The following is a 461373-nucleotide window of genomic DNA, read 5'->3' as shown; positions in this document are numbered from 1 at the left end:
GATGCGCTGATCGGTTTCGGTGAGGCGGAACAGTGACAGTAGCTTAAAGCCGACCTGCGCCGGAATATGGTCGATCACCGTGCCGCGTTTGATGGCTTCAACCTGCAGTTTGTTATCGTGGGTCATCGTTCTGCTCCTTACAGTGCCAGTTCGCTATTCAGTACCAGCGCCAGCAGGGCCTGGCGGGCATAGATGCCGTTGCCGGCCTGCTGGAAATACCAGGCGTGCGGCGTGCTGTCGACATCGGTGGTGATCTCATCAATGCGCGGCAGCGGATGCAGCACCTTCATGTTATCGCGCGCACCGGCCAGGTCGGCCGCCCGCAGGATGAACTGCGCTTTCACGTTGGCATACTCTGAGGGATCGAGACGCTCTTTCTGTACGCGCGTCATGTAGAGAATATCCAGCTCCGGCATCACTTCTTCGATGCTGTCGTGGCGCGACCAGGCAATGTTCTGTTCATCCAGCATATCGGTGATGTAGGACGGCATCGCCAGCGCATCCGGTGCGATGAAGTAGAAGCGGTTGCCGCTGAACTTCGCCAGCGCCTGGGTCAGCGAATGCACGGTGCGGCCATATTTCAGGTCGCCAACCATCGCCACGTTGAGGTTATCGAGGCGGCTCTGGGTTTCCCGGATGGTGAACAGATCGAGTAGCGTCTGCGTCGGGTGCTGGTTGGCGCCGTCACCGGCGTTAAGGATCGGCACGCCGCCCGAGAACTCCGTGGCCAGCCGCGCCGCCCCTTCCTGCGGATGGCGCATCACGATGGCATCCACATAGGTGCCAATCACCGAGATAGTATCGGCGAGGGTTTCCCCTTTCTTGCCCAGCGAAGTGTTGCTGCCGTCGGCAAATCCCACCACCGAGGCGCCCAGCCGGTGCATCGCGGTTTCAAACGACAAACGAGTGCGCGTTGAAGCCTCAAAGAAGCAGCTGGCGATAACGTTGTGTTTCAGCAGCTCCGGCTGCGGATGGGCTTTCAGCTGGGCGGCGGTATGCAGCACCAGCTCCAGCTCATCGCGGTTGAGGTCGTTGATGGAAATAATGTGCTTGCGATATAGCGGGTTGGCCATAGCTCTCTCCTCTGCGCTGCCGGATTGCGGACAAAAAAAAGCCCCTTTACAGGGGCTTTCTGGCGATCGATGAATGACGGAAAGAAACAGGTGCGCCGCCTGCATTCAGGCGTACGGGAGCGGCAAATTGTGCGCTGCGCTGTTGCATGTTTCCTCCGGCAAATTGTGGCGCATTATACGCATTCACTGAGCCGCATCAAGCAGAAATCACGCGCGAGGTAAACGTTTGCGCTGTGCAGGCTTAGCGCTGGCTCAGCGTCGCCACCATCACCGCTTTGATGGTGTGCATGCGGTTTTCCGCCTGGTCAAACACCACGCTATGGTCAGATTCAAACACCTCGTTGCTGACTTCCATGCCGTCGTGCAGACCATACTGTTCGGCCATCTGCCGTCCGAGCGTGGTTTGGTCATCATGAAACGCGGGCAGGCAGTGCAGGAATTTCACCTGCGGATTGCCGGTCAGCGCCAGCATCGCGCTGTTCACCTGATAGGGACGCAGCAGGGCGATACGTTCTTCCCACACCGATTTCGCTTCGCCCATCGATACCCAGACGTCGGTATAGATGAAATCAGCACCCTGCACGCCTTCGGCAATCTCTTCTGTCAGGGTGATTTTGCCGCCGGTGTGCTGCGCTGCCGCGCGGCACTGCGCCACCAGCTCCTCTTCTGGCCAGCAGCCTTTCGGTGCCACCAGCCGCAGATCCAGCCCCACCAGCGCCGCCGCTTCCAGCATGCTGTTGCCCATGTTGTTGCGCGCATCGCCGACGTACACCAGCGTCATCTCGCTCAGCGCTTTGCCCGGCAGATGCTCCTGCATAGTCAGCAGGTCAGCCAGCAGCTGCGTCGGATGGAACTCGGTGGTCAGGCCGTTCCACACCGGCACGCCGGCATGTTCGGCCAGCGTCTCTACCAGCGCCTGACCGTAGCCGCGATACTGAATGCCGTCATACATGCGTCCCAGTACGCGCGCGGTGTCTTTCATCGACTCTTTATGGCCGATCTGGCTGCCGCTCGGGCCGAGATAGGTGACGTTAGCGCCCTGATCGTAGGCGGCAACTTCGAAAGAGCATCGGGTACGGGTCGAGTCTTTTTCGAAGATGAGCGCGATGTTTTTGCCTTTCAGGTACTGGGTTTCGCTGGCGTTTTTCTTTGCCTGTTTTAATTCACTGGCGAGTGATAACAGACCGGTGATTTCGGCTGGGGTGAAGTCCAGCAATCTCAGGAAATGTCTCGAATACAGCTGACTCATACTGCGCTCCGCATTACATCAATAATGAATTAAAATTCAATCTAACCGTATGAATATGCATTTTCAACCCCAGCGCTAAGAAACTTTCTGTTTTGTGTAGTGGCGCGCGAGGCAGTGTGGGAAAATAATTGCATTCACTGCCACTATTTTGAGGACACGCCCATGGCATACGAAGCATTGCTGGAAGAACAGCGCGAAGAGACGCGCCTGATCATTGAAGAGTTGCTGGAAGACGGCAGCGATCCGGATGCGCTTTACACCATCGAGCATCATCTCTCCTGCAACAACTTCGACTCGCTGGAGAAGGCCGCGGTTGACGCGTTCAAGCTGGGCTATGAAGTCACCGAGCCGGAAGAGCTGGAGCTGGAAGACGGTAGCACCGTGATGTGCGTCGACATCCTGAGCGAATCGGCGCTGAAGCCGGAGCTGATTGACGCGCAGGTCGAGCAGCTGGTGAATCTGGTCGGGAAATACAACGTCGATTACGACGGCTGGGGCACCTACTTTGAAGATCCGGATGCCGAAGATGAAGACGACGGCGAAGAGATCGACGACGAAGACGATGACGGTGTACGTCACTAAGCCCTGACGGGCGGCATATGCCGCCCGGTAATTTTCCTGCCAGCAAAGAACTTCCGATGAATTACGCTTCGCTATTAGACCCCATTCACCAGTTTTTACAGTGCCGCACGCCGCAGGCGTGGATTGATGAAGCGCGCAAGCCGGAAAATCTTACGCTGCTGCTTACCGATCACATGGTATGCGAGTTGAAAGCGGCGCAGACCGCAGTGTGGCTGATCCGCAAATACGTCGCGGATAAACCCAGTGGTGACGCGATTCTGGCGTGGCTGCAGCCGTACGAAGATTTTATTTTCGGCGAGAATCACGACAGCGATTTTATCAATGCCCACAAGAATCTCAGCAAAAGCATCATTGTGCGTAATGAACTGCCGTGGGCTGATGAGATGGTGGAAAAGATGGTGCTGCTGATCAAAGAGGAGCTGCACCATTTTTATCAGGTGTGGGAAATCATGCAGGCGCGCGGTTTGCCCTATCGCAAGATCACCGCCAGCCGCTACGCCAAAGGGCTGCTGCGTGAAGTGACTACCCATGAACCGGATACGCTGGTGGATAAACTGATTTGCGGGGCGTATATCGAAGCGCGTTCCTGCGAGCGCTTCGCCAGCCTGGCGCCGTACCTGGATGCGCAGCTGGAGAAGTTTTACATCTCACTGCTGCGTTCCGAAGCGCGCCACTATCAGGATTACCTGACGCTGGCGGCACAGATTTCACCGAAGGATATCGCGCCGCGCGTGCGGGCGATCGGGGCAGCGGAAGCGCGCTTGATCAGCGAACCGGACACTGAGCTGCGCTTTCACAGCGGCGTGCCGGCGTTTTGATTTGGTGCGCGCGGCGAAACTTCCTGACCCAGCCTTCAGGCGTTGTCTTACTAACCGCCTTATCTTTGCATAACTTCTGTGTAAAGACGCTGGGGGTAGTAATTAAGCAGTGAGTCATTAAAGACTTATAAATACCATGGAAGCAGGAATGAATCTGCCCGATCAGATCTTCGCGGCGCGCTGATGGCCCCAGGTCAGGTAGTAGACATCATAAAAATCCACTTCTCCTTTCTGCTGCATCAGGCGATCGATGCCGCTGCGCACGCGCTCGGGCGTGCCCGGATTCTCCAGAATCTTGTCCAGCGCCTGCTGTGAGACCGGCTGCACGTAATACCACTCGCCGTTGTAGCACACGCGCAGATCCAGCGTATCGATGTCCTCGAAGCGGTATTTCGGGTTGATGTCGAGCAGCATCAGAAAACTCATCACCAGCACGAACACTGTGGCGAACCAGAAGGCCGGCCAGCCGAGCATCTCAGTCGAGAAAATCAGCGCCACGCACAGGCCGTAGCACAGGTACATCACGCCCCACAGCCCCGGATGGGTTTTCAGGAAGTTAAAGCTAAAACGCGGCAGATTATCGCGCCGCTCTTCGCGGTTGAGCGTGTCGATTTCATCGATCAGAATTTGTTTAATCGCGTCCATTATTCACCTCTGAATATCACTGCCTGCCAGTAAACCACATAACAGTGAAGGGCGGCAGAGACAGATCAGCGGTGTTTTTTTATAACAGTTTTCCGTAACGCATCAGCTTACCTGCCCGACAATCTGCAGATTGGCATCGTCCGGCACCTCGTTATATGACAGCACATTCAGCCCGCTGGCGAACAGCCGGGCATAGCGCGCAATCAGCGGCCGCAGCTGCGGCGTCACCAGCAGCACCTGCGTCAGGTTCTGCGCTTTCAGCTGCTCCATCATCACCGGCAGCGTGCTCTGCAGCTGGGTGAGAATGTTGGGATCGACCGGGAAACTGTCCAGCGCCACTTTGCCGCCCTGCTGCGCCTGATTGAGCGCAGCCAGCAGCAGGTTTTCCAGGCTGTTATCCAGCGTATAGGCCGACAACGGTTTGTTGTCCGGCGCAATCGCCGCCACCATGGCGCGGCGCAGCGCGTAGCGCACATCGGAGGTCAGCAGGATCGGATCTTTAGTGATCGCCACGCTCTCCAGCAGCGTGGTGGCAATGGTGGTGATGTCCTTGAGCGATACCTGATCGTTGAGCAGCAGACGATACACCTTGAGCTGCAGACTGTAGTTCACCGCGGCGTTGAGATCCTCTGACAGCTTCGGCGCCACGCTCGCCAGCCGCTGATGCAGCTGAGTAATATCATCGTAGTTGAACAGCTCCGGCAGGTTTTCGCGCACCACTTTGTTGACGTGCGTGGCCACCACGCTGGCGCAGTCGACAACCTGATAACCCAGATTCAGCGCTTTGGCTTTCTGCTCCGGCAGGATCCAGGTCACCGCCATACCGTACGCGGGATCGGTATCCAGCAGGCCGTCGATCTCGCCGTACTGATCCGGCGTCGGCAGAGCCATCAGGCGGTCGGCATGCACTTCGCCTACCGCGGTACGAACGCCGTTGATCTTGATGGCGTACTGCGACGGCTTTAAGTGAAAATCTTCACGCAGGGCGATCTCCGGCAGCAGCACGCCGCTGGTTTCCGACACCACCTGGCGCACGCCGCGCATACGCTAGGTCAGCGGCGCGCCTTTGCCTTTGTCCACCAGCGTGACCAGCTTGTAGCCCAGGTTAAGGCCGATGGGCTCGACCAGCGGAATATTGTCCCAGCTGATGGTCGGCTGTTCGTCCGGCTGCGCCAGCGCCTGATTGATCGCTTCCATGTCGACATGGCTTTGCGTCGGCTTCTGCACCACGCGGCTCTGGCGCCACGCGGCGAACAGCAGCAGGGCGGTGAAGGCGAGGAACACCATGTGCGGCATGCCGGGCACAATCGCCAGCACAAACATCACGCCCGCGGCGGTATACAGCGTGGCCGGTTTCGCCAGCAGCTGCGACTTCACGTCCTCGCCCATGTCAGCGCCGTCGCTGATGCGCGTCACGATGATCGCCGCCGCCGTCGACAGCAGCAGCGACGGGATCTGCGCCACCAGACCGTCACCGATGGTCAGCAGCACATACTGTTCGAACGCCTGGCCGGCCGGTAAACCGTGTTTGAATACGCCGATCAGGATGCCGCCCAGTACGTTGATCAGCAGGATCATGATGCCGGCGACGGCGTCACCGCGCACAAACTTGGAGGCGCCGTCCATCGCGCCGTAGAAGTCCGCCTCGTTGGCCACATCCTGACGCCGCACGCGCGCCTGTTCCTGATTGATCAGCCCGGCGTTGAGATCGGCGTCGATCGCCATCTGTTTGCCCGGCAGCGCGTCGAGGGTAAAGCGCGCCGACACCTCAGAAATACGCTCGGCCCCTTTGGTCACCACCACAAAGTTGATCATTAAACGCGGCAGCAGGAAAGCGCATCACGGGGCTCACGGCGGCGCATGGAAGGTGGCCTTTGCCGACTTCACGCTGGCGATGATGGCGCTGTTTATGGTGCTGTGGATCATGGGCGCCGTCACCGAAGACGAGCGTAAGGAGATTGTCGCGCAGCTCAACGGCACCTCGGTGTTTAACGGTTCCGGCTTTAATCCGTTCGATGTCGAAACCGGACGCGGCTCCGCCATCATTGGTGAAACGCTGGCGATTGCGCCGCCGACCGAGGGCGCCACCGTCAGTGACACCAGCGCGGAAAACAGCGACAACAACGCCAATCAGCCTAAGGAAGATCTGGACAGCGTGCTGTCGCGCTCCGATGCCGAGCTGGCGCAGTTGCGTCAGCAGATCCAGAGCATCATTAACAGCTATCACGCCCAGAACCTGCTGACGCTGGAAACCCTGCCGCAGGGGCTGCGTATCCTGATTCAGGATGACCAGGATCGCATGATGTTTCCGCGCGGCAGCGCGGTGCTGACGCCGTTTTATCAGCGCCTGCTGACCGAACTCGGTCCGGTGTTTAACCGTATCGATAACAAAATCATGATCAGCGGCCACACCGACGCCGCGCAGTACAGCGGCAACGCGGCGTACAACAACTGGAATCTCTCCGGTGACCGTGCGCTGGCGGCGCGGCGTGCGCTGGAGCGCGGCGGGCTGGAAAGCACGCGCGTGCTGCAGGTGAATGCCATGTCGTCCCGTATGCCGCTGGACAAAGCCGATCCGCTCAGCGCACGTAACCGCCGCATTGAAATCATGGTGCTCACTGAGGCGGCAGCCGAGACGCTGTTTCAGTTTTATGGTCGCGAAGGGGAGAACGTGGTGAAACCCATCGCTGACCGCCTGCGATAACCTGTCAGTGCCTTTGAATCAACTGTTGATTCTACCGGTGGCGAAATCCACCGGTTTTTTTTGCCTGTTTTTTGCTGCGGCAGACGCCGGGTAAACGAGGCGCGCCATGGCATGCCACGAAATGTTAAATATGTTAATAAGTAATTTGGCTTTAGTAAGCTAAATCATTCTTTTATGTGAATTTTGCCGGTGTGCGCACATTGCAATGCCCGGTGGCTTTGCCACAATTAGGCAATGTGGCTATCCGGAGAAAGAGTATGTCTGCCCAATCTTCCAGTCTGCTGTTACTGATGTCTTTCGCCGCCGGTACCTTTTCCGCGGGATCGTCAGGTAACCCGCAGCATTTAATGTTATCGCTGCCGTCCGGCGGTGTACCCAATAATCCGCTGCCGCTGATCATCTGGCCGTGCGTGGTGCCGGAAGAGGAGGAGGACAGCGCGGCCTGGTTTGAAAAAACCTTTAGCGCCAGCGGCTGGCCTGCGGCGTGGCGCGCGCCGATTTTTCCTTACACCCACTATCATCCCAATACCCATGAGGTACTGGGCGTCGGCGCGGGCTGGGCGGAGGTGCTGTTTGGCGGCGACAGCGGCCGCATGGTGACGCTGCGTGAGGGGGATGCGGTGCTGATCCCGGCCGGCGTGGGCCATAAACAGGTGTTTGCTTCCGACGACTTTTTCACCGTTGGCGCCTATCCTGAAGGAATGTCACCGGAAACCGTGCGCGACGAACCCTCCCGGCTGCGCGCGTCGAAAGAGCAGATCCAGCGTGTGCCGCTGCCGGATCGCGACCCGTTCACCGGCGGCGAAGGAGCAATGACCGAAATCTGGCTGCCAGTGGCGCAGCAGCTGATGCACCAGTAAGGTGCAAGGCAACGATTATCCGGCGCGGCTCCGCTTTTGGGGCGCGCGTGCCGTTGCGGCGGCGGGCCTCTGGCACACTTTGTGCAGGAGAGAAGTCAGGTCCTCTGACAAGCGCCGGGTAAATCATGAAAGCACGCGACCAGATAGCATCAACCTTCTACGATGAGATGTTGCAGAGCGACGGTCAGCACCGCGCTCACTATCAGCATTACTGGGAATGGTTACAACAGGCGGACAAAGAGGCGGTGGCGCGCAAACGTGAAGAGGCAGAACTGCTGTTTCATCGCGTTGGCATCACCTTTAACGTCTACGGTGACGATGGCGGTGCCGAGCGGCTGATTCCGTTCGACAGCGTGCCGCGCATCATTCCTGCCAGCGAGTGGGCGATGCTGGAACGCGGTATTCGCCAGCGCGTTCAGGCGCTCAACGCCTTCCTGCACGATATCTACCATCAGCAATATATTCTCAAAGCCGGCATCGTGCCGGCCGAGCAGGTGCTGGTTAACGATCAGTATCAGCCCTGTATGCAGGATGTCGATCTGCATCGCCAGATCTACGCGCACATTACCGGTGTCGATATGGTACGCAACAGCGACGGCGACTATTACGTGCTGGAGGATAATCTGCGCACGCCGTCCGGCGTCTCCTACATGCTGGAAAACCGCAAAATGATGATGCGCCTCTATCCGGAGCTGTTTGCCGCGCAGCATATCGCGCCGGTGGAGCGCTATCCCTCGCACCTGCTGCAGACGCTGCGCGAAAGCTCGCCGGTTAACGATCCGGTGGTGGTGGTGCTGACGCCGGGACGTTTCAACAGCGCCTACTTCGAACACAGCTTTCTCGCTCAGCAGATGGGCGTGGAGCTGGTGGAGAGCGCCGATCTGTTCGTCAAAGACGGCGCGGTGCTGATGCGTACCACCGCCGGGCCGTGCAAAGTGGATGTGATCTATCGCCGCGTGGATGACGCCTTTCTCGATCCGCTCGCCTTCCGGCCGGATTCGATGCTCGGCGTGCCGGGATTATTGTCGGTATACCGATCCGGCAATGTGGTGCTGGCGAATGCGATCGGCACCGGCGTCGCCGATGACAAGTCGATCTATCCGTACGTGCCGGAGATGATCCGCTACTACCTTGATGAAGATCCGATCCTCAACAATGTGCCCACCTGGCAGTGCCGCAAGCCGCAGGATCTAAGCTACGTGCTGGCCAATCTGGCGCAGATGGTGGTGAAAGAGGTGCACGGTGCCGGCGGTTACGGCATGTTGATTGGCCCGGTCGCCAGCCAGCAGCAGCTGAGCGAGTTCCGCGAGCGGCTGCTGGCGCGGCCGGACAATTACATCGCGCAGGATACGCTGTCGCTCTCCACCTGCCCGACCTTTATCGACAACGGTCTGGCGCCGCGCCATATCGATCTGCGGCCTTTTGCGCTGTACGGCGCGGATATCCGGCTGGTGCCGGGCGGCCTGACGCGCGTGGCGCTGACCGAAGGCTCGCTGGTGGTGAACTCGTCGCAGGGCGGCGGCACCAAGGACACGTGGGTGCTGGAGGATGACACATCATGCTAAGCCGGACGGCCAGTGGCCTTTACTGGATGGCGCGCTATCTGGAGCGCGCAGAACAACTTGCCCGGGTGCTGGATGTGACCCATCGCCTGTCGCTGATGCCGGTGCGCAATCGCCAGGGCGACGAACTGCTGTTGCCGCTCAACCTGACCGGCACGCGTCAGCTGTTTGAAACCCTCAACGGGCGCTGCACCATGCCGCAGCTGTTCAACTTCTTCGCGCTGGATGAGCGTAACCCGAGCAGTATATTTAGCTGCTGGCAGGCGGCGTGGAACAACGCGCACGCGGTGCGCGGCAGCCTCTCATCCGAAGTGTGGGAAAGCATTAACTCGACGTGGATTGAGATGCGCAACACGCGCCGCCGCGGCATCTCGCCGGCCGGTGCCGACAGCTTCTTCGACTGGGTGAAAGAGCGTTCGCATCTGTTTCGCGGCGCGATGTCCGGCACGCTGCTGCGCGGCGATGCGCTGCGTTTTATCCGGCTTGGCACGCTGATGGAGCGCAGCGACGGCACCGCGCGGCTGCTGAGCGTTAACCAGCAGCTGCTGGAGCAGCATCCCGACACGGTACGGGAATATTACTGCCTCGACAGCCTGCTGCGCGCGGTGTCGGCGCGCGAGGCCTACAACGCCATCTTTAAGCAGCAGCTGATGCCGCCGCTGGTCAACGAAATGCTGATCCTGCGCAGCGAAAGTCCGCGCTCGCTGCACTCCTGCATTGAGGAGATCGCCAGCCAGCTGGAGCAGATTGGCAGCAGCGGCGAGGATCGTCCGCGCTATCTCAGTACGGTCCTGCTGGCGGAGATGCGCTTCAGCACCTGGGAAAGCCTGACGCGCGACGGCCTGCAGTCGTGGCTGGACCATTTTCTCAGCCGCATCAACGCGCTGGCGGAGAGCATCAATCACACCTATCTGGAGGCGAAATGAGACTGAACATTGAGCACAAAACCTGGTACGCCTATGAGCAGCAGGTAAAACTCAGCACCCAGTATCTGCGCCTGACGCCGCAGAATTCGGTGCACCAGCAGGTGCTGTCGTGGCAGCTCGATCTGCCGTGTGAGGCGACGCGCACGCTGGATGCTTACGGCAACGTGCTGCACGTGCTGACGCTGGACAGGCCGCATCAGCTGCTGGAGATTGCCGCGCGCGGCGTGGTCGAGATTCTGGATGCCAGCGAGCTGGCGCCGGATCCGCAGTCGACGCTGTCGCCGCTGGTTTTTCTGCGCGCTACGCCGCTGACCCAGCCGGACGGGGCAATCCGCGACTTCGCCCGGCGCTACTGGCAGGCGGAAAAACCGCTCGCCAGCCTGGAAAAACTGATGGACGAGCTGCTGCTGAAAATGCCGTACCAGCCCGGCAGCACGCAGGTGAGCGACAGCGCGGCGAAAGTGTTTGCTGCCGGCAGCGGCGTTTGCCAGGATCACAGCCACGTGTTTCTCGCCTGCTGTCGCAGCCTGGGGATCCCGGCGCGCTACGTCAGTGGCTATCTGTATACTGACAACGTTGAACACGTTGCTACCCACGCCTGGGTTGAAGCCTGGCTGGATGGCAGTTGGCACAGCTTTGATATCACCAATAACACGCGCAGTACGCGGCAGCATTTGCGGCTGGCGGTGGGCGTCGACTATCTCGATGCCTGTCCGGTGCGCGGCATTCGTCTGGGCGGCGGCGGTGAAGATATGCTGGCGGTGGCTGCGGTGCAACAGGTGCACGGGCAGCAGTAATCGGAACAGGCGTAACTATGACTTATTGTGTGGCAATGCGTTTATCGGCCGGGATGATTTTTGTCTCGGATTCACGCACCAATGCGGGCGTGGATCATATCTCCTCGTTTCGCAAACTGCATGTGTTTCAGGTGGATGATGAGCGCACGCTGGTGCTGCAAAGCGCCGGCAATCTGGCGACGACGCAGAGCGTGATGAGCCTGCTGCGGCGCAACTGTAACGACAGCGAACAACCCAATCTGCTTAACGGGCGTTCGCTGTACGACATTGCGTTGCTGGTGGGCGCAACGCTGCGTGAAGTGATTGCGCGCGACGGCGAGGAGTTTGGCGGCACGCTGCTGCTGGGCGGGCAGATTCGCGGCGAAGAGCCGCGGCTGTTCCAGATCTATCCGCAGGGCAACTTTATCGAAGCCAGCGTCGACACGCCGTACTTCCAGATTGGTGAGAGTAAATACGGTAAGCCAATAATTGATCGCGTGCTGCGCTATGAGACCTCGCTCAGCCAGGCGATGCAGTGTGCGCTGATCTCCATGGATTCGACGCTGGCGAGTAACATCTCCGTCGGCCTGCCGCTCGACGCGATGGTTTACCACAGCGACAGCTTTAGCGACAGCGAGCAGTACCACATCACCGAACAGCATCCCTACTTTTCCCAGATCCGCCAGCTGTGGAGTAAAGGGTTGCTGAGCGTGTTCTCTCAGCTGCCGCCGCTCAAGCTCTGACCTGCTGCCCGGTCGTCACGCTGGCGGACCGGGCCGGGTTTGACTCACACCAGCTCATTGGCGCGCGCCGCCGTATTAATTCCGCTAATCCCTTTCAGGCCGAGCTTACGCAGAATTTTAATTTTATAAGTGCTGATGGTTTTACTGCTCAGCTGTAATTGTGAGGCGATCTCTTTATTACTCATCCCGGAGGCCAGTTTCACCAGCACAATCAATTCGCGGCGCGTTAAACTCATCAATTTCTCGCTTTCAATCAGCTCGGCGGCATCCGCCGCACTGTGCGTGACCGGATAAAAACGTTTTCCGCGCTCGACTTCTTTTATTGCTGTCAATAAAGTTTCCAAATCGCCGCGTTTACACACATAGCCTTCTACCCCTAACTGCAGGCAACAGCGTTGATAAAAAAGGCTTTCTGAGGCGGTAAAAACAATGATTTTTTGCTGCGGCAAAATACGTTTAATGTCGGCAATCAGCGGAATGCCCGCGCGGCCGGGCATGGTCAGGTCCAGCAGCACCACGTCTGGCTGCGCATGATGTAATTCGCTAATCAATAAATCGCCTTTGTTGGCAATGCCTGCAACCGAATAGTCATAAGCGTGCAGCAGTGCCTGAATACCCGCACAGATTAATGGGTGGTCATCAACTATAAATACCGAATGAATCATATGTGTAGTCCAAAAATAAACAAAAAAAAGAATGCAAGGAATAAACACCGATGAAAATTCATTAGCAGAGGTGTGACCAGATTAATTCACGGGTCTTAAGAATAAGATTTAAGTCCTGTCTGGAAAATTCTCATTTAAGGTAAATTTGACTTTTTTATGCGCCAGCACAAAGCGCGCCGATACTTTTTCCTGTCCGCATCTGCCGTGGTCATAAATCTGAAAACAAGCCGTTTTAACGTCAGGGGAATAAACCGCTGCGTATAAAAAGGTGCACCATGTTTTCCGTTGATCAGCTTCTCAATACTTACTGGCCAGGCCAGCAGCCGGCGCACTGGCAGAAAAGCCTGCTGAAGTGGGCGGTGCGTGAACAGGAGTTTCAGGACTTTGCCCAGCGCTATCCGCATCTGAAAGGGGTGGATATGGTGGAGCAGGTGCTGGAACACCTGGATGTGCGCTGTGAGCTCAGCGAACGCGACCTTGAACAGATCCCGACGCACGGGCCGGTAGTGATCGTCGCCAACCATCCGCTTGGCGCGCTGGACGGCCTGGCGCTGCTGGCGGCGGTATCGCAGGTGCGGCGCGACGTGAAAATCGTTGCCAACCGCATGCTGATGATGCTGGAGCCCATCAACAACCTGATGCTGCCGGTGGATAACATGGGCAACCGCACCAGCCGCGAGCAGCTGACGCGCATGCAGCAGCATCTCGACAACCAGGGCGCGCTAATTATCTTCCCGGCCGGTGAAGTCTCGCGCCTGTCGAGCCGCGGCGTGCGCGATCGCCACTGGCACCACAGTTTTCTGCGCCTCGCCGCCCGCGCCCGTGCGCCGCTGGTGCCGGTGCACGTAGTGGGACGTAACAGCCTGGCGTTTTACGCCGCGGCAAAGGTGGCGGCACCGCTGGCGCTACTGATGCTGGTGCGCGAAATGTTCCGCCAGCGCGGCACGCGCATCAAACTGCATATCGGCGAACAGATTCCCTTCGCCAACTGGCACGATGGCCATACGCCGGGCAAAGAGCTGGCGAAGCGGCTGCGCAAGCACCTGTACCGCATCGGTCAGGGACGGCGCGGTCTGTTTCTTACTGAAGCCGCCATCGCCCGCCCGGAAGATCGCGCTGAGCTGAAAAAAGCGTTGCTGGAGAGTGAACGGCTCGGGACGCTGCCGGACGGCAAACAGATCTATTTGTGGCGGCGCAACGGGGCCAGCTGGGTGCCGCTGCTGCGTGAACTGGGCCGGCTGCGCGAAATCGCCTTCCGTGCGGTGGGCGAGGGCAGCGGCAGGCGGCGCGATCTCGACAAGTATGACGATGATTACTATCACCTGATTTTATGGGATGACGAGGCGCTGGAGATTGTCGGGGCCTACCGCTTTATTCCCGGCGCCGAGCAGCTGGCGCGGCGCGGGCTGCAGGGTATCTACAGCGACAGCCTGTTCCACTATGACGAGCGCATGCTGCCGATTATTCAGCAGGGGCTGGAACTGGGGCGCAGCTTCATTCAGCCGGCCTACTGGGGCAAGCGCGGGCTGGATTATTTATGGATGGGCATCGGCGCTTACATTGCGCGCTATCCGCAGACGCGCTACCTGTTTGGCCCGGTATCAATCTCCGGCACCATGCCGCTGGCGGCACGCGATCTGCTGGTGGCGTTTTACCGTCTCTACTTTCCGACCGATCTGCCGCTGGCGAAGTCGCGCCGCCCTTATCCGGCGTCGCTGCCGGAGGTGCTGGCGCAGTTCACCGGCGATAACTACGCCGACGATTTGCGGCGTCTCAAGCATTTGCTGGCTAATCTCGGTACCGCGATTCCGACGCTGTACAAACAGTATTCGGAAGTGTGCGAGCCGGGCGGCGTGCAGTTTATCGATTTCGGCAGCGATCCGGATTTCAATCACTGTATTGATGGCCTGGTGCTGGTCGATCTGTCACGCGTAAAACCCGCGCGTTATGAACGCTATATCGGCATGCATTTAACCTGAACGCGCCAGATGACGTCAGTTAATGCCACCTGACAGCACGCCGCCGGAGAATCTCCGCGCGGCGTGCTGTCAACTGTGCGCAATAAATCCACTATCCCACTGAACATTTTCTCGCCACTGCCGATAACCACACTACCAACTTTTGTCTGCGGATGATTTGCGCTTGTAAGCGATGCGCTTTTGCGTTTAAGTCTGCCTGAAGATTAAGAATTATCTTAACTGCGCATCGAGACCAGGCCAGCATAGGCGAACAACAATGAACAATAACTCAGACGTAATGTACCGGCTACTGGTGCAGAGCGTGGTGGATTACGCCATCTACATGATTAAGCCGGATGGCACGGTGGCTAACTGGAACATCGGGGCGCAACGCGCCAAAGGCTATACCCCCGAAGAGATTGTCGGGAAGAATTTTGCGCTGTTTTACAGTGAAGAGGATCGGCGCAACGGCGCGCCGCAGCGCGGTCTGGCCATCGCCACCGCCACCGGGCGCTATGAAACCGAAGGCTGGCGCTATCGCAAGGACGGCAGCGCCTTCTGGGCGCACGTGGTGATCGACGCCATCCGCGATGAGTACGGCGAATTGCTGGGCTTTGCCAAAATCACCCGCGACTGCACCGAACAGCAGGCGCAGCAGCGTAAACAACAGGAACAGGAGCAGCGTTTCCGTTTATTGGTTGAAGGCGTAACGGACTACGCCATCTACATGCTCGACCTTGACGGCAACGTCGAAAACTGGAACGCCGGCGCACAGCGCGCCAAAGGCTACGTGGCCGAAGAGATTGTCGGCCAGCACTTCTCGCGCTTCTACAGCGCACAGGATCGCCTGAACCATATCCCGGAACGCAACCTGACCACCGCGTTTAAAACCGGTCGCTTTGAAGACGAAGGCTGGCGCTATCGCAAAGATGGCAGCGCCTTCTGGGCGCACGTGATCATCGACGCGATTCGCGATGACGCCGGCAAACTGATCGGCTATGCCAAAATTACCCGCGACTGCACCGAACAGCAGGCGCTGCTGCGCAAGCAGCGTGAATACGAGAAAACCTTCCGCCTGTTAGTGGAAGGCGTGACGGATTACGCCATCTACATGCTGGATTTACAGGGCCGGGTGGTGAACTGGAACGCCGGCGCGCAGCGCGCCAAAGGCTACATGGCTGACGAGATCGTGGGCCAGCACTTCTCCGTGTTCTACGGCTCACCGGAACGTCAGGCGCGTACGCCGGATGCCAATCTGGGCATCGCGCTGAAAACCGGTCGCTTTGAGGACGAGGGCTGGCGCTACCGCAAAGACGGCTCCGCCTTCTGGGCGCATGTGGTGATTGACGCGATTCATGATGAAGAGGGCAAAATGATCGGCTTCGCCAAGATCACCCGCGACGTCACCGAGCGGCGTGAGCACGAGCAGCAACTGCTGCGCGCGCGCGATCTGGCGCAGGCGCAGAGCGCCAAAATGTCGGAGCTTTCCGGCTTCCTCGACACCATCATCAGCAACATTCCCTCCTGCGTGATCGTCGAAGACGCCATCAGCCGCGAAATCCTGATGGTCAATGACAAAGCCGAGCAGCTGTTTGGCTTCAGTAAGTCGCTGATTATGCATAAGCGGCCGCACGAATGTATGTCGGCGGAACTGAGTGATTACTTCAACAGCCTGGCGGATATCGCGCTGCGCAGCGAAGGCATCCACACGCGCGAGCAGCTCTTGCTGACCGCTGGCGGTGAGCGGGTGCTGCACACGCGCGCCACCACCATCAGCGGCAAAGACATGCGGCAGAATTACGTGATGCTGATTGTGGAAGACGTCACCGATCAGCGCGAAGCCGATGCGCGCATTCGTCACATGGCGCATCACGATAATCTTACCAGCCTGCCGAACCGCATCCTGTTTCGCCAGAAGCTGAGCGAGGCGCTGCGTGTCGATCAGCAGCAGGGCCAGACCAGCGCCACGCTGTGCCTCGATCTGGATAACTTCAAGAACGTGAACGATGCGCTGGGGCATCAAATCGGTGACGATCTGCTGCGGGTGGTGGCGAAGCGGCTGCGCAGCGTACTGCGCGATCAGGACACGCTGGCGCGCATCGGCGGCGATGAGTTTGCCATCGTGCTGCCCAACGTGCGGAATGCCGATGAGGCTGCGATTGTGGCGCAGCGCCTGATCGAGGCGATCCGCCCGCCGGTGAATGTTGAAGGCCACAACCTGTCGGTCGGGCTGAGCGTCGGCATCGCGCTGACTTCGCAGGCCACCAATACGCCGGAACACATGCTGCGCTGCGCCGACATGGCGCTGTATGAAGCCAAGCGTAACGGCCGTAACCGCTATGAGCACTTTACGCTGGAGATGGATAATGTGGCGCGCAGCCGCCGGGTGATCGAGAACGATCTGCGCGAGGCGATCACCGGACGGCAGCTCAAGCTCTACTATCAGCCGATCACCAACGAGACCGGCATCATTGGCTATGAGGCGCTGATGCGCTGGCATCATCCGATCAAAGGGTTGATCATGCCGAATGACTTCATTCCGATTGCCGAAGAGACCGGGCTGATCCATATGCTCGGCGCCTATGCGCTGTACGAAGCCTGCCGCGAGGCGCAGAGCTGGGAAACCGAACAGTCGGTGTCGGTCAACCTGTCGCCGCTGCAGTTTAAGAACAGCTCGCTGGTATCTGTGGTGGAGGGCGCGCTGCGCGAATCCGGCCTGGCGCCGCATCGGCTGGAGGTGGAGATCACCGAATCGGTGCTGCTGGATGATACGCTCGGCAATATCCGCACGCTGCAGAGCCTGAAAACGCTGGGCGTGCAGATTGCGCTCGACGACTTCGGCACCGGCTACTCGTCGCTCAGCTATCTGCGTTCGTTCCCGTTCGATAAGATCAAAATCGACAAGTCATTTATCAATGATATGGGCGACAGCCGCGAGGCGCTGGCGATCATCCGCGCGATTACCGGCATGAGCCGCAGCCTGGATATTCAGATCACCGCAGAGGGCGTGGAGAGTAATGAGCAGTTTGTCCGCCTGCGCGAAGAGGGCTGTACGCTGTTTCAGGGCTACCTGTTTGGCCGGCCACAGCCGTCGGAGCTCAGACTGAAGGCGCTGGAGTAAGCACAAAAAAAACGCCCGACAGGGTCGGGCGTTGTGCATGCTGCTGTGCATAATCTTTATTATTTTTACTGGCCGTGGCCTTCGACGTTCATGCGGCCCAGATCTTTGTCCACCAGGAACAGACCTTCGCCTTTGTTGCCCACCAGCGCCAGCTTGTCCAGCACGGTTTTGAACAGCTTCTCTTCTTCGTGCTGCTCGGCAACGTACCACTGCAGGAAGTTAAAGGTGGAGTAATCCTGCGAAGTCAGCGCGGCGTGCACCAGCTCGTTGATTTTGCTGGTGATCAGCTGCTCGTGCTTGAGCGCTTCTTCCAGTACGTCATTCAGCGAGGTCCAGCTCACCGCCGGCGCGGCGATGCTGCCCAGCACCGGCAGTGAACCGGCATCGCTGACGTAATCAAACAGCTTCTGCATATGCTGCATCTCTTCGCGCGAGTGCATTTTCAGGAAGGAGGCGGCACCTTCGAAGCCTTTGTCGCTGCACCAGGCACTCATCTGCAGATAGAGGTTGGCGGAGAAGAATTCGAGGTTAAGCTGGTCGTTCAGGCGTGAGGTCATTTCAGCGGTTAACATGGCTGAGTCCTTTTTAATTTATCAGGTGAAGTACGGCGAATTATGCATCAATCTATACTTTTTTGTGAAGGTTTTTTCGTAAAAAAGTTGAATTTATCTTATTGATTATAAATGGAATTATTCCGCTAGTTGAATGCGAAGAATTCTCAACTTTGACTAATTTTCATTCACAGTCCGCAGCACTGTTTTAGTGCAGCTGCGTTGCCTGCTGGCGGTGCAGCGTACAACTGCACCGATCACTTCTTCGCCAGTCAACCCGCCGATAAAATAAGCACTGGCGCGACCAGCAATAAAGCTGGCACGGCGATATAAACGCTTATTCCGGCTGCTGCTTGTTACTGAACAAAATTAGCCATAGCGAAATTAAAGAAAGTGCGCGTTGGCATAAATCCTGCTTGGTAAATAGTTCCGTATATTGCAACCACGTCTGGCAGAAATAGGGCCAGCAGGAGAAAAGATGTCTAAAGAAAAAATCATGGCCGCGCCACAAACGGTCACGGCAAGCGCCGGAAATTATCTCGCGCTGATACTGGCAATACTGTTTTTTTTCCGGTTTGCTTTATAAGGTCGAAGGCTTTAGCTGGCTGGGCGCGTTTGATTTCACCACGCTGGGCGGCAGCTTTGGCACCATCAAAGAATCAGGTTCCACCTTTCTCGGCGCCGGCGGCATCAGCGCTAAAGCCGGCTTCCTGTTCGCGCTGTCGCTGGCACCCACTGTGATGCTGGCGCTGGGCGTGCTGGAGATTTTCACCCACTACGGCGCGATTCGTGCCGCCCACACGCTGCTGACGCCACTGCTGAAACCGCTGATGGGGTTGCCGGGACGCTGCGGCCTGGCGCTGATTACCGATCTGCAAAGTACCGATGCCGGCGCGGCGCTCACCAAAGAGATGGCGGATCAGCAGCAAATTGGTAAAAAAGAGCTGGTGGTGATGAGCGCCTGGCAATATTCCGGTGCCGGACTGATCAATAATTATTTTGCCATTGGCTCGGCGCTATTTGCGTCCATGAGTGCACCAATCATTATTCCGCTGCTGCTGATGTTTGTGCTGAAATTCGTCGGTGCGGCATTTGTCCGTTTTGTGTTAAACAGTGTTTATAAGAAGGATTTTGCTGATGTCAAATAACGTACAGACGCGGGTCAATAATAATCCGTTTGATATTTTTATTGTCGGCGCGCGTAAAGGCTTCCATATTGCTATTCACAATCTGATGCCCAATGTGGTGATGGCCTACGTACTGGCGGAAGTGCTGAATCTGCTCGGCATCATGCAGTTTCTTGGCCACGCGTTTGCGCCGCTGATGGGGATTTTCGGTTTGCCCGGCGAGGCGATCACCGTGCTGCTGACCGCATGGCTGTCATCCTCGGCCAGCGTCGGGGTGGCGGTGAGCCTGATGGCGAAAGGCCTGCTGAGCGGTACCGACATCACCATCCTCGCGCCGGCGATTTTTCTTATGGGGTCACAGTTGCAGTACATGGGCCGCCTGCTGGGCGTTGCTGATGTGCCGAAAAAATACTGGCCGCTGCTGATGCTCACCAGCATTATCAATGCGGTTATCGCTATGTTCGTGATGCGTTTTTTTGTTTAGGAGCGAAACGGTGTCCAGAGTTCTCGATCACTACCATTTTCTGCATGAAATCCCCGAGCTGGGGTTTCAGGAAGTTAAAACCTCGGCCTACATCGCCGGCCAGCTGGAACAGGCTGGCATTAAGGTCACGCGCGGCATCAACCAGACCACCGGTATCGTGGCGGAGATCGACAGCGGCGTGCCGGGCCCGGTGCTGGCATTGCGCGCCGACATGGATGCGCTCGGGCACGTGATCGACGGCGTTGCCTGCGCCCGCCATACCTGCGGCCATGACGGCCACTCGTCGGTGGTGCTGACCGCCGCGCAGGAGCTGCTGCAGGAAGGCGCTATTAAAAAAGGGCGGCTGAAGCTGCTGTTCCAGCCGGCTGAAGAGCTGGGGGCCGGCGCGCTGGCGATGATTGAGGGCGGCGCGCTGGATGACGTGGAGATGATCCTCGGCTTCCACTTGCGCCCGCTGGAGGAGTGCCAGGTCGGGCAGGCGACGCCTGCGGTGATCTATTCAGCGTGCAGCACGCTGGAGGCCACCATTAAAGGTGTTCCGGCCCATGCCGCGCGACCGCATCTCGGCGTCAACGCGCTTGATGCGGCAGTCCAGGCGGTGCAGGCGGTGAACAGCATTCATCTGGCACCGGGCCTCACCTGGAGCGTAAAAGCGACGCGCTTCCTGTGCGACGCCGGCGTGACCAACTCGGTGCCGGACGAGGCGCGCGTGGTGTGGGATCTGCGTTCGCAGGAGAACGCGCCGATGGAACTGCTTAAAGAGAAAGTCAGCCAGGCGATTCAGCACAGCGTGGCCGCGCTGGGCGCAACCGCTGAAGTGGTGGTGCTGAAAGAGATGCCGGCGGCGGAAATTGATGCCGATGCCACCGCGCTGCTGAGCGCCGCGATTGTCGATGTGCTCGGCGAGCAGGGATTACTGGCGGCGAAAACCACGCCGGGCAGCGAGGATTTCTTCTACTATCCGGTGAAAAATCCGCAGGTGAAAGCCGGTTTCTGGGGGCTGGGAACCAATCTGGTGCCGGGACTGCACCATCCGCAGATGCGCTTTGAGCTGAGTTCGCTGGAGATCGGTGTGAAAATCTTCAAGGCGGCAGTGGTGCGCATGCTGGGGTAACGCGCCTCAGCGCGCACCCGCGCCTACGGTCTGATTCCACACCATCTCATCGAGCAAAATTGAACTGTGCTGGCTGGTCTCAATCACCAGTGAGACCGGCTTCATGCCGGCGAAGCAGAACACTTCGTGGCGCTTTTTGCTGGCGTTCAGGCGACGAAACTCCACGATGCGTCCGGCACGGTTGTAGAAGCGCACTTCGCTAAAGTAGGTGTTGAGACCGATGTAGCTCAGCACCAAATCGTGCAGCGGCGGCAAATCAAATTTCACCAGCGTCTGCCGCTCAATCACCAGCGCGCACTTGTCACTGTCGGCGTGATACGGTGCTAACGACACCGCGCCCCGGTGGGCAGTGACCGACAGCGCGGCGTCCAGCATGTACGGATACTCCGGGACAAAATGCTGACCGGCAGAAAAACCGGGGCGCGGCGTGAGCAGATAATGCAGGTGCGCCGGCAGGCTGCTGCGGGAAAAATCAGCGCGGCCGGTGGCTGGCACGGCGGCGTTATCCGGCGCGTTGATCAGCAGCATCTCGCCGGGTTTGCGGTACATCTGCGCGGGCGACGACAGGGCGGCGTTTCGGTGCGACGGGCTGTAGGTATGTGGGTTAAGCTGTAGAGTCATTTTGCTGTCCTTGCCGGGGTGACGGTTACGGACAGGCATTCTCAGTCAGACATCGCTTAGTGTTTACAAGACATGTCCTGAACTGCGCGAGCATCGTCTCATCCTGCCGCAGATTCCCCCGCCTGCTGAAATATTGTATGCTATGCCGCCTCAATGCTGATGGGATAACCGGACTGCCGCCAATGTAGATCGCACACACCCTGCTGTGACCCGACGCGCATGCGTCGCATTGGTACCGTTATCCGCCGGACTGGCTCCGGAATGATTTATTCGCAGCGCGCCGCTCGCGCGTTGCCCTGAAGAAGAATTCACTCATGTCTATTGCTCCCTTTTTAGAAGAAGTGGCGCGCCGCCGTACCTTTGCGATCATCTCGCACCCGGACGCCGGTAAAACCACAATCACCGAAAAAGTCCTGCTGTTCGGACAGGCGATCCAGACCGCCGGTACCGTTAAAGGTCGCGGCTCCAGCCAGCATGCCAAATCAGACTGGATGGAGATGGAGAAGCAGCGCGGTATCTCCATCACCACCTCGGTGATGCAGTTCCCGTATCGCGACAGCCTGGTTAACCTGCTGGATACCCCCGGGCACGAAGACTTCTCGGAAGATACCTACCGTACGCTGACGGCGGTGGACTGCTGCCTGATGGTGATCGACGCCGCGAAAGGGGTTGAGGATCGTACCCGCAAGCTGATGGAAGTGACCCGTCTGCGCGACACGCCGATCATCACCTTTATGAACAAACTGGACCGCGACATTCGCGATCCGATGGAACTGCTGGATGAGGTCGAGAGCGAGCTGAAAATCGCCTGTGCGCCGATCACCTGGCCGATTGGCTGCGGCAAGCTGTTCAAAGGCGTGTATCACCTCTACAACGATGAAACTTACCTGTATCAGAGCGGCAAAGGCCACACGATTCAGGAAGTGCGCGTGGTAAAAGGGCTGGCGAACCCGGAACTGGACGCGGCCGTCGGCGAAGAGCTGGCGCAGCAGCTGCGCGACGAGCTGGAGCTGGTGCAGGGCGCATCGCACGAGTTCGACAAAGAGCTGTTCCTGAGCGGCGAAATTACGCCGGTGTTCTTTGGTACCGCGCTGGGCAACTTTGGTGTCGATCACATGCTGGATGGTCTGGTTGCCTGGGCGCCGGCGCCAATGCCGCGCCAGACCGATACCCGCAAAGTCGAAGCCAAAGAGGAGAAGTTCAGCGGCTTCGTGTTTAAGATTCAGGCCAACATGGACCCGAAACACCGTGACCGCGTGGCCTTTATGCGCGTGGTGTCCGGCAAATATGAGAAGGGCATGAAGCTGCGTCAGGTGCGTACCGGTAAAGATGTGGTGATTTCCGACGCGCTTACCTTCATGGCGGGCGACCGTTCGCACGTTGAGGAAGCTTATCCGGGCGATATCATCGGCCTGCATAACCACGGCACCATCCAGATTGGCGACACCTTCACCCAGGGCGAAACCATGAAGTTCACCGGTATTCCGAACTTCGCCCCGGAACTGTTCCGTCGCATTCGCCTGCGCGATCCGCTGAAGCAGAAACAGCTGCTGAAAGGGCTGGTCCAGCTGTCGGAAGAGGGCGCCGTGCAGGTGTTCCGTCCGGTGCACAACAACGATCTGATCGTGGGTGCGGTGGGCGTGCTGCAGTTTGATGTGGTCGTGGCGCGTCTCAAGAGCGAGTACAACGTTGAGGCGATTTACGAGGCCATCAACGTGTCGACCGCCCGCTGGGTTGAGTGCAGCGACGCGAAGAAGTTCGACGATTTCCAGCGCAAAAACGAGATCAACCTGGCGCTCGATGGCGGTGACAACCTCACCTATATCGCCCCGACCATGGTCAACCTCAACATCACGCAGGAGCGCTATCCTGACGTGACCTTCCGTAAAACGCGCGAGCACTAAGTTCGCCGTCTTCACCGGGCTGCTGCTTTCTGCCGCCCGGTTTTCTCCGATACAGACTCCTCTTAATTGCGCTGCGGTTATCGCTTTTTGGCGAGATATCAACCACAAAAGCCAGCAAAAGCTGTAATCCCTACTATGATTATTCTGTCGGACGAGAAAACGGACCTGTGGGTCTGATTACGTCCATCACGCAGCAACGTGGTGTGTTGCTGGCGCATTCGCGGTTGCGAGTGGGTTAACTGATAGAAGGATGATATCGATGAATAAGACTAAGATTGCTAAAACCCTGATTGCTGCACTGGCCGGTACTGCGCTGTTAAGCGGCGCGGCAATGGCGGCTGATACCAGCAGCAGCGCGGGTTCCAAAATCGATAGTTCTATGAAAAAAGTCGATGGCTTTATGGATGACAGCGGCATCACCGCCAAAGCCAAAGCCGCGCTGGTGGACGATGAAGCGATTAAAAGTACGGATATCTCGGTCAAAACGCAGCAGGGCGTGGTTACGCTGAGCGGTTTTGTCACCTCGCAGGACCAGGCTGAGAAGGCTGTGGCGCTGGTGCAGAAGGTGGAAGGGGTTAAATCCGTCAGCGACAAACTACACGTCAGAGACAGCAAACAGAGTTCATTGAAAGGTTATGCAGGTGATGCAGCAACCACCAGTGAAATAAAAGCTAAACTTTTAGCAGATGACATTGTGCCATCGCGCAACGTGAAGGTGGAAACCACCGATGGCGTGGTACAGCTGTCCGGGGAAGTGGCGAATCAGGCCCAGTCCGATCGGGCTGAGAAGATCGCCAAAGCCATTGAAGGCGTGAAAAGCGTGAAGAATGACCTCAAGGTGAAATCTTAACGCAACCGGAACGGCATCACCAACGGTGCCGTTCCGTATTAAAAACAGTGATGTGAAGAATAAGCAGTTCGATTTTCACTATGGTAAAGGAGAGGCTTATGTTTCGTTGGGGTATTATCTTTCTGGTCATCGCTCTGATTGCTGCAGCATTAGGTTTTGGCGGTCTGGCGGGTACGGCAGCATGGGCAGCTAAAATTGTCTTTATTGTCGGTATTATTCTGTTCCTCGTGAGCCTGTTTACCGGGCGCAAACGACCCTGACCCACTGCGTTAACCATGTTAACCCGCTAGTCACATAAAGCGGAGGCCAGTCATTGCCACCATTGAAGGTGCGCCGCGACGATTGCAGGATGCGGTTGGTCAGGGAACGACAATGACTGGTTCTCCGGGATGCTGATTGAGCGCCTCCCTCAGAGCAGCAAACACTGAGGGACATCCATTGGGAATACGCATCCCGGTGTCGCTGGACACCTTTGAGCCACTGGCACTCACGCCATTCAAATCCAAAAAAATCGCGCTGGTCTGCGAAGGCGGCGGGCAACGCGGCATCTTCACGGCGGGCGTACTGGATGAATTTCAGCGCGCAGGCTTTAACCCCTTTCAGTTAATGCTCGGCACCTCAGCCGGGGCACAAAATCTCTCAGCCTTTGTCTGTGCTCAGCCCGGTTATGCGCGGCGCGTGATTACCCGATACACCACCAGTAAACTGTTTTTCGATCCGCTGCGTTTTGTGCGCGGTGGCCACCTGATCGATCTCGACTGGCTGGTCGATATCACTAAACAGGAGTTCCCGCTGGCGCTGAGCAGCGCCGAAAGCCTGTTTGCCAAAGGCAGCGAATTTTACATGTGCGCCTGCCGCAGCGATGATTACAGCGCGCAGTATTTCAATCCCACCAATCTGACCTGGCATGACATCATTAAGGCTTCCAGCGCGATCCCCGGTTTCTACCGCAGCGGCGTGCTGATGGATGGCGTGAGCTATCTCGACGGCGGCATCAGTGATGCTATTCCGGTGCGCGAAGCGGCGCGGCGTGGCGCCGATACCATTGTGGTGATCCGTACCGTGCCGTCACAGATGGCGTATACGCCGAAGTGGTTTAAACGCATGGAGCGCTGGCTGAGCGACAGCGCCCTGCAGCCGATGATCAATATCCTGCATCAGCACGAAGAGAGCTACCGCCAGATTCAGCAGTTTATTGAACAGCCGCCGGATAATCTGCGCATCATTGAAATCTTTCCGCCCAAGCCGCTGGCCAGCATGGCGCTGGGCAGTCGTCTGGCGTCACTGAATCAGGATTATCATCTGGGCCGCCGCAGCGGGCGCTATTTCCTGGCGACGCTGGGCCAGTGGCTGAGCGATGCTGAACCGCTGGCGCGACCGATTGCCGTGACGCCGCCAGCCGCCGTCGCCAACGCGCCGGATAACCGGCCGGTCAGCACGCCGCCGCTGGCGGGCAATGACGCCGACTACGATGCAGGATCGCTGGCATGAGATTTATCGACACCCACTGCCACTTTGATTTTCCGCCATTTGTTACCGCTGCCGAACACAGTATCGCGCAGGCGGCGCAGGCGGGTATCGAACGCATCATCGTGCCGTGCGTGGATGCCAGCCGTTTTGCCGTGGTGAGCCAGCTGGCGCAGCAGCATCCGGCGCTGTATAGCGCGCTCGGGCTGCACCCGATCAATATTGCGCAACATCAGGATGACGATCTCGATTGCCTTGAGCAGTACCTGCAAACGCCGGATGTAAAACGCGTGGCGATCGGGGAAATCGGGCTGGATCTGTATATGGAAGCGCCGGATTTTGCGCGGCAAACCCGGCTGCTGGAGGCGCAGCTGAAGCTGGCAAGGCGCTATGATTTGCCGGTGATCCTGCATTCGCGACGTACGCACGATCAGCTGGCGCAGCATCTGCGCCGTCACGACGTGCCGCGACGCGGCGTGGTGCACGGCTTTGCCGGTAGCCAGCAGCAGGCGGAGCGTTTCATCGCCCTTGGCTACGCGATTGGTGTCGGCGGCACCATTACCTACGCGCGCGCCAGCAAAACCCGCCACACCATCGCCAGCCTGCCATTGCAGGCGCTGCTGCTGGAAACCGATGCGCCGGATATGCCGCTGCACGGTTTTCAGGGCCAGCCAAATCGCCCGGAGCGCGCGCGTAATGTGTTCGAAGTATTGTGCCAGCTGCGCCCGGAACCGCCCGATGAGATCGCCGATGCGCTGTGGCACAACAGCCTGCGTTTGTTCGCCCTGCCGGAGTGAGTATTGATCCTGCGCCTGCCGCGATCTCACTTCATGGAACAGCGCCATTACGGTCAGTGAAGTGTTAACTCTGCTTAATGGCCGTTGCAATTTTGGTCGCGGCGCAAGTTATTGCGCGATAAATCATACCGCTCCAACTCTCCTCTGCGACTTCTGATGATGCGCGTACACCCACCTCTCTACCGCAAATTAGCTACGCTTTAACGATATCCGATACCTTTTTGCGGCAACATTTGTGATAATAATCACAATCGCATCATGCCGCGCTGTTCGGCAAAATAGCGATTTAATGTGATTAAAATCGCTAAATTCATGTATATCAGAGCGCGGTTTCTTTTTCCTTGTGACAAGCCTCGCAATTCCACGCGGCGTGAGTTGTTATAATTATCACATTCTCCGGTGAGCAGATTTCACCGGCCTGACTTTGGAGAGCACCATGACCGATCTGAATGCCGCCGCGCAGCGCGCGCTGCAACTGATGGACCTGACCACCCTGAATGAAGACGACACTGACGAAAAAGTGATCGCGCTGTGCCATCAGGCGAAATCACCGGCCGGTAACACGGCGGCGATCTGCATCTATCCGCGCTTTATCCCGATTGCACGTAAAACGCTGCGCGAGCAGGGCACGCCGGAAATTCGTATCGCGACCGTCACTAACTTCCCGCACGGTAACGACGACATCGACATCGCGCTGGCGGAAACCCGTGCGGCAATCGCCTATGGCGCGGATGAAGTTGACGTGGTGTTCCCGTACCGTGCGCTGATTGCCGGTAATCGTGACGTCGGCTTTGCGCTGGTAAAAGCCTGTAAAGAGGCCTGCGCGGCGGCGAACGTGCTGCTGAAAGTGATCATCGAAACCGGCGAGCTGAAAGAGGAAGCGCTGATTCGTGCAGCGTCCGAAATCGCGATCGATGCCGGCGCGGATTTCATCAAAACCTCTACCGGTAAAGTGCCGGTCAACGCCACGCCAGAGGTGGCGGCGATCATGATGCAGGTAATCCGTGACAAAGGCGTGCAGCAGCAGGTGGGCTTCAAACCGGCTGGCGGCGTGCGCACGGCGGAAGATGCCGCTATCTACCTGCAGCTGGCCGACGACATCCTCGGCAGCGGCTGGGCGGATGCGCGTCATTTCCGCTTCGGCGCTTCCAGCCTGTTAGCCAGCCTGCTGAATACCCTGGGTCACGCTACGGCGACCAGCAAAGCCGGTTATTGATCCACGCGGTCGCTAAAATGGCGGCCCACGGTGTCACTGCCGTCAGGTGCGTATTGCTGCGCAGCTGGCGGCTGTCATTCAGCGATAGATCGCTTTTCCGGGGAGGCAACCTTGTTCCTGCCACAAGAAATTATTCGTAAAAAACGCGACGGCCAGCCGCTGAGCGAAGCGGAAATCCGCTTTTTCATCAACGGCGTGCGTGATAACAGCGTATCTGAAGGGCAAATCGCCGCGCTGGCGATGACGATTTATTTTCACGACATGAACCTGGAAGAACGCGTGGCGCTGACCATGGCGATGCGCGATTCCGGCACGGTACTCAACTGGCAGGCGCTGAATCTCAACGGACCGATTGTTGATAAACACTCGACCGGCGGCGTGGGCGATGTCACTTCGCTGATGCTGGGTCCGATGGTGGCGGCCTGCGGCGGCTACGTGCCTATGATTTCCGGGCGCGGCCTCGGTCACACCGGCGGCACGCTGGATAAGCTGGAAGCCATTCCCGGCTTTGATATCTTCCCCAGCGACGATCGCTTCCGCCAGATCATCAAACAGGTCGGCGTTGCCATTATCGGTCAGACCAATTCGCTGGCGCCGGCGGATAAGCGGTTCTACGCCACGCGCGATATCACCGCCACCGTGGATTCTATTCCGCTGATCACCGCCTCGATCCTCGCCAAAAAATTAGCCGAGGGATTAGACGCGCTGGTGATGGATGTCAAAGTCGGATCCGGGGCGTTTATGCCAACCTTTGAGGCCTCGCAGCAGCTGGCGCAGGCGATTGTCGGCGTCGCCAACGGCGCGGGATGCAAAACCACCGCGCTGCTCACCGACATGAATCAGGTGCTGGCATCGAGCGCCGGTAATGCGCTGGAAGTGCGCGAAGCGGTGCATTTCCTCACCGGCGAGGCGCGCAATCCGCGGCTGCTGGAGGTCACGCTGGCGCTGTGCGCCGAGATGCTGATCTCCGGCAAACTGGCGGCGAACGAAGCCGAAGCGCGGCAAAAACTGCAGCAGGTGCTGGATAACGGTAAAGCGGCTGAGGTGTTTGCACGCATGGTGGCGGCGCAGAACGGCCCGACGGATTTCATCGAGCAGATGGACCGCTACCTGCCGGCACCGATGCTGAGCAAAGCGGTGTACGCCGATCGTCCCGGCATCGTCAGCGCCATGGACACGCGGGCGCTGGGCCTGGCGGTGGTGGCGCTGGGCGGTGGCCGTCAGCGCGCCAGCGACAGCATTGATTACAGCGTGGGCCTCAGCGACATGATCACGCTGGGCAGTGAGGTCAATGCGCAGCAGCCGCTGGCGGTGATTCATGCCGCATCGGAAGCGCAGTGGCAGCAGGCCGCTGCGGCAGTGAAAGCGGCGATAACGCTCAGCGACCACGCTCCGGAGGCCATGCCGGTGGTGTATCGCCGCATCAGCGAATAGTGGCGTAACTGCGTGCCAGGCAGCGGCCGTTCGGGTATACTGATCTGATCGCTTTTTTTTGACTTGTCATCGCGCTATGGCGCAGGAGACTTGCATGAAACGTGCTTTTATTATGGTTCTCGACTCCTTCGGGATTGGTTCCAGCAAAGACGCCGATAAATTCGGTGATGAAGGATCGGATACGCTCGGCCATATCGCCGAAGCGTGCTTTGAAGGCCGCGCCAATGAAGGCCGCGAAGGTCCGCTGCATCTGCCCAACATGACCGCGCTCGGCCTTGGCAAAGCGGCGGAACTCTCTACCGGCCGCTTCCCGCCGGGACTGGATCCGCAGGCGGAAATTATCGGCGCGTACGCCTACGCCAGCGAACTCTCTTCAGGCAAAGATACGCCGTCCGGCCACTGGGAAATCGCCGGGGTGCCGGTGCTGTTTGACTGGGGCTACTTCAGCGACAAAGAGAACAGCTTCCCGCAGGAGCTGCTGGATACGCTGGTAAAACGCGCCGATCTGCCGGGCTACCTCGGCAACTGCCACTCCTCCGGCACGGTAATTCTCGACCAGCTGGGCGAGGAGCACATGAAAAGTGGCAAGCCGATTTTCTACACCTCGGCAGATTCGGTGTTCCAGATTGCCTGTCATGAAGAGACCTTTGGCCTCGATCGCCTGTACGCGCTGTGTGAAATTGCGCGTGAAGAGCTGACCAACGGCGGCTATAACATTGGCCGTGTGATTGCGCGTCCGTTTGTCGGCGATAAAGCCGGTAACTTCCAGCGCACCGGTAACCGTCACGATCTGGCGGTCGAACCCCCGGCACCAACCATGCTGAAAAAGCTGGTGGATGAGAAGGGCGGCGAAGTGATTTCAGTGGGTAAAATCGCTGATATCTACGCGGAGCAGGGCATCACGCAAAAGGTCAAAGCCACCGGTCTGGATGCGCTGTTTGATGCCACCATTGAGCAGATGAAGAAGGCGCCGGACAACTCGATAGTGTTCACCAACTTCGTCGATTTTGACTCGACCTGGGGCCATCGCCGCGATATCGCCGGTTATGCCGGTGGGCTGGAGCTGTTTGACCGTCGTCTGCCGGAGCTGATGGCGCTGGTGAAAGAGGGCGATATCCTGATCCTCACCGCTGACCACGGCTGCGATCCGAGCTGGCACGGTACAGAGCACACGCGCGAGCACATCCCGATTCTGATCTACGGTCCAGAAGTAAAACCGGGCTCGCTGGGTTACCGCGATACCTTCGCCGATATCGGCCAGACCATCGCCAGCTATTTTGGCCTGTCCAGCATGGACTACGGCAAAAGCTTGCTGTAAAACAGCCACCACTTTTTGATAAGGAAGAACAACAATGGCAACTCCTCATATTAATGCCGAAATGGGCGATTTCGCGGACGTGGTGCTGATGCCAGGCGATCCGCTGCGTGCAAAACACATTGCCGAGACCTTCCTCGACGATGTGGTCGAAGTGAACAACGTACGCGGCATGCTGGGCTTCACCGGGACTTACAAAGGCCGCAAAATCTCCGTAATGGGCCACGGTATGGGTATTCCATCCTGCTCGATCTACACCAAAGAGCTGATCACCGATTTCGGCGTGAAGAAGATCATTCGTGTGGGTTCCTGCGGTGCAGTGCGTGCAGACGTGAAACTGCGTGATGTGGTGATTGGTATGGGTGCCTGCACCGACTCAAAAGTTAACCGCATGCGTTTCAAGGATCACGATTTTGCCGCCATCGCGGATTTCGATATGGTGCGTAACGCGGTTGACGCGGCTAAAGCGCTGGGCGTGGACGCGCGCGTCGGTAACATCTTCTCCGCTGATTTGTTCTATACGCCGGACCCGCAGATGTTCGACGTGATGGAGAAGTACGGCATCCTCGGTGTGGAGATGGAAGCGGCCGGCATCTATGGTGTGGCGGCAGAGTTTGGTGCCAAAGCGCTGACCATCTGTACCGTGTCGGATCATATCCGTACGCACGAGCAAACTACCGCGGCAGAGCGTCAGACGACGTTCAACGATATGATTAAGATCGCGCTGGAGTCGGTGCTGCTGGGGGATTGATTTTCCTGGGTTTTTCTTCGCCCTCACCCTAACCCTCTCCCGCCCGCGGGAGAGGGAACTGATCGAGCAACGGTTAACGCCCTCGCGCGGGAGAGGGGACTGATCGAGCAACGGTCAACGCCCTGTCCCGCATTCCTGACGTAGCCGCTCCACCGTAAACATCTGACACACTTTTACCCAGGCTTGTGCATCTTCCTGCTGGCTCTGCGGCGATCTCTCCTTATCATTAGCGTGATAATGAAGAGACTAAGCCCCTGATGAATTTCCGCAATTTCGAAGCCGAAGAGAAACTGTTTGTGCGCCGCGCGCTGGTGGCGTTTGCCCTGGTTGTTATCTGCTTCACCATTCTTGGCATCAACCTGTATCGCTTACAGGTGGATCAGCACAGCTATTACCAGACGCGTTCCAACGAGAACGACATCAAAATGATCCCCATCGCGCCGACGCGCGGGCTGATCTTCGATCGCAACGGCATCCCGCTGGTGCGCAACGTTACCTGGTACGACATCCTCGTCACGCCGTACAAAATCGACAACATGCAGGCGACGCTGAAGGCGCTGACGCCTATCGTCGATCTGACACCGGATGATATCGAAACCTTTGAGCATGAACTGAAGCAGAGCAGCCGCTATAAACCGGTGGAGCTAAAAGCCGAGCTCACCGACGAGGAGGTGGCGCGCTTCTCGGTCAATCAGTTCCGCTTCACCGGCGTCACCATTGATACCTATCAGGATCGGGAATACCCGTACGGCGCGGATCTGGCGCACGTGGTCGGCTACGTGTCGAAGATTAACGATAACGATTACAAGCGGCTCAATGCCGAGGGCGTGGGCGAAAACTATGCCGCCGACCATAACATCGGCAAGCAGGGTATTGAGGGCTACTACGAATCCCTGCTGCACGGCAAAACCGGCTATCAGGAAGTGGAAGTGGATAACCACGGCCGCATCGTGCGCGTGCTGAAAGAGGTGCCGCCGGTAGCAGGCAAAAACATCTGGCTGACGCTGGATCTGCATCTGCAGCAGTATGTGGAGAGCCAGCTGGCCGGGCAGCGTGCGGCGGTGCTGATTGAGGATCCGCACGATGGCGGCGTGCTGGCGATGGTCTCCAGCCCGAGCTACGATCCCAACCCGTTCGTGAAGGGCATCAGCTACAAAGCCTATAAAACGCTGCTGCAGGATAAAAACCTGCCGCTGATCAATCGCGTCACCCAGGGGCTGTATCCACCGGCATCGACGGTAAAACCCTACATGGCGATGTCGGCGCTGCTGAGCAAAGTGATTACGCCGGGCACCACCTTCTTTGGCGCGCCGACCTGGACGCTGCCGGGCACCGATCGCAAATACCGCGACTGGAAAAAGTCCGGCCACGGCATGCTCGACGTCACCAAAGCGATTGAAGAGTCCGCCGACACCTTCTTCTATCAGGTGGCGTTCATGATGGGCATCGACCGCATCCACAGCATGCTCAGCCAGTTCGGCTACGGCAAACCTACCGGTATCGATTTGAATGAAGAGTACGCCGGGCTGCTGCCAAGCCGCGAATGGAAGCAGAAAGTGCATAAACATACGTGGTATCAGGGCGATACGGTGTCGGTGGGCATCGGTCAGGGCTACTGGATCGCCACGCCGATTCAGATGGTGAAAGCCATGGTGGCGCTGATCAATAACGGCCGGGTGATTAATCCGCACCTGCTGGCCAAAGCACAGCGCGGCACCTGGCAGCAGGTTTACCAGCCGACCGCGCCGCAGCCGCAGATTGGCGATGCGAAATCACCGTACTGGTCGCTGGTGCGCCACGCCATGTTTGGTATGGCCAACGCGCCTAACGGCACCGGTTATAAATATTTCCATACCGCGCCGTACGGCATCGCCGCCAAGTCCGGTACGTCGCAGGTGTTTAGCCTGAAGCAGAACCAGACTTACAACGCGAAGATGATTCCGGTGCGCCTGCGCGACCACATTTTCTATACCGCCTTTGCGCCGTTTAACAACCCGCAGGTGGCGGTGGCGCTGATTCTGGAAAACGGCGGTAACGAAGGCATTACGGCCGCGCCGGTGATGCGCAATATCCTCGACCACATCTTCCTGCCGCCGCCGGATAGCAGCGTGCCGATGCAGACGGCCAGCACCGCGCAGGCGCGCTGATCAGCGGAAAAATACCCGGTTGCGGCCGTGGTGTTTGGCATCGTAGAGCGCAGCATCGGCATTGCTGTACAGCGTGTCGAAATCGGAGCCCGGCTTGCCGTAGCTCACGCCGAGGCTGGCGGTCACCAGTTGCTGCGGCAGCACCGCCAGCGGCGAGGCGTTAAGCGAGGCGTGGATCGCACCGGCGACAATCACCGCGTCGGACAGACGATAGTGCGGCAGCAGCACGGTAAACTCTTCGCCGCCGATGCGGCCAATGCTGGCGCCGGCCGGGCAGTGCGCCTGAATGCGCGTCACCAGCCCGCAAATCACCTTATCGCCCATCGGATGGCCGTATTCGTCATTGATCTTCTTGAAGTGGTCGATATCCAGAATGATCAGCGCCGCCGGGCCGCTCTCCAGCGTCTGGCTGATGCGCTGAATAATCGCGCCGCGATTCCACACCGCCGTTAGCGGATCGTGGCTGGCTTTGTACTCCAGCTCCTGCGCCAGCTGGTTTAACTGCTCATTTACGCGGTTCAGCTCGCGCTCCGCGCGATCGCTGCGGGAGATCAGCCGCCAGGTTTCGCGCATCAGGCGCTGATAGTGGCGATTCAGGTGCAGCAGCGCCTCGCGGTAATCCTGCGCGCTCAGCGTGTTTTGCGCCGCCACATGCTGTGAGCGATTCAGCACCTCGCTCTCTTCACGGAACAGCTCATTGAGGTCCATCATGACGCCAGTTCCGCCTGCAGATTAACCTGCAGATCGGTAAAATCCAGCGCCAGTTCCTGACCAAACTCTTCCGCGATGTCATCTTCCGCATCAAACAGCCAGTTCAGCGTGACGCGCTGACCGCGCTGCGCCAGCTGGTTGAACAGATCGAACAGGCTGAACAGCATTTTAGTGCTGGAGCTGTTGAAGTAGCGCAGCGCGATAGTGACGACCACCGCGTCGTTGTCGGTGGGTTGCCACTGCTCAAGGGCATCCAGCAGCGGGCGATAAAACGCCGCCGCGTTCTCCGGCCACGACTCGCCGCGCAGCGCAAACTGGCGGGTGGCAAAATCAAAACTCACTTCGGGCGTGCTCTCAGTGGCAGCGATAATCAGGTTTTGCATACAACCTCAATCCTGGTGAATGGTGGCTTTAAGCCAAAACGTGGCGTAGCCGCTGGCGGGCAGCGGACGCAGTTCATACTCCAGCGGCTCACTGACATCACGGGCAAGCGTCAGCAAACCGATATTGGCCCCTTTGCTGGTGGCGGGGCTCTCGGTGCGCAGACCGACACGGTAGGCCTGCTTAATTTCGTCGTTACTCATGGTACGCAGCAGATCGAGCCAGTCGCGCAGCTGCTCGCAGGCGGCCTGTTCGACCTGATTACTGCTCTCCAGCACGTAGTTATCGCCATCCACGTGCAGCGTTACGGTGCCAAAGCGAAAGTGCTGTTCGGCGTGGCTCAGGGTACGGCTGTCCTGCGAATAGCGCAGGATATTCTGCACAATCTCGACAAAGCTGGAGAACAGCCGGCGGCGCACTTTCAGCGGGGCCTGCTGGTTTTCCAGAAACACTTTGATCACTTCACCCATCGCGGTGATGTTCTGCGGCGAAAAGAAGCCGGTATAGTGCAGCGCAACGCTGTCGGGCGGCAGGTGCGTGCCGGTGGAAGCTGGAGGCATAAGAGGCTCGTTAATAACGCAGGCCAAACCAGGTGACGTCATCGCGTCGCGGCTGGTTGCCCTGCCAGTGAAGAAATGCCTGCGCAAACGCCGTGGAGAGCTCGGCCATCGGCAGGGTTTTATGTTGTGCAATGACCGTCTGAATCCGCTTTTTACCGAACATAATCTGCCGCGCGCCGCCGGGTTGATCGGTCACGCCGTCGCTCATCACCAGCAGCACATCGCCGGGCTGCAGTGTGCGCTGCTGCTGCGGCCAGCAATAGTCGTGCGGCGTATCGGTGTAGCCAACGCCGACGCGATCGGCCTGCAGCGCGGCTGCTTCACCCTGAATCGGCTGCAGCACCGCGTGCATGCGCGCGCTGGCCCAGCTCAGTTGATGGCTGGCCGTCTCCAGCCGCAGCGCAATCGCATCGCAGCCGTCGTTGGACAGCGAAGTCTGCTGCGAGGCATTAAGCTGGCCCAGGGTTTGTTTGATATGGCGGTTAAGCGCCTGCAGCAGGGCAGACGGCGTACGATGGTTGTGCTGCAGCGCACGCTCCAGCGCTGCATGCAGAATCACCGTCATAAACGCGCCGGGAATGCCGTGACCGGTGCAGTCGGCAATCAGCGCCAGCCAGCCGTGCTCGTCGCGGTGAAAGGCGTAATAGTCGCCGCCCACGCCGTCGCGCGGCTGCCAGTGCAGGCACCAGTCGCTCAGCTGCTGCGCCATCTGCTGCCGCGAGCGGTCCAGCATCGCGTCCTGAATCACCCGCGCGTAATCGATGCTCTGTAAAATTTGCTGATGCTGCTGCGCCTGCAAATCGGAGACGGTACGAATCAGGTCGATACCCAGACCGATGCCAATATAGCGGCCCTGTTCAGTCACGATAAAACCATCAGTCACTGATTTATCCCCGCTGGCGACCACCTGCTGCGCGACCCGATCGAGTTCGGTTTCGGCATCGATCACCAGCGGTTGTTTATCCATAAAGGCGATACAGCTTTTACGATCGTACAGCTCGCGGAAGAACGGGCGCGTCATTTGCGACAGAAAGATGTGGCGGTTAATCATGCCGAACGGCGTGCCGTTTTCCACCACCGGCAGGCCAATCAAATCTTTGTGTTCGCTAAACAGCGCCATTACCGCCGTGTTGTCCATCGCTGGCGTGACGAACGGCACCGCAATACACAGCGAACGCGCGCGGGCACGACCCGTCAGGGCGCTAAGCCCGGTGCGGAAATCAGGCTGCTGCATGAGAAAAAGTCTGGCGTTGATTAGGAATAATCTTAGGTTACGGCACGGCGATGACACTTTTATGTCACCGCCGGCCAGCGCACGCTGCTGCGCTTACTGCGGGGCTTTTAGCGCATCGGCGACGTTGCTGATGGCGCGCACCACCTCACTGGAGCTGCCGCGAATTTCGGCAATCACACCGCCCGCCTGCTGCGCGAGCACTACGCCCTGATCGGCACGTTTCAGGTTCGAAGCGATGCCTTTCTGCGCCTTATCCGCCAGCAGGTGGTTATGCCTCACCCGATTCTCGATTTCGCTGGTGGCGCGATTGATGTTCGCCGCGAGGGTGCGCACTTCACTGGCAACCACGGCGAAGCTGCGGCCATGCTGACCGGCGCGCGCGGCTTCCACCGCCGCATTGAGCGCCAGCAGATTGGTTTGGTCGGCAATACGGCGAATACTCTCCACGATGGCGCCGATGCGATCGGAAGAGTCGCTTAGGTCATTAATATTACCAGAAATACCGTGCAGTTCGCTGGCCAGCGCATTGATATTCTGCACGCTGTTCTCAATGACGGCTGCACCCTGTTGTGTGCTTTCGCTGGTATGCAGCGCGGTTTGCCAGGCCTGCTGCGCGGCTTCGCGCTCCAGCTGGTTTTTTTCCACCTGCGCGGTAACGTCGGTGGCGAACTTCACCACTTTGTACAGCTCGCCGGCGCTGTTAAACACCGGATTATAGGTGGCGCGCAGCCAGACGGTGTTGCCCTGCTTATTGACGCGCTCGAACTGGCCGGAGATATATTCACCCTGATTGAGCTTGTGCCAGAAGCGGCGATAGGCCTCGCTGGTGCGCATTTCGGGCGGACAGAACAGGCTGTGATGGCGACCGATGATCTCATCAGCGCGATAGCCCATGGTATTAAAGAAGTTATCGTTGGCCATCAGCACTTCACCTTTGAGGTTGAAAGCAATCACCGCCATCGAGCGCTCAATGGCGGTGGTCATGGCGCGCTGCTCCTGCGCATCCATGATGCGTGCGGTGATATCACTCGCCAGCTTAACGATTTTAATCACCCGACCGTGGCGATCCTGCACCGGTACGTAGTTGGCTTCCAGCCAGATCGGACGGCTGTGCTTCGCCACGCGCAAAAACTTATCGCTGAAGCCTTCGCCGCGATTCAGACGCTGCCAGAACTCGCGATACTGCGGTGACTGCACCATATCTGGCGTGCAGAACAGGCTGTGATGCTGGCCGACAATTTCTGCCAGCGTGTAGCCCATGCGCTCCAAAAACAGCGCGTTGGCGGTAAGGATGTGACCATCAGGCGTAAACTCAACCATGGCGATGGCCTCCTGCAGCGAACTGAGCGTTGCGCTGCTGTGACTGCGTTTCTGCCACGCGAGGCGCGACAGGATTCCCGATGTAATAGTGCTGAACATGGTGGACCTTATTATGGTTATGGGATGTCAGCACGGTTATCGGCGTGAGTGGCTAAAAATTCACCGCTAAATGACGCGGTTGCGCAGGTTTTTACCATCGGGTCCGGCGGTTGCTGCAAAAGGCAGCAGTCAGCTGATTTTTACCGAAAAGCGTTTGACGGTACGGCGCGAGTAAGGTTTAATGCGCCCCGTTGCCCGGATAGCTCAGTCGGTAGAGCAGGGGATTGAAAATCCCCGTGTCGGTGGTTCGATTCCGCCTCCGGGCACCACTCTTCAGAGCCTGTTCGTTAGGGGTTGAGATCCTTAACGGGCATGACAGTGGTCCCCAGCATGATGTTGGTAGTTTGCTTACCGCACCATTGTTGAACACGGGACTTAAAGTCCGGAGGATGTTGCTGCATCCTCTGGACTTCTCACATCCTTAAAAAATACTTCAGCATCGTGTTTACCTTTAGAAATGTTTTCTGTCAATCTTTTGTAAAGGTTTGCCTCCCTTTTTTTCCTCTTTTAGAATCATATCGTTAAGATTTGACTTAAGATTACTCTTAGGCCACCTCCAGCTGTTCGAGAACGCTCCTGACCTTGTTGATGTCGCTCTCAACGTATTGCAGAGTGACTGCAGGCGTTGAATGGCCCAGAAGATCCTGAGCCATTTTCAGGTTTCGGTCAGGCATACTCATCAGATTTGTAGCTATGGTGTGCCGGAATCGATGAGGACTCACAACAAAACCACATTCATTTGAAAGCCGGCGAAAAAAAGCACGCAATGGTGGATTATCCATGTTTTCACTTGTCTCATTTCTGCGACCATCAAATCGGGATAAATTGAAAAGCTGATCCTCCATCTTTGCTCCTCTTTCCAGAGAACGGTTATAAAGCATTTCTAATCTTGGTCTCAGATGACGCGTGATCGGAACAAGATGCTCGCGATGGTTTTTTGCTCCTTCCGGTCGAAGGCTTATCCAGTTATGCAAAAAATTAACGTCACATAATCGTATATGCAGAAGCTGATTCTGCCTCATCCCTGTCCTTCGTAAAGCATCCAGCACGGTAAGCCAGAACCATGCAGGCCTCAATGCCGACCTGTAGTTATAGTTTTTACCATACTGTTCATCCGCCTCCCTGGCCTCCATTAAAAGATATATTTTATTAATCTGGATATCAGTCAGGGTTTTCTTTCGCTTTACATCTGGCCGTGCAATCTTGCCATTAAAGGGATTTTTGGTTGCCGAAATATAACCTTCTTCAATCGCAAAGTTGAATAATGCTCTCATGTGAGTGAGCTTATTGTTCCAAGTGGTTTTTGTCAGACCCTCCACATTAATCACATGTCTGCGCCAGTTTAAAACCAACCTGTCATCAACATCAGCAGGAGATATGGCTGCTCCAGCAAAATTAAGGAAAGTCTTTAATACTTTTCTGTAACTCCATTCAGTTGCAACACGAAGAGTTTTACTAAAAAAATATCCTTCAATAAGTTCATCAAATGAACATGAATCTTTCATTTTGACCTCAGTTTTATAAATTCTCCCCAGCCAGTCATTTTCTGGCTGAAAGCCATGTGCTGTCCGAAGGACAGCTCCCTTTTTTAAATAAAATGTCGGCATTAATCATATAGCCTGACACTTTTGTAAAACGACCGCTCTTATCCGGCGTATCGTATTGATGGTAATGGAATAACCCCTTACCATTTCGTGAATGGTGTACGTTCAGTGCCTCAAAACTTTTTTGTAGTCTGGCCTTATCCGTATCACTGCCTCCTGCAGTCGTGGTGTAACGGTAAAAACAGGCCGGTGAGACTACAAAAACAAACTGCGCCAGAACGTGAAGCAGACTGTCCTTTTGATTTACGCTCAGCGTGCCGTCCTCAATGCTGTCCCTGATCCATTCAAGAAAGAGCACACCCGATTCTTCTCCCTTATCTTTCCTCTTTTCATCAGAATGAAACACATCAGTTGTAATTGGCGTGGCTGGACGATTATCCGCAGAAGAATTATCCATTGCCGTAGCAGTTTTCCCTTCAGCCATTAAATCAAGCAATGACAGAAGATTCTCCGTAGATCCCTGCATCTGCACTTCTTCTCCCGTACTGATGGCGTTTTCTGCAGAAAGCAGCGGTTCCTCAGCTGTGAGTGCGGATTCCAGCTCCAGTAAAGGCGCAGGTGGGATAATCTTCTCAGGCGACAACTCGTTTTCCTGAACAGAACTGTAGTCTGAAACTCCAGTTTTAATTGGCACTAAAGGACCTTCCGCATTATCGAGACTGGACAATGAGTTAGGTATTACTTCATATAATTTCGGGGGGGTATGGTCTGTAACTGATGTGATATTAACCAGAGATACCTGCTGAGGTTTTTGCCCGGACATTACGGTCTCATTTGAAAGACCGCAGCTGCTCAGGGCATCGTTAACAATACTGGTTAATATCCCGGCTTCAGCACGGCGTCCCGACAGAAATAGCAGGAGCGTATCAGTAAGAACGGGCCAGCGCTGAAGCCACAGCAGGGCCGCCTCAGGCAATAGTCTTAGCGCCACAAATACGCAGTTCATCTCGCCTGATGGTTCTATGGTCTGTCTGACCCGCCATTGCTCTCCAGGCACGCTAAGACCGGGATACCAGACCCGACCGTTTTTCAGAGCCCCTTCCATCTGCATCAGCCAGGGCAGATGATGGAACAGCCCTGCCCAGTAAGCAGCACAGACCCAGCCGGGAGTTTGCTCAGCCTGTTCTTCAGGCGTGGCGCCCGGTGGCAGCATCATGCCACGGACCAGCCTGACCGCACGCGCGGCTACGTTCAGGCTGAGTTCATTAAATCCTCCGGGACCAGAGTACGGGCCGTACCAGGCTGCCGGGCAGGTCTGCACCCTTGCCGCCATCTCCTCCAGAGGCCTGAGCCACCAGGCTTCAGTGACTTCTTTTGAAAACGGGCTGTTTTCTGTCAGCACCCTGATGAGGCGACGGTTTTCGTTTGTCTGCAGTAGCACACTTCCCGTCTGAGCAGGGTGCCAGCTACCGTCAGCAACAGGCCGGGATGACGTGTCTCCCTTAGAGAGTCTCTCTCCCGGCTGGCTTTCCTGTCTGCCTCTGCCTGTTAACCAGTTAAGTCCAATCACCGTCACCTCCGCCGGAATATGCCTGCTGAATATGACGCTAAGCTAAAAGCTCTACGGACAATTTCAACCGGAAACCCGTAACCGTCTCTGACAGAAATCCTGCTTGTTAAAATGTTCAGAAGTGGTTTCAGATTTTCAGGGTGATCTGGTAACACCGTGATGCTTTCCTGCATACCTCTGATTACACCGGTATCGCGAGCCATCGTATGCAACAATTCTTTGTTTTGTTTTTTTTTATGATCTGGCTGGCACTGTGCGGGTCTTTGAGCCTGAGTTTCCCCCTCCAGGGCACTTCCACCGGGTTTTATCTGGTATGGGTGCTGCTGTTCTGTCTTCCCTTTCTGCTTCGCCCGCTCGCATGGGCAGAGCGGCAGTTAAGACCGGCGCTGACGCTGATCCGCCATCGTCGCAGTCGGGCGTGGGTGCACCTCGCCCCCTGGCAGCCCACCACAGATCTGACGCCAGAGCGGGTCCATCAGTTCTGGCAAGGCGTGAAGGCGTCAACCCGACAGGCTCTGGAAAAGCACCACATCGTTATCATCTCCTCGCACCTTCTGACCGACATTCGTGCCCGCCGGATGCTGGCCTGTATCGCTGAAGGTGGACTCACCGTCCATCACCACACTTACCGTATCCCTTTTACACCGGCGATGAGAGCGCTGATGCAACTGGAAATTCTCTTCCGGCAGTGGCGCTGGCGCACGGAATTCCGTAGTGACTGGCCCGTGCTGATACTACGGCGTAAATCTTCCTGGTCGGAAAAATAATTTCTGGTGTTAGGGCGTTTAGGGAATGTTCACACTGACTACACACATGCATTCGAATTGAACGATCATGTGCAGCCCTTCATTCCACAGGCTGTTAATATGAAAAAAATTCTCTCCATTATGACCCTTTTAATAACGCTAACCGGCTGCAGCGGCAATAACCTCACAAGCTATCTCAACCCTGTCAGTCAGCAACCGGTAACAGGCAACGAAGAGTCGGCAACACGCAATAATACGGTGTGAAAGTCTGGCCCGGGTCCTCTTGATACGCCTGCTATGAACCTTAAACAGCATTACGGGTTTGTATCTGACATCGATCTCTCCGCGCACGTAACAGCTGTCAGGGTAATGCAGGCTGGTCAGCATCGGCGATCGCCGAAGGCACCAGTTGGCAGGCACAGCCGGGTAGCTACTGTCGCATGAGTCGGAACTTGGCAGGAAATGACCGCCTGACTCTCGATGTTCGGGGGAACAGCAAAGAGAGCTTTATCACAGCAACCTATATATCTTCTAATAAGGAACAACACTTGGACCACTGTCTGGCCCGCCTTCAGCGACAGGCGTTGTTCTGCAAGCTCGTGCGGTACGGAGTACCAGTGACGGACATATTCGACGCGGTAGTAAGGGCCCACCTAAATTGACTTATATTCGGTTTATCCATACGGCGAAAGCGGTAGCGCTGAGAGTGCGGCTGCGTCCAGCTCGCGGAAGGGCTCAGCGCGGCTCTGGTTGCCGTAGGCTTTCATCGGACGGTTGTTCATGTCCGTCAGCAGCTCGTGCAGGCGCGTATTTAGCGCCCTCAGCGTGTAGAAGGTCTCACCGCGGATGCGCGCCAGCAGCCACCTTTCCACGATGAGCACGCCGTTTTCTGCTTTCTGATTATCCTTCGGTTTATACGGGCGGGCATCAAGAATGCGTGTCTTTAATGAACCAGGTGGTTCTGTTAATATAATTTCTTCTACAGGGAGAAATAATATGCGAACGCTGACCGAACAAAAACGAACTGACATCCTGAACGCTGCCACGACCGTCTTTCTTGAGCAGGGGTATGAACGCGCCTCCATGGAAGGAGTGGCAAGAACAGCAGAATGCTCCAAAGCCACGCTTTATAACTACTTTGCCTCCAAGGAAAGCCTTCTTGAGGCCGTCGTCAGGGCCTACGGCACCAACTTTCTGACGCGCGCTGCAGATGATCTGTGCAGTCAGGACAGCCGCCATCTTCCTCTGCCTGACAGGCTGCAGCGATTTGGCGAAGGCATGCTGGGTGCCATGACGTCGGACTGGAAGGGACTTCAGTTGTATCGCATGGTCATCGGCGAGGCGGGCCATTCCGGCATCGGTGATATCTTTTATGAGTCCGGCGTCCGGGAAAGCATGAACGCCCTGGCGGCGCTGATGGAGCAGCATATTGAAGCGGGCGACCTTCTGCCCTCCAGCCCCGAACTACGTGCGAAACAGTTTTCTGCGCTAGTGAAGGCCGAGGCTGACGAGCTCTTTCTCCGTCATCACATGCCGGCTTACACGCACGATGATATTGTCGGCATGGTGCGAAGTGCTGTAAACGTGTTTCTGTCGGGCACGTCACCGCGCTGACAAAGCGAGACGGCCTCGGACGATTCAATAAAACCCATTGACAAATTTGACTCCATAAATAAACTGATACGTACAGTTTATTTATGGAGGTAAGTTAATGCTTAATCGTTTTATTATGGTAGCAGGTCTGACCATGGGGTCACTTCTGCTAAGCGGCTGCGTTTCTTTATTCTGAGGAACTGACATGCGTCTTGTTTACAGCCTCATCACCGGCATGGCCGTGCTGATGCTCTCCGGGTGTCTTTCCGTCGGCAGCCACATCTGAACCTTTCAGGCCCGCCTTCCGGCGGGTTTTTTCTGGCGCTGTTTGCACCCGGTCAGAATGACGCCTCCGTCAGCATGAGTACAATCAAGGCGCTGATGGCGAGAGCCACTGGGGTTTCAGTAACAAGCAGCTTCATAAGCGAGTTCTGACGGACTCCCCAGGCGCCTTCAGCATATTTTCGCCCACGTCGGGCTTTCAGGCGCCGTATGTGGACGACTTCTGTAATATTACTGATGACGCGCCACCACATAATCATCACGGTCGCAGCCAGGACGCCAAATAAAATCAGAATGCTTAGCGTATTCCAGTCCCCCAGGAGGCATCGGTATTAATCCCTGTCAGTTTCTCAATCAAATGTATTCCCCTTCATGTAAAGTTATCGCTGATGGTGCCCTCAAGCTGGCGAACCGTACAGTTCGAGACCGGTGCTGTGGTTTTTCACCAGAGAGTGACGTCGCTAAGCACCAGCAGCGCACACAGCGCATCCACGACAAGGCATTCCGCCACCAGGAATATCCTCAGCGGTTCTGATGAGACCCCCCATACCCTGACGGCATAGTATCTGGCCCGCAACTTCCCGAACTGGCGCAGGCGGTATATCTCCCTGAGGTTACCGGCGGTTCTCAGCAGGGCGAATGCCACGGTTATCAGCATGGCTCCATACACGAACCATTGCCGCGGCGGCGTATTTTCCAGCGTCTCCGCTATCAGACAGCCATTCATTAGGCGATCCTGACGTCAAATGCGGTGAGGACGCCGCCGGCAATAAAAATAAGCGCCAGAGCGGCTCTGATAAGCAGCGACTTCATGCTTCTACACGTGCCGCATACTGGAGCAGAAAATCAGCCGTTCTGCGCCTGACCTCTTTGCGGAGCAGTACCTTAACCTGCTGAACGCCGGCCATGAGGTTCAACAGTTCCTCCGTCTGCGTCAGGTAGGCGCGCGCCATTTCGCCGGAGGGCCGGCAGCGCAGCTCTCCGCGCAGCATTGCCGTATCAATAACGCTCCGGGCATAATCCGCTGCCGGCGTAAAAAAGGTGTCCCGTCCCCTGCAGTGAGGCGGGCCCCTGGTTTCGCCGCATTTCTGCAGCGTCAGCATCATTCTTATCAGCCTCCGCCGCACCGGCAGGCCGGAATAGCGAAGCGGTAGAGTCCAGATAAAACCAGCGCGCCCATCGCTCTCTTCCCGCCTGGGCTCCGGCACGTCCTCCTTAAGTGCCGGCACGATCACCTGCTGAGAACGGGCTCGGTGAGTGGCGCCTGATGACGAAAATTCCGGGTAAATGTAAAGCATGCTGTACTCCTCGTATGAAAGTTACAGACACGAAATGAAACATTCTCTTGACAGAGTCAGGATAAACCATATTAACTGAACCGTACAGTTCATTATTTTAAAAAGTAACCGGAGAATATTTTATGGTTTGCCTGACAAAACAGCTGTTCCGTACGCTTATCCTGACCGCCGTCATTGCCGCTGCGGGGTGTTCGTCCACCTCACCGGTAAAATATTCCGGCATTGAGTCCACGTCCCGGATGACCCCCAACACGGCTGATGACAGCGACCGGATCCCGTTCCGCTACGCCGCGCCCGTTGACTGGAGTAAATACCGGAGTATCATCATCGACCCCGTCGAAATCTATAGCGGCAGCGACGCGCAGTTCAATGACCTGTCCCAGGAAGACCGGCGCAATCTGGCAGACTACATGCAGAAAAAGTTCGCCGAAGTGCTGGCGGAAAAATTTACCGCAAACACCCACGCCGGGAACGCGCCTTCTCTCCGGCTTAAGCTGACGCTGACCGGCGCGGACACGACGCCTCAGGTTGTGGGGACTTTCACGAAGTTCGACCTGGCCGGCGGCCCGTACAATATCGTCCAGTCCGTGCGAGGAGGCCGCGGCCTGATGAGCGGATACGTCAACTATGCGGTGGAAGTAAAAGATGCAGCGACCGGCGAGCTTCTGCTGGCCTACGTGGCGGAGCAGTACCCCAACGCCATGAACGTGGGTGCAACGTTTGGCTCAATGAGCGCGGCAGAGACCGGGGTGGACAAAGGCGCGGAGCAACTGCTGGAAAAACTTCGCTGAGGCAGGCGACAACCGAAACGGTTTGCTGTTAGTTAGTAAGTGCCCCTGCATATGCTGACAGATATTCTTGTCAGGCCGTTCCGGCCCGGGTCAGGACTACATGGGAGGCAGACTTTGAAACTTCTGGACAGCTATACGCTGGATGAGATTGCGAGCCTGACCAGAGGCGTATTCCGCTTTCGTGAGCTGTGGCTCCGGGAAACGACCGTTACAGGCAGCCGGTGGCAGGCGGCCCATCTCCGTCGTGAGATTATTACAGGAGGGGGGCGTACGCTCTTAACCCTAGCCGGGGACGGTAGTGTTATCCCTGACGAGCATTCCCGGGAAAGATATGCGGGCGACGACGGCAATCCGGAATTAACTGGTAGGGGTGAACCTGGCGTGTGTGTTGAGAGGCTTGACGACCATCTCTATCGGGTGAAAACCATGACAGCGGAAAGTCACACTGTAGGTGGAGGGGGGAAGAAAAGCAGAAGAGAAGCGTCATGATATAAATACAGGTAATTGTGGGGTACGTCTGTTAAAGCATCCCGTCAACCTGGGATAATGGGCTTTGCCTTCTCGCAGGGCATTCCACCATTGTCACGCTGAAGCTTGCCACCGCGTTTCGTATCGCGAGATATCCAGGAAAGGTCCAGCAGAACCCATGGGGAACTGGCGGAAGCCAGCATTACACGTCAGGACAGCAGACTGTGGAATACGGCCCCCCGCCTCAGCGACAGGTCTCAGAAATGGCGGTCAGCGTTGGAAATCCGCACAGGCAGCGCCTGGCTGGGGACGTGCTGGCGTATCCGCCCGCGCTATGCGTAGTGGTCGTGGCCGGCGCTAGGCGGGCTGAGTTCGACGCCAGAAAAGTGCTGACAGGTTTTCTGTCGCACTCTATAATCAGGTAACAGGGTGATGGCGTACCACCCTCTCCAACCGCTCCGTTCCGGAGCTGATGACGCCTGATGTGACTCTTGATTTACAGGAGGCGCGTCAGGCCGTCCCTTACTTTCTTCCCGGCCTGCGTGCTTCCCTTCTACGGGGAGGTATCTGTGATACACGTTTTTGGCCACATCAATCCTGACAGTGACGCCATCTGCACGGCCGTCGTCGCCGCGCACTGGCTGACCGGGCGCGGCATGGACGCCCGGGCATGGCGTCTCGGCGAGGCTAACCGCGAAACCTGCTTTATCTTTGACGCCGCCGGTCTTGCGCTGCCGCCGCTGCTCGCATTTCCTCTGAAGGATGAACGGGTCTGGCTGGTTGATTTCACCGAGCCGGCGCAGGGGCCTGACGACCTACTCCGGAGCAACGTCGTGGGCATCACTGACCACCACCGGCTGGGCGGGCTGGTAACGCAACTGCCGCCGGAGGTACATATTTGCCCGATTGGCAGCAGCGCCACGCTGCTCTGGCTGCTGATGGACGCAGAAACGCGCCGCGCGCTGCCCCCGACGCTCGCCGTGCTTCTGCTGGGCGCGCTCCTGAGTGACACCGTGAATCTTCGCTCGCCGACCACCACCGAAGACGATATCCGTTCGGCGACCGAACTGGGCGTGCTGTCCGGCGTAAACCGCAGAGCCTTCGCCCGTGACCTTCTCGCCGCCAAAACAGACGTCAGCGGCCTCAGCGCACAGCAGTTGCTGGAAAGGGACCTCAAGTCCTTCGTCATTGCCGGCACCGACGTGCGCATAGCCCAGATTGAGGTCAGCTCACCGACACAGGTTGCCCCCGTGATGAACGACCTGCTTGCTGCCCTGGCGTATCTGGCTGACCAGTCGGGTGCCGGCCTGGCGGTGCTGATGCTGACCGACATTCGCGCCGGGTTTTCAACGCTTTACTTCGCCGGGCGGGAAAGCGTTAACGCCGCCTCCTGCTCCGTACCGGGCATGCTCAGCCGCAAAAAACAGCTTCTGCCGTGGCTTGAGTCCCGCCTTAACCAGAACGGGAGTTCATTATGACCTGCTACACCCACGCACTGATACTTGTGAATGATAAAGACGACGGCACCCTTCTGCTGAAACGGGCGGTCGCGCTGGCGCAGCCGCTCGGCATGAAAATTACCCTGGCGCACATCAGCGACGACTACCGGGAGATGAACTACGTGTCCGACAGCCTGTTGGACGACGTCGTGTCGGAGGAGGTGGTGAAGGCTAAAGCGTTTCTGAGCGAGTTGGCGGCTTCAGTGTCTGAGGCGGTCGATACGCGGGAACTGGTCACCATGCACCGTTTTGAGGACGTGGAGAGGTGCATCGCGGAGCTGGGCGTGGACCTCGTGCTTGCCGGGCACCGCAACCGCTTTATGGGAATGCTCACCTCCCGCTCGGCGGAATACATCAACCACCTTACGGTGGATGTGCTTATCACTCACCTGACTGACTGAACCGGGAGAAACACCATGCATTTTACACTGGATAACGTGACCGCCCGGGAAATTCTTGACTCGCGCGGCAACCCCACGGTTGAAGTCGAAGCCCGGACCGCGGACGGGATGATGGCGCGCGCCTCGGTGCCTTCCGGGGCCAGCACCGGGTCGCGCGAGGCCGCAGAGCGCCGCGACGATGACGCACACCGTTTTGGCGGCAAAGGCGTTCTGGATGCCGTCAGGGCGGTTAATACGGAAATCTGCCAGGCCGTGCGCGGCAGCGACGTGCGCGAACAGCGTCAGTTGGACAACATCATGCTGGCGCTGGATGGCACGGAGAACAAGAGTCGCCTGGGTGCCAATGCCATTTTGGGCGTGTCGCTGGCGGTGGCCCGGCTGGCGGCTCAGGCCTCGCACGAGCCGCTGTGGCGCTACCTGGGGGGCCTGCAGGCGAACCTGCTGCCCGTGCCGTGCATGAACATCATCAACGGCGGCGTGCACGCCCGCGGTCAGGGCGCGGACTTCCAGGAGTTTATGATAGCCCCGCACGGCGCGCCCACGCTGCGCGAGGCCGTACGTCAGGGCAGCGAGGTCTACCAGGCGCTGCGCCAGATCCTGCTGGACAAAAACCTCTCGGCGGCAGTGGGCGATGAAGGCGGCTTTGCGCCCGCCGTGTCGTCGAACCGCGACCCGCTGGCGTTTATCGTACAGGCGATTGAGAAGGCGGGATACCGGCCCGGAGAGGACATCAGCATCTGCATGGACCCCGCATCAAGTGAGTTTTACGCTGACGGTCAGTATCATCTGCGCACCGAGGGCAGCGCGCTGAGCGCGGCGGAAATGACGGCGTACTACGGCGAGCTGATGGACCAGTTTCCGGTCATCCTGCTGGAAGACGGCCTGGCCGAGGACGACTGGGCGGGCTGGAAGCATCTGCACCAGCAGCTCGCGGGCCGGGCCGAGCTGGTTGGCGACGACCTTTTTGTCACCAACGTGAAGTACATCCAGCGCGGCATAGACGAAAACCTCGCCAGCGCCGCGCTGATTAAGCTCAATCAGATAGGCTCGCTCAGCGAAACGCTGGACGCCGTGGCGCTCTGCCAGCGGCACGGCTGGGGCGCGTTCATGTCCCACCGCAGCGGGGAAACGACGGACACGTTCCTTGCAGATTTGACGGTGGCACTGCGCGCGGGACACCTGAAAACCGGCGCGCCGTGCCGCGGCGAACGCGTGGAAAAGTACAACCAGCTGATGCGCATCGAGCAGGCGCTGGGTGACGATGCGCACTACGCGGGGCTTCATGCGTTTGTGCGCCGCACGTAATGCATCCGCCGGACGGTCCCCGTCCGGCACGGGAGCACTGCCTGTGGCACCTGCAACGCTGATCCTTTTGCGTCATGGCGAAAGCCAGTGGAACCGGGAAAACCTTTTTACCGGATGGACGGACGTGCCGCTGACGGACCGGGGGCGGCAGGAGGCCGACCGGGCCGGTGACGCGCTGCGGGCAGCGGGCCTGATGCCCGACCGGGTCTTCACCTCGGTGATGACGCGCTGTGTTCATACGGTCTGGCGGGTGCTGGACCGTCTTGACCGCAGCTGGACGCCCGTGGAAAAAAGCTGGCGGCTGAACGAGCGCCACTACGGTGCGCTGCAGGGGCTGAACAAGGACGCGGCTGCCCGGCTGATGGGCGCAGAGACCGTGCGGCTCTGGCGCAAAAGCTTCAGCGGTATTCCGCCCGCGGACGCGGAGGCTCCGGCGCAGCTGCGTCGGGACCCGCGCTACCGCCGCGTTGCGCTGGCCGACCTGCCTGCAACGGAAAGCCTGGAAATGACCCTGCGTCGCGTCATGCCGTACTGGCACCACGTTGTGGTGCCACAGTTGCGCTGCGGAAGTACCGTTCTGATCGTGGCGCACGGCAACACGCTGCGCGCCCTGACCGTCTTTCTGGACGGCATGCCCTACGACAGCGTGGCACAGTTGCATATCCCGACCGGCGTGCCGGCCGTATACCAGATGGATGCGGCCGCACAGGTCGTGTGCCGTTATGTTCTGAATATTAAAAAAAAGGAGTGAACGTGAATCAGCTTTTTGCCGTCATCACCGGCGGTGCTTTAGGGTGTGTTATCCGCTGGCAGCTGGGCGCGCGCCTGAACGCGCTTTTTCCGGACCTGCCGCCGGGGACGCTGCTGGTCAACCTGCTGGGTGGATTTATCATCGGGTCGGCGCTGGCGTATTTTCTGCGCCATCCCGGCCTCGATCCGGCCTGGCGGCTGCTCATTACCACCGGGCTGTGTGGCGGAATGACGACCTTCTCCACATTTTCAGCTGAGGTTTTTGCCCTGCTGCAGTCCGGCAGCTATGCCTGGGCAGCCGCCTCGGTGCTGATGCACGTGCTGGGTTCGCTGGCCATGACGGCGGCAGGATTTTATATCATGACGCTGTGTGCTTAACCCGGACCGTACGGCCTTTAATCCAGGGGAGACCTCAGTGCAACGACCGCTGCACTGAGGTCAGACAGTTCAGTATATTGTTCAGAAGCGCTCTCTGCAGGCCTGACCCGACAGGGTTACGCCTGTAATGCTCGGGACACTGTCGTAACAGAGTTTCAGGTCTGCCTGTTCTGGTAAAGGTCCCAGCGATTGCCATAGAGGTCCTCAAACACGACAACCATTCCGTATTCTTCCTCCCGCGGCTCCTGACAGAAGTGGACGCCTTTTGCCTTCATAGTATTGTAATCGCGCCAGAAGTCGTCGGTCTGCAGAAACAGAAAAACCCGTCCGCCGCACTGATTGCCGATAAAGCCTTCCTGCCGGTCGTTCGACGCGCGGGCAAGAAGAATAGCGCAGTCGCTGTCAGGGTCCGGCGTAACCACGACCCAGCGCTTACCCGGCGGCGGCGTGTCCTCAATCAGGGTAAAGCCCAGCTTATCGGTGTAGAACTCAATTGCACGATCATAGTCATCGACCACGACATGGCCATACGCTGCTGGCCATGCTCATCAAAGCCTGAAACAAGCCCGTTACGGTTAAGGTAGATGCCGGACATGGCTAGGCTCAGGCGCAACTGCCTGCGGTCGCTCCACTCGCTCTCTGCCAGCACCTGATATATCCAGAAGGTGAGCTTGACCACGTGCAGCGCGTGCTGCCGCCGGAACAGGTCGTTCTGAGCCTTCAGGTTGCCGTTACCGGCCCGCCAGGGTTAGTCCGGCTGGCCGGGAAGGTAGGCGTGCAGCCCTTTCTCACGGCCCTCCCGCAGCAGCCTGTTGATATCGCTGGCCAGCTCCTTCGGAAATTGCCGCTACTTATCAACCATCGCCAGCTAAACGGCCGAGAGAGAGCCGCACTATGAGAAAGGCGCCAGAAGGAGATTACTTTACGTACTGCCAGATGTGCCTGGGTACCCGGTCAAACAGCTTGCCAGCGGCAAGCTCGGCCTTTCGATGGTCATAAGCCGACGTCATCGCAAATTCTTCATCAGGGTCGCCGGTATAGCTCAGGTGCTCATAAACCCTCTCCAGCGTTTCCAGATTCTGGTATCGCCGGAACTTTAGCAGCCATTCGGTACGGTTCATCCATATTCCACATGTTAATTAAGAGTCAGCGAAGGGGCCGGATAATGAGACTATCCGGCAAAAATAAAAACTGGCAATAAGCTGATTTACCTTACTTTTTCGATAAACAGCATCGGTACTCGGCGGTAAATAACTCAACGGCCGCAGCGGAAAACATCAGATGGCTGCCGTAAGATTTGATAGCCACGGGCAGGGCAATGCCCCGGAGCGGTTTTCCGGCACTGGCAGCCTGCCAGAGTGCCAGCGGCGCGATACCGGCCTGGCGAGCGAATGCGTCCAGTGATACCAGCGGCTCATCGGCATCCGGAGCAGAGGGTACAGATGAACGCGTCTGCCACTGCTTTAAGAAGGCTACAGCCTCCTCCTGCAGGAACATCACGGCAGCGCCGCGCACCTGACGACGTCGGGGGAGAGTAAAGCCTGCCAGCACCCCGTCCGTGCGCGTCGCCTGTAGCAGGTCGCCCGGCCGGATGCCGAGCATCTCGGCAAAGAGATCCAGTCGAATATACATGTCTTACCTCTTTCTGGTGTGTGAAAGGCAGTCCATCGCGGGTCCCGGGCATAAATGCTACGGTGACTGAGATTAATCCTGGGTGGAAAAGTATAGATGCCACAGGAGAGACCGCCAGACCAGTACGTGGATGTCACACAACGTAACAACAATTTCAGTTATTCAGCAGGTGCCATGGACCCGCTATGACGCCTGCTGAACATGAGAATAAACAGTATCTTCAGGCGCCTGCCAGCGGCTCCGCAATTAACATCGCGGACAGGCTCTGCTCATGCGTCATATCATCGGGCAGGAGCAACTCTATGCCGAGGCAAGGGGGGCTAGCGTTTACGCCGCAGTGCCGGAAGCCCGCAGGCGACCGCTTAACGCAATCATCGACCGGAGCACGTCCGGTAGGCTGGCTGATCTCCTTTGAAGCCATCAGCTACGTCAACCAGAGCATGTTCGGGCAGGGGGCGGTTGCCGCCAACGCCCTGCTGCGCATGATCAGCGTATGGTTTGCTCTCTCCGGGGGCAGCTGTGGTGCCGCTCGCATAACGACGGGCACTCCGGCCTGAAGGTTACGCAAGCGAACCAGCAGAAATGACAGAGCCGGCCGGGTATTACATTACATCAGGAAAAAAAACCGCCGGCGGCGGGAAAATTCGTTACGGGAAACATCTCATATCATTCTGACATCTGAAAAAAATCAATTTCATCATAAGGTTAGTATTATATACTGACAGTTCAGGGAGGCAACCAGCGGAACGGTTGCGCATGCGGAGGGATGATACGCCCTGCCGGACGGTGCATTAATTTCAGGTTGAACATACCGTGGCAGAGGCTACCATTGGTGGCAGAGTTCTCCGGCAGATACCGGCAAGGCAGGCATCTGCCCTGACTGAAACCAGGAATGTGGTGCAACGTAATGTACAGAACAGAAGATGAAAAACGGGCCGACACGAAGCTCGGTGAGGCGGTGCTTTTTTTACTCAGAGAGAAAGAACCGGTTAATGAGATAACGCTGCTCCTCCGGCTGCAGCAGATGCTGATGACGGAAAAGGATGCCGGCTGCAGAAAGGCAACCTTTTCCGCCATCCGCGAAGCCGAAGGGGCATTACGCAGGCAGCATCAGGACGGTGCCGCCGGCCGCGTCCTGAACCGGACAGATGACCCGGAACGGGCTGACGTAACCGTCCCGGGTGCAGCGTTCAGGCACTGATTCACCGGCCATCCGGCTGTGTGTCAGCCGGTGGCCTGCTGAGTCCGCATCATCCATCCGTGTCTCCGGCGACGACGCGGATCGCCCGATCGTAAAGCTTTTTACGGCCGTCCACCGACCGCGCGGCCTCCTGCTCCAGGACGGTCAGGATTTGCTGCATGCCCACCTCTTTTCCTGACTTCAGCAGGGCCGAGACGGCCTGCCCTATTACTGACGCAATGCTTTCCGTATTATCCGGACTGTCGCTACCCAATTCATACTCCTGACGCACAACTGGTGTCGTGCTTATATCGCCGGGAACGACGTCATTCGGGTCACCCGGCGGGGTTATGATGTTTCCCGCACCCGGCGAGAAGCGGTATCATGTGCGGGCACGCGCCAGCTTTTCCCGCAGCGCGGCGACCCGGCTGGTCAGCTCACCCAGCTCATCACAGGCCGTATCCATCACCGACACCATATCCGCGGGCACGCCGGCGGCCGTTATCTTCAGCCGGCGGCCCTGCTCCGTCAGGAAAACCAGCACGCGCCGCTCATCATGCTGCATGTCGCGCTGCCGGCAGATAACGCCGATCTTCTCCAGACGCTTCAGGAGCTGGCTGAGCGTGCCGGAGTCCAGCCGTACGCGCGCGCCGACCTCGGAGACCGTCAGGCCATCCTTTTCCCACAGCACCAGCAGCACCAGGTACTGCGGATAGGTCAGGCCCAGCGGCTTCAGCCGGGGCTGATAGAGTTTCGTCATGGCAAGGGATGCCGAGTAAAGCGCAAAGCACAGAAACTGGTCAATGGTTTCAGGTGCCGCTGCGGCAGGAACCGCATCGCAGTTTGCTGGAATGTCATCTTTCATATCATCACGTTTTCCGGATGGGGCCGGGTGCGGCGTGACAGCATGCACCGGCCAGCGGTTCAGGGCGCCGGACACGCTTCTGTCAGTCAGTCTGCCTCACCGGCCGGACAGCAGCGATTCTGCGCCCCATCAGGGCGCGCACAGTATTGGGTCAGATTAAATTGATGTCAACGTGAAGCGGCTGGCCGGTTCAGCGCGTGGCGGCCGCACAGCGCATAAAGTTGTTTATCACCATAATCATCCGGCCTACTGCTATCAGGTCTGCGGTCAGCAGCAGATCCGTGCGGACCATCCGGTCCATCAGGACCCGGTCGTTCATCTGTGCCTGGATTCTGGCATAGAGGGCTGTCAGGTGCACCCAGTTGTTGGCAAACGTGTCTATGCTAAGGTATTCCCCCTCGCTGAGCTGCCGTAACAGCGCGTCCACGTCGGCCTTAAGAGAGGTGATCCGGTCCGGGCCGGCGAATACAGTATCGCTATCGTACGTCATACGCGGAAGGTCTCCACCATGCCGAGCAGGGCACGGGCCTGCTCTGACAGCGACTGCGATGCCGAAGAGGACTCTTCCACCAGGGCGGCGTTATTCTGCGTCACTCCGTCCATCTGACTGACGGCGATGCTGACCTGAGAGATACCCTGCATCTGCTCGCCGGAGGAGAGGGAAAGGCTGTCCATGGCGTCTGCCAGCTCGCCCACCATGCTGACAACCCTCAGGATACTCTCTCCCGTGCCGGCGGCCGCGGCCACGCCGCCTTCGACCTGGGAAACGGCCTGTTCAATCAGCAGCTTGATGTCCCGCGCCGCGCTGGCGCTGCGCTGGGCAAGTGACCTGACCTCCCCCGCCACTACGGCAAACCCCCGGCCCTCCTCGCCGGCGCGTGCGGCCTCTACGGCCGCATTGAGCGCCAGAATGTTGGTCTGGAAAGCAATGCCCTCAATGACCGAGGTGATGTCCCGGACCCTGACCGCGCTCAGCGAGATCTCGTTCATGGTCTCCGACATGCGTTGCACGTCAGCCTCACCCGCGCGGGCCAGCGAGGCGGTTTCGCGCGCCGTGCCCGCAGTCTGGTGCGCACCGGCCGCGTTGCTTTTCACCGTGGCGGTCAGCTGCTCCATGCTGGCTGCCGTCTCTTGCAGGGCGGCAGCCTGCTGCTCAGTGCGCGAGGAAAGCTCGGTATTTCCCTGCGAAATTTCGTCTGCGGCGAGCGCCACCGAGGCGGACGCATCCTTAATCTGCGACACCAGCCCGCGCAGGTTAGCCTGCATGCCTTCCAGCGAGGCAAGCAGGCTGGAAGTATCGCCGCGGCGCAGCGTGACCGGAGAGGTCAGGTCACCGGCGGCGATGGCGGCGGCCAGCGCGCGGGCCTGAGCAGGTTCACCGCCCAGCTGGCGCATCAGCATGCGGACGAGCAGATAACAGGTTGCCACCGACAGCAGAACGGACAGCAGGGCCAGGCCCGACAGGATAGCGGCCGTCCGGGCGGTGCGGGCACTATTTTCAGATACCGTATCCCGGCTCAGCTGCATCTCAATGTCCGTCAGGTCATCAAGGGGTGTCAGTAAAGCCTTCTGCGCCGGCCGGGCGGTGGCCATCAGAAACGCGGTAGCCTCCTGCTGGCGGTTATCCAGCCCCAGCTTTCCGGCCGTCATCAGGGTGGAAAGTGCGGCTCCCTCCGCTGAAAGCACTTTCTCCAGGGCAGCCTTCCCCTGAGCGGTAACGTTGCCGGACATGCTTCTTTGCAGTTGCTCACGATTACGGATATACGCATCACGCTGAGCAGTCAGGCGCTGCCACTCGGGCTGCATCTGTGCCGGGTCAGACAGCAGGGCCAGGTTGCGCGCGGCAATCGCCATGTCGCGCACGCCGTTCCGTATGTCCACGACCAGTGCAAAGCGCTTCATCTTCACGTCGACGGTGTCGTTCATCCCCTCCCTGGCCTGCCACAGTGCGTGAACGGCGATAGCTGTGCACAGGATAAAAAGCAGGATAAGCAAACCAAATCCTGCGCTGAGGCGTGTTGAAATTTTCATCAGTTCTCCGGGAAACATTTGTTTGGTGAAGGGGTATCGGCAGAAAGCGTTGATTCAGTAGGGTTGAGCGCAACAAAATTGCACGCAATATAGTTTTTCACTGTCGTGGCAGGCAACCACATCACCTGAATATCCTGCTGCGCACGGTAATAACACCCGTCAGCGGATGGTCCCGGCATGCCTGAGCCGGTCAGGCCGACACCGGGTGAATGTTCCATAGACCCTGCTTAGCCGGGCGTGCCGTGACGCACCGGCAGGGCTCGTTCAGCCCACCCGGCTAAAGGCTATGCAGCCTTACTTGCCGGTAAAGTGCTGCCGGCACCGAAAACCGTAACCGGACCGGATGCAGTCAGATCGGTTGCACGCTCTGCGGAAACCGGCTGGCTGAAGAGGTAACCATGACCTGTCTGCCGGCAACACATCGCCTGAGCCCCGCCCCGTTCGTAGTAGGACTTACCTCACTGCATCTGCAAAAGCAGCCTCTCGGGTCATTAATGGGATCCCGCACCTACTAACAGGGCAGAGCAGGCGGCTGGCTGATATGAACACACATAATGCCGGACGATCAGCGTATGTCTGATTTGTCAGTGTCCGCAGCAAAACTTTTTATGCGCATCTGCAGGCGGGAAATCTGCCCGGTGATGTCAGCTGTTCTTTCGGCCAGCCCCCTGATAGCGCTGGCGATAACAGAAAATCCCCTGCCGTGTATTCCGGCCCTTGCGGCTTCAATACTTGCGTTGAGCGAAATGAGTTTAATTTGCGCTGCAATGCTTCCGTTTTCAGATACCAGTTCCGCAATTTCTTTAGCGGTTTCAGCTGTCTGGATATTCCGCCTGATTTCACTTTCTTCGTGCTGCAGCCGGTCTTTACGCCCCTGAATGTCAATAAGCGCACCGACAGCACGCAGTGGCGTCCCGTCTGCCGCGCGCTTTGTCTGGCCCCGGGCCTGAAACCACCGGTATTCCCCGCTGCGCAGTTTAAGGCGATACTCGATATCAAAACCGGTTTTACCGCTGAAGTCCATGAGATGGCTGACAAACGCGTCAAGCGCAGCCTGTTTATCTTCCGGATGAAGGCGTGATGCCCAGCTTTCCATTACGTCCGGAAACTCTTCAGTCGTTTCAAAGCCAAGCAGCTTTCTGAATTGCGGTGACCACCAGAATACGTTGTCCGGGTTGAGCGGATTTCCACCGATAATATCGAGGTCCCAGAGTCCGTCGTTAAGCATTTCCCGGGACAGGTCAAAGCGTGTGGATACGATATCGAAAAGGCGGGCCTGCTCGATTTCTCCCCCGATATTTTCAATAGTGCCAACCAGCCGGGGCGGCGTAAAGTCTGCGCTGTACTGAGCCCGGAGAAGGAACCATTGAGAATTATTTGCATCTGTTTTAATACGGCATCGTAGGGGATTACCGACGACGCTGTGGCTGACAGCATAATGAATGAAACTTCTGAAAGCGTCTTTGTGATCCGGATGAACCCTCTGCACCAGCGAGGCGAGTCCAAATTCCTTCTGAGAAGACAATCCTAAAAGACGACGGGCCGAAGGTGAGAAGAAAGCGGGCGAATCAGTCCGCAGGTCAGGTGCCTCAATGTACCACACGCACGTCTGATTGATATTCATCAGACATTTCAGCAGCAGAGTGTCGCTGTTATCTGCGCAGACCGTTTCAACAGCCGGTATTGCAGATGTGATTGTATCAGCCCTTTCTACGGCAGGCGCTTTTTTTAATAATTTCCGGAACATCACTTCTCCTGGTCAGCGTAATGAGGCACAAAATATGCTTCAGGCGCTATATCGGCGTGTGATGACGAAAATTCAGTCAACCGACGAAATGTTTCTGGACGTGCGACGTAAAAAGTCGCTTCAGTAATTGTTCCGCTAAGAAATCAGAGAGGAACCTGATGTTCCGTCATCAGTAGCCTACTGGCACATGCAGGATCGGCAACGGGCCTGTGTGAAGCTGCCAGAACAAGGTAGTCCGGACTTAGGCCGCGCGGATACCGTGAGGTGAAGCGTTACCTGTGAGCATCAATACGGGTGGGACGCCAGGTTGGGCGTCATTCCCGGCAAGACGATCACCGAGCGGCAGGCGGCGGGCAACTTCACCACCAACGTGTTACGCGTCGACGCGGCACTGGCGCGCTGCGTGGCGCGCAGCAGGTTTACGACGCGCTGGTGTCGCTGGCGTTCAACGTCGGCACCGGCAATGCCTGCGGCTCAACCATGGTGACCTTTGCACCATTGATGATAAGCGGCAGTATCGCATAACCCGGCCATGCCATTACGCCGGTCGCAACCCCCGCTTTTGCGATATCGTCCAAACCGAGGTTTAGGCGAATCAATGGCCTGGCCCGTGATGGCCTGGACTGGCACACTCACGCCCATTTGCGGAGATTGCAGCGTGCTGATTGGCTACATCAGGGTATCAACAAATGACCAGAACACGGATTTACAGCGGATTGCGCTTCAGAGCGCAGATTGTGAGCTGATTTTCGAGGACAGGATCAGCGGAAAAACCCGTGTTCGCCCCGGACTGAAAAAGGCGCTGCGTTGCCTGCAGGCCGGGGACACGCTGGTTGTCTGGAAGCTGGACAGGCTCGGGCGCAGCATGCGTCATCTGGTAATGCTGACGGAAGAACTGCGTGAACGCGGCGTTAATTTCCGCAGCCTGACCGACAGCATTGATACCAGCACGCCGATGGGGCGCTTTTTCTTTCACGTGATGGGGGCGCTTGCGGAAATGGAACGCGAGCTGATCGTAGAGCGAACCCGCGCTGGGCTGGCAGCTGCGCGGGAAAAAGGGCGCGTTGGGGGCCGCCGGCGGGTGATGACAGCGGACGTGACAGCCAGGGCTGAGCGGATGCTGGTTCAGGGGGCAACAATGCTGCAGGTTTCACTGGTGCTGGAAGTGTCAGTCAAAACACTATACCGCTATATTCCGGCGGCAAGACTAAGAGAGCTTGAGGACGAAAGCATTACAGATAAAAAAACGCCGCAACCTGACCAGGTATGTCGGGCGGAAAAAAAAAGAAGTGAAATTCGCGACAGGATAAATCGCTGTGAGAGAATACCATTACTGCACAAATGGATAATGATTTGTTTGAATCGCGAAGATAAAGAACTTAACTGTCAGCAATGTGATTATATCAGGGGCAAAAAAAACCGCGCTGGAGGGCGCGGCAGCAAACTAAAATGAAAACACAATTTCTTATTCAGGTAGGTAAATATAACCGGTTTAACGGCATCGTCAAGGTGATGCAATGTTTTGAGAGGGTACACTACGCAGGATATCGGGTTACGTCAGGTGAGATGTCTCGCTGACAAATACCCTATTGCATGATTTGCGGGCGAGTTGATATGACAAGACTAAACACTGTCGAACTGATTTACTGGGCAAAAAAAACCGCGCCAGCGCGCGGATAATATGGGGTAACGAAAACGTCGATTTTATTAGAATGCCTACCAAGGCTAGTCTGTAGACTGGAAGCGTCAAGGGAAGCGGTTGCTGTCCTTTCGCGGCCTTCCAGGACGAAATGGCCGTGACTCACCGGCGGCACGCTGCTTTTCCTGCTCAATCTCTTTATCGTGTTTCACAAGTAATTCCCGGCCCTGCTTCGTCAGCCGGTAGCGTTCCTTTTCCCTGAGCCACTCCTCACCGTGAAAATATTCAGCGAGGCCCATTGCCACCAGTTCTTCCCGTATAACAGGCCTGATACGCGCGGGAACCGAGCCTCTTTCCTGCAGTAGGGACAACAGGCGGTAATGTTTCGGGGCCAGTTTCATCGTTATTCTCCCGTTTAACATTTCCCTCATAGTTAAAGTATTGAAGAGGGTTATCAATCGGATTCAGGGGGAATAATCCCTGATTCGGTCCATTCTTAATTTGTACCAGCGGGTACGGCAGTTACTCCGGAGTCGCGGATAATTGTGTGAGCCCTCACACAACACTACTCAGATGCGCCATCTGCAATGAGGCACGACCATAGCGGAACCCCTTAACAGGAGAACCGCCACATGGCACAGGATTATCATCACGGCGTGCGCGTTGAGGAAATCAACGAGGGCACCCGAACCATTACCACCGTCAGTACCGCGATCGTCGGGCTGGTCTGCACCGGCGACGACGCCGACCCGGCAACGTTCCCGCTTAACCGACCGGTGCTGCTGACCGACGTACTCACCGCCAGCGGCAAGGCGGGCGAATCCGGCACGCTGGCCCGATCGCTGGACGCTATCGCCGACCAGTCCAAACCCGTCACCGTGGTGGTGCGCGTGCCGCAGGGTGAGACCGAGGCGGAAACCTCCGCGAACATCATCGGCGGCGTCACCGACGGCCAGCGCACCGGCATGAAGGCGTTGCTGGCCGCACAGTCGGTGTGCGGCGTAAAGCCGCGCATCCTCGGCGCGCCGGGACACGATACGCAGGCCGTTGCGACCGAGCTGCTGAGTGTGGCGCAGAGCCTGCGCGGGTTTGCGTACCTGTCCGCCTACGGCTGCAAAAGCGTGGAGGAGGCGATCGCTTACCGCGCCAACTTCAGCCAGCGCGAAGGGATGCTGATCTGGCCTGACTTCATCAGCTTTGACACCGTGCTGAAGCAGGACGCCACCGCTTACGCTACCGCCCGCGCGCTGGGCCTGCGCGCCAAAATCGATGAACAAACTGGCTGGCACAAGTCGCTCTCGAACGTTGGCGTGAACGGCGTGACCGGCATTTCTAAGGACGTATTCTGGGATTTACAGGATCCGGCTACCGACGCGGGCCTGCTGAACCAGAACGATGTCACCACGCTTATCCGCAAAGACGGCTACCGCTTCTGGGGTTCCCGCTGCCTGAGCGACGACCCGCTGTTTGCGTTTGAGTGTTACACCCGCACCGCGCAGGTGCTGATGGACACCATGGCCGAGGCGCAGATGTGGTCCGTTGACGGCCCGCTGAACCCGTCGCTGGCCCGCGACATTATCGAGGGTGAATGGCATGACCAACATAAGTGAACTACTGTGAATCGCCGTCAACATTGACAAGCCAAAGATGCTGACAGGCTTGAACCAAAAGGTACGCAATCGGCTGCTCTTTTGTCGAGTGAGAGCACACGGACATCACGATTGCCGATGAAGAGGCAGGGTCTGACCCATTCTGTTACTGAAGTGAAACACGGTAAGACCGTACTTCTGCCCACGCTGGCAAGCCGACCGCAAGGGAAGCTGATGGAGGTGCGGGTACAGGAAGGTGGAGAAAGCAAATGCTGCCCTGTAACCGGGCAGAAAGGGGTTGAGCTTCCGGGCGACATTACCCCACGCGAAAGCGGGCGGACTTCCACTGGGTCTTTCTTTACGGGACAGCATTCCGGCTTCTGTTCATGGCATCTGGATGAAACTTATATCAAAGTGAATGGCCGGTGGGCTTATCCGTACCGGGCCGTTGACAGCAGGGGCCGCACTGTCGATTTTTACTTTTCGCCGCATCGCAATACGAATGCCGCGTACCGGTTTCTGGGTAAGATTTTAAACAACGTAAAACAGTGGAAGATCCCGCGCATCATCAGTACAGACAAAGCACCGACTCCCCCCGGACACTGGCGTTACTGAAACGTCAAGGGAAATGCCCGCCGGAGGTGGAGCACCGGCAGATCAAATACCGGAACAACGTTATCGAATGCGGTCATGGCAAGCTGAAACGGATAATCAGCGCCACGCTGGGGTTTAAATCGATTAAGACAGCTCACGCCACGATAAAAGGGATTGAAGTGATGCGCGCGCTGTGCAAAGGCCAGGCTGAGTCATTCTACTTCGGCCATCCTCTGGGTGAAATGCACCTAGTAGCCAGAGTGTTTGAAATGTGGGCCTTTATCATCGGCCAGAAGGCATATCAACTTTAATATTTGCAACAGTGCCATTTAATCCCCATGATAGCCGCATTACACGATCAGATGCACTCATGGGAAGGCACCAAATACCAGTGGGGTCGAACGCAATTAACGGGGGCGATTGCTCGGGATTCGTCTGGCGCACGTTAAAAGATCGTTTTGATATTCCGATGGATCGTGTCACCACCAAAGAATTAATCGCCATGGGTCAGCCGGTTGATCAGTCACACCTGCAACCCGCTGATTTAGTGTTCTTTAGTATCAAACATGAGTTATACGTCGGCTTTTATGACACCGATCATCAATTCCTTCACGCTTCGGTTAGCCGGGGCGTGATGCGCTCATCCCTGAATAATCCGTACTGGAAATCGGTTTATTTAGAAGCGTGGCGTTCACCGCGTGAGCAGAATTCGCAGATCAGTTTTAATTATAAAAACAAGGTCTGATGTCAAAAATCCCCGGCTTAGCACCGGGGATTTTTCAATCAAAACTGATAAGAGACACTCACCGAGAAGTTACGCGGTTCACCGTAAACATAGTTGTTCATATAGGTGTAGTACTCGCGGTCAAATAAATTATCGACGTTGGCCTGCACCGCAACTTGTTTGGTGACCTGATAACGCGCAAACAGGTTGGCCAGCGGATAGCTGCCCTGATACACACGCTGCGTACTGCCTTCTGGTGCGCTGACATCTTCAAAGGTACGGTTCTGCCAGTTGATGCCGCCGCCAATGGTCAGGTCTGGCAACCTCGGTACCTGGTAGCGCGTAAACAGTTTGAAGTCGGTTTGCGGCTGATCCGGGTTATATCGCCCATCACTGTCGCGTGCCACGTAACGTGTGGCACCGAAGGTCAGTTGCAGGTTATCGGTCAAGGCCCCGTTTAGCTCAAACTCTGCCCCCTTACTGCGCGCGCCCTTAGTGGCGTAGTACGCTTGCTCGCTACTGTTATTAACATAAACGCCGTCAATAGCCGTACCGACATTCTCTTGCTGGATGCGGAATACCGCGACAGTAGCCGTCAGGCGACCATCAAACCACGCTGATTTCAGGCCCGTTTCGTAACTTTTCCCGATAACTGGCGACAGGTAATGACCTGAGGCGTCGCGGTAAGTCTGGGGCTGGAAGATCGAGGTGTAGCTGGCATAGGCTGACCAGGTATCGTTGATGTCATACACCAAACCGGCATACGGCGTCGTATTGCTCTTGGTCATATTGCCACTGCTGCCGTTGGTACTCCACTCGGTGTAGCGCGCCCCAATAATCAGTGACAGTGGATCAGCCAGCGAGAAGCGCGCGGCGGTGTAGGCGGATTTCTGACGGATCACGTCATTGGCGTTGAGATACCAGCCTTGCCACTGCGGTTCAGCGATATTGCCGGTCCAGTTGTTATTAAAAGCCCCCATGTCGGCTGACGTAATGTCGTATTCATCCAGATCGGTGACGCCATCCTGACTGTAGGTTTGGTTATGCTGACGGCTGTAGCTTACACCCGCCATGAGCTGATGTTGACGTCCAAACAACTCAAACGGACCGCTGGCATAGCCATCAACGGAAGTTTGTTCACGTTTACCGCGATCGAGGCTGCCGTAACCGGTCACCCCTTCACCCGTGGTTTCATCCGGGAAGGCGCTGTAGATATTGAGCAGTTTATCGCTAAAGGTATTTTTCGCATGTGTGCCGTTAACATGAATGCTCCAGCCATTGTTGAAGTTATGCACCAGGTCGGCATACAACTTCTGCACTTCAGTGTGGTAATAAGTCCAGTCGGCGGCGGAGTTGAGACTGCGATTGTAATGCGTCAGTGATCCATTGCTGTAGAACACTGGTAAGCCGCCCCAGGTAGGATCACGCGTGTCGGCTTTCTCATAGTCATAACCCAGTGAAAGCGTGGTGTGTTCGGTAAGGTCGGCATCAACGACGCCATACAGGAACTTCTTGTTTTTATGGTAACGGTCTAACCAGCTGTCCTGGTCCTGATAACCCGTCACAACACGTCCGCGCAACGAGCCGTTACTGTTCAGCGGGCCCGCAATGTCAGCCACATAGCGCTGCTTATTCCAACTGCCGTAACTGGCACTGACGCTACCGGTGAATTCTTTGCTGTCGGCGTGCTTACGCACCATATTCACCGACGCTGATGGGCTGCCCGCACCAGTCATCAGTCCGGTCGCACCACGTACCACTTCGATACGATCATAAATCGCGGTATCAGAGGCGGCATCACCGTAGTTCCAGCTGTCACCCACCGACGTGGGGATGCCGTCAAAGGTGAAGTTGGTGATTTTAAAACCGCGTGAATAATATTCTGAACGTTCTGAGTCGACCAGGTTACTGGTGATGCCGGTGGTGTTATTCAAAACATCGGTGACGGTTTGTAATTGCTGGTCCTGCATACGCTGCTGAGTCACCACACTGACCGATTGCGGCACATCGCGCGGCGTCAGTAACAACTTGGTGCCAGCACGCGTGGTTTTCACCGCATAATCCTGCTTCTCATTATCTCCGCTGTTGTCGCTGGTGATGGCATTAACCACCAAATCCTGCTGCGTGTTATCTGCCGCCTGTACTATGCCTGGATTGAGAAGGGTATGTACTGCCATCGCCAAAAGCGACACGCTAAACGTTTTTCGGATGCCTGAATCCCTGCCTTTCGAAGACATAATTATTTCCGTGGTCAATGATTGTTATGTAAAGCCATCAGGCTTCGGTTGTTATGTTTGCGCCTGAATTTACCCCCCATAGAAAAGGGGCAGGTGCGGCGTATTCCTGTTTACGAACGCCAATGATAATCATTTGCTTTATAGAATCTCGCAATGATTCAACCTGAAGTGTAATAATGTGTAAATAACAACGAAATCAGTGTGATGGATGCGTTCATAACCCGTTAGTTGCTGGCGTTTTCATTTTTGTTACGGGAATAAACAGGAACTTTGCGGTAAATGGCGCGGCAGATGCAGTGAACATTTTTTCTGTTTGAAAGCGGGAGAGCAGAGAAATCCACGTGAATATTTGCCTCCTTCATCTTAATGCGTATGATTCTCATTCTTCTTATATTTTCCGCTCGTTAGATACGGTCGGAGCCGTTCATCCATTGATGGAGTACTGCATGAAATCGTTGTTTAGTCCGCGCAAAGCCGCTGTTGCCATGGCGGTTGCTGCTGCATTTAGTCTGACTGCTTGTCAGGCGCCTGCTAAAAAAGCCGAAGCCCCTGTTGCTGAAACCGCTAAACCGGTTGATACCGCCGTGACACAGCGTGTCCTGGGTGATGGCCTGTATGAGATGGTTTACTCACAGGACTCAAAAGGGCTGTTTGTCGCCAGCGCGCAGAGCTTTAAGGATGTGAATGGCGGTGTTATCTATCGTCTGGACCCAGCAACCCTGGCGACTGAAGGCGAGACTCACACCGATCTGAAAAACTTTGGTGCGGCAATCGATGAACAAGGCAGTGTGTTCTACACCACTAACTCATTGGATGGCGCAATCTCTAAGGTTGATGCCCAGAGTGGCAAAGTGCTGGCACGTCTGGTGTTCCCAGGCAAAATCAGTAAAGAAGGTTATCCGGCGGGCGCCCGTGAAGTGCTGTGGCACGGCAACGAATTGTACGTGGGCCGCGTTGCCGATCCAGGTTACATCTCGGTGGTTGATACGAAAACCTTCAAGCTAAAAACCGAGATCAAAAATGCCGGTAAATGGGTAACGGGCCTGATCTATTCCCCGGTCACTGAGCGCATTTATGCCGCCAATGGTTCTGGCGAAATTTTGGTGATTAACCCGCGCACCCACAAAATCGAGAAGCGTTGGACGGCGGGTGACGGTAAAGAGTATCTGTTCCTGAACATGGCAGAAGATCCTGCCACTGGCCGTCTGTTCATCACTGACGATTCCAAAGGAAAAGCGACACTGGTACTCGACGAGCACACCGGCAAAGTGGTCAAACGTATTGAAGGTGACTCGCTGGGCATCAAATTCAACGCGAAGCGCAACGAAATCTACATCAGCCAGCGTGAATCGAAGAAAGTGCTGCAGCTGGATGCCACCACTTACGCGGTGAAAAACAGCTGGTCGTTTGATCAGAATCCTAACAGTCTGCTGATTGGCCCAGACGACAACACCCTGTATGTGACCCTGAAAGCGGAATTTAATAAAGACTCTTCTACAAAAGGCGCTGACGGCATCGCGCGTATTGCGTTGAAGTAACAGTTATGAAAAGGGCGGCGAAAGCTGCCCTGATGCTTGCTGTTAAGCGCTTTTTGGTCACAACACTACGAAGATCGTGCGAAGTTTTCGTAAGGTGCGCATTTAGGCACTGTTGCAAATATTAAAGTTGATATGCCTTCTGGCCGATGATAAAGGCCCGCATTTCAAACACTCTGGCTACCAGGCGCATTTCACCCAGAAGATGATGTCGCGCTGAAAATGCCCGCCTTTAAATACATTCATGGGGTGCGTCACTGGTGAAAATGGGAAGAAAGTTTATCAGCGCCGCTGATCTTTGCAACAGAGCCGAAAATACAGTGCGACACCTTTAATCATTTTTGCAGCGTTCAGAACGCTGGAAATCAGGTTACCTAATCCATCCACCGGCAGTAATTCTGGCCAGAAAAAGTATGGTTGTCTGTGGAAGAGTGGCACAGGGCAGATTAACCGTATTCATAAAGAGTCCGGGAAGTGCCAGGGGAATAATTCAACGATTTTCCTTAACTGAGTCTGGATCTAATCCAGCCGGCGCTTTCATCATGGCACCGGGTAAACAGTTGTCAGACCGGCCTCTGCAGCCTCGCGGCTGAAAGGCGGGACAGAGGTATGCGCCATACACTGCGATGAGGAAGATGTTTCATTATGTTAATTTCTTGACGCCAGACACATTAATAACCCACGCTTTAAAAGCATACCCAGCATGATGACTGGGTTAATTTATCATTTACCAGACGTTATTAAGGATTAATTATGGTTGATAAAGCAGAAGTTCTGGACCATGCTCAGGTAGTGGACGTTAACGGCGAGCACGTGGGTGTTGTTGACCACTTCGAGGGTGATGACAAAATTAAGCTGGCGAAAAGCGACCCGGAAGCCGGCGGTCAGCATCACATCATCCCCTTCAGCTGGGTTAATGAAGTGGATGACAATAAAGTCATTCTTTCCAAATCTAAAGATGAAGTTGAAAGTGAGTGGCAGGCTGTGTAACGAAACGCCGCGGCTGTTATGCCGCGGCTAATTTTTAAAGCGTTATTGTATTGACCGCATATTCCCCTGGTACTGAACACATCAGTTTTTCTCACGCATTTATATTCTGTTCTACACCCGGCGACTCCGCCACACAAAACCAATATTTTATTTCTTATCCATATGACAGATTTTTCTTCTGGTGAAGGCGCCTTCTCCGTCTACATTCAGTCCTGAGGTTGTTATTTTCCCGAGAAGGAGGATTTGCTGTGTTCTATCACGACGATGAGAAAGGCCATCTCATTATCGGAGAGGCAGCGGTCAGCCTGGCGAGCGCCGGCCAGGAGAGTACGGTAGGGTCCCTGAGAAAGGAGCTCGCCGTGATGGCCGAAGCTGACGTCAGCGACGAGAAGCTTGCGGAAATCTTTGATGCCAGACGCTGGCTGCAGGGTTTCCGTCAGTACGGCAGTCGCGAGCAGGCTGAGCTGCACTGGATGACGATGACGGGTCAGGAAAACGACGGTTAGAACGACCTGGAACGCAGAACGGCTCTGGCCGGGACACGACGATGAAAAGCCAGCCTCGCATCGGGCGCGCTGTGCGCGTGCCGGCCGGAGAAACTGTCAGGGATGCCCCCCCTCCGCCCTTCGTAAGATAAGTTATTTATCCTCATGATTTATAATGATTAGCATTTTTTGCTAAAAAATTCATTTCACCGTCAAAAATATTTCTGTACAGGTTTTTATTTTTTGTATAACTTTCCGCGCATCATCACCCGATGACATTTTAACCATTATCTCGAGAGAAATGACTATGCGCCAGAACAGCATGCAACCTGATAATGCGGGAGACATTGCCCGTTATTTCACTGACGCCCAACTCCCTTCGCAGCAGGCCATGCTGGGGCAGATCGTGGTGGAAATCCTGCGCAGCGGCGCCGCCCTCAACCGGCCGGCCATCTGCGCAAAGCTCGTACGTCGCCTGGAGCTCGCGGGCAGCGCAGAAGAGGAGCAGCTCTGCCGCACGCTGATTGGCCTGCTGTTTGGCCGGGAAGAGCCTCTCTGAATCAGGTATCTGCCCACAGCAGTGCCTTCTCCGGCGTGGATATCACATCCGGTCATGCATGCGGATGTAACGTCAGCCAGCCGCGTCAGCGGCGGCAGGTACAGGAAAGCGTCCCTTTACTGACACCCGGGAAGTGGTATGTACAGAAACAAAACTGAAATGCTTATGGACCACGTTATCGGTGAGGCCGTCCTCGGTCTGCTCAGCGAGAATGCACCGGTATCGGGTGCAACGGTTGCCGTCAGGCTGATCGAAATGGCCGCGCGTGAAACGCATCCCGACAGGGCTGAGGCCCTGAAACTGGCGCTTGATGAGGTCAGTGCGGCGCTTCCTGGCGCCCGGCTCGTACAGAGTCCGGAGTCGCTGTTTATGACAGAGGATACGCCTCCGCCAGGCACGCGCCGGCACTGACCGGTAACGTATCTCCGCCACGGGCGGAGGCAGAACGGAGTCTGAAGACAGCCCGGGCGCCGGCGGCGCCCTTCTCTTTATCTGTCCCGGATGATGGGTTATGCAGCAGAACAAAACCGAAGAAGAAATTCTCAGTGTAATTAATCAGCGCGGCGATCAGCTGGCCGCTGAATCAGAAATCATCAGCGCGGTATTTGCACGCCTGAAGGCTCAGGGCGGACGCGTGCTGCGAAAGGACGTGATACTCAGCCTGATAGCAGAGCTGGAGAGCACCTCTGACGTCGTCAGGCTCGATGTACTGCGCGGCGCGCTGGAGATGGTTGTGGGGTATTCGCGAGAGGAAGAGGACGCTTAGTCCGGTTCGGCAATGAAGCCACAACACTGATTGTATGAGGCCTGCTTCGCAGGCCTTATCTGCTTAAGCGGACGGGTTAATGAGCACCTGTATCTCAGGAAGAGCCAACGACCCGCTGGTTTATTCCTGAACATTACGATTCTGAGTCAGTGAAGGCGCTCTGCCAGCAGGCCGATAGCGGCCAGACAGGCTTTTTTCTTTCAGAGCTCGGGGGCGCTGATGCTCATCCGCCACAGTGCTGCTGAGAGATGCTGTATGGATATCCTCATCGAACAGGATCAGGCAATGGGATTGCCACAAACAGAATTTATTTCGCCGGGTGCGCCTTTCCTGAAATAACGTTTCCTGCTTTTCTGCCGATATATATGCTGAAAGTTTTTATTATTTTCAGATTTCATAAAGTATCAGTCACTTACAATGGCAGGAATTACAGATGACGATTACACAGCGATTATTGCTCACCTTTTCACTTCTCTCAGCCGCGCTGGTCGCGATGGTCATCGTGGCCGTCATGGTTGCCGGCGGATTTCAGTCCCGCTTTCAGTATGTGCAGGAAAATACCGTTGCCTCACTGCTGGACCTGGGCAAGCTGGTAGACGGCAGTAACTCCCTTATTATCTGGCTTTACCGCCACCAGAGCGCAACAGACCCGCGGCGGCAGGCTGAAGTTGAAAAGAAAATCGATGAAGCTATCAGTAATATCAAATCACTGAACCAGTATTACCTAAATAACGACATATCGAACGAGGAGGACCGGCAACTGACAGAGAAGGCGTTTTCCACCATCAAACAGGTTGAATCGTCGCTTCCTGCATTTCTTGCTGGCTCACGCGCACAGAATGACGCCGTTGCACTGGGGGCGCTTCAGAGCAATGACGGCATTGGAGAAGCTGCCCGCCAGCTGATTGCTGGCTACCAGAAACAGCTCAAACTGAATGTGAACATCGGTAGTACTCTGCGTAAAGAAAATGACCGGACTTATCAGATGACAGTCTGGAGCCTTGTGGGTGGCTCAATGCTGGCCATTTCCATTCTGGCCTTTTTTGCGCTGAAAACTATTTTCGCTATCCGCGGACAGCTCAACGGCATGCGGCAGACTATGGAAATCGCCAGCCAGCAGCTTGACCTGACTCTGAGGGTGGACGAGTCGCGTCGGGATGAAATCGGCCTGACCGCAAAAGCGTTTAATCATCTTATTGAAAACGTCTCAGCCTCGCTGTCGAAGGTCGAGGCTTCTGCACAGTCGGTCAGCTCAGCCTCTGCGCAGATAGCAGCCGGTAATGAGGACCTCTCTTCACGAACCGAGGAGCAGGCTGCCTCGCTGGAGCAGACGGCGGCAAGCATGTCAGAGCTGAGTGAGACCGTACGTCAGACCGCAGAAAACACACAGCTTGCCAGTCAGCTGGCGAAAAATGCCCGCGATATTTCTGAAGACAGCGCCGGCCGGGTGCGCACGCTGTTGGGCACAATGGGTGACATCAGGGGGAGCTCTGCAAAAATTACGGATATTATCGGGCTCATTGAAGGGATTGCGTTTCAGACCAACATTCTGGCCCTGAACGCCGCCGTCGAGGCCGCGCGTGCCGGGGAGCAGGGCCGTGGTTTCGCTGTGGTCGCCGGCGAAGTCCGCAACCTCGCGCAGCGCTCCTCCTCTTCCGCCCGCGAAATCAAGGAGCTGATTGAGTCATCCATGGGCTTTGTCGAAGCCGGAGCGACGCAGGCCGAGGGTGTAGGAGAGAATATGTCCCGCATGAACGACGCCGTGCGGCAGGTCACCGACCTTGTCGATGAGATATCCGTTGCCGCCAGTGAACAATCTCAGGGTATCGGGCAGGTCCATATTGCCGTAAACCAGATGGATGACGTGACGCAGCAGAACGCCGCGCTGGTTGAAGAGGCTTCGGCCGCGTCACGCTCGCTGATGGAGCAGGCGGCGGCGCTGAATCAGCTGGTCAGTGCCTTTACGCTGGTTCCCGATTCGGGACAGTCAGACACTGTGCGCGCTCAGGCAACACGGCCGATAAGGACGGCTGCTGCATTACGTCCCACCCCTGCCGTTGCGGCAGCGGGAGATGATAACTGGAAGAGCTTCTGAGGCAGCAGTTACGGTTTCTTAGACTGAAACACGGGGCAGGGACCCTTCCTCAGCCTTTCAGCGTTTTTACGTTATTGGTGTGGTGCCTGCCGGCCAGAAAAAGTACATCGTCGCTGCGCATATGTCTGGCCTGCGCGTACCGACATCTTTAGTGTGCCTTATCAGGGGACAAATAACAGATACTGCGACTGATTGTGCTGATGGCTTCCTCCCGGAAGCCGGTTTTTATCAAACTGACCAGACAGAAAATGTCAGGCATGAACCGGTGGCAGTAATCACGGCAGAGGCGCGGTGTCATGCCTGCATCTGCAGTTACGGAAGACGTTGTGGAGCGCGTTACGGTCAGGGCCGGTCAGCCCCTGAAAACGTCAATGAGATAAACGGACTTACTCGTGGAGTGTGGCCATCGGATTAATCACCTTATTCGTATAGGCCTGCTGGCGTAAAACTTTAAAGCCCGATCTGCCGGAAGCATTTACTGCTTTTCATGTCGCTCAACGTCCTGTTCGGCCTCTTCGAGCTCGGACATCAACGCCGCAAGGTCAACCACTCCGGCGGCCGGATTACGGCTCGCACGCCGGTAGCGCAACCTGAGCGCACAAAGACGTATCAGCGCTTCGCGGTAAGGTGTGGCAGCATTTTTCATCGGGATGCCTCCTGTCAACTCAACCTTTTGGGTTTTATCACTCCCAACCTGACTCTGTCACGCAGGCGTAAAGCAGGTGACGGCGGCGGAATAGATAAACGTGCACGGTGTCACAGAACAACGTGGGGCAGCAGCGAGTACAGCCGGAAACGATGTGGCGGGACACATGGCAAAAAGTAACCCGGGATGTTCAGACCCGGGATCAAGGCTGGATTTCACATAACCGGTCTTACGCTGGCTGTGTAAAGGGCGGACCAGAGTCCACAAAGTGCTTACTGATATTGCGGAAAGCCGCCATCCATGATACGGGAAAACATTATATGAATATATTACGCTGTCGAGAAAGTGATGCCAGGAAGTGTCTGATTCACTGATTTTTTTACACTGACTGCGCCACTATCGTTTCAGCCGGTACAGTTTATCCTGAATTATGGCCCGCTGAGCGCGCATTGCTGTAAAGCGCGCTCCGCTCACATCACGGTACCCTGAATACAATCAGGAGCCGTTTTATGTCAGCCGCCACAGGGTGGGCCCTTTACGGAATATTTCCTGACGGTCCGCCGTTTATCCACAGACATTCTGCCTGACACGCCGGTCAGCTTCCTGGTGTCTGTCCGGGAGGGGCACTTTCCCTGCCGGAGGTCACGGAGCCCGATGTGTTCGCTGATACTGGCCTGGCACGTGCTATCAGCTCTGCCGCAGGGCGACCTTTCGGGCACCGTCAGCGCCGTTTTCACGCACGGCCGGCCGGGACGTGTGGCGCTGGCACCCGGCGGTCTGGTGCTGGGCCCCGCCGCTGCGCGGAAGCGGTATCGGCACCTGGCTTGCGCAGCAAGCTTGCGCATGGGCCGTCACGCTGGCGGCGGCTACACGTGTTGAGGCTTCCGGGTTTGCCCCGGCTGAACCGACTTCATCAGTGGAGCAGATGCGGTTAAGTAAGGCAGTTGCGGGAAAGGGCGGTCTGGATTACAAAGTAGCCTGGCTGCGCCTGCAGCGTCGGTGGAAACGCCAGCCTGATAGTCGAAAGCCCGGAAGCGGTCCTGCGGGACTTCTGGCAGAGGTGCCCGCCACCAACTTCGAGCTGGCGAACTATGAGCGTCTGACCCGCTGCACAGGACCGGCCGGGGTCTGCTGTTTCCGGGCTCGCTGCCCTTCCTGCTACTCGATAAGCTGGCGCACCGGCTGATGGGCCGCTGAGGGCGCCGTTTTATCAGCTGTGCTTCAGCGTCTTACTGTCACCCTCCGCGCTGAGCAGCGCCTCAAACGCCACCGCCGTCAGGGGTCTGCACAGCCCGTTCCCCTGCATGATGTCGCACCGGGCGCCTGTTACGTACGCCCGCTGCTCCGCGTCTTCCACACCCTCGGCCGCCACGCTGAGCCCGAGGCTTTTCCCCAGCGCCGCGATGGCCCGGAACATCATCCGCACGCACATGCTGGTGCCGAGCTCAAGCGTCAGCGACTTGTCAATCTTGAAGCCGCTGACGAAGCCGTGCCGAAGCAGGCTGATGGCGCCCAGCTTGCGGCCGTAGTGATCGATGACGAACGCGGCCCCCGTGCGCCGGATGGCCGCAAACTGTGCCGGCATTTCCTCAACGAGTCCCGTCAGCAGCGGCTCGTCCACCTCCAGGTCCACAAAGGCGGCGTCGCCGCCCGCGGACTCGCGCAGCACGCTTTCCAGCCCGGGACCGGAAAGCTGGCGCGGGAACAGGTTAACGCTGACCCGCAGCCGCGGGCAGCGGACCTGCCACTGCCGGACCTGCGCCAGCGCGGTGCGGATGACCCAGTCGCCGAGCGTCACAGACAGCGGGCTTTTCACCAGCATGTCCATAAACTCGGCTGGCAGCAGCAGGCCGCGGGCCGGATGCTGCCAGCGCACCAGCGCCTCGCAGCCGAGCAGGCGGCCGCTGCCGGCGTCATAGCGCGGCTGGTAGTGCAGGATGAACTGCTGCTGGCGTACCGCGGTTTCCAGCTCGCGTTCAAAGCGCCGGCGCCGCTGCTCCGCCGCCAGGAATTCGGGCCGGAACAGGACGCTGCAGCCCTTGCCCGACGCCTTGGCCCGGTAGAGCGCCAGGTCCGCCGCCGACATCACCGACGAGGCGTCTTCTCCGTGTTCGGGATAGGCGGCAATGCCAGTGCTGGCCCCGACAATCACGGGGGAGCCGTGGTAGCTGAATGGCGTCTGCACGGCGGCAATCAGGCGCTCCGCCGTCAGGCCGGCACCGGTACTTCCGCCCGGCAGCAGGATGATAAACTCGTCGCCGCCGAGCCGGGCCGCAGTGACCGCCTCCGCGCACACCAGCCGGATCTGCTCCGCCACGTGACACAGCAGCGCGTCGCCGGCGGCGTGCCCGAGCGTGTCATTGACCTCCTTGAAGCCGTCCAGGTCGGTCATCAGCAGGGTGTAGGGCACGCCGGCCTCGGTCAGCTGCCCCAGCTGCTGCATAAAGGCACCGCGGCTGGCCAGACGCGTCAGCATGTCCAGCGAGGCGAGCTCGCAGAGGCGGGCCTCGCTCTCGTGCCGGGCGGTGACGTCGCGCACAATCATCCCCACCAGGCGTTCGCCGCCCTCCCGCCAGCCCGAGAATGACACCTCGGCCGGAAACTCCCGGCCGTCGCGCCTGAGCCCCCATATCTGCAGCGTGCGCGGCTGCGAAATCGCCGCCTCGTCGGCCGTCAGGCGCTCCAGCTCGTTGCGGTAGTCGGTCTGGCAGCGCTCGGGAATAAGCCCGGCCACATACTGGCCCGCCATCTCCTCCGGGCCGTAACCGAACATCGCGGTGGCAGCCGGGTTCCAGAAGGTGATGCCCCGGCGCAGGTCGGTGCAGATGATGGCGTCCGGGGAGGTGGCCGAGATGGACTCCAGCCGCTGCTGGCTGGCGTGGCGCAGCACCTCGAGCCGGTGGACCTCCATCCGGTCCATCACCAGCGCGGCGATGTCAGCCAGGTGCTGCCGGTCCGCGTCCGTGAGCGGCGGGCGCGGCTGCGTGTCGGTCAGGCACACGGTGCCGATATGGTGGCCGTCCGGGGTAGCAAGCGGGATCCCCGCGTAGAAGCGGATGTGCGGGTAGCCGTGCACCAGCGGGCTGTCGCGAAAACGCGGATCGTCGAGGGTATCCGGCACGCAGAGGATCTCCCCCTGCGCCAGCGTGTGGTCGCAGAAGGCGACGCTGCGGGCGGTGCCGGTGATGTTCAGCCCGTAGCGGGACGCAAAAAGCTGCCGCTGGTCGTCAATCAGCGAAACGAAGGCGGTGGGCACGCGGAAAAGGCGCGCGGCGAGCGTGGTGAGCCGGTCCAGCGCGTTTTCCGGCAGCGCATCCGCCTGCTGATAGGGTGCCAGCGCCGCAAGACGGGTCGCTTCGTGGTCTGATGTCGGGCGTTTCAGGGTCTGTCCCCCCCGGGTCGAATGAGCTGTGGCCGGCATGACACAGCAAAAAGGGGACACGTTCAATCAGACGGGGCCGCAGAAATCCCTGCCGCCCCGCCGCCGGAAGAAAGGCCCGTCAGCTGACCCCGCCGCGGGCGGAGTCAGGGATAACAGTGACGCCCGGCTGTCCGGGCATCACGAAAACGTTACTTCAGGACCACTCCTGGCCGCGTTTCAGCGCAGCAGGGAGGCGCACCGCAGGCAGATTACGCAGTCGGGGTGCCGCAGGCGCGCGGACTGGAGCGCGTGCCTGAGCGAGTAAAACGTGCCGAGAAAGCGGCCCCCGCCGGCCTGCGCCAGCTCGCCACAGCCCGCGCAGTGCACCTCTTCAATCGCGGGGCGCCCGCATCGAACTGCATAGTAGTACTTTCCGCTCATGTCCTTATCCTTTTATCGGCCGGGCCCGCCTGAACTTCAGGGGGCTCAGGGAACAGAGCCTGCTACTTTTTCTTTTGCGGCACAAGGGCATAGTGCGGGTGACGCCCGGCGAGCAGCAGCAGGAACTCGTACTCTCCCTGGCTCAGGGGGGCGGGATTTTTCGCCGCCTCCTTCATCTGCCAGACGCGCAGGCTGAGCTCAAACCGCTCGGCGGCGGCCTCCTGCGACAGGCCGGCCGCAAGCCGGAGCTCGCGGACGTCGGAACCGACCGCGACGGGCCGGTATAAAAGCTGATTTCCCAGAAGACACTCCTTTCGCGGCCAGGCGGACCACAACGGGCCGTCAGGATAAAAAATACGGGACACGCCCCTGATACATCACATTATCTTAATATTTATTCCGTAATGCAATGCGCCCTGAATCGATCGCGGGATAGTCAACCGCAATTACCTGATTTATTTCTATAACGCTAAACCAAATCAGCCGCTCAGCGCGACAGGCATAATATCCATACACCCAGGAATCCTCTCCTTTTTTTACGAAATCCTGACAGAGGGATTAATCCGGTGTTTTCCTGATTATTATTCGCCAGGATAGGCAGGGCTTGCCGGCGGCCGTATTTATTGTGCCGCCACACCCTGTACTGATGAAAAGGATAACCTGATGAAAAACCGCGATTATATTCAGCGGCGGGTACCCGCCGACCTGAGCCGCATAGACATCCGGGAGCAGTGGCAGATCACGTTCTGGACGCTGGAACTGCGCACGACCCAGGAGCGTCTGACCCGGGCCGTGCGCGAGGCGGGCCCGGAAGCCGACCGCGTGCGGGCGTGGCTGGAGAAAAATCCGCCCCCCCGCACGACGCGTTAATGATGCCTGAAGGCCACCCAGTCGCCTTCAGGTGGCGGGGGCGCCCGGCGCGGGCTGACCGGTGAAGCGGACGCGGCAACAGCCACGTTGCCTTCTTCTGCAGGCAGTGTAAAGCGGGTGATGGCGCCGCCCAGCGCGATCGTCTGCCCGTTCAGGTTGCCCGCGGTGGCAGAAACCTCCTGCACCAGGGTGGCGTTCTGCTGCGTGACGCGGTCAAGCTCCGCAACCGCCAGCGTGACCTGCGCAATCCCTTTGCTCTGTTCTTCCGAAGCCAGGGCAATCTGTCCGATCAGCGCGTTGACCTCACCGACGCCGTGCAGCACCTCGCTCATGGTGGCACCGGCGCTGCCGGCAGCCCGTCGCCCGTCGCTGACGCGCGCCACGGTGTCGGCAATCAGGCCCTCAATCTCTTTTGAGGCGGCCGCGCTGCGCTGTGCCAGCGACCGCACTTCGGCCGCCACCACGGCAAAGCCCCGCCCCTGCTCCCCGGCGCGGGCGGCCTCAACGGCGGCGTTGAGCGCCAGGATGTTGGTCTGGAAGGCAATGCCGTTGATGGTAGCGGTGAACTGGCGGATTTTTTCTGAGCCCTCCGCGATGCCGCTCATGGCATCAACCACGGTCTGCACCTGCTCCGCGCCCCGCTGCGTGGTGCCGGCGGTGCGTTCTGCCAGCTCGCGAGCATCGCGGGCGTTTTCCGCGTTGTGTGCCACGGTGGCGGTAATTTCCTCCATGCTCGCCGCGGTCTGCTCCAGCGCGGCGGCCTGGGTGGCGGTCCGGTCGGACAGGTCGGCGTTGCCGGCCGCAATCTCCCCGGCCTCGCGGTGCAGGATGACCGCGTTGTCGCGGATGGCCGCCACCGCGTCCAGCAGGCTGTGCTGCATCTCCCTGACCAGCGGCACCAGCTGACCGACGCAGTTGCGGCCCAGGTCTTCCGGCTCGCGCGTGAGGTCGCCCCCTGCGATGGTCTTCAGGTGCGCCCGGATTTTCGCCACCGGACGCACGAGGTGCACCAGCAGATAGCGGTCGCAGAACGCCAGCAGCGCGGCGGCGGCCAGCAGCGCGCTGCTGAGGATCACCTCCAGCCGGTGGCGCCCGGCCATCACCGGCGCGTCGTCGGCCGCGAGCTGCTGCGTCAGGCTTCCGAGCCGCTCGCGGCCGGCGGCCGGATAACGGTCCGGCTCACTCAACGCCGCGCGGTAGCCGTCCCACGCCGCCTCCGGCGGAACGGCGGCCAGCAGGGCCGTCTTCTCGGCTGCGGTCCCGCCCTGCATGACGAGGCCGGCGCGGGCCAGAAAGGTCAGCTGCCGGGTCAGCGCACCGGCGTGGTCGGCGTGGCGGTACATTTCGCGCAGCGTCAGCGCGCTCCAGGCGCCGGCGACCGCAACCATGCTAAATGAAACAATCATCATCCACAGCACGACGCGGCGGATGGTAAAATGTCTGAGTAACTGCATGAGGTTTTCCCCGGTGTTGTTATTATTAAATAATAAGAGGCGTTATCGTTTGTTTTAATTACGCGCGTGATTAAGTTGCGCACTACATTTATTTGGCAAGAGTCTGGCAGGTATTATTCAAAAAGGACACTGACGGACGATAAAATAAAAGAATCGCGCTGCACTAAATATTTTGCTAAAGAAAATAAACATGACATCAGACCAGGAAGCGCCTATAGTAAGCACCATAAAAAAGTTTTAATCGCTTTTCCCTTTCGCAGTCATTGCCTTTTACACCGGTCCGTTACCGTCCACTTTCTCTTTATAATTTCGCACCGGAACCAGGCCGGTGCGGAGGAACCCATGCTGATGAATATTAACGGCGACAGCGATCGCCGCGCGCGGGCGCTGAAAGCGCTGCGCAGCCCCGACGAAAGCCGCGACGACGTGCTGCGCAAATTTGTGCGGCTGGCGAGCCAGGCGCTGGGTATCCCCGGCAGCTTTATCTCCGTGCTGGACGACGAGCACCAGCACGTGCAGGCCGCCCACAACTTCGCCCTCACGCGGTCCTCGCGGCAGGACTCACTCTGTCGTCACGCGGTGGACAACGACAGCCCGGTGGTGGTGCCCGACACCTGGCTGGACGCCCGCTTCGTCACGCACCCGCTCATCACGGGCGCGCCCTACATCCGCTTCTATGCCGGCGTACCGCTGAAGAACCGCGAAGGCATCGTGCTCGGCACACTGTGCGTCACGGACACTGCCCCACACCCGTTTGGCGCCGGGCAGGTTACCACCCTGAAGTTGCTGGCCGCGCTGGTGATGTCGTTTCTGGAGGCCTGGCACTCCGCCGGCTTTGCCGACCCGGTCACCGGCCTGCCCAACCGCCAGCGCCTCATCCGCGACCTGCAGTATCTGGCGGCGGCGGGGGACAGTACGCCGCGCCGGCTGGTGCTGATTGACTGCATCGACATGCCGCGCGCCTATGAACTCGCGCGCTCGATGGGCATGGGGCCGGTAGAGAGCCTGCTGAAGGACGTGGCCACGCTGCTGCCGCTGCGGCTGCGTCCTGCCACCGGCGAGCTGCTCTACACCGTTGCCACCGGCCGCTTTGCCGTACTGACGCGTAATGACAGCCGGCTCAGCGCGGACTGGGTGGCGGGGCGTCTGGAGGGGATCAGCGCCGACCTGGGCGACGGCATCGCCGTGGCGCTCAGCACCCATACCGGGGAGGTCACCTTCACCCCGGGCGACATTCCGGCGCAGGAAGCGCTGCGTCGCGCGGTCAGCGCCCTGCACGAGGCCATCGGCCGGAACGTGCCCGCCATGCGCTTCAGCGAAGCGACCGATTCGCGCCATACGCAGGACTTTACCCTGATGAACGACCTGGCCGCCGCGCTGCGGGAAGACAGGGGGCTGTGGCTCGCCTACCAGCCTAAAGTCTGCCTGCACACCGGCCGCCCGGTGGGGCTGGAGGCGCTGGTGCGCTGGCGCCATCCGGTACGGGGAGAACTCTCGCCCGCCCTGTTCGTGCCGCTGGCTGAGCAGACCGAGCTGCTCAGCACGCTTACAGCCTGGGTAACCGACCGCGCGATCGCGCGCCTTGCCCGCCTGCGCAACAGCTGCATCCAGCTCCCGGTGACCATCAATGTCAGTTGCAGGGACTTCTCCCGTGAGGGTTTTGCCGACGCGCTGGAAGCAAAAATGATCAGGGCAAAGCTGCCCACTTCGCTGCTGGGCATAGAGTGCCTGGAGACCGAGCGCATTATTGAAAGCCCGGCGGCGATGCAGGGGCTGGAGATGCTGAAGCTCAGGGGCTTTGGCATTTCGCTGGACGACTTCGGCACCGGCTACAGCAATATCAGCTACCTGCGGCGCATGCCGCTGGACGTCATCAAACTGGACCGCACGCTCATCAGCGAAATCTCGTCAGACACCGCCTCGCGCATCATCGCGCGCAGCATCATCGCGATGCTGAAGGAGCTGGACTATACGGTGCTCGCCGAGGGGGTCGAGGATGCAGAAACGGTGACCGCACTCACCCAGTACGGCTGCGACCAGGCGCAGGGCTTCTTCTACTCCCGGCCGCTGCCGGAAGGGGAGCTCGACGAGTGGCTGGGCTGGAAGCTGCGCGGGCAGTGCTGACCCGCCGCCGCGGGTTCACAGCCCTCAGGCTGGCGTCCTGTAGCGCCTGAACCCCTCCGGTCCGGCGACGATGACCACGTTACGTCCGGCGCCTTTGGCCTCATAAAGGGCCTCATCGGCGCGGCGCAGAAGCGCATCGCGGCTGCCACAGTCTGACAGCGCGGCCACCCCGGCAGAGACCGTCATGGCGCCGACGTACGGGAACGTTGTGGTGCTGACCACGTCGCGGATGCGCTCCGCTGTACGGGCCGCATCCTCCACGGAGGTCTGCGGCAGCAGAAGAATAAACTCCTCACCGCCAAAGCGGCTGACGACGTCCCCCGTCCGGCACGCCTGCCGCAGCAGACCGGCGAGGCTGACCAGCACCGCATCGCCTGCATCATGGCCGTACCAGTCATTGATTTTTTTGAAGTGGTCAATGTCGATGGCAATCACGCACTGCGCGGCGTCATCGCTGAACCTGTCCGCCATGAGGGTAAAGCCGCGGCGGTTGCAGATTCCGGTGAGCGGATCGGTCATGGCCTCATCGCTGAGCGCAGCCATGCGGCCGGCGACCGCCAGGCGGTGATCCTGTACCGCCTCCTTAAGGCGATCGGCCTCATAATACCAGGCGGGCACCGAGGCCAGCGACGCCTCGCTGTCGTCGTCCCGCACCATGCCGGCCAGCTTTTCAAGCGGGTAAGCGATGCGCCCGGCCATCAGGGCAACGACGGCGGCCGTGAACACGATGATCCCCAGCAGGAACCACAGCGCGTTTTCCGCCGTGCGCACGAGAATATGCCGGACCGTTTCAGAAGTGCCCGCGATAAAAATGTTCCAGTCCGTTTTGTGCAGGCTGGCGAACCCCGTCAGAAACGCCTGTCCGCCCGCCTCCGTGCTGAATCGTCCGCTGTCCATCGTGGCGAGTCGCTTCATCAGGGCGGCACTCAGCGTCATTCTGGTTCCCACGAGAGACGGGTCGTGGCTGAACACGATGAGGCCGTCATTGCTGACGATGCTGACGGTAGAGCCGCGGGCGTAGAAATGCTGACTCAGGATATCGCTCAGCATGCTCTGCTTCCTGAGGTAAATGGTGCCGCCGATGTAGCCCAGATAGCCACCGTCCGGCGCAAACAGCGGCTGTGACAGGAACACGACGTAATTACCGGAGGCCGAGGTAAAGGGGGCCGAGATAAACGGCTTCTGCGTGGCGATGGCCTGCCGGCTCGCATCGGAGTGCAGCTTCACGCCGACCAGGCTCAGGCTCTCCGGGGAGGTGGCGGCGATAACGGCGTCGCGGTTTACCACCACCACCGTGTTAAAAAAGCCGGACTGCAGCCGGAGGCGGTCGGTCTCCCCTCTCAGCAGCGCGGGGTCGGTGAGGCCCTTAATCTGCGTGGCGCTCCAGGCTAGCTCGCGCTGCGCCGTGCCGAGATAGCGATCGGTGGTGTCGGCGAGCTTCCTCGCGTAGGCGATGTTGCTCTCCAGCAGGCTGTCCTCGATGTTGCCCTTCTGAAAAATCAGCAGCGCCCCGAGCAGCAGGCAGGAGGTGAGGATCACCCCGCCGACGGAGAGCGACAGGAGCAGTGTACGGAGGCGGAGTTTTTTCAGCGGCATGGCGTCAGGGGCCCGGTTGAGGTGTCATCAGAGTGTAACGGTCACGGACCGGGTTAAATGGCAGAACAGCGCGCCTTTTATGCGCCGCGCGACAGGATTGCGGGGGCCGGCCCACGCCAGCTTAGCGCATTTCATTCTTCTTAATGCAACTTAATCTGATAATCCTCTGCTTTCACACAATTTTCGTGGATAAATATCATGGAAAATGCTTAATAAAGCGGTGCCGTCTCACCACGGCATAAATCAACGATTAGCCCGTGAAGGCTTGCGGGCATTTTTTTATCGTGCCGGACGTTTTATTTCATGAAGGCGGGCCGGTACCATACAGATAAAAGGGATATACTCCCTGCGCTGCACACACAACGCGTCTGCACAGTAAACGAAGAGAGCTGGCGTCTCCGCCCTTCCGCACCTGACTCAGGTCCGGACGACCGGTGGCGTATTGTCCGGTATTTACGGAACGTCCTGACCGCGCACCCGCGCGGTTTTTTTCTCCGCCGGCGTACAGGCGAACTTATGCACCCGTGCGGTGGATAACCCTGTGGGCAGGGTGCATACACCATCGGCCAGGGAGCGCACCATGCCCGATGGCGGGTGGCGTACAAATTTCATACAGACAGGCGGGCCGTTTATGAACAAGATGCTGCTGCTGTTTGTGCTCATGGCGTCCCCCTTATGGGCGCAGCCGGCAGCCTGCACGCCCGGCTCCGGCACCTGCATCACGGCTTCGGAGGATAAAAACGTGTTTCTGCACGCGACCTGCGATGACGACGGAGCGCTTCTGATTTCGCTGGAGGCGCCGCACGGCAGGCTTTCGGGCGATGACATACAAAACAGCGCAGGACAGGACGGCGGCGGATGGACGTGTGCCGGCGAGGCCCTGCGTGGCCACTGCAACATTCTCTACGCCCGGGTGCCCGGCGCCATGCTGGACATGCTGTCCGGGCGTGCAGGCCGAGGAGTCCGGCTGGCCGGCGCACTGCCGGAAGGACGCCTCCTGAATTTTTCTGCCGCCAGCCTGCGACACTGGGCTGACGCCCTGCCGGCACGCTGCCACTGAGCCCTGCCCTTCCGTGACCGCGACCCGCGCTGCCAGGAATCATCTTATTCACGCGCGCCCGGTTGCCTTAACGGCAGCGGCGGTCTTTGCTTAAACGACTGCAGAGATACAGCAGGTTAAGCGGAGAAACAAACGCCATGGGTCCCGTACGCTGCCGGCGCTGCTGTGCACCTCTGACCACGGAGGATCGTTATTATTTTATCAGCCACTGTGAGACCTGCGACACGGACATCCGGCATCAGGCGGGTGAGGCACACATACCCGTAAAGTCCCCGATGTATGTGCTGAGGGGCGTCTTTTTCTTATTGCGCCGTTACCGTCATATCCGGACGGCCGGGCGCTGACCTCGCGGCGGGAAAGTGACGTCTGCCGCTCAGTGTTTTTTTACAGTGTCCGAAACAATTCGGATATTAAGAAAACACGCATCCCTGCGTGATTATATTTATTCCCAGATTGTTAACGGCAGGTGGGTTACAGAAATCCCCGCATCATTTTAATATAAGACCAGCTTGTCATTCTTTTAATAAACTTTTTCGGGCAGGTGAATTTCCTGCCCTCCCAGTCCAGATTAAACCACTGAAAATCATCGTCCTTTATTTTCTCAATCATACTTAAAGCCTGTTCAGGCGTCCTGAAAGCATAAGCCTTCATCACGCCTTCACGTGTGCGCAAATCAATGTGAACCATATAACCCCCGGGTGAAAAACTACTGTGATTTCATATTATTTTAATAACACGGTCATAATAGCTCTGTTTTCTCACGGTGCGTTATTTATTTTCGTTATGATCGCTTAAAAAAATCACCCCTGAAAAGCCGCTTAAAATATCTGATTATATTTGTGTTAAATAAACAGGAATTTTGATGGCAAAATTCCTGGTCATAAATTAAATATATTTAATCACGTTGACGCATAAGATCATGCTGCATGCTCATCGGACTGATGCCTGTACGCCCGGATGCCACGAAAAGGCGGATTCAGGCAGAGCGCTGGTCCGCGCGATCTCCGCAGCGCGCGCCGGAGAAGTATCATGACTCAGCCATTCCCGAACCGCGTCTGCAGTCAGCACAAGTGGACGGCGGTCATGTATGTCTACCATGCCCTGATTGCTGGCCGCGGTGACGATAACGAAGCCTTCCCGCCCGTGCTCCCGATTGAAGGGCGCCTTTCCGATGGCCGCAAAAAACAGCGGCTGCCTGTCACGGTGGTGAATGAAGTAGGGTTGTTTTCCGGCACCACTTTTTTGCCACTCAAACCAGCCGTTTGCAGGCACGACGGCACGCCCGTGCACCCACAACGGCTTAAACATGCGCCCTGATGCAGCTGTTTCACTGCGGGCATTTATGAGCGGCGCCTTATCCCACCACTCGGGACCATAGCCCCAGTAGACCGGATCGAACGCCAGATCCCCATCGCGTTCACTGAGTAACAGGACCTTTGTGCCCGGCGCCACGTTGTACCGCCCGATAGGCTCCGGGTCCCGGATTAATTCTTCAGGGCTGGCGCCAAGCGCCTCAAAGTATTCATCCCTGCTGCTGTACTGCGCAAACCGTCCACACATAATTACCTCCTGCTATTCAGCATAGGCGGTATACTGTCATCCGGAGGAGTCATCATGTCTCATAACCTTGCAGCCCGGTCGCGGGAAGAACGCGACAGAGTTAACGTGGATTTAGCTGCGTCAGGCGCGGCCTACAAAGAACGCATGAACCTGCCGGTAATACCTGCAGAAGTGGAGCGGCAGCAGCCAGAAGAAATGCGTGAATATTCCGGGAGCGTCTGCAATTCTATCGGCAAGAAGCGCAGAAGTTCCCGCGCGGTACTGACCCGATTTATCAGAAGGAGGAGCAGAAATGACGACGCCGATTGAAAAATTAAAGCAGCTAGCCGAATCTGAACACGTAGCGAAAGATTGTTATTTCGGATACAGCATTGGCAAGCTAACTTCTGATGAAGCTGTCATGCTTTATATGCACCGAAAAACAAAGGAGCATAAAGGTGTTCGCAATCGGCTTCTCAGGGAGAAGCGGGCATAAAATTTCCAAAAGAAAGCAGACCTGTATTCAGGTCTGCCTGCTGAGTTTTAAGCTACGTGAAAAAGTTGTTTTTGCCCTTTAGTGACATTCCGCAACCTTTCCGGCCAGCGCTCCCAGTAATGAACCGGCGTTCGTAAAACCCTTCGCCGCTCATCGCTCAGGGCATTTCCAATCACGACCTCTCCGGCTACGCCGCACAGTGAGAGCTGAATGTAAGCCATACCTGCGGCCAGCGGATCGATGTCCGTTGCTGAAAACCACAGATGACGGTGTGGTGGATAACCGGCCTCCATCATCACGCTGGCGTACGCCAGCACCATACAACCGGCACCGCAGGCTGGTTCCCAGAGGGTAATGAAAGGTTTAACCTTCAGCTGTTCTTCAATATTCCCAAGCTGAAGCTGAGCCATCATACGGGCAATGCTCCACGGGGTAAAAAACTGTCCCCGGTATTTATCACCCATCTCGAGCTGCATAAAAACCCGCCCCAGAAAATCACCTAGCTCCTCTTCAAGCCCGTTCACCACATGGGCAAACAGTTGCGCCAAATTTTTGACGTCAGGTTTTTCATAACGGGACACGATGCGCAGGTACTTCTGTTCACGCTTTTCACAGAACTGCAGGCGATTTTCCAGTGCGATGACGCTACAGCTGATGAAATCCTCAAACACCTGATGCCGGCGGTGATAACGGGCGGTCTGATTAAAGAGTTTAAGAAAGGCTTTTTCGTGATTAATGACTTGTTTCATGCGTGCTTCCTCAGAAAAGGGAACACGCTTCCTGAAGGGAAACGGTGTTCCCTTCGGGGTGAAAAAACGGCCACAGGTTTCGCTGTGGCCGGACGACAGAGCCGGATTACCGGTTCTGGATTGTCGCTATGCGCGGATACTGCCGTAGTGCGCTGTGGTTACAGCGGGCACTAAAGCAGGTTCAGGCGTAACCAGGTACATACGGGCACCATCACCCGATGCAGACTGGCGTAGCTCCTCAGCCGGGTACGGACCGCTGTCAACATGATCGCCCCGGTCAAAGCAGTTGTAACCTGACGTGCCGGCATCCGGTGAAATCCAGTAGTGCCTGATCTCGCAGTCAAACAACTGTGACATTTCTCCCATGATCTCACCTGACGGCGGATACCAGGGAGACGCAAAGTGCAGCGTGAGCGAACCCACATCATCACGGCTCCAGCTGGCCTGATGGCCTGCCGGGAACTCCATGCCAAAAAGCTGCATGTAAAGTTCTAACGATGTATTGAGCCCCCTGAACAGACCCGTATCGCCGTTGAGTTCGGTAGCAAGACGTGACGGCATCACCATCAGCATGTCACAGGGGCAGGTTGTCTCCGGCATACTGCTGAGCCATTCCCAGCGCTCCTGCGGATCGAACTGGCCACCGGCACCGGCTACACCAAACCAGTCGGCATAATGCACGGCCATCAGCTGCGCCATTATCTGCCGGGCTGAAAACGGAATGGCTTCCCATTTCAGCGCATCGATGCCGGACTGCAGCGTGATTTTCTCCATGCGGGAGAGTGTCTTCGTGTCCAGCCACGCATCCTGCTCCAGCAGCTCGATAAAGTGCTGGAATGCCTGGTTAGGTGAAGTCTGCGCTCCCGTACCTGAAGCGGTCAGCATCGGATACGGCGCATAGTCCATGGCCCTGATAGGCTTGAGTATGCCGGCACAGCCAGCGAGAAACAGTTTTATCGCCTGCCGGACGGCATGGCGGTATAGCGGTTTTTCCGTGCCGGCAATCCAGGGCTGCATAACATCAAGGCAGACTGACTTACCGGTGATTTCCAGGCGGTTCTGGCACCATGAAAACATTGTGAAACTCCTCTTGTCGGTTGAAACGAAAAGAGGGCATCTCCCTGAGGAAGATGCCCTCAGGGGGATGATGGCGGCCGCAGCCGCCGGGTCAGATTATGCCGCCTGTTGCGTATTACGGTTCAGGGGCGCAAGTAAATATTCCGAGGCTTCACGGGCGAACCGGCAGGCACGGAAAATTGCCCGTTTGTCTTCCCGAAGTGCTCTCAGCCAGCCGGCAAGATAGCTTTCGTGCTGCACGTCGCCGGTAATACCGAGCTCCGCACAGAGAAAGGCGCTGCCGGTTTCCGCTATCAGCTCTTCGAACGCATAAACCGGGTCACCAAACTGCCGTGACGATGAGGTAATGCCTTCCCGGTTCAGGCGACTGCCGTGCCCGGTGGCATGCACCAGTTCATGCAGCAGGGTGGACCAGTAGTCCGCCTCCGTCCGGAACTGCGATACCGTCGGCATGACTATGCGGTCAGCGCCCGGCCGGTAATAAGCGCGGTCCTGCCGGCGGTGATCGCACCCGACTCCCGTGGAGCTGAATATCTGCTGTACCTGATTCAGCTGTACCGCGCTGAGTTCAGACGGGGATTCTGCCGGAACAGAAACCACACCTTCACCGCTAACGAATTCAGGCAGGCCCTCACACTGTTCAACGTTGAACAGCTGCAGTTGCTTCAGCATGGTCAGTTGCTCCATAACCGGCTCTCCGTCCCGGAACAGCAGATTATCACTGCTGTCCCTAGCCTGTTTCTCAAACGGTTTGTAGATAATGGCCAGCGCGCTGGTTTCATTCTTCCTGACGTGACCTCCCGCAGTTTTAGCCTGCAGGAAAGTCAGCCAGCGATCGGACGTATAACCGTGTTCTTCTGCGGCCATCCAGAGCAGGGGAACGTTAACCCCGCTGTAGGCACGGCCGGTTACGGCATTGACCGGCAGGCAGCTGCCGTGCACGTTCTGAGCCGAACGCCACGGGCGCCGCCAGGGCGGCACGCCATTTTCCAGCGCCACAATGATTTTATCGGTGACCTGCTGATACAGGTCAGTAGTCTGTACTGCTGACGCTTTGGATCGGGCTGTTGTCTTTTTCATGGGATGCATCCTTTGAAAACGGGGCGCATCCCGGCCGGTGGCGGACGATGCGCCACCGGTGAGTGGAAAAATCAGTAAAAACGTAAGGAGCCGTCGGCCATAACCAAACGAATACGGTCACGTACGCTCGCGACCGCACTGTCAAACATCTCCCGATCGGCGGGTTTCGCCCGCTTTGAATCAAGGCGAATGACCTGGTCGAGAACATGTAATGCCTGCGAACGCCAGCTGAGACGTTCAGCATTACCTACACAGGCATGAAAATGGCGCAGCGACTGATCGTAAAGCCAGCGGGTCCGGTCACGATATTCGCTCACCGGTACATACACCTTCAGCGGTGGATGCGTTTCCACATGAAGCGTCAGCGCATTGTTCAGGTTACTGATCACGGGTTTGATGAGCAGATCATGCTGGTCATTCAGGACAGCATCAGACATGCTCTGCGCAATAAAGGTCTGAAAGAAGAATTCCCGTTCGGGTATCAGTGAGTCAGCAAGATCTGACCAGTCTGCATCCTCCGACGGATTACACCCTGCAGCCCAGGCTTTCAGCCACTCTCCGGGATGATTGTCATCAGGTACACGAAGATAAATCCCCAGGTTCTTTTCAAGTATCAGCGGGCGCTGCATACCCAGGTTCTGTGTGAAAAGCGGACGAAGTTCAGCAGAAGTAAAACGGATCATATTTCCTCCGTATAAAAGAAGGAGGAAACCTCCCCGGGAGGGAAGGCCCCTCCGGGAAGTGTTAATCAGTAAAAACAGATTCAGTCGAAACGGTAACGCAATCCGGCCATTTGCTGCGCCATCTGCCGGCCCGCCCGTAAAGCCTTACGTGCGGAGGCAAACTTACCTGCGCTGCCAAGTTGCTGATACTGCCAGTCACGCGAACTGTAGCCCGTTCTGCGTGAAATGATGGCGGTAAACCCTCCTTCAGACTGAACGACCTCGGCGCGGAAACTGCTGTGTCCGCTGCGGTTGGTGAACCATTCAGCCTGCTGCTGACGCATTGCCTCTGCAAGGCAGCTGAGGGCGCGCGATGTGCGGGTGATAAGTAACAGCATTATACTGCTCATGGTTTTCTCCTTAATGAATGCGGAGAAAACCATCACCGCAGATGCAGGGAGGTTGTCCCCGCATGGGTTAAAGCCTTTGTCATAAATGACGCCGGCGTCTGGTTAATGACTAACCGAAGTGATGATATAAAGCGTTATCCGGATCGTCCGGGTTAAAGGTTCGGCTGGCAGGAATGTGAACTGTCATGGCGCAACCGCAGGCTGGGTGATAACGATGACGGAAACGATGGATGTAGCGTTTTCCAAACCACAGAACGCGTTTTTCCACTGTCTCCATGTACTGCCAGACTTCACCGTCATTATCAGCAACAGCCGGGTCCTGCAGGGCACGGTTAGATCTGTGCTTTGCCAGCCTGCTCCACATCCGGTGCCATTCGCTGCTGTTATGTTTAACGAGTAATAACGTATTAAATGCCAGTGTATTCACAGGTAAATCCTCTTCAGTAAAAATAAGAGGATTTGTCTCCGTATGGAGAAAATCCCCATACGGGTTAAGTGCATCACCTCAGAAATCTGCTTCGCTATTTTCCATAGCCAGAAAGCATTTTTCGTCTTTGACTGCGCTTTTGTAGAAATATGTCCAGGCCTCTTTATCAATACCTTCTGCCATGCGGCAAAGGCCGTTAAAGAATGCCTCCCATGATTCAGGTATAAGCTTCCGGACATGCAGTTCAGCCAGGTCCCTGGCGACCGCAGCCATTTCCCAGACGTAAAACGGAAAGCCGTCGTCATCTGTCCCAGTATTCAGGCCAAAACGGCGAAGCGCTGCGATACTCAGCAGCTCGCCCTCTGCTTTGGCCAGTGCGACTTTGTGAGCGGTACGCTCGCTGGCACGATGATAAAAATCTGAAGTGAGAGTTAAATCGTTCATTGAGGATTCCCTGAAGCGTCGGGGAAATCTGTCCCTGACGGGGACAGAAGTCCCGTGAGGGTGAAAGACTGTCCGTTTGATAAGGCAGTCAGGCGATGTCAGAAAAACCGGCGCTCTGATAAAACATTTTGCGCGCTTCTTCTGTAGCGTCGTCCAGCTCTTTTTCCTGGCGAGACAGGGTAACGCCCTGGTGAAAAGCCGTATTCCAGTGACGACTGTGAACATTTGCCCCCAGGAGCGTCAGCTCGTTCACGGCTTCTTCGACAAAGGTGTGTCTTATGAAGCAATGCTCAGTTGCAAAACCAACGGTATGTGCGACATATCTGAGAAAAGTCAGGTAGTCTGGAAGGCCGTCAGCAGGAACCTGAGGATCGGCGTCAACCATGAGTTTGTAACCAAGACGTACGTTAAGCTGAGTTTTAACGTAATCCACCATGATTCTTGCAGAAGCGGATGAATCACAATTCAGTAACGTGAGCGGATTGATCATTTTGGTGTAATGCATGGGTACGATTCCTTATAAAAAAAGGGAACCGTCCCAAAGGGAAAGTATCCCTCAGGGTGAGAATCAGGCCAGAAATGCCGGATGAGTAAATCAGGTGTTCAGGAGAGTGAAGCGAAGTAAAAAGGACCTTAACCGCAGGGGTCCCTGTTTTCAAAGGTTAACAGGTTTGTACCGCCCGAAAGCGCCATCTCTCAGGTTGTGATGGCATTGGCATGTGATTACCCGAAGGCGTTCCTCTCAAATCACCGGAACATTGGCAGTTGTCAGAGACAACGTTAGCAAAATAAGCGTACACAATTCCCGCACCTCAGGCAAGAGTATCAACGCAAAGATCTTACCGCTTTAATTTTTGCACTCAGCACAATCCTGAAAGTTTCAATCAGTGCGCCCTGAGTGAAATACAGACAGGCATCAGTACGGGTGAGCCTGTCACCATAATGTGCATAAGCCTCCTGTAGACAGGCCACCTCGTAATGTCCCCTGTCGATAATGCGTGAAACGTTTACTTTAAATCCTAAAAGCACACGACAAATAATCGAAACTTTACCAGAAATAAAACCATGCTTATTCATGAAGCTCAACCTTGTTATAAACACGCGCCACGTAATGTCCCCTGCCATCGCCATGTCCCAGATCCATTGATGCAAGAGCCTGCGCCTCTTCTTTAGTAAAACCATTTTTCATATGGAGATTCATAACATCAACAGAGTACGCATAACGTAAACTATGGGGTGCATATTTGCCGGTTAATCCTGATTCACGGACGACATTGCGATAGCGTTCAATAGCCGTGTGTAATGATGGTTTATCGATTAACTTGCCATTATTTTCACTCAGATGTTTAAGAGACGCATTGATTGCAGCCAGAGTCGCATCACGATCTAATACCGTGGTATCTCTTGGGCGCCCTCCTTTTGTACCGAATACAATGCGTATTTTTTCGTCCCCATTCAGTAACGCTTTTTGCCAGGTACGCAATGATTTAGCAGACTGAACTGTTTCTTCCGTTCTTAAACCGAGTAATCGGGATAGCCTCATTGCGCAGGCAATGCCCTCATCCTTTTGCTCTACACTCGTTAATACCTGCCGAAAATAATTATCGGGAATGGCAACCTTCGTTCCGTCCCGGCTCGTTTCCGAAATGCCCAGGGCCTGGTTGCTCAGTTTTTCATGAGAAGGATTAGCCATGAATGTCTTTCCTGCAACCCGCAGTAAAGCGCGGATCGCCGCCATTTCATTTTGAAGTGTGCGCCTGGAAATTTCTTCTGAAAGGCGACTTTTCATATACAGTTCGATATGCGACGTTTTAATGTTCCTTATATCTCTGATTTGAACATTAAGCCTTAATAAACGCTCGGCAAACCTGTCAGCAATTTTCATTCGGTCAGAAACAGTTTTAAAACTTCCGCCCGCCTGTCTGGCAAGCGTTTTAAGATTTTTATTCAGTTTTGCCATAATCCCCCTCCATTTAAACAGGTGTCAGTGCTTTTCCGTCTGCGTAAACGGAAAAGCACTGACACCGGCTGCGCCACAGCTACAGACGATGAATTTCACCCCGACGGCACGGTTTGTGGTTGCGCTTCCTGCGTCTCGACAGATATCTGTGCATCGGGGCGGCGAAATGTTGAGTTATTGCGAAGCTCCCCAGGTCTCTGACCTGTTCGCGGTTTGCACCGGGCTGAAATGAATCAGTCTGCTTCCACACACCAGTATGCTGACTGGTGTCGCCATCGATATCGTGTCGATTTTCTCCTCTTTTAATGAAGTCCCGGGCCGTTTTCACGGCTAAGACGTTTGATTGATAAATGAACAAACGGTGAATGAAGTACGTCTTTAAGGCGCTTAAAACCTTTGAGTACGTGTTGGTCAGTTGGTAAAGAAGTTGTTTAAACGGCAGTGCGTCAGCGCTGCCAGTTATGCGCTGCGCGCGTCACTTGGTACTCGTTTCACTCGAACGCAAGTGACGCCGCGCTCCTCTGCTCTCAATGCAGTCGTGGAAAATGCCCAAATGTTCCAAATGGTCACACCCACGCCGCAAAGTTTGCAACGGATGCAGTCGTCAAAAATTGAGACGAAACGAAGAAAACAGACAGAGGCGTCTGCAGAAAGGCTGTCAGAGACAGCTTGTTTGTGAAGGGATATCCTTTATCGCTGTAAACACGATCCCCATTTTCAAAGGCTAACGGGTTTTACCGCCCGAAGGCTCCGTCTCTCAGGTCATGACGGTTTTGGCATGCAATCACCCGAAGGCGTCCCTCTCAGATTGCCGGGACATTGGCATGTTGCTTTACACAACGGTACAACGGTGCAGATAGTAGATCGGACCATGATCCTTTTTCAAGTAGCTTCTGTCATTAACATATATGCGCAGCCTGATTCCCTCTGAAAAGAATCGAGGTATTTTCCGCGTGTATACGGATGAACAGGACCGCTCCATCAGGTGATTAATATGTTCAGGCAGTCACCAGTTAACACGATTTTGCACAAAAATGACATTACTCACACTCACCTTATTAATTGCAAAAAAAAATCCTCTCCGCTTCGGATTGCTCAGGGTTTAATAGTGTGAATGGCTGAAGTTGACAAATGATGAAAATATTATGCGCATTACTGGAATGTTCAATGCGATGTCAGTATCTTAAACGCATCTCAGCATTATAAATTAAAACTAAACAAGAATAAAATTCATTGAAAAAATTGTTTCATTCGCTTTCATCTCGTGAAAATAGTGAGATAATTCACTTTAATTAAATATAAAGGCTTGCAAGATAATCTAAAGAATCATTTTCAATCCGCAAGATGAAATTTAAATCCATTCAGATATGACGCATGAGCTTACGTTACTGATTAAAAGTAGAGCTTGGTCTTTATTATAATATCAAGGGGGCATCGGCGGGGATTCATTTGTCGATCCGAAATTCAATTTCGGATTTTATTAGCAAGCCCTGAAGTTATTTTAAATCACAAAAAATAACCATGACTTTACTTAAATTATTTAATAAAAAATAAAAAATTCCATACTTATTTTTATGCAGCCTGGAAATTTAGCAATGTAGACAGTCCGAGAGAAAGAATAAATAATTTTTGCCAGTATAAAAACAGGTGCCCGCATTACAGGGCACCTTAAGCTTAGGTCAGAACAGTACGGAATAATTCAGGCCAAAGGTTCTGCCGCGCCCTTTGTAGGTGTAAAGCCCTGCATCGCCGTATGTCGGGCTGTAAAGTCCCGGTGCCCGCTGGCCCCATACCGTGGTGTAGTTTTTATCAAGTAAGTTCTCGACGCTGAAACTGAGTTTCCCCACCGGCAGGTCATAACTACCGAGTAGATCGACGGTGTTATAGCCATCGATTTTCTTGCCATCCGCATCAGAAACGTCGAATGTTTGCGTACTCTGCACCCGCAGGCTCCAGTTCCCCGGTGCCCAGTTAACCCAGGCGCTCACCTTGGACGGGCTGGCGCTGTCTATCGTGAGTTTTTCCCACTTCCCGTCTACACGGGTTTCCGATTTGATGATGTTGAAGTTGGAACCGGTGCTCCAGTCGCTGTCACTGAAGAAATAATCGATCTGCCCTTCGACCCCATAAATCCGGCGTTTGTCATCGTCCAGATTGATGGTCATATCGGTTTTATTGATGCTGATGGTTTTATCAGACAGTGAATAGTAGGCCGCCAGCTGGGTAAGGAGGTTATCGCCGGTAAAGCGCCAGCCAAGCTCGTAAGCATCAACTTTAATTCCTTCCATTTTGGAATCGTTAACATTAACGCTGTTAGTCAGATTGTAATGACCGTTCGCCAGCTGGTAGGTGCCTGAACCGTAATATTTCGCCAGATCGGGGATTTCAAAACCTTGTGAGAAGTTGAACCACACCTGCTGGCGCTCGGTAATTCGTCCCAGTATGCCGGCATTGAATAGCAGGTTATTGTAATCGGTCGAACCTCCGGGAACCGCGTCTGCCGATGTCGCCCGTCCGGTAGCGATTGCCTGTTGCTGAGCATAACCCACGAAATCATCCACTTTGTTTTTGGTGTACTGATAACGAACACCGCCGCTCAGTGTGATGGCAGCAAAGTCATAACTTGATTGCAGGAAGGGCGCGAGGTTGGTAATGCTATAACCCGGATAACGCCCGACGTTATAGGCATTTTTCAGTGTCATCCCGCCGCTTTGGGCCGCGGTGTTCAGATCAAAAAATTGCTGATTCGCATCAAAGGATTCATGTTCCGCATCCACACCATATGTCAGGGTCAGCGCATCAACCGGTTTGCTGTTAATGGTCAGCTTGCCACCGTAGAAATCGGTTTTCTGCTGTGAAGCACCGATGCTGGTGACGCGTCCGCCGCTGAGTGTCGGGAAGGGGTAGAACGTCAGGTCCTCATCGCGATAAAAGATCTGCGCCACTAAATCCTGGCCGAGAAAATCCGTGTTTGAATATTGCAGGTTAATCAGATGACGTTCAGTGCCGGGCAGGCGATCTGAATTCAGGTTCCCGGCATTCCAGGCGTTTGCTGAGCCGGTAACCGCCGAGAAATTTTCCCCCAGATAAAGACCGTGTTTGCCGTCGGACTCGCTTTTAAAATATTGTGTCGTCAGTTGCAGTTGCTGGTTTTCATCAATATTTAGCGTACCGGTGCCCATGATATCCAGACGGTCGGAATACTGTAGTCCGGTCTGGGTATTATCAATAATCACCTCATCACCGTTGCCGTCATACCAGCCGCCATAGCGCTGATAAGCCACTGACAAACGGCCGGAGGCTTTGTCGGTACCGCCGCTGATGGCCGCTGCCACATTCTCATCATGATCGTTGTGACTGTTGAAGCCACTTTTCATCCCGGTCTGGAACTCAGCTTCTGTTCCGGCCTGGCCTTTTTTGGTCACGATGTTGATCAGTCCACCGGTACTGCCGCCACCATAGAGTGACGTTGCGCCAGAGATCACCTCAATGCGCTCAATGTTGAAAGGATCGATGGAATCCAGCTGGCGGCTATCGCTGCGTGACGAGTTGAGGCGGACACCGTCAACCATCACCATGATCGAACGGCCACGCGTATTCATACCATAGTTGGTGCGTCCCTGGCTGCTGACGTCCATTCCGGGGATGAGCTGCGCCAGTACTTCCTTCAGCTCTTTACCGCCCTGAACCTGTTGCTCAATTTCGGCCTGTTCAATAATCCATGTGGTCTGCGCCATTTCCGCGACGCTGCGATGCGTTCGGCTGGCAGAGACCACCATCTGATCTTCTTTTGCCTCTTCCGCCCAGGCGCTGGAAGAGAGCATGGCGAGCAAACACGGTTTTAAAACCCAGAGATACGGCTGTTTCATTTTTTATTTTATTCCCGAGAAAATGTTCAGTACTGAACTGCATTAACGGTGTGTGGATGATCCTGACCATGAACCGCAGGCGGCTGTGTACGCCAGTGGATAACGCCAGGGGTGGTAGCCAGCTCGAAGGGGGCATCTGGATGTGCGCGATTGAGAATGCGTGCAGCGCGCCAGGCCATCAGGCTGAGCTGGGGTTCTGCAATGCCAAGACTTTGCATCCCGGCATTAACGGCGAACAGGTTGTTACTCTGTGGGCCGTCCCAGTTAAGGGTGAAATCGGTGTTGATATGAAAACTTTCATCCCGGTCCAGCTGGAAGCGGTGTGCTATCGGTGCCAGGAAGGCAGGGCGTGCCGGGCTGTAACCGGTGGCGAAAACCGCCACGTCGGTTGTCAGCTGTTCTTCGCCGTGATCGAGCTGATGACACAGCGTCAACTGCAGCGGGTTCTGTTGTGCAGCAACATGGGTTACCGTACGCGATGGCAGCAGATGCGCCCACGGTTGTTCACGCAGAACTTCAAACCGGTGATACATCGCGCGATAGATGGCAAGCAGCGATTCGCTGGTTATACCGTCCGACGTCATTTTCTGTTCATTCAGCATTTGCTGACGTGCGCTTTCGTTTAGCGTGGAAAAACTTTCGAGATATTCCGGGGTAAAGTACTCATTGGCGAAGGCAGCTTCATCCAGCGCATTGAAGTTATTCCGGCGCGAGACCCAACTCAGCGCAGCCGGTTGCCCCCATTCGCCACGGAAGATATTGAGAAAAAGATCGGCTCCGCTCTGTCCACCACCGATGATGGTGACGCGCTGACCTTGCAGATTCGGCCTGCGCAGCATCATTTCGCTGGCGTGGAAGCAACGGTCACTCTGCTCAGTGACACAGCCGGGCATTTTTGCCTGCTTTCCGATACCGAGGCATACATGGCGGGCCTGGTATCTGCCCTGAGTGGTCTCAATGGTAAACAGCCGTGTTGTGTCATCGAAACTGACTTTCGTCACCTGCTGGCTGAACGCCAGATTACTCAGGCTATTAGCGGCCCAGCTTAGGTAATCAGAAAATTCCTCACGGGATACCGTGCGCTGCTCGGTCGTCAGGAAGCGGTAGAATTTTTTTCGCTGTACCAGATAATTAACGAAGCTGTAGCGATTGGTTGGATCGACGGCACTCACCAGATCTTTGAGGAAGCTGGTTTGCATGGCGCAATCGGGCACCATCATACCCGGATGCCAGGCGAAATGAGGTTTGCGTTCGAGGAAGAGGGAACTGAAGCCTTCCAGCCCTTCAGCCAGGGCGGCGACGCTAAGATTGAAGGGACCAATACCTATGCCAATGAAATCATACGTCTTCATTTTGCTGACTCCCGGGTGACCAGATACAGAGGGTTATCAAGATCGGTGAGGTAATTCGGCAGCATGCGGCTGCCGACGTCATGTTCAGAAAAAGTGAGTTTTACCGGGTTGAGGACAACGCGGATGATCTGCGGCTTAAACAGATCGAAGAGATCGAAGCGATCCGCCATCTCAGGATGTTCATCCATGTATTGCCGGATCACATTCGCCAGCAGCCGGTAGAACTGCGCTTCGCTGATGCCGGTTTGCAACGTGAGGCGTGAAATAAAGCGCAATACGGTGACGAAATGCCCGGTCTGCAAGTCATGAATCAGATAGTCTGCACTCAGGCGCGCGGTCACGTCCTTTACGACTGTGGGTAAAGACGCTGTTTCCGGAAAGTCTTTATCGACCAGCCGCATATCGCCCTGAAAATCCTTGAGAAAAATTCGCTGTGGGATATTGTCCTTCATCACCAGGGTCACGTTCTGACCATGTGCTATCAGCGCCACGCCGTAGCGGCACATCAGGTGATAGAAGGGGATGACCACGACGGTAAACATCTGGCGGAGCCAGCTTTCTGCATCCAGTCCTGAGCGCCTGATCCACGCAGCAATCAGAGGGTGTCCCGCATTATCCGTCTCCATCAGCGCGGCCATTAGCACTGCCTGCTCGCCCTCCTGCAAATAACAGGAGGGATTTTCCCGCCAGATGACGCCGAGCATTTCCTGATAACGATAAGGTGCACCGGGCAATGCCGCGTAGCCTGCATGAGCCAGATACCCGGCTGCCGGTTCGGCAAGAATCTGTGCGCCTGTCGCGCGGAGCGTTTCATCCGCGGCAAACTGTTGCTGCAACCAGCCTGATGCCAGCGGCCCGGCGGCGATGTACTTGCCTGGAATGCCGCGATAGCAGGAGGTGTTGTAAATCGTCAATGGCAGCTTGATATCAAACGGTGAGGCGTGGCTGATGTTGGTCAGCGTGCGCAGCGACTGCTGAGCGAGATAATGGTCACCAAACTCACCCAGATCCACTAACTCCCCGCGGGCGATATCAGGCAGGAAATGGAGGGCGATTTTTTGTTGCCATTGCCAGGGATGCACGGGCAGCGGCAGCCAACTGTCGTCCAGCTGTAATGACTGCCAGCGCTGGTGGAACCGCATTAGCTCTGCATCCTGCATGGCACTGGCAAGCAGTACGGTAATATCGCCGACATTATCACTGCTCCAGATAAACCGGTCGCGACGGACGGCTATCCAGTGCAGGCGGAAGGCGTTGCGATATTCCGGGGCATAGGCGCGTAGCGCATCGATACCCCATCCGCGTCGGCCTTTATTGAAGATGAACTTCGGATGTCCACTCAGCAGGCATTGAAGCTCATCCGGCGGGAGGCCGATCAGGCCTTCGGCGTTCATTCCCTGACGTGCTTCCAGCAGCTGTAAATCCCCGCGCAGTGTGGCGTAGAGATCTTCCAGGTGTTCAGCGGTCTGGGCATCGGTCATTTCCAGCACCACGGCGAGCTGGCGCAGCAGCGCATCAGCTTCGGCAGGTCCGCCGTGCAACGACTCAGGATCAATATGCAGCCATCCCCAGATGCCGCGGCGTGCGCTGAATTCCCAGCGCGCTGTGCCAGCCGCGATTGCCCATCGATCGGGTGTTATCTCGCTGGCAGGCAACGCTTGTTCATACTCCAGTTCAGCGAGGATTTTCGCGATCATTTCGCGATTAACGCGTTCCCACATCACAGCCCCACCTCCGTGAAGAAGCGCTGGCGTTCGTTGATAACCAGACGGGAACGCTTATGAGGAAAATCGAATTCTTTGCTGGTGTGATACCCAGCAACGGGCAGGTGACGGAACAGACGCTGATTATCGTAGCGAGGTTCAGCAACAACACGCCGGGTGCGTGGTTCGTCCAGAAACAAATAATGCGTCAGCCCACGTAACCAGCTACGGATAAAGTGCGCACCACGCCATGCTTCTTCGCCAACCAGCATATGCAGACCGCGGTCAAAGGTGTGCCAGCGATAATGGCGGCCGATACGATCTTCCGCCGCCCAGTAGACTTCGAAGTAGCCAAAGGGCTGCTCGTCGAAACAGCCAATCAGCGGGTAGCAGTAAGACGAGTCGAGTTGTTTGTGCAGGTAAGCTTCCAGCTCTGCCTGGGGGGCAGCCATCTCCCAGAAAGCATTAACGCGCGGCGTATTCATCCAGTGGGTGAATCGCTCCGCGTCCTGAGCCACATCCGCAAGGCGGAAACTGAGCGTCCGTTTGATTTGCGGATCGTAGCGGCGGTAAACCTCGCCGACGGGTCTGGCCGGTCGCACCGGATAATAAATCTGCCGTTCCCGGTCAAACTGCATTTTTTCGTTCGCAGTCGCCATTGCACCCCGGAGCCACAACGGCAACTGCCAGAAGACCTCACGCGCGAGATAATCACCCGATATGGCGTCAAACAGCGCCTGTGCCTGGGGTTCATGCTGCCACTGCGCCCAGGGAAGATGGACGCCGCTGAGATGCGGTGCTGCAACCAGCAACTGGTCAATCGCATCAGCAAGCCAGCCATCGGGCATATTTGCCATCAACTGTAACGATGCACTGTTATCCAGCCCCAGCATTAATGGCAAAGGCTGGTTGGTCAGGGTGCACTGAAAACCATGATTATCATGAACAATATTGGCCTGCGGCATCACGCATTCTCCCTGTAGAACGGATTTTGAAAGTCGAAATAGATGACTGCCGGGTCGGCGATGGTGTTTTCGTTGTGATCGTGGAGGTAACAATGGAAGTTGCCCTTGCAGTTCCAGTGTTTGCTTGCGAGCACATAATCAAGGCTTTGCTTATCAAGAACACGGGGCCGTAATGCGGCCAGTTTCTCGCGCACCGTCTCCATCAGCTGCTGCTCGGTCTCAAAACCCGCAGCACCCAGCGCCGCAGTGACAGCCAGTGTAGAGTTCACCAGCAGGTAGTAAGGGAAATAGCGCAAGACCTGTTCGCGGCTGAAGCAATTTTCTGCGTCAGCTTCATCAATTTCCGCCAGCCAGTTCCGGGCATTGTCCGTGAAACCGCTACCCTGACAGTCGCGATACAGCAGTCCTGTCGGTAAATCCTGCTGCATTTCCACGAGGATGTTTTGCTGGTGAGCAAGCAGGACCAGTCCGAAATTGGCCTCTGTGCTGAACAGGGGAAGCAGGACGTGATCGCAGTAGGCGGTAAGCCAGCACTGTGCAGCCTGGCGTAATGACAACCCCAGTCTGGCGCTGAGTCGTTTTACTGCTGCTGCCAGCAGGCTGTCCCCGCCGTCCGGTGCGGCCTGGGTCAGGCTGACCAGCACATTAGTCTGAGTCTGAGGGGTGTCGAACAGCAGGTTGACGCGAAACGCCATCAGACTCTCTTCCTGGATGACACCATCAGCAGACCGCAATCCTGCCCAGCCGTCCTCCTGCATGACACGCATGGTTGGATGTTGCGCCTGGAGTGTTTGCCAGCGAGGCGTCTGAGCCAGACGTGCCAGACGCATACCGCGCCTGACTTCTTTGACAGATAACGTGCGTACCGAGTTGGTCAGGCGAACGCTAAGCGAAAACTTAATCATGTCATTGCTGGCAGAGCAGTAAAGCGATCGGGATGAGCTGGTGGGTAACCATGCCCTGCCGTTTTCACCCAAATCGATAACTGCGCCGCAGATGACCAGTTGCTGGCACCACGCCTGCGACAGCAAATGCTGTGCCTGCCAGGGATGCATAGGGATCAGCCAATGCGTATCGGTGAACTGGCTCAGCAAGTCGGGGGCGCTCTGCGCAGCAAAGCGCAGCAGACGCGTGCGCAGCGATAATCCGAGGCTTTCACCGGCGACATACTGGCTATCAACGGAGAACCAGTGCAGCGGAAAGCTTGAAGCGAAATCGGGCAAATAGCGGCGAGCTTCAGCTTCGTTGAATGGCTGGTGTGATTTGGGTGCCGGATGGAACGCGTGGCCAACCAGCAGTGCCTGCTCGGCCTCAGAGAATGACAGCGGGCGTAGCCGTAAGTCAGGCCAGCGATGGCGCAGGTTGATAGCCTGCCAGGTATGCGCGTGGCTTTCATAAACACGTTGCTGAAATCGCCCGGTAATGTTGCTGCTCAGCTCTGCACGGATCGCGGGTTTTGCCAGAATCAGCGATACCAGCGTCTCAAAACTAACAGATTGTCCTTCGGGATACGCCGGGCTGATGAGCAGGGCGGGAAACTGATACTGGTGATGCTGAGTAAGGGAGAAATATCGTAGTGGCAGGCAGATCTGTTCAGTTGACGCAAGCGGCAGAAGGATGTGTTGCTTTTGGTTATGCGCTGCGCCCGCAACATACTGCCAGTCCCGTGTTTCCCGGAGAAGTGCATTCAGAAAACACTGTGCTGCTACGTCTACAGCAGAGGTATGGGCCAAATCATTCATAAGACAATCTCAATCAGCAATTGATAATGATTATCGTTATGATAAGTATTTCATTTACATTGGCAACTGTTTTTGTAATATTTCCATACTTAAGTAATCACATATACCCATGATTTTAACGATGTCTTTACATTATTTATGGAATCTATTGCGAATCTGTTTAATTCAAGACTGATAAGTAAATCCAATTGGTTACTGGCTTTATGTGCCAGTTTGCTTGGAATTGGTCAGAATGGCTTACTGGTTATGCTGCCCCAGCTGGTGGCAATGACCAACCTGACACTCTCAGTTTGGGCGGGGTTATTGCTGTTTGGCTCCATGCTTTTTCTACCGGCATCTTCCTGGTGGGGGCGGGTGTCCGAGGTGAAGGGCTGTAAATTCGTGGTGACCGCTTCTCTCGTGGGTTACCTGCTGAGTTTCAGCGTGATGGCGCTGGTAGTATCAGGTCTGTCAGCAAAAATCATCGGCCCGGCAACAGGACTTGTTGGACTCATCTTCTCACGTCTGATCTATGGTCTGACTGTCTCTGGCATGGTTCCGGCCGCGCAAACGTGGGCGATGCAACGCGCGGGTTCTGAGAAGCGCATGGCGGCGCTGGCAACCATCAGTTCCGGGCTGAGTTGTGGCAGATTGCTGGGCCCCCCTCTGGCGGCGCTTGTCCTGGGCTTTCACCCATTGGCTCCCATCTGGCTTATGGCGCTGGCACCGTTAATCGCCTTACTGTTGATCAGTGGTCAGTATAACGATCCGCCTCTGACGACAACGCAGCATCAATCCACGTGTTTCCATATGGGACTGCTGCCCTTGCTGAGTCTCGCTTTGTTGCTCGCTGCTGCTATAAGCATGATGCAGATCGGCCTTGCACCGGCGGTGGGTAAGATTGTGACGTTATCTGATGCTATCAGTCACCATATCGCCAGGTTGCTGAGTCTGGCTGCCATGAGCACGCTGCTGGCGCAATTCCTGGTTGTGCGGCCACAACGACTGGCTGTGGAACCCCTGCTGCTGGCTGCTGCGGTCGTTATGGCCGCAGGTTTGATCATGATGGTGTGCGGAAATCTGCCGTCGCTTTACGCTGGAATAGCAGTGACCTCATTTGGTGCTGCAATGGCTACGCCGGCATACCAGCTCCTGCTTAACCAAAAACTCTCAATCGGCAAGGGAGCGGGGTTGATCGCGACCAGCCACACGCTGGGTTATGGTCTCTGCGCTTTGCTGGTTCCGTTAATGACGTCAGTAAGCGGGCAACATAGCCTGCTGGCAGGTGCATTTGTGGCATCGCTGCTGTTTCTGATGGTGGCCTCATGGCAAGTATTAAGATCTACGTCTCATGGCGCGCGTTGAAAAGGAAGGAAGATGGCTCAGGTTGCCAGTTATCGCTTATTTGATGTCAGGCTGTTGCATAAGAAGATGCTTTCTCCATCGCTGATGAGCTGCATATTCACCGGTGAGCAGGTGCGGCAGATGAAAATGGATGGGCCAGATCAGCGCATTAAAATACTTTTCCCGTCCTTAAATGGGACGACCCGATTGCTCAATGCTGAGAGTTCATGGTGGCTGCAGTTGCAACAACTGCCACCAGAAGAACGCCCCATAGTCCGTACCTACACTCTGCGTAACGTCAATGCTGAGGAGGCTCGCATGGAAGTTGAGTTCGTGGTTCATGGGACCGAAGGGCCAGCGTCGGCCTGGGCAATCAGCGCCACGCCGGGAGATGTTTTGCAGATGGTCGCACCGAACCGTGCACATCTTGCTGACAGTGGCGGCTACGAATGGAAACCGCATGCCGGCGTTGAACACGCGTTAATCATCGCGGATGAGACGGCTCTGCCCGCAGTAAAGAATATCATGCGACAGATGGCAAAGCTGAACACGCCACCCAAACTTCAGGTTTTTCTTGAGGTTCCAGCGCGGGCTGATTGCCTTGCCCTGAATGAATTCGGGTTTGCTGAAGTGTATTGCTTACCGCGCGACAAGTTGCAGTCGCCTCATGGTGAAGCGTTGCTGAATGCGGTAAAGGAGCATGTATTTCTCCCTTCTTATGCACTCAGTTCTCATCAGGAATTTATTGATGAAACAGGTCAGGAGGTTTTATGGTGTGGTGCAGAGGATAAAAATAATCGCTTTTATGGATGGGTGGCAGCGGAGTCCTCGGCGGTAAAACACCTCAGACGCTATCTGGCTGGTGAGCGCCATGTTGCCAATGAGGCGATCAGTTTTATGGCGTACTGGAGTAAGGGAAGGGAATGACTTTTTTCGCCCTACTCTCGAAATTTTGGATTCTGTCCAGTCATTATATTCAGGAAATAACCACTGCCAAGCTACTTAGGTGGTGCCATGCTATTAGGTATTGCACGCAGGTGATTCTGGCTCACCTAATAGATTGACGACAAAGATTTCATAAAAAAACAGACCATTGCTTTGGTTCAGTTGGGAACAGATAGAAAATTTCGATTAAAAACGGAGGTAATATTCCATGCGTTTTTCTATGATTATTCTAACTCTTGATTATCGTAAGCTTTAACTCTCCCGGCGGTGATTAAATAAGCATTCCCTAAGATTGCATTCCAGACTTATAGCCTGATTATATGGGCATGTTCAAATGCGTTAAACATCAGTATTGCCATAGAACCAAGGTGAGCTTCAGCCCTACTGAACATACCAAGAATGATTTTATGAACTGCAAAGGTGCGGACAGGCATGATATTATATTTTCATATCTTTATTCAGAAGATGCTATGATTCCGCCTCAATCAAAGTGGAGCTTTTTAGTGTCCTGCGCAGACCGTCTTAACGACAACGGATGGCTGGTCATAAATTATCACATCCCTCCTGACGTTGGCTCTCTTTTTTCATATACATTACATTCGCTTTTTAAAACTGTTCTTTACTGCACTGTACCCAGTGGTAACACTATTATTTATGCCAGCAAAACAGGCATTCAAATCCCTCTTTCAAAGTAGCAGGAATGGGGTGATTCCGTCGGAAAGATGTTCAGCTGTGACGTCAGTACATTATCCCGAAGGTTATCATTCTGGCCAAAACCGTTTTAATATATTCTCAACCAGACTCCTGACAACGTGGAATACAATCACACATTATATAAATGCTGTTCAGGATTCATGCTTTACACGGACGGTAATAACCGGGCTTCGCTCAAAAACGTACTGGTATTATGAGCGCTAAAAACAGGTCTTAATTGGGTTCTTAATATGGCAACTGCAATTCTTGCAAAACCGACAGCGACAGTGATGTCAGCTGGACATCGGCCTGTGGTCATCCTGAAACACGGTAAGCCTTCGTTCAACTGTGTGCCTGAGGAACTTTATGTGGCAATGCTGGATGCCATTGAAGATTGTGAGCTGGCTAATATCGTCCGTAGCCGCGAGGATGAAGATGCAATTGATATCAACTGGGAGAATCTCTGATTGTCCGGCACTCACAACCTGAAGTTGAGGCTGTAATGGCTGTTGTTGATACGACTATGTTAGCGCGTTCGCTTGCGGTTCAGTGAGGACAAGCAAATCAAACTGGCAGTCTGACCACACTCTGCATAGTAAAATTGAAGTAACTACGAAATGTAACTACAATGGAAGTGTAATGGAACTTGAAGGGGTGCCGACAAAGCGGCACGGAATCTGAAAAAACACGGTGTGGCGTTCGAGGATGCTGCGCTTGTTTTCCACGACACACAGCGGCTTGAGGTCTATGACGACCGGGAGGACTACGGCGAAGACCGATGGGCAACGATAGGCTATGCCGACCCCGCCTTACTGTTCGTTGTCTACACCGTCCGGCACGAAGACACCATCCGCCTGATCTCAGCGAGGAAAGCCAATGAGCAAGAGCGCAAAAAATACCGTCAAGCTAACGCTTGACCTGAACAAACCGCCGATTGTGACGGCCGAGCAAAAAGCGCGACTGGCGAAGCTGGCCGCCATGCCGGACGAGCAGATCGATTACAGTGACGCACCGCCAATGCCTGAAGCCGTGTGGGCAAAAGCGGATAAACTTCCTGAGCCCAAACAGCAGGTCACACTGCGGATCGATGCTGACGTTCTGGAGTATTTCAAGCACAGCGGCAGCCGTTACCAGACGCGAATTAACGCCGTGCTGCGCGCCTACGTCGAGGCGCACAAGGCGCACAGTTGACATCCTTCCCGACCTAAAGGAGGGGGAGGATGTCAACCGATACAATCAGAGGCCTGCGTAAACGGCGGGGTGCAGCCGCCTTTAACTACCTGAGCGGGGTTCCAGGAGAAAATGTGTTCCGGATTGTTCAATAATTTGCCAGTTTCTCTGAAATTTAGTAACCTGGTCCAGGGCAGTTGAGTGGTCCCTTTAAACTCAACTGCCGATATAATCAAAGCCAGAGGAACCATCATCATGAGTGAAAGTGGATTCGATGCTGACGACTTAAGCCTTACCCTGGCCCGTTTCGCCAACAAACGTCGTAACATCGTTTATGACGAAGCAAAGCTCAAACGTAAAGCGCCAGAGCCTGTTGCATTCTCCAGTGCAACCAATGCATGTGGAGCGGTCGTGCTGGCTGGGATAGCAGAGCTTCTGACAACCTCCCCCGAACGCAAAAAACAAAATGAAGAGTGGGAAGAATGGAGTGAAAGTTGGGATGCACAAAGACAGGACTGGGAAAACCAAGACAGAGAATGGAACGATAACAGATAAACTGCACCTTTAGAGAAACATGCAGTTCATCTCAAGTTGCTTCTATTTAAAGCCGCCTTTTAAAGCACCGCCAGCTTTATCAGTAACAACCTTCTGAGCTTTTTTTCCCGCCTCTGTATGAATCGCCACGGCTTTAACAGACACCTCGGAGTCATTTAAGATGGCTTAAAGAGAGGTGCCCATGAGCGGTAAGCGTTATCCCGAAGAGTTTAAAATCGAAGCAGTCAAACAGGTTGTTGATCGCGGTCATTCTGTTTCCAGCGTTGCAACACGTCTCGATATCACCACCCACAGTCTTTACGCCTGGATAAAGAAGTACGGCCCGGACTCATCCACTAATAAAGAACAGTCAGATGCTCAGGCCGAGATCCGCCGACTCCAGAAAGAGCTGAAGCGGGTTACCGACGAGAGAGACATACTAAAAAAAGCCGCGGCGTACTTCGCAAAACTGTCCGACTGAGGTACGCCTTTATCCGCGACAACCGCCGTTGCTGGCCTGTTCGTTTGCTCTGTCGGGTTCTGGACGTCCATCCGAGTGGATTTTATGTCTGGCTTCAGCAGCCACATTCACAGCGTCACCAGGCAGACCAGATGCTGACCGGGCAGATCAAACAGTTCTGGCTTGCGTCTGGCTGCGTCTATGGTTATCGCAAGATCCATCTGGACCTGCGGGATAGCGGGCAGCAGTGCGGAGTGAACCGGGTCTGGCGGCTGATGAAGCGTGCCGGTATAAAAGCTCAGGTTGGGTACCGTAGCCCACGGGCACGTAAAGGCGAAGCCAGCATCGTGGTACCGAACAGGCTCCAGCGGCAGTTCAATCCGGACTCACCAGATGAGCGTTGGGTGACGGACATAACCTACATCCGAACTCACGAAGGCTGGCTGTATCTGGCCGTGGTGGTTGACCTGTTCTCCCGGAAAGTTGTCGGCTGGTCAATGCAACCCCGCATGACAAAAGAGATTGTCCTGAACGCATTATTAATGGCGGTGTGGAGGCGTAATCCTCAAAAACAGGTACTGGTTCATTCTGATCAGGGCAGTCAATACACGAGCCATGAGTGGCAATCGTTCCTGAAATCACACGGTCTGGAAGGCAGCATGAGTCGTCGCGGTAACTGTCACGACAACGCGGTTGCGGAAAGCTTTTTCCAGCTACTGAAACGCGAACGGATTAAGAAAAAGATCTACGGAACACGGGAAGAAGCCCGCAGTGATATTTTTGATTACATCGAAATGTTTTATAACAGTAAGCGTCGGCATGGCTCGAGCGATCAGATGCCACCAACTGAATACGAAAACAAATATTATCAACGGCTCGAAAGTGTCTAGATTATCCGTGGCGATTCAGTTTGTGACTTACGGGATTTGCGATTGGTAGGCATTAGATACTCCTCGAAAGGCGAATCTCTCCCCCTGATGGCGAAGTGATACGCCACAGGGTGGTGGGTGAAATGAAAACGAAGTTATTCGTCTTGTAGTGCGATGGAATCAGGGATTAGCCACTTGCCGCCTAAGTTGAGTGATAGCCAAACCTGAACGTTGGTCCATTCCTCCAGCGTGCCGTCTGAACCGATGTTGTAGCAGCCTGGACAGTAGCGGTGCGCTATCAGCAACGTCGCTTTGACCATGAAGTCGTATGGCCGGGATGGTGTCCAAAGGAACGTGGTTTTACAAAAACCGCAACCCGATGAATGCTGGCCGAGGTGAAACGTCTCATATGACATATCCGAGCGTTCTTCTCCGTTAAACGCGATCGCCGGTTGGCCATCGAGTCCTTCTACGAGTAAATCGCTGGGTTTGAGAAGTGGATATTTGTCATCAGCAGTGCAGAGCACCATTGGGTCCAGATAACCGGGTATATGCCGGTTTTGGGTCAGCAAAAAAACGTTGGCAACATGCGTAGTCAACAGCAGCCACTGATCGTTAGGTACAGATTTCACTTGGTAATACGAGTGAGCATAGCCCATGAATAAATCCTCCAGATTGTTTAGGTGGGGATTCATCCGCTAACGGGAGTAAATCCCCGTCAGGGTGGGTAATGCGAGCCTTGCGGCGATGTGATGAGAGAACCTTAACCATCGCAGATGGCACCCGCTCTAAAGGTGTGCGAGTATTGGGACCGCCAGTTGGCGCTTCTTTCAGGCCCGTGAAGCATATCTAAGCAAGATCTATTGTAAAGCAAGAGTTGAAATTATCAACATTAAGGAGGTGACTTCAAATGGAGTTAATTCAGAAGCTTGGTGCAGTTATCAAATTAGTCATTATGCCCACAAACGGGGAACAAACCTTCTTCCAAGGTTATGATTCGGGTCTTATGGATCCTAGAATTATTGAAACCATTTTCCTCATAAATAAAACACCAAGGAATATTTCTGAAATCTTTGAACGCTCTAACGATAATGAGAGCGCTTTAACGGAACATAACCTTATATTCTTACTTTCCCATGACAAATTAGACTCACTTGAAAAATTTAAAGAATATCCTTTCATGATAATATTCTGCACTTCAAGTTATTATAAGTTGGCAAGGAATATATCTAAGGGATTTAAAGTTAAGCCAATAATATGCTGCAATGTAAAGAAAGCTGACATACATCAAAAAGATGTCACCTCCATTTATTCCTTTGATAAGCTCTTGTTTTCTCGCTTCAAGGATGCGGAAAAACATATAATAAAAAAACTGGCGAGCGAAAGATATCATCAAGATTGAGTAGGAGGAAAGTTTCATTTAATACCATAAATTTAAGCTCCACTGCTAACAACACTACCTATCCAAATGAATTGTTAATTGAGTCTCTTGGATATGTACTAGATAAACCTAAAGTAATAAAAGGAGGAAGCAGTAAAAGAGAGTTTATTAACTTGATGATTAACAGTGTACATTCATATAATGAATGCCTTGAAAAAGAAGACATCAATCTTCCTTCAGAGGTGGTTATTTACACTCCGGGCATGTTCTCTATATTTAATAAGAATAACGATGAATTATGGTCAGAGATTGAAGGTGAACTCAGTGAAATAGAAAAGGATTTTTTGATTAGAGGGGTGTTATTAAATCCTGAATACTCTGGAATAAGGCTACATCATAAAGGTAGCCATTCTGGCTTAAAAGAGTTATTGAAAAATCCAAAAGTTGGTTACCTGACGAGGATGAGACAAAATGAGATGAGATTAACCACAGCGGCAATATCGCTTCTTAGCTCAAGTAAAAAATCCCCTTCGATAAGATTGCCAAACGCATTGAATCATCTAAGTAATGACTTAAAAAAACTTGAGGTTTTAGCTCGTAACAATGGGATTAAAAATGAACTTTTCATTAAAAAGGCAAAGGCATTCAATACAAATATAAAAAGAACATTAGGTAGTAAATTAAGGAGATTTATTTCAAATAACTATAATGAAATAACATTAGTTAGTGATGTTCCTTTAGATTGGTTGCGATTAGAGTTAGGTAAGTTACCAATAATGCTGTCCCACGAAATATCTCGGATCAACTCCACTCCTGGGAATGTGTTATTACAGAATTGCGCATACTTCCCAAGGATATCAATCAATGAATCCGAATTGAAAAAGACTTTAGTCATTAGATCTTTTGAAATTGATGATCCTATTAAACATGATTTAGAGCAAGGGTTAGATGTGTTCGCGAAGAGCATGCCTGACTTAGATCTTAAAATTGTTGATGTGAGAAATTTAGAGGAATTCACTCAAGCGCTAAATGAATATGATGGACATATTGTGATTCTCGATTGTCACGGTGACCACGGTGGTGAAATGGAAAACGGATGGCTAATAATTGGAGGAGAAAAAGTTGACACATGGCAACTGAAGCATATAGCAAGAGTGCCCCCAATCGTGATTTTAAGTGCATGTTTAACTTCTGCTCTAAGTGGATCGCATGCTTCAGTGGCAAATGGTTTTTTGGTTAGTGGTGCAATTAGCGTAATAGGAACACTATTGCCTGTAGTGTCTATTGACTCCTCAGTTTTTGTTAGCAGATTAATATATAGGTTTTACCAATTTCCAAGCGTTATTCCTAATTCATACTCACATATTAATCTCCGACTTTTGATTTCATTGTTTATGAGAATGTCATATACATCTGATGTTATCAGAGGTTTTGCTTCATCAGGTTTAATTGATAAGGAAGAAAGTTTACAGGTTAATTCTGAGGTTAATGCTTATATAAATATGCTAAACGAGGATTGGTTTGAATTTTTAGTTGATGGGTTAATAAAGATGTCTAAGTTTAGCAAGGAAGAAATACTCGAAATATTGGACAAAGACTATTTTATTACTGAAACCATGTGCTACAGTCAAATTGGATTTCCAGAATCTATAGTTATCAATTTGAGAGTGTAATTACGTTAAGTAAACCTTGTAAACATACGCTCCTCTTCCATCACCATGCCCCAAATCCATTGAAACCATCGCCTCAGCTTCCTTCCTGCTGAGGCCGTTTTTCCTATGCCACTCTGTAGCCTCACGCGAATATGCATATCTCAGGCTGTGCGGTGCTTCTTTGCCCGTTAGCCCAGCATCCTTAGCCACATTCCGGTAGCGATCGATCGCGCTCCTCAACCCAGATTTATCAACCAACTTGCCGCCATGATCTAACGAATAAGCCACTGCAGCATTTAAGCTTCGCACCAGCTCTTCACGCCTGACGACCGTTGTGTCTCTTGGTCTGCCGCCTTTAGTACCGAACACCACGCGCAATCGTTCATCTCCACGCACCAGCGCCTGCTGCCACGTCTTTAGGGATTTAGCCGACTGCACTGCTTCCTCTGTTCTCAGCCCGAGATAACGCGCAATCTCCATCGCCAACGCGACACCTTCGTCTTTACTCCGCACGAGGGCGAGCGCCTCGTGAAAGCGCTCGTCCGTAATCGCCGTCTTTGATCCGGCTCGACTGGCACCTGACAGGTTGAGTGCGTCGTTACTCAACTTCTCATGCTTTGGATCGGCCAATTTGGTTCTGCCTGCAGTTGTCAGAATCGCGCGCAGCGCCGCCATTTCGTTCTGCAGCGTGCGTTTTGAAATATCATTCGCCAGGCGGCTACGCACGTAATGCTCGATGTGTTGAGTCTTGATATGGTTCACGTCCCTGATCTGGATGTTGAGTTTCAGCATCTGCTCGGCTAGCCGTGCTGCTATGCGCGAGCGATCGGCAACGGTTTTAAAGCTGCCGCCAGATTGTCTGGCCAGCGTTACCAACTGCTTGCTGAACTGCTTGTTTCCACGCGACATACTTTCTCCAAAACATCTCTACCCCGACGGCACGGTTTCAGGTTGCGCTTCCTGCGTCTCAGCGGATATCTGTGCATCGGGGCGGCGAAATGTTGAGTTGTTGCGAGGTCTCCACAGCTCTCAGAGCTGATCGCGGCTAATGCCGGTTCCTGATTTCTCAGGACGCCTCCGTCCGTCAGGTTCTCTGACGTCGCCTTGATATCGCGTTGATTTCCTCCTCAGATAAGTTGCCAACGTTCACTGAATGTTGGTGCGGTTGATAGTTTCAATAACGAACTACGTGTTGGTCAGACGGTAAGCGTCGTCGCAGAAGACCGTATTACGTGGTGTTGACGTATACGCGCTGCGCGCGTCACTTGGTTGTTGCTACGCGCCAACGCAAGTGACGCCGCGCAGCTTTTGCCTGTATTTGCGAGGTACGTTCGTCGCCAAATGTTCCAAATGGCGGAAACGATCACGCAAACTGGCCGTGCGCTGTAGCTGGTATCGATGAGATGAAGTTGATAGAACCGTAGTGGAGTGGTGGAAACCTTGGGCGGTGCTTTTGCCCGCTACTTGCAAAGGTTGAGTAGCTTTGCCGGTTATCCCGGATGCAGCCGCCAAATAGCATTTCTCACAGGCTACTTAAGCTTTCGCTGATGTCAATTGCTAAGGCGGCCATTTAAGATAATGAGGCCTTTGTTGATAGCGTAAACAAAAAAGCAACGACTAAAACACTCATAATATCGTCAGGAATGGTCGAATTTAAATCAAACTGAAGGGGTGATGAGAGAAGAATGACTGCTTGGGAAAAATTGAAGAACAACCTAAAATTAATATACTGCAACTTTGCATCTATATAATATTCAATGCTGTTAGCTATCAGGCAGAAATTAAATATTAATTTTGATGTTATTAAACTGACAATAGTGATAAAGGTATTTAGCCATTAGTGTAATTTAAGGATTCTAATTTTTTATAATTGATGTTATAGCGATTGCGATATTTGGTGTGAGCAGTTTCTCGCCCCCTTCCCACCCACCAATGCAGGATAAATTAAAAGAAATAAATTATGAATGCGGCTCTAATGATCCAACAGAACTATAATTTATTCTTTGGTAAGTTCCAAATAGGTTTTTATAACATTAATGTGGGGATAGTTTTAATTTCAAGTTGGATTTCACCTATATGTCATTGGTTGAGAGTGATATTTTTAGGTCTGACAATAAATTTATGCCGCCAGCAACTGTTGCATTAAATTATTTTTCCATGTAGATTCTTACGTGAACCCACTTGTAGCCAATTCTGCATTATTGTTAATACTCAGAGATTATAATGTCGTATAATAAAGATTCATCAGAAAGCACACAGGTTATTTATAAAGTCATAAAATCTATTACCAATGACACTAATTTCGCTAGCTTCATCGGTGTTGTAACTGCTACTGTCAATGATGAGGTAATAATTGATCATGAAAAAATTCAAATTCATTTAACTAACAGCCGCCCAAATTATGCGTTAATCGATATTTTTTGGGAGGATTCAGGGTATGGTGATTATAAATCATTAGGATTGTTTGGACGCATGTCAACTCAGTACCAACGTGTTGAGGAAAATAAAAAAAGGACTTTCACTATATATAATGATCTTTATTCTATTGAGGTTGAATATTGATTAATTGTACCGGGCTACCTCTTTGCCACTCCTAATAATATACATTTAATTGTGAGGGATGAATTAATGGATCTTCAAGATTACTGTGACATCTTAAAGAATCACCCTAGTTATAATAAAAAATACTCGGGTGACTTCCCTAATCCAAGCACCATAATTGAAAAGCCTCAACAGCATCTAAATATAATCGTAGAGCAGGCTGAGATGATTACTGCAGCCAAAAAAAACGCAACTATAATCAATGACCACCTAGGGATTACTCCAACTAACATTGATTTTTCTTCACTATTAAGAATATTCGTCAATGATATAAAACAGTTTTCAACAGAGAATAAGGAACTGAATTTACTTGAATATAATTTGTTTTTCGCGCAAAATCAGATTCCAAGTTATACTCTATTTGAACTATCACGCTCTCTTATTTTTCCTGACACTTACGAGAAATACATCGACCTGAATGGTCAACAGCGTGTTTTTGAGCTTTACTCCATCCCTTTCTTGATCAGACTTACCATTAAAAAAAACTTAAAGATATCATCGGATTTAATCAATCAATAATAAAGCTCAGTAATGGGCAATTAAAAACATCCAGCCAATTCCCAGCTCTGAAAGTGATAAATTTTCTAATTAATAGTGACTTTATTTACTGCCCTATTCCTTTTAAAGAACTCAAAAAAAATTACAACTGGTCTTGTAAATTTGTTCATACGGGAGATAAAGAATATATCTGGCTAGTTCTTAAAGCAATAAGCATGCTGAATAAACTATTCCCTGAAAATAAAGGTAAGTATAATGAAAGAGTTTGTAATTTAAAGGAGGGGGTGACGTTAATTTCATTGCAGATGGCAATAAACAACTCTCGCGAATTTTCTACTCCTAATGAAAATAAGATTTTCGAGGAGTTTATAAAACTTGTATTAAGCGATGAGGAGTACGAAGAGGCATTTAGTTTTATGGATAGACGAAAAATTACCTTCCCCCCTCAAGTTAAATTTATTCTATTGGGAGAGGCAGTTGCTATCGTATTTTTATAGCAGTTGCATTTGCCTTTTCATTCTCAATATGAATTATTTTAAATCGGCTTATTATTTTTGATGTTATTCTACTCCTTGTGCTGCGAGCTACGCTATTAACACTTGATGCACCTTAATTTGCCATTCGTGCTATTTCACTAATCCTTATTCCTGCCCATGAAAATGCTGCCAACCACAGCGCAGAGAACACAATAAACATCGCCACAATAACAAAGTTTATGATCCAATCGTCAGAACTATTCTTGAATCCAGCCGTATTCCAACGGCTATGCCTATCAGAACTATTTGGAGTATTCAGCTTAGGCAGATGTCGTAATGGCATTGTTCTCAGTGTCCTGACAATCATGATGTTTACTCTAAAAGGGTAAATTGTGACTGGTACATATTCACCCCTACTGGATACAAGCATTCCGCCAGAAAGCCTGGATATCTTTGCTGCGCTGGCTGGTAAGTGCAAAGAAACCCATTAGCAAAATGATCCCGCAGCAGGCAGCAAATTGCCCACATAAATCTTGAGTACTTTTATCAGCTTATAATGCTCCGCACTTCTTAACATGCTCTGTGGATTGAGAGATACCTTGCAAACATTCAACCCTGTTTCATGTATGCGGAATAGAGTTAAGATACTGTAATATAATAATTTAGAAAGTGGTCACAATCACAACCCCTCCCTCGCTGCCAGAAATCCCAATCAACAATCGATAGCCTGAATCCAGTATTTTGTCTATTTTGTAGATATGAGATATATATCGAAATCTGGAGTCAGCTATGGTCAGTGCGGTTAAATCGACTGAATTTGAAGTGATTGCGGTGTCTTCTGGCAATGTTTCTTACTCAACGAGCAGCAACGGACATGCCGACATCACCATCTCGGTTCCGGATTTCAGTGGCGCGCAGGAAGAGCTCTATTATGTCCTGAAGCGTCCAGCCTACATCGATGAGGTCGCATTTCAGGTCGCGCTGGAGGCTGCCTTTCGTGCGGTAGCGGGGCTGGAAAATCTCACCAGTAAAAAACGGGACGAAAACCTTTCTGCTGCAAAGATGAAAAGCGCAGGCAGAAGCAAGCCGGCAAGCAGTTCTAATACGACACGGCTTGAGAAGCTGAAGCAAACCATTCTCGATGATGCTGAATGGTTGCCTGCTCAGGAAGTCTCACGTCGCAGCGGCTCTGCCGTGGATATCAAAAATCCCAGCGCTCTACCGAACCGCTGGAAGCGGGCCGATAAAATTTTTGCCATTACTTCTGAAGGCAAAGATCTTTATCCTGCGTACGCGCTGGACGTAGGCGGGCAACCGCTGCCGCAGATGAAGAAAATTATTCAGCTGTTTGGTGCAACAAAAACCCCCTGGTCACTGACGCTCTGGTTTGGCTCACCGAATAGCTGGCTGGGAAATCAAAAACCGAAAGATCTTCTCGCCTCTGCGCCTGAACGGGTGCTGGAAGCGGCCGCGCGTGCAAAAGAGGGACCGGTACATGGATGAGAAAATAAAAACTCCAGTGGTAAATGATGATCTTACGGCCAGAATGGCGATCTGGCCGAAAGACAAAACGATTTGCCGGGCACTCACCTCACAACGCCAGCTGCACCGCCGCGTCCCCGTCTTCAACCTGCGCCGGCACCGCGCAGCAGATCAGCACCTCATCCTGCGCCAGCGTGATGTCTGGCCGGGAAGGGTAAGTCACCGCACCTTTCACCAGTCTGGTCTTACAGCTGCCGCAATGTCCGGCGCGACAGCTGTAGGCCGGGCTCAGGCCGCGTGCTTCGGCCAGCTCCAGCAGCGTGCCGGACTGCGGCGTCCAGCGCGCTTCTTTCAGTGACTCTGTAAACACCACCGGCACCGCTTCGGTCGCCACCGGCGGCAGCGCGGCGGGCTCTGGCGCATCCTCCTGCTGACGCTGCAGCGACGACGGACCAAACGCTTCGGCGTGAATACGCGCGTCGGCAATGTTCAGGCCGCGCAGTCCGTCATATATCGCCTGAGTAAATGACGGCGGACCGCACAGATAGAAATCGTAATCGTTGAACGGCAGCACCTGCGACAGCAGCGCCATATCGATGCGTCCGGCAACGTCGTAATCCACGCCGGCTTCGGCTTCGGCTTCGGCTTCGCCCGGCTGGCTGAGCACCCGCACCAGTTTCAACGCGCCTTCGCTGGCTGCCAGCAGCGCATCGATCTCACGCACAAACGGGCGTTCGGCCAGGTTACGCGCCGACTGCAGCAGATACACCGGACGCATCCGGCGTTTGCGTCGGCCTTCATAAATCAGGTGACGCAGCATCGCCAGCAGCGGCGTGATGCCGACGCCCGCCGCCAGCAGCACCGCTGGCCGCGTTTCGTGTGCATCAATAGTGAAATCACCGGCCGGTGCGCGCACCTCCAGCCGATCGCCGACGCGCAGGGCATCGTGCAGATACTGCGAGACGGCGCCGTCGCGCTTCACGCTGATGCGGTAATAACCGTCCGACGGCGCAACCGACAGCGTGTATTGCCGAATCAGCGGCTTAGCGCTGCCCGGCAGCGTCAGGCGGATCGGCAGATGCTGGCCCGCCAGATGCGGCAGTACGCCAGCGCCATCATCCGGCATAAGATGAAACGAGCGAATCTGCGCGCTCTCATCGACAATTTGCGTGATGCGAAATGGTCGCCACTGCGCCGCCAGCTGCTGCGCCTGCAGGCGTTCGCTGGCGGACGGCCAGTCGCCGGTCATCAGCGAGGCGGGCGATATGCCGTCTGGCTGATCGGCCCAGCGCAGGGCGAGGGCAGCGCGCCGGCGCACGATGCGGCGCGCGCTAAAGCGCCACAGCCGCTCGGCTCCCTGAAAGGCCGCGATTTCGGCGGAATCGGTTATCACCGTGGCATCGCCGCTCATCTGCAATACATCGCCGCTCGCGTAGTCGATAAACAGCAGCCCGGCCTTGCCGTTGAGCACGATATTGCCGAGGGTGGAGAAGAACAGGTTGCCGTTGAAGTCCGGAATGGTCAGTACATCATCGGCACCGATGCGCACAAATCCGGCTTTGCCGCCGCGATGCGAAACGTCCACCTGACGGCGCGCCTGGTCGGCATAAGTGGTGACATAAAACGTGTCCGCCTGCCCGATGGCGGCGCGCGCGGCGTCATCCAGCGCGCTGAGCGTCTCAACCTCGCCCTGATAAGCCCTGCTGGGCGCATGGTCGAAGCGGAAATCGCGCAGCTGAATATAGCGCGGACAGTTGCCGAAGCTCTGGTCAACCTGCACGCGCAGGCCACCGCCAATCGCCGTCAGCACGCCGTTCATGCGGTTGCGCCGCCGCGTGTGCAGCTCGATGCCGAGCAGGCCCACCGGTGCGCCATCGGTCATCCCGGCGGACGCCGGATCGCTGGCGTCAGGGCGGGCCGCGATATCCAGTGTGGTGGCGTTGGGCGAGAAGATAAAACCGGGCTGGCCTTCCAGCAGCGTGGCCCAGGCATCACCCTGTGCATCAACGCTGCCGGCAACGATAAACGGCAGCTGCGCGTAAAAGTCACGATGCTGATCGGGCATGTAATCGCGGATCACGCGCTGCCCGACATCGGCCATACGTTCCGCCACCCCCGCCTGCTGCTGCAGCGCAATTTCACCGTCATGCCATACCGGCAGCGTAATCAGTTTCTCGCCCATGATGCTGGCTCCTGTCAGGCGCGCAGGCCGGCGGCGGTCTGCGGAAAAGGCACAAAGCCGGGCAGCGCTTCAATCCGGCGCAGCAGCTGATTCACCGCAGGGTAACCGGACATCTCGACGTTGCCTTCCGGGGCACCGGCCAGGTAGCTATATAAAGCGATGTCAGCAATGGTGGGATGGTCGCCCACCAGCCACTCACGCTGGCTGAGATGGCTTTCCAGCCGGGAAAGAATAAGATGCGCGCGCGCCAGCACCTCTTCAGCATTAAATTTGGCACCAAACACGGTAATCAGGCGCGCCGCCGCCGGACCGTAAGCCAGTTCACCGGCCGCTACCGACAGCCAGCGCTGCACCTGGGCGGCGCCCAGCGCATCTTCCGGCAGCCAGTCGCTGCGGTTAAATTTCTTCGCCAGGTACACCAGAATGGCATTGGAATCCGCGATATAAACGCCTTCGTCTTCCAGCACCGGCACCTGACCGAATGGGTTGATGGCGAGAAACGCCGGGGTTTTATGTTCGCCGCCAGGCAGGTCGACTTCGACCGTTTCATGCGCTATGCCGAACAGTGACAGCGCCAGCAGTGCGCGGTGAGCGTGGCCGGAGAGCGCTAAATTGTACAGTTTCATCATGCGGTTCCTCAGGTAGTGGCCGGGGTGATCCCGAGCCGTGGCCTAAGGTTCGCACAGCCGTATTGCTGGCAGAATAGCCAGATCTGCGAAGTCATTATTGCAAAAAGTGGAAGAATGCGGCCGGGTGCGCAGCAGGGCGCACCCGGCAGAGGGAGTGGTTCAGGAAGGCACGACGGCACTGCCGCTGGCGGCCTGCGCCTGCTGTTCGTTCTGCTGCTCTTCGCGCAGCTTCAGGCGATCCCACACGCGGAAAAACGGATAGTAGACCACCAGCGAAATCGTCAGGTTGACCACCTGCAACACCGTGCCGGAGATATGGCCGCCGGTGGCGAGATAGCCGCTGACGAAGATCGGCGTGGTGAAGGGCAGGGCGATGCCAGCTGGCGGCGCCACCAGACCGCTGCTCATTGCCGCCCACGAGACAATCACCAGCAGCACCGGCGTCAGGATAAACGGCAGGAACAGGTACGGGTTCATCACCAGCGGAATGCCGAACACCAGTGGCTCGCTGATGTTGAACAGCGCCGCCGGCGCGGCGATTTTCCCCAGCTGTTTCATCTGGCGGCTGCGCGCGCGGATCAGCATAAATATCACCAGCCCAAGTAGCGCGCCGGTGCCGCCGGGCGCAATCCATAAATCGTAAAACTGCTGGGTAAAGATGTGCGGAATCGGCTGGTTATGCTGAAAGGCTTCGAGGTTTTCACTCATGTTCGACAGCCATACCGGCTGAATGAACACCAGCACGATGGCATCGCCGTGCAGGCCGAGCGTCCACAGAATGCCAATCAGCAGCACCGAGAAAATCATCCCCGGCAGCGTGCCGCCGACGTGGTGCATCGGCAAACCAATCACCGTGGCGATCAGGTTGTTGATGTCGTGGAACGGTGAGGCTTCAACTGCCAGGCGCAGCAGCAGCACCACGGCCAGCACGCAGAAGCCGGGAACCAGCGCGAGGAACGATTTCGCCACCGCCGGCGGCACGCCTTCCGGCATCTTAATCACCAGGTTACGGCTGTGCACAAAGCGGTAGATTTCGGTGGAGAGCAGCGCAATCACAATCGCCACGAACAGGCCCTGACTGCCGATCAGCGAAATCGGCAGCACGCCGGTGACCAGCTGCGCGGGCGCACCTTCAACCGGGGCGAACAGCGTCTGCTGCGGAATGGTCATCACAAACGCCACCAGCGCCATCGCGCCGCTGGTCAGCGGGTCGAGCGTGCGATATTTCTCCGCCAGCCGGTAAGCGATGCCGAAGCTGGAGATCAGCGCCATGATGTCGTAGGTGGCACGTACCGGATAGAGCAGTTTATTGCGCCAGCTGTCGCCGAACAGGTCGGCCATCAGATGGCCCCACGCCGGGATCGGCAGGTAGGCGAAGATCAGAAAAAAGCTGCCGATCAGCATGAACGGCATGTTGAGAATGATGCCGTCCCGCACGGACAGCACATGCTTCTGCCCGGCCACCTTGAGCGCGGCGGGCAGCACATAACGTTCGATGATATTACGGTTGGACATAGGGCCTCCTTGGGCACAATGGCGCAACAAATTAACAGGTCAATGCGTGTCATTTCGGCGCGGCGCAATTTATTGCGCGATGAAGCGCGCCGCGACGGCCTGTGTGCGGTTTGCGACAGGGATATCACGCAAACTGCGGCAGCCACGGTTGATTCAGCGTCAGCACTTCGTCCAGCAGCGCTTCGGCGCTGGAGACGTCGCCGACCAGCGGATTGCCGACCAGCGCCAGCAGCGCGGCACCGCGATCGCCGTGCACCGCCGCGTCGATGGTCAATCGCTCGAAGGCTTTGATCTGCTGCGTCAGCCCGTGCATCAGCGGTGGCAGCGCGCCAAACACCAGCGGGTGCGCGCCCTGCGCATCGACCACACAGTTCACTTCCACCACTGCGTCGTCCGGCAGACCGTGAATCGCCCCACGGTTCTGGCAGTTCACCACCAGATTTTGCCCGCTATTGTTATGGATGGCGCTGATGAGCTCAACGGCCACTTCGGAGTAATATGCGCCGCCGCGAAAACTCAGCTGCTCCGGCTTGCGCGCCAGCTGCGGATCGGCATACAGCGCGAACAGCTCGGCTTCCACTTTCATCACCTGTTCGGCGCGCGTTCCGGCCTGGCCGTGCTGCGCTTTCTCCTGCTCTTCGGCCAGCATCTGCGGTGTTTGCCAGTAGTAGCGGTGATAAGGGCAGGGAATCGCCTGCAGCGCGCGCAGAAACGCCGGCGACCACGGCATCTCTTTGATGTTATTCATGGTCAGCGCCTGGCCTTCGCACAGCTGTTCGATCACCCCGGCGGTCACGTCCTCGCCGCGGCACAGCACCTGATGCACCCACACCAGATGATTCAGCCCGGCAAAGCGCAGCGCCACCTCGTCAAACGGCGCCTGTAACATGCCGGCGATCATATGGTGCATATTCACCGGCACGTTACACAGGCCGATGATCTTCGCGTTGCTGTAGCGCGCCACGGCTTCAGTGACGATGCCCGCCGGATTGGTGAAGTTGATGATGAAGGCGTCGGGTGCCAGCTGTTCCACTTTGCGCGCAATCTCCAGCATCACCGGAATGGTGCGCAGCGCTTTGGCGAAGCCGCCGACGCCGGTGGTTTCCTGGCCGAGACGGCCATACTTCAGGCCCAGCCGCTCATCGGCGGCGCGTGCCGCCAGCTGGCCGACGCGCAGCTGTGTCAGCACAAAGCGCGCGCCGCGAATCGCCTCATCCAGCGCGAAGTGCACGCTGACCTTAACCTGCTCCAGCCCGTTCTTTTGCAGCATGCGGCGCGTGAGATCGGCGATGATCTGCACCTTTTCGCGTCCTGCCGCCACATCCACCAGCGCCAGTTCGGTTACCGGCAGCTGCGCATAACGGTTGATGATTCCCTCCACCAGCTCCGGCGAATAGCTGCTGCCGCCGCCAATGATTGCTATCTTAAGCATCTTTTTCTCCTGCCGTGGTACGGCGATAGAGTTCAATGATTTCGCCCGCTAAATCCTGAATCAGCATGGCGTTCATCAGGTGATCCTGGGCATGAACCAGAATCAGGGTAACCGGCAGCCGGCCGCTGCCTTCGTCCAGGCTAATCAGCGCCGTCTGCTGCTGGTGCGCGCTGCTCACGTTTTCCCGCGCCGCCGCCAGCTGCTGCTGTGCCGCCTCAAACTGGCCGGCGCGCGCCAGACGCAGGGCGCTGAGAGCGGCGCTGCGCGCAGCACCGGCCTGCACCAGCAGCAGCATGATCTCCTCTTCCGGAACCACCATTACGTCATCTTCAGGCATGCAGAATCTCCCACAGCGCAGCGCCGTGTGTTATCAGTCGGATTAGGGGAAACGAAGAATCAGGAAGCGCGCAGTGCCAGCGCTTTATCCAGCACCTGTTCGCCGCGCATCATGCCGTAATCCATCATGTCGATAACGGCGACCGCCTTGCCCTGCGGGGCCGCGATGGCGGTGAGGCGGGCAGCTTCAAACTGCACCTGCGGGCCAAGCAGCACCACATCCGCATCCGGCAGGATACGTTCGAAATCGGCCACCGGGACGGCCTGAATGTTGATCGCCAGCCCGCGCGCTTGTGCGGCGTGCTGCATTTTATTCACCAGCATGCTGGTAGACATGCCGGCGGCACAGCAAAGAACAATGCGCATAATTTATCCTCCTGTGAATTGACTCCGGCATTTAAGACCTGTCGCAGTCGCACTGTAAATACCCTGCAGCCAGATGATTTTGTGATGAAAGTTATTTAAAGTATTATTTATCAATAGATTAATCATCAAACTGCCATGAAAATAATTTTCATTGGTGTGATCGGCACGATGATTTTCTGTTACGAATGTTTTAATTCCAGGAAAATTCAGTGCGCTCAGCTGAAAAAAATCTCACCATGAAAAATATTTTCATGCATCATGAGGGTTCGTTACTGAGGATGTGATGAGCTAATGGATATTGTCTGGCAACTGCAGCAGCAGTCGGCGCGTTTTGATGCGCAGGAATCAAAGCTGGCGCGATTTATTCTGGATAACCTGCACGCCAGCGCGCAGGCCACCATGGAGAGTCTGGCGGCGCAGGCAGGTGTCAGCCCGGCTGTACTCCAGCGCTTTGCTGCCTCGGCGGGCTACCGCGATCTGGATGATTTTCTGCACCAGGTGCGCCAGGCCGGCCAGCAGGAAAGTGCGTTTATGACGGTGATTCGTCAGCGGCAGGCTTCGCTCAGTCAGCAGGAGCAGCGGGTGGCGCGCGCCATCCTGCGTGACGCCGCGTTCGCGGCCTCGGCCACCATTGAACAACTGGCCAGCCGGGCGGAAGTCAGTGCGGCGACCATTACCCGCTTTGCCCGTTCGGTCGGCTGCGACGATATTCGCGATCTGCGTATGCGGCTGGCACGCGCCAGCGCCGAACCGGCTACTTCCAGCCACGGTGCGGTGCCGCAGCTGGTGAGTCTGCATCAGGCGCTGACCCAGCAGTGGCAGCAGCTGGATGACAGCCGCTGGCAGCAGGCGGCGCAGGCGCTGCGTCAGGCACGCAGCGTGTTGCTGATCGGTGCCGCCGGCCAGCACACGCCGCTGGTGGCGGAAGTGCAGCAGCGGTTGAGTGAAGCCGGGCTGGCGCTGGCGTGGATCCAGGACGACAACCTGCTGCGTCTGACGCTCAGCCGTTTGCAGCCGGACGATCTGCTGCTGATCCTCGCGCCGGACACCATCAACAGCAGTGTGCTCAGCGCGGTGCATCACGCTCACATCCAGCAGACCCCAGTGATGGCGCTGTGCCCGGCGGCGCTGGATCTCGCCAGCCAGGCCAACTACTGGCTGCCGCTGCCGGATGCAGCACCGGCGCGGCGCTATGGCATCCTGCTGGCGCTGGACCGGCTGGCGGCGGCGCTGTAACACCCCGCCTTTCGACTCAGGCGGTTGCCGCCACCTGAGATTTGGCTTCAATAAACTGCACCAGCGCGCGCGTCACGTCAGCGGTGGTGGCGCTGCCGCCGACGTCCGGCGTCAGAATGCCCGCCGCGCACACGTGCTCAATGCCCTGCATTATCAGCGCGGCCGCGTTGCGTTCGCCCAGATGTTCCAGCATCTGTACCGCGGTCCAGAAGGTGGCGATCGGGTTAGCGATGCCTTTGCCGGTGATATCGAACGCCGAGCCGTGAATCGGTTCGAACATCGACGGAAAACGCCGCTCCGGATCGATATTGGCGGTTGGCGCGACGCCGAGACTGCCGGCCAGCGCGCCGGCGAGGTCGGAGAGAATATCCGCATGCAGGTTAGTGGCGACAATGGTGTCCAGCGATTGCGGGTGTAGCGTCATGCGGTGCGTCATGGCATCCACCAGCATCTTGTCCCACTGCACATCCGGAAACTCCTGCGCCACTTCCGCCGCAATTTCATCCCACATCACCATGCCGTGCCGCTGGGCATTGGATTTAGTCACCACCGTCAGCAGTTTGCGCGGCCGCGACTGCGCCAGTTTAAAGGCGTAGCGCATTATGCGCGTCACGCCGACGCGGGTGAAAATTGCCACTTCAGTGCCCACCTCTTCTGGCAGGCCGCGGTGCGCACGGCCGCCGTTGCCGGAGTATTCCCCTTCCGAGTTCTCGCGCACGATCACCCAGTCAAGATCGCCCGGTCCACGGTTGCGCAGCGGCGAGGTCACGCCCGGCAGAATTTTGGTGGGCCGCACGTTGGCGTACTGATCGAAGCCCTGACAAATCGGCAGGCGCAGCCCCCACAGCGTGATGTGATCCGGCACGTCCGGCGCGCCCACCGCACCAAAGTAGATGGCATCAAACTGCTTCAGCGTCTGCAGGCCATCTTCCGGCATCATCACGCCGTGCTGTTTGTAGTAATCCGAGCCCCAGTCAAAGGTCTGCACGTCAAACGTCAGCTGTTCATCGTGCCGCGTCAGCGCCTGCAGCACCTCAACGCCAGCCGAAATCACTTCCGGGCCAATACCGTCTGCCGGAATCGCGGCAATTTTGTAGTTACGCATCGTGTTCTCCAGTCAATTAATGGGTATGAGGATGAGGCAGATCGGCGCTTTGCGGTTTTAGCGTGTGCGCGGCGAGAATCAGCACGATGAGCGCGGACAACGCCAGCAGTGCGGCGACGAAATAGAGTCCCCAGGTGTAGCTGCCGGTTTGCTGGCGGATCACGCCAATCATCATCGGGCCGACAAAACCGCCGAGGTTGCCGATGGAATTAATGGTGGCGATGCCGGCAGCTGCGGCCGGCCCGCTGAGAAACAGCGTCGGCATGCTCCACAGCGGCGGCTTGGAAGCGCTGATGCCGACCGTGACCAGCGTCAGCGCAATAATCACCGCCAGCAGCGTGCTGACGTTACCGGCATAAATCAGCCCGGCGGCAGCCAGTAAACAGGCGCCAATGACGTGCCAGCTGCGCTCGCCACGACGATCGGAGTGACGTGCCCACAGGATCATGCCGAACACGCCGATCACCGCCGGGAAAGCGTTGAGGAAGCCGATTTCCAGCGAGGAGGCGCCGAAGCTGCGGATGATTTGCGGTGACCAGATCCCCAGCGTGTACAGCCCGGCCGACGTGCCGAAGTACACCAGCGCCAGGGCCAGTACGCGCTTGTCCGCCAGCCCGCGCCAGGCGCTGCTGTGGCCGTGCTGCGTCGACCGTGCCTGCTCTTCAGCCTGCATGGTCTCCTGCAGCCAGCGCCGCTCTTCTGCGTTCAGCCATTTAGCCTGCGCCGGACGGTCGGTGAGGAAAAACAGCACTACGATGCCCAGCAGCAACGCCGGAATCGCTTCTAATACAAACATCCACTGCCAGCCGGCGTAGCCCAGCAGACCGTGCATCTCCAGCAGCGCGGCAGAGACCGGCGAGCCGAGCGCGGTAGAGAGCGGGGCGGCGGCCATGAAGATGGCGGTAACCTGCGCGCGCTTCGCCGCCGGAAACCAGTAGCTGAGGTAGAGAATGATGCCAGGGAAGAAACCGGCTTCCGCCACGCCGAGCAGAAAGCGCAGGACGTAGAAGCTGGTGGTGCCCTGCACCAGCGCCATGCAGCCAGAGACCAATCCCCAGCTGATCATCACGCGGGCGATCCAGATGCGTGCGCCCACTTTGTGCAAAATTAAATTCGACGGGACTTCAAACAGAAAATAGCCGAGGAAAAAAATCCCGGCGCCAAAACCAAATACCGTGGGCGAGAAACCTAAATCCTGATTCATGGTTAACGCGGCAAAACCAATATTGACGCGATCGAGAAACGCGATGAAATAGAGCAGCATGATGAAGGGCACAATGCGCAACGTCACTTTACGCATCACCCTTTTTTCGAGGTGAGAGTTCATATTAAAGTGCTCCAGATTGTGTAGGGTAGTATTATTTTCTGGTTGTCGAATGCAGTATGCAGGTTTGTATTGCGCGATCATCAGGCGTGGATTATATAAACTATTTGAATAATCGTGCGGTGAGGGAAATGTGGATATAAATCAATTGCGTTGTTTTGTCGCGGTGGGTAAAGAACTGCATTTCGGCCGGGCGGCACAAAGTATGGAAATGATGCCTGCATCACTTTCCCGCTTTATTCGCCTGCTGGAAGAGGATCTGGGCGTGCGCCTGTTAAACCGCTCAACGCGCAATGTTTCATTAACCGCCGAGGGAGCCTTGTTTTTTGACGAAGCGGGAAAACTGATCGATCAGTTTGATGCGCTGGCGCTGCGTTTTAAAGGCGGATTAAAAGATGAACGCCGGACATTACGCATTGGCGCTATCGATAGCGCCGCGCGCGGTTTAGTTCCGGCACTGCTGAATTTATTTGTGCCGCGTAATCCGCTGAGCGATATCCATATTATCGAAGATAAAACCCTTAACCTGATTCCCAAATTAAAATCCGGCTGGCTGGATATGATTATTATCCGCGCGCCGCAGCGCATGGATGCGTCACTGGCGCTGCGTTTTATTACCCGCGAAAGTTGCGTGCTGGCAGTGCCGCTGACGCATCCGCTGGCGGATAAAGCGCAGGTGACGGTGGCAGATTTTCAGCATGAAGCCATGATCATTCCCGACCGCCGCACCCGACCGCACAGCCACGATCTCACCATCAGCCTGTTTAAGCAGGCCGGCCTGACGCCACATATCGCGCAATATGCCGAAGAGAAGCAAACCATTCTCAGCCTGGTGTCCGCCGGCCTCGGTCTGGCGGTGGTGCCAGCCTCTTATCGCACCATGAACAGCGACAGCGTGCGCTATATCGCGCTGACGTTACCTGAGCAGATCAAAGGCTTGCCGCTGAGTATTGCGTGGCAGAAGGGCAACGAAGATCCGCTGTTGCGTGAAATGCTGCGTCTGCTGCATGACCACCGGCAGGAATTGATCGACAGGCTGTGAGGCTGCGCCAGAACGCGCGCTGACGTTCTGTTAATTACTTTCATTCTGCAAGTGACTTGCAAAATGAAAGTTACCCTGCCACAGTATCCCGCATCGACTTCACATCGGGAACTGGCCCATGAAAAACCAACCTCTGTGTAATATGCCGTGCCCTATCGCACGCAGCCTTGGACGCGTCGGCGACGGCTGGAGCATGCTGATCATGCGCGATGCGCTGGCCGGCTTTACCCGCTTTGATGAATTTCAGAAAAGCAGCGGCGTGGCGCCCAATATTCTGTCGCGCCGGCTGAAAGAACTGGTGGAGGATGGATTGCTGGAAAAGGTGTGTTACAGCGACGCTCCGGCACGCTACGAGTACCAGCTCACTGCGGCGGGCCGCGATTTTCGCACGGTAATACTGGCGCTGGCCGAGTGGGGCAGCACCCACTTTTCACCGGAAGGGCGGCAGATGCAGCTGGTTGAAAGCGCCACTCAGCGCCCGGTGACGCCGCAAATGGTCGACAGCGCCACCGGCCAGCCGCTCTCCAGTGACAAATACCAGATGGTGCCTGGCCCGGCGGCCACCCCGATGATGCACTATCGCCAGCAGTATCTGGCGAGAAAGCGCGCAGGCGATACGGCGCAAAAATTCGCCCCGCAGACGGTGGCCGGGAACGAACCATGAGCCTGACGCGGAAAAAAGCGGCACTGCTGCTGATGCTGGCCTGCGGCGGCGTGGCGCTGGCAGGCTATGGCTATTACTGGTGGCACAGCGCGCGCTTTATGCCTTCGACCGATGATGCTTACGTCGGCGCGGATATCAGTGCGATTTCGGCCAAAGTGTCCGGCTATGTCCAGACCCTTGCAGTGCAGGATAATGCGGCGGTTAAAAAGGGCGACCTGCTGGTGCAACTGGATAACCGCGACTATCGGGCGGCGGTTGACCGTGCGGCGGGCGAAGTCGCCGCGCAGCAGGCGGCGCTGCAGGATATTGCCGCCACGCGCCAGCTCCAGCTGGCCACCATCGACGGCGCGCGTGCTGCGCTGCTGGCGGCGCAGGCGGTAACGCAGAAAACCACCGCCGACCAGCGCCGCTATGACGCGCTGGTGAGCAGCGCTGCGGTGTCGCAGCAGATTCGCGATCATGCGCAGGCCGATTACCATCAGGCGCTGGCGCAGGAGGGCAAAACCCGTGCCGATCGCGCGGTCGCCGAACGTCAGCTGCAGGTGCTTGATGCGCGCGAGCAGCAGACGCACGCCGCGCTGGCACAGGCGCAGGCCGACCTGGCACTGGCACAGCTCAATCTGGAATACACCGCTATCCGCGCGCCGTTTGATGGCGTGATCGGCAATCGCCGCGCCTGGGCCGGTTCGTATGTCAGCAGCGGCACGCAACTCCTGTCGCTGGTGCCGGCGCAGGGGCTGTGGATTGACGCCAACTTTAAAGAGAGCCAGCTGGCGCACATGCGGCCAGGCCAGACGGCAACGATTGTCGCGGACGTGCTGCCAGGCCGCACCTTCAGCGGGCACGTCGCCAGCCTGTCGCCGGCCACCGGCTCGCGCTTCAGCATTCTGCCGGCGGAAAACGCCACCGGTAACTTCACTAAAATCGTCCAGCGCGTGCCGGTGCGCATTGCGCTGGACGGCGATGCGGCCACGCTCGGGCTGTTGCGTCCGGGGCTGTCGGTAACCGTTACCGTCGATGAGCGCAGCGCGCGATGAGCCGCGTGGCCGCCGCGCCGATCGCGCCTGCGCAGATGCCGGTCAGCCGGAAAGTCTTCGCCTTTGCCACCCTGTGCATCGGCATGTTTATCGCGCTGCTGGATATCCAGATTGTCTCAGCTTCGCTGCGCGACATTGGTGGTGGCCTGTCGGCGGGCGATGATGAAACCGTGTGGGTGCAGACCAGCTACCTGATCGCCGAAATCATCATTATTCCGCTCTCCGGCTGGCTGGCCAGCGTGCTGTCTACGCGCTGGCTGTTCGCCGCCTCGGCCTGTGGCTTTACGCTGATGAGCCTGCTGTGCGGCTGGGCGTGGAACATTCAGAGCATGATCGCGTTCCGTGCGCTGCAGGGGCTGGCGGGCGGCTCAATGATCCCGCTGGTGTTCACTACCGCCTTCGCCTTTTTCCAGGGCCGGCAGCGGGTGATTGCTGCCGCGACCGTCGGCGCGCTGGCATCGCTGGCGCCGACGCTCGGCCCGACCGTTGGCGGCTGGATCACCGATAACTTCAGCTGGCACTGGCTGTTTTTTATCAACATCATTCCCGGTATTTACATCACCATTGCGGTTCCGCTGCTGGTGAACATCGACGCGCCCAACCGCGAACTGCTGCGCGGCGCGGATTATCTCAGCATCGTGCTGCTGGCGCTGTCGCTCGGCTGTCTGGAATATACGCTGGAAGAGGGGCCGCGCTGGGGCTGGTTTGATGATGACACCATTGCCACCACCGGCTGGATTGCGCTGGCGGCGGGCGTGTTGTTTGTGATCCGCACGCTGCGGCATGCCAAACCGATCGTCGATTTACGCGCGCTCAGGGACCGCGACTTTAGCCTCGGCTGCTACTTCTCGTTTATGGCGGGCGTAGGGATCTTCGCCACCATTTACCTTACGCCACTGTTTCTCAGCCAGGTGCGCGGCTTCAGCGCACTGGAGACTGGACTGGCGATCTTCTCTACCGGGGTGTTTCAGATTCTGTCGATCCCGCTGTATGCCTGGCTGGCGAATCGCGTCGATCTGCGTATTTTGCTGGCGGCGGGGCTGATCTGTTTTGCGCTGTCGATGCATTTCTTCGTGCCGATTACCCATGACTGGGGGGCGAAGGAGTTGCTGTTTCCGCAGGCGTTTCGCGGTATGGCGCAGCAGTTTGCCGTGGCGCCCACGGTAACGCTGACGCTGGGCAGTTTGCCACCGGCCCGCCTGAAGCTCGCGTCTGGCCTGTTTAATCTGATGCGCAACCTTGGCGGTGCGATTGGCATTGCCCTGTGCGGTACGGTGCTCAACGACCGCACCAACCTGCACTTTAGCCGGCTGGCGGATTATCTCAACAGCGCCAGCCTGACGCTGGGTGATTTTCTGCAGGGGCGCGCTCAGGCGCTGATGACCAGCGGCCTGAGCCCGGATGCCGCGCATACGGCCGCGCTGCAGTCGCTGGCGGCGCTGACGCTGCGTGAAGCGCGCACCCAGGCCTTTTCCGACGCGTTCTGGCTGATCATGACAGGCTTTTTCGTCGCGGCGCTGCTGGTGCCGTTACTGAAAAAGCCGCAAGGGTGAGCGCCAGATCGTAGCCCATTAACGCTTACTCAGCGCTTCCCACAGGCCCAGCAGATAGGTGGTGCCCAGCGCGCGGTCGTACAAACCGTAGCCTGGGCGCCCGGTTTCACCCCAGATAAAGCGGCCGTGATCCGAACGGATATAGCCGTCAAAGCCGTTGTCATACATCGACTGCAGCACTTTATACATATCCAGCGAGCCATATTCCGTCGGATGCGCGCACTCGTAGAAATCTTTATCGCGGATGATCTTGATGTTGCGCACGTGGGCAAACGGGATGCGCTTGCGGCGCGAGAATTCGGCCAGAATGGCATAGACATCGTTCTGCGGATCCTCGGCAATCGATCCGGTGCACAGCGTGATGCCGTTGGCTTCAGAATCGACGACGTTACAGATCCAGTCGAGATCGTCGCGGTTCTTCACCACGCGCGGCAGACCGAAGATCGAATACGGCGGATCGTCCGGGTGGATCGCCATCTTCACGCCCACCTCTTCGCACACCGGGATCACCGCTTTGAGGAAATACGCGAGGTTTTCACGCAGCTTCGCGTCATCAACGTCCTGATATTTGGCAAACAGCTCCTGAACTTTTGCCAGCCGTTCCGGCTCCCAGCCCGGCAGCGCGAAGCCGTTAGCGCTGCCCAGCACCTCTTTCACCACCTCGTCGAGGCTTTTATCGATGCCCTGTTTCTCGAAGGCCATGGTGATGGAGCCATCCGGCAGCACATAATTCATATCCGTCTTCATCCAGTCAAACACCGGCATGAAGTTGTAGCAGATCACTTTTACCCCGGCGGCCGCCAGGTTGCGGATGCTTTGCTGATAATTAGCGATGTAGCGATCGCGGCTCGGCAGGCCGATCTTGATGTCGTCGTGAATATTAACACTCTCAATCACTTCAACTGTCAGTCCGGCTGCGTGCACCTGATCGACCAGCGCCTGGATCTTCTCCTGCGGCCAGGTTTCGCCCACCGGCACATCGTAAAGTGCGCCCACCACGCCGCGTACGCCCGGCACCTGGCGAATATATTCCAGCGAAACCTTGTCTTCCTTCGGCCCAAACCACCGCATTGTCAGCTGCATTATGTCATCCACCGTCATCGTATCTGTATGATAACGGCTAAACTACCATACTAGAATTCATGAGGGCAGCATTGTGCGGCGATTAAGCCTTGATCCGCGTCACAGAACCAGTTTTATCCGCAGAGAGGTCGCTTACTGGGTGGTCACCAGTTCGCTGAAATATTGCTTGTACTTAAACAGTTCGAGATCCGAGCGCAGCCCCAGTTTGCGCAGCGCGGTCTGCTTCTGACCGCTGATGGTTTTGCGGCTGCGCGCGTATTTACCGGCGATCTGCGTAATGCTCAACCCGTCGAGATAACAGCGAATTACCTCGATTTCGCGCGGGCTCAGCTCGCGCAGCAGCAGCGAGATGTCGTCGCCCGCCTGGCGCGGCGTCAGGTAGTCGTGCATCTCGCGATCGCTCTCCTGGAATTTATCCAGCTCCAGCATCATGTCCGGCGTCAGGAAGCGCTTGCCGCGACAGATTTGATGGATGGCATCGATCAGCACCTCCTGATCGTGGCTTTTACCGACAAATCCCTGCACGCCGGCTTTCAGCAACAGCTGGACAATCGCCGGTTTCTCCACCGCGGACGACACCAGAATCTTCAGCTGCGGGTAGTGCAGGCGCAGCTGTTTCACCATTTGCAGCCCGTCGAGCTGGTCTTCACCCAGCATGTAATCCAGCACCAGGATATCGAGCGGGTGGCGCTGCAGGAAGGCCATCAGCTGCTGGCGCTGGGCAAAGGCCCCGGCCAGATCGAGCTGCGGCTCCTGCGCTAAGCGGTACTGCATGGCTTTACCAATCAGCGGATGATCGTCCAGCACGGCAATCTGCCAGATTGCGCTCTCTTTCATTACATCACCTCTTCAGGAATAGGCGTTTCCAGGGCACGCAGGAACAGCGCGTCCAGCTCGGCCACCGCCCCGGCGACCTCCGGCAGCAGCTGTTGTAATAGCGCACCATCTTCATGCTCCGCCGCCTGTTCGGCGGCGCGGCAGCGATGTTGCAGCGCGTCGGCGCGCAGCATTCGGGCACTGCCGAGTAGCTGATGCGCGGCGTGACGCGCCGAAGCAAAATTGTTCGCAGCCACCGCCTGCGTCAGCTGGGCGAGATCGTAACTGTTCTGCTGGCGCGCGGTGGTCACCAGGTCGCGCCACGCCTGCGGGTTGTTTGCCGCCAGATTCTCCAGCGTCAGCAGGGTATCGTCGCGCGTCGGGTTCATCGGTGCGCCGGTGATCACCTGCAGCAGCTGCGCGCGCTCCAGCGGTTTAAACAGGCAACCGTTCATGCCGGCGTCCTGCGCCAGCTGCGCCACGCGCTCCTCCGCCATCGCCGTCAGGCCGTAAACCGGTACCGCGCGTCGCACCAGGCGCTTCTCTTCGGCGCGCAGCTGGCGGGTGAATTCGAAGCCGTCCATCTCCGGCATGTTGCAGTCGGTAATCACGCGGTCCGGCTGATTTTCGCGCCACAGCGCCAGTGCCGCTGCACCACCGTCCGCCACCAGCACATGGTGCCCGGCGTAGCGCAGCTGCTGGGCCAGCAGCAGACGGTTGGTGGCGTTGTCATCGACAATCAGAATGCGCAGTGCAGCCTGCTTAGCGGGCTCCACCGGCTGTGGCAGGGCGGGCTGCTCATGTTCAATACGCGCCGCTTCCGCGCGGAAGCGCAGCATAAACACGCTGCCGTCACCCGGTTCACTCTCGACGTGCAGCTCGGTGCCGAGCATCACCGCCAGCCGGCGGCAGATATTCAGGCCTAACCCGGTGCCGCTGGCGCGGTTGCTGCCCTGATCGACCTGAATGAACGGCTCGAAGATCGCCTGCTGCTGCTCTGCCGTCAGGCCAACCCCGCTGTCGCTCACCTCCAGCACATACTCCGGCCGCGTGCTCTCTGCCTGATACAGCGCCACTTCCACTTCGCCGTGCGAGGTAAACTTGATGGCGTTGCTCACCAGATTGGAGAGAATTTGCTTCAGCGCCACCGGGTCAAACAGCACCTGGTCCTGCTCCAGCTCCAGCACGATATTCAGCGCCAGCCCCTTGTTGAGCGCCACCTGGCGGAACAGCGCTTCGCAATCACGCACCACTTCACTGAGCGACATCGGCTGCAGCTGCACGCTGAAATGCCCGGATTCGATTTTGGCCAGGTCGAGAATATCGCCCACCAGCGACAGCAGCGAACGCGACGACTCCCAGGCGACATCAATGTTCTTCTGCCGCTGCTGTTCATTACTCTGGCCGAGATGCTCAATTTCCAGCAGGCCAATCAGCGCCGCCAGCGGCGTGCGGATTTCATGACTCATGTGCGACAGGAAGGTGCTTTTCGCTTCGCTGGCGCGCACCGCGACTTCGTTGGCTTTGCGCAGGTCGGCCATCAGCGCTTCGATATGCGCCAGCTGCTCGCTGATTTCACGCTCGTGCTCGCGCTGTTTGGCCAGCGAGGCTTTCAGCAGATGGTTACGCCACAGGAAAAACAGCAGGCCCAGCCCGGCCACGGCGACGATGCGCAATATATAGCTGCGATAGCTTTGCCACGAGGTGCTGGTGGCGGGCGGCGTGTATTTGATCCAGCGCTCCATCAGCGACTGCATGGTCGGCTGCGGAATATCGGACAGCGCTTTGTTAAGGATCGACAGCAGCACCTGATCCTGCCCATTGACCGCCATCGCCATGCGGAACATCGGCAGCGGCGCGACAAACGCCACTTTGAAGCTGTCATTAAAGTGATTGTTGAGCAAAAACAGCGACGACTCGTACGGCACGATAAAGCCATCCAGCTGCTTATCGAGTAGCTGACCGAGCGAATCAATCGATACGCCATTTTCGACAAAGTTGATGCCCGGCCAGCGCTCACGTAAATCGTAACGATAGTAGGCGCGCTCATAGATACCGACGCGCTTGCCCGCCATCTCATCAAAGCTTTTCCACGGGCTGTCTTTGCGCGTCACCACTACCCACGACGAGTAGATGTAAGAGCGGGTGTAGCGGATTTTGTCGTCCTGCTGCGCGGTAGCGTCGCTGACGGCGATAATCGCATCGCGCTGGCGGTTGAGCGTATCGCGCATGTTGCTCAACCCCTGAATCGGGTTGTAGCGAAAGCGAATGCCGGTGCGCTGGGAAATCATTTTCAGCAGGTCCACGCTCAGCCCGACCACGCGCTGGCGGTTATCAGTAAAGGTAAACGGCGTATGCGAAGGATCGAAGTTAACGGTGATCTCGCGGTGTTCTGCCAGCCACGCGGCCTCTTTGTCGCTGAGATCCAGCGGATGATTTTTAACCACCGACTGATAATCCAGGCTCCAGGCTTCCGCGATCTGTACCGCGTTGCGCAGCGGAATGTTTTTCAGGATTTCATCGATGGCTGCGATCAGCGGCAGATTGGCACTGTTGCTGGCAAAGCGCGCGTCGACATCGTTGGTGTACGGCGTGCTGTGCGCTTCAATCACATTCTGCAGGCCGCGATGCGAAAGAAAGCGCTGAGTGGCGCTGTTGCTCCAGAACAGGGTGTTTTCGCTAAACGCGGTGTCGGTGTAGGCCCACAGCGGCGGCGCGGCCGGGGCCAGCGTGGCGCGCGGATAGCGCTTGTGCAGCAGCGCTTTGAGTTCTGCATCACCGTAATAGAGCAGACGATAGCGGCTATTTTTCAGCTCACTGTCGAAGGTCGCGTTACGTTTGCTGATTAACACGCTGCGTGCCAGTGAATACGGCAGGCTCAGCGCCAGCTGCGTATCCTGATTGGCGGCCAGCGTGTAGTAAGGAATCAGATCGACTTCACCGTCGTTAAGCGCATCCACCAGCTCCAGCCGGGTTTTATACACCTTGATTTTCACCGGCAGATTTAACGCCTTCGCCACGATGGCCAGATAATCGGCCGAGAGTCCTTCGTAGGTATTGGCTTCAAACGACACGGAATAGGGCGGCAGCGGGTTGTTCCACACGCCGACGCGCAGTACAGAGTGCTGTTTCAGCCACTGCTGGCTCTGCGGCGACAGCGTGACTTCCGGTGCTACCAGACCATAGCGCGGTGAGAAATTTAACGTGGTTGCACCCCAGGCAGACAGGCAAAAGCCCAGTAACAGAAGGAGGCTGAGGATGCGTTTACTCACGGATGATTTCACTCGCTGGACCGGTTGCGCGCGCCGCCACCATGACGGCACTTCTTCTCTGACGGCACGTTGCGCGTCAGGCATCCTTCAACAGCGACTTAATACAAGTGGACTTAAATCGCGCTTAAGAAATTTCTTAAAAACAGGAGAGAAAATTCCTGGTGAAAGGCGGGTTTCGCCGGCGCGCCGAAGCGAAGCGCGCTGCTATTTTTAGTAAGTGTAAGTTTTGTTTGCTGAAATTACCGCGTTGCTTCGCCATTCCTGCTGAACCCGGCGCAATTTTCCGACGCTAATCGCCTTTTCATTTGTTTTATTTACAGAATCTATCGTGCAGGCAAAATAGCCATTATTTTCTCTCCAGCGATCAACCATGTCCGAAGAAGCGCTGCGCCAGCAGATTCAGAACCTGAAAAAGCACAATGCGCGCCTCAAGCGCCTGGCGCACGACGCGCGTAATAAGCTGAACGCGGCGCTGGACGGGACCGGCTTGTGCCTGTGGCAGCTGGATATTCCCAGCGGCAAGCTGGTGATTTTTAACCGGCGCTGGGGCGCGATGCTCGGCTTTCAGGCGAAAGAGACCAAAGCGCGCTTTGATGCCTGGCGCGAGTGCCTGCATCCGGAAGATGCCGATGAGGTGCTGCGCGCCTTTTACGATCATATTGAAGGACGCGCGCCCTATTACGAGGCGCTGCACCGTATGATCGGCAAGAACGGCAAAATCACCTGGGTGCTGGATCGCGGACGCGTCAGCGAGTGGGACGAGCAGGGGAATCCGCTCAAAGTGACCGGCACCCACATCGACATGACCAAAGAGAAGAATTACGAAGCCCAGCTCTCCCTGCTGGCGCATCACGACCCGTTAACCGCGTTGCCCAACCGCCACGCGCTGCAGGCGCATTTTAGCCAGCTGCAACGCGCCGGCCCGCTGTGCGTGGCGTTTATCGACCTCGACAACTTCAAGCACGTTAATGACACGCTCGGCCATCGCAGCGGTGACGAGGTGCTGATTCAGCTCAGCCAGCGCATCCGCGATTTGCTGCCGTCAGAGGCCATCGTCGGGCGGCTTGGCGGCGATGAGTTCGTGCTGCTGCTGCCGTTTTTGATTAATTACCCGAAGGTGCGCATTCTGGCGCAGGCGGTGCTGGATGCGGCGCTGACGCCGTTTGATGTCGACAATGGTCATGCGCGGATTGGTGCCTCAATCGGTATCGCCCCGGTATACCGGCGCGACAGCTTCGATGACGCGCTGACCCGGGCGGATGGCGCGATGTACCAGATTAAGAAGAACGGTAAACAGGGCTTTGGCCTGGCAGGCAATATATCGATGGGGTGAGGGCCAGCGCCCGCACCCCTTGATCACTTAAAACGCAAAACAGGAACAGCCCAGCGCACCCCAGAACGCGTTATTGTCTGACACCGGCACCGATGACTGGCGCGCGACATCATGAGCGTGGCTGTGCACGCCACAGGGGCCGCTGCACTGGTGTACCTGCGGCATCCGCGCGGCGCGGCCGCTGGTCTGCGGCGGGGCGCTGCGGTAGTGGCCAGGCACGGTAACCACCGGCGACCACTCCGGCAACACCGGCACCGGCGGCGGTGCCAGCGGCGTGAAGCTGCCAGCGGCATACACCACATTGCCATCCACCAGCGTCAGCACCGATTCAATGCCTTTGATCTCCTCTTCCGGTACGCTGAAGAAATCTTTCGACAGCAGCACCAGATCCGCCAGCTGGCCGACTTTGATCTCACCTTTGGCGCTCTGCTCGCTGGAGAACCAGGCGCTGCCTTTGGTCCACAGCATCAGCGCGGTTTCACGGTCGATGCGTGCGTTGTCATCGTACAGCTGCATCCCACCGACGGTACGGCCTGAAACCAGCCAGTACAGTGCGGTCCACGGGTTATAGCTGGCGACGCGGGTGGCATCGGTACCGAGGCCCACCGGCACGCCGGCCTCCAGCATGCGCGCCACCGGCGGCGTCTGCTTCGCGGCCTCTTTACCGTAGCGATCAACAAAGTATTCCCCCTGGAAAGCCATGCGATGCTGCACCGCCAGCCCGCCGCCGAGCGCTTTTACCCGCTCAATATTGGCTTCAGTAATGGTTTCCGCATGGTCAAAGAACCAGTGCAGGCCATTGAACGGAATGTCGCGGTTCACCTTCTCAAACACATCCAGCATGCGGCTGATCGATTCGTTATAGGTGGCGTGCAGGCGGAACGGCCAGCGATGCTCCACCAGGTGGCGCACCACGCGCTCCAGCTCATCTTCCATGCCGGGGGCCAGATCCGGGCGCGGTTCAAGGAAATCTTCGAAGTCCGCCGCCGAAAACACCAGCATTTCACCGGCACCGTTGTGGCGCAGGAAATTGGTGCCCTGGCCCGGCTTCAGCATATCGGTCCACTTCTCAAAGTCTTCCAGCTCGTGGCCGGGACGCTGGGTGAACAGGTTATAGGCGATGCGTACCGTCAGCTGCTTTTTCGCGTGCAGTTCGGCGATCACGTCGTAATCGTCCGGGTAATTCTGGAAGCCGCCGCCGGCGTCAATGGCGCTGGTCAGACCGAGGCGGTTCAGTTCACGCATAAACTGACGCGTCGAGTTAACCTGCTGTTCCAGCGGCAGCTTTGGCCCTTTCGCCAGCGTGGCGTACAGCAGCATGGCGTTAGGACGGGCGATCAGCATGCCGGTCGGATTGCCATTGCTGTCGCGCTGGATTTCGCCGCCCGGCGGGTTGGGGGTCTCTTTGGTGTAGCCTACTACTTTCAGCGCGGCGCGATTGAGCAGCGCGCGGTCATACAGATGCAGAATGAAGACCGGTGTATCGGGCGCGGCGGCGTTGATTTCGTCCAGCGTCGGCATGCGGCGCTCAGCAAACTGGAACTCGCTCCAGCCCCCGACCACGCGCACCCACTGCGGTGACGGCGTACGCAGGGCCTGTTCGCGCAGCATACGCAGCGCATCGGCCAGCGACGGCACGCCTTCCCAGCGCAGTTCAAGGTTGTAGTTGAGGCCACCGCGAATCAGATGCAGGTGGGAATCGTTCAGGCCGGGAATGCCGGTATGCCCTTTGGCGTCGATGATTTGCGTGTCGCTGCCGGCAAAGCGCATGACGTCCGCTTCGCTACCTACGGCGAGAAACTTGCCGTCTTTGATGGCTACGGCGGTGGCCAGCGGGTTTGCGCGATCGACGGTGTGAAACTTACCGTTGGTAAAAATCAGGGATGCGGTCGTCATTCTGTTCTCTCCGTTAAATTAAGCGTAGCGGCCCTCAGCCACCGTGTTAATGCGCGGTTAAAAATGCTTGCGCCGATGAGGAAAAAAATACGAAATGACAGCAGTTATTGATAACGGATTGTTTTTACGTTGTCGTTCAACTTTTTTTACGGAGGGTAGGGAATGCGTTTAAATCTGGAGGCGCTGCTGATTCTGGATGCGCTCGATCGTCATGGCACCTTTGCCGCTGCGGCCGCGCGACTGTTCAAAACTGCGTCGGCGTTGAGCTATACCGTGCAGAAGATGGAGAGCGATTTAAAAATCACGCTGCTCGATCGCTCCGGCCATCGCGCCACGTTCACGCCGACCGGCCGTCTGATGCTGGAAAAAGGGCGGACGCTGCTGCGTGCGGTGAACGAGCTGGAGCAGCAGGCGCGCTACGTGGAGAGCGGCTGGGAGAGTCTGCTGACCATCAGCGTGGATGCTTCGCTGCCGTTTAGCATCCTCACGCCGCTGATTGACGAATTTTATCAGCAGCACCCGCACACCCAGCTGCAGTTCCGTCAGGACGTGCTGGCCGGCTGCTGGGAAGCGCTGCACTACGGCGAAGCGGACATTGTCTTTGGCGCGGTCCAGGAACCCGCCACGCGCAAAGAGATTGTCTGCCAGCCGCTGGGCTGGCTGGAGTATGTGTTCGCTGTCGCTCCTGACCATCCGCTGGCGGCGGAGCCCGAACCGCTGCTGCGCGAACAGATTCGCCAGTATCGCGCGGTCACGGTGCATGATTCATCCCGCCACGGTGCCGGGATGGATTTACGCGTGCTGGATGAGCAGAAGACGCTGAGCGTGCATGATTTCCCGGCCAAACTGCAGGCGCATCTTGCCGGGCTCGGCTGTGGTTATCTGCCGCTTTACCTGGCGCGCCCGCACCTGGCGAGCGGTGCGCTGGTGGCGCGCCAGCTGGACAGCGAGTGCCGGCGCGATATCGCCTATCTGGCGTGGAATGAGAGCGCCTGCGGCAACGCGGCTATCTGGTGGCGCGAGCGCCTGCCGACGCTGCCCGGCCTGAGTGACATCTACGCGCCAGCCTGATCACAGCGCAATATGATGGCTGACCTGCGGGGGTTCATCACCCTGATGGAACTGCAGTACCGCCTGCTGTAACTCAGCATCGGCGCGCGAGACGCGCTGGTGCTGACGCAAATGCTCCTGCCATGACTCCACCATAAACCACTCCAGCAGCGCTCCGGCATCGTCGGTCTGCTCCATTAATCCCCACGCATAGGCACCGTCACGGCGTCGCGCCTGCGCCAGTTTGTGCATGGCGTGCTGGAAAGCGGCGCGATCGGCCTGGGGAACACGGTAGCGAATCTGGATCAGTACGGCACCACGGCGGATATCCACCGCATCGCTCACCACCGGTTCAGCCCAGTGCTGCGCCGGCTGCAGATCCGCTTCACCCGCCGGCAGCGCCAGCCGTTTTGCCAGCAGCGCCGTGATGAGCAGCGCCGCGCCGGCCAGCATCAGCGTTGGCGCCAGACCTATGTGCTGGGCGATCAGCCCCCAGGCCAGACTGCCACCCGCCAGCGTGCCGTTGAACACCATCAGATAGACCGCCAGCCCGCGACCGCGCACCCAGTCGGGCAGCACCGCCTGCGCCACGCCGTTGAGGGTCGTCAGCGCGATGATCCAGCCGGTGCCCAGTACCAGCATCAGCAGCAGCGCCAGCCACTGTGGCGGACTGAGCGCCAGCGCCACCATGACCAGCGCGCTGAGCACGGCGGAGAGCAGCATCAGTCCATCATGGCTCAGCCGGGCACGCAGGCGCGGCAGCAGCAGCGCGCCGGCAATGGCACCGGCACCGACGGCCCCGAGCAGCAAGCCGTAAAAGCCTGCGGTGCCGTGCAGCATGGTGCGCGCCACCAGCGGCAGCAGCGCCCAGATGGCACTGGCGAAGGCAAAATACAGCGCGGCGCGCAACAGTACGCGGTGCAGTTCGCGGCTGGCTTTCACATAGCGCAGCCCGGCGCGGAAAGCGCCAAAGAAGTGCTCATTCAGCGCGGTAGCGGCTTTCGCCGGACGTTTCCACCACAGCAGCGCGGCGATGACAAAAAAATAACTGGCGACATCGGCACCGTAAGCGGCCATAGCACCTAAACTTGCCAGCAGCAGGCCGCCGGTAGCCGGTCCAATCGCCCGGGCGATATTGATGCCCAGCGAGTTGAGCGCGACGGCATTTTTCAGCTCATGGCGGGGTACCAGCTCCGGCACGATGGCCTGCCATGCCGGACCGAACAGCGCCGCGCCGACGCCGCCGACAAAGGTCAGGCCGATCAGCCATTCAACGGTGAGCCAGTGGTTGTGCGACAGCAGCAGTAGCGTGCCGCTGACGCTGGCCATCAGCAGCTGCACCACAATCAGCAGGCGGCGGCGGTCAACAATATCTGACAGCACGCCGGCCGGCAGCGCCAGCAGAAATACCGGCAGCGTGGCGGCGGTTTGCATCAGCGCGACGGCGGTTGGGTTATCCGACAGTCCGGTAATCAGCCAGGCGCTGGCGACGTCACGGATAAAGCTACCGGTATTGCCGAGCACCGAAGCGGTCCAGATCACGGCGAAAAGCCCGTAGGCAAAAGGGGAAAACGCGCCGCTGCGCGCTGTTTGTGGATTTGGCTGGTTCATCAGGCTGTTCCTGTCAGTGTGCGATGAGAGCACGATACGAAGCTCGCCCGTCAGGAGATAGCGGAAAAAATCGGCCAACTTGTACAAGGATTTTTGACGGCAGGGCTTAGCAAAAATCTTTGCACAAGTTGTCAAAATCTCTGCTTTAGGTTTTTCCATCATCCCGCGCTAGTTTGATTGCCAGACACAACATCACTGACTAACGGAGAAAAAACATGAGCACATTCAAGACTAAAGACGGCGTAAACCTGTACTTCAAAGACTGGGGCAAGGGCCAGCCGGTGCTGTTCAGCCACGGCTGGCCGCTGGATGCCGATATGTGGGACAGCCAGCTCAACTTCCTCGCCGAGCGCGGCTATCGCGTCATCGCGTTTGACCGCCGCGGCTTTGGTCGCTCCGATCAGCCGTGGGAAGGCTACGATTACGACACCTTCGCCGACGATATTCACGGCCTGATCGAGCACCTGCAGCTGGATGAGGTGACGCTGGTGGGCTTCTCGATGGGCGGCGGGGATGTGTCGCGCTACATCGGTCGTTATGGTACCGCGAAAGTGAAAGGACTGGTGCTGCTGGGCGCCGTCACCCCGATCTTTGGTAAAACCGACGATCACCCGGAAGGGGTGGAATCAGCGGTGTTTGACGGGATTAAAGCGGGTTTGCTGAAGGATCGTGCGCAGTTTATCAAAGAGTTCGCCACGCCGTTTTACGGCACCAACGCGGGCCAGACGGTTTCCGATGGCGTACTGACGCAGACGCTGAACATTGCACTGCTGGCGTCGCTGAAAGGTACGCTGGATTGTGTGACCGCGTTCTCTGAGACGGATTTCCGTGCGGATATTGCCAAAGTGGATGTGCCGACGCTGGTGATCCACGGCAGTAATGACCAGGTGGTGCCGTTTGAAGCCACCGGCAAGCTGGTGCATGAGATGATTGCGGGTTCGCAGCTGAAAGTGTATGAGAATGGCCCGCACGGTTTTGCGGTGACGCATCAGGACCAGCTGAATGCGGATCTGCTGGCGTTTTTGCAGGGGAATTAAGGGGGGAGTGCGTTTTTTCCCCTCACCCTAACCCTCTCCCGCTTGCGGGAGAGGGGACCGATCGAGCGGGGGATTGGCTCTTGAATTAACCTGGGCTGTCTCAGTCCTTCATGTGGCAGCGTTTCCCTCTCCCGGTGGTAGAGGGGACCGATCGAGCGGGGCATTGGATCTTGAATTAACCTGGGCTGTCTCAGTCCTGCATATGGCAGCGTTTCCCTCTCCCTGTGGGAGAGGGCCAGGGTGAGGGCATCAGGCCGCAGCATCCCGCATCAGACCGCCGCATCCTGCCTGCCACCCACCCAACTACGCCGTCAATCCGCCAGCAAATGCCCGTACATCGCCAGCAGGCGACGGGTGACGCCGTTGGTCCAGCCGAAGCCATCCTGCAGCGGATACTCACCGCCGCCGCCCGGGCGGGCGCGATCGCCGCTGATATCGTACTTCTCTACCAGCTTATGGTGCAGCGAATAGAAATTCTTCACCGTGGTCAGCCAGTTGACCGCAATCTCGGTTGCCAGCGTCTCTTCACCGTAGTTATTCAGTCCGACCACCGCCATCCACTGCAGCGGTGCCCAGCCGTTGGGTTTATCCCACTGCTCCCCGCTCTCCACCATGGACGTCACCAGCCCGCCCTGCGTCAGCAGCAGCTGGCGCAGCGCCACCGCCTGCAGATGCGCCTGCTCGGGTGAAGCCAGCCCGAGGAACAGCGGTACCACCGCCGCTGCGGTAAAGGCACCAAAGCGTTCACGTCGCCAGTCGTAGTCGCGGTACACGCCTGCGGTGTTGTCCCACAAATAGCGATGAATCGCCTGCTTGCGCGCATCCGCCTTCTTCTGCCACGCCAGGCCGGTGAGTTCTTCGCCCTTAGCGTGCGCCAGCGTCGAGATCATCAGCTCCAGCTTGTAGAGAAACGCATTTAGATCCACCGGAATAAACTGGGTGGTGCGAATGCTGGCCAGACGCTGTGGATCGCGCAACCAGCGCGAGGAGTAATCCCAGCCGGAAGCGGCACCGGCGCGCAGATCGCGATAGACCTCGCTTGCCGGCCGACGCGATTTGCTGGCGGTTTCCACATCTTCCATCCACGACTCATCGCGCGGCGTGTCGCGATCGTCCCAGTAGCGGTTGAGCAGCGAACCATCCGGCATGCGCACCACGTGGCGATAGGCCTGGTGCGGCATCAGCTCGCCGGCCCCGTCCATCCAGAACTGATACTCTTTCATCAACTGGTCAAGATAGCGCTTCGCGCCGCGAATGCCGTCCTCTTCAAACAGCTCGACCATCAGCGCGAACACCGGCGGCTGCGAGCGGCTGAGGTAATAGGTACGGTTGCCATTCGGCACGTGACCGTAGTTATCAATCAGCCAGGCGAAGTTGTCCGCCATATGACGCAGCAGATCGTCGCGGCCCGCTTCGGCCAGTCCCAGCATGCTGAAGTAGGAGTCCCAGTAATACGTTTCACCAAAACGCCCGCCGGGCACCACGTAAGGCTTCGGCAGCGGCAGCAGCGACGAATGCGGTAAATGCTGCTGCGGCATTTTGGTTAACACTGGCCACAGATCGTCAATATGTTCCGTCAGGGTTTTATCCGGATTGGAAACATAAAAACTCTCATTGACCTGCGGTAAATAAAAATGCTCATGGACAAATTTTTCCAGGTCAAACTCCGCCGAGCGTTTGCGGCGGCGGTAGCGGATTAAAATATCCAGCGGATCGAATTTAGGCGCGCAGTCCGGAAACGTTTTGCTGTCGGCAAAAATACGTGACGTCTGTACGTGCTCAAACAGCTCCAGATAGCGATCGGCAGGCGTCAGCGCATCAGGCGCAGGCAGGCCTTCAATCAGCTCGGGTTCCGGCTCCGAATCCTGCATACCTTCGCGGATAAACTCGTGAGGATCGTATTGATACCCCAGATCAGCATGGGCTTCGTGTTCTCCGAAAGCTTGACGTTGCTGGTGGTTAGTATTAATAGCGGCCTCCTGAAATTGCCTGGTTGCTCAAAGGACAAATTATAGATCTCTGACCCGATGAGACAACAATGCGAAATATCTATGAACGTAATAAATCTTGTCGATTGATCGGCTATTTAAGGCTTTTTTCAGCAAATACAAAGTCCTATATTTCAGGAATTGAAAGCAGTGTTTCAGATGAAGCTTTAAATAAGTGAACAGAATTATCTGTAAATAAGAAAATTGTCAGTGATAACGGCAAAAAAGCGGGAAGAGGTTGATCATTTGATGGCAAACGAGACGGGGAAAAGAGGGCTTTTCGTCGCCCTCACCCCGGATTTCACCGCAGGTGAGGGCGCCGTCAGCGCCTTACTTTGCCAGCGTGGCCTTAATTACCGTGGCGAACGGTGTGGTCGGGCGGCCAATGAGTTTGCTGAGCGTGTGGCTGTCGTCGAACAGGGCACCCTGAGCGGCACCGGCGTCGGAATCCGCCAGCAGTTCGGCCAGCGGCGCGGGTAAACCGGCTCCAATCAGCGCCGCGCTGAATTCCGCAGGCGGCAGGTTAACGTACTCCACCTGTTCGCCGGACTGGCGGGCGATCTCCGCACTGAATTCTGCCAGCGTATAGCTGTCATCGCCGGCCAGTTCGTACACTTTGCCGGCCTGATCGTCACGGCTGATCACCTCTGCCGCCGCGGCAGCATAATCCTCGCGCGCCGCCGACGCGATGCGCCCGTCGCCCGCCGCGCCGATAAAGGCATGATGCGCTAACGCCGGTGCGATGCTGGCCGCATAGTTTTCGCTGTACCAGCCGTTACGCAGCAGGGCATAAGGGATGCCTGAAGCCTGCAGCAACGCTTCGGTGGCGCGGTGTTCGACGCCCAGACCCAGCGGCGAGGTATCGGCATGCAGCAGACTGGTATACGCGATAAATGACACGCCTGCCGCTTTGGCGGCATCAATCACCGCCCGGTGCTGGGCTTCGCGCTGGCCCACTTCGCTGGAGGAGATCAGCAGCACTTTCTGCACGCCGGCAAAGGCGCCCTGCAGCGTCTGTGGCTGGTTGTAATCCGCGGTACGCAGCGCGACGCCGAGCGCCTGCAGGTCCTGCGCCTTTTCCGGTGAACGTACTACCGCGATGATCTCGCTGGCCGGTACTTTCTTCAGCAAGGCATTAATCACTAAACGGCCCAGTTGGCCAGTGGCTCCGGTTATCGCAATCATGGTGTTTTTCCTCAGGTTGAACTGGTATGGAAACAGCCTACGAGATAAACTAACTTTTAGTAAGTACTTACAGATTTGTTAGTTTGAGCGGAGTGATGTAAATGGCTGAAAACCTGAGTGATAAATTTTCCCGTGGTGAATTGCTCAATGTGAACTGCCCGTCACGTGAAGTGTTAAAACGGATTACCAGCCGCTGGAGTGTGCTGGTGTTACTGGCGCTGCGCGCTGAAACGCTGCGCTTCAGCGAACTGCGCCGCCGGATTGGTGGCATCAGTGAACGCATGCTGGCGCAGACGCTGCGCTACATGGAAGAGGATGGCTTCATTGAGCGTATCGCCTATGAAGTGGTGCCGCCGCACGTGGAGTACCGGTTGACGGCGCTGGGCCATGAGGTGGAAGGGCAGGTCATCGGCCTCGCCGACTGGCTGGAAAGCAATGTCCACCGCATCATTAAAGCGCCGCAGACAGCGTGAGTGCCGTCGCGGCGCGCCAGGCTCAGGCGTGCAAATATTTCTCAAACCAGCCGAGTGTGCGACCCCATGCCAGTTCTGCGGCAGCTTTGTCATAGCGTGGCGTTGAGTCGTTGTGAAAGCCGTGATTCACGCCGGGATAAATATACGCTTCATAGGTTTTGTGGCTGGCTTGCAGGGCGGCTTCATAGGCTGGCCAGCCTTCGTTGATGCCTTTATCCAGCGCGGCATAGTGCAGCAGCAGCGGCGCCTGAATGCGCGCCACATCTTCCGCTTTTGGCTGGCGGCCGTAGAACGGCACGGCGCAGGCCAGCTCAGGAAACGCCACTGCCGCCGCATTTGCTACGCCGCCGCCATAACAGAAGCCGGTGATGCCGACCTTGCCGTTCCCCTCGGGATGCTGCATCAGGAAATCGACCGCCGCGAAGAAATCGTTCATCAGTTTGGTCGGGTCGACTTTGGCCTGCATCGCACGGCCCTCTTCATCATTGCCCGGATAGCCGCCCTGTGAGCTTAAGCCATCCGGCGCCAGCGCGACATAGCCCGCTTTGGCGACCCGTCTCGCCACGTCTTCAATGTAAGGATTCAGGCCGCGATTCTCGTGTACCACCACCACGGCACCCAGCTTGCCGCTGGCGTGAGTCGGGCGCACCCGATAAGCGCGTACCTCGCCATGTCCCTGGGGCGACGGGTAGTGAATGTATTCGGCGCTGATATCAGGATCGGTAAACGACACCTGCTCTGCCAGCGCATAATTGGGGCTCATGGCGCTGAGCAGGGTGGCTCCGGTCATGCCGGCGATGGTGAACTTCGCGGCCAGCGAGAGAAACTCGCGCTTGCTGATGCGACCGTGCGCATAGTAGTCATAAAGCTCAAGCAGTTCCTGGGGAAAATCCTGGGCGGTAAGACGGGTCATAACCTCTCCTTCGCTGATTAACCGGACTGTGCTGCTTTAACAAAGCACAGCCTGACGCCGCTGGCAAATGCCGTGCCCCAGCAGGTTAATGCGCGATGGCTCACAAAATGTCACCTAAAGGCAGCAAATTAATTTCTTTTTGGTCTATAAAAATTATCTTTTAATTAACAAAGTTTCTTTCTGGCGACTGTGCAGGAAATTTTACAGCGTAACGTGACAGCGCGGCCTGTTGCCGTTTTGTCTTGCGCAGTAATTAACAGCTAAATTAGCCAGTTACCAGATTAACGCCTTTTCTTCTCGCTCTGCTTAATAACAAGATTGTCACAATAAATCACGGGCTTTAACCTTAACTTAGTGATTTTAAACAAGTAGTTTCTGGTGAAAACAATGATCGAAATCAAAAAATACTGTTATAGTTTTAGCCATTCCTACTGTTTCTTTTTGTTCTCGCCGCTTGCCTTACAATTGGCGTGAATCTCTTCCGACGTCACGAAATAATAATCTTGTGCGTCAAACTTGTTAATTATAAGTAAAAATTCGGTGCAATCTTGTGGCAAAGAGGTAAGCAATGTTTGGATTAGATGCCTTCCACCTGGCCAGGATTCAGTTCGCCTTTACTGTTTCCTTCCATATTATTTTCCCGGCCATCACCATCGGTCTCGCCAGTTTCCTGGCGGTGCTCGAAGGCATGTGGCTGAAAACCCGTAACGAGACCTATCGCGATCTCTACCACTTCTGGTCCAAAGTCTTTGCCGTTAACTTCGGTATGGGCGTGGTGTCCGGACTGGTGATGGCGTATCAGTTTGGTACCAACTGGAGTGGCTTCTCGCAGTTTGCCGGCAGTATTACCGGTCCGCTGCTGACGTATGAAGTACTCACCGCCTTCTTCCTTGAAGCCGGCTTCCTCGGCGTGATGCTGTTTGGCTGGAACCGCGTTGGGCCGGGCCTGCACTTCTTTGCCACCTGCATGGTTGCGCTCGGCACCATCATCTCAACCTTCTGGATCCTCGCGTCCAACAGCTGGATGCATACCCCGCAGGGCTACATCATTGAGAATGGCATCGTGGTGCCGCAGGACTGGTTTAAGATTGTCTTCAACCCGTCGTTCCCGTACCGCCTGTTCCATATGTCGGTGGCGGCCTTCCTCGCCAGTGCCTTCTTTGTTGGCGCGTCTGGCGCGTGGCATCTGCTGCGCGGTAACGATAACCCGGCAATCCGCAAAATGTTCTCCATGGCACTTTGGATGGCACTGATCGTAGCGCCGATTCAGGCGATGATCGGCGATGCGCACGGCCTGAATACCCTTGAGCATCAGCCGGCAAAAATTGCGGCGATTGAAGGCCACTGGGAAAACCCGCCGGGGGAAGCGACGCCGCTGATTCTGTTCGGTATTCCGGATATGGATGAAGAGCGCACCAAATATGCGCTGGAAGTGCCGTACCTTGGCAGCCTGATTTTGACCCACAGCCTGGACAAACAGGTCCCGGCGCTGAAGAGCTTCCCGAAAGAGGACCGCCCGAATTCACTGGTGATTTTCTGGTCGTTCCGCGTCATGGTGGCGATGGGCCTGCTGATGATCACCCTCGGCGTGCTGAGCCTGTGGCTGCGTTACAAAAAGCGGCTGTATAACTCCCGGCCATTCCTGTGGTTCGCCCTGCTGATGGGCCCATCCGGCCTGATCGCGATTCTTGCCGGCTGGTTTACCACGGAAATTGGTCGTCAGCCATGGGTGGTGTACGGCGTGCAGCGCACCATTGATGCGGTGTCGGCGCATGGTGATTTGCATATGAGCATCAGCCTGCTGGCCTTCATCCTCGTCTATTCGTCGGTGTTTGGTGTCGGCTACGTTTACATGATGCGCCTGATCAAGAAAGGTCCGCTGACCGGCGAGGGTAAAGATGTGCGCCACGGTGGTCCGGGGCAGGATAAAACACCTGCGCGTCCGCTTTCTGCGGCCCATGAGAGTCTGAACGAACCGCAGGAGGGTAAATAAATGATCGATTTCTCCATTATCTGGTTCGCCATTATCGTGTTCGCCACCCTGATGTATATCGTGATGGATGGCTTCGATCTTGGCATCGGTATCCTGTTCCCGTTCAATAAAGATGCAGTTGAGCGCGACATGATGGTGAATACCGTTGCGCCGGTCTGGGATGGTAACGAAACCTGGCTGGTGCTGGGCGGTGCCGGTCTGTACGGTGCGTTCCCGCTGGCCTATTCGGTGATTGCCGATGCGCTGGCCATTCCGCTCACCGCGATGCTGATTGGCCTGATTTTCCGTGGCGTGGCGTTTGAGTTCCGCTTTAAGGCCACCGAAGAGCACCGCGCGTTCTGGGATAAATCGTTTATTGCCGGCTCGCTGCTGGCGACCTTCAGCCAGGGCGTTGCGGTCGGTGCGATTATCGACGGCTTCCCGGTGAAAGGGCGCGAGTTTGCTGGCTCGGCGCTGGACTGGCTGGCGCCGTTCCCGCTGTTCTGCGGCGTCGGTCTGGTGGTGGCATATGCGCTGCTGGGCTGTACCTGGCTGATCATGAAAACCGAACATGAGCTGCACCGTAAGATGTCCGCGCTGGCGACACCGCTGGTGATCGCGCTGCTGCTGATTGTCGGCATCATCAGCCTGTGGACGCCGTTCACCCACGATGCGATTGCACACCGCTGGTTCAGCCGTCCTAACCTGTTCTGGTTCCTGCCGGTGCCGGTGCTGGTGCTGCTGTGTTCGTGGGGCATCGTGCGCGCCATCAAGCGTGAGGCGCACTACTCGCCGTTCCTGCTGACGCTGGCGCTGGTGTTTCTCGGCTTCTCCGGCCTCGGTATTAGCGTGTGGCCGCACATTATTCCGCCGTCGATCACCATCTGGGACGCCGCGTCACCGCCGCAGAGTCAGGCCTTTATGCTGGTCGGTAGCTTACTGATTATTCCGGTGATTCTGGGTTACACCTTCTGGAGTTACTACGTGTTCCGCGGAAAAATCAAAGCCGACGAAGGATACCACTGAGATGCAAACCGAGGTCAGCAATATGAGCAACCCCACTGAAACGAAAGCCCCCTGGTGGAAGCGCGTGCTGTGGTTAGTAATCATCTACGGCGCAAGCGTGCTGGCACTGGGCGTGGTGGCATCACTGTTTCGTATGATGATGACGGCAGCGGGCATGCGTTCACACTAAGTGGTCGAAGAGGGCAGGCACGCCTGCCCGGTGTTATCGGTCGCCATTAATGGCGACCCTGCAAGGTGATGCACGATGTTCGTAGGGTGCGCATTGATGCGCACCGATCATGTGTCGGCCCATCAGATTGGCCAGCATTTGATCGCCATTCATGGCGCCCCGACAGTGTACTGGCACGATTTTCGTAGGGTGCGCATTAATGCGCACCGCTATGCGCAGGCAAATCACTGCTCAATGATGCGATGCCGTTAAGACGATAAAAGGTTAGTTACCTAAGCAATTAATGCTTTTCGTGTCTCGCTGTCTTTACTCTTCCTTACGTTATCCATACGATTTTGTTATATTTATGTGACGGATTACGCAAAAGCACCGCCTTTCCCAACCCATTCAATTAAAAAAATGCTCAGCCTGAATCTGAAAAAACAGTACATCAACGATCTGGTGGACTGGATCGAGGCCAATCTGACCGACGAGCTCAACATCGATCTGATTACCCTGAAATCCGGTTACTCCAAGTGGCACATGCAGCGCATGTTTAAAGAGATGACCGGCCAGACGCTGGCCTCGTACACGCGCAAACGTCGTCTGACGCTCTCTGCCATGGCGCTGCGCCTGACCAGCATGCCGCTTATCGATATCGCCGTGCGGTTTGGCTTTGATAATCAGCAAAACTTTACCCGGGTGTTTAAAAGCCACTTCGCCATGACGCCAGGCGCTTATCGCCGCATTCCTGAGATGCAGATGAAAGACTTCCACAGCCGCATCTCAACCCAGCGGCAGTGGGTGAGTGCGCGCCTGGCAGAGAAGCCGGAGCTGAAGCTGTGCGGAGAAGTGATCGAGTGGGAGTGCCGCTTCGGCGAATACATTGACCACCACAATCACGTGGTGGCGCAGCATACGCGTGATTTCATCGCCTTCGCCGGCCAGCACGTGCAGCGTGGCTGGCTGGGTTTTCAGTTCAGCCCGGGGGTTAACTCCAGCGATCAGCAGCATATCAGCCTGTTTCAGGCGCTGGAGAGCCAGTACGCCGACGTGCTGACCGGCAATGTACAGAACTGGACCGGTGAAAGCGGACTGTATGCGGAGATTGACTGGCACGGCGCGCCGGAAGAGATCAATGCGTTCACCGCAGAGGTGTACTACAACCATCTGCCTGCGCTCGGCGTGGCGCGGCGGCCGGGCAAGGACCTGATTAAGCTCGATCTCCGCTACAGCACGCCGGATCTGCTGCAGGGCACCTTTTACATTCCGGTCAAAGTCGGATAATGCATAAATCGTGCGGTAAACTGTGATAAACCGCACGATTTTATAAATTCCTGCGCCTGAGTGGCGTAAAATCCTTCACTGAAACCTGACTGACCGTGGAAAACACTGTTTGCCACCTCTCAGGCTGGATTATCACCTGCATGCCTGGTCCATTCCGGACCGTTATAGTGAAAAGACAAAAAATTATGCGACTTCTACCGTTGTTACTTTCAACAGCGCTTGTGGCGTTTTCCGCGCTGGCAAGTGCCCAGATGGCTGAGCCTTTCTCACCGCCAGGCGGCCTGCATCCGCATCAGCCGCATTGCGCCCAGCACGAGATTGCCGGCGACAATGCGCTGCCCCAGCAGCATAGCGATGACGTGACGCTGCTGACCTGCACCAACCATCAGGCCTGATGGCGCGCCTGGCTTCCTTCACGCCGGTTAAGTAAAGAATCTGCCAGCCGCTCAATTCCGTCGCGGCGCGATTTATCGTGCCCGCGCACCTCTTCATTTCCCGTTTTAAGCCTTTGCTCGGAAATTCCGAGTAATAAACGAGACATAAGCTGCTTTTAACGAGGTGTCTCAGCCGCTAAACTTCTCCACCAAATGTCTCTGCTCAGGAGGAGTTGTGAACAAACCCCGTAGTATTCGAAGCTTGCTGAAAAGCTTTATCGAAAGTGACGCCAGTAACGGCATGGTGCTGATTCTGGCGGCCGTGGCGGCGATGGTGCTGGCCAATAATGCTGCCACCGCGCAGGGCTATCAAAACCTGCTGGCGGAGCCGGTACAAATTCGCTTCGGCGCGCTGGATATCAGCAAAAATCTGCTGTTGTGGATTAATGATGCGCTAATGGCGCTGTTCTTTTTGCTGATTGGCCTCGAAGTGAAGCGCGAGCTGATCACCGGTGAGCTGGCCAGCCGCGATCGTGCCATCTTCCCGGTGATTGCGGCGCTGGGTGGGATGGTCGCACCGGCGCTCATCTTCCTTCTGTTCAACCACGATAACGACATTGCCCGCAACGGCTGGGCCATCCCGACCGCCACCGACATCGCCTTTGCACTCGGCGTGCTGGCGTTGCTTGGCAGTCGCGTACCGGCGGCGCTGAGAGTGTTCCTGATGGCGCTGGCGATCATTGATGACCTCGGTGCCATCGTGATTATTGCGCTGTTCTATACCAGCGATCTGTCAGTGCTGTCGCTGAGCGTAGCAGCCGGTGCTATCGTGCTGCTGGCAATCCTCAATCGCTGCGGCGTACGCAACATCGCGGTGTATATGCTGGTGGGCGTGGTGCTGTGGACCGCGGTGCTGAAGTCCGGCGTGCATGCCACGCTGGCGGGCGTGGTGGTGGGCTTCTTTGTGCCGCTGGAGGAGAAAGAGGGACACTCACCGGCTGAGCACCTGGCGCATGGCCTGATGCCGTGGGTGAACTGGCTGATCCTGCCGCTGTTCGCGTTCGCCAATGCCGGTATTTCACTCAGCGGCATCACCTTTGGCGATGTGCTGTCGCCGGAGCCGCTCGGCATTATCCTCGGTCTGCTGATTGGTAAACCGTTAGGGATCACGCTGTTCTGCTGGCTGGCGGTGAAGCTGCGGCTGGCGGCGCTGCCAGGCAGTACCACTATTCGCGATATCATGGCAATCGGCGTGCTGTGCGGCATCGGCTTTACCATGTCGATTTTCATCAGCTCGCTGGCGTTTGACGCCGCGCATGAACAGCTGGTGACGTTCTCGAAGCTGGGCATTCTTAGCGGTTCGCTGCTGTCGGCGGTGATTGGTTACACGCTGCTGCGCATCAAACTGCGCTAATAAGGGGAGGCGCAAGCCTCCTTTATCGTATGAATCAGCTCAATTTTAATCATCTCTATTACTTCTGGCAGGTGTGCAAAACCGGTTCGGTGGTGCGCGCCGCTGAAGTCTTGTGCCTGACGCCGCAAACCGTGACCGGCCAGATCAAGGCGCTGGAAGAGCAGCTGAATGGCGTGCTGTTTCGCCGTCAGGGGCGCGGCCTGGTGCCCACCGAGCTGGGGCAGCTGGTGTTCCGCTATGCCGATCGCATGTTTATGCTCAGCCAGGAAATGCTCGATATCGTTAACTACCGCAAGGAGTCGCATCTGCTGTTTGATGTTGGCGTGGCGGATGCGCTGTCAAAACAGCTGGTGAGCAAGGTGCTGGAAACGGTGGTGATGGCCGGCGAGAAAATTCAGCTGCGCTGCTTTGAATCAACGCATGAAATGCTGCTGGAGCAGCTCAGCCAGCACAAGCTGGATATGATCCTCTCCGACTGCCCGATTGATTCAACCCAGCAGGCCGGGCTGTTTTCGGTCAAGCTCGGCGAATGTCCGGTTAGCTTCTGGTGTAATGCGCCACTGCCTGAGCTGCCATTTCCCGCCTGTCTGGAGCAGCGGCGCCTGCTGCTGCCCGGCCGGCGTTCGATGCTGGGGCGCAAGCTGCTGAACTGGATCCACAGCCAGGGGTTACAGGTTGAGATTCTCGGTGAATTTGATGATGCGGCGCTGATGAAGGCGTTTGGCGCGCAGAACAATGCGATCTTTGTCGCACCGACGCTGTACGGAGACGATATCTACCGTGACGATAGCGTGCGCGAGATCGGCAGGCTGGAGACGGTGATGGAGGAGTATCACGTTATTTTTGCCGGGCGCATGATTCAGCATCCGGCGGTGCAGAGCATTTGCCATCGCGACTTCAGCGCGCTATTCAGCCACGGATCGCAGGCATAAAAAAACCGGCGAAGCGCCGGTTCTTTTAACAAAGCGATAAACAGACGGCGATTAAGCCAGTTTGTTGATCTGAGCAGTCAGGTTTGCTTTATGACGTGCAGCTTTGTTTTTGTGGATCAGACCTTTAGCAGCCTGACGGTCCACGATTGGTTGCATTTCGTTGAATGCGTTCTGCGCAGCAGCTTTGTCGCCGGTTGCGATAGCCGCGTATACTTTCTTGATGAAAGTACGCATCATAGAACGATTGCTCGCGTTATGCTTGCGACGTTTCTCAGATGTTACGGCGCGTTTCTTAGCTGATTTGATATTAGCCAAGGTCCAACTCCCAAATGTGTTCTATATGGACAAATCAAAGGCCGAGGACTATGCCTTTTGCGCCTTCTTTTGTCAATGGATTTGTGCAATAAAGCGTCGTTTTAACCACGACACCCGCTTACGTAATTGATGGCGCAAGATTCTACCAGCAACACCGCGCTGAATACAGTATTTCGCAACAAAATTGTTGTGATGGGGCCGGAGCCGCCAGCCAGCGGGCGCCTGACGCTGAATCAGGCGCAGGAAAGGCACGCAGACGGGTTAACCTGAACGCTATTCAAGGGTATAATCCGCCGATTTCCACCGGTTTGAGTCAGCCATGAAGTTTATCCGCGGTATTTACAATCTGAAAGAGCAGCATCGCGGCTGCGTCCTGACCATTGGTAATTTTGACGGCGTGCATCGCGGCCACCAGGCGCTGATGGCGGAGTTAATTGCCGAAGGACGTAAACGCAACCTGCCGGTGGTGGTGATGCTGTTTGAGCCACAGCCGCTGGAGCTGTTTGCCGGCGACAAAGCGCCGGCGCGCCTGACGCGTCTGCGTGAAAAGCTCAAATACCTCGCACTGGCGGGCGTTGATGCCGTGGTGTGCGTGCGCTTCGATCGCCGTTTTGCAGCACACTCAGCACAAAGCTTTATCAGCGAACTGCTGGTCGACAAGCTCAATGTGAAATTCCTCGCAGTGGGGGATGATTTCCGCTTTGGCGCTGGTCGCCAGGGGGATTTCCTGTTATTACAGAAAGCCGGTGCGGAGTATGGCTTTGAGGTCATCAGCACCCAGACCTATTGTGATGGCGGCAAACGTATCAGCAGTACGGCGGTACGTCAGGCGCTGGCGCAGGACGATTTTGCTCAGGCGCAGCAGCTGCTCGGTCATCCGTTCAGTATTTCTGGCCGCGTAGTGCACGGTGATGCACTGGGACGCACCATTGGTTTCCCGACCGCCAATCTCCCGCTTCGTCGCACCGTGACGCCGGTAAAAGGTGTCTTTGCGGTAGAAGTGCTGGGGCTGGGCGAGCAGCCTATACCCGGCGTGGCAAACATTGGTACGCGCCCGACGGTAAAAGGTCTGCGTCAGCAGCTTGAAGTTCACCTGCTCGACACACATATGAATCTTTATGGGCGCCACATTGAGGTGGTGCTGAAGCAGAAGATTCGCGACGAACAGCGTTTCGCTTCGCTGGACGCGCTGAAAGAACAAATTGCGAAAGATGTGGTGACGGCCCGCCAATTTTTTGGGCTAAAAACACCGGTTTAATGACCGAAATACGGAACCGAGAATCTGATGAGTGACTATAAATCTACCCTGAATTTGCCGGAAACGGGGTTCCCGATGCGTGGCGATCTGGCCAAACGCGAACCGGGAATGCTGCAACGTTGGTATGATGACAACCTGTACGGCATCATCCGCGCAGCCAAAAAAGGGAAAAAAACCTTTATCCTGCATGATGGCCCTCCGTATGCGAACGGCAGCATTCATATTGGTCACTCAGTTAACAAGATTCTGAAAGATATTATCGTTAAGTCGAAAGGCATGGCGGGCTTTGACTCGCCGTATGTTCCCGGCTGGGACTGCCACGGCTTACCGATTGAGCACAAAGTTGAGCAGATGATCGGCAAGCCAGGCGAGAAAGTCAGCGCAGCTGAATTCCGCGCCGCCTGCCGCAACTACGCGGCGGAGCAGGTTGAAGGCCAGAAGAAGGACTTCATCCGCCTTGGCGTGCTCGGCGACTGGGATCGTCCTTATCTGACCATGAATTTCCAGACCGAAGCCAACATCATTCGCGCGCTGGGCAAAATCATTGGTAATGGCCATCTGCACAAAGGCGCCAAGCCGGTGCACTGGTGCATGGACTGCCGTTCCGCGCTGGCGGAAGCGGAAGTGGAGTATTACGACAAAACTTCACCTTCTATCGACGTGATGTTTAACGCGCTGGATGCCGATGCGGTACGCGCGAAGTTTGGCGTTGCAACGTCAGAAGGCCCGGTTTCACTGGTTATCTGGACCACCACGCCGTGGACCATGCCGGCAAACCGCGCCATCTCGCTGCATCCGGAATTCGACTACCAGCTGGTGCAGATTGCCGGCCGCAGCCTGATCCTCGCGAAAGATCTGGTGGAATCGGTGTTGAAACGCGCAGGCATCAGTGAGTGGCAGGTGCTGGGCGAGTGCAAAGGCGCCGCGCTGGAGCTGCAGCTGTTCCAGCATCCGTTCCTTGAGCAGATCCAGTCGAAAGTGGTGCTGGGCGAGCACGTCACGCTGGACGCCGGTACCGGTGCGGTGCACACCGCGCCAGGCCACGGTCCGGATGACTATGTGATCGGCCAGAAGTACGGCATCGAAACCGCTAACCCGGTCGGGCCGGACGGCGCGTATCTGCCGGGCACCTATCCAACCCTGGATGGCGTTAACGTATTTAAAGCCAACGACATGATCGTTGCGCTGCTGCAGGAGAAAGGCGCGCTGCTGCACGTGGAAAAACTGCTGCACAGCTATCCGCACTGCTGGCGTCATAAAACGCCAATCATCTTCCGTGCTACGCCGCAGTGGTTTATCAGCATGGATCAGAAAGGCCTGCGTGCGCAGTCGCTGAAAGAGATCAAAGGTGTGCAGTGGATCCCGGACTGGGGTCAGGCGCGTATCGAAGCGATGGTCGCTAACCGTCCGGACTGGTGCATCTCGCGTCAGCGCACCTGGGGCGTGCCGATGGCGCTGTTCGTCCATAAAGAGAGCGAGCAGCTGCACCCGGATACGCTGGAGCTGATGGAGAAAGTGGCGCAGCGCGTCGAGCAGGACGGTATTCAGGCGTGGTGGGATCTCGATCCGCGCGATCTGATGGGCGATGACGCCGATCACTACGTCAAAGTGCCGGATACCCTCGACGTCTGGTTTGACTCCGGATCGACCAGCTTCTCGGTGGTAGATGCGCGTCCGGAATTTGACGGGCACGCACCGGATATGTATCTGGAAGGCTCGGATCAGCATCGCGGCTGGTTCATGTCGTCGCTGATGATCTCCACGGCGATGAAAGGCAAAGCGCCTTACCGTCAGGTACTGACTCACGGCTTCACCGTCGACGGTCAGGGCCGCAAAATGTCGAAATCCATCGGCAACACCGTGGCACCGCAGGACGTGATGGACAAACTGGGCGCAGATATTCTGCGTCTGTGGGTGGCCTCAACCGACTACTCCGGTGAGATGGCAGTATCCGACGAAATCCTGAAACGGGCCGCCGATAGCTATCGCCGTATCCGTAACACTGCGCGCTTCCTGCTGGCGAACCTTGCAGGCTTCAACCCGGCGACCGACTGCGTCAGTCCGGAAGAGATGGTGGTAGTGGATCGCTGGGCTGTCGGCCGTGCGCTGGCGGCACAGCAGGATATTGTGCAGTCGTACGAGAACTACGATTTCCACGAAGTGGTGCAGCGTCTGATGCACTTCTGCTCCATCGAGATGGGCTCGTTCTACCTCGACGTGATCAAAGATCGTCAGTACACCGCGAAGGGCGACAGCCTGGCGCGTCGCAGCTGTCAGACCGCGCTGTGGCATATCGCTGAAGCGCTGGTGCGCTGGATGGCGCCGATCATGTCGTTCACCGCGGATGAGATCTGGGGCTATCTGCCTGGCGAGCGTCCACAGTACGTGTTCACCGAAGAGTGGTATCAGGGCCTGTTTGGTCTGGCGCAGGATGAAGCGCTGAACGATGCTTACTGGGCAGAACTGCTGAAAGTGCGCGGTGAAGTGAACAAGGTGATTGAGCAGGCGCGCAGCGACAAACGCATCGGCGGCGCACTCGAAGCCACCGTCACGCTGTACGCCGATCCGGAACTGGCGGCGAAGCTGCAGGCGCTGGGCGATGAGCTGCGTTTCGTGCTGCTGACCTCGGGCGCGACCGTGGCGGATTACGTAACGGCCAGCGACGAAGCGCAGCAGAGCGAGCTGTTAAAAGGTCTGAAAATCGCGCTGCATAAAGCAGAAGGCGAGAAATGCCCGCGCTGCTGGCATTACACTACTGACGTCGGCCAGAATCCGGAGCATGCTGCGGTGTGTGGACGTTGCTACACCAACGTAGCCGGAAACGGTGAAGTGCGGAAATTTGCCTGATGAGTAAACTGTGCTCAACCGGACTGCGCTGGGTATGGCTGGTGCTGGTGGTGATCGTGGTCGATTTTGCCAGCAAGCAGTGGGTCATGAATAACATGATGCTGCATGAAACCCAGCCGCTGATGCCGTTCCTGAACCTGTTCTACGCGCACAACTATGGCGCGGCGTTCAGCTTCCTGGCAGACAAAGGCGGCTGGCAGCGCTGGTTCTTTGCCGGTATCGCCATCGCCATTGTGGTGTCGCTGCTGGTGATGATGTATCGCAATCGCGCCAGCAATAAATTAACCAACATTGCCTACGCGCTGATTATCGGCGGGGCGCTGGGTAACCTGTTTGATCGTGCCTGGCACGGCTTTGTGGTCGACTTTATCGACTTCTATGTCGGTGACTGGCACTTCGCCACCTTTAACATTGCCGACTGCGGAATCTGCATCGGTGCGGCGCTGGTGGTGCTGGAGGGCTTTCTCAGCCCGAAAGGCAAACAGGTCACGAATAAATAAGGGTAACAGATGACAGACATCGTTCAGCGCGACAGCGCGCTGCTGGTGCATTTTACACTGAAGCTGGAGGATGGCTCGACGGCTGAATCCACGCGCGCCAACGGCAAGCCTGCGCTGTTCCGTCTGGGAGATGGCAGCCTGTCGGCGGCGCTGGAGCAGGAGCTGGTCGGACGTAAAGTGGGCGATCAGCACGCCTTTACGCTCGAGCCGGAAGACGCCTTTGGCGCTGCCAGCCCGGATCTGATCCAGTACTTCTCGCGCCGTGATTTCATCGACGCGGGCGAGCCGGAAGTCGGTGCCATCATGCTGTTCAGCGGCATGGGCGGCAGCGAGATGCCGGGCGTGATTCGTGAAATTTCCGGTGACTCGATTACCGTCGATTTCAACCATCCGCTGGCGGGTCAGCGCATTAAATTCGAGATTGAAGTGCTGGAGATCGATCCGGTGCTGGAGGCCAGCGATGCAAATCCTGTTAGCTAACCCACGCGGTTTCTGTGCAGGCGTCGACCGCGCCATCAGCATTGTCGAGCGGGCGCTGGAGATGTATGGCGCGCCAATCTACGTGCGTCATGAAGTGGTGCATAACCGCTATGTGGTCAGCAGTCTGCGCGAGCGCGGTGCGATCTTCATTGAAGAGATCAGTGAAGTACCGGACAACGCCATCCTGATTTTCTCGGCACACGGCGTTTCCCAGGCCGTGCGGGCCGAAGCGAAAGCGCGCAGCCTCACCATGCTGTTTGACGCCACCTGTCCGCTGGTGACCAAGGTGCATATGGAAGTGGCGCGTGCCAGCCGTAAAGGCGTGGAAGCGATCCTCATCGGCCACGCCGGCCATCCGGAAGTGGAAGGCACCATGGGTCAGTACAGCAATCCGAACGGCGGCATGTATCTGGTGGAGTCGCCAGAGGATGTGTTTAAGCTGCAGGTAAAAGATGAAAACAACCTGTGCTTTATGACGCAGACCACGCTGTCGGTGGATGATACCTCGGACGTGATCGATGCGCTGCGTCAGCGCTTCCCGGCAATCATCGGACCGCGTAAGGATGATATCTGCTACGCCACCACCAACCGCCAGGAAGCGGTGCGCGTGCTGGCGCAGGATGCGGAGGTGGTTCTGGTGGTCGGCTCGAAAAACTCCTCCAACTCGAATCGTCTGGCGGAGCTGGCGCAGCGTGCCGGCAAGCTGGCGAAGCTGATTGATTCTGCGGATGATATTCAGGAAGAGTGGGTCAAAGGTGTGCAGTGTATCGGCGTTACCGCCGGCGCTTCAGCTCCGGATATTCTGGTGCAGCAGGTGATTCAGCGCCTGCGTGAGCTGGGCGGCGAAGCGGCGATCGAGCTGATTGGCCGTGAAGAGAATATCGTGTTTGAAGTGCCGAAAGAGCTGCGCGTCGACGTACGCAACGTGCAGTAAGCACTTCAATTTGCTGACAGAAACAGGCCGACAATGTTCGGCCTTTTCTTTATCCTTTATCACCTCAGCCGTGACTTCCAGCGGGCGGGATTGCTTTTACTGATAATCTATCGTGGCTGGCCTAAAATTCTTATTATCCCGTTATTATTGTGGCGTGACTGTTATCTGACCGTTAACCTGTTTACGCTTTGCATGCATAGTTTTGTATCAGGAATGAATAAATATGAGTGAAATCCGCATTGCTATTGTTGGTGCGCCGGGTCGCATGGGACGCAATCTGATTCAGGCCGCACAGCAGGCGGAAGGCGTGGTGTTAGGCGCGGCGCTGGCGCGCAGCGGTTCCTCGCTGCTGGGGGCGGATGTCGGTGAACTGGCGGGAATCGGTAAAACCGGCGTACGGGTGACCGACGATCTGCGGCAGGTGGTGAATGATTTCGATGTGCTGATCGATTTCACCCGTCCGGAAGGCACGCTGGAATATCTGGCGTTCTGCCGTCAGCATCAAAAAGCGATGGTGATTGGCACCACCGGTTTTGATGAAGCCGGTAAGGCAGCCATCCGTGAAGCGGCTGAAGAGATTGGCATCGTGTTTGCCGCGAACTTCAGCGTCGGCGTCAATCTGGTGCTTAACCTGTTACAGCAGGCGGCGAAAGTGATGGGCGACTATGCGGATATCGAGATTGTGGAAGCACATCACCGCCACAAAGTGGATGCGCCATCAGGTACGGCGCTGGCGATGGGAGAGGCGATTGCCGACGCCATGCACTGGAAGCTGGATGAGCACGCGGTTTACGCGCGCGAAGGCCATACCGGCGAGCGCAAGGCGCAAACCATCGGCTTTGCCACCGTGCGCGCGGGCGATATTGTCGGTGAGCACACCGCGATGTTTGCGGATATCGGCGAGCGCGTAGAGATTACGCACAAGGCTTCCAGCCGCATGACCTTCGCCAATGGGGCCGTTAAAGCCGCTGCATGGTTGAAAGATAAAAAATCCGGCCTTTATGATATGCGTGATGTGCTGGATTTATCGATGTTGTGAGTGTTGTGAACCATCGTGATGTGGTTATTTCAATCGGTAAGATATTGATTGAGCGGGGCAATGTTTTCATTGCCCTTTATTTTGTCTGTAAAATGGCAGTCTTACTGTTATTTTTGTTTGTGATTCTTGTTTTTATGATTTATCTGCGCGTTTTTTCGTGTCGGATGGCTTTTTTTGACCATTTGGTCAAAAATTTACGCAGTCAGCCGGGGTTTTGCCATTAATTGCGTCAGGCAACCGATTATTTATCGGAGATCTCTCACTATTTTGTCGCCTTGCTTCACTTTTAACATTCAGTAGCCCGAAATATACAAAAAAATAACCACTCAGGGTAGACAATTACCAGGTCGATCATTAGAATGCGCGCAATTTGCCAAAAATCGAGCGGTCAGGCGGTTTTTGCATTGATTCAGCGCATCATTTTGAATTAATATGCAGATATTGTGACTGTTTATTCCCTGGAGGATGTTTTGATTAAGTCAGCGCTCTTGGTTCTGGAAGACGGAACCCAATTCCACGGTCGGGCCATCGGGGCAACGGGATCGGCAGTGGGGGAGGTCGTTTTCAATACGTCAATGACCGGTTATCAAGAAATCCTCACTGATCCTTCCTATTCCCGCCAGATCGTCACCCTCACTTATCCTCATATCGGCAACGTTGGTGCCAATGCCGCCGATGAAGAATCCAGTCAAATCCATGCTCAGGGCCTCGTCATCCGCGATCTGCCGCTGATTACCAGCAACTTCCGCAGCGAAGAGAGCCTGTCAGCCTATCTGCAGCGCAACAATATTGTCGGTATCGCCGATATCGATACGCGCAAATTGACGCGCCTGCTGCGTGAGAAAGGGGCTCTGAACGGCTGCATCATCGCCGGCGACAGCCCGGATGCGGCGCTGGCGCTGCAGAAAGCCCAGGCGTTCCCGGGCCTGAAAGGCATGGACCTGGCGAAAGAAGTGACCACGGCGGAAACCTACGCGTGGCAGCAGGGGAGCTGGGCGCTGAAAGGCGGCCTGCCTGAGCAGCAAAGCGCTGACGCGCTGCCGTTCCACGTGGTGGCTTATGACTACGGCGCCAAGCGCAACATTCTGCGCATGCTGGTGGATCGCGGCTGCCGCCTGACGGTTGTCCCGGCGCAAACGCCGGCTGATGAGGTGCTGGCGCTGAATCCGGACGGGATTTTCCTGTCGAATGGCCCTGGCGACCCGGAGCCGTGCGACTACGCCATCAGCGCGATTCAGGCTTTCCTGAAAACCGACATTCCGGTGTTTGGTATCTGCCTTGGCCATCAGCTGCTGGCGCTGGCCAGCGGTGCGAAAACCGTGAAGATGAAGCTTGGCCATCACGGTGGCAACCATCCGGTGAAAGACCTCGATAACAACACCGTGATGATCACCGCGCAGAACCACGGTTTTGCCGTCGATGAAACCAACCTGCCGGCTAACCTGCGCGTGACCCATGTTTCCCTGTTTGACCAGACCGTACAGGGCATTCACCGCACCGACAAACCGGCGTTCAGCTTCCAGGGACATCCGGAAGCCAGCCCAGGCCCGCACGATGCGGCGCCGCTGTTCGATCACTTTATCGAACTGATCGAAGCTTACCGTTCTAACGCGAAGTAATCAGGAGCCCACGATGCCAAAACGTACTGACATAAAATCTATCCTGATCCTTGGCGCTGGCCCGATTGTGATTGGCCAGGCATGTGAATTCGACTATTCAGGTGCGCAGGCGTGTAAAGCGCTGCGTGAAGAGGGTTACCGCGTCATTCTGGTGAACTCTAACCCGGCCACCATCATGACTGACCCGGAAATGGCGGATGCGACCTACATCGAGCCTATCCACTGGGAAGTGGTGCGTAAAATCATTGAAAAAGAGCGCCCGGATGCGGTGCTGCCGACCATGGGTGGCCAGACCGCGCTGAACTGTGCACTGGAGCTGGAGCGTCAGGGCGTGCTGGCCGAGTTTGGCGTGACCATGATTGGTGCCACCGCCGATGCGATTGATAAAGCCGAAGACCGTCGCCGCTTCGACGTGGCGATGAAGAGCATCGGCCTGGATACCGCACGTTCCGGTATCGCGCACACCATGGAAGAAGCGCTGGCGGTAGCGGAAGAGGTCGGTTTCCCGTGCATCATTCGTCCGTCATTTACCATGGGCGGCACCGGTGGCGGTATCGCTTACAACCGCGAAGAGTTTGAAGAGATTTGCGAGCGCGGCCTCGATCTGTCGCCAACCAATGAGCTGCTGATTGATGAGTCGCTGATTGGCTGGAAAGAGTACGAGATGGAAGTGGTGCGTGATAAAAACGACAACTGCATCATCGTCTGCTCGATCGAAAACTTTGACGCCATGGGGATTCACACCGGTGACTCCATCACCGTGGCGCCAGCCCAAACGCTGACCGATAAAGAGTATCAAATCATGCGTAACGCCTCGCTGGCGGTGCTGCGTGAAATCGGTGTCGAAACCGGCGGTTCCAACGTCCAGTTCTCGGTGAACCCGAAAGATGGCCGCCTGATCGTCATTGAGATGAACCCGCGCGTGTCGCGCTCCTCAGCGCTGGCCTCGAAAGCGACCGGCTTCCCGATTGCCAAAGTTGCGGCCAAGCTGGCGGTGGGCTTTACCCTCGATGAACTGATGAACGACATCACCGGTGGCCGTACGCCGGCCTCGTTCGAGCCGTCCATCGACTACGTCGTCACCAAAATTCCCCGCTTCAACTTCGAGAAGTTTGCCGGTGCCAATGACCGTCTGACCACGCAGATGAAATCGGTCGGTGAAGTGATGGCGATTGGCCGCACGTTCCAGGAATCGATGCAGAAAGCGCTGCGCGGTCTGGAAGTGGGCGCCAGCGGTTTCGACCCGAAAGTGGATCTGGATGATGGCGAAGCCCTGACCCGTATCCGCCGCGAGCTGAAAGATGCCGGTTCTGACCGCATCTGGTATATCGCTGATGCGTTCCGTGCCGGCATGTCAGTCGACGGCGTGTTCAACCTGACCAACGTTGACCGCTGGTTCCTGGTGCAGATTGAAGAGCTGGTGCGCCTGGAAGAGCAGGTGGCGCGCGAAGGTGTCAACTCGCTGAGCGCAGATTTCCTGCGTGCGCTGAAGCGTAAAGGCTTTGCCGATGTGCGTCTGGCAACGCTGGCGGGCGTGGCGGAGAGTGAAATCCGCAAGCTGCGTCATCAGTTCAACCTGCATCCGGTTTACAAGCGCGTGGATACCTGTGCGGCAGAGTTCGCCACGGATACCGCCTACATGTACTCCACCTATGAAGAAGAGTGCGAAGCCAATCCTAATCAGGATCGCGACAAAATCATGATTCTGGGCGGCGGGCCAAACCGTATCGGTCAGGGTATTGAGTTCGATTACTGCTGCGTGCATGCGGCGCTGGCGCTGCGTGAAGACGGTTACGAAACCATTATGGTCAACTGTAACCCGGAAACCGTGTCAACCGATTACGACACCTCAGACCGTCTCTACTTCGAGCCGGTAACGCTGGAAGACGTGCTGGAGATCGTGCGCATCGAGCAGCCAAAAGGCGTTATCGTGCAGTACGGTGGTCAGACGCCGCTGAAGCTGGCGCGCGCGCTGGAAGCGGCTGGCGTGCCGGTGATTGGTACCAGCCCGGATGCCATTGACCGCGCGGAAGATCGTGAGCGTTTCCAGCAGGCGGTGGATCGCCTGAAGCTGAAACAGCCGGCTAACGCCACGGTGGCGACGCTGGAACAGGCGGTAGAGAAAGCCGCAGGGATTGGCTATCCGCTGGTGGTGCGTCCTTCTTATGTGCTGGGCGGCCGGGCGATGGAAATCGTCTATGACGAAGTGGATCTCAAGCGCTACTTCCAGACTGCGGTGTCCGTGTCCAACGATGCGCCAGTGCTGCTGGATCGCTTCCTCGATGACGCGGTGGAAGTGGACGTCGATGCGATTTGCGACGGCGAACGCGTGCTGATTGGCGGCATCATGGAACATATCGAGCAGGCGGGCGTGCACTCCGGTGACTCGGCCTGTTCGCTGCCGGCGTACACCCTGAGCAGCGAGATTCAGAACGTGATGCGCCAGCAGGTGGAAAAGCTGGCGTTCGAACTCAACGTACGTGGCCTGATGAACGTGCAGTTTGCGGTCAAGGACAACGAAGTTTACCTGATTGAGGTGAACCCACGTGCCGCGCGTACCGTGCCGTTTGTCTCCAAAGCCACCGGCGTGCCGCTGGCGAAAGTGGCTGCGCGCGTGATGGCTGGCAAAACCCTGGCTGAACAGGGCGTGACCGAAGAGGTGATTCCGCCGTACTACTCGGTAAAAGAAGTGGTGCTGCCGTTCAACAAATTCCCGGGCGTGGACCCGATTCTTGGTCCGGAAATGCGTTCGACCGGTGAGGTGATGGGCGTGGGCCGCACCTTCGCGGAAGCATTCAGCAAAGCTATGCTGGGCGCGCAGAGCAATATGAAGAAGCAGGGGCGTGCGCTGCTGTCGGTGCGTGAAGGCGACAAGAAACGTATTGTTGACCTGGCCGCGAAGCTGCAGAAGTTTGGCTTCGAGCTGGATGCGACGCACGGTACCGCCGTGGTGCTGGGTGAAGCCGGCATCAATCCGCGCCTGGTGAACAAGGTGCACGAAGGGCGTCCGCACATTCAGGATCGCCTGAAGAACGGTGAGTACACTTACATCGTCAACACCACCGCAGGACGTCAGGCGATTGAGGATTCGAAACTGATTCGCCGCAGCGCACTGCAGTACAAAGTGCATTACGACACCACGCTGAACGGTGGTTTTGCTACCGCGATGGCGCTGAATGCGGATCCGACCGAAAAAGTGATTTCGGTGCAGGAAATGCACGCGCAGATCAAAAGCTAAACCGCCTGCTCTGTGACTAAACGGCCCCGCGCGGGCCGTTTTTTTTTGCTGTTTTGCCTGTGCTGCATAAGGTTATACGTTACAAATCTATTGATTTGACATAATTTTTATCAGTTGATGCGAAACCAGTTACATTCAGGCGTATCCGCACAAAATTATAAATACCTCTCCGCTAAGCGCACCGTACTATTCCGCTGCTCAATCATAGAGCGCTCACCTTAACGGGATATAAAAATGAAAATGCGTGCTTTCACTCTCAGCGCAGTGGCTGCGTTACTTGTTGCTGCACCTCTCGCCAGTCAGGCGGAAATCACCCTGCTGAAGCAGGATCCGCAGGCCGGCGATCCGCTTAGCCGTCTTGATTTCAAAGTGGGCGGCAGTATTCGTCCGCAGTATCTGCATCAGAACGGGGTTAACGATAAATCGTATAAGCGTAACGGCTACGACGGCGGTTCACGTTTCCGCTTCAGCGCCAACTACTACCTGTTTGACGATGTCAGCTGGGTGGGTTACTACGAGCTGGGCGTAAACTTCCCGGCCTGGTGGGGCTGGGATAACCACTATGCGGACGGTGCCCACAACACCACGCGTCGCCAGCTGTATACCGGTTTCAAAAGCGCATCGCTGGGCGAGCTCTATTTTGGCCAGCAGAACAGCGTTTATTACGATGTCGTCGGCGCTAAAACCGATATCTGGGACTACGATATGCTGGCCCAGGCACCGGGCAACGGCATCAACGGTGACTACGACGGATCTTACCGCTCGCGCAAGATGCTGAAGTATAAAAACACCTTTGGCGATGCGGATGTCTATGCCGCTTATCTGTTTGAAGATGACGACTATCTGCCGGGCAACGGCCTGCGCTACAAGCGCAAGGGCGGCGGTTCGCTGGGCGTGAACTATCACATCACCAAAGATCTGGCGTGGGGCACCGCGTGGAACTACACCCGTGCGGATATCCGCAATCCGGGCAATGGCGACAGCAAGCGTTACGACCAGAATATCTACGGTACCGCGCTGAGCTGGACGCCGGACAACTGGACGCTGTCCGCCGGTGCGGGCTGGTATGAGAACTTCTCGCCAACCAAACGCAACACCGTTAACAACTACTTCGCGGATGATGCGTGGGGCGTTGAATACTTCGCCGGTTATAAATTCCCGATCGGCCAGTATGCTGTGAAGAGCATCCAGCCGTACTTCATGGGCGATCGCCTGGAGTTCGTCAACGGACGTAACTACAAGCGTATCGATAACGGCGTGGGCGTCAGCGCGCAGCTCGACTACGGTTTCCGCGTCGACTACGAGTACGTGATCACTTCCAGTACCGATAAATCACTGGGCAACGTTAATCTGGTGCGCCTGCGCTACGATTTCTGATGCGTAAATCAACGGCTCCTGCGGGAGCCGTTTTTTTTGGGGCGGACACAGTGCGCTTTTCTTTACACAGCGCGCGGGCAGCGTGGAGCATCACCCTGAGTTGTAGCGCCTTCACCGCGAATTCTGGCGGCTCTTTCCGCTAACGGCCGCAAAGCCGGAGTAAAACTCTGTCGCTCAGACAAAACGCCGAGCCAAGCGGGCTTTACGTAAATAGCACGGTCGTCCTATCGACGAAAGTTTCACCTTTACGTATCATTGCGCCAATTTTTTTCCTGTAGGTCTTTTAACATGATTAGTTTGATCGCGGCACTGGCAGCAGATCGTATTATTGGCATGGAAAACGCCATGCCATGGCACCTGCCTGCCGACCTCGCGTGGTTCAAGCGCAACACGCTGAACAAACCGGTGATTATGGGCCGTCTGACCTTTGAATCGATTGGTCGCCCGTTACCGGGACGTCTGAATATTGTGGTCAGCAGCCAGCCCGGCAACCATGACGGCGTGACCTGGGTGACGTCGCCGGAAGAAGCGATTGCCGCAGCGGGTGAGGCAGAAGAGATCATGGTGATTGGTGGTGGCCGGATTTATGCGCAGATGCTGGCGCGCGCCGATCGTCTCTATCTGACGCATATCGATGCGGAAGTGGAAGGCGACACCCAGTTCCCGGATTACGAGCCGGACGAGTGGCAGTCGACGTTCAGTGAGTTCCACGATGCCGATGCGCAGAATTCGCACAGTTACTGCTTTGAGATTCTGGATCGCCGCCGTTGAGAGTGGCCAGGTGCGCATGAATGCGCAGCCTGTAAAGGCAGGGATCAATCGCTGTTTTTGACGCGATAAACCCGCGCAATATCAGGCGGATGGCTGTCACGGAACAGATGGTCGTTGTAGGGGCGCCATTTATGGTGACCAAAAAAAAGCCCCGCTAACATCGCGGGGCTTTTTGTTTACTGCATATCGCTCAGGGGGAGGGCGCATTCACCGCGCTTTCCGCCATGGCCTGGTCACGGTTCGAGACCTGGGTGTAATACTGGCCGCTCTCCCAGTGCAGCAGGGTCAGCGTTCCGCCCCAGCAGCAGCCGGTGTCGAGCCCGATCACATGCTCTGGCGTGCCTTTTCCTTCCAGCGAAGCCCAGTGACCAAAGATTTGCGTATAATCGCTGCTGATTTTGCCGGGCACCTGGAACCACGGTTTCAGCGGCGGCGGCGCTGAGGCGGGCGCCTCTTTGCAAATCATATCGAGCTGACCATTGGGGAAACAGAAACGCATGCGTGTCAGCGCATTGGTGCTGAAACGCAGGCGCGCCAGTCCGCTCAGCTCCGGTGTCCAGTTGTTCGGCATGTCGCCATACATGGCATCGAGAAACAGCGGATAGCTGTCGCTGGACAAGACCGCCTCAACTTCACGCGCGCACTGCTGTGCCGTCTCCAGATCCCACTGCGGCGTAATGCCAGCATGCGCCATCAGCAGCTTTTTCTCTTCATCCACCTGCAGCAGCGGCTGGCGACGCAGCCAGTTAATCAGCTCGTCGGCATCGTCCGCTTCCAGCAGGGGCGTCAGGCGATCCTTGGGCTTGTTACGGCTGATACCGGCATACACTGCCAGCAAATGCAGGTCATGGTTGCCCAGCACTATGCGCACACAGTCTCCGAGCGACTTGACGTAGCGCAGTACCTCAAGCGAACCCGGACCGCGCGCCACCAGGTCGCCGGTCAGCCATAGCTCGTCCTGCTGCGCATCGAAATTGACCTGCGCCAGCAGCGCACGTAATTCGTCATAACAGCCATGAATATCGCCAATCAGGTATGTACTCATTAAGTCAGTCCGATGAAAACGCGCCGCCCGGACTGGCCGGGCGGAGGAGGAATTAGTGAATGTGAGTTTGCACCGCGAGGCGGAACACCGGAATCTCCACGTGGAAGGTTTCGCCCTCTTCGTCGATCATCACATAGTGTCCCTGCATGGTGCCCATCGGCGTTTCCAGAACCGCACCGCTGGTGTACTGAAACTCATTGCCGGGCGTGATATGCGGCTGCTCACCGACCACGCCTTCACCCTGCACTTCGGTCTCGCGCCCGTTGCCATTGGTGATCAGCCAGTAGCGGCTGCGCAGCTGCACGCTGTTGCGCCCGAGATTACGAATAGTGATGGTGTAGGCAAACACGTAACGATCCTCATCGGGAGAGGATTGCGATTCCACATACTGACTCAGTACCTGAACACAAACGCGGGCCAGTTCACTCATGCACTCAGTTCTCCGCAGATTCAGCCTGATGATTGCCCAGCCAGTTTGCCAGCTGGCAATACTGCGCCACGGTGACATTTTCTGCCCGCAGCGAGGCGTCGATGTTGAGTTCATCCAGCGCACCGGCCGTGAACAGGTGTCCCAGGCTGTTACGCAGGGTTTTGCGTCGCTGACCAAACGCTTCGGTGGTGATACGGCTCAGTAAACGCACATCGCTGACCGGATACGGTGGCTGGGTAAAGGGCACCAGACGCACTACCGCCGAATCCACTTTCGGTGGCGGGGTGAACGATTGTGGTGGCACTTCCAGCACCGGAATCACCTGACAATAATATTGCGCCATCACGCTGAGACGCCCGTAAGCTTTGCTGCCCGGGCCGGCTACCAGACGGTTAACCACCTCTTTCTGCAGCATGAAGTGCATATCTTTAATCGAACCAGTATAGCTGAAAAGGTGGAACATCAGCGGCGTCGAGATGTTGTAAGGCAGGTTGCCAAACACGCGCAGCGGCTGACCCTGCTCCTTTGACAGCGCGGAGAAGTCGAAGGTCATCGCATCCTGCTGATAAATCGTCAGCTTAGGACCGAGGAACGGGTGCGCCTGCAAACGCGCGGCAAGGTCGCGGTCCAGCTCGACGACAGTCAGCGCATCAAGACGCTCGCCCACCGGCTCGGTTAACGCACCCAGCCCTGGGCCAATCTCCACCATGGCTTCACCCTTTTGCGGATGAATAGCGGAGACGATGCTGTCGATAATGTACTGATCGTTCAGGAAGTTCTGCCCGAAACGTTTACGGGCGTAGTGCCCCTGATGGACGCGATTATTCATTACTGCTCTTGATCATAGTGATGGCGAGGTTAAGCGCCGTAATAAAGCTGCCCGGCTCTGCGCTGCCCAGACCGGCGAGTTCCAGCGCGGTGCCGTGGTCAACAGAGGTACGGATAAATGGCAGGCCGAGGGTGATATTCACCGCGCGACCAAATCCCTGGAATTTTAGCACCGGCAGGCCCTGGTCGTGATACATCGCCAGCACCGCATCGGCATGCTGCAGATATTTCGGCTGAAACAGCGTATCGGCCGGTAACGGACCGGTGAGCTGCAGGCCCTGCTGGCGCAGTTCGTCGAGCGCCGGGATGATGGTATCGATCTCTTCCCGGCCCATATGACCGCTTTCGCCAGCATGCGGGTTGAGCCCGCAGACAAAGATATGCGGCTGCGGAATGCCAAACTTACGCTGCAAATCCTGATGCAGGATGGTGATCACTTCATGCAGGCTGTCACGGGTGATGGCGTCCGCGACATCTTTCAGCGGCAGATGCGTGGTGGCCAGCGCCACGCGCAACGCTTCGGTCGCCAGCATCATCACCACGCGATCGCCACCGGCGCGCTCAGCAAAGAACTCGGTGTGGCCGGTGAAGGGGATGCCGGCGTCATTGATCACGCCTTTGTGCACCGGACCGGTTACCAGCGCGGCAAACTCGCCGCTGAGGCAGCCGTCGCAGGCGCGGGCCAGCGTCTCCAGTACGTAATGACCGTTGGCGACCGTCAGTTCGCCGGCGGTCACCGGCTGCGCCGTCGCGATGGGCAGCAGCGTCAGCGTACCGGCCTGCTGCGGCTGTGGTGCCACGCCGGGCTGATAGTCGCGCAGCGTCAGCGGCAAACCCAGTTGAGCCGCGCGCTGGCGCAGCACGTCGCCGTCTGCGCACACCACCAGCTCAACCGGCCAGTCACGCTGAGCCAGCGCAACGGCGAGATCGGGACCAATCCCGGCGGGTTCGCCGGGCGTGATCGCCACACGATAATTACTGACCATTGCCATCCAGAATCTTCACGTAAGCACTGGCGCGCTGTTCCTGCATCCAGGTTTGCGCTTCTTCGGCAAACTTACGGTTGAACAGCAGACGGTAAGCGCGCTCTTTCTGCGCGGCATCGGTTTTATCCACCTGACGGGTATCCAGCAGCTGAATCAGGTGCCAGCCGAAGGAGGAGTGCACCGGCGCACTGACCTGGCCTTTCTGCAGCTTCAGCAGCGCATCACGGAAAGCCGGATCGTAGATTTCCGGTGACGCCCAGCCAAGGTCGCCGCCCTGGTTCGCGGAACCCGGATCGTCGGAGAACTGTTTCGCGGCAGCGGCGAAGGTGGTTTTGCCACTCTTGATGTCTGCGGCGATCTGTTCAATCTTCTGACGTGCCTGATCGTCGGTAAGGATCGGTGACGGCTTCAGCAGAATGTGGCGGGCATGCACTTCGGTGACCGAAATGTTTTTGCTCTCGCCGCGCAGATCGTTCACTTTCAGGATATGGAAGCCAACGCCAGAGCGGATTGGGCCGACGATGTCGCCTTTCTTCGCGCTGCTCAGCGCCTGCGAGAACAGCGTTGGCAGCTCTTCAATTTTGCCCCAGCCCATGTTGCCGCCTTTCAGCGCCTGCGGATCGGCAGAGTAGGTCACGGCCAGTTTACCGAAATCGGCACCGCCTTTCAGTTCACCCACCAGCTGACGCGCCAGCGCTTCCTGGTCATCAACCTGCTGCTGAGTTGGATTTTCCGGCAGCGGCAGCAGAATCTGACTGATGTTAAGTTCGGTGCCCTGGGTATTCTGCGAGCCGATCTGCTTAGCCAGCGTATCCACTTCCTGCGGCAGAATGGTGACGCGACGGCGCACTTCATTGTTACGCACTTCAGAGATCAGCATCTCTTTGCGGATCTGCGCGCGATAATCGTTGTAGTTCATCCCGTCATAGGCCAGACGGCTGCGCAGCTGATCAACGCTCATGCGGTTCTGCGCGGCGATGTTCTGGATCGCCTGATCCAGTTGCTGATCGCTCACCTGCAGACCGGCTTTTTCGCCCATCTGCAGAATGATGGCGTCCATGACCTGGCGTTCAAGGATCTGATGACGCAGGGTTTTGTCATCCGGCAGCTGCTGACCAGCCTGCTGCGCCTGTGACTTCACGGTGCGCAGCATGTTGTCTACGTCACTTTCCAGCACCACGCCGTTGTTCACGACTGCGGCAACTTTATCGACCATCTGTGGGGCTGCGAACGCAGTGTTAGCGGTGATCGCCACACCAAGAATCAGCATTCTCCAGTTCTTCATACTTTATCCATTGTTGTTTCCGCACTGCGGGATAGCCTGTCAAATATCACAACATCAGAAAGCGCGCTGATAAGGGATGATGCCCTGACGCAGCATTTCATTGGTGCCTAAGCCATAGTTAGAACTCAGACCACGCAGCTCAATGTTGAATGAGATTTGGTTGTCATACTTGCTGTCGTTGTTTTCCCAACCGTTGATCTTGCGTTCGTAACCCAGACGAATGGCGTAGCAGCAGGAGCTGTACTGCAGACCGACTAGCTGCTCGGCCGGACGGCTGTTGCGGGTGTCATAGTAGTAACCCCCCACCAGCGACCAGGCATCGGCAATCGGCCAGCTGGCCGTGGCGCCCACCTGCGAGATACCGTTTTTGTAGATCGGGTTAGTGACATAGCTGGGGTTATTCAACGCCTGCGCCACATACTCCGGGCTACTGTAGCGATAGCTCAGCTGCACCATACGGTCGGCATCACGACGGTATTCCACAATGGCATTGCCCTGGGAAACGTTGTCCAGCCGCGTATCGTATTGCAGGCCGCCGCGCACGCCCCAGCGATCGCTGACTTTCCAGTAAGTATCACCCGCCCACACCAGGCTACCGGTATCATCTTCTTTATTCGTCTGGTTTACGCCGGTACGAGACGGGGTAAACGAGTAGATTTGACCCACGGAAACGTTAAAACGTTCAACCAGATCGTTATCATAAATACGCGTGGTCACGCCGGTCGCCACTTCGTTAGACGAAGCGATACGATCGAGGCCGCTGTAGGTGCGATCGCGGAACAGGCCGGTGTAGTCGGTCTGCAGCAGCGTGGAGTCGTACGGATAGATGTTGCTCTGGTCGCGATACGGGATATACAGGTACTGCACGCGCGGTTCCAGCGTCTGGGTGTAGCCTTCGGCCCAGTCCATATTGCGGTCAAATACCAGGCGACCATCTACCTTGAACTGCGGCAGGGTGCGGTTGACTGACTCTTTCAGCTGATTGGTGCGGGTGGTATCGATATTTTCGTTGTAGTAGTTAACGTTATCCTGCTGGTAATGCGTTGCCAGCAGCTTTGCCTCGGTATCCAGACTGGCCCAGCCGTTGGACAGCGGCAGGTTGAGCGTTGGCTCGATGTGCAAACGCGTCGCTTCCGGCATTCGGTTACTGACGTTAGTGAACTTCACCGCCTGCGCATAGATGCGACCGTCAAACGGCCCGATATCGTTCTGGTACAGATTGACATCCAGCTGCGGCATCGCCCGATACACGTTCTGGCTGCTGGTATTACCAAACACCTGGAAGTCTTTGCTGGACAGCGTCGCATCCCAGTTGGTGTCAGCGTAGCCTACGCTGAATTTCTGCGTGGCGTAGCCGTCAGTCGAGCTGTAGTACTTCGAATCCAGGTCGTTGAAGTAATAAGGATCGCTGACTTTGGTGTAGTCGGCGTTGAAGCGCCAGTGCTGATCGTAGACGCCGGAGTGACGCCAGTAGAACAGCCAGCGGTCGTCGTTGCTGTCGTTCTGCACCGACGGTCGCGCGGCTTTATCTTTGTTGTACTGATTGTCAGACGGCAGATAGTCCAGCTCTAACAGGCCGGCACCAAACTGCGTCAGGTAGCGGAACTCGTTCTGCAGCTGCAGACCGCGCTTGCTCATGTAGTGCGGCGTAATAGTGGCATCGGCCTGAGGCGCGATGTTCCAGTAGTACGGCAGCATGAATTCGAAGCCGTTGTTGCTGCCGTATTTCGCGTTGGGGATCAGGAAGCCGGAGCGGCGGCGGTCGCCAATCGGCAGCTGCAGATACGGGCTGTAAAACACCGGCACGTTGCCGAGCTTGAAGCGCGCATTCCAGATCTCCGCCACTTCTTCTTCACGGTCCTGAATCACTTCCGAACCGACCACGCTCCAGCTGTTGGAACCCGGCAGACAGGAGGTAAAGCTGCCGTTTTCCAGAATGGTATAGCGGTTATTACCGCGCAGTTTCATCTGGTCAGCATCACCGCGACCCTGACGGCCGACCATCTGATAATTACCGTTCCACACGTTGGTGTCTTTGGTGTTCAGATTGGACCAGGCTTTCGGACCTTTCAGGATGACCTGGTTGTCGTCATAGTGCACATTACCCAGCGCATCGACGGTACGCACCGGCGTCGTTTGTCCGTCCTGCTGACGCTGATGCAGCTGCATCTCGTCGGCAACCAGACGGCTGTTCCCCTGCTGCACATCAACATTACCGGTGAACACCGCGTCGTTCGGATAGTTCCCTTTTGCTGAGTCAGAGTTGATGGTTACCGGCAGCGAATTCGCGTCGCCACTGACCAGCGGACGGTTGTAGCTCGGCACGCCCAGCATACACTGCGACATCAGATCGTCGGCCAGTGCATGCTGACTATAAAGCGCTGCACCAATCATGGTAGCCAGCAGGGTAGGTATACGTTTTTTCATACGCGGTTTCGATAATTCCATGAAAACTGGCATCATGCCGACAATCCGGACAGAGACTAACGTACCGCCCGGCGTTGCGCCAGTGTTAATCCTGCTCTGCCTGCGTTGCCGTTAGGCGCGGAGATAAATGACAGGTATGATAATGCAATTTTCAGCCGCAAGCATGGCGAATTGAGGAGTTTATGCGCTACTGGGGAAAAGTTATTGGTCTGGCTCTCGGCTTACTTTCCGGAGCAGGCTTTTGGGGCATCGTACTGGGTCTGATCATTGGTCATCTGTTTGACAAAGTGCGCAGCGTAAAAGGACAGGGCTACTTCGCCAACAATCAGGCGCGTCAGACGCTGTTCTTCAGCACCACGTTCCAGGTGATGGGCCATCTGACCAAGTCGAAAGGGCGCGTCACCGAAGCGGATATCCAGATTGCCTCTTTATTTATGGATCGCATGCAGCTGCATGGCGAGGCGCGTACCGCGGCGCAGCGTGCGTTTCGTGAAGGTAAGCAGAGCGAATATCCGTTACGTAACAAACTGCGCGAGCTGCGCAGCGCCTGCTTTGGCCGTTTCGACCTGATTCGGATGTTTCTGGAAATTCAAATCCAGGCGGCGTTTGCTGATGGTTCGCTGCATCCCAACGAGCGTCAGGTGCTGTACGTCATCGCGGAAGAGCTGGGGATTTCCCGCGCGCAGTTCGATCAGTTCCTGCGCATGATGGAAGGCGGTCAGCAGTTTGGTGGTGGCTCGTCGTACGGCGGCGGCGCTTATCAGCAGGCGAAACGTGGCCCGACGCTGGAAGATGCCTGCAGCGTGCTGGGGGTGAAAAGCAGCGACGACAGCACCACCATCAAGCGCGCTTACCGCAAGCTGATGGCCGAGCACCATCCGGATAAGCTGGTGGCGAAAGGTCTGCCGCCGGAGATGATGGAGATGGCGAAGCAGAAAGCGCAGGAAATTCAGGCCGCGTACGACCTGATTCGCAAAGAGAAGGGCTTTAAATAAGGGGCGGCGGCCCCTTAAAAATCGGCCGGCTGGCGAAACGTCATGCTGTTGCCAAACGCCGGATGGGTAATGGTCAGCGATTCGGCGTGCAGCTGCAGGCGTGGCGCCATGGCTAACGCCTCGGGATGGGCATAGAAGCGATCGCCGAGAATCGGATGCCCCAGCGCCAGCAGATGCACGCGCAGCTGGTGTGAGCGGCCGGTGATCGGCTTCAACTGCACCCGCGCGCTGTTATCGGCGTCATACGCCAGCACCTGATACTCCGTCTGCGCCGGCTTACCCAGCTCTACACTCACCATCTGCTTCGGCCGGTTAGGCCAGTCGCAAATCAGCGGCAGATCGATTATGCCCTGTTCCGCCGCCGGATGTCCCCAGACGCGCGCCACGTACTGCTTCGCGGGCTCGCGCTCGCGAAACTGCCGCTTCAGCTCGCGCTCGGCCGCCTTGGTCAGCGCCACCACAATCACACCGCTGGTGGCCATATCGAGCCGGTGCACCGACTCCGCCTGCGGAAAATCACGCTGGATGCGTGTCATCACGCTGTCCTTGTGCTCCTCGAGGCGGCCGGGCACCGACAGCAAACCGCTTGGCTTGTTAACCACCATGATGTGCTCGTCCTGATACAGAATATGCAGCCAGGGGGCGAGCGGCGGATTGTAGGGTTCCATCAGCATGATTCAGCGCGGCCTCAGCGATTATTGGTGTGTCACAACGATCAGACGCAGCGCATCCAGCCGCCAGCCGGCTTCACCGAGGCTGGCCAGCACCTGCTCGCGGTTGCTCTCCAGCGCATCAACCTCATCATCACGGATGTTGGGGTTGACCGCTTTCAGCGCTTCAAGGCGCGACAGCTCGGCGCTCAGCTTCTCATCGGCCTCAACTTTGGCCGCCGCAATCAGCGCCTGCGCTTCCGGCACGATGACTTTTTCCGCCTGCGTCAGGATGTGATGCACATCCTGCTGCACCGCGTTCACCAGCTTGCTGCCGGTATGGCGGTTGACTGCGTTGAGCTGACGGTTAAAGCTTTCGAACTCCACCTTGCCGGCGAGGTTATTTCCGGCGCGATCCATTAGCAGGCGGACCGGCGTGGGCGGCAGGAAGCGGGTAAGCTGCAGGTGCTTCGGCGCCTGTGCTTCGACCACATAGATCATCTCTACCAGCAGCGTGCCCACCGGCAGCGCCTTGTTCTTCAGCAGCGACAGCGCACAGCTGCCGGTATCGCCGGAGAGTATCAGGTCGAGACCGTTGCGAATCAGTGGATGTTCCCAGGTAATGAACTGGGTATCTTCGCGTGACAGCGCCTGGTTACGGTTAAAGGTTACGGTGCAGCCATCTTCCGGCAGGCCGGGGAAATCCGGCACCAGCATGTGGTCCGACGGCGTCAGGACGATCAGGTTATCGCTGCGATCTTCCTGGTTGATGCCGACGATATCAAACAGGTTGAGCGCAAAGTTCACCAGCTCGGTGTCGTTATCCTGCTCGCCGATGGCATCAGCCAGCGCCTGCGCGGCTTCGCCGCCGTTCGAGTTCAGCTCCAGCAGACGGTCGCGCCCCTGCTCCAGTTGCGCCTTCAGGGTGTCATGCTGTTTGCGGCTCTGGGCGATAAAGTCGTCCAGCCCCTGCGGGTTGTCCGGCGCGGCCAGATACTCAATCAACTGCGGGTAGGCGCTGTCGTAGATGGTGCGGCCGGTCGGGCAGGTGTGCTCAAACGCGTCCAGCCCTTCGTGGTACCAGCGCAGCAGCACTGCCTGGGCGGTTTTCTCCAGCCACGGCACCAGAATCTGGATGTCATGCAGCTGGCCGATACGATCGAGACGGCCGATACGCTGCTCGAGCAGATCCGGGTTAAACGGTAAATCGAACATCACCAGCCGGCTGGCGAACTGGAAGTTACGCCCTTCCGAGCCGATTTCCGAACACAGCAGCACCTGGGCGCCATCTTCCTGCGAAGCGAAGAAGGCGGCCGCGCGGTCGCGTTCGATAATCGATAGTCCTTCATGGAACACCGCGGCGCGGATGCCTTCGCGCTCGCGCAGCACCTGCTCCAGCTGCAGCGCAGTGGCGGCTTTGGCGCAAATCACCAGCACTTTCTCTTTACGGTTGCTGGTGAGGTAGCCCATCAGCCACTCAACGCGCGGGTCGAAGTTCCACCAGGTGCCGCTGTCGCCTTCAAATTCCTGATAAATCTGCTCCGGATACAGCATGTCGCGCGCGCGCTCTTCCGCCGTTTTGCGCGCCGCCATAATGCCGGAGACTTTAATCGCCGTCTGATACTGCGCCGGCAGCGGCAGGCGAATCTGATGCAGTTCGCGTTTCGGGAAGCCCTTCACACCGTTACGCGTGTTACGGAACAGCACGCGGCTGGTGCCGTGGCGATCCATCAGCATCGAAATCAGCTCTTTACGCGCGTCGTCTTTGCCGTCGCGATCGCTGTTCGCCACCTGCAGCAGCGGCTCAATATCCTGCTCACCGACCAGATCGTTGATCAGGTTCATCTCGTCTTTGCTAATGGCGTGATCGGCCAGCAGCGTACTGACGGCGTCAGCCACCGGGCGGTAGTGCTGCTGCTCGGCCACAAACTGCGCGAAATCGTGGAAACGATTCGGGTCCAGCAGGCGCAGACGGGCAAAGTGGCTCTCCATGCCGAGCTGTTCCGGCGTCGCGGTCAGCAGCAGCACGCCGGCGGTCTTTTCCGCCAGCTGTTCGATGACCTGATATTCGCGGCTCGGCGCGGCTTCGCTCCACGCCAGATGGTGCGCTTCGTCGACCACCAGCAGATCCCAGTCAGCTTCGGCCAGCAGCTCCAGCCGCTGTTTGTTGCGGCGGACAAAATCCAGCGAGCAGATAATCAGCTGCTCGGTATCAAACGGATTGTCGCTGTCGTGCTGCGCTTCGGTGTAGCGATCGTCGTCGAACAGGGCAAAGCGCAGGTTGAAGCGGCGCAGCATTTCCACCAGCCACTGGTGCTGCAGGGTTTCCGGCACCACGATCAGCACGCGCTCGGCGCGTCCGGCCAGCAGCTGCTGCTGGATAATCATCCCGGCTTCAATGGTTTTACCGAGGCCGACTTCATCGGCCAGCAGCACGCGCGGTGCGTGGCGGCGACCGACGTCATGTGCGATGTGCAGCTGATGCGGAATCAGGTTGGTGCGCATGCCGCGCAGGCCGCTAATCGGCAGGCGATACTGTTCGCTCTGGTATTTGCGTGCGCGAAAGCGCAGGGCGAAGCGATCCATACGGTCCAGCTGGCCGGCAAACAGGCGATCCTGTGGCTTGCTGAACACCAGTTTGCTGTCGAGCATCACTTCGCGCAGCACCACGTTGCTTTCGTCGGTATCAAGACGCGTGCCGATGTAAGTCACTAAATCGTTTTCGTTGCGGACTTCATCAACCTGCATCTGCCAGCCTTCGTGGCTGGTGACGGTATCACCCGGATTAAAAATCACGCGGGTGACCGGAGAATCATTACGGGCATAGAGGCGGTTTTCGCCGGTGGCGGGAAACATCAGTGTGACCATGCGCGTATCCAGCGCCACGACTGTCCCCAGTCCCAGCTCACTTTCCGTATCACTAATCCAGCGTTGACCCAGTGTAAAAACCATATATTTTTTGCTCGATTCTCTAAAAGATAGAAAGACGTTCGCCTGCTCTCAGACAATACCCCACCGCCAGACAGTTATCTGGTCAGCTGGTGCACGCGGTGAGAATCAGGAAGGGCGCTATGGTACTGGATGGCAGGGCATTCGTCACCTGTCAAAAAAGCCCCAGTTGCCCGGTGATCAGTGTAGCAAAGTCATCACCGACAAACGGTAAAATCCCTTCGGCGATCGGCTGCAGCTGCTTGCTGACGTAGTGATCGTAATCCAGCGGCGTGCTGCGCGCTTCCAGCGGCTCCGGCCCGGCGGTGGCCATGACGTAGCGGATCGATCCGCCGTTCTGATACTGCAGCGGACGCTGCAGTTTACGGTTATGTTCATCGGCGAGGCGCGCGGCACGCACGTGGGGCGGCACGTTGCGTTCGTAATCTTTCAGCGGCCGGCGCAGGCGCTTTTTATACACCAGCAGCTCGTCCAGTTCGCCGGCCAGCAGCTGTGCTACGGTGTCGCGAATGTAATCCTGCCAGGGTTCACCGCGGAAGATGCGGCCATACAGCGTCTGCTGGAACTGCTGCGCCAGCGGCGTCCAGTCGGTGCGCACCGATTCCAGCCCCTTAAACACCAGCCGCTCGTCACCGTCGCGGCGAATCAGTCCGGCGTAGCGCTTTTTACTGCCCTGTTCGGCGCCGCGAATGGTTGGCATCAGGAAGCGGCTGAAATGGGTTTCGTACTCCAGCTCCAGCGCGCTGTCGAGACCGTAAGTCTGCTGCAGATGCTGTTGCCACCAGCGATTCACGTGCCCGGCCAGCCGCTGGCCGATCGCGGCGGCATCGGCTTCGCTGTGGGCGCTTTTCAGCCAGACAAAAGTAGAATCGGTGTCACCGTAAATCACGTCAAAACCTTCGGCTTCAATCAGCTCACGCGTTTGCTGCATGATGGCGTGACCGCGCAGGGTGATCGACGAGGCGAGGCGCGGATCGAAAAAGCGACAGGCGCTGGTGCCAAGTACGCCATAAAAAGCGTTCATGATGATCTTCAGCGCCTGCGACAGCGGCTGGTTGCCGTCACGTTTGGCGGCCTCGCGCCCCTGCCAGATCTGCCCGACAATCGCCGGTAAACAGTGGGTGCGGCGCGAAAAGCGCGCGTGGCGAAAACCGGGAACCGAATCGGCGTCATCCGGATGCGCCAGGCCTTCGACCAGCCCGACCGGATCGATCAGAAAGGTGCGGATGATCGACGGATAGAGGCTTTTATAATCCAGCACCAGCACCGAATCATACAGTCCGGGGCGCGAATCCATCACGTAGCCGCCAGGGCTGGCTTCCGGTGCCACTTCGCCGAGATTGGGCGCGACAAAGCCGGCGCGGTGCATTCGCGGAATATACAGGTGGCTGAACGCCGCCACCGATCCGCCGTGGCGATCCACTGCCAGGCCATTGACGGTGGCGCGCTCCAGCAAAAACGGCATGATGGCGGTGTGCTGGAAAATACGCGTAACCAGCTCGCAATCCTTCAGGTTGTAGGTGGCCAGCGCCGGTTTGTCGTGGGCAAAGCGCCAGTTGATCTCTTCCATGCGCTGCCACGGATTGTTGATGGCTTTGCCTTCGCCCAGCAGCTCGCGCGACACCGCTTCCAGGCTGAATGAGGCGAAGTCCCAGAACGCCGATTTCAGCGCCTCGATACCGTCAATCACCAGCCGGCCGCTGGCCTGAGCGAAGAACACGCCGGGCTTAAAGCCGTGCTCGCGCCACTCCAGCGGCTGCTGCTGACGGCCAAGACGCAGCGGAATACCGTAGCGGTCGGCATGTTTTTGCAGCACGCGCAGGTCAAACTGCACCACGTTCCAGCCGATGATGACATCGGGATCGTGACGGGCGAACCAGGCGTTAAGCTGCTCCAGCAGCTGTGGCCGGCTGTCGAGGTAAATCAGTTCAAAATCCAGCTGGCTGGCATCACCGTTCGGCGGGCCGAGCATATACACCTGGCGCTGGCCGCAGCCCTCCAGCCCGATACAGTACAGCTCGCCGTGCTCGGTGGTTTCGATGTCGAGCGACACCCATTTCAGTTGCGGACGGTAATCGGGATGCGGCTTGAGGCGCGCGTTGACGAGGCTGTCGCCACGCGGCTCGCCGCTGAACCACACTGGTGCCGTGATAAAGCGCTCCATCAGGTAGCGTTCCGGCGGGCGGATATCTGCTTCATACACCGCAATGCCGTTTTCACGCAGGCGTTTTTCGATGCTTTGCAACTGCCGGTGGCTGCGGCAATAGAGTCCCAGCACCGGTCGGCGCCGGAAATCTTTCAGATTCAGCGGTTGCAGGCGCGTATGGCGCTCGTCACGAATCAGCGCTTCGGTTTGCGCCTGGAACTCCCGGGGAATAAACGCCACTGACTCCTGCGCAGGCAGCACCAGGCGCTGCGGGCCCTGGTCGGTGGCCAGCCACAGCACCACCTCGCTGCCGGTCGGGGTATCCCGCCAGTGGCGAGTCAGCAAAAATCCTGCGCGCGGTTCGGTCACGTTAACTCCGGAGAATGAATTCATTTCAGTATATCATGGATGTTTATACAGTGTACTGCCGGTGGTGCCGTCGTCCGCGCGGCGCGGGCGTGCGGCAGCGCGGGGAATTGCTTGACGCTGTGGGGCTGTCTCAGGACAATCCAGCCTCTATATTCCGCAGAGGATAGTTATGGAAGCCTGGATCCAACACCTGTTTACGCAATCGCTGGAGTACGCGCTGATTGCCGTGGCGCTGGTGACCTTTCTTGAGTCGCTGGCGTTTGTCGGCCTGCTGCTGCCGGGAACGGTCCTGATGGCCAGCCTCGGCGCGCTGGTGGGCAGCGGACAAATCGGGCTCTATCCGGCGTGGGCCGCCGGGCTGGCCGGCTGTCTGATTGGCGACTGGGTGTCGTACGGCATTGGCTGGAAATTCCAGGGACCGTTGCACCGCTGGAAATACCTGCAAAAATACAAAGGGCTGCTGGATAAAACCGAGCACGCGCTGCATCAGCACAGCATGTTTACCATCCTGGTGGGGCGCTTTGTCGGACCGACGCGTCCGCTGATTCCGCTGGCGGCCGGCATGCTGGAGCTGCCGGTGCGTAAATTCCTGCCGCCGAACATTATCGGCTGCATCCTGTGGCCGCCGGCTTACCTGATGCCGGGCATTCTGGCGGGCGTGGCGATCGACGTGCCGCAGGCGGCGCAGGGCGACAGCTTCAAATGGCTGCTGCTGGCGGTGGCGCTGCTGCTGTGGATCGGCGGCTGGCTGCTGTGGCGCTGGTGGCGCAGCGGCAAAAGCGTCGACTGGGCCACGCCTTATCTGCCACTGGCGCGGCTGCGCTGGCTGGCACCGCTGATGGCGCTCATCGGCGTGGGTGCCTTTATTGCGCTGCTGTTCCACCCGATGATGCCGATTTTCCTGCAGCTGCTGTGGAAAGTGTTCTTCGCTTAACGCGGCGATACGCCAAGGATGGCGGCCGCCGGGCTTTCACCGCGCAGCAGGCTGGCGGTGCTGCCATCCCAGTACACCCGGCCGTCAACAATCACCAGGCTGCGTGACGCAATCTGCTGCGCATCCTCCAGACTGTGCGACACCATCAGCAGTGTGATAGTGCGCGCCTCGCACACCGCGCGCACCAGCTGCAGCATCTCGCTGCGCAGCGCCGGATCGAGTGCCGAAAACGGTTCATCCAGCAGCAGTACCGGCTGATTACGCAGCAGGCAGCGCGCCAGCGCCACGCGCTGGCGCTGACCGCCGGAGAGCTGGCCGGGCAGACGCGTCAGCATCGATTCCAGCCCGGTTTGCTCCGCAATCTGCTGTACCTGCTGCTGCTGTTCGCGCGTCAGCTTCAGGCCGGGATGCAGGCCCAGCCCCAGATTTTGCTGCACCGTCAGGTGCGGAAACAGATTGTTCTCCTGAAACAGCATCGATACCGGTCGCGCGGAAGGCACGCTGCGGGTATGGTCGACGCCATCGATCAGCAGGCTGCCCTGACTCACCGGCAGAAAGCCGCCGAGCAGGCTCAGCAGGGTACTTTTGCCCGCGCCGCTCGGGCCGAGAATGGCGAGACGTTCACCGGCCTGTGCGCTAAAGCTGAAGCGCATCGGCAGATGCTGGTAGAGATAAGTAAGGTTATTCAGTGTCAGCATGGCGACCCGGTAATTTTTCCATCAGCGTAAACAGCAGCAGGCATAACAGCAGCAGTAGCAGCGCGGTCACCGCGCCATCGGCACCGCGATAGGCGCCAATCTGCTGGAACAGATAAAACGGCAGGGTACGGAAATCGGCGCTGCCGAACAGCGCCACCACGCCGAAATCCCCAATCGACAGCACGCAGGCAAAGGCCAGCGCCTGCGCCAGCGGACGTTTCAGCGCCCGCAGTTCAATCAGCCGCAGGCGAGTAAACCCACTGATGCCCAGCGAGGCGCACAGCTGAGCGTAGCGCGCGCTGAGATCGCGCATCGGATTTTCCAGCACTTTCATGGCGTAGGGGATGGCGATCAGCGCGTTGGTGAAGATCACCAGCACATCGGCACGCTGCGGCAGGCCAACGGTGGCGTTGAACAGCAGAAAGAACCCGCTTGCCAGCACGATGCCCGGCATCGCCAGAATCAGCATTCCGCTGAGTTCCATGGCCTGCGCGGCGAAGCGCTGCTGACGCTGGCGCAGTTCGCGACTGCTCCACAACAGCATCATGGTCAGCAGCACGCACAGCACACCGGCACCGAGTGCGATGCGCAGCGACGTCCATGTGGCCTGCCACAGCGCGGGCTGTTGCAGCGCGCCGGCAATGCCGCCGCGTAAGCCGTCGACCAGCACCGCCGCCAGCGGTGGCAGCAGTAACAGCAGCGCCAGCGTAATCAGCAGCGTATCCGCGACGCGTGCGTGCCAGGAATCCTGCGGATCGCGCCAGCCGCGCACCGTCTGGCTACCGGCCGGAATCGCTTTACTGAAGCGCTGGCTGAGCAGCACCAGCAGCAGACAGCAGCCGAGCTGCAACAATGCCAGCAGCGCGGCGCGGCCGGGATCGTAATCAAAGCTAAGCGCCTGATAAATGGCCAGCTCCAGCGTGGTAGCCTGCGGACCGCCGCCCAGTGCCAGCACGGTGGCAAAACTGGCGAAGCACAGCATAAAGATCAGCGCCGCCGTTGGCAGCAGCGGACGGCGCAGCCACGGCCACTCCAGCAGGCGAAACAGCGACCAGCCGCGCAGACCGAGCTGCGCCGCCAGCTGGCGCTGCTCGCCGGGAATGCTCTCCAGCGCCTGCAGCAGCATGCGCGTCGCCAGCGGCAGATTAAAGAACACGTGCGCCAGCAAAATGCCCTGCAGGCCGTAAGGCGAGAAGTGATAGTCGATACCGACGGCAGCGCACAGCTGCGCCAGCCAGCCGCTGCGCCCATAGACGCTCAGCAGACCGAATACGGCGACCAGCACCGGCAGCACCAGCGTCATGGCGCACAGGCGCAACAGCAGCGTGCGGCCGCTAAAGCGGCGGCGATAGAGCGCGCGGGCCAGCAGGATGGCTGGCAGCACCGAGAGCAGCGCTGACAGCAGCGCCTGTTCAAAGGAGAACGCCAGCACATGGTGCAGATAGCTATCGCTGAGCAGCGCGCGCCAGTCGGTGGCCGGCGCGGCGAGCAGCAGGGCACCGAGCGCCAGCAGCGCGACCGCACACAATAGCAGTGCGCTAAGCGCTCCGGGCAGCAGCCAGCCGGGCATCAGCGGCTGACGGCGCGCTGCCACGCGCTAATCCACGCCGCGCGATGGTCGGCCACCTCTGTCGGGGTGTATTGCAGCGCATTCGCGGGCACCGGTAACGCCTGATAACCGGCGGGTAAATCGCTTTTGATCACCGGATACATCCAGTTGCCGGTGGGAATGGTGCTCTGAAACGCTGGCGACACCATAAACTGCATGAATTGCTGCGCCAGCTGCGGCTGTTTGCTGCTGGCGAGCTGCGCGCCCACTTCTACCTGCAGATAGTGACCTTCGCTGAACGGCGCGGCGGCGTAGTTATCCTTTTTTTCTTCAATAAGGTGATAAGCCGGCGAGGTGGTGTAGCTCAGTACCAGATCGCTTTCGCCTTTGAGGAACAGACCATAAGCTTCGCTCCAGCCTTTGGTGACGGTCACGGTTTTGCTGGCCAGCTTCTGCCAGGCCGCCGGCGCGTCATCGCCGTACACTTTCTGCATCCACAGCAGCAGACCGAGTCCCGGCGTGCTGGTGCGCGGATCTTCATAAATCACCCGCCATTTTTTCGGGCTTTCGACCAGCTCCTTCAGGCTGTGCGGCGGATTCTTCAGCTTGTTTTTGTCATAAACGAACGCGAAGTAGCCGTAATCAAACGGGATAAAAGTGTCATTGTTCCAGCCGTCCGGCAGTTGTAGCCCGCGGGTATCCACCGTGCTTTTGCTGAACAGGCCGGTTTTTTCCGCCGCCTGAATCAGGTTATTGTCCAGCCCCAGTACCACGTCGGCCTTGCTGTTCTTTCCTTCCATACGCAGGCGATTAAGCAGCGATACGCCATCCTCCAGCGCCACATAGTTCAGCTCACAGCCGCAGCGGGCCTCAAAGGCTTTTTTCACTGCCGGACCGGGGCCCCAGTCGGCGGCGAACGAGTCGTAGGTATACACGGTGAGGACGGGTTTGGCCGCCAGAGCCGGCGCAGCGATCAGCAGCAACAGGGGCAGAACTTTATTTAACACTTTGCGTTCCTTAAGGAGAAGGTAAGGTTGCGTCGCAAAGGATCTGAGGGCGGAGCATCTCAAATCCCTACGCCGGTACGAGCCGGATCAGGTTCGACGGGTCTCTCTCAGCCAGTTAACCGGCACCCCGTTGAGAACGACATATTCTAGACATTTACAGGACAACGCGAAAGGTTCACCTGCCGGTCGTGTTGTCTCATGCTGCCCTTTTTACAGCTCCGGCGGGGCGAACCAGGCGGACTTGAAGTCAAACCAGCCGAGCGTGTTCAGCCGCACGCCACGCATGCTGCGCTGGCCCTCCAGCAGCAGCCAGTGATGAAACAGCGGATGCAGATAGTCGCTGTTTACCAGCTGTTTGCTCCACTCCGCCAGCGGCAGCGCTTTCTCACGCCAGCGCGCGGCGTCGGCCTGCCAGTCGAGCGGGATACAGTGATGCATCAGCGGTAGCTCGTAGAGCTGAGCGAACAGGGCGTAGTCGAGCGGCAGGGTAAAGTTGACGCTGCCCAGCCAGATGTCACTCTCGCCCGCGCCGTCGAACCAGCTTTCGTAGCTCACTTCGCGGGTAATCAGCTCGACGCCCTGCTGCGCCAGCAGCGGCCGTAGCGCATTGGCGATGCCCTCGTGTTCGACGTGGTGGCTGTACCAGCTGAGCGTCAGCTGGGTCACGCCGTCGGGCTTGTGGGCTGGGGTGATATCGCGCCGATGGTGCCAGCGCGGCAGCAGACCATAAGCCGGGAACCAGTAGCGCTGATAGCCGACGCCGGCATGATTGAGCAGCGCGATAGGGTTAAGCAGATCGCTCACCCAGCGGCGGAAACCGGCATCGCGCCCGCGTTCAGAGCGCTGATCGAACAGCAGAAAATAGCAGCCCTCTTCGAGACGACTCTCTTCCGATTTTTCGTCGTCGTTTTCGCCTTCCAGTTTTACACCGGCGTAGACCAGCTCATCGCTGATCTCCGGCAGCACCCAGATCGAGACATCATCAATCAGCGCGCGGTAGCCGAAGTAGTCATCAAACGCGGCGATTTTCAGCTGGGTTTGCTGATTGCGCACCACGCTGTACGGACCGGTGCCAATGGGCTGACGGGCGAAGTGGCGCAGCGTCGGCCACTCACGCGGCAGAATCATGGCGCTGACGCTGGCCAGCAGCCACGGCAGCCAGCAGTCCGGCTGGCTGAGATGGATATCCAGCGTCCACGGCGCCGGCGAGTGCAGTTGGTCGATATGCGAAAACAGCGGCTGGCTGCGCACCCGTTCCAGCGAGGCGATGACATCCTCCATCTCCAGCTCGCGACCATGATGAAAGCGGATTGCCGGCCGCAGGAAGAAGCGCCAGTGCAGCGGAGAGGTTTGCTGCCAGTGATGGGCAATGTCGGCGGCGATTTCCCCCTTTTCCTCATTTATACGCGTCAGGCCGCTGAATATCTGTCGCGCCAGATGGGTTTCTGAACGGCGCAGCGGCGAGCCGGGCAGCAGGTTAGGCAGGGGCCGGTAGTAGAGCACGCGCAGAATATGCTTGCCCTGGCGAAAGCTGCGGCCAAGGTGCGCGGCAATCATCTGCCGCACCTGGTTTTTATCGCCCACCAGCTGCACCAACTGGTCGATGCGATCCTGCTCCAGCAGGTCTTCGGCGCGCTGCTGCTGTAGCGCCAGTCCGGTATAGCAGAAGCTCAGCAGCGAGCGTTTACCGCGACCGGCTTCAGCCTGCCAGATCAGCCAGCCCGCCGCCTGCATGGCGTTCAGCAGGTTACGCATGTGGCGGCGTGAGCAGTGCAGCAGTTCGGCCAGCTCGCTCAGCGTGGTTTCCTGATCCTGGCCCTGACAGTGTTGCCACAGGCGAATAAATTGCTGTTGCAGACGCGCAGAGGACATAAAAGGGGAACTCCTTCTCGACTTCGCTCAGTTTTTCCTGCCCCATATTAGAGGCATACTGGCGGACAATGGAAGAGCGGGAGGCATTCAGCAATGAATGGCGCTCTGCCAGCGGTTCCGCCGACGTGGAACCTTTTCTGAGTAGGGTGCAATTTCACCGCCAGCGGAGTTTTTCTCTGCTGGCTTTTTTCGTTTTGCTGTGGAATCTTCTACGCTGTTTTTTTCCCGGTCTTTTTCCTCAAAGGGATTTCTGCATGAAATCGCTGTTACCGCGGCCGCGCCGCCTGAATCCGGTTTACCTCTCCTTTATGGCGGTGTCGTTTATGGTCGGCGTGGCGGGGGCGTTACAGGCGCCGACGCTCAGCCTGTTTTTGACGCGCGAGGTGCAGGTGCGGCCGTTCTGGGTCGGCCTGTTCTTTACCATCAACGCCGTCGCCGGGATCGTGATCAGCCTGCTGATGGCGAAGCGTTCGGATAACCGTGGCGATCGCCGTCATCTGATCCTGTTTTGCTGCCTGATGGCGGTGGCCAACGCGCTACTGTTTGCCTTTAACCGTCACTATCTGACGCTCATTACCCTCGGTGTGCTGCTGTCGGCGCTGGCCAGCGTGGCGATTCCGCAGATCTTCGCGCTGGCGCGTGAATATGCCGATCAGTCAGCGCGGGAAGTGGTGATGTTCAGTTCGGTGATGCGCGCGCAGCTGTCGCTGGCGTGGGTGATTGGGCCGCCGCTGTCGTTCGCGCTGGCGCTCAACTACGGCTTCGTCACGCTGTTCTGTGTGGCGGCGGTGATTTTTCTGCTGAGTATGCTGCTGATCTGGCGCACGCTGCCCTCGGTGCCGCGCATCGCCGCCACGCCGGAGCAGGTGCTGATGCAGCTCAGCCCGTGGAAAGACAGCCAGGTGCGGCTGCTGTTTATCGCCTCGGTGGTGATGTGGGCGTGTAATACCATGTATATCATCGATATGCCGCTGTATATCAGCGCAACCCTTGGCCTGCCGGAGAAGCTGGCAGGGCTGCTGATGGGCACCGCTGCCGGGCTGGAGATCCCGATCATGCTGCTGGCCGGCCATTACGCGAAGCGCTACGGCAAGCGCAATCTGATGCTGCTGGCGCTGGTAGCGGCGATTGTATTTTATCTCGGGCTGGTGCTGTTCCGTTCTCAAACCGCGCTGATGGTGCTGCAGCTGTTTAACGCCGCGTTTATCGGCATCATCGCCGGTATTGGCATGCTGTGGTTTCAGGATTTGATGCCGGGGCGCGCCGGTGCGGCGACCACCATGTTCACCACCTCGATTTCAACCGGGTTGATTATCGCCGGCCTGATTCAGGGGATACTGAGTGAGCGCTTTGGCCATGAGTCGGTGTACTGGCTGGCGCTGGTGATGGCGGTGGTGGCGCTGGTGCTGGCGGCGCGGGTACGGGATGCGCGGTGAGGGCGGTGTGGAGATTGAAGGTCGCCATCAATGGCGACCCTGCAGGGCATTGCGCGTTTCGGGCATGTTTTGCACATTTTTGGTCGCCATAAATGGCGACCCTACAGGGCATTGTGCATTTAAGCATCTTTGGTCGCCATCAATGGCGACCAGATTACTGACGCGTTTGCTGTAGGGTGCGCCTTGCTGCGCACCGGGTAAACCTTAACGCAGAAACGCTGGCTGGCTGGATTCGTAGCTGGCGATGGACGCTTCATGCTGCAGCGTCAGGCCAATGCTGTCGAGGCCGTTGATCATGCAGTGACGGCGGAAGCTGTCGATTTCAAAGCTATAAACCTTGTCGCCGGCGGTGACGGTCTGCGCTTCGAGATCCACGGTGAAGCGGATGCCCGGCTGCGCGGCCACCAGCTTAAACATCTCATCGACCTGCTCTTCGCTCAGCTTCACCGGCAGCAGCTGGTTGTTAAAGCTGTTACCGTAGAAGATGTCAGCGAAACTCGGCGCAATCACCACGTGAAAACCGAAGTCGGTCAGCGCCCACGGCGCGTGTTCACGTGAGGAGCCGCAGCCAAAGTTCTCGCGCGCCAGCAGGATGCTGGTGCCTTTGAACTCCGGCTTATTCAGCACGAAGCTGGCGGTCGGCTGGGTGCCGGCATCATCATCAAAACGCCAGTCGTGGAACAGATGCGCGCCAAAGCCGGTGCGCGTCACTTTCTGCAAAAACTGCTTCGGGATGATGGCATCGGTGTCGACGTTTGCGGCGTCCAGCGGGGCCACAATCCCGGTGTGTTGGGTAAATTTGTTCGCCATGGCTTAAGCTCCCTGAGTCAATTCACGAATGTCGGCAAAACGACCGGTTACCGCCGCCGCAGCAGCCATCGCCGGGCTCACCAGATGGGTGCGACCGCCGCGACCCTGGCGACCTTCAAAGTTACGGTTACTGGTTGAGGCACAGCGCTCGCCCGGATTCAGACGGTCGTTATTCATTGCCAGGCACATCGAACAGCCCGGCAGACGCCACTCAAAACCGGCTTCGAGGAAGATTTTGTCCAGGCCTTCGGCTTCAGCCTGCGCTTTCACCGGACCGGAACCCGGCACCACCATCGCAACTACGCCCGGCGCCACTTTGCGGCCTTTGGCGATCGCGGCAGCCGCGCGCAGATCTTCGATACGTGAGTTGGTGCAGGAACCGATAAATACTTTATCGATCGCTACCTCAGTCAGTTTGATGCCCGGCTGCAGATCCATATAGGCCAGCGCTTTCTCGGCGGAAGCACGTTCAACCGGATCGGCAAACGAGGCAGGATTCGGGATGGCCTGATCCACGGCCATCACCTGGCCCGGATTGGTGCCCCAGGTGACCTGCGGCGCGATATCGGCAGCATTCAGCGTCACGACGGCGTCAAACTGCGCGTCGCTGTCGGACTTCAGGGTGCGCCAGTAAGCCACAGCCTGTTCCCACTGCTCGCCCTTCGGCGCAAACTGCTTGTCTTTCAGATAGGCAAACGTGGTGTCATCCGGTGCCACCAGTCCCGCTTTGGCGCCCATCTCAATCGCCATGTTGCACAGCGTCATGCGGCCTTCCATGCTCAGCGCTTCAATCGCCGGGCCACAGAATTCAACCACGTGACCGGTGCCGCCGGCGCTGCCGGTTTTACCGATGATCGCCAGTACGATGTCTTTGGCGGTGATGCCCGGCGCAGCTTCGCCCAGCACTTCAATCTTCATGGTTTTCGCCCGGCCCTGTTTCAGGGTCTGGGTGGCGAACACGTGCTCCACTTCGGAGGTGCCGATACCGAACGCCAGGGAACCGAAGGCGCCGTGCGTTGCGGTGTGCGAGTCGCCGCAAACGATGGTCATGCCCGGCAGCGTCATGCCCTGCTCGGGACCGATCACGTGCACAATGCCCTGGAACGGGTGGTTCAGGTCATACAGCTGAATGCCGAACTCAGCACAGTTCTTCATCAGCTCCTGCATCTGGATACGCGCCATTTCACCCGAGGCGTTGATGTCTTTGGTCTGGGTGGAAACGTTGTGATCCATGGTGGCAAAGGTCTTCGACGGCTGGCGCACTTTGCGGCCGTGCGCACGCAGACCGTCAAACGCCTGCGGCGAGGTGACTTCGTGAATCAGGTGACGATCGATATACAGTAACGGCGTTTCGTCTGGCGCTTCGTGAACGACATGTGCATCAAATAACTTCTGGTATAAGCTTTTCATTTTGTTATTTTTCCTCGCTGATGTAACCGGCAATGATGCTGCCCATTTCATCGGTACTCACGGCAGGGCCGTCACCGGCCAAATCACGGGTGCGATGGCCCGCTTCCAGCGCACGGCTTACCGCGCGCTCAATACTATCCGCAGCGGCGTCAGCGTTCAGGCTGAAACGCAGCAGCATCGCCAGCGACAGAATCTGCGCAATCGGGTTAGCGATGTTCTGGCCGGCGATATCCGGTGCGGAACCGCCCGCCGGTTCGAACAGGCCGAATCCCTCTTCATTCAGGCTGGCCGAAGGCAGCATACCCATCGAGCCGGTGATCATCGCGCACTCGTCCGACAGAATGTCACCAAACAGATTCGAGCAGAGTAAAACGTCAAACTGCGACGGATCCTTAATCAGCTGCATGGTGGCGTTGTCGATGTACATATGGCTCAGCTGCACATCCGGATAATCTTTTGCCACTTCGTTGACGATTTCACGCCACATCACCGAGGTCGCCAGCACGTTAGCTTTATCAACGGAAGTCACTTTATTACGACGCTTGCGCGCGGCTTCAAAGGCGTTGCGGGCAATACGTTCGATTTCAAAACGGTGATAGACCTCGGTATCAAAAGCGCGTTCATGCGCGCCGCTGCCTTCGCGGCCTTTCGGCTGGCCGAAATAGATGCCACCGGTCAGCTCACGCACGCACAGGATGTCGAAGCCGCGGGCGGCGATGTCGCTGCGCAGCGGGCAAAATGCTTCCAGACCTTTGTACAGCGCCGCCGGGCGCAGGTTGCTGAACAGTTTGAAGTGTTTACGCAGCGGCAGCAGCGCACCGCGCTCAGGCTGGCCAGCCGGCGGCAGGTGTTCCCATTTTGGACCGCCGACCGAGCCGAACAGAATGGCATCAGCCTGCTCAGCACCGGCCACGGTGGCGGGGGGTAAAGGTTCACCGTGACGATCGATGGCGATACCGCCGACATCATATTCGCTGGTGGTGATGCGCATATCGAAGCGCGCGCGAATCGCGTCGAGAACTTTCATGGCCTGCGCCATCACTTCCGGACCGATTCCGTCGCCTGGCATTACCGCAATATGATAAGACTGAGTCATAGTTACACCGTTTCCTTCTGATCTTTAAATTTACGCTGCAATTCTTTTTCGACCTGCTTTGCCCGCCAGATGTTGTTCAGGGCATTCACCATCGCTTTCGCCGAGGATTCGACGATATCGGTCGCCAGGCCCACGCCGTGGAATTTACGCCCGTTGTAGTTGACTACGATATCGACCTGACCCAGCGCGTTTTCGCCGTGGCCTTTCGCGGTCAGCTTGTAGTTCACCAGCTCAGCATCGAAGCCGGTGATACGATTAATGGCCTGGTAGACGGCATCAACCGGACCGTTACCGGTAGCGGCGTCGGCTTTGGCCTCTTCGCCGCAGCCCAGCTGCACTGACGCCGTTGCGGTGACGCTGGAGCCGGTCTGCACGTTGAATTCGTTCAGCTGGAAGTACTCCGGCTCTTCATTCTGCTTATTAATGAAGGCCAGCGCTTCCAGGTCGTAATCGAACACCTGGCCTTTTTTGTCCGCCAGCTTGAGGAAGGCGTCGTACAGCGTATCCAGGTTGTAATCGGACTCTTTATAACCCATCTCTTCCATACGGTGCTTCACGGCGGCACGGCCGGAGCGGGACGTCAGGTTCAGCTGAATTTTGTGCAGGCCAATCGATTCTGGCGTCAGGATTTCGTAGTTTTCGCGGTTCTTCAGCACGCCATCCTGATGAATGCCGGAGGAGTGGGCGAAGGCGTTGGAACCGACCACCGCTTTGTTGGCGGGGATCGGCATGTTGCAGATCTGGCTGACAATCTGGCTGGTGCGGTAGATTTCCTGATGATTGATATTGGTGTGCACGTTCATGATCTGCTGGCGGGTTTTGATCGCCATGATCACCTCTTCCAGCGCACAGTTACCGGCGCGCTCGCCCAGGCCGTTCAGCGTGCCTTCGACCTGACGCGCACCGGCCAGCACTGCCGCAATGGCGTTACCGGTCGCCATGCCCAGATCGTCATGGGTGTGAACGGACAGAATCGCTTTGTCGATGTTGGGTACGCGCTGTACCAGCTGACCAATAATGTTGGCGTACTCGCCCGGCAGGGTGTAGCCCACGGTGTCCGGAATATTGATGGTGGTGGCGCCAGCGTTGATCGCGGCTTCTACCATGCGGCACAGGTCGTCAATCGGCGTACGGCCACCGTCTTCGCAGGAAAACTCAACGTCATCAGTATAGTTGCGCGCCCGCTTAATCATGTGCACCGCGCGTTCAATCACATCCGGCAGCGTGCTGCGCAGTTTAGTGGCGATGTGCATCGGCGAAGTGGCGATAAAGGTGTGAATACGGAAGGCGTCGGCCACGCGCAGCGATTCGTAAGCCGCGTCGATATCTTTCTCGACACAGCGCGCCAGACCACACACGCGGCTGTTTTTGATGGTCCGGGCAATAGTCTGCACGGATTCGAAATCACCCGGCGAAGAGACCGGAAAACCGACTTCCATTACATCCACGCCCATCCTTTCCAGCGCCAGGGCGATCTGCAGTTTTTCTTTAACACTCAGGCTGGCCTGTAATGCCTGTTCGCCGTCGCGCAGAGTGGTATCGAAAATTATTACTTGCTGGCTCATGATCATCTTCCTTTTGCATTGACTTCGCCGGTGCTACGAGCATAAAAAAACCCGCGCAGTGGCGCGGGTTTTTTAACTTTCAGCAGGTTCGAATCAGTTGTTGATTTCGCCCACGAGTCTACCGCGCAAACTGGATGCGTTAAGTAGTAGACCGAGTAGACGAAAAGAACGTGACATGAATAAAACCTCGTAAAATGAGTGCTGCACATATTGGTACTGGATTCGCCTGGCGATGTCAACCCTAAGTGAAAGGGTATTTCTCTGGCCGGAAAAGGGCGATGTGCTGGGATTATCGGTCATCACAGAGCATTGCCATTAATTAACGGTGGCTTAGCGCGTTATGCCACTTTAAAAAATCTTTTAAAAAAGGCGGGTAATTTTAAGTTGCTGAATTATATGTTTTTAGTCAGGTTTATTCGTCAGGTGGAAAAACAAGATAAAGCTTGTTGCTTAGCAGATTGTGATGTGGAAGAGGGATTTAAGAGTTAATCACGCCAGAAACGCGGTAACGGAAAAAATTGTGGGCTAAACACGCTGGCAATATGAAAATCATATTTCTTACAACACGCTGTAAATAATCTGCAAACCAGCATTTTCCTCTGTCCATATGCCATCGCATTAGTTTATTCCTCCCGGGCGATAATCACGCGTCAGTGCCTTTTTTGCCACTGACAGCGCCGTGCCGCCTTATGACGTTTGCAGGCCGGGTTTTCTGCGGTTATGGTAATCGACCTACTCTCAAAAGAATCCACGCAGGTAGATTCCCTGTACCTGGAAGACGAAATGAATGGCGTCTTCTGAGCATAAACATAAGGTTTTGATCTTAATTGGCAATAAAGGGACAGATGCGAGCGGCATGCAGGATAGCGTTTGCTGGCGCAGCTGGCTCTCAAGCCTGGAGGCAGAAAATGGAGATGTTGTCAGGAGCCGAAATGGTCGTCCGTTCGTTAATCGATCAGGGCGTTAAGCAGGTATTCGGTTATCCGGGCGGTGCGGTGCTCGATATTTATGATGCGCTGCAAACGGTCGGTGGTATTGACCACGTGCTGGTGCGCCACGAGCAGGGCGCCGTACATATGGCGGATGGCCTGGCGCGCGCGACCGGCGAAGTCGGCGTGGTGCTGGTCACCTCAGGTCCTGGCGCCACCAACGCTATCACCGGTATTGCGACCGCTTATATGGATTCCATTCCGCTGGTGATCCTCTCCGGTCAGGTGCCGTCCTCGCTGATTGGCTATGACGCCTTCCAGGAGTGCGACATGGTGGGGATTTCGCGTCCGGTGGTGAAGCACAGCTTCCTGGTGAAAAGCACCGAAGAGATTCCGACAGTGCTGAAAAAAGCCTTCTGGCTGGCGGCCAGCGGTCGTCCGGGGCCGGTGGTGATCGATCTGCCAAAAGATATTCTGAATCCGGCCAACAAGCTGCCGTACGTGTGGCCGGAAACTGTCAGCATGCGCTCTTACAATCCGACGCTGCAGGGCCACAAAGGCCAGATCAAGCGCGCGCTGCAGACGCTGCTGGCGGCGCACAAGCCGGTAATTTACGTCGGCGGCGGGGCCATTACTTCAGGCTGCGAGGCGGAACTGCTGCAGCTGGCAGAGCAGCTGAATATTCCGGTCACCACTTCGCTGATGGGGCTGGGCGCGTTCCCGGGCACGCATCGCCAGTGTGTGGGCATGCTCGGTATGCACGGCACCTATGAAGCCAACATGACCATGCACAATGCCGATCTGATCTTTGGTATCGGCGTACGCTTTGACGACCGCACCACCAACAATCTGGCGAAGTATTGCCCGAATGCCACCGTGATGCACATTGACGTCGACCCGACTTCGATTTCCAAGACCGTCAGCGCCGATATTCCGATTGTCGGCGATGCCAGACAGACGCTGACGCAGATGCTGGAGCTGCTGGCACAGAGCGAGGCGAAGCAGGAGCTCGACAGCCTGCGTGACTGGTGGCAGAGCATTGAAGGCTGGCGCAGCCGCAAGTGCCTCGAATTTGACCGTACCAGCGACAAAATCAAACCGCAGGCGGTGATCGAAACCATTTGTCGTCTGACGCACGGTGAGGCGTATGTGACCTCGGACGTCGGCCAGCACCAGATGTTCGCCGCGCTTTACTATCAGTTCGATAAACCGCGTCGCTGGATCAACTCCGGCGGCCTCGGCACCATGGGCTTTGGCCTGCCGGCGGCACTCGGCGTGAAGATGGCGCTGCCGCAGGAAACCGTAATTTGCGTGACCGGCGACGGCAGTATCCAGATGAACATTCAGGAGCTGTCGACCGCGCTGCAGTATGACCTGCCGGTGCTGGTGCTGAACCTCAACAACCGCTTCCTCGGCATGGTGAAACAGTGGCAGGACATGATTTACTCCGGCCGCCATTCACAATCCTATATGGAATCGCTGCCGGACTTCGTGCGCCTGGCGGAAGCCTATGGCCACGTGGGCATCGCGATTCAGCATCCGGCTGAGCTGGAAGAGAAGCTGCAGCTGGCGCTCGATACGCTGGCGAAAGGGCGTCTGGTGTTTGTGGATGTCACGGTGGACGGCAGCGAGCACGTCTACCCGATGCAGATTCGCGGTGGCGCGATGGATGAGATGTGGTTGAGCAAAACGGAGAGGACTTAATTATGCGTCGTATTTTATCAGTTCTGCTGGAGAACGAATCCGGCGCATTGTCGCGCGTGGTGGGGCTGTTTTCCCAGCGCGGCTATAACATTGAGAGCCTGACCGTCGCGCCGACCGACGATCCTACCCTGTCGCGCATGACCATTCAGACCGTGGGCGACCAGAAAGTGCTGGAGCAGATCGAAAAGCAGCTGCACAAGCTGGTGGACGTGTTACGCGTCAGCGAACTGGGGCAGGGCGCTTACGTCGAGCGTGAAATCATGCTGGTGAAGATTCAGGCCAGCGGGTACGGTCGCGAAGAGGTAAAACGCAGCGCGGAAATTTTCCGTGGGCAGATCATCGATGTGACGCCGACGCTGTACACGGTTCAGCTGGCCGGCACCAGCGATAAACTCGATGCGTTCCTCAACACCGTGCGCGAAGTGGCGGAAATCGTTGAAGTGGCGCGTTCCGGCATCGTCGGGGTATCACGTGGCGATCGCGTAATGCGTTAATACCGCAAAGTTATCATCGGTTTTCAAGCTAACCCGGCGGAATGCCGGGTTTTTTTATTTTATGCGCTTCGGCCGCTTGTGCATGAAAAGCGGTTGCTCAGCGTACTGTTCTGCGGTTAGATGTTACAAATGTTTTACCCTTAGCTACTCTGCGGACATTTTCGCCAGCCCTGGCTTATCAGAATTAAGGTGTCATCGTGAAACTGGATGAAATTGCGCGCCTGGCGGGCGTGTCGCGCACCACGGCGAGCTATGTCATCAATGGCAAAGCGCGGCAGTATCGTGTCAGCGACAAAACCGTTGAGAAAGTCATGGCGGTGGTGCGTGAGTACAACTATCACCCCAACGCGGTGGCTGCGGGCCTGCGCGCCGGACGCACCCGTTCGATTGGTCTGGTGATCCCCGATCTGGAAAACACCAGTTATACCCGCATCGCCAACTATCTCGAACGCCAGGCGCGTCAGCGCGGCTATCAGCTGCTGATTGCCTGTTCCGAAGATCAGCCGGATAACGAAATGCGCTGCATTGAGCACCTGCTGCAGCGTCAGGTGGATGCGATCATTGTCTCCACGTCGCTGCCGCCGGAACATCCGTTCTATCAGCGCTGGGTCAACGATCCGCTGCCGATTATCGCGCTGGACCGCGCGCTGGATCGTGAACACTTTACCAGCGTGGTCGGTGCCGATCAGGATGACGCGCAGGCGCTGGCGGCTGAATTGCGTCAGCTGCCGGTGAAAAATGTGCTGTTTCTCGGCGCGCTGCCGGAGCTGTCGGTCAGCTTCCTGCGTGAAATGGGGTTCCGCGAGGCGTGGCAGGGCGATGAACGCCCGATCGATTTCATCTATTGCAATAGCTTTGACCGCGCCGCTGCGGCGACGCTGTTTGAAAAATACCTTGAAGACCACGCGATGCCCGAAGCGCTGTTTACCACCTCATTTGGCCTGCTGCAGGGGGTGATGGACGTGACGCTGAAGCGTGACGGCCGCTTGCCAACTGACCTGGCTATTGCAACTTTCGGCGACCACGAATTATTAGACTTTCTGGAGTGCCCGGTGCTGGCGGTAGGGCAGCGCCATCGCGATGTCGCTGAGCGTGTGCTCGAGCTGGTGCTGGCTTCGCTGGATGAGCCACGCAAACCGAAGCCAGGTTTAACCCGTATTCGCCGTAATTTATTCCGCCGCGGACAATTAAGTCGTCGCGCTAAATGAAGCGTCGGGCGAGACGTCGCCCGCGCTAATTTCTCTCATCCATATTTAACCAGACGCACACGGGCGTAAAAAAGCGTAAATTATCATCGCCCCGGCTAACGAATTATCGGCGCTGGATTTTCTTATTTGTTTACATCTTCAGCAATCGCGCATAGCAGAGCTGACGCGATGGTGCTGGGCTTCCTTTCAGAAATCCCCTAAAATGCCGCCGCCGTCGCAGATTGGGGCAGAATAATCGCAGCGGTAAAATTGCGCTAATTTTCACCGATAAATCTGACGCAAATTTTTTTTATACTGTTATTCATCAGGTTAATTTTAAATTGACCATTCATTCTCCTCTTATTCTTCTCTCCGGTTAATTTCATTCGGTGTAAAGAGTGATATTCACTTGCCGTTGCGGCTTGACAAGGATTTCATCGGCTCCGTAAACTCGTTTCGTGGTAAAAAGTGGGATAAAGTGGTGAAAACGGGTAACTGAGGGGTAGGGCTGGCATGTTCCGTGGAGCAACGTTAGTCAATCTCGACAGCAAAGGGCGCCTGGCGGTGCCGACGCGTTATCGCGAATTGCTGCTCGCAGAGTCTCAGGGTCAAATGGTTTGCACCATTGACCTCCATCAGCCCTGCCTGCTGCTTTATACCCTGCCCGAATGGGAAATTATTGAGAAAAAACTGGCCCGGTTATCCAGTATGAATCCGAACGAGCGTCGCGTGCAGCGTCTGCTGTTAGGACATGCCAGCGAGTGCCAGATGGATAACGCAGGCCGTTTACTGCTAGCGAACACGTTGCGCCAGCATGCGAGCCTGACCAAAGAAGTGATGCTGGTTGGACAGTTCAACAAGTTTGAGCTGTGGGATGAACAGACCTGGTATCAACAAGTTAAGGACGATATTGACGCAGAACAGTCAGCTCAGGAGCCTTTATCTGAGCGGTTGCAGGACTTGTCGCTATAGCTATGCAGGAAAATTTTAAACACACCACGGTGCTGCTGGATGAGGCGGTTAACGGCCTTAATATCAGGGAAGACGGCATTTATATTGACGGCACCTTTGGTCGCGGCGGTCACTCACGCCTGATCCTGTCGCAGCTTGGCGCGCACGGACAGTTACTGGCGATCGACCGCGATCCGCAAGCCATAGCCGCAGCCGCTGAGATAAAAGATCCACGTTTCTCGATTGTGCACGGGCCGTTTTCAGCGCTGGCTGAGTATGTCGAAGAGCGCGGGCTGACCGGAAAAATCGACGGCGTACTGCTGGATTTGGGCGTCTCTTCGCCTCAGCTGGATGACGCCGAGCGCGGTTTCTCCTTTATGCGCGACGGGCCGCTGGATATGCGTATGGATCCGACGCGCGGTCAGTCGGCAGCCGAGTGGTTGCAGAGCGCGGAAGAGGCAGACATTGCGTTTGTGCTGAAAACCTACGGTGAAGAGCGCTTCGCAAAACGCATCGCCCGCGCCATTGTCGAGCGCAACCGGGAACAGCCGATGACGCGCACCAAAGAGCTGGCCGATCTGATTGCGGCGGCAACGCCGGTAAAAGATAAGTTTAAGCATCCGGCGACGCGCAGCTTCCAGGCGATACGCATCTGGATCAACAGTGAGCTGGAAGAGATCGATATCGCGCTGAAAGGGGCATTAACGGTGCTGGCACCGGGCGGGCGTTTATCCATCATCAGCTTCCACTCGCTGGAGGATCGGCTGGTGAAGCGCTTTATGCGTGACCAGAGCCGCGGACCGCAGGTGCCGGCCGGGATTCCGATGACCGAGAGCCAGCTGAAAGCGCTGGGCGGACGTGAACTGAAAACCCTCGGCAAGCTGATTCCTGGCGAAGCCGAAGTCAAAGACAATCCGCGCGCGCGCAGTTCGGTCCTGCGTATCGCTGAGAGAACCGCATCGTGATTGGCAATGAGCGTCACAGCCTGCCCGGCGTCATTGGTGGCGATCTGCTGCGTTTTGGCAAGATCCCGCTGCTGCTGCTGATCGCCGTGCTGGTTTCTTCGGTGCTGGTGGTGACCACCACGCATAAGACCCGTCTGCTGACGGCGCAGCGTGAGCAGCTGGTGCTGGAGCGTGATGCGCTGGATATCGAATGGCGCAACCTGATCCTCGAAGAGAATGCGCTGGGCGATCACAGCCGGGTAGAACGGATAGCAACCGATAAGCTGCAGTTGCAGCATGTTGATCCTTCACAGGAAAATATTGTGGTGCAGAAATAAGGAATCGCAGACCTCAATGAGCGGCGCAGGCAAAACGCTGAAGTTAAGAAAACAGGAAGATAAGGCCAGCTTTGTAAGCTGGCGTTTTGCGTTGCTGTGCGGCTGTATTCTTCTGGCGCTGGGTGGATTGCTGTCGCGCGTGGCGTGGCTGCAGGTCATCAGCCCGGATAAGCTGGTGAAGGAAGGCGATTTACGTTCGCTGCGCGTGCAGGAAGTGCCTACCGCGCGCGGCATGATCAGCGATCGCGCCGGACGCCCGCTGGCGGTAAGCGTGCCGGTTAACGCCATCTGGGTCGATCCCAAAGAGCTGACCGAGCACGGCGGCGTCACCGTTGATAGCCGCTGGAAAGCGCTGTCGGATGCGCTGTCGATCCCGCTTGATCAGCTGGCGGCGCGCGTCAACGCCAATCCAAAAGGGCGCTTTATTTACCTCGCCCGTCAGGTTAACCCGGCGATTGGCGAATATGTGAAAAAGCTCAAGCTGCCCGGTATTTACCTGCGCCAGGAGTCGCGCCGCTACTATCCGGCCGGCCAGGTCACTGCCCACCTGATTGGCTTCACCAACATTGACGGCCAGGGCATTGAAGGCATCGAGAAGAGCTTCGATAAATGGCTGACCGGTGAGCCGGGCGAACGTACCGTGCGCAAAGACCGCTACGGGCGGGTGATTGAGGATATCTCCTCGGTCGATAGCCGCGCCGCGCACAACCTGACGCTGAGCATCGACGAGCGCCTGCAGGCGCTGGTGTACCGCGAACTGAACAATGCTGTTGCCTTCAACAAAGCCGAATCGGGCACTGCGGTGCTGGTGGACGTGAACACCGGCGAAGTGCTGGCGATGGCCAACAGCCCGGCTTACAACCCCAATAATCTCAGCAACACGCCGAAAGACGTGATGCGTAACCGCGCTATTACCGACATCTTCGAGCCAGGTTCCACCGTGAAGCCAATGGTGGTGATGACCGCACTGCAGCGCGGCGTGGTGAAAGAGAACAGCGTTCTGAACACCGTGCCGTATCGCGTCAATGGTCATGAGATCAAAGACGTGGCGCGCTATAACGAATTGACCCTTACCGGGGTTCTGCAGAAGTCGAGTAACGTCGGGGTTTCGCGCCTCGCGTTAGCGATGCCCTCCTCAGCGCTGGTAGAAACTTACGCGCGCTTTGGCCTGGGTAAACCGACCAATTTGGGGCTGGTCGGGGAAAGTAGTGGCTTATACCCTCAAAAACAACGGTGGTCTGACATAGAGAGGGCCACCTTCTCTTTCGGCTATGGGCTAATGGTAACGCCGTTACAGTTAGCGCGAGTCTACGCAACCATTGGCAGCTACGGCATCAACCGCCCGCTGTCGATTACCAAAGTTGACCCGCCGGTGGCGGGCGAGCGCGTTTTCCCGGAAGACCTGGTGAAAACCGTGATGCACATGATGGAAAGCGTGGCGCTGCCGGGTGGCGGTGGTGTTAAAGCCGCCATCAAGGGCTATCGCATCGCGATCAAAACCGGTACCGCGAAAAAAGTCGGTCCGGACGGACGCTACGTCAATAAATACATTGCTTACACCGCGGGCGTTGCGCCTGCCAGTCGCCCGCGTTTTGCGCTGGTGGTGGTGATCAACGATCCCCAGGCCGGTAAATATTATGGTGGTGCGGTTTCTGCACCGGTATTTGGCGCCATCATGGGCGGTGTGCTGCGCACCATGAACATTGAACCGGATGCGCTGCCAACGGTGGATAAAAACGAGTTGGTGAAGAATAAGAGAAGTGAGGAATCAAGTGACAGATCGTAACCTGCGCGACTTGCTGGCCCCGTGGGTGCCTGGCGCGCCGGCGCGTCCACTCCGTGACATGACACTGGACAGCCGCGCTGCGGCTGCTGGCGATCTGTTTATCGCCGTGGCGGGCCATCATGCTGATGGACGTCGATTTATTCCACAGGCCATCGCCCAGGGTGTGGCGGCGGTCATTGCCGAGGCTGAAGGTGAAGCCAGCGATGGGGATATCCGCGAGATGCACGGCGTCCCGGTTATCTATCTGGCCCAGCTGCCGCAGCGCCTTTCCGCGCTGGCCGGGCGTTTCTACCAGCAGCCGGCTGAAAAATTAAAGCTGATTAGTGTGACCGGCACTAACGGCAAAACCACCACCACGCAGCTGATTGCGCAGTGGGCCAACCTGCTGGGCGAAACCGGTGCGGTGATGGGCACGGTGGGCAATGGCCTGTACGGTCAGCTGGTGCCGAGTGAAAACACCACCGGTTCGGCGGTGGATGTACAGCATATTCTGCACGACCTGGTCGGGCAGGGGGCTACCGTCGCGGCGATGGAAGTCTCTTCGCACGGTCTGGTGCAGCATCGCGTGGCCGCGCTGCCGTTTGCCGCCGCGGTGTTTACCAATCTGAGCCGCGATCACCTTGATTATCACGGTGACATGCAGGGCTACGAATCGGCCAAGTGGCTGCTGTTCTCTGAGCATCAGGTAGGCGAGGCCATCATCAACGCTGATGATGAAGTGGGCCGCCGCTGGCTGGAAAAATTACCGGATGCCGTGGCTGTCACGCTGGGCAACAACCTGCAGCCCGGCTGTCGTGGCCGCTGGCTGCAGGCGACGGCGATCGATTATCACGACGGCGGCGCACACGTGCAGTTCAGTTCGAGCTGGGGCAACGGCGAGTTTGACAGCCGCCTGATGGGCGCCTTTAACGTCAGCAATCTGCTGCTGGCGCTGGCCACACTGCTGACGCTGGATTATCCGCTCGACACGCTGGTGGCCAGTGCCAGCCAGCTGCAGCCGGTGTGCGGGCGTATGGAAGTGTTCACCGCCGCGCACAAGCCGACGGTAGTGGTGGATTACGCACATACGCCTGACGCGCTGGAAAAAGCGCTGGAAGCGGCCCGGCTGCACTGCAAGGGCCAGCTGTGGTGCGTGTTTGGCTGCGGTGGCGACCGTGACAAAGGCAAACGCCCGCTGATGGGCGCGATTGCCGAACAGTTTGCCGATATCGTGGTGATCACCGATGACAATCCGCGTAGCGAAGAGCCGACGGCGATTGTTAACGACATTCTCACCGGCCTGCTCGATCCGGGCCGGGCCCGCGTCATTGCAGGACGAGCGCAGGCGGTTACCCATGCGGTGATGCAGGCCAGCGCCGACGACATCGTGCTGGTGGCCGGTAAAGGCCATGAAGATTATCAAATCATCGGCAATCGCCGCCTTGACTACTCTGACCGCGACACCGTCGCCCGTTTGCTGGGGGTAATGGCATGATTCCGGTTACGCTGAAAACCCTGGCAGAGATTAGCGGTGGGCAGCTGCACGGCAGCGATCTCACTATTGCGGATGTCACCACGGATACCCGTAAAGTTACCCCAGGCAGCCTGTTTGTCGCGCTGGTGGGCGAACGTTTTGATGCGCACGATTTTGCCGCCGACGCTATCGCCAGTGGCGCACAGGCGCTGCTGGTGAATCGTCGTTTAGCGGTCGACGTGCCGCAGGTGGTGGTCGCCGACACGCGTATCGCCTTTGGTCAGCTCGGCGCCTGGGTGCGTCAGCAGGCGAAAGCGCGCGTGGTGGGGCTGACCGGCTCCTCCGGTAAAACCTCCGTAAAAGAGATGACCGCGGCGATTCTGCGCCAGTGCGGTGAAACGCTGTATACCGCCGGCAATCTCAACAACGATTACGGCGTGCCGATGACGCTACTGCGTCTTACCCCGCAACACGCGTATGCCGTGATTGAAATGGGCGCGAACCATCAGGGTGAAATCGCCTACACCACCAATCTGGTGCGTCCGGAAACCGCGCTGGTCAACAATCTGGCGGCGGCGCATCTGGAAGGCTTCGGTTCACTGGCGGGCGTGGCAAAAGCCAAAGGCGAAATCTTTGGCGGCTTACCGGTACACGGCACCGCAATCATCAACGCTGACAGCAACGATCTGCCCAACTGGCAGCCGCAGTTTGCTGACAAAACCCTGTGGCGCTTTTCGCCGCAGCCGATGGCAGACGCGGAGTTCCGCGCCAGCGATATCGTACTGCGCGCTGACGCCACGCTGTTTACCCTGCACACGCCGCGCGGCGACATCGCCGTCGAGCTGCCGCTGCCGGGTCGGCACAATATCGCTAATGCGCTGGCTGCTGCCGCGCTGGCGCTGTCGGTTGACGCGCCGTTAACCGCTATCCAGTCTGGCCTTAAAACCTTACAGCCCGTTCTTGGGCGCCTGTTCCCGATTCGCCTCGCCGGTAATCAGTTGCTGCTGGATGACAGCTACAACGCTAACGTTGGCTCGATGACCGCCGCTGCACAGGTACTGGGCGATATGCCGGGCTTCCGCGTCATGGTGGTCGGTGACATGGGCGAGCTGGGCGACGAAGCCGAAGCCTGTCATCGTCAGGTGGGCGAAGCGGCGAAAGCCGCCGGTATTGATTGTGTGCTGAGCACCGGCAGGTTCAGCCATTTGATTAGTGAAAGCAGCGGCCGGGGCGAACATTTCGCCAGTAAAGCTGAACTGACTGAACGTTTACGCACGCTGCTGTCCCAACATGCGGACATCACTATTTTGGTTAAAGGTTCACGTAGTGCCGCCATGGAGCAGGTAGTACAGAGCTTACAGGAGAAAGGAACATGCTAGTCTGGCTGGCCGAACATCTGGTCGCATTTTATTCCGGCTTTAACGTCTTTTCCTATCTGACGTTTCGCGCCATTGTCAGCCTGCTGACCGCTCTGTTCATCTCTTTATGGATGGGCCCGCGCCTGATCGCCTGGCTGCAGAAACTGCAGATTGGCCAGGTGGTACGTAACGATGGTCCGGAGTCGCACTTCAGCAAGCGCGGCACGCCGACCATGGGCGGCATAATGATTCTGACCTCCATCACGGTTTCGGTGCTGATGTGGGCTTATCCGTCCAATCCTTACGTCTGGTGCGTGCTGGTGGTGCTGGTCGGTTTTGGCGTGATTGGCTTCGTTGATGACTACCGCAAAGTGGTGCGTAAAGACACTAAAGGCCTGATCGCGCGCTGGAAATATTTCTGGATGTCGGTGATTTCGCTTGGTGTGGCGTTCGCGCTGTTCATCGCCGGTAAAGATACGCCTGCCACACAGCTGGTGGTGCCATTCTTCAAAGATGTTATGCCGCAGCTCGGCCTGTTCTACGTGGTGCTGGCCTACTTTGTAATTGTCGGAACCGGTAATGCGGTCAACCTGACAGACGGTCTGGATGGCCTGGCCATCATGCCAACGGTGTTTGTCGCGGCGGGATTTGCGCTGGTGGCCTGGGCGACCGGTAACGTGAAATTTGCCGAGTATCTGCACATCCCGTATCTGCGCCACGCCGGTGAGCTGGTGATTGTCTGTACCGCGATTGTCGGGGCCGGTCTGGGCTTCCTGTGGTTCAACACCTATCCGGCGCAGGTCTTTATGGGCGACGTGGGTTCGCTGGCGCTGGGCGGCGCACTGGGCACGCTGGCAGTGCTGCTGCGTCAGGAATTTTTGCTGGTGATTATGGGCGGCGTATTTGTGGTTGAGACGCTGTCGGTGATCCTGCAGGTGGGTTCGTTCAAGCTGCGCGGTCAGCGTATTTTCCGCATGGCACCGATTCACCACCACTATGAACTGAAAGGCTGGCCGGAGCCGCGCGTGATCGTGCGCTTTTGGATTATTTCGCTGATGCTGGTGCTGATTGGCCTGGCAACGCTCAAGGTACGTTAATCATGGCTGACTATCGGGGCAGAAAAGTCGTCATCATTGGATTAGGCATTACCGGCCTCTCCTGTGTTGATTTCTTCCTCGCGCAGGGCGTGACGCCCCGCGTGATGGATACCCGTGTGTCACCGCCGGGGCTGGACAAACTGCCAGAGCAGGTGGAGCGCCACGTTGGCGGTATCAACAGCGACTGGTTGCTGGCGTGCGATTTGATCATCGCCAGCCCGGGCATCGCGCTGGCGCACCCGGCGCTGAGCGAAGCGGCCGACGCCGGCATTGAAATTGTCGGCGATATCGAACTGTTCTGCCGTGAAGCGCAGGCGCCGATTGTGGCGATCACCGGTTCCAATGGCAAAAGTACCGTCACCACGCTGGTGGGCGAAATGGCGCGCGCCGCGGGCTGGCAGGTGGGCGTAGGCGGCAACATTGGGCTGCCGGCGCTGACACTGCTCAAATCGCCGGCGCAGCTGTATGTGCTGGAGCTCTCCAGCTTCCAGCTGGAAACCACCTACAGCCTGAAAGCGGCGGCGGCAACCATCCTCAACGTCACTGAGGATCATATGGATCGCTATCCGCTCGGCATGCAGCAATACCGCGCCGCTAAATTACGCATCTATGAAAACGCGGATATCTGCGTGGTGAATGCCGACGATGGCATGACCATGCCGGTGCGCGGCGCCGATCGCCGCTGCGTCAGCTTTGGCATCGACGTTGGCGATTATCACCTCAACCAGCAGCAGGGCAGTACCTGGCTGCGGGTGAAGGGCGAGAAAGTCCTTAATACCGACGAGATGAAGCTGGTCGGGCAGCACAACTACACCAATGCGCTGGCCGCGCTGGCGCTGGCCGATGCGGTGAATATCCCGCGCGCCTCCAGCCTGAAAGCGTTAACCACCTACAGTGGCCTGCCGCACCGCTTCCAGCTGGTGCACGAAGCGCATGGCGTGCGCTGGATTAATGATTCGAAAGCCACCAACGTGGGCAGCACCGAAGCCGCGCTTAACGGCCTGCAGGTGAAAGGTACGCTGTGGCTGCTGCTGGGTGGCGATGGCAAAGGGGCAGACTTTACACCGCTGGCGCGCTATCTGCAGGGTGACAACGTGCGCCTGTTCTGCTTTGGCCGCGACGGCGACGCGCTGGCCGCGCTGCGTCCGGCAGTGGCGACGCGCACCGACACGCTCGAACAGGCGATGACGCAGATTGCCGCGCAGGTGCAGGCGGGCGACATGGTACTACTGTCACCGGCGTGCGCCAGCCTCGACCAGTTCCGTAATTTTGAACAGCGCGGCGATCGCTTCGCGCAACTGGCGAAGGAGCTGAGCTGATGCGTATTCCCGGAGCCAGTATCGCCAGTTTTATTTCGCTGCGCCTGCGTGATTGGGTGATGGGCGCGCGCGACAACAACGACGCGCCGGTGGTGCTGTATGACCGCACGCTACTATGGCTGACATTTGGCCTGGCGATTATCGGTTTTGTCATGGTCACCTCGGCGTCGATGCCGGTTGGACAGCGTCTTAACGACGATCCGTTCTACTTTGCCAAGCGAGATGCCTTTTATATCGCACTGGCGCTGGGGATGGCGTTAGTGACGCTGCGCGTACCGATGGATTTCTGGCAGCGCTACAGTAACGCGATGCTGATGGCTTCGGTGGCGATGCTGCTGATCGTACTGGTGGTCGGTAGCTCGGTTAACGGCGCATCGCGCTGGATCGCGCTCGGGCCGCTGCGTATTCAGCCGGCGGAGTTATCCAAGCTGTCGCTGTTCTGCTATCTCGCCAGTTATCTGGTGCGCAAAGTGGAAGAGGTGCGGAACAACTTCTGGGGCTTCTGTAAGCCGATGGGCGTGATGGTGGTGCTGGCGGTGCTGCTGCTGGCCCAGCCGGACCTCGGCACCGTGGTGGTGCTGTTTGTTACCACGCTGGCGATGCTGTTCCTCGCGGGCGCCAAACTGTGGCAGTTCCTGGCGATTATCGGCTCCGGCATTTTCGCCGTGGTGCTGCTGATTATCGCGGAACCTTACCGTATGCGCCGCGTGACCTCCTTCTGGAACCCGTGGGAAGATCCGTTCGGCAGCGGCTACCAGCTGACCCAGTCGCTGATGGCGTTTGGCCGCGGTGAGTTCTGGGGGCAGGGCCTGGGCAACTCGGTGCAGAAACTGGAGTATCTGCCGGAAGCGCATACCGACTTTATCTTCTCAATTATCGGTGAAGAGTTGGGTTATGTCGGTGTGGTTTTGGCGCTGTTGATGGTATTCTTCGTCGCTTTTCGCGCAATGTCGATTGGCCGTCGCGCGCTGGAGATCGACCAGCGTTTTTCCGGCTTCCTCGCCTGTTCCATTGGCGTGTGGTTTAGCTTCCAGGCGCTGGTTAACGTTGGTGCGGCGGCGGGTATGCTGCCGACCAAGGGCCTGACGCTGCCGCTGATCAGTTACGGTGGATCGAGTCTGATCATTATGTCGACCGCCATCGTGTTTTTATTGCGCATTGATTATGAAACGCGTCTGGCAAAAGCCCAGGCGTTTACCCGAGGTGCCCGATGAGTGGTAAACGGCTGATGGTCATGGCAGGGGGTACCGGCGGACATGTGTTCCCCGGACTGGCCGTGGCGCATCATCTGATCGAACAAGGCTGGCAGGTGCGCTGGCTGGGAACGGCAGACCGGATGGAAGCCGAACTGGTGCCAAAGCATGGCATCGATATCGACTTCATCCGCATCAGCGGACTGCGCGGTAAAGGCGTAAAGGCCCTGCTGCTGGCACCGGTGCGCATTTTCAATGCGTGGCGCCAGGCGCGCCGCATCATGAAAAACTGGCAGCCGGATGTGGTGCTGGGCATGGGCGGTTATGTTTCCGGTCCGGGCGGCCTTGCGGCGTGGAGTTGCGGCATCCCGGTGGTGCTGCACGAGCAGAACGGTATTGCCGGGCTGACCAATAAGTGGCTGGCGAAAATCGCTACCACAGTGATGCAGGCCTTTCCGGGCGCGTTCCCCACTGCTGAGGTGGTGGGCAACCCGGTGCGTAATGATGTGCTGGCGCTGCCGCTGCCGGCGCAGCGTCTGGCACACCGCAGCGGGCCGATTCGCGTGCTGGTGATTGGCGGTAGTCAGGGCGCGCGCATCCTCAATCAGATCGTGCCGCAGGTCGCCGCCGAACTGGGTGACGCCATCACGTTGTGGCATCAAACCGGCAAAGGCGCACGGGAAACCGTGCAGCAGGCGTATCAGGCCGCTGGCCAGCCGCAGCATAAGGTCACCGAGTTTATCGATGACATGGCGCAAGCCTATGCGTGGGCCGATGTGGTGGTGTGCCGCTCCGGCGCGCTGACCGTCAGTGAAGTGGCGGCGGCAGGTTTACCGGCGATTTTCGTGCCGTTCCAGCACAAAGATCGTCAGCAGTACTGGAATGCGCTGCCGCTGGAAAAAGCCGGCGCGGCCAAAATTTTCGAGCAGCCGCAGTTTACTGCTGCGGCCGTCGCAGACACGCTGCGCCACTGGGATCGCGCCACGCTGCTGGCGATGGCGGAAAAAGCCCGCCATGTCGCGATTCCTGATGCGACCGAACGGGTAGCACAAGAGGTTGCGCGCGTCGCGAAGTAAGTTAACCGGTCAGTTTGACTGGCCCGCATCTGAAAGCAGGTGCAAACGGGAAAACAGGTAACAGAGACAGATGAATACACAACAATTGGCAAAACTGCGTTCTATTGTGCCCGAGATGCGTCGCGTCCGGCACATCCACTTTGTCGGCATCGGCGGTGCCGGCATGGGCGGTATTGCCGAGGTGTTGGCGAACGAAGGCTATCACATTAGCGGCTCCGATCTGGCGCCCAATCCGGTTACGCAGCATCTGGCCTCGCTGGGCGCGACCATTTACTTCAACCATCGCCCGGAAAATGTTACCGACGCCAGCGTCGTCGTGGTTTCTACCGCCGTGGCGCAGGACAACCCGGAGCTGGTGGCGGCGCGTGAGCAGCGTATCCCGGTGATCCGCCGGGCGGAGATGCTGGCTGAGCTGATGCGTTTCCGTCACGGCATCGCGATTGCCGGCACGCACGGTAAAACTACCACCACCGCGATGGTGACCAGTATTTATGCGGAAGGCGGCCTCGATCCGACGTTCGTCAATGGCGGTCTGGTCAAAGCGGCGGGTACGCACGCGCGCCTCGGCAGCAGCCGTTATCTGATTGCGGAAGCGGACGAAAGCGACGCCTCTTTCCTGCATCTGCAACCGATGGTGGCGATTGTCACTAACATCGAAGCGGATCACATGGATACCTATCAGGGCGATTTTGAGAACCTGAAGCAGACGTTTATTAACTTCCTGCACAACCTGCCGTTTTACGGGCGCGCGGTGATGTGCGTGGACGATGTGGTGATTCGCGATCTGATTCCGCGCGTGGGCCGTCAGGTCACCACCTATGGTTTCAGTGACGATGCGGATGTGCGGGTCGAAAACTACGAACAGCGCGGCGCGCAGGGCCACTTCACCCTGATTCGTCAGGATAAGCCGGTGCTGCACGTGACGCTGAATGCGCCGGGCCGCCATAACGCGCTGAACGCCGCGGCAGCCGTAGCGGTTGCCAGCGAAGAGGGCATTGACGACAACGCCATTCTGGCGGCGCTGGAGAGTTTCCAGGGCACCGGTCGACGTTTCGACGTGCTGGGCGAGTTTGACACCGCTGCCGTTAACGGTAAGCCAGGCAGCGCGATGCTGGTCGACGATTATGGCCATCATCCGACCGAAGTGGATGTCACCATTAAAGCGGCGCGCGCCGGCTGGCCAGAGAAAAATCTGGTGATGGTGTTTCAGCCGCATCGCTACACGCGCACCCGCGACCTGTTCGATGATTTCGCCAATGTGCTGTCTCAGGTGGATGTGTTACTGATGCTGGATGTCTACCCGGCGGGCGAAGCTGCTATTCCGGGCGCGGACAGCCGTTCACTGTGCCGTGCCATCCGCAATCGCGGCAAGGTCGATCCGATTCTGGTCTCCGAGCACGAAGCGCTGCCGGATGCGCTGGCACCGCTGCTGTCCGGCGACGATCTGGTGATTGTGCAGGGCGCCGGCAACATCGGCAAAATTGCACGCAAGCTGGCTGAGATTCAGCTGCAGCCGGCTCTGAACACGGAGGCGCGCCATGGCTGAGAAAGTCGCGGTATTGATGGGCGGTACCTCCGCCGAACGCGAGGTGTCACTGATGTCCGGCAGCGCGGTGCTGGCGGGACTGCGTGAGATGGGCATTGATGCGCACGGTGTCGACACCCGTGACGTCTCAGTGCTGGACCTCCCGCAACAGGGCTTTGCCAAAGCGTTTATCGCGCTGCACGGTCGCGGTGGCGAAGACGGCACGCTGCAGGCGCTGCTGGAGTTTCTGCAACTGCCCTACACCGGCAGCGGCGTCATGGCGTCGGCCATCACCATGGATAAACTGCGCAGCAAACTGCTGTGGCAGGGCAGGGGATTGCCGGCGGGCAAATTTGTCTGGCTGACGCGCCAGCAGTATGAGCAGGGGCTGGATGCTGCAGCGCAGGCGTCGATTGCCGCGCTCGGACTGCCGCTGTTTGTGAAGCCAAGCTGTGAAGGTTCCAGCGTTGGCATCAGCCGCGTGAACCAGGCGGAGGCGCTGCCAGCCGCGCTGCAGGAGGCGTTTCGCCATGATGATGACGTGCTGGTGGAAGCTTTTCTCAGCGGTGCCGAATACACCGTGGGCATCGTCGGCGACGAAATTCTGCCGTCAATCAGAATTCAGACCGCCAGCGAGTTCTATGACTATGAAGCAAAATACATTTCTGACGATACTCAATACTTCTGCCCGAGCGGCCTGAGTGCGGAGAAAGAGGCGGAACTGCAGACATTAGTGCTCGCCGCATGGCGCGCGTTAGGCTGCAGCGGCTGGGGACGGGTTGATGTGATGGTCGACGGTGACGGCAATTTCCAGCTGCTGGAAGTTAACACCTCGCCTGGCATGACCAGCCACAGCCTGGTGCCGATGGCGGCGAAGCAGGCGGGATACAGCTTCCCGCAACTGGTGGCGCGCATTCTGGAGCTGGCTGACTGATATGTCTCAGGCGGCACTGCGCGTTAGAAATCGCGAACCTCAGGAGCGTGCGCGCTCCGGACGGAGCAACGGAGCACGGCTGTTTGGCATCGTGTTCCTGCTGCTGGTGATGGGCATCATGGTGGCTGGCGGCCTCGTGGTGCTGAAGTGGATGAATGATGCGTCGCGTCTGCCGCTGTCGAAGCTGGTGGTGACGGGCGAAACCCACTACACCACGCACGATGATATTCGTCAGGCGATTTTATCGCTCGGCGCGCCGGGAACGTTCATGTCGCAGAACGTGGATATTATCCAGCAGCAGATCGAGCGTTTACCGTGGATTAAACAGGTTAGCGTGCGCAAGCAGTGGCCTGATGAGCTGAAGATAAACCTGGTGGAGTATGTCCCGGTGGCACGCTGGAATGACTCGCACATGGTGGACGCCGATGGCGTCTCCTTCAGCGTCCCGGCCAGCCACATCGGCAAAGAGACGTTGCCGATGCTGTATGGTCCGGAAGGCAGTGAGAAAGAGGTATTGGCCGGCTATCACACCATGAGTGATGTGCTGCGGGCCAGTAAGTTTACCCTGAAGGTCGCGTCGATGACGGCGCGGCGCTCGTGGCAGCTGGTGACCAGCGACGATGTGCGCATCGAACTGGGGCGCAGCGACACCATGAAGCGTCTGAACCGTTTTATTGAGCTCTATCCGGAGTTGCAGCAGCAGGGCCAGAGTCAGAACCAGCGCATCAGCTATGTTGATCTACGCTATGACTCCGGCGCCGCAGTAGGCTGGGCACCGGCACCGATTGAGCCACAGGACAGTAATCAGCAACAAAACCAGGCACAGGCTAAACCACAATGATCAAGGCAACGGACAGAAAACTGGTAGTAGGACTTGAAATCGGCACTGCGAAGGTCGCCGCCCTGGTTGGGGAAATTCTGCCCGATGGTATGGTCAACATTATTGGCGTCGGCAGCTGCCCGTCCCGCGGTATGGACAAAGGCGGCGTGAACGATCTGGAGTCGGTGGTGAAGTGCGTTCAGCGCGCCATCGACCAGGCGGAATTGATGGCAGACTGCCAGATTTCGTCGGTATACCTTGCTTTATCGGGCAAACATATTAGTTGTCAGAACGAAATCGGGATGGTTCCGATTTCCGAAGAGGAAGTCACTCAGGATGATGTGGAAAACGTGGTGCATACGGCGAAATCCGTTCGCGTGCGCGACGAACATCGTATTCTGCATGTGATTCCACAGGAATACGCCATCGATTATCAGGAAGGCATCAAAAATCCGGTTGGCCTTTCCGGCGTGCGCATGCAGGCCAAGGTGCATCTCATCACCTGCCACAACGATATGGCAAAAAATATCGTGAAAGCCGTTGAACGTTGTGGCCTGAAAGTTGACCAACTGATTTTTGCCGGACTGGCATCCAGTTTTTCGGTGCTGACCGAAGATGAACGTGAGCTGGGAGTCTGTGTTGTTGACATCGGTGGCGGTACAATGGATATCGCGGTGTACACCGGCGGCGCGCTGCGTCATACCAAAGTGATTCCCTATGCCGGGAACGTGGTGACCAGCGACATCGCCTATGCCTTTGGCACACCGCCAACCGACGCCGAAGCGATTAAAGTGCGTCATGGTTGTGCGCTGGGTTCGATTGTCGGCAAAGACGAAAACGTCGAGGTGCCGAGCGTGGGTGGACGTCCGCCGCGCAGCCTGCAGCGCCAGACGCTGGCAGAAGTGATTGAGCCGCGTTACACCGAACTGCTGAATCTGGTGAACGACGAGATTCTGCAACTGCAGGAGCAACTGCGCCAGCAGGGCGTGAAGCATCATCTGGCAGCCGGTATTGTGCTGACCGGCGGTGCGGCGCAGATTGAAGGTCTGGCGGCCTGTGCACAGCGGGTGTTCCACACCCAGGTGCGCATCGGTCAGCCGCTTAACATCACCGGCCTGACGGATTATGCGCAGGAGCCGTACTACTCGACGGCGGTTGGCCTGCTGCATTACGGCAAAGAGTCACACATGAACGGTGATGCAGAAACGGAAAAACGTGCTTCAGTGGGCAATTGGTTTAAACGCATCAACAGCTGGCTGAAGAAAGAGTTTTAATTTTTTGAAAAAGGAGATCATCAGGCAATGTTTATGATCTCCAGGCGACAGGCACATAACGGAGAGAAATCATGTTTGAACCTATGGAATTAACCAATGACGCGGTGATTAAAGTCATCGGCGTCGGCGGTGGCGGTGGCAACGCCGTAGAGCACATGGTACGCGAGCGTATCGAAGGTGTGGAATTCTTCGCTGTGAATACCGACGCACAGGCGTTGCGTAAAACGGCGGTCGGCCAGACGATTCAGATCGGGACCAATATCACCAAAGGTCTCGGTGCGGGTGCTAACCCGGAAGTCGGTCGTACCTCGGCGGAAGAGGATCGCGAAGCACTGCGTTCTGCGCTGGAAGGGGCAGACATGGTGTTTATCGCCGCGGGCATGGGTGGCGGTACCGGTACCGGTGCAGCTCCTGTGGTGGCTGAAGTAGCCAAAGATTTAGGTATCCTGACGGTTGCGGTGGTGACGAAGCCCTTCAACTTCGAAGGGAAAAAACGCATGGCGTTTGCTGAGCAGGGTATCGCTGAGCTGTCCAAGCATGTTGATTCACTGATCACCATTCCTAACGACAAGCTGCTGAAAGTGCTGGGCCGTGGTATCTCTCTGCTGGATGCCTTCGGTGCGGCTAACGACGTGCTGAAAGGTGCGGTGCAGGGTATCGCAGAACTGATTACCCGTCCGGGTCTGATGAACGTCGACTTCGCCGACGTGCGTACCGTGATGTCAGAAATGGGTTACGCGATGATGGGTTCAGGCGTTGCCTGTGGTGAAGACCGTGCTGAAGAAGCGGCCGAAATGGCGATCTCCAGCCCGCTGCTGGAAGATATCGATCTGTCGGGTGCGCGTGGCGTGCTGGTCAACATCACGGCGGGCTTCGACCTGCGCCTGGATGAGTTCGAAACCGTGGGTAACACCATCCGCGCCTTCGCCTCGGACAACGCGACCGTGGTTATCGGTACCTCGCTGGATCCAGAGATGAACGACGAGCTGCGCGTCACCGTGGTGGCGACCGGTATCGGCATGGACAAGCGTCCGGAAATCACTCTGGTGACTAACAAGCCTGCGACTCAGCCGGTCATGGATCATCGCTACCAGCAGCACGGCATGGCGCCGCTGCCGCAGGAGCAGAAACCGGCCGCGAAAGTGGTGAATGACCAGCCAGCGTCATCCAGCAAAGAGCCTGACTATCTTGATATTCCAGCCTTCCTGCGTAAACAGGCAGACTAAGAATATCCTGAGAATTGGGATTCTCCGCTCTTTGTGCTAAAGTATTCGCCCGCCGGTAATTTATACTGGCGGTCGGATGGGTAATATTGCGAGATAATGCGATGATCAAACAAAGGACATTAAAACGTATTGTTCAGGCGACTGGCGTCGGTTTGCATACCGGCAAAAAAGTCACGCTGACTTTACGCCCTGCGTCGGCTAATACCGGGGTCATCTATCGTCGCACTGACTTGAATCCACCGGTTGATTTCCCGGCTGATGCAAAATACGTGCGCGACACCATGCTGAGTACCTGCCTGGTGAACGATGAAGGCGTGCGTATTTCGACGGTTGAACACCTGAATGCTGCATTGGCAGGTCTGGGTATCGACAACATTATTGTTGAAGTTGATGCGCCAGAAATTCCGATCATGGATGGCAGTGCCGCGCCTTTTGTTTATTTGCTGATGGATGCCGGTGTCGAAGAGCTGAACAGTGCGAAGAAATTCGTGCGCGTGAAGCAAACGGTACGGGTAGAAGATGGCGATAAGTGGGCCGAGATTAAACCGTACAACGGTTTTTCACTCGACTTCACCATCGACTTCAAACATCCGGCGATCGACTCAAGCTCGCAGCGTTACCAGCTCAATTTCTCGGCTGAATCCTTTGTGCGTCAGATTAGCCGTGCGCGCACCTTCGGCTTTATGCGTGAAATCGAATATCTGCAGTCTAAAGGCCTGTGCCTGGGCGGTAGTTTAGATTGTGCGATTGGCCTCGATGACTTCCGCGTATTGAATGAAGATGGCCTGCGCTTTGAAGATGAGTTCGTGCGTCACAAAATGCTGGACGCCATCGGCGACCTGTTCATGTGTGGTCATAACGTGATTGGCGCATTCTCTGCGTTCAAGTCCGGCCATGCGCTGAACAACAAACTGTTGCAGGCGGTACTGGCGAAGCAGGAAGCCTGGGAATGGGCGACCTTCGAAGACGAAGCTGAACTGCCACTGGCCTTCAAAGCGCCAAATTTAGTGCTGGCTTAATTAGTCAGCCATCAAACGGCGGGCTTCCCTGACACCCTCTCCGGTCAGTGGAACCCGCCGTTTTTTATTGCCCGCCGCTGAGGCTGTAATCCCGCTCGCAAAACCCTGTTGTCAGCGACCAAACCCTGCGCAAAAAAACGTGAAATCCGCCGTAAGCCCTTTAATCCCTGATGTCGAAGCCCCACATAAGTGCTATTATCTGGCGCTCATGTAAGCAGGGTGCGTAACGCAACTCTGGCTTAGCGCTTAATGACTGGCATGATGGACGAAAGGTGATCGGGATTTTTTCACGCTGGCGACAACTCGGCAGACGCTATTTCTGGCCTCATCTCCTGTTGGGAATGGTGGCGGCCAGTCTCGGCCTGCCTGCCTGTGCACAAAGCGCAGAGCCCACCAGCAGCGATTCGCCGGTCAGCAGCCTGTTTACCGGCAAGGTGGTGCGGTTTGATCACCTGATTCGCCTGCAGGAAAGCGCGCGCCGTCCCAGTTTCAACGTTGATTACTGGCATCAGCACGCCATCCGCACCGTCATTCGCCATCTCTCATTCAGCATGACGCCGCCCGCAACAGCGGAAGCGGAACATGCATTGCCGCTGGCGGCGCAAAAGCTGGCTCTGATTGACTCGCTGCAGGCGCTGCTGACTTCACCCGCGCAACCTTTAGCCACGATGGCACCGCCGTCGCGAGCGCATCATGTTTCGCCCAACGTTCACTCTTCTGCTGACTGGCAGGCTGCTATTCATGGCATCCGCGCCGGACCTTTCATTGCTCAAAGCTAACGTTATTTTCCTGTTTCTGTTTTTTGCCTTTGCAGCCCGTATTGTTACGGCTGAATTGAGATAAATTTATTATGTTAATCAAATTGTTAACGAAAGTTTTTGGTAGCAGCAATGATCGTACTCTGCGCCGCATGCGTAAAGTGGTCGATGTCATCAACAAGATGGAGCCGGAGTTCGTCAAACTGTCTGACGACGAACTGAAAGCGAAAACCGATCAATTCCGCGAGCGCCTGAAAAAAGATGAAACGCTGGAGAGCCTGATTCCCGAAGCCTTCGCCACCGTGCGTGAAGCCAGTAAGCGCGTGTTTGGCATGCGCCACTTTGACGTGCAGCTGATCGGCGGCATGGTGCTCAACGAACGCTGCATCGCGGAGATGCGCACCGGTGAGGGTAAAACCCTGACTGCGACGCTGCCGGCTTACCTGAACGCGCTGAGCGGCAAGGGCGTGCACGTTGTGACCGTCAACGACTATCTGGCGCAGCGTGACGCCGAAAACAACCGCCCGCTGTTTGAGTTCCTTGGTCTGACAGTCGGTATCAACCTGCCGGGCATGCCGGCAGTGGCTAAGCGCGCTGCCTATGCAGCCGATATCACCTACGGCACCAACAACGAATACGGCTTCGATTATCTGCGCGACAACATGGCCTTCAGTCCGGAAGAGCGCGTACAGCGTAAACTGCACTATGCGCTGGTGGATGAGGTGGACTCGATCCTGATCGATGAAGCGCGTACGCCGCTGATTATCTCGGGTCCGGCCGAAGACAGCTCCGATCTCTACATCAAGGTTAACAAAATCATCCCACACCTGGTGCGCCAGGAAAAAGAAGACTCGGATAACTTCCAGGGCGAAGGTGACTTCTGGGTAGATGAAAAAGCCCGTCAGGCGCACATGACCGAACGCGGTCTGGTGAAAGTGGAAGAGCTGCTGGTCAGTCAGGGCATCATGGATGAGGGCGAATCACTCTACTCGCCGACCAACATCATGCTGATGCACCACGTGACGGCAGCACTGCGCGCCCATGCACTGTTCACCCGCGACGTTGACTACATCGTGAAGGACGGCGAGGTGATCATCGTTGATGAACACACCGGTCGTACCATGCAGGGACGTCGCTGGTCTGATGGCCTGCACCAGGCGGTCGAAGCCAAAGAGGGTGTGGAGATCCAGAATGAAAACCAGACGCTGGCTTCCATCACCTTCCAGAACTACTTCCGTATCTACGAGAAACTGGCCGGTATGACCGGTACCGCTGATACTGAAGCGTTTGAATTCAGCTCCATCTACAAGCTCGATACCATCGTGGTGCCGACCAACCGTCCGATGGTGCGTAAAGATATGGCCGATCTGGTCTACATGACCGAGAAAGAGAAGATTGACGCCATTATTGAAGATATTCGTACCTGTACGGCTAACGGGCAGCCGGTACTGGTGGGCACCATCTCGATTGAAAAATCGGAAGTGGTATCCCAGGAGCTGACGCGCGCGGGTATCAAGCACAGCGTACTGAACGCCAAATTCCACGCCAGCGAAGCGGATATCGTGGCGCAGGCAGGTCAGCCAGCCGCGGTAACCATCGCGACCAACATGGCCGGTCGTGGTACGGACATCATGCTCGGCGGTAGCTGGCAGGCGGAAGTGGCCGCGCTGGAAAACCCGACGGAAGAGCAGATTGAAGTCATCAAGGCGGCGTGGAAACTGCGCCATGATGCGGTGCTGGCGGCAGGCGGTCTGCACATTATCGGTACCGAACGCCACGAATCACGCCGTATCGATAACCAGCTGCGCGGCCGTGCGGGCCGTCAGGGTGACGCCGGTTCTTCGCGCTTCTATCTGTCGATGGAAGATGCGCTGATGCGTATTTTTGCCTCCGATCGTGTGTCCAACATGATGCGTAAGCTGGGTATGAAGCCGGGTGAAGCGATTGAGCATCCGTGGGTAACCAAAGCAATTGCTAATGCGCAGCGCAAAGTGGAAAGCCGCAACTTCGATATCCGTAAACAGCTGCTGGAATACGATGACGTCGCTAACGATCAGCGCCGCGCCATTTACAGCCAGCGTAACGAACTGCTGGATGTCTCTGACGTTTCGGACACCATCAACAGCATCCGCGAAGATGTGTTCAAAGCCACTATCGACACTTACATTCCGCCGCAGTCGCTGGAAGAGATGTGGGATGTTCCGGGGCTGGAAGAGCGTCTGCGCAATGATTTCGATCTGGATCTGCCGATTGCTGAGTGGCTGGATAAAGAGCCGGATCTGCATGAAGAGACGCTGCGTGAGCGCATCATGAGCCGCGCCAGCGAAAACTATGCGGCGAAAGAAGAAGTGGTCGGCGCAGAAATGATGCGCAACTTCGAAAAAGGCGTGATGCTGCAAACGCTCGACTCGCTGTGGAAAGAGCATCTGGCGGCGATGGACTATCTGCGTCAGGGTATCCATCTGCGTGGCTATGCGCAGAAGGATCCGAAGCAGGAGTACAAACGTGAATCTTTCGCCATGTTTGCCGCGATGCTGGAGTCGCTGAAGTACGAAGTGATCAGCACCCTGAGCAAAGTGCAGGTGCGGATGCCGGAAGAAGTGGAAGCGATGGAGCAGCAGCGTCGTGAAGAAGCAGAGCGCCTGGCACAGCAGCAGCAGCTCAGTCACGTCGATGACGACACCGCAGCGGCCGCTGCACTGGCGGCACAGGGCGGTGAGCGAAAAGTGGGACGTAACGATCCGTGCCCATGCGGCTCAGGTAAAAAATACAAACAGTGTCACGGTCGTCTGGCCTGATAACAAAAAGGAGCCCGCGGGCTCCTTTTTCTTTGGCTGATTAGCGGGTAATCGCCATCAGCTTCTCCTCATTCAGCCGCACGCCATGGTAGGGCAGCGTAACCAGCAGCCCATCCGGCAAACCATAGCGTTTCAGCAACGCCCGGCTCTGAAACAGCAGCTGGTGATAGTTGTTATCGCTGATCCCCGGATAGCTCTCATTCCATACTGTGGCGATGATCTGCCGTTTCGAGGTGATGCGCAGCAGCAGGCAGGAGAAGAAGCGCTTCTGCGCTTCATTAAGCGGGATGGTCTTCTGTTCTGGCCACCAGGTTAAAGTGTTTTGCGCGCTGTCGAGCGTCAGGATGTCGTGAAAAACCAAATGGCGTAAGGTATTCATCTGTTTCTGTGCGTCTTGCGCCAGAAACGTTGTTAGTTTGCGTTCCATGTGTAGTCGGCCTGGCTAGAGTAAAGTGGCTGCGAGTATTCCCAACATGGCGCCGTGCGATCATTACGACCTGTCTTAATAACTGGAATCTGTGCGACAGGATCGCGGTGAAGCCGACAGCAGTTAACATCGTCCGGCGTCTGCTTTAAAATCAGCGCTCACTCACTACAAGCGGAATCCAGCTTATGAAACACCTGCAGGTTGCGGTGGGCATCATTCGCAATGCCAGTCGTCAGATCTTTCTTGCCCAGCGCGCAGCAAGCTCCCACATGGCCAACAAATGGGAGTTCCCGGGCGGAAAAATTGAACAGCACGAAAGCGCAGAACAGGCGTTAAAACGTGAGCTGATGGAAGAAACCGGTATTGAAGTGACGGCGGCGAAAGCGATTGGTCAGGCCGACCACAGTTACGATGACCTGCGTGTTACGCTGCATTTCTTCCTGGTGGAGGGCTGGCAGGGTGAGCCGTGGGGACGCGAAGGTCAGCCGCAGCGTTGGGTCGAGCAGCGTGATTTGCTGGCCGATGAATTTCCACCTGCCAACCACGCCCTGATTGCCCGCTTAGTGGCGGGCGAGATTTAAACTCAGGGGCTGCGTGCCCCTGCCGATTACGGCTGCTCTTCACTCCAGTCGTCACTCTCCGTCATGTCTCCGCTGCTGGGAATGCGTTTCTCTTCAGCGGCCCACTCACCCAGATCGATCAACTGACAGCGTTTGCTGCAAAACGGGCGCCACGGGCTGAGTTCATCCCACATCACGGCTTTACCGCAGTTGGGGCAAGGTACGGTAATCATCTCTTCCTGCATAACATCCTCTAACAACAGGCTAATTCAAAATTCAGTCGCGCCGGTACTTCGCCGCGTTCGCTATCGAGCGGTAAAAAGCGGATGGCATAGCGGCTTTTATGACCAGAGACCTGCGGATAGAGCGCATCTTCCAGCGTCAGCTGCAGGCGCAGCAGGTCGGACCCTTCGGCGTTATCCTGATAAAAGCCGTTGAGGCTGGTCTGATGGCGAAACACGCCTGACTGACGAATCAGGTTGAGGATCATCGTCAGGCTGTTGCGCAGCGGATCGAGCGAGGCCAGCCAGCTATTCACCAGGGTATCGCGCAGCGCCTGTGGCTGGTGCAGCCAGATGTGTAAACCCGGCAGATCAAAACTGCAGCAGCCGCCGGGAATGCTCAGGCGCTGACGTACGGAGGCAATCAGCCGGTCTTCGCGCAGCTGCTGACCCATGCGCGGCGCGGCCATCAGCTCGCTGGACTGCTGCTTTAGCTGTTCGCGCAGCTGGCTGACGGTGTGTTCATCGACACCCGGCACATCCAGCCAGGCACGCAGTTTTTGCTGCTGACGCTCCAGCTCTTTTAACAGCTCGGTGCGCATATCGCCGCGTTCGAAGATATCCAGCAAGTCGCCAATAATACGAAATACACCCAGTGCGGCAACCGAGCTGTTGACCGGCAGCGTTTCGTCCAGCTGGTTAATCAAAAACTCCACGCGCAGCCAGGTGCGCATTTTCTCATTCAATGGGTGTTCAAACAGAACCACTGTGCTCATGATATTAATCCCGTCCGGTTGCTGCCAGGCGTAAATAGCGCTGGTGAAGTTCAGCAACGCGCGGCAAAGCCTGTTCCGGCGTGCCGCTGTTATCAATGATGTCATCCGCGCAGGCTAAACGCTGCTGACGGCTGGCCTGCGCGGCAAGAATCCGTTGCGCCTGGCTGAGAGAGATACCATCACGCTGGCGGGTGCGCTGCAGCTGCGTGGCCTCATCGACATCCACGACTAATACCCGGTCAGCCTGATGCTGCAGACCATTTTCTACCAGCAGCGGCACTACCCACATGACGTAAGGCGAAGCTGCCTGCGCCTTCAGCTGCTGGGTACGGGCGTTAATCAGCGGATGCAACAGTTGATTGAGCCAGTTTTTCTCTTGCGGCTGCTGGAAAATAATTTCCCGCAAACGCGCGCGATAAAGCGTGCCTTCTGCGGTCAGAATCGATTCTCCGTGGCGTTTCACAATCGCACTGAGCGCAGGTGTGCCCGGTTCAACCACCTCGCGGGCAATCACATCGGCATCTATGATGTCGACGTTCAGCGCGGCAAAAGCATCAGCAATGGTGCTTTTACCACTACCAATGCCGCCGGTCAGTGCAACGGTAAAAGGCATAGCGTTCTCTCAACATTTTTCTCATCTGCCGCAGCGTGATGAGAGCCCGATCACAATCGGTTTTCTCAGCTAAATTTAACGGATTGTAGCTTAAATAAAGTGAAATTCGCAGTCTTGTCGCGGAACGAATGGCGCGTATGATAACGACACTGGAGCCGTGAGCGCTACCCGAACTGCGGTTCGTCGTCACTAACCAGGACACTCTGCTATGCGTATCGAAGAAGATGTAAAACTGGGCTTTAAAGATGTATTGATCCGCCCGAAACGCTCCACGCTGAAAAGCCGTTCCGAGGTTGAGCTGGAACGCACGTTCACCTTCAAACATTCAGGCCTCGCCTGGTCCGGCGTTCCGGTGATTGCCGCCAACATGGATACCGTCGGCACCTTTACCATGGCCGAAGCGCTGGCAGGCTTTAACGTGCTGACCGCCGTTCACAAGCACTACAGTGTTGAAGCGTGGCAGACCTTTATCCAGCGCGTACCGGCTACAGTGCTCAGCCACGTGATGGTCTCCACCGGGACCTCAGAAGCAGATTTCACAAAGTTAAGCGCGATCCTCGCGCTGTCGCCCCAGCTCAATTTTATCTGTATTGATGTGGCAAACGGCTACTCCGAGCACTTTGTTGCCTTCCTGCAGCGCGCGCGGGAAAGCTTTCCGGGGAAAACCATTTGTGCCGGGAATGTGGTGACCGGTGAAATGGTCGAAGAGCTGATTCTGTCCGGTGCCGACATTGTGAAGGTGGGAATCGGCCCGGGATCGGTCTGCACCACGCGCGTCAAAACCGGCGTTGGCTATCCGCAACTCTCTGCGGTGATTGAGTGTGCTGATGCGGCGCACGGCCTCGGTGGGCAGATTGTCAGTGACGGCGGTTGCGCCGTGCCGGGCGATATCGCCAAGGCGTTCGGCGGCGGCGCTGACTTCGTGATGCTCGGCGGCATGCTGGCGGCACACGATGAGTGCGAAGGCACTCTTGTTGAAGAGCAGGGCGAGCAGTTCATGCTGTTCTACGGCATGAGCTCCGAATCCGCGATGAAACGTCATGTAGGCGGTGTGGCGGGCTACCGCGCCGCAGAAGGTAAAACCGTTCGTCTGCCGCTGCGTGGACCGGTCGCGGAGACGGTGAAGGATATCCTCGGCGGGCTGCGTTCGGCCTGTACTTACGTCGGCGCAGAGCGCCTGAAAGAGCTGACCAAACGCACCACCTTTATTCGTGTGGCAGAGCAGGAAAACCGCGTCTTTAACCGCTGATGTGCCGCAACGGGCGCCGCGTGCGCCCGTTTAACGTATGGCGTCTCCCAGACCAAATACCGGCAGATACATGGCAATCACCAGCGTGCCGACAATGCCGCCAATCACCACCATCATTAATGGCTCCAGCGAAGCGGCGAGGCTGTCTGCGCGCGTCAGCGTTTGCGCTTCGTGCCACTCCGCCAGCCGCGCCAGCATCACATCCAGCGCACCGGCCTCTTCACCGACGCGGATCAGCTGAGCGCACAGCGGCGTAAACAGCGGATGTCCCTGTAGCGCCTGATGCAGCGGTGCGCCAGCGGCAATATGCTGCTGTAATGCCACGATGGCATCGCGCCACAGTCGCGCGGCCAGCGTCACTTCCACCGCCTGCAGGCTTTGCAGCAGCGTCAGTCCGGCCTGCTGCGTCAGTTGCAGAATCGCATATATCTGGCTGAGCTGACCGCCGCGCCACAACGGGGCCAGCAGCGGAAGCCGCAGCAGCCACAGCCACTGCTGGCAGCGCTTTTGCCACGCAACGGATCGTCGGTAGGTCAGACGCGCCAGCCACCCGGACGCCACACCGCACAACAGCAGCGGCAGCGCCGCCTGCTGCAACAGTGCCGACAGCGCCATCACGCCGGCGGTAAAGGCTGGCAGCGGTGCGTCAAAGCTGGCGTACACCGCAACAAATTCCGGCAGCACAAACAGCAGCATCCCGGCGCTGACCGCCAGCGCCACCAGCAGGATGAACAGCGGATAGCGCAACGCTTTCACTACCTTCTGGCGCAGAAACTGTTGCCTGCTCTGCTGTAGTGCCAGCTGGCGGCAACATTCGTCCAGTTGCCCGGTCAGCTCACCTACCTGCATCAGTGCCGGAAACAGCGGCGGGAAGATATCCGGCCAGGCGCGCAGCGCCTGTGAAAACGGCTCACCGGCCATGACCCGCTGTTGCAGAAGGCTCAGCAGCACGCGCCAGCCTGCATGAGGATGGCCGCTGGCCAGCAATGTCAGACTCTCCGCCAGCGGCAGCCCGGCTTTCAGCAACGTCGCCAGCTGGCGCATCAGGTCAATTTTCTGCTGCCACTTCCAGTCGCGCGCGCGCCAGCATTTCCCGCGCTGCCAGCTCACCACCAGCATGCCGCGATCGCCCAGCTGGCCGAGCAGGGCATCCTGCGTGGGCTGCAGCGACTCGCCCTCCTGCAGCAGGCCCATGCTGTCCAGTGCCTGCCAGTGAAACTGGTAGCGATTAGCCATTGCCAAGGCCCACCACGCGCTGCATCTCCTCGAAAGAGGTGTCGCCGCGGCTCACCGCCTCCAGCCCGGCGGTCAGCAGCGTTTTCATTCCCTGCTCCGCGGCCAGCGTCAGCAGGTGCTCCAGCGGCATATCAGCCGAGATGGCGTTCTGCAACCTGCTGCTCATCGGCAGGATTTCAAACAGCGCCAGGCGGCCGTAAGAACCCGAGAAGCAGTGATCGCAGCCGGGAGCACGCCAGGTTTGCAGCGTGCCGGGCCACATATCGCCGGGCAGATGGGCAATCGCCTGGCCCGGCTGACGGCAGTGCACGCACAAACGGCGCACCAGCCGCTGTGCCACCACCAGCTGTAGCGCCGGGCCAAGCAGATAGCCGGGAATGTCCATCTGCCGTAAGCGGGTCAGTGTTTCGGCCGTCGAGTTGGTGTGCAAGGTTGAGAGCACCAGATGTCCGGTCTGCGCCGCTTTTACGGCGATGCTGGCGGTTTCAGCATCACGGATTTCACCGATCATTATGACGTCCGGATCCTGCCGCAGCAGCGCGCGCAGGACGCGGTTAAAGTCGAGACCGCTCCGTGGCTGTACCTGCGTCTGGTTAATCCCCTGCAGCGGAATTTCCAGCGGGTCCTCCACGCTGCAGACGTTTTTCTCCGGCACGTTGAGGGCGCTCAGGCTGCTGTACAGCGTAAAGGTTTTGCCGCTGCCGGTTGGGCCGGTGACCAGAATCAGCCCCTGCGGTTTGGCCAGCGCGTTTTTCAGCAGACGCAGCTGTGGTACCGGCATGCCCAGTTTATCGAGCGCAATGGCGCTGTTTTCGCTTTGCAGCAGGCGTACCACCGCTTTTTCACCCTGGCTGACCGGCAGGGTCGACAGGCGGAACGCCGCCGGTTTGTCATCCATCTCCAGACTGAACTGGCCATCCTGCGGCAGCCGACGCTCCGCGATATCCAGACCGCCGAGGATTTTCAACCGTGCCAGCACGGCGGCGGGTGGGGCATCCGGTAACTGCGGCAGCGGATGCAGCACGCCGTCAATCCGCAGCCGCACGCGCAGCCCGTGACGCTGCGGTTCAAAGTGCACATCGGAGGCGCGTCGCTGTATGGCCTGGCGCAGAATCTGATCCACCGCGTGAATAGCGGACTCGGCGCTGGCCTGTTCGCGCGGTGCCGCACTGCTTTCTGGCTGGTGCAGCAGCTGCTCCAGCCGTGCGGCGGGCCAGCATTCGACCTCGACTGCGCACTGGCTGGCAAACTGCAGCGCCTCTAACAACAGCGGGTCTGGCGCGTCCGCGACCGCCACGCGCAAGTGCGTGGCGTCATGGTGCAGTATCACGGCCTGATAGCGGGCACACAGCGCCTGCAGGGTGCTATCCGGCTTATCCATTGTTTTCTTCCTTGTCGGCAAAGCGGAACTGCTCGAGACAGCTGTCGCGCAGGCTGGTGTTGTCGCTGGTGCAGCTGCGTTGCCAGCTAAGTGCGCCTTCCGCCGCATTCCATATCGGCAACATTGCAACGGTTAACCCCGTCAGGCTCTCCTGGCCGGTCAGCGTAATGGCACCATTGACCACGCTCAGGTTCGCCACATAGCGCGAGCCTTTGGCGGCGGGAATACCGCGCTCGCCGGCCTGACACTGCGCCGGTCCGCCGCGCTCGATGGCGCACAGCTCCACGGCAGTCTTATAGGGCACCATGGTTTGCAGCATGTCGGTCAGCGCGGCACGTTGCAGATAATTTTGGTAAGCGGGCAGGCCAATAGCGCTGAGGATGGCGACGATACCGATGACAATCATCAGCTCGATCAGGGTAAAACCGCGTTGTTTATCCATAATGAGGCTCCTTGTTGTGGAGCCGCAACGGTAAGAAAGGGCAGGGAAAAGCGGAAGGGGGCGCGTTTCAATCCCGGAAAGGGGCGCGCAGACAATGTAGCGCGTTACAGGCGAAGCCACATGATGATGGAAGCCGGCTCGCAATTTGCCGCCAGCGCCGGCGGCATGGCCTTACGTCAGACTTCGCGAAAACGCATCGACAGATCCAGCGCCTGCACATGCTTAGTCAGCGCGCCTACCGAGACATAATCCACTCCGGTGGCGGCGATCTGCGGCAGCGTCGTCTCCGTCACGTTGCCGGACACCTCCAGCAGTGCGCGCTTCGCCGTCAGCGTAACCGCCTGCTGCATCATTGCCAGCGTGAAGTTATCCAGCATGATGATGTCGGCGCCGGCCGCCAGCGCCAGCTGCAGTTCGCTGAGACTTTCCACTTCCACCTCGACCGGCACATCCGGGTGCAGCCACAGGGCTTCCTCCACCGCTTTACTGACCGAACCGCTGGCAATGATGTGGTTTTCTTTGATCAGGAAAGCGTCGGACAATCCCAGGCGATGATTCTGCCCGCCGCCGCACAGCACCGCATACTTGAGCGCGGTGCGCAGCCCGGGCAGGGTTTTGCGCGTATCCAGCAGCTGGGTATTGCTGCCAGACAAAAGCGCCACATAGCGGTTCACGGCCGTCGCCACGCCGGAGAGCGTCTGCACAAAGTTTAACGCGGTGCGTTCTGCGGTCAGCAGCAAACGCGCCGGCCCCTGTAATTCAAACAGCAGCTGATCGGCCACCAGCGGTTGGCCGTCTTCGACGTGCCAGGTAATGGAAACGTTATTGCCCAGCTGGATAAACACTTCTTCCACCCAGCGTTTACCACAGAAAACACCGGCTTCGCGGGTGATAATGCGCGCTTCAGCCTGCGCCGCCTGCGGCAACAGCTGGGCGGTGATGTCGCGGTCAGCGTCAACGTCACCGCCTAAATCCTCCTGAAGCGCGCGCGCCACGGTTTCCGGGATATCCAGCTGAATACGTTTAAGCAATTCCTGACGACGATGTTCAGGATTATAACGACGCGACACCATGATTTTGCGGCTCCACCCTGCGGATTACGTGCGCTCACCTTAGCCTGATTTTGCAGCTATTGCCAGACGCGTCAGGTGAAATGTTTAGTATCCTTAACTTGCTGATACCATAACGCATTAAGTCACAAGCAGCGAGGTGGAATCATGGTATTCTCAGCCAGATTTTGTTCAGGATAACAGGCATGAAACTGGAACACGGCTGGATCACGAGCGCACGCAAGGTGCCGTCGCCGCACTTCAATGCGCGGCCGGATAACGAAGCGCCGTCGCTGCTGATCATTCATAACATCAGTCTGCCGCCGGGCGAATTTGGCGGTCCGTGGATTGACCGGCTGTTCACCGGTACGCTACCGGCTGATGCGCATCCCTATTTTGCGGATATCGCCCAGTTACGCGTGGCGGCGCACTGTCTGATTCGCCGTGACGGTGAGCTGGTACAGTATGTTTCCTTTGACCAGCGCGCCTGGCATGCCGGCATTTCGCAGTTTGCCGGACGGGAAAACTGCAACGATTTTTCCATGGGCATTGAGCTGGAAGGCACTGACACGCTGCCCTACACCGATGCCCAGTACGCTACGCTGCAGCAGGTTACCCGCCTGCTGATGCAGCATTATCCGCTGACGCCGCAGCGTATCACCGGTCACAGCGATGTTGCGCCGGAACGCAAGACCGATCCCGGTCCGGCATTTGACTGGATACGCTATAAACAGGCTATCGGGCAGGAGCACCCCTGACACCGCAGGAGCAGGTATGACGTTGTTTAGTTTGTTGTTAGTTTTGGGTTGGGAACGCCTTTTTAAATTAGGTGAACACTGGCAGCTGGATCATCGGCTTGAGCCGCTGTTTCGCGGTCGCCAGCGCTTCTCGTTGCTGCGTACGCTGCTGATGACCGTGATCGCCATGCTGCTGGTCTGGCTGGTGGTGTGGAGCCTGAAGGGCATTCTGTTTGGCGTGGCGCAGCTGCTGTTCTGGATTGTGGTCGGTTTGCTGTGTATTGGTGCCGGCTCGGTGCGGCTGCATTACCATCAGTACCTTAAAGCGGCGAGCCACGATGATGAAGCGGCCCATCAGGCGATGGCGGCAGAGCTGACGCTGATTCACGGCGTGCCGGTTGACTGTAGCGAGCGCGAATTTCTGCAGGCGCTGCAAAACGCGCTGATCTGGATTAATTTCCGCTTCTATCTTGCGCCGCTGTTCTGGTTTGTGGTGGGTGGCCCTTACGGGCCGGTGTTGCTGGTGGGGTATGCGTTTCTGCGCGCCTGGCAGAGCTGGCTGGCAAAACACCGTTCCCCGCTGGAACGCGCACAGTCCGGCATCGATCGCATTCTGCACGTGCTGGACTGGATTCCGGTGCGGCTGGCCGGTGTGGCTTATGCGCTGCTCGGCCATGGCGAGCGTGCGCTGCCGGCATGGTTTGCCGCGCTCAGCGATGTGCATCGTCCACAGTATCAGGTGCTGACCAGCCTGGCGCAGTTCTCGCTGGCGCGCGATCCGCATCTGGATAAAGTGGAAACGCCACGGGTTGCCGTGGCGCTGGCCAAACGCGTTTCGCTGGTGCTGGTCGTGGTAGTGGCGCTGCTGACTATCTACGGCACGTTAGTGTGATCGGCAGGCGGCACGCCGAAATCCGGTGTGCCGTCTTCGCGCCAGACAAAATATTTAAGCCGCGTATGGCGGTTGGGATCCCACAGCGGATCGCCCTCAATTTCGGTGTAATTCCGTGCGTGATACACCAGCACATCCCGTCCTGCTTCATCCACGGTAAAACTGTTATGCCCCGGACCGTACTGGTGATTATCCCAGCTGGTGGCAAATACCGGCCGCGCCGATTTGTGCCATGCGCTGATGTCGAGCGGATCGGCCTGCGCGTCAATACTCAGTATGCCGAGGCAGTAATTTTCATCCGTGGCGCTGGCTGAGTAGGTGACAAACAGCCGCTCGCCATGGCGAATTACCGCCGGTCCCTCATTAACGCTAAAGCCGGCACACTCCCACTCATACTCCGGCCGGCTGAGCATCAGCGGCTGGGTTTTCAGCGTCCACGGATTCAGTAATTCCGCCAGATAAAGGTTGGAGTTACCGGGAATGGCCGGGTCTTTTTGCGCCCACAGATACCAGTTTTTACCCTGATGCACGAAGTGGGTGGCGTCAAGGGCGAAGGTATCGAGGTGGGTTTGCACGCGGCGGCACGGCTGCCAGTGACCGCTGAGCGGATCGGCATCGTCACATACCAGCGCGTACATACGGTGCTGAAACAGCCCCTCTTTGATTTCGCGGGACGGCGCGGCGGCAAAGTAAATCACCCACTGGCCATTAATCAGGTGCAGTTCCGGTGCCCAGATCAGGGCGCTGCAGGGACCACTGTCCGGTTTATGCCACACGGTTGTGGCCGGGGCGGTAATCAGGCCGTTAAGCGTGCTGGCATAGCGCAGCTCCAGCCGATCGTACTCGGGCACCGAAGCGATAAAATAGTAGCCATCGCCGTGGCGCAATATAAACGGATCGGCACGTTGCGTAATAAACGGGTTAGGCCAGCTCATTTAATTTCTCCTGGTTGTGAGGTTGCGCGGCGAACAGGGGCGGACAGGTCATGGAAGTTGGCGCGACGCAGCGCGAGATCCTGCTGGATGGTGCGCATCAGCGCGCGGTCCACTTTCAGCAGGCGCACCACGCCGGCGGTGATCAGATAGCCGACGCCGGGGATCAGGGTAAACAGCAGCACAATGCCGTTAAGCGCGCTGGCAGACTGCTGCTTCGCCGCTGCGTCATAGCCATACATCGACAATAAAAAACCGACCATGGCACCCGCTACTGCCAGTCCGACCTTAAGGAAAAACAGGTTGCCGGAGAAGCTGATCCCGGTGATGCGTTTACCGGTTTTCCATTCGCCGTAGTCATCGACATCAGCCATTAGTGACCAGTGCAGCGGCGACGGGATTTGGTGCAGGATGTTCAGCAGGAAATAAGCGATCACCACGGTGACGGTGGCGTGCGGATCGATCCAGTAAAAGCCGCTGGAGAACAGCGCCAGCGCAATGTTGGTCCAGAAAAACACCTTCAGCTTGCACCAGCGATCGGTGAGGACTTTCGCCAGTGTGCTGCCCAGCATCATGCCGATGACGCCCAGGCTGATAAACAGCGTGGCAAAGTGCGTCGACTGGCCCATCACCCAGGTGACGTAATACATGGTGGCGGCCATGCGAATAAAACCGGGACAGACATTACAGAACGTCAGCAGCAGAATGCGCACCCACTGATCGTTCTTCCATACATCGCGCAAATCTTTCTTCAGATCATCGTTGCTCGGTACCGCCGGGCGAATACGCTCGCGCACCGTGGCAAAACAGAACAGAAACATCACCAGGCCAATCAGCGCCAGCACGCTCATCGCCAGCTGATAGCCGCGCGCTTTGTTGTCGCCGCCAAACCACTCGGCCATCGGCAGCAGCGACAGCGAGAGGATCAGCGTGGCGATGCCCACCATGACAAAGCGGTATGACTGGCAGGAGACGCGTTCACCGGGATCGTTAGTGATGACGCCGCCCAGCGAGCAGTAAGGAATATTGATGGCGGTGTAGGTCAGCGACATCAGGAAATAGGTGACAAATGCCCAGATCACCTTGTTGTCGTAGCTCCAGTCCGGGGTGGTAAACATCAGCACGCTGAACAGCACGTAGGGCAGCGATATCCACAGCAGCCACGGGCGAAAGCGTCCCCAGCGGCTCTGCGTGCGGTCGGCAATCGCGCCCATTATCGGGTCGGTCACCGCATCCAGCACCCGTACCGACAGCAACAGCGTGCCGACCAGCGCCGGAGCAAGGCCAAATACGTCGGTGTAGAAGTAGTTGAGGAACAGCATGATGGCACCGCCGATCATGTTGCATCCGGCGTCACCCATGCCGTATCCCAGTTTTTCTCTGAACGAGAGGGCTGCTCCTTTCATTAGTCGTCTCCTGCGACAAGTGGAGCAAAAATTATCAGCGTTAAATCAGTAACCTGGTGGGGAACAATCGGTCAGGATGATGGACAAAATACGCGGGCGGGGAAAAGTGTGAAGCGGATCGGCCCGGCAGCAGCGTGCCGGGCCCGGTGAAGCATCAGGCTTTCTGTACCCGATTTTTAACGGTATAACCCACGGCCAGCACCAGCAGCCACACCGGAATCAGCCACACTGAAATCGCCATGCCCGGCGTCATTAGCATGATCACCAGAATGGCCGCCAGGAACAGCAGGCAGATCCAGTTACCCAGCGGATACAGCACCGCCCTGAAACGGGTGGTCACGCCCTGCTGGTCTTTTTTCTTGCGGAATTTCAGGTGCGCGAGGCTGATCATCGCCCAGTTGATGACCAGCGCGGAGACCACCAGCGACATCAGCAGGCCGAAGGCTTCGCCCGGCATCAGATAGTTAATCAACACGCACAGCGCAGTGGCTACCGCCGAGACCAGAATGGTCGCCACCGGCACACCACGACGATCCACTTTCAGCAGCGCTTTTGGCGCGTTGCCCTGCTGCGCGAGGCCGAACAGCATGCGGCTGTTACAGTAAACACAGCTGTTATACACCGACAGCGCGGCGGTCAGGATCACCACGTTGAGCGCATTCGCCACCAGCGCATCGCCCAGTTCGTGGAAGATCAGCACAAACGGGCTGGTCTCTTCGGTGACGCGCGTCCATGGCAGCAGCGAGAGCAGCACCGCCAGTGAGCCGATGTAGAAAATCAGGATACGCCACAGCACCTGGTTGGTGGCTTTAGGGATGCTCTCTTGTGGATTGTCGGCTTCTGCGGCGGTGATACCCACCAGTTCAAGGCCGCCGAAGGAGAACATGATGATCGCCATCATCATCACCAGCCCGCTGACGCCGTGCGGCAGGAAACCGCCCTGGTTCCACAGGTTGCTGACGCTGGCCTGAGGGCCGCCGTTGCCGCTAAACAGCAGCCAGCCGCCAAACAGGATCATACCGATGACCGCCACCACTTTGATAATCGCGAACCAGAACTCCATCTCACCGAACACTTTGACGTTGGTCAGGTTGATGGCGTTGATCACCACAAAGAAGATAGCCGCAGTGGCCCAGGTAGGGAATTCCGGCCACCAGAACTGAATATATTTGCCGACGGCGGTGAGTTCAGCCATCGCCACCAGCACATACAGCACCCAGTAGTTCCAGCCGGAAGCAAAGCCGGCAAAGTTGCCCCAGTATTTATAGGCGAAGTGGCTAAAGCTGCCGGCCACCGGCTCTTCCACCACCATTTCGCCGAGCTGGCGCATGATCAGGAAGGCAATAAAACCGGCGATGGCATAGCCGAGAATCACGGCCGGACCGGCCGATTTAATCACTGATGCGCTACCCAGAAACAGACCGGTACCGACGGCACCGCCCAGCGCAATCAGCTGAATATGGCGATTTTTCAGGCCGCGATGCAGCGTTTCGCCATGCTGTTGTTCCATACAAACCTCATGATGTTGTTATTGTGCACCTGCAGTGCGCGCACTGTAAGGCTGTTCTATCTGTGTACGTTTTTCTTTACGGTATCCGGCGGGCTGTGTGCAAGCCTGAGCTACCCTGGCGACCAGAATAGTGATAAGCGCGCCGCTTTGCACCTGCTTTTGCTTTTTGTGCTGAGAGATGGCTGAAAAAGCAGCAGCATCCTCTGCGCTTCCCTTGCGCTATTTCTGCCATGAATAAGGCTTAAACACGAATAGCATTCGCTTATGGCTACGCAGCCTGGTGCGCGCTAATGCAGTGTAAGGTTTGGTAAAAGTGAAATCTGTTAACATTTGCCGCGCTGAGACGCTTTTCTGCCAGATCCCGGTAAGTTAGCGCACGGTAACCGGTGTCTGCGGTGAAAGTGTGCGGGGGGCCATATAGACACAAGGTGAATACTTTGTTACTTTACGGGCACCATTTTTCAATTGGTATTACCAATTTACTCCGGACGTTTGGCTCATAAGAAGGGATGATGGCCTATAGTAAAATTCGCCAACCCAAGCTCTCCGATGCAATCGAGCAGCAGCTGGAATCCCTGATTATGGAAGGGACGCTCCAGCCGGGTGAAAAACTGCTTCCCGAGCGTGAACTGGCCAAACAGTTTGATGTCTCACGTCCATCGCTGCGCGAAGCGATCCAGAGTCTGGAAGCCAAAGGCCTGCTGCTGCGCCGTCAGGGTGGTGGCACCTTCGTACAGCAGAATCTCTGGCAAAGCCTGAGCGACCCGCTGGTCGGCCTGCTTGCTGAACATCCTGAATCCCAGTTTGACCTGCTGGAAACCCGCCATGCGCTGGAAGGCGTTGCGGCCTACTACGCTGCGCTGCGCGGCACCGATGAAGACCTGCAGCGGATTCGCGACTGTCACGTCAACATCCAGCAGGCGCAGGACAGCGGCGATTTAGATGCTGAGGCCGATGCGGTCATGAAGTATCAGATCGCTGTCACAGAAGCCGCCCATAATGTGGTGCTGCTGCATTTGCTGCGTTCGATGGGCCCTATGCTGGAACAGAACGTCCGTCAGAATTTCGAATTGCTCTACGCTCGCCGCGAAATGCTGGCGAAAGTGAGCGGTCACCGCGCCAGTATCTTTGAGGCGATTGTGGCTCGTGAGCCAGAACAAGCACGCGAGGCATCCCATCGTCACCTGGCGTTCATTGAGGAAATCTTGCTGGACAGAAGTCGGGAGCAGAGCCGTCGTGAACGCTCCCTGCGTCGTTTACAGCAACGTAAGGAATAACGCACGGCAATGAACGTGCGACATAAACGACGGGCCTGTCTTCTTGTGCTGTGAATCAGAAGCAAAGCACAAGCAGACAGGCTCCTGATAATTCAACGTATTAGACACAGATAAGGAATACACCCCATGTCAGAACGTTTACAGAATGACGTGGATCCGATCGAAACTCGTGACTGGCTACAGGCGATCGAATCGGTCATCCGTGAAGAAGGTGTTGAGCGCGCGCAGTATCTGATTGATCAGGTATTGAGTGCTGCACGCAAAGGCGGTGTGAAAGTGGCAGCGGGCGGCAACGCCGTCAGCAACTACATCAACTCCATTGCGGTCGAAGATGAGCCGGAATATCCGGGGAACACCTCTCTTGAACGTCGTATCCGTTCCGCAATCCGCTGGAACGCCATTATGTCGGTTCTGCGTGCGTCGAAGAAAGATCTGGAGCTGGGTGGTCACCTGTCGTCTTTCCAGTCTTCTGCCACCATTTATGAAGTGTGCTTCAACCACTTCTTCCGCGCGCGTAGCGAGCAGGATGGCGGCGATCTGGTCTATTTCCAGGGCCACATTTCTCCGGGCATCTACTCGCGTGCGTTCCTTGAAGGACGCCTGACTGAAGAGCAGATGAACAACTTCCGTCAGGAAGTCCACGGCAACGGTCTCTCTTCCTATCCGCATCCAAAACTGATGCCGGACTTCTGGCAGTTCCCGACCGTGTCGATGGGTCTCGGCCCACTGAACGCCATCTATCAGGCGAAGTTCCTGAAATATCTGGAACACCGCGGCCTGAAAGATACCTCTAAGCAAACCGTTTACGCCTTCCTTGGCGATGGCGAGATGGACGAACCAGAATCCAAAGGGGCGATCACCATCGCTACCCGTGAGAAGCTGGATAACCTGGTGTTCATCATCAACTGTAACCTGCAGCGTCTCGACGGTCCGGTCACCGGTAACGGTAAGATCATCAACGAGCTGGAAGGCATCTTTGCCGGTGCTGGCTGGAACGTGATCAAAGTGATCTGGGGCGGACGCTGGGACGAGCTGCTGAAGAAAGACACCAGCGGCAAGCTGATTCAGCTGATGAACGAAACCGTTGACGGCGACTATCAGACCTTCAAATCACGCGACGGTGCGTACGTGCGCGAGCACTTCTTCGGTAAATACCCGGAGACCGCAGCGCTGGTGAAAGACTGGTCAGACGAAGAGATCTTCGCCCTGAACCGTGGTGGTCACGATCCGAAGAAAATCTACGCGGCACTGAAGAAAGCGCAGGAGACCAAAGGTCAGCCTACGTTGATCCTGGCGCATACCATCAAAGGCTATGGTATGGGTGACACCGCGGAAGGTAAGAACATCGCGCACCAGGTTAAGAAGATGAACATGGATGGCGTTCGCTACATCCGCGATCGCTTCAACGTGCCAGTGGCTGACGACAAGATCGAACAGCTGCCGTATGTGACCTTCGAAAAAGGCTCAGAAGAGTACAACTACCTGCACGGCCAGCGCGAGAAGCTGGGTGGCTACCTGCCAACCCGTCAGGCTGAGTTCAGCGAAAAGCTGGAAATGCCAGCGCTGGAAGAGTTCAGTGCGCTGCTGGAAGAGCAGAGCAAAGAGATCTCTACCACCATCGCCTTCGTGCGTGCGCTGAATGTGATGCTGAAGAACAAGTCGATCAAAGATCGTCTGGTGCCGATCCTCGCGGACGAAGCGCGTACCTTTGGTATGGAAGGTCTGTTCCGTCAGATTGGTATTTACAGCCCGAACGGCCAGCAGTATACGCCGCAGGACCGTGAGCAGGTTGCTTACTATAAAGAAGACGAGAAAGGCCAGATTCTGCAGGAAGGGATCAACGAGCTGGGCGCAGGGTCTTCCTGGCTGGCGGCGGCGACCTCTTACAGCACCAACAACCTGCCGATGATTCCGTTCTACATCTATTACTCGATGTTTGGTTTCCAGCGCATCGGCGATCTGATGTGGCTGGCAGGCGACCAGCAGGCGCGCGGCTTCCTGGTGGGCGGCACGTCCGGTCGTACCACGCTGAACGGCGAAGGTCTGCAGCACGAAGATGGTCACAGCCACATTCAGTCGCTGACTATCCCGAACTGTATCTCTTACGATCCGTCTTACGCGTACGAAGTGGCAGTCATCATGCATGACGGTCTGGTACGTATGTACGGCGAAGCGCAGGAAAATATTTACTACTACATCACCACGCTGAACGAAAACTACCACATGCCTGCGATGCCGCAGGGTGCGGAAGAGGGTATCCGTAAGGGTATCTACAAGCTGGAGACGGTAGAAGGCAGCAAAGGCAAAGTGCAGCTGCTGGGCTCAGGTTCTATCCTGCGTCACGTGCGCGAAGCGGCACAGATCCTGGCGAAGGATTACGGCATCGGTTCTGACGTCTACAGCGTGACCTCGTTCACCGAGCTGGCACGCGACGGTCAGGATTGTGAGCGCTGGAACATGCTGCACCCAACGGAAACGCCACGCGTACCGTACATCGCTCAGGTGATGAACGACGCGCCGGCGGTGGCATCGACCGACTACATGAAGCTGTTCGCAGAGCAGGTTCGCAGCTACGTGCCAGCCAGCGATTATCGCGTGCTGGGTACCGATGGTTTCGGCCGTTCAGACAGCCGCGAAAACCTGCGTCACCACTTCGAAGTGGATGCGTCATACGTAGTGGTTGCAGCCCTGGGTGAACTGGCTAAGCGCGGCGAAATCGAGAAGAAAGTGGTGGCAGATGCGATCGCGAAATTCAACATCGATGCCGATAAAGTTAACCCGCGTCTGGCTTAAGAGGTAAGAGAGTAATGGCTATCGAAATTAACGTACCGGATATCGGGTCAGACGAAGTTGAAGTCACCGAGATTCTGGTCAAGGTGGGCGACAAGGTTGAAGCCGAACAGTCGCTGATCACCGTGGAAGGCGATAAAGCCTCGATGGAAGTACCTTCGCCGCAGGCTGGCGTGGTCAAAGAGATCAAAATCGCGACCGGTGACAAAGTGAATACCGGTTCACTGATCATGATTTTCGACGCCGAAGGTGCAGCTGCTGCGGCACCGGCCGCCGAAGAGAAACCAGCGGAAGCCGCACCTGCTGCGGCCGCCGCCAGCGAAGCGAAAGACGTTAACGTACCGGATATCGGCGGCGACGAAGTAGAAGTCACCGAAATTCTGGTTAAAGTGGGCGACAAAGTGGCGGCAGAGCAATCGCTGATCACCGTCGAAGGCGACAAAGCCTCCATGGAAGTGCCTGCACCGTTTGCCGGTGTGGTGAAAGAGATCAAAATCGCCACGGGCGACAAGGTGAACACCGGTTCACTGATCATGATCTTTGAAGCCGAAGGCGCGGCGCCAGCAGCAGCTGCCAAACCTGCCGTGAAAGAAGCGGCGGCCTCCGCGCCAGCCGCGGCTGCGGGTGCCAAAGACGTTAACGTCCCGGATATCGGCGGCGACGAAGTGGAAGTCACCGAAGTGCTGGTCAAAGTAGGCGATAAAGTTGAGGCTGAGCAGTCACTGATCGTGGTGGAAGGCGATAAAGCGTCAATGGAAGTTCCGGCGCCGTTTGCCGGTACGGTTAAAGCGCTGAAAGTGGCTACCGGCGATAAAGTCAGCACCGGTTCGCTTATCATGGTGTTCGAAGTAGAAGGCGCTGCGCCGGCTGCTGCGGCACCGGCAGCGAAACAGGAAGCCGCACCAGCTGCAGAAGCCAAACCGGCTGCTGCACCTGCGCCAGCAGCTGCGAAAGCCGATGCGAAGAGCGAATTTGCTGAAAACGATGCTTACGTGCACGCCACGCCGGTGATTCGTCGCCTGGCGCGCGAGTTCGGTGTTAACCTGGCGAAAGTCAAAGGCACCGGCCGTAAAGGTCGCATCCTCAAAGAGGACGTGCAGGCTTACGTGAAAGACGCGGTGAAACGCGCTGAAGCGGCACCGGCTGCGGCCGCAGGCGGCGGTATTCCGGGCATGCTGCCATGGCCGAAAGTGGACTTCAGCAAGTTCGGTGAAATCGAAGAAGTGGAACTGGGTCGTATCCAGAAAATCTCGGGCGCTAACCTGAGCCGTAACTGGGTAATGATTCCGCATGTGACCCACTTCGACAAAACCGATATCACCGATCTGGAAGCGTTCCGTAAGCAGCAGAATGCGGAAGCCGAGAAGCGCAAGCTGGACGTGAAGTTCACCCCGGTGGTGTTCATCATGAAAGCGGTCGCCGCGGCACTGGAGCAGATGCCACGCTTCAACAGCTCGCTGTCGGAAGATGGCCAGAAGCTGACGCTGAAAAAGTACATCAACATCGGTGTGGCGGTGGATACGCCAAACGGTCTGGTGGTTCCGGTGTTCAAAGACGTGAACAAGAAAGGCATCACTGAGCTGTCGCGTGAGCTGATGGCGACGTCGAAGAAAGCGCGTGATGGCAAACTGACCGCCAGCGATATGCAGGGCGGCTGCTTCACCATCTCCAGCCTTGGCGGCCTCGGCACCACGCACTTCGCGCCAATTGTTAACGCGCCGGAAGTGGCTATCCTCGGGGTGTCTAAGTCGGCGATGGAGCCGGTGTGGAACGGCAAAGAGTTCGCTCCGCGCCTGATGATGCCGATTTCACTGTCGTTCGACCACCGCGTCATCGACGGTGCGGATGGTGCGCGCTTCATCACCATCATTAACAATATGCTGTCTGATATTCGCCGTCTGGTGATGTGACGTTAATCAAGGCCGGCAAATGCCGGCCTTGTTGTAAGCATTCGGAGTTGCCGCGGTTGGCAGTTTGTTAACAATTCTGTAAACTCTCGCGGTGAAATGTCCCGGTGGAGATAGGGCATCAAGAGCCTGGGAAAGGGTCGCTTTTGACCGCCGGCAATCTAACAAGAGGTCATGATGAGTACAGAGATTAAAACTCAAGTCGTGGTACTTGGGGCAGGTCCTGCAGGTTACTCTGCAGCCTTCCGTTGCGCTGATTTAGGTCTGGAAACCGTACTGGTAGAGCGCTACAGCACCCTCGGCGGTGTCTGTCTGAACGTCGGCTGTATCCCGTCAAAAGCGCTGCTGCACGTGGCGAAAGTCATCGAAGAAGCTAAAGCTCTGGAAGAGCACGGTATCGTGTTTGGCCAGCCGCAGACTGACATCAACAAAATCCGTACCTGGAAAGAGAAAGTCATCACTCAGCTGACCGGTGGTCTGGCTGGCATGGCAAAAGGCCGCAAAGTGAAAGTGGTCAACGGTCTGGGTAAATTCACCGGTGCCAATACGCTGGTAGTGGAAGGAGAGGGCGGCGCAACCACCATCAACTTCGACAACGCCATTATCGCTGCCGGCTCGCGTCCTATCGAACTGCCCTTCATTCCGCATGACGATCCGCGCGTGTGGGACTCTACCGATGCGCTGGAGCTGAAAGAAGTTCCGAAGCGTCTGCTGGTTATGGGCGGTGGCATCATCGGTCTGGAGATGGGTACCGTCTACCATGCGCTGGGTTCAGAGATCGACGTGGTCGAGATGTTTGACCAGGTGATCCCGGCCGCCGATAAAGACGTGGTGAAAGTGTTCACCAAGCGTATCAGCAAGAAATTCAACCTGATGCTGGAAACCAAAGTCACCGCGGTAGAAGCGAAAGACGACGGTATCTACGTATCAATGGAAGGTAAAAAAGCGCCGGCTGAACCACAGCGTTACGACGCAGTGCTGGTGGCGATTGGCCGTGTACCGAACGGTAAAGGTCTGGATGCTGGCAAAGCAGGCGTGGAAGTGGACGATCGCGGCTTTATCCGCGTCGACAAACAGATGCGCACCAACGTGCCACACATCTATGCTATCGGTGACATCGTCGGTCAGCCAATGCTGGCGCACAAAGGCGTGCACGAAGGTCACGTGGCGGCAGAAGTGATTTCCGGTCTGAAGCACTACTTCGACCCGAAAGTGATCCCTTCTATCGCTTATACCGAGCCAGAAGTGGCCTGGGTGGGTCTGACCGAGAAAGAAGCCAAAGAGAAAGGCATCAGCTACGAAGTGTCCACCTTCCCGTGGGCGGCATCGGGCCGTGCTATCGCGTCTGACTGTGCAGACGGTATGACCAAACTGATCTTCGACAAAGAGACGCACCGTGTTATTGGTGGCGCGATTGTCGGTACCAACGGCGGCGAGCTGCTGGGTGAAATCGGTCTGGCTATCGAGATGGGTTGTGATGCCGAAGATATCGCGCTGACCATCCACGCGCACCCAACCCTGCACGAATCGGTTGGCCTGGCGGCGGAAGTGTTTGAAGGTAGCATTACTGACCTGCCAAATCCAAAAGCGAAAAAGAAATAATTTCGCCTGAGGCTTAGGTTTATTAACGGCTCCTGTAAGGAGCCGTTTTTTTATTAATTGAAAAAGTAAGTTGAATAGATAAAAGCGGGCGCAGGAGCAACACGTTAAACGATGCCGGAATAGCGGAGGAAACCCTCCGCTATTGAAGTTTACTGTTGTGCTTCGTAAGCCATGACAGCCGATAATTCAGCCGCGAATATCCGCAATCGTAATTCACACAGTGAACTGCGATTTGCCAGGCATAAACCTAACAGGATGAGCCCGCTGATAATCAGCGTGCTGAATTTCACCTTCATAATCACTTACTCCTTGCATTAGCACGAGCAAGCCATTACCCTGACACTGTCTGGGTGTAGGGTAGTGGCTCACCCGTGCGGTTAATGAAAATTAATCGCACGGTTCACCTTCCACCATCCACCTCAATTTCTTTTGCAGATCTTAAGGCAGATAGCCTCAAGCGCCCGCAGGCAGTCTACGCTATTTATTTATCATTTCCTCTTTTATTTTTTTATCTCTTTTTTAAATCGCAGTTATTTTTTAAGGGTGTATTTTAATTGAGTGACTAAGTTTAAAGGTTAATTTAAACCGGCACTGCGTTGATAATTAATTAAATACGCGCAAGGCATCACGTTCAATATTTATCAGGTGATGTGGTATTAATTTTTCCTCAGGAAAACGTGTGCGGGAAGCTGAAGGGTAGCCGTTTAGTGCAAGTGCATTAGCACATAACCAAAAGTGAATGAACCGGCCTGAAAGGGGATTGCAGGTTATGGATTCGCTGTGTGAGGGCCGGATGCAACAAATTACGCGCTAAAACCTGGCTCCACTGGCTACCGGCACAGGCGCGAACAGGCACTACCAGAGCCGCTCTGGCTTCTCTTCTGGCGCAAAGCGCAGACAGATCTGCTAAATAACGCGCGGATGTTGCTTTTTTGTAAACGGATTAACAATCAGCCGAAATCCTGCTATGCTGGCCGACGCAGAACCGGGCACCTCACCCTACTGTTTGACAGCATCAACAGGTGCACCGGAAAGCTATACAATGAGAGCGAGGAGAACGTCGTGCTAGAAGAATACCGTAAGCACGTTGCCGAGCGTGCTGCCCAGGGAATCGTACCTAAGCCGTTAGATGCTTCCCAGATGGCCGCGCTGGTTGAACTGCTGAAAAACCCGCCAGCGGGTGAAGAAGAATTCCTGACTGACCTGCTGGTCAACCGTGTCCCGCCGGGTGTTGATGAAGCGGCGTATGTAAAAGCCGGATTCCTGGCAGCTATCGCAAAGGGCGAAGCCCACTCTCCTCTGGTCACTCGTGAAAAAGCAGTCGAACTGCTGGGCACCATGCAGGGCGGCTACAACATCCATGCGCTGATCGAGGCGCTTGACGATGAGGCTCTGGCACCGATTGCCGCTGAAGCACTGTCCCACACGCTGCTGATGTTCGATAACTTCTACGACGTCGAAGAGAAAGCCAAAGCGGGTAATCCCCACGCGAAGAAAATCCTCCAGTCCTGGGCTGATGCAGAATGGTTCCTCAAGCGTCCTAAGCTGGCAGAAAAAATCACCACCACCGTGTTCAAAGTGACCGGCGAAACCAACACCGACGACCTCTCTCCGGCGCCGGATGCATGGTCACGTCCGGATATTCCACTGCACGCGCTGGCGATGCTGAAAAACCCACGTGACGGCATCGAACCCGACGATGTTGGCAACGTTGGCCCGATCAAACAGATTGAAGCTCTGCAGCAGAAAGGCTTCCCGCTGACCTACGTCGGTGACGTGGTTGGTACCGGTTCTTCACGCAAGTCCGCGACCAACTCAGTGCTGTGGTTCATGGGTGACGACATTCCGTATGTGCCGAACAAAAAAGGCGGCGGTCTGTGCCTCGGCGGTAAAATCGCGCCGATCTTCTTCAACACCATGGAAGATGCCGGCGCGCTGCCGATCGAACTCGACGTTGAGCGCCTGAACATGGGCGATGTGATTGACGTTTACCCATACAAGGGTGAAGTACGCAATCACGAGACCAATGAACTGCTGGCGACCTTTGCGCTGAAAACCGACGTGCTGCTGGATGAAGTGCGCGCCGGTGGCCGTATTCCGCTGATTATCGGTCGCGGCCTGACCACCAAAGCGCGTGAGTCGCTGGGTCTGCCGCACAGCGATGTGTTCACCAAAGCCAAAGATGTGGCCGAAAGCAACCGTGGTTACTCGCTGGCGCAGAAAATGGTGGGCCGCGCCTGCGGCGTGGCAGGGATTCGTCCTGGCGCCTACTGTGAACCGAAAATGACCTCGGTCGGCTCTCAGGACACCACCGGTCCAATGACCCGTGATGAACTGAAAGATCTGGCGTGTCTGGGCTTCTCCTCCGATCTGGTGATGCAGTCCTTCTGTCACACCGCCGCTTATCCGAAGCCGGTCGATGTCACCACACACCACACGCTGCCGGACTTCATCATGAACCGTGGCGGTGTTTCGCTGCGTCCTGGCGATGGCGTGATTCACAGCTGGCTGAACCGTATGCTGCTGCCGGATACCGTCGGCACTGGCGGTGACTCACACACCCGCTTCCCGATTGGCATCTCGTTCCCGGCCGGTTCTGGTCTGGTGGCGTTTGCCGCGGCGACGGGCGTAATGCCTCTGGATATGCCGGAGTCAGTGCTGGTGCGCTTCAAAGGCGAAATGCAGCCGGGCATCACGCTGCGCGATCTGGTGCACGCGATTCCGCTGTACGCCATCAAGCAGGGCCTGCTGACCGTTGAGAAGAAAGGTAAGAAAAACATCTTCTCCGGTCGCGTGCTGGAAATCGAAGGTCTGCCGAAGCTGAAAGTTGAGCAGGCATTTGAGCTGACCGATGCCTCGGCCGAGCGTTCTGCGGCGGGTTGTACCATCAAGCTGGATAAAGAGCCGATCATCGAGTATCTGAACTCCAACATCGTACTGCTGAAGTGGATGATCTCCGAAGGCTACGGCGACCGTCGTACGCTGGAGCGCCGTATTCAGGGCATGGAAAAATGGCTGGCCGATCCGCAACTGCTGGAAGCCGATGCCGATGCGGAATACGCAGCGGTAATCGAAATCGATCTGGCGGAAATCAAAGAGCCAATCCTGTGTGCGCCGAACGATCCGGACGACGCGCGCTGGCTGTCTGACGTGCAGGGCGAGAAGATCGACGAAGTGTTTATCGGTTCGTGCATGACCAACATCGGTCACTTCCGTGCGGCAGGTAAACTGCTGGACGCACACAAAGGCCAGCTGCCAACCCGCCTGTGGGTAGCGCCGCCAACCAAGATGGATGCCGCGCAGCTGACAGAAGAGGGCTACTACAGCGTCTTTGGTAAGAGCGGTGCGCGTATCGAGATTCCGGGCTGTTCACTGTGCATGGGTAACCAGGCGCGCGTGAAAGACGGCGCGACGGTGGTTTCCACCTCGACCCGTAACTTCCCGAACCGTCTGGGTACCGGTGCCAATGTGTTCCTGGCATCAGCCGAGCTGGCCGCGGTCGCTTCCCTGCTGGGTAAACTGCCTACGCCGGACGAGTATCAGCAGTTTATGGTGCAGGTGGATAAAACCGCTGCCGACACCTACCGCTACCTGAACTTCGATCAGCTGGGCCAGTACACCGAAAAAGCGGACGGAGTGATTTTCCAGACCGCGGTGTAAAATACGCCTGCCAGTGAAAAAGGGACGAGCGCATCGTCCCTTTTTTTATGCGCTTTTTTCCCTCGCCGTCTCCAGGCATAATGCGAGCGCGATCCCACTTTCTTGCGCGCGCTGCGCACAAAATGCACGAAAGCGTGCCGTCTGGCGCGCCACTGGTATGAGGCCAACATGGAATATGAATTTCTGCGTGACGTGACCGGTCAGGTCCGGGTGCGCATGTCGATGGACCACGAAGCGGTGGGGCACTGGTTCAATGAAGAGGTGAAAGAGAACTTTGCGCTGCTGGATGAAGTCGAAGCCGCGGTGCGTGCAGTCAAAGGCACGCTGCAGCAGTGGCAGCGCGTCGGGCACGAATATACGCTGTGGCTGGATGAGGAAGAGGTGATGATCCGCGCCAATCAGCTGGCGTTAGAGGATGACGGCCTGGAAGAGGGCATGACTTATTACGATGAGGAGAGCCTGTCGTTCTGCGGCGTGGAGGATTTTCTTGCGGTGATTGCTGCTTATCGCCGGTTTATGGCCGGCCGTTAACGGGCGCCCGCAGCCGGGGCGCCACTGCCGTTGCGCAGGTTACACGCCGTTAATGGCGGAACGGGCGTGGGATAAAGGTTCCTCATCCACAATCGGTTCGACCTTGCCGAGCAGGAACAGGTAGTTAAGGATTCCGATCACCACCAGCACCGCCGAGAACACCAGCGCCCAGGTAAAGTGGCCAGTGGCACCGACGATAGCGCCGGTAATGATTGGTCCGACCGCGCCGCCCATATTGGAGACGGTATTCTGCAGCCCGGCAACAATTGACACGCTGTTGGTGGGCGCAACATCGCCCGGCAGCGCCCACACCTGAGAGGCCGCGACGGTGGTGCCGGACTTAGCAATACACAGCAGCAGTACCGTCATGAACACGGAATCGGTGAACGGCGCGAACCCGATGCACAGCGCCATCAGCAGGCCAATCGTCAGAAACAGCTTGCGTGTGGCGGTCAGCGACAGCACTTTTTTATGCACCATACGGTCCGACGCCCAGCCCGCCAGCACCTCAATCACCATACCGCAGATCAGCGGCAGCGCCGCCACCATGCCCATTTTCAGGAAATCCATCCCTTTGTCTTTCACCAGGTAGGTTGGCAGCCAGGTGATAAAGAAGTAGGAAGTGTAATTGATGGTGAAGAAGCCAATACACATCGCCCAGATGTTGCGGTAGCGCAGCAGCTTGTACCACCTCATCGGCCGCACGTTCTTATCGCCGTGCTTCTGCGCCTGGCCATCGCGGATCAGGCGCACTTCATCGGCGCTGATCGCTTTGTGGTCTTCCGGGTTCTCGGCATAAATGAAGTACCAGGCGATGACCCAAATCAGCCCGACGGCACCAATCGCCAGAAAGGTCAGACGCCAGTCGAACAGCGCGATCATAAAGACGATCAGCGGCATGGCGACGGCCCCGCCAAATTTTGATGCGCTGTCAAACAGGCCGGAGACGGTGGCGCGCTCGCGATCCGGGAACCAGCGCGCGGTAATACCGGCGTTGCTGGGATAAGCCGCCGCTTCACCGACGCCGAGCGCCAGACGCAGCGCCAGCAGCGATTTAAAGCCGGTGGCGAGCCCCATCGCCATGGTGGCAATCGACCACCAGCCGACAGCGATACCGAGGCCTTTTTTCTGGCCGAAGCGGTCGGCAAACCAGCCTGCCGGGATCTGCAACAGCGCGTAGGACCAGAAAAATGCCGCCATGATAAAGCCCATCATCTCCGGATTGATGTCGAGCTCGGTGATCAGGTGCGGTGCGGCGGCAGAGAGTACGGTACGATCAATATAGTTAATGGCAATGGCCAGCCACATCAGGCCGGCGATCCACCATCTGATGCGTGTTGAGCGTGCGGTGTTGGTCATAATCATTATCCACGCGAAAAGGGTGACAGAGGAGGGCGGCGTCAGGCCAGCCCGTTCATGACATTCATCGGGCGTTCGCCCTGTTTTATACACTGCACAATCTGCGTCACGCAGCGTTCGCCGATGGCGCTGATAGCACCGTCGGTATAACCGGCAAGGTGCGCCGTGGGGATAAAGTTGCTCAGGGTGAACAGCGGATGCTGCGCCAGCGGCTCCTGCACAAAGACATCCGCCGCCGCACCGGCAATCACGTTATCCTGCAATGCCTGGTAGAGATCCTGCTCATTCACTACGCCACCGCGTGACGCGTTGATGAGAAACGCGCTCTTCTTCATGCGCTTCAGGCGCGCAGCGTCGAACAGGTTTTGTGTCTGGTCCGTGAGCGGCATATGTAAGGTGATGAAGTCGCTGTGCTCCGTCAGCTGATCGAGGCTGACAAACGACACGCCGTGTTCGGCGGCGAAGGCGTCATCGGGGTAAAAATCGAAGGCGAGGATGCGCATATTGAAGCCTTTAGCGCGCAGTGCCACCTGCTTACCGATATTGCCCAGGCCGATGATGCCGAGCGTTTTGCCGTAGACGTCGGTGGCAAAAATGCGTGGCCAGTGGCCGGCGCGGGTCTCTATTGCGGCGGTGGTGATCTGGCGCGCGCTATTGAGAATCAGCGCAAAGGCGAAATCGGCAACCGCGTGTTTGTTCGCGTCCGGCACGTTCGTCACGTAAATACCGCGCGCACGCGTTGCGTCGAGGTCGATGTTATCGACGCCTACGCCGTGCTTGCAGACAATTTTCAGCTGCGGTGCCAGCGACAGCAGCGCATCGTTGACCTCGGTGAAGGCCACGATCAGGGCGACGGTGTCGGCGAGATGCGGCGCCAGCGCGCTGAGCGGCGCGTCGGCGGGCAGCGTAATCAGCTCAAAGCCCTGCTGGCGCAGTGTGTCGATCGGCGCGGCGTCATAGCGGGCGAACGAAGGTGAAGTACAGATGACTTTCATAGCAAATGCGTCCCGGTGTTAATTACAGCAGCCATCGCTGCCTGAATCCGCCCCGCCAGCCTTATGGCGGCAGGGGGAGCGGCGCCTGTATTGCGAGATGAATCGCGCCGCTACCACAGCTGCGTGCGGTAAGTGCTTTGAATTTACTGGCTTTACTGCAAATACTGATTCACGATCTGGCGGATCTTCTGCTCTTCCTCCGCAGAGAAGCGCACCGCATAGCGGCTGTCGCCGACCTCATAGCCGAGCAGCGCCACGGCTTTTTTCACCGCCGCCGGGGAAAAACCAATGCTGTAGAGATCGGTACGCAGGCCGGTGACGTTCTCCTGAGCGGCGCGCGACCCGGCGATGTCGCCGGCATGGAAGCGCGCCCAGATGGCGTTAATCTCTTTCGGCGCCACGTTAGCCAGCCCGGAAATACAGGCGGAACAGCCATCGACGAAGCCCTGATGAATCAGTGAATCCGGCCCGTTCAGCACGTTGAAATGCGCAATACCTGCCGCTGCCTGCAGAAAGCCGCTCAGGCTTTCGTAGCTGCCGGCGCTGTCTTTGATGCCAATGATGTTGGGATGCGCTGCCAGCGTGCGCACGGTTTCCGGCAGCAGCGTATTACCGGTGCGCGCCGGAATGTTGTAGAGAAACAGCGGGACGTCGAGGGCGTCGGCCACGGCACGGTAGTGATCAATCAGCTCTTCCTGTTTGAGCGGCACAAAGTAAGGGGTGATCACCGAGACGGCATCCACGCCCAGCTTTGCCACCTGCCTGCCCAGCCGGATAGTCTCACGCGTCGAGATCTCGCCAATGTGCGCCACCACCGATGCAGTGCCGTTTACTTCGTCGACGCAGGTCTCGGTCACCGCCAGCTTCTCCTGCTCGTTCAGCACGAAAAATTCCCCGTTGGTGCCGCCGCAGAAAATACCGTTACCGGCGCTCAGCTGACGCTGAATCTGTTCACGCTGCGCGGCAGGATTGTAGGCTCCGTCGCGATCAAAAGTGGTGACGATGGCGGTCAGTACGCCCTGAATGGTGTTGCTCATGATTTCCCCGCTCATGCTGAGTGATTTAACGCCGGAAACAGCGTCAGGTAGACGTTGCGCACATCGTCGGCGCTGACTTTCATCGGTACATTCTTCATCAGGCGCTGCACGTCCAGCGCGGCTTCGACCAGATACGGCAGATGATCCGGCCCGATGCCCAGCGCTTCCAGGCTGGCCGGCAGTTTAAGGCGCTGCACCAGCGCGGCGAAATAGGCCACCAGCGCGTGCGATTTGGCCTCTTCATCCAGTGCGCTATCGGCATCCGGCAGCAGATCGTAGGCCTGCGCGAACTTGCTCACCGCCGCCGGACGCACAAACTGCATGCACGGCGCCAGCAGAATGGCGTTGGCCACGCCGTGCGGCAGATGATACTTGCCGCCCAGCGGATACGACATGGCGTGCACTAGGTGCGTCCCGGCATGGGCGATCGCCGCTCCGCCGTAGTAGGACGCCCACAACATATTCAGCCGTGCTTCCAGGTTGTCCGGTTCGGCAAGGGTCTTTTCGAGGCTGGCGAACAGCTTTTTCATGCCGATCAGCGCATAGTTATCACTCACCGGATTGGCCACGGTGGCGGTGAAGCACTCAATCAGGTGGCACAGCGCATCAATCCCGGTCGACGAGGCGATGTGCGCCGGCATGCTGGTGGTCAGTTCCGGAATCAGCGCCACGTAGTCCGGCAGCATCACCGGCGAAATAATACCGACCTTGGTCTCTTTCTCCGGAATGGCAAGGATGGCGTTGGGCGTGGCTTCCGAGCCGGTGCCGGCCGTGGTCGGGATCAGTAAAGAAGCGGTACGCGTGTGCGGCTTCTCACCGGCCAGCAGCGCCGTCAGGGTTGGCGCATCGGCCACGCACAACACGGACAGCAGCTTCGCCACATCCAGCACGCTGCCGCCGCCAATGCCTATCACCAGATCGACGTCGCCGTGCGGCAGCGCCGCAACAATCGCCGCCACATCATGCTGGCTCGGCTCGGGCGGCACCGTATCAATCAGGCTCAGGCTGGCGATCTGCTGCTGCAGCCGGGCGATAAGCGCCTGCACCGCCGGAATACCCAGAATGTTTTTATCCGTGACCAGCAACGCCTTCTGCTTATCCTGCAGTAAATAGCTGAGATCGTTCAGAGCCTGATAGCCACTGATCACGGTGCTGTTGATATTCATGTCATGCCCTTATAACGGTTTTGCACATTATGATTAGGTTTGCTCAATGCTGTGCGGGGTGTATCCCTTTCTGAGGCTAAATTTATAGGCGATATCGATTTCAATTAATTTGATCTTGCTCACATATAATCAATCATGATTGAATATAATCAAATGCAGCACGGCAAGGGGCCGTGACAGGAGAGAGAATGACTTCATCGCCATGGAAAACGCCCGTTCTGGTGATTGCCGACGATTTTACCGGCGCCAATGACGCAGGCAGCGGCTTCGCGCTGGCCGGCGCACGCGTCCACGTGCTGTTCAATAACCTGACACCCCCGGAGGCCGGCGCAGCGGATGTGCTGGTGATCAGCACCGATAGCCGTGCGGTGAGCGCAGCGGAAGCCGCCAGCCGTACGCATGCCGCCATACAGCCGCATCAGCAGATAGCGCAACACGGCTGGCTGTTTAAGAAAATTGACTCAACGCTGCGCGGCAATCCAGGCGCTGAGGTGGCGGCCGCGCTGCAGGTCAGCGCGAAACGGCTGGCGCTGGTGGTGCCGGCGGTGCCTAAGCTGGGCCGCATCACGCGCGGCGGGGAAGTGTGGATCCATCAACAGCGCCTGATCGACACCGAATTTGCCAGCGACCCTAAAACCCCGGTGACCAGCAGTAACGTGCTGACGCGGCTGCAGATGCAATGCGACCTGCCGGGCGAGCAGATCGATCTTGCCACGGTACGCAGCGGCACGCTGGCCGCACGGCTGGCGACAAGTCAGGGCCTGCTGGTACTGGACGCGGAACACCAGGCGGATATCGACGCCATTATCGCGGCTGCCGCGACGCTGCCGGAACGTCCGCTGCTGGTCGGCGCGTCCGGGTTAAGCGATGCGCTGGCTGCGCATCTTGCTGCGCGGCCCTCTCGCCCGGTGCTGGCGATAGTCGGTTCGATGAGCGCCATGGCGCAGCAGCAAATCGCCCGGCTCGCCAGCCAGCGTGACATCCGCTTGATTGATATTGATATTTGCCAGCTGTTTGCCACACCGGCATGGCCGCAGGCGGCGGCCTGGCAGCAGGCGATGGTCCAGGCGCTGCGCGAGGGCGTGCACTGTGTGGTGCGCACTACGCAACAGGCTGAGCAGCGCCACGCGATTGCGCAGCTGTGTCAGCAGCAGCAGATTACGCGCCAGCAGCTCGGCGAGCGCATCTGCCAGTTTCTGGCGCAGCTGACGCGCGCCGTCTGCGCACACATTCAGCCTGCCGGCCTGTTTCTTTCCGGGGGTGACGTGGCCATCGCAGTGGCGCAGGTATTCGGGGCCAGCGGCTTTCAGATTCAGGGCCTGGTAGCGGGCTGTGTGCCGCACGGGGTTCTGCTTAACAGTGAATTACACCTGCCGGTGATGACCAAAGCGGGTGGCTTTGGTGATGAAAACACCCTGGCAGAAGCCATTCGTTTTATTGAGGAGAAGTCGAGTGAATAACACTATTGCGGTGACCATGGGCGATCCGGCGGGCATCAGCCCGGAAATCATCATTAAAGCGCTGGCGGAAGGGGAGCTGGCGGGCATTCCGGCGGTGGTGGTCGGCTGTGCCGCGACGCTGCGTCGGGTGCTGGCGCTGAACATTACGCCGCAGGCCGAGCTGCGCGTGCTGGACAGCGTGCAGGATGCGCATTTCGCACCGGGCATCATTAACGTCATCGATGAGCCGCTGGCCGATCCTGACGCGCTGCAGCCGGGCAAGGTACAGAAGCAGGCCGGCGATCTGGCCTGGCGCTGCGTGAAGCGCGCCACCGAACTGGCGCTGGCGGGCGACGTGCAGGCGATTGCCACCGCCCCGCTGAACAAAGAGGCGCTGCACGCGGCGGGCCACCTTTATCCCGGTCACACTGAACTGCTGGCACAGCTGACCCAAACCAAAAATTACGCCATGGTGCTGTATACCGACCATCTGAAAGTGATCCACGTGACCACGCACATCGCGCTGCGTAAGTTCCTCGACACATTAAACGGCGAACGTATTCAGACGGTGATCGACATGGCTGACAGCTTCCTGCGCCGCGTGGGCTATGACCAACCGCGCATCGCAGTCGCCGGGGTCAATCCGCACGCGGGCGAGAATGGCCTGTTTGGTGATGAAGAGATCACCACGGTGACGCCAGCGATCCAGGCAATGAAGCAGCAGGGCATTGATGTCCATGGCCCGTGCCCGCCGGATACGGTGTTTTTACAGTGCCAGCAGGGGCAGTACGATATGGTGGTGGCGATGTACCACGATCAGGGACATATCCCGTTGAAACTGCTTGGCTTTTACGATGGCGTCAACATCACGGCGGGACTGCCGTTTATCCGCACTTCCGCCGACCACGGCACGGCATTTGATATCGCCTGGACAGGTAAAGCGAACTCTGCGAGCATGGCGATCTCGATTAAACTCGCGATGCAGCTTGCATAGGGAAATATGAAGGGACAAAGCCGTCTCGACCAGATTATGGACTATCTCAAAAGTCATAATCTGGTCACTGTTGAACAGCTGGTGAGCGCCATTTCTGCTTCGCCAGCCACCATTCGCCGCGATCTGATTAAGCTGGACAAGGAAGGGGTGATTAGCCGCAGCCACGGCGGTGTCACGCTGAACCGCTTTATCCCGACGCAGCCGACCACGCTGGAGAAGATGCAGCGTAACCTGGCGGAGAAGCAGGCCATCGCGCAGTTCGCCGCCAGCTATGTGCAGTCCGGCGATGCGGTGGTGCTGGATGCCGGCACCACCATGCTGGAACTGGCACGACAGCTGACCCATTTGCAGCTGCGGGTGATTACCGCCGATCTGCACATTGCGCTGTTTTTGTCGGAGTTTAAACAGATTGAGACCACCATCATCGGCGGCCGCATCGACGACTCCAGCCAGTCGTGCATTGGTGAGCACGGCCGGCGCCTGCTGCGCAGCATCAATCCGGACATTGCGTTTGTCAGCTGTAACTCATGGAGTATTGAGCGCGGTATTACCACGCCGACGGAAGACAAAGCCGGGCTGAAGATGGATCTGCTGGCCAACGCGCGCCGGCGCATTCTGCTGGCCGACAGCAGTAAATATGGCTCATGGTCGCTGTACTGCGCGGCACCGATTGATAGCCTGACCGATGTGGTGACCGATTCCCGCCTTGATGAAGCGGTATGCCGTGATTTGCGCGAGCGCGGCATTGGCCTGCAGCTGACCGCGTAAATGTGCCGCCCGCATCAGCGGGTGAATGACGTGCGCTGCGCTACCGCGGCGCAGCCTTCACCCACTGCTGGCGCTGAGTTACAACAACTTCAATCCCGTCGCCGGGATATTGCGCCCGTAATAAATCTCACGCATCTCCTTCCACAACAGATTGGTAATGCGCTTGTGCTCCTGCGGGCTCAGCTCTTCAGGTTTGGTGTTGAACAGGTAATACTTCAGATCAAATTCCTTCAGCAACATCTTGGTATGAAAGATGTTTTCCTGATAAACGTTAACGTCCACCATGTCGTACATCGCTTTCATATCCTCGGACATGAAGTTCTGAATGGAATTGATCTCATGGTCGATGAAATGCTTCACGCCATTGACGTCGCGGGTGAAGCCGCGCACGCGGTAATCCACGGTTACGATATCCGACTCCAGCTGGTGGATGAGATAATTCAGCGCCTTCAGGGGCGAAATCACGCCGCAGGTCGAGACTTCAATGTCGGCGCGGAAGGTACATAAACCGCCTTCCGGGTGACTCTCCGGATAGGTGTGCACGCAGATGTGACTCTTGTCGAGGTGCGCCACCACCGAATTGGGCAGCGGGCCGGGATGCTCGGAATTATCGATATCCTGCGGATTGATCGGCTCTTCGCTGACCAGAATCGTCACGCTGGCACCCTGCGGCTCATAATCCTGGCGCGCGATATTCAGCACGTTAGCACCGATGATTGAGCAGGTCTCGGTGAGGATTTCCGTCAGGCGGTTGGCGTTATATTGCTCATCAATATAGGCGATATAGCCATCACGTTCGGCTTCGCTATTGGCATAGCAAATGTCGTAGATACAAAAACTCAGGCTTTTGGTCAGATTATTGAAGCCATGTAGTTTTAGCTTTTGCAATTGGGTTCACCTCCTGAGGTCAGCTGAGCGCGTTTAAAAGGTATTGCGGCAGGGCAAAGCTGCCGATGTGCAGCTCTGGCGTGTAGTAACGGCAGGGCAGTCCGGCTGCGGCAAAACGTGACTGCAGCGTCGTAAGGTCCGGCTGGCGCAGCGCCGGATCGTCGCTCGCCCAGGCGAAGGTCATGATGCCGCCGTAGTAAGTCGGAATCGCCGCCTGGTAAAAGCTGACGTCAGCGAAATAGTGGCTGAGTTTGCGGTGGCTGTTGACCGCTTCATCCTGCTGCAGGAAGCAGACGCCGTTCTGCGCGACAAACACGCCACCGTGATTGAGCGCCTGTTTGCAGCCGGCATAAAACGCCGAGGTGAACAGACTCTCGCCGGGACCGATTGGATCGGTACAGTCGGAGATGATCACATCAAACCGTTCCTGCGTCTGGCTGACGAAGTTAACGCCATCGTCGATCACCAGCTGCAGACGCGGATCGTCAAAGGCGCCGGCGCTGTGATTAGGCAGATAGGTTTGGCAGAAATTCACCACGCCGGCATCAATTTCCACCATGGTGATGTGCTCAACGCGCTGATGCCGGGCGACCTCGCGCAGCATCGCGCCGTCACCGCCGCCGATAATCAATACGCGCCGGGCATTGCCGTGCGCCAGAATCGGCACGTGCGTCATCATTTCGTGATAGATAAACTCATCGCGCTCGGTGGTTTGCACCACGCCGTCCAGCGCCATCACGCGGCCAAACGCGGCGTTCTCAAAGATCACCAGATCCTGATGCGCGGTTTTATCGTGGTATAGCAGATTGTCTACGCTGAAATATTGGCCAAAGCCGCTATGCAGCGTCTCATGCCAGGTCTCTTTGTCGGCCATGCCGGAGCGCTCCTTATGCTGTTAACGCGCAATAATGCCAGAAAAAAGCATAACGAATTATGACCGTGCTTGCACGGTCAGGGCGTTAACAGCAGCGCAGGGCGGAGGATTATTTCACGTAGGCAAGCAGGCTGAGGGAATCGCGCGCCAGCGACTTACACTTTTTGTCGTTGGTGATGGCGATACCGCTCAAATCTTTGTAGCTCTCTTCACCGAGGGATTTCATGTTGTAAGCGCTGTAATTGCTCAGATCCCAGCGGTTTTGCTGGGCAAAAAACACCAGTGCTTTACGAATCTGCGCGTCGGGCAGATCCTGATAGCCGCAATCATTTTTCAGATAGACAAACACGGCGGTGAGGTCAGCCAGATCTTCTGCTTCGGATTCGCTCAGGGCAAAACTGGTGGAGGAGAAGCCAAGGAGTCCCGCCAGCAGCAGGATCTTGATGCTTTTCGTCATAATCGTTCTCAACAAGGGACAATTTAATGACGTTAGCACAGTTATTGCCGGGATTCCGCTAAATTTGGCTAAATGGGCCACTGGCGCGTTTTTTATCCCGGCGGGCGCTTTCATCGCTTGACCCTCCCGCAGGGGAAAGGTTTACGCTGTGCCCCTATTCACGATAAGGATATGAATATGCAACGTCGTCATTTTCTCAAGCTGACCGCCGCCCTCAGTGCAGCCGGCGCGCTGCCCTTGTGGAGCCGCTCGCTGATGGCCGCTACGCGCCCGCTGTTGCCCATCCCGTCGCTGCTGGAGCCCGATGCACACGGCCAGTACACGCTGACCGCCATGACCGGCAGCAGCCAGTGGAACGGCAAATCCGTCCCAACCTGGGGTTACAACGGTAGCCTGCTCGGCCCGGCGCTGCGCCTGCAGCGTGAGAAAAGCGTCACCGTCAATATTCATAATCGCCTGCCGGAAGCCACCACGCTGCACTGGCACGGGCTGGAAATTCCCGGCGCGGTGGATGGCGGTCCGCAGGCGCTGATTGCGCCCGGCGCCACGCGTCAGGTGAGTTTTACCCCCGATCAACCGGCAGCGACCTGCTGGTTCCATCCGCATCAGCACGGCAAGACCGGCTATCAGGTGGCGCAGGGGCTGGCAGGGCTGGTACTGCTGGAAGATGAGGCGTCCGGCAAGCTGCGGCTGCCGATGCAGTGGGGCGAAGATGATGTGCCGCTGATTTTCCAGGATAAGCAGCTCACTCAGGACGGCACGCGTATCGATTATCAGCTGGATATCATGCGCGCCGCCGTGGGCTGGTTTGGCGATTTGATGCTGACCAACGGCGTGCCGTATCCGCAGCACGCGGTGCCGCGTGGCTGGCTGCGGCTGCGCCTGCTCAACGGCTGCAATGCGCGCTCACTGCACATCGCCGCCAGCGATAAACGTCCGCTGTACGTGGTGGCGAGCGACGGTGGCCTGCTGGCTGAACCGGTGAAGGTGGAGAGTCTGCCGCTGCTGCCGGGCGAGCGCTTTGAAGTGCTGGTGGATACCTCAGACGGCAAAACCTTCGATATCGTAACGCTGCCGGTCACGCAGATGGGCATGACGCTGGCGCCGTTCGATCAGCCGCTGCCGCTGGTGCAGATTCTGCCGCTGCGCGTAATGGCCAGCGGTACGCTGCCGGACCAGCTGGTGGATGTGCCGCCGCTGCCGGCAACGGAAGGGCTGCAGAGCCGCTGGCTACAGCTGATGATGGATCCGCAGCTGGATCAGCAGGGCATGCAGGCGTTACAGCAGCGCTACGGTGCCAAAGCGATGGGCAGCCAGCACGGCGCGGGCAAAGCGATGGATCACGGCAGCATGAACATGGACCATGGCGCGATGGAGCATGGCAACATGGAGCACGGCGATATGGCGATGGATCAGGGCAACCCTGCCAGCAGCGCCGCATATGATTTCCACAACGGCAACAAAATCAACGGCCAGGCCTTTAACATGGAAAAGCCCATGTTTGCCGTGCCGCTGGGCAAGTATGAAAAATGGACCATCTCCGGCGAAGGCGACGCCATGCTGCATCCGTTCCACATTCACGGCACGCAGTTCCGCATTCTGTCAGAGAACGGCAAGCCGCCTGCGGCGCATCGTGCCGGCTGGAAAGATATGGTCAGCGTCAACGGCTGGCGCAGTGAAGTGCTGGTGCGCTTCAACTACGTCGCCGATACTGAAAATGCCTATATGGCGCACTGCCATCTGCTGGAGCATGAAGATACCGGCATGATGCTGGGCTTTACGGTGAGCTGACGGCCGCTTCCAGCGCCAGGCGGATATCCTCAATCAAATCATCGGCATGTTCGATGCCGATCGACAGGCGCACCGTCGCGTCGGTGATGCCGATGCGCTCCCGCACCTCCTGCGGCACGCCGGAATGGGTGGTGCTGGCGGGATGGCTGGCGAGCGACTCGGTGCCGCCGAGGCTCACCGCCAGTTTGAACAGCGCCAGCGCGTTGAGAAAGCGGAATGCCGCAGCCTGGCCGCCCTCGATATCAAAGGAGAAGGTGGAACCGGCGCCGCTGCACTGGCGCTGCCAGGTTTCTCCTGCCGGACTGCTGGCGTCGAGATAGGGCAACCAGTGCAGTTTCGCCACCTGCGCGTGATCGCGTAAAAATGCCGCGACCTTTTCCGCATTGCTGGCGGCTTTCTCCATGCGCAGCGACAGCGTTTCCAGCGAGCGGCCAATCATCCAGCTGGAGTGCGGATCGAGCTGGGTGCCAATCGCGCTGCGCAGCGAACGCACCTTGTTAATTAACACCCGGCTGCCCAGCGCGGCGCCGGCAATCAAATCGGAATGACCGCCGACATATTTGGTCAGCGAGTAGAGGGAGATATCCGCGCCGTGCTGCAGCGGACGCTGAAACAGCGGGCCGAGCAGGGTGTTGTCGCAGGCGAGAATCGGCCGGGAGCCCTGCTGCTGGGTGATGACCTCCGCCACCTGACGCATCAGTTGGATATCTACCAGACTGTTGGTGGGGTTGGCCGGCGTTTCAATCAGAATCATCGCGACGCGCCCGCGCTGCCACGCCAGCTTCGCGGCTTCATACACTTTATCTTCGTCGGTGCCGTCGCTGAATCCCACCGCTTTGATCTCCAGATCGTGCAGCGTTTTGCTCAGCAGCGTTTCGGTGCCGCCGTACAGCGGCTGCGAGTGCAGGATCACTTCGCCGGGACGGGCAAAGGTCAGCAGCGTGGTGGCGATGGCCGACATACCGGAAGAGAACAGCGCGGCGCTTTCGGCACCTTCGTAGATCGCCAGCCGGTCTTCGACGATCTCGCTGTTAGGGTGGTTGAAGCGGGAATAGACCAGCCCGCCGCTTTTGCCCGCCGGCGGCTGCTGGCGGCCGGCAACGAAATCAAAAAATTCTTTACCCTCTTCGGCGCTGTTAAACACAAAGGTGGATGTAAGAAATACCGGTGGCTTCACCGCACCTTCTGACAGGCGCGGATCGTAACCGTAATTAAGCATCTGGGTTTCCGGATGCAGTTCGCGCGTGCCGATGTGCGTTTTTTTACTCGATGAAGCGGCCATAGGGATCTCCAGAGAGAGCGGGCAGGATGCTTACAGTTAACGCCAGCGCAATAAATTTCGCCACGGTAACGTTTGCGTTCTGTGCGCGGCGTTAGCCTGTGCGTCGACTATGATAGAATGCGCGGCTTTCTGAAAACCTTCTTAGGCGAATGCAATGAAACACACCGTCGACGTGATGATCTCTGAGCAGGAGATCGCAACCCGTATTGCCGAACTGGGCAAGCAGATCAGCGAGCACTACCGCAACAGCGGCAGCGAAATGGTGCTGGTCGGCCTGCTGCGCGGCTCCTTCATGTTTATGGCTGACCTGTGCCGCGCCATTGATGTCGCGCACGAAGTCGACTTCATGACCGCCTCCAGCTACGGCAGCGGCATGTCCTCTACGCGCGACGTGAAAATCCTTAAAGATCTCGATGAAGACATTCGCGGCAAAGACGTGCTGATCGTCGAAGACATCATCGACTCCGGTAACACCCTAAGCAAAGTGCGTGAAATTCTGCAGCTGCGTGAGCCAAAATCGCTGGCGATCTGCACGCTGCTGGATAAGCCGGAGCGTCGCGAAGTTGAGGTGCCGGTCGAGTTTGTCGGCTTTACCATTCCGGATGAGTTCGTGGTCGGCTTCGGTATCGACTACGCACAGCGCTACCGTCATTTGCCGTATATCGGCAAAGTTACGCTGCTGGACGAATAACCGCACAATCTTCCAAGGCTGATTCCCTCCGCCTGCGATAAGATGCGCAGCCCGTAACTCAATGACTTACGGGCTCGGCACGCGTTTTCCTGCGGCACGCAGAGTGGTAGAGTGTGGTGGGTTATCACTCTGCGCAATTCCTTTGATTTCACAACCGTTATCGCTGAATAACCCCGCACGCTCGACGCGAGCGCACTATCATTTCATATGGCTATGATGTCACTACAACAGGGTACGGACTCGCAATGACTTATGCACTGGAACTTTCCGGGCTGACCAAGACCTATCCCGGCGGCGTACAGGCGCTGAAAGGCCTCGATCTCAACGTGGAAGCAGGCGACTTTTATGCCTTACTGGGCCCTAACGGTGCCGGTAAGTCCACCACCATTGGCATTATCAGCTCGCTGGTGAACAAATCCAGCGGCAGCGTGCGCGTGTTTGGCTACGACCTGCAGAAAGATGTGGTCAACGCCAAGCGGCAGCTTGGGCTGGTGCCACAGGAATTCAACTTTAACCCGTTTGAAACCGTAATGCAGATTGTGGTTAACCAGGCCGGTTATTACGGCGTGGAACGCGCCGAAGCGAACAAGCGCGCGGAAAAATACCTCAATCAGCTCGACCTGTGGGGCAAGCGTAACGAACGGGCGCGCATGTTGTCTGGCGGCATGAAGCGCCGGCTGATGATAGCCCGGGCGCTGATGCATGAACCGAAACTGCTGATTCTTGATGAGCCGACGGCTGGCGTGGATATCGAACTGCGCCGCTCAATGTGGGTGTTCCTGAAAGAGCTGAACGCCAAAGGCACCACCATCATCCTGACCACCCACTATCTGGAAGAGGCGGAAATGCTGTGCCGTAACATCGGCATCATCCAGAGCGGCGAGCTGGTGGAGAACACCTCAATGAAAGGGCTGCTGTCCAAGCTGCAGTCGGAAACCTTTATCCTCGACCTGGCGCCGCGCAGCCCGCTGCCGCAGCTGGAGGGCTTCCAGTATCGTCTGGTTGATACCTCAACGCTGGAAGTGGAAGTGATGCGTGAACAGGGGCTGAATAGCGTATTCAGCCAGCTGAGCGCGCAGGGCGTGCAGGTGCTCAGCATGCGCAATAAAGCGAATCGTCTGGAAGAGCTGTTCGTCAGCCTGACGCAGGGAAAAACAGGAGTAACCGCATGACGCATCTGTACTGGGTGGCGCTCAAGAGTATCTGGAGCAAAGAGATCAACCGTTTTGCCCGCATCTGGATTCAGACGCTGGTGCCGCCGGTGATCACCATGACGCTGTACTTCATTATCTTTGGCAATCTGATCGGCTCACGCATCGGCGATATGCACGGCTTCAGCTACATGCAGTTTATCGTGCCGGGCCTGATTATGATGGCGGTAATCACCAACGCTTACGCCAACGTCGCCTCGTCATTCTTCAGCGCCAAGTTCCAGCGCAACATTGAAGAGCTGCTGGTGGCGCCGGTGCCGACGCACATCATTATCGCCGGTTATGTCGGCGGCGGCGTAGCGCGCGGCGTGTGCGTGGGCGTGCTGGTGACGGCGGTGTCGCTGTTTTTCGTGCCGTTCCACGTATTCTCGTGGCCGATGGTGGCGATCACGCTGCTGCTGACGGCGATTCTGTTCTCGCTGGCGGGCCTGCTGAATGCGGTGTTTGCGCGCACCTTTGACGATATCAGCCTGATCCCGACCTTCGTGCTGACGCCGTTAACTTACCTCGGTGGCGTATTCTACTCGCTGGCGCTGCTGCCGCCGTTCTGGCAGGCGGTGTCGAAGCTCAATCCGGTGGTGTACATGATCAGCGGGTTCCGCTATGGCTTCCTTGGCATCAACGATGTTCCGCTGGTGTTGACGCTGTCAGTGCTGGTGGCGTTTATCGTGGTGTTTTACGTGCTGGTGTATGCGCTGATTCAGCGCGGACGCGGCTTGCGCACCTGAGGCGCAGCTCCGAATAAGAAGCCGCTGCCGGCGTCGTCCGGCGGCGGCTTTTTTTTACCCACTCTTCGCAATTCCAGACGCGTCTTGTGCTTTCAGCCCGTGGCTTTCCCCATAGTGGCCGCTGACCAAAAAAGCAGCGGGGAAGCGAAGAGTGAATCGGGTATCATGGATTGATAATTTACGCGGCATGAGCATTCTGGCGGTGATTTTTTTGCACTGCATGATTGCAGTGAACCAGCAGGCCGGGCACTTCACTGCCTTTAACGAGCTGGTGAATCAGCTGCTGGCGCCGGTGCGTATGGGGCTGATGTGCTTTGTCTCCGGACTGTTCGTCGCCAGCGGTTTACGCCACGGGCAGGCGCGCTATCTGCGAAACAAAGTCAGCAGCATTCTCTATCCGTTTGCCGTCTGGGCGCTGATCTACGGCGGGCTGAAGTGGACCTTCAGCGCGATGGCCAATCACCCACAGTCGCCGCTGGCCATCGCGCTCGGCCATCTGAGCGGCGGCGATATCACCTGGTTTCTGCACTCGCTGTTTCTGTTCTTTGTGCTGATTATCCCGGCGCGCCGCCTGCCCGCGGCGCTGGTGCTGACATTGTGCGTTGCCGGTGCGGTGCTGCTGCCGCCGGTGCCGCCTGACTCGCTGTTTGCCAGTTTCGACAACCTGCATCTGAACAAGTCGCTGGTGCTGTTTGCCTTCTTCTACAGCGCCGACTGGCTGGTGCGCCAGGATATTGATATTGCCGCGTTCGCGCAGCGTCGTACGCCGCTGCTGCTGTCGCTGATCGCCTTTATGCTGCTCGCGGCGTTCAGCCTGTGGGGCGGGCTGCGTCAGCATTCGCCGTGGCTGCTGCCGCTGGCGCTGCCCTCAATCCCGCTGTTCGTTGCGCTGGCCTGCCGTATCAATCTGCGGGCGGTTAACTACGTTGGCCGCCATTCGATTGTGTTTTATCTGTCGCACTATCTGGCGATTCAGGTGTGCAGTAAATTGCTGCGCCACGACGGCCACTCTGCGTGGCTGGCTGACCTGCATTTTGTGCTGGCGTTCAGCGTCGCGCTGGCGTTGCCAACGGCGCTGTGCGTACTGCGGGCAAAAGGATGGTTTGACTGGTTGTTTACGCTGAAGCGCAAAGGGCAGCCGCAGCTGGCGGGCGTATAAGGGAAAGGCGCGCTGTCCGTACAGCGCGCGGGATGATCAGGCGACCTGCACCGGCAGCGCTTTGGCGATACGTTTCATCTCGTTATCGCCGTCGAAATAGGCCACTTTCGGCTGCCAGCTGCGTGCCACTTCATCTTCCACCTGCACGTAGGAGCAGATGATCAGCAGATCGCCCTGACAGGCACAGCGCGCGGCGGCACCGTTGACCGAAATGATTTTCGAGCCACGCTCGGCGGCAATGGCATAGGTAGAGAAGCGCTGGCCGTTGGTGACGTTATAGATGTCGATGGCTTCGTATTGCAGAATGCCGGAGGCATCAAGAAAATCCTGATCGATGGCGCAGGAGCCTTCATAATGCAAATCCGCCTGCGTCACTTTTACGCGGTGCAGTTTGCCTTGTAATACGGTACGAATCATAGCGTGATACCTTTGTTATACCCGTGCGCGGCCGGTTTCTACCGCGCAGTCTGTAGCGGGTACATGCTGCCCATAAACGACGGCGTTAAACCGTCAGATCCACTTGCTGATTATCAATCAAACGCGCATTGCCAAGCCAGGCGGCCATCAGAATCACTGCGCGCTGACTGTCGACCGTCAGCGGCTGCAGCGTATCGGCATCGCAGATGGCCAGGCCGTCCGGGCGCAGGCCCTGATCGCGCAGCGTCTGTTCGGCGTGTTCAATAATCTCATCCACGTGCCGCTCGCCGTTGCTGAGGCGCTGCGCCATGCTGTTCATCACCTGGCTGAGCACCGGCGCCAGCTTGCGTTCATCGGCAGTAAGATAGCCGTTACGTGAGCTGAGCGCGAGACCGTCTTTGGCGCGCACCGTCGGCACGCCAACGATGTCAATGTCAAAGCCCATGTCCGCCACCATCTTGCGGATGATCGCCAGCTGCTGAAAATCCTTCTCGCCAAAACAGGCGATATCCGGCTGCACCAGATTAAACAGCTTGCTGACGATGGTGGCCACGCCGCGGAAATGACCGGGACGGCTGGCACCTTCCAGCAGCGAAGAGAGACCCGGGACTTCAACAAACGTCTGGCTGTCGAGACCCTGCGGATAGACATCGGCCGGCGCCGGGGCAAAGACCAGGTCGACGCTGTGGCGATTGAGTTTTTCACAATCGTCCTGCAGCGTGCGCGGATAACGCGCCAGGTCGTCGGCGCGATCAAACTGCATCGGGTTAACGAAGATCGATACCACCACGATATCTGCGCGCTGGCGTGCTTCATCCACCAGCGTCAGATGCCCCTCATGCAGGTTACCCATAGTGGGCACCAGCGCGATGCGTTTACCTGCCTGGCGCCAGCGTCGAATCTCACGGCGCAGCAGCGGCAGCGTTTCAATGATCAGCACTGCAAATCTCCTGATTTACTGGAAACTGTGTTCGGCAGCAGGGTAGGTGCCTGCCTCAACGTCGGCCATATACTGGCGAATTGCCGCACGAATGTCGCCGGTTTCCGCAAGGAAATTTTTGGCAAATTTTGGAATGTGGCCGCCGGTAATACCAAACGCGTCGTGCATCACCAGAATCTGGCCGTCGGTGACGTTACCGGCACCGATGCCAATCACCGGTACCGACAACGCTTTTGTGACGCGCTCAGCCAGCGCGACCGGCACGCACTCCAGCACCAGCAGCTGCATACCGGCCGCTTCCAGCGCCAGCGCATCCTCCAGCAGGCGCTCGGCTGCCGCTTCATCGCGCCCCTGCACCTTGTAGCCACCGAAGATATTAACCGACTGCGGCGTCAATCCCAGATGACCACACACCGGCACGGCGCGCTCGGTCAGCATGCGCACGGTCTCTGCCAGCCAGGCGCCGCCTTCCAGTTTTACCAGGTTGGCACCGGCGCGCATCAGCTGCGCGGCACTGTCAAAGGTTTGCTGCGGCGTGGCGTAACTCATAAACGGCAGGTCGGCCATCACCAGCGCGTTGGGCGCACCGCGCCGCACCGCGGCGGTGTGATAAGCAATATCGTCGACCGTCACCGGCAGCGTGGAATCATGGCCCTGAACGGTCATGCCGAGCGAATCGCCAATCAGCAGCAGCGGAATGCCCTGGTCGGCAAACAGGCGCGCGAAGCTGAAGTCGTAGGCGGTCAGCGTGGCGAACTTGCGGCCGCTGGCTTTCAGCTGGCGTAAGTGAGAGAGGGTGGTGGGTTTCATCGCAATCTCCAGCATTTTCTGATGCGCGCAGTGTACTGGATTGATTGCAAAGGCGATACGACGGGCGTGCGATTCTGCCGCGTCAGGCAGACCACAAGCGGATGCTGCTGCGGTCCAGCGTCGCCAGAATGCCGGCCAGCGGCTGACCGTTCGGCAGGCGCAGCGCTGGCGCAATCTCCAGCAGCGGCACCAGCATGAAGGCGCGGTTGTGCATATCGTAGTGCGGCACCGTCAGGCGCGGCGTGTGGATCACTGCATTGCCGAACAGCATAATATCGAGGTCCAGCGTGCGCGGTCCCCAGCGTTCGGCTTTGCGCACCCGGCCATGCTCCAGCTCAATGCGCTGGGTGTGATCGAGCAGCGTTTCCGCGGCCAGTGTGGTCTCCAGCGCCACCACGGCGTTAAGGTAATCCGGCTGATCCGGCGGGCCGTACGGTGGCGTGCGATAAAACGCGGAGGTGGCTACGCGGTGGGTATCGGGAATGGCATCCAGCGCGGCCAGCGCTGCATCAACCTGATGCAGCGGATCGGCGAGATTACTGCCTAAGGCGAGATAGACCCGCGTCATGATGCGCTGTGGTTGCTGTCGCGGCGCGGGCCAGCTGGACGACGGCGCGGACGGCGCGGTTTACGGCGCGGGGCCGGATCGTCACCCAGGGTGTTGAGCATGGTTTTCTGCTGTGTCGGCACCGCTGACTGGAACTCGCCCCACCACTGGCTGAGGCGCAGCAGCTCGGCGTTGTTCTCGACTTCTGCGCGCAGCGCCAGCAGGTCGTAGGCAGCGCGGAATTTAGGATGCTCCATCAGCTTCCAAGCGCGCTTACCGTGACGGCGCGACATGCGCAGCTGCAACTGCCAGATATCGCGAATCAGCGTGGTGATACGTTTCGGAATCGCCAGCGCACGGCAGGCTTCATCCAGCGTTTCGTTCATGGACAGCGCAAAGGCGTCGAAATAGGTCAGGCCGCTCTCCTGCGCAATCTGCTCGGCTGACTCCAGCTGCGGATACCAGAACATCGCCGCAAACAGAAACGCCGGATTCACGCGCATGTCGTTGTGCAGGCGGGTATCGGTGTTTTTCAGCACCTGGGCCAGCATGCGCTCCATCGGGCTGTCGCCCTGTTCGGTAAAGTTGCGCGCCAGCGTCGGGAACAGTGGCTGGAACAGCTGGTATTCGCGCATCATCAGATAGGTGCGATAACCGTAACCGGCCTGCAGCAGCTTCAGCGACTCCTCAAACAGGCGCGCCGGCGGAATGTCATTCAGCAGCGTGGCAAGGCGGGGAATCGGCTCGGCGGTTTCCGCCGCAATGCTCATATCCAGCTTGGCGGCGAAGCGCACCACGCGCAGCATACGCACCGGATCTTCGCGGTAGCGCGTTTCCGGATCGCCAATCATGCGGATGATGCCTTCCTGCAGATCCTGCAGGCCACCGACGTAATCGCGCACGGTGAAATCAGCCACGCTGTAATAGAGGCTGTTGATGGTTAAATCGCGGCGCTGCGCATCATCTTCGATGTTGCCAAAAATGTTGTCGCGCAGCAGCATGCCGTTCTGACCGCGCTGCGAACCGTTGCGATCGTCGATGCTCTCTTCCTGATGGTGGCCGCGGAACGTAGCGACTTCGATCACTTCCGGACCGAACATCACATGCGCCAGACGGAAGCGACGCCCGACCAGGCGACAGTTGCGGAATAGCTTACGCATCTGCTCCGGCGTGGCGTTGGTGGTCACGTCAAAGTCCTTCGGCTTTTTACCCAGCAGCAAATCGCGCACGCCGCCGCCAACCAGATAGGCTTCGTATCCGGCTTTGTTCAGGCGATACAGCACTTTGAGAGCGTTTTCGCTGATATCTTTGCGTGAGATATTGTGGCTTTCCCGGGGGATAACGGTCATCAGACTTACGGTTTCCACCTCTTCAGGGGCCTCCTCATCACGCTTGAGGACTCTCCGGCAAAAATTAGCGACTCGGGTAAAAATGGGACACCTCGACAGTGAGAAAATGGGTGTGAATAAAATCAGCGGCTAATCATAGCCTGTTGCGAACCATTTAGGAATGGCGTTGTCGCCTCATCCGGTTGTTGCGCATCATGCCGCGGAATCGATGCGCTATCCCAGTGTGTAACGGCATGGTCCAGCAGCGCCTCCAGCCCATGGTCCTGCCAGCCTGGCAAAACCCACTGCCCCAGGAAGCTCAGCGCCTGCACCAGCACCGGTCGCGGATCGCCGTCCGGTAAGGCTGGCGCGTGGTTCTGCTTCGACAATTTATTACCGTCCGGGTTAATTGCCAGCGGCAGATGCAGATAAGCCGGCACCGGCCAGCCAAACTGCTGATACAGCGCAATCTGACGCACCGTTGGCTCAATCAAATCCGCACCGCGCACAATCTCCGTCACGCCCTGAAAATGGTCATCGACCACCACCGCAAGGTTATAGGCGAACAGCCCATCACGACGGTGAATAATAAAGTCTTCCTGCGCCAGACGCGGCTCCGCCTGCAGATGGCCGCGCAGGCGATCGTCAAAACCGTACACCGGCACATGCTGACGCAGCCGCAGCGCGGCGCCGGCCGGCGGCAGATGTAAATCGCGGCAGTGACCGTCGTAAAAGCCGCCCAGCTGCTGAATGCGGCTGCGCGGGCAGGTACAGAAGTAGCTTTGACGATGTTCGCGCAGCCAGCTAAGCGCCGCGCGATAGGCCTCGTGGCGCTGCGACTGCCACAGCACGTCGCCGTCCCAGTGCAGCCCATAATGGGTCAGCTGACGCAGGATGCGCGTTGCGGCACCGGCGACTTCACGCGGCGGATCAATATCTTCAATGCGCACCAGCCAGCGGCCCTGCTGCGCGCGCGCGCTCAGGTAGCTGCCTAATGCGGCTATCAGCGAACCGAAATGAAGATCACCGGAAGGAGAGGGGGCGAAACGCCCGATGCAGGGAAGCGTGGCGGGCATCATGCTGTGGTACACCGCACGGCGGGAAAACAGTGGTTTTCCCGGCTGTGCGGCGACAGTCTGTTAACGGCCATTAGCCTGCCATCTGCTTCTCGCGGATTTCTGCCAGCGTTTTGCAGTCAATGCAGAGATCGGCGGTCGGACGCGCTTCGAGACGGCGGATACCAATTTCGACCCCACAGGATTCGCAGTAGCCAAAGTCGTCGTCTTCCACTTTCTTGAGCGTTTTCTCAATCTTTTTAATGAGTTTGCGCTCACGATCGCGGTTACGCAGCTCCAGGCTGAACTCCTCTTCCTGGGCGGCACGGTCAACCGGATCCGGGAAGTTGGCAGCTTCGTCCTGCATATGCGACACAGTACGGTCTACTTCATCCCTGAGTTGGTTGCGCCAGGCTTCCAGAATCTTGCGGAAATGGCTCAGCTGGGCGTCATTCATATACTCTTCGCCCGGTTTCTCCTGATACGGCTCCACCCCAGCGATGGCGAGGATACTCAGGGACGATGTTTTACGGTTTTGCCCTTCTTGCATGTTGTTTCTCCTGGATAACACGCACTACCCGTTCTGTTTCAGATTGCGAAAGCCTTTGCCTGCAACCCGACGCATGCGGGGCATATCGATTCCCATCAGGGAAAAAAACAGGCCGCTATAAATAGCAGAAGCAATCAAGGTTGGCAATTATTCATGAACGCACCTTGACAAGCCTGTGAGGAACAGCGTATTTAGCGCACCGCTCAGAACATTCTTATCACAGCAAATAACGTTAAATATTACAACTGTGCGTTAATCGTTACCGTTAACGGCCGGGTAAGTAACATTTCTGCCGGTGAAATCTGAGCCTGATACGCCAACACTTCCACACCGCAGCGCTGCGCCTGTACCAGTAGTTCTGCGTATTGCGCATCGATATGGTGCGCCGGGGAAACGTCCTCAATCCCCGTGTGCAGAACAGCAAACAACAAAACGGCCCGGTGGCCTTCTGCCGCGATAGTGCTTAATTCGCGCAGATGTTTCTGTCCACGAGCCGTCACCGCATCCGGAAAATAGCCTTTACCATTTTGTAAAAGGGTGACGGACTTGACTTCAATATAGCAGTTGGCTTTGCCCTCCGCTTGCAACAGGAAGTCAATTCGGCTTTTTTCCGTGCCGTATTTCACCTCAGCCTGGCAGTGGCTATAAGCGGATAATTCCGGAATTGCGTCGCGCAGCAGCGCCTCGCGCACCAGTTGGTTGGCGCGCAGAGTATTGACGCAAATCCAGTGACCCTGCGCGGTTTGCGTTATTTCCCAGCTGTGCGGATATTTGCGCGTCGCGCTGGCCGAGGTGGAGTACCACACGGTGTCGCCTGGCGTGGCGCAGCCGGTCATCGCGCCGGTATTGGCGCAGTGCAGGGTAAAGGTGTCACCTTCCGGCGTAATGACATCGGCTAAAAAACGTTTATAGCGGGTGATTAAGCGGGCTGATTGTAACGGCGGATCGAACTGCATTTATGCTCCTGCGGCAGATAACAGTGGCCAGCGCGCCAGCCGGCGATAGCGCGTGCGTCCCTGCGTGAAGCTGGACGCAAACAGCGCAAAATGGCTCACCTCAACGCGCCAGTGAAAACCGCGCGGCGGCAGCGCCACGGCCTGCGCAGCGTGGCGCAGCAGGGTAATGTGGGGATGGAACGGCTGCGTACTCTGCGCACAACCATGGCGCGCGGCCTGGGCGCGCAGCAGGTTGGCCAGCTGCAGTAAACCGCGCGGCGCGCGCTGGCAGCCAAGCCACACCACGCCGGGACGCGGCCAGTGACCGGCGTCATCGAGATCCAGCGTAAAGCCCGGCTGGCGGATGCGTGCCGCCAGCTGCTGCAGCTGGCCCGCCGTTTCCGTGCTGACCTCACCAAGAAACGCCAGCGTCAGGTGCAGATTCGCCGCCGCCACCGGTTTACCCGCGTCTGCGGCGAAGCAATCGGCCCGCCATTGCACCAGCTGTTGCTGGAGGGCATCAGGCAATTCGAGGGCAAAAAACAGTCGTTGCGTGGCCATGCTGAACTCCGGTAATTGGCGCCGGGTGGTGTACAATGCGCGCCATCTTAGCACAGGCAGAGTGGGAGTTGAGTGTGAGTGAGTTACCGGTAAGCGAGGTGCTGCCTGCATTGCTGGCCGCGCTGGCGCAGTCGCCACAGGTGCTGCTGGCGGCCCCGACCGGCGCCGGGAAATCCACCTGGCTGCCGCTACAGCTGCTGCAACAGGCGCAGCTGCCGGGGCAAATCATCATGCTGGAGCCGCGCCGGCTGGCGGCACGCAACGTGGCACAGCGGCTGGCGGAACAGCTGGGCGAACAGCCGGGCGGGACGGTAGGTTATCGGCTGCGCGGGGAAAACTGCAGCAGCGCAGCGACGCGTCTGCTGGTGGTCACCGAAGGCATTCTGACGCGTATGCTGCAGCGCGATCCGCTGCTGGAGGGCGTATCGCTGGTGATCCTCGACGAATTCCATGAGCGCAGCTTGCAGGCTGACCTGGCGCTGGCGCTGCTGCTTGATGTGCAGCAGGGATTGCGCGACGACCTGAAAATTCTGCTGATGTCGGCAACGCTGGATAATCAGCAGCTACGCACGCTGCTGCCCGACGCGCCGTTTATTGCGTCACAGGGGCGCAGCTTTCCGGTGATTCGACGTTACGCCTCGCTCAATCCGCAGCAGCGGTTTGAAGAGGCAGTGGCGCGCGAGGTGGCACAGTTGCTGCGGGATGAGCCCGGTTCGCTGCTGCTGTTTCTGCCCGGCGTGGCGGAGATTGAACGGGTGAAGCGTGAACTGGCGTCGCGCGTCAGTGATGAGGTGGATTTATCTCCTTTATATGGTGCGCTGTCGCTGGAGGCACAGCGGCGAGCCATCCTGCCGGCCGCGCCGGGCCGGCGTAAAGTGGTGCTCGCCACCAATATCGCCGAGACCAGCCTGACGATTGAAGGCATTCGCCTGGTGGTGGACAGCGCGCTGGAGCGCGCGGCGCAGTTTGACGTGCGCAGCGGCGTGACGCGTTTGCTGACCCAGCGCATCAGCCAGGCATCAATGACGCAGCGCGCTGGCCGCGCCGGTCGCCTGGCGCCGGGGATCTGTCTGCATCTGCTGCCGCAGGAGCAGGCGCTGCGTGCGGCGGCACAGAGTGAGCCGGAGATACTCACCAGCGATCTGGCCTCGCTGCAGCTGGATTTACTGCAGTGGGGCTGTCAGGACGCGGCTCAGCTGCAATGGCTGGATAGTCCACCGGCGCGCAGCCTGCAGGCGGCACGTCAACAGCTGCAGCGGCTCGGCGCGCTGGATAGCGAAGGGCGGCTCAGCGCGCGCGGCCGTAAAATGGCGCAGCTCGGCAGCGATCCGCGTCTCACGGCGATGCTGTGCGCCGCCGGCGATGATGTGCACGCCATCGCCAGCGCGGCGCTGCTGGTGGCGATTCTGGAGGATCCGCCGCGCAGCGGCAGTGTCGATCTGCGTGATGCGCTCAACCAGCCACAGCCGCAGTGGCTGCGGCGCGCGCGGCACTGGCAGCAGCGCCTGAATGCAGGTCAGGGGCGCGTTGACGCCGATCGCTTCCCGGCGCTGCTGGCCGCCGGATTTGCTGACCGGCTGGCGCAGCGTCGCGGTCACAGCGCGCGCTATCAGCTCGCCAATGGTATCGGCGCAATGCTGGATGAGCACGACGGCCTGAGCCGCTATGAGTGGCTGATTGCACCGAGCCTGCTGCAGGGGGCCAGCAGCGCCGATGCGCGCATGCTGCTGGCGCTGCCGGTAGAGATGGATGCGCTGCGCCAGCAGTGCCCGCAACTGGTGGAGCAGCGCACCGATGTGGACTGGGATGACGACAAAGGCACGCTGCGCGCGTGGAAGCGGGAAGCGATTGGCGCGCTGATCCTGCGGGCCCAGCCGCAGGCGCGGCCCGAGCCGGAGATCCTGCATGCGGCGATGCTGCGCTGGATCCGCGAAAAAGGGCTGGCGGTGCTCGGCTGGACGCCAGAGGCAGAGCAGTTGCGTGTGCGCCTGCAGTGCGCCGCGCAGTGGCTGCCGGAAGAGGCGTGGCCGACGCTGGATGATGACACGCTGCTGGCCTCGCTGGAGCACTGGCTGCTGCCGGAGATGGGCGCAGTACGCGATTTGAAAGGGCTGCAGAGCGTTAATCTTGTCAGCGCTTTATTACATTTGCTGACATGGTCACAGCGGCAGCGGCTGGATACTGTGCTGCCAACTCATTACACTGTGCCGACCGGAAGTCGCCTGCCGATTCGCTACGACGCGGAAAAGCCGCCCGCGCTGGCGGTGCGTATGCAGGAGATGTTTGGCGAGGCGCAGAACCCGGCGGTTGCCGATGGGCGCGTTCCGCTGGTGCTGGAGCTGCTTTCGCCGGCGCACCGTCCGCTGCAGATCACCCGTGACCTCGCGGCGTTCTGGCGCGGTGCGTATCCTGAAGTGCAGAAAGAGATGAAAGGGCGCTATCCCAAACATCCGTGGCCGGACGATCCGGCCAGCGCCTTGCCGACGAGGCGTACCAAAAAATATTCCTCGTAGCCCGCAGTGGATCGAATTCAGAGGGTTCTGCCATGCGCGGCACGAGAAAGCAGTTAGAGTAGCGGCGCTGCCGTAGCTATGCCTGGAGAAAACAAAGCATGTCTGGGAACGATCGCGAACCTATTGGGCGCAAAGGAAAAGCGCCAAAGCCGCCGCGTAACGTTACGCGCCGGGGTCGCCGCAGGGAGCCTGAAGATGATATCGATCAGGACGATTTTGACGAAGATGATGAGGAGAGTGCGCCGGTGCCACCCAAAGGTAAAGGAAAACGACCCGCGCGTGGCAAACGCCGCTGGTTAGGCTGGTTGATTAAACTCTTCCTGGTGTTTGTCGTGGTGATGGCCGCCTGGGGCGTCTATCTCGATTCGGAAATCCGCAGCCGCATTGACGGTAAAGTGTGGCAGCTGCCAGCGGCCGTGTACGGGCGCATGGTCAGCCTCGAACCGGGCATGGCTTACGACAAGAAAGAGATGATTGCGCTGCTGGAAGGCACGCAGTATCGCGAAGTGTCGCGCATTACCCGTCCGGGTGAGTTCAGCGTGAAAGGCAACACCATCGACCTGCTGCGCCGTCCGTTTGATTTTCCGGACAGCAAAGAGGGCCAGATTAACGCGCGCCTCACCTTCAGCAACAACGAGCTGAGCGAGATTAAAAACCTCGATACCGGACGCGACTTTGGCTTCTTCCGCCTCGATCCGCGGCTGATCACCATGTTGCAGTCGCCAAACGGCGAGCAGCGTCTGTTTGTACCGCGCGCCGGGTTCCCGGATCTGCTGGTCGATACGCTGATCGCCACCGAAGACCGCCACTTCTATGAGCATGACGGCATCAGCCCGTACTCGATTGGTCGCGCCTTCCTCGCCAATATCACCGCCGGTAAAGCGGTGCAGGGCGGCAGTACGCTGACGCAGCAGCTGGTGAAAAACCTGTTCCTCACCAACGAACGCTCGCTGTGGCGTAAAGCGCGTGAAGCCTATATGGCGGTGATCATGGATGCGCGCTACAGCAAAGATCGCATTCTTGAGCTCTACCTGAATGAGGTGTATCTCGGCCAGGCGGGCAACGACCAAATCCGCGGTTTCCCGCTGGCCAGCCTGTACTACTTTGGCCGCCCGGTGGACGAACTGAGCCTTGATCAGCAGGCGATGCTGGTCGGCATGGTCAAAGGTGCGTCGCTGTACAATCCGTGGCGTAATCCGCAGCTGGCGCTGGAGCGTCGTAACCTGGTGCTGCGTCTGCTGCAACAGCAGAAAGTGATCGATCAGGAGCTGTACGACATGCTGTCGGCGCGGCCGCTTGGCGTTCAGCCGAAAGGTGGGGTGATCACGCCGCAGCCGGCATTTATGCAGATGGTGCGTAATGAGCTGCAGGCGAAGCTGGGCGATAAGGTCAAAGACCTCTCCGGCGTGAAGATCTTCACCACGCTCGATCCGATTTCGCAGGATGCCGCGGAAAAAGCGGTTGAAGACGGCATTCCCACGCTGAAGAAACAGCGCGGGCTGAAAGATCTGGAAACCGCGATGGTGGTGGTCGACCGCTTCAGTGGTGAAGTGCGCGCCATGGTCGGCGGTGCCGATCCGCAGTTTGCCGGCTATAACCGCGCGCTGCAGGCGCGTCGCTCGATTGGCTCACTGGCAAAACCGGCGACCTATCTGACCGCCCTCAGCCAGCCAAACAGCTATCGCCTGAACAGCTGGATCGCCGACGAGCCGATTGCGCTGAAACAGCCAAACGGTTCGGTGTGGAAGCCGATGAACGACGATCGTCGCTTCAGCGGTAAAGTGATGCTGGTGGATGCACTGACTAACTCGATGAACGTGCCAACCGTTAACCTCGGTATGACGCTGGGACTCGACGCGGTAGTGGATACCTGGACCAAACTGGGCGTGCCAAAAGATCAGCTGCATCCGGTACCGGCCATGCTGCTGGGGGCGCTTAACCTGACGCCGATTGAAGTGGCGCAGGCGTTCCAGTCAATTGCCAGCGGCGGTAACCGCGCTGCGCTGTCGGCGGTGCGCTCGGTGATCGCGGAAGATGGTACGGTGCTGTATCAGAGCTTCCCGCAGGCGCAGCGCGTTGAGCCGGCGCAGGCGGCGTATCTGACGCTGTATACCATGCAGCAGGTGGCCGATCACGGTACCGCGCGGGCGCTGGGCGCACGCTTCCCAGGCGCGCATCTGGCGGCGAAAACCGGTACCACCAATGACCTGATCGACAGCTGGTTTGCCGGTATTGATGGCAAAGAAGTGGCGATCACCTGGGTTGGCCGCGACAACAACCAGACCTCGAAGCTGTACGGTGCCAGCGGTGCGATGCAGATCTATCGTCGCTACCTCGACAACCAGGCGCCGATGCCACTGGTCCTGACGCCACCGGAAGATATCACTCAGATGAATATCGATTCGGCCGGTAACTTTGTCTGCGGCAGCGGCAGCAGCACCTGGCGTTCGCTGCCGGTGTGGGCGCTGGATCCGAACGCGCTGTGCCAGCAGCAACAGCAGCAGATTCAGCAGCAGCAACAGCAAGAGCAGCAACAGCAACAGCAACAGCAGCAACAGCAACAGCCGCAGGGCGAGCAGAAAGACTCTGACGGCGTCGCGGGCTGGATTAAAGATATGTTTGGCAGTAAATAAGCCATCCGGCACTGCACCGGCTTTATACCTTCAGAGCCTGTGCAGTGCCGGCGTTTTACCACCACGTGGCGGTGCCAGATACATGGCGGCGCTCCAGCCTGAGTCTTGCATAAAAGCTGAATTTAACTCCCTCTGGCGCTGCGGCGCCTTTTTCTTTGCCCGCCATTTTTTTAGCCGCGATCATGGATATGTGCGATCCGCTGGCAAACTCACCGCCATCAGGCATTACATCTTGCGGTGCTTGCCGGGTTTCGCCTAAAATCCGTGCGTCTAATAATCATTCTCGTTTCCATTCGCCTGCATTGTTCTATTTTCATGAGATCCCACTATGAATGCGCGAAACACTTTTCCTTGTTCTCTGCGCGCGGTGACCACCCGTCGACCGCTCGCGTTATTGATTTCCCTGACTCTGGGCACCCTCAGCATGCAGGCGCTGGCCGAAGATACCGTGGTGGTGACGGCTGATGGCGGCAGCGGCGTCGCGCAGGAGAGCGCATGGGGACCGTCGCCGACCATCGCCGCTAAACACAGCGCGACCGGCACCAAAACCGATACGCCAATCGAGAAGAATCCGCAGTCGGTGTCGGTGGTGACGCAGGAAGAGATGTCAATGCATGCGGTGACCAGCGTCAAAGGTGCGTTCAATTACACGCCAGGCGTGCTGACCGGTAACCGCGGCAGCTCGGACGTTATCGACGCGCTGTCGATTCGCGGCTTCAGCGAAACCAACACCAATCAGTATCTCGATGGCCTGAAGCTACAGGGTGACAACTACTCCGAATTCGCTATCGATCCTTACTTCCTTGAGCGCGCGGAGCTGCTGCGCGGCCCGGTGTCGGTGCTGTACGGTAAGAGCAACCCGGGCGGTGTGGTGTCACTGGTGAGCAAGCGGCCGACCCAGGAGACGCTGCGTGAAGTCCAGTTCCAGATGGGCACCGACAACCTGTTCTCCACCGGCTTCGATTTTGGCGGCTCACTGGATGATGACGGTGTTTACAGCTATCGCCTGACCGGCCTGGCGCGCAGCGCCGATGCGCAACAGGAGATGAACAAAGAGAAGCGCTATACCCTTGCGCCTTCGTTCAGCTGGCGTCCCGATGCCAATACCCGCTTTGACCTGCTGACCTACTTCCAGAACGAACCGGAAACCGGCTATTACGGCTGGCTGCCGCGCGAAGGCACTGTGGTGGGCATCACCCGGCCGGACGGCAGCAGCTATAAGCTGCCCACCAATTTTGATGAAGGCGAAGACAGCAATAAGATCTCGCGCAACACCAAAATGGTTGGCTACAACTTTGAGCACAGCTTTAACGATACCTGGACGGTGCGCCAGAATCTGCGCTATGCCGAAATGCAGACCGATTATCGCAGTATTTATGGCCGAACTTTTAATCCAGCAACGCTGGAAATCAATAGGATGTATGCTGGTTCGAAAGAGAAACTTAACCAGTTTGCTGTTGATACTCAGGCGCAGGCAAAATTTGCCACTGGCGCTGTTGAACATACTGTTTTAGTAGGTGTTGATTACCAGCGTACCCGAAATGATATTGATGCAATATTTACGGGCGCAACGCCAATAAGCATAGTCAATCCACAGTACGGTAACGATAGTCTGGTTGGTGCACCTTACTTATATCAATATCTGAATAAACAGGAACAGACTGGCTTATACACGCAGGATCAAATGGAGTGGAATAGGTGGGTCCTGACGCTGGGAGGCCGCTATGACTACGCAATGACATCAGCGTTAAATCGTAACGGTGATGTCGAGGATAAGAATCACGATCAGGCATTTACCTGGCGTGGTGGTCTGAACTATGTGTTTGATAATGGTATTGCACCTTATTTCAGTTACAGCGAGTCCTTTATTCCAACGTCCGGAACGACCTCAACCGGTAAGGCTTTCGATCCTTCCCGCGCTAAGCAGTATGAAGCTGGCGTAAAATACGTACCTAAAGATCGGCCAATTGTCATTACTGCTTCGGTTTATCAAATCACCAAGGATAAGAATTTAACTGTCGATCCGTCTAATTCGTCATTTAGCGTGCAGAGCGGTGAAATTCGATCGCGTGGTATTGAATTCGAAGCGAAAGCGGCGGTCAACGCGAATGTTAATGTGACAGCTGCATATGCGTACACAGATGCAGAATATACGCATGATACGACTTTAAAAGGCAGAACACCGGTTCAGGTGCCGAAGCATATGGCATCGCTTTGGACAGATTATACCTTCCATGAAACGGCGCTGTCTGGATTTACCATCGGTGCTGGTGTTCGCTATACCGGTGAAAGCAAAGGATTGTATGAAGAGTCAATCCAGAACGGAGCGAAATCCAACCAGAACTTTGACGTCGCCGCCTACACCACTGTAGATGCCGCACTGAAATATGATCTGGGCCGCTTCGGCTTGCCGGGCTCAACCGTCGGCGTCAACATCAACAACCTGTTCGATCGCGAATACGTTGCCAGCTGCTACCGCGACTACGCCTGCTACTGGGGCGCAGAGCGCCAGATCGTCGGTACCGCCACCTTCCGCTTCTGATACTGAACACAGGGCGCTGTGGCGCCCGTTAACCAGGGATTATCATGCAGCATCCGCACCACGCAGAAACCACCTTTTCACTGGAAAACGTCAGCTTCCGTGTGCCCGGCCGCACGCTGCTGCATCCGCTGTCGCTGACTTTCGCTCCGGGCAAAGTCACCGCGCTGATCGGGCATAACGGTTCCGGTAAATCCACGCTGCTGAAGATGCTCGGCCGTCACCATGCCGCCAGCGAAGGGCGCGTGATGCTCAACGGTGAGGCGGTTGATACCTGGAGCAGTAAAGCTTTTGCACGACAGGTGGCCTATCTGCCGCAGCAGCTGCCTGCGGCGGAGGGCATGACGGTGCGCGAGCTGGTGGCGATTGGGCGCTATCCGTGGCACGGTGCGCTGGGGCGCTACGGCCAGGAAGATCGCGATCGGGTAGACGAGGCGATTGCGCTGGTTGGACTGAAACCCTTCGCCGGGCGGCTGGTGGACAGCCTGTCCGGCGGCGAGCGGCAGCGTGCGTGGCTGGCGATGCTGGTGGCGCAGAACAGCCGCTGTCTGCTGCTGGATGAACCCACCTCGGCGCTGGATATCGCCCATCAGGTTGATGTGCTGGCGCTGATTCAGCGCCTCAGCCACGAACGCGGCCTGACGGTGATAGCGGTACTGCACGATCTCAACATGGCGGCTCGCTACTGTGACCAGCTGGTGGCGCTGCGCGCGGGCGAAGTGATCGCCGAAGGCGGACCGGAAGCGATTATGCAGGCCGGGGTGCTGGGTGATATTTATGGCATTCCGATGGGCATTCTGCCGCATCCGCAGGGCGGCGCGCCCGTCAGTTTTGTCTACTGAGGCCTTGTGATGTTCGACATTTCCCGTCGCCGTCTGCTGACCGCGCTGGCGCTCTCACCGCTGATGAACCTTGCACCGCTGCGCGCCGCGCCGCCGGACAGCCAGCGCATCCTGGCGCTGGAGTGGCTGCCGGTGGAGTTGCTGATGGCGCTCGGCGTCGCCCCGCTCGGCGTGGCCGATCTGCACAACTACGCCATCTGGGTGGGTGACCCGGTCTTGCCGGCCGGCACTCTCGATCTCGGCTTACGCACCGAACCCAATCTGGAACTGATGACCCAGCTGGCACCGTCGCTGATCCTGCACTCCAACGGTTACGGCCCGGCGGTCGATAAGCTGGAGCGCATTGCGCCGACAATGGGCTTTGACCTCAACAGCGGCGATGGCAAACCGTTCACCACTGCGCGCACATCGCTGCATGCGCTGGGTGCCCGGCTTGGCCTTGAAGCGCAGGCACAGGCCCATTTGCACTGGGTGGATGGTGAAGTGGCTGCCGCGCGTGAGCGGTTACGTCCGTGGGCGCAGCGTCCGCTGCTGCTGATGTCGCTGATGGATCCGCGTCACGCCATTACCTTCGGTAAAGGCAGCCTGTTCCTCGAAGTGATGGAGCAGCTTGGCCTGCGCAATGCCTGGCAGGGCGAAACCAACTTCTGGGGCAGTGCGGTGGTCGGGCTGGAGCGGCTGGCGGAGGTCGGTGACGTTGAGGTGATCTGCTTCGATCACGATAACGAACGCGATATGCAGCAGGTGACGCAAAGCGCACTGTGGCAGGCGCTGCCGTTTGTCCGTTCCGGCCGTTTCCGGCGGGTGCCGGCGGTGTGGTACTACGGCGCCACTTACTCAGCCATCAAATTTATTCGCGTGCTGGAACGCGCGCTGGAGTCGCACTGATGCGCAACCGTCTGTTTCCCGTCGCGCTGCTCAGCGTGCTCAGTTTACTGGCGCTGGCGCTCACGTTTATCAACCTGCGCCAGGCGCTGCCGCTGGCGCAGTGGCAGCAGGCGATGTTTGCGCCGGATATCGATAACATCCGTCAGGTGGTGTTCCACTACAGCCTGCTGTCGCGGCTGGCGCTGGCGCTGCTGGTCGGGGCCGGACTTGGCCTCGCGGGCCTGCTGTTCCAGCAGGTGCTGCGCAATCCGCTGGCGGAGCCGACCACGCTGGGCATCTCTTCCGGCGCGCAGCTTGGCCTGACCGTCGCCACCCTGTGGCAGCTGCCGGGCGGGGAGCTGACGCAGCAGTTTGCCGCAATGGGCGGGGCGGTGCTGGTCGGCGTGCTGGTGTTTGGCATCGCCTGGGGCAAGCGTCTGTCGCCGGTGACGCTGATCCTGGCCGGTCTGGTACTGAGCCTGTATGCCGGCGCGGTTAATCAAATCTTTGCCATCTTCAATCACGATCAGCTGCAAAACATGTTTCTGTGGAGCACCGGCGCGCTGAACCAGCTCGACGGCCGCAACGTGGCGCTGCTGTGGCCGCGCCTGCTGCTGGCGTTCGCACTGGCGCTGGCGCTGTTGCGTCCGCTGACGTTGATGGGGCTGGATGATGGCGTGGCAAAAAACCTCGGTCTGGCGCTGTCGGCGGCGCGCATTGCCGCGCTGGCGCTGGCGATCCTGCTCAGTGCGCAGCTGGTTAACGTCGCCGGCATCATCGGCTTTATCGGGCTGTTCGCGCCGCTGCTGGCGAAGATGCTGGGGGCGCGTCGTCTGCTTAGCCGCTTGCTGCTGGCGCCGCTGATTGGCGCACTGCTGCTGTGGCTGGCCGATCAGTGCGTGCTGTGGCTGACCGCGCACTGGCGTGAAGTGTCAACCGGAACGGCTACCGCGCTGATTGGCGTGCCGATTCTGCTGTGGCTGCTGCCGCGTCTGCGCACGGGCTCGCTGCCGCCGGCGATGAATGCCGGCGACACAGTGCCGCAGGAGCGGCAGGCCGTGCTGCGCTGGTGCCTGGCGGGCGTGATGATTCTGGCGCTGTGCAGTCTGGCAGGCATTGCGTTTGGACGCGACGCACACGGCTGGACGTGGGTCAGCGGCGATATGCTGCAACAGCTGCTGCCGTGGCGCGTGCCGCGCGTGCTGGCGGCGTTGGTGGTCGGCACGATGCTGGGCGTCGCCGGGGTGCTGATTCAGCGCCTGACCGGTAATCCAATGGCCAGTCCGGAAGTGCTGGGCATCAGCTCCGGAGCGGCCTGCGGGGTGGTGGTTATGCTGTTCTTTGTGCCCGGCAACGCGGTCGCCTGGCTGCTGCCTGCCGGCGTGCTGGGCGCCGCGCTGACGCTGCTGGTGATTATGCTGGTGGCCAGCCGCGGCGGTTTTGCACCGGAACGCATGCTGCTGGCCGGAATGGCGCTGAACAGTGCGTTCGTCACGTTACTGATGGTGTTGCTGGCGAGCGGCGATCCGCGCATGGCCGGGCTGCTGAGCTGGATTTCCGGCTCGACGTACAACATCTCAATGACGCAGGCGCTGCAGAGTGCTGTCGTGGGCATGATACTGGTGGCGCTGGCACCGCTGGCCAGCCGCTGGCTGACGCTGCTGCCGCTCGGCAGTGCCACGGCGCGCTCAGCCGGCATGGCGCTGAACCGATCGCGCTTCGGCCTGCTGTTGCTGGCGGCCGCGCTGACCGCCACCGCGACGCTCACTATCGGTCCGCTGAGTTTTATTGGCCTGATGGCGCCGCATATTGTGCGCATGCTCGGCTTCCGTCGCGCGCTGCCGCAATTGCTGATGGCTGGCCTGCTCGGCGGGGGCCTGCTGGTGTTCGCCGACTGGTGCGGCCGCATGCTGGCCTTCCCGGATCAAATCCCGGCAGGCCTGATGGCGACCTTCTTCGGCGCGCCGTATTTTATCTGGCTGCTAAGGCGCGCTTAGTGAAGCGGGGCGCTATGAATGGCGCCCCGGCAGGTTTACAGCTGCGCGAAGCAGCGGCGGGCGGCATCGACGGTGCGCTGAATATCTTCCTGGCTGTGCGCCAGTGACATAAAGCCGGCCTCATAGGCCGATGGCGCGAGGTAAACACCTTCCTGCAGCATCAGATGGAAGAAACGCTTAAAGCGCTCCACATCGCACTTTGTCACGTCGGCGTAGCAGGTCACGCTGTCGGCGTCGGTGAAGAAAATACCGAACATGCCACCGACGTGGTTCACCACCAGCGGGATATTTTCCGCCTCTGCCGCCGCCAGCAGGCCAGCACACAGCTGGTCGGTGAGTGCGGTTAAGGTCGCATGGGTGCCAGGCTGCGCAATCTGCGACAGGCAGGCAAAACCGGCGGCCATGGCAATCGGGTTGCCGGACAGCGTGCCCGCCTGATAAACCGGGCCGGTGGGGGCCAGCGCGGCCATCACTTCGCGGCGGCCGCCAAAGGCACCAACCGGCATACCGCCGCCGATGATCTTGCCGAGGCAGGTCAGGTCTGGCGTAACGTCGTAATAAGCCTGGGCACCGCCCAGCGCCACGCGGAAGCCGGTCATCACTTCATCAATAATCAGCAGCGCGCCAAACTCATCACACAGCGCACGCAGGCCCGGCAGGAATTCCGGCTGCGGCGGGATGCAGTTCATGTTGCCTGCCACCGGTTCGACGATGATACAGGCGATCTCTTGCGGATACTGCTCAAACGCCGCGCGCACCGAGTCGAGATCGTTATAGGTGCAGGTCAGGGTGTGACGGGCGAAATCCGCCGGCACGCCCGGCGAGTTGGGCTGGCCGAGGGTCAGCGCACCGGAACCGGCTTTCACCAGCAGGCAGTCAGCGTGGCCGTGGTAGCAGCCCTCAAATTTGATGATTTTGTCACGCTGGGTGAAACCGCGCGCCAGGCGGATGGCGCTCATGGTGGCTTCGGTGCCGGAGTTAACCATACGCACCATGTCCATGCTCGGCACCAGCTCGCACACCAGCTCGGCCATCTTCACTTCCATCTCGGTCGGCGCGCCAAAACTCAGGCCGCGCGCGGCGGCTTCGATCACCGCATTGCGTATGGTGGCGTTATTGTGGCCCAGCACCATCGGTCCCCAGGAGCCGACGTAATCAATATAGGCTTTGCCATCGGCATCATACAGATAGGCACCGTCGGCGCGTTCGATGAACAGCGGCACGCCGCCCACACCGGTAAAGGCACGCACCGGGGAGTTCACGCCGCCCGGGATCAGGCGTTGTGCTTCGGCATACAGGTTTTCTGACTTACTCATGGTTCGGCTCCTGCTGTTCTGGAAAAAATCTGGCGCCATTCTACGGAAGAGCGGCCGGTGAAGAAAGGCGCGCGGCCGCTTGCGCCTGCGACATTGCTATACTTTATGCCATAACTGGCGGCACACAGTGTCAAGGGCGCTACTTGATTGCACTGGACGGCTGGCAGATAATAGCGAAATTGAGGTCGTTTTCTGACCTGGACGTTTACCCGGAGTAAAAGATGAGTGACGACGTAGCCGCGCTGCCTCTGCAGTTCACCGATGCAGCAGCGAAAAAAGTAAAAAACCTGATTGCGGATGAAGAGAATCCGGCGCTGAAACTGCGCGTATATATCACCGGCGGGGGCTGCAGTGGCTTCCAGTATGGTTTTACTTTTGACGATCAAATGAATGACGGCGACATGACCATCGAGAAGCAGGGTGTGGCGCTGGTAGTTGACCCGATGAGCCTGCAGTATCTGGTGGGTGGATCGGTTGACTACACCGAAGGTCTGGAAGGTTCCCGCTTTATCGTGACCAATCCCAACGCCAAAACCACCTGCGGCTGCGGCTCCTCTTTCAGCATCTGATGCTGGGCTGGCTGCCGTTCTGGCAGCCATGATTTACCACTCAATTGTCACTAAGCGAGCCGTTTCACGGCGCAACGCATCGCGGTTCAGTACGCTTTGTGTCACGCGCGGCTGCGCGCTGAAATGCCGGCCGCAGTCAACAGACGGCAGCGTCTGCTCACTCGGGCGTGAGATATCGCAGCGGGAGAAGATCGTCAGCGAGACGGCGATAGAGCCCGTGGTGGTTGCCGCACCGATCGGTGCAGCCACGATCAGCCCTATGGCCAGCAGCAGCGCTCTGGTCATGGTGAAATCCTGGTGATGTCAAAAGTGCGCTACGCGCTAAAAGGGCACAGAGCATACGTGGCCGCTGTGCCTTGTTATTTGATTTTCGACATGAATCGTCGAATCTTTAGTCTGGTAATGCTTTATTTTTCGTCGGATGTAAAGCTTCGCATAATTGTTTTGCTGCCAGCAGCAGGCGCGGACCCGGCCGGCTCAGCCAGTCATCGTTAAGCGCAATCACCGGTACGTTAAGCTGCGGCTGCCAGAAGCGCGCGACGCTGGCGGCGCGGCTGGCATCACCGCCAGTGACAATCGCCTGCGGGTGCCGCGTCAGCACCTGTTCCCGGCTCACCTGAGGCCAGCTTACGCTGCTGTCAGCAAAGATATTGCGACCGCCGCACAGGGTGATAACCTCATTCTGCAGCGTGCTGCGCGCGGCGGTAAACAGCGGCTGCTGGCCAAACTGCAAAAACAGCGGCACCGGCGTTTGCTGCTGATAGCGCTGACGCAGCGTCTGCAGCTGCTGGTGTAACGCCTGTGCGGCCGCTGTGGCCCGCTGGGGCTGTGGGCTCCAGCGCTGCAGCGCCGCCAGCGCGTTAATCATCTGATCGAGTGATTGCGGATCGATCCATTCCACATGGATGCCCAGACGCTGCAGCTGCTCCACCTGGCGCAGCGGATTGCCGCCGCGCCAGGCCAGCACCACATCCGGTCTGAGCTGCACAATGCGTTCAACGCGAATGCCCTGCCAGTTCGCCACCTGCTCCAGCTGGCGAGCAGCGGCGGGATAGTCTGACCAGGCGCTCACCGCCACCGGCGTGATGCCGGCGGCAAACGCCAGTTCGGTGAGATGCGGCGACAGGGTAATGACGCGCGGTGCGGCCAGCAGACTGTGGCACAGCAGCCACAGCCCGAGCAGCAGATATTTAGCCACGCGCCAGCTGAGCCAGCAGGTTTTCCACCATCAGCGACGACTGTTTAGCCGCCACGCTGAGGAACTCTTCGAAACTCAGATGCGACGCTTTATCGGCCACGTCAGAAATAGCGCGTACCACCACGAACGGCACCTTAAACTGATGGCAAACGTGACCAATCGCCGTGGCTTCCATCTCTACCGCAATCGCCTGCGGGAAGGTGCTGCGGATACGCTCCAGCGGCGCGGCGCCATTGATAAAGGCGTCACCGCTGACCACCAGACCGCGCACCGCGTTGAGATCCAGCTGTTTGATCACCTGCTCTGCGGCGGCAATCAGCGCACTGTCCGCGACAAACGCCGCCGGGCAGCCCGCCATCTGACCAGGCTCATAGCCAAAAGCGGTGACATCGGCATCGTGATAACGCACTTCATCGGACACCACGATATCGCCCACCTGCAGGGTTGGCGCCAGACCCCCTGCGGAACCGGTGTTGATCACCAGATCCGGTTTGCACAGCTCCAGCAGCAGCGTGGTACCGAGCGCCGCCGCGGTTTTGCCGATGCCCGATTTCAGCAGAGCCACCTCAACGCCGTTGAGCGTACCGGTGTAAATTTCGCAGCCGGCCAGCGTCAGCGTCTGACGGTTTTCAATTTTGTCACGCAGCAGTGTGACTTCCTGCTCCATCGCGCCAATAATGCCTGCTTTCATAAAGAATCTCGCTGTAGTTATGGATGTATAAGGCTAAAGTGAGGCATAGTCTAACATGGCTCAATGGGGATCAATTCAGGAAAAAATAAGGGGTAACAATGGCGACGATCAATTTCAGGAAGAAGATCAGTTTCACCCGCCCTTATACCAGTCGCAAAGATCCCGAAGGCGAATACTTTATTACCCGCCACTTTGAAAGCGATCGTGGACGCATTATTAATTCTGCCGCGATTCGCCGTCTGCAACAAAAAACCCAGGTGTTTCCGCTGGAGCGGAATGCGGCCGTGCGCTCGCGCCTGACCCATTCGCTTGAGGTGCAGCAAACCGGGCGTTACATCACCAAAGAGATTCTGCATACGCTGAAAACCCAGGGCGGCGGGCTGGCGGCTTACGGCCTCGATGGCTTTGAAGGCGCGGTCGAGAGCCTGGTGGAGATGGCCTGCCTGCTGCACGACGTCGGCAACCCGCCGTTTGGCCATTTTGGTGAAGCGGCGATCAATGACTGGTTTGATGACAACCTGCCGGCCGAACTGGTGGATCCGCTGGTGGCGGGCGTGGCGGATGACGCGCAGCGTGCCGATTTCGACCGGTTAAATGCAATGATTCGTCAGGATTTGTGCCATTTCGAAGGGAATGCGCAGGCCATTCGTCTGGTACATACCCTGCTGCAGCTAAATCTTAGCTATGCGCAGGTGGCGTGTATTTTAAAATACACCGCGCCGGCGTGGTGGCAGGGCGATAAGCCGGCGGAGTTCAGCGTGTTAATGAAAAAGCCGGGTTTCTATTTATCCGAGCGTGAATATGTGGCCGATCTCCGCGCGGCAACGGATATACCTGAGCACCACCGTTATCCGCTGACCTGGATAATGGAAGCGGCTGACGATATCTCCTATTGTATTGCCGACCTTGATGACGCCGTTGAAAAAGACATCTTCACCGTCGATACGCTCTATCATTCTTTGCTCAACGCCTGGGGTCCGGTGAAACCCGGCGACGCGTTCAGCCGCACCATTAATGAAGCGTGGAAAGAGGCCAATCAGAAAAAGCGTCGCAGTATTAGCGATCAATTTTTCATGTCGCTGCGGGTTAACGTCCAGAGTGTACTGGTCAGCCATGCGGTGCGCCGCTTTGTTGATAATTTACCTGCCATTTTTGCCGGCAGCTTTAACCATGCGCTGCTGGAAGATGACGGTGATGAAGGGCGTCTGTTAAAATTATTTAAAACTGTGGCGCGCCAGCAGGTGTTTAATCACCCTGAAGTTGAGCAGCTGGAATTACAGGGTTATCGGGTCATTAAAGGATTACTGGAAATTTATCAGTCGCTGATGCAGCTCGATTATGAACAGTTTACCACGTTAATGAATGAGGATTTTCTCGCGAAACATCCGATCGAAACCCGACTGTTTCATAAACTTTCCGGTAAACATCGTAAAGCTTATCAGCAACAGATGCGTAACCTGGTGGTGCAGCATAAATATCAGCGATTGTTATGGGAACGTTATTATCGCTCGCGGCTGATTCAGGACTATATCAGCGGGATGACGGACAATTACGCCTGGGATGAGTATCGTCGGTTGATGGCGGTGGAATAAGCGCAGTTTTGTAAAGACGAAGAATAAATTTTTACCTTTGCCCAATACTTTATCAGGAACTTCGCGCTAAAAACTTAATCTCATCATCACGACCACAGCAATGGTCTGCACGTTAATTTCAGAGAGACACAGACGAATGAAAAAAAGCACATTAATGTTAAGTGCGCTGGCGCTTAGTCTGGGCATGGCGTTAAGCCCTGTCAGTGTTTTCGCGGCGGAGACAGCGTCTTCCTCCAGTCAGCAATTGCCCAGCCTGGCACCCATGCTGGAAAAAGTGATGCCTTCCGTGGTCAGTATCAGCGTGGAAGGCAGCACCACGGTGAAAACCCCGCGCATGCCGCAGCAGTTCCAGCAATTCTTTGGCGATAATTCCCCGTTCTGTCAGGACGGATCGCCGTTCCAGGGTTCACCCATGTGCCAGGGCGGCGGCGGTGACGGTAGCGACGATGGCGCCAACGCGCAGAAGCAGCAGTTCCGCGCGCTGGGTTCTGGGGTAATCATCAACGCCGACAAAGGCTATGTGGTTACCAACAACCACGTGGTAGATAACGCCACCAAAATTCAGGTACAGCTGAGCGATGGCCGTCGCTACGATGCTAAGGTCATCGGCAAAGATCCGCAGTCTGACATCGCGCTGATCCAGCTGCAGGATGCGAAAAACCTGACGGCAATTAAGATCGCAGACTCCGACAATCTGCGCGTCGGTGATTACACCGTGGCCATCGGTAACCCGTACGGCCTGGGCGAAACGGTCACGTCCGGCATCGTCTCGGCGCTGGGGCGCAGCGGCCTTAACGTCGAAAATTACGAAAACTTTATCCAGACCGATGCCGCCATCAACCGCGGCAACTCCGGCGGTGCGCTGGTTAACCTGAACGGCGAGCTGATCGGTATTAACACCGCGATCCTCGCACCGGACGGTGGCAACATCGGTATCGGCTTTGCCATCCCGAGTTCCATGGTGAAAAACCTGACCGCGCAGATGGTGGAGTATGGCCAGGTGAAACGCGGCGAGCTGGGCATTATGGGCACCGAGCTCAACTCCGAGCTGGCTAAAGCGATGAAAGTGGATGCGCAGCGCGGCGCCTTTGTCAGCCAGGTGCTGCCAAACTCCGCGGCGGCGAAAGCCGGCGTGAAAGCGGGCGATGTGGTGGTCTCTATGAACGGTAAAGCGCTGACCAGCTTTGCGGCGCTGCGTGCGGAAGTCGGCTCGCTGCCGGTCGGCACCAAACTGCAGCTGGGCCTGCTGCGCGACGGCAAACCGCTCAACGTGACGGTTGAGCTGCAGCAGAGCTCACAGGATAAAGTGCAGTCCGCGACGATTTACACCGGCATTGAAGGCGCCGATCTCAGCAACGTCGACAGCAACGGCCAGAAGGGCGTGCGCGTTGACAGCGTGAAAGCCGGCAGCGCAGCGGCACGTATCGGCCTGAAGAAAGGCGATGTGATCCTCGGTGTGAACCAGCAGGCGGTAAGCAACCTTGGCGAGCTGCGTAAAATCCTCGACACCAAACCGTCGGTGCTGGCGCTCAACGTCAAGCGCGGCGACAGCAGCCTCTATCTGCTGATGCAGTAATCCTTGTATTGGTCTCTCAGGCGAGCTTCGGCTCGCCTTTTTTATTGCCTGTATGCTGCTGCGCCCCAGTCATCTGTGCCTTCCCAGTGTGACCGCTGCCGCAATTCCGGTAATCGCCCTGCGGCTATGTGCAGTTGCACAATGCCAGGGGCAATCGGGATGCGTATTCTGTCGGTTCGTCCCGAATTCTGGAGTGTTTGATGGCCACCTATCATCTTGATGCGCGACTGGCTCAGGATATCGTTGCCCGCACCATGAAAATTATCGATAGCAATGTCAATGTGATGGATGCGCGCGGCCGCATTATTGGCAGTGGCGATCGCGAGCGTATTGGCGAATTGCACGAGGGCGCGCTGCTGGTGCTGTCACAGGGCAGGGTGGTTGATATTGACGAAGCGGTGGCTAAACACCTGCACGGCGTGCGGCCGGGCATCAATTTACCGCTGCGCATTGACGGCGACATCGTCGGCGTGATTGGCCTCACCGGCCAGCCCAGCACGTTACGCCATTACGGCGAGCTGGTGTGCATGACGGCAGAGATGATGCTGGAACAGGCGCGCCTGCTGCATATGCTGGCGCAGGACAGCCGCCTGCGTGAGGAGCTGGTGCTGAACCTGATCCGCAGCGATACGCTGTCGCCAGCGCTGAACGAATGGGCGCAGCGACTGGGCATCGATCTCAATCAGCCGCGCGTGGTGGCGGTGGTGGAAGTGGACAGCGGACAGCTGGGGGTCGATAGCGCGATGTCGGAGCTGCAGCAATTACAGACGCTGCTGACCACGCCCGATCGCGACAACCTGATCGCCATTGTTTCGCTCACCGAAATGGTGGTGCTGAAGCCAGCGCTGAATGCCCATGGCCGTTACGATCAGGACGATCATCGCCGCCGCGTCGATCAATTGCTGCAGCGCATGAAAGAGAGCGGTCAGGTGCGGATGCGCATCGCGCTCGGCAATTTCTTTACCGGGCCCGGCAGCATTGCGCGCTCTTATCGCACCGCCCGCACCACCATGATGGTGGGCAAACAGCGCATGCCGCAGCAGCGGAGCTTCTTCTATCAGGATCTGGTGCTGCCTGTACTCCTGGATAGCCTGCGCGGCGGCTGGCAGGCCAGCGAGCTGGCACGTCCGCTGGCAAAGCTGAAAAGTATGGACAATAACGGTTTGCTGCGGCGCACGCTGGTTGCGTGGTTCAGTCATAACGTGCAGCCGAGCGCCACAGCGCGTGCGCTGTTTATTCATCGTAATACGCTGGAGTACCGCCTGAACCGCATCTCGGAACTGACCGGCCTCAACCTGGCGAACTTTGACGATCGGCTGCTGCTGTATGTGGCGCTGCAGCTTGATGAGCAGGCATAAAAAAGGCCAGCAATGGCTGGCCTGAGAAGTGGCGGGAATTAGCGACCGTTGCGGGTCAGCTGATCGAGATCGGATTCGATTTCCGCGATTTTGTTCGACACCACGTTCTCCAGATGGCGCAGATCGGCGAGGATTTTGCGCTTCAGATCCACTTCTACCTGATCGCGCTGGCAGATCTGATCCAGTTCGTCGATCACGTAACGCAGATTAGGGCTGATTTCCTGAATCTCTTTATAACCCTGGGTGGTGTGATCGGCCACCACGGTTTTGCGCTGACGCGGGTATTTAAACTTCACGCTTTTGGCGAAGAACTCGCCCTTGTCTTTGCGGAAGTAGATTTTCAGGATGTCGTTGTTGGCTTCCTGACGCAGGCTGTAGCGGTCAATGTCTTCAGGATTGCTGATACCTAAGCTTTTCAGGTTGTCGTACATAGCGTTTATATTCCATCTGAGAGTGAGTGAGCGCGCAGGATTATCATCATCATTCGGCTGCGTAATAAGCGCAACGAACCGAACGCTTACGGCATACTTAATCAACTGTAGACACAAAAACCGGGATGAACAGTGCGCGACCGGAGTTAACTGGCGCGGATTATGACCTGTTTGAAAAACAAACGCACCTGTTAATTCGCGGCGCGAAACAGGTAATAGCGGCAGGAGTGTAAAGAAAAAATGACGGGCCTGAATACAGGCCCGTGGGCATAAAAATAGGCGGGAAGAAAAAACTTAATCGATGGTACGCAGCAGTTCGTTGATGCCGGTTTTTGCCAGCGTTTTCGCGTCGACTTTCTTCACGATTACCGCACAGTACAGGCTGTAGCTGCCATCTTTAGACGGCAGATTACCGGAAACCACCACCGAACCTGCCGGTACGCGACCGTAGTGCACTTCACCGGTCTCACGGTCATAAATTTTGGTGCTCTGGCCGATGTAAACGCCCATAGAGATCACTGAGCCTTCTTCGACGATCACGCCTTCAACGATCTCGGAACGGGCACCGATAAAGCAGTTATCTTCGATGATGGTTGGATTAGCCTGCAGTGGTTCCAGTACGCCGCCGATGCCGACGCCGCCGGACAGGTGCACGTTTTTACCAATCTGCGCACAGGAGCCGACGGTGGCCCAGGTGTCTACCATGGTGCCTTCATCGACATACGCACCGATGTTGACATAGGACGGCATCAGCACGGTATTGCGCGCAATGAATGCACCCTGACGCACTGCGGCCGGTGGCACCACACGGAAGCCGGCGCTTTTAAAGCGCGCTTCATCCCAGCCGGCAAATTTCATCGGCACTTTGTCGTAGAAGCGGGTTTCTGCCCCGTCGATCACCTGATTGTCGTTGATACGGAACGACAGCAGTACCGCTTTTTTCAGCCACTGATGCGTTACCCATTCGCCGTTGATCTTTTCTGACACGCGCAGTTCACCGCTGTCCAGCAGGCCAATCACCTGGTTGATCGCTTCACGGGTGGCGCTGTCTACGCTGGTCGGCGTAATGTCGGCGCGGCGTTCAAAGGCAGATTCGATAACGCTCTGTAACTGTTGCATATTTAATTCCTGAGTCTGTCATTGCGGATGCACGCCAGCTGGCGTGCAGAGTAAAATTATCGGGCAAACATCCTTCATGCTGCAGAACGGTGGCGCGCCTATCGGAGCGAGATCCACGGATGGGCCGGGTCACCAGGCCAATGCATCGGCAACGTGAAGAATGTAAGCCGGGTCACATTTTATCGTTTGGATTAAGTACCTCTGTCAACCGTTGTTGCAGCACGGAGCGCATTTCGGCATCCAGCGCACGTCGTTCGCTGTTGGCAAGGATGAACAAATCCTCCACCCGTTCGCCGATGGTACTGATGCGGGCGCCGTGCAGCGAAACACCGAGGTCAGCAAACACTTCGCCGACGCGCGCCAGCAAACCTGGCTGGTCCAGCGCCACCAGCTCCAGATAGCTGCGGCGGTCGGTATGGGTGGGCAAAAAGTTGACTTCGGTATCGACGCTGAAGTGTTTCAGACGTGACGACGGCCGGCGCGTACGCGGTGGCACCCACTGCGTTTGCGTGATCGCCTGCTCCAGCGCCTGAATAATCAGCGGATGGCGATCCGCTGCCAGCGGACTGCCGTCCGGCTCCAGCACAATAAAGGTGTCCATGGCCATGCCGTCGCGGCTGGTAAAGATCTGCGCATCGTGCACGCTCAGATTACGGCGATCGAGTTCTCCGGCTACGGCGGCAAACAGGTAAGGGCGATCCGGGCTCCAGATGAAGATCTCGGTGCCGCCGCGCGTGGCCTGCGGGCTCACCAGCACCAGCGGTTTGCTGAGGTCATGATTGATCAGATGCCGCGCGTGCCACGCCAGCTGGTTGGGCGTATGGCGCAGGAAGTAGTCGGCGCGGCAGCGGCTCCAGATATGGTGCAGGCGCTCTTCGTTGAGATTTTCCATGCGCAGTAGCGCCAGCGCCTGCAGCCGGTGATGACGCACGCGCTCGCGCAGATCCGGGCTGTTCTCCATACCGCGGCGCAGCTGTTTTTCGGTGGCGAAGAACAGCTCACGTAGCAGGCTCTGTTTCCAGCTGTTCCACAGGCTTTCATTGGTGGCACAGATGTCGGCAACCGTCAGGCAGGCCAGATAGCGCAGCCGGTTTTCATTTTGCATCACTTCAGCAAACTGCTGAATCACCGTGGGGTCCTGAATGTCGCGACGCTGAGCAGTCACCGACATCAGCAGGTGATGACGCACCAGCCACGCCACCAGCTGCATTTCGCGCGAATTGAGGCCGTGCAGCTCAGCAAAGTCCAGCGCGTCCTGCGCGCCAAGAATCGAGTGGTCGCCGCCGCGCCCTTTGGCGATATCGTGCAGCAGCGCGGCCATCAGCAGCAGCTCCGGCTGTGGCAGGCGCGGCCACAGCTCGACGCACAGCGGGTGCATCGGGCGCGTGGCTTCGTCGGCAAAACTTTCCAGCTTCTGCAACACGCGGATGGTGTGCTCATCCACGGTGTAGGCGTGAAACAGGTCGAACTGCATCTGGCCGACAATATTGCCCCACAGCGGCGTATAAGCCCACAGTACGCTGTGGCGATGCATCGGCAGCAGCGCGCGCTTTACCGCGCCTGGATGGCGCAGAATCGCCATAAAGGTGCGGCGCGCTTCGGGGATCTGACACAGCGGCTGTTGCAGATGACGGCGGGCGTAGCGCAGCTGGCGTAGCGTGGTGGAATAGATGCCGGTGATGGTTTCGTTACGCACCATCACGTAAAACATGCGCAGAATCGCCTGCGGCTCGCGCTCAAACAGCGTGGGATCGCGCAGGTCGATCAGATTACCGCGCAGCTGAAAATCCTCATCGATGCTGCGCGGCTTCTCGGTGGTCGACAGCGCCAGAATGGCTTCGTCAAACAGCTGCAGCAGCATCTGGTTCAGCTCGCCGATACGGCGCGTGACGCGATAGAAATCTTTCATCATGCGCTCAACCGGCTCATTGCCTTCGCCGCCATAGTTGAGGCGCTGTGCCACGTTGAGCTGGCGATCGAACAGTAAGCGGTTATCGTAGCGCGGCAGCGTCAGGTGCAGCGCGAAACGGATGCGCCAGAGAAATTCCTGGCACTCATTGATCTCATTGCGTTCGGCTTCAGTGAGAAAGCCAAAGCCGACCATCTCATCCATGGTGGTGGCGCCAAAGTGGCGGCGCGCGACCCACTGCAGAGTATGAATGTCGCGCAGCCCGCCCGGGCTGCTTTTGATATCCGGTTCGAGGTTGTAGCTGGTGCCGTGATAACGCTGATGGCGTTCCAGCTGCTCCTCAATTTTGGCGGCGAAGAAGCGTGACGACGGCCAGAAACCGTCGCTGAAGATATTCTTTTGCAGTTCGAGAAACAGCGCCACGTCGCCGGTCAGCATGCGCGACTCAATCAGGTTGGTGGCGACGGTGAGATCCGACAAGCCCTCCAGCAGACACTCTTCCAGCGTGCGTACGCTGTGGCCGACCTCCAGCTTGAGATCCCACATCAGCGTCAGCAGTTCTGAGGTGCGCTGCGCGGCAGCTTCGTCCAGTGGCTGACGGCTCAGGATCAGCACGTCGATGTCCGACAGCGGATGCAGCTCGCCGCGGCCATAGCCGCCCACCGCCACCAGCGCGATCTCTTTCATCTGGTCAAAGCCAAACAGCCGCCACAGCCGGCGCAGCAGGCGATCGATAAACAGCGTGCGCGCATCAATCAGCGATTCAATATCGCTGCCGGCGTCAAAAGCGCTGCCCAGATGCTGCTGGAACTGTTCAAGATACTGTTTGAGTTTGTCGCGCGTCAGCGCGTCGTCTGGCCAGCTGGCGGGGGAATCGGTCAGGCCTTTGTGTACTGCTTCGGTCACGCTACCACTCATCAACATGCCTCTTCTGCGCCATAAAAAGCGGGCTTAACGCCGTGATGCCGTTCAGTTAGCCACCGTCCGTGACATCACCGCAGTAGCGGCGCGGGTTAACGCGCAACTGATGGCGCCGCTACGGGAGGTGCAGGGATGGGTGAACCTAAACTGACAGGCGTTCGTTTTGAGCCGGCCTGTTATCCTGATGACGAGCGTTACGCGTTGTTTTCCAGCACCGCTGGAATAGTGTCGTCGGCGCGCAGCGTCAGGATCTCACAGCCGTTTTCCGTCACCACAATAGTATGCTCATACTGTGCGGACAAGCTGCGATCTTTGGTTTTCACCGTCCAGCCATCTTTCATGGTGCGGATGCGATAATCACCGGCGTTTACCATCGGTTCGACGGTAAACGTCATGCCAGCCTGCAGCACCACGCCGCTGTCGTCGGCATCGTAATGCAGCACCTGCGGCTCTTCATGGAAGCCTTTACCGATGCCGTGTCCGCAATACTCGCGGACCACGGAAAAATCCTGTGCTTCCACGTATTTCTGAATCGCCCGGCCCAGTTCACGCAGGCGAATGCCCGGCTTCACCAGACGCAGCGCAATGTACAGGCTCTCCTGCGTAACCCGGCACAGGCGCTCGCCCTGAATCGTCGGTTTGCCGACGATGAACATCTTTGACGTATCGCCATGGTACTCATCTTTGATCACCGTGACGTCGACGTTAACGATATCCCCGTCTTTCAGCACGCGATCGTCGCTGGGAATACCGTGACATACCACTTCGTTGACCGAAATACACACTGATTTCGGGAAACCGTGGTAGCCGAGACAGGCTGAAATGGCCTGCTGCTTTTCGGTGATGTGCTGGTGGCACAGACGGTCAAGCTCGCCGGTGGTGACGCCTGGCACGACGTGTGGAGCAATCATCTCCAGCACTTCGGCAGCCAGACGGCCCGCCACGCGCATTTTTTCGATTTCTTCTGGGGTTTTGATTGAAATGGCCATTAAATAATCCGCAATCGCCGCAATTTTCGACAATAATGAGTTCTGTGGCAGTCATGTTAGCAGTCAGCAAATGGGCTGCCAAATCGGGATTATACCCTGCCGCTCATGCTAACAACTGTTGGCGTATTCCTGCGCATTGTGGTATAAAGCGCGCCGACGATTCTCTGTCACCTCGTATGAGAGGGCAGGAAACGCATAAATCTCATTATGTGTACTAAAACACACATGTATCGACACGTACGCCGGGGTGCCTCGTAAGAGGTCGGTTGTATGGGATACATGGAGGCCCAACCCCAAACAAACTTTTAGAGGTAATCATGGCAACTGTTTCCATGCGCGACATGCTCAAGGCTGGTGTTCACTTCGGTCACCAGACCCGTTACTGGAACCCAAAAATGAAGCCATTCATTTTTGGTGCGCGTAACAAAGTTCACATCATCAACCTTGAGAAAACCGTACCAATGTTCAACGAAGCCCTGGCTGAGCTGAACAAGATCTCTTCCCGTAAAGGTAAGATTCTGTTTGTTGGTACCAAGCGCGCTGCTGCCGAAGCGGTAAAAGAGTCTGCGCTGAGCTGCGACCAGTTCTTCGTTAACCACCGCTGGCTGGGTGGTATGCTGACCAACTGGAAAACCGTTCGTCAGTCAATCAAACGCCTGAAAGATCTGGAAACTCAGTCTCAGGACGGTACTTTCGACAAACTGACCAAGAAAGAAGCACTGATGCGTGCTCGTGAGCTGGCCAAGCTGGAAAACAGCCTGGGCGGTATCAAAGATATGGGCGGTCTGCCGGATGCACTGTTCGTTGTTGACGCTGACCACGAACACATCGCAATCAAAGAAGCAAACAACCTGGGTATCCCGGTATTTGCTATCGTTGATACTAACTCTGATCCAGACGGCGTTGATTTCGTTATCCCAGGTAACGACGATGCGATCCGTGCTGTAAGCCTGTACCTGACTGCCGTTGCCACTACCGTGCGCGAAGGCCGTTCACAGGACCTGGCTGAGCAGGCTGAAGAAGCTGCTGAAGCTTAATAAGGTTCGCTCTTTCTGAGAGCCCTTAGACATCAGATGTGATCTGTTAAGGGGCCGTGAAGGCCCCTTTATTTATCTCACTTAGTCACGCACCCTGTTCGGGCTGGCGGGGCAAGTAAATTTTCCGCAACAAGTTTCTGACAGTGTGAAAGCACTGCGAGACGAATCGAGGATTCTGGAATGGCTGAAATTACCGCTGCACTGGTAAAAGAACTGCGCGAGCGTACTGGCGCAGGCATGATGGACTGCAAAAAAGCGCTGACCGAAGCGAACGGCGACATTGAGCTGGCGATCGAGAACATGCGCAAGTCTGGTGCGATCAAAGCTGCTAAGAAAGCAGGCAACGTGGCTGCTGACGGCGTGATCAAAACCAAAATCGCTGGCGACTATGGCGTGATTCTGGAAGTGAACTGCCAGACTGACTTCGTGGCAAAAGATGCCGGTTTCCAGGCCTTTGCTGACAAAGTGCTGGACGCTGCTGCTGCCGGTAAAGTGACTGATGTGGAAGTTCTGAAAGCGCAGTTCGAAGAAGAGCGCGTGGCACTGGTTGCGAAAATCGGTGAGAACATCAACATCCGTCGTGTTGCTGTCCTCGAAGGTGCTGAGCTGAACGGCTATCTGCACGGCGCGCGCATCGGCGTACTGGTTTCTACCACCGGCGCTGATGAAGAGCTGAGCAAGCAGATTGCGATGCACGTTGCTGCCAGCAAGCCAGAGTTCGTGAAGCCAGAAGACGTTTCTGCTGACGTGGTTGAGAAAGAGTACCAGGTTCAGCTGGACATCGCGATGCAGTCTGGCAAGCCAAAAGAGATCGCAGAGAAGATGGTTGAAGGCCGTATGAAGAAATTCACCGGCGAAGTCTCTCTGACCGGTCAGGCTTTCGTTATCGATCCGAGCAAAACTGTTGGCCAGGCGCTGAAAGAGAAAGGCGCTGACGTGATCAACTTCATCCGCTTCGAAGTGGGCGAAGGCATTGAGAAAGTCGAATCTGACTTTGCAGCCGAAGTTGCTGCCATGTCCAAACAGTCTTAATGGTTTGCAGGAACCGCCGAGAGGCGGTTCTTTTTTGTCTGCGTTTTGGCGCAGCAATTTTCAGTCTCATCCCAATAGCTTTTCTCACGCGCTAAGCGGATGATCGATCAGATTTAACTTCTCATTCATCTTATCTTCCAGGAAGAATTGACCATGGCGACCAACGCAAAACCTGTATATCAACGTATCTTACTGAAACTGAGCGGCGAAGCACTGCAGGGTGCCGAAGGTTTTGGTATCGACGCGAGCGTACTTGACCGTATGGCGCAAGAGGTGAAAGAGCTGGTTGAGCTGGGCATTCAGGTGGGTGTGGTAATTGGTGGCGGTAACCTGTTCCGTGGCGCGGGTCTGGCGCAGGCAGGTATGAACCGCGTGGTCGGCGACCACATGGGGATGCTGGCGACCGTGATGAACGGCCTGGCAATGCGTGACGCACTGCATCGTGCGTACGTTAACGCGCGCCTGATGTCGGCGATTCCGCTGAACGGCGTGTGTGATAACTACAGCTGGGCAGAAGCCATCAGCCTGCTGCGCAATAACCGCGTGGTGATCTTCTCTGCCGGTACCGGCAACCCGTTCTTTACCACCGACTCAGCGGCCTGCCTGCGCGGCATCGAAATCGAAGCGGACGTGGTACTGAAAGCCACCAAGGTCGACGGCGTCTACTCAGCCGACCCGGTGAAAAATCCGGATGCCACGCTGTACGAACAGCTGACCTACGGTGAAGTGCTGGAAAAAGAGCTGAAAGTGATGGATCTGGCCGCCTTTACGCTGGCGCGCGACCATCAACTGCCGATCCGCGTCTTCAATATGAACAAGCCTGGCGCGCTGCGTCGCGTGGTGATGGGTGAAAAAGAAGGCACCCTGATTACGCATTAATACCCGACGCAGGATAAAATAAGGTATATTCTGTTGGCGCGCTGCACTGCTGTCGCGCAGCATTCAGGATGATCGATGTTTATCGATACCGTTTCCGTTCCGCTGCGTCCGGAAGTGGCCAGGTCAAACCGAATCCAAGGGTTTCAACGTGATTAACGATATTAAAAAAGATGCTGAAACGCGCATGGACAAATGCGTGGAAGCATTCAAAAACACCATCAGCAAAGTGCGCACCGGTCGTGCTTCGCCTTCACTGCTCGACGGCATCGTTGTGGAATATTACGGTACGCCAACGCCGCTGCGTCAGCTGGCCAGCGTCACCGTTGAAGATTCACGCACGCTGAAAATCAACGTGTTCGATCGCTCAATGGGTCCGGCAGTCGAGAAAGCTATCATGGCTTCTGACCTCGGCCTCAACCCAAGCTCAGCCGGTAGCGACATTCGTGTTCCACTGCCTGCGCTGACCGAAGAGCGTCGTAAAGATCTGATCAAGGTTGTGCGTGGCGAAGCCGAGCAGGGCCGTGTTTCCGTGCGCAACGTGCGCCGTGACGCGAACGACAAGATCAAGGCGCTGCTGAAAGACAAAGAGATCAGCGAAGACGACGAACGTCGCTCGCAGGACGAGATCCAGAAAATGACCGACGTTCGCATCAAGTACGTTGATGCGGCGCTGGCCGAGAAAGAGAAGGAACTGATGGAATTCTGATTCCGTCATTTGCCTGACAAAACGCCGTTCAGAGACGTAGTACGACTCTGGCGGCGTTTTACATTGTGCCCGGCGTACGCGCGGGCGCGCACCACGACTTCACAGGGACAGCACCATGAAGCGATTAACTCTGCTGGGTTCGACCGGCTCAATTGGCACCAGCACGCTGGCGGTAGTGGCGGCGCATCCTGAGCGCTATCAGGTGACTGCGCTGGTGGCAGGTCAGAATGTGGCGCTGATGGCCGAACAGTGTCAGCAATTTAAACCGCGCTACGCGGCGATGTCCGATGACGCTTCCGCTGCGGCGCTGCGTGAACGACTGAAAGCACTCAACATAGATACGGAAGTGCTCTCCGGCGTTCAGGCCGCCTGCGAACTGGCCGCGCTGGATGAGGTCGATCAGGTGATGGCCGCCATTGTGGGCGCTTCCGGTTTACAACCGACGCTGGCCGCCATTCGCGCCGGCAAAACCGTCCTGCTTGCCAATAAAGAATCGCTTGTCACATGCGGCCGTTTGTTTATGGAGGCGGTGCGCCAGCATCAGGCGCAGTTGCTGCCGGTTGACAGCGAGCACAACGCCATTTTTCAGAGTTTGCCCGCTTCCATACAGCATCAGTTGGGGTACGCTGATCTGCGGGAGAATGGCATCGAGTCGATTCTCCTTACGGGATCGGGTGGTCCTTTTCGTGACACGCCATTAGCCGAGCTGGCCGCTATGTCGCCAGATCAGGCCTGTGCGCATCCGAACTGGTCAATGGGGCGTAAAATCTCCGTTGATTCGGCCACCATGATGAATAAAGGTCTTGAATACATTGAAGCCCGCTGGCTGTTTAACGCCACCGACGCACAAATGGAGGTCATCCTGCATCCGCAGTCGGTGATTCACTCCATGGTGCGATACTGCGACGGTAGCGTGCTGGCACAGCTGGGTTCACCCGATATGCGCACGCCAATCGCCCACAGCATGGCCTGGCCGGCACGTATTACCGCAGGCGTAACGCCGCTTGATTTCACCCGAATGAAGGCGCTGACGTTTGCTGAGCCGGACTACGCACGCTATCCCTGCCTGAAGCTGGCAATCGATGCATGCGCAACCGGACAGGCGGCCACCACCACGCTGAACGCAGCCAATGAAGTCGCGGTAGCGGCATTTCTGCAGCATCAGATTCGCTTTACCGATATCGCGGCCATCAACAGTGAAGTGCTGGCAACCCTGCAGTGTCAGGAGCCGGGCAGCGTGGATGACGTGATGGAGATTGATCGGATTGCACGCGTGCGGGCCACGGCGTTGCTGCCGCGCTTTCGTTTAGCCGGTTGATGGTGGCGCTATTTGTTCGCTCAGGGTGAAAATGGTATAGTCGCTCGCTCGCGTTTTACGGCCCGACATTGTTTCGATGTCATCCGGTGAAGTTTCCGGCGTTTGCCGCAGGCGCAATGTATTCAGAAACCACAGCATTTCTGATGAAAGGAATTATTACGCGTTATGTCGTCCAACAATCACAATACAATCGATGACGGGTCGTACTGCACGCCACGTCACGTGGCCATCATTATGGATGGTAATGGTCGCTGGGCAAAAAATCAGGGCAAACTGCGTATTTCAGGCCACAAAGCCGGGGTAAAATCAGTACGCCGGGCCGTCAGCTTTGCGGTCAGCAACAAGCTGGAAGCGCTCACGCTCTATGCGTTCAGCAGTGAAAACTGGAGCCGACCGGTACAGGAAGTGACGGCCTTAATGGAATTGTTTGTCTGGGCGCTCGACAGCGAAGTCAAAAGCCTGCACAAGCACAATGTGCGTCTGCGCATTATTGGTGATATCAGCCGTTTCAATAACCGCATTCAGGAACGCATTCGCCGCGCCGAGGAACTGACTCAGCAAAATGATGGACTCACCCTCAACATTGCTGCCAACTATGGCGGCCGTTGGGATATTATCCAGGGTGTAAAAAAACTGGCTGAACAGGTTCAGGAAGGACTGCTACGTCCTGACCAGATAACTGAAGAAAGTCTGGCTCCGCATTTGTGTATGCAGGAGCTGGCGCCGGTGGATTTAGTGATAAGGACCGGGGGAGAGCATCGGATCAGCAACTTCCTGCTGTGGCAGATCGCCTATGCTGAGTTTTGGTTTACCGATGTTCTCTGGCCTGATTTTGATGAACACGTTTTTGAAGGTGCACTGAATGCATTCTCTCTGCGGGAGCGACGCTATGGCGGCGCTGCACCAGGCGGCGCCTGAGCAACCTGGGGGTAACCTTTGCTGAAGTCTCGTCTGATCACCGCGTTTATTCTGATTCCGCTGGTGATCGCTGCTCTGTTTTGGTTGCCGCTGTCCGGTTTTGCGATTACCACCATCATCATCTGCATGCTTGCCGCCTGGGAGTGGGGGCAGCTGGCGGGGATGGCAACGCGTCAGCAGCGTATCTGGCTGGCGGTGCTATGCGGCCTGCTGCTGGCGGTGATGCTGTTCACCCTGCAACCCTATCAACGTAATCTGCACCAGTTCCAGATGGAGAGCTCGCTCTGGGCCTCGCTGGGCTGGTGGATTGTCGCGCTGTTTCTCGTGCTGTTTTATCCGGCCTCCGCTGCGCTGTGGCGCGCATCGCGTCCGCTGCGCCTGCTGTTTGGCGTGCTGACCGTGGTGCCGTTCTTCTGGGGCATGATGGCGCTGCGCCAGTATCACTATGACACCGACCATTTCGCCGGCGCCTGGTGGCTGCTGTTCGTGATGTTCCTCGTCTGGGGCGCGGATTCCGGTGCTTACATGTTTGGTCGTCTGTTCGGCAAGCATAAGCTGGCGCCGAAAGTCTCGCCGGGCAAAACCTGGGAAGGCTTCTTTGGCGGACTGCTGTCATCGGCGATTATCGCCTGGCTGTTTGCGCTGCTGGCCCCGCTATCGGTGGCGCCGGGCACGCTGATTATCTGCGCCGTGATTGCCACGCTGGCCTCCGTGCTGGGCGATCTCACGGAAAGTATGTTCAAACGTGAAGCCGGTATCAAAGACAGCGGTAACCTGATTCCGGGGCACGGTGGTATCCTCGATCGCATTGATAGCCTGACAGCCGCGGTGCCGGTATTTGCCTGCCTGCTGCTGCTGGTGTTCCGCACCCTCTGAGGATAAGCGACGATGTTGAGCATACTCTGGAGTTTTGTCGCCTTTATCGTGGCGCTCGGCGTGCTGATTACGGTGCACGAGTTCGGCCACTTCTGGGTGGCGCGTCGCTGCGGTGTCAAAGTAGAACGCTTCTCGATCGGTTTCGGCAAAGCCCTGTGGCGTCGCACTGATCGCCAGGGCACGGAATACGTGATCGCGCTGATTCCGCTCGGTGGCTACGTCAAAATGCTCGACGAGCGCGTAGAGAGCGTGCCCGCTGAGCTGCGTCATCAGGCCTTCAACAATAAAACCGTGCTGCAGCGTGCCTCAATCATTGCCGCCGGTCCCATCGCCAATTTCATCTTTGCCGTGTTTGCCTACTGGGTGGTGTTCATCCATGGTGTGCCGGGTGTTCGCCCGGTGGTCGGCGAAATTATGAGCGGTTCCGTCGCGGCAGAAGCGCAAATTACCTCCGGCATGGAACTTAAAGCGGTTGACGGTATCGAAACGCCTGACTGGGATGCTGTGCGCCTGGCGCTGATCGGTAAAATCGGCGACAGCAGCGCCACGCTGACCGTGTCACAGTTTGGTCAGCAGGCGACGCAGCAGAAACAGCTCAATCTGCGTGACTGGCAATTTGAACCGGACAAACAGGACCCGGTGGTCGCTTTAGGTATTCGACCGCGCGGGCCGCAAATCGAAACCACGCTGGCAGAAGTGCAGGCGCGTTCACCGGCAAGTGCTGCCGGTTTGCAAGCCGGCGACAGGATCGTTAAAGTCGATGGTCAGCCATTAACGCAATGGCAGGTTTTTGCGGCTCAGGTTCGGGATAATCCCGGCAAAAACATGGCGCTGGAGGTTGAGCGTAACGGTGAACCGTTAACGCTGACGCTAACGCCGGAAGCGAAACCGGGCAACGCAGCGGAAGGTTTTGCCGGGGTGATCCCGCGTGTTATCCCGCTGCCGGATGAGTACAAAACGGTAAAACAGTACGGACCTTTCGCCGCGATTGGTGAAGCCGGTGTCAAAACCTGGCAACTGATGAAGCTGACGGTTTCGATGCTGGGCAAGTTGATAACCGGGGACGTCAAGCTGAATAACCTGAGCGGGCCAATTTCGATTGCGCAGGGTGCCGGATTATCAGCTGAATATGGGGTGATTTATTACCTGATGTTCCTCGCGCTGATTAGCGTCAACTTAGGGATCATCAATCTGTTCCCTCTGCCGGTTTTAGATGGTGGACATCTGCTCTTTCTGGCGATCGAAAAGATCAAAGGTGGACCGGTGTCCGAGCGAGTTCAGGACTTCAGTTATCGCATCGGCTCAATTTTGCTGGTGCTTTTAATGGGGCTTGCACTTTTCAATGATTTCTCTCGCCTGTAATCGCTGGAACGCAGACAGGCGCGGGATGTGTTAGGAAAACGCATAACAACGATGGCGATGAAAAAGTTGCTCATAGCGTCGCTGCTGTTTAGCAGCGCCACCGTTTACGGTGCAGACGATTTCGTAGTGAAGGACATTCATTTCGAAGGTCTACAGCGAGTCGCCGTCGGCGCGGCTCTGCTCAGCATGCCGGTACGCGTCGGTGATACGGTGAATGATGATGACATCAGAAACACCATTCGCTCACTGTTCGCTACCGGTAACTTTGAAGATGTCCAGGTTCTGCGTGACGGCACCACCCTGATTGTTCAGGTGAAGGAACGTCCGACCATTGCCAGCATCACCTTCTCCGGTAACAAAGCGGTGAAAGAGGATCAGCTGAAGGAGAACCTTGAGGCCTCCGGTGTGCGCGTCGGCGAAGCGCTTGACCGCACCACGCTCTCTTCCATCGAGAAGGGGCTGGAGGACTTTTACTACAGCGTCGGTAAATATACCGCCAGCGTCAAAGCCATCGCGACGCCGCTGCCGCGTAACCGTGTCGATCTGAAATTCGTCTTCCAGGAAGGCGTATCGGCCAAGATCCAGCAGATCAACATTGTCGGCAACAAAGCGTTCAGCTCAGACGAACTGATCTCCCGCTTCCAGCTGCGCGATGAAGTGCCGTGGTGGAACGTGGTGGGCGATCGTAAATACCAGAAGCAGAAACTGGCGGGCGATCTCGAAACCCTGCGCAGCTTCTATCTGGATCGCGGTTATGCGCGTTTCAATATTGATTCCACGCAGGTGAGCCTGACGCCGGACAAGAAAGGCATCTACATCACCGTCAATATCACCGAAGGCGATCAGTACAAGATTGCCGGCGTGATCGTCAACGGCAGCATGGCGGGCCACTCGGCGGAAATTGAGCACCTGACGCAGATTCCTAACGGTGAGCTGTATAACGGCACCAAAGTCACCCAGATGGAAGATGACATCAAGAAGCTGCTGGGCCGTTATGGCTACGCCTATCCTCGCGTGGTGACGCAGCCGGAAATCAACGATGCGGATAAAACCGTTAAGCTGCACATCAACGTTGATGCCGGTAACCGTTACTACGTGCGTAAAGTGCGTTTTGAAGGTAACGACACCTCGAAAGATGCCGTACTGCGCCGCGAAATGCGTCAGATGGAAGGCGCATGGCTGGGCAGCGACCTCGTCGATCAGGGCAAAGAGCGCCTGAACCGTACCGGTTACTTCGAAACCGTGGACGTTGATACCCAGCGCGTTCCGGGCTCGCCAGACCAGGTTGACGTGGTTTACAAAGTTAAAGAGCGTAACACCGGTACCTTCAACTTTGGTGTGGGTTACGGTACGGAGAGTGGCGTCAGCTTCCAGGTCGGCGTGACCCAGGAGAACTGGCTCGGCACCGGTAATACCGTCGGCATCAGCGGTACCAAGAACGACTACCAGACTTACGCAGAATTCTCACTCACCGATCCGTACTTCACGGTGGACGGTGTGAGCCTCGGCGGCCGCCTCTTCTACAACGACTTTAAAGCGGATGATGCTGATCTCTCCGACTACACCAACAAAAGTTACGGTGTGGACGGTACGCTCGGCTTCCCGGTTAACGAAAATAACACGCTGCGCGTCGGCTTAGGTTATGTGCACAACGACCTGTCCAACATGCGTCCGCAGGTGGCGATGTGGCGTTACCTTGACTCGGTGGGTCGTCATCAGGGGCTGAATGATGACGGTGATTTCTCTGCGGATGACTTCACCTTCAACTACGGCTGGACGTACAACACGCTCGATCGTGGTTTCTTCCCGACGCGCGGTAACCGTACCAACCTGAACGGTAAAGTGACCATCCCGGGCTCTGATAACTCGTTCTACAAAGCGACGCTGGACACCCAGCAGTACGTGCCGCTGAACCGTGATGGCACCTGGGTGGTGCTGGGTCGTGGCCGTGTTGGCTACGGTGACGGACTCGGTGGCAAAGAGATGCCGTTCTATGAGAACTTCTACGCCGGCGGTTCCAGCACCGTGCGTGGCTTCCAGTCCAACACCATTGGTCCGAAAGCCGCTTACCTGAACGATCGTTCGTCGAGCTGTAATCTGACCGATCCGGACGGCATCTGTAAGTCTGACGATGCGGTGGGCGGTAACGCCATGGCGATCGCCAGCCTTGAGCTGATTACGCCAACGCCGTTCCTGAGCGAGAAATATGCGAACTCAGTACGTACCTCGGTATTTATGGATGCCGGTACCGTCTGGGATACCAAGTGGCAGAACACCGCGGAAACCCGCGCGGCAGGCATTCCGGACTACAGCGACCCGAACAACATTCGCGTCTCTGCCGGTCTTGCGCTGCAGTGGATGTCGCCACTTGGACCACTGGTGTTCTCCTACGCACAGCCAGTGAAGAAAGTCGAGGGAGACAAAGCAGAACAGTTCCAGTTTAACATCGGTAAAACCTGGTAAGGTTCTGAGCACGGAAGCAGAGTCGTAGTACGGCATCGCGCCGGCGCCAGACGGGAGCCGGACGATGCCAACACTGTGTCGCTGACACAAACGTTGATGGTAAGGAGTTTATAGTGAAAAAGTTGTTGTGTGCCGCAGGTCTGGGTCTTGCTTTAGCGGTTTCCGCGGGCGTTCAGGCTGCTGACAAAATTGCAGTGGTAAACGTGTCCAGCATTTTCCAACAGTTACCGCAACGTGCGACCGTTGCTAAACAGCTGGAAAACGAATTCAAGGGCCGTGCTACTGAGCTGCAGAGCCAGGAGCGCGATCTGCAGACTAAAATGCAGAAACTGCAGCGTGATGGTTCAACCATGAAGGCCAGCGACCGCAGCCGCATGGAAAAAGACATCATGTCACAGCGCGAAGCATTCTCGACGAAAGCGCAGGCTTTCGATCAGGATAACCGCCGTCGTCAGATGGAAGAGCGTAACAAACTGCTGAGCCGTATTCAGGACGCAGTGAAGAAAGTGGCGGACAGCGAAGGGTATGACGTGGTAATCGACGCCAATGCCGTTGCCTATGCTTCTAACGCGAAAGACATTACTGCTGACGTGCTGAAACAGGTTAAATAATCGATGTCATCAATTCGACTGGCTGATTTAGCCCAGCAGTTGGATGCAGAATTGCACGGAGATGGCGATATCGCCATCTCCGGCATTGCTTCTATGCAATCCGCCACCCCTGGTCAAATCACTTTTCTTGCCAACAGCCGCTACCGCGAGCAGCTCGCACAGGTTCAGGCCTCAGCCGTGGTGCTGACGGAAGCGGATCTGGAGTGGTGTAAAACCGCCGCGCTGGTGGTGAAAAACCCTTACCTGACTTATGCCCGCATGGCACAACTGCTGGACACCACGCCGCAGCCCGCGCAAAATATCGCGCCCAGCGCCGTGATCGATCCGAGCGCGAAGCTGGGGAACAATGTCTCGGTGGGCGCTAACGCGGTCATCGAGTCCGGCGTTGAGCTGGGTGATGACGTGGTGATTGGCGCCGGCTGCTTTGTCGGCAAGCGCACGCGCATTGGCCGTGGTTCCCGTCTGTGGGCCAACGTTACGGTTTATCATGAGATTCAGATTGGTCAGGATTGTCTGATTCAGTCTGGCACCGTGATTGGTGCCGATGGTTTCGGTTATGCTAACGACCGCGGCAACTGGGTGAAAATTCCTCAGCTGGGCACCGTGGTGATTGGCGATCGGGTAGAAATTGGCGCCTGTACCACGATCGATCGCGGTGCGCTGGATAACACTCTGATCGGCAATGGTGTTATCATAGACAACCAGTGCCAGATTGCGCATAACGTCGTGATTGGTGATAACACCGCGGTTGCCGGTGGTGTGATCATGGCGGGTAGTCTGAAGATTGGGCGTTACTGTATGATTGGCGGAGCCAGCGTCATTAACGGCCATATGGAAATCTGTGACAAAGTGACGGTAACCGGCATGGGCATGGTCATGCGTCCCATCACAGAGCCTGGGGTATACTCATCGGGTATCCCGCTGCAACCCAACAAAACCTGGCGTAAAACGGCAGCGCTGGTGATGAACATCGATGACATGAGCAAACGCTTAAAAGCCATCGAACGCAAGGTCGGCAAAGACGACTGAGCACATCCCGGCTCTACCCGCTTTCATAATAAAGCAGCGTACCTTCTTTCACCTCGGGGTTAACCAGAGTGCGGCAGCAGGTATCATGGTAAGCGAAACGCCACTGAACTGATTTGCGGCCTGCGAAAGATCATTTTGATCGGTGCAGGCCGTGTTATTGTTGCCATCAGATTTTTTAGGACAGGAAGAGTATTTTGACAACTGAAACGCATACTCTGAAAATTGAAGAGATTTTAGAACTGCTGCCGCACCGCTACCCGTTTTTGCTGGTTGACCGCGTGCTGGAATTTGAAGAGCATAAATATCTGCGTGCGGTAAAGAACGTTTCTGTTAATGAACCGTTTTTCCAGGGACACTTCCCTGGTAAACCGATTTTCCCAGGCGTTCTGATCCTGGAAGCGATGGCGCAGGCGACCGGTATTCTGGCGTTTAAAAGCGTTGGAAAACTGGAACCGGGCGAGCTGTACTATTTCGCCGGTATCGACGAAGCCCGTTTCAAGCGTCCGGTAGTGCCGGGCGACCAGATGATCATGGAAGTCACCTTCGAGAAGACCCGCCGTGGCCTGACGCGCTTCAAAGGCGTGGCAACCGTAGACGGTAAGATTGTCTGTGAAGCGACCATGATGTGTGCCCGTAGCCGGGAGGCATAATTAGTGATTGATTCAACCGCCAGCATCCATCCAACGTCCATCATTGAAGAAGGTGCGGTGATCGGCGCCAACGTCCAAATCGGTCCGTTTTGTGTTGTCGGAGCGAACGTGGAAATTGGCGAAGGCACGGTGCTGAAATCGCACGTGGTGGTGAATGGCCACACGCGTATCGGTAAAGATAACCAGATCTACCAGTTCGTTTCGATTGGCGAAGTGAATCAGGATCTGAAATATGCCGGTGAACCGACCCGCGTTGAAGTCGGCGATCGCAACCGCATCCGCGAGAGCGTCACCATTCATCGTGGCACCACGCAGGGTGGCGGCCTGACCAAAGTCGGCAGCGACAACCTGCTGATGGTCAACGCGCACATTGCCCATGACTGCGTGATCGGCAATCGCTGTATTCTGGCCAACAACGTAACGCTGGGCGGCCACGTTACCGTGGATGATTTTGCCATCATCGGCGGCGTGACGGCGGTGCACCAGTGGTGCACCATTGGTGCCCACGTGATGGTAGGCGGTTGTTCCGGCGTCGCGCAGGACGTGCCGCCGTACGTGATTGCGCAGGGCAACCATGCCACGCCGTTCGGTGTCAATATCGAAGGCCTGAAGCGTCGTGGCTTCAGCAAAGAGGCACTGCACGCCATTCGTAACGCGTACAAGCTGCTGTACCGCAGCGGTAAAACGCTGGATGAAGTGAAGCCGGAGATTGAAGAACTGGCTAAACTTCATAGCGAAGTGCAGCCTTTCTACGACTTCTTTGCCCGTTCTACCCGTGGATTGATTCGTTAATTCATGTCAGTGCGTCCCTTAACGATTGCCCTGGTCGCCGGAGAAACCTCCGGCGATATTCTTGGTGCCGGATTGATTCGTGCGCTGAAAGCGCGCCATCCTGACGCGCGCTTTGTTGGCGTTGCCGGTCCGCTGATGCAGGCCGAAGGCTGCGAAGCCTGGTACGAGATGGAAGAGCTGGCGGTAATGGGCATCGTTGAGGTGCTTGGCCGCCTGCGCCGTTTGCTGCACATCCGCAAGGATTTAACCCAGCGCTTTACCGAACTGCGGCCGGATGTCTTCGTCGGCATCGATGCCCCGGATTTCAACATCACGCTGGAAGGCAACCTCAAGCGTGCCGGCATTCGCACCATTCATTACGTCAGTCCCTCCGTGTGGGCCTGGCGACAAAAGCGTGTGTTCAAAATTGGCCGCAACACCGATCTGGTGCTGGCGTTTCTGCCTTTTGAAAAAGCGTTTTACGATCGCTACAACGTGCCGTGCCGCTTCATCGGGCACACCATGGCCGATGCGATGCCGCTGCAGCCGGACAAACTGGCCGCGCGGCGTGAATTAGGTATCGCTGACGATGCGCTGTGCCTTGGCCTGCTGCCGGGCAGCCGCGGCGCGGAAGTGGAGATGCTCAGCGCCGATTTCCTGCGCGCTGCACAGCTGCTGCGCCAGCGCTATCCGGCGCTGGAGATCGTGGTGCCGCTGGTTAACGCGAAGCGGCGCGCGCAATTCGAGCAGATTAAAGCCAGCGTCGCGCCGGAATTGCCGATGCACCTGCTGGATGGCAAAGGGCGTCAGGCGATGATCGCCAGCGACGCGGCGATTCTGGCTTCCGGCACTGCCGCGCTGGAGTGCATGCTGGCGAAATGTCCGATGGTGGTGGGCTATCGTATGAAGCCGTTCACCTTCTGGCTGGCGAAGCGGCTGGTGAAAACCCCGTACGTTTCGCTGCCTAACCTGCTGGCCGGCCGTGAGCTGGTGCAGGAGCTACTGCAGGAGGAGTGCCAGCCTGCAGCGTTAGCCGCGGCGCTGGAGCCGCTGCTGCATGCCGGTCCGGAGCGTGACGCGCTGCTGGCCACTTTCACCCAATTGCATCAGCAGATTCGCTGGAACGCCGACGAACAGGCGGCGGATGCGGTACTGGAGATTGCCAATGGCTGAATTTATCTATCCTGATGCCCGGCTGATTGCCGGCGTTGATGAAGTCGGACGTGGCCCGCTGGTCGGTGCCGTGGTGACTGCCGCCGTGATCCTCGATCCGGCGCAGCCGATTGCCGGCCTGGCGGATTCCAAAAAGCTGTCTGAAAAACGCCGCCTTGCGCTGTTTGATGAAATCAAAGAGAAAGCGCTGGCGTGGAGCCTGGGCCGCGCTGAACCGGAAGAGATTGATCAGCTGAACATCCTGCACGCCACCATGCTGGCGATGCAGCGCGCGGTTGCCGGTCTGCATATTGCACCGGATTTTGTCCTGATTGATGGCAACCGCTGTCCGGCGCTGCCGATGCCGTCGCAGGCGGTGGTGAAGGGCGATAGCCTGGTGCGGGAAATCAGCGCTGCCTCGATCATCGCCAAAGTCACGCGCGACCGTGAAATGGCCGAGCTGGACCTGCTGTTTCCGCAGTACGGTTTCGCCCAGCACAAAGGCTACCCGACCGCGCTGCACATGGAAAAACTGACGCAGTTTGGTGCCACACCTCACCACCGCCGCAGCTTTGCGCCGGTGCGTAACGCCCTGATTGATGCTGATGTGCTGGCCGCGCGCCAGCCGACTACGCTTTAATAGCCTGACGCTGTTTTAACCGGAAACTGATATGGCTGAACCTCGTTTTATACATCTGCGCGTACACAGCGATTACTCCATGGTCGATGGTCTGGCCAAGACCGGGCCGCTGGTAAAAAAGGCGGCCGCGCTCGGCATGCCAGCCATTGCCATCACCGACTACACCAACCTGTGCGGGCTGGTGCGCTTTTATGGCAGCGCGCACAGCGCCGGTATCAAACCGATCGTCGGGGCTGACTTCCAGGTGGCCAGCGATTTGATGGGCGATGAGCTGACGCAGCTCACCGTGCTGGCCGCTAATAACACCGGTTACCAGAATCTGACGCTGCTGATTTCGCGCGCTTACCAGCGCGGTTACGGTATCGCCGGACCGATTATTGATCGCGACTGGCTACTGGAGCTGGGCGAAGGGTTGATTCTGCTGTCGGGCGGACGGCGCGGCGACGTCGGTCGCAGCCTGCTGCGCGGCAATAGCGCGCTGGTGGCGCAGTGCCTGAGTTTCTATCAGCAGCATTTCCCTAACCGCTACTATCTGGAACTGACGCGTACCGGCCGGCCAGACGAAGAGGCCTATCTGCACGCCGCGGTTGAGCTGGCGATTGCTGAATCGGTGCCGGTGGTGGCCACCAATGAAGTCTGCTTCCTCAACGAAGAAGATTTTGATGCCCATGAAATCCGCGTGGCAATTCACGACGGCTACACGCTGGACGATCCTAAACGTCCGCGCAACTACAGTCCTCAGCAATATATGCGCAGCGAAGAGGAGATGTGCGAGCTGTTCTCGGACATCCCGGAAGCGCTGGAAAACAGCGTAGAGATTGCTAAGCGTTGTAACGTCACGGTGCGCCTCGGCGAATATTTCCTGCCGCAATTCCCGACCGGCGACATGTCGACCGAAGATTTTCTGGTGATGAAGTCGCGCGAAGGGCTGGAGGAGCGCCTGGCGTTTCTCTTCCCGGATGAGCAGGTGCGTGCCGAACGCCGGCCGGAGTATGACGAGCGTCTCGACATCGAGCTCAACGTCATTAACCAGATGGGCTTCCCCGGCTACTTCCTGATCGTGATGGAGTTTATCCAGTGGTCGAAGGACAACGGCATTCCGGTCGGGCCGGGGCGTGGTTCCGGTGCCGGTTCACTGGTGGCCTATGCGCTGAAAATTACCGATCTCGATCCGCTGGAATTTGACCTGCTGTTCGAACGTTTCCTTAACCCGGAACGTGTCTCGATGCCCGACTTTGACGTCGACTTCTGCATGGAAAAACGTGACCAGGTGATCGATCACGTGGCCGAGATGTACGGCCGCGATGCGGTATCGCAGATCATCACCTTCGGGACCATGGCGGCGAAAGCGGTCATCCGCGACGTCGGTCGCGTGCTGGGCCATCCGTATGGCTTTGTTGATCGCATCTCAAAACTGATCCCGCCGGATCCCGGCATGACGCTGGAAAAAGCGTTCCAGGCGGAACCGCAGCTGCCGGAGATCTACGAAGCTGACGAAGAGGTCAAAGCGCTGATCGACATGGCGCGCAAGCTGGAAGGGGTCACGCGTAACGCCGGCAAGCACGCCGGTGGCGTGGTTATTGCGCCGACCAAAATCACCGATTTTGCGCCGCTGTACTGCGATGAGAACGGCCAGTTCCCGGTCACCCAGTTCGATAAAAACGACGTGGAATACGCTGGACTGGTGAAGTTTGACTTCCTCGGCCTGCGCACGCTGACCATCATCGACTGGGCGCTGAAGATGATCAACCCGCGGCGCGAAAAGCAGGGTTTACCGCCAATCGATATCGCCGCCATCCCGCTGGATGACAAAAAAAGCTTCGACATGCTGCAGCGCTCGGAAACCACTGCGGTGTTCCAGCTTGAATCGCGCGGCATGAAAGATCTGATCAAGCGCCTGAAGCCGGACTGTTTCGAAGATATGATCGCACTGGTGGCGCTGTTCCGTCCGGGGCCGCTGCAGTCGGGCATGGTCGATAACTTTATTGACCGTAAGCACGGCCGTGAAGCCATCTCTTACCCGGATATTCAGTGGCAGCATGAGAGCCTGAAGCCGGTGCTGGAGCCGACCTACGGCATCATCCTCTATCAGGAACAGGTGATGCAGATTGCCCAGGTGCTGTCCGGCTATACGCTGGGCGGCGCGGATATGCTGCGTCGTGCCATGGGTAAAAAGAAGCCGGAGGAGATGGCCAAGCAGCGTTCGGTGTTCCAGGACGGTGCTGAGAAGATGGGCATCAACGGCGAACTGTCGATGAAAATCTTCGATCTGGTGGAGAAGTTCGCAGGCTACGGCTTTAACAAGTCGCACTCTGCTGCTTATGCGCTGGTCTCCTATCAGACGCTGTGGCTGAAAGCACACTATCCGGCCGAGTTCATGGCGGCGGTGATGACTGCCGATATGGATAACACCGAGAAGGTGGTTGGACTGGTGGATGAGTGCTGGCGCATGGGACTTAAAGTGCTGCCGCCAGACATTAACTCCGGGCTCTATCCGTTCCACGTCAATGATGACGGGGAGATCGTGTACGGCATCGGCGCCATCAAAGGCGTGGGTGAGGGGCCGATCGAAGCGATCCTCGAAGCGCGTAATCAGGGCGGCTACTTTAAAGAGCTGTTTGATCTCTGCGCCCGCACCGACACCAAAAAGATCAACCGTCGCGTGATGGAAAAACTGATCATATCCGGCGCGTTCGATCGTCTTGGCCCGCACCGCGCGGCGCTGATGAGCGCGCTGGGTGACGCCCTGAAGGCGGCGGATCAGCATGCCAAAGCCGAAGCGACGGGACAGGCTGATATGTTCGGCGTGCTGGCGGAAGAGCCCGAGCAGGTTGAGCAATCTTATGCGGCCATTACGCCGTGGCCGGAGCAGGTGCAGCTGGACGGCGAGCGTGAGACGCTCGGTCTGTATCTCACCGGCCATCCGATCAATCAGTATCTGAAAGAAATTGAGCGCTACGTTGGCGGCATGCGCCTGAAAGACATGCATCCAACAGAACGTGGTAAAGTGACCGTTGCGGCCGGGCTGGTGATTGCCGCCCGCGTCATGGTCACCAAGCGCGGCAACCGAATTGGTATCTGTACTCTTGACGACCGCTCTGGCCGTCTCGAGGTGATGTTATTTACCGATGCGTTAGATAAATACCAGCAGCTGCTGGAGAAGGACCGTATCCTGATCGTCAGTGGACAGGTCAGCTTTGATGACTTTAGCGGTGGGCTTAAAATGACCGCCCGGGAAGTCATGGACATCGACGAAGCGCGGGAAAAATACGCGCGCGGACTTGCTATCTCGCTGACGGACAGGCAAATTGATGACCAGCTTTTAAACCGTCTCCGCCAGTCTCTGGAGCCTCATCGCTCCGGGACCATTCCGGTGCATCTCTATTATCAGAGAGCAGATGCGCGGGCGAAGCTGCGCTTTGGTGCAGCGTGGCGTATTTCGCCCAGCGATCGTTTACTCAACGATTTGCGGTCGTTAGTAGGGTCGGAGCAGGTGGAACTGGAGTTTGACTAAAACAGGAACATTATGAGTCTTAATTACCTGGATTTTGAACAGCCAATCGCTGAACTGGAAGCGAAAATCGACTCGCTGAAATCGATTGGTCGTTCGGATGAGAAACACGATATTAATCTGGATGAAGAAGTGCAGCGTCTGCGCGAGAAAAGCGTCGAGCTGACCCGTAAAATCTTCTCCGATTTGGGTGCATGGCAGGTTGCGCAGCTGGCGCGCCATCCGCTGCGTCCTTATACGCTGGACTATGTCCGCAATGCGTTTGACGATTTTGACGAGCTGGCCGGTGACCGCGCCTATGCCGATGATAAAGCCATTGTCGGCGGCATCGCTCGTCTGGATGGGCGTCCGGTGATGGTCATTGGCCATCAGAAAGGCCGCGAAACCAAAGAGAAAATCCGGCGTAACTTCGGTATGCCAGCACCCGAGGGCTACCGTAAAGCACTGCGTCTGATGGAGATGGCCGAGCGCTTTAAGATGCCACTGATCACCTTCATCGACACGCCGGGTGCCTATCCGGGCGTGGGCGCGGAAGAGCGCGGTCAGTCTGAAGCGATTGCCCGCAACCTGCGCGAGATGTCAGGCCTGAAGATCCCGGTGATCTGTACCGTGATCGGCGAAGGCGGCTCCGGCGGCGCGCTGGCGATTGGCGTTGGCGATAAAGTGAATATGCTGCAGTACAGCACCTATTCGGTGATCTCACCGGAAGGCTGTGCGTCAATTCTGTGGAAGAGCGCCGACAAAGCGCCACTGGCCGCAGAAGCGATGGGCATCACCGCCGGGCGTCTGAAAGAGCTGAAGCTGATCGATTCGATCATCCCGGAACCGCTGGGCGGCGCGCACCGTCATCCGGTGGACATGGCGGCAGCGCTCAAGCAGCAGCTGCTGGCCGATCTGGCCGATCTCGATGTGCTGAGCACGGAAGAGCTGCTCAACCGCCGCTATCAGCGCCTGATGAGCTACGGCTACGCGTAAGCGCCGAAAAGCCTTCACAGAAGCGGACCCCGGTCCGCTTTTTTTATGCCTGTTTTCCACGATCAGGCTTGAGTTCCCCGCTGGGTTGCCATTTATGGCGGTGCGCATCAATGCGCACCCTGGGAAAAACCGGGCAGTAATCCTGTAGGGGCGCCATTCATGGCGACCTGATAAAAACCGTGTAGTTACCCCGCAGGTGCGGCATTTATACCGGTGCGCATTAATGCGCACCCTGGGAAAAACCGGGCAGTGATCCTGTAGGGGCGCCATTCATGGCGACCTGATAAAACCGTGCAGTTACCCCGCAGGTGCGGCATTTATACCGGTGCGCATTAATGCGCACCCTGGGAAAAACCGGCAGTTACCCCGCAGGGTCGCCATTCATGGCGACCTGAGATGCATCGCTGGCAAACATCAGGCCAACAATGGCGCGATTCCGGAACATTCACCCGCCACTTTTCGCTATCCTTATTCCGTGCGACAACACCACAGGAGGTGAGCATTGAATATTATTGCGATCATGGGACCGCACGGCGCGTTCTACAAAGATGAACCGATTCGTGAACTGGACGCGGCGCTGAAGCTGCAGGGTTTCCAGACCGTTTACCCCAACAATGCCAGCGACCTGCTGAAACTGATCGAACACAACCCGCGCGTCTGCGGGGTGATATTTGACTGGGACGACTACAGCCTGGCGCTGTGCAGCGACATCAATCAGCTTAACGAATCACTGCCGCTGTATGCCTTCATCAACACCCATTCGCAGATGGATGTCAGCATTAATGAAATGCGCATGGCGCTGCACTTCTTCGAGTACGCGCTCAACGCCGCTGACGATATTGCACTGCATATCCGGCAGTACACCGATGAGTACATCGACAAAATTATGCCGCCGCTGACCAAAGCGCTGTTCACCTACGTCAAAGAGGGGAAATACACCTTCTGCACGCCGGGCCACATGGGCGGCACGGCGTTTCAGAAAAGCCCGGTCGGCAGCCTGTTCTATGATTTCTTCGGCGCCAACACGCTGAAAGCGGATGTATCGATCTCGGTCACCGAACTGGGCTCGCTGCTCGATCACACCGGTCCGCACCTCGAAGCAGAAGAGTATGTGGCGCGTACCTTTGGCGCTGAACAGAGCTATATGGTCACCAACGGCACGTCGACCTCGAATAAAATCGTCGGAATGTACGCCGCACCGGCCGGCAGCACGGTGCTGATTGACCGCAACTGCCACAAATCGCTGACCCATCTGCTGATGATGAGCGACATCATCCCCATCTGGCTCAAACCGACGCGTAACGCGCTGGGCATCCTGGGTGGCATCCCTAAGCGCGAATTCACCCGCGACAGCATCCAGCAGAAAGTTAACGCGACCCCGCGTGCCAGCTGGCCGGTGCATGCGGTGATCACCAACTCAACCTACGACGGTCTGCTGTATAACACGCAATACATCAAACAGACGCTGGACGTGCCGTCCATTCATTTCGATTCCGCCTGGGTGCCATACACCAATTTTCACCCTATCTACAGCGGCAAAAGTGGCATGAGCGGCGAGCGCATTCCCGGCAAAGTGATCTATGAAACCCAGTCGACCCACAAACTGCTGGCGGCGTTCTCACAGGCGTCGCTGATTCACATCAAGGGCGATTACGATCACGACACCTTCAACGAAGCCTACATGATGCACACCACCACCTCGCCGAGCTACGCGATCGTCTCTTCGATTGAGACCGCGGCGGCGATGCTGCGCGGTAATCCGGGCCGGCGGCTGATTAATCGCTCGGTGGAGCGCGCGCTGCATTTTCGCCGCGAGATCCAGCGGCTGCGCGAAGAGTCTGACGGCTGGTTCTTTGATATCTGGCAGCCGGAGCAGGTGGATGAAGCCGAATGCTGGCCGATTCAGCCGGGCGACGAGGCGTGGCACGGCTTTACCCACGCCGATCGCGATCATATGTACCTTGATCCCATCAAAGTCACCATACTTACGCCGGGCATGAGCGAACTGGGCCAGATGGCGGAAGAGGGCATTCCGGCCGCGCTGGTAGCGAAATTCCTCGACCAGCGTGGCATCGTGGTGGAGAAGACCGGGCCGTACAATCTGCTGTTCCTGTTCAGCATTGGCATCGATAAAACCAAAGCGATGAGCGTGCTGCGCGGACTGACGGAGTTCAAACGCGCCTACGATCTCAACCTGCGGGTAAAAAATATGCTGCCGGATCTCTATGCTGAAGATCCTGACTTCTACCGTAACATGCGCATCCAGACGCTGGCGCAGGGCATTCATCAGCTGATCCTGCAGCACGATCTGCCGCGTCTGATGCTGCGGGCATTTGACGTTCTGCCGGAGATGAAGATGACGCCGCACCAGGCGTTTCAGCGGCAGGTGCAGGGACAGGTGGAAACCGTGGACATTCGCGAGCTGGTCGGGCGGATTTCAGCCAACATGATCCTGCCTTATCCGCCAGGCGTGCCACTGGTGATGCCGGGCGAGATGATTACCGAACAGAGCCGGGCGGTGCTGGATTTCCTGCTGATGCTCTGTACCATCGGGCGGCACTATCCCGGCTTTGAAACGGATATTCACGGTGCCACGCTCACCGACGACGGTCGCTATCTGGTGCGCGTGCTGCGCGACGAGCCTGCGCGCTAACTTCAGATAATTGCCTCTTTTCAGCGTCGCGCCGGGCACGTAGGCTAAGCGGCTCAGAATACTTTCGGAGCCGCTATGCTGCAGATAAAACAGATCCACCACATCGCCATTATTGCCACCGATTATCAGCGCAGTAAGGCGTTTTACTGCGACGTGCTGGGCTTTGAGCTACTGGGTGAATACTATCGCGCTGAGCGCGACTCATGGAAAGGCGACCTTGGCCTTAATGGCGTCTATACCATTGAGCTGTTCTCGTTTCCTGCGCCGCCGCCGCGCGTCAGCGGGCCGGAAGCGTGCGGGCTGCGCCATCTGGCGTTTTGTGTGGATGATGTCGAACAGTCGGTTGCCGCGCTGGCAGAAAAGGGCGTGGTGTGCGAGCCGATCCGCATCGATGCTCTCACCGGTAAAGCCTGCACCTTCTTCCCCGATCCGGATGGTTTGCCGCTGGAGCTGTATCAGGCGTAAAATAGCGCGCGCAGTGAGCCGCAATCCGGCGGTTCACCTCAACGGAATGCGTGCATGTCCTTTTCTCATCTTGCTGCGCTGCTGCCAGCCGATGCCCGCTGCGTGCTGGCATTCAGCGGCGGGCTCGATTCCAGCGTTCTGCTGCATCAGTTAGTGAGCTGGCAACGCCAGCAGCCGCAGCTGCGCGTGCGCGCATTACACGTGCATCATGGTTTAAGCCCCAACGCCGATCGCTGGGCGGCGCACTGCCAGCAGCAGTGTCAGCAGTGGCACATTCCCTGCGAGGTGCTGCGCGTGCAGGTGGACGCTCGCGCCGGTGGGATCGAAGCCGCAGCCCGCACGGCGCGCTATCAGGCGTTATTCACACACCTGCAACCCGGTGAGTACTTACTTACTGCTCAGCACCTCGATGACCAGGCTGAAACGCTGCTGCTGGCGCTGAAACGCGGCAGTGGTCCGGCTGGTCTGGCGGCGATGCCGCAGCAGCGGCAGATTAACGGCCACTGGCATCTGCGCCCGTTGCTCAACCTCAGCCGTCAGCAGCTGGAAGCTTACGCTGTCGGGCACCAGCTGGACTGGATTGACGATGAGAGCAACGCTGACCGTCGCTACGATCGCAATTTCCTGCGCCAGGAGGTGCTGCCGCTGCTGCAGGCGCGCTGGCCGCACTTCAGCGCGGCCAGTGCCCGCAGCGCAGCGCTATGCGGTGAGCAGGAGCAACTGCTGGATGAGCTGCTCAGCGAGCAGCTGGCGCAACTGACCGATGCCCAGGGCGCACTGCATTTCCCGCCGCTGCTGGCCTGTAGCGAGGCACGGCGGCACGCGCTGCTGCGGCGCTGGATTAGCGAACGCGGTGGTGCAATGCCCGCGCGCGACGCGCTGCAGCGCATTACCGACGAGGTGATGCACAGCCGTGAAGATGCGCAGCCGTGTCTGCGCTTTGGCGCGCACGAACTGCGGCGCTACCGGGAACGGCTTTACTGGCTGCCGCGACAGCACTCACTGAGTCAGCACTCGCTAACCTGGCAGCCGCTGACGCAGCCATTAATTTTGCCTGATGGGCTGGGTGAACTGCGCGCCAGCCTGGCGCAGGCGGAACTGCGCCAGCCGGCGGCGGATGAACAGGTTATTGTGCGCTTTCAGGCCCACGGCTATCACCATGTTGTTGGCCGGGCTGGTGGTCGCGAAATGAAAAAACTGTGGCAGGAGCTGGGCGTCCCGCCGTGGCAGCGCGAACGCATTCCGTTGATTTACTACAACCAGACGCTGATTGCTGCGCCGGGGCTGTTTATCACCCGCGCAGGCGCGGCGGGCGAGACGCAAGGCTGGCAGGCGATCTGGTCAACACCCTAAAAAGGAACAGCAATGATGAAACAGTGGATTGTCGCGGCGCTACTGGCTGCTGCGCTGCCGGCGTTTGCGCAGGGCGACGTCAAGGCCGGCGCGCAGAAAGCCGCCAGCTGTATGGCGTGCCATGGCGCTGAAGGTAAGAGCGCGGTGCCGCTTTACCCTAATCTGGCCGGGCAGCATGCACCTTACCTGCTGCACTCGCTGCAGGCCTACAAAAAAGGCGAGCGCAGTGGCGGTCAGGCAGAGGTGATGAAGGCCTTTGTGGCCGGGTTGAGCGATCAGGATATGGATGATTTAGCGGCGTACTACGCTTCGCTGCAGCCTTAAGCGAGGTGGGCGGGAATAGCATTCCCGCCCGGGGAGAGATTATTCGTCTTCGCTGACGATAACGGTGCCCAGCTCAGGATGGCTGAAGCTGGCGATGTGGTCGAGACGCAGCTCGCGCGTTTCACCGGAGAGGTCGACCGCAAGATACTCGACGTTTTTACGTGAGACCATGTCCACGGCTTTCGCTTTCAGCTGGTCGCCGTTTTTGAGCTCCAGCGACAGCGTCCAGTGTTTGGTACAGGCGAGCTCGAGGTTGTCGTAGTCATCACAGTTGATGGGTTTGTAGGCTTCATTCGTCAACATAGTCGCTCACCAATAAGTTTGCAGCGGCATACGCTGCCTGTTCCCTGACAGAAGAGTTTAGCGCAGAATTAGCGGCAATATCATTGAGTGCTTTCAGTGCGCATCCGATCGCGTCTGGCACATACCCCAGGTCGCCGCTGCCAATCCCGGCATACTTCTGGCGAACTAACTCACAATACTTTTGCACATACACCTCCTCAGCAGAGCATCAATACTCTGGTTGATATGCGACTATATCACAGGGGTTCGCTGGAAATCAGCCAGGGGGCGCAGGGAAGGTGGCAAAGAAAGGGCAAAAAGTGACAGCCAGCACTGGTCTCAGCCAGCCTGGCGGCGCACAAAAGGTTAAGTTGATGAACAGGTTATTTCCGGATACAACCGCGCTGATAACGGCAGGTGGCAGATGATTGTGCTGTCACGTAGTGTTTCAATTGCGGACAATGAAGTGGAGCTCAGTGCCATTCGCGCTCAGGGCGCGGGCGGCCAGCACGTCAATAAGACGTCGACCGCTATCCATCTGCGTTTCGATATTCACGCCTCGTCGCTACCGCCGTTTTATAAACAGCGGCTGCTGGAGGCGAACCACCATTTGATCAGCGCCGATGGCGTGGAGATTATCAAAGCGCAGGAGTATCGCAGCCAGGAGATGAACCGCGAAGCGGCGCTGCAGCGGCTAATCAACCTGATACGCGAGCTGACGACGGTGGAGAAAGTGCGCCGCGCGACGCGCCCGACGCGGGCGTCCAGAGAGCGGCGGCTGGAAGGTAAATCACGACGCAGCAATGTGAAGGCGCTGCGCGGCAAGCTACGCTAAAAAAAACGCCTCCGGCAGGAGGCGTCAGGGGATTACTTGTTGAGTGCGCGGCTGAGGAAGTCGACGATGTCGTGCTGCTTGATCATCTGCTTCTCGCTGGCGGCGCGGGCTTTGTACTCGATCTCCTGGTTATCCAGGTTGCGATCGCCAATTACAATCGTGTGCGGTACGCCGATCAGTTCCATATCGGCGAACATCACGCCCGGACGCTCCTTACGATCGTCAAGAATGACATCGATGCCTTTGGCACGCAGCTCGTTGTACAGCTGTTCCGCCAGCTCTTTCACGCGGAAGGATTTGTGCATGTTCATCGGCAGAATCGCCACTTCGAACGGTGCCAGCGCCGCTGGCCAGATAATCCCGCGCTCGTCGTGGTTCTGTTCGATAGCCGCCGCCACGACGCGGGTGATACCGATACCGTAGCAGCCCATGGTCATGATTTGATTGCGACCATCTTCACCCTGTACCGCTGCCTTCATCGCGTCCGAATATTTGGTGCCGAGCTGGAAGATGTGGCCAACTTCAATGCCGCGCTTAATCATCAGCACGCCTTTGCCATCCGGGCTCGGATCGCCTTCTACCACGTTACGAATATCTTCTACGCGTGCTTCTGGCAGATCGCGGCCCCAGTTGATGCCGGCATAGTGCTGGCCATCAATGTTGGCGCCTGCCGCGAAGTCACTCATTTTTGCCACAGTGCGGTCAGCAATCACCGGGATGGTCAGACCGACCGGACCGAGAGAACCAAAACCGGCACCGATGGCGGCGCGAATCTCTTCCTCGCTGCCCATTTCCAGTGGCGCGGCCACGATGTCCAGATGCTCGGCTTTGATTTCGTTGAGCTCGTGGTCGCCGCGTAACAGCAGCGCAACCAGCGAATGGCCGCTCTCTTCGCTGGCTTTCACGATCAGCGTTTTCACCGTTTTTTCTACCGGGATCTGGTGCTGTTCGACCAGCTCGGCGATGGTTTTCGCGTCTGGCGTGGCGAACTGCGTCAGCGCCTGCGTTGCCGCCGGGCGCTCACCGGCAGGTGCCAGCGCTTCGGCTTTCTCAATGTTGGCCGCGTAATCGGACTCGCTGGAGAAGATCACATCATCTTCACCACTCTGCGCCAGCACCTGGAACTCATGCGAGCCGCTGCCGCCAATCGAACCGGTATCGGCCTGCACGGCGCGGAAATCCAGCCCCATGCGGCTGAAGCTCTGGCTGTAGGCGCGGTACATCGCATCGTAAGTTTCCTGCAGCGACTCCTGCGAGGTGTGGAACGAATACGCATCCTTCATGATGAATTCGCGCGAACGCATCACGCCAAAACGCGGGCGTACTTCATCACGGAATTTGGTCTGGATCTGATAGACGTTGAGCGGCAGCTGCTTATAGGAGCTCAGCTCGTTGCGGATCAGGTCGGTGACCACTTCTTCATGGGTCGGACCCAGCACGAACGGGCGCTCGTGGCGGTCTTTAATGCGCAGCAGCTCCGGGCCGTACTGCTCCCAGCGTCCGCTCTCTTCCCACAGATCGGCTGGCTGAACCACCGGCATGGAGATCTCAATCGCACCGGCGTTGTTCATCTCTTCGCGCACGATGTTTTCAACTTTTCGCAGCACGCGAATACCGGTCGGCAGCCAGGTATAGAGACCGGAAGCCAGTTTGCGGATCATACCGGCGCGCAGCATCAGCTGGTGGCTGATCACTTCAGCATCGGAAGGCGTCTCCTTCAGGGTGGAGAGCAGATATTGAGTAGTACGCATTAATTTACGATTCCAGTTGTACGGAAGGATACGAACAAAAAATTTGCTGGCGGCTAGTGTACCAGCGAGATCCGTCACTCAAAAGCTTGTTTTAGCGCGGATCGAGCGCGATCACCTCGGTTCCCGCCGCGTCAATGCGCCAGCGCACATTAAAGTCGAGCAGCCACGCGGCATATTCACGGCCAGGGCTTTCGCCTTTGCGATAAGCCGGACGCGGATCCTGCGCCAGCACTTCAGTGATAAAGCGCGCCAGCTGCGGGTAGTGGCGTTGCTGCTGTTGCAGCTGCTGCTGCGCCTGCGCGGAGAAACGCACCGGCATGCTGGCGTCGGGCGCGCTCTGAGCGAACCCCGCGCGCGCCTCAGGCAGCGCTTCGGCGAAGGGCAGGTAAGGCTTGATATCCACCACAGGGGTGCCGTCCACCAAATCGAGGCTGCCTAATTGCAGAATCACCTGTTGCTGCTCGCAGCGGATGCCTTTGAGCTCAACCAGCGACATGCCGATAGGATTGGGGCGAAAGGTCGAGCGGGTGGCAAATACGCCCATGCGGGCATTACCGCCGAGGCGCGGCGGGCGTACAGTTGGGCGCCAGCCGCCGGCCATGGTCTGGTGAAAGACGAACAGCACCCACAAATGGCTGAATGCCTCCAGTCCACGCACCGCTTCAGGCTGATTGTACGGCGCCAGCAGATGTAGTTCGCCACCGCCGTCCTGCACCAGACCCGGCTGGCGCGGTACGGCAAATTTCTCTTTCCACGGCGAACGGATCACACCGATTTGCGCAAAGGCAAATTCACTCATTGATTCGAGACTTTCAGCGCGGAGCCCTGGCATACGGCCTGGCGATAGCAGCCTGGCGTGCTGGAGACAATTTCGCACTTGTGCAGCAGCACGGCGTTGGCTTTCATGCCGGCCGCTTTAATCTGCAGGCGTTTACGCGCGGTATTGAGGTTCGGCGGCGAGTCCTGGGTGCTGCTCTGGCAATCATCACCCGACACTTCGCCCAGATCGCGGAACGGATTGCTGACCAGATCGGTCGCATCGGTATAGATCTTCACCGGGGCCGGACGCGCAGCCGGTTTGCGCTGAGGTTCGCTGGTTGATTGCTGCGGGCGAGACGGAGCACTGCTTATTGGGTGATATTCACGCACGCACCCGGTCAGCATCAATGCCAACAAGCAGAGCGGTAAAAAACGCATGGCAACATCCTCATGTAATAAAAAGTGGCGTTATTGAAACAAGGACGACCAGAAATAACAAGTCAGCTGCCACATGCTGAAATAGAAAGGGCGGCCGAAGCCGCCCTGCACCGCATGAAAGGGATAATTACCAGCCTTTCACTGCGCCGCCGTTGAAGATTTTGTTGGCGGCTTCAGACACTTCGTCTGACTGATAAGCCTCAACAAACTTCTTCACGTTCTCCGCGTCTTTGTTGTCTTCGCGGCTAACGATCAGGTTCACGTACGGCGAGTCTTTATCTTCTACGAAGATGCCGTCCTTCGCCGGGGTCAGGCCAATCTGGCTGGCGTAAGTGGTGTTGATCACCGCCAGCGCAATCTGCTGATCGTCGAGTGAACGTGGCAGCTGTGGCGCTTCCAGCTCAACAATCTTCAGGTTCTTTGGATTCTCAGTGATATCCAGTGAGGTTGGCAGCAGGCCCACGCCATCTTTCAGTTTGATCAGGCCCACTTTCTGCAGCAGCAGCAGAGAACGACCGAGGTTGGTTGGATCGTTCGGGATAGCGATCTGCGCACCGTTCTGCAGCTCATCCAGCGATTTGATTTTTTTCGAGTAGCCGGCAATCGGATAAACGAAGGTGTTGCCGACCGGCACCAGTTTGTAACCGCGGTCTTTGATCTGCTGATCGAGGTACGGCTTGTGCTGGAAGGCGTTAACGTCAATATCGCCTTTGCTCAGCGCTTCGTTAGGCAGCACGTAATCGTTAAAGGTAACCAGTTCAACATCGAGACCGTATTTCTCTTTCGCGACTTTCACGGCAGTTTCCGCAACCTGCTGCTCAGCCCCGACAATCACACCCACTTTAATGTGGTTGGGATCTTTCTCTTTCTGATCGCATCCTGCCAGCGCAATCGCGCCAATCAGAGCACCCACAGCGGCAATCTTTTTAAATGTGAAAGACATATCCTTTCCTTAATAGAGGACTATTGATGTTGTTTGCTTATTTATGTGATACCGCACGCACGATGCGGTCACCACAGAACTGAATTAAATACACCAGCACCACCAGCAAAATCAGCACGGTATTCATCACGGTGGCGTTATAGCCGATGTAACCATACTGATAGCCAATCTGGCCCAGACCGCCCGCGCCCACAGCACCACCCATGGCGGAGTAGCCCACCAGCGTAATCAGGGTAATTGTAGCGGCATTCACCAGCCCTGGCAGCGCTTCCGGCAGCAGCACCTTACGCACGATCTGCAGCGGTGTGGCACCCATGGCGCGCGAGGCTTCAATCAGTCCGGTCGGCAACTCAAGCAGCGCGTTTTCCACCATACGGGCGATAAACGGCGCCGCGCCCACGGTCAGCGGAACGATGGCCGCCTGCAGACCAATGGAGGTGCCGACGATGGCGCGGGTAAACGGAATCATCCACACCAGCAGGATAATGAAAGGAATAGAACGGAAAATATTGACGATGGCTGACAGCACGCGATACAGCGCAGTGTTGGCCAGAATCTGCCCCGGACGCGTGACGTACAGCAGTACGCCAACCGGCAGGCCAAGCACAAAGCCAAAGAAACCAGAAACGAAGGTCATCATCAGCGTTTCCCAGACGCCACGCGTCAGTAACCACAGCATCGCTTCAGACATAACCCAGCACCTCTACTTTCACATGATTTTCTTTCAGCCAGGCAATAGCGGCTTGTGTATCTGTTTCACTGCCGTCCATTTCGGCCAGCATGATGCCGAACTTCACGCCACCGGCGTAATCCATCTGGGCACTGATAATGTTGTTATTGACGTTAAAACGGCGCGCGGCTTCTGACAGCAGCGGCGCATCCACCGATTTACCGGTGAACTCCAGCCGCAGCAGCGGCACGCTCTCGCTGCCCGCGCTCGCCTGCATGCGCTGCTGGTAATCATCCGGAATATCCAGATGCAGCGTTGACTGAATAAACTGCTGGGCCAGGGGCGTTTTCGGGTGCGAGAACACTTCGCTGACGCTGTCTTTTTCAATCAGTTCGCCATTGCTGATCACCGCCACCTGATCGCAGATGCGTTTCACCACATCCATCTCGTGGGTGATCAGCAGAATAGTGATGCCGAGCCGACGGTTGATGTCTTTCAGCAGCTCCAGAATCGAGCGGGTGGTGGCCGGGTCCAGCGCGCTGGTGGCTTCATCACACAGCAGGACCTTCGGATTGCTGGCCAGCGCACGGGCAATTGCGACGCGCTGTTTCTGACCGCCGGACAGATTCGCCGGCCAGCTGTCGTGTTTGTCCGCCAGACCGACCAGCTCCAGCAGTTCACTGACGCGCTTTTTGATCGCCTCGCGTGACAGGTTACCCAGCTCAAGCGGCAGCGCAACGTTGCCCGACACGGTGCGGGAGTTCATCAGGTTGAAGTGCTGAAAGATCATGCCAATCTGGCGGCGCGCCAGCGTTAACTGCCCGGAAGAGAACGCGGTGAGCTCCTGACCGTCAACCAGCACGCGACCGGATGTCGGGCGCTCCAGCAGATTGACGCAGCGGATGAGCGTACTTTTACCGGCACCGGATGAACCGATGACGCCATAAATTTGTCCGGCAGGCACGTGCAGGCTAACGTTTGACAACGCCTGAATAGTGCGTGAACCCTGCTGGAACACTTTGGTGATATTTTCGATTTTAATCATTAGTTTAATTGTTATCGTGTTGCGTTGTCCGTGGTGTATCGGTCTTCGCGCCGCCGGGGCAGGCGAAATCTGGATGGATGGTAAGGCATCCAGACGGCTAAATCAATCAAAGTCATTCAATCTGCCATTCTCACGGTACGCGCAATCATGCGATACTGCGCGGCACTATTTGCAGCAGGAGTTTCTACGTGGCGAACCCAGTCCCGGCTATTTTTCTCGATCGTGATGGCACCCTGAATGTCGATCACGGCTATGTTCATGAGATCGATAATTTTCAGTTTATTGATGGCACCATTGAAGCGCTGCAGGCGTTAAAGAAGATGGGCTACGCGCTGGTGCTGGTGACCAACCAGTCTGGCATCGCGCGCGGCATGTTTACCGAAGATCAGTTTATGCAACTCACCGAGTGGATGGACTGGTCACTGGCCGATCGCGATGTCGATCTCGACGGCATCTATTTCTGTCCGCATCTGCCTGATGCAACGGTCGTGGAGTACCGCCAGACTTGCGATTGCCGCAAGCCGCAACCGGGCATGCTGCTTTCGGCGCAGAAACACCTGAACATCGATATGGCAGCTTCTTATATGGTGGGCGATAAGCTGGAAGATATGCTGGCAGCAAAGGCGGCAGGCGTGGGAACCAAAGTGCTGGTGCGCAGTGGTAAGCCGGTCACCGCCGAAGGCGAAGCGGCCGCGGACTGGGTGATTGATAGTCTCGCAGACCTGCCGGCGCGCATGAAAAAGGCCTGAAATCAGGCCTTCTGCACAAATCTTAAGCGAACAGTAAAAAAGTTGAAATTTGCACTTGCGCTTCCATAAGTTCGCCCTATAATGCGCCACCACTGAGACGGCAAAGCGGCAACGCAGACGGCTCAGCAGGGCGTGAAGCGATTCACCCCGCCGGAGAAAAACGCTGAAAAAAGTGTTTGACTCTGAAGGAGGAAAGCGTAATATACGCCACCTCGCGACAGCAGGCCGAACGCCGCGTCGCACCGCTCTTTAACAATTTATCAGACAATCTGTGTGGGCACTCGCAGGATTGATATCAGCGTCTCCGGACGTAAAAAATATCAAGTCTTTGCTGAGTGAACACGTAATTCATTACGAAGTTTAATTCACAGAGCATCGCTGCACTCGTTGCAGCAAATCAAACTTAAATTGAAGAGTTTGATCATGGCTCAGATTGAACGCTGGCGGCAGGCCTAACACATGCAAGTCGAACGGCAGCACAGAAGAGCTTGCTCTTTGGGTGGCGAGTGGCGGACGGGTGAGTAATGTCTGGGAAACTGCCCGATGGAGGGGGATAACTACTGGAAACGGTAGCTAATACCGCATAACGTCGCAAGACCAAAGTGGGGGACCTTCGGGCCTCACACCATCGGATGTGCCCAGATGGGATTAGCTAGTAGGTGGGGTAATGGCTCACCTAGGCGACGATCCCTAGCTGGTCTGAGAGGATGACCAGCCACACTGGAACTGAGACACGGTCCAGACTCCTACGGGAGGCAGCAGTGGGGAATATTGCACAATGGGCGCAAGCCTGATGCAGCCATGCCGCGTGTATGAAGAAGGCCTTCGGGTTGTAAAGTACTTTCAGCGGGGAGGAAGGCGGTGAGGTTAATAACCTCGCCGATTGACGTTACCCGCAGAAGAAGCACCGGCTAACTCCGTGCCAGCAGCCGCGGTAATACGGAGGGTGCAAGCGTTAATCGGAATTACTGGGCGTAAAGCGCACGCAGGCGGTCTGTTAAGTCAGATGTGAAATCCCCGGGCTTAACCTGGGAACTGCATTTGAAACTGGCAGGCTTGAGTCTCGTAGAGGGGGGTAGAATTCCAGGTGTAGCGGTGAAATGCGTAGAGATCTGGAGGAATACCGGTGGCGAAGGCGGCCCCCTGGACGAAGACTGACGCTCAGGTGCGAAAGCGTGGGGAGCAAACAGGATTAGATACCCTGGTAGTCCACGCCGTAAACGATGTCGACTTGGAGGTTGTGCCCTTGAGGCGTGGCTTCCGGAGCTAACGCGTTAAGTCGACCGCCTGGGGAGTACGGCCGCAAGGTTAAAACTCAAATGAATTGACGGGGGCCCGCACAAGCGGTGGAGCATGTGGTTTAATTCGATGCAACGCGAAGAACCTTACCTGGCCTTGACATCCAGAGAACTTAGCAGAGATGCTTTGGTGCCTTCGGGAACTCTGAGACAGGTGCTGCATGGCTGTCGTCAGCTCGTGTTGTGAAATGTTGGGTTAAGTCCCGCAACGAGCGCAACCCTTATCCTTTGTTGCCAGCGGCTCGGCCGGGAACTCAAAGGAGACTGCCGGTGATAAACCGGAGGAAGGTGGGGATGACGTCAAGTCATCATGGCCCTTACGGCCAGGGCTACACACGTGCTACAATGGCGCATACAAAGAGAAGCGACCTCGCGAGAGCAAGCGGACCTCATAAAGTGCGTCGTAGTCCGGATTGGAGTCTGCAACTCGACTCCATGAAGTCGGAATCGCTAGTAATCGTAGATCAGAATGCTACGGTGAATACGTTCCCGGGCCTTGTACACACCGCCCGTCACACCATGGGAGTGGGTTGCAAAAGAAGTAGGTAGCTTAACCTTCGGGAGGGCGCTTACCACTTTGTGATTCATGACTGGGGTGAAGTCGTAACAAGGTAACCGTAGGGGAACCTGCGGTTGGATCACCTCCTTACCTGAAGATACTTTCCCGCGAAGTGCTCACACAGATTGTCTGATAGAAAAGTAACGAGCAGGACGGCTGCGAAGTCGTGACACTTTGTGTCCCCTTCGTCTAGCGGTTAGGACTCCGCCCTTTCACGGCGGCAACAGGGGTTCGAATCCCCTAGGGGACGCCACTGCTTGGTGACAGGTGAAAGGTGTCTCCACAGAATATCTCAAAACTGACGGTAACGTCGTGTTTGAGATATTGCTCTTTAACAATCCGGAACAAGCTGAAAATTTGAAACGACGCGTCGCGTTCATTCTCCGTAATAAGAATGAAATTTACGATGCGTTCGGGTCTCTCAAATGCTTGCAGTCCGCAGCGTTGCAAAACGCCTGTGGGTTGTGAGGTTAAGCGACTAAGCGTACACGGTGGATGCCCTGGCAGTCAGAGGCGATGAAGGACGTGCTAATCTGCGAAAAGCGACGGTAAGGTGATATGAACCGCTACAGCCGTCGATGTCCGAATGGGGAAACCCAATGCACTTGTGCATTATCGTTAACTGAATACATAGGTTAACGAGGCGAACCGGGGGAACTGAAACATCTAAGTACCCCGAGGAAAAGAAATCAACCGAGATTCCCCCAGTAGCGGCGAGCGAACGGGGAGTAGCCCAGGACCTGAATCAGCTTGTGCATCAGTGGAAGCGTCTGGAAAGTCGCGCGATACCGGGTGACAGCCCCGTACACGAAGATGCACAGGTTGTGAGTCCGACGAGTAGGGCGGGACACGTGGTATCCTGTCTGAACATGGGGGGACCATCCTCCAAGGCTAAATACTCCTGACTGACCGATAGTGAACCAGTACCGTGAGGGAAAGGCGAAAAGAACCCCGGCGAGGGGAGTGAAACAGAACCTGAAACCGTGTACGTACAAGCAGTGGGAGCCTACCTGTTAGGTGACTGCGTACCTTTTGTATAATGGGTCAGCGACTTATATTCTGTAGCAAGGTTAACCGCATAGGGGAGCCGAAGGGAAACCGAGTCTTAACGGGGCGTTAAGTTGCAGGGTATAGACCCGAAACCCGGTGATCTAGCCATGGGCAGGTTGAAGGTTGGGTAACACTAACTGGAGGACCGAACCGACTAATGTTGAAAAATTAGCGGATGACTTGTGGCTGGGGGTGAAAGGCCAATCAAACCGGGAGATAGCTGGTTCTCCCCGAAAGCTATTTAGGTAGCGCCTCGTGAACTCATCTCCGGGGGTAGAGCACTGTTTCGGCTAGGGGGCCATCCCGGCTTACCAACCCGATGCAAACTGCGAATACCGGAGAATGTTATCACGGGAGACACACGGCGGGTGCTAACGTCCGTCGTGAAGAGGGAAACAACCCAGACCGCCAGCTAAGGTCCCAAAGTCATGGTTAAGTGGGAAACGATGTGGGAAGGCACAGACAGCCAGGATGTTGGCTTAGAAGCAGCCATCATTTAAAGAAAGCGTAATAGCTCACTGGTCGAGTCGGCCTGCGCGGAAGATGTAACGGGGCTAAACCATGCACCGAAGCTGCGGCAGCGACACTATGTGTTGTTGGGTAGGGGAGCGTTCTGTAAGCCGCTGAAGGTGTGCTGTGAGGCATGCTGGAGGTATCAGAAGTGCGAATGCTGACATAAGTAACGATAAAGCGGGTGAAAAGCCCGCTCGCCGGAAGACCAAGGGTTCCTGTCCAACGTTAATCGGGGCAGGGTGAGTCGACCCCTAAGGCGAGGCTGAAAAGCGTAGTCGATGGGAAACAGGTTAATATTCCTGTACTTGGTGTTACTGCGAAGGGGGGACGGAGAAGGCTAGGTTATCCGGGCGACGGTTGTCCCGGTTTAAGCGTGCAGGTGTGAAGACCAGGCAAATCCGGTCTTCTTTAACACTGAGGCGTGATGACGAGCCGCCACGGCGGTGAAGTAACTGATGCCCTGCTTCCAGGAAAAGCCTCTAAGCTCCAGGTAACACGAAATCGTACCCCAAACCGACACAGGTGGTCAGGTAGAGAATACCAAGGCGCTTGAGAGAACTCGGGTGAAGGAACTAGGCAAAATGGTGCCGTAACTTCGGGAGAAGGCACGCTGGCGCGTAGGTGAAGGGACTTGCTCCCGGAGCCGAGGCCAGTCGAAGATACCAGCTGGCTGCAACTGTTTATTAAAAACACAGCACTGTGCAAACACGAAAGTGGACGTATACGGTGTGACGCCTGCCCGGTGCCGGAAGGTTAATTGATGGGGTTATCCGCAAGGAGAAGCTCTTGATCGAAGCCCCGGTAAACGGCGGCCGTAACTATAACGGTCCTAAGGTAGCGAAATTCCTTGTCGGGTAAGTTCCGACCTGCACGAATGGCGTAATGATGGCCAGGCTGTCTCCACCCGAGACTCAGTGAAATTGAAATCGCTGTGAAGATGCAGTGTACCCGCGGCAAGACGGAAAGACCCCGTGAACCTTTACTATAGCTTGACACTGAACATTGAGCCTTGATGTGTAGGATAGGTGGGAGGCTTTGAAGCGCGGACGCCAGTCTGCGTGGAGCCATCCTTGAAATACCACCCTTTAATGTTTGATGTTCTAACGTAGGCCCGTGATCCGGGCTGCGGACAGTGTCTGGTGGGTAGTTTGACTGGGGCGGTCTCCTCCCAAAGCGTAACGGAGGAGCACGAAGGTTGGCTAATCCTGGTCGGACATCAGGAGGTTAGTGCAATGGCATAAGCCAGCTTGACTGCGAGAGTGACGGCTCGAGCAGGTGCGAAAGCAGGTCATAGTGATCCGGTGGTTCTGAATGGAAGGGCCATCGCTCAACGGATAAAAGGTACTCCGGGGATAACAGGCTGATACCGCCCAAGAGTTCATATCGACGGCGGTGTTTGGCACCTCGATGTCGGCTCATCACATCCTGGGGCTGAAGTAGGTCCCAAGGGTACGGCTGTTCGCCGTTTAAAGTGGTACGCGAGCTGGGTTTAGAACGTCGTGAGACAGTTCGGTCCCTATCTGCCGTGGGCGCTGGAGAATTGAGGGGGGTTGCTCCTAGTACGAGAGGACCGGAGTGAACGCACCGCTGGTGTTCGGGTTGTCATGCCAATGGCACTGCCCGGTAGCTAAGTGCGGAAGAGATAAGTGCTGAAAGCATCTAAGCACGAAACTTGCCCCGAGATGAGTTCTCCCTGACCCTTTAAGGGTCCTGAAGGGACGTTGAAGACGACGACGTTGATAGGCCGGGTGTGTAAGCGCAGCGATGCGTTGAGCTAACCGGTACTAATGACCCGTGAGGCTTAACCTTACAACGCCAGAGGCGTTTTGGTTTGAGAGACCGAAAGAATTTTCAGCCTGTGACGGATAAAGAATCAGCTTTGTTCTGCGGACGCGAGTCCGGAGGATTTCGCGCTGAGGCGAGGCGGCAAGCGAAGGAAAGGAAGGAGCATACACGAGTATGTGACTGACTTTGCGAGCGCGGCCAACGCGGCATCAGTGCGAAAGACGCGGGACAGGGCACAAAGAATTTGCCTGGCGGCAACAGCGCGGTGGTCCCACCTGACCCCATGCCGAACTCAGAAGTGAAACGCCGTAGCGCCGATGGTAGTGTGGGGCCTCCCCATGCGAGAGTAGGGAACTGCCAGGCATCAATTTAAGACCCCTAATCGGGTCGTGACCTTCCCGGTGACGCGGAAAGGGCGAAACACCTGAAATCAGCGACGGTCTGATATCAGTACAGAATCGGTGGAGCGGTAGTTCAGTTGGTTAGAATACCTGCCTGTCACGCAGGGGGTCGCGGGTTCGAGCCCCGTCCGTTCCGCCACTTAAATTGAGAAGCCCTGACTGCGAAGTCAGGGCTTTTTCATGTCCGCTAAAAACCTGCCATTGTTGAGTAAAACGCAAAATTCCTCTGCTCATAAGCGGATTTTTCAGCAACAATAATCCTGCCACAATACGCCTCATCGCAACATTCAACGCAATGATGAGGAAAACATGACAATCCCCGCTTTTGGTTTAGGAACATTTCGTCTGCAGGACGATGTCGTTATTCATTCAGTGAAAACCGCACTGGAACTCGGTTATCGCACTATCGATACAGCTCAAATTTATGAAAACGAAGCTGCCGTAGGTCAGGCTATTGCTGAAAGCGGCGTGGCACGTGATGAGCTGTTTATCACCACTAAAATCTGGACTGAGAATCTCGCCGCCGACAAACTGATCCCCAGCCTGCAGCAGAGCCTGGCGAAACTGCGTACCGACTATGTCGATTTGACGCTGATTCACTGGCCATCGCCGGGTGCAGCGGTATCGGTCAAAGAGAGCATGCAGGCATTGATGGCAGCGAAAGAGGCGGGACTGACGCGTCAGATTGGTATCTCCAACTTCCCGATTGCCCTGATGAAAGAGGCCATTGCCGCTGTGGGCGCAGAGAACATTGCAACCAACCAGATTGAGCTGCACCCGTTCCTGCAAAATCGCCAGGTCGTGGACTTCGCGAAACAGCAGGGCATTCACATCACTTCATACATGACGCTGGCATATGGCGAAGCGTTAAAAGAACAGGTGATAAAGCAGATTGCGCAGAAACATCAGGCCACACCCGCGCAGGTCGTCCTGGCGTGGGCACTGGCACTGGGTTATGCCGTGATCCCCTCCTCAACCAAACGTGAGAACCTGGCCAGCAATATGGCGGCGCAGGATCTGACACTGGATGCGGACGACATGGCGCAGATCGCCGCGCTGGATCGTCAGCAGCGTCTGGTCAGCCCGGAAGGCCTGGCACCAGACTGGGATTAATTCTCCCATGTATCAGCCCTGCACGCGCCAGGGCTGATCTCTGACCCACTCGCTGAGAAAATCAATAAAGGCCCGCACGCGCTGGCTCACCCCTAAATCGCTGTAATACACCGCATTAAAAGGCATCTCAACCGGTACCGACTGGTGCGCCAGCACCTCAACAAAAGTGCCCGCCGCAATTTCCGCATTCACCATAAAGTCCGACAGGCAGGCGATACCCTGATCGTTCAGGCACAGCTGCTTGATCGTCTCTCCGCTGTTTGATGACATCGCCGCGTCAATTTCATACAGATCGCTGCCATTGGCCGACACGGGCCAGCGATTAAGACGAGGCGTCTCGACAAAACCGAGGCACTGATGATGTGCCAGCGCCTCCACCGACGCCGGCGTACCATATTTCGCCAGATAAGCTGGCGTAGCGACCATTTTACGATAGCTGGTGAACAGCAGCCGGGCACGCAGCGTGGAGTCGGTTAAATCCCCGGCACGAATAGCGACATCCACTTTACGATCGATCAGGTTGATAAAGCTTTCAGAGGAGATTAGCGATAGCGTGACCGCCGGATAGCGCTCGCGAAAGGGTTTAATCATCGGCATCAGCAGGTTAAGGATCACTGGTGTTGCCGCGTCGATGCGCAGCACGCCCTGTGGCGCCTGCTGGCGCTCAATCAGCTCATTCTCTGCCGTCGCCATCTCAAGGATCAGCTTCTGCACGCGCCGGAAATAGAGTTCGCCTTCATAAGTCAGCGCCAGCTGACGGGTGGTACGCGTCAGCAGCGACACGCCAAGCTTGTTCTCCAGCTTCTTCACCGTGCGGCTCACCGCTGAATTGGCCATCTGTAACTGCTCCGCTGCACGGCTAAAACTGCCGCTTTCTACCACAGCGATAAAGACTTTTAACTCCTCTGAAGATGCCTTCATTATGCCTCCTCAGGCAAAAGTTTATTGTTACTTTGCTTCTTTTTGTTATTAAAGCACGAGTCGATAATGGCGCCCATCAAAACATTATTGGGAGTCAACCATGCCACTTGCACTCTGGGCGCTGACCATCAGCGCCTTCGCTATCGGAACCACCGAGTTTGTTATCGTCGGGCTGATTCCGACCATCGCTGAACAGCTCAGCATTACGTTACCTTCTGCCGGGATGCTGGTATCCATCTACGCGCTTGGCGTGGCCGTCGGCGCGCCAGTGCTGACCGCCTTAACCGGCAAGCTGCCGCGCAAGCAGTTGCTGATGGGTCTGATGGCGCTGTTTACCGTCGGTAATCTGGTGGCCTGGCTGGCACCCAACTATGAAACGCTGGTGATGGCGCGTCTGCTGACCGGACTGGCGCACGGCGTTTTCTTCTCCGTCGGCTCAACCATTGCGACCAGCCTGGTAAGCAAAGAAAAGGCTGCCAGTGCGATAGCCATCATGTTTGGCGGCTTAACCGTGGCGCTGGTCACCGGCGTACCACTTGGCACACTGATTGGTCAGCATTTTGGCTGGCGTGAAAGTTTTCTGGCGGTCTCTCTGCTGGGTGTGATTGCACTGGTCAGCAGTATGATACTGGTACCGCGTAACATCGCACAGCCGCCTGCCACCTCCCTGGCACAACAGGCCGCGGTGATGATTAATCCGCGTTTGCTGCTGATTTACGCGATTACTGCGCTGGGCTACGGTGGCATCTTTACCACCTTTACCTTCCTGGCACCGATGATGCAGTCACTGGCCGGTTTCTCGCCGACCGCCGTCAGCGGCGTGCTGCTGGGGTACGGTATTGCAGTGGCGATCGGGAATATCTGGGGCGGCAGGCTGGCCGATCGCCGCGGGGCGGTACCGGCGCTGACGCTGATTTTTATCGCGCTGGCCATACTGTTAGTGGTATTCCAGTTCACCGCCAGCATGCATTACCTCGCGCTGCTCACGGTGCTGGTGATGGGCGTCTTTGCCTTTGCTAACGTACCTGGCCTGCAGGTTTACGTGGTGCAAAAGGCTGAACACTATGCGCCAGGCGCAGTTGATGTCGCGTCAGGGCTGAATATCGCGGCCTTTAATATTGGCATCGCACTGGGTTCAACCGTCGGCGGTCACATCGTGGAACATTACGGTCTGGCGCAGACGCCATGGGTGGGTGCCGTCATCGTGTTTGCGGCTCTGCTGCTGGTCCGCCTCAGCGGCCAGCTGGATAAGCCACGCGCGGCAGCCATCATTGAATAAGCCACACAACAGCCTGCCGCATGGCGGGCTGTTGCCGTTGCTGGCTGTGAGGCGAATTCCGACAATCAATAACAGCAATTGAAACCCCGCGCTAAAATCCCTATAACAGTCAGGTGAAGTTGTAGTCGTAAATCAGCCAGGCGGGACAGTGCGAAAAAAAACTTATGCAATGCGGTATGTAGCAGGTCAGCCTGCTGAGCGGATTTTTCCGCCAGGGGCGATGCTGCATCTTGGGCAGGCGTTACCGCCCGGTGCACCGCTGCCAGCCGACCCAACCCTGCGCGTGCTGGTATGGAATATCTTCAAACAGCAGCGGGCAGACTGGATGTCAGTACTGCAGGGCTTCGGTAAAGATGCCCATCTGGTGCTGCTGCAGGAAGCGCAGACCACACCGGAACTGGTGCAGTTCGCCACCAGTAATTATCTGGCGGCCGATCAGGTACCGGCCTTTGTGCTGCCGCAACACCCCTCTGGCGTTATGACGCTGGCTTCTGCCCATCCGGTCTACTGTTGTCCGCTGCGTGAGCGTGAGCCGCTACTGAGGCTGTCTAAATCCGCTCTGGTCACTGCCTATCCGCTTCCCACCGGCGAAATGCTGATGGTGGTCAACATTCATGCGGTCAATTTCAGCCTCGGCGTTGATGTGTACAGCAAACAGCTGGGGCCGATTGGCGAGCAAATCCAGCATCATCGCGGGCCGGTGATCATGGCCGGCGACTTCAATGCCTGGAGCCGTCAGCGTATGAACGCGCTCTACCGCTTTGCCCGTGAGATGGCGCTGCGCGAAGTAAACTTTACTGATGATCATCGACGCAAAGCCTTCGGCCGCCCGCTGGATTTTGTCTTTTACCGCGACATGAAAGTCAGCGAAGCATCGGTGCTGGTGACGCGTGCCTCTGACCACAATCCTCTGCTGGTTGAATTCAGTCCCGGCGCGGCTAAACGTTAAGCCAGGCGCGGCGCGCCAAAGGCGAATGATTCACTGCGCTGATGCCGCACCCTGCTCAATAAGCCACTTCAGACTGCTAAAGGCATGGCGCAACGGCGATAATAACGAGGTTTACGCGTGAGTGTGTCGGACTGCGGGAACGGGAAAAGGTAAATAATGAAAAAGGCTGACAAAAGTCAGCCTTTTCGGTGCATCAGGTATCAGGTGTTGCGCTATTCTTCACAAACAGCGTCAGCTTGTCGCCGGGCTGAATGTCTTTAGCGTCACTGTTCCAGCGCATCACGTCTTTGGTGTTAACACCGTGACGTTTGGCGATACTGGCAAAAGAATCACCCTTACGTACACGGTAGGTGATGCTGTTGCCGTTATCCGCCAGCTGCGACGCGCCAGCTTTGCTGCCAACGGTCAGTGTCTGACCGATGCGTACTGACGCACTGCGCAGGTTATTCTGCTGCTTCAGTGCACTAACGCTCACACCAAGCTTACTGGCAATGCCCGATAAGGTGTCGCCTTTGCGGACCTTATAGCTATTGCCTGCAGCGCTGACTTTCGCCAGCTCGCCGGGCTGTACCGCAGCAATATCACCGGAAGCCAGTGAATTGCGCAGCTGAGCCACGTTGGACTTTGGCACCATAATATAGTGCGGTCCGTTTGGCGCGGTGGTGCCGTTTTTATACCCGGCATTGAATGTCTTCAGCTTGCTGAGCGACATACCGGCCATATCTGCGGCCTGCGTCAGTTCAATCTGCTGTCCCACTTCAACGCGAGCCAGTGCACGGCTCTCATTCGCGGTTGGCAGCTTAATACCGTAACGCTTGCTGTTCTTGAGAATATCACTCAGGGCCAGCATTTTAGGTACGTAAACCGTGGTCTCGCGTGGCAGCGACAAATGCCAGAAGTCGGTCGGCTTACCGCGCGCCTTGTTCTGTTTCATCGCCTTCAGCACACGCCCTTCACCGCTGTTATAGGCGGCGATGGTCAGTAACCAGTCACCGTCAAACATGCCGTTCAGACGCTGCATCATATCCAGCGCAACTTTGGTTGAGGCCACCACATCGCGGCGTCCGTCGTACCATTGGTTCTGTTTCAAACCATAGTTTTTGCCCGTTTGCGCAACGATCTGCCAGATGCCAGCGGCATTCGCAGAAGAGGTTGCGTGTGGGTCAAAAGCGCTCTCCACTATGGGTAGCAGTACCAGTTCCATCGGCATTTTACGTTTCTGTATCTGCTCGACAATCCAGTACATGTACGGCTCTGCCCGTAATGTTACATCGTGGAGATAGCTCTTATTTTTTAAGTACTTTGTTTTTTGTTCGCGGATTCGCGGGTTTTCCGGAATCCCCATCTTCAACTCGTCACTAATGTGATTCCAGAGATCAGTGTCTTCTGCGAGGCTGGTTCCATCATCTTGCCAGCGCGGCGACAACAAGCGATCTCCGTACTTTCCATTTTCACCTTGACCAGCTGAAGACAGACTCTGTGCATGCTGTACCGGGATACTGGCGTCATTCCTTGATGCCTGACATCCAACCAGCAAGACCGAGGCGAGTAATATCGCTTTAGCCTTCATGTGTGTGTCAATAGTTCGCTTAAAAGACGAGCAACTATACGTTAGCGACCGGCACAACACAACCAGAAATATCAAAAACGGTCTTTCTTCTCGCGTAGATCGGCAAAAGTCTGCCATAACGGAGCCGACGACACATTAATGCCTAAAGCCTTTTGCAAATCAGGATCTTGCGTACGCAGGAATAAATTTATTTCACGCTCCAGCGCCAGTTTTGTTGGCAAAGTAATGCGATTTTCTGCGCGTAAGTCCTTAATTTGCTGATACCTTGCCAAAATTTTCGGGTCCTGAGGCAGAATAGCCGCAGCAAACTTCATATTGGATAAAGTGTATTCATGCGCACAGCAGATAAGCGTATCGGCAGGGAGTTGATTAAGCGCTTGAAAAGACTCAAACATTTGCTGCGCAGTGCCTTCGAACAATCGTCCGCAGCCACCCGAAAACATCGTATCGCCACAGAAAAGATAAGGTGAGCTGAAATATGAGATATGTCCTAAAGTGTGTCCAGGCGTTGCGATGACGCGGAAATTTAGCCCGAGCAGCGTAAATTCATCACCGTCACTGGGAATAGTGCGCGCGCCTTTATCGGCGGTCTCCTGCGGACCATAAACCTCAAGTTGTGGATAGTGCTCCAGCAGTTCGCTAACGCCGCCCACGTGATCGTGATGATGATGGGTCAGCAGAATGGCCTGCGGCTGCCAGTGATTGGCGTGAATTTTTTCCAGCACCGGTCGGGCTTCACCCGGATCGACAATCAGACAGCGTCCCTGTTCATCGTTCAGTGTCCAGATGTAGTTATCCTGCAACGCGGGAATACTGGTAAGATTCATAAACACCTCTCAGGTCGTAGAAAAAGGAAAATGGTAGAGCATGAAGCCAGCGAAAACACGCCAAATCCTGACTGCGCCGCGCTCCTGGCAGGATATGCCCTGGGGCGACTATTTCCGCGACGCGTTAACCCAGCAACTGCAACCGTATCTCGGCAAGCTGTACGGCTTTCATATGCTTAAAATTGGCAGCCTCAGCGCAGAAATCAATACCCGCCAGTGTGCCATATCGCATCAGGTTAATGTGGGCGATGAGGGCGATGGGCTGCACGTCATCGCCAGCGCAACGCAGTTGCCGTTTGAAGCCAAATCGATTGATGCCTGTCTGCTGGCACACACGCTAGCCTGGAGCCAGGATCCGCACCGCGTCCTGCGCGAAGTGGATCGTGTACTGATTGATGACGGCTGGATGATTATCAGCGGCTTCAATCCGTTCAGCCTGCTGGGCATCAGTAAAGGCCTGCCCGGATTACAGCGCCGCGCACCGTGGAGCGGACGGATGTTCAGCCAGGTGCGCCTGCTCGACTGGCTGAGCTTACTCAACTATGAAGTGGTGTATCGTACGCGCTTTCAGGTGGTGCCGTGGCACCGCCAGGGCGGCAAGATGATCAGCACGCACCTGCCGGCGCTGGGCTGTCTGAATATCGTGGTTGCGCGTAAGCGCACCTTCCCGCTGACGCCGGGCAAAGTAAAGATGATGCCCGGCAAAACCCAGTTACGGCCAGCAGTCAATGCCACGCGGCAGTTTCGGGAAGCCAGCGATCAGGACTCAACCTGATAGCCAATATCGTCGAGGGAAGGATTGCCGGCAGCGCTGCGTGCCAGTTCATCGCAGCGTTCGTTCTCCGGATGACCGGCATGGCCTTTTACCCACTCCCACTGAATCTGATGGGTACTGAGCGCCGCGTCGAGTCGCTGCCACAGATCAACGTTCTTCACCGGCTTCTTTTCTGCGGTTTTCCAGCCGCGCTTTTTCCAGTTGTGAATCCAGCTGGTGATGCCCTGGCGCACATACTGGCTGTCGGTACTAAGCACCACGTCACACGGCTGGGTCAGCGCTTCCAGTGCCACAATGGCCGCCATCAGCTCCATGCGATTATTGGTAGTAAGGCGATAGCCGGCGCTGAATAATTTCTCGTGCTGGCGGTAGCGAAGAATGGCGCCGTAGCCGCCGGGACCGGGATTGCCCAGGCAGGATCCATCGGTGAATATTTCTACCTGTTTGCGCATCTCTGGTAGACTTCCTTCTGACAAAACGCCAAGTCTGACATAAAACGAGTCCTATGAGCACTGCAAATAACCGCCAGATCGTCCTCGATACCGAAACCACCGGCATGAACATGATCGGGGTGCATTACGAAGGACATCGCATCATTGAAATCGGTGCGGTTGAGGTGATCAACCGTCGCCTGACCGGCAACAACTTCCATATGTATCTCAAGCCCGATCGGCTGGTGGATCCGGAAGCGTTCGGCGTACACGGTATTGCCGATGAATTCCTCGCCGATAAACCGACCTTTGCGCAAATCGCCGACGAATTCCTCGATTACATTCGCGGCGCGGAGCTGGTGATCCATAACGCTTCGTTCGACATCGGCTTTATGGATTACGAATTTGCCATGCTGCAGCGCGACATCGGTAAGACAGAAACCTTCTGTCAGATCACCGATAGCCTGGCGATGGCGCGTAAAATGTTCCCGGGCAAGCGCAACAGCCTGGATGCGCTGTGTAACCGTTTCGAGATCGACAACAGCAAACGTACGCTGCACGGCGCTTTGCTTGATGCCGAGATTCTGGCCGAAGTGTTCCTCACCATGACCGGCGGCCAGACCTCGCTGGCGTTTTCAATGGAAGGCGAGCAGAGCAATCAGGTGGCAGGCGAGCATATACAGCGCATCGTTCGTCCGGGCGCCGGCCTGCGCGTGGTTAGCGCCAGCGATGAAGAAATAATGGCGCATGAGAGCCGGCTCGATCTGGTGCAAAAGAAGGGCGGCAGCTGCCTGTGGCGCGCCTGAAGCCGCTGATTTTGCGTGGAAAAGCGTCGTTAAGCTGAAAAAACCGCCAAACGAGAGATTCCCCTGCAAAAAGCGTTGACGAGGGATGAGGCTGCCATTAATATGCGCCTCGTTCCCGACGGGGAACAAAGCGCGGAGCGGTAGTTCAGTTGGTTAGAATACCTGCCTGTCACGCAGGGGGTCGCGGGTTCGAGCCCCGTCCGTTCCGCCAATCTCTTTAAAGAAGCCGATGCAGCAATGCATCGGCTTTTTGCTTTTCTAAATCATACCCATCTGGCGTACGGTCGCCATTCATGGCGACCGCCAGCGCATTAATCCTTCTGTACCGCCACTTCCGCACGATAGGTGGCTTGCGGCACCTCACGTTCAGCGCGCGCCAGCCAGCGGTAGCAGCCAGCGCCCAGCGCCACGCCGATGAACCAGCTGAAGTTTGCCACCGCGTGCAGGGAAGGAATAAAGCTAATCACCAGGCAAATACCCACGGAAGGTAGCAGCGCAGCAATCGCTTTTGGATTGAAACCGCCGCGGTACCAGTAGCGGCCTTTTGGCGTATCGTTGAACAGGTCATCAACGTATACCTTGCTGCGTTTGATCAGGTAGAAATCGGCGATCAGAATGCCAAACAGCGGTCCGATAAATGATCCCAGCACATCCAGCGTGTAGTGAATCAGCTCTGGCGACTGGAACAGATTCCACGGCGTCAGCAGCACTGAACCCACGGCGGCAATCATGCCACCGGCGCGGAAGCTGATCTTCTGCGGTGAGCAGTTAGAGAAATCAAACGCTGGCGAAACGAAGTTCGCCACGATATTGATGCCGATGGTGGCGGTAATCATGGTCAGCAGCCCGATAGCGACCGCTACATCGTTGCCTACCATGCTCACGGTTTCAATCGGATCGGTGATCATTTTGCCAAACAGCGACTGAGTACCCGAGACGATGACCACGGTCACAATCGAAAACAGCAGGAAGTTGAACGGCAGGCCCCAGCGGTTGCCGCGGCGAATCTCACCCATGCTTTTGCCGTAGCGCGAGAAGTCACCAAAGTTGAGCAGCGGACCGGAGAAATAAGAGACCACCAGCGCGGTCGCGGTAATCATCTGCCAGGTCTGCTCGCCCGCGCTCAGTGATTTACTGGCGAGGGTGAAGGAGATACCGTCAAAACCGGTTTTGTATACAATCCAGCCCGCCAGCGCCACCATCACCACGTAGACCGCCGGACCGGCGATATCGATAAAGCGTTTAATCGCGCTCATGCCGTGCCAGAACACCATCGCCTGCAGCAGCCACATGACGCCGAAACAGCACCAGCCAAGCTGCGACAGGCCGAGCCAGCTGCTCTGCGTCATGCTGCTTAACGACGGATAGAACTTCAGCAGCACCAGCATCAGCGCATTCGCCGCCAGATAGGTCTGAATACCGTACCAGGCGAAGGCGATCAACCCGCGGATCACCGCCGGGATGTTGGCCCCGAACACGCCAAATGCCTGACGCGAAATCACCGCATAAGGCACGCCGGCCATCTGGCTCGGCTTCGCCACCAGGTTAGCGCACAGCTGCACGATACAAATTCCCACCAGCAGACACAGCAGCACCTGCCAGCTGGCCAGACCGAGGGTGAAGAAGCTGGCCGCCACCACATAGCCGCCCATGCTGTGCACGTCCGACATCCAGAACGAAAAAATGTTGTACCACGACCAGTTCTGGTTACGGGTCGGCGCCAGGTCGTCGTTACACAGACGCGGGCTGTAATGGGCGTTGGCTTCAGAGGCCACCGCAGAGGTCACTTCAGAATGATTTGGCATGAAACCTGCTCCTCTTAACTTCATGGAAAAATAATGACACCGTGAAACGGTATTGCAGGATCCAGGCCAGAATTGATTTCTTGTATACAAAAAATGAATTTCACGTATACGATGTCTGCATACAGTCACTTGCCGGAGCGGGTAATGAAGAGTGAAACAGGCCAGAAAACGGCTGCCGATCTGAATGACAGAGACGAACCTATCTATCAGGCGTTGCTGAACGCCATCGTGGAGCACCAGCTGCCGCCGGGCAGCAAATTGCCGGAAGAGGCGCTGTCGGAGGTGTTTGGCGTCAGCCGTACCGGCATTCGTAAGGTGCTGCAGCGCCTCGCGGCGGTGCAAATGATCACTTTGTCGCCCAGACGTGGTGCACAGGTGGCGACGCCGGGCGTGGAGGAAGCGCGCGACATCTTCGCCACGCGCAGCCTGCTGGAGTGCGCCAACCTGCCGGCGGTGCTGGCGCATCTGCAGCCGCCGCATCTCGCCGCGCTCAGTGGCTTAATTGCCGACGAGCAGCAGGCGCACCAGCAGCACGACGGGGCCGCCGCCATCCGTCTGTCTGCGGCTTTTCATATCCAGCTGCAGGCGATTTCCGGCAACCAGGTGCTGACTGACATGGTGACGCGCCTGACGCAGCGCTCCTCACTGGTGATCGCCGCTTACGGTGCACCGTGGCAGCGCGGCTGTCGTTGCGATCATCACGATCGGCTGGTGGATCTGCTGCGGCAAAACGATCTGCCGGCGTTAACCACGGCGCTGCAGCATCACTTCGAACATATCATCGCCAGCCTGCACTTTGAGCGCAGCGGCGAAACCCTGCCTGATTTCACCCGGTTATTTGCCGGTCATAAAGGAGCGGCATCATGAGCCTGATCCAGGTGATCAACCCGAATACCAGCGCCGCCATGACGGCGACCATCGGTGCAGCGGCGCGCGCCGTGGCCGCACCTGGCACGGAGATTGTGGCGGTGTGCCCGAGCGAGGGCGTGCCCTCCATTGAAGGACACTTTGATGAAGCGATTGCCGCGGTGGGCGTGCTGGAACAGGTAAAACGCGGCAAAGAGCAGGGCGTCAGCGGCCACATCATCGCCTGCTTTGGCGATCCGGGACTGCTGGCGGCACGCGAACTGGCGAACGGGCCGGTGATTGGCATTGCCGAAGCGGCGATGCACACCGCGACGCTGGTGGCGACGCGCTTTTCGATTGTCACCACGCTGCCGCGCACGCTGGTGATCGCCCGCCATCTGCTGCAGCAGTACGGATTCAGCCATCACTGTGCCGCGCTGCACGCTATTGATCTGCCGGTGCTGGCGCTTGAGGACGGCAGCGGCGTCGCGCAGGAGAAAGTGCGCGAGCGCTGCCTGCAGGCGAAACGTGAAGATGGCAGCGGGGCGATTGTGCTGGGCTGCGGCGGCATGGCGTCGCTGGCGCAGGATCTGACTAAAGAACTGGGCCTGCCGGTGATTGATGGCGTCAGCGCGGCGGTGAAAATGGTCGAGTCATTACTGGCGCTGGGCTTTGGTACCAGCAAACACGGCGATCTGGCTTACCCGATTAAAAAACCGCTCAGCGCGGCATTTCAGCACCTAAACTAAGGGCTGGTTGAGGACTGATGACAGGAACTTGCAGAATGAGTGATGTATCTGAAAAGAAAGAGTACAGCTTCAACAAAAATTATCCGCGCGATCTGATTGGCTATGCGGGCCAGCCGCCGCACGCGCAGTGGCCGGGTGAGGCGCGGGTGGCGGTGCAGTTCGTGCTCAATTATGAAGAGGGAGCTGAAAACAATGTGCTGCACGGTGACGCGGGCTCTGAGCAGTTTCTCTCCGACATCATCGGAGCCGCCAGCTATGCCGATCGCCACATGTCGATGGATTCCCTGTATGAGTACGGTTCGCGTGCCGGTTTCTGGCGCATCCATCAGGAGTTTCAGCAGCGCGGCCTGCCGCTGACCATCTTTGGCGTCGCGATGGCGCTGGCGCGGCATCCGCAGATTGTCGAGGCCATCAAAGCCGCCGATTACGATGTGGTCAGCCACGGCTGGCGCTGGATTCACTATCAGGGGATGGATGCCAAAACCGAGCGTCAGCACATGCAGCAGGCAGTGGACGTGCTCACCGAGTTATTCGGTAAAGCGCCCACCGGCTGGTATACCGGGCGCGACAGCCCCAATACGCGGCGGCTGGTGGTCGAGCAGGGCGGCTTCAGCTACGACAGCGATTACTACGGTGACGATCTGCCCTTCTGGACGCAGGTCACCTGTCAGGACGGCACGGTGAAGCCGCATCTGATCATTCCCTATACGCTGGAGTGCAACGACATGCGCTTCGCCACGCCGCAGGGATTCAACACCGCCGAGCAGTTCTATACCTATCTGCGCGATACCTTTGATGTACTGTATGAAGAGGGCGCGACGGCGCCGAAGATGATGTCGATTGGCATGCACTGCCGTCTGCTGGGGCGTCCGGGGAAATTCCGCGCGCTGCAGCGTTTCCTCGACCATATTCAGCAGCACGACAAGGTGTGGGTGTGCACGCGTCAGCAGATTGCCGATCACTGGATGAAGACGCATCCGGCTGCGTAAGCGGCCTTACCTTTCACGGATATCAGGTCGTTTTTGCCCTCTCTTGCCAGGAGAGGGCAACGCTCGCGCCTGCGTCAGCTCATCAAACTCACCTGCGCTGCCACGATGCGCCAGCCGCACGGCAGCCGTACCCAGGTCTGCTGCTGACGGCCGATCTTCTCTACGCCCTCGCGGGTGAACTCGGTGCTGCACACCGCATAGTCATCGCCAAAAGTGGTGATGACCGTATTGCGCAGCGTGCGATCGAGCCCCTTTGACGGACGCGCCGCGCGAAAGGCGCGAATCTCGTCAATCCCGTACAGATTCTCTCCCGCACCGAGTCGCACCGTACGCGCATCGTGCCAGAACAACTCGTCCAGCACGGCGACATCATTGCTCACCAGCGCCTGCTCGTAGCGGTAAAACGCGGCGGTGACTTCAGCCAGTATCGCCGGACGATCGATATGTTCAGGTGTCATCTTCAGGCATCCATAAAAGAGGTTTGTGGCAGCGTCACACCCTGCTGCTGCAGTGCCCAGGCGGCGCGCAGCGCCAGCTGTTCGTTAAACGGCGCAGCAATCAGTTGCAGGCCAATCGGTAAACCGCTGGCAGTGAGCAGCGGCACGCTACACACCGGTAGGCCGAGGAACGAAATCGGCTGCGTCAGCATGCCCATGCTGGCGCGTGTCGGCAAATCCTGACCGTTGATGTGAATGGTTTCCTGGCCGATGGTGGTGGCGGTACAGGGCGTGGCCGGGGCGATCAGCACGTCGTAATGGTCGAACAGCGGCAGCACCTGCTGCTGGAAGTGACGGCGGAAACGCTGGGCCTGCACATACCACGCGGCGGGCAGCATCGCGCCAGCCAGCAGGCGTTCGCGTGAATTCGGCTCAAAGCGTTCTGGCTGGGTGCGCAGAGCCGGCAGATAGTGATTGCCGCCTTCCGCCGCGGTCATGATAAACGCGGCCGAGCGCGCCAGTTCGGCCTGGGGCAGCATCACTTCTTCTGTCGCGCCGAGCGCGCGGGCCGCTACCGCCACCGCCGCGCGCGCCTCATCGCTGCACCAGTCAGCAAAAAAGCCGCCCAGCACCGCGCTGCGCAGCTTTTCGCTGCCAGCAGAGAGCCTGTCACTGACCGGTTCCGCAGGCCGCGCCGCCTGAAACGCATCGCTGGCGTCGCCGCCCTGCAGTGCATCGTAAACCAGACTCAAATCTTCCACCGAACGGGCAAACGGACCGATGTGATCGAGGCTGGCGACAAACGGATGGCTGCCGCTGCGCGATAGACGACCAAAGGTGGGTTTCAGGCCGAAAATGCCGCACAGCGAAGCAGGCACGCGAATCGAGCCGTTGGTGTCAGTGCCGAGTGAAAAGTGCACCAGCCCGGCAGCGACGGCTGCCGCGGAACCGCCAGATGAGCCGCCGGCCACGCGTGACAGATCGCGCGGGTTGCGCGTCGCACCATAATGGGTGTTCTCGGTGGTAAAGCCGTAAGCGTAGGCGTCCATATTCAGCATGCCGGAGAGCAGCGCGCCGCTCTGCTGCAGCTTAGAGACCGCCCACGCATCCTGCTGTGCCACCGGCCGCTCGCTGAACAGGCTGGCACCGGCAAGCGTGCTGTGACCGGCGACGTCAAACAGGTTTTTTACCGCATAGGGAATGCCAGCCAGCGCCGGCAGCGGCTCGCCGCGCTGACGCTGCTGATCCAGCCGGTCGGCTTCCCGCAGCATGCGCTGCGCGGTGACGGCGGTCCAGGCGTTGATGGCCGGGTTATGCTGTTCTATGGCGGCCAGCGTCTGTTGTGCGATGTCGCGCGCGCTGAGATCGCCCTGCGCCAGTGCCTGCTGCAGCTGGCTAATCGATAAGGCTGCCAGCGTCATGGATGAAACACTCCCGCCACTTCCAGGCGATCGTCCAGCGGCAGCGCCATCAGCGGCTGCGCCATCGCGGCGATACGGTTAAACTGCGTCAGCAGTTCGGCGCGGCGCGTGTCGTCCAGCTCCAGCGCCAGAATCTGTTCCATTTGGGCGATATAGGTTGCCCAGTCCGGTTGTACACTCATGATTGTCTCCGTTAAAAACCGGCAGCGCTGCCGTTGCTGCGCGGATCAAACGCGCCTTCCAGCATGCCATTGTTGTGTCTGACGATGGCGCCGGCGTGGCCCACCACTTCACTGTATTCAGCCAGCAGTTCGACTTCATGACCGAGCGCGCGCAGTTGCTGCACGGTTTCAGGCGCGATGCGCGCCTCCAGCTTGAGGGAGTCTGAGGATTGGCCCCAGGTGCGGCCAAGCAGCCAGCGCGGTGCGCTGACCGCCTGCTGCAGCGGCTGGCCCTGAATGACATAGCGGGTAAAGATCGCCGCCTGGGTTTGCGGCTGGCCATCACCGCCCATCGAGCCGTACACCAGCGTGCGGCCATCCTTCAGGCGCGCCGCCGCTGGATTGAGCGTATGGAACGGCTGTTTGCCCGGTGCCAGCGTCAGCAGGTGATCCGGCTGCAGGCTGAACGCCGCGCCACGGTTTTGCCAGGTAATACCGGTGCCGGGCAGCACGACGCCGCTGCCAAATTCGTGGTAAATGCTCTGGATAAAGGAGACCGCCAGGCCGCTGCTGTCCATCACCCCCATCCACACGGTATCGCCCGGTCCGCGTCCGGTGCCCCAGGGCGCGGCGCGATCGTCCTGCACCTGCGCGGCCAGCGTGCCAAGATGATCGGCATTCAGCAGCGACTGCACATCAATCGCCATGTGACGCGGATCGGTGATGTGTTGATCGCGCAGGGCAAAGGCCTGTTTGGTGGCTTCAACGATGCGGTGCACTGTCTGCGCTTCAGTGGCGTCGGTCATCGCCAGACGATCGGTGATCCCGAGGATCGCCAGCGATACCAGCCCCTGCGTTGGCGGCGTCATGTTCCAGATATCGCCTTCGCTGTGCGCGAGGTGCAGCGGCGTGCAGCGCCGGGCGCGCTGCCGGTGTAAATCGTCCAGCGTAATCGGCATGCCGAGCGCGCCCATTTCGCGCGCCAGATGGTGCGCCAGCTCACCGCGATAAAAGCTCTCCAGCCCTCGCTCGCTCAGCACGCTCAGCGTCTGCGCCAGCGCCGGCTGGGTAAAACGACTGCCGGCGGCGGGCGGTGCGCCATCAGGCAGAAAGGTGGCAGCAAAACCGGGCTGATGTTGCAGCTCATGCTGTTTTGCCGCCGTCGCTGCTGCCTGCGAGGCGGTGACCGGAATGCCATCGGCCGCATAGCGAATCGCATCGCGCAGCAAACGGCTCAGCGGCAGCGGCGTCGCGCCCAGTTCGTGCGCCAGCGTCAGCGCTTCCTGCCAGCCGCTGACGGTGCCGGCAACCGTCAGTGCCGCTTTAGGGCCGCGATGCGGAATATGGCTTTCACCGTGATAGAAGTCGGGGTGCGCCAGCGAACCGGCGGCGCCGCTGGCATCGATAGCAATCGGATCGCCACCGGGCGGCACCACCAGCCAGAAGCCGTCGCCGCCGAGGCCATTCATGTGCGGATAGACCACCGCAATGGTCGCCGCGGCGGCCACCATGGCTTCCAGCGCGTTGCCGCCTTCACGCAGAACCGCCAGTGCGCTTTCGCTGGCAAGGTGATGTGGCGTCACCGCCATGCCCATCGGGGCCATATTGCTTTGAATCATAATGAACTGTTCCCGGATTATTCTTTGGTAGCGGCGCGATTTGGCGCGCTGGATAGGGAAAACAAGCGCAACAAATTGCGCCGCTACCAGTCTGTACCAATGGTAAAGCAAGAGCCGTTCCAGTTTTGGTGTTACGCCAGCCTGGATCGATTTATGCTAGCTTGTGATGAAACGAAAGTTACAGGACCGATGATGAAACAGCTCGATGAACGCCTTCGCAGTCACTATCCGCAACTGTCGCCGCAGGAGCAGCGCATTGCTGACTTTGTGTTTGACCATTTTGATGATCTGATTAGCTATAACAGCGCTGAGCTGGCGCGGCTTAGCGGCGTATCAAAGGCCACGGTAAGCCGGCTGTTCAAACGCCTCGGCTATGAAAAATACAAAGACATGCGTGATGAGCTGCGCACCCTGCGCCAGAGCGGAATGCCGCTGACCGATAACCGCGATGCGGTGCAGGGCAATACGCTGCTGTCACGTCATTACAAGCAGGAGATGGCGAACCTGACGCAGTGGGTCAACAGCATTGACGCCCGGCAGTTTAGCGAGGTGATTGCCGCGCTGGGCGCCGCACGGCGGGTGTTCATCATTGGGATGCGCAACGCGTATCCGGTGGCGCTGCACCTGCGTCAGCAGCTGCTGCAGGCGCGCGCTCAGGTGCAGGTGTTGCCGCAGCCAGGCCAGACGTTGGGCGAAGAGCTGGTGGACATGACGCCGGAAGATGTGGTGGTGGTGATGGCGTTTCGCCGTCGGCCACGCATCATCCGTCCACTGATGCAGCAGCTGCAGCAGAGCGGCATCCCGGTACTGGTGCTGTGCGAACCGCAGGCGCAGGGCATTCTCACCCTGGCGCGCTGGCAGCTGTGCGCACCGCTCGACAGCGTTTCCGCCTTTGACAGCTACGCCTCGGCAATGAGCCTGATCAACCTGCTGGCCAACGCGCTGCTGCACGAAATGCTGTCGCAGGGGCGTCAGCGCATCCACCAGATTGCCGATCTTTACCAGCAGCTCGATGAGCTGGAACACCGCTAAAGGGCACCGTTTTGGTGCTTTGCACCTTTTTTGATCGCGCCTGCTAACGGGGTGATCCCCGTTATGATGCGCCCTTAACCGCCTTAAATCCTCCGCTTAGCCGCTGCGTTTGCTGCCCGTTGTGGTTGGCACATTAGTTGCAAATCAATTTATCAAGAATCTTTTGTTTCACAATTAACTCACCGGGGTGCATAATGAACAAAGTATTACTGGCAGTAGCAGGGGCAGCATTGCTGCTGGCGCAGGCAGGCAGCGCCATGGCCGATCAGCTGCAGGATATCCAGAAGCGTGGCGTGATTCGCGTGGCGGTGCCGCAGGACTTCCCGCCGTTTGGCTCGGTCGGTACCGATCTCCAGCCGCAGGGCTATGACATCGACATGGCGAAATACCTCGCGAAGCAGATGAAACTGAAGTTGCAGCTGGTGCCGGTGACCAGCGCCAACCGCGTACCGTATCTGCAGACCGACAAGGTCGACCTGGTGATCTCCAGCATGGGCAAAAACGCCGAGCGCGAAAAAGTGATCGACTTCAGCCGCGCCTACGCACCGTTCTTCCTCGGCGTGTTCGGCCCGAAAGGCGAGACGCTGAAAGATGCGGCGGCGCTGAGCGGTAAATCGATTGGCGTGACGCGCGGTGCGGTAGAGGACATGGTGCTGAGCGATGTCGCCCCGAAAGATGCTCAGGTGAAGCGCTACGAAGATAACAACACTACGCTGTCCGCCTATCTCTCCGGTCAGGTGCAGTATGTGGCCACCGGAAACCTGGTGGTCGCGGCGATTGCGCGGCAGAACGCGGAAAAAGCCCCGGTGCCGCAGTTTATGCTGAAAGATTCACCGTGCTTTATCGGCCTGAAAAAGAATGAGCCAGCGCTGAAAGAGAAAGTGAACGCACTGATTGAGCAGGGTATTAAAGACGGCACGCTGAACAAGCTGTCGGAAGAGTGGCTGAAAGCGCCGCTGCCTGCCAACCTCGGCGCATAACAGGAACGGCCAATGATTGGGCAACTTAACTTTGCAGATCTCTGGCCGCACTGGCCAGAGCTGCTGGCCGGACTGTGGGTCACGGTGCAGCTTACGGTGCTGGCGACGGTGGGCGGTGTCGGACTGGGTATTCTCGGCGCGGCGCTGCGCAGCGGCAAACCGGGCTGGGCCAGCCGCCTGTGGGGCATCTACGTCGAGCTGATTCGCAACACGCCGTTCGTGGTACAGCTGTTTTTTATCGTGTTTGGTCTGCCTAATCTCGGGCTGAAACTGACGGCCGGTGAAGCGGCGCTGCTGGCGATGCTGATTAACCTTGGCGCTTACAGCACTGAAATCATCCGTGCCGGTATCCAGGTCACGCCGCGCGGGCAGTGGGAAGCGGGGCGCGTGCTCGGGCTGAGCCGCACGCAAACCTTCATCCGCGTGGTGCTGCCGCCCTCGCTGCAGCGCATTTATCCGGCGCTGGTCAGCCAGTGCATCATTGTGATGCTCGGCTCGTCGGTGGTGTCGCAGGTCTCTTATGAAGAGCTGACGTTTGCCGCCAACCTGATTCAGTCGCGCACCTTTTTGAGTTTTGAAGTCTATCTGGTGACCACGCTGATCTATCTGGCGTTGTCGATTGCCATGCGTCAGCTGCTGCTGGCGCTGGGTCGCAAATGGTTTGGAGCGCAGCCGGCATGACAACGTTTACTGACTGGGACATCCTGCGCAACCTGCTGCTGGCGGCGCGCTGGACGATTTTGCTGTCGCTGGTGGCCTTTTTCGGCGGCACGCTGGTGACACTGCCGCTGCTGTTTCTGCGTCTGCTGCAGCGGCGCTGGCTCACCCGCCTGATTCGCTGTTATACCGAGCTGTTTCAGGGCACGCCACTGCTGATGCAGCTGTTTCTCGCCTTCTTCGGCGTCGGCCTGTTCGGCATCGACGTGGCGCCCTGGACGGCGGCGTCACTGGCGCTGACGCTGTATACCAGCGCGTTTTTACTGGATATCTGGTACGGCAGCATTCGCGCGCTGCCAAAAGGGCAGTGGGAAGCGTCGCGCTGCCTCGGCCTGAACTTTGGCCAGACGCTGTATCGCGTGGTGGCACCGCAGGCGATCCGCATCGCCATCGCGCCGACCGTTGGCTTTGCCGTACAGGTGATCAAGGGCACCGCGCTGGCATCGATTATCGGCTTTGTCGAGCTGACCAAAGCCGGCACCATTCTCAACAATGTGACGTATCAGCCCTTCAAGGTGTTTGGCCTGGTGGCGCTCGGTTACTTCCTGATGTGTTATCCGCTGTCGCGTTACAGCCAGTACCTGGAGAAAAAATTCAATGCCGCTCATCACCATTAATCAGGTCCAGAAGTACTACGGTGATAACCACGTACTGAAAGGGGTCGATCTGGATATCGACAACGGCGAAGTGATCTCCATCATTGGCCGCAGCGGCTCCGGTAAAAGTACCCTGCTGCGCTGCATGAACGGGCTGGAAGGTTATCAGGAAGGCAGCATTAAACTGGGCGGCATGACGATTACCGATCGTGAATCGCAGGCGCGTGAAATCAGCCGCTCGGTGGGCATGGTGTTTCAGAACTTTAACCTGTTTCCGCACATGACCGCGCTGGAAAACGTGATGCTGGCACCGCGCCGCGTGCTGAAAAAGAGCGAGGCGGAGTGCCGCACGCTGGCCACGCAGATGCTGGAAAAAGTCGGGCTCGGCGAACGCCTCAATTACTACCCGGCCAACCTGTCGGGCGGTCAGCAGCAGCGCGTGGCAATTGCCCGCGCGCTGGCGATGCAGCCAAAAGTTTTACTCTGTGACGAAATCACCTCGGCGCTCGATCCGGAGCTGGTGGGTGAAGTACTGAAAGTGCTGGAGCAGCTGGCCGCCGAAGGCATGACGCTGATTCTCGTCACCCATGAAATGAACTTCGCCCGCGACGTGGGCGACCGCGTGGTGTTTATGCATCAGGGACGCGTGTGGGAGCAGGGCGACAGCAAAACGCTGTTTGCACATCCACAAACCGCCGAGCTGAAGCAGTTTATTTCGACCGTGCGTCTGTAACCGAACAATAAGGAACCCCTCATGGATATCAGCCAGTTCTCGCAAATCAATCCGCCACAGCGTCTGCTGATGGGACCGGGCCCAATCAACGCCGACCCGCGCGTGCTGCGCGCCATGTCGAGCCAGCTGCTTGGGCAGTACGATCCGGCGATGACGCACTATATGAACGAGGTGATGGCGCTGTACCGTGGCGTATTCCGCACTGAAAACCGCTGGACCCTGCTGATTGATGGCACCTCACGCGCCGGTATCGAATCCATCCTGCTGTCGGCGATTCGTCCGGGCGATAAAGTGCTGGTGCCGGTGTTCGGCCGCTTCGGCCATCTGCTGTGCGAAATTGCCCGTCGCTGCCGCGCGGAAGTCCATACCATCGAGGTGCCGTGGGGCGAGGTATTTACCCCGGATCAGATCGAAGATGCGATCAAAAAAGTCAAACCGCGCCTGCTGCTGACGGTGCAGGGCGATACCTCAACCACCATGCTGCAACCGCTGGAGCAGCTCGGTGCGATTTGTCGCCAGTACGGCGTGCTGTTGTACACCGATGCCACCGCATCGCTGGGCGGCAACCCGCTGGAAACCGATGCCTGGGGGCTGGATGCGGTCTCTGCCGGCATGCAGAAATGCCTCGGTGGTCCGTCCGGCACCTCGCCGATCACCCTGAGCCCGCAAATGGAAGCGGTGATCCGTCAGCGTAAGTGCGTGGAGCAGGGCATACGTACCGACGCACATCAGGATGGCGACGACGAGATGATCTACTCCAACTACTTCGATCTCGGCATGATCATGGATTACTGGGGACCGGAGCGGCTCAACCATCATACCGAAGCCACCTCGGCGCTGTTTGGCGCACGCGAATGTGCCCGTCTGATCCTGCAGGAAGGGCTGGATAACGGCATCGCGCGCCACAAGCTGCACGGTGATGCGCTGCTGAAAGGCATTCAGGGCATGGGGCTGGAAACCTTTGGCGATCTCAGACACAAGATGAATAACGTGCTTGGCGTGGTGATCCCGCAGGGCATCAACGGCGACCTGGTACGCAAATTGATGCTGGACGATTTCGGCATTGAGATTGGCACCTCGTTCGGTCCGCTGCACGGCAAAGTGTGGCGCATCGGCACCATGGGCTACAACGCGCGCAAAGATTGCGTGATGCTGACGCTGAGCGCGCTGGAGTCCGTGCTGAATCACGTCGGTTTCCGCACCACTCAGGGCGCGGCGCTGCAGGCTGCCTGGGACCACTACGGGAGCCACGCATGAGTCATAGCCTGATGAGCGCCGGTGAGGCGCAGTCAGCGGCGGCGCGGGTGATGGCGCGCTGTGACGCGCTGGCAGCAATCAGTGAGAGCGAAGAGGGGCTGACCCGCGTCTATCTGTCGCCGGAGCAGGTGCGCGCCAACGCGCGCGTTGCTGAGTGGATGCAGGCGGCAGGTATGCATACCTGGCAGGATGCGGTCGGCAATATCTGCGGTCGCTATGAAGCGGCGGAGCCGGGCGCACCGGCGCTGCTGCTCGGCTCGCACCTCGATACCGTGCGCAACGCCGGACGCTACGACGGTATGCTGGGCGTGCTCAGCGCCATCGAAACCGTACAGTGGCTGCACGACCATCAGCAACGCCTGCCGCTGGCGATTGAAATTGTCGGCTTCGGCGATGAAGAGGGCACGCGCTTTGGCATCACGCTGCTCGGCAGCCGTGGCCTCACCGGCAGCTGGCCGGAAAGCTGGGTGTCGCATCCGGACGGCAACGGCATTACGGTGGCGCAGGCGATGCAGGACCTCGGCCTGGACGCGGCGCTGATCCCGCAGGCGGCACGTGAGGTAAGCGACATTGTGGCTTATCTCGAACTGCACATTGAGCAGGGACCGTGCCTCGAACAGGACGATCTGGCGCTTGGCGTGGTGGCAGCGATTAATGGCGCGCGCCGTCTTAACTGCCGCTTTGTCGGGGAGGCCGGTCATGCCGGCACGGTGCCGATGACGCACCGCAAAGACGCGCTGGCAGCAGCGGCAGAGTGGATGGTGTTTGTGGAACAGGCCACGCAGGATCAGGATGCGCAGCTGGTGGCCACAGTGGGCACGCTGAGTTGTCTGCCGGGCGCCGTTAACGTTATCCCCGGCGAGGTGCAGCTGTCGCTGGACGTGCGCGGACCGCAGGATGAACCGCTGGAACGTCTGCTCTCCAGCCTGCTGACCCAGGCGGAAGCCATCGCGCTGCGGCGCGGGCTCAGCTTCAGCGCTAACGAGTACTATCGCATCGCGGCCACCGCCTGTGATACGCGGCTGCAGCAGGCGCTGAGCCATGCGGTAGAAACCGTGCAGGGGCGCAGTCTGGCGCTGCCGAGCGGAGCCGGTCACGACGCGATCGCGATGGCTGAGCGCTGGCCGGTGGGCATGCTGTTTGTGCGCAACCATCGCGGTATCAGCCATCATCCGGCGGAATCGGTGCAGGTGGCCGATGTGGCGCTCGGCGTGCAGGCCTATCTGCAGGCGGTATGCGATCTGGCGCGCAGCTAAAGGAGCCGCGAAATGGATCTGAACGATTTTAATCAGGCGAGCGTCGCGCAGGCGCAGGCGGCGATTGCCCACTGCGTGGCGATTCCCGCCTGGCAGCAGGCGCTGGTGGCGGCGCGGCCATTCGCCAGCCTGACGGCGCTGTACACCACGGCGCAACAGCTGGCGCTGGCGTGGCAGGGCGACGCCTTGCAACAGGCGCTGAGCGCCCATCCGCGCATCGGCGAAAAAGCGCAGGGCGCGGGTAAAGAGGCCGCGCTGTCGCAGCAGGAACAGGCAGCGATGCAGCAGGCTAACGGTGCGCTGCAGCTGGCGATGCTGGCCGGTAATGAGCGCTATGAGCAGCGCTTCGGCCGGGTGTTTCTGATTCGCGCCAAAGGGCGCAGCGGTGAACAGATGCTGGCGGAATTGCAGCGCAGGCTCAACAATGATGAAGAGACCGAGCAGCAGGAAGCGCTGGCGCAGCTGCGGGAAATTACCCTGTTACGGCTTAAGGAGAGCATTACATGAGCACCATCACCACCCATATTCTCGACACCGCGCTGGGCAAACCGGCGATTGGCGTCGCGATGTCGCTGGAGCAGAACAGCCCTGAGGGCTGGCTGCCAGTGGCCGAGGGCGAAACCGACAGCGACGGGCGCATCAAAGATCTCACGCCTGAACCGCTGGCGCCGGGCCACTATCGCTTAACCGCGGAGATCGGTGACTATTTCGCCGCCGACGGGCGTGATGCGCTGTATGTGAGCGCGCAGATTGATTTTGTGATTGGCTCCGCCGGCAGCCATTATCACCTGCCGTTCCTCATTTCCCCGTGGTCGTGGTCGACTTACCGCGGAAGTTAATCCAGGTCGCCATCAATGGCGCCCCTGTAAAAATCGTTATGCGGTTCCGTAGGGTGCGCATTCATGCGCACCGGTATAACCCGATCCATCATGAGGTGGACATCTGCGCCCTGAAATTCGTGCTCTCTATCACAAACCTCGCGCTTGAAAGCCAGTAACTATCAAAACCTTCGGTCCATCCAAATATATTCTGCAACACGGTGCGGTTATCTTAACCGGACAACGTGAAGCCAATGGAGCCGAGAAATGAGCACGCCCGAAAATAATGATAATGCAGCCGCCTCAGGAAAATGCCCCTTTCATCATGGAGCATCGGAAGAGAAAAGCGTTTTAGCGCGTGGCGCCGGAAGCGGGACCACTAACCGCGACTGGTGGCCAAACATGCTGCGCGTCGATCTGTTAAACCAGCATTCCAGCCGTTCTAACCCCCTCAGTGACAATTTCAACTACCGTGAAGAGTTCAGCAAACTGGATTACGCCGCGCTGAAAGCCGATATTCGTGCGCTGCTGACCGATTCGCAATCCTGGTGGCCTGCCGACTGGGGCAGCTACATCGGCTTGTTTATCCGTATGGCATGGCACAGCGCCGGCACCTACCGCACCATCGACGGTCGCGGCGGTTCCGGGCGTGGTCAGCAGCGCTTTGCGCCGCTCAACTCCTGGCCGGATAACGTCAGCCTCGACAAAGCGCGTCGTCTGCTGTGGCCGGTGAAACAGAAGTATGGCCAGAAAATCTCCTGGGCGGATCTCTACATTCTTGCCGGTAACGTGTCGCTGGAAAACGCCGGCTTCCGTACCTTTGGCTTTGGTGCCGGTCGTGAAGATGTCTGGGAACCGGACATGGACGTGGACTGGGGACATGAGACCGAATGGCTGGCGCACCGCCATCCGGAAAGCCTGGCAAACGCGCCGCTCGGTGCGACGGAAATGGGCCTGATCTACGTGAACCCGGAAGGTCCGGAAGCCAGCGGCGATCCGCGCTCGGCGGCCCCGGCGATTCGCGCTACCTTCGGCAACATGGGCATGAACGATGAAGAGATCGTCGCGCTGATTGCCGGCGGTCACACGCTGGGTAAAACGCACGGTGCCGCTGCGGCCAGCCACGTGGGCGTCGATCCGGAAGCTTCGCCGCTGGAAGCGCAGGGTCTGGGCTGGCACAGCAGCTACGGCAGCGGTGCTGGTGCTGATGCCATCACTTCCGGTCTGGAAGTGGTATGGACGCAAACCCCAACGCAGTGGAGCAACTACTTCTTCGAGAACCTGTTCAAATATGAGTGGGTACAAACGCACAGCCCGGCGGGCGCGATTCAGTTCGAAGCGGTTGATGCCGAAGCGATTATCCCGGATCCGTTCGATCCAGAGAAAAAACGCAAGCCGACCATGCTGGTCACCGACCTGACGCTGCGCTTCGATCCGGAGTTCGGGAAGATTTCGCGTCGTTTCCTCAACGATCCGCAGGCGTTCAACGAAGCCTTCGCCCGTGCCTGGTTTAAACTGACGCACCGCGATATGGGACCAAAAGCGCGTTACCTCGGTCCGGAAGTGCCGAAGGAAGATCTGCTGTGGCAGGATCCGTTACCGCAGGCCACGCATCAGCCGACGCCGGATGACATCACCGATCTGAAAGCGAAAATTGCCGCTTCGGGTCTGAGCGTCAGCCAGCTGGTCTCTGCGGCCTGGGCGTCCGCTTCCACCTTCCGTGGCGGCGACAAACGCGGCGGCGCGAACGGTGCCCGTCTGGCGCTGGCACCGCAGAACGGCTGGGCGGTCAACGCCAGCGTCACCCGCGATGTGCTGCCGGTGCTGCAGAAGATTCAGCAGGAGTCAGGTAAAGCGTCGCTGGCGGATGTGATTGTGCTGGCGGGCAGCGTCGGGATTGAGCAGGCGGCAGCAGCGGCAGGTGTCGCAGTGCAGGTGCCGTTCACGCCGGGCCGCGTAGATGCGCGTCAGGACCAGACGGATGTCGAGTCATTCAACGTACTGCAGCCGCTGGCCGATGGTTTCCGTAACTATCGCCGCGTACAGGGCGGTTCTTCCACCGAAACCCTGCTGCTGGACAAAGCGCAACAGCTGACGCTGAGCGCGCCAGAGCTGACGGTACTGCTGGGTGGTCTGCGCGTGCTGGGCACCAACTTCGACGGCAGCGCGCACGGCGTGTTTACCGATCGCGTGGGCGTGCTGAGCAACGACTTCTTCATCAATCTGCTGGATATTCGCACCGCATGGCGCGCCACCGATGAGAGCGCTGAGCTGTTCGAAGGCCGCGATCGTCAGAGCGGAGAAGTGAAGTACAGCGCCACCCGCGCCGATCTGGTGTTTGGTTCTAACGCCATCCTGCGCGCGCTGGCGGAAGTTTACGCCAGCAGCGATGCGAAGCAGAAGTTCGTTAACGACTTCGTGGCCGCCTGGACCAAAGTGATGAACCTCGACCGGTTCGATCTGTAATCCCCTGAGCCGCAGCGTCATGCGCTGCGGCTCATTCCTGCTTATGCCTCACGAAATGCCTCAAACGGCAGATTAAAGCGTCGCGCCAGCGCCGCCTTATGCTTATCCGTTAATCTGCGCTCGCCTTTCAGAATGCGATTCACATACGAACGCTGACCGATTTCTGCCACGAAAGAGGATTGATTCAGACCGTGCTGGTCCATCAGTACCCGCAGCAGCGCCACGCCGCCCGGCAGCGCCTGAGTGCGTGCATTAAACGCGGCGAATTCCGCTGCGGTTTCTTCATACTTCGCGACTTTAACGGCCAGCATCTCGATCAGCGGATGCCCCGGCTGATGCTCAACCAGGTATTCCACCAGTTCAAGCGCCTGTTCATAATCGGCTCTGGACTGACTCCCGCCCAGCAGCGGCACGGCTTTAATCAGATTGTTGGAGGCCTGAATCGCTTCGCTAAACACTTTCCTTGAGATAATGTGCATCATTCCCTCGAACTGTTCCAGGGTGGAAACATTGTAACGCACAACATAGAATGTTTCCACACAGGAAACAACAGGGCAGGAGGAGATATGGAAGCCGCATCGCAGGGATGCGGCTAAAAGATTACTTCAGCGTATATTCATCGGCGTCGCGCCAGGCCGGGAAGCGTTCGCGATAGTCCTGCAACGCTTCCAGTGATAACTCGGCGTCGAGGCGCGCGCGGGCGAAGGGTTCAGCGGCCGCGAGGATCTCACCCTGCGGCGAGATGATCCGGCTGTCGCCGCTGTATTGATGCTGATTGCCGTCACTGCCGACGCGGTTACACCCGGCTACATAGGCCTGATTCTCAATGGCGCGCGCCAGCAGCAGCGCCTGCCAGTGCAGCGCGCGCGGTGCCGGCCAGTTGGCGACGTACAGCGCCAGATCGTAATCATTCTGGTTGCGCGAAAACACCGGGAAGCGCAGGTCGTAGCAAATCTGCGGCAGAATACGCCAGCCGCGCCAGTTGAACACCTCGCGCGTTTCACCGGGCACATAGTGCTGGTGCTCACTGGCCATGCGGAACAGATGGCGTTTGTCGTACTGGTGCAGCGTGCCGTCGGGCTCCACCAGCAGGAAACGGTTTACCGCGCCCTGGTCGCTCTGAATCGCCGCGCTGCCGCCGACCAGGGCATTCAGGGCTTTGGCATGACCGTGCAGCCACGCCACTACCTGTTCCTGCGGCAGCGAACTGGCCGCCGCCTCCATGGCGAAGCCGGTGGTAAACATCTCCGGCAGCAGGATGACATCGCGGCCCGTCATGCCCTGCAATACCTCATCAAAATGGCGCAGGTTGGCCGCGCCATCCATCCAGCTCAGGGTTTCCTGTAATACGGTAAGTTTTAAAGCTGACATAAACGCTCCGCAGCGGCGTCGAGCGTCGCTTCCTGTTTAGCAAAGCACAGGCGAATGAGCTTGTGCGGGAAAGGGTCCGCGCAGAACACCGACAGCGGAATCGCCGCCACGCCTACTTCGCGGGTTAACCACTGGCAGAAACTGACATCATCCAAATCGGAAATGGCGCTGTAATCCACCAGCAGGAAATAGGTGCCGGCGCACGGCAGTACCTTAAACCGGCTGGCGGCCAGCGCCTGCATCAGACGGTCACGCCGGGCGCGGTAGAAGGCCGGCAGCTCATCAATATGTTCCGGCTGCTGGCGCAGCATATCGGCAATCGCCAGCTGCGCCGGGGTATTCACTGAAAAGGTGAGATACTGATGCACTTTGCGGATTTCGGCGCTGATCGCCGCCGGAGCGATGCAGTAACCCACTTTCCAGCCGGTCATATGAAAGGTTTTGCCGAAGGATGAGACTGCGATGGCGCGCTGACGCAGGTCGGCATGTGCCAGCACGCTGGCATGGCCCTGCTCATCAAAACAGATGTGCTCATAGACTTCATCGCTGAGCACATAAATTTCCTGTCCGGCGATCGCCTGCCACAGCGCGGCGTAGTCGCTGGCGTGCCACACGGTGGCGGACGGATTATGCGGCGTGTTGACGATCACCAGCCGGGTGCGCGCGCTGAGCAGGCTGCTGAAGGCCTGCCAGTCGACCTGAAAAGCGGGCGGCTGCAGCGCGATGCGTTTCAGCACGCCGCCAGCCAGCTGAACTGCCGGCGCATAGCTGTCGTAGCTGGGATCGAAGCAGATCACCTCGTCGCCCGGCCGCACCAGCGCGGTGATCGCGGCATACAGCGCTTCGGTTGCGCCCGCCGTCACGGTGATGTCGCTGTTGATATCCGGCCGATGACCGTACATGTCTGCGGTTTTATCGGCGATTGCCTCGCGCAGCGGCAGGGTGCCAATCATCGGCGCGTACTGGTTAGCGCCTTCGCTGACGTGATGTGCCAGGCGCTGCTGCAAATAGCGCGGGCCGTCAAAATCGGGAAAGCCCTGTGACAGGTTGATGGCGTTGTGCTGGGCGGCGAGGGCGCTCATTTGGGTAAAAATGGTGGTGCCGAGCGCCGGTAGTTTGCTCTCGGGGATCAGGTTGGGCTGCGTCATTATCGGGTGCCTTAAGCGCGAATGTCGTTGCGGAGTAACCTTGTGCTGCAGCCACTATAAACAGGATGTTAACACTTGGCAATCGAGACGCTTAGACGTCTAAACGTAGCTGGCACACACGCTGAGTGCGCTTATCCGCTGCCGCAGGCCATAAAAAAAGCCTCCGGCTGGAGGCTTTTTACGGTTACGCCGCTTCGCTGGGGCGGGCGCTCGGTTTGGGTTTGCTGTCCGGTTTCGCCACCGCCAGCGCCTCGGGCGCAAAATCATCCACGTTAATGGCCTTCAGCCGGCTGGCTTCGGCCCGCGTCAGCACCTTCGCTTCACTCTCGTCAATCCAGCCTTCTTTCAGCGCGCGCTGGGCCAGCGCATCCAGCCGGGTGAAGGAGAAGTGTTTTTTCTGCTGCTGACACAGACGATCGTGAATCACTTCCGCCGCCATCACATCCTGCAGCGCCTGCTCCAGCTGACCGGCCGGGTTGTGCTCACTCGGCGTCAGATACTGGCCGCGGCCCAAACGGGTGCGGGTTGCGGACGGCAGCTGCAGCATTTTGGCCAGCTTATGATCCAGTTTATCGGACGGTGCCGGGCAGTGTTTGCCGCCGGCGAAAATCACCAGCCGCAGCGCACCCGCAACCAGGCGATTCGGGAAGTTGCGCAGCAGATCGTCCATCGCCACTTCCGCCTGATGCAGCGCATCCTGCACGCCCCAGTGCACCAGCGGCAGATCCGCCTCGTTGCGGCCTTCATCGTCATAGCGTTTCAGCGTGGCGGATGCCAGATACATCTGGCTCAGCACATCGCCGAGGCGTGCCGAAATACGTTCGCGACGTTTCAGGCTACCGCCCAGCACCGCCATCGACACATCTGACAGCAGCGCAAGGTTGGCGCTCAGGCGATTCAGCTGCTGATAGTAGCGACGGGTCGCGTCACGGGTTGGCGTAGCGCTGGTGCGGCCGCCGGTCAGGCCAAGCCACAGGCTGCGCACTTTGTTGCTGCCGACGTGGCCGATATGGCTGAACAGCGCGCGGTCAAAGGTGACGAGATCGTTCTTCGCGGCGGCGTTCATCTCTTCCAGCACCCACGGGTGGCAGCGGATTGCGCCCTGGCCAAAGATAATCATGCTGCGCGTCAGGATGTTCGCGCCCTCAACGGTGATGGCGATCGGGGCGCCCTGATAGGCACGCGCCAGGAAATTATTCTCGCCAAGCATGATGCCTTTACCGCCGGCGATATCCATTGCATCAATGATGGCGCGCTGGCCGCGATGGGTGCAGTGGTATTTAACAATCGCTGACAGCACCGCCGGTTTTTCGCCCAGCATAATGCCGCTGGTGATCAGCGTCGCCGCCGCGTCCATCACGTAAGCGTTACCGGCGATGCGCGCCAGCGGCTCCTCAATCCCTTCCATTTTACCGATAGAGACTTTGAACTGGCGGCGAATGTGCGCGTAGGCACCGGTCGCCAGCGCCAGGCTTTTCAGGCTGCCGGTGGCGTTAGACGGCAGGGTAATGCCGCGTCCTACCGACAGGCACTCAACCAGCATGCGCCAGCCCTGACCGGCCATCGCCGGACCGCCGATGATGTAATCGATCGGCACAAAGATATCTTTGCCGCGCGTCGGCCCGTTCTGGAACGGCACGTTCAGCGGGAAGTGACGTCTGCCAATCTCAACGCCTGGCGTATGGGTCGGGATCAGCGCACAGGTAATACCCAGCTCTTCGGTTTCGCCCAGCAGATGATCGGGATCGGAGAGCTTAAAGGCGAGGCCGAGCACGGTGGCAATCGGCGCCAGGGTAATGTAGCGCTTGTTCCAGGTCAGGCGCATGCCCAGCACCTGCTGGCCCTGCCAGTCACCCATGCACACCACGCCGGTATCCGGAATGGCACCGGCGTCGGAGCCCGCTTCCGGGCTGGTCAGCGCAAAGCAGGGGATTTCATCGCCGCGCGCGAGGCGTGGCAGGTAGTGATCTTTCTGCTCATCGGTACCGTAATGCTGCAGCAGTTCACCCGGGCCCAGCGAGTTCGGCACGCCGACGGTGATCGCCAGGATCCCGGACACGCCTGCCAGTTTTTGCAGCACACGCGCCTGCGCGTAAGCGGAAAACTCCAGACCGCCGTACTCTTTTTTGATGATCATGGCAAAGAAGCGGTGCTGCTTGAGGTAAGCCCACAGCTCCGGCGGCAGATCGGCCATTTCATGGGTGATTTCGAAGTCGTTAGCCATGCGGCAGGCTTCTTCCACCGGGCCATCCAGGAACGCCTGTTCCTCTTCGGTCAGGCGCGGCTGCGGATAGTTGTGCAGTTTCTGCCAGTCCGGTTTGCCGCGAAACAGATCGCCTTCCCACCAGGTGGTACCGGCGTCGATCGCCTCTTTTTCGGTGCGCGACATCGGCGGCATCACCTTCTGGAAGCTGTACAGAGCCGGCTTAGAGAACATGCTGCGGCGCATCGCCGGCAGGTTGAAAGGCAGCAGAATAATGGCCAGCGGCAGCAGCAGCCACGGCGTCCACAGGCCGGTGGCGGCCAGTGCCGCGGTCCACAGCAGCACAATCGCACTGCTGAGCCGCAGTGAAACCTGATGGTAGAAGAGGGCGCTAATTAACACCAGCGTCGCGATGATCGAGGCAAGCAACATAATGAACCGCTCCGTAAGTTGTAAGAGGTCTGACCTGTTAATGATAAGGTTTAGAGCAGTGCACGAAATTTATCAATCTGTTTACATCGCAATTACAACCGAACTCACAAAATCGCGCCGGCAATTAGACGTCAGCGCGGCGTCGCGCTTTTCCCTGCTGCGGGCGCTTTGCGGCTCTGGCCCATTCCGTTAAACTTGCTGGGTCAATTTTCCTCTAAAGGACATCCCTATGTATCAGGACATTATTCGCTCAGAACTCAATGAAGCCGCCGATACGCTCAATAAGTTCCTGAGTGATGAAGCCAACATTCACGCCATTCAGCGCGCAGCCGTGCTGCTGGCCGACAGCTTCAAAGCCGGTGGCAAAGTGCTCTCCTGCGGCAACGGCGGCTCGCACTGCGATGCCATGCACTTCGCTGAGGAGCTGACCGGGCGCTACCGCGAAAATCGTCCTGGCTATCCGGCCATCGCCATTTCGGATGTCAGCCATCTCTCCTGCGTCAGCAACGATTTTGGCTACGACTATGTGTTCTCCCGCTACATCGAGGCGGTCGGGCGCGAGGGCGATGTGCTGCTGGGGCTGTCCACTTCGGGTAACTCGGCCAACATCATCAAAGCCGTAGAAGCCGCGCGCGCCAAAGGCATGAAAGTGATTACCCTGACCGGCAAAGACGGTGGCAAAATGGCCGGTACGGCCGATATCGAAATTCGCGTGCCGCACTTTGGATATGCCGATCGCATTCAGGAGATTCACATCAAAGTGATCCATATCCTGATGCTGTTAATCGAAAAAGAGATGGTTAAGTGATGACGTGCTCCTCCCGTGCCCGCGGGAGGTTCTGATAAGGCGGTTGCTATGTGCGAATTGCTCGGGATGAGCGCCAATGTCCCCACGGATATCTGTTTCAGTTTTACCGGTCTGGTGCAGCGTGGCGGTGGAACCGGGCCGCACAAAGATGGCTGGGGCATCACCTTTTACGAAGATAAAGGCTGCCGCACCTTTAAAGATCCGCTGCCGAGCTACAACTCGCCGATTGCCCGCCTGGTGCAGGAGTATCCGATTAAGTCGCACTCGGTGGTGGCGCATATTCGTCAGGCCAATCGTGGCCAGGTATCACTGGAAAATACCCATCCGTTTACCCGCGAACTGTGGGGCCGCAACTGGACTTACGCGCATAACGGCCAGCTAAAGGGCTATCGCCAGCTGGAGACCGGGCATTTCCGTCCGGTAGGCGAAACCGACAGCGAAAAAGCGTTTTGCTGGATTCTGCATAAGCTGGCTGAGCGCTATCCGCGCACGCCGGGCAACTGGCCGGCGGTGTTTCGCTATGTGGCGGAACTGGCGACGGAGCTGCGCCAGAAGGGCGTGTTCAATATGCTGCTGTCTGACGGACGCTATTTAATGGCCTTCTGCTCAACCAATCTGTACTGGATTACGCGCCGCGCGCCGTTTGGCAAAGCGAAGCTGCTCGATCAGGATGTGGAGATTGATTTTCTGCAGCAGACCACGCCGAAAGACGTGGTGACGGTGATTGCGACGCAGCCGCTGACCGGTAATGAAACCTGGCACCGCATCGTGCCAGGCGAGTGGGCATTATTTTACCTGGGTGAGCGCCAGGAATGATTTCGACGCCGCTTCCGGCGTGGTCATGACCGGCGTGTTGTTCACCGCATACTGACCGGTTGCCGTCACGTTGACCGTTGGCGGCACGTGGTATTTGGCGAAGTAAGCATAGCCCGGCTGCAGTTCACGCCAGAAGCTGATGTAAGTCGAGTAACGATGACGCTGCATGTTGCTGTCGGTCATGCGGAACGGGAAGATGTTGACCTGCACATCCTGCTGACCGTTACGCAGCGCGGCGTTCACGTAATTGAAGATCTCATCCATCGATGCGTTGGTCATGGCATAGCAGCCCACCGACACGCAATCGCCGTGAATCATCAAATAGTTACCGTTATAGCCTTTGGCGCGATCGTACTGATTCGGGAATCCGGTATTGATGGCGCGATAAAAACGGCTGTCCGGCTTGAGCTGATTCATCTTCACGTTATAAAAGCCTTCCGGACTTTTAAAATCGCCCTGACGACGTTTCGGCCCGAGGCCGCCGGAGAAGTTACAGATGCGATAGCTGTCCAGCAGACGATATTCATTACCGATTTTGCCGTACAGTTCCAGCGTACGCTCTTCCTTGAAGATCTGAATAAATACCGGTGTACCCAGTAATTGTTTCTTTAACTCTTTGCTCACCGGAGCCAGCGGCTGCATTGGCTCAGGCGTCATTGCCCAGCTCAGGAGCGGCATAAGAATCATCGCAAACAATAATGCGATTCTGCCCATTCTGTGTGTACCTTGAAGTGAAGAGGAACGCTGACGCAGTGCGTCACTGTATTGCATTATCGGAAATATCCGCTACCGCAGCGCAACATTATCATTGTCTGGCGTTTAATCAAGCCGGAGTCCGAGAAAATGGTGCAATCCTAAAGGGAATACGACCACAAATTTGTAAACTTTAATCGCACGCGCCACAAATATTGCCGTTGTTTTTCTCTGCTGTATACTTATCCAGTATCCGGAGGGGCGTATGCGCAAAATCATTCATGTCGATATGGACTGCTTTTTCGCGGCAGTGGAAATGCGCGACGATCCTTCATTACGTGATATCCCGATTGCCATCGGCGGCAGCCGCGTGCAGCGCGGCGTAATCAGCACCGCCAACTATCCGGCGCGGAAATACGGTGTGCGCAGCGCGATGCCGACCGCCACGGCGCTGCGCCTCTGTCCCCATCTGAAACTGCTGCCCGGCCGCTTTGACGCCTATAAAGAAGCCTCGCAGCAGATTCGCGCCATCTTTACCCGCTATACGCCACTGATTGAGCCATTGTCGCTGGATGAAGCCTACCTGGACGTCACCGACAGTGAACACTGCCAGGGATCGGCCACGCTGATGGCGCAGGCGATTCGCGCCGATATCCTGCGTGAAACCGGCCTGACCGCGTCCGCCGGCATTGCGCCGATCAAGTTCCTCGCCAAAATCGCCTCAGACATGAACAAGCCAGACGGCCAGTATGTGATCACGCCGCAGGCGATGCCGGACTTTCTGCTGACGCTGCCGCTGAGCAAGATTCCCGGCGTCGGCAAAGTGGCCACCAAAAAGCTCGAAGAGATGGGGCTGCGCACCTGCGCTGACGTACAACAGGCCGATCTGGCGCAGTTGCTGAAGCGCTTTGGAAAATTTGGCCGCGTGCTGTGGGAGCGCAGCAACGGCATCGACGATCGCGACGTGGTGGTGGAGCGCGAGCGTAAATCGCTGGGTGTCGAGCGTACGCTGGGCGAGGACATCCATCACTGGGAGCAGTGTCTGGAGATTATTGATTTTCTCTATGCCGAACTCGATCGCCGTCTCAGCGCGATCCGCCCGGATAAGCAGATTGCGCGCCAGGGCGTAAAGCTGAAATTCAACGATTTCCAGCTCACCACCCAGGAGCATGTCTGGCCGGTGCTGAATAAAGACGACATGATCGCCGTGGCGCGTCAGGCCTGGGACGAGCGCCGCGCCGGACGCGGTGTGCGGCTGGTGGGGCTGCACGTCACGCTGGTAAATCCGCAGCTGGAACGCCAGCTGGTGCTGGGGTTGTAATGGCTGAGCTGCCGCTGGAAGAGCGCTACAGCGCGGTCGCCTGACGCGGCACCGTTACCGTAAATAAAAAATCCTGCCCGGGGGCAGGATTTTTTTTATCGCAACAGCCTTACGCTTTTTCCGGCACCACGTTCAGCAGCGCGGTCAGCAGTTTCCAGTACAGACCAACGCTATCGATGTGCACCTGCTCGTCCGGCGAATGCGGACCGGTGATGGTTGGCCCAATCGACACCATGTCCATGTCTGGATACGGTTTTTTGAACAGACCGCACTCCAGACCGGCGTGAATAACCTGAATGTTTGGCGTCTTACCAAACAGCGCTTCATAGGTCTTACGCGTCAGCGCCATGATGGGCGAGTCGGCATCCGGCTGCCAGCCCGGGTAACCGCCTTTCGGCGCGGTTTTCGCCCCGGCCAGCGCACCCAGCGAAGTCAGGGTTTCGACCACCCAATCTTTACCGGTGTCGATCAGCGAGCGAATCAGGCAGATGATCTCGGCGCTGTCCTGCTCCATGGTGACCACGCCGACGTTAAGCGAGGTTTCCACCACGCCTTTCGCCACGTCCGAGTTGCGAATCACACCGTTTGGCGTGCTGTTCAGCAGGTTGATGAAGCGATCGCGGCTGTCTGCGGTCAGCGCCTGGCCCTGATGCGCCAGCGGCTCACTCAGCACGGCGACGTTCTTCTCTTTACTGCCCAGCTCATTCTGCAGCGTGGCCTGGAAATGGGCGGCAGCAGACTTCAGCGCATCCACTTTATGGCTGTCGATGGCCAGCGTAGCGAACGCCTCGCGCGGAATCGCATTGCGCAGCGTACCGCCGGTGAACTCAATCAGACGGATATCCAGCTCAGCCGCGTGCACGGCAAGGAAGCGCGCCAGCAGCTTGTTGGCGTTGCCGAGACCAAGATGAATGTCCGCGCCGGAGTGACCACCTTTCAAACCTTTCAGCGTCAGCTTCAGGGTTTCGAAACCGGCAGGCACGGCCTCGCGGCTCAGCGGTAGGGTAGTGATAAAGTCGATACCACCGGCGCAGCCCATGTAGATCTCACCTTCCTCTTCCGAGTCGGTGTTGATCAGGATGTCCGCCTGCAGCCAGTTTGGTTGCAGACCAAAGGCGCCGTCCATGCCCGACTCTTCGGTCATGGTCAGCAGCACTTCCAGCGGACCGTGGGTCAGGCTGTTGTCAGCCAGCACCGCCAGCGCAGAGGCCATACCGATACCGTTATCCGCACCCAGCGTGGTGCCGCGCGCTTTCACCCACTCGCCATCAACGTACGGCTGAATCGGGTCTTTGGTGAAGTCGTGTACCGTGTCATTGTTCTTCTGCGGCACCATATCGAGGTGCGCCTGCAGCGCCACCGGAGTACGGTTTTCCATGCCTGCGGTAGCAGGTTTACGAATCAGGATATTGCCGACCTGATCGCGTTCAACCCAGAAACCTTGCTCTTTAGCCCAGCCAACAACGTATTCGGCCAGCGCTTCTTCATGGTAAGAAGGGTGCGGAATCGAGCAGATTTTTGCGAAGATATCCCACAGCGGCTGCGGGGAAAGTTGAGACAATTCAGACACAACGCGTCTCCTGTGTCAGCGCGGCGGACATACCGCTCGCACGCGGGTTTCCAGTGAAAGATCGCCGTCAGCACATCTGACGTGATGGGCCAGAGAATATCACTGTTTCCTGCCGGGTGCGCCATCGGGCGCGCTAAAAACCTGCAACCGATGTGACGGGTGCTGGTTTTTAACGCGTCAGATCCTTATAATCTCGCGCAACCTTTTCCCCCTTGCATATTTTTAAGCCAATCTCATTGGCCGGGATTCCTTTTATGAGCGAAAAATACGTCGTTACCTGGGACATGCTGCAGATTCATGCCCGTAAACTGGCCCAGCGCCTGCTTCCTGTGGAACAGTGGAAAGGCATCATCGCGGTCAGCCGCGGTGGTCTGGTTCCGGCATCGCTGCTGGCGCGTGAACTGGGGATTCGCTACGTCGATACCGTGTGCATCTCCAGCTACGATCACGATCACCAGCGTGAAATGAAAGTGCTGAAGCGCGCAGAAGGCGACGGTGAAGGTTTTGTGGTCATCGACGATCTGGTGGATACCGGCGGTACCGCGCAGGCGATTCGTGATATGTATCCAAAAGCGCGTTTCTGCACCATCTTCGCCAAGCCGGCTGGCCGCGCGCTGGTGGACGACTACATTGTCGATATTCCGCAGAACACCTGGATCGAGCAGCCGTGGGACATGGGCGTGGTGTACATTCCGCCGATTGTAAAAAGCTGATTGATGCAACGCAAACAACGCCCGGTTATGCCGGGCGTTGTGTTTTCTGCGCCTCGCGCCCGTGCGGCGGGTGCAGTACACTCTTAGCCATCTATGCGACTGCCGCAGGAGAAGCTTAAGATGGCCGAGAAAAATCTCAGCGAAGAACTGTTCAAACCCCGCTTCAAACACCCGGAAACCTCCTCGCTGGTGCATCGCCAGCACCACCCGACGGCGCAGGTGCACAATGCCCTGGAAGGCGATACCCAGCGCGGCTGGTATCGCATGCTGAATAAGCTGCTGTGGACGTGGCGCGGCCTGGCGCCGCAGGAGATCAGCGAAGTGCTGGCGCGCATTGCCGTCAGTAAATTTGAACACACCGACGAAACGCTGCTGGACACGGTAATTGGCTATCGCGGCGGCAACTGGAACTATGAGTGGTCGAAGCAGGCGGCGCTGTGGCAGCAGCGCGCGATGCAGAACGCCGATCACGATGAGGCCGGCCAGCAGTGGCTGCATGCCGCCAGTCTCTACAGCCTGGCCGCGTATCCCTACATTAAAGGCGATGAGCTGGCGGATCAGGCGCAGGTGCTGGCGAATCGCGCTTATGAAGAAGCCACCCAGCGCCTGCCCGGCGAGCTTAAATCCCTGACCTTTCCCATCAGCGGCGGCAGTCCGGTCACCGGCTTCCTGCATATGCCGGCGCAGGCCAGCGCGCCGTATCCGACCGTGCTGCTGTGCGGTGGCCTCGACTCGCTGCAGAGCGACCATTACCGGCTATTTCATGATTATCTGGCACCGCGCGGCATCGCCATGCTGACGCTGGATATGCCGTCGGTGGGTTTCAGCAGCAAATGGACGCTTAATCAGGACACCAGCCAGCTGCATCAGCAGGTGCTGCGCGAGCTGAGCAACGTGCCGTGGATTGACCACACGCGCGTGGCGCTGTTCGGTTACCGCTTTGGCGCCAACGTGGCGACGCGGCTGGCTTACCTTGAGGTGCCGCGTCTGCGCGCGGTGGCGTCGCTCGGGCCGATGGTGCATCACGTGTTTGTCGATGCGCAGCGCCAGCAGCAGCTGCCGGATATGTATATGGACATGCTGGCCAGCCGGCTGGGCATGTCGTCGACCTCCGACAGCAATCTGCGCATCGAGCTCAACCGCTATTCGCTCAAAGTGCAGGGCCTGCTGGGCCGCCGGACGCCGGTGCCGATGCTGGCCGCTTACTGGCCCAACGATCTGTTCAGCCCGGAAGAGGAGGCGCAGCTGATCGTCAACTCCTCGGCGCAGGGCAAGGCGCTGGCGATTCCCGCCACGCCAGTGTTTGCCAGCTTTGACAAGGCGCTTAATCAAATTTGCGACTGGCTGGCAAAACAGTTGCAGCGCTAACTGGCGAAATACGCAGACTCTGCTACAACTTATCTTCGGGAAAATACGTGCGGTGGCGTTTTGCCGCCGCGCTGCGTTTTATACGGTTTATTTGAGGGAGAGAGTTAGCATGACGTTACCGAGTGGTCACCCCCGTAGTCGCCTGCTTAAGCGCTTCACCGAATTGGGGCCGTACATCCGTGAAGGACAGTGTGAAGAGACGCGTTTCTTCTTTGATTGCCTGGCGGCGTGCGTCAACGTCAAACCGGCGCCGGAAAGCCGCGAGTTCTGGGGCTGGTGGATGACGCTGAACGCCTATGAAGATCACTTCACCTACGAATACCACTTCGGCCTGTTTGATAAAGACGGCGACTGGAGCGTGGCCGCCATCAAGGGCAAAGAGAACAATGAGAAAGTGGAGAGCACGCTGCGTAATTTCCACGAGCGCCTGAAAGCCACGCTGCATGAGTTTAAGCTTGATCTCAGGCCCGCGGCGGGGTTCAAAGAAGAGCCGGTTAAACTCAGCGCCTGAACCTGAGTCAGACCAGAATAAGAAAGAGCCGGTGATGAGCCGGCTCTTTTTTTACAGACACAGACAGGGTAATGCTGACGCTTAGAACTGGTAGGTCAGACCGACCGCCACCACGTCATCGCTGTTGATGCCCAGCGGGTTGTTGTCATCCAGCTGGTTGATTTTGTAGTCAACCATGGCCGACATGTTTTTGTTGAAGTAGTACGTCATCGCCACGTCGACATATTTCACGATGTCCGCATCGCCAATGCCTTCAATGTCTTTGCCTTTGCTCTGCACGTAGCCCAGCGATGGACGCAGACCGAAGTCGAACTGATACTGTGCAACCACTTCAAAGTTCTGCGTTTTATTCGCCACGCCGCCCGTGATTGGCGTCATGTTACGGGTTTCAGAGTAGGTCGATGCCAGGTAAATGCTGTTCGCATCATATTTGATGCCCGCGCCCCAGGCTTCCGCTTTGTCACCACGGCCCAGACGGGTCGCCACGTCCTGCGAGTTGGTACGGTCAGCAGAGGAGATCGCACTCATCAGGCTGACACCGCTATCGCCGAGGGTGTAACCCAGTGACGCACCGTAACCGTCGCCGTTCTGCTTAGGAATCTCTGAACGGCCGTTGGCGCTGGTGGAATCGTTCTTGCCCTGATACTGCACCGCGAAACGCAGGCCATCCACCAGACCGAAGAAATTGCTGTTGCGGTAAGTGGCGACGCCAGAAGTACGGCCCAGCATGTAGGTGTCGGTGTAGGCGCTGTCGCCACCGAACTCTGGCAGCACGTCGGTCCATGCCAGCACATCGTAAACCACGCCGTAGTTACGACCGTAATCAACAGAGCCGTAGTTACCAAACTTCAGACCGGCAAAGCCCAGACGGGTTTTGTTACCGATGTTAGCGTCGGTGTTGGTTTCTGCGCGGTTACCCTGGAACTGATATTCCCACTGACCGTAGCCGGTCATCAGGTCGTTAATCTGCGTCTGCCCTTTGAAGCCCAGACGGATGTAAGTTTTGTCGCCGTCAGCGGCTGCGTTGTCGCTGAAGTAGTGCATGCCTTTCACACGACCGTACAGATCCAGTTTGTTACCGTCTTTGTTATAAACTTCTGCGGCTTGTGCGGTTGAGGCCAGAGCCAGCGCGGAAACGATGAGTGCCAGTGTGCTTTTCTTCATTTTGCTATCAATCCCAATGAGTAAAATTTGTTGTACCCGTGAAAAGGTTTGTAAAACACGGGACGTTTTACCGACTGGCAATGAAGGTTTTATGACATTTTTTCTGATTTCTTGTTAATCGCGAACTTTTGGTCTACCCGCTTGTCAGGCGTTTTTTGTGCTTTTCCCCTTGCCGCTGTTGGCTTCCTTGCTGACTCCTGTTAAAACGTCCCTTCGCAGATTTTTTTCTTACATGGCAGGAAAAACATGAGTGGCAGTCAGACCCTGGTGGTCAAATTGGGTACCAGCGTCCTCACCGGCGGATCGCGCCGGCTGAACCGGGCGCATATGGTGGAGCTGGTTCGGCAGTGTGCACAACTGCACGCCGCCGGTCATCGCATTATCATCGTCACCTCAGGCGCGATTGCCGCCGGTCGCGAACACCTTGGTTACCCGGAACTGCCACCGACCATCGCCTCAAAGCAGCTGCTGGCTGCGGTGGGGCAGAGCCGTTTAATCCAGCTGTGGGAGCAGCTGTTCTCCATCTACGGTATCCATATCGGGCAGATGCTGCTGACGCGCGCCGACATGGAAGATCGTGAACGCTTCCTCTACGCGCGCGATATGCTGCGCGCGCTGCTCGACAACCATATCGTGCCGGTGATTAACGAGAACGACGCGGTGGCAACCGCGGAAATCAAGGTTGGCGACAATGACAACCTGTCCGCGCTGGCGGCGATGCTTGGCGGTGCCGATAAACTGCTGCTGCTGACCGATCAGCCAGGCCTGTTTACCGCCGATCCGCGCACCAACCCCGAGGCAGAACTGATCAGCGATGTGCATCAGATTGATGATGCGCTGCGCACGCTGGCTGGCGGCAGCGTCTCCGGTCTCGGCACCGGCGGCATGGCCACCAAACTGCAGGCGGCGGATGTTGCCTGCCGCGCCGGCATTGACGTGATCATTGCGGCCGGCAGCCGCCCGGATGTGATCGGGGATGTGCTGCACGGCAAACCGGTGGGGACGCGCTTCCACGCGCAGCAGTCACCGCTGGAAAACCGCAAGCGCTGGATCTTTGGCGCACCACCGGCGGGCGAGATCACCATAGACGACGGCGCGCTGGCGGCGGTGCTGGAGCGCGGCAGTTCGCTGCTGCCGAAAGGCGTCCGTGACGTGCAGGGCAATTTCTCGCGCGGCGAAGTGATCCGCATTCGTAACCTGCAGGGGCGCGATATCGCCCACGGCGTCACGCGCTATAACAGCGATGCGATGCGCATGATCGCCGGTCATCACAGTCAGGAGATTGGTGAGATCCTCGGTTACGAATATGGCCCGGTTGCGGTGCACCGCGACGATATGATCGTCAGTTAAGGAGCGGATAATGTTAGAACAGATGGGTAAAGCGGCGCGTGAGGCGTCGTACAAACTGGCGGAGCTCTCCACCGAACAAAAAAATCAGGTACTGCTGACTATCGCCGATCGGCTGGAAGCGGAAAGCGCCGACATTCTGGCGGCTAACCAGCAGGATCTGGCCGATGCGCACACTAACGGCATGAGTGCGGCGCTGCTCGATCGTCTGACGCTCAACCCGCAGCGCCTGAAAGGCATCGCGGATGACGTTCGCCAGGTGTGCCGTCTGGCCGATCCGGTTGGCCAGCTGATCGACGGCGGGCGGCTCGACAGCGGCCTGCGCATTGAACGACGTCGCGTGCCGCTCGGCGTGATCGGGGTGATCTACGAAGCGCGCCCGAACGTCACGGTCGACGTGGCGTCACTGTGTCTGAAAACCGGCAACGCGGCGATTCTGCGCGGCGGCAAAGAGACCTGGCGTACAAACGCCGCCACGGTGCGGGTGATCCAGAACGCGCTCATCGAGCATGGTTTACCGGCAGCAGCGGTGCAGGCGATTGAGAACCCGGATCGCGAACTGGTGAATCAGCTGCTTAAGCTGGATCGCTACGTTGACATGCTGATCCCGCGCGGCGGCGCCGGGCTGCACAAGCTGTGTCGCGAAAATTCCACCATTCCGGTGATCACCGGCGGTATCGGCGTGTGCCATCTCTATCTTGACGAAACCATGGAGACGGACGCCGCGCTGGAGGTGATTGTTAACGCCAAGAAGCAGCGTCCCAGCGCCTGTAACTCGCTGGAAACCCTGCTGATTCATCGCGGTCAGGCTGAGCGTTTCATTCCGGCGTTTCTGCAGCGTATGGCGCAGGAGAACATTGCGCTGCACGCCGACGAAAACGCGCTGGCGCTGCTGCAGCAGGGGCCGGCCAGCGTGGTGGCGGTGCAGATGCACCAATACGACGATGAGTGGCTGTCGAACGATCTGAACGTCAAGCTGGTGGCGGACCTCGATGAAGCGGTCGCACACATCCGCGCGCACGGCACCCAGCACTCCGACGGCATTCTGACGCGCAGCATTGGCAATGCCAATCGCTTCGTGAATCAGGTCGACTCATCGGCGGTGTACGTCAACGCCAGCACCCGCTTTACCGACGGCGGCCAGTTCGGTCTTGGCGCTGAAGTGGCGGTCAGTACGCAGAAACTCCATGCGCGCGGTCCGATGGGCCTCGAAGCGCTCACCACCTACAAATGGATTGGCTGGGGCGACGATACCCTGCGCCGTTAGTTTTCTCTCCGGCATCACAATGGGCACCTGACGCGGTGCCCTTTTTGATCGCTTTCGATCCAGTTATTTCCAGAGCTTTTCGTTTTATTCCTGTCATCTGTGGCGCGCCTGCGGCTTTTCGCCCATTTTTTGCTGTGGGTGCTGGTCTCAGCGTTACAGAACAATCCTGAAAACCCCTGTCAGAACAAGCTGTCAGAGATTCATTACTGGTTTCCACCAGGGCGAAGAGGATAATGATCGTCCAGCTTTATTGATAAAAGCGGTTGGGTAGTAAACTAGCGGTAATATAAAATGAACTGGTAGCAAAAATGAAAATAACATTCAGTCTTTTACTGATGGCAGACTATTAACTGATGGTTAAAAAAGAGAGTACGAGACAAGCTTTTACTGCCAGGCTGATTGCCGCATGCGAGAGCGCGGGAATTGTCGGACATGGACGGAACAAACAGGTCGCTCAGGCACTGCAACAACGGGGATGCAGGATCTCAACTCCAGGGGTCTGGAAATGGTTTAACGCGCAATCCATTCCGGATGACAGTAATCTGCTGGCGCTCAGCCAGCTGTTAGGCGTGCGCGTGGAGTGGCTGCAGTTCGGCATGGAAAAACCGGATGTGGCGCTTGCCCGTCAGCGCCTGATCGATCCGCAGCACATGTTCCGCGTCGAAAGCCTGGACATCGGGCAACGCAGCGCACAGGGTATTGTCGCGCGCGACGAACTGGTCGAGACCATTCAGGCGATTGAATACGGTCTGGATGAGGCGCGCGTGCTGTTTAACGGCCGCCCGGCCGAAAACATCCGGCTGATTGCCCTGAACAGTGACTCCATGGCCGGTACTTTTGCACCGCGCGATCAGCTGTTCGTCGATATCAGCGTGCACCGCTTCGACGGCGACGGCATCTATCTGTTCAATCTCGACAACCAGCTCTACCTCAAGCGGCTGCAGTTACAGCACAAGAAGGTGGCGGTGATCTCCGACAACAAACGCTACGAGACCTGGTATCTGACGCTGGACGAAGCGGCGTCGCTGCAGGTGATTGCCCGCGTCATCATGAGCCAGGCGCGTGACTATCAGATTCTGGGCTGAGCATCAGTGCGTTAACCGGCAAAAAAATAATCCGGCTGAAATCAAAAATTTAACTGTCGGTAAATAAAAAATTAACTGTCAGTGTTTGCCAATGCATTAGAACCTGTTAATAATTTGACCATAGATGGACGACATCTCTGCTCCCGGATGAGCCCGCTCTTAAACAATTGAGGCGCTGCACAAGCGCGAGACAACCCACCCAAAGTCAGTGAATTTTGGGATGGGGTGGATACGCACTTAGCAGCGTCGTCAGTTGTCCTCTGCTTTCACTCTCCTCTGCTTATACCTGGCCGTTTTTTACGGCCGGGCAAGCCAGTTGCGGGTGATTGCAGAGGGGCCACGGACGTCCCGGTCTGTGCCGAATCGCCGTGCTCACCACCCCATCGCCAAAGACTCATTCACAGGAGGAGTTATGGCGATTATTCAATATGGCAAATCAGTCTTTAGCGGAAACGCGCGCACCCGTCGCCACCGGCGGCGTCAGCCGCTCAGCCGCCTGAAGCGCAGCATCGACAGTGCCCTGGGCCTGGAGTGTGATGAGATCACCCTGCGCACCGCCGAGCGCATCTGCCAGCGGGAAATCCGCTCCCGGGTAGACCGCGCAGTACTGGCGCCCACGCGGCCCTGCAACGACAACCCCAGCTTTGATAACTGCTGTTTGCCCCACGTTCATCTGTACGCCGTGCGTTAATTCTCTGCTGTTTTTCCAGTTCTGAACGGAACGTTTCACCTTTCCTCACTGTTTAGTTGCGCTTGAGCGTTGCGCTTAACGGCTGCCTGTCGCCCGGCGCAACCGATCAGCGAGGTTTATGTGTTGTGGTTATTTGCGCAGCTTTTCATGCCGTTGCGCCCGTCAAAGAGGAACCGTTATGAGCCAAATCATTGCCATTTTGAATTTCGAAGAGGGATACCGCGAAGCGCCTTACCTCGACACGCAGGGGTTTCCCACCGTTGCGGGCGGTATTCGCATCGGGCCGAAAGGCGCGTCGCTCAGCCACTATATCTTCCGCGTGCCGCGCCGCGTTGGTGACGTGTGGAAGCAGTGCATCGTTGAGGGCAAGGTGCAGGAGATGCAACAGCGCGCGCTGGTGCAGCAGGCACTGAGCCAATGCAACGAGGCGCGCAGCGATGTGCTGATCAGCATGGCCTATCAGATGGGCGTCGACGGTCTGGCGCTGTTTCGCGGCATGCTCACCGCGGTGACGCAACGCGATTTCGACGCGGCGGCGAACGCCATGCTCGACAGCCTGTGGGCACGGCAAACTGCGGGGCGCGCCCGGCGTCATGCCGAAGTGATGCGCACGGGCACCTACGACATTTATCGGGGGCTGTTATGAATATGCGCTGGCTGTTGTTCGTTATCGCCGTACTGGCGGCCATCATCCTGCTGCTGTTGCTGCAGCGCTTCACCACGCTGGAGTTTGTTAAACACGCGCGCCTGCTGTTTAAAACCTGGTCGGTGTGGCTGGCGTCGCTGGGTTCGATGCTCAGCGCCTGGGTGCAGTCTTTTCCCTCGTCAGCGCTGGATGCGTGGAACGCGCTGCCGGCGGATATCAAAGAGATCCTGCCGCACAACTATCTCGGCCTGATCGGCGCCTTCATGGTGGCGATGGGCGTACTGGCGCAGTTCGTGCGTCAGAAGAACCTGGTGGAGCAGAGAAAAACGCTGGAGGACAAACCATGAGCTTTCTTCTTTCTCAGCTTGTCGGCAGCTGGCACTGGCTGGCGGCGATTGGCGGCGTGATTGCCGCGCTGATTGCCAGCTACGCCGGCGGTAAAAAAATCGGCAAGGTGCAGCAGCAGGCGAAAGCTGATGTTGCGCAGGCCGAAAAGACCGCCGCGCAGGCGGTTGAAGTTAATCAGCAGCAGCAACAGCTGCGTGAGGAGGCCAGACGTGTGGAAACCCGTAACGGTAATCTTGATGACGCTGCTGCTCGTGACAAGCTGCAGCAGTCGAAATACCACCAACCCTGAGGCACCCGTCGTTATCGACTCCGCCTGTTCGTTATTTTCCCCGATTTACACCCACGGCAATGACGCCGAACGCATGGACATTCGCACCGTGCGCGCCATCAACAATCACAACGATCTTTGGGACCAGCACTGCCGCCCGGCGGCGCACTGACGCTGTTCTCTCGCTTTGTATTGCAAACCTGAAATGCCGAGGAGGCTAAGATGATCGAAGTTAACTCTTTTGCTGAACTGCGTACCACTGTGCCGGCCAAAAACGGCGATCTGGCGTTCCTGCGCCGCTATAATCCTGACTCCACCTTCCGTGGCGGTGGGGATTTCACCGGCTTTATCGGTACCACCACGGCCGCCGATGACGGCGGTACGCTGGCGGTCGGTAATGGCTTTTACTGGAAACGCGTGATCAACGATCCGGCAGACGTCAACGTTTACCACTTCGGCGCGAAAGGGGACGGTTACGCTAACGATACCGACGCCTTTAACCGCATGCTGGCGTGGACGCAGGGTTACAGCGGTAATATCCGTGACCTGCCGGTGCGTTTCCCGGGCGGTAAATTCCTGATTAACCCGATCGACATCAGCGCTACCGAGATCGCCTTTTTTGGTCTGCAGGGGGATGACGTGGAGCTGGGTTCGCTGCCGCGCACCACCATCATCTCCGACAAAAGTGCCAACACGGTGTTCAAAGTGAAGGCACGGCGGACCGCGATCAAAGGCATTACCTGGCACGGTCAGGCATCGGCCGACGTCACCACCAACAAAGGTACCATTACCGCCGAGATGTGTACCAACGTGCAGCCGTTCTTCGAAAACACCTGCATCGAAGGCACCACATTAAATATTTACTGTTTCCGCGCGCAAAACAGCGGCGGCACGGTGATTAAAGCGCTGGATACGCTCGACAGTAAATTCGACCAGATCTACACGCTGTGGACCTATGGCCGGGTGTTTGACATTGGCTGGTCGAACTCGCCAAACGGCAAGTGGGACCACTCAACGGCTATCGAGATCTGCAACTGTAACTTCCAGACCGGCTACGGCGACGCCACGCTGTACATGCCGCGCGTGACGCAGGGCATCATGCGTAACGTGTGGATTGAGCACACGCGTAATCCGGGCGATCTGTCGGACGGTGCCTGGAGCATTGATACGCTGAACATTGAGGATTGCGGCACGCCGTTCAATCTCAATAATGCGCGCGTCATCATGCGCCAGATTGGCCTGCAGTCCGGAGCGAAGATCTCAAACGATATGGCTGGCACGCGCTGGCTGTCGACTTTTGACTACGGCTATCGCCGTGAAGAGCATCACGGCACGCTGATCACCGGCTCATTCCGCGCGGGCTACTACAGCGGCCACAAAGTCACCAACAATACCGACACCGATAACTGGTATCGCCTCGGCCAGCTGTTCTTTCCGACGGCGAATCAGCAGTGGGTGATGGAGCTGATTGGTAAAGCCGACGCTACCCAGCCAACCGGAACGGCCGCCTCACCGGTCAATCTGGCAGGCACCGGGAAAACGTGGATTAACCTGCAGCGGCTGGAAACGGTATGGGCTGACGCCTGCCATATGGGGCAGCCGGCGGTGCTGGATATTCGCTACAGCCGCGTCGGCACCACGTATGCCGTGGTATGGGTGAAGCTGCGCGCCAACAGCGGCGACACGCTGATTAACCTGAAGACCACCGGGCCGACGCGTTTTGAAGCTGGCTCCTGCTCGCTGTTCCAGCCTGACTTCTCGGTGGTGACGGATACCACCAAAATGGGCACCCTCAAACCGGCGGCGCGCTTTGGTCTGCACAATGGCGTCGCGGGTATTGGGGCTAACGAGAAAGGCGTGCTTACCGTCGCGACGGCAGCAGGTACGCCGACCAATAAAACCACGCCGACGGGCTTTGTGCTGGTCAATATCAACGGTGTCGATCGTAAGCTTCCTTATTACGATTGAGGCCAGCACCTTTTGGCGAGGCTGCGGCCTCGCCTTTTTTTGTGTCTGGCGCGAGAGGGCGCTGTTCGCGGCGTTTTTTCCGCGTCAAAATCGTAAGGCCAGCCCGGGTGATGCTGAAAAACGCAGCACTTAACCGGCACCATCTTGACTCATCCCCCCGATTTTTCTATGTTTACTCCCCGTAGTTCCCGCCTCAATGCCGGTATAGCTCAGTTGGTAGAGCAGCGCATTCGTAATGCGAAGGTCGCAGGTTCGACTCCTGTTTCCGGCACCATCAGTTACCGTTTTTAGTCCAAAAACACATAAACTAATTAGACGTATTGTTTTTTTAATTTATTATTTCTATTATGTTTTCATAAGTAATTATCAAACTGGCTTTTGAGTTTATTAATTTATCGTCATGATTTAATATTTTTGTTATTCTAAGGATGGTTTCAACAATGATAGTGCTCGATTCGGTCTATGCTAAAAACTATAAAGCTTATAAAGAAGTTGTTATAGATGTTTCTAAATTTAATGTGTTTATTGGGAAAAACAGCGCAGGTAAGAGTGCTTTAGTAAGGCTAATTCCTTTTGTCATAAATTCTTTAAATCTAGATGGCGATGAAGTTATCGACTTTTCCCCTCTGAATATAGATATTGGTGCAGAATATTCGGATGTTGTGCATGGTCATGCTGAGTTTAGTCAAATTTCTCTCGGAGCTAACTTTAAGTTAAACAACATAGAGTTGGCTTTTGTTACGGAGTTGACATATTCTACAGAGCTTAAGAAAACGGTAGTGCTAAATTTTTATTTGGCTACTAATGATCAAGTGGTGTTTGAGGTGAATTTGGACCTCGAATCTTTAGAGAAAAAGAAAGAACTTTTGTACTTGTTTGGTAAGGATCGTCTCAATCTTAAATTTAATGGTCTTTTGCCTGATTTTTCCTCATTACCTTCAATTATAAAAAATGACAACAAAGAACTTTTTGAATTAGTGAGAGTTATAAAAAATCATGATTTCAATCTTAGTTACCTGGGACCAACAAGAAGCGAACTAAGCCGTACTTTCACTAACAAGACGATGCGAAGTTTAAATGTTGGTGAAAAAGGCCAATTCGCCCCTTATATTTTTAAATATAAAGATGAACAATCAAATGGGGTTTTAGGTAATAAAATCAAAGAATGGATGTTATCACGATTTAATGGCAAGTATTTTATTTTAAAAAGCTATGAAAAGGCTTTTGCTATTTTTTGTAGTAGTGGGTTAGGTGAGTCCAATATTATCGATGAAGGGGTGGGGTTTGGGCAAATATTCCCTTCTGTTGTTAATCGATTTGCCAGAGACCTTGATAAGGTGAAAGGTATTGAGTTAATTGAACAGCCGGAACTACATATGCATCCTGCTGCATGTGGCTCAATAGCAGATCTGTATTTGACTGCTATAAGTAGTAATATGGTCTTCGTTGAAACGCATTCAAAGGAGTTTATTTTAAGGTTAAGAAGAAGAATTGCTGAAGGTATTAATGAGAAGGATATTAATATTTTTTACGTTGATACTGATTTCAATAAAAAATCAGCAGTTATTGAAAAAATTATAATTAATAAAAATGGCGCCGTCAAAAACTGGCCTGCAGGAATTTTTGAAGAAGACTTTGATGAGGTGATGGCTCTTCAGGAGGCTAACAAGAAAAAATGAAAGTAAAAATTGATGGTTCAGTTTTGAAGCATTCACCCTCTAAAGAGTTCTTTTTCGATTGTATGTCAGCGCATAGGATAAATCACAGCATCGATTCAAGTAATATATCAAATTTACTTGACGAGTTTGATGAGGACAGCGTAGTAACGGAAAAGCTAAAAAGGTTGGCTGTCATTTCTGCCAATCAAGATTTTCATCTGTCAATTACAATTACTCAAAATGGCTGTAGCAACACACATTCAATTAGTAATTTAAATGAAATTTTGAGTAGAAAAGCAGTAATAATACTCGAAAATGAGTTTAGTGATGCGGGTTTTTTAGGCGCAGTTCTTAAAGCAAAAGGCAAAGAATGGCTATTCAATCTTAAGGATATTTCATGGGAGATTAAAGGTACTGGGGGTTGTGGGCAAATACCTAGAGCGATAGTTAGTGAGGTGAAAAAATCTCACGGAATCCTGAGATTATTTGTCATACATGATTCGGATAAATTATTCCCTGGGTCAGATTACTCTGTTGCACAGAAAGCAATCATACAAACTGCTCGTAATAACAATGTGTATTGCCATACGTTACTGAAACGAGAAATTGAGAATTACATTCCCGATATAATGATATCTAATATTGACGTCACTCGTGCCAGAATGGTTAGAAATCTTGATAAGTTATCTTCAATCCAGAAGGATTACTTCGATTACAAGATTGGTTTTAAAAAGAAAGGTGGTTATAGAAAAAAAGATGATGCTTTATATAATGGTTTGTTTGAAAGTATCGATGATGATGTTTATGAATCTTTAAAGGACGGTTTTGGTAAGGATATAGCGGAAAAAATATTTTTTGATGGCTGTCAGATTAACTTGGATGTTTTTAGTAAAAGATGTGCTAATATAGATAAAGAATTTAATGATATTTGCGAGGTCATTGAGAAGATATTATGAATAGCTTTAAAAGTGAAATGCCATCAGTGAGTCCTGAGGTTACTTTTATTGATGACCTTGTTTCTAATATAGAAGGTGGTAAGATAGTTTTACCTGAATTCCAGCGGCCTTATGTTTGGAAAAAGGAAGATATTAAAAACCTCTTTGATAGTATTTATAAAGGGTATCCTATTGGCTCTGTTTTATTGTGGGATGGGGGCGGTAAAAAGATTCCTTTCCAGAATAATATCGGAGGGAGAGCAATTGATGCTACTAAAGAGAAATATTACATTGTTGATGGTCAACAGCGATTGACTACTTTGTTTTGCTGTCTTTCTGATGATGTTAGTGATGAGGATGGTAAATGGGATCTTTATTTTAACTTAAAAGATGAAGTTTTTACTCATACCATTAACAGAAATGTACCATTAGGACATTATATAAATGTTCGTTCGATTCGTAAAACAACATCTTTTTTACGTGAAGCACGAAGACTTTCTGAAGAAACAGACAACAATAGCTTTGTAGAAAAAGCAGAGTATTTGGCTGATAAAATAAGAAAATATAAAATGGCCATTATTAAATTAGATGGTGGCACTGTTAGTCAGGTGGTTCAGGTTTTTTCGAGATTAAACTCCCTGGGTAAAAGTATAAAAGAACATGATCTCGTTTATGCACTCGCTTACACTGATTCTGATCAAAACAGGGTTAACCATTTCATCAATAAAGTCAGAGGTTGTTTTGCTGAATATATTGATGTCGATCAGATGAATAACGATGTGTATTTACAGCTGATTAAGTCTGCGATTGGCTTTGAAATTTATGATAAAAATAGAGAGAAGCTCGTTGAAAGGCTTAATGAAATTGATAAAAATGAGTCATATAGACTTGGCGATATAATTGAGGCTCTTGAAGAAACATTAAAATTCATGGTTAATCATTTGGGTATAAATTCTATATCTAGATTACCGTATGTTAATCACTTGTTCATGATTTTTCATTTCTTTCATTCTGGGATTCAGAATAGTACAGTTGAAGATATGACAAGATGGTTATTTGTCTTCTCAATGTTCGGGATTGGCAATGATAGTCCGTCTAAACGTGAGAGGATTATAAATTTCTTTCGTGAGGGAATGCCTCATGATAAAGTTGATAACCAACTTGTGAAAATATTTGAGGAAAATGATAAGCCCTTTATTCCTGAAAAATTCAGCGCAGGATCAGCTTTTGCAAAAACATTAGCATTAACTATGAATTTTTTAATTAATGAAAGATTCAAAGATAAAGAGCTGAGTTTTAATATCAGGGATTTTTCTATATATCCACCTGCAAACATGTTTGGTGCTAACTTTAGCGATCATGTTGGTAATAAAGTTTTTTACAAGAGTAACAATGATAAAGACGCTAATGGTGTTGCATATGAGATTATTGACGATTTTTTAGTGAACTATGAGTCAAAGTTTAAATCAGCAGACAAAGAAGCGTTAATCCATGCAAGAGGGAAGTATATTATGAAGATATATTATGACTTTGCTCAGAAAAATATCGATGAACTTAAGGTTTCTTTGGGTATGTGATTTATAGCCCCTGAATATTTCAGGGGCCTGAACTCTTTTTATCTTTTCTGGCTGCTATCTTCCATAAAAGTACTTTTTTTAATTTTTCATATCCATGGCTGCATCACTTTCATATATTCATCAGGCAAGCCTGCAAATAGCTTAAAGTCAAATCCTTACTTTATCTTTGATATATACTGCATATCTCTTAGTTTGCACCATGACCATACTGATACTATGGTTAGTAATGTTTTCCGCAAATGGCCGCGAGTTATAATTTTCACTCTAATTAGTTTTACTTATATTTTTCAAGGTGAGGCTTGGTTATTTCAAAAATTGATTTGACGTGTAAGGTGAGCCAGCAACTAAGCTTTTGCTGTTGTTGGTTCAAAGTTCGTTGTTAAGCGTGATTCACCAGCAATCAGCGCCCTTGGTTCCAGAAACGCGCTGATACCCGCCTGACCCATTTCCCGGCCGATGCCGGAGTGGCGGAAACCGCCGAACGGCGCGCGCGGTTCGTGAGCCAGCGTGTTGATCATCACGCGGCCAGCGATCAGCTGTTCTCCCACGTTGCGCGCATGCTGTTCATCCGCCCCGATCACCAGTGCCGACAGGCCGTAATCGCTGTCGTTGGCCATGGCGATGGCTTCGGCTTCATCGCGGTAGGTCAGGATGCTCAGCACCGGGCCAAAAATCTCTTCGCGCGCCAGCGGCATTTCATTGGTGACATCGCTGAACAGCGTCGGGCGGATATACCAGCCGTGGTGCAGTCCGTCCGGGCGGCCGCTGCCGCCGGTCAGCAGGCGCACGCCCTGTTGTTCGCCAAGCGCAATATAGTGCTGCACGCGCTGCCACTGTTTCTCGTTGACCATCGGCCCGATGGTGGTGCGCGCGTCAGCCGGATCGCCGGAGACCTCCGCAGCGACTGCCGCCGTCAGCGCCTGTTCGAACTCGGCCTTGCGCTGCTCCGGCACCAGAATGCGCGTGCCGGCAATACAGGCCTGGCCGCTGTTGATAAAGCCAGCCTGAACCGCCAGCTGGGCTGCCTGGGCGGCATCGGCATCCGGCAAAATCAGCGTCGGTGATTTACCGCCCAGCTCCAGCGTGACGCGTTTAAAGGTGTCGGCGGCGCTGCGCAAAATCGCTTTGCCGGTGGCGGTCGAGCCGGTGAAGGAGATTTTCGCCACCTGCGGACTGCGGCTCAGGGCTTCACCGACGCTGGCACCGCGCCCGGTGACGATATTAAACACCCCCGCAGGCAAACCGGCGGTGTGCAGCGCCCTGGTGATCACCTGGGTCTGCAACAGGCTGAACTCGCTGGGTTTGATCACGGCGGTACAGCCTGCGGCAATTGCGGTCGCCAGTTTGTGGCAGATAAAGCCCGCGTTGCTGTTCCATGGCGTGATCAGGCCGGCAACGCCGAGCGGCAGCATCTGCACCTGCGCGCGGCCTGCCTGTTGTACAAACGGGTAGCGTTTCAGATCTTCTATTACCTGCAGAATCACGTCAGCCGGATAGCGGCTCATCCACTCGGAGCGTGCGGTGGGCGCGCCGTACTCCTCAAGGATCGCCGCGCGCAGCTCGCTTTCGGCGCGGTTAACCGCATGGTACATCTGTTCCAGTAGGGTGATGCGCTGCGCCACCGTGGTCGCGGCCAGGGCGGGAAACGCCGCCGCTGCCGCCGCAATCGCGCGTTCAGCATCCTGCGCATCGGCCAGACGCGCTTTACCGATTACGCTGCCATCGGCAGGTTTGATAATATCCAGCCATTCATCGCCGTCAGGAGTGACAAACTGGCCGTTGATATAGATGTGTTCAATCATGTGCATGGCTATGCTCCTTTGCATGTTGCGTGGCGGCAAAGTAGCACGCACCACCGGCGGCGATAATCCGTCTCCGCCTGCAAAGGGTATTGCGCGAAACGGAATAATTGATGAACCGGACAGGTCTGACTGAACTGGAAATTGTGCTGGCGGTCGCGCGGCGCGGCACCTTTAAAGCGGCGGCCAGCGAGCTGGAGATGTCGCCTTCGGCGGTGACCAATGCGGTTGCCGCGCTGGAGAAACGGCTGGGCGTGCGGCTCTTCAACCGCACCACGCGCAGCGTCGCGCTGACCGAGGCCGGACGGCGTTTCAGCGAGAAAATTGTGCCAGCGCTGGCGATGATCCGCAGCGCGGCTGAGGAAGCCGGCAGCGATCCGGGCGATCCGGCCGGCATGCTGCGTCTCAACGTGCCGCCGGAGAGCAGTGCGCTGTGGTACGCATCGATATTGCTGCCGTTCCTGCAGCGCTATCCGCGCATTCGCGTCGATATTTACAGCCAGAAAGAGCGGGTGGATATCGTGGCCGACGGCTTCGATGCCGGCATTCGGCTGGCAGAGGACGTGCCGGGCGATATGATTGCCGTCAGGCTGACGCCGGAAATGCGCATGATTGTGGTGGCCGCGCCAGCCTACCTCGCACACGCGGGCACACCGCAGACGCCAGAGGCGCTCGATCAGCATCAAACCCTGTGTATGCGCATGGCGGACGGCAGCGTTTACCGCTGGGAGCTGAGCCAGCAGCAGCAGCGTTATCGGCTGCAGGGCGAGCCGCGTATGGCGGCCAGCGACATGAGCGCTATCCACCAGGCGGCGCTGGCGGGTCTGGGCATTGCCTGCATGACGGAACAGCAGGTCGCGGCGGATGTGCAGGCGGGCCGACTGGTGCACCTGCTGCCCGGCTGGCAGGTGCCTCTCGGTGCGCTGTGCCTCTACTATCCGGGACACCGGCTGGTGCCGCCGGCGCTGCGGGCGCTCAGCGAATTTGTGCGTGCGCAGCGTGATGCTTCTGCCTCATCTGAAGCCGGATGACACCCTTTATCAGGCGTTCAGTAACTTCAGCACCTGCTGCGGCAGCTGATTAGCCTGCGCCAGCAGGGCGCTGCTGGCCTGCTGCAGAATTTGCTGACGCGACAGGCTGGAGACTTCCGTAGCGTAATCCGCATCCTCAATACGGGAGCGCGATGCCGCAATGGCGGCGGTCGCGTTACCCTGCAGCGTTTGCGCCGAGAGCAGCCGGTTAGCAACGGCGCCCAGACGGGTGCGCTGACTGTCGATTTGCCCGATGGCGCGATCCAGCGTGGCAAGCGGATCGTCCGGATGTTTCAGGCGGATCTCTGAACCGGTCTCGGCCACGCGCAGCGTCGTAAAGTTGGTGGAGGCATCGGTAACTGACGACAAAGCCGCCTGGAAGTAAATCTGCACGTCACCCACGCCCTGCAGGGTTTTCAGCATCAGGTTGCCGCTGCTGTCACTGCGGACGAAAGTGGCGGTTTTATCCAGATTGCCGTTCGGCACATCCATGTAGTAATTGCCTTCGGCGTCGAGTTTCAGCACATCATTACTGCTGTTGCCATCGACATCGGTATAGCGCACATCCACATTGGCCGGATCGAGGGTGATGTAAGAGGTGCCGGTCACGCTGTTTACCGCACTGAAGCTGTTAATGCTGCTGGCGCTGGTCGCGACGATGCTCAGGGCGTTACTGGTGCCATCCGAGGTCGCGCTGACGGCGGCGTTGTAATACTGGTAGCTACCGCCGCCGTTATCCACTTCCATTACATACAGCCCGCCGCTGGTGCGCAGCAGACGGCCATTGCTCACCGCGTTGCCGCTGGCATCGCTGAAGCTAAGGCTGGCGGTGCTGGTGTCGATCGCCGGCGTGTCGGTCACCGTGGTCGGCAGGGTGGCGAAATCGCTGTCGGATTTGGCGGCACCGCCGGTCATGCGTGCCGTTACTGCGCCGCTGCTGCCAAAGCTAAGCGTGGCTGGATACCAGCTGTTGTTCTGCTCAATATAATACTGGCCATTATCCTGCGTTAACGTGGCTGCGGGCGTGGTGCTCAGCGCGCTGCCACTGCTGTCCTGATAATTAACCGCCGGGATGGTGCGCGACGCAATGCTGCTGACGTTGCTGTACAGCGGCGCCGGATTACTGCGGCTGATCGAGACGTTACCGGCAGCCGTGGCGGTGTCCCAGCGCGCACTGACGGCGGCCAGATAATAGACCGGCTTGCCGTCGGCGTCGCTGCTCTGCACGTACTGGCGGTTATCACCACTGCTGCGTACCAGCTGCGGTGAACCGCTGGCGGGCAGATAGTTCACGGTAATTGCCGGGTTGCTGAACGCCATATTGGTGGCGATGCCGGTAAGGGTGGTGACATTGGTCACTTTGCCGCTGATGCCGCTGATCACCAAATCCTTAAGTCCCAGTGCCTCCACGCTGAAGCCGGGCGCCGACAGGTCGAGACTGATTTTCTCGTTGTCATTAGCGCCCACCTGGAATCCCAGCTTACCGGCGCTGCCATCCAGCAGCCTGATGCCGTTAAAGCTGCTGCTGGTATTAAGCCGGTCAATCTCTTTCAGATTGAGGTTAATCTCCGCCTGAATGGCGTCTGAGTCGCTCTGCGAATTGGTACTGTTTAATCCCTGAACCGCCAGCTGGCGAATCCGCTGCAAGCGGTTATTGATCTCATCCAGCGCGCTTTCCGCGGTTTCGACCAGTGACAGGCCGTCACCGGTATTACGCTGCGCCACCGCCAGGCCGTTCTGCTGGCTGCTAAAACGGTTACCAATCGCCTGACCTGCCGCATCGTCACGCGCGCTGGTGATGCGCATACCCGACGATAAATGGCGGATCGCATCGCCCAGCGCCGCGCCACTTCTGGCAGATTGCTTGCTGGCGTTGAGGGCAGACAGATTGGTTTGCAGGCTGATCATTTCCGGGCTCACTGATAAATACACTGATAGCGTTATCGGCATTTACCGGCTTTCTTTAAAAAAATATTTGGCCTAAGTCACGTCAGCGAAGCGCTGATTGTTAAAATAAGCAGCATGAAATCGCGCTAAGTTGAGTTTGTGATGCGGTAAGGATCTGTATTTTTTCGCACGGCGCTAATTTATAGAGGCAGGGCTTGACGACTACTAAAAATAGCAGGTCAGCAGAATGAATAAAGATTATTACTGCTTAAGCGGGACGGCGAGGGCGTAACCCATTGCGATAACAACCGCTTAGGACGCTACTGGACTTATCCGCCGGTTTCCCTGCTCTTATTCCTGGTCAGCAGCGCGCGCCGCCCTTATCAATCGCCGCGGTTGCGCTTTATCCATGCTAATCAGTCAGCGCGAAATATTGTGGCGGGGCGGGTGAGTAAATTCCGTTTTGGTCTGGAAGGCATTGACCTTATAACTGCGCCTGGTAAGAATGCGGTAAAAGTTTTGAATCAGATCGCAATTTTTGGCCTTGTGCCATTTGCAGTCCGGCTGCGATAGCCGGACTGAATTAACGCCACTTGCACCCCGCGCCGCGCAACACACATCGCGGCGTAATAAAAGTGCAGGGCATACAGCAAATATCGTTAATGTCGTGACGCTCGTTGCGAAGGCCCGTCGAAAGATGCACCTTTTCAACCGCGGTCGGCAGTTCCCGTTCTCCTGATGCGGCAAAAAATAGCTGGAGAGGTAGCGCCGATCAGGATAACGAATAAACCTCTATCTGATAAATGTTTTACCCGACAGCAACGCAATAAATACGTTGCTGTGCAGGAAGTGTTGGGGCTAACTGGCTGATAAATCACTGAACTCTGCGGAGTGCAGCGCCCCTTCTTTACGCCTGAAAATGCACCAAAGAGAATTCCAGCACGCTGGTCGCTGTAAGCCAGGGGCGGTAGCCTGCGGTTTTTATCCTTTAAATCGCCAGATAAACCTGACCTGAATATATAGCGAAATTCTTATCTGGCGCCAGCGAAAAATAGACGTGTTCCGGCGGTCATATTTTGCTGAGGAAACTCTGAAAACAGCGGTGTATTAATGTTAAGCCGGATGAAAGCATGGGCCGTTAAACGTTAAGTATTAACGGTTCAGTATCGATTTTTATTTTGTCACGGCGGGTTTAACCCCCAATAAATTATGTTTTGAGGTCATATGCAAACTCCCGTTAACGACGTGCTGATTAGCGTCATTGTGCCGGTGTATAACGCCGCAGCTTATCTGGAAAGATGCATCGACAGCCTGCTGCAGCAGGATGAGGTTCGCTTTGAGGCCATTTTTATTAATGACGGCTCCAGCGATGACTCGCTGGCGATCCTGCAGCGTTACGCCGGTTATCCGCAGTTCCACCTTATCAGCCAGGCCAACGCGGGTGTCTCGGCGGCGCGCAACCGGGGCATTCGCGCCTCGCGCGGCCGGCTGCTGTGCTTTTTAGACGCCGATGACTTTCTGCCGCCCCAGGCCTTCTCGACGTATGTGCGGCTGATGAGTGATGAAACGGCGATGGTGGTAGGCGAGTCACAACATTTCAACCCGGACGGTGCCCCGCTGGATTTTCCCGCCAACCGTGAACAGGCGCACACGCTGTCGGTATCGGCGGCGATTAACGATCTGCTCTATTACCATCCGCGCCACGGTATCTGCGACAAGGTGTTTCGCGGTGATGTCATTCGTGAGCACCGGCTGCGGTTCAACGAAGAGATTGCCAATTTCGAAGACCTGCTGTTTGTCATGAATTACCTGCATCTGCAGCAGGATCGCCAGGTAGTGATGACGCAGCGGGTGGTTTATCACTATGTCAAATCCACGCACTCCGCCACGCGTTCGGCGCTGCGGGAAAAACATTTCTCTTTTGCCCGCTCGTTCAGCGGCATGAAAGCATTTTTATCGAGCCAGCATTATCGCTGTTATTACCACCTTTATTTAAAAGTCACGGCGTCTTACATCCACAAAGGGCTGCACAGCGACAGCCTGAGCCGCGCCTTCATTGATGAATACATCACGCTCTATCGCCGCAGTTTCCGCAGCTGGTGCACCGCCGGACCGCTACTTAATCCGTGGAGCCTGTACTTTGCGCTGTTTTTCATTAGCCCGCGCCTGGTTTCACGGCTGCGCCGGCTGGCAGAGAAATAATCGCACCGGAGGCGTTGTGAAAGACAAATTAAAAAACTCCATGTGGATGATTGCCGAAAAGCTGATTGCGGTATTCGGCCTGATCTTTGTCACCTCCTACGTGGCGAAATACGTCGGGCCCACCACCTTTGGCATTATCTCCATCGCCATGCTGGTATTTCAGTTTATTCAGACCATCGCACTGATGGGCAGCGATGTGATTTTGCTGAAACGCATCGCGCAGAATCATCATTCCGGCCTGCGCCTGATGATGGCGACCTTCCTGCTGGTACTGGTGCTGTATTGCGTGCTGTCGATTGTCGGCATGGCGATTATGGAAGAGGAGTGGAGCGCCGACGCGCTGGTCTTTATCTGCGCGGCAGCCATTGCCTGCCTGTTCTCATCCATTGACCTGGTCAATATTTACAACGAAGCGAGGCTCAACGCGCGTCTCAATGTGATTGCCAACGTCATCGGTCTGGCGATCAGCCTGACGGTGCGCTTTCTGATCTCCTATTACCAGCTGGAACCGGCCTGGCTGGCGATTCCGATTGTGCTCGCCACCTTTATTCCTTTCACCATCAAGTTAACGCTTTTTCTGCTGTATGAGCGGCGTGCACCGCTTCCGGCGCTGCGCCACGTGAAAAAGTATTCGCGCTACATGCTGGTGTCCGGCATGTCGCTGATCTTCTCTGCGATTGCCGTTGCGCTGTATACCCGCGTGAATCAAATCAGCGTCTCTTATTTTCTCGGCGTGAAAGAGGCGGGCATTTTTTCCGTGGCGCTGACGTTGTCGACCGCCTGGGTATTTTTACCCAGCGCGCTGCTGGCGTCGTTTTATCCGGCGTTTTTTGCCGAGCGGAATGACCAGCAGGCGATCGTCAAAGCGCAGAAACTGCATCTGCTGGTGATTGGCGTTTCCGCTGCGGTAATTGTGGCGATCTGGCTGCTGTCGGGCTGGTTTATTCGTGACTTCTACGGTGAGCAATATCTTGATGCGGTCGCGCCAACGTTATTACTCAGCCTCGGTGCGATGTGCGCGGTGCTCAGCAGCGTTATGGATCGCTTCATCATTAAATATAACGGCTATCGCTATCTGGTGAAGAAAACCTTCGCGGTATTAGTGATTTGTCTGCTGTCGTCGCTGCTGCTGGTGCCGCATTTCGGTTTAACCGGTGCCGCCATGAGCGTGGTATTAACCGAGTTTTTATCGTTCTCCCTGCTGAATTACTTTTTCCCGGCACAGCCGGTCATGCGTATTCATCTGATCTTTTTCAACCCCAGGAAACTATGGCAGCTCTTTAGCACTATCAAAACCTCAGACAGTAAAGAGAGTTTATCATGAATGAAAAAACGCTATTTAGTATTATCATTCCCGTCTATAACGCGCAAAACACTATCCGGCGTACGCTGCAAAGCGTATTAAATCAAACCTTCAGTAGCTATGAAATAATTGTTGTCAACGATGGCAGTCGCGATAACAGTGCCCGGATTTTGCAGGAATTTGCGCACTATCCGCAGGTTACGGTGCTTAATCAAATTAACGCGGGCGTCAGTGCGGCTCGTAATAGCGGGCTGCAGCAGGCCAGCGGAGAATATGTCCTGTTTCTCGATGCGGATGACTGGGTTGACGATAACTTCCTGATGAGTTTCAAACTCAATCTTAATGCCTGGCCGGCCGAATCGGTGGACTTAATGGTCGGCAATCTCAACGACAACCGTATCGGCAAAGTCTCGCAGGCGGGATTCTTCAGCCAGCAGGATATTCCTTACGTGCTGGGCGAGCTGGAGATGAGCGACAACATTGGCTATCTGCATAATAAATGTTATCGCCGCCAGATTATTGACGATCTTCATCTGCGCTTCATGGAAGGCGTCTCGATGAGTGAGGACCTGCTGTTTAACCTGAAGTTTTTCAGCTGCGTCAGTAATTTTTTGATCACTCCAGGCGCGGCTTATCACTATGAGGATGTGGCGGGATCGCTGTCGAAACGTAAAGTGCAGTACAGCGAACTGAAAGTGCGTAAACAGTCGCTTACCGATTTGTACGATTCGATTGTGGAAAAGTACGCGTCGGGTAATCTCGACCATTTTTTAAAAGCGATCTCGAAACGCGTGCTGGCACTGGATATGCAGATTGTCACCGCTATGTATCACGCCTCGTTTTCACCTGCTGATATTGCGCAGGAAATTAATCAAATCAAGCGCGGAAAATATTCTAAAGGTATTTTTACGCTGCTGAATAAAAATGAAAAACTGAAGTACATGATTATGAATTTGAATACTATCACAGCGTACTATTTCCTTTATGCCCTCTATAGAATGCGGGCATTCTGATTTTCAATTCTCCCGGCGTTATCCTCTGGCGACGTGCTGCATTGCCCGAGGCTAGCTGCCGGGGGAGTTTCCTCCACAGCGCTCTGCTGCAGGCAACACCCCCGCACTTCATTCTCCCGCTCACGTCCACTTCGCGCTGTGTCTTGCACTCCTGACGCTTCTCAGGTCAAATAGCGCCCCAGGCAATCGATTGCGTGCGTGTTTTGTGCGTTATTGTTGCTTTTATCGCCATCTCGCGCATTTTTACCGCCTTTGTGATGCATGTCTTGCGTTGCGGCAATCCACGCCGGGCAAAAACGGGTAGCATAGGCGCGTTTTGTGAAGCGACCGCACGCTGCAGGCCGCCGCGAATTTTTAGCCGTCGTTCCGGCTGCATTTGAGACAATTTTGGAGAGACAGATGGATAACTCACAAACCGGTACCCTTGGTACGGTGGAGGCGGCAGCAACCGGCTGGCGCAAGAGTGATACGGTGTGGATGCTGGGCCTGTACGGCACCGCGATTGGCGCAGGGGTACTGTTTCTGCCGATTAACGCCGGCGCGGGCGGGTTGATTCCATTACTCATCATGGCGATTCTCGCCTTCCCGATGACCTTCTTTGCGCACCGTGCGCTGACGCGCTTTGTGCTCTCCGGCAAAAATCCCGGTGCGGATATCACGGACGTAGTGGAAGAGCATTTCGGTGTCGGCGCCGGTAAGATCATCACGCTGCTCTACTTCTTTGCCATCTACCCGATCCTGCTGATGTACAGCGTAGCGATCACCAATACCGTGGACAGCTTTATTGTGCACCAGCTCGGGCTGGTATCGCCGCCGCGTGCGCTGCTGTCGCTGATTTTGATCGCTGGCATGATGACGGTGGTGCGCTTCGGCGAGCAGATGATTGTCAAAGCGATGAGCGTGCTGGTGTTTCCGTTTGTGGCAGTGCTGATGTTGCTGGCTGCGTATCTGGTGCCGCACTGGCACGGTGCGGCGCTGGAGACCTTATCGTTTGCGCAAAGCGGTAGCGACAGCAGTATCTGGATGACGCTGTGGCTGGCGATTCCGGTGATGGTGTTCTCCTTCAACCATTCGCCGATTATCTCGTCTTTTGCCGTGGCGAAACGCGCCGAGTACGGTGCCGGCGCGGAGAAGAAGTGTTCACGCATTCTCGCCAGCGCCCATCTGATGATGGTGGTGACCGTGATGTTCTTTGTGTTCAGCTGCGTGCTGAGCCTGTCGCCCGCCGATTTACAGGCAGCAAAGGCGCAGAACATCACCATTCTCTCCTATCTGGCGAACCACTTTAACGTGCCGATGATTGCCTGGATGGGGCCGATTGTCGCCATCGTGGCCATCACTAAATCGTTCCTCGGCCACTATCTGGGCGCGCGTGAAGGCTTTAACGGCATGGTAGCGAAGTCGCTGCGCAGCCGCGGCAAAACCATCACGCCGCAGAAAATGAATCGCCTGACCACGCTGTTTATGCTGCTGACTACCTGGCTGGTTGCCACTCTGAACCCAAGCATTCTCGGCATGATTGAGACGCTGGGCGGGCCGGTGATTGCGATGATTCTGTTCCTGATGCCGATGTACGCTATTCATAAAGTCCCGGCGATGCGCCAGTACAGCGGTAAAATCAGCAACCTGTTTGTGGTGCTAGTGGGGATTCTGGCGATTTCTTCCATCGCTTATTCGCTGATGAATTAACAGCAGGACGCGGTGCGCCGGACCCGATGCGCACCGCCATGACAACGCCAGCGACACTGAACGGCCCCGTCTGACGCATGCAGAACGGGGCTGTCTGTTTTAAACCGCAGCGGTTTTAAACACGCTCATCGACTGCGCCAGACGATCGGCCTGCTCCTGCAGCGCCTGAGACGCAGCGGACGCTTCCTGTACCAGCGCGGCGTTCTGCTGCGTCACCGCTTCCATCTGCGTAATGGCCTGATTGATTTCACTGATGCCGCTGCTCTGTTCGCTGCTGGCGATGGTGATTTCGCTCATGATCTCCGCCACGCTGCTTACGCTATTGACGACCTCACCAATGGTCGAACCGGCGTGCGTCACCAGACGGCTGCCTTCATCCACCTTCGCCACCGAGTCTTCAATCAGCACTTTGATCTCTTTCGCCGCAGAGGCAGAACGCTGCGCCAGGTTACGCACTTCTGTGGCGACGACGGCAAATCCGCGACCCTGTTCACCGGCGCGCGCCGCTTCGACCGCCGCGTTGAGCGACAGGATGTTGGTCTGGAAGGCGATAGAGTCAATCACGCTGATGATGTCGACAATCTTCTTCGAGGAGAGGGCAATCGCCTCCATCTTCACAATCACCTGCTCCATCACTTCACCGCCTTCTTTGGCGACGCCGGAGGTTTTCGCCACCAGCGAGTTGGCTTCGCGCGCATTGTCGGCGTTGTGCTTCACGGTAGCGGTCATTTGCTCCATCGCGGACGCCGTCTCTTCCAGCGAGCTGGCCTGCTGTTCAGTGCGTGAAGAGAGATCGATGTTGCCGCTGGAGATCTGGCTGGACGCCACGGCGATGGTGTCGGATCCGGCGCGTACGTCGGAAACAATGGTCAGCAGGTTATCGTTCATCGCCTGCAGCGCCTGCATCAGCGCACCCGTTTCATCTTTGCTGCGTATTTCAATGCGCGAGCTGAGATCGCCGGCGGCCACCTTGCTGGCGATGGTCACCGCTTCATTCAGCGGATGCACAATCGAACGGGTCAGCAGCCAGCCCATCACCACGGCAGCGAGAATGGCGAGCGCGGAGAACACCAGCGTGACTTCAATCGCCGTGGTGCCATCATCAATAATGCCGGCGCCTTCCTGCTGGAGCTGCGAGGACTGGGAATCCGCAAACGCCACCGCCAGGTCGAGGTAGGCATTCTGCACGGCGGTAATTTTTTTCAGTACGTAGTAGCTGGCGTCATCGGCTTTACCGGCCCGCACCAGATCCAGCACCTCATTTTTCTGCTGTTCAAATTGCTGACTGGCAGCCAGCAGGCTGGCAATTTTCTTCTTGCCCACGGCGGTAATCTGAATCGCTTCGATCTTCTTCATCGCCGCGTTGGTACGGGCGGTGGCGTCTGCCAGCTGCTGAAAGCGCTGCACGTTGAACTGCGGTCGGGTGGTATCGATGACGATGCCACGCAGGTACTTGATCTGATCATTGACGCCATCGCGCACGTCAAAGCCGAGCCGCACTTTTACATAGCGATCTTCCACAATCGAGGTAATGCCGCTCTTGATGTTGTTAATCTTCATGATTGAGGTAATACCAATCACCACCAGTAGTGCCACCACTAAACCAAAGGCGATGCCCAGGCGGACGCCGACCTTCATATTCTTTAAGCTCAACATTGGATCTCCCCGCAATGCCAGAATGCTGTTGTATTAAAACGGAAACGCAGACGACGAGTCTGCAATATGTCGATGATGTGTAAAGGAAAGATTTTTTGCCGTTGCGACGAGACGGGTCTGGCGCCACCAGCGCAGGCGCTAAAGTTATCGGTTGCTAATGTTTTAACTTTAATTTTTTAGGGGTTTGTCACAAAACGGTTAAGAGGGCTTAAGATTGATTAATCACTGGTCGTAATTAGCTGGCGTCACGGCCTATGCCGGTGCGCAAAATTGCGCACCCTACAAAAACGCGCAGAGGCGGATGCGATATCTGCATTATCCCGTCGCACAAACCGTAGCGGCGCGATTCATCGCGCATTTTATTTCCCGCACCGCGGCGGAATGCGCAATAAATTGCGCCGCTACCACCCGTGCGGTCATCAGCGGCATCACATGAAAGGAATATTAGTCACCCGTGCGGTTATCAGCGGCATCTTATGAAAGGAATTTCTGCGCGATACGTCGCGCCATCATGATTCATTGCGGATGGGATATCTGCATTATCCCGTCGCACAAACCGTAGCGGCGCGATTCATCGCGCATTTCATTTCCCGCACCGCGGCGGAATGCGCAATAAATTGCGCCGCTACCACCCGTGCGGTTATCAGCGGCATCACATGAAAGGAATATCAGTCACCCGTGCGGTTATCAGCGACATCCTATGAAAGGAATATCTCCATGACACGTCGCACCATCATGATTCATTGCGGATGGGATATCTGCATTATCCCGTCGCACAAACCGTAGCGGCGCGATTCATCGCGCATTTCATTTCCCGCACCGTGGCGGAATGCGCAATAAATTATGCCCTCTGCAAAAAACACGCAGAGACCCTGTAGGGTCACCATTCATGGTGACCTGGGACGATTAACTGACCAGCAGTACAGGATAAATACGCCGTTACGGTAATGCTGCTGAAGGCAGGCGAGCGGGCACAAAAAAGGCGCGAACATCGCGCCTGAGGGGAAAATCGGGGCAAGCGCTTAGCGCTTCTTCTCCAGCACGCGATAAATCACGCTGGAAAGCTCGTTGATTTCAAACTTAGCGACGTAACCGTCAGCGCCCACTTTGCGCACGTGATCTTCGTTGGCGCTGCCGGACAGCGAGGAGTGAATCACCACCGGAATCTGCCGCAGCGCGTCGTCGCGCTTGATGTTGCGCGTCAGGGTAAAGCCGTCCATCTCCGGCATTTCGAGGTCGGTCAGCACCAGCGCGATTTTGTCGTGAATCGACTCGCCGTTAGCCTGCGCTTCTTTCTGCATCTCGCTGATTTTAATCCACGCTTCAAGCCCGGTATTGTGCATGATGGCCGGAATGCCCATGCTTTTCAGCCCCTGTTCCAGCAGCTGACGCGCCACTTTGGAGTCTTCAGCAACAATTGCTACCTGGCCGGGTTTAAGGTTGAAATTCTTCGCCGTCTCTTCGCTCGGCTCAACACCACGCACCGACGGAATGATGTCATACAGAATCTGCTCGACGTCGAGCACCAGTGCCAGATTGTTGCTCTGACCGTCGGTGTCCAGACAGGCGATGCTGGTGATGTTACGGCTGCCGATGCCTGCTTCCGCCGTGTGCACCTGATTCCAGTCGAGACGCACAATGTTCTCCACCGATTCCACGGCAAATGCCTGGGTGCTGCGCGCGTATTCGGTCACCAGCAGCAGGTTGAGGCCGGTTTCCGGTTTACAACCGGTTACGGCCGGCAGGTCGATCACCGGAATAAACTGGCCGCGAATGCTGGCCATGCCGAGCAGCGGTGAATTCATGCCGGCGGCGCGGGTAATCGTCGGCATCGGCACAATTTCACGCAGTTTAAATACGTTGATGCCGTACAGCTCAGACTTGCCTTTCAGCCGATCGGAACCCAGCCGGAACAGCAGCAGTTCGAATTTGTTAGAAAGCGCAAGGTTGGCGCGTTCATCGATCTCTTTCTGAAAATTATCCATTGTGGCCTCGGGGCAGAATCTGGGCGGAGTAAAGGGCAGGGCAATAGCGCCATGATTAACTTATCGGCAGCGGAGGAAAAAAATGAAGGGAAGGGCGATGAAAATTTAGCGTAAGGGCGATCGCCCTCACGCTCACAACAGTTACTTCAGCAGAATCGCGCGCACGCTTTTGCCTTTGATCTTGCCCTCTTTCAGCTTGATCAGCGCTTTTTTCGCCTGCGCGGCGTCGATGGCGACATACGCATGGGTCGGGGTGAGATCGATTTTACCGATCTGATCGCCGCTGAAACCGGCTTCACCGGTCAGGGCACCCAGAATATCGCCGGGACGCATCTTGGCTTTGCGCCCACCGTCAATGCACAGCGTCATCATCGCCGCCGGCAGCGGCTGTGCGCCTTTGCCTTTCAGCGTGCTGGCCGGCTGCCAGTTGAGCTTCTGCTGCAGGTAATCTTCCAGCGCATGGGCGCGCACCATTTCGTCGGCCGCCACAAAGCTGACCGCCAGCCCCTGTTCGCCGGCGCGGCCGGTACGGCCAATGCGGTGAATGTGTACTTCCGGATCCCAAGCCAGCTGGAAGTTAACCACCAGCGCCAGCGATTTAATGTCGAGGCCGCGCGCGGCGACGTCGGTGGCGAGCAGCACGCGGATGCTGCCGTTGGCAAAGCGAATCAGCACGCGTTCGCGATCGCGCTGTTCCAGATCGCCGTGCAGCGCCAGCGCGCTGATCTGGCGATCGTTGAGCGCGGCTGCAATTTCATCGCATTCCCGTTTGGTGTTACAGAACACCACGCAGGAAGCCGGTTGCTGCTGGCTGAGCAGGGCGCTGAGCAGGTTGATACGCTCGCTGGCGCTGGCTTCAATAAACTGCTGCTCAATCGCTGGCAGTTCCGACTGCGCTTCGGTCGCTACTGCCAGCGCATCGCGCTGAAAGCGCTGACTCAGGCTGGCAATGGTATCCGGCCACGTGGCGGAGAACAGCAGCGTCTGACGCGAATCCGGCGTAAAGCCAATGATAGCTTCCATATCGTCGCGGAAACCCATCTCCAGCATGCGATCGGCTTCGTCCAGCACCAGGCTCTGCAACTGACTTAAATCGAGATTGTCACGCTTGAGGTGATCGAGGATGCGCCCCGGCGTGCCGACCACAATATGCGGCGCGTGCACCAGCGAGTCGCGCTGCGCGCTCATTGGCTGGCCGCCGCACAGCGTCAGGATCTTGATGTTGCGGGTGAAGCGCGCCAGCTGACGCAGCACGTTGCTGACCTGGTCGGCCAGTTCACGCGTCGGGCACAGCACCAGCGCCTGGGTATGAAAACGCCCGCTGTCGATGCGGTTCAGCACGCCAATACCGAAGGCGGCGGTTTTGCCGCTGCCGGTTTGCGCCTGCGCCCGCACATCGCGTCCGCTAAGGATGGCCGGCAGGGATGCGGCCTGAATCGGCGTCATGGCGTCGAAGCCCATCTCGCGCAGGTTGTCGAGCTGGCTGGCAGGCAGTTGCGTCAGGGTAGAAAAAGCAGTCACAGGAGCATCTCAGGTAGTAGCAGGAATAGCGGCGGCCAGTCTGGCAGAAAGGCGGGCTATCGGCAACGGCAATTGCGGTAATAATCACGCGGTGAAATTAGTCAGCCGTTGCGCTTTGTCAGTTCAATGATGAGGTGCAACTATCGCAAAGTTTTAATGAATGTTCCGAATTTCACACGAGGCAGCACGAACTATAAAAACGCTTTTTCGAGGGAAAAAATGATATTAGCGGCAGGTAAGCGGCAATATCGCGGCATGTTACGGCTATTTTCAGTAAGATTTCGCTTATATGTTACCTGTTATGCGGAAAATCTGAGTAAAAATCCTAACCGCTTTGCTTTATATTTAGCGCGCCATTTGGCAATTAATAATTACTTCAGAGGTCACCTCATTGAGTCACTATGTCCAGGGACAAAACGAAGACGTTCTGAAAATCGTCGGCCGCGCCGTGTTAACGCTGCATCTGCATGGAGAGACGTTATCCTCCGATAAAGTCAGCTCCATGATTGCCTGTTATGCGGAAGAAGAGCCTGTTAATGACGATGAGCACCAGCGCCTGTATGCGCTGGCGATTCAGATGTTGTCTTAAATCCAGCATTATCATCGGGCTTGCCGCGCCGGTGTCACCTTCCAAAGCCTCCTGCGGGAGGCTTTTTTGTGGCCGGGCCTGGCCTGCTGGTGCTGGCTGCGATGCGCCTTCAGGCGCTGAATACCGGCGTGCCGCGCTGGAACGTAGCGCGCACCGGCGCAATGCGCGCCACGGCTTCCGCCGAGCAGCTGGCGTCGACCAGCATCATACTGGCTTCATCCTGCAGCTGCGGCCACTGGCGCTCACCGCTATTGGCGAGCGGCAGAATGCCGCCGGTGGCGATATGCAGCGCGCGGCTCAGGCCAAACTCATCCGATCCGCGATACAGCTGGGCATACAGATTGGCTTTCTCCAGCATGCTGCCGGTGCCGAACGGCGACCAGTGATCGATCACGCTGTCGGTGCCGGTCATCACCGCCACGCCCGCTGCCTGCAGCTGCGGCAATGGCATCGTCAGCTTGCCAATCGGAATCGTTGATGCCACGCTCATCTGCTGTTCGGCCATGCCGGCGATAATCTCATCCAGCGCCTTACCTTCCAGCGTGGCGAGCGCGAAACCGTGGCTCAGTGTCACTTTGCCTTTCAGCTGCGGGTTACGGGCGATGGTGGCGACCATGTACTGAATGGCTGCCACGCCGGCGGCGCTGGTCTCATGCAGATGAATGTCCACGCCGCGATCGTAATCGAGCGCGATGCGGAACATCGCATCAAGCGAAGCCTGCATGGCACCATCCACGTTGGTGGGATCCAGCCCACCAACATACTGCACGCCGAGCTGCATCGCCTCACGCATCAGACCATCGACCTGCGAATGCAGCAAACCATGCTGCGGAAAGGCGACGATCTCACAGCGAAACGCCGGATGGTTGGCCAGCGCCAGCTGCAGATGTTCGAGACTTTTCAGGCCACTGACTGGATCGATGTTGCAGTGGCTGCGCGCTTCGGTGCTGCCTTTACTTTGCAGCAGGCCAATCAGCGCTTCAGCGCGCGCCTGCGAGGTTGGCAGCAGCTGGGGAATCAGCACCTGCTCGCGCGCAATCATATCCATAATGGTCTTGCCCTGCCGCGGACGCGGTGCCTGCCACGGTCCGCCGTAAAAGGTTTTATCCAGATGGATGTGCATGTCCCGCGTGCGCGGTAACAGCAGCGCACCGCCGGCATCCCACTGCGGCAGGGCAGGCTGGCGCGCCTGGCCGGCGGCGCTAATGGCGCTGAACTTGCCTTCTTTAATGGTGATGTCGTACAGCGCAGTGCGGGTGGCGACTATCTCCGCGCCGTCGCGCTCAAATCCCTCTTCGAGGCGCACATTCAGCAGCTGATAGTGCGCCACGGCAGGCGGCGGGGTGGACGAGACCGGTGGTGTGTCGGGGCGGGCGGCGCTGCTCATGCCAGCCATCATCAGGCTGCCTGCGGCAGTAAGGCGCACGCCGTGGCTGAGAAAATCACGTCGGCTGGAAGCGGTCAGAGGCATCGGAAACTCCAGGCAAAAGGAAAAAACCTAATCTGGCAAAACCGACGCCGCCGCGCTGCGATATTTCCCACTGCCTGGCAGTGGAAAAATCACTGCCACTGTAGCTGGCAGAATTGCACCAGCGCAGCGGCCAGTGCCTGCTGCAGCGCATCCTGCGGCTTACGGCAGAACAGCGCCAGCTCGAAATGGCTGATCACCGGTAAACCCTCAGCGCTGCCCAGCACGCGGTGACCGGGCAGGCGGCAGCTGGCGGGCAGCAGCGTCAGGCCGAGACCAGCGGCGCTGGCGCTGGCGAGGGCCACCAGACTGGCGCTGCTGTAGCTGATGCGCCAGCTGCGGCCGAGCGCATCCAGCGTCTGACACATCTCTTCGCGATACAGCCCCTGCTGCGGAAACACCACCAGCGGCAGCGGCGTCTGGTCAAAGCAGGGATGTTCAGCACTGTCCAGCCATAGCAGTGGCTCGGGCCGGGCGGCCAGCGGGCGATCGCCGCCCGGCTGCTTGATCAGCATCAGATCCAGCTCTTCGCGCTGCCATGCACGATGCAAATCGACGTACATGCCGCTCATCACGTCAAGACGCAGCTGCGGATGCTGTCGGCTGAATCCGGCCAGCAGGCTGGCGGTCGGGGCGGCAAAATCCTCCGGCACGCCAATGCGCACAATGCCGTCGCGCCACTTATCGCTCAGCACATCGTGCGCTTCGCCGTTAAGGGCGATGATGCGACGCGCGTAGCCGAGCAATTTTTCTCCCTCTTCGGTCAGCGCCACCTGATGTGAGGTGCGCTGTAACAGCGCTTTACCCACCATCTCTTCCAGCCGCCGCACCTGCTGACTGACCGTCGACTGCGACAAGTGCACACGCTCGGCGGCGCGGGTAAAGCTGGCGGTCTCGCACACCGCCACAAAGCTTAATAGCTGCTGCGGCGTAAACATTGGCTGACGATTCATTTATCCACTGCCCATCATGGTGTTATTTCATTTCCAAATAGTACTGTCTGCTGCGATGCTGACAACCTTTTCACTGCAGGATGGGTTATGAACCGACATGCCAATACGTTAACGCTGGCTGCGCTGGTACTGGCCGGGCTGAACATGCGCCCACTGCTGACCTCGGTCAGTCCGCTGCTGGGCCAGCTGCGCCACAGCCTGCATCTGTCAGGGCTGGCCGCCTCGCTGCTGCCGGCGGTGCCGATGGTGATGATGGGCGCGGTGGCGCTGTTCAGCGCCAGGCTGATGCAGCGCGTGGCCTTAAAGCCCTTACTGCTGGCCGGGCTGACGCTGCTGCTGCTGGCGCTGGCGGCGCGCGGCATAATCGACAGCGGCAGCGGGCTGGTGCTCAGCGCGCTGTTTGCCGGCATCGGCGTCGGCGTGGTGCAGATGGCGATGCCGGGTCTGATTCGTCAGCGTTTTAGCCGGCGTAGCGCGGCGGTCACCGGGCTGTGGGCGGGCGCGCTGATGGGCGGCGGCGGACTGGGCGCGGCGCTGTCGCCGTGGCTCAGCGCGCAGCTTGGCGTACCGCTGGCGCTCAGCGGCTGGGCGCTGCCGGTGCTGCTGGCTATCCTGCTGTGGCTACTGGTGCGCGTGCCTGCCGCGCCGGATGCCGCGCAGGTAACGCTGCCGCCGCTGTGGCGTAAGCCGCGCACCTGGTCGCTGGCGCTGAGCTTTGGCCTGGTCAACGGCGGCTATGCCACCTGCGTGGCCTGGCTGCCGGATGCGTATCACCGGCTGGGCTGGTCGGCGCAGGCCGGCGGCTCGCTGCTGGGCGTGATGATTCTGAGCCAGGTTGCCGGCGCGCTGCTGATGCCACTGCTGGCGCGCGGTGCCGATCGTCGTCCGCAGCTGATTGTCAGTCTGCTGTGTCAGCTGGCCGGGATGAGCGGGTTTCTTTTTGCGCCACTGCTGGCGCCGTGGCTGTGGGCCGCCATCGCTGGCTTCGGTCTCGGTGCCGCGTTCCCGCTGGCGATGGTGCTGGCGCTCGATCATCTGCCGCAGCCGCAAGCAGGCGCGCGGCTGGTGGCCTTCATGCAGGGCGCCGGATTCATCATCGCCGGCTGCATGCCGTTTATTGCCGGTCAGTTGCAGGTGCTCACCCACAGCTTTGCCAGCGTATGGCTGATGCAGGGCGTCGTGACGCTGGGGCTGATCGGGCTCAATCTGCGTTTTCATCCGCGCAGCTATGCGCGCGCCTTTGGTGCGGCAGTGCGCTGATTGGTCCTACCAATGTTATAAAAATGTAGCCACATGGTCACATAACACGAAAAATCACGCCTGCCGCGTTGCTTTGGGTTAACAATGCATTAACTATCTGGAGCCAGAAAGCCCGTCAGCCGCAATGTGGTCCTACCAATTGTGGTGCGGAACCGGGCAACAATCTGCGGCGCACGCCTGCTTTTGCCGATGCGCCGCATCCCTCTGGTGACCTCTGGAGAAACGGCATGCAGGTGTGGCAACAAAACTACGATCCGCTCAACAATTTGTGGCTATCCAGCCTGGTGGCGGTGATCCCGATTGTTTTTTTCTTCTTCGCGCTGATTAAGCTCAAGCTGAAGGGCTATCAGGCCGGTACGATCACCGTGGTGCTGGCGCTGCTGGTGGCGCTGTTGCTGTACGGCATGCCGGTGCCTCAGGCGCTGGCGTCGGTGGCGTATGGTTTTTTATACGGCCTGTGGCCGATTGCCTGGATCATCGTGGCGGCGGTATTTGTCTACAAGATCTCGGTGAAAACCGGCCAGTTCGATATCATTCGCGCCTCGATTCTCTCCATCACGCCAGACCAGCGTTTGCAGATGCTGATCGTCGGCTTCTCGTTTGGCGCGTTTTTAGAGGGCGCGGCAGGCTTTGGGGCACCGGTGGCGATCACCGCCGCACTGCTGGTCGGGCTGGGCTTTAATCCGCTCTATGCCGCCGGCCTGTGCCTGATCGTCAATACGGCGCCGGTGGCGTTCGGCGCGATGGGGATTCCGATCATCGTCGCCGGTCAGGTCACCGGGCTGGACAGCTTCCAGATTGGCCAGATGGCGGGACGCCAGCTGCCGTTTCTCACCCTCATCGTGCTGTTCTGGATCATGGCGATCATGGATGGCTGGCGCGGCATCAAAGAGACCTGGCCGGCGGTGATGGTGGCCGGCGGCTCGTTTGCCATCGCCCAGTACCTCAGCTCTAACTTCCTTGGCCCGGAGCTGCCGGATATCATTTCGTCGCTGGCTTCGCTGATCTGCCTGACGCTGTTTCTGCGCCGCTGGCAGCCGGTACGCATCTTCCGCTTTAAAGAGCCCGCGCCAGAGGTTGCGCCCTCAGGGACACAACGCTACACGCTGGCGCAGATTGTGCGTGCCTGGATGCCGTTCCTGTTCCTGACCGCGACCGTTACGCTGTGGAGTATTCCGCCGTTTAAAGCGCTGTTCGCCAAAGGCGGCGCGCTGTATGACTGGGTGTTTAGCGTGCCGGTGCCGCTGCTGCACGAGCTGGTGGCACGCATGCCGCCGGTAGTGAGCGCAGCAACGCCGTATGCAGCGCTGTTCAAATTTGACGTGGTCTCCGCCACCGGCACTGCGATTCTGCTGGCGGCGGTGATTTCGGTGATTTTCCTGCGTATGAAGCCGGCGGCGGCGCTGCGCACCTTTGGCGAAACCCTGAAGGAGCTGGCGCTGCCGATCTATTCCATCGGCATGGTGCTGGCCTTTGCGTTCATCTCAAACTACTCCGGGCTGTCGGCCACGCTGGCCCTGGCGCTGGCGCACACCGGCCAGGCCTTCACCTTCTTCTCGCCGTTCCTCGGCTGGCTGGGCGTCTTTCTGACCGGCTCCGATACCTCTTCCAACGCGCTGTTCGCCGCGCTGCAGGCGACCACCGCGCAGCAGATTGGTGTGTCGGATGTGCTGCTGGTGGCCGCCAATACCACCGGTGGCGTCACCGGTAAAATGATTTCGCCGCAGTCGATCGCCATCGCCTGCGCCGCCGTGGGGCTGGTGGGGCGCGAGTCCGATCTGTTCCGGTTTACCGTTAAACACAGCCTGATTTTTACCTGTATGGTCGGCGTGATCACCACGCTGCAGGCGTATGTCTTTACCTGGATGATTCCATGACTGAACCCACTCCGCGGCTGGCGGATACGCTGCGCGCGCGTCTTAGCGCCTGGATTGAAGAGCATCAGCTGAAACCCGGCATGCGTTTACCTTCGGAGCGTGCGCTGGCCGCCCGCTTCGGCGCGTCGCGCTCGTCGGTACGTGAGGCCATCCAGCAGCTGATCAGCAGTGGCGTGCTGATCAGTAAACGCGGCGGCGGCACCTGGCTGTGCGAGCCGCAGGAGCCGTGGTCAGAACAGCGCATCGTTGAGCCTATTCGCCAGCTGCTGGCCGCCGACCCTGACTACCGCTGGGATATTCTTGAGGCGCGCCACGCGATTGAGGCCAGCACCGCCTGGCACGCCGCGCAGCGCGCCACCGAGGCGGATAAAGAGCGGCTGCGCTATGCCTTTGACGCGCTGATACAAATGAACGACTGCGACGATCCCGAACTGGCCGCGCAGGCGGATCTGCGCTTCCACCTCGCCATTGCCGAAGCCTCGCATAATCTGGTGCTGCTGCAGACCATGCGCGGATTTTTCGATCTGCTGCAATCCTCCGTGCTGCACAGCCGCCAGCGTATGTACACCCAGCCGGTGATTTTCAACCAGCTCAACGCCCAGCATCAGGCGATGTTCGATGCGGTGATGGCGGGCGACGCCGACGCGGCGCGCCAGGCGGCGATGGATCACCTCGGCTTTGTCCACACCACCATGAAAACGCTGCATGAAGACGAAGCGCGCCAGGCCCGCATCACGCGGTTACCGGGCGCCACGCAGGTTACCCGTAAGGAAGACAACTGATGATTATTTCTGCTGCCAGTGACTATCGCGCCGCGGCGCAACGTATCCTGCCGCCATTCCTGTTTCACTATCTGGACGGCGGGGCCTATGCAGAACATACCCTGAAGCGCAACGTGGCCGATCTCTCTGACGTGGCGCTGCGCCAGCGCGTGCTGAAAAACATGGCTGAGCTGAGCCTGGAAACGCGGCTGTTCAACGAAACGCTGTCGATGCCGGTGGCGCTGGCGCCGGTCGGCCTGTGCGGCATGTACGCGCGACGCGGTGAAGTGCAGGCGGCACGTGCGGCAGCGAATCGCGGCATTCCGTTTACCCTGTCGACCGTGTCGCTGTGCCCGATAGAAGAGGTGGCACCGGCGATTAACCGCCCGATGTGGTTTCAGTTGTATGTGCTGCGCGATCGCGGCTTTATGCGCAACGCGCTGGAGCGGGCCAAAGCGGCAGGCTGCTCGACGCTGGTGTTCACCGTCGATATGCCGACGCCGGGCGCGCGCTACCGCGATGCGCACTCCGGCATGAGCGGCCCGCATGCCGCGCTGCGCCGTTACTGGCAGGCGGTCACCCATCCGCAGTGGGCGTGGGACGTCGGGCTGCACGGGCGTCCGCACGATCTCGGCAATATCTCCACGTACCTCGGTAACCCTACCGGACTGGAAGATTATATCGGCTGGCTGGCGAAAAATTTCGACCCGTCGATCTCGTGGCAGGATCTGGAGTGGATTCGCGAATTCTGGGAAGGGCCGATGGTGCTCAAAGGCATTCTCGACCCGGAAGATGCGCGCGATGCGGTGCGTTTTGGCGCCGATGGCATCGTGGTCTCCAACCACGGCGGACGTCAGCTGGATGGCGTGCTGTCGTCGGCGCGCGCGCTGCCGGCCATCGCCGACGCGGTAAAGGGCGACATCACCATTCTGGCCGACAGCGGCATTCGTAACGGGCTGGATGTGGTGCGCATGATTGCGCTGGGGGCTGACAGCGTGCTGCTGGGACGCGCGTTTATCTATGCGCTGGCGACGCACGGCCAGCGCGGCGTGGAGAATCTGCTGAGCCTGGTTGAGAAAGAGATGAGGGTGGCGATGACGCTGACCGGCGCGAAAACCATTGCGGACATCACGCAGGATTCGCTGGTGCAGGCGAATGCGCTGCTGAGCGAAGCCGGACTCAGCCCGGCGCGCCCGCACGCGGTGCGCTAAGCCAGGCAAAGCGCCGGCTCTTGTCTATACTGAATAGCTGTCTGACTAACAGGAGGAATGACATGACCATTCATAAGAAAGGATCGGCCCATTGGGAAGGCGACATCAAAGGCAAAGGTACGGTTAGCACTGAAAGCGGCGTGCTCAGCAACCAGCCATACGGTTTTAATACCCGTTTTGAAGGCGAGAATGGCACCAATCCGGAAGAGCTGATTGGCGCGGCACACGCCGCCTGCTTCTCCATGGCGCTGTCGCTGATGCTGGGCCAGGCCGGTCATCCACCGAAAAGCATCGACACCACCGCCGATGTTTCACTGGACAAAAAGGGCGACGGCTTCGCCATCACCAAAATTGCCCTCAACAGCACCATTGCGCTGCCGGGCATCGATGATGCCAAATTTGATGAAATCATTCAGAAAGCCAAAGCCGGCTGCCCGGTGTCTCAGGTGCTGAATGCCGAAATCACCCTCGACTATACGCTGAATAATTAATCGCCCTCACGGGTGACCAGCGGTAGACTATGCGATGCGCCTGCGGGCGCATCGTTGCTTTCTGCTGTCTGGAGGAGACGTGGCAAAAAAACTGGCTGCGACAAAACACTGGAAGATGATTGTGGTGTTGCTGTGCATCTGCGGCGCGCTGATGCTGATTCGCTGGGCGGCGATGATATGGGGCTAAAGGATTGGGTATGCCGCCACAAGCTCGGGGTGCTGGTGATGATTATTCTGGTGCTGGAACTGGTGCACTACCTGCTGACGGCCTCGTGGCTGCCGTGGCAGTTCTGACGCCTCAGGCATATTCGCCGTCATGCTCATGCTGGCGCAGATTGCGCACGCTGCTGCGCGCAATGCGGTAGGCTTTGCGCGGATCGCCCGCAACAAATTCAAAGGTGGGCGAATAGTAAAACGGCAGCCAGCCGCCGAAGCCGCTCTCCCACTCCCAGCGCACCGGACAGGGCCAGAGAATGCCGTCATACAAAATGTAATAAACCCAGCGTCCGTTGGGACGACGGGGGCGAGTTTTTTTCATGGGATTCACAACTGTAATAGTGTAAAGCAGCTTATATTTTGAACGCTGCGGGCCCAGGCTGCAATGCCGTCTGGCTGTTTTTTATGCAATTGATGACGCACTGGCACCGAATTAACGGTGCACTTCCCCACAAAGCAGCACCACGTTCGGCCGGACTTTATGGATGCGATCGGCCATCTGTTCGCAGGCCACTTTTGTGGGATAAATCCGCTCCGACACCGGCAGGGCATCACAGGCATCGTGGCCGCAGGCGCTCACTAACAAGACAAAACCAATCAACATAACCGACTCCTTCTGCACCATTCCCGTGGTACGGAATGCGTGGCTGTGTGTTCCTTTTTTTGATCCAGTATAGCTAAACGCCTCAGGCGTCAATGAACAGCCTGAGCGGCTTTTTTGTCCGAACAGAGTGATGATAACCAGCGCCGCGCCCATTAGCAGCACAATCTGGGCTAAACTGTGCGGCACTGACAACAATAAGGAGTGATATCTGATGTCTCATGAAATTGCCCATCCGGCCAGCAGCCCAAAACAGGCCGCCCTGCAACTGGTCATCGAACTGGTACGCGCCGGTAAACTGAGCCCGCTGCACGGCGATGCCTCCAATATGATCTCCATCTACGAACAGTTCAAGGCACACTTCGAAGCCGACAAGCAAAAAGATTCCGCCATCTCCTGACGTTCTGCCCCGGTGGCGCGCTGTGTCTGGCCGCGCCACTGTTTCCCGACTTTCACATAATCTCTTCCGTTTATTATTGCATCCCGATTAAATTTGCAGCGCGCTTTTTGATATTTCTCACAGATCCGTAACGCAAATCTGAAACCGGTTGCAGAAAATCTTTAGCGCGGGTATTCGTTAATTAAACCCCACACTGAGGAATGAATGATGCCAAAGATTCTACTCTGCTGCGCCGCCGGGATGTCCACCAGCATGGTGGTGCAGAAAATGGAGAAGGCCGCCAAAGAGAAGGGCGTCGAGGTTGAGATAAAAGCCGTTGGCATTGAAGAGTTTAACGATCAGATCGCGAACTTTGACTGTTGCCTGCTCGGGCCACAGATCAAATACAAACTGGCGGACTTCCAGCCGCTGGCGCAGCAGCTAAATAAGCCTATCACTGTGATTAATAGCATGGATTACGGCATGATGAATGGCGCGAAAATATTAGATGATTCGCTAAAGCTGATTCACGCCTGACGATTGTTCCGAAAATAAAATAATTGTTTACGCCTGTGCGCCAATGCACAGGCTTATTCTGTTGTTGCCTGATGCAAGGAGCTCGCCGATGAGCAGCATAAGCGAATCGTTATTTGGTGTGATTGAAAACCGCATCAGCCCGCTGGCCGGACGCCTCTCCAGCCAGCGCCATGTGATTGCCATCCGTGATGGATTCATCGCCTCGATGCCGTTTCTGATTGTGGGCTCGTTTATGCTGCTGTTTGCCCATCCGCCGTTCTCAGCTGACAGCTCATGGGCGTTTGCCCAGTGGTGGCTCGGTATGGTGCGCGCGCATGAAGCGCAAATTATGATGCCGTATAACATGACCATGGGCATCATGGCGCTGTATATCGCCAGCGCCATCGCCTATAACCTGGCGAACAGCTACAAGATGAACGGCTTTATGGCGGCCAGCCTGGCGCTTATGGCGTTTCTGGTGGTGGCCGCGCCGCAGAGCAACGGCACGCTGCCGGTTGGCTCACTCGGCGGCGAGGGCATTTTCACCGCGATTCTGGTGGCGCTGTTCGCCACTGAGCTGATGCACTTCCTGCAAAAGCACAACATCGGCTTTAAGCTGCCGGAGCAGGTGCCGCCCAAAATTCGTCAGTCGTTCGATCTGTTGATCCCGATCATCGCCATCTTCATCACGCTGTTTCCGCTCAGCCTGTGGGTGCAGGCGCAGTTTGGCCTGCTGCTGCCGCAGGCGATCATGGCGCTGTTCGCACCGATTATCTCCGCCTCGGATTCGTTACCGGCGGTGCTGGTGGCGGTGCTGCTGTGCCACATGCTGTGGTTCGCCGGCATTCACGGTGCGGTGATTGTCGGCGGCATTCTGCAGGCGTTCTGGCTGACTAATCTCGGCCTCAACCAGCAGGCGCTCAACGCCGGTGAGCCGATCACGCACGTGTTTATCGAGCCGTTCTGGCAGTTTTTCATCGTTATTGGCGGCTCCGGTTCCACCATGGGGCTGGTGCTGCTCTACCTGCGCAGCCGCTCGGCGCATCTGCGCTCGATTGGCAAGCTGAGCATTGTGCCCAGCATGTTCAACATCAACGAGCCGGTCATCTTCGGTTCACCGGTGGTGATGAATCCGATTCTGTTCATTCCGTTTATCTGCGCGCCGTTAGTCAATGCCACGCTCGCCTGGACAGCCACCAAAACCCACCTGATTAACCACGTGGTGTCGCTGGCCCCCTGGACCACGCCGGCACCGATCGGGGCGGCCTGGTCGACCGGCTGGGACTGGCGCGTCATCGTGCTGATTGCCGTGCTGGTAACCATCGCCACGCTGATTTACTACCCGTTTTTCAAAATTTATGAGCGGCAACTGCTGCAGCAGGAGCTTGAGCAGGCCGCCGCAGCGCAACCGGTTAAGGAGGCATGATGGAAATTGATGAGAGCACGGTCATGGAACTGATTATTCAGGCGGGAGAAGCGCGCTCCTGCTCGATGGAGGCGCTGCGCGCGGCGCGGCGCAAAGAGTGGCCACGCGCCGATGCGTTGCTGAGCGAAGCCAGCGAGGCGGCCAGAGCCGCGCACCGTATCCAGACCGAATTGATCGGTGCCGACGAAGGCTGCGGCAAAATTCCGGTCAATCTGATCATGGTGCATGCGCAGGATCACCTGATGAACGCCATGCTGTGCCGTGAACTGGCGGAAGAGATCATCCAGCTGCGGCGCGAGCTGGCTGCGGACTAACAAGGAGGCAGTATGCAACATCCCAACCCCGGTGCGTTTCCGCACGGCTTTCTGTGGGGCGCTTCAACCTCGGCGTATCAGGTTGAGGGTGCCTGGAACGAAGACGGCAAAGGGCCGTCGGTGATCGATAAAGGCCATTTTCCTGAGGGGATGACGGATTTCACCGTCACCAGCGATCACTATCATCGCTTCCGGGAAGATATCGCGCTGCTGGCGGAGCTGGGCCTGAAAACCTATCGATTCTCCATCGCCTGGAGCCGCATCTATCCGCAGGGTGACGGCGAGCTGAATCCGGCGGGCATTCAGTTTTATCAGCAGCTGATTGATGAAATTTGCCGCCACGGCATTGAGCCGCTGGTCACGCTCTATCACTTCGACCTGCCGTGGGCGCTGCAGCAGGATGGCGGCTGGTCAAACCGGCGCACCGTGGCCGCCTTTGAGCGCTTCGCCATCACCTGTTTCGAGCACTATGGCGACCGGGTGAAATACTGGCTGACCATCAATGAACAGAACATGATGATCCTCAAAGGCGAGGTGATTGGCACGCTGCCGGCCGGCACGGTGGATGCGCAGAAGACGCTGTATCAGCAGAACCACCATATGATGCTGGCGCAGGCCAAAGCGATGATTGCCTGTCACCAGCGCTTGCCGCAGGCCAAAATTGGTCCGGCACCGAACATCTCCTGTATCTATGCCGCCAGCGCCAGACCGGAAGATGTGCTGGCCGCCGATAACTTTTCAGCGATCCGCAACTGGCTCTACCTCGACCTGGCGGTGCACGGCCATTACAACAACGTAGTGTGGGCGTTTCTGCAGCAGCGCGGCTGGCTGCCGCACATTGAGCCGGAGGATATGGCGACCATCGCCGCCGGTCAGCCGGACTTTATCGCCTTCAACTATTATGCATCGGCCACCGTCAGTGCTGACATGCCTGAGGTCGCGCGCGGTGAGCTGAACAGCAAGCAGCAGGCCGACCAGCAGATGGCCGGCATCGACAAATCGGTGTACGTCGGCTGTAACAATCCGCATCTGCAGCAGAATCAGTTTGGCTGGTATATCGATCCGGTCGGTTTCCGCATTACCGCGCGGGAGATCTATGCGCGCTATCGGCTGCCGCTGATTGTGACAGAAAACGGTCTCGGCGCGTTCGACACGCTGGAGGCGGGCAATAAGGTGTATGACGACTACCGCATTGCCTATCTGCGCGAGCATATCGCTCAGCTACGACTGGCAATTGCCGATGGCGTCGAGCTGTTTGGCTACTGTCCGTGGTCGGCCATCGATCTGGTCAGCACCCATCAGGGCATCAGCAAACGCTACGGCTTTATCTACGTTAACCGCGATGAACACGATCTGCGCGATCTGGCGCGCTATCGCAAGAAGAGCTTTTTCTGGTATCAGCAGTTGATCCGCAATAACGGTGCACAGCCTGATGCGGAGGTGGAATACTAACGCGCGGCGCGGCGCGGCGGCATCCCGGCTGGATCGCCGCCGCGCCAGCCGCGTGATTAGCGGTGTTGTCCCGCCATCAGCACATATTTTACCTGCACATACTCTTCAATACCGTAATGGCCGCCCTCGCGGCCGTAGCCGGAGTGCTTGATACCGCCAAACGGCACTGACGCCGTACCGACTGAGCCGGAATTGAGGATCACCATGCCGGCTTCCAGTTTTTTCGACAGGCGGAAAGCGCGGCCAACGTCACGCGTCCACGCATAGGACACCAGACCGTATTCGGTGTCGTTAGCGCAGCGAATCACCTGCTCTTCATCACTGAAACGGTACAGGGCAAACACCGGTCCGAAAATCTCGGTGTTGTGCACGGCAAAAGAGGCGTCCAGATCGCACAGGATGGTGGGCTCATAGAACAGCCCGCCCTTCGCGTGTGGCTTGCCGCCGAGGCGCAGCGTCGCCCCCTGTGCTACCGCATCATCCACCAGCGCGGTGACTTTATCGAGCGCCATGCGGTTAATCAGCGGGCCAACCACAAATTCCTGCTGCATACCCTGATCGACACGGATCTCACTGACTGTTTTCACCAGTTGCTGCACAAAGGCATCGTAAATCGCGTCATGCACAAAGATGCGGTTAGGCGAAATACACACCTGGCCGGAGTTACGCAGTTTGGCGCTGACCAGCCCGGCCACGCTCTCTTCCAGCGGGCTGTCGGCGAACACGATAAACGGCGCGTTGCCGCCCAGCTCCATGGTCATCTTTTTCAGCGTGGCCCCGCACTGCTGCGCCAGCAGTTTGCCGACGCGGGTTGATCCGGTGAAGGAGATTTTGTGGATGCGCGTATCGCTGGTAAACGCTTCGCCGATGGCTTGCGGATCGCCGGTCACCATCTCAAACACGCCAGCGGGAATACCGGCCTGACGGGCATACTCCAGCAGTTTATACGCGGTAAGCGGCGTCTCTTCTGCCGGTTTGATGATCATGGTGCAGCCCGCGGCCAGCGCGGTAGCAATTTTGCGGGTGATCATCATAAACGGGAAGTTCCACGGCGTGATGGCCGCGGTCGGGCCGACCGGCTCTTTTACCACCAGCACGGAGGCGTTAGCATCGTGCGACGGCAGGGTATCACCGTTGACGCGTTTGGCCTCTTCCGCATACCACTCAATAAAGCCGAGACCGTACTCGATTTCGCCCAGCGCTTCGCTCAGGCATTTGCCGTTCTCCCTGACCATCAGTTCAGCAAACAGGTGCTTATCGGCGCGTACCAGATCGTACCAGCCACGCAGCAGGTCGCTGCGCTGTTTCGCGCTTTTTGCCGCCCATGCCGGAAACGCGGCACAGGTGCGATCAATAGCGGCCGCGACCTCGTCGTGGCGCATGAACGGTGCTTCGCCGACGAGGCTGCCGTCGGCAGGATTGGTGACTTTAATCATTCCAGTGTGCTCCAGTGTCAGAATCAATGTGACAACCTGGCAGTCAGCGCTATCGGGCTGGCTGCCGCTGTGCAGAAATGATGCGCGTCTGGCCTTTTCGCCACAATCGATTAAAATTGCTCCATCATTGAGAAAAACTGAACGGTTAACTGATGCGTGATTTGCCACCCCTGAATGCCTTGCTGGCGTTTGAATATGTCGCCCGTAGCGGCAGCGTGCGGGCAGCGGCTGATGGCCTGTCGGTGACGCCAGGCGCGGTGAGTCGTCAGATTCGTTTGCTGGAAGAGTACTTTGGCACGGCGCTGTTTCAGCGTCAGGGGCGCGGGCTGGTACTGACGCTGCCCGGCAATGCCTATTTTCTGCAAATCAACCAGCACCTCGACGGTATTCGCCAGGCGAGCGCCACGCTGCAGCGCAATGCCGGCCGCACGGTCATCCGGCTGCACTCGTTCACCACGTTCGCCACCCGCTGGCTGATTCCGCGGCTGGCACAGTTTCAGCTGGCGCATCCGGCGATTGACGTGCGCCTGACGACCGCGTCGGAATGGGACGATACGGTGGATTGCGACGCGGCGATTCGGCTTGGTGACGGTACGTGGCCGCAGCAGCACGCCACGCCGCTGGTAAAAAACGTGCTGGTGCCGGTCTGCCGTCCGACGGCTGACCGACGCGCCAGCATGCATCTGGCCGGGCTGGCGCAGCATACCCTGCTGCTGGTGCGCGGACGTCCTGATGACTGGCAGCGCTGGTGCGAAGCATTTGGCGTGGAAATGGACGCGCTGCCGCACCGGCGGCAGATGGAAAGTTCGGCGCTGGCCTATCAGGCCGCCATTGAAGGGCAGGGGATTGCGCTGGCGCAGCGCGTGCTGGTGGAAGCGGAGCTGAAGGCGGGCACGCTGATCGCCATGGAGGATTACCAGCTGGACTGTGGCCGGCACACCTATTATCTGGTGCGCCCACAGGAGAGCGTTAAGGCTGCTACGCTACAGCAGCTGGAGCAGTGGCTGGTCACGCAGGATACCGGCGAGGCGTTATGAGCGGCGAAATGGTCCATCTGCCACGGAGGCGCGCTCAATCAGCCGTCCGCTGAACGGCGGCAGGGGCGCAATCGCTTCGCCCTCCAGCATCGCCACCAGCTGCGCCAGCGTGTGCTGAATCATCTCCGCCACCGGCACGTGAACCGTCGTGAGCGGCGGCAGGAAAAATTCGGCCATGCGAATATCATCAAAGCCCATCAGCGATACATCCTGCGGCAGCCGTTTGCCCGCCGCATTCAGCGCCAGCGCGGCACCAATCGCCATATCGTCATTGCTGGCCATCAGCGCGCTGAACGGTACGCCGGCACTCAGCAGCTGGCGTGCCGCTGCCTGACCACTCTCCGGCGTCCACGCGCCCGGCAGTACGCGCGCCGCTTCATACGGCAGCTGATGATCGGCCAGCGCCTGCTGATAGCCAGCCAGACGCGCGGCGGCGGTGGGCGATCCCGCCAGTCCGGTGATAAACGCGATATCATGGTGACCGCGCGCAATCAGGTAGTTCACCGCATCACGGGTATTTTGCTGATGCGAAGCCCAGACGCAGTTCGCCGCGTGCTGCGTCAGACGGCGGTTAACCACCATGATCGGGATATCGTGCTGGTCGATGATCGCTTCCAGCGCGGCGGTGTCGAGAAAACGCGGGTAGATAATGATGGCGTCGCAGCGCAGATCGAGCAGAAACTCGATTGCCGCGCGCTCATCGTCAGCGCTGGTTTTGCCATCGGCGAGGATCAGCTGGCGGCCATAGTTATTGGTCAGCGTGGCCGTCTGGTACAGCAGCTCGCTGAAATAGGGGCCGTTAAACAGCGAATGAGTGACGATCAGGCCGATATTCTGCGATTTTTGCGTCGCCAGACTGCGCGCCAGCAGATTCGGGCGGTAGCCGGTTTCCTCTATCGCCTGAAACACTTTCTGCTGCGTGGATTTGCTGACATAGCGGTTGCCCGCCAGCACGCGCGACACGGTGGCTTTAGAAACGCCCGCTTTGCGGGCCACATCCAGCATAGTAATCATCAGCGCTTCGACCATCATTCCTGCAGGCTAAAAAGCGATAGTACCTGAAAATGCAGGGAAATTAATGGCATCGTTAGCAAACAGTGAGGGGGATCAGGCGTAGAACCAGGCGGGCAGGATGGCTATCAGGTTATTCAGCGTATGCAGAAAAATCGGCAACGCCAGGCTGTTGCTGCGCAGACGCGCGTAGCACAGCAGCAGCGAGAACAGCGTCAGCGCAACGATGGTTTCCCAGTGCACGTATTGCGTGTGCAACGCGGCGAACAGCAGCGAAGTAAGCAACATGCAGGCAAAACGGCTTTTGGGCGCCCACAGCAAAAACGCCTGCAGCAGGAAGCCGCGGAACAGCACCTCTTCAAACACCGGCGCCAGCAGCACGGCGGTGAGCAGCAGAATCAGCATTGAGCTGCGTCCCTGCTGGCTCTGTTCAATCAGCCAGCCTTCCGGCTGCAGGAACTGCGTCTGCGCCACCATCAGCACAAACAGCGCGCCGATGAACAGCAGTGCCTGGCCGGGACGCAGAAAGCCCAGAGGAATGTCGCTGCGGCGCTGGCAGTAAAAACGGTACAGGGGATAGATCACGGCAAATTCAAACAGGCACAGCACTGGCACCAGCAAGCCGTTATTGCGCAGCGTCCCGTAATTGGGAAACAGCGTAATCAGCATGGTCACGAGGTAATAAACCACAAAGCTACCGACGTAAAACAGGGTCAACGTAACTTTGTCGGATTGGGTGTCCATAGGCGACTCAGCGGGCAGAGGAAGACGCATAGTAGCAACGGCGATCGGTGCTGTCGAGGTGCGTTTGCGGAGATTTTCGCCGGTTCAGATACGCCACAATCGCGGCGCTAACCGACCGCCTCATCGCAGGCGATGCGCGGCATGATGGCTTGCGCTTTCATCTGGCGAGCAGGCGGAGAGGGAACCGAATCACTTATCTGGCGCGGAGGATGCCGCTGGCACCGTCTGGTGCACAACGGCAGAGAGAAAATTAACGAGGCTTAACGCACCCGGACGGCCACGAAGGTCATCACGATGGCGAAGCCGATAAAAATAGCCAGTTCCATCATTATCTCCTCAGAAAAGTCTTAGATAATTGTAGCGTCTGGCCGGGTGATTTTTAGACACAGCGTGCGATTAATCCGAAAATGTGAGCAGAAAATCGCGCCTTTTGTCACGCAATGCGACCAGTCTGCTGGAAAAATTTTCGCATCGGCGGCACGCTTTGTTACTCTCAGGAACCCGCTTGTTCATTATCCAGGAGGAGAAAATTGTGAATCATTATGGAAAAGCGCTGCTGCTGACGGCGATGCTCGCCTTAACGGCCTGTCAGTCAGCCAGTAAAACTGACAGCAGTCACGCCGTCAGCCACGATCCGGAAACCGACCAGTGCGGTGCCTCGCAGTATCAGAACTACCTCGGTCAGCCGCTGAGCGCGCTTGATACCCAGCGCTTTGCCGTACCGGTGCGCGCGATTCCGTGGAACGGTGCCGCCACCATGGACTTCAATCTGCGCCGCCTGAATTTCCTCGGCGATCAGAACGGGAAAATTTCCCGGGTTTACTGCGGGTAACACCAAACGGACACGGCATTGTCATCGGGCTGTCACGGCGGCGGGCGAGGATAAATGCGCATTACGGAGATTTCCTCGTCACTCTCGAATATGCAATGCTCGTCTTGTTTCTTCCCGCTACGGCGGGAATTTTTTTCGCTATAACCTGCCTGCTGCGCCATATTGCCCCCGCCATAGCGCGCGATGAATCGCGGCTCTGCGACGCCAGGCGTACAGGCAGCAATAACAGACTGACCTTACAGGAGTGACGATGAAATACCTGACCCGAACGCTGTGTCTGACGCTGCTGCTCAGCCCGCTGGCGCAGGCCTCAAGCGAGGCAGCATGGCAGCAACACGATAAAAACCTGCAGCAGGCGTGTGTGCAGGCCAGCGGTCTGAAAGCGGTGAAAGTGGTAGGCAAGCCGATCATGTACGACGACAGCGTTGGCTACGATGCGCTGTTGCTCGAAGGCCGCTATCCGCAAAAGCACATGAAAAATCAGCTGGGGCGGGAACTGTGCCTGTATCAGCGTCAGAGCGGTAAAGCAGTGGTCAGCGAAGCCGACCAGCTGCGGGTGGTGAAATAATCTCCGGGGCCGCTATTTTTGCGGCCCTGCTTCTAACAGCTGCGCCAGCAGGTTGCGGTAACTCTGCAGGCGCTGTTCATCGCCTTCCACTTCCAGCCGGGTAATCACGCGGGCAATCACCGCTTTATTGGTGGCGGGCTGGCCATCATCCATCAGCTCGCGCATGATGGCGGCCAGCAAATCGCTCTCGTGCGGCGCGTGCCAGGCGGGGCTGTTGAAATAGTCGGTAATCGCCCGACTGGCGCTGTCATGGTGCGTTCTCATAGCCGACCTCCGCAGAGACAACGAAGCCTGCCACCCACGACGGGCAGCAACTGAAAACCTGAATTAAGCATGCGGACTGTCCAGGACGGGCAGCGCCTCGCCAGTGATGACTGGTGATTTTTTAAACATAGATGCGGTGTGGAATATTGTCAGTAACGAATCGTCATATTTTTTCACGTTTGCCGTCTCTCGCGATGCGCTTATCGGGCCTTATGCCAGGTAACCGCACATAAAGACACTACAAAAGTGAGGCATCGCCCTATTTGCTGTGAGCAGAATCACGCCCGGCAGCGAAAAACTGCGTTTTCATCCTCATGCCATGTTTTGCCGTCCGGTAATGTTACGAGGTTGTTAGACTGAACCCTCGTTTCATTTTTTCTGACATCTGCGCTCATGCTACGCTCCATCGAATCCTGGAAGATCAATCTGATATCCGTCTGGTTTGGCTGCTTTTTTACCGGCCTGGCCATCAGTCAGATCATTCCTTTCCTGCCGCTTTACGTGGAAGAGCTGGGTATCCGTGGCGGCAACGCGCTCAGTATCTGGTCAGGCCTGACCTTCAGTGTCACTTTTATTGTTTCTGCCGCCGTGGCGCCGCTGTGGGGCAGCCTTGCCGATCGCAAAGGACGCAAGCTGATGCTGCTGCGCGCTTCGTTTGGCATGGGCGCGGTGATTCTGCTGCAGGCGTTTGTCACTCAGGCGTGGCAGCTGTTGCTGCTGCGCGCGCTGATGGGACTGACGTCCGGTTATATTCCCAACGCCATGGCGTTGGTGGCCGCGCAGGTGCCGCGTGAGCGCAGCGGCTGGGCGCTGAGCTGCGTGTCGACCGGACAAATTGGCGGCGTGATCCTCGGGCCGATGATTGGCGGTCTGCTGGCCGACTGGCTGGGCCTGCGCATGGTGTTTATCGTTACCGCGGTACTGCTGATGGTCAGCTTTCTGGTGACGCTGTTTCTGATTAAGGAGACCGGCTACACGCCGGTGAGCAAGCAGGACAAACTGAGCGGACGCGAGGTGATGCGCAGCCTCGATAATCCACGCCTGATGTTCTGCCTGTTCGTCACCACCATGGTGATTCAGATGTGTAACGGCTCGGTGAATCCTATCCTGACGCTGTTCGTGCGTGAGCTGGCGCCGGATGCGCAGAATATCGCGTTTCTCAGTGGTGTGATTGCCGCGCTGCCCGGCGTGTCGGCACTCATCGCCGCACCGCGTCTCGGCAAACTCGGCGATCGCATCGGTACCCAGCGCATTTTGCTGGCGACCATGATCGCCTCGCTGCTGCTGCTGATTGCCATGTCGTTTGTCACCAGCGCCACGCAGCTGGGCGTCCTGCGCTTTCTGCTCGGCTTTGCCGATGGCGCGATGATGCCGGCGGTGCAAACCCTGCTGGTGCGTCACTCACGCGATAATGTCACCGGCCGTATTTTTGGTTATAACCAGTCGTTCATGTACCTCGGTAACGTCGCCGGACCGCTGCTGGGTGCAGCGGTCTCAGCCGCTACCGGTTACCGCTGGGTATTCTTCGCTACCGCGGTCGTCGTCCTGCTCAACGTGCTGTTGCTGCGGCGCTTCTATCGCCGGCCAAAAACCGAGCTGAAACCCCTTAGCGCGGCGGCCGCCACTAAGCCGGCTGACGCAGCGTCAGCGCATAGTGCCAGCGCCGCTGAGAAAGCAAAAACTCCGGGCTGACGCTCGGGCTCCACGAATCGTCGCCGCCGACGCCCATATGGAAGCCGTCGAGATGCAGCCAGCAGCCGGGTTCGTCCTGCAGCAAATGGCGGTGCGAGGTGGCGCGCAGCTGCTCAAGGCTGTGGCGGCTGAGCGAGAAGGCAAAGTCGCCGCTGATCTGCCAGCTGCCGCTATCCAGCTGGCGCGTGCCGCAGCGCAAGCCATTCTCACCCGGAAAGACGTAGCCGGTGCTGAGCGCTGCCAGCGGCAGCTGCCAGCGTGAAAACTGCGCCGCCAGCTGGCGATCCGGATAGTTTTCATGAGGCCCCAGTCCCAGCCAGCTCACCTGGTGCGGGACCTGAGCCAGCTGGCAGCGCAGGCCGATGCGCGCGGGCGGCGGCAGACCGGCGGCCTGTTGTACATCGACGCTGATAGTCAGTTCGCCATCGCCACTGATGCCATAACGCTTATGGCTGGTAAACAGATGCTGACCCTCACCCAGTACGCGATGCCAGGTTTCAATCTGCACGCCGTGCTGCAGGCTGTCGACCTGCATCGCCAGCAGCTCTGTTTGCAGCCGATCATAGCCCGCGCGTTTCCAGCGCTCGACCCAGGCGTTAGGGTCGATATTGGCAGCTTCGCTGGTGCCGATATCATTATCGATCGGTGCGCGAATAAAGCACTCCTCCAGCGGTGTCAGCATGGTTTCACGATCGTTCACCCACCACTGCAGCAGCGCGCCGCTGCGGCGACAGAAGTGCCAGCGCTGCGTGGGCAGCACCACCGCCACCAGATTGTGATTGGTTTCCAGCTGGGGCGCGCAGGCGCTGAGCGGCGGCAACGTAACCGGCAGTGCGGCCGGCAGCGCCCACTGATCCCAGGCCACGCGATGATCCGCCTCAGACCAGGGCGTGGCGGCGATCTGATGCACCGCGAGGTTGAGCCACGCTTCACCCTGCAGCGCTTCAGGCGCGGGCACGGTAAAGGTGTGGCTGCCTTCGGCATCGAGATCCAGCACCCATTCACCGCGCGCGAGGGTTACACCGTCCTGCTCAATCCACCAGCGCAGCCGTTCGTTGTCGCTGCGGCGGAATAAATATTCGCTGGTGACGGTCACGCGATACGCATCGCCGGGATCGCGCGTAAACCGGAAAAACTGCTGGGCGCGCTGTGCTTCAAACAGCGCCGGATGCGGCGTGCGATCGGCAAACACCAGCCCGTTCATGCAGAACTGGCGATCGTTGGGCGTGTCACCGAAATCGCCGCCGTACGCCTGCCACGGCTGGCCGTGTTCGTCATAGCGCGTCAGGCTTTGATCGACCCAGTCCCAGACGAAGCCACCCTGCAGCCGCGGAAACTGGCGAAATGCCTGCCAGTATTTGGCAAAGCCACCAAAGCTGTTTCCCATCGCATGAGCGTATTCACACAGGATCAGCGGACGCGCTTCATCCGGCAGGCTGATCCATTTTTTCAGTGACCACTTCGGCACCGCCGGGAAGGGCTGGTCCTGATCGACGCGCGCATACATCGGGCACAGAATATCGGTGGCCGCCGTGTTGGCACCGCCGCCCTCATACTGTACCGGGCGCGTGCTATCGCTGCTTTTCACCCAGCGGTACAGCGCATCGTGCGTGCTGCCGTGGCCGGACTCATTGCCCAGCGACCAGATGATGATGCAGGCATGATTACGATCGCGCTGCACCATGCGCGTTACGCGTTCGCTATAGGCGGCAAACCAGCGCGGGTCGTCGGAGAGGCGGTTCATCGGCTGCATGCCGTGCGTTTCGATATTGGCTTCGTCAACCACGTACAGGCCGTACTCATCGCACAGCCGATACCACAGCGGATGATTAGGATAGTGAGCGCAGCGCACCGCGTTAAAGTTGTGGCGCTTCATCAGTTCAATGTCCTGACGCATGCTGGCTTCATCCACCACCTGACCGCGTTCGGGATGGTGCTCATGACGATTAACGCCGCGTATCAGCAGCGGCTTACCGTTGAGGCACAGCTGGCCGTGCTCAATGCTGACGCGACGGAAACCCACATCATAAGCTTCGGCTTCAATCACCTCGCCGGCATCATCAAGCAGCGTGACGACCGCGCGGTAGAGATGAGGCGTTTCGGCGCTCCACAACAGCGGTTGCCGCACCGGCAACACCAGCAGGGTACGTTCCGGATAGTGTCCACGTTCATCAATGATGGCGCTGCCCGGCGGCTGTTCGTGCTGCGCAATACAGTCGCCGTTGCGCCATAGCGTGACGCGTACCCGACACTGACTGAGCGGGCGCGTGCCGGCATGGATTTTGACACTCACCCGTAAATCGCCGCGCAGATATTCCGGGCTGAGCGCGGTTTCGATCTGCACATCGCTCAGGCGGGTGTCCGGTTTGTGTAGCAGCGTCACGTCGCGGAAAATGCCGCTCATGCGCCACATATCCTGATCTTCCAGATAGCTGCCGTCGCTCCAGCGCAGCACCATGACCGCCAGACGGTTGTTTCCCGGCTGCAGCGCGTGGCTGAGATCAAACTCGGCGGGTAAGCGGCTATCCTGCGAATAGCCCATCCACTGTCCGTTGCACCACAAATAAAAGGCCGAGCTGACACCATCGAAGATGATGCGCGTCTGCCCCTGGCTTAACCAGCCGTCATCAACTTTAAATGTGAGCGAGTAACATCCGGTGGGGTTCTCGCGTGGCACCAAAGGGGGATTGACCGGAATGGGATACTGCACGTTGGTATAAATGGGCGCGTCGTAGCCGTGCAACTGCCAGTTGGCAGGCACCGGCAGCGTTGCGGCGTCCGGTAAGTCCTGTAGCAGCCAGCTGTGCGGCACCGCTTCCGGCGCGCTAAAATAGCTGAAGGCCCACTGACCACTCAGCCGCTGCTGCGCAGGTGAGGGATGGCCATCGCGCGCGCTGACTTCATCGCGCCAGCTGGCAAACGGTGGATGCGCGTCCAGGCGATGCAGGCTGGTGATAACCGGGTTTTCCCAGTCACGGCGCGCCAGCACTTCACTCAGACAAACAGCCGCTAAGGTCATAGTGAGATCTCATTAATTGTATTGCGCTCACATTGCGTGAAATAGCGATAGCTGTAAAGACGCAGCGCGCAATTTTGTTACTGCGCGCACAGCGAGCAGCACTGACGTTTGCGGCACAGCGTTCGCTGTAACTTAAGCTGGCGTATTGAGCGGTCTGTGAGGCTTTTTTAGCGGTTTCTTGCCACTAAAACGTTAAGCGTGGTGAGCAGGCATGAATAGCGCCGGGTTGCGGAGCATTCTGTATTGTCGTGTTAACCGCCGCTTCATACACTCAGCGCAATTTCAGCAACCTGAGGTCAATATGATCCGTATCGTTAAGCTCGCTGCTGTTGTAGCGCTGGTGTCCGCGTTAAGCGGTTGTCTTTTTCCGCCGCCGGGCGGCGGCGGCGGAGGTTGGGGTGGTCCTGGCGGTGGCGGTCCCGGCCATGGGTATCAGGGTCCGCGTTAATTTAGCGCCAGTGCATAATTAATGTAGCGATGCGAAACGTTTTATCTGCGGCGTATTTTGTCAGTGAAACGTTTCGCCGTTATATATTGAATTTCAGCCACTTTTTTTACGCTTCGGCTAACCATTATTTTTCCTCTGGCCGGCAAAAATTCTTGTTGTTTTAATCCTGCCAATGCTAATTTTTGTTTTCCCATTCTGACTGAGTCCATCGCATGAAAAACCTGATTGCGGAACTCCTGCTCAAGCTGGCAGAAAAAGAAGAAGAGTCTAAAGAATTAGTGGTCCAGGTTGAGGCGCTGGAAATCGTGCTCACCGCCATGCTGCGCAGACTGGATGCCGCCCAGGTTAGCGACATCGCGGCGGGTATTGATCGCGCGATGCCGCCCGCCGCTTCCGTGCAGGAAAATCCGGACGCGCTGATGCTGCGTAATTACGTCGAAAAGTTGCTCAACCACCCGCGCGAATAATCCCGCCGTATGCGCATAGATTTTTTTCCGCTTTGCTTATTCCGTGCCATGCTTAACAGGCAATAATCACACGGAGAAACCGGCAATGAAATCGTGTCTTGTGGCAATAATGGCAGCAGGCCTGCTGCTGGCTGGCGGTGCGGGCGCGGCGGAGAAAACCGCGCAGCAGGAAAAAATGACGCTGTGTAATCAGCATGCAGGCGCGCAAAATCTGAAAGGCGATGCGCGTAAAAGCTTTATGAGCGAATGCCTGAAGAAAGACAGCAAAATGGGCAATATGACGCCGCAGCAGATGAAAATGAAAAGCTGTAATAGCGAAGCAGGAGAGAAAAAACTCAGCGGCGATGCGCGTAAAACCTTTATGAGCAGCTGTCTGAAGAAGAGTGCTTAAACCTCTGGCGGCCTGCGGGCCGCTTTTTTGTGTCCGCACTCGCAGGGTTAATGCGCGACGTATTTTTTCTGTCATAAACGGCACGCGTTGCCAAAACTTTACAAAATCCTTACATAAAATTCCATTTCTCCCCATCCAGTCTCTCTGACGCTTAACCGTGGACAGAGCGGCTTTACGTGCAACATAAGGAACCTGTTGTATGGTCGCTGCGATCATTATTGGTGTATTTATTATTAGTGTGCTTTACGCCCACTCACGCGGCGTGGAAAAGCAAAAGTTTTCCCGTCAGTTATTTGATCACTCCACTTTTATGGCGCCGATCAATATGTTTATGACCGGGCTGTCGCGACTGCCGGCTAAACAGCCCTATTTTCCGGTTGAGGATTTTCCTGAGCTGCGTCAGCTGACCGATAACTGGCAGGTGATTCGCGATGAAGCCATTCGCCTGCAGGATCACATTAAAGCGGCGCAGACGCATAACGATGCCGGATTTAATACCTTCTTCAAGCGTGGCTGGAAGCGTTTCTATTTAAAATGGTATAGCGATGCACATCCGTCAGCGCGCGAACTCTGTCCGGTAACCACCGAACTGGTGAGCAACATTCCCGGCGTTAAAGCGGCCATGTTTGCTGAACTGCCGCCGGGCAGCCATCTGGGCAAACACCGCGATCCTTATGCCGGTTCGGTGCGCTATCACCTCGGGCTGCAAACGCCGAACGACGATCGCTGCTTTATTGAAGTGGATCGTCAGCGCCACAGCTGGCGCGACGGTCAGGCGGTGATTTTCGACGAAACTTACGTGCACTGGGCGCAGAATGAAAGCGAGCAGACGCGTATCATTCTGTTTTGCGATATCGAGCGGCCAATGAAATGGCGCTGGGCACAGGCGGTCAATCACTGGGTGGGCTCGACGTTAATGTCAGCAGCGGCATCGCCCAACGACGAAAACGATCGTACCGGCTTCCTCAACCGCATCTTCAAATACGTTTATGCGCTGCGCGATGCCGGTCAGAACCTGAAGAAACGCAATCGCCGGTTGTATTACTGGGTCAAACATGGACTGATTGTGGCGATTTTCGCGCTAATCATCGTGCCCAGCGTGTTCTTCTGATCCTTTCGTGCCGCTTAAAACGGCGGTTTAACAGTCAGTTAACCGCCGTTTCGCTTTGTTTCTCCTGCTAAATCCTCACGCTTTGCCACACTTACTCTTTGTAAGGAATTGTCGTATCAGACGAATAACCCCGAAGGAGGCGAACCGTGAGCTATCAATCTGTCGTGGAACTCAAGGCGCTGGCGCAGCGTAAACCCACTAAAGTGACCGTCGGCGAAACGGATATGGTGCTGATTCGCGACGGCGACCGCGTGCAGGCGCTGCAGGCAAAATGTCCGCACGCGGGCGCGCCGCTGGAGCAGGGCGCAGTGTGCGGCGACAAACTGGTGTGTCCGTGGCATAAGGCGGTGTTTGAACTGCGCGATGGCAAAATGTGCGAGCCGCTGGCGCTGGCCAATCTCAAACGCTATCCGGTGCGCATTGAACAGGGGCAGGTGCTGATCAATCCGCAGGCGATGTCGCCGGCCAGTGCGCCGGTAGCTCAGGGTGAAGCGCCGGTGTGCGTGATTCTCGGCTCTGGCGCGGCGGGCAGTGCTGCGATCTGGACGCTGCGCGATGAAGGCTTTAGCGGTCGTATTGTGCGTATCGAGCGTGAAAGCGACGCACCTTACGATCGCACCACGCTGAGTAAATTTGTCCCCTCCGGCAAGATGGCCATCGACGAGGTACCAAAGCTGCTGAAACAGGATGTGCTGGGCCCGGTGGTGTGGCTGCAGGGGGAGGTGGTGCAGCTGAAGGCGCAGGAGCAGACGCTGGTGCTGAAAGACGGGCAGCAGGTGAAGTTTGACCAGCTGCTGATCGCGACCGGCGGCGTGCCGCAGCCGCTTGATATCCCGGGCAAGGATCTGGATGGCGTGCACCTGCTGCGTTCACTGCGCCAGGCCGACGCGCTGATTTCTCAGGTGGATGAGGCGCAGCAGCTGGTGATTATCGGCAACAGTTTTATCGGTATGGAAGTGGCCGGTGCGCTGCGAAACCGCGACATTGATGTCACGGTGGTGGCGCGTCATCCGCTGCCGTTTGCCAGCCAGTTCGGCGAAGAGATTGGCCGTCATTTTTATGAGCTGCACCGCAGCAACGGCGTGAAGTTTGTCGAGGGTGAACCGGAAGCGCTGAGCGGCGAAGGCGCAGTGAGTGGCGTGCGGCTCAAAGGTGGCAAAACCGTGCCAGCCAGCCAGGTGCTGTTTGCCACCGGCATTGTGCCGGCCACCCATTTTATTCACGACCTGCCCTTACAGAAGGATGGCAGCCTGCTGGCCGACAGTCAGCTGCGGGTCAGTGAAAACATCTGGGTGGCGGGGGATATTGCCAGCTATCTCACGCCGCGTGGCGTGCAGCGCATTGAGCACTATCGCGTGGCGCATCAGCAGGGGCGCATTGCCGCGCTGAATATGCTGGGCAAACGCATCATGTACGATCGCGTGCCGTTCTTCTGGACTGCGCATTACGGCACCCGCTATGAGTATCTGGGGCATGCAGAGGAGTGGGATGATTATCGCCTGCTGGGATCGCTGCAGGACAAACGCTTCATCGCTTTTTACTGCCAGCAGGGCATGATTGCGGCAGTGTGTTCAGCCGGCATGTATACGCTCACCGCCGCGCTGGTGCATGAGATGCAGCAGCCAATGACGCTGGAACAAGGCCTGGCGCTGTTTGAAGCGTATCAGGGCTGATCCTGAAGCCAGCACCCAACAGTCCCCTCTCCCGCCTGCGGAAGAGACAAACGAGCACCCAACAGTCCCCTCTCCCGCTTGCGGGAGAGGGTTAGGGTGAGGGAAACCCCGCACCATCACTGCTTACTCAGCGCCTCGGACTTCGCCATGCACTGCTGCATCGCGCCCATCACCGCAGCGCGGAAGCCTTTCTCTTCCAGCACTTTTACCGCTTCAATGGTGGTGCCGCCCGGTGAGCACACCATATCTTTCAGTTCGCCAGGGTGTTTGCCGGTCTCCAGCACCATCTGGGCAGAACCTTTCACCGCCTGCGCCGCAAACTGATAAGCCTGCGCCCGCGGCATGCCGCCCAGCACGGCGGCATCAGCCATCGCTTCGATAAACATAAACACGTAAGCTGGTGCCGAGCCGCTGACACCCACCACGGCATGAATCAGATACTCGTTCACCACCGCCGCTTTGCCGAAGCTCTCAAAAATGGTCACCACCTCGTCCACTTCCTGCGGTTCCACCAGCACGTTCGGCGTAATAGAGGTCATGCCTTCATTGACCAGCGACGGCGTATTCGGCATCACGCGGATGATTTTACGATCGTGACCGAGTACCGCCGCCAGCGAATCCAGCGTCACACCTGCGGCAATCGACACCACCAGCGCATCTTTCTTCAGCTGGCCGGCCAGATCCTTGAGCACTTTGAGAATCACGTTGGGTTTCACCGCGCCAAACAGAATGTCCACTTCACGTGCCAGACTCTCGACGCTTTCCGCCGCCGTCACGCCATACTGCTGCGCCATCGCCTGGTTGGTGTCGGGTTTTCGATCGTGCACCCAGATATTGGCCGGGGCGATCTGCCCGCTGTTCACCAGGCCGCTGATGATGGCTTTCGCCATATTGCCGCAGCCGACAAACCCGATTTTCTTCTCCAGCATCGCTTTATCCTTTACGTGGTTCGGTTTTCTCAGTGGGTTAGCTTACGTCAGCGGCAGTGAATAACAAGTCGCGCACAAATAACATTTGCCATTCGCGATCAGCGCGGCAAGATCGCAGGCATTGCCCGTTAATAAGGATTAAACATGTCGATTTGGGTGGATGCCGATGCGTGTCCCAATGTCATCAAAGAGGTGCTGTATCGCGCCGCTGAGCGCACCAAAGTCACCGTGACCTTCGTTGCTAACCAGCCGCTGCGCGTACCGCCGTCGCCGTTTCTGAAAACGCTGCAGGTAGCTGCCGGCTTTGATGTGGCCGATAACGAGATTGTGAAACGCGTGCAGCCGGCCGAGCTGGTAATTACCGGCGATATTCCGCTGGCAGCAGAAGTACTGGAGAAAGGGGCGGCAGCGCTGAATCCGCGCGGGGAGCGTTACAGCAGCGATACCATTCGCCAGCGCCTGACCATGCGCGATTTTATGGAAACGATGCGCGCCAGCGGCATTCAGAGCGGCGGCCCGTCGGCATTAAGCCCACGTGACCGCCAGCAGTTTGCCAACGAACTGGATAAATGGTTACGTCAGCGTTGATCAGACGAAGCTGTCGTCGTCGTCAAAATCACCGCCGCTGCCGAAATCGTTGAAATCATTGTTATCGGCAAAGCTGTTGTTGTCCCAGCCTGAATTGTCATTCAGGAAGGCATTGTTGCTGTCATTGCCGTTGAAGGTGTCCAGATTATCATCCACCTGCGGCAGCGCCGGTTCGTTGATGATATTGACGATCTCTTCCGGCTGCGAATGGTGGAACAGGCTGGTGAGCATGTCCGCCATCACCACACCGCCGGCCACGCCGACAGCCGTTTGCAGTGCGCCACCCAGGAAACCGGTACCGCGCGCCGGTGCAGCATACTGCTGCTGAGGCGGTGCGGCATATTGTGGCTGTTGCGGTGCGCTGTTCCATGCCGGCTGTTGCGGCTGCGCCGGGCGTGAACCGCCGCCAAACAGGCTCGACAGGAAGCCGCCGCTGCTTTGCTGCGGGGCCTGCTGCTGCGCCTGCGCCAGACGGCTCTCCAGCTCCGATACCTGCGCGTTGAGCTTTTTCATCGCCGCTTCCTGAATCAGGATCGCCTGCGCCATGTAGTAGGGCGCACCGGGCTGGCTCTGTAAATGCTGATTGATTAACTGTTCGGCACCGGCATCACGCGGGCCGCTCTGGCTTTCTGCCTGTTTCAGACGGCTGAACAGGCTTTCAATAAGTTGTTGTTCCTGGTTCTGCATGGTGAACCTCCGGTTAGGTATAGCGTGTTGTTCTTCAGGCGACCAACAGGACGTCCGTTGCCTGAACTATAAAGCGTATATGCGGGCTGCGTGACAGAAAGTAAATCAGCGGCCTGGTAAGCAAATGTTGCCCCGCGCTTACAAATCGCCTGATGCACGAAATGCGCATCGTTTTCCCGTTAAAAATCAAAATATTGTCGCTGGCTATCGCTGAAATACGCGTAATTCGTGCTTCGCGGCTGGCTGATAAAATAAAATCCAGGTATCATGCGACGCATTATTGACCTGATGACGTTGCCCGCGCGGCAGACTACGGCGGAGGATGAGCCCGGATGTCATTACCCATCTATCTGATCGGCGCACGCGGTTGCGGTAAAACCACCATTGGCCAGGCGCTGTCGCAAGCGCTGGGCTATGCCTTTCGTGACACCGACCACCACCTGCAGCTCACCACACAGCGCAGCGTGGCAGAGATTGTGGCGACGGAAGGCTGGGACAGCTTTCGCGCGCGTGAAAGTGAATCGCTGCGGGCGGTTACCGCACCTGCCAGCGTAATCGCCACCGGCGGCGGCATGGTGCTGGCTGATGTCAATCGCCACTTCATGCGTGAGCACGGCCAGGTCATCTGGCTCAACGCGCCCTCGGGCGTGCTGGCCGATCGGCTGGAGCGCCAGCCAGAAGCGGCACAGCGTCCGACCCTGACCGGCCGGCCTATCGCGGAAGAGATGGAAGATATCCTGCGTGAACGCGCGCAGCTCTATCGTCAGGCTGCGCACCATGAAGTCAACGCGATGCAGGCACCGGAGCAGGTGGTGGAACATATTCTGCAATCGCTGTCTCTCGCCCGCGCCAGCTAACTGCCTAAGAATTCTCCCTCTTTTTTACAGCGATCCTCGATTGTCTATACTCAATAGCAGGCAGAGGATCACCGCTGTCTGTGTGGAAACCTGACATAAGAGGGAAAACGATGCCAACCAGACCACCCTATCCGCGAGAAGCGCGCATTGTTGCCGTTGAAAAAGGGCAGGCGGGCAATACCGTCACCTGGTATGAATTACGGGCTGACCATCCACGTCCGGATACCTTAATTAGCGAACATAAATCGGAAGCGGAAGCGCAGGATGCCAAAGACCGCTATGAAGATGTGGAAAAAGAATAATCCCGGTGGGCAGGGATGCCCGCTTTAGCGTAATTACGTCCGGTCGCTAAATAGATTTTTTATTTTCCCTGATGCGCTAATTACGGCGATAAAATCTGCCGTCTTTTCTGTTTAATCGCTTTCCTGCCTGATAACGTCTTTTTATTTTGCCTTTAGCCCTTATTTTCTGCTGCCTTAAATAGCCTGCGTTTTGTCCGGTGCAAAATTTGCGCTTGACCGATAAACCGTCGCGTTTTACTTTCGGGTTATCGATACAGGAACTCAGTTCCATATAGTGAAACCAGCGCCATGACCACACTCGAAAATGCCGCCGCCGTGCTTAAGCTGTTTCAGCGCTTTGGCGTGGCGCAGGGCCATCCCGGCCTGACCTTTACCGAGGTGGTGGAGGCGCTGGGGCTGCCGAAAAGTACCGTGTCGCGCCTGCTGGCGACCATGGAAAGTGAAGGCTTACTGGAGCGCGATCCCGACAGCCGCTGTTTTCAGATTGGCCGCGTGCTGTTGTCCGTTGCCGGGCACTATCTTTCGACACCGCTGATTGACAGCGCATCGGCGCCGATGGCGCGCCTGGCGGCCAGCAGCGGCTGCATGGGCTATATCTCAGTGCTGGACGGTGACGATGTGCTGGTGATGCGCATGTACCACGGTCGCTTCTTTACCCAGCTGGTGACGCCGCCGGGTACACGGGTGTCGGTTACCGGCACGTCGACCGGCCGCGTGCTGTTAGCGCAGCTGAGCGATGACGAGGTGCGCGCGCGCTTCAGCGATAACTGGCAAACCGCGTCGATCAATTCACCGCTGAACATCGATGCACTGTGCAAAGAGCTGGCATTGATTCGTCAGCAGGGCTGGGCACTGGCACGCAATGAAACGCTGCCTGGCATTAGCTCGCTTGCCGTAGCGGTAACCAATAAACACCGCGGTGAAAGTGCCGCATTGTGTCTCTCATTTCTTTCGCAGGAAGCGGCCCCGGGTTATCCGGAAGCGCTGCTCAGCGAATTGCGCGCAACGGCTGCACTGATGGCCGAAAAATACGGCGCAGCGTCCTGAATAAAACAGGACAACCCTAATTTGATTTCAAGGCGTAATACTTCGCGCCACACCGGGGAAATAGCAGGTCTTCGGACCTGCTTATTTCAATAATCAGGGAACGATGAATAAAACGTTGAGGTTCCGCGTGTCGGGCACAATGTCATTGCGCGTTTTCTACAGGGTGAAAATACGGGGATAATATGCGTCTGGATAATCCAATAAAAAATATTGGCGTGGGCCTGATGCTGGTTCTGCTGTCGGTTGCAGGAGCCATCATTGGGGTACAGCTGATCACAACTATTGGGGTAACGCCCAATACTTCTATTATCGGCGCGCTATTTGCCATGCTGCTGGCGCGCATTCCACTGCAGTGGTTTCGCCGCTACCGTTCGGTTGAAGTGCAAAACCTTGCACAGACCGCCATCTCTTCCGCCACCTTCGGCGCTGCCAACAGCCTGCTGATGCCGATTGCCGTGCCGTGGGCGCTGGGTGAGCCGCAGCTGGTGCTGCCGCTGTTTGTCGGCGTCAGCGCGGCCATGCTGCTGGATGCGTGGCTGTTGTATCGTCTGTTTGATACGCGCGTGTTCCCGGCCAGCAATGCATGGCCACCGGGCGTGGCAGCGGCAGAAGCGATTAAAGCCGGTGATAAGGGCGGTCGCCAGGCGTGGCTGCTGGTGGCTGGAATCGTGGGTGGCGTCGCGGGCTCAATGCTGAAAATCCCGATGTCCGCCTTTGGTACGGCATTCATTGGCAATATCTGGGCGCTGACCATGCTCGGCATCGGCTTCCTGCTGCGTGCCTATGCGCAACCGGTTGCCGGTATCGATATTAACGCGCTGTACATTCCGCACGGCGTCATGGTCGGAGCCGGTCTGGTGGCGCTGATTCAGGTGGTGCAGGTGATTCGCAGTCGCCGTCACGACAACCTCAACGTTAGCCGCAGCGACACCGAAGTTAAACGCGCGCTCGGCCTGGGGACTGTCGGCTATATCGTAATCTCGGCACTGCTGGCGCTGGGCGGCGGCCTGTGGAGCGAAATGGGCCTGCCGATGCTGCTGCTGTTCATTATCTACGCGGCCTTTGCGGCCTTCGTGCATGAGCTGATTGTCGGCATCGCCGCCATGCACTCGGGCTGGTTCCCGGCCTTCGCGGTAGCGCTGATCACCCTGATCCTCGGCATTCTGCTCGGCTTTCCGCCGCTGGCGCTGTGCCTGCTGTGCGGCTTCACCGCGGCCACCGGTCCGGCCTTCGCCGATATGGGCTATGACCTGAAGGCCGGCTTTATTCTGCGCGGTAACGGGGCCGATGTGCAGCAGGAGCTGTGGGGCCGCCGCATCCAGCTGATCGCCGCGATGATCGCTTTCGTCATCGCAATCCCGGTGGTGTGGTATGCGCATAATCTATTCTTTGTCGACAACCTGCTGCCGCCGGTGGCGCGCGTTTACGCCAAAACCATTCAGGCCGGCGCGGAGCCGGGCATTGCCGGCAGCCTGCTGATGTGGGCGATTCCGGGAGCGATTATTCAGCTGATCGGCGGGCCTAAGCGCCAGCTCGGCGTGCTGTTAGCCACCGGTCTGTTAATCAACAACGCCGCCGCAGGCTGGGCGGTGCTGGTCGGGATTGCGTTGCGTGTCCTGATCCTGCGCGTGTGGGGCGAGCGTGGACGTTCACCGATGGAGGTTATGGCCGCTGGATTCATTGCGGGCGACGCGCTGTACAGCTTCTTCCACTCACTTTTTGCCAGTAGCAGTAAGAAATAATCCAGGGATTTAGCGATGAGTTTACAGCAGACACTACAGGTTTTTGAGTTACTCGACAGCGCCTGCGTAGATGGCCAGCAGGTGGTCGATCTGTTTGCCGCCTATCCTGGCGTGCAAGCCAGCTTTAAGCGCGTCAGTGGGCCAAAAGGGCGCACCGATTTTGTGCGCATCGACATTCCTGGCGCCCAGGGCAAAAGCCGGGGCGGCAGTGCGCCGACGCTGGGGATCATTGGCCGTCTCGGCGGCATCGGTGCGCGCCCGACGCGCATCGGCATGGTGTCCGACGCCGACGGTGCGGTCGCTGCAGTGAGCAGCGCGCTGAAGCTGGCACAGATGCAGACCAAAGGCGACGTGCTGGCCGGCGACGTGATCGTGACCACCCATATTTGTCCGGATGCGCCGACCCGGCCGCACGAGCCGGTGGACTTCATGGATTCGCCCTGCGACGACATCATCATGAATGACAACGAAGTGGTTGCGGGCGTCGACGCGATTCTCTCTATCGATACCACTAAAGGAAACCGCATCCTCAACCATAAGGGCTATGCGCTGTCTCCCACGGTGAAAGAGGGCTACATCCTGCGCGTGTCGGAAGATTTGCTGCGCATCATGGAGATGACCAGCGGTCAGCCTGCGGTGACGTTCCCGATCACTACACAGGACATCACCCCTTACGGCAACGGCGTGTATCACCTCAACAGCATCCTGCAACCGTCCACCGCCACCGATGTGCCAGTGGTGGGCGTCGCGATTTGTGCGCAATCCGTGGTGCCTGGCTGCGGCACCGGCGCCAGCCATGAAGTGGACATCGCGGCGACCGTGCGCTTTGCGGTGGAAGTGGCCAAAGAGTTTGGCCGTGAGACCTGCCAGTTTTATGACCCGCAGGAGTACGCGCTGCTGCTATCTTTGTATGGTAGCCTCAGCCACCTGCGCAGCCGGAAAGCCTGATGATGAAACCGTCGCTTGTAACCTTAACCATTGGCCAGTCACCGCGTAGCGATATTTTGCCGCTGCTGCAGGAGCATTTGCCCGCCGACGCCGTCGCGCATGCCGGTCTGCTGGATGGCCTGACGCTGGCCGAAGTGGAGCAGTTATACGCTCCCGCGCCGGGCGATAAAGTGCTGGTTTCGCGCATGAGCAGCGGCGAACAGGTACGGCTGGCGGCGGCCACCGTCGAACAGGGACTGCAGCGTAAAATTACCGCGCTGGAGCAGCAGGGTTACGACACCATTCTGCTGCTGTGTACCGGTGAGTTCGGCACGCTAAAAACCACGTCGGCGCTGCTGCTGGAGCCGGATCGCATCATTCCGCCGCTGGTCAGCGCCATCGTACAGGCGCACAAAATCGGCATCGTGGTGCCGGTTGAGGAGCAGATCGCTGAGCAGGCCAGCAAATGGCGTAACCTGCAAAGCTCGCCCTGTTTTGCCGTCGCCAGCCCGTACCTGGCGCAGCAGAGCGAACTGATGGAAGCCGGACTGACCCTGCAGGAGCAGGGCGCTGATGTGGTGGTGCTCGACTGTATCGGTTATCACCAGAAACACCGCGATTTCCTGCAGAACATGCTGGGCATTCCGGTGCTGCTGTCGAATGTGCTGGTGGCGAAACTGGCGGCTGAACTGATCGTCTGATCGAGGCCGATCACAACTTGCGACGGGCGGCGCTAATTCGCGTGACAGATCAGCGAGTTCCCTTGTAATCTGCCGGTAACCCTAATGTGCTGTGAGGAAGTAACATGCTCAACGTAAGTGAGTATTTCGACGGAAAAGTGAAATCCATTGGTTTCGACAGCGTGACCATTGGCCGGGCCAGCGTTGGCGTGATGGCGGAAGGCGAATACACCTTTGGTACCGGCCAGCCGGAAGAGATGACGGTAGTGAGCGGCGCGCTGAAAGTGCTGCTCCCGGGCGAAGCCGAGTGGAAATGGTACGAAGCCGGATCGGTATTTAACGTGCCGGGCCACAGCGAATTCCATCTGCAGGTGGCAGAGCCAACGTCTTACCTGTGCCGCTATCTTTAAGCGTTAAAGCAGCATCCATTATCAACCGGTAATGCCTGTGCGGCGTTACCGGTTTTTTTATGCGCCAGCATGAGGTGTGTGGCCTGCGGTCAGCATAAATGCTGACCCTACAGGTATGAATCAGAATATTTGCAGGGGCGCCATTCATGGCGACCGTTAAACACACCCGTACTATCCTTCCAGCTTGCGATGTCCGCTTAACGCTGCGCTTCGCCGCCTAACGCTTCCACCAGATTGCTGATCAATGCCGCCAGCTCGCTGGTCATCAGAATGAAATCGGCATCAAAACGCTGGGCGAAATCATCGCGATCGATATCGTCATTCTGCTCGCGCAGCGTGTCGCTGAACTTCAGACGCTTCACCGACGCATCATCGGCGATCACCAGCTGAATACGCTCCTGCCAGTCGAGCGCCAGTTTGGTGACCACTTTACCGGCTTCGATGTGGGTGGCGATCTCGTCGGAAACCAGATCCTGCTTTTTACAGCGGATCACGCCGCCATCTTCCAGTATCGCCTTCAGCTCAGCCTCGTCCATCAGGGTGAAACCCGCCGGCAATTCACCGGAGCGCACCCATTCGGTCAGCGTCAGCTCGATCGGATTTTCCAGCGTCAGTGGCACCACCGGTAGCGAGCCGAGGCTCTTACGCAGTAACGCCAGCGTATCTTCCGCTTTCTTCGCGCTGGCGCAGTCGACGATGATCAGATTATTGACGGTGTCGATCCACATAAAGGTCTGACTGAAACGGCTGAAGGCGCGCGGCAGCAGGCTGTGCAGCACTTCATCTTTCAGCGAATCCTTTTCGGTCTTTTTCAGCTTGCGGCTTTGTTCCGCTTCCAGCTTCTCAATTTTGGCTTCCAGCGCCTGCTTCACCACCGGCGACGGCAGAATTTTCTGCTCGGTGCGGGCGCAGATCACTATCTGACCGTTAATCACATGCGTCAGCGCTTCGCTGCGGTTGCCCATCGGCGAGACCCAGCCGGTTTTGGCCATGTCCTGGCTGCCGCACGGCGTGAAGGTGAAGGCGTCGAGCTGTTTTTCCAGATCGTCTGCGGACAGCGGGATGTCCCGATTCAGACGATAAACCATCATATTTTTAAACCACAACATCAGGATTCCTTACCGTGGGTGCGATCGGGCGCACAAGTCTAAAACAGTCAGCGCGCATGATAGCGAAACATCGGAGTGGTTTCATTGCCTTTCCCGATTCAGCCTTCTACTGTATCTGTCACCTGAACGAATAATGAGGAATAAATCGTGCGTATTGGTATTGATTTAGGCGGCACCAAGATTGAAGTGATTGCGCTGTCTGACCAGGGCGAGGAGCTGTTTCGCCACCGCGTGAATACCCCGCGTGACGACTACACCGCCACGGTGCAGGCGATTGTCGATTTAGTCCTGCTGGCGGAAGCGCAGACCGGGCAGCAGGGAACCGTCGGCATCGGCATTCCCGGCACGATTTCTCCTTATACCCAGCGGGTAAAAAATGCTAACTCGACGTGGCTCAACGGCCAGCCGCTGGACAAAGATTTGGCGCGTGCGCTGAATCGTGACGTGCGCATCGCCAACGACGCGAATTGCCTGGCAGTTTCCGAAGCGGTGGATGGCGCAGGCGCAGGCCAGCCGCTGGTGTTTGCGGTGATCATTGGCACCGGTTCGGGCGCAGGCGTGGCCATCAACGGCGAATCACGCATTGGCGGTAACGGTAACGCAGGTGAGTGGGGGCACAATCCGCTGCCGTGGATGGATGAAGACGAACTGCGCTATCGCGCGGAAGTGCCGTGCTACTGCGGGCTGCAGGGCTGTATTGAGACGTTTGTCTCCGGCACCGGCTTCGCCATTGATTATCAGCGTCTCAGCGGACAGGCGCTGAAGGGCGCGGAGATCATCCGGCTGATCGAACAGCAGGATCCGGTGGCCGAGCTGGCGATGAGCCGTTATGAAACGCGGCTGGCCAAATCGCTGGCGCAGGTGGTTAACCTGCTCGATCCGGATGTGATCGTGCTCGGCGGCGGCATGAGCAACAACGATCGGCTGTACCAGACGGTGCCGACGCTGATGAAACAGTGGGTGTTTGGCCGCGAGTGCGAAACGCCGGTGCTGAAAGCGGTGCACGGTGACTCCAGCGGCGTGCGTGGTGCCGCCTGGCTGTGGCCGGTGAAAGGGTAGCGTAACGACGCTTTATGCGTGCTTAACCCCTCTTCCAGCGGAAGAGGGGGCCGAAGCGGGTCAGTTTTGGCTTAACTGACCGGCGTGACACACGATATCGTGCGCATGCAGCACGGCTGGCCGGTTTTCATTCAGTCGGATGGCGGCATAAATATCGATATGCAGATTTTGCGCTTCATCGTCAGCCAGTGCGCGATAACACAACCCTTCCTGATGAAAGGTACATTTCGACTGCGGCATCAGGGCAAAGCCTTTTCCTCTGGCAATGTGTGTCAGCATAACCAGTGAATCATCCGGCTCTTTAACTCTTTTAAGCGGGGTGTGGAGCTGTGAAAACAAGCGTTCACATTTATCGTAGAACGACGGATTGGCGCTTCTGGCAAACCAGAACAGCGGTAAATCACCGATCGCTTCCAGCGAGACTTTTTCTTTCAGGCTGGCCGGATGTCTGGCCGGCATTGCTACCAGCAAAGGCTCACGACCGATCCACTGGTACTGAACGGTATCTTCGTGGCCGGTTGCCCTTTCGCCCGTCAGTACCAGGTCCAAGCGGTTTTTTGCCAGACACTGCAGCAACTGCGCAGACGTAAGATCGGGCGTTTCCACATCGTCGGCGGCGTCCAGTTTCAGCAGTTGCTGGTGAATGGGCGCAATCAGTGCAAAATTCAGCGTGCGGGTGAGGCCGATACGCAGGCGCTTTTCTGAAGAAAGCGAGCCTGGCTTGAGTTCATTCAGCGCCTGAAGGATCTTCTCCGCTTTGATTACCAGCGCCCGGCCAGCGTCCGTCAGACTGACGTCATGGGTGCTGCGGCTAAACAACGGCTGCTCCAGCACGGCTTCAAGGCGCTTAATCTGTCGGGTTAGCGGAGGCTGAGTCATTCTGAGCCGTTCGGCGGCCCGGCGAAAGTTCAGCTCGTGCGCAACCGCAAGAAAGCATTGAAGCTGTTTCACGCTGGGGAGATGGTTGCTGATAAGGTGCTCTGCCGTCGCCATAGAGTCCATCCGGGTAATCAAAGACGTTATTCTACCCCGCGAAAGATCAGCAGGATATGGGGTTAATCGGTCTGGTCGCGCAGCAGGCTGGCGGCGCGACGTCAGAAAAAATAACCGGGCGTTACCCGGTTATGGCTTCAGGCATTAATGCTTTTCATCCCTTCCTGAGAATAGCGCTCGCCCCTGATCTCAATGTGCTGATGAATAGCGTTCAGTAAGGCGATATCTGCCTGCTCCAGCACGATATCGGCGGCCTGCGCATTTTCCGCCAGATAACGGGTCTGTTTCGTCCCCGGAATGGGGATCAGCTTGTCGTACTGCGCCAGCAGCCAGGCCAGCGCAATCTGCCCTGGCGTGCAGCTGTACTTTTCAGCGAGCGGGTGCACCGCGTCAAGAAGCTGGGCGTTATGGTCGAGGCTGGATTGACTAAAGCGCGCATTATTTTTGCGGAAATCACCCTCAGCGAAGTCGCTGTTATGACGATACTTTCCGGTCAGAAACCCTCTGCCCAGCGGAGAGTAGGGAACTAAACCTATACCCAGCTCTTTCACCACAGGCAGAATCTCAGCTTCGATATCGCGCGTCCACAGTGAATATTCGGTTTGCAGGGCAGTGAGCGGGTGAATGGCATGGGCCCGGCGCAGAGTTGAAGCAGAAACTTCACACAGGCCAATGTGGTTGATCTTACCCGCTTTAACGAGGCGGCTCAGGCATTCCATGCTCTCTTCAATCGGCGTAACCTGGCTCACGCGGTGAAGATAGAACAGATCGATGCGCTCAACGCCAAGCCTTTTAAGCGATTCATTACAGCAGCGGGTGATGTAGTCAGGTTGGTTGTTAATCGTCCGGGCATAAGCCTGGTCCGCAGGGCGATCGATTCCGCACTTGGTGGCAATGTTAAACTGCTCACGCGTGGTGTTATCCAGACCGGCAAGAAAGTGGCCAATCAGCCGCTCATTATGGCCCCGCCCGTACATATCCGCGGTGTCGATAAACGTAATATTCAGGTCGATAAGCGCGTGTAACAGCTGCAGTGAAGCGGTGTCGTCTGTCTGGCCATAAAATTCGCTCAGTCCCATGGCACCATAGCCGATCGAACTGACAGCCAGGGTTTGCGATAAATGTCGGGTGTGCATAGTGGCTCCTTTTGTGGTTTTTTTGATTGTTGCACCCCGATTACGCGTAATGAATTGTCATTTTCGTCATGCAAAAAAGGTATCACAGCAGCAAGACCGGAGCGGTGCTGTGGTGGGATGGATTTATCGCGTGGGGCAGAAAGAGACGGGTACACAAAGGGCTCGGTGTACCCGCCTCCGTTGCCTGAAGGACAGGGGCAATGCGTTTCTTACTCGCCGACCAGCATGGAATCCTGCGGTGCGCGCTCGCGCTGGGCTTTGGTGGCGAGGAAGTAAAGGTAGCCGAGCACCATGATCGCCACAAACAATCCGCCGATTACCGGGTTGAACCACAGCATCGCCACCAGACACACCAGCGACAGCACCAGTGCGATGCCCGGTACCAGCGGATAGCCCGGCGCACGGAAGCTGCGCTCCAGATCCGGTGCGCTGCGGCGCAGCTTAAACAGGCTCAGCATACTCATCAGGTACATCACGATCGCGCCGAACACTGCCATGGTGATCATCGCCGCCGTCAGCGTCATGCCCTGCAAATTGATCAGTCCGTCGCTGTAAATGGCGGCGATACCGATGACACCGCCGGCGATGATGGCGCGGTGCGGCGTCTGGAAGCGCGACAGCTTCGCCAGGCTGGGCGGCAGATAGCCCGCGCGCGCCAGGGCAAAGAACTGACGTGAGTAGCCAAGGATGATGCCGTGGAAGCTGGCGACCAGGCCAAACAGGCCGATCCACACCAGCATATGCATCCAGTTAGAGTGCTCCCCGACGATCATCTTCATCGCCTGCGGCAGCGGATCGTTAATGTCCGATAGCTTGCGCCAGTCGCCCGCGCCGCCGGCCAGCAGCATCACGCCAATCGCCAGCACCACCAGGGTAAGAATGCCGCTGATATAGGCTTTCGGGATGGTGCGCTTCGGATCTTTGGCTTCTTCGGCCGCCATGGCCGCGCCTTCAATGGCGAGGAAAAACCAGATAGCGAACGGGATGGCGGCAAAGATGCCGGACAGCGCTGGCATGCCAAAATGATCGCTGCCAGCCCAGCCGTTGGCGGCGAAGTTAGCGACGCTGAAACCCGGCGATACCACGCCCATGAACACCAGCAGCTCCAGCACTGCCAGCACCGTCACCACCAGTTCGAACATCGCGGCCAGCTTCACGCCGAGAATATTCAGTGCCATAAACAATAAATAAGCCCCGACTGCCGCCGTTTTGGGGTTGAGATCGGGATACTGCACGTTGAGGTAGGCGCCAATCGCCATGGCGATGGCCGGCGGGGCGAACACAAACTCAATCAGCGTCGCCAGACCGGCAATCAGACCACCGGTTTCGCCAAATGCCCGACGGCTGTAAGCGAACGGCCCGCCAGCGTGCGGAATCGCCGTGGTCAGTTCGGTAAAGCTAAAAATAAAGCAGGTATAAAGCGTGGCGATCAGCGCGGTGGTGATCAGGAATCCCAGCGTCCCGGCCACGCCCCAGCCATAGCTCCAGCCGAAATACTCACCGGAAATCACCAGTCCAACCGCAATACCCCATAAATGCAGGGTGCCCAGCGTGGGTTTTAGTTTGCCTGTCATCTTCATCTCCCCGTCATGCTTGTTGTGCGGCGTTGGCACCGCGCTATTGTGGGTTTGCGCTACAGTGAAGGGATAATGCCGCTGCCCGGGACGGGAAAACTTGACGCCGGCGCAGTGAGTTTTGTCCTCTGCGGTCAACTCGCTGCCAGAAAAAGCGCGGGCTGTACGCTGCGGTCAACTTTTGCTGTTCTGCGGTCAGGCAGTCAGGACGACCTCATCCCATGCTGATAACACTGGTTTATAGAGACTGATGCTGGAGAGTGATGAATGAGCGCCAAACAAGCCGAATCCCTGACCGATGCCGAGATCACCCTGCTGGCGCAACGTGCGCTGGCCTGCTATCCCGCCGCGCTGCACGGTGAGCTGCAATTACTGTGCCGTTCGGAGAACGCCACCTTTTTGCTGCGTGCCGGCGGCAAACGCTACGCGCTGCGCCTGCACCGGCCGGATTACCACAGCAAAGCGGATATTCTCAGTGAACTGATGTGGCTTGATGCGCTGCGCGAGACCGGCATCATGGTGCCGCAGGCGATTCCGGCGCGCGACGGTGAAAGCGTGCTGACGCTGACGCTGGCGGACGGCAGCACGCGTCATGCGGTGCTGTTCCACTGGATTGACGGCGAGATGCCGACCACCGACGTCGATCCCAAAGCCTTTCAGCAGCTCGGTACCATCACCGCGCGCCTGCATCAGCACAGCCGCAGCTGGCAGAAACCCGAAGGTTTTCAGCGCATTATCTGGGATCATCACACCATGGTCAGCGAGCACAGCCACTGGGGGCGCTGGCAGGATGCGCCGCATCTCGATCCGGCCGATCACGGCATTATCGCAGCGGCGGTGGAGCGCGCCGGGCAGGCGCTGGCGGAATTTGGTAAAGAGCGCGATCGCTACGGCCTGATCCACGCCGATCTGCGTCTGACCAATCTGCTGCTGCACAAAGGCGAGACCCGGGTGATCGACTTTGACGACTGCGGCATGGGCTGGTATCTGCACGATCTGGCGGCCGCGATCAGTTTCGTCGAGCACCATCCGCGTGCGGCGGAGTGGGTGGATAACTGGATCCTCGGCTATGAACGCGTGGCGCACATCAGCGATGCTGAGATGGCGCTGGTGCCGACGCTGCTGATCCAGCGTCGTATCCAGATGACGGCGTGGATGGGCACGCACGCCGATACCGAGATGGCGCTCAGCCTCGGGCCGCACTGGGCCAGCCATTCGGTGCGGCTGTGCCGTCGCTATATTGAGAGCAGTCAGCTGCCGGTAGGCGCGTGACCTGCACCAGCAGAGGGCAGCGGCGTGCGCTGATGGCGTAATCTGGTGCCTGCGCATCAAGCGCGCCAGTCGTCACAGGCGCGCTGCCAGGCACGCGGATCGCCACCGGGAGCGCGCCAGTGGCGGCCAGGCGGTGCATTGCCTTGCACCGCGCGCCGCCGGGTGACGCTGGTATGAAAATTGCTGGATCCCTTCATTCTGTTATCCGCGCGATCCCTGAGAGGTTCCCATGCAATCACTCATCTCTGCTGCTGATGCCTTCAGCGCGTTTGCCACACCCGCCAGCAACCGTGGCGTTCTGGCCGCGGCGGCGACCGGTCTGAGCGCCTTCATTACGGATAAAGGCGGCGATGTCGATCGCATCTTTGGCATCAGCGGTATCGATTCTGAACTGCTGGCCAGCCCGACACTGAGCCTCGGGCTGGTGAACTATTGCCGCGTGATGGAAGAAGCGGCGCGCCACTCCGGCTTTGATAACTTCGGTTTGCATTACGGCAGGCAGTTCAAACCGCAGTCATTAGGGTTAATTGGCTACATCGGACTGTGCTCGCCGACGCTGGAGCAGGCGCTGCACAATGTGGTGAACGCGTTTCCCTGGCACCAGCACGATACGCTGACGCGGCTGGTGGACAAGGGCGACTGCTGGCGGCTCGATTATCAGGTGCGCCACGGGGCGATCCTGGCACGCCGTCAGGATGCGGAGCTGACGCTCGGCATGTTCCTCAACCTGATTCGCCACGTGGCGGGCAAAAACTGGGCACCGCGCGAGGTGCACTTTGAACATCCGCGTCCGGAGCAGTGGCACGAGCACTGCAAAGTGTTTGATGCGCCGGTCTGGTTCGATCAGCCGTTTAACTCACTGCTGATCGCGAAACGCGACCTGCAGCGCGCCATGCCGGAGCAGGATGCGATGCTGCTGATGGTGATGCAGGATGCCATTCGCCGCCTCAACAGCAGCGCCAGCGTGCAGAGCGTGGTCGAACAGGCGCGTTCACAGGTCAGCCTGACGCTCATTCAGGGCGAACCGGTACTGGAGGAGATCGCCGGCAAAATGGGGTTGTCGAGCTGGTCGTTGCAGCGACGCCTGCGCGAAGAGGGCATCAGCTTTAGCGCGCTGGTGGATAAGGTGCGCTGCGAAATGGCCACGCACTATCTGCAGCAAAGACAGCTGCCCATTTCGGAGATGGCGCTGCTGCTTGGCTATTCCGAGGTCAGCGCGTTTTCCCGCGCCTTCCGCCGCTGGTTCGGCATCAGCCCGCGCCAGTGGCGCCAGGATGGGCTGGTAAGTCAGGCCGGTGCGGCGCAAAGCCAAACCACGCTGGCTGGTCGCGCTGCGGCGGAGGCGGTAAGCCGCGCGACTGACCGATAAGTTGCCACGCACGCAAACACAGCGCTTCGTCGCCCTGGGTTTGCGTCACCGCGTAGCGCCCACTGTTCTGCCACTCCAGGCGCACCCAGCACTGCTGTCCGGCATAGCGCGCCGCATCGTGAAACTGCTTATTGAGCTGCTGCTGCAGTGCTTCACTCCAGTGGCAGGCGGCGCTGTCAGCATTGTCCTGCGGCTGGCACTGATTGGCCAGGCTGGGGGCCGGCGCGGACACCTGCTGGCAGGCGCCGAGCGCCACCATCATTACTAACCTACCTGATAGTCTCGCTAATCGATTAATTAAATTCATTAATAAGCCTGCATTTTCGCTAAAGATTCCTGGCGCTGCTGCCGACAGTCTACAGACCGCAGCAGGGAATGCTATGGCATTACTCTGACTGTCGGCATAACCAGAATTTGCCGCCTGGTGGCGGTGTTATCCCTTCCTTTATTCATGGACCAGAAATGCAGAAGAAATATGCCTTTGCGGCACTCTCCTTGTTAAGCGCCGCGCTACTGAGTGGCTGTGCCACCGAGTCGTCGCGCGCCATCGACGCACCTCAGGTTCGCGCCGCAAGCCAGCCGGCTTATCAGGGCGTGCGCAGCCCAATCGCGGTGGGACAGTTTGATAACCGTTCGTCATACATGAATGGGATTTTCTCCGACGGCGTTGATCGTCTGGGCAACCAATCCAAAACCATTCTGATTACGCATCTGCAGCAGACCAATCGCTTCAACGTGCTGGATCGCAGCAACCTGAAAGAGTTGCAGCAGGAAGCCGACTTCAAACACAGCCAGCAGAACATCAAGGGCGCTAACTACATCATCACCGGTGACATCACCGAGTTCGGGCGCAAAGAAGTGGGCGACCAGCAGCTGTGGGGCATCCTCGGACGCGGTAAAAGCCAGATCGCTTACGCCAAAGTGAACCTGAATGTGGTGGATGTGACCACTTCAGAAGTGGTGTACAGCGTGCAGGGCGCGGGTGAATACCAGCTGTCAGCGCGTGAGGTGATCGGCTTTGGCGGTACCGCCAGCTATGACTCTACCCTGAACGGCAAAGTGATGGATCTGGCGATCCGTGAAGCGGTCGACCACCTGGTGGATGGCATCAATAACGGCGCATGGCGCCCGGTGAAATAAGGATATTGACGATGAAATTACTGCAACTGAGCGCCGCGCTGATCGCGGCAGGCGTGCTGGCCGGCTGTGCGCCAAAAGGACCGGAGCCGATCTACTACTGGGGTGATTACCAGCAGCAGGTATACAGCTATTACCAGAAAGACAGCGATCCGCAGAAGCAGATTGATGCGCTGAATCTGGATATCGAAAAGGCCAAAGCGGTGAACAAGCCGGTAGCACCGGGTCTGCACGCCCAGCTGGGCCTGCTGTACGCCAAAAACGGCAATACGGATAAAGCTTTCAGCCAGTTCGCCCTTGAGAAGCAGCTGTTTCCGGAATCGGCCCCGTACATGGACTTTCTGATGAAGAAAAAAGGAGTGAACCAATGAAAAAACTGATTGCCGTGTGCGGCGTATTCGCGGCGCTGCTGCTGACCGGCTGTGCCCAGAATAAGAAACCGTATGATTACAGCGCCTTCCGTGCCAGTAAGCCTGCGTCTATTCTGGTGCTGCCTGCCGATAACCGTGCGCCGGATATCAACGCGTCGCATAGCTTCACCTCGCTGGTGACCCAGCCGCTGGCGGAAGCGGGTTACTACGTGTTCCCGGTGGCGGTGGTGGAAGAGACCTTCCAGCAGAACGGCCTGAGCAACGGGCATGAAATTCAGGCGGTGAGCACGAAGCGTTTGCATGACATCTTCAACGCAGACAGCGCACTGTACATTTCGATTACCGATTATGGCAGCAGCTATCTGGTGGTTGATTCGGTGACCACGGTCTCGGCCACTGCCCGTCTGGTCGATCTGCGCAGCGGTAAAGAGCTGTGGCAGGGCATGGCCACCGCCAATGATTCTGAGAACAGCAACAACAGCAACGGCGGCATCATTGGCATGCTGGTGTCGGCGGCGATCAAACAGATTGCCAGCAACGCGGGCGACAAAGCGCACACCATTGCTGGTGTCACCAGCGCGCGTCTGTTAGCGCAGAACGAGCAGGGTGGTCTGCTGGCCGGTCCGCGCTACAAAGCGCCGGTTACGCGTTAATCTCGCTGGCGCGGCGATCAGCTGATCGCCGCGCCACTTCACGCATCACTCGCCCGGCAGCTCCAGTTTACTGTAGCCGAGCCCGTTCATTTTACGCACCCGGATCTGCACCGGGATACGCTCTTTCATCGCTTCCACATGACTGATCACGCCGATGGTTTTCCCGCTGGCGTTGAGCGCATCGAGCGCATCCAGCGCGGTGTCCAGCGTTTCGGCATCCAGCGTGCCGAAGCCTTCGTCGAGAAACAGTGATTCAATGCGCGTTTTATGGCTGACCAAATCGGACAGCGCCAGCGCCAGCGCGAGGCTGACGAGGAAGCTCTCGCCGCCGGACAGCGTACGCGTGTCGCGCGTGGCATCGGCCTGCCAGGTATCCACCACTTCCAGCTCCAGCTCATCGCTGACGCGGCGCTGCAATAAATAGCGGCCGTGCAGGCGATCGAGCTGGCGGTTTGCCAGCCACACCAGATGATCGAGGGTTAAGCCCTGAGCAAAGCGGCGGAACTTGTCGCCTTTGGCCGACCCGATCAGATCGTTGAGGCGGCTCAGCTGTGCCAGTTCCGCTTCGTCAGCGGCGATCTGCGCCAGCAGCGTTTGCTGCTGCTGACGCTGCTGCGCATCGCTGTGCAACTGCTGCTGCGCTTCGCCCTGCTGGCGTGCATTGTCACGCAGCGCCACGCGCAGCTGCTCCAGCCGGGCGGCGATGGTACCAGCATCGGCATCGCTGAGCGCGGCCGGGCGCTGCTGCTGGTGATCGCTCAGCCGCTGCGCCAGTCTGGCATGCAGCGCGGCGTGCTGCTGATGCTGCTGCTCCAGCGTTTGCAGCCGCTGGCGCAGCGTCTGCACCTCATCTTCCGCCAGCAGCGCGGCGCGCAGGGCGCTTTCGTCAGCGAAATCACTGAGCAGCAATGCCTGCCGGAAGGCGCTTTCGGCGTCCGCTGTGCGCTGCGCCAGCGTCTGCTGCTGGCTGACAATCTGTTCATACTGACCTTTCAGGCCGTGCAGCTCGCTTTGCGCCTGCTGCCAGCGCTGCAGCTGTTGCGCCAGCTCCTGGTCATGCTGTTGCAGCGCGGCGTGCTGCTGCTGACGCGCGTCCGCCACGCGCCGGTCGCCAAACAGCTGCTGGCGCTGCTGCTGCTGGGCCTGCTGCTGCTGTTGCAGGTGGTTAAGGGCTTGCTCCAGGCTGGCGACCTGCTGCTGTTCACGCGCCAGAGTTTGCTGCAGGCTGCTGCCTTCCGTTTCGCTTTTCGCCAGCTGCGGCTGTAGCTCAGCAAGTAACCGCTCACTTTCCTGCCACTGCTGCCAGCGCTGCTGCAGCGTTTGCAGCCAGCCGGCGCGCTCGGGCGCTGCAGGCAGGCTTAGCTGATGGGCAGCCAACTGCTGTTCCAGCTGCTGCAATTGCTGCTGCCATGCCTGACGTTCAACGCTGACGCGCTGATCGAGCTCATCCCGCTGCTGCCGGGCGCTGGCAAGCTGCTGCTGTGCCAGCTGTTGCTGCTGCTGGTGTTGCTGCCAGCGCTGCTGCTGGTGCAGATGCGCGTCTTTGGCCTGCTGCAACGTGACGGCCGCCTGTTCACGCGCCTGCAACTGCTGCTGCTGGCGGGCTTCGAGCGCGTCCTGCTGCTGCAGCCAGGCGCTGAATTCTGCGTGCTGTTCAGCGCTGAAGGTAAGCGCCAGCTCACCGCACAGCGCCTGCCAGCGCTCGCGGGTGGCGGCGATCTGCTGGTCGAGATCGGCGATTTCCTGTTGCAGCGCCTGCTGTTGCTGCTGCGACAGTTTGAGCTGCTCGCCCCGCGCGGTGCCGGCTTCCCTGAGCTGCGCCACGTGCGTTTCCAGCGCCGCCTGCCGCTGCTGATTTTCGTCCGGCTGCAACTGCTGGTAGCGGTCGATGGCCGGATGCTGGCAGGAGCCGCACAGCGGGCAGGGCTGTTCCGGCTGCAGCCTGGCCCGCTCGTCGGCCAGCTGAATAATCGTGCGCTCCAGCTCGCACAGGCGACGCACATCCAGCAGCGTCTGATGCTCGCGCTTGTACTCCTCGCGCAACTGCTGCAACGCCAGCGCTTCCTGCTCAGCATGCTGCTGTAACTGCTGCAGTTTAAGCTGACGCTGCTGGCGCTGCGGCTGGAGCGTTTGCCACTGTGCCGCCAGCAGGCTGAGCTGCTGACGTACGCCGCGTTGCTGCTGATGCTGCGCCAGCGCCGTCCGCAGCGCCGGGCTGGCGATCTCCGCTTCCAGCGAAGTAAGCACCTGCTCCGCCTGCTGGCGCTGCTGCTGTGCCGCGGCTTCAGCCTGTTGCAGCGGCTGTGCCGCCTGTTCGCGCGCCTGCAGCGCCTGCTGCTGCTGTTCCAGCTGGCTTTGCAGTTGTTGCTGCTGCGCGCTGAGCTGCGTCAGCGTTTGCTCACGCTCTTCAAGCCGGGCGAGTTCGGCCTGCCAGCGCGCCAGTTCGCCGCCCCAGCGGGCAACAGCGGCTTCACTCAGGCGAAACGCCTGCTGCTGCGCCAGCTGCTGTTGTAAGCGTTCACTTGCCTGCTGATGCTGATCCAGCGCCTGCTGGCTGAGTAACAGGGTTTTTTGCTGTTCGCTCAGCAGCGCCTGCTGCTGCTCAAGCTGCTGTGCACGGCTGGCGATCTGCTGATCGAGCGGGATCACCTGTTCGCTCAGCAGCGTCTCCAGCTGTTGCTGTTCGGCCAGCGCGCGTTCACGTGCCTGCTGTGCGGCCTGATAGTGGCTTTCACCCTGCTGCAGCGCCGCTTGCGCCTGTTGCTGTTGCTGCTGTAACTGCTGCGCCTGCTGGTTCAGTGTCTGCTGGTCGCGCTGCAGCTGTTCGCGCTGCTGCAGTTTGTCGCGCAGCTTCTCCGCCGGTTCAGCACGCGCCAGCCGCTGGCGATCGCCTTCCGCCTGCTGCCAGGCCGTGGCGGCAGCCTGCAACGCCTGCTGCGCCTGCTGTTGCTCCGCGTTGAGCTGCTGCTGCTGCGTCAGCCACTGCTGCTGCTGCTGGGCCTGCGCCAGCTGCTCGCTCAGATCCTGTTCGGTGCGGGTCAGCTGCTCCAGCTGCTGCGCCAGTTCGGCGCGGCGGGCGTCGTCGAGCAACTGCACCGCACCGGCGCGGGCGCGCAGCGTGTCGAGTGCCGCGCGCGCCGTGCGCCAGCGCTCGTAGATCTGCATCGAGATGTGGCCGTAGATTTCGGTGCCGGTCAGCTCCTCCAGCAGCTCGGCGCGCTCGCCGGGTTTGGCATTGAGGAAGGCGGCAAACTGCCCCTGCGACAGCATCATAGAACGGGTGAAGCGGGCAAAATCGAGACCGGACAAGGTTTCGATGGCTTTGAGCTTGTCACCGACTTTATCGGCGACGATCTGGTTGTCCGCCACGCGCGCCAGTTCGACACGCGGCGCCTGCAGTTTACCTTCCGCCAGGCCGCGCGCGCGGTTCTGGCTCCAGAAGGCGCGCCAGGCTTCACCTTTGATCTCAAACTCCACTTCGGCGAGGCACTCAGCGGTGTCACGCGTCATCAGCTGATTTTCGCTCTGCGACAGGCCACCAAGGCGCGGCGTCTGGTGATAGAGCGCCAGACAGATGGCATCCAGCAGCGTGGTTTTACCCGCGCCGGTGGCGCCGGTGATGGCGAACAGCCCGTTGCTGGCAAACGGCTCGCGGCGGAAATCGATAAACCACTCGCCGCGCAGCGCGTTGAGGTTTTTAAAACGCAGCGTCAGAATTTTCATGCGCCCGGATCCTCCAGCGTCGCCAGCGTGCTGCGAAACAGCTGCGTTAACTGCGCGCGCTGTTCATCCTCCAGCTGATCCTCCAGCGCCAGCCGGCGGGCAAATACCTCTTCAACTTTCAGTTCGCTCAGGGTTTCGTTCTCCAGCCGCGCCAGGCTGCGCTGACGCTGATCGCGGCTGCGGCGCACCAGCAGCACCTCAACCGGCAGCGACTCGGTAAGCTGTTCGATGCGGCGCTGCAGGTCGCTCAGGTACTCCTGGGTAGTGATTTCAATATCCAGCCACACCGGCAGATCGCCTTCATAGGTGTGAAACGCGGTCAGCTGCTGTTCGATCTCCGCCATGGCGCCTTTTAACATCTGCATCGGCTGGAATGACGGAATAACCAGCGGTGTGATGGACTCCAGCCGGGTGCTAAATTCCAGCAGGAATACGCTTTTCTCACGCCCCAGCTCATCAAAACTGAGCGCAATCGGCGAACCGCTGTAGCGGATGTGATCGCTGTCGGCGATGCGCTGCGCACGATGGATGTGGCCCAGCGCAATGTAGTCGGCTGGCGGGAAGGCCTGCGCCGGAAAGGCGTCCAGCGTGCCGATGTAGATATCACGCACCGAATCGCTCTTGCTGACGCCCACGGTAGTGAGATGCCCGGTAGCGATGATCGGCAGCGCACTGCCCATGGCTTCGCGCTGCGCCACGGCGGCGGCATAACAGTGCTGATAGTGCTGCTCAATCGCCTGCAGCAGCGACAGCTGCTTATCGCGTCCGGACTGACCCGCCTGGCTGCGCAGGATGTCGCGCGGACGCAGATAGGGAATGGCGCACAGCAGCGCGCCCGGCGTGCCGTCGCGCTGTTGCAGCGTCAGCACCTGCTGCTCGCCGCCGGGCGTGGCGCTGGTAATGACGCGGGTATTGAGGCAGGCCAGCAGCTCGCGCGATTCATTCAGCGTGGCGACCGAATCATGGTTGCCGGCCAGCACAATCAGCTGGCAGCCGCTGGGCTGCAGCGCCACCACGAAACGGTTAAACAGTTCGCGCGCGTAGCTGGGCGGCGAACCGGTATCAAACAGGTCGCCAGCGACGATCAGCGCATCCACCTGATGCTGCACAATCGCGGCCAGCAGCCAGTCGAGGAATTGCTGGTGCTCGGCGGCGCGGCTTTTGCTGTAAAAGAACTGACCGAGATGCCAGTCAGCGGTGTGAATAATGCGCATGAATGCTCCGTGCCTGCTATCGCAAAGCGGCAGTATAACCGCTTAACAACGCAATGAAAAAAAAGCGAAACCGGTTGTCACAATTGCGCTTTTTATCTGATTATCATGAGGTGGGTTTTTCATAAAAGTGTCACAAAACTGACGCATAATGGCGCCGCAAACCCCCGTGACATGCTGTCACAATCGCAGGAGTAATAATGGCTAAGCGCATTTTGGTTGTGGAAGACGAAGCTCCCATCCGTGAAATGTTATGTTTCGTGCTGGAACAAAACGATTACCAGCCGATTGAGGCTGAGGACTATGACAGCGCGATTGGCAAGCTGATCGAACCCTGGCCCGATCTGATTCTGCTGGACTGGATGTTACCCGGCGGCAGCGGCATTCAGTTCATCAAACATTTAAAGCGTGAAGCCATGACGCGTGATATTCCGGTGATGATGCTGACGGCGCGCGGCGAAGAGGAAGATCGCGTGCGCGGGCTGGAAGTGGGCGCCGATGATTACATCACCAAGCCGTTCTCGCCCAAAGAGCTGATGGCGCGCATTAAAGCCGTGATGCGCCGTATCTCACCGATGGCGGTGGAAGAGGTGATTGAGATGCAGGGGCTGAGCCTCGATCCCTCCTCGCATCGCGTGATGTCCGAAACCACGCCGCTGGAAATGGGACCGACCGAATACAAACTGCTGCACTTCTTTATGACGCATCCGGAGCGCGTATACAGCCGCGAACAGCTGCTGAATCACGTGTGGGGCACTAACGTGTATGTGGAAGACCGCACCGTGGATGTGCATATCCGTCGTTTACGTAAAGCACTGGAAGTTTCCGGCCACGATCGCATGGTACAAACCGTTCGCGGAACAGGGTATCGTTTCTCTGCCCGCTACTAAACGGAGTCTTTTACCGTGCTGGAACGACTCTCCTGGAAGAGATTACTGACCGAGCTGGCGCTGGTGTGTCTGCCTGCGCTGGTGCTGGGTCTGCTGGTTGGCTATCTGCCGTGGTGGCTGTTACTGGCCGTGTGCGGCGTGCTGTTCTGGCACTTTAAAAATCTGATGCGGCTGTCGCACTGGCTGTGGATTGATCGTTCAATGACGCCGCCCACCGGGCGCGGCAGCTGGGAACCGCTGTTTTACGGCCTGTATCAAATGCAGTTGCGCAATCGCCGCCGCCGGCGCGAGCTGGGCAATCTGATCAAACGCTTTCGCAGCGGGGCCGAGTCGCTGCCGGACGCAGTGGTGCTCACCACCGAAGAGGGCACCATTTTCTGGTGTAACGGTCTGGCTCAGCAGCATCTCGGGCTGCGCTGGCCGGAAGATAATGGCCAGAATATCCTTAACCTGCTGCGCTACCCTGAATTCTCCCGCTATATCCGCCAGCGCGACTTCAACAAGCCGCTGACGCTGGTGCTGAATAATCAGCATCACATGGAGTTCCGCGTCATGCCTTACAGCGAAGGGCAGTGGCTGATGGTGGCGCGTGATGTCACCCAGATGCACCAGCTGGAAGGGGCGCGGCGTAACTTCTTCGCCAACGTCAGCCATGAACTGCGTACCCCGCTGACGGTGCTGCAGGGCTATCTGGAGATGATGGACGATGCCGGGATGAACGAGCGCACCCGCAGCAAGGCCCTCAGTACCATGCAGGAGCAGACGCGACGCATGGACAGCCTGGTGAAGCAGCTGCTGACGCTGTCACGCATCGAAGCGGCCCCCGCCATTGATCTGAAAGAGACGGTGGATGTGCCGACCATGCTGCTGCTGTTACAGCGCGAGGCGGAAACCCTCAGCCAGGGCCGGCACAGCATCCATTTCCACACCGATCCGCACCTGAAGGTGTTCGGCAATGATGAACAACTGCGCAGCGCGATTTCCAATCTGGTGTATAACGCAGTGAACCACACGCCGGATGGCACGCGCATCGACATCAGCTGGCTGCGCACCAAACAGGGCGCCGAATTTAAAGTGTGCGACAACGGGCCCGGCATCAGCGAGGAGCATCTGCCGCGCCTGACCGAACGCTTCTACCGCGTGGATAAAGCGCGCTCGCGCGCCACCGGCGGCAGCGGGCTGGGGCTGGCCATTGTTAAGCACGCGCTCGGCCACCACACCACGCGGCTGGAGATCAGCAGCGTGCCGCATCAGGAAACCTGCTTCCGCTTTGTGCTGCCACCGCGCTTGATTGTGGCGAACGGAATCCGCGAGAATGTGGCGCAGTAAACGCCACCGGACTCTGTGATGAAATCGCTGCTGCTCTCTCTTTTATTACTGTGCCCGCTGCTGGCGACGGCTCAGCAAAGCATGCTGACCGGCAACCTGAGCAGCGTCGGCTCGGACACGCTGGGCTATCTGATGACGCTGTGGGGCGAAGATTTCAGCCGTCAGTCTCCGGGCGTTAATGTGCAGGTGCAGGCGGCGGGATCGTCGACGGCGCCGACCGCGCTGGCCGCCGGGGCCGCTCAGCTTGGCGCCATGAGCCGTCCGATGCAGGTGGATGAGCGTCAGCTGTTTATCGCGCGCTATGGCTATGCACCGCTGGCGGTGCCGGTGGCGATGGATGCGCTGGTGGTGGTGGTTAATCAGGACAATCCGCTGTCGTCCATCAGTCAGCCGCAGCTGGATGCGCTGTTCTCCGTGACGCGGCTATGCGGCGCACAGCAGGTGCCACAGCGCTGGGGCGATGTTGGTCTGCATACGGCGAACTGGGCAACGCGCAGTATTCAGCGCTTTGGCCGTAACTCCGCTTCCGGCACCTGGGGCTTCTTCAAGCAGCAGGCGCTGTGTCGCGGCGATTTCCGCGCTGACGTCGCGGAGTTTCCCGGCTCGGCGGCGGTGGTGCAGGCGGTCGCCAGCACGCCGAACAGCATCGGCTACGCCAGTTTTGGCTTTCACCTGAGCGGCGTGAAAACCCTGCCAATCGTCACCGCCAGCGGCGACAGCGTTATGCCGGATGCCGAATCGATCCGCAGCGGCCGCTATCCGTGGTCGCGCCCGCTGTATATCTACGTTAACAAGGCGCCCGGCAAACCGCTGCCGCCGCTGGTCGCCGCCTTTCTGCAACAGGTGCTCTCTGCGCAGGGCCAGCGCCGCGTAACGGAGGCTGGCTACCTGCCGCTGTCCGACAGCCAGATCGCGCAGGCGCGCGCGGCGATTGCGCAAAACTAATTCACGCTGACCGATCATGAATTTTTTTCACGTCCCCTGAATTTTCTTCTATTGCCGCCGGCAGGGCGGCATGTCACTCTTATGGACATATAGCCATCCAGATGGCCAAAAATAACCATACGCAATTATACCCTGACGCAATTATGCGCCAGTGCAGGAGTGAATATGCAACGCAACACCGCCCCGTTCCGCGCCGATACCGTCGGCAGTTTTCTGCGTCCCGCTGCCATTAAGCAGGCACGCGAGCAGTTCGCCAGTGGCACCCTCAGCGCCGACCAGCTGCGTCAGGTAGAAGACGATGCGATTCGCCAGGTGGTGGAGCAGCAGCGCGCCAGCGGTCTGCAGGTGGTGACCGACGGTGAATTCCGCCGCGCCTGGTGGCACTTTGATTTCTTTGGCCATCTGCACGGCGTTGAGCTGTTTGAGGCCGATCAGGGCATTCAGTTCAACGGCGTGCAGACCAAAGCGCACGGCGTGAAGGTCACCGGCAAAGTCGCTTTTAACCCGCAGCATCCGATGCTGGACCATTTCCGCTTCCTGCAAAGCGTGGCTGGCGATGCGGTGGCGAAAATGACCATTCCCAGCCCGAGCGTGCTGCACTTCCGCGGCGGCCGTAAAGTGATTGATGCCACGGTGTATCCGGATCTGGAGCATTACTTCGCCGATCTGGCACAGACTTACAAAGAGGCGATCAAGGCGTTTTACGACGCTGGCTGCCGCTATCTGCAGCTGGATGACACCGTGTGGGCGTACCTGTGTTCAGGCGATCAGCAGCAGCAAATTCGCGAGCGCGGTGAAGATCCGCAACAGCTGGCGCACATTTATGCGCAGGTGCTGAATCGCGCGCTGGAAGATAAACCGGCGGATCTCACCGTCGGCCTGCACGTGTGCCGTGGTAACTTCCGCTCGACCTGGATCTCGGAAGGCGGCTACGAGCCGGTGGCGGAAATTCTGTTTGGCAGCGTGAACATCGACGCGTTTTTCCTCGAGTACGATAATGAGCGCTCCGGTGGCTTTGAGCCGCTGCGTTTCATCAAACCGGGTCATCAGCAGGTGGTATTAGGGCTGATCACCACCAAAACCGGCGAGCTGGAAGACGCTGCACAGGTGAAGGCGCGCCTGCAGGAAGCGGCGCAGTTTGTCAGCCTCGACCAGATTTGCCTCAGTCCGCAGTGTGGCTTTGCGTCAACGGAAGAGGGCAACAGCCTGACCGAAGCGCAGCAGTGGCAGAAGATTCGTCTGGTTGTCGACATCGCACAACAGGTGTGGTGATGCTGTAAAGTTGTGCAAACAGGCGCGTAAAGCGCGCCTTTTGTGCATCCCTGCGGCGGTTTCTGCAAGGAGATCGCCCGCTTTGCAGAAACTTTAAGCAAATCATCTCAGGTGTTTTCCGACTATTTCCTGCTTATCCACTGCGTTCTGACGCTTTCCTGTTATATCCTTCTGGTTTTCCGATCCTGTATTGCCTTTCTTCGCTATAAACGTTTTAATTTGCGCCGTTGTCGATTCATCCCTCTGTGAACAGAAGAAAAGCAGTTTAAATCACCTGCGCTGTACCGATTCGGCCCGCATAACGCACTGGTCAAGCCAGTTAAGCCATTGTTTTCGCGCATCCAGGGGACAACACAAACCCAACTTCCACCGCAACATCAGCTACAGGCAGTACAGAAGTTTATGACACATCGTTTAACCTCCAGGGACATCCTGGCGCTGGGCTTCATGACCTTTGCCCTGTTCGTTGGCGCAGGAAACATCATTTTCCCGCCTATGGTCGGTATTCAGTCTGGTGAACATGTCTGGATTGCCGCCTTCGGCTTCCTGATCACCGCGGTTGGTTTACCGGTGATGACCGTGATCGCGCTGGCGCGCGTTGGCGGCGGTATTGATGCGCTCAGCTCACCGATTGGTAAAGCGGCCGGTCTGCTGCTCGCCACCGTGTGCTATCTCGCCGTTGGCCCGCTGTTTGCCACGCCGCGCACCGCGACCGTTTCATTTGAAGTGGGGATTGCGCCACTGACCGGCGACGGCCCGCTGCCGCTGTTTATCTATAGCCTGGTGTACTTCGCGCTGGTGATCGGCATTTCGCTCTATCCGGGCAAGCTGCTGGACACCGTCGGCCACTTCCTCGCGCCGCTGAAAATTGTCGCGCTGACCATTCTGGGCGTTGCGGCGCTGCTGTGGCCGGCTGGCGGCATTTCGCCGGCCACCGCCGACTACCAGCGTGCGGCCTTCTCCAGCGGTTTCGTGAACGGCTATCTGACCATGGATACGCTCGGCGCGCTGGTGTTCGGTATCGTCATCGTTAATGCGGCGCGTTCGCGTGGCGTGGAAGACAGCAAACTGCTGACCCGCTATACCATGCTGGCCGGCGTGATCGCCGGTGTTGGCCTGACGCTGGTGTACCTCAGCCTGTTCAAGCTGGGCTCCGGCAGCGGCGCGATTGTCGATCAGAACGCTAACGGCGCGGCGATTCTGCATGCTTACGTGCAGCAGACCTTCGGCGGCATGGGCAGTGTCTTCCTCGCCGCACTGATTTTCGTCGCCTGTATGGTTACGGCGGTGGGCCTGACCTGCGCCTGCGCAGAATTCTTTGCGCAATACCTGCCGTTGTCGTATAAAGCGCTGGTGTTTATTCTCGGCCTGTTCGCCATGCTGGTGTCGAACCTCGGTCTCAGCCACCTGATTCAGATTTCGATTCCGGTGCTGACGGCTATCTATCCGCCGTGCATCGTACTGGTGGTACTGAGCTTTACCCTGAGCTGGTGGAATCGCAGCACGCGCATCATTGCGCCAACCATGCTGATCAGCCTGCTGTTTGGTATCGTCGATGCCATCAAAACCACCAGCTTTAAAGATGCGCTGCCGCTGTTTAGCCAGCATCTGCCGCTGGCCGATCAGGGTCTCTCCTGGCTGCCGCCGTCGCTGGCAATGCTGGTGATTGCTGCGGTGGTTGACCGGGTGAAAGGGCGTGAGCAGGTTGCCGTTCACCAGTAAGCGACATTGCTGTTAATTCCGACCACGGGCTTGCCCGTGGTTTTTTCATTTCCACAGGTACTGTTTGTTATGCAAGAAACCAATAAGCTCAAACGCGGACTGAGCACGCGCCACATCCGTTTTATGGCGCTGGGATCGGCGATCGGCACCGGGCTGTTTTACGGCTCGGCAGATGCCATCAAAATGGCAGGCCCCAGCGTACTGCTGGCCTACATCATCGGCGGCGCCGTGGCGTATATCATCATGCGCGCGCTGGGCGAGATGTCGGTTAACAATCCGCAGGCCAGCTCGTTTTCACGCTACGCGCAGGATTACCTCGGACCGCTGGCGGGCTATATCACCGGCTGGACGTACTGCTTTGAAATCCTGATTGTGGCGATCGCCGACGTCACGGCTTTTGGTATCTACATGGGCGTGTGGTTCCCGGAGGTGCCGCACTGGATTTGGGTGCTGTCGGTGGTGCTGATCATCGGCGCCATCAACCTGATGAGCGTGAAGGTGTTTGGCGAAGTGGAGTTCTGGTTCTCCTTCTTCAAAGTTGCCACCATCATCATCATGATCGTGGCCGGTTTCGGCATGATTTTCTGGGGCATCGGCAACGGCGGTCAGCCGACCGGCATCCATAACCTGTGGACCAACGGCGGCTTCTTTGCCCACGGTATCGTCGGCATGCTGCTGTCGCTGCAGATGGTGATGTTCGCCTACGGCGGCATTGAGATCATTGGCATCACCGCCGGCGAAGCTAAAGATCCGGCGAAATCGATCCCGCGCGCCATCAACTCCGTACCGCTGCGCATTCTGGTGTTCTATGTCGGCACGCTGTTTGTGATCATGTCGATCTATCCCTGGAACCAGGTCGGTACCGCAGGCAGCCCGTTCGTGCTGACTTTCCAGCACCTCGGTATCGCCGCCGCCGCCTCCATTCTGAACTTTGTGGTACTGACTGCCTCGCTGTCGGCGATTAACAGCGATGTGTTTGGCGTCGGTCGCATGCTGCACGGTATGGCGCAGCAGGGTCATGCGCCGAAGATGTTTATGAAGGTGTCGAATCGCGGCATTCCGTGGGTCACGGTGCTGGTGATGATGCTTGCCATGCTGGTGGCGGTGTACCTCAACTATCTGATGCCGGAAAAAGTGTTCCTGGTGATTGCCTCGCTGGCGACGTTTGCCACCGTGTGGGTGTGGATTATGATTCTGCTGTCGCAGATCGCGTTCCGCCACAAAATCGGCAAAGAACAGGCCGGTAAGCTGCAGTTTGCTCTGCCGGGCGGCAGTGCTACGGCGTGGGTGGGGGTGCTGTTCCTTGCCTTTATCATCGCGCTGATTGGCTACTTCCCGGATACGCGTATCTCGCTGTACGTCGGGTTTGCGTGGATTGTTCTGCTGCTGCTGGCGTGGCCGCTGGCGAAGAAACGTAAAGCGTAAGTAACTTTACAGCGGGCGAAGCGAGACTTCGCCCGCTGTGCATTACCAGTTTTTCCCCAGCGCCATCTCTCCGCCGTACGGATTCAGGTGATTATTGTCGTACCAGAGCGGCATGCCCTGATGAGTGACCAGACAACCCTGCGCATTACACAACGTCTCCTGCAGTGACAACACGCGCACGTCGCGCTGCTGATAATCCTTTAACAGATTTGCCACCGATGCGTTTGGCATCTGCATCTGCTGCGTGCGTTCCGCCGCCAGCGCCGCGCCATCCTGCGCGCTGAGCCAGCTATTCAGGCTGCGGCGCAGCGGCATATTGCGGTTATGGCTGTAGCGCAGCGGATCGAGCGTGATGGTCGGCACATCGTCAATCAGGGTGATCTTTTTCCCCGCCGCCAGCAGCTGCGCCACCACGGTATCCAGCCCGCTTTTCAGCGCCTGCAGATTGTCCTGCGCCGGATCGCGGAGACTGCGGAATCCGCTGCCCGGCTGCGTACTGAGGCCCGCAGCCCAGAACGCGCTGATCACCACTTCGTCTATTTTATCGCTCAGAATGATCGGCAAAACCCGCTGATTAAAATCGAGGCACTGCTGTGCATGCTGCGGTTTTTGCGGCATCGCGCGCGTGGCGTCAAGCAGGAAAGGGCAGGAGGCTTTGGTCAGCTGAAACAGCGGTTTCTGCTGCCGCCGGGCGTAATCGGCGACGTTAGACGCCAGCGCGGCGGCATGGCTGTCGCCAATCAGCGCTATCGCCGGTGTGTCACTCTGC

At 57.5% G+C, this 461373-nt stretch carries 411 protein-coding genes, 5 tRNA genes, 3 rRNA genes, 10 pseudogenes and 2 riboswitches (2 of these 431 cut by a window edge); of the genes and pseudogenes, 253 read left to right on the top strand and 176 right to left on the bottom strand.

Annotated elements, in window-relative coordinates; genetic code table 11:
- The 3 genes from pyrI to argF all read right to left on the bottom strand — a co-directional run.
- A protein-coding gene (gene pyrI / locus AC6I8F_RS16755; protein ID WP_010615964.1) for an aspartate carbamoyltransferase regulatory subunit crosses the window boundary here: on the bottom strand, positions 1 to 126 show its beginning. Its footprint begins 339 nt before the window's first position; 126 of the gene's 465 nt are visible here — the first part of the coding sequence; the start codon lies at positions 124 to 126; the stop codon falls past the left edge of the window.
- Positions 127 to 137: 11 nt separating this feature from the next.
- Positions 138 to 1073, bottom strand: coding sequence for an aspartate carbamoyltransferase (gene pyrB / locus AC6I8F_RS16750; RefSeq protein WP_058770675.1), 936 nt, complete (start codon positions 1071 to 1073; stop codon positions 138 to 140).
- A gap of 241 nt (positions 1074 to 1314) precedes the next feature.
- Positions 1315 to 2322, bottom strand: coding sequence for an ornithine carbamoyltransferase (gene argF / locus AC6I8F_RS16745; RefSeq protein WP_058774874.1), 1008 nt, complete (start codon positions 2320 to 2322; stop codon positions 1315 to 1317).
- Between the two features lie 162 nt (positions 2323 to 2484).
- Between argF and rraB the strand changes: the two genes are divergently transcribed.
- Together rraB and miaE are read left to right on the top strand one after the other, a co-directional pair.
- Positions 2485 to 2904: a ribonuclease E inhibitor RraB gene (gene rraB, locus AC6I8F_RS16740; protein ID WP_010615961.1), complete on the top strand. Its 420-nt coding sequence runs from the start codon at positions 2485 to 2487 to the stop codon at positions 2902 to 2904.
- A gap of 56 nt (positions 2905 to 2960) precedes the next feature.
- Positions 2961 to 3722, top strand: a complete 762-nt coding sequence (gene miaE, locus AC6I8F_RS16735; protein ID WP_031279729.1) for a tRNA isopentenyl-2-thiomethyl-A-37 hydroxylase MiaE — start codon at positions 2961 to 2963, stop codon at positions 3720 to 3722.
- 162 nt (positions 3723 to 3884) lie between these two features.
- On the opposite strand, the gene AC6I8F_RS16730 is transcribed toward miaE, so the two are convergent.
- Together AC6I8F_RS16730 and AC6I8F_RS16725 are read right to left on the bottom strand one after the other, a co-directional pair.
- Complete coding sequence (locus tag AC6I8F_RS16730; RefSeq protein WP_021507677.1) at positions 3885 to 4367, bottom strand: YlaC family protein; 483 nt, start codon at positions 4365 to 4367, stop codon at positions 3885 to 3887.
- A 102-nt stretch (positions 4368 to 4469) separates the two neighbouring features.
- Positions 4470 to 6185: pseudogene (locus AC6I8F_RS16725) on the bottom strand (flagellar biosynthesis protein FlhA); the annotation flags it as partial.
- Between AC6I8F_RS16725 and lafU the strand changes: the two are divergent.
- The 6 genes from lafU to AC6I8F_RS16695 all read left to right on the top strand — a co-directional run bounded on the left by lafU (position 6157) and on the right by AC6I8F_RS16695 (position 11938).
- Entirely contained in the window at positions 6157 to 7071 is a 915-nt protein-coding gene (lafU, locus tag AC6I8F_RS16720; protein ID WP_088516086.1) for a putative lateral flagellar export/assembly protein LafU, read from the top strand. The pseudogene AC6I8F_RS16725 and the gene lafU sit on opposite strands and share 29 nt — an antisense overlap.
- 257 nt (positions 7072 to 7328) lie before the next feature.
- Positions 7329 to 7931 carry a hypothetical protein gene (locus AC6I8F_RS16715; protein ID WP_021507674.1) on the top strand — a complete coding sequence of 201 codons (603 nt, stop codon included), beginning with the start codon at positions 7329 to 7331 and terminating at the stop codon, positions 7929 to 7931.
- A gap of 125 nt (positions 7932 to 8056) precedes the next feature.
- Positions 8057 to 9496, top strand: coding sequence for a circularly permuted type 2 ATP-grasp protein (locus AC6I8F_RS16710; protein ID WP_058770669.1), 1440 nt, complete (start codon positions 8057 to 8059; stop codon positions 9494 to 9496).
- The gene (locus AC6I8F_RS16705) at positions 9490 to 10419 is read left to right on the top strand and encodes an alpha-E domain-containing protein (RefSeq protein WP_498008745.1); all 930 of its coding nucleotides are present in this window, start codon (positions 9490 to 9492) and stop codon (positions 10417 to 10419) included. The genes AC6I8F_RS16710 and AC6I8F_RS16705 overlap by 7 nt, the downstream gene beginning before the upstream one ends.
- On the top strand, positions 10416 to 11216 hold the full coding sequence (locus tag AC6I8F_RS16700; protein WP_058759558.1) for a transglutaminase family protein: 801 nt from the start codon (positions 10416 to 10418) through the stop codon (positions 11214 to 11216). Before AC6I8F_RS16705 ends, AC6I8F_RS16700 begins: the two co-directional genes overlap by 4 nt.
- Before the next feature lie 17 nt (positions 11217 to 11233).
- Positions 11234 to 11938 (top strand): proteasome-type protease, encoded by a 705-nt coding sequence (locus AC6I8F_RS16695; RefSeq protein ID WP_031279727.1) that lies wholly within the window; start codon positions 11234 to 11236, stop codon positions 11936 to 11938.
- A gap of 44 nt (positions 11939 to 11982) precedes the next feature.
- Here the strand turns inward: AC6I8F_RS16695 and AC6I8F_RS16690 are convergent, their stop codons facing one another.
- Positions 11983 to 12651: a response regulator gene (locus tag AC6I8F_RS16690; RefSeq protein WP_325925163.1), complete on the bottom strand. Its 669-nt coding sequence runs from the start codon at positions 12649 to 12651 to the stop codon at positions 11983 to 11985.
- A gap of 227 nt (positions 12652 to 12878) precedes the next feature.
- Here AC6I8F_RS16690 and olsF point away from each other — a divergent pair, with 227 nt between their 5' ends.
- The gene (gene olsF, locus AC6I8F_RS16685; RefSeq protein WP_021507668.1) at positions 12879 to 14582 is read left to right on the top strand and encodes a bifunctional ornithine lipid synthase OlsF; all 1704 of its coding nucleotides are present in this window, start codon (positions 12879 to 12881) and stop codon (positions 14580 to 14582) included.
- A gap of 256 nt (positions 14583 to 14838) precedes the next feature.
- On the top strand, positions 14839 to 17682 hold the full coding sequence (locus tag AC6I8F_RS16680) for a sensor domain-containing protein (RefSeq protein ID WP_058759557.1): 2844 nt from the start codon (positions 14839 to 14841) through the stop codon (positions 17680 to 17682).
- A gap of 65 nt (positions 17683 to 17747) precedes the next feature.
- On the opposite strand, the gene ftnA is transcribed toward AC6I8F_RS16680, so the two are convergent.
- Positions 17748 to 18254, bottom strand: a complete 507-nt coding sequence (gene ftnA / locus AC6I8F_RS16675) for a non-heme ferritin (RefSeq protein WP_058759556.1) — start codon at positions 18252 to 18254, stop codon at positions 17748 to 17750.
- Positions 18255 to 18711: 457 nt separating this feature from the next.
- Between ftnA and AC6I8F_RS16670 the strand changes: the two are divergent.
- The 3 genes and pseudogenes from AC6I8F_RS16670 to AC6I8F_RS16660 all read left to right on the top strand — a co-directional run bounded on the left by AC6I8F_RS16670 (position 18712) and on the right by AC6I8F_RS16660 (position 20958).
- Positions 18712 to 19381: pseudogene (locus AC6I8F_RS16670) on the top strand (nucleoside recognition domain-containing protein).
- Positions 19371 to 19844: a YjiG family protein gene (locus AC6I8F_RS16665; RefSeq protein ID WP_021507664.1), complete on the top strand. Its 474-nt coding sequence runs from the start codon at positions 19371 to 19373 to the stop codon at positions 19842 to 19844. The pseudogene AC6I8F_RS16670 and the gene AC6I8F_RS16665 overlap by 11 nt, the downstream one beginning before the upstream one ends.
- 10 nt (positions 19845 to 19854) lie before the next feature.
- A complete protein-coding gene (locus AC6I8F_RS16660; protein WP_058759555.1) occupies positions 19855 to 20958 on the top strand; it encodes a M20 peptidase aminoacylase family protein in 1104 nt (367 codons plus the stop codon).
- 6 nt (positions 20959 to 20964) lie between these two features.
- On the opposite strand, the gene AC6I8F_RS16655 is transcribed toward AC6I8F_RS16660, so the two are convergent.
- Positions 20965 to 21579 carry a hypothetical protein gene (locus AC6I8F_RS16655; protein WP_498028254.1) on the bottom strand — a complete coding sequence of 205 codons (615 nt, stop codon included), beginning with the start codon at positions 21577 to 21579 and terminating at the stop codon, positions 20965 to 20967.
- Between the two features lie 314 nt (positions 21580 to 21893).
- Here AC6I8F_RS16655 and prfC point away from each other — a divergent pair, with 314 nt between their 5' ends.
- The 10 genes from prfC to mrdA all read left to right on the top strand — a co-directional run bounded on the left by prfC (position 21894) and on the right by mrdA (position 33460).
- Complete coding sequence (prfC, locus tag AC6I8F_RS16650) at positions 21894 to 23483, top strand: peptide chain release factor 3 (protein ID WP_021507661.1); 1590 nt, start codon at positions 21894 to 21896, stop codon at positions 23481 to 23483.
- Between the two features lie 259 nt (positions 23484 to 23742).
- Entirely contained in the window at positions 23743 to 24333 is a 591-nt protein-coding gene (gene osmY, locus AC6I8F_RS16645) for a molecular chaperone OsmY (protein WP_021507660.1), read from the top strand.
- Between the two features lie 98 nt (positions 24334 to 24431).
- A complete protein-coding gene (locus tag AC6I8F_RS16640) occupies positions 24432 to 24593 on the top strand; it encodes a DUF1328 domain-containing protein (RefSeq protein WP_007893192.1) in 162 nt (53 codons plus the stop codon).
- Positions 24594 to 24771: 178 nt separating this feature from the next.
- Entirely contained in the window at positions 24772 to 25824 is a 1053-nt protein-coding gene (locus AC6I8F_RS16635; RefSeq protein ID WP_031279725.1) for a patatin-like phospholipase family protein, read from the top strand.
- Complete coding sequence (locus tag AC6I8F_RS16630) at positions 25821 to 26597, top strand: TatD family hydrolase (protein WP_498028253.1); 777 nt, start codon at positions 25821 to 25823, stop codon at positions 26595 to 26597. Before AC6I8F_RS16635 ends, AC6I8F_RS16630 begins: the two co-directional genes overlap by 4 nt.
- 436 nt (positions 26598 to 27033) lie before the next feature.
- Positions 27034 to 27813 (top strand): deoxyribose-phosphate aldolase, encoded by a 780-nt coding sequence (gene deoC / locus AC6I8F_RS16625; RefSeq protein WP_058770662.1) that lies wholly within the window; start codon positions 27034 to 27036, stop codon positions 27811 to 27813.
- Between the two features lie 111 nt (positions 27814 to 27924).
- Positions 27925 to 29247: a thymidine phosphorylase gene (gene deoA / locus AC6I8F_RS16620; RefSeq protein ID WP_241798022.1), complete on the top strand. Its 1323-nt coding sequence runs from the start codon at positions 27925 to 27927 to the stop codon at positions 29245 to 29247.
- Positions 29248 to 29341: 94 nt separating this feature from the next.
- Positions 29342 to 30565: a phosphopentomutase gene (deoB, locus tag AC6I8F_RS16615; RefSeq protein WP_021507655.1), complete on the top strand. Its 1224-nt coding sequence runs from the start codon at positions 29342 to 29344 to the stop codon at positions 30563 to 30565.
- Positions 30566 to 30599: 34 nt separating this feature from the next.
- Positions 30600 to 31313: a purine-nucleoside phosphorylase gene (gene deoD, locus AC6I8F_RS16610; protein WP_021507654.1), complete on the top strand. Its 714-nt coding sequence runs from the start codon at positions 30600 to 30602 to the stop codon at positions 31311 to 31313.
- Between the two features lie 257 nt (positions 31314 to 31570).
- Entirely contained in the window at positions 31571 to 33460 is a 1890-nt protein-coding gene (gene mrdA / locus AC6I8F_RS16605) for a penicillin-binding protein 2 (protein WP_058759549.1), read from the top strand.
- Here mrdA and AC6I8F_RS16600 read toward each other — a convergent pair whose 3' ends face one another.
- The 5 genes from AC6I8F_RS16600 to AC6I8F_RS16580 all read right to left on the bottom strand — a co-directional run bounded on the left by AC6I8F_RS16600 (position 33461) and on the right by AC6I8F_RS16580 (position 37765).
- Positions 33461 to 34171 carry a GGDEF domain-containing protein gene (locus AC6I8F_RS16600; RefSeq protein ID WP_021507652.1) on the bottom strand — a complete coding sequence of 237 codons (711 nt, stop codon included), beginning with the start codon at positions 34169 to 34171 and terminating at the stop codon, positions 33461 to 33463.
- On the bottom strand, positions 34168 to 34554 hold the full coding sequence (locus AC6I8F_RS16595; RefSeq protein ID WP_021507651.1) for a DUF1987 domain-containing protein: 387 nt from the start codon (positions 34552 to 34554) through the stop codon (positions 34168 to 34170). Before AC6I8F_RS16595 ends, AC6I8F_RS16600 begins: the two co-directional genes overlap by 4 nt.
- A 6-nt stretch (positions 34555 to 34560) precedes the next feature.
- Positions 34561 to 35112, bottom strand: a complete 552-nt coding sequence (locus tag AC6I8F_RS16590; protein ID WP_159377336.1) for a SiaB family protein kinase — start codon at positions 35110 to 35112, stop codon at positions 34561 to 34563.
- Between the two features lie 10 nt (positions 35113 to 35122).
- The gene (locus tag AC6I8F_RS16585; protein WP_159377335.1) at positions 35123 to 36346 is read right to left on the bottom strand and encodes a SpoIIE family protein phosphatase; all 1224 of its coding nucleotides are present in this window, start codon (positions 36344 to 36346) and stop codon (positions 35123 to 35125) included.
- A 93-nt stretch (positions 36347 to 36439) separates the two neighbouring features.
- The gene (locus AC6I8F_RS16580) at positions 36440 to 37765 is read right to left on the bottom strand and encodes a methyl-accepting chemotaxis protein (protein WP_159377334.1); all 1326 of its coding nucleotides are present in this window, start codon (positions 37763 to 37765) and stop codon (positions 36440 to 36442) included.
- Positions 37766 to 37958: 193 nt separating this feature from the next.
- Between AC6I8F_RS16580 and AC6I8F_RS16575 the strand changes: the two genes are divergently transcribed.
- Positions 37959 to 38034 (top strand) — tRNA-Phe (locus AC6I8F_RS16575).
- Positions 38035 to 38310: 276 nt separating this feature from the next.
- On the opposite strand, the gene AC6I8F_RS16570 is transcribed toward AC6I8F_RS16575, so the two are convergent.
- Together AC6I8F_RS16570 and AC6I8F_RS16565 are read right to left on the bottom strand one after the other, a co-directional pair.
- A complete protein-coding gene (locus AC6I8F_RS16570) occupies positions 38311 to 39270 on the bottom strand; it encodes a tyrosine-type recombinase/integrase (protein WP_088516004.1) in 960 nt (319 codons plus the stop codon).
- A gap of 34 nt (positions 39271 to 39304) precedes the next feature.
- Complete coding sequence (locus AC6I8F_RS16565) at positions 39305 to 40879, bottom strand: TraI domain-containing protein (RefSeq protein WP_498028252.1); 1575 nt, start codon at positions 40877 to 40879, stop codon at positions 39305 to 39307.
- A 206-nt stretch (positions 40880 to 41085) separates the two neighbouring features.
- On the opposite strand from AC6I8F_RS16565, the gene AC6I8F_RS16560 reads away from it, so the two are divergent.
- Both AC6I8F_RS16560 and AC6I8F_RS16555 read left to right on the top strand, forming a co-directional pair.
- The gene (locus AC6I8F_RS16560; protein WP_498028251.1) at positions 41086 to 41646 is read left to right on the top strand and encodes a hypothetical protein; all 561 of its coding nucleotides are present in this window, start codon (positions 41086 to 41088) and stop codon (positions 41644 to 41646) included.
- Between the two features lie 99 nt (positions 41647 to 41745).
- Positions 41746 to 41889 (top strand): lipoprotein, encoded by a 144-nt coding sequence (locus AC6I8F_RS16555; protein ID WP_369597186.1) that lies wholly within the window; start codon positions 41746 to 41748, stop codon positions 41887 to 41889.
- 281 nt (positions 41890 to 42170) lie between these two features.
- Here AC6I8F_RS16555 and AC6I8F_RS16550 read toward each other — a convergent pair.
- Positions 42171 to 42566 (bottom strand): annotated as a pseudogene (locus AC6I8F_RS16550) (Mu transposase domain-containing protein); the annotation flags it as partial.
- 55 nt (positions 42567 to 42621) lie between these two features.
- On the opposite strand from AC6I8F_RS16550, the gene AC6I8F_RS16545 reads away from it, so the two are divergent.
- A complete protein-coding gene (locus AC6I8F_RS16545; protein ID WP_088516002.1) occupies positions 42622 to 43239 on the top strand; it encodes a TetR/AcrR family transcriptional regulator in 618 nt (205 codons plus the stop codon).
- A 703-nt stretch (positions 43240 to 43942) separates the two neighbouring features.
- Here the strand turns inward: AC6I8F_RS16545 and AC6I8F_RS16540 are convergent.
- Complete coding sequence (locus AC6I8F_RS16540; protein ID WP_088516000.1) at positions 43943 to 44227, bottom strand: hypothetical protein; 285 nt, start codon at positions 44225 to 44227, stop codon at positions 43943 to 43945.
- 82 nt (positions 44228 to 44309) lie between these two features.
- A complete protein-coding gene (locus tag AC6I8F_RS16535; protein ID WP_498028250.1) occupies positions 44310 to 44798 on the bottom strand; it encodes a hypothetical protein in 489 nt (162 codons plus the stop codon).
- A 122-nt stretch (positions 44799 to 44920) separates the two neighbouring features.
- Here AC6I8F_RS16535 and AC6I8F_RS16530 point away from each other — a divergent pair, with 122 nt between their 5' ends.
- From AC6I8F_RS16530 to crcB, 6 genes are all read left to right on the top strand, one after another.
- Positions 44921 to 45589 (top strand): DUF3313 domain-containing protein, encoded by a 669-nt coding sequence (locus AC6I8F_RS16530; RefSeq protein ID WP_088515999.1) that lies wholly within the window; start codon positions 44921 to 44923, stop codon positions 45587 to 45589.
- Positions 45590 to 46476: 887 nt separating this feature from the next.
- Positions 46477 to 46546: riboswitch (Fluoride riboswitch) on the top strand.
- 80 nt (positions 46547 to 46626) lie between these two features.
- Complete coding sequence (locus tag AC6I8F_RS16525; protein ID WP_088515998.1) at positions 46627 to 47535, top strand: DHHA2 domain-containing protein; 909 nt, start codon at positions 46627 to 46629, stop codon at positions 47533 to 47535.
- The gene (locus tag AC6I8F_RS16520) at positions 47532 to 47957 is read left to right on the top strand and encodes a universal stress protein (protein ID WP_498028249.1); all 426 of its coding nucleotides are present in this window, start codon (positions 47532 to 47534) and stop codon (positions 47955 to 47957) included. The genes AC6I8F_RS16525 and AC6I8F_RS16520 overlap by 4 nt, the downstream gene beginning before the upstream one ends.
- Before the next feature lie 15 nt (positions 47958 to 47972).
- Positions 47973 to 49262: a phosphopyruvate hydratase gene (eno, locus tag AC6I8F_RS16515; protein ID WP_088515996.1), complete on the top strand. Its 1290-nt coding sequence runs from the start codon at positions 47973 to 47975 to the stop codon at positions 49260 to 49262.
- 43 nt (positions 49263 to 49305) lie between these two features.
- Positions 49306 to 50013 (top strand): 2,3-bisphosphoglycerate-dependent phosphoglycerate mutase, encoded by a 708-nt coding sequence (locus AC6I8F_RS16510; RefSeq protein ID WP_088515995.1) that lies wholly within the window; start codon positions 49306 to 49308, stop codon positions 50011 to 50013.
- Between the two features lie 2 nt (positions 50014 to 50015).
- Positions 50016 to 50390, top strand: coding sequence for a fluoride efflux transporter CrcB (gene crcB, locus AC6I8F_RS16505; RefSeq protein WP_176428076.1), 375 nt, complete (start codon positions 50016 to 50018; stop codon positions 50388 to 50390).
- A gap of 155 nt (positions 50391 to 50545) precedes the next feature.
- Here the strand turns inward: crcB and AC6I8F_RS16500 are convergent, their stop codons facing one another.
- The 3 genes from AC6I8F_RS16500 to AC6I8F_RS16490 all read right to left on the bottom strand — a co-directional run bounded on the left by AC6I8F_RS16500 (position 50546) and on the right by AC6I8F_RS16490 (position 52022).
- A complete protein-coding gene (locus tag AC6I8F_RS16500) occupies positions 50546 to 50908 on the bottom strand; it encodes a VOC family protein (protein WP_088515993.1) in 363 nt (120 codons plus the stop codon).
- 399 nt (positions 50909 to 51307) lie between these two features.
- Positions 51308 to 51511 carry an Hha/YmoA family nucleoid-associated regulatory protein gene (locus AC6I8F_RS16495; RefSeq protein WP_059009433.1) on the bottom strand — a complete coding sequence of 68 codons (204 nt, stop codon included), beginning with the start codon at positions 51509 to 51511 and terminating at the stop codon, positions 51308 to 51310.
- 91 nt (positions 51512 to 51602) lie between these two features.
- Positions 51603 to 52022 (bottom strand): hypothetical protein, encoded by a 420-nt coding sequence (locus tag AC6I8F_RS16490; protein ID WP_088515991.1) that lies wholly within the window; start codon positions 52020 to 52022, stop codon positions 51603 to 51605.
- A 907-nt stretch (positions 52023 to 52929) separates the two neighbouring features.
- Here AC6I8F_RS16490 and AC6I8F_RS16485 point away from each other — a divergent pair.
- Positions 52930 to 53223, top strand: a complete 294-nt coding sequence (locus AC6I8F_RS16485; RefSeq protein WP_059009438.1) for a hypothetical protein — start codon at positions 52930 to 52932, stop codon at positions 53221 to 53223.
- Between the two features lie 49 nt (positions 53224 to 53272).
- On the opposite strand, the gene AC6I8F_RS16480 is transcribed toward AC6I8F_RS16485, so the two are convergent.
- From AC6I8F_RS16480 to AC6I8F_RS16460, 5 genes are all read right to left on the bottom strand, one after another.
- Positions 53273 to 53476, bottom strand: coding sequence for a hypothetical protein (locus tag AC6I8F_RS16480; protein ID WP_254919464.1), 204 nt, complete (start codon positions 53474 to 53476; stop codon positions 53273 to 53275).
- A gap of 108 nt (positions 53477 to 53584) precedes the next feature.
- Positions 53585 to 54067 (bottom strand): MarR family winged helix-turn-helix transcriptional regulator, encoded by a 483-nt coding sequence (locus AC6I8F_RS16475; RefSeq protein ID WP_498012775.1) that lies wholly within the window; start codon positions 54065 to 54067, stop codon positions 53585 to 53587.
- Between the two features lie 190 nt (positions 54068 to 54257).
- Complete coding sequence (locus AC6I8F_RS16470) at positions 54258 to 54557, bottom strand: hypothetical protein (protein WP_088515988.1); 300 nt, start codon at positions 54555 to 54557, stop codon at positions 54258 to 54260.
- Entirely contained in the window at positions 54554 to 56098 is a 1545-nt protein-coding gene (locus AC6I8F_RS16465) for a methyl-accepting chemotaxis protein (protein ID WP_498027747.1), read from the bottom strand. The genes AC6I8F_RS16470 and AC6I8F_RS16465 overlap by 4 nt, the downstream gene beginning before the upstream one ends.
- 565 nt (positions 56099 to 56663) lie before the next feature.
- Positions 56664 to 57845, bottom strand: coding sequence for a methyl-accepting chemotaxis protein (locus AC6I8F_RS16460; protein ID WP_498028248.1), 1182 nt, complete (start codon positions 57843 to 57845; stop codon positions 56664 to 56666).
- Positions 57846 to 58155: 310 nt separating this feature from the next.
- Between AC6I8F_RS16460 and AC6I8F_RS16455 the strand changes: the two are divergent.
- Positions 58156 to 58337, top strand: a pseudogene (locus tag AC6I8F_RS16455) (glycoside hydrolase family protein); the annotation flags it as partial.
- Here the strand turns inward: AC6I8F_RS16455 and AC6I8F_RS16450 are convergent.
- Positions 58265 to 58423, bottom strand: coding sequence for a hypothetical protein (locus tag AC6I8F_RS16450; protein WP_222986723.1), 159 nt, complete (start codon positions 58421 to 58423; stop codon positions 58265 to 58267). The pseudogene AC6I8F_RS16455 and the gene AC6I8F_RS16450 overlap by 73 nt on opposite strands.
- Before the next feature lie 80 nt (positions 58424 to 58503).
- Here AC6I8F_RS16450 and AC6I8F_RS16445 point away from each other — a divergent pair.
- Positions 58504 to 58930 (top strand): annotated as a pseudogene (locus tag AC6I8F_RS16445) (recombinase family protein); the annotation flags it as partial.
- 661 nt (positions 58931 to 59591) lie between these two features.
- Here AC6I8F_RS16445 and AC6I8F_RS16440 read toward each other — a convergent pair.
- A complete protein-coding gene (locus tag AC6I8F_RS16440) occupies positions 59592 to 59885 on the bottom strand; it encodes a hypothetical protein (RefSeq protein ID WP_498012771.1) in 294 nt (97 codons plus the stop codon).
- 231 nt (positions 59886 to 60116) lie between these two features.
- On the opposite strand from AC6I8F_RS16440, the pseudogene AC6I8F_RS16435 reads away from it, so the two are divergent.
- From AC6I8F_RS16435 to AC6I8F_RS16425, 3 pseudogenes are all read left to right on the top strand, one after another.
- Positions 60117 to 61070, top strand: a pseudogene (locus AC6I8F_RS16435) (phage tail sheath protein); the annotation flags it as partial.
- A 375-nt stretch (positions 61071 to 61445) separates the two neighbouring features.
- Positions 61446 to 61978: pseudogene (locus AC6I8F_RS16430) on the top strand (IS6 family transposase); the annotation flags it as partial.
- Positions 61979 to 61996: 18 nt separating this feature from the next.
- Positions 61997 to 62412: pseudogene (locus tag AC6I8F_RS16425) on the top strand (C40 family peptidase); the annotation flags it as partial.
- Positions 62413 to 62450: 38 nt separating this feature from the next.
- On the opposite strand, the gene fhuE reads toward AC6I8F_RS16425, so the two are convergent.
- Positions 62451 to 64628, bottom strand: coding sequence for a ferric-rhodotorulic acid/ferric-coprogen receptor FhuE (gene fhuE, locus AC6I8F_RS16420; protein WP_498028247.1), 2178 nt, complete (start codon positions 64626 to 64628; stop codon positions 62451 to 62453).
- 446 nt (positions 64629 to 65074) lie between these two features.
- Between fhuE and AC6I8F_RS16415 the strand changes: the two genes are divergently transcribed.
- The 7 genes from AC6I8F_RS16415 to AC6I8F_RS16385 all read left to right on the top strand — a co-directional run bounded on the left by AC6I8F_RS16415 (position 65075) and on the right by AC6I8F_RS16385 (position 71058).
- Positions 65075 to 66166, top strand: coding sequence for a YncE family protein (locus AC6I8F_RS16415; protein WP_059009451.1), 1092 nt, complete (start codon positions 65075 to 65077; stop codon positions 66164 to 66166).
- A 750-nt stretch (positions 66167 to 66916) separates the two neighbouring features.
- On the top strand, positions 66917 to 67153 hold the full coding sequence (locus AC6I8F_RS16410) for a DUF2171 domain-containing protein (protein ID WP_059009452.1): 237 nt from the start codon (positions 66917 to 66919) through the stop codon (positions 67151 to 67153).
- 359 nt (positions 67154 to 67512) lie between these two features.
- Positions 67513 to 67659 carry a hypothetical protein gene (locus AC6I8F_RS16405; protein WP_481657884.1) on the top strand — a complete coding sequence of 49 codons (147 nt, stop codon included), beginning with the start codon at positions 67513 to 67515 and terminating at the stop codon, positions 67657 to 67659.
- 286 nt (positions 67660 to 67945) lie between these two features.
- The gene (gene ycgZ / locus AC6I8F_RS16400) at positions 67946 to 68197 is read left to right on the top strand and encodes a regulatory protein YcgZ (protein ID WP_059009457.1); all 252 of its coding nucleotides are present in this window, start codon (positions 67946 to 67948) and stop codon (positions 68195 to 68197) included.
- Positions 68198 to 68335: 138 nt separating this feature from the next.
- The gene (locus AC6I8F_RS16395; protein ID WP_498028246.1) at positions 68336 to 68608 is read left to right on the top strand and encodes a hypothetical protein; all 273 of its coding nucleotides are present in this window, start codon (positions 68336 to 68338) and stop codon (positions 68606 to 68608) included.
- 100 nt (positions 68609 to 68708) lie between these two features.
- Positions 68709 to 68963, top strand: a complete 255-nt coding sequence (locus tag AC6I8F_RS16390; protein WP_222985823.1) for a biofilm development regulator YmgB/AriR family protein — start codon at positions 68709 to 68711, stop codon at positions 68961 to 68963.
- A 433-nt stretch (positions 68964 to 69396) separates the two neighbouring features.
- Positions 69397 to 71058 (top strand): methyl-accepting chemotaxis protein, encoded by a 1662-nt coding sequence (locus AC6I8F_RS16385; protein WP_059009463.1) that lies wholly within the window; start codon positions 69397 to 69399, stop codon positions 71056 to 71058.
- A gap of 475 nt (positions 71059 to 71533) precedes the next feature.
- Here AC6I8F_RS16385 and AC6I8F_RS16380 read toward each other — a convergent pair whose 3' ends face one another.
- The 3 genes from AC6I8F_RS16380 to AC6I8F_RS16370 form a co-directional block, all read right to left on the bottom strand.
- Positions 71534 to 71704: a hypothetical protein gene (locus tag AC6I8F_RS16380; protein ID WP_176428074.1), complete on the bottom strand. Its 171-nt coding sequence runs from the start codon at positions 71702 to 71704 to the stop codon at positions 71534 to 71536.
- Positions 71705 to 72914: 1210 nt separating this feature from the next.
- Positions 72915 to 75125 (bottom strand): putative bifunctional diguanylate cyclase/phosphodiesterase, encoded by a 2211-nt coding sequence (locus tag AC6I8F_RS16375; protein WP_498028807.1) that lies wholly within the window; start codon positions 75123 to 75125, stop codon positions 72915 to 72917.
- 443 nt (positions 75126 to 75568) lie between these two features.
- Positions 75569 to 75808 carry a hypothetical protein gene (locus tag AC6I8F_RS16370; protein WP_059009563.1) on the bottom strand — a complete coding sequence of 80 codons (240 nt, stop codon included), beginning with the start codon at positions 75806 to 75808 and terminating at the stop codon, positions 75569 to 75571.
- Positions 75809 to 76169: 361 nt separating this feature from the next.
- On the opposite strand from AC6I8F_RS16370, the gene AC6I8F_RS16365 reads away from it, so the two are divergent.
- Positions 76170 to 76376 (top strand): DUF3606 domain-containing protein, encoded by a 207-nt coding sequence (locus AC6I8F_RS16365; RefSeq protein WP_045814937.1) that lies wholly within the window; start codon positions 76170 to 76172, stop codon positions 76374 to 76376.
- On the opposite strand, the gene AC6I8F_RS16360 is transcribed toward AC6I8F_RS16365, so the two are convergent.
- Positions 76373 to 77830 carry a methyl-accepting chemotaxis protein gene (locus tag AC6I8F_RS16360; protein ID WP_498028245.1) on the bottom strand — a complete coding sequence of 486 codons (1458 nt, stop codon included), beginning with the start codon at positions 77828 to 77830 and terminating at the stop codon, positions 76373 to 76375. The genes AC6I8F_RS16365 and AC6I8F_RS16360 overlap by 4 nt on opposite strands.
- 342 nt (positions 77831 to 78172) lie before the next feature.
- On the opposite strand from AC6I8F_RS16360, the gene AC6I8F_RS16355 reads away from it, so the two are divergent.
- Complete coding sequence (locus tag AC6I8F_RS16355) at positions 78173 to 79954, top strand: putative bifunctional diguanylate cyclase/phosphodiesterase (RefSeq protein ID WP_222985818.1); 1782 nt, start codon at positions 78173 to 78175, stop codon at positions 79952 to 79954.
- 24 nt (positions 79955 to 79978) lie between these two features.
- Here the strand turns inward: AC6I8F_RS16355 and AC6I8F_RS16350 are convergent, their stop codons facing one another.
- On the bottom strand, positions 79979 to 81550 hold the full coding sequence (locus tag AC6I8F_RS16350; RefSeq protein WP_498028244.1) for a sensor domain-containing diguanylate cyclase: 1572 nt from the start codon (positions 81548 to 81550) through the stop codon (positions 79979 to 79981).
- A 631-nt stretch (positions 81551 to 82181) separates the two neighbouring features.
- Here AC6I8F_RS16350 and AC6I8F_RS16345 point away from each other — a divergent pair.
- The gene (locus AC6I8F_RS16345) at positions 82182 to 82610 is read left to right on the top strand and encodes a hypothetical protein (RefSeq protein ID WP_059009477.1); all 429 of its coding nucleotides are present in this window, start codon (positions 82182 to 82184) and stop codon (positions 82608 to 82610) included.
- Between the two features lie 471 nt (positions 82611 to 83081).
- Here AC6I8F_RS16345 and AC6I8F_RS16340 read toward each other — a convergent pair whose 3' ends face one another.
- Positions 83082 to 83297: a hypothetical protein gene (locus tag AC6I8F_RS16340; protein WP_059009479.1), complete on the bottom strand. Its 216-nt coding sequence runs from the start codon at positions 83295 to 83297 to the stop codon at positions 83082 to 83084.
- Positions 83298 to 83540: 243 nt separating this feature from the next.
- A complete protein-coding gene (locus AC6I8F_RS16335) occupies positions 83541 to 84170 on the bottom strand; it encodes an SOS response-associated peptidase family protein (protein WP_088515977.1) in 630 nt (209 codons plus the stop codon).
- A 54-nt stretch (positions 84171 to 84224) separates the two neighbouring features.
- Between AC6I8F_RS16335 and AC6I8F_RS16330 the strand changes: the two are divergent.
- Positions 84225 to 84466, top strand: a pseudogene (locus AC6I8F_RS16330) (DNA polymerase III subunit theta).
- Positions 84463 to 84645: a hypothetical protein gene (locus AC6I8F_RS16325; RefSeq protein ID WP_059009483.1), complete on the top strand. Its 183-nt coding sequence runs from the start codon at positions 84463 to 84465 to the stop codon at positions 84643 to 84645. The pseudogene AC6I8F_RS16330 and the gene AC6I8F_RS16325 overlap by 4 nt, the downstream one beginning before the upstream one ends.
- Positions 84646 to 84692: 47 nt before the next feature.
- Here the strand turns inward: AC6I8F_RS16325 and AC6I8F_RS16320 are convergent, their stop codons facing one another.
- From AC6I8F_RS16320 to AC6I8F_RS16250, 15 genes are all read right to left on the bottom strand, one after another.
- Entirely contained in the window at positions 84693 to 85394 is a 702-nt protein-coding gene (locus AC6I8F_RS16320; protein ID WP_059009485.1) for an N-6 DNA methylase, read from the bottom strand.
- A gap of 126 nt (positions 85395 to 85520) precedes the next feature.
- On the bottom strand, positions 85521 to 86471 hold the full coding sequence (locus AC6I8F_RS16315; protein WP_088515975.1) for a DUF1281 domain-containing protein: 951 nt from the start codon (positions 86469 to 86471) through the stop codon (positions 85521 to 85523).
- A 96-nt stretch (positions 86472 to 86567) separates the two neighbouring features.
- Positions 86568 to 87551, bottom strand: coding sequence for an ArdC family protein (locus AC6I8F_RS16310; protein WP_498028243.1), 984 nt, complete (start codon positions 87549 to 87551; stop codon positions 86568 to 86570).
- A 71-nt stretch (positions 87552 to 87622) separates the two neighbouring features.
- Entirely contained in the window at positions 87623 to 88234 is a 612-nt protein-coding gene (locus AC6I8F_RS16305) for a hypothetical protein (RefSeq protein WP_088515973.1), read from the bottom strand.
- An 80-nt stretch (positions 88235 to 88314) separates the two neighbouring features.
- Positions 88315 to 88623 carry a hypothetical protein gene (locus AC6I8F_RS16300; protein ID WP_059009494.1) on the bottom strand — a complete coding sequence of 103 codons (309 nt, stop codon included), beginning with the start codon at positions 88621 to 88623 and terminating at the stop codon, positions 88315 to 88317.
- Between the two features lie 109 nt (positions 88624 to 88732).
- Positions 88733 to 89050 (bottom strand): hypothetical protein, encoded by a 318-nt coding sequence (locus tag AC6I8F_RS16295; protein WP_088515972.1) that lies wholly within the window; start codon positions 89048 to 89050, stop codon positions 88733 to 88735.
- Between the two features lie 78 nt (positions 89051 to 89128).
- Positions 89129 to 89494 (bottom strand): hypothetical protein, encoded by a 366-nt coding sequence (locus AC6I8F_RS16290; protein WP_088515971.1) that lies wholly within the window; start codon positions 89492 to 89494, stop codon positions 89129 to 89131.
- A gap of 88 nt (positions 89495 to 89582) precedes the next feature.
- Positions 89583 to 89999: a hypothetical protein gene (locus tag AC6I8F_RS16285; RefSeq protein WP_088515970.1), complete on the bottom strand. Its 417-nt coding sequence runs from the start codon at positions 89997 to 89999 to the stop codon at positions 89583 to 89585.
- 320 nt (positions 90000 to 90319) lie between these two features.
- Complete coding sequence (locus AC6I8F_RS16280) at positions 90320 to 90571, bottom strand: hypothetical protein (protein WP_141097286.1); 252 nt, start codon at positions 90569 to 90571, stop codon at positions 90320 to 90322.
- Positions 90564 to 91454 (bottom strand): integrase domain-containing protein, encoded by an 891-nt coding sequence (locus AC6I8F_RS16275; RefSeq protein ID WP_498027429.1) that lies wholly within the window; start codon positions 91452 to 91454, stop codon positions 90564 to 90566. The genes AC6I8F_RS16280 and AC6I8F_RS16275 overlap by 8 nt, the downstream gene beginning before the upstream one ends.
- A gap of 1679 nt (positions 91455 to 93133) precedes the next feature.
- Entirely contained in the window at positions 93134 to 95323 is a 2190-nt protein-coding gene (locus AC6I8F_RS16270) for a TonB-dependent siderophore receptor (RefSeq protein WP_498028242.1), read from the bottom strand.
- Positions 95324 to 95349: 26 nt separating this feature from the next.
- Complete coding sequence (locus AC6I8F_RS16265; protein ID WP_498028241.1) at positions 95350 to 96675, bottom strand: lysine N(6)-hydroxylase/L-ornithine N(5)-oxygenase family protein; 1326 nt, start codon at positions 96673 to 96675, stop codon at positions 95350 to 95352.
- The gene (gene iucC, locus AC6I8F_RS16260) at positions 96672 to 98396 is read right to left on the bottom strand and encodes an aerobactin synthase IucC (protein ID WP_498028240.1); all 1725 of its coding nucleotides are present in this window, start codon (positions 98394 to 98396) and stop codon (positions 96672 to 96674) included. The genes AC6I8F_RS16265 and iucC overlap by 4 nt, the downstream gene beginning before the upstream one ends.
- On the bottom strand, positions 98396 to 99343 hold the full coding sequence (locus tag AC6I8F_RS16255) for a GNAT family N-acetyltransferase (RefSeq protein ID WP_498028239.1): 948 nt from the start codon (positions 99341 to 99343) through the stop codon (positions 98396 to 98398). Before AC6I8F_RS16255 ends, iucC begins: the two co-directional genes overlap by 1 nt.
- Positions 99343 to 101085: an IucA/IucC family protein gene (locus tag AC6I8F_RS16250; protein ID WP_498028238.1), complete on the bottom strand. Its 1743-nt coding sequence runs from the start codon at positions 101083 to 101085 to the stop codon at positions 99343 to 99345. The genes AC6I8F_RS16255 and AC6I8F_RS16250 overlap by 1 nt, the downstream gene beginning before the upstream one ends.
- 138 nt (positions 101086 to 101223) lie before the next feature.
- Between AC6I8F_RS16250 and AC6I8F_RS16245 the strand changes: the two genes are divergently transcribed.
- From AC6I8F_RS16245 to AC6I8F_RS16215, 7 genes are all read left to right on the top strand, one after another.
- Entirely contained in the window at positions 101224 to 102429 is a 1206-nt protein-coding gene (locus AC6I8F_RS16245) for an MFS transporter (protein ID WP_498028237.1), read from the top strand.
- A gap of 12 nt (positions 102430 to 102441) precedes the next feature.
- A complete protein-coding gene (locus AC6I8F_RS16240; protein ID WP_498028236.1) occupies positions 102442 to 103335 on the top strand; it encodes a siderophore-interacting protein in 894 nt (297 codons plus the stop codon).
- Positions 103336 to 104297: 962 nt separating this feature from the next.
- A complete protein-coding gene (locus AC6I8F_RS16235; RefSeq protein WP_498028235.1) occupies positions 104298 to 104513 on the top strand; it encodes a type II toxin-antitoxin system Phd/YefM family antitoxin in 216 nt (71 codons plus the stop codon).
- A gap of 225 nt (positions 104514 to 104738) precedes the next feature.
- Positions 104739 to 104963, top strand: coding sequence for a BrnT family toxin (locus AC6I8F_RS16230; RefSeq protein ID WP_498028234.1), 225 nt, complete (start codon positions 104739 to 104741; stop codon positions 104961 to 104963).
- Positions 104923 to 105237 carry a BrnA antitoxin family protein gene (locus tag AC6I8F_RS16225; protein ID WP_498028233.1) on the top strand — a complete coding sequence of 105 codons (315 nt, stop codon included), beginning with the start codon at positions 104923 to 104925 and terminating at the stop codon, positions 105235 to 105237. Before AC6I8F_RS16230 ends, AC6I8F_RS16225 begins: the two co-directional genes overlap by 41 nt.
- 234 nt (positions 105238 to 105471) lie before the next feature.
- On the top strand, positions 105472 to 105771 hold the full coding sequence (locus AC6I8F_RS16220; protein ID WP_498028232.1) for a hypothetical protein: 300 nt from the start codon (positions 105472 to 105474) through the stop codon (positions 105769 to 105771).
- 181 nt (positions 105772 to 105952) lie between these two features.
- Positions 105953 to 107100, top strand: a protein-coding gene (locus AC6I8F_RS16215) for an IS3 family transposase (RefSeq protein ID WP_117111563.1) whose coding sequence is annotated in 2 segments (ribosomal slippage) — positions 105953 to 106190 and positions 106190 to 107100 — 1149 coding nt in all. Because the reading frame shifts where the segments join, the coding sequence is not laid out codon by codon here.
- A gap of 134 nt (positions 107101 to 107234) precedes the next feature.
- Here AC6I8F_RS16215 and AC6I8F_RS16210 read toward each other — a convergent pair.
- Entirely contained in the window at positions 107235 to 107738 is a 504-nt protein-coding gene (locus AC6I8F_RS16210) for a hypothetical protein (RefSeq protein WP_241798013.1), read from the bottom strand.
- A 251-nt stretch (positions 107739 to 107989) separates the two neighbouring features.
- Here AC6I8F_RS16210 and AC6I8F_RS16205 point away from each other — a divergent pair, with 251 nt between their 5' ends.
- Together AC6I8F_RS16205 and AC6I8F_RS16200 are read left to right on the top strand one after the other, a co-directional pair.
- Complete coding sequence (locus AC6I8F_RS16205; RefSeq protein WP_498028231.1) at positions 107990 to 108481, top strand: hypothetical protein; 492 nt, start codon at positions 107990 to 107992, stop codon at positions 108479 to 108481.
- Complete coding sequence (locus tag AC6I8F_RS16200) at positions 108478 to 110133, top strand: CHAT domain-containing protein (protein ID WP_498028230.1); 1656 nt, start codon at positions 108478 to 108480, stop codon at positions 110131 to 110133. Before AC6I8F_RS16205 ends, AC6I8F_RS16200 begins: the two co-directional genes overlap by 4 nt.
- Here AC6I8F_RS16200 and AC6I8F_RS16195 read toward each other — a convergent pair whose 3' ends face one another.
- Positions 110134 to 111021, bottom strand: a complete 888-nt coding sequence (locus AC6I8F_RS16195) for an integrase domain-containing protein (RefSeq protein ID WP_241798011.1) — start codon at positions 111019 to 111021, stop codon at positions 110134 to 110136.
- 1314 nt (positions 111022 to 112335) lie between these two features.
- On the opposite strand from AC6I8F_RS16195, the gene AC6I8F_RS16190 reads away from it, so the two are divergent.
- From AC6I8F_RS16190 to AC6I8F_RS16175, 4 genes are all read left to right on the top strand, one after another.
- On the top strand, positions 112336 to 112674 hold the full coding sequence (locus AC6I8F_RS16190) for a hypothetical protein (RefSeq protein ID WP_241798010.1): 339 nt from the start codon (positions 112336 to 112338) through the stop codon (positions 112672 to 112674).
- A gap of 66 nt (positions 112675 to 112740) precedes the next feature.
- Positions 112741 to 113232, top strand: coding sequence for a hypothetical protein (locus tag AC6I8F_RS16185; RefSeq protein ID WP_241798009.1), 492 nt, complete (start codon positions 112741 to 112743; stop codon positions 113230 to 113232).
- Positions 113233 to 113426: 194 nt separating this feature from the next.
- Complete coding sequence (locus tag AC6I8F_RS16180; protein WP_241798008.1) at positions 113427 to 113708, top strand: hypothetical protein; 282 nt, start codon at positions 113427 to 113429, stop codon at positions 113706 to 113708.
- A 768-nt stretch (positions 113709 to 114476) separates the two neighbouring features.
- Positions 114477 to 115190, top strand: a complete 714-nt coding sequence (locus tag AC6I8F_RS16175) for a hypothetical protein (RefSeq protein WP_241798007.1) — start codon at positions 114477 to 114479, stop codon at positions 115188 to 115190.
- Between the two features lie 88 nt (positions 115191 to 115278).
- Here the strand turns inward: AC6I8F_RS16175 and AC6I8F_RS16170 are convergent, their stop codons facing one another.
- From AC6I8F_RS16170 to AC6I8F_RS16145, 6 genes are all read right to left on the bottom strand, one after another.
- A complete protein-coding gene (locus AC6I8F_RS16170) occupies positions 115279 to 117351 on the bottom strand; it encodes a 2Fe-2S iron-sulfur cluster-binding protein (RefSeq protein WP_498028229.1) in 2073 nt (690 codons plus the stop codon).
- A 14-nt stretch (positions 117352 to 117365) separates the two neighbouring features.
- Positions 117366 to 117977 carry a glutathione S-transferase family protein gene (locus AC6I8F_RS16165; RefSeq protein ID WP_104093981.1) on the bottom strand — a complete coding sequence of 204 codons (612 nt, stop codon included), beginning with the start codon at positions 117975 to 117977 and terminating at the stop codon, positions 117366 to 117368.
- Between the two features lie 162 nt (positions 117978 to 118139).
- Entirely contained in the window at positions 118140 to 119495 is a 1356-nt protein-coding gene (gene celB, locus AC6I8F_RS16160; protein WP_021507630.1) for a PTS cellobiose transporter subunit IIC, read from the bottom strand.
- A 124-nt stretch (positions 119496 to 119619) separates the two neighbouring features.
- On the bottom strand, positions 119620 to 120927 hold the full coding sequence (locus tag AC6I8F_RS16155) for a 6-phospho-beta-glucosidase (RefSeq protein WP_498028228.1): 1308 nt from the start codon (positions 120925 to 120927) through the stop codon (positions 119620 to 119622).
- Entirely contained in the window at positions 120920 to 121264 is a 345-nt protein-coding gene (locus tag AC6I8F_RS16150) for a PTS lactose/cellobiose transporter subunit IIA (protein WP_498028227.1), read from the bottom strand. Before AC6I8F_RS16150 ends, AC6I8F_RS16155 begins: the two co-directional genes overlap by 8 nt.
- A gap of 59 nt (positions 121265 to 121323) precedes the next feature.
- The gene (locus AC6I8F_RS16145) at positions 121324 to 121629 is read right to left on the bottom strand and encodes a PTS sugar transporter subunit IIB (RefSeq protein ID WP_021507627.1); all 306 of its coding nucleotides are present in this window, start codon (positions 121627 to 121629) and stop codon (positions 121324 to 121326) included.
- Between the two features lie 291 nt (positions 121630 to 121920).
- Between AC6I8F_RS16145 and AC6I8F_RS16140 the strand changes: the two genes are divergently transcribed.
- Positions 121921 to 122865, top strand: a complete 945-nt coding sequence (locus tag AC6I8F_RS16140) for a MurR/RpiR family transcriptional regulator (RefSeq protein ID WP_238561198.1) — start codon at positions 121921 to 121923, stop codon at positions 122863 to 122865.
- A 16-nt stretch (positions 122866 to 122881) separates the two neighbouring features.
- Here the strand turns inward: AC6I8F_RS16140 and AC6I8F_RS16135 are convergent, their stop codons facing one another.
- Complete coding sequence (locus AC6I8F_RS16135; protein WP_058774858.1) at positions 122882 to 123970, bottom strand: tartrate dehydrogenase; 1089 nt, start codon at positions 123968 to 123970, stop codon at positions 122882 to 122884.
- 16 nt (positions 123971 to 123986) lie between these two features.
- Positions 123987 to 125297: an MFS transporter gene (locus AC6I8F_RS16130; RefSeq protein WP_498028226.1), complete on the bottom strand. Its 1311-nt coding sequence runs from the start codon at positions 125295 to 125297 to the stop codon at positions 123987 to 123989.
- Between the two features lie 130 nt (positions 125298 to 125427).
- On the opposite strand from AC6I8F_RS16130, the gene AC6I8F_RS16125 reads away from it, so the two are divergent.
- From AC6I8F_RS16125 to AC6I8F_RS16110, 4 genes are all read left to right on the top strand, one after another.
- Positions 125428 to 126336 carry a LysR family transcriptional regulator gene (locus tag AC6I8F_RS16125; protein ID WP_150361236.1) on the top strand — a complete coding sequence of 303 codons (909 nt, stop codon included), beginning with the start codon at positions 125428 to 125430 and terminating at the stop codon, positions 126334 to 126336.
- A 118-nt stretch (positions 126337 to 126454) separates the two neighbouring features.
- Entirely contained in the window at positions 126455 to 127000 is a 546-nt protein-coding gene (locus AC6I8F_RS16120) for a winged helix-turn-helix transcriptional regulator (RefSeq protein WP_150361238.1), read from the top strand.
- Positions 126997 to 128037, top strand: coding sequence for an HlyD family secretion protein (locus AC6I8F_RS16115; RefSeq protein ID WP_182689028.1), 1041 nt, complete (start codon positions 126997 to 126999; stop codon positions 128035 to 128037). Before AC6I8F_RS16120 ends, AC6I8F_RS16115 begins: the two co-directional genes overlap by 4 nt.
- Complete coding sequence (locus tag AC6I8F_RS16110; RefSeq protein ID WP_249042718.1) at positions 128034 to 129590, top strand: DHA2 family efflux MFS transporter permease subunit; 1557 nt, start codon at positions 128034 to 128036, stop codon at positions 129588 to 129590. The genes AC6I8F_RS16115 and AC6I8F_RS16110 overlap by 4 nt, the downstream gene beginning before the upstream one ends.
- A gap of 18 nt (positions 129591 to 129608) precedes the next feature.
- Here the strand turns inward: AC6I8F_RS16110 and uxuA are convergent, their stop codons facing one another.
- From uxuA to AC6I8F_RS16095, 3 genes are all read right to left on the bottom strand, one after another.
- A complete protein-coding gene (gene uxuA, locus AC6I8F_RS16105) occupies positions 129609 to 130673 on the bottom strand; it encodes a mannonate dehydratase (RefSeq protein WP_031279714.1) in 1065 nt (354 codons plus the stop codon).
- Positions 130674 to 130805: 132 nt separating this feature from the next.
- On the bottom strand, positions 130806 to 131510 hold the full coding sequence (locus tag AC6I8F_RS16100; protein WP_498028225.1) for a response regulator: 705 nt from the start codon (positions 131508 to 131510) through the stop codon (positions 130806 to 130808).
- The gene (locus tag AC6I8F_RS16095; protein WP_498028224.1) at positions 131510 to 134761 is read right to left on the bottom strand and encodes a transporter substrate-binding domain-containing protein; all 3252 of its coding nucleotides are present in this window, start codon (positions 134759 to 134761) and stop codon (positions 131510 to 131512) included. Before AC6I8F_RS16095 ends, AC6I8F_RS16100 begins: the two co-directional genes overlap by 1 nt.
- A 370-nt stretch (positions 134762 to 135131) precedes the next feature.
- Here AC6I8F_RS16095 and AC6I8F_RS16090 point away from each other — a divergent pair, with 370 nt between their 5' ends.
- Positions 135132 to 136094: a diguanylate cyclase domain-containing protein gene (locus AC6I8F_RS16090; protein WP_338670520.1), complete on the top strand. Its 963-nt coding sequence runs from the start codon at positions 135132 to 135134 to the stop codon at positions 136092 to 136094.
- A 27-nt stretch (positions 136095 to 136121) separates the two neighbouring features.
- Here AC6I8F_RS16090 and AC6I8F_RS16085 read toward each other — a convergent pair whose 3' ends face one another.
- On the bottom strand, positions 136122 to 137990 hold the full coding sequence (locus AC6I8F_RS16085) for an amidohydrolase (RefSeq protein ID WP_021507615.1): 1869 nt from the start codon (positions 137988 to 137990) through the stop codon (positions 136122 to 136124).
- 162 nt (positions 137991 to 138152) lie between these two features.
- Here AC6I8F_RS16085 and AC6I8F_RS16080 point away from each other — a divergent pair, with 162 nt between their 5' ends.
- Positions 138153 to 139061, top strand: a complete 909-nt coding sequence (locus tag AC6I8F_RS16080; RefSeq protein WP_021507614.1) for a LysR family transcriptional regulator — start codon at positions 138153 to 138155, stop codon at positions 139059 to 139061.
- On the opposite strand, the gene AC6I8F_RS16075 is transcribed toward AC6I8F_RS16080, so the two are convergent.
- Positions 139062 to 140651, bottom strand: coding sequence for an MFS transporter (locus AC6I8F_RS16075; protein WP_498028223.1), 1590 nt, complete (start codon positions 140649 to 140651; stop codon positions 139062 to 139064). It abuts the gene before it with no gap.
- Positions 140652 to 140866: 215 nt separating this feature from the next.
- Between AC6I8F_RS16075 and AC6I8F_RS16070 the strand changes: the two genes are divergently transcribed.
- Positions 140867 to 141688, top strand: a complete 822-nt coding sequence (locus AC6I8F_RS16070; protein WP_010616452.1) for an alpha/beta fold hydrolase — start codon at positions 140867 to 140869, stop codon at positions 141686 to 141688.
- A 311-nt stretch (positions 141689 to 141999) separates the two neighbouring features.
- On the opposite strand, the gene treF is transcribed toward AC6I8F_RS16070, so the two are convergent.
- Entirely contained in the window at positions 142000 to 143658 is a 1659-nt protein-coding gene (gene treF, locus AC6I8F_RS16065) for an alpha,alpha-trehalase TreF (protein ID WP_058759659.1), read from the bottom strand.
- Between the two features lie 348 nt (positions 143659 to 144006).
- A complete protein-coding gene (locus AC6I8F_RS16060) occupies positions 144007 to 144861 on the bottom strand; it encodes an SDR family oxidoreductase (protein ID WP_264240880.1) in 855 nt (284 codons plus the stop codon).
- A 101-nt stretch (positions 144862 to 144962) separates the two neighbouring features.
- Here AC6I8F_RS16060 and AC6I8F_RS16055 point away from each other — a divergent pair, with 101 nt between their 5' ends.
- Positions 144963 to 145334, top strand: coding sequence for a winged helix-turn-helix transcriptional regulator (locus AC6I8F_RS16055; RefSeq protein WP_021507610.1), 372 nt, complete (start codon positions 144963 to 144965; stop codon positions 145332 to 145334).
- 22 nt (positions 145335 to 145356) lie between these two features.
- Here the strand turns inward: AC6I8F_RS16055 and yghX are convergent, their stop codons facing one another.
- Complete coding sequence (gene yghX, locus AC6I8F_RS16050; protein ID WP_498028222.1) at positions 145357 to 146247, bottom strand: YghX family hydrolase; 891 nt, start codon at positions 146245 to 146247, stop codon at positions 145357 to 145359.
- A 568-nt stretch (positions 146248 to 146815) separates the two neighbouring features.
- On the opposite strand from yghX, the gene AC6I8F_RS16045 reads away from it, so the two are divergent.
- From AC6I8F_RS16045 to AC6I8F_RS16025, 5 genes are all read left to right on the top strand, one after another.
- Positions 146816 to 148240 carry a cytochrome ubiquinol oxidase subunit I gene (locus AC6I8F_RS16045; protein ID WP_021507608.1) on the top strand — a complete coding sequence of 475 codons (1425 nt, stop codon included), beginning with the start codon at positions 146816 to 146818 and terminating at the stop codon, positions 148238 to 148240.
- Positions 148241 to 149245, top strand: a complete 1005-nt coding sequence (cydB, locus tag AC6I8F_RS16040) for a cytochrome d ubiquinol oxidase subunit II (protein ID WP_021507607.1) — start codon at positions 148241 to 148243, stop codon at positions 149243 to 149245.
- Between the two features lies 1 nt (position 149246).
- Positions 149247 to 149414: a DUF2474 domain-containing protein gene (locus tag AC6I8F_RS16035; protein ID WP_064511421.1), complete on the top strand. Its 168-nt coding sequence runs from the start codon at positions 149247 to 149249 to the stop codon at positions 149412 to 149414.
- Between the two features lie 399 nt (positions 149415 to 149813).
- A complete protein-coding gene (locus tag AC6I8F_RS16030) occupies positions 149814 to 150680 on the top strand; it encodes a helix-turn-helix domain-containing protein (RefSeq protein WP_058780419.1) in 867 nt (288 codons plus the stop codon).
- Positions 150681 to 150931: 251 nt separating this feature from the next.
- The gene (locus AC6I8F_RS16025; RefSeq protein WP_021507604.1) at positions 150932 to 151075 is read left to right on the top strand and encodes a hypothetical protein; all 144 of its coding nucleotides are present in this window, start codon (positions 150932 to 150934) and stop codon (positions 151073 to 151075) included.
- Here the strand turns inward: AC6I8F_RS16025 and AC6I8F_RS16020 are convergent.
- The gene (locus AC6I8F_RS16020; protein ID WP_185749240.1) at positions 151066 to 151221 is read right to left on the bottom strand and encodes a hypothetical protein; all 156 of its coding nucleotides are present in this window, start codon (positions 151219 to 151221) and stop codon (positions 151066 to 151068) included. The genes AC6I8F_RS16025 and AC6I8F_RS16020 overlap by 10 nt on opposite strands.
- Before the next feature lie 68 nt (positions 151222 to 151289).
- Here AC6I8F_RS16020 and nhaA point away from each other — a divergent pair, with 68 nt between their 5' ends.
- Together nhaA and nhaR are read left to right on the top strand one after the other, a co-directional pair.
- The gene (nhaA, locus tag AC6I8F_RS16015; protein WP_498028221.1) at positions 151290 to 152468 is read left to right on the top strand and encodes a Na+/H+ antiporter NhaA; all 1179 of its coding nucleotides are present in this window, start codon (positions 151290 to 151292) and stop codon (positions 152466 to 152468) included.
- A 29-nt stretch (positions 152469 to 152497) separates the two neighbouring features.
- Entirely contained in the window at positions 152498 to 153400 is a 903-nt protein-coding gene (nhaR, locus tag AC6I8F_RS16010; protein WP_021507602.1) for a transcriptional activator NhaR, read from the top strand.
- Positions 153401 to 153451: 51 nt separating this feature from the next.
- On the opposite strand, the gene rpsT is transcribed toward nhaR, so the two are convergent.
- Positions 153452 to 153715, bottom strand: coding sequence for a 30S ribosomal protein S20 (rpsT, locus tag AC6I8F_RS16005; RefSeq protein WP_013507813.1), 264 nt, complete (start codon positions 153713 to 153715; stop codon positions 153452 to 153454).
- A gap of 319 nt (positions 153716 to 154034) precedes the next feature.
- Between rpsT and ribF the strand changes: the two genes are divergently transcribed.
- The 10 genes from ribF to folA all read left to right on the top strand — a co-directional run bounded on the left by ribF (position 154035) and on the right by folA (position 167778).
- Positions 154035 to 154973, top strand: coding sequence for a bifunctional riboflavin kinase/FAD synthetase (ribF, locus tag AC6I8F_RS16000; RefSeq protein WP_058774845.1), 939 nt, complete (start codon positions 154035 to 154037; stop codon positions 154971 to 154973).
- 27 nt (positions 154974 to 155000) lie between these two features.
- Entirely contained in the window at positions 155001 to 157820 is a 2820-nt protein-coding gene (ileS, locus tag AC6I8F_RS15995; RefSeq protein WP_031279711.1) for an isoleucine--tRNA ligase, read from the top strand.
- Positions 157820 to 158320, top strand: a complete 501-nt coding sequence (lspA, locus tag AC6I8F_RS15990) for a signal peptidase II (RefSeq protein ID WP_021507598.1) — start codon at positions 157820 to 157822, stop codon at positions 158318 to 158320. The genes ileS and lspA overlap by 1 nt, the downstream gene beginning before the upstream one ends.
- Positions 158321 to 158329: 9 nt before the next feature.
- Complete coding sequence (fkpB, locus tag AC6I8F_RS15985; RefSeq protein WP_021507597.1) at positions 158330 to 158800, top strand: FKBP-type peptidyl-prolyl cis-trans isomerase; 471 nt, start codon at positions 158330 to 158332, stop codon at positions 158798 to 158800.
- On the top strand, positions 158781 to 159734 hold the full coding sequence (gene ispH, locus AC6I8F_RS15980) for a 4-hydroxy-3-methylbut-2-enyl diphosphate reductase (protein ID WP_021507596.1): 954 nt from the start codon (positions 158781 to 158783) through the stop codon (positions 159732 to 159734). Before fkpB ends, ispH begins: the two co-directional genes overlap by 20 nt.
- Before the next feature lie 223 nt (positions 159735 to 159957).
- Positions 159958 to 160773 (top strand): 4-hydroxy-tetrahydrodipicolinate reductase, encoded by an 816-nt coding sequence (gene dapB, locus AC6I8F_RS15975; RefSeq protein WP_498028220.1) that lies wholly within the window; start codon positions 159958 to 159960, stop codon positions 160771 to 160773.
- Between the two features lie 470 nt (positions 160774 to 161243).
- Positions 161244 to 162392 (top strand): glutamine-hydrolyzing carbamoyl-phosphate synthase small subunit, encoded by a 1149-nt coding sequence (carA, locus tag AC6I8F_RS15970; protein WP_031279710.1) that lies wholly within the window; start codon positions 161244 to 161246, stop codon positions 162390 to 162392.
- 13 nt (positions 162393 to 162405) lie between these two features.
- Positions 162406 to 165630 (top strand): carbamoyl-phosphate synthase large subunit, encoded by a 3225-nt coding sequence (gene carB, locus AC6I8F_RS15965; protein WP_166711238.1) that lies wholly within the window; start codon positions 162406 to 162408, stop codon positions 165628 to 165630.
- Between the two features lie 234 nt (positions 165631 to 165864).
- Positions 165865 to 167007, top strand: coding sequence for a porin (locus AC6I8F_RS15960; RefSeq protein WP_058774843.1), 1143 nt, complete (start codon positions 165865 to 165867; stop codon positions 167005 to 167007).
- A 288-nt stretch (positions 167008 to 167295) separates the two neighbouring features.
- Complete coding sequence (gene folA, locus AC6I8F_RS15955) at positions 167296 to 167778, top strand: type 3 dihydrofolate reductase (RefSeq protein WP_031279709.1); 483 nt, start codon at positions 167296 to 167298, stop codon at positions 167776 to 167778.
- Positions 167779 to 167968: 190 nt separating this feature from the next.
- Here folA and apaH read toward each other — a convergent pair whose 3' ends face one another.
- The 6 genes from apaH to lptD are packed head-to-tail and all read right to left on the bottom strand — an operon-like array spanning position 167969 to position 174779.
- Positions 167969 to 168823, bottom strand: coding sequence for a bis(5'-nucleosyl)-tetraphosphatase (symmetrical) ApaH (apaH, locus tag AC6I8F_RS15950; protein ID WP_278428419.1), 855 nt, complete (start codon positions 168821 to 168823; stop codon positions 167969 to 167971).
- Positions 168824 to 168875: 52 nt separating this feature from the next.
- Positions 168876 to 169253, bottom strand: a complete 378-nt coding sequence (gene apaG, locus AC6I8F_RS15945) for a Co2+/Mg2+ efflux facilitator ApaG/CorD (protein ID WP_211724846.1) — start codon at positions 169251 to 169253, stop codon at positions 168876 to 168878.
- A 4-nt stretch (positions 169254 to 169257) separates the two neighbouring features.
- Positions 169258 to 170082, bottom strand: a complete 825-nt coding sequence (gene rsmA / locus AC6I8F_RS15940; RefSeq protein WP_481657844.1) for a 16S rRNA (adenine(1518)-N(6)/adenine(1519)-N(6))-dimethyltransferase RsmA — start codon at positions 170080 to 170082, stop codon at positions 169258 to 169260.
- Positions 170075 to 171067 (bottom strand): 4-hydroxythreonine-4-phosphate dehydrogenase PdxA, encoded by a 993-nt coding sequence (gene pdxA, locus AC6I8F_RS15935; RefSeq protein ID WP_059010320.1) that lies wholly within the window; start codon positions 171065 to 171067, stop codon positions 170075 to 170077. Before pdxA ends, rsmA begins: the two co-directional genes overlap by 8 nt.
- A complete protein-coding gene (surA, locus tag AC6I8F_RS15930; protein ID WP_031279707.1) occupies positions 171057 to 172352 on the bottom strand; it encodes a peptidylprolyl isomerase SurA in 1296 nt (431 codons plus the stop codon). The genes pdxA and surA overlap by 11 nt, the downstream gene beginning before the upstream one ends.
- A gap of 54 nt (positions 172353 to 172406) precedes the next feature.
- Complete coding sequence (gene lptD / locus AC6I8F_RS15925) at positions 172407 to 174779, bottom strand: LPS assembly protein LptD (RefSeq protein ID WP_223815704.1); 2373 nt, start codon at positions 174777 to 174779, stop codon at positions 172407 to 172409.
- Positions 174780 to 174961: 182 nt separating this feature from the next.
- On the opposite strand from lptD, the gene djlA reads away from it, so the two are divergent.
- Entirely contained in the window at positions 174962 to 175774 is an 813-nt protein-coding gene (gene djlA, locus AC6I8F_RS15920) for a co-chaperone DjlA (RefSeq protein ID WP_021312869.1), read from the top strand.
- A gap of 14 nt (positions 175775 to 175788) precedes the next feature.
- On the opposite strand, the gene rluA is transcribed toward djlA, so the two are convergent.
- The 3 genes from rluA to polB all read right to left on the bottom strand — a co-directional run bounded on the left by rluA (position 175789) and on the right by polB (position 181888).
- Positions 175789 to 176448 (bottom strand): bifunctional tRNA pseudouridine(32) synthase/23S rRNA pseudouridine(746) synthase RluA, encoded by a 660-nt coding sequence (gene rluA / locus AC6I8F_RS15915; RefSeq protein ID WP_498028219.1) that lies wholly within the window; start codon positions 176446 to 176448, stop codon positions 175789 to 175791.
- A gap of 21 nt (positions 176449 to 176469) precedes the next feature.
- Positions 176470 to 179376, bottom strand: a complete 2907-nt coding sequence (gene rapA, locus AC6I8F_RS15910) for an RNA polymerase-associated protein RapA (RefSeq protein ID WP_211726694.1) — start codon at positions 179374 to 179376, stop codon at positions 176470 to 176472.
- 151 nt (positions 179377 to 179527) lie between these two features.
- Complete coding sequence (gene polB / locus AC6I8F_RS15905) at positions 179528 to 181888, bottom strand: DNA polymerase II (protein WP_498028218.1); 2361 nt, start codon at positions 181886 to 181888, stop codon at positions 179528 to 179530.
- A gap of 169 nt (positions 181889 to 182057) precedes the next feature.
- Here polB and AC6I8F_RS15900 point away from each other — a divergent pair, with 169 nt between their 5' ends.
- The gene (locus AC6I8F_RS15900) at positions 182058 to 182822 is read left to right on the top strand and encodes a DedA family protein (protein ID WP_021507580.1); all 765 of its coding nucleotides are present in this window, start codon (positions 182058 to 182060) and stop codon (positions 182820 to 182822) included.
- Here the strand turns inward: AC6I8F_RS15900 and thiQ are convergent.
- The 4 genes from thiQ to sgrR form a co-directional block, all read right to left on the bottom strand.
- Positions 182819 to 183520 carry a thiamine ABC transporter ATP-binding protein ThiQ gene (gene thiQ / locus AC6I8F_RS15895; RefSeq protein WP_021507579.1) on the bottom strand — a complete coding sequence of 234 codons (702 nt, stop codon included), beginning with the start codon at positions 183518 to 183520 and terminating at the stop codon, positions 182819 to 182821. The two genes, AC6I8F_RS15900 and thiQ, sit on opposite strands and share 4 nt — an antisense overlap.
- A complete protein-coding gene (gene thiP / locus AC6I8F_RS15890) occupies positions 183504 to 185114 on the bottom strand; it encodes a thiamine/thiamine pyrophosphate ABC transporter permease ThiP (RefSeq protein ID WP_346818413.1) in 1611 nt (536 codons plus the stop codon). Before thiP ends, thiQ begins: the two co-directional genes overlap by 17 nt.
- The gene (gene thiB, locus AC6I8F_RS15885; protein WP_394521109.1) at positions 185090 to 186076 is read right to left on the bottom strand and encodes a thiamine ABC transporter substrate binding subunit; all 987 of its coding nucleotides are present in this window, start codon (positions 186074 to 186076) and stop codon (positions 185090 to 185092) included. The genes thiP and thiB overlap by 25 nt, the downstream gene beginning before the upstream one ends.
- Positions 186077 to 186122: 46 nt before the next feature.
- Positions 186123 to 186216: riboswitch (TPP riboswitch) on the bottom strand.
- A gap of 70 nt (positions 186217 to 186286) precedes the next feature.
- Complete coding sequence (gene sgrR, locus AC6I8F_RS15880; RefSeq protein WP_058770626.1) at positions 186287 to 187948, bottom strand: HTH-type transcriptional regulator SgrR; 1662 nt, start codon at positions 187946 to 187948, stop codon at positions 186287 to 186289.
- A gap of 254 nt (positions 187949 to 188202) precedes the next feature.
- Here sgrR and AC6I8F_RS15875 point away from each other — a divergent pair, with 254 nt between their 5' ends.
- Positions 188203 to 189384 carry an MFS transporter gene (locus AC6I8F_RS15875; protein WP_058759636.1) on the top strand — a complete coding sequence of 394 codons (1182 nt, stop codon included), beginning with the start codon at positions 188203 to 188205 and terminating at the stop codon, positions 189382 to 189384.
- A 204-nt stretch (positions 189385 to 189588) separates the two neighbouring features.
- Here the strand turns inward: AC6I8F_RS15875 and leuD are convergent, their stop codons facing one another.
- Genes leuD through leuA form a run of 4 tightly spaced genes read right to left on the bottom strand, consistent with a single transcriptional unit; the run spans position 189589 to position 194265 of the window.
- On the bottom strand, positions 189589 to 190194 hold the full coding sequence (gene leuD, locus AC6I8F_RS15870) for a 3-isopropylmalate dehydratase small subunit (RefSeq protein WP_058759635.1): 606 nt from the start codon (positions 190192 to 190194) through the stop codon (positions 189589 to 189591).
- A gap of 3 nt (positions 190195 to 190197) precedes the next feature.
- Positions 190198 to 191604 (bottom strand): 3-isopropylmalate dehydratase large subunit, encoded by a 1407-nt coding sequence (leuC, locus tag AC6I8F_RS15865; RefSeq protein WP_058759634.1) that lies wholly within the window; start codon positions 191602 to 191604, stop codon positions 190198 to 190200.
- 4 nt (positions 191605 to 191608) lie between these two features.
- Positions 191609 to 192700 (bottom strand): 3-isopropylmalate dehydrogenase, encoded by a 1092-nt coding sequence (gene leuB / locus AC6I8F_RS15860; RefSeq protein WP_021507572.1) that lies wholly within the window; start codon positions 192698 to 192700, stop codon positions 191609 to 191611.
- Between the two features lie 2 nt (positions 192701 to 192702).
- A complete protein-coding gene (gene leuA, locus AC6I8F_RS15855; RefSeq protein ID WP_058759632.1) occupies positions 192703 to 194265 on the bottom strand; it encodes a 2-isopropylmalate synthase in 1563 nt (520 codons plus the stop codon).
- A 908-nt stretch (positions 194266 to 195173) separates the two neighbouring features.
- On the opposite strand from leuA, the gene ilvI reads away from it, so the two are divergent.
- The 21 genes from ilvI (at position 195174) to secA (ending at position 220448) form a co-directional block, all read left to right on the top strand.
- Positions 195174 to 196898, top strand: coding sequence for an acetolactate synthase 3 large subunit (gene ilvI / locus AC6I8F_RS15850; RefSeq protein ID WP_031279705.1), 1725 nt, complete (start codon positions 195174 to 195176; stop codon positions 196896 to 196898).
- Between the two features lie 2 nt (positions 196899 to 196900).
- Positions 196901 to 197392: an acetolactate synthase small subunit gene (ilvN, locus tag AC6I8F_RS15845; RefSeq protein ID WP_010615603.1), complete on the top strand. Its 492-nt coding sequence runs from the start codon at positions 196901 to 196903 to the stop codon at positions 197390 to 197392.
- Positions 197393 to 197589: 197 nt separating this feature from the next.
- Positions 197590 to 198600 carry a catabolite repressor/activator gene (gene cra, locus AC6I8F_RS15840; RefSeq protein WP_010615604.1) on the top strand — a complete coding sequence of 337 codons (1011 nt, stop codon included), beginning with the start codon at positions 197590 to 197592 and terminating at the stop codon, positions 198598 to 198600.
- Between the two features lie 492 nt (positions 198601 to 199092).
- The gene (gene mraZ, locus AC6I8F_RS15835; protein WP_021507569.1) at positions 199093 to 199551 is read left to right on the top strand and encodes a division/cell wall cluster transcriptional repressor MraZ; all 459 of its coding nucleotides are present in this window, start codon (positions 199093 to 199095) and stop codon (positions 199549 to 199551) included.
- 2 nt (positions 199552 to 199553) lie between these two features.
- Positions 199554 to 200495: a 16S rRNA (cytosine(1402)-N(4))-methyltransferase RsmH gene (gene rsmH, locus AC6I8F_RS15830; RefSeq protein ID WP_021507568.1), complete on the top strand. Its 942-nt coding sequence runs from the start codon at positions 199554 to 199556 to the stop codon at positions 200493 to 200495.
- Positions 200492 to 200812 (top strand): cell division protein FtsL, encoded by a 321-nt coding sequence (gene ftsL, locus AC6I8F_RS15825; RefSeq protein ID WP_021507567.1) that lies wholly within the window; start codon positions 200492 to 200494, stop codon positions 200810 to 200812. Before rsmH ends, ftsL begins: the two co-directional genes overlap by 4 nt.
- 16 nt (positions 200813 to 200828) lie before the next feature.
- Positions 200829 to 202598: a peptidoglycan glycosyltransferase FtsI gene (locus tag AC6I8F_RS15820; RefSeq protein ID WP_288423287.1), complete on the top strand. Its 1770-nt coding sequence runs from the start codon at positions 200829 to 200831 to the stop codon at positions 202596 to 202598.
- On the top strand, positions 202585 to 204072 hold the full coding sequence (gene murE / locus AC6I8F_RS15815) for a UDP-N-acetylmuramoyl-L-alanyl-D-glutamate--2,6-diaminopimelate ligase (protein ID WP_498028217.1): 1488 nt from the start codon (positions 202585 to 202587) through the stop codon (positions 204070 to 204072). Before AC6I8F_RS15820 ends, murE begins: the two co-directional genes overlap by 14 nt.
- On the top strand, positions 204069 to 205430 hold the full coding sequence (gene murF, locus AC6I8F_RS15810) for a UDP-N-acetylmuramoyl-tripeptide--D-alanyl-D-alanine ligase (RefSeq protein ID WP_498028216.1): 1362 nt from the start codon (positions 204069 to 204071) through the stop codon (positions 205428 to 205430). Before murE ends, murF begins: the two co-directional genes overlap by 4 nt.
- On the top strand, positions 205424 to 206506 hold the full coding sequence (mraY, locus tag AC6I8F_RS15805; protein ID WP_021507563.1) for a phospho-N-acetylmuramoyl-pentapeptide-transferase: 1083 nt from the start codon (positions 205424 to 205426) through the stop codon (positions 206504 to 206506). The genes murF and mraY overlap by 7 nt, the downstream gene beginning before the upstream one ends.
- 2 nt (positions 206507 to 206508) lie before the next feature.
- Positions 206509 to 207825: a UDP-N-acetylmuramoyl-L-alanine--D-glutamate ligase gene (gene murD / locus AC6I8F_RS15800; protein WP_058774827.1), complete on the top strand. Its 1317-nt coding sequence runs from the start codon at positions 206509 to 206511 to the stop codon at positions 207823 to 207825.
- On the top strand, positions 207825 to 209039 hold the full coding sequence (ftsW, locus tag AC6I8F_RS15795; RefSeq protein WP_498028215.1) for a cell division protein FtsW: 1215 nt from the start codon (positions 207825 to 207827) through the stop codon (positions 209037 to 209039). The genes murD and ftsW overlap by 1 nt, the downstream gene beginning before the upstream one ends.
- Complete coding sequence (gene murG, locus AC6I8F_RS15790) at positions 209036 to 210094, top strand: undecaprenyldiphospho-muramoylpentapeptide beta-N-acetylglucosaminyltransferase (RefSeq protein ID WP_498028214.1); 1059 nt, start codon at positions 209036 to 209038, stop codon at positions 210092 to 210094. Before ftsW ends, murG begins: the two co-directional genes overlap by 4 nt.
- Positions 210095 to 210164: 70 nt before the next feature.
- On the top strand, positions 210165 to 211640 hold the full coding sequence (gene murC, locus AC6I8F_RS15785; protein ID WP_498028213.1) for a UDP-N-acetylmuramate--L-alanine ligase: 1476 nt from the start codon (positions 210165 to 210167) through the stop codon (positions 211638 to 211640).
- Positions 211633 to 212553 carry a D-alanine--D-alanine ligase gene (locus AC6I8F_RS15780; protein WP_127833676.1) on the top strand — a complete coding sequence of 307 codons (921 nt, stop codon included), beginning with the start codon at positions 211633 to 211635 and terminating at the stop codon, positions 212551 to 212553. Before murC ends, AC6I8F_RS15780 begins: the two co-directional genes overlap by 8 nt.
- Position 212554: 1 nt before the next feature.
- Positions 212555 to 213394 (top strand): cell division protein FtsQ, encoded by an 840-nt coding sequence (gene ftsQ, locus AC6I8F_RS15775; RefSeq protein ID WP_021507557.1) that lies wholly within the window; start codon positions 212555 to 212557, stop codon positions 213392 to 213394.
- Complete coding sequence (ftsA, locus tag AC6I8F_RS15770) at positions 213391 to 214647, top strand: cell division protein FtsA (RefSeq protein ID WP_013507861.1); 1257 nt, start codon at positions 213391 to 213393, stop codon at positions 214645 to 214647. The genes ftsQ and ftsA overlap by 4 nt, the downstream gene beginning before the upstream one ends.
- A 71-nt stretch (positions 214648 to 214718) precedes the next feature.
- Positions 214719 to 215873 carry a cell division protein FtsZ gene (gene ftsZ, locus AC6I8F_RS15765; protein WP_021507556.1) on the top strand — a complete coding sequence of 385 codons (1155 nt, stop codon included), beginning with the start codon at positions 214719 to 214721 and terminating at the stop codon, positions 215871 to 215873.
- A 101-nt stretch (positions 215874 to 215974) separates the two neighbouring features.
- A complete protein-coding gene (lpxC, locus tag AC6I8F_RS15760) occupies positions 215975 to 216892 on the top strand; it encodes a UDP-3-O-acyl-N-acetylglucosamine deacetylase (RefSeq protein ID WP_031279703.1) in 918 nt (305 codons plus the stop codon).
- A 272-nt stretch (positions 216893 to 217164) separates the two neighbouring features.
- On the top strand, positions 217165 to 217671 hold the full coding sequence (gene secM, locus AC6I8F_RS15755) for a secA translation cis-regulator SecM (protein WP_058774823.1): 507 nt from the start codon (positions 217165 to 217167) through the stop codon (positions 217669 to 217671).
- 71 nt (positions 217672 to 217742) lie between these two features.
- Positions 217743 to 220448 carry a preprotein translocase subunit SecA gene (secA, locus tag AC6I8F_RS15750; RefSeq protein ID WP_498028212.1) on the top strand — a complete coding sequence of 902 codons (2706 nt, stop codon included), beginning with the start codon at positions 217743 to 217745 and terminating at the stop codon, positions 220446 to 220448.
- Between the two features lie 40 nt (positions 220449 to 220488).
- Here the strand turns inward: secA and AC6I8F_RS15745 are convergent, their stop codons facing one another.
- Positions 220489 to 220875, bottom strand: a complete 387-nt coding sequence (locus AC6I8F_RS15745; protein ID WP_021507552.1) for a winged helix-turn-helix domain-containing protein — start codon at positions 220873 to 220875, stop codon at positions 220489 to 220491.
- Positions 220876 to 221060: 185 nt separating this feature from the next.
- Here AC6I8F_RS15745 and mutT point away from each other — a divergent pair, with 185 nt between their 5' ends.
- Positions 221061 to 221456 (top strand): 8-oxo-dGTP diphosphatase MutT, encoded by a 396-nt coding sequence (gene mutT, locus AC6I8F_RS15740; RefSeq protein ID WP_058774821.1) that lies wholly within the window; start codon positions 221061 to 221063, stop codon positions 221454 to 221456.
- A gap of 26 nt (positions 221457 to 221482) precedes the next feature.
- Here the strand turns inward: mutT and yacG are convergent, their stop codons facing one another.
- From yacG to coaE, 3 genes are read right to left on the bottom strand one after another with little or no spacing between them, the layout of a single operon-like run.
- The gene (gene yacG / locus AC6I8F_RS15735) at positions 221483 to 221680 is read right to left on the bottom strand and encodes a DNA gyrase inhibitor YacG (protein ID WP_058770616.1); all 198 of its coding nucleotides are present in this window, start codon (positions 221678 to 221680) and stop codon (positions 221483 to 221485) included.
- 8 nt (positions 221681 to 221688) lie between these two features.
- A complete protein-coding gene (gene zapD, locus AC6I8F_RS15730) occupies positions 221689 to 222432 on the bottom strand; it encodes a cell division protein ZapD (protein ID WP_031279701.1) in 744 nt (247 codons plus the stop codon).
- A 4-nt stretch (positions 222433 to 222436) separates the two neighbouring features.
- The gene (coaE, locus tag AC6I8F_RS15725) at positions 222437 to 223045 is read right to left on the bottom strand and encodes a dephospho-CoA kinase (RefSeq protein ID WP_021507549.1); all 609 of its coding nucleotides are present in this window, start codon (positions 223043 to 223045) and stop codon (positions 222437 to 222439) included.
- Between the two features lie 208 nt (positions 223046 to 223253).
- Here coaE and AC6I8F_RS15720 point away from each other — a divergent pair, with 208 nt between their 5' ends.
- Positions 223254 to 224294 carry a GMP reductase gene (locus tag AC6I8F_RS15720; RefSeq protein ID WP_021507548.1) on the top strand — a complete coding sequence of 347 codons (1041 nt, stop codon included), beginning with the start codon at positions 223254 to 223256 and terminating at the stop codon, positions 224292 to 224294.
- A 30-nt stretch (positions 224295 to 224324) separates the two neighbouring features.
- Here the strand turns inward: AC6I8F_RS15720 and hofC are convergent, their stop codons facing one another.
- The 4 genes from hofC to nadC form a co-directional block, all read right to left on the bottom strand.
- Positions 224325 to 225530, bottom strand: coding sequence for a protein transport protein HofC (gene hofC / locus AC6I8F_RS15715; protein ID WP_498028211.1), 1206 nt, complete (start codon positions 225528 to 225530; stop codon positions 224325 to 224327).
- On the bottom strand, positions 225523 to 226911 hold the full coding sequence (gene gspE / locus AC6I8F_RS15710; protein WP_498028210.1) for a type II secretion system protein GspE: 1389 nt from the start codon (positions 226909 to 226911) through the stop codon (positions 225523 to 225525). The genes hofC and gspE overlap by 8 nt, the downstream gene beginning before the upstream one ends.
- Complete coding sequence (gene ppdD, locus AC6I8F_RS15705; RefSeq protein WP_058759497.1) at positions 226904 to 227353, bottom strand: prepilin peptidase-dependent pilin; 450 nt, start codon at positions 227351 to 227353, stop codon at positions 226904 to 226906. Before ppdD ends, gspE begins: the two co-directional genes overlap by 8 nt.
- A gap of 176 nt (positions 227354 to 227529) precedes the next feature.
- Positions 227530 to 228426 carry a carboxylating nicotinate-nucleotide diphosphorylase gene (gene nadC / locus AC6I8F_RS15700; protein ID WP_498028209.1) on the bottom strand — a complete coding sequence of 299 codons (897 nt, stop codon included), beginning with the start codon at positions 228424 to 228426 and terminating at the stop codon, positions 227530 to 227532.
- Between the two features lie 182 nt (positions 228427 to 228608).
- Between nadC and ampD the strand changes: the two genes are divergently transcribed.
- Positions 228609 to 229160, top strand: coding sequence for a 1,6-anhydro-N-acetylmuramyl-L-alanine amidase AmpD (gene ampD, locus AC6I8F_RS15695; RefSeq protein WP_010618114.1), 552 nt, complete (start codon positions 228609 to 228611; stop codon positions 229158 to 229160).
- 16 nt (positions 229161 to 229176) lie between these two features.
- Positions 229177 to 230031 carry a beta-lactamase regulator AmpE gene (ampE, locus tag AC6I8F_RS15690; RefSeq protein WP_031279700.1) on the top strand — a complete coding sequence of 285 codons (855 nt, stop codon included), beginning with the start codon at positions 229177 to 229179 and terminating at the stop codon, positions 230029 to 230031.
- On the opposite strand, the gene AC6I8F_RS15685 is transcribed toward ampE, so the two are convergent.
- The 3 genes from AC6I8F_RS15685 to aroP form a co-directional block, all read right to left on the bottom strand.
- On the bottom strand, positions 230013 to 230966 hold the full coding sequence (locus AC6I8F_RS15685; RefSeq protein ID WP_059010281.1) for a glycoside hydrolase family 43 protein: 954 nt from the start codon (positions 230964 to 230966) through the stop codon (positions 230013 to 230015). The genes ampE and AC6I8F_RS15685 overlap by 19 nt on opposite strands.
- Positions 230963 to 232369: a glycoside-pentoside-hexuronide (GPH):cation symporter gene (locus AC6I8F_RS15680; RefSeq protein ID WP_031279699.1), complete on the bottom strand. Its 1407-nt coding sequence runs from the start codon at positions 232367 to 232369 to the stop codon at positions 230963 to 230965. Before AC6I8F_RS15680 ends, AC6I8F_RS15685 begins: the two co-directional genes overlap by 4 nt.
- Before the next feature lie 154 nt (positions 232370 to 232523).
- Positions 232524 to 233879: an aromatic amino acid transporter AroP gene (aroP, locus tag AC6I8F_RS15675; protein ID WP_058759500.1), complete on the bottom strand. Its 1356-nt coding sequence runs from the start codon at positions 233877 to 233879 to the stop codon at positions 232524 to 232526.
- A 512-nt stretch (positions 233880 to 234391) separates the two neighbouring features.
- Here aroP and pdhR point away from each other — a divergent pair.
- The 4 genes from pdhR to lpdA all read left to right on the top strand — a co-directional run bounded on the left by pdhR (position 234392) and on the right by lpdA (position 241455).
- A complete protein-coding gene (gene pdhR, locus AC6I8F_RS15670; RefSeq protein ID WP_021507539.1) occupies positions 234392 to 235156 on the top strand; it encodes a pyruvate dehydrogenase complex transcriptional repressor PdhR in 765 nt (254 codons plus the stop codon).
- Positions 235157 to 235282: 126 nt separating this feature from the next.
- Complete coding sequence (aceE, locus tag AC6I8F_RS15665; protein WP_021507538.1) at positions 235283 to 237949, top strand: pyruvate dehydrogenase (acetyl-transferring), homodimeric type; 2667 nt, start codon at positions 235283 to 235285, stop codon at positions 237947 to 237949.
- A gap of 14 nt (positions 237950 to 237963) precedes the next feature.
- On the top strand, positions 237964 to 239856 hold the full coding sequence (gene aceF / locus AC6I8F_RS15660; protein ID WP_058770609.1) for a pyruvate dehydrogenase complex dihydrolipoyllysine-residue acetyltransferase: 1893 nt from the start codon (positions 237964 to 237966) through the stop codon (positions 239854 to 239856).
- 174 nt (positions 239857 to 240030) lie between these two features.
- A complete protein-coding gene (gene lpdA, locus AC6I8F_RS15655; protein WP_058759502.1) occupies positions 240031 to 241455 on the top strand; it encodes a dihydrolipoyl dehydrogenase in 1425 nt (474 codons plus the stop codon).
- Between the two features lie 149 nt (positions 241456 to 241604).
- Here lpdA and AC6I8F_RS15650 read toward each other — a convergent pair whose 3' ends face one another.
- Positions 241605 to 241751 carry a Hok/Gef family protein gene (locus tag AC6I8F_RS15650; protein ID WP_021314460.1) on the bottom strand — a complete coding sequence of 49 codons (147 nt, stop codon included), beginning with the start codon at positions 241749 to 241751 and terminating at the stop codon, positions 241605 to 241607.
- 766 nt (positions 241752 to 242517) lie between these two features.
- Between AC6I8F_RS15650 and acnB the strand changes: the two genes are divergently transcribed.
- Positions 242518 to 245115 (top strand): bifunctional aconitate hydratase 2/2-methylisocitrate dehydratase, encoded by a 2598-nt coding sequence (acnB, locus tag AC6I8F_RS15645; protein WP_088516643.1) that lies wholly within the window; start codon positions 242518 to 242520, stop codon positions 245113 to 245115.
- Positions 245116 to 245283: 168 nt separating this feature from the next.
- Positions 245284 to 245646 carry a protein YacL gene (yacL, locus tag AC6I8F_RS15640; protein ID WP_498028208.1) on the top strand — a complete coding sequence of 121 codons (363 nt, stop codon included), beginning with the start codon at positions 245284 to 245286 and terminating at the stop codon, positions 245644 to 245646.
- A 39-nt stretch (positions 245647 to 245685) separates the two neighbouring features.
- Here the strand turns inward: yacL and AC6I8F_RS15635 are convergent, their stop codons facing one another.
- From AC6I8F_RS15635 to AC6I8F_RS15620, 4 genes are all read right to left on the bottom strand, one after another.
- Entirely contained in the window at positions 245686 to 247005 is a 1320-nt protein-coding gene (locus AC6I8F_RS15635; RefSeq protein WP_498028207.1) for an MFS transporter, read from the bottom strand.
- A 41-nt stretch (positions 247006 to 247046) separates the two neighbouring features.
- Positions 247047 to 248000: a phosphoglycerate dehydrogenase gene (locus AC6I8F_RS15630; RefSeq protein WP_459745919.1), complete on the bottom strand. Its 954-nt coding sequence runs from the start codon at positions 247998 to 248000 to the stop codon at positions 247047 to 247049.
- A gap of 152 nt (positions 248001 to 248152) precedes the next feature.
- Complete coding sequence (locus AC6I8F_RS15625) at positions 248153 to 249037, bottom strand: dihydrodipicolinate synthase family protein (protein ID WP_494259891.1); 885 nt, start codon at positions 249035 to 249037, stop codon at positions 248153 to 248155.
- 11 nt (positions 249038 to 249048) lie between these two features.
- The gene (locus AC6I8F_RS15620) at positions 249049 to 250203 is read right to left on the bottom strand and encodes an iron-containing alcohol dehydrogenase (RefSeq protein ID WP_058774814.1); all 1155 of its coding nucleotides are present in this window, start codon (positions 250201 to 250203) and stop codon (positions 249049 to 249051) included.
- Positions 250204 to 250391: 188 nt separating this feature from the next.
- Here AC6I8F_RS15620 and dtnK point away from each other — a divergent pair, with 188 nt between their 5' ends.
- The 3 genes from dtnK to AC6I8F_RS15605 are packed head-to-tail and all read left to right on the top strand — an operon-like array spanning position 250392 to position 253404.
- Positions 250392 to 251663: a D-threonate kinase gene (gene dtnK / locus AC6I8F_RS15615; protein WP_498028206.1), complete on the top strand. Its 1272-nt coding sequence runs from the start codon at positions 250392 to 250394 to the stop codon at positions 251661 to 251663.
- Positions 251656 to 252636 (top strand): D-threonate 4-phosphate dehydrogenase, encoded by a 981-nt coding sequence (locus AC6I8F_RS15610; protein WP_498028205.1) that lies wholly within the window; start codon positions 251656 to 251658, stop codon positions 252634 to 252636. Before dtnK ends, AC6I8F_RS15610 begins: the two co-directional genes overlap by 8 nt.
- 6 nt (positions 252637 to 252642) lie before the next feature.
- Positions 252643 to 253404, top strand: a complete 762-nt coding sequence (locus tag AC6I8F_RS15605) for a DeoR/GlpR family DNA-binding transcription regulator (RefSeq protein ID WP_022547144.1) — start codon at positions 252643 to 252645, stop codon at positions 253402 to 253404.
- A 78-nt stretch (positions 253405 to 253482) separates the two neighbouring features.
- Here the strand turns inward: AC6I8F_RS15605 and speD are convergent, their stop codons facing one another.
- The 3 genes from speD to AC6I8F_RS15590 all read right to left on the bottom strand — a co-directional run bounded on the left by speD (position 253483) and on the right by AC6I8F_RS15590 (position 255623).
- Positions 253483 to 254292: an adenosylmethionine decarboxylase gene (gene speD, locus AC6I8F_RS15600; RefSeq protein WP_058770602.1), complete on the bottom strand. Its 810-nt coding sequence runs from the start codon at positions 254290 to 254292 to the stop codon at positions 253483 to 253485.
- A 19-nt stretch (positions 254293 to 254311) separates the two neighbouring features.
- Positions 254312 to 255166: a polyamine aminopropyltransferase gene (gene speE / locus AC6I8F_RS15595; RefSeq protein WP_498028204.1), complete on the bottom strand. Its 855-nt coding sequence runs from the start codon at positions 255164 to 255166 to the stop codon at positions 254312 to 254314.
- Positions 255167 to 255275: 109 nt separating this feature from the next.
- Complete coding sequence (locus tag AC6I8F_RS15590; protein WP_021507525.1) at positions 255276 to 255623, bottom strand: YacC family pilotin-like protein; 348 nt, start codon at positions 255621 to 255623, stop codon at positions 255276 to 255278.
- A 177-nt stretch (positions 255624 to 255800) separates the two neighbouring features.
- Here AC6I8F_RS15590 and cueO point away from each other — a divergent pair, with 177 nt between their 5' ends.
- Positions 255801 to 257414 (top strand): multicopper oxidase CueO, encoded by a 1614-nt coding sequence (cueO, locus tag AC6I8F_RS15585; RefSeq protein ID WP_498028203.1) that lies wholly within the window; start codon positions 255801 to 255803, stop codon positions 257412 to 257414.
- Here the strand turns inward: cueO and AC6I8F_RS15580 are convergent.
- Complete coding sequence (locus AC6I8F_RS15580) at positions 257401 to 258696, bottom strand: cystathionine gamma-synthase family protein (protein ID WP_498028202.1); 1296 nt, start codon at positions 258694 to 258696, stop codon at positions 257401 to 257403. The genes cueO and AC6I8F_RS15580 overlap by 14 nt on opposite strands.
- A 154-nt stretch (positions 258697 to 258850) precedes the next feature.
- Here AC6I8F_RS15580 and hpt point away from each other — a divergent pair, with 154 nt between their 5' ends.
- From hpt to AC6I8F_RS15560, 4 genes are all read left to right on the top strand, one after another.
- Entirely contained in the window at positions 258851 to 259387 is a 537-nt protein-coding gene (hpt, locus tag AC6I8F_RS15575; RefSeq protein WP_021507522.1) for a hypoxanthine phosphoribosyltransferase, read from the top strand.
- 245 nt (positions 259388 to 259632) lie between these two features.
- Positions 259633 to 260559: an ABC transporter ATP-binding protein gene (locus AC6I8F_RS15570; protein ID WP_021507521.1), complete on the top strand. Its 927-nt coding sequence runs from the start codon at positions 259633 to 259635 to the stop codon at positions 260557 to 260559.
- Entirely contained in the window at positions 260556 to 261326 is a 771-nt protein-coding gene (locus AC6I8F_RS15565; protein WP_021507520.1) for an ABC transporter permease, read from the top strand. Before AC6I8F_RS15570 ends, AC6I8F_RS15565 begins: the two co-directional genes overlap by 4 nt.
- 151 nt (positions 261327 to 261477) lie before the next feature.
- The gene (locus AC6I8F_RS15560) at positions 261478 to 262485 is read left to right on the top strand and encodes an acyltransferase family protein (protein WP_058780458.1); all 1008 of its coding nucleotides are present in this window, start codon (positions 261478 to 261480) and stop codon (positions 262483 to 262485) included.
- Positions 262486 to 262521: 36 nt separating this feature from the next.
- On the opposite strand, the gene panD is transcribed toward AC6I8F_RS15560, so the two are convergent.
- The 9 genes from panD to thpR form a co-directional block, all read right to left on the bottom strand.
- Positions 262522 to 262902: an aspartate 1-decarboxylase gene (panD, locus tag AC6I8F_RS15555; protein ID WP_021507518.1), complete on the bottom strand. Its 381-nt coding sequence runs from the start codon at positions 262900 to 262902 to the stop codon at positions 262522 to 262524.
- 85 nt (positions 262903 to 262987) lie between these two features.
- Entirely contained in the window at positions 262988 to 263842 is an 855-nt protein-coding gene (gene panC, locus AC6I8F_RS15550; protein ID WP_021507517.1) for a pantoate--beta-alanine ligase, read from the bottom strand.
- A 15-nt stretch (positions 263843 to 263857) separates the two neighbouring features.
- Positions 263858 to 264652, bottom strand: a complete 795-nt coding sequence (gene panB / locus AC6I8F_RS15545) for a 3-methyl-2-oxobutanoate hydroxymethyltransferase (RefSeq protein ID WP_498028201.1) — start codon at positions 264650 to 264652, stop codon at positions 263858 to 263860.
- An 82-nt stretch (positions 264653 to 264734) separates the two neighbouring features.
- On the bottom strand, positions 264735 to 265220 hold the full coding sequence (gene folK, locus AC6I8F_RS15540) for a 2-amino-4-hydroxy-6-hydroxymethyldihydropteridine diphosphokinase (protein ID WP_021507515.1): 486 nt from the start codon (positions 265218 to 265220) through the stop codon (positions 264735 to 264737).
- Complete coding sequence (gene pcnB / locus AC6I8F_RS15535; protein WP_206543568.1) at positions 265217 to 266632, bottom strand: polynucleotide adenylyltransferase PcnB; 1416 nt, start codon at positions 266630 to 266632, stop codon at positions 265217 to 265219. Before pcnB ends, folK begins: the two co-directional genes overlap by 4 nt.
- Positions 266633 to 266670: 38 nt before the next feature.
- Complete coding sequence (gene gluQRS, locus AC6I8F_RS15530; RefSeq protein ID WP_498028200.1) at positions 266671 to 267606, bottom strand: tRNA glutamyl-Q(34) synthetase GluQRS; 936 nt, start codon at positions 267604 to 267606, stop codon at positions 266671 to 266673.
- A 70-nt stretch (positions 267607 to 267676) separates the two neighbouring features.
- Positions 267677 to 268132, bottom strand: coding sequence for an RNA polymerase-binding protein DksA (dksA, locus tag AC6I8F_RS15525; protein WP_021507512.1), 456 nt, complete (start codon positions 268130 to 268132; stop codon positions 267677 to 267679).
- A 239-nt stretch (positions 268133 to 268371) separates the two neighbouring features.
- The gene (sfsA, locus tag AC6I8F_RS15520) at positions 268372 to 269088 is read right to left on the bottom strand and encodes a DNA/RNA nuclease SfsA (RefSeq protein ID WP_021507511.1); all 717 of its coding nucleotides are present in this window, start codon (positions 269086 to 269088) and stop codon (positions 268372 to 268374) included.
- Complete coding sequence (gene thpR / locus AC6I8F_RS15515) at positions 269089 to 269628, bottom strand: RNA 2',3'-cyclic phosphodiesterase (RefSeq protein ID WP_058780461.1); 540 nt, start codon at positions 269626 to 269628, stop codon at positions 269089 to 269091.
- A gap of 35 nt (positions 269629 to 269663) precedes the next feature.
- Here thpR and hrpB point away from each other — a divergent pair, with 35 nt between their 5' ends.
- The 6 genes from hrpB (at position 269664) to fhuB (ending at position 281019) form a co-directional block, all read left to right on the top strand.
- Positions 269664 to 272141 (top strand): ATP-dependent helicase HrpB, encoded by a 2478-nt coding sequence (gene hrpB, locus AC6I8F_RS15510; RefSeq protein ID WP_498028199.1) that lies wholly within the window; start codon positions 269664 to 269666, stop codon positions 272139 to 272141.
- 98 nt (positions 272142 to 272239) lie between these two features.
- Positions 272240 to 274774, top strand: a complete 2535-nt coding sequence (gene mrcB / locus AC6I8F_RS15505; RefSeq protein WP_150059262.1) for a bifunctional glycosyl transferase/transpeptidase — start codon at positions 272240 to 272242, stop codon at positions 274772 to 274774.
- A gap of 328 nt (positions 274775 to 275102) precedes the next feature.
- Positions 275103 to 277316, top strand: coding sequence for a ferrichrome porin FhuA (fhuA, locus tag AC6I8F_RS15500; protein WP_222951267.1), 2214 nt, complete (start codon positions 275103 to 275105; stop codon positions 277314 to 277316).
- Positions 277317 to 277360: 44 nt separating this feature from the next.
- Positions 277361 to 278155: a Fe3+-hydroxamate ABC transporter ATP-binding protein FhuC gene (gene fhuC, locus AC6I8F_RS15495; protein ID WP_058759520.1), complete on the top strand. Its 795-nt coding sequence runs from the start codon at positions 277361 to 277363 to the stop codon at positions 278153 to 278155.
- A gap of 9 nt (positions 278156 to 278164) precedes the next feature.
- Complete coding sequence (gene fhuD, locus AC6I8F_RS15490) at positions 278165 to 279043, top strand: Fe(3+)-hydroxamate ABC transporter substrate-binding protein FhuD (RefSeq protein WP_150360716.1); 879 nt, start codon at positions 278165 to 278167, stop codon at positions 279041 to 279043.
- Positions 279043 to 281019: a Fe(3+)-hydroxamate ABC transporter permease FhuB gene (gene fhuB, locus AC6I8F_RS15485; protein WP_288423375.1), complete on the top strand. Its 1977-nt coding sequence runs from the start codon at positions 279043 to 279045 to the stop codon at positions 281017 to 281019. Before fhuD ends, fhuB begins: the two co-directional genes overlap by 1 nt.
- Before the next feature lie 35 nt (positions 281020 to 281054).
- Here the strand turns inward: fhuB and hemL are convergent, their stop codons facing one another.
- Complete coding sequence (gene hemL, locus AC6I8F_RS15480) at positions 281055 to 282335, bottom strand: glutamate-1-semialdehyde 2,1-aminomutase (protein ID WP_021507502.1); 1281 nt, start codon at positions 282333 to 282335, stop codon at positions 281055 to 281057.
- A gap of 221 nt (positions 282336 to 282556) precedes the next feature.
- Between hemL and erpA the strand changes: the two genes are divergently transcribed.
- The gene (erpA, locus tag AC6I8F_RS15475) at positions 282557 to 282904 is read left to right on the top strand and encodes an iron-sulfur cluster insertion protein ErpA (protein WP_021507501.1); all 348 of its coding nucleotides are present in this window, start codon (positions 282557 to 282559) and stop codon (positions 282902 to 282904) included.
- A gap of 33 nt (positions 282905 to 282937) precedes the next feature.
- On the opposite strand, the gene AC6I8F_RS15470 is transcribed toward erpA, so the two are convergent.
- The 3 genes from AC6I8F_RS15470 to mtnN all read right to left on the bottom strand — a co-directional run bounded on the left by AC6I8F_RS15470 (position 282938) and on the right by mtnN (position 284793).
- Positions 282938 to 283189 carry a hypothetical protein gene (locus AC6I8F_RS15470; RefSeq protein ID WP_021507500.1) on the bottom strand — a complete coding sequence of 84 codons (252 nt, stop codon included), beginning with the start codon at positions 283187 to 283189 and terminating at the stop codon, positions 282938 to 282940.
- 106 nt (positions 283190 to 283295) lie between these two features.
- On the bottom strand, positions 283296 to 284102 hold the full coding sequence (gene btuF / locus AC6I8F_RS15465; RefSeq protein WP_238561166.1) for a vitamin B12 ABC transporter substrate-binding protein BtuF: 807 nt from the start codon (positions 284100 to 284102) through the stop codon (positions 283296 to 283298).
- Positions 284095 to 284793: a 5'-methylthioadenosine/S-adenosylhomocysteine nucleosidase gene (mtnN, locus tag AC6I8F_RS15460; RefSeq protein WP_021507498.1), complete on the bottom strand. Its 699-nt coding sequence runs from the start codon at positions 284791 to 284793 to the stop codon at positions 284095 to 284097. The genes btuF and mtnN overlap by 8 nt, the downstream gene beginning before the upstream one ends.
- A 98-nt stretch (positions 284794 to 284891) precedes the next feature.
- Here mtnN and dgt point away from each other — a divergent pair, with 98 nt between their 5' ends.
- The 3 genes from dgt to AC6I8F_RS15445 all read left to right on the top strand — a co-directional run bounded on the left by dgt (position 284892) and on the right by AC6I8F_RS15445 (position 289319).
- Positions 284892 to 286385, top strand: coding sequence for a dGTPase (gene dgt, locus AC6I8F_RS15455; protein ID WP_058770587.1), 1494 nt, complete (start codon positions 284892 to 284894; stop codon positions 286383 to 286385).
- 136 nt (positions 286386 to 286521) lie between these two features.
- Positions 286522 to 287961, top strand: a complete 1440-nt coding sequence (gene degP / locus AC6I8F_RS15450) for a serine endoprotease DegP (protein ID WP_058759526.1) — start codon at positions 286522 to 286524, stop codon at positions 287959 to 287961.
- 200 nt (positions 287962 to 288161) lie between these two features.
- Entirely contained in the window at positions 288162 to 289319 is a 1158-nt protein-coding gene (locus tag AC6I8F_RS15445) for a CdaR family transcriptional regulator (RefSeq protein WP_021507495.1), read from the top strand.
- Between the two features lie 38 nt (positions 289320 to 289357).
- On the opposite strand, the gene AC6I8F_RS15440 is transcribed toward AC6I8F_RS15445, so the two are convergent.
- The 4 genes from AC6I8F_RS15440 to map form a co-directional block, all read right to left on the bottom strand.
- Positions 289358 to 289750 (bottom strand): DUF3461 family protein, encoded by a 393-nt coding sequence (locus AC6I8F_RS15440; RefSeq protein ID WP_010616197.1) that lies wholly within the window; start codon positions 289748 to 289750, stop codon positions 289358 to 289360.
- A gap of 294 nt (positions 289751 to 290044) precedes the next feature.
- The gene (gene dapD, locus AC6I8F_RS15435; protein WP_021507493.1) at positions 290045 to 290869 is read right to left on the bottom strand and encodes a 2,3,4,5-tetrahydropyridine-2,6-dicarboxylate N-succinyltransferase; all 825 of its coding nucleotides are present in this window, start codon (positions 290867 to 290869) and stop codon (positions 290045 to 290047) included.
- 172 nt (positions 290870 to 291041) lie between these two features.
- Positions 291042 to 293696, bottom strand: coding sequence for a bifunctional uridylyltransferase/uridylyl-removing protein GlnD (gene glnD, locus AC6I8F_RS15430; RefSeq protein ID WP_021507492.1), 2655 nt, complete (start codon positions 293694 to 293696; stop codon positions 291042 to 291044).
- A 197-nt stretch (positions 293697 to 293893) separates the two neighbouring features.
- The gene (gene map, locus AC6I8F_RS15425; protein ID WP_021507491.1) at positions 293894 to 294688 is read right to left on the bottom strand and encodes a type I methionyl aminopeptidase; all 795 of its coding nucleotides are present in this window, start codon (positions 294686 to 294688) and stop codon (positions 293894 to 293896) included.
- A 317-nt stretch (positions 294689 to 295005) separates the two neighbouring features.
- On the opposite strand from map, the gene rpsB reads away from it, so the two are divergent.
- The 21 genes from rpsB to AC6I8F_RS15320 all read left to right on the top strand — a co-directional run bounded on the left by rpsB (position 295006) and on the right by AC6I8F_RS15320 (position 319413).
- Positions 295006 to 295725, top strand: coding sequence for a 30S ribosomal protein S2 (gene rpsB, locus AC6I8F_RS15420; RefSeq protein ID WP_031279692.1), 720 nt, complete (start codon positions 295006 to 295008; stop codon positions 295723 to 295725).
- Between the two features lie 180 nt (positions 295726 to 295905).
- On the top strand, positions 295906 to 296757 hold the full coding sequence (gene tsf, locus AC6I8F_RS15415; protein ID WP_058759527.1) for a translation elongation factor Ts: 852 nt from the start codon (positions 295906 to 295908) through the stop codon (positions 296755 to 296757).
- Between the two features lie 153 nt (positions 296758 to 296910).
- The gene (gene pyrH / locus AC6I8F_RS15410; RefSeq protein WP_010616191.1) at positions 296911 to 297636 is read left to right on the top strand and encodes a UMP kinase; all 726 of its coding nucleotides are present in this window, start codon (positions 296911 to 296913) and stop codon (positions 297634 to 297636) included.
- Between the two features lie 148 nt (positions 297637 to 297784).
- On the top strand, positions 297785 to 298342 hold the full coding sequence (frr, locus tag AC6I8F_RS15405) for a ribosome recycling factor (protein WP_498028198.1): 558 nt from the start codon (positions 297785 to 297787) through the stop codon (positions 298340 to 298342).
- A gap of 115 nt (positions 298343 to 298457) precedes the next feature.
- Positions 298458 to 299660, top strand: coding sequence for a 1-deoxy-D-xylulose-5-phosphate reductoisomerase (ispC, locus tag AC6I8F_RS15400; RefSeq protein WP_058774798.1), 1203 nt, complete (start codon positions 298458 to 298460; stop codon positions 299658 to 299660).
- A 165-nt stretch (positions 299661 to 299825) separates the two neighbouring features.
- A complete protein-coding gene (gene ispU, locus AC6I8F_RS15395) occupies positions 299826 to 300578 on the top strand; it encodes a (2E,6E)-farnesyl-diphosphate-specific ditrans,polycis-undecaprenyl-diphosphate synthase (protein WP_058759529.1) in 753 nt (250 codons plus the stop codon).
- Between the two features lie 18 nt (positions 300579 to 300596).
- Positions 300597 to 301454, top strand: a complete 858-nt coding sequence (cdsA, locus tag AC6I8F_RS15390) for a phosphatidate cytidylyltransferase (RefSeq protein ID WP_010616187.1) — start codon at positions 300597 to 300599, stop codon at positions 301452 to 301454.
- A 12-nt stretch (positions 301455 to 301466) separates the two neighbouring features.
- Entirely contained in the window at positions 301467 to 302816 is a 1350-nt protein-coding gene (gene rseP / locus AC6I8F_RS15385) for a sigma E protease regulator RseP (protein WP_058759530.1), read from the top strand.
- Between the two features lie 51 nt (positions 302817 to 302867).
- Complete coding sequence (bamA, locus tag AC6I8F_RS15380; protein WP_021507483.1) at positions 302868 to 305279, top strand: outer membrane protein assembly factor BamA; 2412 nt, start codon at positions 302868 to 302870, stop codon at positions 305277 to 305279.
- Between the two features lie 113 nt (positions 305280 to 305392).
- On the top strand, positions 305393 to 305890 hold the full coding sequence (gene skp / locus AC6I8F_RS15375; protein ID WP_021507482.1) for a molecular chaperone Skp: 498 nt from the start codon (positions 305393 to 305395) through the stop codon (positions 305888 to 305890).
- 3 nt (positions 305891 to 305893) lie between these two features.
- Positions 305894 to 306919 carry a UDP-3-O-(3-hydroxymyristoyl)glucosamine N-acyltransferase gene (gene lpxD / locus AC6I8F_RS15370; RefSeq protein ID WP_021507481.1) on the top strand — a complete coding sequence of 342 codons (1026 nt, stop codon included), beginning with the start codon at positions 305894 to 305896 and terminating at the stop codon, positions 306917 to 306919.
- Positions 306920 to 307113: 194 nt separating this feature from the next.
- A complete protein-coding gene (gene fabZ, locus AC6I8F_RS15365; protein WP_013507953.1) occupies positions 307114 to 307569 on the top strand; it encodes a 3-hydroxyacyl-ACP dehydratase FabZ in 456 nt (151 codons plus the stop codon).
- A 3-nt stretch (positions 307570 to 307572) separates the two neighbouring features.
- Positions 307573 to 308361: an acyl-ACP--UDP-N-acetylglucosamine O-acyltransferase gene (gene lpxA, locus AC6I8F_RS15360; protein ID WP_021507480.1), complete on the top strand. Its 789-nt coding sequence runs from the start codon at positions 307573 to 307575 to the stop codon at positions 308359 to 308361.
- A gap of 3 nt (positions 308362 to 308364) precedes the next feature.
- Positions 308365 to 309513 (top strand): lipid-A-disaccharide synthase, encoded by a 1149-nt coding sequence (gene lpxB, locus AC6I8F_RS15355; RefSeq protein ID WP_058759532.1) that lies wholly within the window; start codon positions 308365 to 308367, stop codon positions 309511 to 309513.
- The gene (rnhB, locus tag AC6I8F_RS15350) at positions 309506 to 310132 is read left to right on the top strand and encodes a ribonuclease HII (protein WP_104188150.1); all 627 of its coding nucleotides are present in this window, start codon (positions 309506 to 309508) and stop codon (positions 310130 to 310132) included. Before lpxB ends, rnhB begins: the two co-directional genes overlap by 8 nt.
- Before the next feature lie 31 nt (positions 310133 to 310163).
- Entirely contained in the window at positions 310164 to 313646 is a 3483-nt protein-coding gene (gene dnaE, locus AC6I8F_RS15345) for a DNA polymerase III subunit alpha (RefSeq protein WP_498028197.1), read from the top strand.
- Between the two features lie 12 nt (positions 313647 to 313658).
- On the top strand, positions 313659 to 314618 hold the full coding sequence (accA, locus tag AC6I8F_RS15340; protein ID WP_021507476.1) for an acetyl-CoA carboxylase carboxyl transferase subunit alpha: 960 nt from the start codon (positions 313659 to 313661) through the stop codon (positions 314616 to 314618).
- 502 nt (positions 314619 to 315120) lie between these two features.
- On the top strand, positions 315121 to 317271 hold the full coding sequence (locus AC6I8F_RS15335) for a lysine decarboxylase LdcC (protein WP_104094478.1): 2151 nt from the start codon (positions 315121 to 315123) through the stop codon (positions 317269 to 317271).
- Positions 317272 to 317346: 75 nt separating this feature from the next.
- Positions 317347 to 317736 (top strand): VOC family protein, encoded by a 390-nt coding sequence (locus AC6I8F_RS15330; RefSeq protein WP_058770579.1) that lies wholly within the window; start codon positions 317347 to 317349, stop codon positions 317734 to 317736.
- A 54-nt stretch (positions 317737 to 317790) separates the two neighbouring features.
- A complete protein-coding gene (gene tilS / locus AC6I8F_RS15325) occupies positions 317791 to 319089 on the top strand; it encodes a tRNA lysidine(34) synthetase TilS (protein WP_498028196.1) in 1299 nt (432 codons plus the stop codon).
- A 15-nt stretch (positions 319090 to 319104) separates the two neighbouring features.
- Positions 319105 to 319413 (top strand): c-type cytochrome, encoded by a 309-nt coding sequence (locus tag AC6I8F_RS15320; protein WP_031279691.1) that lies wholly within the window; start codon positions 319105 to 319107, stop codon positions 319411 to 319413.
- Positions 319414 to 319452: 39 nt separating this feature from the next.
- On the opposite strand, the gene rof is transcribed toward AC6I8F_RS15320, so the two are convergent.
- Together rof and AC6I8F_RS15310 are read right to left on the bottom strand one after the other, a co-directional pair.
- Positions 319453 to 319716 (bottom strand): Rho-binding antiterminator, encoded by a 264-nt coding sequence (gene rof / locus AC6I8F_RS15315; RefSeq protein WP_021507471.1) that lies wholly within the window; start codon positions 319714 to 319716, stop codon positions 319453 to 319455.
- Positions 319703 to 319903, bottom strand: a complete 201-nt coding sequence (locus AC6I8F_RS15310; protein ID WP_021507470.1) for a YaeP family protein — start codon at positions 319901 to 319903, stop codon at positions 319703 to 319705. The genes rof and AC6I8F_RS15310 overlap by 14 nt, the downstream gene beginning before the upstream one ends.
- Before the next feature lie 216 nt (positions 319904 to 320119).
- Between AC6I8F_RS15310 and arfB the strand changes: the two genes are divergently transcribed.
- Entirely contained in the window at positions 320120 to 320530 is a 411-nt protein-coding gene (arfB, locus tag AC6I8F_RS15305) for an alternative ribosome rescue aminoacyl-tRNA hydrolase ArfB (RefSeq protein ID WP_498028195.1), read from the top strand.
- Positions 320531 to 320562: 32 nt separating this feature from the next.
- Here the strand turns inward: arfB and proS are convergent, their stop codons facing one another.
- From proS to metN, 6 genes are all read right to left on the bottom strand, one after another.
- A complete protein-coding gene (proS, locus tag AC6I8F_RS15300; protein ID WP_132466636.1) occupies positions 320563 to 322281 on the bottom strand; it encodes a proline--tRNA ligase in 1719 nt (572 codons plus the stop codon).
- Between the two features lie 91 nt (positions 322282 to 322372).
- Entirely contained in the window at positions 322373 to 323080 is a 708-nt protein-coding gene (gene tsaA / locus AC6I8F_RS15295) for a tRNA (N6-threonylcarbamoyladenosine(37)-N6)-methyltransferase TrmO (protein ID WP_058774790.1), read from the bottom strand.
- The gene (gene rcsF / locus AC6I8F_RS15290) at positions 323077 to 323478 is read right to left on the bottom strand and encodes an envelope stress sensor lipoprotein RcsF (protein ID WP_021507466.1); all 402 of its coding nucleotides are present in this window, start codon (positions 323476 to 323478) and stop codon (positions 323077 to 323079) included. The genes tsaA and rcsF overlap by 4 nt, the downstream gene beginning before the upstream one ends.
- A 127-nt stretch (positions 323479 to 323605) precedes the next feature.
- Positions 323606 to 324421 (bottom strand): MetQ/NlpA family lipoprotein, encoded by an 816-nt coding sequence (locus AC6I8F_RS15285; RefSeq protein WP_021507465.1) that lies wholly within the window; start codon positions 324419 to 324421, stop codon positions 323606 to 323608.
- A 37-nt stretch (positions 324422 to 324458) separates the two neighbouring features.
- Positions 324459 to 325112, bottom strand: a complete 654-nt coding sequence (locus AC6I8F_RS15280; protein WP_021507464.1) for a methionine ABC transporter permease MetI — start codon at positions 325110 to 325112, stop codon at positions 324459 to 324461.
- The gene (gene metN / locus AC6I8F_RS15275) at positions 325105 to 326136 is read right to left on the bottom strand and encodes a methionine ABC transporter ATP-binding protein MetN (protein WP_498028194.1); all 1032 of its coding nucleotides are present in this window, start codon (positions 326134 to 326136) and stop codon (positions 325105 to 325107) included. Before metN ends, AC6I8F_RS15280 begins: the two co-directional genes overlap by 8 nt.
- Positions 326137 to 326324: 188 nt before the next feature.
- Here metN and gmhB point away from each other — a divergent pair, with 188 nt between their 5' ends.
- From gmhB to dkgB, 7 genes are all read left to right on the top strand, one after another.
- Positions 326325 to 326885, top strand: a complete 561-nt coding sequence (gene gmhB / locus AC6I8F_RS15270; protein WP_141496279.1) for a D-glycero-beta-D-manno-heptose 1,7-bisphosphate 7-phosphatase — start codon at positions 326325 to 326327, stop codon at positions 326883 to 326885.
- 405 nt (positions 326886 to 327290) lie between these two features.
- Positions 327291 to 328832, top strand: a 16S ribosomal RNA gene (locus AC6I8F_RS15265).
- Positions 328833 to 328920: 88 nt separating this feature from the next.
- Positions 328921 to 328995 (top strand) — tRNA-Glu (locus tag AC6I8F_RS15260).
- Positions 328996 to 329210: 215 nt separating this feature from the next.
- Positions 329211 to 332114: ribosomal RNA gene (locus tag AC6I8F_RS15255) — 23S ribosomal RNA — on the top strand.
- Positions 332115 to 332337: 223 nt separating this feature from the next.
- A 5S ribosomal RNA gene (gene rrf / locus AC6I8F_RS15250) occupies positions 332338 to 332453 on the top strand.
- The 16S, 23S and 5S rRNA genes sit together here with 2 tRNA genes alongside, the layout of an rRNA operon.
- 100 nt (positions 332454 to 332553) lie before the next feature.
- Positions 332554 to 332630, top strand: a tRNA-Asp gene (locus tag AC6I8F_RS15245).
- 170 nt (positions 332631 to 332800) lie between these two features.
- Entirely contained in the window at positions 332801 to 333604 is an 804-nt protein-coding gene (gene dkgB / locus AC6I8F_RS15240) for a 2,5-didehydrogluconate reductase DkgB (RefSeq protein ID WP_348878559.1), read from the top strand.
- A 12-nt stretch (positions 333605 to 333616) separates the two neighbouring features.
- Here dkgB and yafC read toward each other — a convergent pair whose 3' ends face one another.
- Entirely contained in the window at positions 333617 to 334525 is a 909-nt protein-coding gene (gene yafC / locus AC6I8F_RS15235) for a DNA-binding transcriptional regulator YafC (protein ID WP_125310440.1), read from the bottom strand.
- 100 nt (positions 334526 to 334625) lie between these two features.
- Here yafC and AC6I8F_RS15230 point away from each other — a divergent pair, with 100 nt between their 5' ends.
- On the top strand, positions 334626 to 335804 hold the full coding sequence (locus AC6I8F_RS15230; protein ID WP_125310438.1) for an MFS transporter: 1179 nt from the start codon (positions 334626 to 334628) through the stop codon (positions 335802 to 335804).
- A 148-nt stretch (positions 335805 to 335952) separates the two neighbouring features.
- A complete protein-coding gene (locus tag AC6I8F_RS15225) occupies positions 335953 to 336753 on the top strand; it encodes an endonuclease/exonuclease/phosphatase family protein (RefSeq protein ID WP_031279675.1) in 801 nt (266 codons plus the stop codon).
- A 193-nt stretch (positions 336754 to 336946) separates the two neighbouring features.
- Here AC6I8F_RS15225 and mltD read toward each other — a convergent pair whose 3' ends face one another.
- Positions 336947 to 338323, bottom strand: coding sequence for a murein transglycosylase D (gene mltD / locus AC6I8F_RS15220; RefSeq protein WP_031279674.1), 1377 nt, complete (start codon positions 338321 to 338323; stop codon positions 336947 to 336949).
- 71 nt (positions 338324 to 338394) lie between these two features.
- Positions 338395 to 339150 (bottom strand): hydroxyacylglutathione hydrolase, encoded by a 756-nt coding sequence (gene gloB, locus AC6I8F_RS15215; RefSeq protein ID WP_125310436.1) that lies wholly within the window; start codon positions 339148 to 339150, stop codon positions 338395 to 338397.
- A 40-nt stretch (positions 339151 to 339190) separates the two neighbouring features.
- On the opposite strand from gloB, the gene AC6I8F_RS15210 reads away from it, so the two are divergent.
- Complete coding sequence (locus AC6I8F_RS15210) at positions 339191 to 339925, top strand: class I SAM-dependent methyltransferase (protein WP_021507307.1); 735 nt, start codon at positions 339191 to 339193, stop codon at positions 339923 to 339925.
- Here the strand turns inward: AC6I8F_RS15210 and rnhA are convergent.
- Positions 339910 to 340477 (bottom strand): annotated as a pseudogene (gene rnhA / locus AC6I8F_RS15205) (ribonuclease HI). The gene AC6I8F_RS15210 and the pseudogene rnhA overlap by 16 nt on opposite strands.
- Here rnhA and dnaQ point away from each other — a divergent pair.
- Together dnaQ and AC6I8F_RS15195 are read left to right on the top strand one after the other, a co-directional pair.
- Positions 340431 to 341162 (top strand): DNA polymerase III subunit epsilon, encoded by a 732-nt coding sequence (dnaQ, locus tag AC6I8F_RS15200; RefSeq protein WP_058776026.1) that lies wholly within the window; start codon positions 340431 to 340433, stop codon positions 341160 to 341162. The pseudogene rnhA and the gene dnaQ sit on opposite strands and share 47 nt — an antisense overlap.
- A 134-nt stretch (positions 341163 to 341296) precedes the next feature.
- Positions 341297 to 341373: transfer RNA gene (locus AC6I8F_RS15195), tRNA-Asp, on the top strand.
- A gap of 100 nt (positions 341374 to 341473) precedes the next feature.
- Here AC6I8F_RS15195 and AC6I8F_RS15190 read toward each other — a convergent pair.
- The gene (locus AC6I8F_RS15190; protein ID WP_104092601.1) at positions 341474 to 342967 is read right to left on the bottom strand and encodes an NCS1 family nucleobase:cation symporter-1; all 1494 of its coding nucleotides are present in this window, start codon (positions 342965 to 342967) and stop codon (positions 341474 to 341476) included.
- A 144-nt stretch (positions 342968 to 343111) separates the two neighbouring features.
- Here AC6I8F_RS15190 and AC6I8F_RS15185 point away from each other — a divergent pair, with 144 nt between their 5' ends.
- The 3 genes from AC6I8F_RS15185 to puuE are packed head-to-tail and all read left to right on the top strand — an operon-like array spanning position 343112 to position 345551.
- The gene (locus tag AC6I8F_RS15185; RefSeq protein ID WP_498001406.1) at positions 343112 to 343834 is read left to right on the top strand and encodes a GntR family transcriptional regulator; all 723 of its coding nucleotides are present in this window, start codon (positions 343112 to 343114) and stop codon (positions 343832 to 343834) included.
- Positions 343831 to 344562 carry an allantoin racemase gene (hpxA, locus tag AC6I8F_RS15180; RefSeq protein ID WP_132466310.1) on the top strand — a complete coding sequence of 244 codons (732 nt, stop codon included), beginning with the start codon at positions 343831 to 343833 and terminating at the stop codon, positions 344560 to 344562. The genes AC6I8F_RS15185 and hpxA overlap by 4 nt, the downstream gene beginning before the upstream one ends.
- 35 nt (positions 344563 to 344597) lie before the next feature.
- Positions 344598 to 345551 (top strand): allantoinase PuuE, encoded by a 954-nt coding sequence (gene puuE, locus AC6I8F_RS15175; RefSeq protein ID WP_021507302.1) that lies wholly within the window; start codon positions 344598 to 344600, stop codon positions 345549 to 345551.
- Between the two features lie 74 nt (positions 345552 to 345625).
- Here the strand turns inward: puuE and hpxZ are convergent, their stop codons facing one another.
- The 4 genes from hpxZ to AC6I8F_RS15155 are packed head-to-tail and all read right to left on the bottom strand — an operon-like array spanning position 345626 to position 349189.
- Entirely contained in the window at positions 345626 to 346009 is a 384-nt protein-coding gene (hpxZ, locus tag AC6I8F_RS15170; RefSeq protein ID WP_058769325.1) for an oxalurate catabolism protein HpxZ, read from the bottom strand.
- Positions 346010 to 346011: 2 nt separating this feature from the next.
- A complete protein-coding gene (locus tag AC6I8F_RS15165; RefSeq protein ID WP_498028193.1) occupies positions 346012 to 347409 on the bottom strand; it encodes an AtzE family amidohydrolase in 1398 nt (465 codons plus the stop codon).
- Positions 347406 to 347591: an oxalurate catabolism protein HpxX gene (gene hpxX / locus AC6I8F_RS15160; RefSeq protein ID WP_498028192.1), complete on the bottom strand. Its 186-nt coding sequence runs from the start codon at positions 347589 to 347591 to the stop codon at positions 347406 to 347408. The genes AC6I8F_RS15165 and hpxX overlap by 4 nt, the downstream gene beginning before the upstream one ends.
- Before the next feature lie 11 nt (positions 347592 to 347602).
- Positions 347603 to 349189, bottom strand: coding sequence for a gamma-glutamyltransferase family protein (locus tag AC6I8F_RS15155; protein WP_498028191.1), 1587 nt, complete (start codon positions 349187 to 349189; stop codon positions 347603 to 347605).
- A 192-nt stretch (positions 349190 to 349381) separates the two neighbouring features.
- Between AC6I8F_RS15155 and hpxU the strand changes: the two genes are divergently transcribed.
- The 10 genes from hpxU to katG all read left to right on the top strand — a co-directional run bounded on the left by hpxU (position 349382) and on the right by katG (position 359044).
- On the top strand, positions 349382 to 350221 hold the full coding sequence (gene hpxU, locus AC6I8F_RS15150) for a MurR/RpiR family transcriptional regulator HpxU (RefSeq protein WP_021507298.1): 840 nt from the start codon (positions 349382 to 349384) through the stop codon (positions 350219 to 350221).
- A 194-nt stretch (positions 350222 to 350415) separates the two neighbouring features.
- A complete protein-coding gene (locus AC6I8F_RS15145) occupies positions 350416 to 351201 on the top strand; it encodes a transporter substrate-binding domain-containing protein (protein ID WP_031279673.1) in 786 nt (261 codons plus the stop codon).
- A 12-nt stretch (positions 351202 to 351213) separates the two neighbouring features.
- A complete protein-coding gene (locus tag AC6I8F_RS15140; protein WP_021507296.1) occupies positions 351214 to 351882 on the top strand; it encodes an amino acid ABC transporter permease in 669 nt (222 codons plus the stop codon).
- Complete coding sequence (locus AC6I8F_RS15135) at positions 351879 to 352535, top strand: amino acid ABC transporter permease (protein WP_021507295.1); 657 nt, start codon at positions 351879 to 351881, stop codon at positions 352533 to 352535. The genes AC6I8F_RS15140 and AC6I8F_RS15135 overlap by 4 nt, the downstream gene beginning before the upstream one ends.
- Complete coding sequence (locus tag AC6I8F_RS15130; protein ID WP_104189162.1) at positions 352516 to 353247, top strand: amino acid ABC transporter ATP-binding protein; 732 nt, start codon at positions 352516 to 352518, stop codon at positions 353245 to 353247. Before AC6I8F_RS15135 ends, AC6I8F_RS15130 begins: the two co-directional genes overlap by 20 nt.
- A gap of 21 nt (positions 353248 to 353268) precedes the next feature.
- The gene (locus AC6I8F_RS15125; protein ID WP_058776023.1) at positions 353269 to 354504 is read left to right on the top strand and encodes a pyridoxal-phosphate-dependent aminotransferase family protein; all 1236 of its coding nucleotides are present in this window, start codon (positions 353269 to 353271) and stop codon (positions 354502 to 354504) included.
- On the top strand, positions 354501 to 355760 hold the full coding sequence (gene hpxK, locus AC6I8F_RS15120; protein ID WP_498028190.1) for an allantoate amidohydrolase: 1260 nt from the start codon (positions 354501 to 354503) through the stop codon (positions 355758 to 355760). The genes AC6I8F_RS15125 and hpxK overlap by 4 nt, the downstream gene beginning before the upstream one ends.
- A gap of 12 nt (positions 355761 to 355772) precedes the next feature.
- Complete coding sequence (gene uraD, locus AC6I8F_RS15115; RefSeq protein ID WP_021507291.1) at positions 355773 to 356267, top strand: 2-oxo-4-hydroxy-4-carboxy-5-ureidoimidazoline decarboxylase; 495 nt, start codon at positions 355773 to 355775, stop codon at positions 356265 to 356267.
- Positions 356264 to 356599, top strand: coding sequence for a hydroxyisourate hydrolase (gene uraH, locus AC6I8F_RS15110; RefSeq protein ID WP_021507290.1), 336 nt, complete (start codon positions 356264 to 356266; stop codon positions 356597 to 356599). The genes uraD and uraH overlap by 4 nt, the downstream gene beginning before the upstream one ends.
- A gap of 246 nt (positions 356600 to 356845) precedes the next feature.
- Positions 356846 to 359044 carry a catalase/peroxidase HPI gene (gene katG / locus AC6I8F_RS15105; RefSeq protein ID WP_498028189.1) on the top strand — a complete coding sequence of 733 codons (2199 nt, stop codon included), beginning with the start codon at positions 356846 to 356848 and terminating at the stop codon, positions 359042 to 359044.
- Positions 359045 to 359085: 41 nt separating this feature from the next.
- Here katG and AC6I8F_RS15100 read toward each other — a convergent pair whose 3' ends face one another.
- From AC6I8F_RS15100 to fadE, 4 genes are all read right to left on the bottom strand, one after another.
- A complete protein-coding gene (locus AC6I8F_RS15100; protein WP_498028188.1) occupies positions 359086 to 359526 on the bottom strand; it encodes a helix-turn-helix domain-containing protein in 441 nt (146 codons plus the stop codon).
- A 118-nt stretch (positions 359527 to 359644) separates the two neighbouring features.
- The gene (locus tag AC6I8F_RS15095; protein ID WP_282995765.1) at positions 359645 to 360415 is read right to left on the bottom strand and encodes an amidohydrolase; all 771 of its coding nucleotides are present in this window, start codon (positions 360413 to 360415) and stop codon (positions 359645 to 359647) included.
- Positions 360403 to 361563 carry a pyridoxal phosphate-dependent aminotransferase gene (locus AC6I8F_RS15090; protein WP_498028187.1) on the bottom strand — a complete coding sequence of 387 codons (1161 nt, stop codon included), beginning with the start codon at positions 361561 to 361563 and terminating at the stop codon, positions 360403 to 360405. Before AC6I8F_RS15090 ends, AC6I8F_RS15095 begins: the two co-directional genes overlap by 13 nt.
- A gap of 184 nt (positions 361564 to 361747) precedes the next feature.
- A complete protein-coding gene (gene fadE, locus AC6I8F_RS15085; RefSeq protein WP_498028186.1) occupies positions 361748 to 364198 on the bottom strand; it encodes an acyl-CoA dehydrogenase FadE in 2451 nt (816 codons plus the stop codon).
- A gap of 229 nt (positions 364199 to 364427) precedes the next feature.
- Between fadE and lpcA the strand changes: the two genes are divergently transcribed.
- The gene (lpcA, locus tag AC6I8F_RS15080; protein ID WP_021507284.1) at positions 364428 to 365006 is read left to right on the top strand and encodes a D-sedoheptulose 7-phosphate isomerase; all 579 of its coding nucleotides are present in this window, start codon (positions 364428 to 364430) and stop codon (positions 365004 to 365006) included.
- A gap of 48 nt (positions 365007 to 365054) precedes the next feature.
- The gene (locus AC6I8F_RS15075; protein ID WP_127833720.1) at positions 365055 to 365822 is read left to right on the top strand and encodes a class II glutamine amidotransferase; all 768 of its coding nucleotides are present in this window, start codon (positions 365055 to 365057) and stop codon (positions 365820 to 365822) included.
- On the opposite strand, the gene dpaA is transcribed toward AC6I8F_RS15075, so the two are convergent.
- Positions 365793 to 366536 (bottom strand): peptidoglycan meso-diaminopimelic acid protein amidase, encoded by a 744-nt coding sequence (gene dpaA / locus AC6I8F_RS15070; protein WP_498028185.1) that lies wholly within the window; start codon positions 366534 to 366536, stop codon positions 365793 to 365795. The two genes, AC6I8F_RS15075 and dpaA, sit on opposite strands and share 30 nt — an antisense overlap.
- Positions 366537 to 366780: 244 nt before the next feature.
- On the opposite strand from dpaA, the gene dinB reads away from it, so the two are divergent.
- The gene (dinB, locus tag AC6I8F_RS15065) at positions 366781 to 367836 is read left to right on the top strand and encodes a DNA polymerase IV (RefSeq protein WP_058758014.1); all 1056 of its coding nucleotides are present in this window, start codon (positions 366781 to 366783) and stop codon (positions 367834 to 367836) included.
- A 109-nt stretch (positions 367837 to 367945) separates the two neighbouring features.
- Here dinB and pepD read toward each other — a convergent pair whose 3' ends face one another.
- Positions 367946 to 369406, bottom strand: coding sequence for a beta-Ala-His dipeptidase (pepD, locus tag AC6I8F_RS15060; RefSeq protein WP_021507280.1), 1461 nt, complete (start codon positions 369404 to 369406; stop codon positions 367946 to 367948).
- A gap of 254 nt (positions 369407 to 369660) precedes the next feature.
- On the opposite strand from pepD, the gene gpt reads away from it, so the two are divergent.
- From gpt to crl, 3 genes are all read left to right on the top strand, one after another.
- Positions 369661 to 370119 (top strand): xanthine phosphoribosyltransferase, encoded by a 459-nt coding sequence (gene gpt / locus AC6I8F_RS15055; RefSeq protein ID WP_021507279.1) that lies wholly within the window; start codon positions 369661 to 369663, stop codon positions 370117 to 370119.
- Positions 370120 to 370239: 120 nt separating this feature from the next.
- Positions 370240 to 371487 carry an esterase FrsA gene (frsA, locus tag AC6I8F_RS15050; RefSeq protein WP_058769336.1) on the top strand — a complete coding sequence of 416 codons (1248 nt, stop codon included), beginning with the start codon at positions 370240 to 370242 and terminating at the stop codon, positions 371485 to 371487.
- Positions 371488 to 371596: 109 nt separating this feature from the next.
- Complete coding sequence (crl, locus tag AC6I8F_RS15045) at positions 371597 to 371998, top strand: sigma factor-binding protein Crl (protein WP_021313042.1); 402 nt, start codon at positions 371597 to 371599, stop codon at positions 371996 to 371998.
- Positions 371999 to 372079: 81 nt separating this feature from the next.
- On the opposite strand, the gene ompC is transcribed toward crl, so the two are convergent.
- Entirely contained in the window at positions 372080 to 373162 is a 1083-nt protein-coding gene (gene ompC, locus AC6I8F_RS15040) for a porin OmpC (protein WP_021507277.1), read from the bottom strand.
- Positions 373163 to 373408: 246 nt separating this feature from the next.
- Between ompC and proB the strand changes: the two genes are divergently transcribed.
- The 13 genes from proB to AC6I8F_RS14975 all read left to right on the top strand — a co-directional run bounded on the left by proB (position 373409) and on the right by AC6I8F_RS14975 (position 384952).
- Positions 373409 to 374512 carry a glutamate 5-kinase gene (gene proB / locus AC6I8F_RS15035; RefSeq protein WP_021507276.1) on the top strand — a complete coding sequence of 368 codons (1104 nt, stop codon included), beginning with the start codon at positions 373409 to 373411 and terminating at the stop codon, positions 374510 to 374512.
- A gap of 10 nt (positions 374513 to 374522) precedes the next feature.
- Complete coding sequence (gene proA / locus AC6I8F_RS15030; protein ID WP_282954333.1) at positions 374523 to 375776, top strand: glutamate-5-semialdehyde dehydrogenase; 1254 nt, start codon at positions 374523 to 374525, stop codon at positions 375774 to 375776.
- Between the two features lie 353 nt (positions 375777 to 376129).
- Entirely contained in the window at positions 376130 to 376861 is a 732-nt protein-coding gene (locus AC6I8F_RS15025; RefSeq protein ID WP_031279669.1) for a S24 family peptidase, read from the top strand.
- 412 nt (positions 376862 to 377273) lie between these two features.
- Positions 377274 to 377552: a transcriptional antitermination N peptide gene (locus AC6I8F_RS15020; protein WP_021507273.1), complete on the top strand. Its 279-nt coding sequence runs from the start codon at positions 377274 to 377276 to the stop codon at positions 377550 to 377552.
- 178 nt (positions 377553 to 377730) lie between these two features.
- Positions 377731 to 378198, top strand: a complete 468-nt coding sequence (locus AC6I8F_RS15015; protein ID WP_021507272.1) for a lysozyme family protein — start codon at positions 377731 to 377733, stop codon at positions 378196 to 378198.
- Between the two features lie 2 nt (positions 378199 to 378200).
- The gene (locus AC6I8F_RS15010) at positions 378201 to 378545 is read left to right on the top strand and encodes a DUF7940 domain-containing protein (protein WP_031279668.1); all 345 of its coding nucleotides are present in this window, start codon (positions 378201 to 378203) and stop codon (positions 378543 to 378545) included.
- The gene (locus AC6I8F_RS15005; RefSeq protein ID WP_498028184.1) at positions 378542 to 378835 is read left to right on the top strand and encodes a hypothetical protein; all 294 of its coding nucleotides are present in this window, start codon (positions 378542 to 378544) and stop codon (positions 378833 to 378835) included. The genes AC6I8F_RS15010 and AC6I8F_RS15005 overlap by 4 nt, the downstream gene beginning before the upstream one ends.
- On the top strand, positions 378783 to 378986 hold the full coding sequence (locus AC6I8F_RS15000; protein ID WP_125310414.1) for a hypothetical protein: 204 nt from the start codon (positions 378783 to 378785) through the stop codon (positions 378984 to 378986). Before AC6I8F_RS15005 ends, AC6I8F_RS15000 begins: the two co-directional genes overlap by 53 nt.
- A gap of 50 nt (positions 378987 to 379036) precedes the next feature.
- Complete coding sequence (locus AC6I8F_RS14995) at positions 379037 to 380782, top strand: putative phage tail protein (RefSeq protein ID WP_021507268.1); 1746 nt, start codon at positions 379037 to 379039, stop codon at positions 380780 to 380782.
- Between the two features lie 198 nt (positions 380783 to 380980).
- Positions 380981 to 381056: transfer RNA gene (locus AC6I8F_RS14990), tRNA-Thr, on the top strand.
- A gap of 166 nt (positions 381057 to 381222) precedes the next feature.
- Positions 381223 to 382461 carry an AAA family ATPase gene (locus AC6I8F_RS14985; RefSeq protein WP_498028183.1) on the top strand — a complete coding sequence of 413 codons (1239 nt, stop codon included), beginning with the start codon at positions 381223 to 381225 and terminating at the stop codon, positions 382459 to 382461.
- On the top strand, positions 382458 to 383396 hold the full coding sequence (locus AC6I8F_RS14980; protein ID WP_058769342.1) for a hypothetical protein: 939 nt from the start codon (positions 382458 to 382460) through the stop codon (positions 383394 to 383396). The genes AC6I8F_RS14985 and AC6I8F_RS14980 overlap by 4 nt, the downstream gene beginning before the upstream one ends.
- Positions 383393 to 384952: a DUF262 domain-containing protein gene (locus tag AC6I8F_RS14975; RefSeq protein ID WP_072208987.1), complete on the top strand. Its 1560-nt coding sequence runs from the start codon at positions 383393 to 383395 to the stop codon at positions 384950 to 384952. The genes AC6I8F_RS14980 and AC6I8F_RS14975 overlap by 4 nt, the downstream gene beginning before the upstream one ends.
- Before the next feature lie 344 nt (positions 384953 to 385296).
- On the opposite strand, the gene AC6I8F_RS14970 is transcribed toward AC6I8F_RS14975, so the two are convergent.
- Positions 385297 to 386760 carry an aldehyde dehydrogenase family protein gene (locus AC6I8F_RS14970; protein WP_498028182.1) on the bottom strand — a complete coding sequence of 488 codons (1464 nt, stop codon included), beginning with the start codon at positions 386758 to 386760 and terminating at the stop codon, positions 385297 to 385299.
- A gap of 104 nt (positions 386761 to 386864) precedes the next feature.
- Here AC6I8F_RS14970 and AC6I8F_RS14965 point away from each other — a divergent pair, with 104 nt between their 5' ends.
- Entirely contained in the window at positions 386865 to 387782 is a 918-nt protein-coding gene (locus AC6I8F_RS14965; protein ID WP_498028181.1) for a LysR family transcriptional regulator, read from the top strand.
- A gap of 9 nt (positions 387783 to 387791) precedes the next feature.
- On the opposite strand, the gene AC6I8F_RS14960 is transcribed toward AC6I8F_RS14965, so the two are convergent.
- Complete coding sequence (locus tag AC6I8F_RS14960) at positions 387792 to 389690, bottom strand: flagellin N-terminal helical domain-containing protein (RefSeq protein ID WP_498028180.1); 1899 nt, start codon at positions 389688 to 389690, stop codon at positions 387792 to 387794.
- A gap of 1203 nt (positions 389691 to 390893) precedes the next feature.
- Between AC6I8F_RS14960 and AC6I8F_RS14955 the strand changes: the two genes are divergently transcribed.
- From AC6I8F_RS14955 to AC6I8F_RS14945, 3 genes are read left to right on the top strand one after another with little or no spacing between them, the layout of a single operon-like run.
- Positions 390894 to 391871 (top strand): glycosyltransferase family 2 protein, encoded by a 978-nt coding sequence (locus AC6I8F_RS14955; RefSeq protein ID WP_498028179.1) that lies wholly within the window; start codon positions 390894 to 390896, stop codon positions 391869 to 391871.
- 16 nt (positions 391872 to 391887) lie between these two features.
- Positions 391888 to 393195, top strand: a complete 1308-nt coding sequence (locus AC6I8F_RS14950) for an oligosaccharide flippase family protein (RefSeq protein WP_058758004.1) — start codon at positions 391888 to 391890, stop codon at positions 393193 to 393195.
- Positions 393192 to 394187, top strand: a complete 996-nt coding sequence (locus tag AC6I8F_RS14945) for a glycosyltransferase family 2 protein (RefSeq protein WP_021507262.1) — start codon at positions 393192 to 393194, stop codon at positions 394185 to 394187. Before AC6I8F_RS14950 ends, AC6I8F_RS14945 begins: the two co-directional genes overlap by 4 nt.
- A 166-nt stretch (positions 394188 to 394353) precedes the next feature.
- On the opposite strand, the gene AC6I8F_RS14940 is transcribed toward AC6I8F_RS14945, so the two are convergent.
- Complete coding sequence (locus AC6I8F_RS14940; RefSeq protein WP_315655215.1) at positions 394354 to 394599, bottom strand: hypothetical protein; 246 nt, start codon at positions 394597 to 394599, stop codon at positions 394354 to 394356.
- Between AC6I8F_RS14940 and AC6I8F_RS14935 the strand changes: the two genes are divergently transcribed.
- Complete coding sequence (locus AC6I8F_RS14935) at positions 394587 to 395876, top strand: HAAAP family serine/threonine permease (RefSeq protein ID WP_021507261.1); 1290 nt, start codon at positions 394587 to 394589, stop codon at positions 395874 to 395876. The two genes, AC6I8F_RS14940 and AC6I8F_RS14935, sit on opposite strands and share 13 nt — an antisense overlap.
- 99 nt (positions 395877 to 395975) lie before the next feature.
- On the opposite strand, the gene AC6I8F_RS14930 is transcribed toward AC6I8F_RS14935, so the two are convergent.
- The 3 genes from AC6I8F_RS14930 to dbpA form a co-directional block, all read right to left on the bottom strand.
- Positions 395976 to 397532, bottom strand: a complete 1557-nt coding sequence (locus AC6I8F_RS14930) for a methyl-accepting chemotaxis protein (protein WP_136547420.1) — start codon at positions 397530 to 397532, stop codon at positions 395976 to 395978.
- A gap of 1022 nt (positions 397533 to 398554) precedes the next feature.
- Positions 398555 to 399517, bottom strand: coding sequence for a chemotaxis protein (locus AC6I8F_RS14925; RefSeq protein WP_021507259.1), 963 nt, complete (start codon positions 399515 to 399517; stop codon positions 398555 to 398557).
- A 141-nt stretch (positions 399518 to 399658) separates the two neighbouring features.
- Positions 399659 to 401038: an ATP-dependent RNA helicase DbpA gene (gene dbpA / locus AC6I8F_RS14920; protein ID WP_498028178.1), complete on the bottom strand. Its 1380-nt coding sequence runs from the start codon at positions 401036 to 401038 to the stop codon at positions 399659 to 399661.
- Between the two features lie 391 nt (positions 401039 to 401429).
- Between dbpA and AC6I8F_RS14915 the strand changes: the two genes are divergently transcribed.
- Entirely contained in the window at positions 401430 to 401627 is a 198-nt protein-coding gene (locus AC6I8F_RS14915; protein WP_010618157.1) for a hypothetical protein, read from the top strand.
- Positions 401628 to 401736: 109 nt separating this feature from the next.
- On the opposite strand, the gene AC6I8F_RS14910 is transcribed toward AC6I8F_RS14915, so the two are convergent.
- Together AC6I8F_RS14910 and AC6I8F_RS14905 are read right to left on the bottom strand one after the other, a co-directional pair.
- Entirely contained in the window at positions 401737 to 403098 is a 1362-nt protein-coding gene (locus AC6I8F_RS14910; RefSeq protein ID WP_498028177.1) for an amidohydrolase family protein, read from the bottom strand.
- A gap of 89 nt (positions 403099 to 403187) precedes the next feature.
- A complete protein-coding gene (locus AC6I8F_RS14905; protein ID WP_031279666.1) occupies positions 403188 to 404048 on the bottom strand; it encodes a LysR family transcriptional regulator in 861 nt (286 codons plus the stop codon).
- A gap of 87 nt (positions 404049 to 404135) precedes the next feature.
- On the opposite strand from AC6I8F_RS14905, the gene AC6I8F_RS14900 reads away from it, so the two are divergent.
- From AC6I8F_RS14900 to yniD, 6 genes are all read left to right on the top strand, one after another.
- The gene (locus tag AC6I8F_RS14900) at positions 404136 to 405308 is read left to right on the top strand and encodes a cyanate transporter (RefSeq protein ID WP_498028176.1); all 1173 of its coding nucleotides are present in this window, start codon (positions 404136 to 404138) and stop codon (positions 405306 to 405308) included.
- A gap of 227 nt (positions 405309 to 405535) precedes the next feature.
- On the top strand, positions 405536 to 407185 hold the full coding sequence (gene lldP, locus AC6I8F_RS14895) for an L-lactate permease (RefSeq protein ID WP_058769354.1): 1650 nt from the start codon (positions 405536 to 405538) through the stop codon (positions 407183 to 407185).
- The gene (lldR, locus tag AC6I8F_RS14890) at positions 407182 to 407967 is read left to right on the top strand and encodes a transcriptional regulator LldR (protein WP_058775192.1); all 786 of its coding nucleotides are present in this window, start codon (positions 407182 to 407184) and stop codon (positions 407965 to 407967) included. The genes lldP and lldR overlap by 4 nt, the downstream gene beginning before the upstream one ends.
- Positions 407967 to 409157, top strand: a complete 1191-nt coding sequence (gene lldD, locus AC6I8F_RS14885; protein WP_498028175.1) for an FMN-dependent L-lactate dehydrogenase LldD — start codon at positions 407967 to 407969, stop codon at positions 409155 to 409157. The genes lldR and lldD overlap by 1 nt, the downstream gene beginning before the upstream one ends.
- Positions 409158 to 409219: 62 nt before the next feature.
- Positions 409220 to 409648: an OsmC family protein gene (locus AC6I8F_RS14880; protein ID WP_498028174.1), complete on the top strand. Its 429-nt coding sequence runs from the start codon at positions 409220 to 409222 to the stop codon at positions 409646 to 409648.
- Between the two features lie 79 nt (positions 409649 to 409727).
- A complete protein-coding gene (gene yniD, locus AC6I8F_RS14875; protein ID WP_021507251.1) occupies positions 409728 to 409835 on the top strand; it encodes a small membrane protein YniD in 108 nt (35 codons plus the stop codon).
- Between the two features lie 111 nt (positions 409836 to 409946).
- On the opposite strand, the gene AC6I8F_RS14870 is transcribed toward yniD, so the two are convergent.
- Positions 409947 to 410186 carry a hypothetical protein gene (locus AC6I8F_RS14870; RefSeq protein WP_021507249.1) on the bottom strand — a complete coding sequence of 80 codons (240 nt, stop codon included), beginning with the start codon at positions 410184 to 410186 and terminating at the stop codon, positions 409947 to 409949.
- A 111-nt stretch (positions 410187 to 410297) separates the two neighbouring features.
- Positions 410298 to 410468, bottom strand: a complete 171-nt coding sequence (locus AC6I8F_RS14865) for a hypothetical protein (RefSeq protein ID WP_007887091.1) — start codon at positions 410466 to 410468, stop codon at positions 410298 to 410300.
- 211 nt (positions 410469 to 410679) lie between these two features.
- On the opposite strand from AC6I8F_RS14865, the gene AC6I8F_RS14860 reads away from it, so the two are divergent.
- From AC6I8F_RS14860 to AC6I8F_RS14840, 5 genes are all read left to right on the top strand, one after another.
- A complete protein-coding gene (locus AC6I8F_RS14860) occupies positions 410680 to 410865 on the top strand; it encodes a hypothetical protein (protein ID WP_021507248.1) in 186 nt (61 codons plus the stop codon).
- A 207-nt stretch (positions 410866 to 411072) separates the two neighbouring features.
- A complete protein-coding gene (locus tag AC6I8F_RS14855) occupies positions 411073 to 411381 on the top strand; it encodes a PTS sugar transporter subunit IIB (protein WP_031279665.1) in 309 nt (102 codons plus the stop codon).
- Positions 411382 to 411469: 88 nt separating this feature from the next.
- Positions 411470 to 412786 (top strand): PTS sugar transporter subunit IIC, encoded by a 1317-nt coding sequence (locus AC6I8F_RS14850; protein WP_021507246.1) that lies wholly within the window; start codon positions 411470 to 411472, stop codon positions 412784 to 412786.
- Positions 412786 to 413100: a PTS lactose/cellobiose transporter subunit IIA gene (locus tag AC6I8F_RS14845; RefSeq protein WP_010618140.1), complete on the top strand. Its 315-nt coding sequence runs from the start codon at positions 412786 to 412788 to the stop codon at positions 413098 to 413100. Before AC6I8F_RS14850 ends, AC6I8F_RS14845 begins: the two co-directional genes overlap by 1 nt.
- Positions 413101 to 413112: 12 nt before the next feature.
- The gene (locus AC6I8F_RS14840) at positions 413113 to 414552 is read left to right on the top strand and encodes a glycoside hydrolase family 1 protein (protein WP_498028173.1); all 1440 of its coding nucleotides are present in this window, start codon (positions 413113 to 413115) and stop codon (positions 414550 to 414552) included.
- A 56-nt stretch (positions 414553 to 414608) separates the two neighbouring features.
- Here AC6I8F_RS14840 and AC6I8F_RS14835 read toward each other — a convergent pair whose 3' ends face one another.
- Positions 414609 to 415988 (bottom strand): NAD-dependent succinate-semialdehyde dehydrogenase, encoded by a 1380-nt coding sequence (locus AC6I8F_RS14835; protein ID WP_211726366.1) that lies wholly within the window; start codon positions 415986 to 415988, stop codon positions 414609 to 414611.
- A 152-nt stretch (positions 415989 to 416140) separates the two neighbouring features.
- Here AC6I8F_RS14835 and AC6I8F_RS14830 point away from each other — a divergent pair, with 152 nt between their 5' ends.
- Complete coding sequence (locus AC6I8F_RS14830; protein ID WP_338670467.1) at positions 416141 to 417025, top strand: LysR substrate-binding domain-containing protein; 885 nt, start codon at positions 416141 to 416143, stop codon at positions 417023 to 417025.
- Here AC6I8F_RS14830 and AC6I8F_RS14825 read toward each other — a convergent pair.
- Both AC6I8F_RS14825 and AC6I8F_RS14820 read right to left on the bottom strand, forming a co-directional pair.
- The gene (locus tag AC6I8F_RS14825) at positions 417020 to 418039 is read right to left on the bottom strand and encodes a LacI family DNA-binding transcriptional regulator (RefSeq protein WP_262258096.1); all 1020 of its coding nucleotides are present in this window, start codon (positions 418037 to 418039) and stop codon (positions 417020 to 417022) included. The genes AC6I8F_RS14830 and AC6I8F_RS14825 overlap by 6 nt on opposite strands.
- A gap of 93 nt (positions 418040 to 418132) precedes the next feature.
- A complete protein-coding gene (locus AC6I8F_RS14820) occupies positions 418133 to 418780 on the bottom strand; it encodes a CPBP family intramembrane glutamic endopeptidase (protein ID WP_021507241.1) in 648 nt (215 codons plus the stop codon).
- A gap of 532 nt (positions 418781 to 419312) precedes the next feature.
- Here AC6I8F_RS14820 and AC6I8F_RS14815 point away from each other — a divergent pair.
- Positions 419313 to 419612 carry an I78 family peptidase inhibitor gene (locus AC6I8F_RS14815; RefSeq protein WP_058758053.1) on the top strand — a complete coding sequence of 100 codons (300 nt, stop codon included), beginning with the start codon at positions 419313 to 419315 and terminating at the stop codon, positions 419610 to 419612.
- A 250-nt stretch (positions 419613 to 419862) separates the two neighbouring features.
- Complete coding sequence (locus AC6I8F_RS14810; RefSeq protein ID WP_021507239.1) at positions 419863 to 420180, top strand: hypothetical protein; 318 nt, start codon at positions 419863 to 419865, stop codon at positions 420178 to 420180.
- 12 nt (positions 420181 to 420192) lie between these two features.
- On the opposite strand, the gene AC6I8F_RS14805 is transcribed toward AC6I8F_RS14810, so the two are convergent.
- Entirely contained in the window at positions 420193 to 420444 is a 252-nt protein-coding gene (locus tag AC6I8F_RS14805; protein ID WP_021313231.1) for a biofilm development regulator YmgB/AriR family protein, read from the bottom strand.
- 393 nt (positions 420445 to 420837) lie between these two features.
- Here AC6I8F_RS14805 and AC6I8F_RS14800 point away from each other — a divergent pair, with 393 nt between their 5' ends.
- Entirely contained in the window at positions 420838 to 422136 is a 1299-nt protein-coding gene (locus AC6I8F_RS14800) for a multidrug efflux MFS transporter (RefSeq protein ID WP_498028172.1), read from the top strand.
- On the opposite strand, the gene AC6I8F_RS14795 is transcribed toward AC6I8F_RS14800, so the two are convergent.
- Positions 422069 to 425155, bottom strand: a complete 3087-nt coding sequence (locus tag AC6I8F_RS14795; RefSeq protein ID WP_498028171.1) for a beta-galactosidase — start codon at positions 425153 to 425155, stop codon at positions 422069 to 422071. The two genes, AC6I8F_RS14800 and AC6I8F_RS14795, sit on opposite strands and share 68 nt — an antisense overlap.
- Positions 425156 to 425644: 489 nt before the next feature.
- Positions 425645 to 425797, bottom strand: coding sequence for a hypothetical protein (locus AC6I8F_RS14790; protein ID WP_155519908.1), 153 nt, complete (start codon positions 425795 to 425797; stop codon positions 425645 to 425647).
- 18 nt (positions 425798 to 425815) lie between these two features.
- Between AC6I8F_RS14790 and iraP the strand changes: the two genes are divergently transcribed.
- From iraP to AC6I8F_RS14770, 4 genes are all read left to right on the top strand, one after another.
- Positions 425816 to 426070, top strand: a complete 255-nt coding sequence (iraP, locus tag AC6I8F_RS14785) for an anti-adapter protein IraP (protein WP_021507236.1) — start codon at positions 425816 to 425818, stop codon at positions 426068 to 426070.
- Positions 426071 to 426155: 85 nt separating this feature from the next.
- Complete coding sequence (locus AC6I8F_RS14780; RefSeq protein ID WP_058757988.1) at positions 426156 to 426461, top strand: PsiF family protein; 306 nt, start codon at positions 426156 to 426158, stop codon at positions 426459 to 426461.
- Positions 426462 to 426660: 199 nt separating this feature from the next.
- Positions 426661 to 427572, top strand: coding sequence for a lipid A hydroxylase LpxO (lpxO, locus tag AC6I8F_RS14775; RefSeq protein ID WP_021507234.1), 912 nt, complete (start codon positions 426661 to 426663; stop codon positions 427570 to 427572).
- A 146-nt stretch (positions 427573 to 427718) separates the two neighbouring features.
- Entirely contained in the window at positions 427719 to 429245 is a 1527-nt protein-coding gene (locus AC6I8F_RS14770) for an FAD-dependent oxidoreductase (RefSeq protein ID WP_498028170.1), read from the top strand.
- A gap of 116 nt (positions 429246 to 429361) precedes the next feature.
- On the opposite strand, the gene proC is transcribed toward AC6I8F_RS14770, so the two are convergent.
- Positions 429362 to 430174, bottom strand: a complete 813-nt coding sequence (gene proC / locus AC6I8F_RS14765) for a pyrroline-5-carboxylate reductase (RefSeq protein ID WP_021507232.1) — start codon at positions 430172 to 430174, stop codon at positions 429362 to 429364.
- Between the two features lie 144 nt (positions 430175 to 430318).
- On the opposite strand from proC, the gene AC6I8F_RS14760 reads away from it, so the two are divergent.
- Complete coding sequence (locus AC6I8F_RS14760; RefSeq protein WP_459745848.1) at positions 430319 to 430762, top strand: YaiI/YqxD family protein; 444 nt, start codon at positions 430319 to 430321, stop codon at positions 430760 to 430762.
- Here the strand turns inward: AC6I8F_RS14760 and AC6I8F_RS14755 are convergent, their stop codons facing one another.
- The gene (locus AC6I8F_RS14755) at positions 430763 to 431449 is read right to left on the bottom strand and encodes a DUF2076 domain-containing protein (RefSeq protein WP_459745846.1); all 687 of its coding nucleotides are present in this window, start codon (positions 431447 to 431449) and stop codon (positions 430763 to 430765) included.
- Positions 431450 to 431781: 332 nt separating this feature from the next.
- On the opposite strand from AC6I8F_RS14755, the gene aroL reads away from it, so the two are divergent.
- From aroL to ppnP, 7 genes are all read left to right on the top strand, one after another.
- Positions 431782 to 432306, top strand: a complete 525-nt coding sequence (gene aroL, locus AC6I8F_RS14750) for a shikimate kinase AroL (RefSeq protein ID WP_021507230.1) — start codon at positions 431782 to 431784, stop codon at positions 432304 to 432306.
- Positions 432307 to 432416: 110 nt separating this feature from the next.
- Complete coding sequence (locus AC6I8F_RS14745) at positions 432417 to 432608, top strand: YaiA family protein (RefSeq protein ID WP_021507229.1); 192 nt, start codon at positions 432417 to 432419, stop codon at positions 432606 to 432608.
- A 288-nt stretch (positions 432609 to 432896) separates the two neighbouring features.
- Positions 432897 to 433655, top strand: coding sequence for an IclR family transcriptional regulator (locus tag AC6I8F_RS14740; protein WP_058757986.1), 759 nt, complete (start codon positions 432897 to 432899; stop codon positions 433653 to 433655).
- 182 nt (positions 433656 to 433837) lie between these two features.
- A complete protein-coding gene (locus AC6I8F_RS14735) occupies positions 433838 to 435397 on the top strand; it encodes an OPT/YSL family transporter (RefSeq protein WP_058775204.1) in 1560 nt (519 codons plus the stop codon).
- Between the two features lie 15 nt (positions 435398 to 435412).
- A complete protein-coding gene (locus tag AC6I8F_RS14730; protein ID WP_498028169.1) occupies positions 435413 to 436345 on the top strand; it encodes a DUF1177 domain-containing protein in 933 nt (310 codons plus the stop codon).
- 2 nt (positions 436346 to 436347) lie between these two features.
- On the top strand, positions 436348 to 437025 hold the full coding sequence (locus AC6I8F_RS14725; protein WP_058758052.1) for an AroM family protein: 678 nt from the start codon (positions 436348 to 436350) through the stop codon (positions 437023 to 437025).
- A 104-nt stretch (positions 437026 to 437129) separates the two neighbouring features.
- Positions 437130 to 437414: a pyrimidine/purine nucleoside phosphorylase gene (ppnP, locus tag AC6I8F_RS14720; protein WP_010616577.1), complete on the top strand. Its 285-nt coding sequence runs from the start codon at positions 437130 to 437132 to the stop codon at positions 437412 to 437414.
- Positions 437415 to 437611: 197 nt separating this feature from the next.
- Here ppnP and rdgC read toward each other — a convergent pair whose 3' ends face one another.
- On the bottom strand, positions 437612 to 438523 hold the full coding sequence (gene rdgC / locus AC6I8F_RS14715) for a recombination-associated protein RdgC (RefSeq protein WP_021507129.1): 912 nt from the start codon (positions 438521 to 438523) through the stop codon (positions 437612 to 437614).
- A 147-nt stretch (positions 438524 to 438670) separates the two neighbouring features.
- On the opposite strand from rdgC, the gene mak reads away from it, so the two are divergent.
- Positions 438671 to 439582 (top strand): fructokinase, encoded by a 912-nt coding sequence (mak, locus tag AC6I8F_RS14710; protein WP_058781197.1) that lies wholly within the window; start codon positions 438671 to 438673, stop codon positions 439580 to 439582.
- A 60-nt stretch (positions 439583 to 439642) separates the two neighbouring features.
- Here the strand turns inward: mak and AC6I8F_RS14705 are convergent, their stop codons facing one another.
- From AC6I8F_RS14705 to eat, 3 genes are all read right to left on the bottom strand, one after another.
- Entirely contained in the window at positions 439643 to 440575 is a 933-nt protein-coding gene (locus AC6I8F_RS14705) for a LysR family transcriptional regulator (protein WP_338670464.1), read from the bottom strand.
- 137 nt (positions 440576 to 440712) lie between these two features.
- Positions 440713 to 441711 carry an aldo/keto reductase gene (locus AC6I8F_RS14700; protein WP_498028168.1) on the bottom strand — a complete coding sequence of 333 codons (999 nt, stop codon included), beginning with the start codon at positions 441709 to 441711 and terminating at the stop codon, positions 440713 to 440715.
- A gap of 209 nt (positions 441712 to 441920) precedes the next feature.
- The gene (gene eat, locus AC6I8F_RS14695; RefSeq protein ID WP_058758051.1) at positions 441921 to 443285 is read right to left on the bottom strand and encodes an ethanolamine permease; all 1365 of its coding nucleotides are present in this window, start codon (positions 443283 to 443285) and stop codon (positions 441921 to 441923) included.
- 267 nt (positions 443286 to 443552) lie between these two features.
- Between eat and AC6I8F_RS14690 the strand changes: the two genes are divergently transcribed.
- Entirely contained in the window at positions 443553 to 444557 is a 1005-nt protein-coding gene (locus AC6I8F_RS14690; RefSeq protein ID WP_498028167.1) for a phosphotransferase enzyme family protein, read from the top strand.
- Between the two features lie 56 nt (positions 444558 to 444613).
- Here AC6I8F_RS14690 and AC6I8F_RS14685 read toward each other — a convergent pair whose 3' ends face one another.
- Positions 444614 to 444754, bottom strand: coding sequence for a hypothetical protein (locus AC6I8F_RS14685; RefSeq protein ID WP_498028166.1), 141 nt, complete (start codon positions 444752 to 444754; stop codon positions 444614 to 444616).
- A gap of 32 nt (positions 444755 to 444786) precedes the next feature.
- Between AC6I8F_RS14685 and qhpR the strand changes: the two genes are divergently transcribed.
- Positions 444787 to 445926 (top strand): AraC-like transcriptional regulator QhpR, encoded by a 1140-nt coding sequence (gene qhpR / locus AC6I8F_RS14680; RefSeq protein WP_152391307.1) that lies wholly within the window; start codon positions 444787 to 444789, stop codon positions 445924 to 445926.
- Here qhpR and AC6I8F_RS14675 read toward each other — a convergent pair.
- Positions 445808 to 446188, bottom strand: coding sequence for a cell envelope integrity TolA C-terminal domain-containing protein (locus AC6I8F_RS14675; protein WP_498028165.1), 381 nt, complete (start codon positions 446186 to 446188; stop codon positions 445808 to 445810). The genes qhpR and AC6I8F_RS14675 overlap by 119 nt on opposite strands.
- Positions 446189 to 446388: 200 nt before the next feature.
- On the opposite strand from AC6I8F_RS14675, the gene AC6I8F_RS14670 reads away from it, so the two are divergent.
- From AC6I8F_RS14670 to AC6I8F_RS14660, 3 genes are read left to right on the top strand one after another with little or no spacing between them, the layout of a single operon-like run.
- Positions 446389 to 447066, top strand: coding sequence for a CsgG/HfaB family protein (locus AC6I8F_RS14670; protein WP_021507138.1), 678 nt, complete (start codon positions 446389 to 446391; stop codon positions 447064 to 447066).
- Between the two features lie 11 nt (positions 447067 to 447077).
- Positions 447078 to 447434 (top strand): DUF4810 domain-containing protein, encoded by a 357-nt coding sequence (locus AC6I8F_RS14665; protein WP_021507139.1) that lies wholly within the window; start codon positions 447078 to 447080, stop codon positions 447432 to 447434.
- Complete coding sequence (locus AC6I8F_RS14660) at positions 447431 to 448087, top strand: DUF799 domain-containing protein (protein ID WP_021507140.1); 657 nt, start codon at positions 447431 to 447433, stop codon at positions 448085 to 448087. The genes AC6I8F_RS14665 and AC6I8F_RS14660 overlap by 4 nt, the downstream gene beginning before the upstream one ends.
- A 45-nt stretch (positions 448088 to 448132) precedes the next feature.
- Here AC6I8F_RS14660 and AC6I8F_RS14655 read toward each other — a convergent pair whose 3' ends face one another.
- Together AC6I8F_RS14655 and sbcD are read right to left on the bottom strand one after the other, a co-directional pair.
- Entirely contained in the window at positions 448133 to 451810 is a 3678-nt protein-coding gene (locus AC6I8F_RS14655) for an AAA family ATPase (RefSeq protein ID WP_498028164.1), read from the bottom strand.
- A complete protein-coding gene (sbcD, locus tag AC6I8F_RS14650) occupies positions 451807 to 453024 on the bottom strand; it encodes an exonuclease subunit SbcD (RefSeq protein ID WP_498028163.1) in 1218 nt (405 codons plus the stop codon). The genes AC6I8F_RS14655 and sbcD overlap by 4 nt, the downstream gene beginning before the upstream one ends.
- 197 nt (positions 453025 to 453221) lie before the next feature.
- Between sbcD and phoB the strand changes: the two genes are divergently transcribed.
- The 6 genes from phoB (at position 453222) to proY (ending at position 460604) form a co-directional block, all read left to right on the top strand.
- Positions 453222 to 453911: a phosphate response regulator transcription factor PhoB gene (phoB, locus tag AC6I8F_RS14645; RefSeq protein WP_021507143.1), complete on the top strand. Its 690-nt coding sequence runs from the start codon at positions 453222 to 453224 to the stop codon at positions 453909 to 453911.
- Positions 453912 to 453926: 15 nt separating this feature from the next.
- On the top strand, positions 453927 to 455240 hold the full coding sequence (phoR, locus tag AC6I8F_RS14640) for a phosphate regulon sensor histidine kinase PhoR (protein ID WP_021507144.1): 1314 nt from the start codon (positions 453927 to 453929) through the stop codon (positions 455238 to 455240).
- Between the two features lie 18 nt (positions 455241 to 455258).
- Positions 455259 to 456185 (top strand): PstS family phosphate ABC transporter substrate-binding protein, encoded by a 927-nt coding sequence (locus AC6I8F_RS14635; protein WP_498028162.1) that lies wholly within the window; start codon positions 455259 to 455261, stop codon positions 456183 to 456185.
- Between the two features lie 165 nt (positions 456186 to 456350).
- Positions 456351 to 457457 (top strand): cobalamin-independent methionine synthase II family protein, encoded by a 1107-nt coding sequence (locus AC6I8F_RS14630; protein ID WP_498028161.1) that lies wholly within the window; start codon positions 456351 to 456353, stop codon positions 457455 to 457457.
- A gap of 402 nt (positions 457458 to 457859) precedes the next feature.
- Positions 457860 to 459179, top strand: coding sequence for a branched-chain amino acid transporter carrier protein BrnQ (brnQ, locus tag AC6I8F_RS14625; RefSeq protein ID WP_021507147.1), 1320 nt, complete (start codon positions 457860 to 457862; stop codon positions 459177 to 459179).
- 69 nt (positions 459180 to 459248) lie between these two features.
- A complete protein-coding gene (proY, locus tag AC6I8F_RS14620) occupies positions 459249 to 460604 on the top strand; it encodes a proline-specific permease ProY (RefSeq protein WP_058775216.1) in 1356 nt (451 codons plus the stop codon).
- Between the two features lie 42 nt (positions 460605 to 460646).
- Here the strand turns inward: proY and AC6I8F_RS14615 are convergent, their stop codons facing one another.
- Positions 460647 to 461373, bottom strand: the final stretch of a protein-coding gene (locus tag AC6I8F_RS14615; protein WP_498028160.1) for an acyltransferase family protein. Its footprint extends 1226 nt past the window's final position; only the last 727 of its 1953 coding nucleotides appear in the window; its start codon lies off the right edge, out of view; its stop codon occupies positions 460647 to 460649.

Source organism: gamma proteobacterium symbiont of Axiagastus rosmarus (assembly GCF_059730925.1).
Note: the sequence above shows the minus strand (reverse complement) of the source record. Positions and strands in the feature narration are given on the sequence as shown.

What these genes read in the sequence shown, in the direction of transcription:
- pyrB (WP_058770675.1), bottom strand. Translation starts at nt 1,073, where the DNA reads ATGGCCAACCCGCTATATCGCAAGCACATTATTTCCATCAACGACCTC.
- argF (WP_058774874.1), bottom strand. Translation starts at nt 2,322, where the DNA reads ATGAGTCAGCTGTATTCGAGACATTTCCTGAGATTGCTGGACTTCACC.
- rraB (WP_010615961.1), top strand. Translation starts at nt 2,485, where the DNA reads ATGGCATACGAAGCATTGCTGGAAGAACAGCGCGAAGAGACGCGCCTG.
- miaE (WP_031279729.1), top strand. Translation starts at nt 2,961, where the DNA reads ATGAATTACGCTTCGCTATTAGACCCCATTCACCAGTTTTTACAGTGC.
- AC6I8F_RS16730 (WP_021507677.1), bottom strand. Translation starts at nt 4,367, where the DNA reads ATGGACGCGATTAAACAAATTCTGATCGATGAAATCGACACGCTCAAC.
- AC6I8F_RS16715 (WP_021507674.1), top strand. Translation starts at nt 7,329, where the DNA reads ATGTCTGCCCAATCTTCCAGTCTGCTGTTACTGATGTCTTTCGCCGCC.
- AC6I8F_RS16710 (WP_058770669.1), top strand. Translation starts at nt 8,057, where the DNA reads ATGAAAGCACGCGACCAGATAGCATCAACCTTCTACGATGAGATGTTG.
- AC6I8F_RS16705 (WP_498008745.1), top strand. Translation starts at nt 9,490, where the DNA reads ATGCTAAGCCGGACGGCCAGTGGCCTTTACTGGATGGCGCGCTATCTG.
- AC6I8F_RS16700 (WP_058759558.1), top strand. Translation starts at nt 10,416, where the DNA reads ATGAGACTGAACATTGAGCACAAAACCTGGTACGCCTATGAGCAGCAG.
- AC6I8F_RS16695 (WP_031279727.1), top strand. Translation starts at nt 11,234, where the DNA reads ATGACTTATTGTGTGGCAATGCGTTTATCGGCCGGGATGATTTTTGTC.
- olsF (WP_021507668.1), top strand. Translation starts at nt 12,879, where the DNA reads ATGTTTTCCGTTGATCAGCTTCTCAATACTTACTGGCCAGGCCAGCAG.
- AC6I8F_RS16680 (WP_058759557.1), top strand. Translation starts at nt 14,839, where the DNA reads ATGAACAATAACTCAGACGTAATGTACCGGCTACTGGTGCAGAGCGTG.
- ftnA (WP_058759556.1), bottom strand. Translation starts at nt 18,254, where the DNA reads ATGTTAACCGCTGAAATGACCTCACGCCTGAACGACCAGCTTAACCTC.
- AC6I8F_RS16665 (WP_021507664.1), top strand. Translation starts at nt 19,371, where the DNA reads ATGTCAAATAACGTACAGACGCGGGTCAATAATAATCCGTTTGATATT.
- AC6I8F_RS16655 (WP_498028254.1), bottom strand. Translation starts at nt 21,579, where the DNA reads ATGACTCTACAGCTTAACCCACATACCTACAGCCCGTCGCACCGAAAC.
- prfC (WP_021507661.1), top strand. Translation starts at nt 21,894, where the DNA reads ATGTCTATTGCTCCCTTTTTAGAAGAAGTGGCGCGCCGCCGTACCTTT.
- osmY (WP_021507660.1), top strand. Translation starts at nt 23,743, where the DNA reads ATGAATAAGACTAAGATTGCTAAAACCCTGATTGCTGCACTGGCCGGT.
- AC6I8F_RS16640 (WP_007893192.1), top strand. Translation starts at nt 24,432, where the DNA reads ATGTTTCGTTGGGGTATTATCTTTCTGGTCATCGCTCTGATTGCTGCA.
- AC6I8F_RS16630 (WP_498028253.1), top strand. Translation starts at nt 25,821, where the DNA reads ATGAGATTTATCGACACCCACTGCCACTTTGATTTTCCGCCATTTGTT.
- deoC (WP_058770662.1), top strand. Translation starts at nt 27,034, where the DNA reads ATGACCGATCTGAATGCCGCCGCGCAGCGCGCGCTGCAACTGATGGAC.
- deoB (WP_021507655.1), top strand. Translation starts at nt 29,342, where the DNA reads ATGAAACGTGCTTTTATTATGGTTCTCGACTCCTTCGGGATTGGTTCC.
- deoD (WP_021507654.1), top strand. Translation starts at nt 30,600, where the DNA reads ATGGCAACTCCTCATATTAATGCCGAAATGGGCGATTTCGCGGACGTG.
- mrdA (WP_058759549.1), top strand. Translation starts at nt 31,571, where the DNA reads ATGAATTTCCGCAATTTCGAAGCCGAAGAGAAACTGTTTGTGCGCCGC.
- AC6I8F_RS16600 (WP_021507652.1), bottom strand. Translation starts at nt 34,171, where the DNA reads ATGATGGACCTCAATGAGCTGTTCCGTGAAGAGAGCGAGGTGCTGAAT.
- AC6I8F_RS16595 (WP_021507651.1), bottom strand. Translation starts at nt 34,554, where the DNA reads ATGCAAAACCTGATTATCGCTGCCACTGAGAGCACGCCCGAAGTGAGT.
- AC6I8F_RS16590 (WP_159377336.1), bottom strand. Translation starts at nt 35,112, where the DNA reads ATGCCTCCAGCTTCCACCGGCACGCACCTGCCGCCCGACAGCGTTGCG.
- AC6I8F_RS16585 (WP_159377335.1), bottom strand. Translation starts at nt 36,346, where the DNA reads ATGCAGCAGCCTGATTTCCGCACCGGGCTTAGCGCCCTGACGGGTCGT.
- AC6I8F_RS16580 (WP_159377334.1), bottom strand. Translation starts at nt 37,765, where the DNA reads ATGTTCAGCACTATTACATCGGGAATCCTGTCGCGCCTCGCGTGGCAG.
- AC6I8F_RS16570 (WP_088516004.1), bottom strand. Translation starts at nt 39,270, where the DNA reads ATGAAAGATTCATGTTCATTTGATGAACTTATTGAAGGATATTTTTTT.
- AC6I8F_RS16560 (WP_498028251.1), top strand. Translation starts at nt 41,086, where the DNA reads ATGCAACAATTCTTTGTTTTGTTTTTTTTTATGATCTGGCTGGCACTG.
- AC6I8F_RS16555 (WP_369597186.1), top strand. Translation starts at nt 41,746, where the DNA reads ATGAAAAAAATTCTCTCCATTATGACCCTTTTAATAACGCTAACCGGC.
- AC6I8F_RS16545 (WP_088516002.1), top strand. Translation starts at nt 42,622, where the DNA reads ATGCGAACGCTGACCGAACAAAAACGAACTGACATCCTGAACGCTGCC.
- AC6I8F_RS16540 (WP_088516000.1), bottom strand. Translation starts at nt 44,227, where the DNA reads ATGAATGGCTGTCTGATAGCGGAGACGCTGGAAAATACGCCGCCGCGG.
- AC6I8F_RS16535 (WP_498028250.1), bottom strand. Translation starts at nt 44,798, where the DNA reads ATGCTTTACATTTACCCGGAATTTTCGTCATCAGGCGCCACTCACCGA.
- AC6I8F_RS16530 (WP_088515999.1), top strand. Translation starts at nt 44,921, where the DNA reads ATGGTTTGCCTGACAAAACAGCTGTTCCGTACGCTTATCCTGACCGCC.
- AC6I8F_RS16520 (WP_498028249.1), top strand. Translation starts at nt 47,532, where the DNA reads ATGACCTGCTACACCCACGCACTGATACTTGTGAATGATAAAGACGAC.
- eno (WP_088515996.1), top strand. Translation starts at nt 47,973, where the DNA reads ATGCATTTTACACTGGATAACGTGACCGCCCGGGAAATTCTTGACTCG.
- AC6I8F_RS16495 (WP_059009433.1), bottom strand. Translation starts at nt 51,511, where the DNA reads ATGAACCGTACCGAATGGCTGCTAAAGTTCCGGCGATACCAGAATCTG.
- AC6I8F_RS16490 (WP_088515991.1), bottom strand. Translation starts at nt 52,022, where the DNA reads ATGTATATTCGACTGGATCTCTTTGCCGAGATGCTCGGCATCCGGCCG.
- AC6I8F_RS16485 (WP_059009438.1), top strand. Translation starts at nt 52,930, where the DNA reads ATGTACAGAACAGAAGATGAAAAACGGGCCGACACGAAGCTCGGTGAG.
- AC6I8F_RS16475 (WP_498012775.1), bottom strand. Translation starts at nt 54,067, where the DNA reads ATGAAAGATGACATTCCAGCAAACTGCGATGCGGTTCCTGCCGCAGCG.
- AC6I8F_RS16470 (WP_088515988.1), bottom strand. Translation starts at nt 54,557, where the DNA reads ATGACGTACGATAGCGATACTGTATTCGCCGGCCCGGACCGGATCACC.
- AC6I8F_RS16465 (WP_498027747.1), bottom strand. Translation starts at nt 56,098, where the DNA reads ATGAAAATTTCAACACGCCTCAGCGCAGGATTTGGTTTGCTTATCCTG.
- AC6I8F_RS16460 (WP_498028248.1), bottom strand. Translation starts at nt 57,845, where the DNA reads ATGTTCCGGAAATTATTAAAAAAAGCGCCTGCCGTAGAAAGGGCTGAT.
- AC6I8F_RS16440 (WP_498012771.1), bottom strand. Translation starts at nt 59,885, where the DNA reads ATGAAACTGGCCCCGAAACATTACCGCCTGTTGTCCCTACTGCAGGAA.
- fhuE (WP_498028247.1), bottom strand. Translation starts at nt 64,628, where the DNA reads ATGTCTTCGAAAGGCAGGGATTCAGGCATCCGAAAAACGTTTAGCGTG.
- AC6I8F_RS16415 (WP_059009451.1), top strand. Translation starts at nt 65,075, where the DNA reads ATGAAATCGTTGTTTAGTCCGCGCAAAGCCGCTGTTGCCATGGCGGTT.
- AC6I8F_RS16410 (WP_059009452.1), top strand. Translation starts at nt 66,917, where the DNA reads ATGGTTGATAAAGCAGAAGTTCTGGACCATGCTCAGGTAGTGGACGTT.
- ycgZ (WP_059009457.1), top strand. Translation starts at nt 67,946, where the DNA reads ATGCGCCAGAACAGCATGCAACCTGATAATGCGGGAGACATTGCCCGT.
- AC6I8F_RS16395 (WP_498028246.1), top strand. Translation starts at nt 68,336, where the DNA reads ATGTACAGAAACAAAACTGAAATGCTTATGGACCACGTTATCGGTGAG.
- AC6I8F_RS16390 (WP_222985823.1), top strand. Translation starts at nt 68,709, where the DNA reads ATGCAGCAGAACAAAACCGAAGAAGAAATTCTCAGTGTAATTAATCAG.
- AC6I8F_RS16385 (WP_059009463.1), top strand. Translation starts at nt 69,397, where the DNA reads ATGACGATTACACAGCGATTATTGCTCACCTTTTCACTTCTCTCAGCC.
- AC6I8F_RS16380 (WP_176428074.1), bottom strand. Translation starts at nt 71,704, where the DNA reads ATGAAAAATGCTGCCACACCTTACCGCGAAGCGCTGATACGTCTTTGT.
- AC6I8F_RS16375 (WP_498028807.1), bottom strand. Translation starts at nt 75,125, where the DNA reads ATGCCGGCCACAGCTCATTCGACCCGGGGGGGACAGACCCTGAAACGC.
- AC6I8F_RS16365 (WP_045814937.1), top strand. Translation starts at nt 76,170, where the DNA reads ATGAAAAACCGCGATTATATTCAGCGGCGGGTACCCGCCGACCTGAGC.
- AC6I8F_RS16360 (WP_498028245.1), bottom strand. Translation starts at nt 77,830, where the DNA reads ATGCAGTTACTCAGACATTTTACCATCCGCCGCGTCGTGCTGTGGATG.
- AC6I8F_RS16355 (WP_222985818.1), top strand. Translation starts at nt 78,173, where the DNA reads ATGCTGATGAATATTAACGGCGACAGCGATCGCCGCGCGCGGGCGCTG.
- AC6I8F_RS16350 (WP_498028244.1), bottom strand. Translation starts at nt 81,550, where the DNA reads ATGCCGCTGAAAAAACTCCGCCTCCGTACACTGCTCCTGTCGCTCTCC.
- AC6I8F_RS16345 (WP_059009477.1), top strand. Translation starts at nt 82,182, where the DNA reads ATGAACAAGATGCTGCTGCTGTTTGTGCTCATGGCGTCCCCCTTATGG.
- AC6I8F_RS16340 (WP_059009479.1), bottom strand. Translation starts at nt 83,297, where the DNA reads ATGGTTCACATTGATTTGCGCACACGTGAAGGCGTGATGAAGGCTTAT.
- AC6I8F_RS16335 (WP_088515977.1), bottom strand. Translation starts at nt 84,170, where the DNA reads ATGTGTGGACGGTTTGCGCAGTACAGCAGCAGGGATGAATACTTTGAG.
- AC6I8F_RS16325 (WP_059009483.1), top strand. Translation starts at nt 84,463, where the DNA reads ATGACGACGCCGATTGAAAAATTAAAGCAGCTAGCCGAATCTGAACAC.
- AC6I8F_RS16320 (WP_059009485.1), bottom strand. Translation starts at nt 85,394, where the DNA reads ATGAAACAAGTCATTAATCACGAAAAAGCCTTTCTTAAACTCTTTAAT.
- AC6I8F_RS16315 (WP_088515975.1), bottom strand. Translation starts at nt 86,471, where the DNA reads ATGTTTTCATGGTGCCAGAACCGCCTGGAAATCACCGGTAAGTCAGTC.
- AC6I8F_RS16310 (WP_498028243.1), bottom strand. Translation starts at nt 87,551, where the DNA reads ATGAAAAAGACAACAGCCCGATCCAAAGCGTCAGCAGTACAGACTACT.
- AC6I8F_RS16305 (WP_088515973.1), bottom strand. Translation starts at nt 88,234, where the DNA reads ATGATCCGTTTTACTTCTGCTGAACTTCGTCCGCTTTTCACACAGAAC.
- AC6I8F_RS16300 (WP_059009494.1), bottom strand. Translation starts at nt 88,623, where the DNA reads ATGAGCAGTATAATGCTGTTACTTATCACCCGCACATCGCGCGCCCTC.
- AC6I8F_RS16290 (WP_088515971.1), bottom strand. Translation starts at nt 89,494, where the DNA reads ATGAACGATTTAACTCTCACTTCAGATTTTTATCATCGTGCCAGCGAG.
- AC6I8F_RS16285 (WP_088515970.1), bottom strand. Translation starts at nt 89,999, where the DNA reads ATGCATTACACCAAAATGATCAATCCGCTCACGTTACTGAATTGTGAT.
- AC6I8F_RS16280 (WP_141097286.1), bottom strand. Translation starts at nt 90,571, where the DNA reads ATGAATAAGCATGGTTTTATTTCTGGTAAAGTTTCGATTATTTGTCGT.
- AC6I8F_RS16275 (WP_498027429.1), bottom strand. Translation starts at nt 91,454, where the DNA reads ATGGCAAAACTGAATAAAAATCTTAAAACGCTTGCCAGACAGGCGGGC.
- AC6I8F_RS16270 (WP_498028242.1), bottom strand. Translation starts at nt 95,323, where the DNA reads ATGAAACAGCCGTATCTCTGGGTTTTAAAACCGTGTTTGCTCGCCATG.
- AC6I8F_RS16265 (WP_498028241.1), bottom strand. Translation starts at nt 96,675, where the DNA reads ATGAAGACGTATGATTTCATTGGCATAGGTATTGGTCCCTTCAATCTT.
- iucC (WP_498028240.1), bottom strand. Translation starts at nt 98,396, where the DNA reads ATGTGGGAACGCGTTAATCGCGAAATGATCGCGAAAATCCTCGCTGAA.
- AC6I8F_RS16255 (WP_498028239.1), bottom strand. Translation starts at nt 99,343, where the DNA reads ATGCCGCAGGCCAATATTGTTCATGATAATCATGGTTTTCAGTGCACC.
- AC6I8F_RS16250 (WP_498028238.1), bottom strand. Translation starts at nt 101,085, where the DNA reads ATGAATGATTTGGCCCATACCTCTGCTGTAGACGTAGCAGCACAGTGT.
- AC6I8F_RS16245 (WP_498028237.1), top strand. Translation starts at nt 101,224, where the DNA reads ATGGAATCTATTGCGAATCTGTTTAATTCAAGACTGATAAGTAAATCC.
- AC6I8F_RS16240 (WP_498028236.1), top strand. Translation starts at nt 102,442, where the DNA reads ATGGCTCAGGTTGCCAGTTATCGCTTATTTGATGTCAGGCTGTTGCAT.
- AC6I8F_RS16235 (WP_498028235.1), top strand. Translation starts at nt 104,298, where the DNA reads ATGGCAACTGCAATTCTTGCAAAACCGACAGCGACAGTGATGTCAGCT.
- AC6I8F_RS16225 (WP_498028233.1), top strand. Translation starts at nt 104,923, where the DNA reads ATGAGCAAGAGCGCAAAAAATACCGTCAAGCTAACGCTTGACCTGAAC.
- AC6I8F_RS16220 (WP_498028232.1), top strand. Translation starts at nt 105,472, where the DNA reads ATGAGTGAAAGTGGATTCGATGCTGACGACTTAAGCCTTACCCTGGCC.
- AC6I8F_RS16210 (WP_241798013.1), bottom strand. Translation starts at nt 107,738, where the DNA reads ATGGGCTATGCTCACTCGTATTACCAAGTGAAATCTGTACCTAACGAT.
- AC6I8F_RS16205 (WP_498028231.1), top strand. Translation starts at nt 107,990, where the DNA reads ATGGAGTTAATTCAGAAGCTTGGTGCAGTTATCAAATTAGTCATTATG.
- AC6I8F_RS16195 (WP_241798011.1), bottom strand. Translation starts at nt 111,021, where the DNA reads ATGTCGCGTGGAAACAAGCAGTTCAGCAAGCAGTTGGTAACGCTGGCC.
- AC6I8F_RS16190 (WP_241798010.1), top strand. Translation starts at nt 112,336, where the DNA reads ATGTCGTATAATAAAGATTCATCAGAAAGCACACAGGTTATTTATAAA.
- AC6I8F_RS16185 (WP_241798009.1), top strand. Translation starts at nt 112,741, where the DNA reads ATGGATCTTCAAGATTACTGTGACATCTTAAAGAATCACCCTAGTTAT.
- AC6I8F_RS16180 (WP_241798008.1), top strand. Translation starts at nt 113,427, where the DNA reads ATGCTGAATAAACTATTCCCTGAAAATAAAGGTAAGTATAATGAAAGA.
- AC6I8F_RS16175 (WP_241798007.1), top strand. Translation starts at nt 114,477, where the DNA reads ATGGTCAGTGCGGTTAAATCGACTGAATTTGAAGTGATTGCGGTGTCT.
- AC6I8F_RS16170 (WP_498028229.1), bottom strand. Translation starts at nt 117,351, where the DNA reads ATGGGCGAGAAACTGATTACGCTGCCGGTATGGCATGACGGTGAAATT.
- AC6I8F_RS16165 (WP_104093981.1), bottom strand. Translation starts at nt 117,977, where the DNA reads ATGAAACTGTACAATTTAGCGCTCTCCGGCCACGCTCACCGCGCACTG.
- celB (WP_021507630.1), bottom strand. Translation starts at nt 119,495, where the DNA reads ATGTCCAACCGTAATATCATCGAACGTTATGTGCTGCCCGCCGCGCTC.
- AC6I8F_RS16155 (WP_498028228.1), bottom strand. Translation starts at nt 120,927, where the DNA reads ATGCTTAAGATAGCAATCATTGGCGGCGGCAGCAGCTATTCGCCGGAG.
- AC6I8F_RS16150 (WP_498028227.1), bottom strand. Translation starts at nt 121,264, where the DNA reads ATGCCTGAAGATGACGTAATGGTGGTTCCGGAAGAGGAGATCATGCTG.
- AC6I8F_RS16145 (WP_021507627.1), bottom strand. Translation starts at nt 121,629, where the DNA reads ATGCGCATTGTTCTTTGCTGTGCCGCCGGCATGTCTACCAGCATGCTG.
- AC6I8F_RS16140 (WP_238561198.1), top strand. Translation starts at nt 121,921, where the DNA reads ATGGATATTGTCTGGCAACTGCAGCAGCAGTCGGCGCGTTTTGATGCG.
- AC6I8F_RS16135 (WP_058774858.1), bottom strand. Translation starts at nt 123,970, where the DNA reads ATGCGTAACTACAAAATTGCCGCGATTCCGGCAGACGGTATTGGCCCG.
- AC6I8F_RS16130 (WP_498028226.1), bottom strand. Translation starts at nt 125,297, where the DNA reads ATGAACTCTCACCTCGAAAAAAGGGTGATGCGTAAAGTGACGTTGCGC.
- AC6I8F_RS16120 (WP_150361238.1), top strand. Translation starts at nt 126,455, where the DNA reads ATGAAAAACCAACCTCTGTGTAATATGCCGTGCCCTATCGCACGCAGC.
- AC6I8F_RS16115 (WP_182689028.1), top strand. Translation starts at nt 126,997, where the DNA reads ATGAGCCTGACGCGGAAAAAAGCGGCACTGCTGCTGATGCTGGCCTGC.
- AC6I8F_RS16110 (WP_249042718.1), top strand. Translation starts at nt 128,034, where the DNA reads ATGAGCCGCGTGGCCGCCGCGCCGATCGCGCCTGCGCAGATGCCGGTC.
- uxuA (WP_031279714.1), bottom strand. Translation starts at nt 130,673, where the DNA reads ATGCAGCTGACAATGCGGTGGTTTGGGCCGAAGGAAGACAAGGTTTCG.
- AC6I8F_RS16100 (WP_498028225.1), bottom strand. Translation starts at nt 131,510, where the DNA reads ATGAAAGAGAGCGCAATCTGGCAGATTGCCGTGCTGGACGATCATCCG.
- AC6I8F_RS16090 (WP_338670520.1), top strand. Translation starts at nt 135,132, where the DNA reads ATGTCCGAAGAAGCGCTGCGCCAGCAGATTCAGAACCTGAAAAAGCAC.
- AC6I8F_RS16085 (WP_021507615.1), bottom strand. Translation starts at nt 137,990, where the DNA reads ATGACGACCGCATCCCTGATTTTTACCAACGGTAAGTTTCACACCGTC.
- AC6I8F_RS16080 (WP_021507614.1), top strand. Translation starts at nt 138,153, where the DNA reads ATGCGTTTAAATCTGGAGGCGCTGCTGATTCTGGATGCGCTCGATCGT.
- AC6I8F_RS16075 (WP_498028223.1), bottom strand. Translation starts at nt 140,651, where the DNA reads ATGAACCAGCCAAATCCACAAACAGCGCGCAGCGGCGCGTTTTCCCCT.
- AC6I8F_RS16070 (WP_010616452.1), top strand. Translation starts at nt 140,867, where the DNA reads ATGAGCACATTCAAGACTAAAGACGGCGTAAACCTGTACTTCAAAGAC.
- AC6I8F_RS16060 (WP_264240880.1), bottom strand. Translation starts at nt 144,861, where the DNA reads ATGATTGCGATAACCGGAGCCACTGGCCAACTGGGCCGTTTAGTGATT.
- AC6I8F_RS16055 (WP_021507610.1), top strand. Translation starts at nt 144,963, where the DNA reads ATGGCTGAAAACCTGAGTGATAAATTTTCCCGTGGTGAATTGCTCAAT.
- yghX (WP_498028222.1), bottom strand. Translation starts at nt 146,247, where the DNA reads ATGACCCGTCTTACCGCCCAGGATTTTCCCCAGGAACTGCTTGAGCTT.
- AC6I8F_RS16045 (WP_021507608.1), top strand. Translation starts at nt 146,816, where the DNA reads ATGTTTGGATTAGATGCCTTCCACCTGGCCAGGATTCAGTTCGCCTTT.
- cydB (WP_021507607.1), top strand. Translation starts at nt 148,241, where the DNA reads ATGATCGATTTCTCCATTATCTGGTTCGCCATTATCGTGTTCGCCACC.
- AC6I8F_RS16035 (WP_064511421.1), top strand. Translation starts at nt 149,247, where the DNA reads ATGCAAACCGAGGTCAGCAATATGAGCAACCCCACTGAAACGAAAGCC.
- AC6I8F_RS16030 (WP_058780419.1), top strand. Translation starts at nt 149,814, where the DNA reads ATGCTCAGCCTGAATCTGAAAAAACAGTACATCAACGATCTGGTGGAC.
- AC6I8F_RS16025 (WP_021507604.1), top strand. Translation starts at nt 150,932, where the DNA reads ATGGCTGAGCCTTTCTCACCGCCAGGCGGCCTGCATCCGCATCAGCCG.
- AC6I8F_RS16020 (WP_185749240.1), bottom strand. Translation starts at nt 151,221, where the DNA reads ATGTCTCGTTTATTACTCGGAATTTCCGAGCAAAGGCTTAAAACGGGA.
- nhaR (WP_021507602.1), top strand. Translation starts at nt 152,498, where the DNA reads ATGAATCAGCTCAATTTTAATCATCTCTATTACTTCTGGCAGGTGTGC.
- ribF (WP_058774845.1), top strand. Translation starts at nt 154,035, where the DNA reads ATGAAGTTTATCCGCGGTATTTACAATCTGAAAGAGCAGCATCGCGGC.
- ileS (WP_031279711.1), top strand. Translation starts at nt 155,001, where the DNA reads ATGAGTGACTATAAATCTACCCTGAATTTGCCGGAAACGGGGTTCCCG.
- lspA (WP_021507598.1), top strand. Translation starts at nt 157,820, where the DNA reads ATGAGTAAACTGTGCTCAACCGGACTGCGCTGGGTATGGCTGGTGCTG.
- fkpB (WP_021507597.1), top strand. Translation starts at nt 158,330, where the DNA reads ATGACAGACATCGTTCAGCGCGACAGCGCGCTGCTGGTGCATTTTACA.
- ispH (WP_021507596.1), top strand. Translation starts at nt 158,781, where the DNA reads ATGCAAATCCTGTTAGCTAACCCACGCGGTTTCTGTGCAGGCGTCGAC.
- dapB (WP_498028220.1), top strand. Translation starts at nt 159,958, where the DNA reads ATGAGTGAAATCCGCATTGCTATTGTTGGTGCGCCGGGTCGCATGGGA.
- carB (WP_166711238.1), top strand. Translation starts at nt 162,406, where the DNA reads ATGCCAAAACGTACTGACATAAAATCTATCCTGATCCTTGGCGCTGGC.
- AC6I8F_RS15960 (WP_058774843.1), top strand. Translation starts at nt 165,865, where the DNA reads ATGAAAATGCGTGCTTTCACTCTCAGCGCAGTGGCTGCGTTACTTGTT.
- folA (WP_031279709.1), top strand. Translation starts at nt 167,296, where the DNA reads ATGATTAGTTTGATCGCGGCACTGGCAGCAGATCGTATTATTGGCATG.
- apaH (WP_278428419.1), bottom strand. Translation starts at nt 168,823, where the DNA reads ATGAGTACATACCTGATTGGCGATATTCATGGCTGTTATGACGAATTA.
- apaG (WP_211724846.1), bottom strand. Translation starts at nt 169,253, where the DNA reads ATGAGTGAACTGGCCCGCGTTTGTGTTCAGGTACTGAGTCAGTATGTG.
- rsmA (WP_481657844.1), bottom strand. Translation starts at nt 170,082, where the DNA reads ATGAATAATCGCGTCCATCAGGGGCACTACGCCCGTAAACGTTTCGGG.
- pdxA (WP_059010320.1), bottom strand. Translation starts at nt 171,067, where the DNA reads ATGGTCAGTAATTATCGTGTGGCGATCACGCCCGGCGAACCCGCCGGG.
- surA (WP_031279707.1), bottom strand. Translation starts at nt 172,352, where the DNA reads ATGAAGAACTGGAGAATGCTGATTCTTGGTGTGGCGATCACCGCTAAC.
- lptD (WP_223815704.1), bottom strand. Translation starts at nt 174,779, where the DNA reads ATGAAAAAACGTATACCTACCCTGCTGGCTACCATGATTGGTGCAGCG.
- djlA (WP_021312869.1), top strand. Translation starts at nt 174,962, where the DNA reads ATGCGCTACTGGGGAAAAGTTATTGGTCTGGCTCTCGGCTTACTTTCC.
- rluA (WP_498028219.1), bottom strand. Translation starts at nt 176,448, where the DNA reads ATGCTGATGGAACCCTACAATCCGCCGCTCGCCCCCTGGCTGCATATT.
- rapA (WP_211726694.1), bottom strand. Translation starts at nt 179,376, where the DNA reads ATGGTTTTTACACTGGGTCAACGCTGGATTAGTGATACGGAAAGTGAG.
- AC6I8F_RS15900 (WP_021507580.1), top strand. Translation starts at nt 182,058, where the DNA reads ATGGAAGCCTGGATCCAACACCTGTTTACGCAATCGCTGGAGTACGCG.
- thiQ (WP_021507579.1), bottom strand. Translation starts at nt 183,520, where the DNA reads ATGCTGACACTGAATAACCTTACTTATCTCTACCAGCATCTGCCGATG.
- sgrR (WP_058770626.1), bottom strand. Translation starts at nt 187,948, where the DNA reads ATGTCCTCTGCGCGTCTGCAACAGCAATTTATTCGCCTGTGGCAACAC.
- AC6I8F_RS15875 (WP_058759636.1), top strand. Translation starts at nt 188,203, where the DNA reads ATGAAATCGCTGTTACCGCGGCCGCGCCGCCTGAATCCGGTTTACCTC.
- leuD (WP_058759635.1), bottom strand. Translation starts at nt 190,194, where the DNA reads ATGGCGAACAAATTTACCCAACACACCGGGATTGTGGCCCCGCTGGAC.
- leuC (WP_058759634.1), bottom strand. Translation starts at nt 191,604, where the DNA reads ATGAAAAGCTTATACCAGAAGTTATTTGATGCACATGTCGTTCACGAA.
- leuB (WP_021507572.1), bottom strand. Translation starts at nt 192,700, where the DNA reads ATGACTCAGTCTTATCATATTGCGGTAATGCCAGGCGACGGAATCGGT.
- leuA (WP_058759632.1), bottom strand. Translation starts at nt 194,265, where the DNA reads ATGAGCCAGCAAGTAATAATTTTCGATACCACTCTGCGCGACGGCGAA.
- ilvI (WP_031279705.1), top strand. Translation starts at nt 195,174, where the DNA reads ATGGAGATGTTGTCAGGAGCCGAAATGGTCGTCCGTTCGTTAATCGAT.
- ilvN (WP_010615603.1), top strand. Translation starts at nt 196,901, where the DNA reads ATGCGTCGTATTTTATCAGTTCTGCTGGAGAACGAATCCGGCGCATTG.
- mraZ (WP_021507569.1), top strand. Translation starts at nt 199,093, where the DNA reads ATGTTCCGTGGAGCAACGTTAGTCAATCTCGACAGCAAAGGGCGCCTG.
- rsmH (WP_021507568.1), top strand. Translation starts at nt 199,554, where the DNA reads ATGCAGGAAAATTTTAAACACACCACGGTGCTGCTGGATGAGGCGGTT.
- AC6I8F_RS15820 (WP_288423287.1), top strand. Translation starts at nt 200,829, where the DNA reads ATGAGCGGCGCAGGCAAAACGCTGAAGTTAAGAAAACAGGAAGATAAG.
- murF (WP_498028216.1), top strand. Translation starts at nt 204,069, where the DNA reads ATGATTCCGGTTACGCTGAAAACCCTGGCAGAGATTAGCGGTGGGCAG.
- mraY (WP_021507563.1), top strand. Translation starts at nt 205,424, where the DNA reads ATGCTAGTCTGGCTGGCCGAACATCTGGTCGCATTTTATTCCGGCTTT.
- murD (WP_058774827.1), top strand. Translation starts at nt 206,509, where the DNA reads ATGGCTGACTATCGGGGCAGAAAAGTCGTCATCATTGGATTAGGCATT.
- ftsW (WP_498028215.1), top strand. Translation starts at nt 207,825, where the DNA reads ATGCGTATTCCCGGAGCCAGTATCGCCAGTTTTATTTCGCTGCGCCTG.
- murG (WP_498028214.1), top strand. Translation starts at nt 209,036, where the DNA reads ATGAGTGGTAAACGGCTGATGGTCATGGCAGGGGGTACCGGCGGACAT.
- murC (WP_498028213.1), top strand. Translation starts at nt 210,165, where the DNA reads ATGAATACACAACAATTGGCAAAACTGCGTTCTATTGTGCCCGAGATG.
- AC6I8F_RS15780 (WP_127833676.1), top strand. Translation starts at nt 211,633, where the DNA reads ATGGCTGAGAAAGTCGCGGTATTGATGGGCGGTACCTCCGCCGAACGC.
- ftsQ (WP_021507557.1), top strand. Translation starts at nt 212,555, where the DNA reads ATGTCTCAGGCGGCACTGCGCGTTAGAAATCGCGAACCTCAGGAGCGT.
- ftsA (WP_013507861.1), top strand. Translation starts at nt 213,391, where the DNA reads ATGATCAAGGCAACGGACAGAAAACTGGTAGTAGGACTTGAAATCGGC.
- ftsZ (WP_021507556.1), top strand. Translation starts at nt 214,719, where the DNA reads ATGTTTGAACCTATGGAATTAACCAATGACGCGGTGATTAAAGTCATC.
- lpxC (WP_031279703.1), top strand. Translation starts at nt 215,975, where the DNA reads ATGATCAAACAAAGGACATTAAAACGTATTGTTCAGGCGACTGGCGTC.
- secA (WP_498028212.1), top strand. Translation starts at nt 217,743, where the DNA reads ATGTTAATCAAATTGTTAACGAAAGTTTTTGGTAGCAGCAATGATCGT.
- AC6I8F_RS15745 (WP_021507552.1), bottom strand. Translation starts at nt 220,875, where the DNA reads ATGGAACGCAAACTAACAACGTTTCTGGCGCAAGACGCACAGAAACAG.
- mutT (WP_058774821.1), top strand. Translation starts at nt 221,061, where the DNA reads ATGAAACACCTGCAGGTTGCGGTGGGCATCATTCGCAATGCCAGTCGT.
- yacG (WP_058770616.1), bottom strand. Translation starts at nt 221,680, where the DNA reads ATGCAGGAAGAGATGATTACCGTACCTTGCCCCAACTGCGGTAAAGCC.
- zapD (WP_031279701.1), bottom strand. Translation starts at nt 222,432, where the DNA reads ATGAGCACAGTGGTTCTGTTTGAACACCCATTGAATGAGAAAATGCGC.
- coaE (WP_021507549.1), bottom strand. Translation starts at nt 223,045, where the DNA reads ATGCCTTTTACCGTTGCACTGACCGGCGGCATTGGTAGTGGTAAAAGC.
- AC6I8F_RS15720 (WP_021507548.1), top strand. Translation starts at nt 223,254, where the DNA reads ATGCGTATCGAAGAAGATGTAAAACTGGGCTTTAAAGATGTATTGATC.
- hofC (WP_498028211.1), bottom strand. Translation starts at nt 225,530, where the DNA reads ATGGCTAATCGCTACCAGTTTCACTGGCAGGCACTGGACAGCATGGGC.
- gspE (WP_498028210.1), bottom strand. Translation starts at nt 226,911, where the DNA reads ATGGATAAGCCGGATAGCACCCTGCAGGCGCTGTGTGCCCGCTATCAG.
- ppdD (WP_058759497.1), bottom strand. Translation starts at nt 227,353, where the DNA reads ATGGATAAACAACGCGGTTTTACCCTGATCGAGCTGATGATTGTCATC.
- nadC (WP_498028209.1), bottom strand. Translation starts at nt 228,426, where the DNA reads ATGGTGTCGCGTCGTTATAATCCTGAACATCGTCGTCAGGAATTGCTT.
- ampD (WP_010618114.1), top strand. Translation starts at nt 228,609, where the DNA reads ATGAAACTGGAACACGGCTGGATCACGAGCGCACGCAAGGTGCCGTCG.
- ampE (WP_031279700.1), top strand. Translation starts at nt 229,177, where the DNA reads ATGACGTTGTTTAGTTTGTTGTTAGTTTTGGGTTGGGAACGCCTTTTT.
- AC6I8F_RS15685 (WP_059010281.1), bottom strand. Translation starts at nt 230,966, where the DNA reads ATGAGCTGGCCTAACCCGTTTATTACGCAACGTGCCGATCCGTTTATA.
- AC6I8F_RS15680 (WP_031279699.1), bottom strand. Translation starts at nt 232,369, where the DNA reads ATGAAAGGAGCAGCCCTCTCGTTCAGAGAAAAACTGGGATACGGCATG.
- aroP (WP_058759500.1), bottom strand. Translation starts at nt 233,879, where the DNA reads ATGGAACAACAGCATGGCGAAACGCTGCATCGCGGCCTGAAAAATCGC.
- pdhR (WP_021507539.1), top strand. Translation starts at nt 234,392, where the DNA reads ATGGCCTATAGTAAAATTCGCCAACCCAAGCTCTCCGATGCAATCGAG.
- aceE (WP_021507538.1), top strand. Translation starts at nt 235,283, where the DNA reads ATGTCAGAACGTTTACAGAATGACGTGGATCCGATCGAAACTCGTGAC.
- aceF (WP_058770609.1), top strand. Translation starts at nt 237,964, where the DNA reads ATGGCTATCGAAATTAACGTACCGGATATCGGGTCAGACGAAGTTGAA.
- lpdA (WP_058759502.1), top strand. Translation starts at nt 240,031, where the DNA reads ATGAGTACAGAGATTAAAACTCAAGTCGTGGTACTTGGGGCAGGTCCT.
- AC6I8F_RS15650 (WP_021314460.1), bottom strand. Translation starts at nt 241,751, where the DNA reads ATGAAGGTGAAATTCAGCACGCTGATTATCAGCGGGCTCATCCTGTTA.
- yacL (WP_498028208.1), top strand. Translation starts at nt 245,284, where the DNA reads ATGGAATATGAATTTCTGCGTGACGTGACCGGTCAGGTCCGGGTGCGC.
- AC6I8F_RS15635 (WP_498028207.1), bottom strand. Translation starts at nt 247,005, where the DNA reads ATGACCAACACCGCACGCTCAACACGCATCAGATGGTGGATCGCCGGC.
- AC6I8F_RS15630 (WP_459745919.1), bottom strand. Translation starts at nt 248,000, where the DNA reads ATGAAAGTCATCTGTACTTCACCTTCGTTCGCCCGCTATGACGCCGCG.
- AC6I8F_RS15625 (WP_494259891.1), bottom strand. Translation starts at nt 249,037, where the DNA reads ATGAGCAACACCATTCAGGGCGTACTGACCGCCATCGTCACCACTTTT.
- AC6I8F_RS15620 (WP_058774814.1), bottom strand. Translation starts at nt 250,203, where the DNA reads ATGAATATCAACAGCACCGTGATCAGTGGCTATCAGGCTCTGAACGAT.
- dtnK (WP_498028206.1), top strand. Translation starts at nt 250,392, where the DNA reads ATGACTTCATCGCCATGGAAAACGCCCGTTCTGGTGATTGCCGACGAT.
- AC6I8F_RS15605 (WP_022547144.1), top strand. Translation starts at nt 252,643, where the DNA reads ATGAAGGGACAAAGCCGTCTCGACCAGATTATGGACTATCTCAAAAGT.
- speE (WP_498028204.1), bottom strand. Translation starts at nt 255,166, where the DNA reads ATGGCCGACAAAGAGACCTGGCATGAGACGCTGCATAGCGGCTTTGGC.
- AC6I8F_RS15590 (WP_021507525.1), bottom strand. Translation starts at nt 255,623, where the DNA reads ATGACGAAAAGCATCAAGATCCTGCTGCTGGCGGGACTCCTTGGCTTC.
- cueO (WP_498028203.1), top strand. Translation starts at nt 255,801, where the DNA reads ATGCAACGTCGTCATTTTCTCAAGCTGACCGCCGCCCTCAGTGCAGCC.
- AC6I8F_RS15580 (WP_498028202.1), bottom strand. Translation starts at nt 258,696, where the DNA reads ATGGCCGCTTCATCGAGTAAAAAAACGCACATCGGCACGCGCGAACTG.
- hpt (WP_021507522.1), top strand. Translation starts at nt 258,851, where the DNA reads ATGAAACACACCGTCGACGTGATGATCTCTGAGCAGGAGATCGCAACC.
- AC6I8F_RS15570 (WP_021507521.1), top strand. Translation starts at nt 259,633, where the DNA reads ATGACTTATGCACTGGAACTTTCCGGGCTGACCAAGACCTATCCCGGC.
- AC6I8F_RS15565 (WP_021507520.1), top strand. Translation starts at nt 260,556, where the DNA reads ATGACGCATCTGTACTGGGTGGCGCTCAAGAGTATCTGGAGCAAAGAG.
- panD (WP_021507518.1), bottom strand. Translation starts at nt 262,902, where the DNA reads ATGATTCGTACCGTATTACAAGGCAAACTGCACCGCGTAAAAGTGACG.
- panB (WP_498028201.1), bottom strand. Translation starts at nt 264,652, where the DNA reads ATGAAACCCACCACCCTCTCTCACTTACGCCAGCTGAAAGCCAGCGGC.
- folK (WP_021507515.1), bottom strand. Translation starts at nt 265,220, where the DNA reads ATGACGCGGGTCTATCTCGCCTTAGGCAGTAATCTCGCCGATCCGCTG.
- gluQRS (WP_498028200.1), bottom strand. Translation starts at nt 267,606, where the DNA reads ATGATGCCCGCCACGCTTCCCTGCATCGGGCGTTTCGCCCCCTCTCCT.
- dksA (WP_021507512.1), bottom strand. Translation starts at nt 268,132, where the DNA reads ATGCAAGAAGGGCAAAACCGTAAAACATCGTCCCTGAGTATCCTCGCC.
- sfsA (WP_021507511.1), bottom strand. Translation starts at nt 269,088, where the DNA reads ATGCAGTTCGATCCGCCGTTACAATCAGCCCGCTTAATCACCCGCTAT.
- thpR (WP_058780461.1), bottom strand. Translation starts at nt 269,628, where the DNA reads ATGGCCACGCAACGACTGTTTTTTGCCCTCGAATTGCCTGATGCCCTC.
- hrpB (WP_498028199.1), top strand. Translation starts at nt 269,664, where the DNA reads ATGCGCGCCATCTTAGCACAGGCAGAGTGGGAGTTGAGTGTGAGTGAG.
- mrcB (WP_150059262.1), top strand. Translation starts at nt 272,240, where the DNA reads ATGTCTGGGAACGATCGCGAACCTATTGGGCGCAAAGGAAAAGCGCCA.
- fhuA (WP_222951267.1), top strand. Translation starts at nt 275,103, where the DNA reads ATGAATGCGCGAAACACTTTTCCTTGTTCTCTGCGCGCGGTGACCACC.
- fhuC (WP_058759520.1), top strand. Translation starts at nt 277,361, where the DNA reads ATGCAGCATCCGCACCACGCAGAAACCACCTTTTCACTGGAAAACGTC.
- fhuD (WP_150360716.1), top strand. Translation starts at nt 278,165, where the DNA reads ATGTTCGACATTTCCCGTCGCCGTCTGCTGACCGCGCTGGCGCTCTCA.
- fhuB (WP_288423375.1), top strand. Translation starts at nt 279,043, where the DNA reads ATGCGCAACCGTCTGTTTCCCGTCGCGCTGCTCAGCGTGCTCAGTTTA.
- hemL (WP_021507502.1), bottom strand. Translation starts at nt 282,335, where the DNA reads ATGAGTAAGTCAGAAAACCTGTATGCCGAAGCACAACGCCTGATCCCG.
- erpA (WP_021507501.1), top strand. Translation starts at nt 282,557, where the DNA reads ATGAGTGACGACGTAGCCGCGCTGCCTCTGCAGTTCACCGATGCAGCA.
- AC6I8F_RS15470 (WP_021507500.1), bottom strand. Translation starts at nt 283,189, where the DNA reads ATGACCAGAGCGCTGCTGCTGGCCATAGGGCTGATCGTGGCTGCACCG.
- mtnN (WP_021507498.1), bottom strand. Translation starts at nt 284,793, where the DNA reads ATGAAAGCAGGCATTATTGGCGCGATGGAGCAGGAAGTCACACTGCTG.
- dgt (WP_058770587.1), top strand. Translation starts at nt 284,892, where the DNA reads ATGGCGACGATCAATTTCAGGAAGAAGATCAGTTTCACCCGCCCTTAT.
- degP (WP_058759526.1), top strand. Translation starts at nt 286,522, where the DNA reads ATGAAAAAAAGCACATTAATGTTAAGTGCGCTGGCGCTTAGTCTGGGC.
- AC6I8F_RS15445 (WP_021507495.1), top strand. Translation starts at nt 288,162, where the DNA reads ATGGCCACCTATCATCTTGATGCGCGACTGGCTCAGGATATCGTTGCC.
- AC6I8F_RS15440 (WP_010616197.1), bottom strand. Translation starts at nt 289,750, where the DNA reads ATGTACGACAACCTGAAAAGCTTAGGTATCAGCAATCCTGAAGACATT.
- dapD (WP_021507493.1), bottom strand. Translation starts at nt 290,869, where the DNA reads ATGCAACAGTTACAGAGCGTTATCGAATCTGCCTTTGAACGCCGCGCC.
- glnD (WP_021507492.1), bottom strand. Translation starts at nt 293,696, where the DNA reads ATGAGTGGTAGCGTGACCGAAGCAGTACACAAAGGCCTGACCGATTCC.
- map (WP_021507491.1), bottom strand. Translation starts at nt 294,688, where the DNA reads ATGGCCATTTCAATCAAAACCCCAGAAGAAATCGAAAAAATGCGCGTG.
- rpsB (WP_031279692.1), top strand. Translation starts at nt 295,006, where the DNA reads ATGGCAACTGTTTCCATGCGCGACATGCTCAAGGCTGGTGTTCACTTC.
- tsf (WP_058759527.1), top strand. Translation starts at nt 295,906, where the DNA reads ATGGCTGAAATTACCGCTGCACTGGTAAAAGAACTGCGCGAGCGTACT.
- pyrH (WP_010616191.1), top strand. Translation starts at nt 296,911, where the DNA reads ATGGCGACCAACGCAAAACCTGTATATCAACGTATCTTACTGAAACTG.
- ispC (WP_058774798.1), top strand. Translation starts at nt 298,458, where the DNA reads ATGAAGCGATTAACTCTGCTGGGTTCGACCGGCTCAATTGGCACCAGC.
- ispU (WP_058759529.1), top strand. Translation starts at nt 299,826, where the DNA reads ATGTCGTCCAACAATCACAATACAATCGATGACGGGTCGTACTGCACG.
- rseP (WP_058759530.1), top strand. Translation starts at nt 301,467, where the DNA reads ATGTTGAGCATACTCTGGAGTTTTGTCGCCTTTATCGTGGCGCTCGGC.
- bamA (WP_021507483.1), top strand. Translation starts at nt 302,868, where the DNA reads ATGGCGATGAAAAAGTTGCTCATAGCGTCGCTGCTGTTTAGCAGCGCC.
- lpxD (WP_021507481.1), top strand. Translation starts at nt 305,894, where the DNA reads ATGTCATCAATTCGACTGGCTGATTTAGCCCAGCAGTTGGATGCAGAA.
- lpxB (WP_058759532.1), top strand. Translation starts at nt 308,365, where the DNA reads ATGTCAGTGCGTCCCTTAACGATTGCCCTGGTCGCCGGAGAAACCTCC.
- rnhB (WP_104188150.1), top strand. Translation starts at nt 309,506, where the DNA reads ATGGCTGAATTTATCTATCCTGATGCCCGGCTGATTGCCGGCGTTGAT.
- dnaE (WP_498028197.1), top strand. Translation starts at nt 310,164, where the DNA reads ATGGCTGAACCTCGTTTTATACATCTGCGCGTACACAGCGATTACTCC.
- accA (WP_021507476.1), top strand. Translation starts at nt 313,659, where the DNA reads ATGAGTCTTAATTACCTGGATTTTGAACAGCCAATCGCTGAACTGGAA.
- AC6I8F_RS15330 (WP_058770579.1), top strand. Translation starts at nt 317,347, where the DNA reads ATGCTGCAGATAAAACAGATCCACCACATCGCCATTATTGCCACCGAT.
- tilS (WP_498028196.1), top strand. Translation starts at nt 317,791, where the DNA reads ATGTCCTTTTCTCATCTTGCTGCGCTGCTGCCAGCCGATGCCCGCTGC.
- AC6I8F_RS15320 (WP_031279691.1), top strand. Translation starts at nt 319,105, where the DNA reads ATGAAACAGTGGATTGTCGCGGCGCTACTGGCTGCTGCGCTGCCGGCG.
- rof (WP_021507471.1), bottom strand. Translation starts at nt 319,716, where the DNA reads ATGTTGACGAATGAAGCCTACAAACCCATCAACTGTGATGACTACGAC.
- arfB (WP_498028195.1), top strand. Translation starts at nt 320,120, where the DNA reads ATGATTGTGCTGTCACGTAGTGTTTCAATTGCGGACAATGAAGTGGAG.
- proS (WP_132466636.1), bottom strand. Translation starts at nt 322,281, where the DNA reads ATGCGTACTACTCAATATCTGCTCTCCACCCTGAAGGAGACGCCTTCC.
- tsaA (WP_058774790.1), bottom strand. Translation starts at nt 323,080, where the DNA reads ATGAGTGAATTTGCCTTTGCGCAAATCGGTGTGATCCGTTCGCCGTGG.
- rcsF (WP_021507466.1), bottom strand. Translation starts at nt 323,478, where the DNA reads ATGCGTTTTTTACCGCTCTGCTTGTTGGCATTGATGCTGACCGGGTGC.
- AC6I8F_RS15285 (WP_021507465.1), bottom strand. Translation starts at nt 324,421, where the DNA reads ATGTCTTTCACATTTAAAAAGATTGCCGCTGTGGGTGCTCTGATTGGC.
- AC6I8F_RS15280 (WP_021507464.1), bottom strand. Translation starts at nt 325,112, where the DNA reads ATGTCTGAAGCGATGCTGTGGTTACTGACGCGTGGCGTCTGGGAAACG.
- metN (WP_498028194.1), bottom strand. Translation starts at nt 326,136, where the DNA reads ATGATTAAAATCGAAAATATCACCAAAGTGTTCCAGCAGGGTTCACGC.
- dkgB (WP_348878559.1), top strand. Translation starts at nt 332,801, where the DNA reads ATGACAATCCCCGCTTTTGGTTTAGGAACATTTCGTCTGCAGGACGAT.
- yafC (WP_125310440.1), bottom strand. Translation starts at nt 334,525, where the DNA reads ATGAAGGCATCTTCAGAGGAGTTAAAAGTCTTTATCGCTGTGGTAGAA.
- AC6I8F_RS15230 (WP_125310438.1), top strand. Translation starts at nt 334,626, where the DNA reads ATGCCACTTGCACTCTGGGCGCTGACCATCAGCGCCTTCGCTATCGGA.
- mltD (WP_031279674.1), bottom strand. Translation starts at nt 338,323, where the DNA reads ATGAAGGCTAAAGCGATATTACTCGCCTCGGTCTTGCTGGTTGGATGT.
- gloB (WP_125310436.1), bottom strand. Translation starts at nt 339,150, where the DNA reads ATGAATCTTACCAGTATTCCCGCGTTGCAGGATAACTACATCTGGACA.
- AC6I8F_RS15210 (WP_021507307.1), top strand. Translation starts at nt 339,191, where the DNA reads ATGAAGCCAGCGAAAACACGCCAAATCCTGACTGCGCCGCGCTCCTGG.
- dnaQ (WP_058776026.1), top strand. Translation starts at nt 340,431, where the DNA reads ATGAGCACTGCAAATAACCGCCAGATCGTCCTCGATACCGAAACCACC.
- AC6I8F_RS15190 (WP_104092601.1), bottom strand. Translation starts at nt 342,967, where the DNA reads ATGCCAAATCATTCTGAAGTGACCTCTGCGGTGGCCTCTGAAGCCAAC.
- AC6I8F_RS15185 (WP_498001406.1), top strand. Translation starts at nt 343,112, where the DNA reads ATGAAGAGTGAAACAGGCCAGAAAACGGCTGCCGATCTGAATGACAGA.
- hpxA (WP_132466310.1), top strand. Translation starts at nt 343,831, where the DNA reads ATGAGCCTGATCCAGGTGATCAACCCGAATACCAGCGCCGCCATGACG.
- puuE (WP_021507302.1), top strand. Translation starts at nt 344,598, where the DNA reads ATGAGTGATGTATCTGAAAAGAAAGAGTACAGCTTCAACAAAAATTAT.
- hpxZ (WP_058769325.1), bottom strand. Translation starts at nt 346,009, where the DNA reads ATGACACCTGAACATATCGATCGTCCGGCGATACTGGCTGAAGTCACC.
- AC6I8F_RS15165 (WP_498028193.1), bottom strand. Translation starts at nt 347,409, where the DNA reads ATGACGCTGGCAGCCTTATCGATTAGCCAGCTGCAGCAGGCACTGGCG.
- hpxX (WP_498028192.1), bottom strand. Translation starts at nt 347,591, where the DNA reads ATGAGTGTACAACCGGACTGGGCAACCTATATCGCCCAAATGGAACAG.
- AC6I8F_RS15155 (WP_498028191.1), bottom strand. Translation starts at nt 349,189, where the DNA reads ATGATTCAAAGCAATATGGCCCCGATGGGCATGGCGGTGACGCCACAT.
- hpxU (WP_021507298.1), top strand. Translation starts at nt 349,382, where the DNA reads ATGAAACAGCTCGATGAACGCCTTCGCAGTCACTATCCGCAACTGTCG.
- AC6I8F_RS15145 (WP_031279673.1), top strand. Translation starts at nt 350,416, where the DNA reads ATGAACAAAGTATTACTGGCAGTAGCAGGGGCAGCATTGCTGCTGGCG.
- AC6I8F_RS15140 (WP_021507296.1), top strand. Translation starts at nt 351,214, where the DNA reads ATGATTGGGCAACTTAACTTTGCAGATCTCTGGCCGCACTGGCCAGAG.
- AC6I8F_RS15135 (WP_021507295.1), top strand. Translation starts at nt 351,879, where the DNA reads ATGACAACGTTTACTGACTGGGACATCCTGCGCAACCTGCTGCTGGCG.
- AC6I8F_RS15130 (WP_104189162.1), top strand. Translation starts at nt 352,516, where the DNA reads ATGCCGCTCATCACCATTAATCAGGTCCAGAAGTACTACGGTGATAAC.
- AC6I8F_RS15125 (WP_058776023.1), top strand. Translation starts at nt 353,269, where the DNA reads ATGGATATCAGCCAGTTCTCGCAAATCAATCCGCCACAGCGTCTGCTG.
- hpxK (WP_498028190.1), top strand. Translation starts at nt 354,501, where the DNA reads ATGAGTCATAGCCTGATGAGCGCCGGTGAGGCGCAGTCAGCGGCGGCG.
- uraD (WP_021507291.1), top strand. Translation starts at nt 355,773, where the DNA reads ATGGATCTGAACGATTTTAATCAGGCGAGCGTCGCGCAGGCGCAGGCG.
- uraH (WP_021507290.1), top strand. Translation starts at nt 356,264, where the DNA reads ATGAGCACCATCACCACCCATATTCTCGACACCGCGCTGGGCAAACCG.
- katG (WP_498028189.1), top strand. Translation starts at nt 356,846, where the DNA reads ATGAGCACGCCCGAAAATAATGATAATGCAGCCGCCTCAGGAAAATGC.
- AC6I8F_RS15100 (WP_498028188.1), bottom strand. Translation starts at nt 359,526, where the DNA reads ATGATGCACATTATCTCAAGGAAAGTGTTTAGCGAAGCGATTCAGGCC.
- AC6I8F_RS15095 (WP_282995765.1), bottom strand. Translation starts at nt 360,415, where the DNA reads ATGTCAGCTTTAAAACTTACCGTATTACAGGAAACCCTGAGCTGGATG.
- AC6I8F_RS15090 (WP_498028187.1), bottom strand. Translation starts at nt 361,563, where the DNA reads ATGACGCAGCCCAACCTGATCCCCGAGAGCAAACTACCGGCGCTCGGC.
- fadE (WP_498028186.1), bottom strand. Translation starts at nt 364,198, where the DNA reads ATGTTGCTTGCCTCGATCATCGCGACGCTGGTGTTAATTAGCGCCCTC.
- lpcA (WP_021507284.1), top strand. Translation starts at nt 364,428, where the DNA reads ATGTATCAGGACATTATTCGCTCAGAACTCAATGAAGCCGCCGATACG.
- AC6I8F_RS15075 (WP_127833720.1), top strand. Translation starts at nt 365,055, where the DNA reads ATGTGCGAATTGCTCGGGATGAGCGCCAATGTCCCCACGGATATCTGT.
- dpaA (WP_498028185.1), bottom strand. Translation starts at nt 366,536, where the DNA reads ATGGGCAGAATCGCATTATTGTTTGCGATGATTCTTATGCCGCTCCTG.
- dinB (WP_058758014.1), top strand. Translation starts at nt 366,781, where the DNA reads ATGCGCAAAATCATTCATGTCGATATGGACTGCTTTTTCGCGGCAGTG.
- gpt (WP_021507279.1), top strand. Translation starts at nt 369,661, where the DNA reads ATGAGCGAAAAATACGTCGTTACCTGGGACATGCTGCAGATTCATGCC.
- frsA (WP_058769336.1), top strand. Translation starts at nt 370,240, where the DNA reads ATGGCCGAGAAAAATCTCAGCGAAGAACTGTTCAAACCCCGCTTCAAA.
- crl (WP_021313042.1), top strand. Translation starts at nt 371,597, where the DNA reads ATGACGTTACCGAGTGGTCACCCCCGTAGTCGCCTGCTTAAGCGCTTC.
- ompC (WP_021507277.1), bottom strand. Translation starts at nt 373,162, where the DNA reads ATGAAGAAAAGCACACTGGCACTCATCGTTTCCGCGCTGGCTCTGGCC.
- proB (WP_021507276.1), top strand. Translation starts at nt 373,409, where the DNA reads ATGAGTGGCAGTCAGACCCTGGTGGTCAAATTGGGTACCAGCGTCCTC.
- proA (WP_282954333.1), top strand. Translation starts at nt 374,523, where the DNA reads ATGTTAGAACAGATGGGTAAAGCGGCGCGTGAGGCGTCGTACAAACTG.
- AC6I8F_RS15025 (WP_031279669.1), top strand. Translation starts at nt 376,130, where the DNA reads ATGGTTAAAAAAGAGAGTACGAGACAAGCTTTTACTGCCAGGCTGATT.
- AC6I8F_RS15020 (WP_021507273.1), top strand. Translation starts at nt 377,274, where the DNA reads ATGGCGATTATTCAATATGGCAAATCAGTCTTTAGCGGAAACGCGCGC.
- AC6I8F_RS15015 (WP_021507272.1), top strand. Translation starts at nt 377,731, where the DNA reads ATGAGCCAAATCATTGCCATTTTGAATTTCGAAGAGGGATACCGCGAA.
- AC6I8F_RS15010 (WP_031279668.1), top strand. Translation starts at nt 378,201, where the DNA reads ATGCGCTGGCTGTTGTTCGTTATCGCCGTACTGGCGGCCATCATCCTG.
- AC6I8F_RS15005 (WP_498028184.1), top strand. Translation starts at nt 378,542, where the DNA reads ATGAGCTTTCTTCTTTCTCAGCTTGTCGGCAGCTGGCACTGGCTGGCG.
- AC6I8F_RS15000 (WP_125310414.1), top strand. Translation starts at nt 378,783, where the DNA reads ATGACGCTGCTGCTCGTGACAAGCTGCAGCAGTCGAAATACCACCAAC.
- AC6I8F_RS14995 (WP_021507268.1), top strand. Translation starts at nt 379,037, where the DNA reads ATGATCGAAGTTAACTCTTTTGCTGAACTGCGTACCACTGTGCCGGCC.
- AC6I8F_RS14985 (WP_498028183.1), top strand. Translation starts at nt 381,223, where the DNA reads ATGATAGTGCTCGATTCGGTCTATGCTAAAAACTATAAAGCTTATAAA.
- AC6I8F_RS14980 (WP_058769342.1), top strand. Translation starts at nt 382,458, where the DNA reads ATGAAAGTAAAAATTGATGGTTCAGTTTTGAAGCATTCACCCTCTAAA.
- AC6I8F_RS14975 (WP_072208987.1), top strand. Translation starts at nt 383,393, where the DNA reads ATGAATAGCTTTAAAAGTGAAATGCCATCAGTGAGTCCTGAGGTTACT.
- AC6I8F_RS14970 (WP_498028182.1), bottom strand. Translation starts at nt 386,760, where the DNA reads ATGCACATGATTGAACACATCTATATCAACGGCCAGTTTGTCACTCCT.
- AC6I8F_RS14965 (WP_498028181.1), top strand. Translation starts at nt 386,865, where the DNA reads ATGAACCGGACAGGTCTGACTGAACTGGAAATTGTGCTGGCGGTCGCG.
- AC6I8F_RS14960 (WP_498028180.1), bottom strand. Translation starts at nt 389,690, where the DNA reads ATGATCAGCCTGCAAACCAATCTGTCTGCCCTCAACGCCAGCAAGCAA.
- AC6I8F_RS14955 (WP_498028179.1), top strand. Translation starts at nt 390,894, where the DNA reads ATGCAAACTCCCGTTAACGACGTGCTGATTAGCGTCATTGTGCCGGTG.
- AC6I8F_RS14945 (WP_021507262.1), top strand. Translation starts at nt 393,192, where the DNA reads ATGAATGAAAAAACGCTATTTAGTATTATCATTCCCGTCTATAACGCG.
- AC6I8F_RS14935 (WP_021507261.1), top strand. Translation starts at nt 394,587, where the DNA reads ATGGATAACTCACAAACCGGTACCCTTGGTACGGTGGAGGCGGCAGCA.
- AC6I8F_RS14930 (WP_136547420.1), bottom strand. Translation starts at nt 397,532, where the DNA reads ATGTTGAGCTTAAAGAATATGAAGGTCGGCGTCCGCCTGGGCATCGCC.
- AC6I8F_RS14925 (WP_021507259.1), bottom strand. Translation starts at nt 399,517, where the DNA reads ATGGATAATTTTCAGAAAGAGATCGATGAACGCGCCAACCTTGCGCTT.
- AC6I8F_RS14910 (WP_498028177.1), bottom strand. Translation starts at nt 403,098, where the DNA reads ATGCCTCTGACCGCTTCCAGCCGACGTGATTTTCTCAGCCACGGCGTG.
- AC6I8F_RS14905 (WP_031279666.1), bottom strand. Translation starts at nt 404,048, where the DNA reads ATGAATCGTCAGCCAATGTTTACGCCGCAGCAGCTATTAAGCTTTGTG.
- AC6I8F_RS14900 (WP_498028176.1), top strand. Translation starts at nt 404,136, where the DNA reads ATGAACCGACATGCCAATACGTTAACGCTGGCTGCGCTGGTACTGGCC.
- lldP (WP_058769354.1), top strand. Translation starts at nt 405,536, where the DNA reads ATGCAGGTGTGGCAACAAAACTACGATCCGCTCAACAATTTGTGGCTA.
- lldR (WP_058775192.1), top strand. Translation starts at nt 407,182, where the DNA reads ATGACTGAACCCACTCCGCGGCTGGCGGATACGCTGCGCGCGCGTCTT.
- lldD (WP_498028175.1), top strand. Translation starts at nt 407,967, where the DNA reads ATGATTATTTCTGCTGCCAGTGACTATCGCGCCGCGGCGCAACGTATC.
- AC6I8F_RS14880 (WP_498028174.1), top strand. Translation starts at nt 409,220, where the DNA reads ATGACCATTCATAAGAAAGGATCGGCCCATTGGGAAGGCGACATCAAA.
- AC6I8F_RS14870 (WP_021507249.1), bottom strand. Translation starts at nt 410,186, where the DNA reads ATGAAAAAAACTCGCCCCCGTCGTCCCAACGGACGCTGGGTTTATTAC.
- AC6I8F_RS14865 (WP_007887091.1), bottom strand. Translation starts at nt 410,468, where the DNA reads ATGTTGATTGGTTTTGTCTTGTTAGTGAGCGCCTGCGGCCACGATGCC.
- AC6I8F_RS14860 (WP_021507248.1), top strand. Translation starts at nt 410,680, where the DNA reads ATGTCTCATGAAATTGCCCATCCGGCCAGCAGCCCAAAACAGGCCGCC.
- AC6I8F_RS14855 (WP_031279665.1), top strand. Translation starts at nt 411,073, where the DNA reads ATGCCAAAGATTCTACTCTGCTGCGCCGCCGGGATGTCCACCAGCATG.
- AC6I8F_RS14850 (WP_021507246.1), top strand. Translation starts at nt 411,470, where the DNA reads ATGAGCAGCATAAGCGAATCGTTATTTGGTGTGATTGAAAACCGCATC.
- AC6I8F_RS14845 (WP_010618140.1), top strand. Translation starts at nt 412,786, where the DNA reads ATGGAAATTGATGAGAGCACGGTCATGGAACTGATTATTCAGGCGGGA.
- AC6I8F_RS14840 (WP_498028173.1), top strand. Translation starts at nt 413,113, where the DNA reads ATGCAACATCCCAACCCCGGTGCGTTTCCGCACGGCTTTCTGTGGGGC.
- AC6I8F_RS14835 (WP_211726366.1), bottom strand. Translation starts at nt 415,988, where the DNA reads ATGATTAAAGTCACCAATCCTGCCGACGGCAGCCTCGTCGGCGAAGCA.
- AC6I8F_RS14830 (WP_338670467.1), top strand. Translation starts at nt 416,141, where the DNA reads ATGCGTGATTTGCCACCCCTGAATGCCTTGCTGGCGTTTGAATATGTC.
- AC6I8F_RS14825 (WP_262258096.1), bottom strand. Translation starts at nt 418,039, where the DNA reads ATGATTACTATGCTGGATGTGGCCCGCAAAGCGGGCGTTTCTAAAGCC.
- AC6I8F_RS14820 (WP_021507241.1), bottom strand. Translation starts at nt 418,780, where the DNA reads ATGGACACCCAATCCGACAAAGTTACGTTGACCCTGTTTTACGTCGGT.
- AC6I8F_RS14810 (WP_021507239.1), top strand. Translation starts at nt 419,863, where the DNA reads ATGAAATACCTGACCCGAACGCTGTGTCTGACGCTGCTGCTCAGCCCG.
- AC6I8F_RS14805 (WP_021313231.1), bottom strand. Translation starts at nt 420,444, where the DNA reads ATGAGAACGCACCATGACAGCGCCAGTCGGGCGATTACCGACTATTTC.
- AC6I8F_RS14800 (WP_498028172.1), top strand. Translation starts at nt 420,838, where the DNA reads ATGCTACGCTCCATCGAATCCTGGAAGATCAATCTGATATCCGTCTGG.
- AC6I8F_RS14795 (WP_498028171.1), bottom strand. Translation starts at nt 425,155, where the DNA reads ATGACCTTAGCGGCTGTTTGTCTGAGTGAAGTGCTGGCGCGCCGTGAC.
- AC6I8F_RS14790 (WP_155519908.1), bottom strand. Translation starts at nt 425,797, where the DNA reads ATGGGAAAACAAAAATTAGCATTGGCAGGATTAAAACAACAAGAATTT.
- iraP (WP_021507236.1), top strand. Translation starts at nt 425,816, where the DNA reads ATGAAAAACCTGATTGCGGAACTCCTGCTCAAGCTGGCAGAAAAAGAA.
- AC6I8F_RS14780 (WP_058757988.1), top strand. Translation starts at nt 426,156, where the DNA reads ATGAAATCGTGTCTTGTGGCAATAATGGCAGCAGGCCTGCTGCTGGCT.
- lpxO (WP_021507234.1), top strand. Translation starts at nt 426,661, where the DNA reads ATGGTCGCTGCGATCATTATTGGTGTATTTATTATTAGTGTGCTTTAC.
- proC (WP_021507232.1), bottom strand. Translation starts at nt 430,174, where the DNA reads ATGCTGGAGAAGAAAATCGGGTTTGTCGGCTGCGGCAATATGGCGAAA.
- AC6I8F_RS14760 (WP_459745848.1), top strand. Translation starts at nt 430,319, where the DNA reads ATGTCGATTTGGGTGGATGCCGATGCGTGTCCCAATGTCATCAAAGAG.
- AC6I8F_RS14755 (WP_459745846.1), bottom strand. Translation starts at nt 431,449, where the DNA reads ATGCAGAACCAGGAACAACAACTTATTGAAAGCCTGTTCAGCCGTCTG.
- aroL (WP_021507230.1), top strand. Translation starts at nt 431,782, where the DNA reads ATGTCATTACCCATCTATCTGATCGGCGCACGCGGTTGCGGTAAAACC.
- AC6I8F_RS14745 (WP_021507229.1), top strand. Translation starts at nt 432,417, where the DNA reads ATGCCAACCAGACCACCCTATCCGCGAGAAGCGCGCATTGTTGCCGTT.
- AC6I8F_RS14740 (WP_058757986.1), top strand. Translation starts at nt 432,897, where the DNA reads ATGACCACACTCGAAAATGCCGCCGCCGTGCTTAAGCTGTTTCAGCGC.
- AC6I8F_RS14735 (WP_058775204.1), top strand. Translation starts at nt 433,838, where the DNA reads ATGCGTCTGGATAATCCAATAAAAAATATTGGCGTGGGCCTGATGCTG.
- AC6I8F_RS14730 (WP_498028169.1), top strand. Translation starts at nt 435,413, where the DNA reads ATGAGTTTACAGCAGACACTACAGGTTTTTGAGTTACTCGACAGCGCC.
- AC6I8F_RS14725 (WP_058758052.1), top strand. Translation starts at nt 436,348, where the DNA reads ATGAAACCGTCGCTTGTAACCTTAACCATTGGCCAGTCACCGCGTAGC.
- ppnP (WP_010616577.1), top strand. Translation starts at nt 437,130, where the DNA reads ATGCTCAACGTAAGTGAGTATTTCGACGGAAAAGTGAAATCCATTGGT.
- rdgC (WP_021507129.1), bottom strand. Translation starts at nt 438,523, where the DNA reads ATGTTGTGGTTTAAAAATATGATGGTTTATCGTCTGAATCGGGACATC.
- AC6I8F_RS14705 (WP_338670464.1), bottom strand. Translation starts at nt 440,575, where the DNA reads ATGGCGACGGCAGAGCACCTTATCAGCAACCATCTCCCCAGCGTGAAA.
- AC6I8F_RS14700 (WP_498028168.1), bottom strand. Translation starts at nt 441,711, where the DNA reads ATGCACACCCGACATTTATCGCAAACCCTGGCTGTCAGTTCGATCGGC.
- eat (WP_058758051.1), bottom strand. Translation starts at nt 443,285, where the DNA reads ATGACAGGCAAACTAAAACCCACGCTGGGCACCCTGCATTTATGGGGT.
- AC6I8F_RS14690 (WP_498028167.1), top strand. Translation starts at nt 443,553, where the DNA reads ATGAGCGCCAAACAAGCCGAATCCCTGACCGATGCCGAGATCACCCTG.
- AC6I8F_RS14685 (WP_498028166.1), bottom strand. Translation starts at nt 444,754, where the DNA reads ATGAAGGGATCCAGCAATTTTCATACCAGCGTCACCCGGCGGCGCGCG.
- qhpR (WP_152391307.1), top strand. Translation starts at nt 444,787, where the DNA reads ATGCAATCACTCATCTCTGCTGCTGATGCCTTCAGCGCGTTTGCCACA.
- AC6I8F_RS14675 (WP_498028165.1), bottom strand. Translation starts at nt 446,188, where the DNA reads ATGATGGTGGCGCTCGGCGCCTGCCAGCAGGTGTCCGCGCCGGCCCCC.
- AC6I8F_RS14670 (WP_021507138.1), top strand. Translation starts at nt 446,389, where the DNA reads ATGCAGAAGAAATATGCCTTTGCGGCACTCTCCTTGTTAAGCGCCGCG.
- AC6I8F_RS14665 (WP_021507139.1), top strand. Translation starts at nt 447,078, where the DNA reads ATGAAATTACTGCAACTGAGCGCCGCGCTGATCGCGGCAGGCGTGCTG.
- AC6I8F_RS14660 (WP_021507140.1), top strand. Translation starts at nt 447,431, where the DNA reads ATGAAAAAACTGATTGCCGTGTGCGGCGTATTCGCGGCGCTGCTGCTG.
- AC6I8F_RS14655 (WP_498028164.1), bottom strand. Translation starts at nt 451,810, where the DNA reads ATGAAAATTCTGACGCTGCGTTTTAAAAACCTCAACGCGCTGCGCGGC.
- sbcD (WP_498028163.1), bottom strand. Translation starts at nt 453,024, where the DNA reads ATGCGCATTATTCACACCGCTGACTGGCATCTCGGTCAGTTCTTTTAC.
- phoB (WP_021507143.1), top strand. Translation starts at nt 453,222, where the DNA reads ATGGCTAAGCGCATTTTGGTTGTGGAAGACGAAGCTCCCATCCGTGAA.
- AC6I8F_RS14635 (WP_498028162.1), top strand. Translation starts at nt 455,259, where the DNA reads ATGAAATCGCTGCTGCTCTCTCTTTTATTACTGTGCCCGCTGCTGGCG.
- AC6I8F_RS14630 (WP_498028161.1), top strand. Translation starts at nt 456,351, where the DNA reads ATGCAACGCAACACCGCCCCGTTCCGCGCCGATACCGTCGGCAGTTTT.
- brnQ (WP_021507147.1), top strand. Translation starts at nt 457,860, where the DNA reads ATGACACATCGTTTAACCTCCAGGGACATCCTGGCGCTGGGCTTCATG.
- proY (WP_058775216.1), top strand. Translation starts at nt 459,249, where the DNA reads ATGCAAGAAACCAATAAGCTCAAACGCGGACTGAGCACGCGCCACATC.